Source organism: Pseudarthrobacter sp. O4 (assembly GCF_050157025.1).
In the GTDB taxonomy this organism is placed as follows: domain Bacteria; phylum Actinomycetota; class Actinomycetes; order Actinomycetales; family Micrococcaceae; genus Arthrobacter.
Window position 1 is genome coordinate 114946 of sequence record NZ_CP189591.1, and the last position, 459550, is coordinate 574495.

Consider the following 459550-nt stretch of genomic DNA (forward strand, 5'->3'; position numbering starts at 1 on the left):
TTGAAGACCACGGGGCAGCCGGCGGCGAGGGCGGAGGCCGTGTCTCCGCCCGCCGTCGAGAAGGCCAGCGGGAAGTTGCTGGCACCGAAGACTGCGACGGGGCCGAGGGGGATCTGTCGCTGGCGGATGTCGGCGCGCGGCAGGGGAGCGCGGTCCGGCAACGCCGGGTCGATCCGGACCCCGCGGAAATCGCCCTGGCGGACCACGTCCGCGAAGAGCCGGAGCTGGCCGGTGGTGCGTGCCCGCTCGCCCTGCAGCCGCGCGGCGGGCAGCCCGGTTTCCAGGCCCGCACGGGTGATGAGTTCATCGCCGATCGCCTCGATGTTGTCCGCAATGGCGTCGAGGAATCCGGCGTGGGTTTCCGGGTCCAGGGTGCTGAAGGATTCAAAGGCCTCGGCAGCGGCCGCGGTCGCCGGCGACAGCTGATCCAAGGCCAGCAGCGTGTAGGCGGGTTCGAGCTGCTCGTTCGTGGCGGGGTTGAAGCCGAAGGCTGTCTTGCCCTCGCCGGCGACAGGCAGTCCGGCGATCAGGGAATGTCCGGTGAGTGTCATGGTTGCTCCTAGGAGACGGTGGAGATGAGTGCTTTGAGGTCCGCGAGATCCTGGGGCGCCAGGTTCTGCAGGGGAGGCCTGACTCCGCCGGCGGAGCGGCCGATCGCGTCGAGGCCGCCCTTGACGATCGAGACGGAATAGCCCTTCACCCGGTCGCGGATGTCCAGGTACGGGATCACGAACTCGTTGAGCTTCTTGTTCACGGCGACCCGGTCGTGATTGCGGACGTCCTGGTAGAAGTCCAGGGCAAACTGGGGCACGAAGTTGTACATGGCACTGGAGTAGGTGCTCATGCCGAGCTGAAGCAGCGGAAGGGCAAAGGTTTCGGCCGTGGGCAGGCCGCCAAGGTAGAACAGGCGGTCGCCGAGCTTGGCGTAGACGCGGGCGTCATGCTCGAGGTCGCCCACGCCGTCCTTGAAGCCGATCAGGTTCTCGTGGCGGCCCGCCAGGGTGGCTACCGTGGTGTCCTTGTAGATGGCGTTGGCGCGGTTGTAGATGATGACGCCGAGGGACGTGGCCCGGCAGATGGCGCTGACGTGGTCAATCAGACCGCCCTGGTCCGCCTCGGTCAGGTACGGCGGGAGCAGCAGGATGCCGTCGGCGCCGGCGGCCTCGGCGGCGCGGGCGTTGTCGATGGCCTGGGCGGTGGATCCGCCGGCTGAGGCCAGGACCGGGACGAGGTTGCCGACTTCCTGGACGGCGGCACGGACAACACGCTCGGACTCGGCCGGGGTGAGGGAGAATCCCTCACCGGTTCCGCCCGCCGCGAAAAGGCCGGCCACCGGGAAGCTGGCCTGCCAGGCAAGGTGCTTGCGGTAGTTCTCCTCGTCAAACTGCAGCTCGGCATCGAACGATGTGACGGGGAAGGACAGCAGGCCGTCCTTGAGGGCGTTTGCCAGTTCCTGGGGTGTGTATTTTGCCACGATATGGTCCTCCGGGTGGGCGCCGTGATCGGCGGGGAAGTGCGGTTCCTCTTCAGACTAGGTGTGGGCCCAATGCCTGTCTAAGTGCATTTTGGAATGCATTGATACCCTGTGGGCATCGTGGGGCGGTCAGTCCATCTGGAAGTCGAGACTCCGCAGCAACCGGGACAGGGCGGGGTTTTCAACTTTGCGGTTCCAGATTGCGTGAAGTTCCACCGGATCGCCGTGGCTGCTGGCCAGCGGCAGGAACTCGACGCCCTGAATGCCCAGTGCGGTTGCGGAGTGGGGCACAAAGGCCACGCCGCGTTTGGCGGCCACCAGCGAGACCATGGTCAAAATCTGGCTGACGGTGTGGACCACGTTTCCGTGCTGCACTGGCAGCATGCGGATCACGAGGTCGTAGAAGTACCTCGCCTGCATCGGGGAATGCATGACCAGGGCTTCGTCCTTGAGGTCGTCGTTCTCGATGACCCGGCCAAGCGTGGCCAGCCGGTGGTCCGCGGGAACTGCCAACATCATCGACTCGCGGTACAGCAGGCGCGAGTCGAAGACGTTGTTGTCAAAGGGCGGCCTGGCCAGGCCGAGGTCCAGTTCCCCGGTCCCCAGGGCCCGGATCTGCTCGCCGGTGACCAGTTCCTGGAGGTCTACGTCAACATCCGGAAGGATTGTGGAAATCTCCTCCAGCAACGGCCCCAGAATGCTGAACCCGCTGGCGGCGGTAAAGCCGATGCGCAGCACGCCGGAGCGGCCGGAGGCGATGCGGCGGGCAGTGACCGGCGCACGCTCCGCGAGTGCCAACAGCCGCCGCGCTTCGTCCAGGAAGGCCTTTCCGGCGTGCGTCAGCTGGACTTTCCGGTTGTCCCGTTCCAGCAGTTCTGCCCCGACGGTCTTCTCCAGTTTCTGGATCTGGCGGCTCAGCGGCGGCTGGGTCATGTTCAGGCGTTCCGCGGCGCGGCCGAAGTGGAGCTCTTCCGCCACGGCAATGAATCCTGCCAGCTGGTCAAAGGTAAACATGATGCCTTCCTGGTATCACTCGATGCATATTTGGGCTTAGACATGCATCATAATGGCTCCCTACACTCGATTCAGCGAACCGAGAGTGATCCGGTTCACCTGCTTCCGGGGCTGTTGCCCTGCCTGTCAACGAGGAGTTCCAATGATGCACTTCCCCACGCGCCGCACCTTGCTCGGAGCGGCATCCGCCGCCACCCTTCTGGCCCTGACCGCCTGCGGCAATGTCGCCGGCGGCAGCAGCGATTCCTCCAAGTATCCGAACGGGCCGGTCAGCCTCACCGTAGGCCAGGCCGCCGGCGGGAGCACGGACCTGATTGCCCGCGCCATCTCGGAGGGCGCCGCCAAGACGCTGGGCGCCCCGATGCCCGTGGTGAACAAGCCCGGCGCCAACGGCGCCCTGGCCACCAAGGAAGTGGCCGGCAAGCCGGCCGACGGCCAGAACCTGCTGCTTGTCACCGCTTCGCTCATCACCATCACTCCGCTGGCTGTGACGGCCGATGAGGCCGTCAACATCGATGATCTGGACATCATCGCAGGGCTGTCCCAGGACGACTACGTACTAGTGGCCAGCAAAGCCTCCGGGCTCAACACGATCAAGGATCTGACCGGGGCAGGCCGCAACATCACCTTTGGCACCACCGGAGTCGGCACCGGCAGCCAGTTGGCCCAGAAAGTGCTCTTCAAGCAGGCCAACGTGAACGGAACGGACGTGCCTTTCGACAGCGGCAAGCCGGCGCTCACAGCGGTCCTCGGCAACCAGGTCGAGGTGTCCACCATCCAGCTCGGTGAAGCCATGCCGCAGATCCAGGCCGGGAAGGTCACTCCGCTGCTCGTCTTCTCCGAACAGCGGAACTCCTTCCTCCCGGACGTCCCGACAGCCAAGGAATCCGGCTACGACGTGCCCGTGGCGCAGTACCGCGCCGTCGCTGCCCCGAAGGGGACTCCCAAGGACGTGAAGGACAAGCTGCTGGCAGCCATCCAGGAGACCTTCAAGTCTGACTCCTACAAGGAGTTCAACAAGAAGAACATGCTGACCCCGAAGGAAATCTCGGGCGAGGAAGTTGTCACCCAGTGGAAGGACTACGCAGCCAAGTACAAGTCGCTGGTTGAGAAGTACGACATCAGCCTCAGCGGGACGAAGTGACCCGAGCGAAGTCATCCGACCCGGTGTCCGGCGGAGGGGCCAGCGTCAGCGCGGTTCCCTCCGCCGGGCCCGGCCCGGACGGCCTTCCGGACGGATTTGCGGATGACGTGCTGGAGGAGCTCACCCCGGAACAGCTCGCCGCCCAGTGGGAAGACGAAAAGCCGCCCGCGGCCGGAGCACTCGCCAATGCGGCGTCTTCCCTCGTGGTTCTCGGCGTCGGGGCCGGCGCCCTCGTCCTGTCCCTCGCAATGGGGCTGGGCACTCCGGCAGCACCGCAGCCCGGACTGTGGCCGTTCATCATCAGCTGCGTGATGGTGGCCCTGGGCCTTTTCCAGCTGATCGCCGGCCGGCACAACCGGGATGCGGAGAAGTTCACCCGCATGTCAACGGCTCCCCTCACCGGCCTGGTCACCCTCGCCGCCATGGTGGCACTGATGCCGGCCATCGGCTTCGAACTGCCCGCTCTCGTCCTGAGCGTCATCTGGATGAGGTTCCTCGGCGGCGAAACCTGGCGCTCCACGCTGCTGGTCAGCGCCATCGTCGTCGCGGCGTTCTACGGGATCTTCGTCCTGGCGCTCAACACCTCCGTTCCCCACCTCTTCTAGGAGAACCCCGTGGATTTTCTGAATCCCGTGATCAACGGATTTGCCGTTGTCCTGGAGCCGACCAACCTCCTGTACTGCCTGATCGGCGTCGTCATCGGCATGTTGATCGGTGTCCTGCCGGGACTGGGGCCCGCGGCCACCATTGCCATCCTGCTCCCGCTCACCTACAACGTTGAGCCCGTCACCGCCATCATCATGCTGGCGGGCATCTTCTATGGCGCGCAGTACGGCGGAACCATCACGTCCGTGCTCCTCCGGCTACCCGGCGAAGCATCGTCCGTGGTCACCGTCTTTGACGGCTACCAGATGGCCAAGCAGGGCAAGGCCGGCACCGCACTGGGCCTCGCGTCCATCGGCTCCTTCATCGGAGGAACCGCCTCCATTATCGGCCTGACCTTCCTGGCGCCGGTCGTGGCCAGTTTTGCCCTCGACTTCGGCCCGGCCGAATACTCGGCACTCGCGCTGCTCGGCATCCTGCTGGTGGCAACCATCAGCAACGGCGCCAAAACAAAGGCACTAATTGCCGCTGCCTTCGGCTTGCTGCTGGCAACAGTGGGGCGGGACATCTTCACCGGCGAAAGCCGCTTCACCTTTGGCAGCCTGGAGCTCGCCGACGGCATCGACTTCGTGCCGATCGCCATGGGCGTCTTCGGGCTTGGCGAAATCCTGTACAACCTCGAGGAACGGCACCGTGCCGCCAAGGCCCCCTCGAAGGTCACCAACGTCTGGCCATCCCGGGCAGATCTCAAGCAGGCCTCGGGTGCGATCGGACGCGGCTCTGTCCTCGGCTTCTTCCTGGGCATTCTGCCCGGTGGCGGCGCCACGATTGCCTCGATGGCGTCCTACGCCATGGAGAAAAAGCGCGCCAAACAGCCCGAACGGTTCGGCAAGGGCGCCCCGGAAGGCGTGGCTGGTCCGGAAACTGCCAACAACGCCGCCGCAACGTCCTCCTTCATCCCACTGCTCACGCTCGGGATCCCGGCGAACGCCACCATGGCGCTCATGTTCGGCGCTCTCCTGATCCAGGGGGTGACGCCCGGTCCGCAGCTCGTGGATCAGGACCCGGAGCTGTTCTGGGGCGTGGTGAACTCGATGTACATCGGCAACATCCTGTTGCTGATCATGAGCCTGCCCCTCGTGGGAATCTTCGTGAAGATCCTTCGCGTCCGGGCCGCGATTCTGGCCCCGGTCACCGCCCTGATCACCCTGCTCGGCGCCTACACCATCAACAACAGCATGTTCGACGTCACGCTCGTCGTCGTCTTCGGCATCATCGGCTACCTCATGAAGAAGTTCGGGTTCGAACCGGGGCCGCTGGTCCTGGCGTTCGTCCTGGGCTCGCTTCTCGAGAGCTCGCTTCGACGTTCGCTGCTGGTCTTCGGCGGGGACCCCACGGGCTTCTTCAGCCGCCCGATTTCGGCGACCCTGCTGACCGTCTTCGTGCTGGTGGCAGTGCTCCCGGGCATCCGGAGCATGCTGGCCAAGCGCAAGGCCTCCGACTCCGGGGTGCCCGCACCGGAAAAAATCAAGGAGAAGGTATGAGCATCATCGTCGGTTTCGTCCCCACACCCGCGGGGGAGGCCGCCCTCACCGCGGGCATCGCCGAAGCGAAACTCCGGAACGAGGACCTCGTGATCGTCAACTCCGCGCGCGAAGGCGCACTGGCAGACAATGCAGTGGCTCCCCGCGACGTTCTCGAGCAGGCATCTCGTCGGGCCACGGAGGCCGGCGTCCGCACGTCCGTGCTGCAGCCGCCCTACCAGCACGACCTGGCCGACGAGTTCCTGGATCTCGCCCGGGAAATCGACGCATCGCTGATCGTGATTGGTCTGCGCCACCGCTCGCAGGTCGGCAAGTTCATCCTCGGCAGCCATGCCCAGCGCATCCTCATGCAGGCGGACCGTCCGGTGCTGGCCGTGAAACCGGCCGGAGCACCCTTCTAGGCGCCCGCGGCACCGTCATACGTAGACAGTCGGGATAGCGGGTTCGCCCCGCTGCAGCCTGTTCACGACGGGCGGCAGTTCCGCCATCGTATCGGCGTGCCTCCGGCGGGCCCGCGCCACGGCCTCCGGGCCGGTCCAGCCCGGCAGCACTCCGCCATCCTTCATGAACTGCTGGAGCAGCGGCCGCCCGTTCGGCTCGGCGGGAAGGTGTCCGACCCCCACCACCTCGTGCGTGGCGACGCCGTTCCCGTCGAGCCTCCGCACCGCGTACTTCCGGCCGCCCGGGTTGATCTTGTTCCTGGAGGCCTTGGCCACGGGAACTAATTCGCCTGCGTCATTGGTCCGGCTCACCAGTTTGTAGACCATGCCGGCGGTTGGGGCGCCGGAACCGGTCACCAGGGAGGTGCCGATCCCGTACGAATCGGCCGGGGCGGAGCGGAGCGCGGCGAGGGAGTACTCGTCCAGATCGGAGGTCACCACGATCTTGGTATGGATGTTGCCCAGCTGGTCCAGCAGTTCCCGCACGCGCGTGGCCTGCGCCACGAGGTCGCCGGAATCGAGCCGGACCGCTCCTAACTTGTCGCCCGCCAGTTCGACTGCCGTCCGGACGGCCGCTTCGACGTCGTAAGTGTCCACGAGCAGTGTGGTGCCCGGTCCTTGCGAGTCCAGCTGCGCCCGGAACGCGTCGCGCTCCGAATCATGGAGGAGTGTAAAGGAATGTGCGGCCGTGCCGACGGTCCTCAGGCCGAAGCGCCGGCCGGCCGCCAGGTTCGACGTCGCTGCGAAGCCCGCGATGACGGCGGCCCGGGCGGCAGCCGGAGCCGCTTCCTCGTGCGCGCGGCGCGAGCCCATTTCGATGCAGGGCCTGCCGGCGGCGGCGCTGGTCATCCGGGATGCCGCCGAGGCAATGGCACTGTCGTGATTCAGGACGGACAGGACATACGTCTCCAGGATGCAGGCTTCGGCAAAGCTCGACTCCACCATCAGGACAGGGGAGTGCGGGAAGTACGCCTCGCCCTCGGGATAGCCCCAGATATCACCGGAAAACCGGTAGCCTTCGAGCCGGGTCAACGTCGCGTCGTTGACAACCCCGGTGTCGGCGATGAAGTCCAGCTCGACCTGGCCGAAACGGAACTGCGCGATGCCCTCCAGCAGGCGGCCGGTCCCGGCCACGATGCCGTACCGCCGGCCGTCCGGCAGGGCCCGGGCGAAGGCCTCGAAGATGGTTCTGCGGTGCGCCGCGCCGGACTGCAGGGCCGCCTGGAACATGGTGAGTTCATAGTGGTCGGTGTAGAGGGATGTCCGTGGACGTTCCCAGCCGGCGGGGGTATCCATAATTCACTCTAGACCGCATCCGCTGCGCGGTACGGTGTGCGGTACCGTGCGCTTTCGGAGCACCCTGCCTGGGGCGAAGCGGCGGCCCCGGACGGTGCAGGCATGACTTTGTCGGCACAATGGAGTGGTGCCTTCTTCCCCGTTCGTCCCCCTTGACCCCGCCGTCGCCCGCGGGCCCTTCGATCTGGGTGCGATCGGAGCCGGGCTGACTTTTGCGGAGTCACTGGCGGAGCTCGCTGCCGCGCTTCTGGCTGCAGGCCCGGCGGGCACCGCGGTGGTGCAGGCCCCGCCGGGCACGGGCAAGACGACGCTGGTACCCCCGCTGCTCGCCAATATCGGCTCCGCCATGAAGGAAGGACGGGATAACGCCGCCGCACCGCGCGTGGTGGTGACCCAGCCGCGGCGCGTCGCCGCCCGCTCGGCAGCCCGCCGCCTGGCCGCCCTGGACGGCAGCCGGCTCGGGGACAGGGTCGGCTACACGGTCCGCGGGGAACGACAGACGGGCCCCGGGACCCTGATCGAGTTCGTTACTCCGGGGATCCTGCTGCGCCGGCTGCTCGCGGACCCGGGGCTGGAGACCACCGGCGTCGTCATCCTCGACGAGGTGCACGAACGCGGGCTGGAGACCGATCTGCTCGTCGGCCTGCTCGGTGAAGTCCGGCAACTGCGCGGTGACCTTACCCTCGTCGCCATGTCCGCCACCCTGGATGCGCCGCGCTTCGCCGCCCTGATCGGGGGCGGGATCGGGGCCGGCGGGGAGCCCGACGGCGGCGGGCCGGCTCCCGTCGTCGACTGCCCGTCCGCGCTTTACCCGCTGGACGTCGAATGGGCGCCCGCGGCGGGGGCACGGCTGGATCATCGGGGAGTGACGCGGGCGTTCCTGGACCACGTGGCGGACACGGCCGCGGCGTCGCACGCCAAAGCCTGTGCATCCGGACAGGACCTCGACGCCCTGGTGTTCGTCCCGGGAGCGTGGGAAGTCTCCTACGTCGCGGCCCGAATACGCGGCCGGACCGGTGCGGAAGTATTGGAACTTCACGGCCAGATCGGCCCTGCGGAGCAGGACCGTGTGGTTTCGGGGCGGGAACCGGGCGGGCCCGCCCGGATCATTGTGTCCACGGGCCTGGCCGAATCCTCGCTGACGGTTCCGGGAGTCCGGCTCGTCATTGACTCCGGGCTGTCCCGTGAACCGCGCCGGGACGCCAGCCGCGGCATGTCCGGCCTGGTCACTGTGTCCTGCTCCCGGGCGTCGGCCGAACAGCGCGCCGGACGTGCGGCCCGCCAGGGGCCCGGGAAGGTGGTGCGCTGTTACGACCAGAAAACCTTCGGCGCCGCCCCGGCCCACCAAACCCCGGAGATCGTGGTGGCGGACTTGACGGCCGCCGCCCTGATCCTGGCGTGCTGGGGCTCGCCCGGCGGCCAGGGGCTGGCTCTTCCGGACGCTCCGCCCCGGGCGGCGATGGCGGAGGCCGTGGAGGTACTGCGGGAACTCGGCGCGGTCCAACCGGACGGCCTCGCCACGGATCTGGGCCGGACCCTTGCCCGGGTGCCCGCCGACCCGCGCCTGGCCCGCGCCCTGCTGGACGGCGCCGCGGCCGTCGGCCACCGCACCGCGGCGGAGGCCGTCGCCCTCGTGGCCGGGGACCAGCGTGCCCCCGGCGCCGATCTCACAAGACTTTTGGCCGGGCTGCGGACGGGCGGGGAACTGGCGTCCCGGCGCTGGAACGAGGACGTCCGGCGGATGGAGGCGATCGCGCGCCAGGAGAAGTCCGGCGTCGTGGCCGCTTCACTGGCTGCCCCGCCGGCGCCCGCGGCGGCGGTTGGTTTCGTCGTCGCCCTCGCGTTCCCGGACCGCGTGGCTCGCCGGGTCTCCGGTGAGGGGCCGGAGCGCTACCTCCTCTCGTCCGGTACCCGGGCAGGGCTGCCTGCCGGCAGCTCACTGTCCGGTCATGAGTGGCTGGCCGTCGCCGAAGTCTCCCGCGCCCAGGGGCGGGATGCGGCGGGGACCGGTGCCGTGATCCGTTCCGCGGCGCCACTGACGGCGGATACCGCGGAGGCCGCCGCCGGGCAGTTGCTGACTGACACTGTGGAGGCGCGGTTCAGCCAGGGCCGCGTCACGGCCCGGCGGGAACGGCGGCTGGGCGCGATCGTGCTGTCCTCCACACCCGTTCGGCCGTCCGCCGCGGAAGGACGTGCGGCGGTGGCCCTCGCGCTGGAGCAGGAAGGACTCGGGATGATCGGGTGGTCTCCGGCGGCGGACGCGTTGCGCCGGCGCCTTGCCCTGCTGCACCGGGAATTGGGCAGCCCCTGGCCGGATGTTTCCGATCCGGCGCTGCTGGCCCGCCTGCAAGAGTGGCTGGAACCCGAACTGGACCGCCTGGCCGGCGGCGCCGCGACGAGCGGCATCGACCTGGCGGATCCCTTGCGGAGGCTGCTGCCATGGCCCGAGGCGTCGCGGCTGGGTGAGCTGGTGCCGGAGCGACTGGAAGTACCCAGCGGTTCCTGGGTGAAAATCGATTACCCGGACGTGGATGACGACGGCGGCCGCCCGGTGGTGGCGGTCAAACTGCAGGAGTGCTTCGGCTGGGACCAGACGCCGCGGCTGGTGCGCGGAAGGGTTCCGGTGCTTTTCCATCTGCTCTCGCCGGCCCGCCGGCCGCTGGCCGTGACGGACGACCTGGCGTCCTTCTGGTCGGGACCCTATGCGCAGGTCCGTGCGGAGATGCGGGGCCGCTATCCCAGGCACCCGTGGCCGGAGGACCCGTGGACGGCACCGGCGACGGCGCGGACGAAGGGCAGGATGTGAGTCCGGTTGCCGGAGCCCTGGCCCGGAAGTCTTATTTCGACACGTTTATCTTCGACGATGCAGTCCCCTCCGTAACATTGAAGCAAGTACAGGCGCCAGCTTGCCAAGTTCACTGAAAAGGACTAAGACGTTGCCACTCGAATCATTGCCCATCCTTGACTTTTCCCGTTTGAACGCAGGTGCGGAAGAAGCGGCGCAATTCCGGAACGAGCTTCGTGAGGCGATGCATGAAGTCGGGTTCTTCTATCTGGCGGGGCACGGGGTTCCTGAGCAGCTGACCGAGGCGATTCTGGAGGTCTCACGCAGGTTCTTTGACCTGCCGGAGGAGCAGAAGCTCGCCGTCGAAAACGTTTTCAGCCCTCAGTTCCGGGGCTACACCCGGGTAGGCGGCGAACTCACGGACGGCGCCGTCGACTGGCGCGAGCAGATCGACGTCGGCGTCGAGCGCGGCGCTGTGCAGCCGGGCCCCGGAGTTGCGGATTACTGGCGCCTGGAGGGGCCCAACCTGTGGCCGGAGGCGTTGCCCGAGATGCGGGAGATTGTCTCGGAATGGACCGAGCGGCTGAGTGCCATCTCGCTCACACTCCTGCGGGCCGTGGCTGTGTCGCTGGGGGCGGCCGAGGACACCTTCGACGACGCATTCGCCGCACGCGCTTTCCCCTTGCTGAAGATCGTGCGGTATCCCGGGGAGTCCAACCCGGAACCCAGGCAGGGTGTGGGCTCCCACCGCGACGGCGGGGTGCTGACCCTGCTTCTGGTGGAGCCCGGAAAAGGCGGCCTCCAGGTTGAACATGAGGGCCGCTGGATCGACGCGCCGCAGGTACCGGGAACCTTCGTGGTCAACATCGGCGAGATGCTTGAACTGGCCACGAACGGTTACCTTAAAGCGACCCTGCACCGGGTGATCTCGCCGCTCCGCGGCACTGACCGGATCTCGCTGCCGTTCTTCTACAACCCGGCCTTGGATGCGACCATGCCACAGCTGGCCGTGGCCCCCGAATTCCAGGCGAAGGCCCGCGGCCTGTCGGTTGACCCAACGAACAGCCCCATCCTGGAAACCTATGGAGACAACGCCCTCCGCTACCGGCTGCGGGCGCACCCGAACGTCGTCGCGGAGCACCACGCGGACCTGCTGAAACGTTGACGCCGGCGGCCTGATCCGACGGGGGGGCTGATCGGCCGGTGGGGGCCACGATTCCGCTACGCAAATAGCCGTATGACGCGGAAACGGCCCGGCGCTACGGGTATCCCATGCTCGGGCTGCATTTCTACTACCCGGCGCAATAGAGACACTCCGCTGGTCCCACCGGCCACACAGACATCTGGTTCGGTTGCAACCGGACAGCGCCGCAGACTGACTTCCTGGCCGGTGATCTCCTCGCCGCGCCCCCTGAGGGGTGTCCGTAGTACTCGCCGAAAATCGGGCGGATATGGCTGGGTAGACTTCTGAGCGGGGATCTGTGGGGCTGGTTGGAGGTCGTATTGGCGACGCGGGTGTTCGCGGACGGGGAGTTGGAGGGTCTGCGGGGGTTCCTGGAGATCGGCCGGGACGAGTTGTTCCGGTTCTTCACCCTGTCCCCGGCCGATGTCGCGTTCGTCGATCCTGGCCGGGGGCGTGGGCCGGCGGATCGGCTCGGCCTGGCGGTGGCGCTGTGCACGTTGCCGTGGTTGGGGTTCGTGCCGGACAAGGTGTCGGGGGCATTGTCGGTGGCGGTGGCCAGGCTGGCCGATCGGTTGGGCGTCGATCCGGGCGGGTTGCGGGGCACCGAGCCCAGGGGCCGGACACAGCACCACGAGTGTGCTGTGTCCGGCCCCTGGCCACCGTTAAGAGCAGGGCAGCTTGTTACTCGACCGGCTCGAGCTCGGCCTCCAGTTCTGCCGGGATAACGACGGGCTTTGTGGACCCACCCATTGCGAAGAAGTAGCCAACCCCCGCGGTCACCAGCCCTGCAGGCCAGGCAAACGCTGCCACCGATTCAAGTCCCGGCACAAGCGCCATGATGGCGGCGAGGATGGCTGTCGGGACAAAGACGGTGATGGCCTTAGGGTTGAATCCCTTCCGAAAGAAGTACTCACCCGTTTCATCTGAGCGGTACAGGTCCTTGATGTTGATGACTCCGCGGTTGATCAAGAAGTAGTCGGCGGCCATGATTCCGAACAGCGGGCCGAGGAAGGCTCCCAGGCCGCCCAGGAAGTAGTTGACCACGACGGGGTTCGAATACAGGTTCCAAGGCATGACGAGCAGTGCCAGCACAGCGCTGATGATGCCGCCGCGGCGGAAGTTTATGTGCTTGGGCCACACATTGGCGAGGTCGTATGCGGGTGAGACGAAGTTCAGGACCACGTTCACCCCAATGGTGGCGACGATGAACATGACTGCGCCGATGACAAGGACGGTGGTGTCGGGGACCCTGGCCAGGATCAGCGCGGGGTCGGTGATGGCTTCCCCGAACACGACAACGGTGCCGATGGTCATGGTGATGCTGATTGCGGCGAATGCCGCGAAGTTGACCGGGATGCCCCAGAAATTACCGCGCACCACGGACCGTGCCGACTTGGCGAAGCGTGTGAAGTCGCAGTAGTTCAGCAGCATGGTGGCGTAGGTGGCGACGAGGAGGAAAGCTCCAGTCAGCACGCCACGGAACGCATCTCCGCCGGCCATCGGCTTGATCGACAGGTCCATCGGGATGTTCCAGCCAGCCATGGCGAAGAGCCATACGGCCATCCCCAGCATGACGGCCCAGACAATGGGCCCGGCCCAGTCTTGGAAGCGGCGCACGGCTTCCATTCCACGGGTGATGACCAGAAGCTGCAGAATCCACAGCAGAATGAAGCAGGCCCAGCCCAGCAGGGACAAGCCCAGGAAACTCTGGTTCTGCCATTGCTGCAGGTCCGGGTCGATCCGCAGTAGGAGGACGACGACGGCCATCGAGGCGAGATAGGTCTGGATGCCGTACCAGCAAATGGCGATGACCGCGCGGATCAGGGCGGGGATGTTGGCTCCCCAGATGCCGAAGCTGATTCTGGCCATGACCGGGAAGGGAACGCCGGTGCGCTGGCCCATCTTGCCGGCCCAGTTCATGCCGAAGAAGAGAATCCCGGTACCGATCAATATCGCCGCAAGGACCTGCCAGCCCGTGAGGCCGATGACGAACAGGCCAGCAACGAAGGTGTAGGTGCCGATGTTGTGGATTGCCGACATCCATACGGCGAAGAAACTGTACGAGGTCCATTTCCGCTCCGTGGCGGGAGCTAGGTCTTCGTTGTAGAGCCGGCCCGTTGGGTCGAGCGCGGCCAAGGACTTATGGTCCGTATCCATGGTGACTCCTTTGTCATTCTTTCGGGGTGGGGTGGGGTGGAGCTGGGATCGAGGGTTGGGATGGCGTTAGGAACTAGGACTTGCTGCCTGCTGTCTCCAGCTCCGCAGGCAGGCCTGCTCCTTCCCGGAATCCGTGGCGCTCAATGAAGCGGCCAACTGGTCCCGGGTCGTGGAAGCCGTTTCCGTCCAGGACGATCCGGCCGGCGGAGACCACCAGCTGCGGCCATCCACGCAGGTTTTTGCCGTCGAACGGAGAGAAGTCCGTGCCCATGTGCAGCCCGGCACCGGACACCGTTCGAACCTCGGCCGGGTCCACAAGAACCAAGTCGGCGTCGTATCCGGGTGCGATGACGCCCTTCCCAGGAACGGCGTTGATTCGGGCAGGGCCTGCAGCGAAGACCTCCGCGAAACGTTCGGCACCGCGGCCGTCGGGCGAGACCATTTCCGTAAATGTGACCGGCATCCGGGTCTCAACACCGGGGAGCCCGTGCGGCATCTGGCGGATGTCGTCGCTCCGTTCGAGCTTTTGCGAAAGGTCATAGCAAGAGTGGTCCGAAGAAATGGTGTGAACTGCGCCGGAGAGCATGCGTTCCCGCAACGCTGAAACCGTCTCCGGGCTGCGCATCGGCGGACAGCAGGCGTACCATTCGGGGAACCGCTCGCCGTATACGGACTCATCCAGGGCCAGGTAGTGCGGGCACGTCTCCGAGTACGCAGCGATTCCCCTCAACCGGGCTGCAGTAACCAAGTCCACTGCGCCGGGGGTGGACTGATGGACGAAGTACACCGGAGCGCCTGTGTATTCGGCCATGGCCAGCGCTTCCTTGACCGAAACTTCTTCGGCAAGTTCAGGCCGGGTCTCGTGCAAGTGCCGGATGCCGATAGCTCCCGAAGTGGCGTGGGCCTCGGTGCAGTCGACGATGATCGCATCATGCTCGGCATGAATGTAGGTAAGTCCGTCCAGGCGGACCATCTGCTTCATCACCTGCAGGATTGTGTCGTTGTCCGCCAGGGTGGATCCACGATTGGTCGTGTACATCTTCACCGAGCGGATTCCCAGCGATGCGAGTTCCTCGAGCTGGGCGGGTATTGTCTCATCCCAGTTGACGACCGATCCGTGCAGTCCGACGCCGCAGCGCGATTCGCGTGCCAGCGCGATCTTGTTATGGGTTGCCTCCAGCGGCGTTTCCGAGCTGTCCCTGGGGATGCCGAAGTCCAGGATTGTAGTGGTGCCGCCCCACAGCGCAGCCATCGACGTCACAGCGTAGTCATCAATGGTGCGGAACTTGCCGGTCACCTGCGCCACGTGGCAGTGACCGTCCACGCCGCCCGGAAGCAGCAGGCGCCCGCCGGCGTCGACGGTGACGTCCGCTGGCGGCACTGGGTGATCGACGTCAACCAGGTCCGCTATTTTGCCGTCATGGATGACCACATGGGCGTTGCGGCGGCCGTCTGCGTTGACGACCACGGCATTGGAGATAACAAGGTCTGGAAGATTCTCCATTGAAATTCCTGTTCCTGGTACACGGTTTCTCCTTGCACCTATCGGATTTTGGGTGCACTGACGGAAGGGCTCCGTCCGCCGATGGCAGCAGACAGTCCCAGGCCGTTTGGCTGAGGTCAGTGCGTTTGGTAGTAGTCCTTGCGGTACTTCTGAATGTGGCTGCTGGACGCGAGTCCTGCGTGCTCCGGGTCACCACTGGCGATGGCCATGTATAGCCGGCGGTGTTCCCTGATCAGTTCCGGCAGATCGGACACATGACGAAAGAGCCAGTGCATCCTGCCCTGCAGCGGTTCCAAGGCCGCACGGAGGAAATCATTTCTCGCAATGGTTGTGATGGCGTCGTGGAATTCATTGTTGGCTGCGTGCGCCTCAAAGATCGACCCGTTCTCGAGGCAGCTCTGCGCCCGTTCCAGAAGGGCATCGAGGCCTTTGAGGTCGGCAGGCGTCGCCCTCGCCGCCGCCAGCTGGCTGGCAAGCACCTCCAGAGCCAGGCGCACATCGAAAAGGTCGGCAACGTCCTCCGGGGTCAGGCTACTGACAATCGTGCCCCGCGACTTCGCTTTGTCGCTGACCAGGCCTTCCTGCCGCAGCATGCGCAGTGCTTCCCGGACCGGCAATCTGGAAACGCCGAACTCGTCTGCGAGATCACGTTCCACCAGGCGGACACCTGGAGCATAGTGACCCTCGAAGATCCTGTTGCGGATCGTGTCGCGCACGCTCTCCCGCAGAGGACGGTCGTCGGTCTTCACTGAACTCTCCACGATGGGTCCTTTGTTTGGAGTCCGTTCAAAGTCTCGTTGGGGATACTTTGCGGGATCCCGGTTTGGGATCCCAAAAAGAGTGTGCGGGATCACACTGGCAAAAGTCAACAGTTTTTCGAGTCGCCACTTTATGGGGTCCAGTCCGGGCCGCCGGAGGAGGTCTACAACCACCCGCTGACCGACTGGGTGGCCAGTTTCCTGGGCGACACCAACCTCATCCCCTGCAGCATTGTTGAGCGAAACGGGGACGAGGCTGTGGTGGATCTCGGCGGCCTGGGCCTGGCCAGGGTCCGGGACCGCGGAGCCGACGGCGAGAACTACGCCGTCTCCATCCGTCCGGAGCACCTCAAATTCAGCACACAGGCCGCGGGCAACGGCTGCGCCGCAACGCTGGTGTCCTCCACGAATCTGGGGGCCACGGCGCGTCACCGGCTCCGGGCCGGCGGCCATGAGCTCCAGCTGCGTGAGCTCAGTTCTGACCGGGCCGCCGGTTTCCTGCCGGATGAGGAGCTGTGGGTGGGCTGGGACGCGGACAAGGCCCAGCTGCTGGTTCTCGAGTCCTGAGCGGCACCGCCGGGGGATAAGAGCCACACCTTGGCGTGGGGGCAGGCTATTCTTTGCGACTGCTGCAGAGTAGCTTGTCCCCATGGCCAAGGAAGAAGCCCACGTCTCTGTCAGCTCCCCGCACGGCACCCGGGAGATCCGGATTTCGAGTCCCGGGAGGGTGCTGTGGCCGAAGCTCGGGCTGACGAAGCTTGATCTCGCCCACTATATGGTCGCCGTCGGGGATGCGTTCCTGGCCGCGAACGGGGACCGTCCGGTGACGCTCCAGCGGTTTTCGGACAACATCGACGGCGAACAGTTCTTCTCGAAGAATCCGCCCAAGGGCGCCCCGGACTATGTGCGGTCGGTGACCGTGGTCTATCCGAGCGGCCGTTCGCATCCGCAGCTGGTGTTTGACGAAATCGCGGCCGCGGTCTGGGCCGTCCAGATGAACACCATCGTGTTCCATCCCTGGCCGTCGCGGGCCGGCAATTCGGACAACCCGGACCAGCTGCGCATCGATCTGGACCCTCAGCCCGGCACCGGGTTCGAGGACGCCATCCCGGCAGCCCAGGAGCTGCGGTCCGTGCTGGCCGAGGCGGGGCTGACGCCGTTCATCAAGACGTCCGGAAACCGCGGGCTGCACGTTTTCGCCCCTATCGAGCCCGGCCACGAATTCCTGGAGGTCCGGCACGCCGTGATCGCCGCCGCCCGCGAACTTGAACGGCGGATGCCCGAGAAGGTCACCACGGCCTGGTGGAAGGAGGAACGCGGCACGCGGATCTTCGTTGACTTCAACCAGGCCAACCGCGACCGCACCATGGCAGGGGCCTACAGCCCACGCGCCCTGGAGAACGCCACTGTGTGCTGCCCCATCGGCTGGGAAGAACTCGAGAGTACCGAGCCAACGGATTTCACCATCGCCACTGTGCCGGACCGGCTCAAGACCACCGGGGACCCGTGGGCGGAGATGCACGCCACGGCCGGCACCATCGACGTCCTCATGGGCTGGTGGGAACGGGACGTCGCCGCCGGACTGGGGGAGCTGCCCTTCCCGCCGGACTACCCGAAGATGCCGGGCGAACCGCCGCGGGTACAACCGAGCCGGGCCCGCAGCAAGGGCTAGGGACGCCCGTGCCGGCTACACGCCGAGCAGCCGTTCACCGTTGAACCAGCAGACGGCGCGCAACCAGTCGTCGTCGAGCCGCGGTTCCTTGCCGCGCAGGCGTTCGAGAGCCTCAAGCTGGTGGGCATAGGGATAGGGGATGTTGGGGAAGTCGCTGCCGAGCACAACCCGGTCTGCTAGATCCGCGAGCCGCGGCAGCAGCTCGGGCGGGAACGGGGCGGCCGCCTCAAAGAAGTCCGTGAAGGCCATCGTGGTGTCCAGGTGAACGCGAGGGTACGTCTCGGCCAGGGCCAGGAACTCCGCATACTCCGGTGCCCCCAGATGGGCGACGACGGCGGTCAGCCCGGGATGCCGGCGCATCACGCCCTCAAGCTTACCGGGCCCGGTGAAGCCCGCCCGCGGAACCGGCCCGCTGCCCACGTGTAGGACCACCGGAACCTCTGCGTCCGCCAGCAGCCCCCAGACCGGGTCGAGGACCGGCTCGCGGAGGTCAAACCCGCCGACCTGCGCGTGGACCTTGAACACCCGGGCGCCGCGCTCGAGGGCTGATTGGACCTGGTCCAGGACGCCGTCCTCGGGGTAGAACGTCGCGCTGGGGACGCAGTCCGCTTCGGCTGCTGCCAGCTTCAGGGCGTAGTCGGTGAGGTCCGCCGCCATGCCCGGCCGGTGCGCATAAGTCAGCGCGGTGAAGCGCCGGATTCCCAGTTCACGCAGCCGGGCCAGCCGGCTCGCTTCGTCCCAGCGGTAGGTGATCGGCCACGGCCGGCCGACCAGCGGGCCGGCCTCGTCGAAGTGCGCCCAGACCCGCTTCATCATCCGTTCCGGCAGGAAATGTGTGTGGATATCGATCAGGCCCGGCAGACCCAGCCGTTCCCACCACCGGGGCACGTCACTATCGCTCAGCGGTTCCGCACGGCTTCTTCCGTGGCGTGCGTCCAGCTCGGGCGTCTCTTCATCCATCCCTGCAAACTACCATCACCGGATTCGCCGAGGAGGTGGCGGGCGGCTGAAGAGCAGCACCTCAAGGCGCGGGGATCCCGAGGGCAGTGACTCACAGGGAATACTGAGCAACTATGGGGGCAGCCCTGATCCGCGTGTGGGAGAGTTCCAGCACTGGGCTGTTTGCCCCCGCCGGGTCGGTCAACGAGAAAGCCGGAAACAATGAGCCGGAATGCCGCAAAAACTCTGGGGTTCAATGTCACGGGACGTGCCGCGTGGCTGACTTTCGCCGTGATCCTCGCCCTGGCAACAGCCGCCTGTACCCCGACACCGCCGGACGGTGGTGGCCCGCCCGGCACGGGCTCGGCGACGGCCGCCCCCAGTACCGGCGCTCCTAGTACCGGCACCCCCAGCAACGGCGCCTCCGCCCGGCCACAGTCCCCGACGGCGGCGCCAGGGACCGGGAAGCCCGGGCATGTGTTCGTGATCAACCTGGAGAACAAGGGCTACGAGAAGGTCTGGGGTGCGGGCTCGGAAGCGCCGTACCTTGCCAAGACTCTTCGCGCCAACGGCGTGCTGCTGTCCGATTACTACGGGATCGCCCACCACTCCAACGCGAACTACCTGGCGCAGATTTCGGGACAGGCATCAAACGCCATGACCCGGGACGATTGCCCGACGTACGCCCCGTTCACGCAGACCGGGAGCGCCGGCCAGGGGCAAGTGCAGGGCACGGGCTGCGTCTATCCGGCGTCGGTTCCCACCGTGGCGGGCCAACTCAGTTCGGCAGGAAAGACCTGGAAAGGCTACATGGAGGACATGAAAACCCCCTGCCGCCATCCCGAGCTCGGTGCCAAAGATGATGACCAGAAGGCGAAGGTGGATGACCAATACGCAACCCGCCACAACCCGTTTGTGTATTTTGAAGAGATCACGTCGTCCCCGGAGTGCCAGAACAATGTCGTCGACTTCACCGAGCTCGCCGGGGACCTGCAGTCCATCGCGACGACGCCGGCCCTGTCCTATATCACGCCCAACTTGTGTAACGACGGGCACGACGCCCCGTGCGTCGATGGAAGTCCTGGTGGCCTTGCCAGCGCCGACAGCTGGCTCCGACAGCAGATTCCGACCATCCTGGAATCGCCCGCCTTCAAGAAAGACGGGGTGCTGGTCATCACGTTCGACGAATCTGAAGGCAACACCGGCGGGCCTTCGGGAATACCGGGTGGAACGGCAGGGGGCAAGATCGGCGCACTGGTGCTCTCGCCTTTCACCAAGGGGGGCACGACGTCGGATAAGCCCTACAACCACTTCAGCCTCCTCGGCAGCATAGAAGACATCTTTTCCCTGCCGCATCTCGGATATGCCGGGGCGCCGGGGCTGAACCGTTTCGGGGCCGACGTCTTCAACGCCCGGTCCTGATCGAACCTGAGCGGACCCTGAGGGAGGCTCCGAGCGGGACTCTTCTACTACCCGCCGCCATGCAATAAATTGGGACTCATACGCCGGTACGGCAGCCTACCTACCAGTCGAAGACTGCAGCGAGCACCGGCTGGAGTCCAGGATGACGACACCGCTTGCCCACACGAAGCGCACGACGCTCACGCGCCGCTCACTCACCACCCTCTGTACGGCCGCTGCGGCCCTGCTGCCGGCAACAGCGTGCGCCGCACTTGTCCCTCCCCAATCCGAATCAACGGCAACGGCAAGCGCGACGCCAAGCGCAACGGCGGCGGCAACCGTGAATTCCGCAGCTTCGACAGCTCTCCTGCCGCTGGACAAGGCAAGGTTGCGGGAGACCTTTGAAACCCAGGCGGACCAGTTGCTCGTGCCCGGCGCCGTGATGTTCTTGCGCACGCCCGAGGGGGACTTCAGCCTCAGCTATGGCGTCAAGAGACTGGGAGGAAGCAGCCCCGTATCGTTGGCCGACCACATCAGGATCGGTTCCATCACGAAGACCTGGACCGGCGCCGTCATCCTGCAGCTCGTGCAGGAAGGCCGGCTGAAGCTCGGTGACCCGGTGTCGAAATACCGGCCGGACGTTCCTAACGGGGACAGCATCACCATCGAACAAATGCTTAGCATGCGCAGCGGCCTGTACAACTACTCTGAATCGTACGAGCTCAACCTGGCCATGGACACGAGGCCGCAACGGGTCTGGACGCCCGAGGACCTGGTGGCAATCGCCCTTCCTCTTCCGGTGTACTTCGCCCCGGGTGAGGGATTCCACTACTCGAACACGAACACCGTTCTGCTGGGGCTCATAGCGGAGAAGCTCGAAGGCAAACCGCTGGGCGAGATCATCCGGAAGCGGATACTCCGGCCGCTGGGCCTGACGCAGACATCGTTCCCGCCGTCGGAATCGAATGAGCTGCCCGCGCCGCATCCGCGCGGCTACATGTTCATGAACAACGTCCTGACGATCGCCACGGCAAAGCTGCCGGCCGACTTGATCGCCCGGGCCCAGGCCGGAACCCTGTTGCCGAACGACTACACGAATTCGAACCCGTCGTGGACCTGGGCGGCCGGCCAGGGCATCTCGACCGCCGGCGACCTCGCCAGCTGGGCCGAGGCCATCACCGCCGGCAAAGTCCTGAACCCGGAGATGCAGAAGATCTGGCTGGACAGCCCCCGGCCGGTCAACCCAGGCGACCCCGGCGGGGCGCTGTACGGACTGGCCCTGGCGAAGTTCGGAAACCTCTACGGACACACGGGCGAACTGCCCGGTTTCAACACTTTCATGGGCAGCGACCCGGTCAACAAGGTGACGCTCGTGGTGTGGACGAACCTCGCGCCCTCGGCCGACGGACGCGACCCCGCGGCGACGATCTCCAAGGCACTGCTTGGGGAGCTTTACGCCCCGGCGGCCGCACCACCGCCCACGCCGTCGCAATCTCCTGGGCCTGCGGCAATGGCGGAGAGCGGACCCTAAAGGTTTCCCCCTCGTGGGGTCAACGGCGCAGCGTGCGGATCACGCCGCGTACGGAGAAGCCAACGGCGCAGACCAAGGGCGCCAGCCCGGCGAGCAGCGCAATGGTGTTGGGCCGGAACACCACGTGTCCGCTCCCGCCACGGCAATAGACGCCGAGCGGGAGCACGAAGCCGCCGCCCCCGCCACCGGACGCGCCGCCGTCGGCAGCAGCAGTGCCGCCGGCTTCGGAACCGCCACCGAAACCGAAGGACACCAGCGCCACCGGGACCAGTTCTTCGCCGTCCACCTGTACGGCAGCCCCGTAGGCCCTGGCCACACCCAAATTCTTGAACGTCTCTGCGAGAGACGGGAGAGCATCTGTCATGACAACCACCGTAGGCATCCCGCCGGGGGAGCACCAGAGGCGCCGGGATCCCGTCCCGGGCCGCGCCGAGGATTCAGGGCCGTCCGGCCCCTGTTCGAACGCGCGGACTGCGCATAGATTTGGCCAAGGAAACCACTGGACGAGAGGTTAGGGACATGACGACAACGACGGGTGTGGCAGCACGGCTGGCCGGAGCGTTGGCCATTATCCTTGGCACCCAGGAGATCCCGCTGCGGCTGCAGGCTTGGGACGGCTCGGAAGCGGGGCCAGCAGACGCCCCGCTGATTGTATTCCGGTCACGGCGGGCCTTGCGCCGGATGCTGTGGTCGCCCGGGCAGTTGGGCCTCAGCCGTGCGTACGTTTCCGGAGATATCGATGCTCCCGGCGATGTCTTTGCCAGCTTCGCCGCGCTGAGCTCCGGCGGCAAATTCGCCGAACCCGGCCCCTTCCGACGACCCACTCTCGGCGAGCTCGGAACGATTCTCAGAACCGCCGTGCGGCTCGGCGCGCTCGGGCCGAATCCGGCGCCCCCGCCGGAGGAGGCAAAGATCGTCCGGGCCGGCCGCCGGCACTCGAAGAAGCGCGACGCCGCCGCGATCTCACACCACTACGACGTGGGCAACGACTTCTACGCCCTCGTCCTTGGCCCGTCGATGGTTTACTCCTGCGCGGTCTGGGATGACCGGCGCACCGGCCTGTACGCCGCCCAGGAAGCCAAGATCGACCTCGTCTGCCGCAAACTGGGACTCCAGCCGGGCATGAAGGTGCTGGATGTCGGCTGCGGCTGGGGCAGCTTTGCCCTGCATGCCGCCCAGCGTTACGGGGTCGACGTCGTCGGTGTCACCCTCTCCACGGAACAGGCGGCGCTCGCCGGCAAACGGGTGGCCGACGCCGGGCTGACCGAGCGGGTGGACATCCGGGTCCAGGACTACCGCGACGTCGGCGACGGGCCGTTCGACGCGATCAGCTCCATCGGGATGTCCGAGCATGTCGGCCGCGAGCAGATGCCAACATACGTCTCACAGCTGTATGGGCTCCTGCGTCCGGGCGGCCGGCTGCTCAACCACGCCATCTCCTGGAACGCCGGCCCCACGGACCCCGACCCGGATTCCTTCATTCCCCGCTACGTCTTTCCCGACGGCGAGATGCTCAGCCTCGCGGAGACAATCGGCGCGCTGGAAGCCGGCGGCCTTGAGGTGCTCGACGTGGAGGCGCTGCGCCGGCACTACGCGCTGACGCTGCGGGCGTGGGTCCGGAACCTGGAGGAACACTGGAGCGAGGCCGTGCAGTCCGCCGGCGAAGGGCGGGCCAGGGTGTGGCGCCTCTACATGGCCGCGAGCGCCTTGGGCTTCGAGGCCGGTATTACGGGCGTGAACCAGGTGCTCGTCCAGCGCCCAGGGGGCACCGAACCGCCACTGCGCCGGACTGCCTGGACCTAGGCCCGCCCTTTCATGAATGCCACGACCGGGCCCGCCAGCGATGCCCCCACCTCCTCCGTGCTGCGCTTCCTGCCCGCGACGTCGAAGGTGTGACCGCCGCCCTCGCACCACTCCAGGGTTGCGGACGGTCCGATCCGGGCAACCACGGCCTCGAGCAGCTCCGGGGTCGCAAACGGGTCGCGCGTGCCCTGCAGGAAGAGCATCGGCAGGGTCAGCCCGTAGAGGTGCTCATCGCGGAGCTTGTCCGGCTTCCCCGGCGGATGGAGCGGGTAGCCGAGGTAGACGAGCCCGGCGGCAGGCATTCCCTCAGCCACCGCCATCGAGGCCATGCGCCCGCCGAAGGATTTGCCGGCGGCCCATAGTGGTTCCCCGTCCGAGCGTGCAGCGGCCTCATCCAGGGCGGCCCGCCACGCAGCGGTGGCCGCCGGCGGCCTGTCCGGGAACTTCCGCCCGGCCTCGCGGTACGGGAAGTTGAAGCGCAGCGTCGCCACAGACTCCTCGTTCAGGGCCCGGGTGAAGCCGGCGAGGAACGGATGCTCCATCCCGGCCCCTGCGCCATGGGCGACCACGAGCGTGGCGAAGGGGTTGCCGGGCCGGGCGTAGACACCGGACACGGACGACTCGCCGACGGTGATGGTGACGGGGGACTCGGGAGTGGGCATGACTCCATGATGCCGCCTGTGTGGACCGGGCGGTAATCACTAGGCTGTCCTCATGAGCAATACCGAGGTTGCGCCTCAGGAAATCCTCTGCGAAGCCGACACGAGCTGGGCAGGGGTGGAAATACTGGTCCCGCGGGACGTCCCGCTGGGCGGGCCCCGGGCGATGGACGTCCGGCGGACCCTTCCCCAACGCCAGCGCAGCCTCATCGGCGCCTGGTGCTTCCTGGACCACTACGGCCCGGACCGCGTGGCCGAAAGCGGTGGGATGAGGGTTCCACGGCACCCTCACACCGGGCTGCAGACCGTCAGCTGGCTGTTCGCCGGCGAGATCGACCACCGCGACTCGGCGGGCTTCCACGCCGCCGTGCGGCCGGGCGAAGTCAACCTGATGACCGCCGGCCGCGGAATCAGCCACTCGGAGTTCTCCATGCCCGGCACCGATGTCCTGCACGGCGCGCAGCTCCGGATCGCCCTGCCGGACAGCGCCCGCCGCATGGAACCCACCTTCGAGCATTACCGCCCCGAGCCGATCAGGGGCGACGGCTCGGCACTGCGGGTCTTCCTGGGATCACTCGCCGGCTCAACCTCGCCGGTCACCACCCATACGCCCCTGCTGGGCGCGGAGATCGTCCTCGACGCCGGGGCGACGTTGTCGCTCCACATTGACCCGGGCTTCGAACACGGACTGCTGGTGGATGAGGGAACCCTCGGCCTGGACGGGCGCCCCGTCCCGAAGGACCACCTGTCCTACCTGCCGACCGGACGCGCATCGCTGACACTGACCGCCGGCCCGGAACCGCTGCGCGTCCTGATGATCGGCGGCCAACCGCTGGGCGAAAAAATCGTGATGTGGTGGAATTTCGTGGGCCGAAGCCACGAGGAAATCGTCGGGTACCGGGCCCAATGGCAGGCCGAGATCGGCGCCGAAATCCGGGCCGAAGCCGGCGGGGGAGACGAACGCCCGCGCTTCGGCGCCTTCCCCGCCGGGGAACCCGCACCGCTGCCGGCCCCGGTTCTGCCGGCCACCCGCATGCGCCCCCGCGGCTGACCGACCCCACGCGACGAGAAGCGAGAGAGCGATGAGCCCGATCATCATCCGCCAGAATCCGGAGCGCAGCCGCTTTGAAGTGCTCGACGCCGGCACCGTGATCGGGCGGGCATACTATGTGGATCGCGAGGACGACGGGCTGCGGATCTTTTATCACACCGTCATTGATGACGAATATTCGGGCAGGGGCCTCGCGGGCAGGCTGGCAGCCCAAGCCCTCAACGAGACCGTGGCTGCCGGCCTCACGATCGTCCCTGTCTGCCCGTACATCAAGAAGTATCTCGAAAAACACCCCGGCTACTCGGCAAATGTTAAGAGGCCGAACCCTGCCATCCGGGAGTTTCTGGGCGGGTACCTGGCGCAGCGCACCGGGCGCTGAGCAGGGCCGCTAGCCCCTGGATTCAGGGCTGCTGGAATCGGGGCTGTTGGGTTCGGGGCTGGTGGGTTCGGGGCTGGTGGATTGCCCGTGGGGCTCAGAGCCGTGTGTGAGGAAGCGCTCGACGCGGCGGTCCGGGATGAGCCACATTGCCGCCACGCCTGAGTACACGCCGAGGCCCAGGGCGGGGTGTACGAGGCTGAGGCCCATTCCCAGAAGATAGAGGATAGGGGAGCCCTTCCCCTTCCAGTCCCTGCCCAGAGCTACGTCGAGGGGGCCGCCCCGTCCCTGCCGGCGGATCAGTGCTGACTTGAGAACGTAGAAGGCGATGGCGGCGAGGAGCAGATTCAGTCCGTACACCAGCACCGGGACCTCCGCCAGGTCCGCGCTGTTCATCCAGCGGGTGGTGAAAGGGAACAGCGACAACCAGAACAGCAGATGCAGGTTGGCCCAGAGTATCCCGCCGCTGATCCTTCCGGCCAGGTGAAGCATGTGGTGGTGGTTGTTCCAGTAGATCCCCACGTAGACAAAGCTCAGTACATAGCTGAGGAGTGTCGGCATCTCCTCGAGGAGCGCGTGCCAGGTCGGTTCCGCGGGGACGTGGAGCTCCAGGACCATGATGGTGATGATGATGGCCAGCACGCCGTCGCTGAAGGCCTCGAGCCGGTTCTTGTTCATCAGGTGGCTTTCATCGAGCGTATGTGCGAGGAGTCTATGCCCGGGGAACGACGGCGGCCAGATCGTCGCGGCGCAGCCGTTCCAGTTCAACGATGTCGCGGCCGAAGGAAAAGCCGAGCAACATGAAGGCTACCGCGACCGCTGTCCTGCCCAGGGCAGGCGGGACACCGGGGATCAGGGCCAACAGCAGCGCGGCTGGCTGGAAGGCACCGATGACTTTGCGGGCCATATTCGGTGGCAGGGGTTCCCTCAGCGACGGCCGGAACCAGCCGGCGGCGAGGAAGGCGTAGTACATGAGCCCGAGGCCCAGGGTCCAGGGGCCGGTGGTTCCCGCGGTGGCGCAGGAGAGCACGAGGACGAGGGCGCCGTCGGTGTCTGTATCCAGGCGCGAACCCGCCGCGGACGCGGTGCCGGTGAACCGGGCTACCCGCCCGTCGACGGCGTCGAGCAGAAAAGCGGTAGTGCCGAGCACGGCGATGATGCCGCCCGGAACGGAACCGGCCATCAATCCGGCGACGGTCAGTGCCGCGCAGCATGCCACCAGCACGGCCCGGACCAGCGTGACGCGGTCCGCGGGGGTGCACAGCGGGGGATCGCGACGGAGAACGGACGCGGCCGCGCCCCCGATCACGCCCGCGCCGGCGGCAAGGCCGGCGGCGAGGGTCAGGTGCTGCGGAGCGGCGTCGGGGAGGGTGGTCACGCAGAGCCAGGTGCCGGCGGCCAGGAATGCACCCATCGCAGCCGTCACGTCAGCCACCGCCCGATGCGCCGTCCTGCCGTCCATGAACCACCTCGCCGCCATGTTAGCAAGAAGCGCAGGCCCCTGCTTCAGCACGCCGGCGGGACACGCCGGGACACTGTGGCTCCGCTGGCGGAGTCAGGCCGTCGGCCGCGGGGCGCGGGTCCCGTCAGCGCGCACGGTCCGTCCGGCCCGGATGAATCCAATGCCGGCCAGCACTGCCCCGGCCGCTTCAGCCACCGCGCTGAGTGACTTTTCGAAGAACCAGGTGGGGTCGTACATGGCGGGGAACGGTCCGAACGCCGGGATGTCGACATAGCGGTACAGGACCACGGCCGCAAAGGCACTCAGGGCCACCAGCAGGGCTACCGAATAGGCTGCCCGGCTCCCGCGCAGCAGGACGTACAGCGCGGCCAGAATGGCCGCGGCGGCCTCGAGCAGGAAGAGGGTGCCCTGGCCGATTCCGGCCGAACTCCCGGCCTGGTAGCCGGGTGCCACGTGAATATGGACGCCCGCGTCGATGACGAGGGCGAGGGCGATCAGCCCCCGCAGGGGCAGGTCGTTTCCCCGTACTCGGGCGGCACTGCCGGTCCTACTTGGCGCGCTCACTTGACCGTCAGCGTCCCGTGCATGGCCGGATGGAAGGTGCAGTGGTAGGCGTAGCTTCCAGGCTGCATTGGGGCGGTAAAGGTGCCGGCCCCGCCGCTGCCCTTGACGTCCACATCAAACGCGGACCCCTCGTCTGCCGTCACCGTATGCGCGGCGCTGTCCATATTGGTAACCGCCACCGTGGCACCCGGGGAGACGGTGACCGGCGCGCCGTACCCGAAGTCCTTGATGGTGATGGACACCGCCGCATTCGCCGGACTGCCCGTGCCCTGGCTCACCGTTGCGGTGGCACCCGGGGGCGCCGACGACGCCGGGGCCGGGCTCCCGCCACCGCCGGCGCAACCTGCTGTGCCGGCCAGGATCAGGGCCAGCACCGGGACCAGCAAGCCAGCCCGGACCTTGCGAGTATTCATGGCGCACCATCCGCTGCGGTGGAATGACAGTTACAGGAGGACTTACTACGCTCCATTGTGCGCCCGCCGCGACGAAATAGCACCGGAGTTCCGATGTTGTCCGGCCGGGTCGGCGGGGACGACCTCGCTTTCAGTCGCCTCCGGCCATGTGCCGGCGGGCGCCGCATCATCAAAGAAGAGGAGCCTATCGAACCGCGCCGCGCACAGCATGCCCGGCGCGGTCCTGGCGCCATTTTGAAGCGGTCAGGCTAGCTGAGGCAGTCTGCGCAGTACGCGTGACCCGCTTTTTCGCGCGCGAGCTGTGAGCGGTGCCGGACGAGGAAGCATGAGTAGCAGGTGAACTCGTCTTCCTTCTGCGGGATGACCGTGACGGTCAGTTCCTCGCCTGAGAGGTCGGCGCCGGGCAGTTCCACACCCTCTGAGGTGTCGGCCTCATCGAGGTCACGGGCTACGCTGCGTGCATCCGGAGCATTTGCAGAGCGAAGGGCCTCCAGAGAGGCGTTGCGTGATTCCGCGACGTCGGATCGTACTTCGTCATAATCGGTTGCCACCTGGTTGATACTCGATTCTGTTGTTCGGGGTTTCCCGGGATTGAACCGTACAGCATCCAACCGTTAATTAGCTGGCTGTATTGGGCGTCCGTGCAGTGACCCTCGCGACACCGGCTGCCGGGACAGGATTGCCAGCCCTGCCAAGTCTCCTGACACTATCCCCACCGGAGGCCTATTCTACCGGTACTTCACTGCGCCGAAGCAGTGACGGGAGGTTGTGGAAGGTCGCGGTCACCGTGGTCAAGCTACCGTTCGGGTATTCCGAGAATGCCCACGAGACTACTCCAAAGGCCCACGAGCACCGAACGACTGCGTGGCTGAAAAGGGAGAGCCAGAGGACCAGCCAGAGGATGGGCGGATTGTTCATCGGCTCCCATGAGGCTCCCTTGCCGCCAAGCGTGACGTGTCTCCAGGGGCATGAGGTCCGCTCCGACGAAACCACATGCGACCACGGGCACCCTGTCGGCTGACAGCGCTGCGCGGGAGCGCTGAGGCTTTCTTTGCCACGGTCCCAATTGTGACATCCTGCTCTGTTCGCTGATCGTCGCCCGGATTTCACGTGCCGTTAATTCTGGAGTCTTAGGCTGGATTCCTGAAGCACCATCCGCCAGAAGGGATTCATCATGGCCGACATTGCTGCGGTGCTGGGACGGCTCACACCTGAGGAACTGGACGGACTCCGATCCCTCGGCCCCCGAGGGCACCTGAGCAGGCAGCTCACCGATGCCTTGGACCGTGCGGCCGGCGGCCCGGGTGCGGGACGCGGCTACTACGTTCCGAGCGGCAGCGTGAGTCCCACCGGCGGACCCCATCTTGTCCTGCGCAGCGACGTCTCCGGCTGGCTTTTCGGAGCCGCATCGCAGCTACCGCTGAAGGAACCTCCCAGCTGAGGGTTCCTCCCGTTAGGCCGCTGCGCCGCGCCTCGGGTTGGGCGAACAGGAGACCGCAGGATCGCTGGCCCTTCAGTGTGGAGGTGGGCGATTCCAGGTCAGGCGCCGATCAGGCTGCGGGCTGCGGCAACGATGTGGTGTGCGGAGATGCCGGCGGCGTCGAGCAGGTCCTGGGGTTCTCCGGAGGTGGGCAGCCCCTTCACTGCGAGCAATGCGATGTGGAGTTCTGGGGTGTTTGTGCTGGCGAGGGCTTCGAGTACGGCTGAGCCGATGCCGCCTTCGGGGTAGTGGTCTTCGGCGACGACGATCCTGCCCCCGGTCTCGAGGCAGGTCCGGCGCAGGGTGTCGACGTCGATGGGTTTGATGGAGTAGAGGTCGATGACGCGGGCCTTGATTCCGGCGTCGGCCAGGTGCCCGGCGGCGGTGAGGCATTCGTGCAGGGTCACGCCGGCGCCGATGAGTGCCACCTCGTCGTCGGGGCCGGCGTTGTGGATTTTGCACCCGCCGAGCGGGAACGTCTCGTCGGGCCCGTAGATCACCGGGTAGGCTCCGCGGGTGGCGCGCAGGTAGGAGATTCCGGCGGTGTCGGCCATGGTGTGAACGAGCCGGGCGGTGGCGGGGGCGTCGGCCGGATACAGCACGGTGGAGGTGTGCACGGCGCGCATGGCGGCAATGTCCTCCAGCGCCATTTGCGAGGGGCCGTCCTGGCCGATTTCGACGCCGGCGTGGGTGCCGACGAGCCGGATGCTGGCCTCCGATACTCCTGCCATCCGGATGAAGTCGAAGGGCCGCGAAATCAGGAAGGCGGCGAAACTTGAGGCGAAGGCCACGTAGCCGCGGACCGAGAGCCCCACGGCGGAGGCGATGAGCTGCTGTTCGGCGATGAACATTTCGAAGTATCGTTCCGGGGCGGCGTTTTTGAATTCTCCGGCGTGGGTCGAGTTTCCCACTTCGCCGTCCAGAACGACGACTTCGGGGCGGGCGGCCAGCGCGGACACGGCGGCGCCAAAGGCGGCCCGGGTCGCCACCTTGTCGCCCACCTCCCAGCGGGGCAGGGTGACCGCAGCCTGGGGGTCGGGTGTGATCGCGGGTGTGCCGGGTTCGGGGAGAGCCGTGGTGATCTGCAGGCTGCCGGGCCCGCCGAGGCCGGCCACGGCGCGTTCGGCCATATCCGGGGGGAGGGCTTTGCCGTGCCAGCCGTTTTTGTCCTCCACTTCGGGCACACCCTTGCCCTTGATGGTTTTGGCCAGAATGACCGTCGGTTGGTCGGGATCGGACCGCGCCCGGGTGAGCGCCTCATCGATGGCGGCAAGGTCGTGGCCGTCGATGACAAGGGCGTGGGCGCCGAAGGCCTCCACACGCCTGGCGTAGCGGTCCATGTCCCATTGGAGTTCGGTGGGCCCGTCCTGTCCGAGCCGGTTGACGTCCACGACGGCGGTGAGGTTGCCGAGCCTGTAGTAGGCGGCCTTGTCCAGGGCTTCCCAGATGGAGCCTTCGGCCAGTTCGCTGTCCCCGCACAGCACCCACGTGTGATAGGGCAGCCGGTCCAGGTACCGTCCGGCCAGGCATACTCCCACCGCGTCAGGAAGTCCCTGGCCCAGCGATCCGGTGGCCACATCGACCCAGGGGAGGGCGGGCGTGGGGTGGCCTTCGAGCCGGCTGCCGAACTGCCGGTAGGTATTGATCAGTTCGTCCTCCCCGACCACGCCGACGGCCCGGTACATGGAGTACAGCAGCGGGGAGGCATGGCCCTTGGAAAAAATGAGGTGGTCATTGTTAGGCAGTGACGGCCGGTCCCAGTCGTAGCGGAGGTGCCGCTCGAGCAGGACGGCCATGAGATCCGCAGCCGACAGTGACGAGGTGGGGTGTCCGGATCCGGCCCGGGTGCTGCACCGAATGGAGTCCACCCGCAGCTGTGTGGCCAGCGTGCTGATGACACCGGCCTGTCCTGTGGTCATCGGCACCGGGGTTTGTCGCTGATGATCGGTCATGTCAAGTGCCTTTCATGCGCTGGAGACTCGTCCTGTCCGGGCCGGTCTACCCCTGCCATGCCCGCACTTTTCGGAGTTCCGGAAGATTCACCTGGGAACAGCCCCCAAAGGCTCGGAGCACTTGTGCGGTCGACTTATAGGCCGGTGAACCGTTCAAACGTGTCTTCGGTGCCGCGGCCTGTCCTGAGCCGGGTATTACACCCGTACAGCCGCCGGCGGCGACCGGAACCAAGACCCGCGCACCGGCCACACCGATCTGTCGGCCCCAGTCAGCCCGTCGTTCTTCCCCAACAGACCTGATGCGGGGTTACTCCTTGTCGGTTCCGGCCTTGCGTTTGGGATCCACCGTTCCGCCCTTACCGTAGTCACCCTCGGAGTACTGGCCGATTTCCGACTCGGCGGTACGGCCCGGAACCATCCCGGCATCGCCGACGTCGCCCTTAACATAGCGCCCGGACTCCTTGGCCTTGTCGCCCAGCGGTTCGGGCACACCGCCCTCGCTGCCAGCCGCACCGTAATCACCTTCGATGTACTGGCCTTCCTCATCGTCCGTGTGGCGGCCGCCCTGCCTGCCGGCCTTGCCGTAGCTGCCTTCGACATACCTGCCCCGGAGCTCGGGTTCCTCGCGATTTTCCGCACCGCCCGCGTCCTCCGCGGGCTCTTCGAACTTGCTGCTGTCGGTCATGATCTTGCCTTTCCCGCGACGAACTGATGCGTCTGCTCCGGCGCATTTCAAGTCTAGCGAGGGCAGCTGCGCCGCAACAGGGCAACCGCGTCAGTACGGACGGCCGGCCTCGACCTCCCCGACCTTGTCGTGGACGGCTGCATAGTGAAGAGGGCGACGGCGTAAGGGTGTAACGCCGTCGCCGCACCTATGCTGGTACCCGGGGCGCCATACTGTCTCTCAGGAGAGGAGGCGGGCAATGAGGATCCTGCTGGTCGAGGACGAGAAGGTGCTGGCCGACACGGTGCGCCGCGGACTGTCGAATGAGGGCTTCGTCGTGGACGTCACCCACGACGGCGTCAGCGGGCTGTCAGCCGCGACGGAGAACGCCTACGACGTGATCCTGCTCGATCTTATGCTGCCGCTCAAGAACGGCTATGACGTCCTGCGCGAACTGCGGCAGCGCCGGATCTGGACTCCGGTGCTGATGCTGACGGCGAAGGACGGCGAGTACGACCAAACCGATGCCTTCGACCTGGGTGCCGATGACTATCTGACCAAACCGTTCAGTTTCCTGGTGCTGGTCGCCCGGATCAGGGCATTGATCCGCAGGGGAGCGCCGGAGCGGCCTGTCGTCCTGACGCTCGGGACCCTGACGATGGACCCGGTCAACCGCCGTGTCCGGCGGGGCGAAACGCTCATCAGCCTCACGCCAAGGGAGTATGGGCTCCTGCACTACCTCATGCGCCGCCATGACCAGATCGTGTCAAAGGCGGACATTCTCGACAACGTCTGGGATTCTGCCTTCGAAGGCAGAGACAACGTCGTGGAGGTCTACATCGGTTACCTGAGGCGGAAGATCGATGCCCCGTTCGGCGTCCAGACCCTGGCCACGGTGCGCGGCATGGGCTACCTGCTCAGCGCCGACCGGATCCCTGAGTCCGCGTCCGCACCACCGCCCCGGGAGTGACCGGAGCAGGAGCCGAGGGGTCCGCTTGCGGGAAGAGAATTTCAAAGCGGCATTCTCCAGTGGGGCTCTCCGTGGCACGGATGGAGCCGTGGTGCGCCGCCATGATGCCGGCGGCTATGGCCAGGCCGAGGCCGCTGCCGCCGCCCTCCCGGGACCGGCTTTCATCCAGCCGGACAAACCGCTCGAAGATCCGTTGCCGGTCCGCTTCAGCTACCGGCTCTCCGTCATTGTCGACCCACACCACGGCCCCGTCGCCGTCGGAGTGCAGGCTGATCCGGATCCGGGACACGGCATGCCGGTCCGCGTTGTCCAGTACGTTCCGCAGCACCTGCGCCAGCCGCCGGGCATCGCCCTGGATCCGGACGGGAGTGAGATTGGCCGTGACCTTGTGCCGGCTGACCGCGCGCAGCCGGCGGACTTCCTGATCCACCACATCGTCAAGGTCCACATCGGCGTCCTCCGGAGCGAGGCCGCCGTCGTTCGTCCGGGCCAGGGTCAGCAGGTCATCCACCAGGTAGCGCATCCGGACAGTTTCGCCAGCCAGATCATCCTTCAGTTGAAGCCACATCGCGCCGGACGGATCCGACGCCGCGATCTCCACGCCGGCGCTCAGGGTCGCAAGGGGACTGCGCAGCTCGTGGCTGGCGTCGGAGACGAACTGCCGCTGCTCACGGTCCGAGGCCTGCAGACGGTCCAGCATGGTGTTCATGGTCAGCGCGAGGGCCTCAAGCTCGTCCCTTGTGGGCGGGACGTCGACGCGACCGTCCAGGCGTTGGGCGTTGATCCGGGCCACCTGCCCCCGGATTCTTTCAACCTGGCGGAGCGATCGACCAACCAGAAGCCACACGGAAACAGCCACGACGGCCAGCAGCGGTGGCGTCGCCCCCAACATGAGCCACGCCACCGTGGAGACGGTGTCCGCTTGGACCTGCACGGACGAGGCGACGACGACCACCACTTCCTGGCTGCCCACCCGCGCGCCGGTCGCGACTATGTGGAAGTCGTCGTCGTTGCCGATGTTCGGCAGGCTGGAGACGTCCTGGATCACCGTGTGGCCGGGTGCTGGCCGAAGTGCCGACAAGGGCTGGTCGACGGCCTTGGGCTCCGAGCCGGCCAGCACAGTACCGGCGGCATCGACGAGCTGCACGTACTGGCCAGCGTATCCGGTTGAAGTGACGTATTCGATCGCGTCCTCGATGTCCTGGTCCACAGCCAGTTGTGCGATGACATCCTGGGTTTTCTGCCGTGCCGCCGACTCCGTCGCGGCGGTCAGGGTCGTCTCCAGCAGCGCGAGTAGGACCAGCCCGCCGACCAGCAGCGCCATGGCCACGACGGCGACGGCGGCCGCGGTGGACCGCTTGCGCACTCCCCAGCGGGTCCGGCGACGGCGGGAGCGGCTGGCCCTGGAATCGGACGGGACCTGTTCCATGTTCCAAGAATGGGGCAACCGAGCGCCCCGGACAACCACAAGCCAACTTTTCTCCGGGCCCGGCGCCCCGGGATGCGACTTCTCAGCGTCCTCTCAGGTGCTTTGAGGGACAGTGGGAGCAGGACGAAATTCAATAGGGGAGGGACGGGGAAGGACCCGCTCCCGAACCACCGCCCGGGCCACGAGCCGCGGGCCCCGACAGGCTACCGGCCGCACGCTCTCCTCAACCAGTGTGCGGCCGGTCATCGTGTGCAGTTGCTGCAAATCAGGCAGCCGGTCCCGGCCACCCCCGCGGTGCTGGAACGGACCGAAATCATCCTCTGGACGTACCCTTATGCGGCGACCCGGATGAACAGCGGGTCCATCGGCTGCCCGGAGGCGTACTGGCCGTCGAAGAGTTCCGATCCTTCGGGCGAAATCACGACGTCAACGTGTTCCCAGAAGAGCGACCCGCCCACGTTCCTGGGCGCCCCGGACCGCAGTAGTGCCACTGCGGTGCGGTCCTGCCCGTCGTCGTCGCCCGTACTGATGGAGAGGATCCCGCGTCCGCCGGTGAATGCTATCCACGGGTCCAGCAGCCGGACAAACATCATGCCATGGTGGCCGGCGAGACGGACGTCGCCCCTGAATCGCAGGATGCCGGTGCCACGGACGGCGTCGTAGTCGGCAGCGCCGGGGGCGAAGCGGAACAGACCGGCTTCGTCAACGGTTGCGCCGTTGACCGCCGATACCGCGCCGTCCGGCAGGCTGTTGATGTAGTCGATGAAGCTGCGTTTGATGCCCCAGCTAAGGCCCAGCGGGGGCAGCGGATCGGGCGAAGCGGTCGCTGGACTCACGAAGTTCTCCTGTGGCTGAGAGGCTGGTCTGCTTCTGAGCCTAGCGGCGGATCGCCGGGTGCATGAACTGCTGGCCTTCGACCGCGACGCGCCGCGTAGTCCGCAGCGGATTTCTCTGACGGCGTACGGTGCCCAGGACTATGGGCACGGTGCCGGTGGTTGACTTAGATAAGCACGAGTCACGGGAGGTGCGCCGTGGCAACTGCGATCAGAAGGGTTGGTCCTGGACCGGAGGCGTCCGAGGACCCGCTGGATTCCTATTCAGCGACCGTGGTCCGGGTGGCCGCGACCGTCACTCCGCACGTTGCCGCGATCGAAATGACCGGCAACGGACGCGGTGGCAGGTTCCGGGTGGGGGCCGGCTCGGCCGTCCTGTTCACCTCCGACGGTTTTCTCGTCACAAACGCCCACGTGGTGGCCGGCACCCAGGGCGGACACGCTGTTTTTGCCGACGGTACCCGGACGGCCGTGGACGTAGTGGGCGCCGATCCGCTCTCGGATCTCGCCGTCGTCCATGGCAAGGCCCCCACTGCAGCGCCAGCAGAGTTGGGCGACGCGGAGACGCTCAGGGTCGGGCAATTGGTCATCGCCGTAGGCAATCCGCTCGGACTGTCGGGCTCGGTGACGGCCGGCGTGGTCAGCGGGCTGGGCCGTTCCATTCCGGTGTGGTCCGGGCGCAACCGTCGCATGATCGAGGATGTTATCCAGACCGATGCCGCACTGAACGCGGGCAGCTCCGGTGGCGCGCTCGCGGACGCCCGGGGTCGGATCGTCGGCATCAATACCGCCGTGGCCGGCGCCGGACTTGGCCTGGCGGTCCCGGTCAACGCCACCTCGCGCAGGATCATCGCCTCGCTGCTCAAGGACGGGCGGGTCAGGCGCGCCTACCTCGGCCTCGTCAACACGCCTGTCCGGCTGCAGGCCAGCGCCGTGGTCCGCACCGGGCGCAGGGAGGGCCTGCTCGTCGTCGAAGTCCTCACGGGGTCACCCGCCGAGCGTGCCGGACTCCGTGCCGGAGACATCCTCCTGAGCGTCGGCCTGAAAGCCGTCTCGAACGCCGAGAGCCTGCAGAAGCTGCTCTTCGCGGAGGCCATCGGGGCGCCGCTGGAGCTGGCGCTGATGCGCGATGGCACCGAAATGCGTGTCATTGCGGTTCCCGAGGAGATGACGGAAAAAAACTAAGCAGGAGGGAGGTCCGGTAATTGCGGCAAATTGCGGCCGTGGCGTCCCTGCAGTGGACAATTTGATGGCTTTGAATTCCTGCTTTGCTATTGGCGGCAATGGATGCAGGAAACTCCGCGGCGTTCACTCGCTGTCAGGCCGCTGCCGTGAAGGGTCCCCGGGCTCCGGCCCGACGCCCCACACGCATCCGCCCGCCACCGCGCCCCAGCCCTGCCGACGGATCAGACAGTGGGAACATAAGATGAGTTGCCCGTAGGTCGACTCGAGGGGGTCGGCGTCCGTGACCGACTCGAAAGCGCGGGCTGGAGCGTGCGTCATTCCAATACCTCGCACTCGCATGCACACCCGGACGCTCCGACCGTAGGAGCAGGAACTTCCGAAAATCTTGTGCTGCGGAAACCGGCAAGGACCCGCGCTTGACTCGGCTCGGCGGATGCCGGCGCCCACCCGCGCGCCTGGGCTGTCCGGTGTCCAGGAAGTACCGCCACTGGGTACCGGACACCTGCACTACGCACGAGATACTTGGAAAAACCTTTAAGCGATTACTTGGCCATACTTACCGTGGTACTCGACTTTCTCCGGGCGCCAAGTCGGGTAGCTTCGTTGCTTGTTGTGGCAGGTTGGGCGTGTCACGGTTTTCTTAGAAAGCCGGAAGGAACACAGTCTCGTCACTTCATTGTTCCGCGTTTATTCCGATCTTTCGAAGAGTGGTTGAGATCTTCACAGCTGGGGAAATCGGAGAACATCGTGGAAAATTCAGCGGGACCTTCACCGTCAATTTCTGTTCGTCTATTCGGAACCTTTGAAATACGCCGTAACGGTGCAACGCTCACAGCGACTGACCTGGGCGGATGCAAGCCGCGGCACATTCTGGAAATACTTCTGCTGAACCTGGGGACGCCGGTCTCGAAGACCCGCTTGATCGAAATTCTCTGGGGCGCGAGTGCCAGCGAAGGGGCCGTGGCCACCTTGGAAAGCTACGTCAGCGGCATCCGCCGGGCCATCCAGCCTGGGCAGACCAAGACGGGGCCGCTGCGGACCGCCAACAGTGGCTATGTGCTGGATCCGCAGCTCGTGGATCTGGACCTTTGGGACTTCCGGCAGCTGGTCCGTTCCGCCGGCCAGGCCTCGCCTGCCGACGCCTACCCCCTGTTGCTCAAGGCGCTGGAGGTGTCCGCCGAGCCGCTGCTGGGGTTCGAGCTCGTCGCCGATTGGGCCGACGAGGCAAGGACGCGCCATTCAGCCGAAAAGGTAGCGGCGCAAATCTTCGCAGCAGAAACCGCCGCAGTCCTGGACAAGACGGACGAGGCCATCCACTGGGCGCAGGCAGCCATCCGCTCCGAGCCGCTCAACGAAAGGGCCTGGACCGTCCTCGTGACGGCGTACGAACGGGCTGGGCTGCCGGTTGAAGGCCTGTCAGCGTATGACCGGTGCCGTCGCCTCTTCGACCACGATCTGGGATGTGCACCCGGCCCCGCCCTGCAGGCCGCACACCTGAGGCTCCTCCGCCAGCGCGCCGAAGGAAACGCCGAGCTCTCGGAAGTCCTGGCAGCGCTGCTCTACCTCGGCGAACGGCTCGATGGACCCAAGCGCCAGCCGCACGCTGCGGCGGAGTCCCGGCGGATGCACGAGAACGCCGGCAGGGTCCTTGATTCATTCCTGCAGCGGGTCCGCGCCGCCGTCTGACCCACGAACGCGCCGCCGTCTGACCCACGAACGCGCCGCCGTCTGACCCACGAACGCTGACCGCAGCACCTGCGCAGTTAGCTTGATCACGTGGCGTGCGTTCTTCGTAAATCCGGGCGTGTCTGGCCCCATACTTGGAAGGACCCCGGCGGACTTCCCCGACCGCCAGGCATGAGGAGGGTCGGTGAAAACCTTGAGAAACGTCGCCAACAACGAGTATTTCCTCGCGGCGAAAAATGTCGTCACCAACGAATACTTTCCCGCTGCGGCGGTGCTGTTCGGCGTGGTCCTGTTCTGGATCCTCGGACTGTTCGGCGGGTTGTCGCTGTTGAGCAGCAACCAGACACTCTTGACCACGCTCAGCTGGTTGCTGTTCGTCTACACTGCAGCGGTGCTCTCGCCCCTCGCGGGACTTCTGGCCGTCCTCGATTTGGCCCGCCGGTGGCGGCGGAACCGACAGCACGAAGCGGAGCATACCGGCGGCGAGGCCTCAGTCTAAGCGGCTGCCGCCAGCGGTTGCCGGACCGAGACCCGCCGCGCGTGCGGCCCCAAGGCAGGCCTATTCGAACCGGGAAGGGTCACCCATTCCGCGACGGACGATTTCCGCGGCGCCGCTGGAGTAGTCGATGACCGTCGTCGGCTCGGCCCCGCAGTCGCCGGAATCGATCACGGCGTCCACCACATGGTCCAGCCTCTCCTTGATCTCCCAGCCCTGGGTCAGCGGCTCTTCCTCGTCCGGCAGGAGCAGCGTGCTGGACAGCAGGGGTTCGCCGAGCTCGGTCAGCAGCGCCTGGACCACCCTGTTGTCCGGGATGCGCACGCCCACGGTCTTCTTCTTCGGGTGCAGCAGCCGCCGCGGAACCTCTTTGGTGGCAGGCAGGATGAAGGTGTAGCTACCCGGCGTGACGGCCTTGATGCTGCGGAACACGTCGTTGTCGATCTGGACCAACTGGCCCAGCTGCCCGAAGTCCTTGCAGACCAGTGTGAAGTGGTGCTTGCTATCGAGGTGGCGGATCATCCGGATCCGGTCCAGAGCGTCCTTGTTCCCCAACTGCGCGCCAAGGGCGTAACAGGAGTCCGTGGGATAGGCGATCAAGCCGCCGGAACGCACGATTTCAACCGCCTGCTGAACCGAACGCTGCTGGGGGTTTTCGGGGTGCACATCGAAGTATCTCGCCATGCCACGAGCTTACGCCCGGCCGCGGCCCGGCCGCCTGCGGCGCGAACAGGAGTCCGCTCATCTGCTGGAGCCGGCCATCGTCGAATTCTGCCTCAAAGTCTGCCCGAAGGCGCCGTGTTCCTAACGCACGTGCCCCTCACGCTGGATGCGTAGTGGATCAGGACCTTTCGCCCGAGAACCACAACGGGCGGACCGTTTACGAACGGAGCAGGACGCAATATGGGTACCCGACGTCGAGGCACTGCCTGCCTCGTTTTGGTCCTCCTGCTCGGCGTTGCAGCCTGTGGCCCCGGTATCCCCGGGCCCACTGAATCCCCTTCGTCGCCCACCCCCACGTCCGCTCCGCAGACGTCCGGAACCCCGTCGCCCACCCAGTCCACTGAGTCGCCCGGTCCGTCGCCCACCCAGTCCACTGAGTCGCCCGGTCCGTCGCCCACCCAGTCCAGCGAGTCACCCGGTCCGTCGCCCACCCAGTCCAGCGAGTCACCAAGTCCGTCGCCCGATACGTCTCCAAAACCTCCGGGACCGACCTGTACGTCGTCCCCGGGACCGGGATCGGGTGCGACGCCGTCGCCGTGCGTGATCTGTGTTTCGACGTCGCCGGCGGGACCGGGTGCGACGCCGTCGCCGTGCGTGACATGTGCGCCGGCGGGACCGGGCGCGTCGCCGTCGCCGTGCGTGATCTGTGTTTCGACGTCGCCGGCGGGATCGGGTGCGACGCCGTCGCCGTGCGTGACGCCCGTCGAATTGCAGGCGGGGACATGCGACCCCACAGGCACGGCGGTGACGCCGACAATGATGGCGACACCGGGTGTGACTCCGTCGCAGGCTCAGCCGTCATGCCCGTCCCTGGCCGCCGCCACTCCCTCGCCATGAGTGTCCGGGGCGGATCAGTCATCCGCCGATGATGACGGTGGGACACCCGGGGCCCGGCGCGATGGGTGTGCCGTGGAGACTCAGGTCACCCACCCGGGCGGCAGGAAAACCGCCGATCAGGACGGTCAGGCTGCCGCTCGCGATTCCGTTCGGTGCCGGCGAGACGCAGACGATGCCACCGGGCATGGAATTGGCGACGGCCGCCGGCATCCCGCCGATGAGAACGGTGACCACGGCCGCGGCGGCTGTGACGGGCCCACCGCCATGGGGTTTGGGGCCGTCGAACATTGGACACATCGCCGTGTCTCCGGCGCGAAGGGCAGGCCCGGTGGGCATGGGGAACCTATGACCGAGCCTGCACGGGGACGACGTAGTGGCTTCCGGGGACGGCAGCCGGCGCTGTGGGTTCCGCTGCAAACCTGAGCACCAGGAACCAAAGGGCCGCCAGGCCGAGGACCAGGAGCACGAGCAGGAGGACGGCTTTGAAGATCCAGGCAGGCAGTACCGGCTCCTGTACGTGGGTTCCGTCGAGCACCACCGGAGGTCCGTCCAGGGGTTGCGCAGCCACCGCGAAGGCGTGCGTCTCGGACCTGCCGCGCCAGATGGCTCTGAGCGCGCGCACCCGCACACGGGCAAATTCCACTGTTCCGGGCTGCACGGTAAGGACCGGCTCCCGCGAGGATATGTCCAACAGATCGCCGGGATCGGAACCCGTGAAGGTGACGGTGATGGGCACATTGCCGCGGTTGTCCACTGCCACCCGATGACTGGCGCCAAGCCGGCCCCGAGACGAACGGGGCATCAGCTCCGCCGCCGTCTCGTAGAACGGCAGAAGCTGGAGAACCCCTTCGGGCACAACGGCGTCTTCCGGATGTTCGGTCGGCACCACCTGAACCCCGTAGGGGAACTCGCCGGCCGGGACGGCGGCGGACCGCGGGGGCCGGAACTCCACCGAGGCGGTGGCTGCCTGGCCGGGGTAGATCGACACGAAGCCGGGCACGACTTCGGTCCATGAGCCGCTCGGGCCCACCACCCGGAGCCTGTACTCCTCCACGATTTCGCCGTCATTGCGGATGTGCAACGGGACGAACGCCTCACCGCCGGCCTCGAGGCTCACCACGCGCGAATCCAGCGTTGCAGTGGTGCTCACTGATCCTCCTCGCGAAACTGCGCTGCGTCCACCGGTGCACGGCGCCGTCGTCCAGCGCCGGTCGGTACTCCGAGGCTACGGCGGAAACCCACTGGCACAGCACAGCGGTGGGCCGGACTTCCGGGCACCGCTGCTGCCCGTTGAGCCTGTGTTGACTGCACGAAGAGCACCGTTCGCTATGGTCATCGCAGTGGGACAGAACGGGCAGACACGGCACCACCGTGCAGCCGCCCATGGCAGTCCCGGAGCCTAGATGGGAGGATTCATGGAACCAATAACTGTCCGCGTGCACGCACGTGACCCGATCTCCGAAGCCGGTGTCGCCAGCGAGTTGCGCGCCCGCCCAGAAGTCCGCGTAGTCAGGGCAGCCGAGGACGAGCATGCGCGGGTCGTCGTCGTCGTGTCGGACTCTGTGGACGACGACGCGCTGACGCTGCTCCGCATTGTGCAGCGGCGCGGCTTGTCCCGGGCCGTCCTCGTGGCGGGGCGTCTCGACGACGGCGATCTCGTCAAGGCTGTGGAAACCGGCGTGGTGGGCCTGGTCCGTCGCAGCGAAGCGACGCCGGACCGCCTGGTGTCCGTCATCATGGCCGCCGCTTCCGGTGAAGGCAGCGTGCCTCCGGATCTGCTCGGCAGGCTCCTGGACCAGGTCGGCAAACTCCAGCGGCATGTCCTGGGTCCGCGCGGAATCATGTTCACCGGACTGGCCCCGCGGGAAGTGGAGGTACTGCGGCTGCTGGCGGACGGGCTGGATACGTCCGAGATTGCGCACCAGCTCGCGTACTCGGAGCGAACGGTGAAAAACGTGGTCCACGATGTGACGACGCGTCTCCAGCTTCGCAACCGCTCCCACGCCGTTGCCTATGCACTCCGGGAGGGGCTGATTTAGGCCGTTGCCCCAAGAGCCCGCATCCGGTTCCCCTACCTGTGCCCGGCCCCGGCTGCGGGCGGCGCCTCCTGCCACCACAGTGGAAAGTGTCGTGTGCCGTGAGGCCCGCCGTGGTCCCTTGACGCCGGCGCCCAGGGGGAGGCCCAGTGCACCGACCAATAGGGCAGTACCGCTTAGGCAGGGAGACAGGCAGTGATAGCTCAGATTGACGACGCCCTGCGCGCCCTGGTCAGGAACGAAGCCCTGGGCGCCTCCGAAGTGGAAGTGGTCTTCGACGCGCCCACCAAGGACTGGGCCGCCCGGCGCAACGCGCCCACGGTCAACCTGTACCTCTATGACATCCGCGAGGACGTCCGCCGCCGGGAGCGCGGCTTTTCCGAACAGCGCGGAGACAACGGGTACGTCCGGACCCGGCGGCCCGCCCCGCGCCATTTCAAGCTGTCCTATCTCGTCACGGCCTGGACGCAGCGCCCGGAAGACGAGCACCGGCTGCTCGACCAGCTGCTGCGCTGCTTCCTCAAGCACGACGCGCTTCCGGATGACCTCGTGGTGGGTCCGCTCGCGGAGACCGGGCTCGTGGTGCCCGTGACTGTGGGACTTCCCCCGCCCGAAGACCGCGCATTCGCCGACGTCTGGTCCGCCCTGGGCGGAGAGCTGAAGCCGTCCCTGGACATCGTGGTCATCGCCCCGGTGGACACCGGCATTGTCTACGAGGCCGGGCCGCCGGCCTCGAAGGGCACCCATGTTGACATGGCGGACCTGACGGGCGGCGCTGCCGATGTGGGCCGCCACCAGCACACCGCTCCGTCTTCCCCGGTCCGCGGCCCGCTCCACCGGCCGGCACGGTGAAATTCCGGTGACAGTCCGGTGACGGCAAGATGACGGCGAACCCCAGCCTCGCGCACCTGCTCGGACGCGTCGGCGTGGTGGAGGAACGCATCCGCCTCCTGGTGGCGGCCCGGCGGGCCGAAGACCCCCAGCCCGATGATCCGTTCCGCGGGCTCTACCTCAGCGACGAGGCCGTGGACCGCCTGCTCGGCAGGGAACGTCTGTCCCCGGAGGGGGACGGGCAGGGAGACGGACTCGACGGGGCATCGCCCCGACAGCTGCGCTGCGAAGACCTTGCGGACACGGCGCAGACTGCAGGGCAACGGCTCCGGCTCCGGGAGCTGGCGTCCACGTTTGGCCTGACGCCCCTCGATATCGATCTGCTGCTGGTAGCGCTCGCGGCCGATCTCGACCCGCGCTTCGAGCAGCTCTTCGGCTACCTGAACGACGACGTCACGCGGCACCGCCCGTCGGCCGCCGTCGCGCTGGCGCTCTGCGGCACACCGCTGTCCGCGGCGGACGGCAGGGCCCGGCTGCTGTCCGGCCCGCTCATCAGCGGTGGCCTGCTGGCGGTGGAGGATCCCGACCGCCCGCTGCCCGGACGGGCGCTGCGGGTGCCGGACCGCGTCGTCGGACATCTCCTGGGCGACGACACCCCCGAGCCTGCCCTCCTGGCCGTTCTGGCCGAGCCTCCAGCCGTGATCTGGGGAGATGCTGCGCCGCTGGCCCGGGCCCTCGGGACGGGTATCCTGCTGGCCTATCTGAGGGAACCTGCCACGGGTTCGGGCCGTGTGCTGGCCGCTGGTGCGTTGCGCTCCGCGGGCTATGAGGCCGTATTTGTGGACCTGACCCGCCTGGCCGCCGAACGGGAACCGCTCCGGCTGGTGGAACTTGCGGTGCGGGAAGCAAGGCTCCGGGGCGCCGGGCTGGTGGCTGGGCCGATTGCCGCGGTGCCGGACCGTCCCGCGGTGCTGGCGGCACTGCACGCCGAACCGTTGCCTGTGCTGCTCACCGGCGAGGCCGCGTGGGATCCGGCGTGGACCAAGCGGCCGCCCCTGCTGGTGGACGTCCCGGCCAGCTCATCAGCCGAGAGATCGGAGCTGTGGCGGACAGCGCTCGGGCCCCTCAACGGGTTCGACGTCGGGGCAGCCACTTCGGCGTTCCGCCTGCGTCCGGAGCAGGTTGCCCGGGCTGCGGGCTCCGCGCAGGTGCAGGCCACCCTCAGCGCAGACGGCCGGATCACCGCCGCGCATCTCGCGGCGGGGGCGCGCGCCGAAAACGGTTCCGCGCTTGACCGCCTGGCCCGGCGGGTGGAACCGGTGGTGGGCTGGGATGACCTGGTCCTGCCCGATGCCGTGCTGCTGGCCCTGAAGGAGGTGGCACTGCGGGCCAGGCACCGGGAGCGGGTCCTCGGCGACTGGGCCATGCGTCCGGGGGCCGGCCGCGGACACGGGGTGGCGGCCCTCTTCGCCGGGGACTCGGGAACCGGCAAAACGATGTCCGCCGAAGTCGTGGCGCGGGAACTTGGACTGGACCTTTACGTGGTGGACCTGGCCACGGTCGTCGACAAATACGTGGGGGAGACGGAGAAGAATTTGGAGCGGATCTTCACCGCCGCTGCCGGCGTCAACGGGGTGCTGCTCTTCGACGAGGCCGACGCCGTCTTCGGGCGCCGCTCCGAGGTCAAGGACGCCCACGACCGCTACGCCAACATTGAGAGCGCCTACCTGTTGCAGCGGATGGAGACCTTCGACGGCCTGGCCATCCTGGCGACCAACCTGAGGGCGAACATCGACGAGGCCTTCACCCGGCGGCTGGACGTCGTCGTGGATTTCCCGCTGCCTGATGCCGAGCACCGGACCGTGCTGTGGGACCGGTGCCTCGGCCGGACACTGGAACGCGCCGGTGACATTGACCTTGCGTTCCTGGGCCGCGCCTTTGAACTGGCCGGCGGGGCCATCCGCTCTGCCGCAGTCACCGCCGCCTATCTCGCCGCGGACGACGGCGGGACGGTGACCATGGCGCACCTTGTCACCGCCGTGCAGCGCGAGTACCGCAAGCTCGGGCGCCTGACGCTCGAAAGTGAGTTCGGCCCGTACTGGGGAATGCTGGCCGCGTCGCGCCGGTTGAGCGGCTAGCACCGTGGCTGAGCCGGCGCAGTGCCCATTCGGGCAGGAGCGGCTGCCCTTTCCGGCGCCGGGCCGGCGCTTGCGGGGCGGCACCGCGGAGCGCATCGTCGGTGTAGGTCTGATGAAAGGGGTGCACCTTGCACAGCCACGACCACGACCAGTTCGACGCCGACAGACTGAGCTCCAAGCCAGCCCGGCCCGAAGCCAACGACACCGCCGTGCTGTACCGGGCGGCCGCGGCCGGCCGCACCGACGTCGTCGGATCCCGCGGCCTCCTGGCGCTGCAGCGCGCGGTCGGCAACAGCGGCGCCCGCGGTCTCGCCGAGGAGGAACGGTCGCCCGTGCTCGACGTCGTCTCTTCCGGCGGCGGCCAGCGGCTGGAGGAGCCGGTGCGGGCCGATATGGAGGGCCGCCTGGGCCACAGTTTCGCGGATGTACGCGTCCATACCGGGGAATCGGCGCACAATTCCGCAGCATCGGTGAACGCCCACGCCTACACGGTCGGATCCAACATCGTCTTCCAGCGAGGCAGGTATGATCCCGGATCGGACAGCGGCCGGACGATGCTCGCCCACGAACTCACCCATGTGGTCCAGCAGCGGAGCGGGCCGGTGGACGGGACCGCGACGGGAACCGGCGTGCGGGTCAGCGATCCGTCCGACCGGTTTGAACGTGAGGCAGCGGCCACGGCCGAGCGGGCCATGTCCGAACCCGCGGCTCCGGTAACCGCGCAGCGCTCCCCGGCGGGCGCCGTCGTCGTCCAGCGCGATGCTGGCGAGGACACCGCGCCGGGGACTTTCGTGGAAGGCGCCGCCGTCCAGCGCGCCGAGGCGGAAGAGGAGGAAACCGCCCAAGGGTCCTTCGTTGACGGGCAGGCGGTGCAGCGCGCAGAGGCGGAAGAGGAAGAGCCGGGCTGATCCCGGCCGGTGCGGCCCATGGCCACGACTTTCCAGAGCGGACCCGGTAAGGTTCCGGCGCAACGCGCCGGGCCCGCCGTAGCGCGCCAGGCTGCTGCCTGGAGTGACGTCACCGACGTCCTCGCCGCGGGCAGGCGGCGGGCCGGCGGCTATCCGCGGGCCGGCGTCGATCCTCGTGCCATGCTGGCGTTGCAGCGGCAGGCCGGCAACGCCGCCGTCGGTGCACTCATGGCGGCGAAGCTGAAATCCCCCGGGGAGCAGGCCGGCGCCGAGCTCGATGCAGCCCTGAAGGAGATCCGCAAGGACGAGCCCGCCGTCGCCACGGTCGAGAAGGGGCTCAAGGCCGCCCAAGCGGCCGGCGTGCCCGTTGACCTCGAGGGTCCCAAGCCCTCAGCCTCGGCACTGGCGGTTGCGAAGACGGGATTCGGACCCGGGCAGGTAGCCGGGAAGAAGCCGGTTCCACCCGCCAAGCCCGTCCCTGCCGTCAGCCCCCTGGGGAAAGCTGCAGGGGCGAAAATCGGCGGGCCGGGCAGGGGCTCCGTGGGAGGGAAGATTCCCGCTGCCGCGCACGCCGGGGCCAGCGGGGGAGCGGCCACCCTGGCCCCCGGTGCCCTGCCCGCCGACAAACTCTTACAGCCCCCGGTGGCACCCGTTACGGTGCGGCCCGAGGATGATCCGGCCTTCCGTCAGGTCACGGGCACCATCACGGGCTTCGCGCAGTCACGAAGGGCCCACCCTCCGGCTGCCGCCAAGGCCAAGGAAGCCCAGGCGGCCGCGCTTCCGCCGTCCGATGACGTCGCCGGTCAGGCGAAGGCGGCCAAGGTCGACACGATGGACGCCCAGCAGGCCGGTGCCTTCGACAAGAAGGCGTTCATCGCAGCCGTCAAGACGGCGATCGAGGCGAAGTCGCCAAAGACCCTTCAAGAGGCCGACGACTACAAGAAGTCCGGCAAGGCCGGTGAAGCCAAGGGAGAAGTCAAGGGCCTGGTCGGCCAGGGCAAGGAGGGCCAGGCCAAGGACATCGAGGCCGCCACCAGTGCCCCGCCGGACCAGTCCAAGGCCGTCCCGAAGCCGGTCACCCCGATGGCCCAGGAGCAGCCGGGTCAGGCGATGCCGGTCCCAGCCGCAGGCGCCGTGCCCAAGCCGGCTCCGGCCGAGCAGGTCAACCTCGCTGCCGGACAGCATCAGGCCAACCAGGAGATGGCCGACGCCGAGGTCAGCGAACAGCAATTGGCGCAGTCAAACGAACCTGAGTTCCAGCAGGGACTGGCCGGCAAGCACGCCGCCGCCGAGCATGCCCAGACCGCACCCGCGGAGTTCCGCCAGCAGGAGCAGCAGGTCCTTCAGCAGGGCAAAGCCGAGGCCGGGGCGGAGACCACGGCGGGGGTGACGGGGATGCAAAGCGCCAAGGCGACGGCGCTGGCCAACCTGGTCGCGGACAAGGGCAAGGCCAAGTCCAAGGACGAATCAAAACGCGCCGAGGTCACGGCGAAAGTGCAGGGCATCTTCGCCGCAACCGAGGCCGACGTAAAAAAGACCCTCGACGGAATCGACCCGAAGGTGGATGCTGCCTTCACCGAGGGCGAGGCCCGGGCGCGGTCGGTGTTCGAAGCCTACGTCGAGGCAAAGATGTCGGCGTACAAGAAGGACCGGTACGGCGGCTGGCTCGGAGGGTACCGCTGGCTCCGGGACAAGATCGCGGGCATGCCCGCGAAGGTCAACGAGTTTTACGAGGCCGGCCGCGAGCTTTATCTCCAGCAGATGGACGGCGTCATCTCGAACGTGGCGAACATTGTCGGGACCGAGCTGGACAAGGCCAAGCAGCGCATCGCCAGGGGCAGGGCCGAGATCGCCTCGTACGTCAAGAGCCTGCCCGCCGACCTCCAGAAGGTCGGCTCCGAGGCGACGAAGGAAATCGGTGACAAGTTCGAGGCGCTCGAGGGCGACGTCAACGCCAAGCAGGAGTCTGTGGTGGACGCCCTCGCCACGAAGTACGTCGAGGCGCGCAAGGGCCTCGACGAGCGGATCGAGGCACTGCAGGCGGAGAACAAGGGGTTGGTGGACAAGGCGATCGGCGCGATCAAGGCGATCATCAACACCATCCGCGAGCTCGCCACGATGCTCAAGAACGTGCTCTCCCGCGCCGCGGGCGTCGTGGGGGACATTATCAAGAACCCCGTCGCTTTCCTGGGCAACCTGATCGAGGGTGTGAAGGGCGGCATCCTCAAGTTCAAGGACAACATCCTTGGCCACCTCAAGAAGGGCCTGATGGGCTGGCTGTTCGGCGCCCTGGCGGAGGGCGGCGTCGAGCTCCCGGACACCTTCGATATCAAGGGCATCATCAAACTGCTCGCCTCGATCTTCGGGCTGACATGGGCCAACATCCGCAACCGGCTCGTCAAGCAGATCGGCGAAAAGGCGATGGCCGCCGTGGAGAAGGGCGTCGAGATCTTCCAGGTCATCGCCAGCCAGGGCGTTGCGGGCCTGTGGCAGATGCTCCTGGAGAAACTCGGCAACATCAAGGACATGATCCTCGAGCAGGTCAAGGACTTCGTGATCACCAAGGTAATCACCGCCGGCATCACCTGGCTCATCGGCCTGCTCAACCCTGCCGCGGCGTTCATCAAGGCCTGCAAGCTGATCTACGACGTCGTGATGTTCTTCGTGAACAACGCCGAGCGGATCATGAAGTTCGTCAACACCATCATCGACTCGGTTGCCGACATCGTGCGCGGCAACGTCAGCAGCGTGGTGAACAAGATCAACGATGTCCTGGGCCAGATGGTCCCGATCCTCATCGGCTTCCTCGCCAGCGTGATCGGCATCGGCGGCATCGGCCACAAGATCCGGCAGATCATCGAGACGCTGCAGAAGCCGGTCAACAAGGCCCTCGACTTCGTGATCAAGACCGGCCTCAAGCTGGCAGGGCCGATCATCCGGGGGATCAAGGGTTTCGCCGGGAAGGTGAAGGCGAAGGTCGCCGCGGGGAAGGCGTGGGTGAAGGGGAAGGCGGCGGCTGGAAAGGCCAAAGTCCTGGCCGGAGCGAGGGCAGTGGGCGAAAAGCTAAAGCTCATTCGGCGACCGTTCCGTCTCGGCTCCGAAGTGCACACGCTGACCCTTCGCCCGGGGCCGCAACCGTCACTCATGATGGCTTCCAGCACCGAACATCTCGTCACGAAGCTGCGTCGCGAGATCGCGCTTACCGCCGGGCACCCCGAGCAGACGACTGCTGCAGGGACTCTGCTCGCCCAGGCCGAGAGTCATGTCGAGCTCAGCAAGAGTGCTCAGCCAGAAGATCTGACCCTCCAGACTGGACTCGACTCATTAGTACGCAATCTGGGTACCTACGGCCGGACCTACGGTGTGTCTGATATCGGAAGTCGCGTGACTCCGGCGACGGCCCAGGCGGTCGACGAGGCGTCGATCAAGGCCGCGATAGCGACCGCCGAGTCCGAGAAACGGAAGGCCGTGGCACGTCACAAGAAGGAGGGCGGAGACCGCGGGGAGGTCTGGGCCAGCGGCGGGGGCGACCTCGTTCCACAGGGCGCGGGCGAGGCACCTGCGGAAGGGGAGACAGTGGGACGCATGACTCCGTACGTCGCAGCGGAGATGGCGAAGTTCACCGAACTAGCGCCCGCCCACGACATTGACGCGATGACCATCCTGACACCGGCTGCCCAGAAAGAACTAAAGAGCCTGGAGGCGCGAGCCGAGGCTGCTAAGACGGACAAGACACGCGAGAAGCGGGAGACGGAGATTAAGAGCCTGCTGCGCCGCACGGGAAGCTACGTCCACGGGCAAAGCTACGAGGGGCGTAACAAGGAGCTGCGGGAGGCACACAGCCTAGAGACCAATGAGTGGCTGCCTCGTCGAAGTCCTCGCGACCAAGGCATCCCAGGCCGTGCCGACCTGGTGCACGCAGAGAAGAACATCTACCGCATGAACGGCGCACAGGCCATCGGGGTCTCCACCCTGCCTCAATGCGCTCAGTGCATCTTGTGGTTCAAGGACCAGGCTGTCAGCGGCAAGAAGTTCATAGTCGTGGCCTCAGACCACGTGCGCGTGTTCATGCCCGATGGAGCCATCAAGAGCACGAAAGACTTCAAGTAGACCCACTGAATGGGACGTCAGGCCACGCTGTTCTACGTCGAGGATGTCGACGCCGGAGCTCGCGCCGGCACCGGAGGCGGTCATCGGTTCGCCAGCACTTGAGGGCGAGGCGCCCCCGACTGCCGTGCGACCAATAATTGCCTAACGGAAGGCGACCAGTTCCGCCACGAGGTCCACTTTGAATGGGCGACGCGGATTCCTGCCGGCTCCAAAGCCGAAACGCCGCTGGCCAAATGCGGCTTCGTCAACGGCTTCCTCAAGGACGTCGAAGACATCCAGGGCGTCGACCGGTCCAAGATTGTCGCCGTCGCAGTGGAGGTCCTCACGGGTCTGGCTGACTCCATGCCGGACCGGGACATGCACCGCCTCCGCGGCGGACTCCCGGGGCGTCCAACTTCATCGAGCATGCCGTCTATGGAACGGCCTGGCGGGTCGCCCTGAAGATCAAGACCGGATCCGCGCGCCGCATGCACTTCTGGCGCGCCACGGACGGGATGATCCGTTTCGCCACCGTCGGCGTCCACGACGACATGGGCATTTGATGGCTTCGGCAGAAGGCTACCCGGCCTGTGAAAGTCGCCCCGGGCGGAGATACAAAGCTCGGGTCGGATTGGCCAGCTCACCCGCATCGCCTCTGGCGTAGTCCGCGCAATTCCAGAAATGGAATTACTTCAGCATGGACAAAGCTCCGCTCACGGGTCCACCATTAGTTTCCAACAGGTGTAGTGAGCGAAGAACACGATGCCAGGAGGCGAATCCAATGGCGGACTCCGCTGAGAAAAAGCCAAACCACAAGCTCGAACCGCAAACTCATGCCGAGGCCGTGAGTAAACTCCACGGAGGCGGGCGCTTTGAGGAACTCAAAGAAATTCAACCGAATAGTCAATCCGAGGAGACGGCCGGCACATTTTCTCCCAAGGGCAAAGGCGAGAAGGGCAGATAGATGCCTTTCGTCCACATACCCGCCGTCTACGCGGCTGACCCGGGGGACATATGGACACCCAAGGAGTCCTTTGTCTCATCTGATCCATTCGCAATAGTCATACGGGCCCAAGTGTCCAGTGACCTAGTAAAGGCGGGACTGTCGTACGACGCTGTCTTCCAAATGGTCAATCCGAGACAGGACCCCTACCGGGGAAGCTGGTTTACATATACGGGCAACTCCATATTTGACATGGTGACCCGGGATTACCACTGGAACGGTGTGCCCTTCCAATGGACCGACTTCGCTGCATGGGTATCGTGGGGGCACTACGCGGACGCGGTGAGTCAAGTCCTCGGCGGGGAGAAGCTGAAGGGGCTCTTCATCGTTCGCGGCACCATCGATGTCGTGGGCAGCAGTCTATTCGCCCACTCTGAGGGCTCCTGGTACAAAGTCGTCCCGTAGCCCGGGGTTTTCATCGTGGGTGGCCTGAACTGGTGTGTTTAAACGATGAATGGGTGCTCTTTTGGTGACGCTTTCGGCGAGTGAGGGCACAAGGGATAGGTTACCCAGCGCGGCGCCTCTATCTCCTCAGGACCGTGCGGGTTAGCCGCGTTGCTCAGAACGGCGGTAACGCCCCAGGGCGGACGAACGACGCGACTGACGACGCATACGCGACCGCCGACCGACGTCGGCGGCGCCGCGTGAAAGGTCGGCCAGCATTGAGGCCCAGGCAGTGTCGTCGCCTCGTTCTTGGCGGCGCTAGTGTCGTTGTCGACGTACTCGCGGGCGCCGATCCGGCCCTAGCCTCGACCAGGGCGCGGCACCTGGCGATCTTACGCTGGACACTCTCAAGGACGTCCTCGGACTGACGGGCGTATATGGCGACATTGTGTAAACGGGTCATACATTTAATGTCCGTTTCAGCCACAAGAATCGCTCTGTGGCCCGCGCTGCTGGGTTCACCTGACATTGTCACGCGTGCGTCAGTTTCCAGGCCGTCATCAGCGTCTATGAGCAGTCATTTCATTTCCTGCCCCTTCGTGCACACCATCCTTCCCGTCAGCGCATCCGCATAGCCGTGCCGCCCCACTCCACCCCGCGGGACCCTTGAACCACGTTTTGGGTTCAACGAGGAGACAAAATGCCAAGCTATCTTTCGCCAGGAGTCTACGTAAACGAGGTCGCGGCGGGCACTCGTCCCATCGAGGGTGTAGGCACAGCAGTCGCTGCCTTCGTAGGGCTGGCCTCGAAGGGTCCGGATAACCAGCCGACTCTCGTGTCCAACTGGACCCAATTCTCCGAAACCTTTGGAGACTTCGTGCCAGGTTCGTATCTTGCCCACGCGGTCTACGGCTACTTCCTCAACGGGGGAGGGAACTGCTACGTGGTGCGCATCGGCGCCGACGGAGCACGGGAAGATAAGCCGAAGCAACAGCAGAAAGCCGTGACGGCCGCCCCGACGGCTGAACTCGGCGGATACCGGCTGACGGCTAAATCCACTGCGGCTAACCCCAAGCCCGTGACGGTCGAAATCGCCGACCCGGGCGGCGAGAATCCATCCGAGGACCAGTTCAGGATTGTCATCACGGCAGAGGGCAAGCCGCCTGAGGTGTGGGACAACGTCACCACCAAGCGCGGCAACAATAACGCTGCCACCAAGATCAGTGCTGAATCCAAGATCGTCACCATCGAGGAGGTCGCCACTGGCGGTGCCCTGGTCAAACCCGACAAGGGGACGGTCCAGCTGGTCGCCCCGGAGCCGGAGCCTGAGCCGCCAACCACGGACGAGCTGAACGTGAACGATTACGTGGGCGACGCAGCGGACCGCACCGGGTTCAGCGGCCTCGAAGCCGTCGACGAAGTAACGATGGTCGCGGTGCCGGACCTGATGGCCGCCTTTGAGCAGGGCTCCATCGATCTTGAAACCGTCAAGGCCGTGCAACTGGCCGCCATTGCCCATTGCGAGCTGATGGGGGACCGGATCGCCATCATCGACCCGCCGCCCAACCTCAACGCCCAGCAGATCAAGAACTGGCGTATGGACGGCGGCGGCTACGACTCGAAGTTCGCCGCCCTCTACTGGCCGTGGGTGAAGGCCTTCGACCCCAGCACCGGAACGAACAGGTTCATCCCGCCGTCGGGTCACATGGCCGGTGTTTGGGCGCGGAACGACGACACCCGCGGCGTCCACAAGGCGCCCGCCAACGAGGTGATCCGCGGCGTCACCAGCCTGCAGACCCAGATCACGAAAACGGAACAGGAACTGCTGAACCCCATCGGCGTCAACTGCATCCGTACCTTCCCGGGCCGCGGCATCCGCGTCTGGGGGGCGCGCACCATGTCCAGCGACGCCGAATGGCGCTACCTGAACGTCCGCCGCCTCTTCAACTATCTGGAGGAGTCCATCCTGCAGGGAACCCAGTGGGCGGTCTTCGAACCGAACGACCCTGCCCTGTGGGCGCGCATCCGCCGCACCATCAGTGCCTTCCTGACCAACGAATGGCGCAAGGGGGCGCTCTTCGGGCTCACGCCCGAACAGGCATTCTTCGTCAAGTGTGATTCGGAGACCAACCCGGCCGAGGGTATCGACGCCGGCCAGGTGGTCTGCCAGATCGGTGTTGCTCCGGTGAAGCCGGCCGAGTTCGTCATTTTCCAGCTGTCCCAGTTCTCCGGCGGCACCAGCCTCGTGAGCGAGTAATCCCAGTTCAAAAGGAGCAAGACCATGGCCCTCGGCGATTTTGACAATTCACCGGCCAATGCGTTCACGGTCACGATCGACGGCATTGAAGTGCCGAGGGTGATCGAAGTGAGCGGCCTCAAGTCCGAGGTCGACAAGATCGAGCTGAAGCAGCAGACCAAGGACGGAAAATATGTTGTCCGCCAGCTGATTGGCCGGCCGAAACCTGGGGAGCTGACTGTCACCAGGGGACTTACCGAGAGCAAGACCGTGACGGACTGGCTCAAGACGGTCATGGAGGGCGACGTCGCCGGGGCACGCAAGACAGCCGCCGTCTCGCTCCTTGACTACAAGGGGGACACGCTGAAGACCTACAACTTCGTCAATTGCTGGGTGAAGAGCATCGAACTGAATTCCCTGAAGGCCGGTGCCACGGAGCAGGCCACGGAGAAGTTCGTCATCTGCTACGACGAAGCCACCATCTCGTGATGCAGCGGACCCATGGCGGGGCGGTGCTGCCGGAGCCGGAAGCGGATGCCTCCGGGGCTCCGGCCGGCCGGGGGCCGGAGAATGGGCGTCAGCCGCTCCGCACCGAGTTCAGCTTTGAGCTTCCACGCGGCTACGTGGACCAGGACGGGACCGTGCACAAATCTGGAGTCATGCGTTTGGCAACGGCCCGGGACGAACTGCTGCCGCTCTATGACGCACGGGTCCAGGAGAACGCTGCCTACACGACCGTGGTCCTGCTCGGCAGGGTCATCACCTCCCTCGGCACGCTGGGAGCCGTCACGTCCGCCGTCGTGGAAAACATGTTCGCCTCCGACGTTGCCTTCCTGCAGGACTTCTACCGGCGGATCAACGCCGAGGGCCACACCCGGATTGCCGTAACGTGCCCGGAATGCTCCCACCGCTTCACCGCCGACCTCGCCGGTGGCCGCCTGGGGGAATCATGACGTACGCGCCGGACCGGATCTACGAGGAGGTGTCGTACGTGGCTTATCACTTCCACTGGCCACTCGATGACATCCTGGATCTGGAACACGGGCAGCGGCTTCGCTATGTCCGTGAAATCGCGGCCATCAACACGCGCCTCTCCCAGGAGCGGTGAACCATGCGGTGGCCGTGGCAGCGCGGGGCGCCCGAGGCCCGGGCGGATGAGGCACCGCGCGAGCCGGTGACATCGGCAACGGTTGAGGACCGGGTTCCCCCCAGCGGCTGGGCCTTCCTGCCGCCGCTGCAACGCACTATCGGTAGCGTTCGACTCACCTCGGATCCTGAACATTTCGCCGGTGCGCTCTCCTCCTGGGGCGACCCCTCCTTCACCGGCCCCATGGCCCACCTGATCAGCGCACAGGCGCCACCGGGCGTCATCGACGTCGACGGCGGCGGCCCGGCCCCGGGCAACGACGGGTACACCACGGCACCCATGGAGATGACGCTGCTGCCGCCTCCGGCGCCCCTTGTCCGTCCGATGCCGGACAGGCACAGCGGCGCGCCGGAGACCGCTCAACGCGTCGAGTCCGACGGCGGCGGCTCCCTGCTCGCGGCGGAAGCCGGCTCCTTTCAGGTGCTGTACGTCGATGCTCTGCCGCTGGAGCCTTCTGCTTCACTGCCCGCGGAGCTGCAGTCTTCTGATTCCTCCCCGCGTGCCGGGGTGTCCGCCCCGGCTTCGGGCGTGGATTTCTCCGGGCCGGGACGGTCCCGGCATACCGACGGCAGCACGTCCGACGGAAGCGCCACGTATGTCCCGCTGCCCTCCGCACCGGCTGTGCAGCGGGCAGCGGCCGGGCCGGCGGACTTCTCGCCGGGCTTCCGGCAGGCGCCCCCCATGTCCAAGCTGGGAATCGGTATGCCCCTGTCTTTTTCGGAAGCTGCCTTTTCGGAACCGGCATCTTCGGAAGCTGCCTTTTCGAAGCCGGCGGCGCCGGCGGGACCGTCCGCCGGAACGTCTCCCGGATCCTTCCCATTACCGGTGCAGCGGGCGTCCGCCCCCGAATCTTCCGGCTCGCTCCGGCCTCTCCCGGCGGTTGACGAGGGCGACCGTGACGCCGACGATGCAGCCGTTCCGGACGCCGGAGCGGGGAGCGCCAACGAGTCATCCGAGGGGCAAACCGTTCCATCAACAGGGTCTTCGGATCCGTCGCGGCCGGATCCCGCACCGGCGATGGATGCCGGGGTGGACGAGCCAGTCCACGCGGTTGCCGCCTGGCCCGCGGAAGCCAGGCTTTCCCCGACTCCCGAGGATCGGACGGCGCCGCTGCCCTCGGCCGTTGTTCCTGCCGCGCGTCCAGAGCAGCCAGGCCGCGACGGGTCCGCGGCGGAGAGTCCCTCGCTCTCCACCCACGATGGCGGCACACCCAATATGTCCGTCGTTTCCCGCTCCGGCCCAGACGTCACCCCGCTGTCCGACGTCGCGTATTCCGGTGACGGTCCAGATGTCCACGGTCCAGAACTCCACGGTGCAGATGTCGACGGTCCAGATGTCGCGGCGGCAATCACCGAACAGCCGGGAATTGCAGGCTCCTTAGCGGCCATTGCCACGCCCACCCGGACGGCACAACCGGACACCGGGCCGGCTGGTGAATGGCCTGCCGTCGAAGCCACGCCATTTCCGCCACTGGTCCTTGGCCACGCTTCCATAGGCCAATCCCCGCCGGCGGTAAACCCGCAGGGCAGCAATCCGCAGGACAGCACGCCGCAGCACAGCACCGGGGTCGGCAGCCAAAGCTCAAGCAGTCCAGTCGCGAGCAGCCGAAGCAGCGGGGAGAGCCCGGGGGTTGGCGGGCCCGCGTTTGCGCCCGCCGCCCTCCAGCTCCAGCGAGCCTCCCGGTCATTAGCTGACGTGCCGGCCCGGGCAATCCCCAAACCAGTCGGTCCGGTTGTCATGCGGGTTGTCCGGACTGCCACGGCAGGTACAACTCCGGAGACCTGGCAGCGGCTGACGGCGTTGCCACCGGCGGCGGCTCGGCCGCCGGTCCCGGCGCGCGAGCCACCTTTGGCGGCCGTTCCGTTGCTCCTTGAGTCTGCCTCGGCTCCGGCAGCACAGGCAGCGTACTCCGACGTCACTCAGGTCAGTCCTACTGCCGGCACTACTGCCGGGATTGAGGGCCATGCAGTGCCAGCACCAACGTCAGCTCCAGCGCCACACCCAGTGATCGGCGGAATCGACAGCATTTTAGGCGGTGACTTCGGCTTCGCCGCTGGCTTTAAAACTGAAGCCGGCGCGGGAACCAGCACCCCCTTCGACGGGGGGCCCGGCGCCCCGCCAGAACCGACTGCCGCCGTCGGAAGGGTCATTCAGCGGACAATTTCTGTACAGGGTGCTGGCCCAGTGGACAGCGCAGACCGGGTGGCCGGCGCATCATCAGGGTCCCCCGTGCGCATGTCCAACCTCCCGGGCACGTCTGCGCCTCAATCTGTCGGACCCCCATCCGCCGGCCTGCAACGCTGGGGCGCGTCCCCGGCCTCGGCCCGAGGGCCGGCCCTGCCGGCTCAGGTGCATGCGGCGGCTGGGTCGAGCCTCGCAACCGCAGCCTCACCCGGATTCGCCGCGGGGCCAAGGGTCCCGTCCGGAACGGGGTCTCTGTCGGAGGCCCCGCCTCCCTTCCTGAGCCTCGCCGCCGCGTCCTCGGATCCAGGGAAAAGCGATGATGTCATTCAGCGGGAGGACGGGTTCTCCGCTGCTGATTTTGCAGCGGCTGCCCGCGCGCCGGCTGCCCCGGGTCCTTCCGCACCGTCCACCGCCATGCCGGAGGCGGCTGATGGAGGTTCTTCTGTTCAGCCCGGCGCGGAGCCTGCTGCGGCCGGGCCAGCGCCGCAGGGGCCGGCAGCGAGGGGGGCAGCGGCGCCGGGCGGCGCAACCGCGGCGACTCCGGAACAGCTTGAGGATCTGGCCAAACGGCTCGCGGGGCCGCTGATCCGCCGGATCAAGGCCGAAATGCTGCTGGACCGCGAGCGCCGCGGTCTGCGGACCGACGCGAACTGAGGAAGATCATGCTGGAGGATGTGGAGACTGCGGTCAGCGTCCGCTACACCGTGGCTCTGGACAATCTGGATCTGGGGACGTTCACCACGTGCGAGGGGCTCGGCTGTGAGGTGGTGATCGAATCCCGCGAGGAGGGCGGCAACAACGCCTTCATCTGGCAGCTGCCCACACGGCTCAAATATCCCAACATCACGTTGAGCCGGCCGCTGGGGCGGGACACCGAGAAGATCGCCAAGTGGTTTGCGGACATGGCCTCCGGATACACCCGCTGCACGGGAATTATCGAGGCAATGACAGCAAGTGGACGCAAGATCGCCGGCTGGGAACTTTACGACGTCGTCCCGGTGCGGTGGAAGGGACCGTCCCTCAACCCGGACCAGCCGAAGGTCATCATGGAGACGCTCGAGATCGCCCATCACGGGTTTGTCTCGAAGACGCGGTAGCTGGAGGAACCGGATATGACCACGAACGCAGTGGCGGCCCGTCCGCCGAGCGCGGCCAGCGCGGCCGGCCCGGCGGCAGCCGCCGCCAGTGCCGGCGGCGAGGCGGCACTGAAACTGTCCCACGCGTACCTGGAATTGTACGAGCCGTCCAAGGACGGCTCCTTGGACAAGGCCGGACCGCAGCTGGGACGGATTGACTTCCAGTTCAACCCGAAGGAGCTGACCCTGGGCAAGACGGCTTCGTGGACCCGGCAGACCGCCAAGGCCAACAAGAAGGCGGGCCCGCCGCAATACAACGGCCCGATGCCGTCCAAACTCGCCCTGGAGATGTTCTTTGACGCATCCGGGAAGCAGGATGATGCCGTGGTCCAGCGGGTGGAAAAGTTGTTCTCCTGCTGCGCCCCCACCGCGGCGTCCCTGAAGCAGAACAAGGGCTCGCCGCCGTGGGTGCTGTTCCGGTGGGGGAAGCTGACGGGGTTCCTGGCCTATGTGGCCAGCGTGCAGGTCAAGTACACCCTGTTCACGGCCGCCGGAGTCCCGGTGCGCGCTACATGCACCGTCTCGCTTGAAGAGATAGCAGGGGATCCGCCGAAGCAGAACCCGACGTCCGGCGGCCTCGTGCCGCGGCGGGTGCACGTCGTTGTGGAAGGGGACACCCTTGCGGGAATCGCCTACAACGAATACGGCAACGCTTCCCTGTGGCGGGCGGTGGCGGCAGCGAACCGGATTGATGATCCGATGCGTCTGCGCTCCGGCACATCCGTGCTGTTGCCGGCAGTGAATGAGCTGCCATCCGTGGCACTGCAGGATGACCCGGCACGGGGCCGGGAGGTGATCCGTGGCTCACGGTGAAGAGTTCAGCAACATGCTGCTGGTGGAAGTCGCCGGACAGCCGCTTCCGCCGGACACCGCCGCACGGCTCGTGTCCGGCTACGTCGATGACAGCATCAACGTTCCGGACCTGTTTGTGCTCCGCTTCAGCGATGAATATTCCTCCGTCCTGGACAAGGCAGGGATCAGCATCGGCGTGCCCGTCAAGCTGCTCGTCCAACAGAGCGGACCCGGAGGCCCGGAGCCGCTGCTGTCCGGCGAAGTCACCGCCCTCGAGACGGAGATGGACCACGACGGCCTGTATACGATCGTCCGCGGCCTGGATCATTCCCACCGCCTGTTCCGCGGGCGCCGGGTTGAAGCATATCTGCAGAGCACCGCGGCGGACATCGTCCGGAAGGTGGCCCAGCGCGCCGGAATCAAGGCCGGGACCATCGATGCGAAAGGCCCCGTGATGCAGCACGTGGCACAGGACGGCATCAGCGACTGGGACTTCCTGCACAGGCTGGCCATAGAAGCCGGCGTGGTCCTGTCCGTGTCCGGCGGCGCCCTGCACTTCACAGCCTCCACGGATGCGGCGACGGCACCGCCGGATGCCGGCGGGGCGAGAACCGAGCCCCTGGTGATCCAACGGGGCGTGAACCTCGTGTCCCTGCGGGGAACAGTCACCTCCGCTGACCAAGTGCCTGACGTCGAGGTCAGGGGCTGGGACGTCAATGCGAAGCGCGCCATTGTCGCCGTCGCACCGGCCAAGACGCGCAGCGCCAAGCTGTCCGAGGTGAATCCCGCGGCGCTTGCCAAGAAGTTTGACAGCCCGCGGTACATCGCGCCGGGAACGGCCTTTGACCAAGCGGCCCAATGCGAGGCCACCGCAGCTGCCCTCGCGTCCCGCCTGAGCGGGGCGTTTGCGGAGCTGGAGGGGGTGGCCCGCGGAAATCCCAAACTTCGGTCCGGTGCCGCCGTGTCGCTGAAAGGGGCCGGGAAGCCCTTTGACGGAAGCTACACGCTGAGCGCGTCCCGGCACGATTTCAGCCCGGACAGCGGCTACCTCACAACGTTTTCCGTGAGCCATGAATCCGAGCGGTCACTTTACGGAGTCGCAGCCGGCGCGAACGGCAGGGCCGCCGCCGTGCCCGGCGTTGTCAACGCCGTGGTGACTGCTGCGAAGGATCCGGAGAACCAGGGCAGGGTCAAGGTCAAGTTTCCGGTCCTGTCCGACAATTACGAAAGCTGGTGGGCGCGCACGGTCCAGGCGGGTGCAGGCGCCTCCCGTGGCGCCGTCGTACTCCCCGAGGTCGGGGACGAGGTCCTCGTCGCCTTCGGGCACGGCAGCTTCCAGCAGCCGTTCGTCCTGGGCGGCCTCTTCAATGGCAAGGACAAGCCCGACAAACCCTGGGCGGACCACATCGGTTCCACCGACGGCGCCGTGCAGCGGCGCGCGTTCGTCTCCCGTTCGGGCATGTTGGTTGAGTTCCTGGAATCGCCCGACGGCGAACAACTCACCGTCAGCACGCACGCCGGCAAGCAAAAGATCTCGCTCAGACAGAAACCGGACGCGGGAATCGAGATCCTTTCCGAAGGCCCCGTGAACATTACGGCCAAGAAGGATGTTTCGGTCACAACGCAGACGGGCGAGGTGGTCATCAAGGGCAAGAACGTGACAGTGGAAGCGGCCTCCGGCCTGGAGCTGAAGGGCGTCACCGTGAAGATCACGGGCAGCGGCTCAGCCGAAGTGAAGGCACCGAACGTCTTGGTGGCCGGAGACGCGACGGCTGAACTGTCCGGCGGAGCCACGACCACGGTCAAGGGCGGTCTGGTCCGCATCAACTGAGCCGGGAAGCAAAGGGCAGTCCACCGGGCGAGAGGAGGCAGTGACGTGGGTCAGGAGTTCATTGGTGCCGGCTGGGCGTTCCCGCTGCGCACCGACCGGACGGGCAGCATCGCGCTGGTTCACGATCAGCGAGAGATCGAGGAGAGCATCCACCTCATCCTGGCGACGTCTCCGGGCGAGCGGCCCATGCGGCCGGAATTCGGCTGCGCCGTCCACGACTATGTCTTCGCCCCTGCCGACGCGGCAACAGGAGGCGACATCGCCTACGCCGTCCGGGTGGCGCTCGACCGCTGGGAGCCCCGGATCGACGTCGAAAACGTGCTGGTCCATTTTGACGGGGCCGCCGATGGAATGCTGCTGATCGATGTGCAGTACACGATCAGGGGTACTAACGACCCCCGGAACCTCGTCTTCCCCTTCTACGTCATTCCGCGCAGCGGCGAGGAGGCTGCTTACTAATGCTCCCATCACCCAACCTCGATGACCGGCGGTTCCAGGACCTTGTGGACGACGCGAAACGCATGGTCGCGAACTATTGCCCGGAGTGGACCGACCACAACGTCTCCGATCCGGGCGTGACCCTCATCGAAACGTTCGCGTTCATGGTGGACCAGCTTTTCTACCGGCTGAACCGGGTACCGGACCGGCTGTACATCGCTTTCCTGGAGCTGCTCGGAGTGACCCTGCACCCGCCGACAGCCGCCTCCGTCGAGCTCCTGATGTGGTTGTCCGCTCCGCAGCCCGACGCCGTCGTCATTCCGCAGGGAACGGAGGCCTCGACGCGGCGCACGGAGGAGGAGGAGGCGGTGGTTTTCGCCACGACGAGGGAGCTGACAGTGCCGCCCCGCAGGCTGGCGCACGTCATGACGCAGGCGGGCGGCGGAGCCCCGGTGCGGCATACCGAGTTCTTGCACGGGGACGGCGGCTTCGCCTGCTTCGGGACGCCGCCGGTGCCCGGGGACGCGCTGCTGCTCGGCTTGAACGATCAGGCACCCTCCTGCGCGGTGGCCCTGCGGTTCGAGTGCGAGGTCAGGGGAGTGGGAGTGAACCCCAGCAACCCACCGCTGGTGTGGGAGGCGTGGAACGGCGCCGGGTGGGCATCATGCGAGCTCGACTCCGACGGGACGGGCGGGCTGAACCGGCCCGGCGACGTCGTGATCCATGTGCCGCACACCCACACGGCCTCGCTTCTTGGAGGAGTCCGGGCGGGCTGGCTGCGATGCCGTGTGGTGGACCCGGTTGCCGGTTACCCGCCCTACAGCGCGTCCCCCACGGTGCACTTGGCGAGCGCCTTCACGATCGGCGGGTCCGTTCCGGCCGTCCACGCCGAAACGATATCCGGTGAGGTGATCGGAATGTCCGAGGGCGTCCCGGGGCAGTCGTTTGAATTGGGTCGCCGCCCCGTGGTGCCCGGCGGCGAGGACTTCGTGGTTGAGATCGCCGCCGGCTCCGGCTGGGATTCCTGGACCGAAGTGGACTCGTTCGCGGGATGCAGCCCGGACGACCGGGTCATCGCGATCGACCGCACAGCGGGCATCGTCCACTTCCCGCCCGCAGTACGCGAGCCCGACGGGTCCCTGCACCACTACGGGGCCGTGCCGCCGGCCGGCAGCCCCGTCCGCGTTCCGCGGTACCGCACCGGCGGGGGGCCCAACGGAAACGTTGCAGCCCGGGCCCTGTCGGTGCTGCGGTCCAGCATTCCCTTCGTCAACAGCGTTGAGAACCGCCGCGCTGCCCACGGCGGGGTAGCTCCGGAGACCATTGAACAGGCCAAGGAGCGCGGGCCGCTGGCATTGCGAACCCGTGACCGCGCGATCACGGCCGAGGACTACGAACAGCTTGCGAAGCGCGCCGCGCCTGCCATTGCCCGGGTCCGCTGCATCCCGGCCACGGGGCCCGATGAGGCTGGCGGGGTCAGGGTGCTGGTGGTTCCGGCGGCCGTCCCGGACAAAGAGCAGCGGCTGAAGTTCGAGGATCTGGTGCCGGATGACGTAACGCTCTCGGTGGTTGCGGAGTACCTTGACGCACGCCGTCCGGTGGGTGCCCGGGTCCTGGTTGAGCCGCCCTTCTACCGCGGCGTGACAGTCGTCGCCCAGCTCACCGCACGCCCCAGGACGTCGCGTGAGGCGCTGAAGCGCGATGCCCTGCGGGCGCTCTATCAGTACTTTGATCCGATCCGTGGCGGCCCGGACGGCGAAGGATGGCCGTTCGGCCGTCCCGTGCACGCCGGCGAGGTGCATGCGGTGCTGCAGAGGCTGGCCGGAACCGAGATCGTCGACGAGGTGCTGGTGTTCGCTGCCGATCCCATCACGGGACGGCGTGGTGAGCCGCTGCAGCGGGTCGAAGTGGAACGGAACGCACTGGTTTTTTCCTTTGACCACAGAGTCCGTGTGACGGAAGGGAGCTGAGATGCGCGGCATGGTGCCGGGGCTCAGCAGCGCGGTGCCCCTGGGCGTCCGGTTGCCGGCAGTCCTGCAGGAGGACGCGTTCCTCCAACGGTTCCTGCTGGCGTTCGACGACGCCCTCGCGCCGGTCTTCACGACGCTGGACGGGCTCGCCTCTTACCTTGACCCACGGTTGGCACCCGAGGATTTCCTGGACTGGCTGGCGGAGTGGGTGGGCGTGCGGCTGGACGAATCGTGGTCCGCCGCCCGGCGCCGTGACGTGGTTGCGCACGCGGCAACGATCCACCGGCGCCGCGGCACCGTCCCGGGACTGGCCGACGCCGTAAAGCTCGCCGTCGGCGGTGTCGTGGACGTCGAGGTTGCAGACAGCGGTGGCGCCGCATGGTCCTCGAGCCCGGGCGCGGAACTGCCGGGCCGGGCCGACGCGATGCTGCACATCCGCGTATCCGCCGCGGCGAGAGAGGACGTCGACCTCCGTCGCCTGGAGGGCATTATCAATTCCGTGAAGCCGGCCCACGTTCCCCACACCCTGGAGATAGTGCCCGGAGTTGCCCCTCGCGTTGATGATCCCTGAGGAGTCAAGGTGCTGATTTGTGGAGATTGCAGTGCCCGCAACAATGACGGCGAAAGCTTCTGCAGCAACTGTGGAGCGTATCTGGTCTGGCAGCGGCCAGCCGCCGCGGCGGAGGCAAAACGCCCGCCGCTGACGGCAGGCTCGGGCTCGGGAGCCAGCCCAGCCGTGACAACGGCACCCCTTCCCGTAATCCCTGGTCCGCCGGGGCTCGCGCCGGGTCCGCCGTCCGGTGTCCGGTCAGGTTCGGCGCCGGGCACGCCGTCCGGGGCTTCCACGGTCCGGCGCGGCGCCGGACCGGCCGAGGTCAGGCCCGGCCAGCCGGAAGTTCGGGCGCCGAGCCAGGTCCCGTTGCCCGATGAACGTCCGCCGCTTCCGGGAGAGCTGATCTGCGGCCGGTGCGGGGCCGGCAACAAGCGGGACCGGAGCTTCTGCCGGCGTTGCGCGGCCAGCCTCAAGGAGGCCGCCGCTGTGCCTGCGCCGCCATGGTGGCGGCGGTTGCTGAGCCGCCCCCAGCGGCAGGCGCTGCCGGCAGGAAGCCGGCCCAAGTGGCGGAAGCCATGGCGCTTCCCGGTGCGCTCGGTGTCGCTCCTCGCGGTTGTCGGGCTTTTTGGCGGCGCCGCCTACTTTGGCAGGGACGTGATCGCGGCGGGCGTGGCCCGCGTCCAGGATGAACTCGGAGATTCGGAAGAGCCGGCCCAGAGGATGACAGCGACGAGTAAGGCGATGAACCGGGGTCCGGAACTGGCCATAGACCATTTCTCCAACCGCTCGTGGGCTGCGGGAGCTCCGGGTAATGTCAGTGCTGCACTTGAGGCAGGCTTCGACAGGCCGTTCCGCCTGTCATACGTGGTCATCAGCGCCGGCGCGTCGAACGTGCGGGAAGTCTTCCTCAAGGAGCGGCGGCCGGTCAGGGTGGAGATCACCGCGATCCGCCCGGACGGGGGACAGGCTTCCCGGACCGTAGACCTCAAGGACGACTCCGCTCCCCAGAGCTTCTATATCGGGGCGGACCAGGCCTCCGCGGTGCGGTTTAAGATCCTGGACTCGACCGGTCCGGAGGGGGCACCCGTGTCCGTCGCCGAGGTCCAGTTCGCCGGCCGGCGGTAGCCGAGCCGTCCGGGACGGAAAGCCCGGCTGCGGCCGGTACGCCCAGGGAGTGCAGTATGAGGTGGTAGCGCCGTTGCGCGCGTTCCGCGGCCGCCGGATCCCCGAGGCGCCGGAAGGTCTCCACCAGGGTCCGCCAGGATTCGTCCCGCCAGGGATCAATCTCGACACTCCGGGTGGCGGCGGCGGCGGCATCGGCCGGGTTTCCCAGGACCAGCTCCAGGCTTGCCAGCGACGCCGCAGCTTCGGCTGCCCGCAGCCGGTACCTCTCACGGGTGTCGGTCACCCACTCCGCCGGACCGTCTTCCGGGAGCACCTCGCCGGTATACAGCTGGACGGCGCGGCGCAGCTCTTCGGCCGCGCCGCGGTGGTCTCCGGCCGACCGTGCCAGCGACGCATCATGCAGGGTCCGGTCGAAATCCGCCAGATCGAAGGCCGAGCCTTCGCCAAGCACCAGGGCGTAGGCCTCGCCCTGCCGGACGAGGAGCTGTTGGCCCTCGGGTTGGCCCGGAGGCTGGAGGGCTCCGCGCAGGCTGGACACGCTCACCTGCAGGGCATGCAGTGCCGAGGCAGTGTCCAGATCTGCCCACAACAACCCCGCCAGCCGTTCCCGGTGAACCGGGCGGCCAGCATTCAGGGAAAGAATCCGGAGTACAGTCCTGGCCTGGGGCCGCACTCTGGTCAGATCAACGCCAACACCGTCGCTGTGCAGTTCAAAACCACCGAAACAGCCCACCTTCAGCGATGGCGGCGGCGCGCCGTCCGCTACCTCGACGGCGCGGCTAGCCGGTGCGAGGCCGGCAGCGCCCGCCGGGCCGGTCACTGACCGGCGCTTCGGAGTATGGTGAGCGCCCGGGGCCTGGGGTTCCGCCGCGACCCACGTCCAAGGCCGGCACACCAAACCCGCCGAGGTTCCGGTCTCTTGAGCCACCTGCATCAGTTCGCCATAGTGCACAGGCCATTGCAGGGCCATGGCCGCAAAAGCGATTGCAAGTGCTCCGGGAACTCCCGCCGCCCGCGCGAACGCCTCCGCTGACCGGGCCTCTTCGGCGGCTCCAGGCAAGTCCACAGCGGCACTCACGAGGGCCTGCGCGGAATGAGCCCACGCTTCCAGGGCACCTGCCTCGAGTCTGCGGAAACGGACCGCCAATGCGCCGAACTCCCGGGCATCCGGGCGGCCCGCACGCAGCCGCACGAGGGCGGCGGAGGCTGCGACAAGCGCCGCTCCCCACTCGTCGCCCCGCTGCTCACAGCTGTCAATGATGGACCGAACGGACTCCTGACAGCCTGAGGTTCCGGGGAGGGCGGCCTGGACACCCTGGGCCAGGCGGGCCAGCCAGGTGAAACCGCGCCGTTCAGCCTGCCGCTGCACGGCGTCCAATTCCGCGGCCGCACCGTCAGGGTTGGACACCGAGGATTCCGGACCAAAAACAGCGAGTACAAGCTGGGCCGCGAGTGCAGCGGCCGGTTCCTCGTCCAGTAGCTCCGCACACCGCCGCAGCGCCGGCATGGAGGAGCGCTGATCTCCAGAAAGCAGACGCGACAAGCCATTGGCGAGGAATTCCCGGGGGCGGTGAGGATCGCCCATCGAGCGGGCGACGCCGGCGGGGTTCCCCTGGGTGGCCTCCCGAAGGCGGCCCGCCGGGCCCGGCCCCTGGGCGGCCGCGTCCCCGGCCCACACAGCCGCTTCCAGTTGAAGGTCTCTGGCCAATGCGAGCCACTCGGGATCGCTGGTCAGCGCGGGGACCCCGGCGGCGGTTCTGCAGGCGGCCGCGACGCATCCGTCATCGAGCAGTTGCCGCGACGCGGCCACGGCGCAACCGGCGTCATCCTGCAGCGCAGGCCCTGGAATCAGGGCAGCCCACCCGCAGGCACCCGGTTGCACGGCGTGCTTCCCCGCCCGTTCCAGAAGGCTCCGCACCTTGTCCCAGTCCTGGCCTTCGGCCAGCACCCCCAAGGCGGCGCCGAAGTCTCCCTCCTGTTCAAGGACAGTCGCTGTGCACTCACGGGTGCCACCGGCTCGGCTGTGCTGCGTGGCATCCAGCGTGCTAGCAAAGTAGTGTCGAAGCACCTCCGGGGCCCGCAGCGATGCGCCGTCCCCCTCACGCGAGATGACGCCGAGCTGTTCGAGGCGGTGCAGCAATTGCCGGCTGTCACGGCCCTCCAGGAGCGCGTCGCAGCGGGACGGTGTCAGTACGTCGAAAAGGCAGCTGCGGCGAAGCAGCAATTCCATGTCCTCGGAGGCTCCGGCGAGGACATGGTGCGTCAGGTAGTCCTGGACGTGGCGGGACGTCGGGCTGGGGGACTCAGCTGCCCGACGCCGTTCCACTGTGGAACGGCTTGTCGTCGCGAGGTGGAAGAGGTGCAGGGCCGCGGCCCAGCCGTCCGTCCTGGACGTCAGATTCAAAGTGCCGGCGGGACTCAGGGGCTGCCTATATGTGTTCCGGAAGAGCTGATCAACCTCATTCGCGCGAAAACGCAGGTCGTCACCGCCCACGGTAACGGCAGCAGGCAGCTCGGACCTGGCCAGATTAAAGTGCGGGGGGCGGCGGCTGCCCACGAGGAAATGCAGCTGCGGTGAATTGAGTGCAAGAAGACGCTCGAGTTCGGACTCCGCACACGAATGCGCCATCGCATGCAGGTCATCCACGACAAAAACGAACGGCTTTTCAAGCCGCCCCGCCAGGCTCTCCAGCTCGGCGAAGGAGCGGGGGGATTCCTGGTCGGCAGCCGTGCCGAGCGCCGCGGCAAAGCTGGTGAGCATTCGGCCGGGCTTTGCGTCCCCCGGAACGGACCGGTACCAGGCCACGGCGGTGGACCGTTGGGCCGCCCATTGCGCCAGGAGAGTCGTTTTGCCGGTCCCGGGCGGTGCGACTACGAGGCCAAGCCGCGCGTTGGAAGTGCCGTCAGAGCGGGGGATCAGGCGGGGCCGAAGGAGGCCTTTGACTTCCGGACCCCTCAGGGAATTCCCATGCCGTGTGGCTGCCATACCGTCCTGCTTCCCCCGGAAGGATTGCGTCCCAGCCTGGCTTAAAGTGTAGGGCTCATTCGTGCAGCGAATCGAGCATTTGCCGGCCTTCTTCCAAAAATCGACGGACTCTTGGTCACAACTCCAGACCAGACGGCTTCGGCCCGATGCTCAAGCACTACGGCCTGGACCGGGGTTCCGATTCCGGGGTGCCGGAGCGCAACATCGGCCTGTACGACGTCGGGGCCGTCTACAGTGCCACGGACAACGGTGTGTGTACCCTCGGCGAGGTTTTCGCCACGGACGGCCGGATCGACGCGTTGGGCCTGACGGTGCTCACCGATGACAAGAAGTTCTTCCCCGCCTACAACGTGGCGCCGGTGTTCTATTCCAGGACCCTGGCTGCCCACCCGGAGCTTGAAGGGATTTTCGCGCAAATTTCTCCGCTGCTGACGGATACGACGATGCGCGGACTCAACTTGAAGGTCGACGTCGACGGCAAGGAGCCCGCGGATGTCGCCTTCGAATGGATGAAGGAACAAGGGTTCCTCACTGGGGCGCCATAGGCCGGGATCATTGCCGCGGGAACGTCACGTATCGGCCGTCTTCAGAGCCTGCACCTCATCCCTCAGGCAGTCTCCACCCCGCAGACACCGCTGGGTCCGTTCCGTGAGTAGGCACCGGAGCGGGCCCCGGTGAGTGCCCTGGCAAGGGCCTCGAGGGACACATCCTGCAACACGCCAATCAATCACGCGAAGTTGAAGTACCGCTCCGTAGTGTCACACCGCGAGCGCCGCGAACATGACTGCCATCGATGCCGCGCCTACGAGTTCCAGGACTGCGTCGCCGCGGCCCCGGTTGGTGTGGGGGCGGAGCCGCCGGACCAGGAGCAAGCCCCACACGGCTCCGGCCACCCCGAAGGCAACCGCCAGGACGAGGGCGGGCCGGGTGCTCCAGTCCGGCAGGGAGTCCGGCAAGGAGTCCGGCCAGGACCGGGGCAGCAGCAGCCCCGCAGCGGGCCCGCCGTGGTGCGCCGTCTGGCCCGGAAGCCCCGCGGCCCCCAGACCGGCCAGCGCGCCGTGGTTCCCGCGGACGTCCATCGCCGCCAGCATGTACGCCATGGCGGCCATCGTCAGCGCGTTGTAGAGCAAACTACCGAGGCCGTCTCGTCCCGGAAGTCGACCGTTCCCCGGCCCTGTGAATGGCACAGGCAGCCGGGAGACGGCGCGGAGGACGAACCACCACGCGGCCAGGCCGAAGAAGAAGATCTGGGGGAGTGCGGGCCACTGGAGCCCGGGGGAAGCATCAGCACCATGGCCGTCATCATGGCGGCGTGGAGTCCGAAACCGACCCGGGTGGCCGCTGGCGACTTGCGGCTGGCGCGGAACGCCGCGTACAGCGACGCTGCCAGCAGCAGTGCCGTCAGCCCCCAGCGCAGGAAATCGTTCTCGATCAACGGTGCCCTGTCAATGCTGCTCGTCGTGGTGGATCCGCTCGTCGAGCCGGTGGAGCGGCTCCCCGCTGCCGCTCCACTGCTTCGCGATAATCTCGGCGGCGATGGACACTGCAGTCTCCTCCGGTGTGCGGGCACCCAGATCCAGCCCCACCGGGCTGTGCAGCCGCGCCAGCTCTTCCTCGCCCAGGCCCGCCTCGCGCAGCCGGGCGATCCGGTCAGCGTGGGTCCGACGGGAACCCATGGCTCCGATGAAGGCAACGGGGCTTCCGCGCAGGGCTACCTCCAGCAGTGGTATATCGAATTTCGGGTCATGCGTGAGGACACAGATGACCGTCCGCTGGTCCACCAGACCCTTCTCCAGCTGCTCGGCCAGATAGCGGTGCGGCCACGCGTTGACGACTTCGGCCGCATCGGGGAACCGGGCGGGGGTGGCGAAGATGGCCCGGGCATCGCACACGGTGACTCGGTAGCCCAGGAAGGCTCCCAGCCGGGCCAGTGCCGAGGCGAAGTCGATCGCCCCGAAAACCAGCATCCGCGGCGGCGGGGCGTAGCTTGAGAAGAACACCCGCATGCCGGAGTCAAGCCGTTCGCCGTCGGGGCCGTAGGTCAGGATGCCGGAGCGGCCGGCGGCGAGCAGGCCTTGGGTGTCATCGCCGACGGCGTGATTGGCCCGCTCGGACCCAAGGTCGCCCTCGAACCCCCTGGGCCGCACGATCAGGTGCCGTCCCAGCCGGCTGCTGTCCGGGTGCTCGATGACGGTGGCGACCCCCACCCGGCGCTCGGCGGCGATGTCCCGCCCGACGGCGTCGAGCTCGGCGAAGCTCTGCCGTGAAACCGGCTCGACGAAAATGTCGATGATTCCGCCGCAGGTCAGGCCCACAGCGTAGGCGTCGTCGTCGCTGATCCCGTAGCGCACCAGGACCGGCGTGCCGTCCTCCCTGACCTGCGTGGCCAGCTCATAGACGGCGCCCTCGACGCAACCTCCGGAGACGGAGCCGACGGCCTCCCCCTCGGCTGTGACCAGCATGGACGCGCCCGGGAGCCGCGGGGCCGACTTGAAGGTGCTCACGACGGTGGCCAGACCGGCGATACGGCCCTTCTGCCAGCCCGGCATCATGGCTGCCAGCACATCACGCACGGAACTCCCTCAGCCTCCCGTACATCCGGATCATCCGGAACGCTGACCGCCGGCCGGCCCAGTAGGCGATACAAGCCACGACGGCCAGCAGCGCCAGGACCTTCCCGGGGCTGGCGAGCTGGTCCGCCACCACGCCTTTCGCGAGGCTCAGAGCGTCCAGGCTGCCGGTCCCGGGTGCGATTGGCGCCGCTGCTGCGGGTGCGGCTGGTGTGGGCGGATTGGGTGCGGTGGGCGCGGCTGCTGCGGGTGCGGAGGCAGCGGCCATGGCGCTCGACGGCAGGCCCGGAAGCTCCGAGGACTGTGCCGGGGCCGCCGGGGCAGCGACTTGGCCGGCGGCGGATTCGGCGGCGGCTTCAGCCGCGGGGACTGGGCCCGGCACCTTGGTTCCGGCGGCGGACGCCTGCGCCGTCACAGGCTCGGCGAGCATGGCTTGCAGATTGCTGGCGAAGAGGCGCATCATCTGCTCCGTGACGCTGCCGATCACCGCCTTGCCCATCGCGGCCGCCTTGCCCGAGAGCGCCAGGTCGGCGTCAACGGTGCCCCGAGTAGTGCCGCCGGGCTCTTCGGTCAGGATCATGGTCACGGTGGCCTCGGCGGTGCCCTGCCCCCGGATCTCCTGCGCCTTTCCGCCAAGAACGGCGCGGTGCTCGGCCGCATTGCGCTCGACGACGTTCAGCAGACCCTTGTACTGCATGTTCACCGGCCCCAACTTGACCGTCATGCCGACCTGATAGGCGTCGTCAGAGAGTTTGTTCAAGATCTTGGCCCCGGGCAGGCAGCCCGCGACCCGTTCGAAATCCATCAGGGTGTCCCAGACCTCGTCGATGGGTGCGACCACCGAGAATGTGCTGTCGATCTGCATTAGCTCGTCCTTCTCTCGAGTGATGACCGGCCGTCGCCGCGGATGGCAGCCGCCATCTCTGCCAAAGCCGTGAAGCTGTGTCCGCTGACGAAGGCATCGCAGTACGGCAGGGCAGCCGCCATTCCGCCCGCCAGCGGCCGGTAGCCGGGGGCCGCCTTCCGGGGATTGACCCACACCATCCGGTAAGCCAGCCTACGCAGCCTCGCCATCTGGGCTGCGACCTGAGCGGGATCCTCCTGGGCCCAGCCGTCCGAGAAGATCACCACGACGGCGCCGCGGGCCAGCCCGCGGCGGCCGTGTTCGTCGACGAACCGGCGGAGGCTATCGGCGATCCTGGTGCCCCCGGCCCAATCGGGCGCCGTGGCGGCGGCCCGGGCCAGCGCCACGTCGGGATCGCGCAGCGATAGCTGCCGCGTCAGCCGAGTCAGGCGTGTGGAGAACACGAACGCCTCGGCCCCGGCAGAGGCCACCGCCCCCTGCAGCAGCGACACGAAGACCCGCGCATAGGGTTCCATCGAGCCGGAGACGTCGCACAGCAGCACCAGTTTGCGCCGCTGTTCACGCCGCCGGGCGTACAGCAGCCGGGTGGTGTCGGAGCCGGAACGCCGTGCCGCGCGGACCGTGGCGCGCACGTCCAGCCGGGCGCTGCTGTGGGCGGATTTGCGGGAGCGGCGGCTCAGGCGCGACGGAGTTGCGAGCAGCATCCGGAACGCCAACCGCCGGATGTCCTGGACTTCCTCGGAGGACAGCTCGGCGAAGGACATCCCGTGCAGGTGTTCCTCGGTTGAGGCCATGGCCAGGACGGCTTCATGGGCGGCCGCGTCGTGGTCCCCGGAACTGGTGGGCGCGGCCGAGGCTACGGCGGAACGGGGCTGCTTACGGGGCGGCGCACTCCGGGTAGACCGGTTGTCGGCCGCGGCGGGTCGGGTGCGGGCTTCTTCCGGGCCGGCCGACGGCGGGCTTCCTGGCCCACGCGGGCCGGCAAGCCGCGCGGCGGGGTCGAAGTCGCTGCGGAACACGGTGGTGAAGACGGCGTCGAAGACCGGGAGCTGTTCGCGCGCGGTCACCAGCACCACCCGGGACGTCCAGTAGAGCCTTTCGACGTCGTCTGGCGGTACCAGCCGGAGGGCTTCGGCCAGCCGGACCGCCCGGTCCGGGGAGCAGGAGAGACCGGCCCGGCGCAGGGCGGTGACGAAGGCAGCGGACAGGGCGGCCGCCTCCACCGTCGGGAGAGTGATGGCCTCAACCATCGGTGCCGTCCACGAGCCAAGCCGCCCCGCGGGCGCCGACCAACTCCAGGTCGTCACGGTTCTTGACGATCGAGCCCCAGGTCTGTTCCGCCGTCGCGGCGTCGATGCGTTCGATGCCCAGCACGGCGAGGGCGGACACCCAGTCGATGGCCTCCGAGATCCCCGGAGGCTTGGCAAGATCCAGGCTGCGCAGCTTCGTGATGACGGCTGCCGCCTGCAGCGCCAGCGGGCCGCTGCTCGCCGGCACCCGGCGGCGCACGATTTCCGCGATCCGGTCCGGTCCCGGGTAGTCGATCCAGTGGTAGAGGCAGCGGCGCGTGAGGGCATCGTGCAGGTCCCTGGTCCGGTTTGAGGTCAGGATCACGATCGGGGGATGGGTGGCCCGTATGGTGCCGAGCTCCGGGATGGTGACCGCGGCCTCGGCGAGCAGCTCAAAGGTGAACGCCTCGAATTCGGCGTCGGCGCGGTCGATCTCGTCCAGCAGCAGCACCGCCGGGCGCGGGCCGGGATGCTCGATCGCCTGCAGCAGGGGGCGCCGCAGCAGGTACTCCGGGCTGAAGAGGTCGGCTTCTGTGACGGAGGCGTCCCGCACCTCGGCCAGGCGGATCCCGAGGAGCTGCCGCTGGTGGTTCCACTCGTAGAGGGCCTCGCCGGCGTCGATCCCCTCGTAGCACTGCAGCCGGTACAGCGGCGTGTCCAGCAGCTCCGCCAGGGCCTTCGCCGCCTCCGTCTTGCCCACCCCGGCCTCACCCTCCAGCAGGATCGGCTGCGGCAGCCGGACGGCGAGGAACAGCGCCGTGGCCAGGCCGACATCGGCCAGGTAATCGCCCCGGTCCAGCGCCGCCATCAGCGACGGGACATCGGGCACCCTGCGCTGCACGTCTTCCTCCGCGCCGGTTCGCGCCGCCGTGTTCACCGGGAGCCTCCGGCTGCCAGGATCAGCCCGGCGGTCCTGCGGTGAGTGGGGGAGGGCTCAGGTAGTAAGGGCATAGCGCTCCGGATCCTTGCGGAAGGCGGCACGGCAGCCGGGTGAGCAGAAGTACACGGTGACGCCGTTGTGTTCAAGATGCAATGACGTCTCCACCGCTGCGACGGTCATGCCACAGACCGGATCGATCGCGGTTCCCGGGGCCGCGTCCGGCATCCCTGCGGGCGTGGCAGCGGGTGCGACGGGCGGCGGGTGATGCCGGGCCCTGGACCGTTCCTGGATGAGCTGGGCGAGAATCGACAGGGCGATCTCGCCAGGGGAGCGGGCCCCTAGCTGCAGCCCGGCCGGCGTGAAGACCCGCGCGCGCTGCTCTGCGTTGATCTCGAGGGAGTCCAGCACGGCGGCGCCCCGCGTCTCGCTGGCCACCAGCGCGACGTAGGGCACGCCGGCGCGCAGGGCCGCCTCGAGGGCTACTTCCTCCGCCTTGCCGTGCGAGGCCACGATCAGCGCCGCGTCGTCTGCCCGGGGTTCCGCGGACTCCCCGTCCGTGAGCTCCATGGCCAGGCCGACGCCGGAGCCGAGCGTCGCGAGGGCCTGGGCTACCGGCGTCGTGCCCACCACCAGGACCCGGGGCTCCGGGATGCGCGGCTGCAGGAAGATCTCGATGGCGCCGCCGCTGAGGCAGAGGTTGGAGACCTCGACGGCGCCCTCTTCAGCGCTGCGCGACGGCTCGCCGGGGAGCACGCGCAGCAGCAGAGGCTCCCCGGACGCCAGGACCTGAAGGCCGTACTCCCGTACCGAGGACTCGACGCAGTTTCCGCCCACGAAGCCCTGGATTTCACCGGTGGGCAGTACCAGCGCGGTGTCCCCGGCGTGGGCGCTGGTAGGCCGCTGGGCGCGTACCACCGTGGCGTGGACGAACGGCTCACGGCGGGAGGCGAGATCATTCGCCCGGGCCGTAAGGGACTCCGCGGCCGTGGTCATGTCAGATCGGTGGCCTTGCGCGGCCCTGCATCGCGGCCCAGACCCGGGCCGGCGTGCACGGCATGTCCATGTGCACCACCCCGTAAGGCGCGAGGGCATCGACGACGGCGTTCACGATCGCCGGCGGCGAGCCGACTGTGGCGGACTCTCCGATGCCTTTCGCGCCGATCGGGTGGTGCGGGGACGGGGTGACGGTGAAACCGGTCTCCCAGTCCGGCACTTCCATGGCAGTGGGGATCAGGTAGTCCATGAAGGACCCGCCGAGGCAGTTGCCGTCGGCGTCGAACTCGATGATCTCCATCAGCGCCATCCCGACGCCGTCGGTCAGTCCGCCGTGCACCTGGCCTTCGATGATCATCGGGTTGATCCGGGTGCCGCAGTCGTCCACCGCGATGAAGCGGCGCACCTTGACGTGGCCGGTGCCCGGATCGACGTCGACGACGCAGATGTAGGCGCCGAACGGGAACGTCAGGTTCGGGGGATCGTAGGTGACCTCGGCGTCGAGGTTGCCGTCAACGCCCTCCGGCAGGGCCACTGTGCCGTGCGCGCCCATGGCAATTTCGGCGATGGTCTTTCCGGCGCTGGGATCGCCCTTCACGAACCAGCGCCCTTTCTCCCATTCCAGGTCTTCCGGCCGGGTTTCCAGCATGGCGGCGGCGACGAGCTTCGCCTTCTCGCGCACCTTTCGGGCCACGAGGGCGACGGCGCCGCCGCTGACCGGCGTCGAGCGGCTGCCGTAAGTGCCCAGCCCGAACGGTGTCTGGTCCGTGTCGCCGTGGACCACATCGATGTCTTCCGGCGGGATGCCGAGTTCCTCGGCGACGATCTGCGCGAAGGTCGTCTCGTGGCCCTGGCCCTGGCTCTGCACCGAGATCCGGACCACGGCCTTGCCGGTGGGGTGGACGCGCAGTTCCGCGCCGTCCGCCATGCCCAGGCCCACGATGTCGAAGTGCTTGCGGGGTCCGGCGCCCACCGTTTCGGTGAAGAAGGAGACCCCAATCCCCATCAGCTCACCGCGCTCGCGTTTCTCCTTCTGCTCGCGCCGGAGCTCGTCGTAGCCGGCCATCTGCATGGACAGCCGCATGGCGGGTTCGTAGTTGCCGGAGTCATAGACCCAGCCGGTCTTGTTGGCATACGGGAACTGTTCCGGCTTGATGAAGTTCTTCAGCCGCAGCTCGGCCGGATCCATTTCCAGCTTACGGGCCAGGATGTCCACCATCCGTTCGACCAGGTAGACCGCCTCCGTGACGCGGAAAGAACACGCGTAGGCGACACCGCCCGGCGCCTTGTTCGTGTAGACGCCGGTGACACTGCAGTACGCGGCCTTGAGGTCGTAGCTGCCGGTGAAGATGGAGAAGAAGCCGGCCGGGGTCTTGGTGGGCTGGGCGGTGGCGTTGAACGCGCCGTGGTCCGCGAGCACATTGGTCCGAACGGCGAGGATCTTGCCGTCCTTGGTGGCCGCGATCTCGCCCTGCATGATGTAGTCACGGGCGAAGGAGGTGGACATCAGGTTCTCGGAGCGGTCCTCCACCCACTTCACCGGCCGGCCGGTGACGATCGAGCCGACCACGGCCAGGACGTACCCGGGGTAGATGCCCACCTTGTTGCCGAAGCCACCGCCGATGTCCGGGGACACCACCCGGATCTTGTGCTCGGGAATCCCGGCGACGATCGCGAAGAGGGTGCGGTGGGCGTGAGGGGCCTGGGTTGTCTCGTAGAGGGTCAGCTTCCCGTTGACGGCGTCGAAGTCCGCGACGGCGCCGCAGGTTTCCATAGGGGCCGGGTGCACCCGCGGGTAGACGATCTCCTGCGACACGACGACGTCGGCGGAGGCGAACACCGCCTCGGTTTCCGCCCTGTCGCCGATTTCCCAGTCGAAGATCCGGTTGTCCTTCCGGCCCTCAATGTCGTCACGGATCACGGGGGCGTCCGCATCGAGGGCCTTGCGGGCGTCAATGACCGGGGGGAGGACGTCGTATTCAACCTCGATCAGTTCCAGTGCGTCCCGGGCCGCGTAGCGGTCCTCGGCCACGACGAACGCGACCTCCTGCCCCTGGAAGCGGACCTTGTCGGTCACCAGTACGGCCTGGACGTCCGCGGAGAGCGTCGGGGCCCAGGCCAGCTTGAGTCCCAGGAGATCCTTTCCGGTGATGACGGCCAGGACCTTGGGATGGGCCAGGGCATTGGTGGTGTCGATGGAGACCAGCCGGGCGTGCGCTACCGGGGCGCGCAGAATGGCGCCGTGGAGCATTCCGGGCAGGACGATGTCGTCGAGGTAGTGGCCCTTGCCGCGCACGAAGCGTGGATCTTCCTTGCGCTGGATACGGCCAAAGCCGATGGGGCGGTCCTCATCGCCGGCCGCGGGGTTGCCGGGCCGCTCGTGGATGACGGTCATGCCTTCACCTCCGTGTCCTCTAGCTCCGTCGCACTTTCCGGGACTGCTGTGTCCGTGCCGTCGACTTCGTCTGCTGCGGCGTCGCTGTCGGCGCCTGCCGGGTGGGCCGCGGCCCACTGCACTGAACGGACGATCGTGGCGTAACCGGTGCACCGGCAGATTTGGCCCGAAATGGCCTGCCGGATCTCGGTGGGGTCCGGATGCGGATTCTTGTCCAGCAGGGCACGGGCGGTGAGCATCATGCCGGGGGTGCAGAAGCCGCACTGCAGCCCGTGCTCCTCCATGAAGCCTTGCTGGACGGGGTCCAGGGTTCCGCCGCTCGCGAGCCCCTCGACGGTGCGGATGTCGTGCCCGGCGGCCATGGCGGCCAGGACGGTGCAGGATTTCACGGGCTGCCCGTCCATGAGGACCACGCAGGTCCCGCAGTTGCTGGTGTCGCAGCCCCAATGCGTGCCGGTCAGGCCGAGGACCTCGCGGATGTAGTGGACAAGGAGCACCCGGGGTTCAATGTCGCTCGTGACTTCGCTGCCGTTCACGGTCATGCTGATCTGCATCCGCTTCAGCCTTCCTGGGTCCGGGCGGCGCGGGTGCAGGCAAGCCGCAACACCCGCCGCGTGAGTTCGTCGGCGAGGTGCCGCTTGTAGTCGATCGGGCCGCGCTGGTCATCCACCGGATCACAGGCCGCCGCAGCGAGGCGTCCGGCCTCGGCGAACAGTTCCTCCGTGGGCCGCTGGCCCCGCAACACCGCGGCGGCCTCCGCAACGGTATGGTCCAGGCCGAGGGCGGTAAGTCCGACGGCGGCGTCGGCGATGCTGCCGTCCGCCGCGAGCGTGACGGCGGCACCGGCCGCTCCCACGGCCCAGTCGCCCACCCGGCGTTCGACCTTCTCGTAGGCGCTGCCCGAGCCCGGGCGGATGGGGAAGCGGAGCTCGCACAGCAGCTCATCCTGGCCCACGGCCGTTTCGTAGGGGCCGCGGTGGAAGTCGGCCATGGTCAGGATGCGCTCGCCGCCTGGTCCGCGGATGACTGCTTCCGCGGCCAGGACATTGCACACTGTGGACAGGTCCTCCGCCGGGTCTGCCTGGCAGAGTGAGCCGCCGATGGTGCCGCGGTTGCGCACCACCGGATCGGCGATGACGGACTCGGCGTCCCGGACGATGGGGAAGAGCCCGTTAATTTCATCGGACTCGAACAGCGTGGTGTGGCGGGTCAGGGCGCCGATCCGCAGCTTGTCGCCGTCGCGGAGGATGAAGTCGAGCTCGTAGAGGTCGTTGATGTCGATGAGCCAATCCGGCCGGGACAGCCGGAGCTTCATCATCGGCAGGAGGCTGTGACCCCCGGCGACCACCCGTGACTCCGGGCCGTGGCGCGAGAGGAGTGCCAGCGCGTGGTCCACCGAGGTGGCCCGCACATAGTCGAACGGAGCCGGAATCTGCATAGTCCCTACCTCACTCCCGGGCGCTGGCAAACGTCGCGCAGCACCGATTTGAGGAAAGTGTTGCTCCGGCTGATACGGAGTGTCAATATCGTCATAAGCGAAAGGTTATGACGCCGTGTCGATGACATTGAGCCAACTCCGCGCGTTCGCCCTCGTGGCCCGGCTGGGCTCGCTTCATGCTGCGGCGGAAACCCTGGAGGTCAGCGAACCGGCCGTGTCCTCCGCCCTGGCCGCGCTCCGGCAGGACCTCGGCGACCCGCTCTTCGTGCGCGCCGGAGGCGGGATTGCCTTGACGCCCGGCGGCCGGGCCTTGGCCGACTACGCCCAGGACATCATCGGTCTGGCGGATCAGGCCCGGTGGGAGGTCTCCAACGCCAAGAACGACGCCGGGCGGCTCAAGATCGTTGCGACCGCACCTTTTGCCGAGCATGCGGCCGGCCGGCTGCTCGACGTCTTCACGAAACGGGTGCCGGGCGCGTCGGTCGACGTGGTGGTCGAGTCCGCGGAGGACCTTTGCTCTCTTCTGAAGGAGCGTGCGTACGACATCGCCCTGGGCGCACGGCCGACGGCGCCCGCCGGCACCGCGGTGACGGAGCTCGGCCTGGAGTCGGTTGCGTTCCTGCGCTACCAGCGCGCTGTTATTGCCGCGCCATCCCATCCTCTGGGCCGGCTGCACGGACCGGTTTCCGTGCAGCAGCTGATGGGCCGGCCGTGGTTTGCCGGCCCGGCCGGGATCCAGGACAGCACGGAGGAAGGACGCTGGCTGGCCTCCACGGGCGTGGGGCCGGACATCATCCGGCTCAGCAGCGAGACTGACGCCCTCGCCGCCGTCCGGGCGGGGGAGGGCATCATGCTGGCGCTTGGCCACATTGTCCGGGCTGAACTCCACAGCGGGACGCTGGTTCGCGTGCCCGTCGTCGGGACCCCGGTCTCTGGCCTCTGGTGGGCCAGCACGCTGGACCACCGACGGACCACAACGGTGGCGCAGACGCTGCAGCGATTCGTCGGTACCGCGGATGCGACCGCCGCGATGGTCGCCCCGGGAGGTTCGCGCGGACTTGAGCGCCGGGGGTCGAAGTTCCACGTCGCCTTGTGGAGTTAGTGGCAGTGAGCCGGCCGAAAATGCCCTGTGCAGCATTGCACATGGCCGGTGTCGGTGCTAACCCTTGAGGCGTAGCCGTTCGACTCACGCAGTTTACGAAGGGAAGTACCAATGACTCTGACCCGAGATGAAGACAGCTCGCTGCGGCATTGGAGCGGCCGCCTGATCCAGGCACTGCAGATACTCGATCTGGAAGTCGACCACGAGAAGATCATCCAGGTCGCGGAGGAATCGGCGAAGGCCGTCGGACCGCACGCGGACGCCATCAGCGCGTTCATCGTGGGCTATGCGGCCGGCACCGCGTCCACTAGCGGTCGCAAGAGCACCCAGGCGGCTGTTCACGCCGCCTCCAACAAGGTCCTTGAGCTGTGCGAGCACGGCGAGTCCGGCGGCCCCGACGAAAAGGGCTGGGCCAAGAGGGCCCAATAACGGCCGGTGACTCGTTCGGGCTGGTTGTCGACATGACTCTTGGCGCCGGCGACGCCTCCTGACGGGCCCCCGGGCCCCCGGGACCGTGGAACAGAGGGCCCGGGGGTTTCTGCAGGGGCGTCGCCTGTACGCGGTTGTTTACGCGGTTACCGGCACCAGCGCCGCCCGCTCCTTCTTTGACTTGGCGAAGCGGAGATAGAGCGACGGAACAATGAACAGGTTAAGCAGGGTGGATGTGACGAGACCGCCCAGGATGACGACGGCCATGGGGTGCTCGATCTCGTGGCCCGGGACTGTGCCCATGACGACTAGGGGCACCAGGGCCAGTCCGGTGGCCAGCGTGGTCATGAGGATCGGCGAGAGCCGTTCCCCCGCTCCGCGCAGCACGAGGGCTCGGCCGAAGGTGTCGCCCTCATTTTTTTCCAGGTGCTGGCAGTGGTTGATGAGCAGGATGCCGTTACGCGCCGCGATCCCCATGACCGTGAGGAACCCGACGACCGACCCCAAGGACAGGACCCCGCCGGAGATGTACGCGGCAATGACCCCACCGACCAGGGCGATCGGCAGCGTCAACAGCGAGAGTATTGCCAGCCGCCAGCTCCGGAAGGAGGTCTGCAGCAGCAGCAGGATCAGGGCAAGGGCCGCCACCGCGAAGATCATGAGGCGGTTCGTCGCGGCCTCGCGCTCGGTGTACTCACCCAGCAGCTGGACGCTGTAGCCGGGCGGCAGCACCAGCGCGTCCAGCCGATTTTGCAATTGGCCAACCACGACCCCCAGATCGGCGCCCTTGTCGAGGAACGATCCCACTTCAACCCGGCGGGACCCGTTCGTGCGGTCGATCTGGTTCGGCGTCGCCTGCAGTTTGACGGCCGCGACGTCGGCGAGGCGGACTTGCTGGCCGCTGGGGGTGTCGATCGGCAGATCCTCGATGCTGGTCACGCTGGAGCGGGTTGCCGGGGTGCTCCAGACCTGGACGTCATAGGCCCGTCCGTCCCGGAAGACGTCGCCGACCTCTTCCCCGGCGACCAGCGTCGCGGCGGCGCGCCGCACGTCGCCGGGTTTGAGCCCGTATTTTTGTGCCGCGGGAAGATCCACAGTGACGGTAATCTGCGGCACCTCCACCTCGAGGGACACATGGGCGTCATCGGTGCCCTGAATGTCATCGAGGATCGTCTTGACCCTTTGGGCCTGTTCCCGCAGCACGTTGAGATCATCACCGTAGACACGGACCACAATGGGCTCGCTGGCCCCTGTCAGGACTTCCTCGATCCGCTCCTTCAGATAGGTCTGGACGTCGCGGTGAAGGCCCGGGTAGCCGTCCACCACTTCCTGGACCGCGGCCAGTGTCTGGTCATAGTCGGCGTGGCGGTCGATGCTGATCCAGTGCTCGCCGGCATTGACACCCACGATCTCGTCCGCCGCGAACGCCTGCCCGATGTGCGTCCCGCAGTTCAGCACGCCTGGCACCTTGAGGAATTCCTCGCAGCCGCGCTGCGAGATCCGGTACTCCTCCTCCGCCGAGGTTCCCGGCTGCGAGATCCAGTGCATCAGGAAGTCCCGTTCCTTGAACGTGGGGAACAGCGACGAGCCCATCAGGGGGGTGATCGCCAGGCCCACGACGGCGAGGACGCCGAAGCCGGCATAGCCGTAGCGGGGACGGTTCATGATCCGGGACAGCACGGCGTGGTAGCCGCGCTTGAGCACCCTGACCAGCGGCGGGTCCCGCTCCTCAAGCTTCGCATTACCCAGCAGGATCAGAGCCAGGGCCGGCGTGACAGTCAGTGCTACCAGCATGGAGGCGAGGACTGCCAGGGTGTAGGTGATGGCCAGCGGCCGGAAGAAGACGCCGGTCAGTCCGTCCAGGAAGAAGATCGGCACGGCGGCGACCACAATGATCAGGGTCGCGTACACGATCGGACTTCGCATCTCGAGCGAGGCCTTCAGGACCACCGAGGCCGCCGATTCGTCGCTGCCCCGGGCGCGGTGCTGCCTCAGCCGGCGCATGATGTTTTCGACGTCGATGATGGCGTCATCCACCACCACGCCCACAGCGATGACCAGCCCCGCGAGGACCATCGTGTTGATCGAACTGGACGTGAAATAGAGGACCAGCGCGGCAGTGAGCAGCGAGAGCGGAATCGCAATCAGGCTGATCAGGGCCGTGCGCCATTGGAAGAGGAAGGCGCCGAGGATCATGACGACGAGCAGGCAGCCCAGCAGCAGGGCGATGCTGAGGTTGGAGATGGACTCCTCGACAAAGCTTGCCGGGCGGAAGATCGTGGTGTCAAAGCTGATCCCGCTCATCCCCGGCTGGAGCTCGTGCAGGGCTTCCTCAACGCCCTTGGTCACGTCCAGGGTGTTGCCCCAGGGCAGCTTCTCGACGATCAGCATGAGCCCGTGCCCGTTGTTGATGACGGCATCACCAATGAGCGGCTGGTGGTCCTCCACGACCTGGGCGATGTCGCCCAGGTGCAGTGCCACACCGTCCTTTTCCCGGATGGTCACCTGGGCCAGATCCGCAGGCGTCTGGATAGGCTGGACGTGCCGGACACCCATTCTCTGGGTCGGACTGTCGATGAAGCCGCCCGTGCCGATGAACCTTCCCGGCGAGTACTTCAGCAGCCCGGCGTCGAGGGCTCCGGCGGTGACCTCCATGACCTGGTTGAGCGACACGTTTTGGGCCTTGAGCTTGTCCGGCTCCACCTGGACCTGCAGCATCTGAAGCCGTTCGCCCCAGATGGCTACATTGGCCACGCCCGGCACGCGGAGTAGCCGGGCCCGGATGGTCCAGTAGGACAGCATGGACATCTCGATCAGGGACCGGTTGGGCGAGGTCATCCCGATCTTCATGACCCGGCTCGTCGCGGACAGCGGCTGCAGCATCACGGGCGGGGCCGCCCAGGTAGGCAGCGCCGCAGTCACGGCCGCCATCCGCTCTGACACCAGCTGGCGGGCGTCGAGCAGTTCGGTACCCTGATGGAATATCAGCACGATCGAGGACAACTGCGGCACGGACTTCGACCGCAGCTCGTCCAGGCCCGGCATGCCGCCCACCGCCGCCTCGATCGGGACGCTGACCAGCTCTTCGACTTCCTGCGCGGTCAAACCCAGGCAGGCGGTTTGGATTTCCACACGGGGCGGCGCGAATTCGGGGAAGACGTCCACGGACGCGGAGCCCAGCTGCAGGGAACCGAGCAGCATTACCGCGCACGCGAGGGCGACGACGATGGTTCTGAACTTCAGGCTGATGCCTATGAGCCAGCGCATGTCAGCGCGCCGTATCGAATTCGGCGCCGTACAGTTCCTCGGCCCCCGTGGTGACCACAACGGTGCCGGGTGGCGGCCCGTCCGTCAGGAAGGCGACGGCGCCGCTGATGCGTTCGACGGTGACGGCCTGGCGGACGAAGACCCGGGGCTCGGGATTCGTGTAGACCCAGGTCTTGCCCGTGCTGTCGTACAGGATGGCCCAGTAGGGCACGGTCAACTTCTGGGTCTGCGGATCCGTGGCCGTGACGTCGGTCTGGAGCCCGGTCCGTTCGACGGCGTGCTCCGTCAGGGTGATGCGGTGGAGATCCGTTCCCGGGACCTCGGCAAGGACCGCAGGGTCGGCCCCGGACGGGGCCGCTTCCGGCGTCGGGCCGCAGCCCGCAACGCACAGGGCCAGGAAGGCCGCGATGATGAGGGCCATGGTCCTGCTGCCCCGCAAAGATGTCGCGTTCATGATGCATCCTGACTTTCCGGCCGGGCCAGGGGATGATCCTTGACCGCATGGTTCATCGCTGCTTCCGGTCCGAATCGGAGCAACACGGCGGGTACAACGAACAGAATGAAGAGGGTCGAGGTGAGCAGTCCACCCCAGATGATCACCGCGAGCGGCTGAATGATTTCCGTTCCGATAACGCCGCCGAACAGCACGAGCGGCAGCAGCGCCAGTGCCGTCATCACAGCCGAGATCAGGACCGGCCCCACCCGCTCCCTCGCGCCGCGGATTACCCGGGCGGACCCGGAGGCGGTGCTGTCCTCTGCCCGCAGGCTCCGGACATGGCTGACCAGCAGGATGGCACCGCGGGCGGCGATGCCGAGGATGACGGCGAATGCGACAAAGGAAATCAGCGAGTTGACCGCGCCGGTAGCCATGGCAGCCAGCACGCCGCCGGACAGGGCTACGGCCAGGCCCAGGAAGACCGGGGCGGCGAGCCGCCAGCTTCCCAGGGCCGTCTGCAACAGGACCAGGATGCCTGCTGCGGCGATCGCCGCCAGCACCCACAGCCACTGGAAGTTGCTCTGCTGCTGCGCATACTGGGTGAGGATCTCCGCGTGGTAGGCCAGCGGGAACTGAATCTGCTGAAGTTTCATGTCGATTTCCTGCTGGACGTCGCTCAGCGCGCGGCCCTGGATTTCGGCCTTCACATCGATGCGGCGGGACGTGTCGTCGTGCAGGATCACCGCCTCATTCCCGACCATGGTGACCTGGGCGACGTCGCCGAGGCGCACGTGCCCTCCGTTGGGAGTGTCGATGATCAGGTTCCGGACGCTGTCCAGGCTGTTCCGGGTGGACGCCGCACCCTTCACGATCACCGAGAAGACCTTCTGTTGTTCGTAGAGGTTGCCGACTTCGATGCCCTGCAGCAGGGCTGCCGCCGCGCGTCGGATGTCGCCGGGTACGACGCCGGCCTTCTGGGCTAAGGCCAGATCCACCTTGACCTCCGCGATGGGTTGTTCATTGGGTGCATCGACCCGGGGATTCACGACGCCGGCCGTGTGTTCCAGTATCTGCTGCACCTCGCCGGCTTTCTGCCGCAGGGTTGCCATGTCCAGCCCGTAGACCCGGACCGCGAATCCGCTGTCGCCGGCCTCCCGGATCTCGTCGATCTGCTGCTGCGGATAGGTGGATACTTTGCTGGACAGGCCGGGATACCCGTGGACCACCTGCTCGATAGCAGCGGCAGTGTCGCTGTACGAGGCGTCCGGGGCCACCGTGATCCACAGTTCGCCCGAACTGACGTCACCGAGCTGGTCCGAGGTGACTGCGCGTCCCACGTGCCCGCCCACGTTGGCTACACCGGACACAGTTCGGAGTTCGTCGGCGGCCGCCTCAGTAATGCGGCTCATTTCCTGGTCCGAGGTGCCGGCTACCGCGCTCCAGTGCACCACGAGGGTCTTGTCGGCCAGTACCGGCACGATCGGATGGTTGCTGGCCAACTGGGGCACCAGTGCAAGTCCGGCCAGGGCGATCACTGCCGAGGCGGCGAAGACCAAGCGGGTCTTCCCGGTCAAACGCGAGACGAGCCGGCCGTATCCACTTTCCAGCCGCTTGGCGGCGCGGACGTCCCGCCGCGGCGCTGAGCCGCCGGGGAGGACAGATGCCAGCGCCGTGGTAACGGTCAGTCCCACGATCATCGAGACGACCATGGCGAGCAGGTAGGAGAGCACGAGGGGCCCGAACAGCGCACCGTTTTCGCCTGCGACGAAGAGCGCGGGCACGAGGGCCAGCGCCATGATGAGCAGGGAATAGAGAATGGGGGTGCGAACCGCCCGCAGGGCTCCGGTGATCAGGCCTTCCCGTGCTTCCCTCGCCTCCTGGGCCGTGGCCCCGGCGTCGGTAGTCTCCTTGCCTCCGGTTGCGGTGGAGGCCCGGACTGCCCGGGCGGCCCCCGTGAGGTCTTCGGCGACGTCGCCCACGATGACGGCGAAGGCAAGGACCATTCCGGCCAGGACCATGGTGTTCATGCCGGTCCCGCGCACGTAGAGCACCAGAGCGGCCGCGGTCAGCGATACCGGGATGGTGATCAGGCTGATGAGAGCCGCGCGCCAGGACCGGAAGAACGCCCCGAACAGTGCCACGATGAGCAGCAAGGTGATGAGCAGCGCTGCGCCGACCGTGCCGACCTCTTCCTCGATGAAGGACGCCTGCCGGTAGACGGTGGTGTCTACCTTGACCCCCGGCAAACCGGGCTGGAGTGCGCGCAGGGCCTCGTCGACGCCCTTCGTCACGTCCATGGTGTTGGTCTCGGGGAACTTCTCAATGACCAGCAAAAGCTCGGCTTCCTTGCTCAGGAGGGCATCGCCGATCAACGGCTGGTGGTCAGTCTCAACCGTGGCGACATCCTTCAGGAGTAGGTTCCCGGCCGGCCCCTCGATCGGAACCTGACCCAGATCCTGGGGAGTGGTGATCGGCAGGACGTGCTGGACACCGATCCGCTGGTGTCCCGTCTCGAAGAAGCCGCCGGTGCCCGGGGTAGAAGCTTCGAGGTAGCTCAGCGGGGAGACCCAGACCGAATTTCCGGTGGTCTTGATGACCTGGTCAAGCGTCACACCTTTGGCCTGGAGCTGTCCCGGATCAACCAGGACCTGCAGTTGCTGGTCGCGCTGGCCCCAAATGGCGACGTTCGCAACGCCGGGCACCGCCAGGAGCCCGGGCTTCATGGTCCATCGTGCCAGGACGGACATGTCGATGGCCGACATGTCTTTCGAGGTGAGCCTGATCATCATCACCCGGCTGGTCGATGACAGCGGTTGCATGAGCACCGGTGCCGCCGAAACATTCGGCAGCGCGCGCGCCTGGGTCAGGCGCTCCGCGACAAGCTGGCGGGCCCGGAAAAGATCGGTTCCCGGCTTGAAGACCATTTGGATCGAGGAAAGACCCGGGACGGACTTGGAGCGGATGGCCTCCACCCAGGCAACGCCGTTCAGCAGATCGGCCTCCATCGGGGAGGTGATCAGCTGTTCGACTTCAGCGGCGGACAGCCCCAGTGCCTCAGTCTGGATCTCGACCTGGGGCGGAGCGAATTCCGGGAACGCATCCACCGGCATGTTGGGCAGGCTAGTGAGTCCAAAGCCCAGGACCCCGACCGCCAGGGCCAGCACCAATAGCCTGAACTGCAGGACCCAATGGAGTGCCGCGCTCATCATGGCCGGTACCCCGCCGGCGCCGGAGCCGCAGCCGATACGGGGATGCCATTGTGGCGCCGTCGGTGTCGTCGGTGGCGGGGCCCTTCGGGGTTGCCGGCCGCCTCCGGGGTACTGTGGCGAGGATGTGCCTGGGAATTATTTTCCGGAAAATGAACGGGCCTGCTGAATTCCTGTGCTGCTGAGTAGCTATCCACGGCGCGGCTCCTTGGTTGCCTTAGCGCCCCCCAGCCGTCAAGGGCAATAATGATCTCCGAGGACACGCGCGTCAATCCTTCGCCGGGCACTTCTTTCCGCCGCTGCCGGAGGGGAAGAACATGACGTCAAGTACATGTCCTCAAGAGCCCTCTGGTTTGCCTGGCTATCAGTTCGGCCGGGAGTGACGCATGAACCCGCACAGTCCCTTCGTTTCCGGCTACTGGTACGGCTCTGACGCGCGGCTCCACCCCCCCATCCTCCCCGGCCGCGCGCGCTGCGGTGCGCTGCAGTCGGGGTCCATCGCTCTTGACGGCCTGGCCGGCAGGGCTCAGGATGGCGGGGTCCAGGTTGCCCGGGCATTGACTCCCGCGGCTGGAAGCCGATGATGCACATCAGCACCCTTTGGAGAAGGAGACGTTCGATGTCTATCGCCGATGTTGAGCGAATTGATGACCAGGGAATGGCGGCATGGGACAGCCATGATGCGGCCGGGTTCGTCGCCCTACTGGCAGACGTTTTTACGTTTTCTGATATATCACTACCGGAGCCAATGAATTCACCTGACCAGGTAAAGGCATATATGGAGACGTGGTTTACGGCATTCCCGGACATGCGCGTCACCACGACCAACCGGGTCCTCAGCGAGAGCCAGGTTGCAGCCGAAGTGGCGTTCACAGGAATCCACACCGGGCCGCTGGCGATGGGGGGCCAGCAGATCCCGGCGACCGGACGGGCGATTACCGGAACCGGTACCTATTTCGCCTCGATCAGGGACGGAAAGATCATCTCGTTCAGGGCGCACCCTGATGCCGCGAACCTGATGGGGCAACTGGGACTGCTCCCCGGAACATGAGCGCACTGCAGCCGCGAAGGCTGGTGGCGAAGCAGGATCCGGGCGGGCCGGAATTCCGGCGCCAGCCGTCAGCGGGCACCACAAACGTCTTCGCTGGCGCGGCTTCCTGATCCGTCCTGCTCCAGCTCAGCGGGTCGTACAGGCGGGAGAGATGTGGGCATACCGGCATGCCAATGAAGCGATATCCGACCGGCAGTACTGTGTCGGCTGAGAGAGGGGAGATCTGATGATCGCTGTTCGTTTCTTGGTGCGGTCCCAGGCTGGCATGGCGGAAGAGATCATGGCCGCGCTGAAAGATGTGGTCCCGCCCAGCCGCGCTCTGGCCGGTGTCATCAGCTTCGACATCGGCCGCGACGTGACCGATCCTGACGTGTTCATCGCGACTGAGGTGTTCGAGGACCGCGAAGCGCTCGACCGCCAGGAGTCGCTTCCCGAAGTCGTGAGGGCGCTCGGGGTCCTTGAGCAGGCCATCAACGGGGAACCCGAAGCAACGATCTTCCGCATCTCATCCACGGAGCCATACGGGGACTGAGCAACGCCACGTCCCGACCGGTTCCGGCCCCTTCAACAATGGGCCAAGAACATTTGAACTGTTCAACCGCCCGGGACACCTGCTCCATATGAAGACATCCCGCCTGCAGAAGCGCAAAGTCTTACAAATACTCCGAGTCACAGGTTCAAATAGCCGTTGCCCTGGTCCATACGTCGTTGGTGATCTCGCAATGCCTTGGCCACATCGGGATTCCGATGCTCCATGGCGTCCGCGCGCCTCTCCAAGTTGCGGAAGAACGCTGTCAAAACTCCAAGCCCGCACAGTGCCGCAGCGACAATGCCGATGAAACCAATATCCATGGCCACGACCTCTTCCGAGTAGCTGGCTACAGCAAAATTGTAGTCCCGCGGGCACGGACCGGAGCCTCGCTTTCGTTGCAGGCTGCCGCGCGCAGCATCGCGTCTGTGCAGGGTACCGGACCACTTGGGGGCTTCTTTGGGACTGCCTTCTCCGACCGGCGGTTTCCGGTATCAGCCATCCTGACATTCCCCGGGATGGCCGGCCCGCGCCAGCCCTCTCCTTTCACCCGTGCAGATATTCCGTCGGCCGAGCATGGCAGGCATTGGGGGACCGGCGTGGTGCCGTCGGAAACTTCAAGGAGTTTGCCCGGCCTATTGCCCACGATCGGGCAGGCTCCTAGCATTGGGCTATTCGGGGCGCGACCCGAAGCCCCGCCCGGCCTGCAAAGGGGGTCCGCTATGAAACAACGATCAAAACGAATTGCACTCACCGCCACTGTGCTTGGCATATTGCTGCTCCCCTTGAGTGCTGCGCCGGCGACGGCCGCACCGACAGGCTGCTGGGCGAATGATGGCGTCTGGTTCCCCTACGCCACTGCTTACTGTTCCGGCGGGACGGGCTCCTACCAAGCCTGGGCCGTGTGCAAGCAGAATTTCTGGCCGTACAACCGTGCGTTCGTCGAGAGCGACTGGATGCGCGCCGGGAGTCAGCAGACGGCATGGGTTTGGTGCCAACCCGGCTTTACAGTGGTGAACTACGGCGTGGGGCTCAGAAGCTGAAACGGCAAGGTGCCAGTACAAGCTACCCAAAACCGTTATTTACATAATCTCGGCAATCGGCTCGTCATCCTGCACGCCTTTCCGGGTGCCCGCCGGCCTGATCATTGTTCATGTCAGCAGGGCATGGCGGCTGACCGCCAACGAGACGGCACTGCTAATTTGCCCAGCGCTTGGAGCCAGGCCGACTTGTGCGACGACGCATCCAATATCTGGCCCCCAGATACCCGGAGTAGCTTATGGGCCGATTCTTGGAGTCGTTTTGTGAAAGGGGCCGCATCGGGCTCGGGTTGATCGGCGGCGTGCTCCACCGAGCCGTTCACGAGAGGCTTCCCAAATATGCTCCCTAGTGGGTATCCGGTTAGCTCAGGTAGACTGCGTAAATGTCGAGACCGGACTTTCCGAAGACGATTCTGGAGTTCCAGGCGAGATTCGGCGACGAGCAGGCTTGCCTGGGCTATCTGTTTGAGTGCCGCTGGCCGGATGGCTATTCGTGTCCCCGGTGCAAGGGGAAGTCCGCCTGGCCCGTGGCGGCGCGGGGGCTGTGGGAATGCGCCGCATGGGGTGGCTTGTGAAAAAGTGAAATATCCGACGCTAAGGGTTTTGCGGATCGTCGTTGTGGCCTGTATTTGCCGGGTTTGATGTGGTGGGCGCGCGGCCAGGTGTAGTCGCCGGTGAGGTTGATGTGTTCCCAGCCCAGGGGCGAGGAACCGCAGGAGGTCCCGGTCCGTGGCACCGCCATCGCTGTTCAGGGTTGTGATGGTCCGGTCGGGGTAGACCGTGTTCCAGGGCACGATGGCTGCGGTGAGGAGGGTTCAGCCCGCTGGCCCGGCGCTAGGGGTGGTGGATTCTAGCGCTCGTCGCAACACTCGGTAGCCCAGTAGTGAACTTTGCACCCCCATCTTAGTGGGCGGGGTGTCCTGGCCGTCAGGCCGGTGTGATCGCGCCGAGACCGGCGAGGTATTCCTCGGCGTCGAAACCCGGGATTAGCGCGGATTGGACGATGAAGCCCTGGCACACCCCCAGCATCACCGCAGCGTACTTCCCCGCGCGGGTCGAAGCCTCCGCGGGAGTGAGGCCGCGGGACTGGGTGTACCAGGTGATGAGGTAACCGGCGAAGAGTTCCTTGAGTCCGGTGACCGTTCCGGCCGCGATACGGCCCAAGGCCGGATCGGTCATTGCCTCTGCCCAGACCTGAAGGAGAAGACCGCGCTCGACGATGTCCTCCCCGATACCCTGCAGGAATGCCTTGAGGACCTCGCGGGGTTCGGGCAACGGATCGGAGGTACGGACCGCATCGATCTCACCCAGCAGGTGGTCCAGTATTTCGCGGACTGACACCTCGATGAGTTCGTCCTTGCTCTTGAAGTGCCCGTAGATGGCACCGGCCGACAGCCCGGACTCGACAATGATGTCCGCCATCGCGGTCCCTTGGAAACCCTTGCGGCCAAAGCACCGCAACGCAGCCCCCGCGATCTCCAGACGGCGGGCCTGGCGGTAGGCATCTGTCACTCTCGGCATGCGGCCACCTCAAAAAGAATGCTTGTTCTTTGACAGGATCCCCTGCAGTCACTCACTATAGAGAATAATCATTCTTTTTACTAGTCGGGAGACACCCATGTCCGTCGTTCCCGCGGCTGCGCCGCACACTAAATGGTCGCGTGTCGTATTGATCGCCATAGCGGCTGCGTCCATTGTCGGGGTGGTCCTGCTCGCCTTCACGTGGGCAGGCATCACGTCCTCGGCGAAGAACATCCCCTTGGCCGTCACCGGTCCGGACGCGCAGGTCCAGGCACTTGAAAAGGCGTTGGAAGATAAGGCCGCCGGAACCTTCACGATCACCACGGTGGCGACCAGGGATGCGGCCACGGCCCTCATCCGTTCCAGGGATGCCTACGGTGCGGTGGTGCTGGGGCAGGCCCCCGAGGTGCTCACCGCCTCCGCGAACGGCACCGTGGTGAGCCAGGTCCTCACCGGTGTCGCCCAGCAGCTCCAGCTCCAGATCAACCAGGCCGCCCCGGCGGCGGCAGTGGCACCAAAAGTCGCCGTGACCGACGTCGTGCCGCTGGCCGCGTCCGATGCGAAGGGAACCGGCCTGGCGCTGGCGGGCTTCCCGATGGCCTTCGGCGGGATGATCGGCGGCATCCTCGTCTCGCTCGTGGTAGTGGGTAACCGGCGCCGGTTGGGCGCCCTGGCGCTGTACTCGATCTTGGCCGGCGGCATCATTGTGCTGGTGATGCAGGGGCTCTACGGCGTACTGCAGGGCAACGTCGCGCTCAACGGGCTGGGCGCCGCGCTGGCGCTGCTCGGGACCAGCTCGCTCATTGTCGGCCTCAACGCCCTGATCGGCACGGCCGGCATCCCGGTTGGTGCCGTGACCACGATGCTGATCGCCAACCCGATCTCTGCCGCAACCACACCCATGCAGTTCCTGCCCGACCCTTGGGGCACGATAGGCCAATGGTTCGTCCCCGGCGCCTCCACCACTTTGCTACGGGACTTGTCCTATTTTCCGGACGCCAACGCGTTGTTTCCCTGGTTGGTTCTGGCCGGATGGACCAGCGCCGGGGTTGTGTTTGCCATGATCGGGCACTTCCGCAACCAGGAGGTCGTCCACGTCGAGGGCTCCCTCGACCCCGAGTCCGTGCCGGCCGCGGCAACAACACGGTCCTAGCTGATAGGCGGGCGCGGACGGCGCATGGGCAGACCGGAGCGGCAGAGCGATAAGTTGAGGGGGGCAACCCATGAAGGTGACGGTCAGTGGAGGGAGTGGCGGCGTCATCGTCCCAGTCGTGCTCCAGCGTTTGAGGCTGGGCATAAGGTGCCGGCAATGCTCGGCGTGACCTCTATCCCGCCCCGCTCAGGCGATCAAGGATTGTCCTCGGTACGGCCTTGTCTCCAGCCCGCAGCTTGCTCAGAAAATGACGCTCGACGGCACTGCGAAGGGGGCCCTATGCTGTCGCCTGCATCTGACATCACAACCTCCATCCCGGGCCTGGACTCTCGGCGTGTGATGTACAACCAGACCGGAGCGAGTGTTATCCGTCATGCGCAGTCATGCTGGTACTGGGCATCCGTGTGTCGGTATCGGAGACCCTTGGTGCACGAAGACCTCGCAGGTCATGCCCACGCGACGAACTCGCCTTCCAGGTATTAAAACGATCGTTGACGAGACACTGTTCACCTGCCTTTCGGATCCGCGGAATCACGGACAGCGTTTTGTAATGCTTGACGTGTACTCGCCTACGTAACGTACTGCCCCGTTGGTGATACGTTTTTGGCATGCGAATCGGATACGGCAGGGTCTCGACCCAGGAGCAGCATCCTGAGGCCCAGCATGATGCGCTGGCCGTGGCCGGCTGTGAGCAGATCTTCATCGACACCGCCTCTGGAAAACTGGCCCGCAGGCCGGAGCTCGACAAAGCCCTGCTCTCCGCGAACCGGGCCGGTGATCAGCTTGTCGTCACCAAACTCGACCGGCTCGGCCGGTCGTTGGAAAACCTCATCGAACTCTCCAACACCCTGCAGGGGCGCGGCGTGGATTTGGTGGTTCTTGACCAGGGCATCGACACGTCCACCTCCATTGGGCGGATGTTCTTCCAGATCCTGGGATCAATCGCTGAATTCGAGCACGCCCTGATGTCCGAACGGACCCGGGACGGGCTGGCCGCGGCCCGTGCACGGGGCAGGACCGGCGGCCAGAAACCAAAACTCGGTCCCCGGCAGGTCAAGCTTGCCCGCGAAATGTATGACGAGAAGCGTCCCGACGGGAAACGTGCCCATACCGTCGAGCACATCGCCCAGGAATTCGGCGTCACCCGGCCCACCATCTACCGGCACCTGACGAAATCATGAACGCCGGCACCTGACGAAATCATGAACGCCGGCACCTGTCGCAGCCCATCGGCGGCGCGGCGGTTTAGCAGATAGGGATCTCTGACGTGGCTCTACGGTCTTTGCTCACCGCCGCCGAGCGTGGCCAGATCCTGGCAATACCCACCGACTCAGAGGAGCTCGCGGCCCGCTACACGCTCAGTGATGCTGATATGTCCTTGATCCGGCAGCGTCGCGGGGAATCGAACAGGCTGGGTTTCGCCGTTCAGCTCTGCCTTCTGCGATACCCAGGAATGGTGCTGACCGACGATGCGACGCCGCCGACGGAGATGGTTTCATGGCTGGCATCGCATCTTGCCGTGTCATCTGAAGCCTGGGGCGAGTACGGTTCCCGGGAAGAAACGCGCCAGGAACATGGGCGGGAGATCCGTACCTACCTGGGCATGTCTGCGTTCGGAATCACGGACTTCCGCGGACTCGTCGATCATGTCAGCGAGGTTGCCGCGCAAACAGACAAAGGCCTGGTCCTGGTCGAAAGCGCGAGAGACTTCCTGCAAACCAGGAAAGTCGCCTTGCCTGGAGTCGGGATTCTTGAGAGGGCATGTGCACAGGCCCTGACCAGGGCAAACCGGAGAATCTACTCCACGCTGGGCGACCACCTCATGACAGAGCATCGGAAAGCCCTAGACGGGTTGCTTCTCCGTCGTCCCGACAGTTCACTGACTGAAATCGGCTGGCTGCGTCAGGCGCCGCTGCGCGCCAACGCGCGGGCGATGCGTGAGCACATCGACCGTCTGACGGCCTGGCGCGGGCTCGGGCTTCCGTGGCCTGCGGCCCGGCTGGTTCACCGGAACAGGCTGCTAAAGCTTGCCCGCGAAGGGGCATCCATGACCGCCGCCGATCTGGCCAGGTTTGAGCCCAACCGCCGGCACGCAACACTGTTCGCGATGGCTGTGGAAAGCATGGCAACCGTCACCGACGAAATCATCGATCTCCACGACCGGATCATTGGCCGGCTTATCCGGACCGCCCAGAACAAACAGAACAAGAACACTCTGGCATCCCGCTCCACCGTCGCGGCCATGATGCGTCTTCATTCGAAACTGGGCGATACCCTCCTTGATGCCAAGGAAAACGGTGAGGATCCGTTCGCTGCTATCGAATCGGCCATCGGCTGGGAATCCTTGGCCGATAGCACCGCCCAGGCCAAAGAACTGTCCCGGCCGGCCTTCGATGATCACCTCACGCTCGTCAGCGCCCAATTCGGCACGCTGCGCAGATACACACCGGCGTTCCTTGCCGTCCTTGACCTCCACGCGGCCCCCGCGGCGCAGGACCTGCTGGCCGCCATCAACGTCATCCGTGCCCTGAACAACACTGGCATCAGGAAGATCCCGGAGACTGCACCCACGTCGTTCATCCGACCCCGCTGGAAGCCGCTGGTCTTCACCGACAACGGTCTGGACCGGGGCTTCTACGAATTCTGCGCCCTCACGGAGCTCAAGAACGCGCTTCGTTCCGGGGACATGTGGGTCATCGGATCACGCCAGTTCCGTGATTTCGATGACTACCTTCTCGCCGGCGTCGACTACACCGGGATGAAGAACACCGGAACCTTGCCTCTGATCACCTCCGATGGCAGCTCCCGTTACCTCAACGACAGGCTTGCCCTGCTCCAGGAACGCCTGCAACAAGTCAACGAGCTTGCCTCCCGGGATGAACTGCCCGGGGTGCTGATCACGGAGAAGGGTGTGAGAATCACGCCCTTGGAGACCATCGTGCCCAAGCACGCACAACCACTAGTCGACCAGGCAAGCGCCATGTTCCCGCGGATCCGGATCACCGATCTGCTGATGGAAGTAGATGCATGGACCGGATTTACCCGCCACTTCACCAGCATCAAATCCGGCCAGCCCTCCAAGGATAAACAGCTGCTCCTCACAACCATCCTGGCGGACGGGATCAACCTGGGACTGACGAAAATGGCCGAAGCGTGCACCGGCGTCACCTATGCTCAGCTGGACCGTCACCAGGCCTCCTACATCCGCGATGAAACATACGGCGCGGCCCTGGCGGAACTCGTGAACACCCAGCACGATCACCCTTTTGCCGCGCACTGGGGAGACGGGACAACCTCTTCTTCTGACGGGCAAAGGTTCCGCGCCGGGAGCAAAGCCGAATCCACCGGGCACGTGAACCCCAAGTACGGTAACGAGCCCGGAAGGCTTGTCTACACGCACGTCTCGGACCAGTACTCGCCCTTCCACAGCAAACTCATCAATGTCGGTGACCGCGACGCGACCTACGTCCTGGACGGACTGCTCTACCACGAGTCCGAACTGCAGATCCAGGAGCACTACACCGACACCGCCGGATTCACCGACCATCTCTTCGCCCTCATGAACCTGCTCGGCTACCGGTTCGCACCACGGATCCGCAATATCGGCGACACCCGCCTCTACACACCCACCAATGACCCGGAGTGTTCGACCTTGACGCCCCTGATCGGCGGAACCATCAACACCAAAACAATCGCCCTGCACTGGGACGAGATCCTCCGACTCGCCGCGTCGATCAAAACGGGCACGGCGACAGCTTCCCTGATGATGCGCAAACTCGGCGCCTACCCCCGCCAGAACGGGCTAGCCATCGCGCTGCGGGAACTGGGAAGAATGGAACGAACCCTCTTCCTTCTGGACTGGCTCCAAAATCCTGACCTGCGCCGCAAAGTCACCGCCGGCCTCAACAAGGGCGAGGCCCGTAACACCCTGGCCCGGGCGGTGTTCTTCAACCGACTCGGCGAGATCCGCGACCGCTCCTTCGAGCAACAGCGCTACCGGGCCAGCGGGCTGAATCTCCTCACGGCAACCATCGTGCTCTGGAACACGGTCTACCTCGACCGGACCATCACAACCCTGGACAGCGATGGCGGTGCCACGGACCCGGACCTCTTGCGGTTCCTCTCGCCCCTGGGCTGGGAACACATCAACCTCACCGGGGACTACACCTGGCCGCGCGCCCACCACATCAAACCCGGCAAATACAGGCCACTACGACGCCCGACAAAACCTTAGCGTCGGATATTTCACTTTTTCACAAGCCACCCCCGCATGCCGTTACCAGGTTTCGCTGACAGCCGGTACCGTGCTCCACAAGACCCACACTGCACTGCATTTGTGGTTCTGGGCGGCCTACCTGATGACGACGGGAACTCCGGGGATCTCGGCCAGGCAGCTGCAGCGCCAGCTCGGACTCAGCCGCTACGAGACGGCCTGGACCATGCTCCACAAACTGCGCCGCGCCATGGTCAACCCCGAACGCACCCTGCTGACCGGCGAGGTAGAGGTGGACGAATGCGAAGTCGGCGGCCCGGAGGTGGGCCGGCGCGGCGGCAGAAATCTCACGGCCCGGGCCGCGCAGATAGTCGTGGCGGTGGAGGTGCGTGGTCAGGGCTCCGGACGCGTCCGGATGAATGATCCCCAACGCGTCCGGCGACACCTTGGGCACTTTCGTGACAGACACTGTGGCTCCCGGCGCCATCGTGCACACCGACGGCTGGATGGGGTACGTCCCGTTGAGGAACAAAGGCTACGACCACCGCCCGCGATCCCAGCGGGCCGCCAAAAGAGCCGGCGACCCCGACCCTGTCCTTCCCCGCGTGCACCGCGCCATCAGCAACTTCAAGACATGGCTGCGGGGAACCCACCGCTCCGTGGGCAATGAACACCTGCAGGTGTACCTCGACGAGTTCACGTTCCGCTACAACCGGCGCAGCACACCCATGGCGGCCTTCCAATCCCTGCTCGGTCTCGGCGCGCAGCAGGCGCCAGCCACCTATCGCCAAATCGTCGCCCACGGTCCGGGATCGAACAGCACAACCTGAGCTAACCGGATACCCACTTGCTCCCTTATGGTAAATAACGGCATAGTGCACAGGAGTGCTTTTCACCTGCGCGACGAAACCGGTCCCAGCCTCCTGATCGAAGGGCGGCGAACACCATTGGATATTCTCCACTCGCTCAAAGCCGGGCTGGGGGTAATGACAACGTTCGTCCCCCAGCTTCTGATCGTCCTGGCCGTTCGGCTGCCGGCCGCGAAGGCGGACTCCAGGGCTCGGACCCAGCTGCTGCACAGAGTGGGCCTTGACCGTCCGATGAGGCGCGGCGGCATCAACAAAGCAATCGACAAATCCTCACCGATGGCGAGTGCCACCAGTTCCAAAATCCTCTATTACACGCAAGTCCTAGTCCTAGTCCTGTCAGTGCCGCGGTTCGTCCCCCGCGTCTTCGGCCCAAACCGGTCAGCCTGCCGCTGGCCGCGATCATCGCGTTTCTGCCAAGGATCGTCGAGTCCGTGATGACCCCGATATGCGGTTCCCCCGGTGTCCGTCCTCCCCCTGGGCGGTTCGCACCGCTACGAACTCACAAAACACCGGTCAGCATCAAAGGCGGTCTGCCCGGTACCGGTCAGGTAGTCCATCACAGGCTCCCGATCGGACGCACGATTCCAACATTCAAAGGATCCAAGGAGTCACAATGCTCACCAAGGAACAAATTGACCGTCTGCTCAGCCACGGCGGAAGTATCCTTTCGCAGGACGGCGAAAAGATCGGATCCATTGGCCAGGCCTTCGTGGACAACGAGAACGAACAGCCCAGCTGGGTGACCGTCAGGACCGGACTGTTCGGAATGTCCGAATCCTTCGTGCCCCTTGAAGGCGCTCGGACAGAGGGCAATGACATCGTCGTCCCTTACAGCAAAGACCAAGTCAAGGACGCCCCCCGGATCGATTCCGATCGGCCCCTGGAGCCGGCAGAGGAAGACCGGCTCTACCAGCACTACCAGCTCGGAAGCGGACGCACCTACACCGAAGCCACCAAAGGTAACGCCGGCGTCACCGACGCCACCGGCACGGACCGCTCCCCAACGGACACCGCCGGCACCGCCGGCGCCGCCGGCGCCGCCGGGTACGACACCTCAGGGCGCACCACCGACGACACCACGACCCGCGCCGAGGAACGCCCGAATGTGGGTGCTGAACAGCAAGCCACCGGCGCCGCCGGGTACGGCACCTCAGGGCGCACCACCGACGACACCATGGCCCGCTCCGGCGAGCGGGATGCCACCGGCGCCGCCGGTGGCGACTCCTCAGGGCGGACCACGGACGACGCCATGACCCGTTCCGGGGAGCGGGACGCCGCCGGCACCGCTGGGTACGACACCTCAGCGCGCACCACCGACGACACCATGGCCCGCTCCGGCGAGCGGGATGCCACCAGCGCCGCCAGCGCCGCCGGCGCCGCCGGCGCCGCCGGGTACGACTCCTCAAGGCGCACCACGGACGACACCATGGCCCGCGCCGGGGAGCCGGACGCCGGCGCCGCCGGATACGATACCTCCGGGCGCACCACGGACGACACCATGGCCCGCGCCGGGGAGCCGGACGCCGGCGCCGCCGGATACGATACCTCCGGGCGCACCACCGACGACACCACGACCCGCGCCGAGGAGCGGGACGCCACCGGGTATGACACCTCAGCGCGGACCACGGACGACGCCGAGACCCGTTCCGGGGAGCGGGACGCCGGCGCCGCCGGGTATGACACCTCAGCGCGGACCACGGACGACGCCGAGACCCGTTCCGGGGAGCGGGACGCCGCCGGCACCCCTGGGTACGACACCTCCGGGCGCACCACAGACGACACCATGGCCCGCACCGGGGAACGCCCGAACGTGGGCGCTGAACAGCAAGCCACTGGCGCCACCGGCGCCGCCGGGTACGACACCTCCGGGCGCACCACCGACGACACCATGGCCCGCGCCGGGGAACGCCCGAACGTGGGTGCCGAACAGCAAGCCACTGGCCGGGCACGCCTGCGCAAATACGTCACCACGGAAACCATCACCAAGACGGTGCCGGTGCAGCGGGAAGAAGTCCGGATCGAGCGAGAGCCGATCACGGAAGAAAACCGCGGCGAGGCATTGAGCGGCCCGGACAGCGACGACGAGCACGAGGTCACCCTCCACGAGGAACGACTCATAGTCCACAAGGAGACCGTCCCGGTCGAACGGGTCCGCATCGGCACGGAAACAGTCACCGATGAGGTCACCGTCGATGAGGAAATCCGCAAGGAACATATCGACACCGACGGCCCCGACGAGAGCCGCGGCTAACCCGTAGAACCCACAATGCCGGGGTAAGGGCCAGCCGCCCTTACCCCGGCATTTTGTTTCCCTGGCCCCGGCAACGAGTACGAGAAATGACAGACAGGTGGTCATCGTCCGGCAGGGGAGTCACTCGGTAAGACATGGTGCCGACACAGGTTTGGGGACAGCACGCTTGACCAGAGGGTCCTGCTAGTTCAAGGGGCAAAGTCGGCGGAGATCAACGGATGCCGCGGAACTTCACGGCGCTGCACAGGGCGATGATGCTGACGAAGGACAATACCGCCAGATAGTAGCCCGGGGCCATGGCGCTGCCGGTAGTGGCGATCAGGAAAGACGCAACCATAGGAGTAAATCCGCCAAACACTGCCACTGCAGTGTTGTAGCTGAAAGACAAACCGGTCGCCCTGGACCGCGCCGGGAAGATGTCCGACATAACGGAGGGCAGTGCGCCGTAATAGATGGCCTTGAGGAATCCCAGAATGACCATGACGGAAGCCAGAACCAGGAACGACCGGCCTGCGATGAGCCAGATGAATAGCGGAATGACGCTGAGACCGATTATGGCGGCGGCGGGGATCATGATTTTCATGCGTCCGTATTTATCGGCGAGGTGGCCGACGATCGGGGTTCCGAAAGTCAAGATAATGCCTGTTAGGACGAGCGATGCAAAGGATGCCGACGTTCCAATGCCTAATTGCTTGATCCCGAATGTCGGCATGTACTGCATCACGAAGTTCAGCGACGTGGAGATGACCAGGGCGCCACCGGCGACGAGAATGCCTACTTTTTGGGTCAGGAAAACGTCTCGCACGGGCGAGACCTTGTCCACCTCAGGGTCCCGGCTGGAGGGAACTTCGTTGACGTGTTTGCGGATGAAATATCCGGCCGGCCCCACCAGCAGCCCGAAGATGAACGGGAGCCGCCATCCCCACCCGGTCATTTGATCGTGTGACAAGACGGTGGTCAGTATGGTGACAAACAAGGCGGCGAGCAGCATGCCCAGGCCTTGGCTGGCAAATTGAAAGCTGCCCAAGAATGCGCGGCGTTTGGTATTCTGGGCGATGAGGAACGTCGTCGCGGCACCGAATTCCCCGCCTGCGGAAAACCCCTGGATAAGACGTCCCACTATGATCCCGACCGGGGCGAGAATGCCGATTGTGTCAAAGCCCGGCATGAATGCGATCAACGCCGTCCCAATGACCATGAGCCGAATGGTGAGCATGAGCCCGGTCTTCATGCCTTTCCTGTCGGCATATGATCCGAGGATCAGCCCGCCCAAGGGTCGGACAAGATATGAAACTCCGAAGACTGCAAAAGCTTGGATAATCTCAACGGCCGGGTTGGCTGCGGGGAAGAAGTTGTGGCCGATGTAGATGGCCAGCAGCGCATAAATGGTCATGTCGTACCATTCCAGCGCATTGCCGATGGTCGCCGCGACGATGCCGCGAGCTGCCGAGCTTTTCTTCGTTCCGGCGTTGCGCTGGGGGTCTGTTGCTTGCCGAGTGGCTGCAATTGTCCCTGTTGAGGCATTGTTCGGGTGCGGTGAGGTGCTCATGATCGCTCCAATGGGGGCAAGGCGTTAGACGCTGGTGAGTGGTGCTTGTGCCGCAAATGGCGTGGTGTTGTGTTGTCCGAGGTCGTGGAAAAGCCCACAGGCAATCTGGAGTCCCTGCTCGGCGACCGCTGAAAGCATGTGTTCGTTCGGGGCATGCTGCAGGCAGCCAGGGTAGGAATGGGGTATCCACAGCGTGGGCAATCCCAAGATTTTCTCAAAGACGTGATTTGGCAGTGAGCCCCCAATGTTGGGTAGCACGACAGGGGAGGTTCCGGTAGTTTCCTGAATGGACGCCCGGGCCCAGTCGACCCAAGGATTATCCGGATCCAGGCGGCTGGCTGGAAACGTCGTTGTGACCTTCACCTTGACCATCGAAAAGCCGTTTTGGTCCAGATGTGATTGAAGCACGGCCTCAAGCCCGTCGACATCGGTGCCGACGACGTAGCGGAGCTGCAAAACGGCCTTTGCGGACCCCGGGATGGCGTTTACCGGTTTGGAGGGATCGGCCGCGCCAAGGGCAAGAACCTCCAATGTGTTCCATCCGTAGAGCTTTTCTGCAGGGCTGAGTGTTGTGTCGCCCCAGTTCCCGTCGATTTGCGGGTCATCCTTGGCTTTGCCAACAGGGATGCCGGCCAACACACTGCGAACGGACTCGGGAAGTTCATTCGGCAGCAGTTCCGGAATGAGGATCCGGCCATGTCCGTCAACGAAGAGGCCGATTGCGGCGGCCACTGTTGTGGCAGGGTTGCGCAGCAGTCCACCCCAATTGCCCGAATGATAGCTGTCTGGCCGCAGGTCGGCCGTTAGCTCGAAGGTAATACCGCCGCGCGCGCCCAGAAAAATTGTGGGGGTTGTGGCATTCAACCGCGGTCCGTCGGATGCGATGAAAACGTTGGCTGCCAGTTCCCGCTGGTGGGTGACGGCAAATTCGGCCAACGCGGGGGAGCCGATTTCCTCGCCGCACTCAAACAGGAACTTTATGTTGAAGCCCAAGTGCCCTTGTTCTTCCAGCAGTAGCCGCAGGGCCGACATGTTGACCCAGTGCTGGCCTTTGTTGTCGGCTGCCCCCCTGCCATACCACCGCTCGCCGTCGTCGTCCAAAACCCACGGGCTTCGTCCGTCCGCCCACTGGCCTTCGTGTCCGTCCACCACGTCGGCATGTCCATAGCAGAGGACAGTGGGAAGGCCTTCGCCTTCGAAACGGGTTCCAATCAGGAACGAGTTTGGGCTGTCGTTCCATGCCTCATGGAGTTCCACGGTGAACCCCAGGTTCGATAGTTCAGCAGTGATTACTTCATCCAGATATGACTTCAGTGCAATCCGGCCAGTAGGAGAGGTGCTCTCCGTGCGGTAGGCCACCGTGCGCTTGAGATCTTGAAAGAGTGCGCCGGATGTTGCGTAGCCGTTGGCGCTTTGCAGTAATTTGCTTCGTAGTTCCATGTTTTAGTCCTTGGGTAAGCCGTGAGTGAAGTTGACTCTATTGGTGTCCTGGGTCACAAGCCAGTATCGTTTTGTCGACAACCATTGAGAAAAACGCAAGCAGTCGAAGCAACGCCAAGGATTCCCATGAGAATGTTGCCCACCGGAATGATCTACTTCCATGAAGTTGCACGCACCGGTTCGATCACCGAGGCGGCCGTCGCCCAGCATGTATCAGCGTCCGCCATAAGCCGCCAAATAACGCAGTTGGAAAGCGGGATAGGCGTGGCCTTGTTCGAACGCCATCCCCGGGGGATGACGCTCACTGACGCGGGCCTGCTGTTGTTGTCCCACGCCCGGCGCAGCGCAGCTGAAGCGGATGCCCTGGTAACGGAGCTTCGGGACCTTCATTCACGGTCGAACCGCGTGGTCAAGGTTGTGAGCACCGAGGGGCTGGCTCGATGCCGTGTTCCCGAAGCCATTGCGAAGTTCAGCGCTATGCATGCCGACGTGGTGTTTGATCTTGACGTTGTCTCCTCCGCCGAGGCGAGTAGAAGGGTTGTCGAAGGCACTGCAGATGTCGGCGTTGTCTATGCGCTGGGGATGCAGCGTGACGTGACTGTTGAATTCAGCACCGCGTCGCCCGCGCATGCGGTCTTGGGGGCCGGCAGCCACCTTGCCGATCGCCGATTCATTGGGGTCCGCGAGCTGTGCGGTTTTCCCCTGGCGTTGCCGCCTAAAGGCGTTGGTCAGAGGGAATTCTTTGACATTGCCGCCCAGATGGAAAATGTCCGGCCGTCCATTCGGCTCGTGACAGTCCATGTCAGTCCAGCCCTGGAGTTTGTGCGGGCGGGCGCCGGGGCAACCTTGTTGAGCCATTTGGCGGTCCATGCCGACACCGAGGTGGGGTTGGCGTTTATTCCCGTGGATCATCCATTGTTCCAGCAACGCCAAGCGCAGATTCAAACGATGATTGGTCGGCGGAGGTCATCGGCCGTTGCGGCATTTATTGATGTCCTCCGCGACTCGCTCTCGGAACCGTGACCCCCGCCCGCGATCAGCCTGCGTCGGGCTTTTCCGTCCCCAGTGAGAGCCAGTTTTCGCGGCTGGCCAGTGCCGCGCCGTCGGCGTCTCCCATGCCGGCGAGCCGGATGATCTCCGCATGCACTGTCACTGAGTGCCGCCCGGAACGCGAGCCGAACCGCTGACGTTCCACGCGGCGCAGCAGGGGAAGGGCCTGCTCAAGGACGTCCGGGATCATTTCATTGCCGCACGCGCCGATGAAGACTGAGTGAAAGTCGTCGTCGGCAGCCAGGGCGAGCTCGACGTTGTCGTCCCCCAGGGCAGTCTCAAACCTGCTGTTGGCCTCGGCCATGGCGGCTAGCTGATGGCCCGTCACCGAGGGCACGGCGAGCCGGGCCGCCAGTTCATGCATGGCCGCCACCACTTGCTGGGCGCTGATGGTCGATGCCGGGTCCACGGGTGTCACGATGGTGGCCCGTCCGGGCTGGGCAATAATCAGTCCCGCCCGCTCCAGCCGCAGCAGGGCCTCGCGGATGGGGGTCCGGCTCACGCCAAGCCACGCCTCGAGCTCCGGGTCCTTCAGACGCTCCCCGGGCCCAAAGGTGCCGTCGACTATTGCGTCCCGAATGGATTCGTATACGTCGTCGCGCAGCAGGGAGCGCTTGTGGATGCCATCGGGGGCAGGTGTGGGCATGCAACTGATCGTATCCCGCCGGGAGGTCCAGTTCGGAAGGCTTGACACCACGCGTCAATGGCATGCAATATATTGCATAACGGCACGCGGTGTGATCCGCGGCACTCCCACCAAAGTTGAGGACCAGCAAAATGGCAATCACCGATTTTGAGCGTTACCCGCTGACCTTTGGCCCCAGCCCCATCCACGACCTGCCCCGCGTTACCGAGCACCTTGGCGGCGCCAAGATCTGGGCCAAGCGCGAGGACTGCAACAGCGGCCTGGCCTTTGGCGGCAACAAGACCCGCAAGCTTGAATACATCATCCCGGATGCAATTGCCCAGGGTGCGGACACGCTGGTATCCATCGGCGGGCACCAGTCCAACCACACCCGCCAGGTGGCTGCCGTCGCCGCCAAGATCGGCATGAAGGCCCGCCTGGTCCAGGAAAACTGGGTTGATTGGCCGGACCCGCTGAGCGACCGCGTGGGCAACATCCAGCTTTCACGCATCATGGGCGCTGACGTCCGCATGGACAAGGCCGGCTTTGACATTGGCATCCGCAGCAGCTGGGAACAGGCCATCAAGGACGTGGAGGACGCAGGCGGCAAGCCCTACCCCATCCCGGCCGGCGCCTCCGAGCACCATCTGGGCGGCCTGGGCTTTGCCAACTGGGCCTACGAGGTGGAGCAGCAGGAAAAGGAAATGGGCGTCTTCTTCGACACCATTGTGGTCTGCACCGTCACCGGATCCACGCACGCCGGCATGATCGCCGGGTTTGCCGGGCAGGAGCGTCCCCGCCGTGTGATCGGCATCGACGCCTCCGCCACGATCGAGAAAACCCGCGACCAGGTGGCAAGGATCGCCCGCCACACCGCGGACCTGATCGGTCTGGGCCGCGAGCTGCGCGACGACGAGATCAACGTCATGGAAGGCTGGGCCGGCGACTTCTACGGCATCCCCGTGGAATCCACGATGGAGGCCATCCGCCTCTCGGGCTCCCTGGAGGGCATGATCATTGACCCGGTTTACGAGGGCAAGTCCATGGCCGGGCTCATCGACCTGGTGCGCACCAAGGAGATTCCCGAGACCAGCAACGTCCTGTACGCCCACCTTGGCGGCCAACTGGCCTTGAACGCCTACAGCGGCCTGTTCCGCTAAAGCAAACCTGCCCCGTGCCGACGGCGCCGCGGGGCAAACGACCACAACAGCACCTGCTGGAGGGATGGATCATGACTGCACTGACCGACGTCGAACCCGGGGCCGAAGAACCCACGGTGAACGGCCGCCCGCTTTCGGCCGCGGCCACCTTGGACGGGGACGTCCTTGATTCCATCGCCCAGCGGGTTCTCTGGCTCTCCTCCGCCATGATCGATGCCGCCAACCGCGGCCGGGCCAACACGTCCGGTGTGAAGGTGGGAGGCCACCAGTCCTCCAGTGCGTCCATGGTGGGCATCATGACCTCGCTGTGGTTTTCCGAACTGACTGCCCTGGACCGGGTGTCGGTGAAGCCGCACGCCTCGCCCGTATTGCACTCCATCAACTACCTCCTGGGGAAGCTGGATGAGAAGTACATGGGCACCCTGCGCGCCAAGGGCGGCCTGCAAAGCTACCCGAGCCGCGCGAAGGACCCGGACGCCATCGACTTTTCCACCGGAAGCGTGGGCATTGGCGCCACCGCACCCCTGTGGGCTGCCATGTCGCACCGCTACCTGCGCGACACTTTCCCGGAAACGCCTAAGGCCGGCCGCTTCATCAGCCTGCTTGGGGACGCGGAACTGGACGAGGGCGCCATCTGGGAGGCCATCACCGACCCCGGCGCACGCCAGCTCGGCGAGCTGCTGTGGATCGTTGACCTGAACCGCCAGTCCCTGGACCGTGTGATCCCCGACGTCCAGATTGAGCGGCTCCAGGGCATGTTTGCGGCCGCCGATTGGCAGGTCCTCACTTGCAAGTGGGGCCGCCGCCTGCAATCGCTGTTCCTGCAGCCCGGCGGGGAACAGTTGCGCGGGCGCCTTGAGGACATGCCCAATGAGGAATTCCAGCGCCTTTTGCGCACCCCTCCCCAGGATGTACGACGCCGGCTGCTCGGGGAAGCGCCGGACCCCCGCCTTGACCCGTTGGTCGCCACCCTGGGCGACCGCGAACTCTCGGCCGCCATCCGCGACCTCGGCGGACACGACATCGGCATGCTGCTGGAAACGTACAAGCAGATCGACCCGGGCCGGCCCACTGTCCTGTTTGCCTATACCGTCAAGGGCCGCGGCCTGGCCACCGAGGGCCATCCCAACAACCATTCCGCCCAACTGACACGCTTGCAGATGGAGGAGCTGGCCGAGCTTTCCGGCATGGGCCTGGATGCGCCGTGGCAGCGCTTTGCCAAGGGCACCGAGGAAGCCGCTGCGTGCACCGCCGCAGCAAAGAGGCTGGAACGCGGGGAACCGGCGACTAACACCATCAAGAAGCTGCCGGACTCGCTGCCGTGGGCGTACAAGGCACAACTGTCCACCCAGGCGGCGCTCGGCCGGTTCCTTTCCGACATCAAGCGCGGCGCCCCGGAAGCGGCCGAACGCATTGTCACACTCAGCCCGGACGTAGCCTCCTCCACGAACCTGGGCGGCTGGATCAACAAGTCGGGCGTGTGGAGCGTAGGGGAGCGCCGCGACTGGTTTGCCGACGACGCCGACCGGCTCCTGAAGTGGACCGAAGGGTCTCAGGGCCAGCACATTGAACTGGGCATCGCCGAGGTGAACCTGGTGTGCCTGGCCGGCGAGCTGGGCGCAACTTGGAGCCGGTGGGGCCAGCCGCTGATCCCCATCGCCACCATCTACGACCCCTTCGTCAGCCGCGCCCTGGAGCCGTGGTCGTACGGAATTTACGCCGGCGGCCAGTCGATCCTCATCGGCACCCCGTCCGGTGTCACGCTCGCCCCGGAGGGCGGCGCGCACCAGTCCATCACGACGCCGTCGATCGGCCTGGAGCAGCCTGGCTGCACGGCCTGGGAGCCGGCCTTTGCGCAGGACCTTGAATGGTGCCTGCTGCACGCCATGAACCAGATCGGGCGCCCCGGCGGCCGCAGCGCGTACTTCCGGCTTTCCACCAAGCCGGTGGACCAGTCTCTGGCCGCCCTGCCGGCGGACCCGCTTTTGTTGGAACGACGCCGGCAGCAGGCTCTGGCGGGCGGCTACCGGATCACCTCGCACCAGGCCGGCACGGAGCAGGTGACGCTGGTGGGCGTGGGCGCCATGATGCCCGAGGTGCTGACCGCAGCCGCAAAGCTGGAAGGTCTGGGCATCGCGGCCGGCGTGGTGTGCCTGACCAGCCCTGAACTGGTCTTTGCGTCAATGCAGGAGCGGCACTCCGTGGGGGATTCAACACGCAGCGCCATTGTGGACACCTTGTTCCCAGCCGCGCACCCCGCCCCGCTGGTCACTGTCCTGGACGGGCACCCGCACACGCTGGCCTTCCTGGCCGGCGCCCGAGGGGACCGGACCCGCAACCTGGGCGTGACCGAATTTGGCCAATCCTCCAGCCTTGAGGAGGCGTACGGGATCCACGGGATCGACGTCGACTCCATCGCGTCTGCCGCCCTGGACCTCCTCGACAGGTAATGCCACCTTGGACCAGCGGGGAACACCATCGGCCCTGAGCAACCTAAAAACGGCCTCAGCACGTCCGGATGGGTCCCTACCGCACGAACGGCAGGCAGCGCGGTCCTGGGCTACATGTTCGTTCTGATGATTCCGGCGTGGTAGGCGTCCACGAATGGGCTGAAGGTCTGGCCTGTTCCCATCAGCCCTGCAGCCGGGCGGCAGGAGGTTAGTCCGACTCATGAGCAAACATCGCTCGTCGTCGCTTCGCTGGCGGCGCAGTATTCCGGGTCCACCTTCAGGACCCACTGGATGCCGCTGCCGTTGGTTGCCGGTGGGTGTCTTCGGGGCGGCCGGATCCAGGATCGGCAGCCTCTGGATGATCGCCGTTGCGGGAGTGTTTGCGGCCGTCCGGGTCGCCCAGTTACTGAGCCGGAGGGGGCGGCAGGGAGGGATGCGAGTCGACCGGGGTTACGTCTCGGTGAGTGTGTCTTTTCCGGCACTGTGCAGGTCAGGAGCTGAAGATGGCGCTGTGACTCCGGGTGTGGCCCCCTCCGCGGGTTTTCTGTTGCTGTTTGGAAGGCAGAGTTCACCGGCGAGAAGACCGTTCCGCCGCCGCTTTAGCACTGATGACATCAGGCTGGGGCGTTGACAAGGCAGAAAGTGGGCTGTTTAGCTTGCCGCTTGAAGACAACCGCCGCGGAAGGAATGGTGTGGCGTGAACTCTGCATTGCAGCCCGGGCGTGACATCCGTCCGCTCTCCGAGTCCGATGCAGAGGTGTATGTTGCCTCCGTGTGCTTTAAGACTGGGCCGCCGGGTGCTGCCGGGGTGGAGGTCGAGCGATTGGTCCACGACGTCTCGAATCCTCAGTTTCCGGTTCCGGTTGCACGGGTCAGCGACGCCATGGCGTCATCGGAGGGACCGCTGCCCGGCGGGGGAGTGATCACCTTTGAGCCGGGCGGTCAGCTGGAGGTAAGCTCAGCCTGCGCGCCTGGTCTACCCGCTCTCGTCACGGCGACCCGCGCAGACCTTGCAGCCGTTGAGACCTTACTGTCGGCCGCCGGCCTTTGCTTCGGCCAGGTGGCTCTGGACCCTGGTCGGCCACCCGTGAGGTCATTGGATCATCCACGGTATGCCGCCATGGAGCAACATTTCGACCGCTTCGGCCCCGCCGGACGAACGATGATGTGTTCCACGGCTTCTCTGCAGATTTCACTGGATGCCGGATTCGACAATCCCGGGTCCAGCGGCGCAGCGCAACGTTGGGCGCGGCTGAACAATCTCCTGCCGGTCCTCGTTGGCCCCCAACAAAATTGGGGCGTTGACACCGAGGGCAGCGAGGGACTTCAATGTTGTCCGCAGGGGATTCGTGGTTGCCGGCAGCACCGATACGAGGAAGTGGATCATGGCGGAAGATGCGGTCAAGGTTGCACCGGAGATCTACAAGGTCGTGCTCGAGAACGACCAGGTCCGGGTGCTGGAGGTGAGGATGGCGCCCGGGGCCAAGACCGATGTTCACGGGCACCCGGCGCTCGTGGCCATCATGCTTGAGGCGGGCAAGGTCCGGTTCTCGGAAACGGGCGGCGAAACGACGGAGATGGAACTACCCGCCGGGCAGCCGATGTACCTGCCGGCGACCGACCACACAACAGAGAACACCGGCGACGGCGAACTGCACGGCTATCTCGTCGAGCTTAAACCGTAGAACGCCAACCCACGGACTCCACCCCGCAGAATCTGCACGAGGATTACTGTTCAGCTTGTCATAGTCATCACTATCGGCAGGCGGGAGGGTGTCGAGCCTACGCCCGGCGCCAGGCGGAGTGTCGACGGCGTCGGAGGTTTGTAAATAGGTTCACTCGGTCGGGGAGCTCGGCACCGATGACCGTGAATGCGCGACGGCCGTCCTGGTGTTTGACGGCCAGCCCTGCATCAACGAGCGGCTGGCAGGCCTGCGCGATGTGCTCATCGGGGGCGCCAGAGCCGATGGCCTCGCGCCATAGATGGGGATCCGAGCGAACAGTTGCGCCAGAACCTGAGCGAGTCCATCGGAAGCCGGCTACGGCGGACACACCTGTTACCTGTTTGGTTTGTCCGTGTCTCGCGGGCGCCGACGGCTTACGCCAGCGGGGGCGTCCGTGGGGGCGTCCGTGCGGGAGCTGTTCGGCGAGAACCTGTCGCCTCAAACGCGGCGGCCAGTGTCAGCAGTGAGGTGTCCGTCGTAGGCCCGGCCCGCGATGGTGAGCCCGACGGGCATGCGGATATCGGACATGGTTCCCATCGGCAAGGTGACGGTCGGGATGCCCAGGTGACGCGGCACCAGGTTGCCGTTGGCGACCCACACACCGTTGCGTCAGCCGAGATCTGCAGTAGCCTCGTTTACGTCCATGTCCGACGGCCCGACGTCGGCGGAAGCGGGGAACAGCACAGCATCCAGTCTTAGTTTGTCCATCCACTCCTCCAGGTCCACGCGGCGGGTCTCCTCCAGGCCTCGTAGCCCGCCTTCAAGATGCGCGATCTCGGTGAGCGATGAAACGCCGTGCTCGCGGACGTATGCCGGGTAGCTGGCGATGCCGTCGTCAAATCCTGCATAGCGGTCCGGGAGCGCGCCTTCCGGGCCCGGTACTCCTGTCGGTGTCCCTACCCGACAAGTAAGTATTGAGGGGCTTGTGCTACGAGATTTGGGAGTTGTTAGTCCTGGGTGCTGATCCAGTGTTGTGCTTCGATCGATGCGATGCGCCGGTGCAGGGTGGCTCTGGACATGCCCAGGTCGCGCGCGACATGGGTGGCTGGTTCGCCGGCTGCGATGAGGCGGCGGGCGTTTTCGATCTGGCTGTTGGTGAATCGTTCCCGGCGTCCGCCGAGATCTTTGCCGGCGGCCCTGCGTTTGCTGACGCTGTCGGTGATCCGTTCCCGCTTGATCTCCAGTTCCATTTGGGCGAGTGCTGCCATGACGGTGAACACCATGCCGCCCATGGGGGTGCCGGTGTCAACGTTGCCGCCGCCCAGATTCAGCACTCGCAGATTGATGTGCCGTGTCCGTAGTTCTTCGGAGAGTCCGAGCATGTTGGCGGTGGAGCGGCCGAGGCGGTCCAAGGTGGTGATGACCAGGGTGTCGCCCTCGTGTAGGGCTTGAAGTGCCGTATCGAATGCCGGTCGGCTGCTCCGGGCGCCGCTTACCCCGTGGTCGGTATACAGGTCGTCGCGCCGGACGCCGGCGGCCAGCAGGTCCGCTGTCTGCCGGTCGGTGGCCTGTGATTTGGTTGATACCCGGGCGTATCCGATTAGTTTGCCCATACCTGGCCTCGCTTGTGTCTTGCAACAGTGTTTGCCTATGGTCCTTCTGGCCCGAGCTTATGATACATAGTAGCGAGACGCCGGGGGCCCATGTGTTTCCTGGGACGCATTTCTGTCTCGTCGGCTGTCTTGCATCCCTCGGCTTGCAAGACGAAAGAATCGGACGGATTCATACCAGGGATCGTGGCAAGGACGTCTGTGGTTCGGCTGGCGGGGTCTCACCGCCATTCTCGGCAGCATCCTTGGATAGCGGCTCCATCTGCATAAGCATCTCCGTTTGCCACGGGCATCCCACCCATCCGGCATACTCCGCCCGGGACTCGTGACCGCGGCCGACATCCCGGGGCCGGGCATCTCGAGTGTCAATGCACCTTCGAAAACACGGGAACCGTTCGGCTGGCAAGCAACAGTGTCTTTACGCCCCCGGACAACGAGCCAGAGCCGTTAGCGCCGGATCCTGTTCCATTGTTCGTGACGGGCCTAGTAGATGACGGTGCCGGTGGTCGCCACGGTGGTGCCGGAAACGGCATTGCGGCCGCTGACCTCGAGCTGGATTCCTGTCCGCCGCAGCGGTGTCTCCAAGGCCGTGGAGAGGTCCGGAATGACCCTGGTGTTGATGCTGCGGAGGACGTCCTGGATGTCGGCGCGGCTGTTAACCGTGACTTTCATCGTGAGATCCGGTTCCATGGCGGTGCCGCGCAGCAGCGCCGAGGAACCCACCACCCCGGGCAGGGTATTGATCTGGTTTTCCACCGCGGCGCCCAGCACCGAGGCATCACATAGCGTGGTTCCGGAGGCAGGGTCCTGATGCAGCCGGTACCTGTCGGCGGGATTCCTTCGTGGAATCTGTGCCAGAATCCACAACAACCCCAGGGCGCCCATGAGAACCCCGGCCACCAGGACAATGGCCGTAACAGAGGCCGGCTCGAAGACCGTGTGCAGGTCACCTGTCACGACGGGACCCTCTGCAGCGACCGTTGCAGGGCTCATGGCGTGCAACGTACCGCTGGCCACCAGCAGTATCAGGACGCCGCCGGCCAGGGCGAGAATGCCAAGGATGAGGAGCCAGGTGCGGTTCAGCGCTCCGGCGTGTTGTCGCATGGGGTGCCTTCTTTCCGGAATACGGGAGGATGGTTGCCGCGGTCATTCCCTGGACCGGACGGACGCGGTGACCTTTGGGACCGGGTTGAGCCCGGTACCGGCAAGGCGTTCCCTGACCACGGCAATGACACGCCCGCGCAGCTCCCGTGTTTCGTGCAGGGCCGTGGTCACCTTCAGGTGGACCGCGTGTGCGGAGGCCGTGGCCGATGCTGAACGGACGCCGTCGATATATTCACAGTGCGCCGCCGCGTACCGCGCAACGGCCCGCCGCGTCATGACAATCTCCTGCGCGCCCGCTTCCGGGGCTTGCCCCCCGTCCCCGGGCGCCTGCACCCGCAAGGCGTTGAAGCGGCCCGGAACCAGTGCTGCCGCCAGCAGGACGACTCCCACGACCGCCGCCGCAGCCCCGACGGCCCAGACTCCCGGATCGTTCCAGGTCAAACCGGCCAGCCAGTCCAGGGCGCCGGCCAGATACACCGGCCACGAACCCGTGATCAGCCGGGCCACTGCCGCCCATACCAGTGCCACGCCGGCGGCCAGAAGCAGCGTTCCCAGGATCAGGGCAGGAACAGCCCGGCTGGGACGGTGCCGCAGGGGTGTGGCTTTCCCATCGTGCCGGCTCATAACAGCCTCCGGCGGCCGGTGGTTTCATCGGCAGGTTTCAGCCAGGACACTGTGATGTCGATCTGGCGTACCTCCACCCCGGTCAGGGCGTTGACGCGTTCGCTGATCCGGCGGCGCAACTGTTCGGTTACCTGGCGCAGCGGTACCGGGTAGAGCAGCCCTATTTCCACGCTGAGGGCGGCGATATTGCCCGCAAGCTCCACCGTGACTTTGGGCCGGGCGGAAAAGTCCGAATGTGCTCCGATGCCCAGAAACCCTCCGGAGGACCCGCCGGCAAAGGACTCTTCGCTCGCGACCTGACCGGCGATCTTCTCCACCACCTTCCGGTCAAGGACAGTGCGCCCCCGCGATTCCAGGTCCCGGGAACCGGCAAGTGCTGCGGGGGTATTCATCGGCTGGATGCTTTGCCGAACAGGGCCTGCAGATCCAGTTTCCCTTCCGCAATACGGCCCACTAGCAGCCCAATCAGGCCAAAGAGGACCGCTATCACCAGGGCTGTAAAACCTCCGAAGGCCAAGACGATTCCTAATACCAGACCAATGGCCAGACACCATCGTGTAGTGGACATGCGGCACTCCTTCCAAAATCGGTTACCGCCCGAAAACAGGGCGGAGCGGGTGAGGTGGTTACTCCAGAGGCTTCCTGGCGTCCTCTTCGGGCCGCTCATCCTCGGGCAGATGAACATCGGTGACGTGGACATTCACTTCCAGCACCTCCAGACCGGTCGCGCGCTCCACCGACTGGATGACATTGCGCCGGATACCTTGGCTCACCTCGACAATGGACGTTCCGTACTCGACGACGATGCTCAAGTCGATGGCGGTCTGGCGTTCGCCCTTCTCCACGCTCACCCCGCCGCTGACATTCGTCTGGGAACCGGGAATCCGCTCGGTCATCGCGCCGAACGCGCGCCGGGCAGCGCTGCCCATCGCATACACGCCGGGAACCTCACGCGTGGCCATGCCGGCCAGCTTCTGGACCACGGTTTCCTCAATGGTGGTATCCCCCCGGTCCGTGTGCAGCGGGTCAGTCGTTCTGCGCGTCTCAAGGGGGGCGTTCCGTTTCTGCTCCTCCTGGGTTGCCACCATGCCTCCGGACTGTCCTGGGAGCTGCGGGGCTTCTGTCACGGGAACCATCTCCTCAATCAACCGATGCGATTTTGCCTACATGGTTAAAGACGTACGTCACCACCAAACGTCACGCGGAAAGGCAAACTGTTTTGTCCCTGCTTCCCCCGCACCGGGCATTCCCATTACCGGCTCCGTCTGAAAATATTGGTCTTAATCGCCGGAACCCGGGTGGCGCGGTTCGGCAAAGGGGATAGCGGTGACGATGGATGAGCGTGGACCCGTTGTCCTGACCCGGCCAGAGGATCTGGACGAGGCGACCGTCGTCGCCCGGGCCCAGGACGGCAACCTGGACGCCTTCGAATACCTCGTCGAGGCGTATCAGGGCAGACTTTTCCGTCTCGCTTTCCGGATGCTCCATGACCGGGGAGAGGCCGAAGACGTCGTGCAGGACACCCTGGTGGCCTGCTGGAGAAAGCTGCCGCTGCTGACAAGCGTGCAGGCTTTCAGCGGGTGGCTTTACCAGATGGCCACCAACCGCTGCCTGGACAGTCTGCGTCGACGGTCCAGTCAGGCGGAGGTCGTCCAGGAACCGGTAACTCTGCAAGCAACCGCGGATTCCTTCACCGGACCGGGAGCCGGAGGCGATCCCGCCCGCGAAGCGGAAATCTCCTGCGAGATCGACGGCCTGGCCACAGCGCTGCTAACCCTCCCGCCAGGGCAGCGCGCCTGCTGGCTCCTGCGGGAAATCCACGAACGCAGCTACGCTGAAATAGCCGCAACGCTGAAGGTCAGTGAACAGACGGTCAGAGGCCGCCTCGCCAGAGCACGCGCACAACTCGCGGAAAGGATGAGTCAATGGCAATAGACGAAACCATCCCCCGCCTGGGCTGTGGCCGCAGCATCGACGAGGTCTGGGCAACCATCAGCCAGCCCCCCACCGCCCATGAAAACGGCTGCGCCCAGTGCCGGACGGCACGGGCCAGCCTGGCAAAGCTCGCGGAGGCCGCCCGCACGCTTCGGGACAACGATGCAGAAGACCCCTCCCTGCAGCCCCATCACGCCGTCAAGGACGCCATCATGAACCTGGCCCGCGCCGAAGTCCGAAGGGGCAACCGGCTCCCCGTCTACCGGTCTGGCCAGGGGGGCATCACGATCAGCGAACAAGCCATCACTTCAGTCATCTGGTTCGGCGCCGATGCCCTTGCGGGAGTACGGGCCCGTCGCTGCCGCGTCCATCCTGACCCGGATACCGCGGACGACACCCGCCCGGCCGGGACCGCCGACATCTCGGTGAACCTTCGAATCGCCGTGGCCTCCGACACCGACATCCCCGGAACCGCCGAGCTGCTGCGTCAGCGGATCATCAGCATGATCACAGCACACGTCGGACTCAACGCCGGAGCCGTCAACATCACCGTGGAGGATTTCTACGATGCCTGAGCATCCCCTCGAAGCCCGGCTGATCAGCAGCCACCTCATTGCCGACCTTGCTGCCCGCACCGCCCTCGATACACCAGGTGTCCTCCGGCTCGAACCGACCCTGAAAAACCTCCTCACCCACCTGGGAAAAGGAACAATCCAAAATCTCCGCAGGACAGACACCCGTACCACTCCCGCCCGGCACGACGGCGTCTTCGTCACCGTCCACAACGGCATCGCCGACGTCCAGCTCGACATCGCCACCGATATCGCCTTCGCAGCCCTGAACGTCGCCCAGGCCGTGCGGGAGCAGATCACCCGGACCATCAGCCACACCGGCCTCACCCCCGGGCGCATCGACATCTCGGTCCTGGCCATAGAGCACCCACCCACCGCCACAGCGGCCCGTCCTCCCAAGCCCCTCTGATCCAGAACACCTGCATGAACTCTGAACCCAACAACCAGGAAATTCCGGCCGAAGGAAACACGAACGGAAACGGCCGCCACCAAAGCAAGACTTTCTGGGCAACGGCCATCCTCCTCCCGCCGGCGCTGCTGCTGTGCGGCATCTGGATGCTGATGATTGCCAACTACCTTCCCGCCACCGTGTTCGCCTTCGCCGCCATGGCCTCTCTGGCCTACTTCGCAGCGAGACGCCGGCGCGGCCGCAAACCGAAATAGACGCCGGAACGGCCTTCCGGCCGTCAGGCCAACTTTCCCCGTTGGAGCAGGTCTCAGCTTTAAGCATCGGGTGCCGTCTGCCTGTTTTTACCTCCGGGGTGTGTGGAATGCTTCAGCCATGCCGTTCTACATCGAATACACCGTTAATCAGAAATGCCGACATCCGTTCTGCGCTGGACGGCGCTGACCGGGAGGAAGCTCTGAGCAGGGCCACCGATGCGGTGAGGGAGGCCGGGTGCCGGGCCGCCCTGCTGCGCTTCGAGGCCACAGCGAGTACCTCCTTCGGCCAGGGTGTCTTGGTTGCCCGATGTTCGGAAACCGTTGGCTGGGAAACGCTTTAGGACAGGCCTCGGGTGCCGTGCCCCGGGCCGGGGCTCCGGAGGGCCCCGGGGAGCGTTAGGGTCAGTCTCTGGAGTCGTACCCGGCAAAGGCGCTGGTCTGCCCCGCCCCGTCAACGGCGCTGATTCAGGGCCCGGGCCGAACTGCTCAGTTAGGCGAACCGCTGAAGCGGCACCGTCGTCAGGGCTGCCCGGCGGCGTGGTGGGCGGCTATCTGGGTGGGGGTGAGGGCGGTGGTGTAGGCCATGGTTCAGGGTCATGATTGTTGCGCCTGGTTGTCTTGGGTGAGGTCGAGGCGGGTGTTCATGTCGAGGTGGAATTTGCCGTAGGGGTTGATGTGGGTCCAGAACAGCGGGGAGAGCCCGCGGCGTTCGTGGGGGCCGACGCTGTCGTGAAATTCCGGTGCTTCCAGGACGGTTTGCAGCAGCAGGGTGTTGACGTGCACGAGGGCCGACTGCAGCAGGTGCAGGGTCAGCATGGATACTTCTGCATTTTCGCGGTCGGGGCCGGTAAGGTCGCCGTCTTTGCCGTAGAAGATGACGGTGTTACCGCTGTTCCAGTTCTCCACGACCTGCAGTCCGCCGTGGATTTCCCTGCGTAGTTCCGGGTCAGCGAGGTAGTCGCAGGCGAAGATCGTGCGCACGGCGCGGCCGAGTTCCTCCAGCCCCTGGTAGGTGGGGTGTTTGGGGCCTCCGCGGGTGAAGCGGCGCAGGATTGATTCGGATTCGGCGGTTCCGAGCCGGAGAGCGGTTGCGTATTTGACCATCTGGTCGTACTGCTGGGCAATCAGGTCCCACCGGATGGGCCGGGTCAGCACCGGGACCAGCTCGCCGTAGACGGTGGTGTCGTCGGGGCGGTAGAGGCGGATGGAGCCGATGTTTTTCAGCCGCGGCAGGAGTTTGAATCCCAGCAGCTCGGTGAAGGCGAAGCCGACGATGGAGGCTCCGTGGGTATCGACGTAGTTCGCTTCGATGTCCGCGTCCGTGCAGTGCCTCAGCAGGCCTTCGATCATGGCCGCTACCTCGGAGGATGAACAGTTTTTGAGCTGGCTGTAGATGCAGGTGGAGCGCCGTTCGACATGCCAGTAGATCATCACCCCGGGTCCGCCGTAACGGTTGTGCCATTCAGTCATGAGGTTTGATTCCCAGGACCCGAATTTCTTTGAATCCGAGGCACAGGCGGTCCCGGTACCCCACCAGCCGGGATCACGGGCTTCGAAGGTGGCATTGACGAGTTTGGCGATGGCCCGGCGCAGGTTGTCACGGGTGATGAAGTGCCGGCGTACGTGCCGCAGCTCGCGTTCAGTTTCGCCGTGGCCGCCGGTGTCCACGATGGCTTTGATGCCCATGTTTGTCCCCAAGGCGAAGAGACACAGCAGCAGGCGGCGGCGCAGCGTGTCACGGTCAAGGATTTCCCGGGAGGCGACAGAGGTGAATTCCGCGGTGAAGTCCGCGAGGAAGTCCGAGTCTTTGAGTACGTCGAGGAGATCCATGGTCCCCCAGCGGCGGATGACCTCGTCCTTGAGGGCCTGGAGGTTCTGCGGTTCGGGGAGCGGTTCAATTTTCGGCACACCGATCCAGGGCTCCCCGCGGCGGGTGGTGATTTTCACCCCGCCCGCCGTGTCATTGACCAGGGCAGAATCCAGGCGTTCCAACGCCGCCGCCATGCGTTCGCGCAGGTCAGTGATGAACTCCGTTGAGTCCACCGGCTGGCGTAGCGCGGTGTAGTGAACTTCACGGTTGGCCTCGAAGTCCTGGGGCACGTCATCTTCCGGGTTCCGCCATTTGCTGGCGCCATCGACGAAGATTTCCCGGCGGCGGATTGCATCCCGCAGCGCTACCAGCACGCACAGTTCGTACGGAATACGTTCGATGCGGCCGCGTTCATCGACCACCGCCGAACGCCAGGCCTTGGGAACGACACCTTCACCCGGGACGGAAGCGTTGTCGGCGTAATACCGGACTTTCCCATCCACACCGGCGTAGCGGTTGAGCAGCTCCAGAGCCTGCATGACAGGCCGGTATGCCGTGTTGTTACAGCGAAAAGACAACGCCGCCAGCAGGGCAGGGAGCATCCGGCGGTAATGGTTGGAATAGGAACTCCTCAACACAGTTCGGACCCGGCCCTGGAATGCGGCTTCGTTGGCCTTGGCCTCACGGACCAGTTCCCTCAACGTCTTTTCCCCGACCACCGGATACAGTGCAGCCCGGACAGTATCGTCGGGGTGGCCGATCGCGGCCTCGGCAATCCGGAACAGGATCCCTTCCTTGCCCCGAACCCGGCGCAGATCCTCCGTCAGCTCGCGCTCGACCCGCCGATCAGCCCGGGTATTGATTTTCAACACCAAGGCGATCAGCAAGTCGACCAGGGCGTCTGTGATCTCCGAAGACCGCTGCCAGCACAACGCTGCCAACAGCGTTAAGCGGACAGGTGCCGGCATCGCCCTCAGGTCCGAGGGGTAGGCCCGGGCCGCCCGGGACCGCCAGGCCTCCACAAGCTTGTCCGGCGTATGCGCGAACAGCCCGGCAGGCAACCCCAGCGCACGTATCGCGGCGAGCTTGCCGACCTCCTTCAACAGGGTTTCCAACCCCACCTGGCCCGGGTCAGACTTCAGCTCTGCCAGCAACGCGATATCGGCACCGTCAGCAGCCAGGCCCTCCAGCCGAGCCGCGCACGCCGCACCCAGACGGGCGACGGTGGACTCGCAGAACTCCTTCTCGAAAGCTGCGCGGGCGGAACCAATGATGCGCTCAATCCGCCCTGGCGGCTCAATCTGCTCGGAGCGGCACCGGACAAGTACGGCCTCGCGCAACTGTTCGTGCCGCTGCTCAACCGGGCACACCTCGCGGGCCAGCCCATCAGCAACCTTCTCCTCATCACCGCGGGAAAATTCCCTGAAACCGAACGCCGACCGGATCTGAGCACGGTGACGTTCGATTGCCCGGCCAGACCATTCGTATGCATCGAACAGCACAGGATCCACCTCAACCTGCGCCCCGACATAGGCAACTACCTCAGGAGAAAAATCGGAAGCAGCACGAGGAAAGCAAGCATCCGATTCAAAGAACTTCAGCAGGAGCGCAAAACCCAGCCTCGTCACGCCTGACTTATTGGCCAGCAAATCCCAGTCATTGCCCACCAAGGTCCACGAAACGACAAGCTCATCAGACAAGGAATCCCCAGATACGCCCATTTCGGAACCCTAGCGCCGCTCCAGAAGCCCAGCAAGTTACCCGTCAGTTACTTGTCGGGTAGGGACACTGACAGGAGTACCAGGCCTTCCGGGCGGGGCGAGATATCTCCGCCATCAACGGCAGCCAAGCTGTTCAGCGCCGGGTCGCCGTTGGCCGCGAGGAAGTCGTCCCATGCCCAGGCCGAGAGATCCATGATTTCCCGCTGCAGGTATTCCGGGCTCACCAAGCCGCGCGTGGCGATGGTCGGTGCGCCGGGGCGGTCTCCTTCATAGTTGGAAACCACAGGAAAATCGACCAGTACAACCTCGGCGCCGGCCGCCTCAAGGGCGCGCCGTGCCGCAGCCCACAGTTCCATCACCGAATCGCGGGTTTGGATGCGCTGGCCGGTGGATCCGCCGATACCGGGCTTCTCGCTGCTGCCGGCTTCGGGATCGGCGTTGACGTACATGCGGGGCACTCCCAAGCGCTTGCCCTTCAAAGCCGCCCGGGCGGCGTCGGCATCTTCTGGCGCCAGCGCGGGGTAGGAGGCCGGGCGGATCGAGGAAGCGGCCGGGATCTCAACCCACGGCTGCACCTGCCAAAAGTCGCCCCGCGTTTCGGCGTCGTCCGCCACTATCACATCCAGCACTTCCAGCAGGTCCGCCATGGAACGCGTGTGCGGCACCACCACATCCATAGTCGGCGCCAGCGGCCAGTTGCCGCGCACCGAGATGACCCCGCGCGATGGCGTGTACGCGCACAACGCGTTGTTCGACGCCGGTGCCCGCCCGCTGGACCACGTCTCCTCCCCGAGGCCGAATGCCGCGAAGCTTGCCGCCGTCGCGCTACCCGAGCCGTTGGAGGAGCCGGAGCCGAAGGCCGCGGTGAGAAAATCGGCGTTGTAGGGGCTCTCGGCGCGGCCGTAGACCCCGCGCTGCATGCCGCCGTTGGCCATGGGCGGCATGTTCGTGAGGCCGATCAGCACCGCGCCTGACGCCCGCAGGCGTTCAATGGTGAACGCGTCGCGGTGTGCCACGAGGTGCTCGAAGGCGGGAGAACCGGCGGCGGCGGTGAGGCCCTTCGCCAGATAGCTGTCCTTGGCCGTGTACGGGATGCCGTCCAGCGGGCCGAGCGTCGTGCCCCTGGCCCGGCGCTCGTCAGAAGCCCGGGCGTCCGCCAAGGCATCGGGGTTCATGACGACGAGCGCGTTCAGCTTAACGCCGTTGCTGTCGTAGGCTTCGATGCGCTCAATGTGGGCCTGTGTGAGTTCCTCACTGCTGACTTGTCCGGACTCCAAGGTGGATCGCAGCTGGGCGATGGACGCCTCGACGACGTCGAAACCGGCCATCACGCCACCATCGGCTCGAGCTTGGGCTGCTGCTGGGTGATGCAGTGGATTCCCCCACCACGGGCCAGAATCGGGCGGGCGTCCACGGTGACCACTCGGCGGCCAGGGTAGGCCTCCCCGAGGATTTCCGCGGCCATCGCGTCCGCCCGCGCTTCGCCGTAGCCGCAGGCGATCACACCGCCGTTGACCACAAGATGGTTGACGTAGCTCCAATCCACGTAGCCTTCCTCGTCGCGAAGTGTCTCCGGCGCCGACAGCTGGACAATTTCGAAGGGCCTGCCTGCGGCGTCCGTCTGGGTTTCGAAGAACGCGTGCAGCGTGCGGCTGACCTCGTAATCGGGATGCTCGGGATTGGTCTGGGTATGCAGCAGGACTCGGCCGGGGGAGGACAGCGTGGCCACCATGTCGATGTGGCCGCGGGTGCCCAGGTCCTCGTAGTCGCGGGTCAGGCCACGGGGCACCCAAACGGTCTTGCTGGCACCGATGGTGCGTGCCAGCTCCGCCTCGACGCGCTGCTCGATGCCGCTGCCGAGCAGTCGGCGGGCGCGCTGCCGCTCGGTCGGGTCGACCACCATAGTGACTGGCTCGAACTCGGCAACCGCGAGTGCGACGGCGGTCCAGGCCCTGTAGCTTCCTCAGCCGAACCGGCGTCCTCGCCAAGAGTCAGGCCTGCTGGACGGCAGCCGCCTCGACGTAACGGCGATCTGGGTGGATGCGTGGACTCTGGGGCGCCGGAACGAGGCCCTCGCCGTGAGCGAATGGATGCATGGCAGGGGGTGCTGCAGGGCGTCGTCGAGGCTGGCGTTGCGGCCGGGGAGTTCGAGACTTCAGACTCCGCGTCCGTCGCCTGGCAGATCCTGGGGATGATCGACGGGCTGAACGCCCAGTCGCTGGTGCGCTGGGACGGCGTCAACGACCGCGGCACGCACCTGGCCCGCGCTGTCGAAGGCATGGTGGGCGCCGCGCGCGGTTCGCTGCGGCAGCAGCGTTCTTCCCAGGGCTGACGCCCTTCTGCCTTAGCCGCCTTGGCCGTCTCATTGGGCGAACTGCACGCCAGTGCCGTCGAAGCGGCGGTGCACCGCAGAATGTCGGAGAATCACGTTCGGCAGTCGCGCTGTTCCGTGTAGCCGAAGGGGACGAGCTCGCTCAGCCCGACGCGGAAGAGCCTGTTATCGAGGCGGGTCACCAGGATGCCATGGGTGGCAAGCCGGACCGCGACTTCCGTCATTTGTTCCACGGCGGCATTGAGGCCGCGGTCCATCGACTCCCGATCCTGGGCCACGACATCAATGCTCAGCGTGGTTTCGGCATCGGCTAAGAGGTTCACGGCGCCGCCTCGCATACCGGTTTGGCAGAATAGCCGTCCGCTTTTTGATAGAGCGCCCGCCCTTCCACGCCGTGGCCTTCGAGCCAGAGGGCACCGGCAGCCTGGGCGACGTCGTCCACGTGGCCGGTCCGGATGAGGTGCCCGTTCTTCCACACCTGCACCGGCCGGCCGATCAGGTTGTTCCACTCGTGCTCTGTGCCGCCGTTCATGATGTCGCCTTTCTTGGAGCGATACGTAGGTTTTCAGTGCTAGGACAAGCACGATGATGCCTGTCCCCGGGGCGTTGGCGTGCCTTGCAGCCAACGCATTGTCGCCGTTGATGGGGCTCTGGCTCTGACGGAAAGACCGCGACGCCGTTTGCGGGTACCGTCATGAGAGCAGCGTCACAGTAAATGAATAGCATTCATTATTGGTTGAGGACCATAGGATTGTCAATCGGAGTGTGTACAGAAACGCCGCACATCAGGTACGACTGGAGGACGAGGCATAGCGGCAGGGGCACTTTTTTGACGCCGCGCATGTCTGCAGGGCCGCGTCCAGAGCAGGGCCTATACGGGGGCACAGGGGACGAATTCGCAAAGTTTGAACATTTTCGAGGTCTTCATGAACGGGACAGGTTCTCGAACCACGTGAGGAGTCGCTGGTGTATTTGAGCTTATCGGCGGTTTCCCGACCCTGGGTCAGCATGTCTGACCGACACCCAAGAACGGAGATGACCGCGCTGCCCCCTCTTCCCGCAGGTTACTGCCGCAGTGCCCCGAGTCCAGAGATCAGCGCCTCGAGCCCGAGAGTGAACGCCACATTGGCCGGATTCTCGTGGCCCTGCGTGGCCAGGCTGCGCACCGCGCCGGTGAAGCTTGGGGTCGCCTCTGCCATGGAGCCGGAGTCAAAGATGTCCGCGGGCGCGGTCACGTCGTAGGCCGAGCCGAAGATGAACGACTCCAGTGCCACGATGGAGGAGACGATCCGCCCTGCCGGGAAGCCTGCCTCGCGGAAGCCTGCGCTAACGGTCTCGTACATCGCGAGTGTTTGCGGGGCGTCGGTTACGGGCAGTACGGCGATGACCGGAATCAGCGGGGTGTGCCGCGAAAACACGTCGCGGTAGCTCCACGCCCATTTCCGCACAGCTTCCTCCCAGGGCCCGGAGCCGAAGGCTGAGACATCAACTAGTGCGGTGAGGTGGTCCTCCACGAGGAGTAGCACGTCGCGTTTGGATTCCACATGGTTATAAAGGGCCGACGGCGCCACATTCAGTGAGCGGGCCAGCGCGGCCATCGTGAGACCGTCATAGCCCTTCCTTTCAATGAGCTGCAGTGCGGCGGCGGTGATGCCCGCCTTGTCAAGGACCGCCGCCATTGGCCGGCCCGCGCGGCGTTTCCCCCCGGCCTCGGCTTTCGGCACCCGCTCGGCTTTCGGCACCCGCTCGGCGGCGTCGTCCCGCTGGGCGGCGTTCGCCGGGGCAGGGCCTCCCAGAGTGTTACCGAGGGTGGAGCTTCCGGAAGCGACGGGTGGTGCCGGCATGGCTGGCCTTTCTGCGAGCGGTCTCCATCAGTATTCCATCAGCATCTTCCGGCACTCCGGCAAACAGCCATAGTTCTCGTAAATGAATAGCGTTCATTTAGCGGTCCGCCTCACTCGGCGGCCACAGAGAGAGGACATCATGCTGGAACTTGACCGCGACGTCGTCATCGTCGGAGCAGGCCCCGCGGGGCTCACTGCCGCCCGCGAACTGAAGAAAGCCGGCCTGAGTGTGGCCGTAGTGGAGGCGCGGGTCCGTGTCGGCGGCCGGACCTGGACCGACACCATTGACGGCGCCATGCTCGAAATCGGCGGCCAGTGGGTTTCCCCGGACCAGACCGCCCTGCTGGCGCTCCTGGGCGAGCTCGGCCTGCAGACCTACTCGCGATACCGCGACGGCCAGTCCGTCTACATCGGCGCCGACGGAAAGCGCACGCTGTACACCGGCGAGACCTTCCCGGCCAGCGAGACAACCGCCGCAGAAATGGACAAGCTCACCGGACTGCTTGACGCCTGGGCCGCCAAGATGGGGCCCACCGAACCGTGGGCACACCCGAAGGCCCGCGAGCTGGACACCATCTCCTTCCACCACTGGCTGCGCCAGCACTCCCCGGACGAGGAAGCCTGCAACAACATCGGCCTCTTCATCGCCGGCGGCATCCTCACCAAGCCCGCCCACGCCTTCTCCGCCCTGCAGGCGGTGCTGATGGCGGCGTCCGCAGGATCCTTCACCCACCTGACCGATGAGGACTTCATCCTGGACAAGCGGGTTGTCGGCGGCATGCAGCAGGTCTCCCTGCTGCGGGCAGCGGAACTGGGGGACGACGTCGTCCTAAATAGCCCGGGGCGCACCATCAAAGGGGAGGAAGATGCGGACGGCGGCCACCGCGTCACCGCTGTTGCCGAGCGGGCCACCGTGAACGCCCGCTTCGGGATCATGGCCGTGCCGCCCAATCTGTACTCGCGCGTTTCTTCAACCCGCCGCTGCCGCGCCGCCAGCACCAGATGCACCAGCACCAGTCGCTCGGCCTGGTCATCAAGGTGCACGCCGTGTACAGCGCGCCGCCCCTCGGAGGAATGGACCCGCGGCGCCTACGCCGCCAGCTACGACCTCGGCGGACTGCACCGCTACGGCAAGGACCAACACACGGGCCTGGCCATTCATGGGAAATCAGTCACCTCTCTGACCTGTACGGACTTAGGACTGCCCCTAAAGAAACGGCCAGCTAATCGAAGGGCCCGGTGGGCAGCCGCGACCAGCCCCGATCGCAATACACCTCGGCCTCCGTGGGTAAGACACCTACAGAGGCCCAGACGCGGCCGCGGCGGACCGTCGGCCGGGTGGGCGCCGGGGCGCAGCCGCTACAGGGCCAGCACGACCATCTCCTCGAAGCACATGGCGCTCCGCCAACCGTCGAGCCCCTCCCGGCTGCCGGCGGGCGCCATCCATCTGGCTGTTGCCGCCATTTCACAGGGAATAGGGGCCGTGCCGTCAGTGGCGGCTACAGGGAACTCATCTCGGCCTGAAGACCACGTCCTGAACTCCCAGGCCATCCGGCTTCTGGGTAGGCGGAGCCGGGACCTTCACCGCAAAATATGAATAATGTTGGTTTCCCCCTTGCGTAGGTGTTGGTGCAGACCCCATACTAAATGAATTCCATTCATTTTGTGATCCACAACTCACCTAGTCCTCACACTTGAACTGACAAAACTGGATCCGCCGATAACGTGCCCAGGTCCGGGAATCGGGTCCATCTGCTGGATCCCGGACGCGGCCGCGCTGGACCCCGGGCCGCCCGAGGGGACGAGGAAGGATATGTGGACTACAGCTCATTAACCACCTCGTCGTCACCAAGGACGTCATCGCCTGCAGCTTCGAAGATCCAAAGGATGACAGGTACTTGCCATTCCCGCCGAGCCCAGCCGGGCCGCCGCGCAGTCCGTATGGACGAATGCAAACTATTTGCCCGCGGCGGAGGCATCCGCTGTACCACCCAGCAGGAACCGCTGCTGGATTCACCGCCTGCCTAGAAAGGCCCGATCATGAGTCGAATGACCAGCCAAGATCAGCCGCGGGACGCTCCCGTCGCGGACCAGTTCACGCCGGACCGGCGTGCTCCGGCGGGGCGCCACCATCAGCCCGAGCCGCACGACCCGGCCGACACCAAACACGGCATCACAGGGAAGGGACTCAAGGGTGGCCAACTGGGTCTGCTCGCCGTCGTCGTCCTGGGCATCTCCTCGGTGGCGCCCGCCTACAGCCTGACCAGCTCCCTGGGCCCAACCGTCAACGCTGTCGGCCTGCAGCTGCCGGCCATCTTCATCGTCGCGTTCATCCCCATGATCCTGGTGGCCTTCGCCTACCGCGAACTGAACGCCGATTCACCGGACAGCGGCACCACCTTCACCTGGACCACCAAGGCCTTCGGCCCGTTCCTCGGCTGGATGGGCGGCTGGGGACTGCTGGCGGCGAACATCATTGTGCTCTCCAACCTGGCCGGCGTCGCGGTGGACTTCTTCTACCTCTTCCTGGCCCAGGTGTTCAACGATCCCGCGCTGGCTGACCTGACCGGCAACAAGGCGCTGAACATCGCCACGTGTCTGGCCTTCGTGGCGCTGGCGGTCTGGGTCAGCTACCGCGGCCTGCACGCGACCAAGCTGGTGCAGTACTCCATGGTGGGCTTCCAGGTGCTGGTGCTGGGCCTGTTCATTGTCATGGCCCTCACTCACGCGGTCTCTGGCGACACCCCCACGGCCATCGGCTTCAGCTGGGACTGGTTCAATCCGGCCAAGATCTCCGGGTTCGACCAGTTTGCCGCCGGCATGTCGCTGGCGGTCTTCGTGTACTGGGGCTGGGACGTGTGCCTGACGGTCAATGAGGAGACCAAGGGCGGCAAGGGCACAGCAGGCAAGGCTGGGACGACGACGGCAGTCGCTGTCCTGGGCCTGTATATCGCCGTAATTGTGGCCACCATGATGGTGGCCGGTGTGGGCGGGACCGGCATCGGCCTGAACAACCCGGACAACCAGTCGAACGCCTTCGCTGCCCTCGCCTCGCCGGTGATGGGTCCGCTGGCCATCCTGATGTCCCTAGCGGTGCTCGCCGGCACGGCGTCCTCGCTACAGTCCACCATGGCTTCCCCGGCCCGCAGTCTGCTGGCCATGGGCCACTACGGCGCACTGCCGCCGCGCTTTGCGACGGTGAGCAAGAAGTTCGGCTCCCCTGGTTACGCAACCATCATGGCCGGCGCCATCTCCGGCGGCTTCTACGCGATCATGAAGGTGGCCAGCGAGAACGTGCTCAATGACACCATCCTGGCGCTGGGACTGATGATCTGCTTCTACTACGCGATGACGGCCTTCGCCTGCACTTGGTACTTCCGGCACAGCCTTTTTGCCAGCGTCCGGAACTTCTTCATGCGGATGCTCTTCCCGGTGCTCGGGGGCCTGGTCCTCACTGTGGTCTTCATCCAGACCGCGGTGGACAGCTGGAGCCCGGAGTTCGGCAGCGGCTCTGAGCTGTTCGGGATCGGGCTGGTGTTCCTGATCGGGATTGGTCTGCTGGCGTTGGGCCTGGTGGTCATGGCCATCACGTACTTGCGCCGGCCGGGCTTCTTCCGGGGCGAAACGCTGCGCAAGGACACCCCGGCGCTGGTGGTCCCGGAGTAGGCCGGCCCCCACCCGACGGATCCTTGGACGCTGTTCCGCAACTAAGAGACGTCGAAGATTCGACATCGTCGGAAAGTCTTGAGGCGGCAACAATGGCCTGGCTTGGCCATGCCGCGGCTGGTCCGCCGCCGGTGCGTCGTAGATTTCCATGGCGTGGGTGAAGTGGTTGAACTGGTCGTACCAGCGCCAGTTGATGACGCTGGACGTGTGGAATGCCCTGCGAACGCGGGAGTGGCCATGCCGGGAGATGAGGTTCCTGTGGTGATGTCCGGACAGGCCATCATCGAGAACTGGTCCAAGAAGCCGTGGGCGCCGTGCCGATCCCTAGCCCGTGGCGGGGGCAGATGACACGTTCGTGGGTTGTGTAGATTTCCACATACATGCCCGCGTCCCTGCTGAGGGTGCATCGATGGCAGGCGGTGCCGCTCGTGTGACGGTCGGGGCGGCCTGCCAACCTGTCGTGGCGTCGGCCGAGCCGAGCTGCACGCCGGATACCGGCGCCCCGGCATTCACCTCACAGCTGTTGGTGCCGGTGTAAAGAGGCGCTCGAATCAGTGTTTTCTCGGAGAGTCTTTGGCTGCAGAGGCGATGGCTTCCTTGAGAGCCCCCAGCACCAGAGTCACTGACGCGGCATTTGCGTTGGGGCCCATCATTCCGATCCGCCAGACGCTGGAAGCATAGCTGCCCGCCCCAGAGCCAATCTCGATGCTGAAATGCTCCAGAAGATAACGCCGTACGGCCGCTGAGTCGACACCGTATGGGACCTTGACGGTGGTAAGGCTGGGCAGCCGGTGGCCCTCGGCCGCGAACAGCTCAAGACCCATCTCCTGGAGCCCCGCCTGCAACGCAGCCCCTGCCGCGCGGTGGCGCGCCTGGACCGCATCCATTCCCTCGGCCAGGATCCTGCGCAAGCCCGCCTCGAGACCGGCGATCATGGTAACCGGCGCCGTGTGATGGTAGGTCCGACCGCTGCCGCTGGCGGCCCCAACGTAACCGCCCAGCAGACCGATATCCAAGTACCAGGAGCGGGGATTCTCAATCCTTCGCTCGAAGGCTCTACCCGACACTGTGAAGGGCGATAACCCCGGCGGCACGCCGAGGCATTTCTGAGTGCAGGCGTAGCCGACGTCGATTCCCCAGTCGTCCGCAAGGAGTTCCAGCCCGCCGATGGACGTCACGGCGTCTACTATTGGCAGCGCATCTCCCTTGTTCTGCCCGAGCGATGCGACGTCGGACAGTACTCCAGTTGAGGTTTCGGCGTGGACGGCCGCAATCACCTTCGGTCGCGGGTGAGCCGTCAGAACGCGTTCGACGTCGATGGGCGTGCCCCAGTCATGGTCTACACGAACCACGGTCGCGCCGCAGCGGCGGGCCACCTCACACATGCGCTCACCGAACAGGCCGTTGACGGCGATCACTGCCACATCGCCGTCAACCACTGTGTTCACGAAAGCCGCCTCCATACCGCCGGAACCGGTGGCGCTCAATGGCAGCGTGCAGGCATTCTTAGTCCCCCAGACCGTGCGGAGGCCCTCGCAGGTGTTGTCCAGCCGTTCGAAGAAGACCGGATCCAGGTGCCCAATCACCGGATGCGCCAACGCGGCGGTCACTTCCGGGTAGCAGTTGCTCGGTCCCGGACCCAACAGGAACCGGGAGGTCAAAATGTCTGGCATTGGAACTCCTTCGTTGCGGCTGACCTGCCGGCTTCCCGGCTCAACCCACTACCCGAATAGAGGTCGATGAAATTTCCGCGCAGGATCATGATGATGTCATTCTCGTCCCACCCCGCGCCATCAGCTCACGCGTGATGTTGGGAAAACCGTCGTAGCCGATGCGAATCCGCCCAGGCGCGCAGGCTGTACTCTCTGCAGCCGGAGCGGCGGAAGTGGGCGGTTGAGCAGTTGAGCCGGGACACGGTACAAGGATCCGGAGAATTTGAAGCACCATCAGCCGTATTTGGCAGATTTCATAACGCCGACAACCGGCGTTCTGTCGCGTTGCTTAACCAATCTTGGGGTACGCCGTCTTGCATGTCCGGTCTCAACATAGTTGTCAGTTTTCTCATTGAATCGGTCAGCCTACGTGTCCTGTCTCATCTAAAGTGACGCAATCTCAACTTAGTTGAAGCATTAGGGCACTTCGTCTCAAGATAGATGAAGCATTCAAGTGGTTCGTCTCAAGATAGTTGACGCACCACCGCCAGGTACTACAGTCTCGACAAGCGGAAGGAGCCCCGTGCTGAGGCAGGTCGCGGAGGGTGTGCTGATCCACGAGAGCGAGTTCTGCCAGAGCAACGCCGTTGTCGTGCAAGGCCGGGCTGGCGTGTTGCTCATCGACCCCGGGGTGCACGGCTACGAAATGGCCTGCCTCGCGAACGACCTGTCCGATTCGGGCCAGACCGTTGTGGCAGGCTTCTCGACGCATCCTCATTGGGATCACCTGCTCTGGCACGCCGGGCTCGGCGCGGCGCCCCGTTACGGCACCGCGCGCTCCGCGGCTACTGCCCGGGATCGGCTGTCGGACGGGCTCGATTCACGCCGGCTCGGCATCCCCGAGCAGGTACCACTGGACCTGCTCGGCCTCATTACCGGCCTGCCCGCCGAGATGGCGCAGATTCCTTGGGATGGCCCTCATGTCCGGATTGTCGAGCATCAAGCGCATGCCCCGGGTCATGCGGCGCTGTTGATTGAGGAACGCGGGGTTCTCGTCGCCGGCGACATGCTTTCTGATGTCTTGATTCCGATGCTCGACTTGAACGACACCGCTGACCCGATCGAGGACTACCTCGCCGCGCTGCGGCTGCTCGAGGGCGTGGCGGGCGACGTCGATGTCCTGGTCCCCGGCCACGGGTCCATCGGAGGAGCTGATCAGGTACGCGCACGGATCGACCAGGATCGGGCGTACGTGCACGCCTTGCGTGACGCCCATGTTCCCAGCGACCCGCGGGTCGGCCCGTCGGCCATGCCCGGCTGGGACTGGGTGGGCGGCGTGCACGCACGGCAACTCCAGCTCCTCGCCCGAAGAAGCGAGCGCGACGGAACGCCCGGCTAGCGATCGCATACCGGGCACTGCGGGCTGTCCCGTACAAGGTTCCCTTACGGGACAGTCCCGAAGCCCGATCATAGGCAGCTAGATCGCTTGGTACCCCGGCTGACGCCGGATTCTCCGATTTGCGTCAACTAGAGTGAGACAACCGGGCCAAATGTGCCAACCATTAGTTGGCGCAACCCGCTAGATTCCGCGGTTTTTGTGCTTCAACTTAGATGAGACAGGACACTACGGGACTCTTCCCTCTGTCTCAGTTGACCTGTCAGTTCAGGGTGGTCTGAGGTCGTTGCCTATGAACGCGACAGGATCCGAGCGCGTGCTGGGCGCGGTCGGAGCAAGGCCCATCCGGCAAGCCCGAGTTGGGTGCGTTAGCTCTGGCCCCGGCGCAGGAGTTTGCCGGTGGGCGTTTTGCCGTCCACGATGGTGCCGCGCAGGTAGGTTTTGCGGACCACACCGGAGAGGGCTTTGCCGTCGTAGGGCGTGATGGGGTTTTTGTGCTTGAGCTTGGAGACGTCCACCACGTAGGCCTCGTCCGGCGCAAAGACCGAGAAGTCCGCGTCGTAGCCCAAGGCCAGCTGGCCCTTACGCACCAGCCGCGCCAGTTGCGCCGGCCGGGTGGACATCCACTCCAGTACCTGCTCCAGCGGGATGCCGCGGTGCCGGGCCTCGGTCCAGATCAGGGACAGGCCCAGCTGGAGCGAGGAGACGCCGCCCCAGGCGACGGCGAAGTCGCCGTTTTCCAGGTCCTTCAGGTCAAGGGTGCTGGGGGAGTGGTCCGAGACGATGCAGTCGATGGTCCCGTCCTGGAGTCCCTTCCACAGCAGTTCCCGGTTGGAGGCCTCGCGGATGGGCGGGCAGCACTTGTAGGCGGTGGCGCCGTTGGGGATTTCCTCGGCCATGAGCGTGAGGTAGTGCGGGCAGGTTTCCACGGTGAGGTGGACGCCGTCGCGCTTGGCGGTGGCGATCATGGGCAGGGCGTCGGAGGAGCTGAGGTGCAGGATGTGGGCACGGGCGCCGGTCCAGCGGGCGCGTTCGATGACCTCGGCGATGGCCTTGTTCTCGGCGCCGCGGGGGCGGGAGGCCAGGAACCTGTCGTAGTGATCGCCCCCGGCGGAGGGGGCGCGGTCGATGGCGCGCGAGTCCTCGGCGTGGACGATCATGAGCGAGTCGAAGGACTTGAGCTCGGCCATGTCCTTTTCCATTTCCTCGGCGTCCAGGTGCGGGAACTCGTCCACGCCGGAGTGCAGCAGGAAGCACTTGAAGCCGAATACGCCCTCATCGTGCAGACCGCGCAGATCTCCGGTATTTCCCGGGATCGCTCCGCCCCAGAACCCCACATCGACGAACGCCTGATCGCGGGCCACGCCGCGCTTGAGATCCAGCGCCTGAACGGTGGTGGTGGGCGGGATGCTGTTCAGCGGCATGTCGATGATGGTGGTAACGCCGCCGGCTGCGGCGGCCCGGGTGGCGGAGGCGAAGCCCTCCCATTCGGTGCGGCCTGGTTCGTTGACGTGGACGTGGGTGTCCACCAGGCCCGGGATCAGGGTTTCGTCGTCCGCGAGTTCTATGACCTCGGTGCCGGTGAGTCTGTTGCCTAGGGGCTCGATGGCCACGATCACGCCGTCCCGCACGCCCACTTCACGCGCGGCGATGCCGGCGGTGGTGAGGACGCGCTGGCCGCGGATGACCAGATCATAACGTGCGCCGGTTTGAATCGATGTCGTTGGTTCTTCAATCATGGAGATTCTCCTAGTCTTCGGATTCAGGCGTCTTCGTCTGAAACTGACCATCGTGTTGCAGTATTTTTGCCCAATAATTCGAGAAGCGGTCCTGCTTCGGCTATACATTTGTCTACATCGGCTTCCAGATCCGTCAAGGCATAGACCTGGGCGAAGCCGGATTCGCTGAGCCGTTTGCGGCTCAGTGTAGTGCGCCCGCAAACGGCGATCACCGGAATGTTCGCCCGGGCGGCCGCCCGGGCAACGCCCATGGGTGTCTTGCCGAGGAGGCTTTGTTCGTCCAGGCTGCCTTCCCCGGTGATCACCAAGTCCGCGCCCGCCAGCCGGTCCGCCAGTTCGGTGAATTCAAGTACGACGTCGATGCCCGGCCTGCGCGTCGCGGCCAGCACCGCGATGGCAGCGTAGCCAACACCGCCGGCCGCTCCGGCTCCCGGCGCGTCCGCGGCTTTCACCGCGCGGGGGCCGATTTCGTTGGCGAGGACCTGCACGAAGTTGGCCAGGGCGTTGTCCAGCGTGCTGACGTCCCGTCCGTCGGCGTCGAGGAGTTTGGCGCCGAGTCCCTGGAGGACTCCTGCGCCGCCGTCAGTGTTTGCGCTGCCGCCGATGCCCAGGATGATCTGGCGGCAGCCGGCGTCGAGTGCTGCCCGGATCAGTTCCCCGGTGCCCAGGCTGGTGGCTCTGTTGGCGCTTGTGGAGTCCGGGCCGCCGCCCGGGAGGACGGCGAGCCCGGACGCGGCGGCCATTTCAATCACGGCTTCGCGTCCGCGGACCGCGAACTCGGCCCGGAGCGGCTGCCCGGTGGGTCCGCTGACCACAGCGCTGCGGCGGGTGAAGCCGGAGCCGACGGCGGCGTCGAGGGTGCCCTCGCCGCTGTCGGCCACGGGAATCCGGATTACCTCGAGATCGGTGCCGGTCGGGACTTCGGTGTGGACCGCGTAGCCAGCCTGCAGCCCGGCTTCCAAGTGCCAGGCAACGTTCGGGGCGGAGAGTGAGCCCTTGAACTTGTCGGGGGCAATGACAACGCGCATTCCGGAGCCTCCTAGAAATGGACTAGTCCAGCAGCGCGATGATCGCTGTGGGGGCGTCCTCGCCGTGTTCGGCCAGGTCCTCGAACTCGGTTACGGCGTTGATTTCGGTGCCCATGGAGATGTTGGTGATTTTTTCCAGGATCACTTCCACCACGACGGGTACGTTGAACTCGCCCATGAGCGCCTTGGCCGTGTCGAACGCTGCGGGCAGGTCGTTGGGGTCCTCCACGCGGAGGGCCTTGCAGCCCAGGCCTTCGGCGACCTTGATGTGGTCCACGCCGTAGCCGTTGGTCTCGGGGGAGTTGATGTTCTCGAAGGCCAGGGACACGTTCTGTTCCATCTTGAAGCCGCGCTGGGACTGCCGGATCAGGCCCAGATAGGAGTTGTTCACCACCACGTGGATGTAGGGCAGGTTGAACTGTGCGCCGACGGCCAGTTCCTCGATCATGAACTGGAAATCGTAGTCACCGGACAGGGCAACAACGGTCTCGTCCGGCTTGCCGCGGACCACGCCCAGCGCGGCCGGACCGGTCCAGCCCAGCGGGCCGGCCTGGCCGGCGTTGATCCACTTCCGCGGGCCGAAGACGTGCAGCAGCTGGGCGCCGGCGATCTGGGACAGGCCGATCGTGGACACGTAGGTGGTGTCCTGCCCGAAGGAGCGGTTCATTTCCTCGTACACGCGCTGCGGCTTGATGGGGATGTTCTCGAAGTGGGTCTTGCGCTGCAGGGAACCCTTGCGCTTGGCGCATTCGGCGACCCAGCCGGAGTAGTCCGGCAGGGAACCGGCGCTCTGCCGCTCGCGGGCCAGTTCAACCAACCCGTCCAGCGCAGCGCCGGCGTCGGAGGCGATGCCCAGGTCCGGGGAGAAAACCCGGCCGATCTGGGTGGGTTCGATGTCGATGTGCACGAACGTGCGGCCGGCCGTGTAGGTGTCCAGTCCGCCGGTGTGGCGGTTGGCCCAGCGGTTGCCGATCCCGATCACGAAGTCCGCGGCCAGCATGGTCTCGTTGCCGTAGCGGTGCGAGGTCTGCAGGCCCACCATGCCGGCCATCAGCGGGTGGTCATCCGCGATGGCGCCCCAGCCCATCAGGGTCGGGATGACCGGGACGTTCAGCAGCTCGGCGAGCTCCACCAGCTGCGCGGAGGCGCCGGCGTTGATGATGCCGCCGCCGGCGACGATCAGCGGGTGCTGGGCGGCGGTCAGCATGTCCAGGGCCTTTTCCAGCTGCTTGCGGCTGGCCTTGGGCTTTTCGACGGCCAGCGGCTCGTAGGTGTCGATGTCGAATTCGATCTCGGCCATCTGCACGTCGAACGGCAGGTCCAGCAGCACGGGGCCGGGGCGGCCGGAGCGCATCAGCTGGAAGGCCTTCTGGAAGGCGCCCGGAACCTGGCCCGGTTCCAGGATGGTCATGGCCATCTTGGTGACCGGCTTGGCGATGGTTTCGATGTCCACGGCCTGGAAGTCTTCCTTGTGCAGCTTGGCCACGGGAGCCTGGCCGGTGATGCAGAGCATCGGGATGGAGTCCGCCCAGGCGGCGTACAGTCCGGTGATCATGTCGGTGCCGGCGGGGCCGGAGGTGCCGACGCAGATGCCGATGTTGCCGTCCTTGGCCCGGGAGTAGCCGTCAGCCATGTGGCTGGCGCCTTCCACGTGCCGGGCGAGGGTGTGGCGGATGCCGCCGTGCTCCCGCATGGCCGAGTAGAAGGGGTTGATCGCCGCGCCTGGCAGGCCGAACGCCTCGGTGGCGCCCTCCTTTTCTAGGATGGCGGTAGCAGCGTCTACGGTGCGCATCTTGGTCATTCTGTGCTCCTTGAAAGTCTGCTGTGGTGCCCGGCGCGGGGCTCTGAATGCCCTGTGACGAGGGGTGTTTGGCTGCGCGTTAGCTTGTTCCCGGCAGCTGGCTGGCCTGCCCGTCAGCTTACTTGCGGCCGGAAAGTTGGAGAACCTGCTTGAAGAGTCCGGAGTGGTCCAGTCCGCCGTCGCCCTGGTTGACGGTCGCGGCGACGAGCTGTGCTGCGATGGCGCCGAGGGGGATGGAGACGTTGGCTTCGCGGGCTGCGGAGGTGACGATGCCCAGGTCCTTGTGGTGCAGGGCAAGGCGGAAGCCGGGCTCGAAGTCGCGGTCGAGCATCTTCTGGCCCTTCTGGTCCAGGACCTTGGAGCCGGCAAGCCCGCCGCCGAGGACCTTGAGGGCGGCGTCGGTGTCCACGCCGTAGGCCTCGAGGAAGGCGATGGCCTCGCCCAGGACCTGGATGTTGACGGCCACGATGAGCTGGTTGGCTGCCTTGACGGTCTGGCCGGAGCCGGACGGGCCGACGTGGACGATGGTCTTGCCGACAGCGGTCAGGACCGGCTGTGCTGCCTCGAAGTCGGTGGCCTCGCCGCCCACCATGATGGAGAGTGCGGCATCGATGGCACCCTGCTCGCCGCCGGACACCGGAGCGTCCAGGGCGCGGATCCCGGCCGCCGCGGCGTCCCCGGCAAGGCGCTTGGCGACGTCCGGGCGGATGCTGCTGGCATCGATCCACAAGGTGCCCTGCTTGGCGTTGGCGAACAGTCCGTCCGGGCCGCCGACTACGCCCTCGACGTCCGGGGAGTCCGGCACCATGGTGATGACGACGTCGGCGTCCGTGACGGCGTCGGCGATGCTCGTGGCGCCCTGGCCGCCTTCGGCGATGAGCGCGTCGATCCGGTCCTGGCTGCGGTTGAAGCCGGTGACGGTGTGGCCGGCCTTGACGAGGTTGATGGCCATGGGCAGGCCCATGATTCCGAGTCCGATGACTGCAACATTGCTCATTGTGGTTCCTTTACTGAAGTCCCGTTAGCTCAGGAGCTGTGGGGTTTGGCGGGTCGTTAGTGGGCGGCGGGGCGTTCGGGGAGGGCCCAGGCGAAGGCGGTTTCCGCCGGTTCCTTGTATTCGAGGCCGATGTAGCCCCCGTAGCCGAGTTCGCGGCTGCGGGTGATCCATTGGCCGAGGGGGAGCTCACCGGTTCCGGGAGCCCCGCGGCCGGGGTTGTCGGCGATCTGGATGTGGCCGAAGTCCTTGGCGTGGTTCTCGATGACGGCCGCGACGTCGTCCCCGTTGACCGCCAGATGGTAGAAGTCCGCGAGGAGCCGGATGTTCCCCGCACCGGATTCATCCCTGACCCGGGCGATCACTTTCAGAGCATCGGCGGCGGTGAGAAGCGGGTACTTGGGGGCGCCGCTGACCGGCTCGAGCAGGACGGTGCCGCCGATCCTGGCGACGCCGGCGGCCGCGGTCGCGAGGTTTTCGGCGCCGATGGCGTCCTGTTTTTCTGCGGACTCGCCGTCGATCCGGTTGCCGTAGAGGGCATTGAAGGCCTTGCAGCCGAGACGCTCGCCGATGCCGGCAACAACATCGATGTTGTCCAGGAACTCTGCGGAGCGGGCAGGCCAGGACACCAGGCCCCGGTCCCCGCCGGGCATGTTGCCCGCGTTAAAGTTCAGGCCGGTGAGCTGGACTCCGGCGTCGGTCACGGCGCGCTCAAACTTGGTGACGTCCGCGTCGCCGGGGACGGAAGTTTCAAAGGGCCACCAGAATTCGACGGCGTCAAAGCCGGCAGCCTTCGCTGCGGCGGCGCGCTCCAGGATCGGCAGTTCCGTCAGCAGGATGGAGCAGTTCACTGTATAGGTCATTGCGTTTTTCTCCTGGGTTCATTCAGTTTCATAGTGCGGATGCAAACGTATGGATCTGAACGTGAAGGCGGATTGGGTTGAGCTGCCGCCAACTGCACATCACGATTGCACTGACTCTAGCCAGTCATTGCGTGGATATCGACGGCCTCCGTCAAAGTTCTCCGGGGCCCAGGATGAGCTGCGGCGTTTCCACCTGCACCTCAAAACGCAGCCGGCTGGCGGGAATGGCATGGCGCTGTCCGGGTAAGCCGGGTAAGTACGCAAGACCTATCTGCGGGGCGGGGTGGACTTCGACTCACCCCGGGGCAGGCTCATCCGGCGCGGGGAGAGTTGAGCGACCCCCGGGACAGCGAACGGCGCACTGCGAAGTCGAACCCCGCACGCCTGGAACTCTTGACTGTGACCTGCACCACAGCTACATTTGTTTCACGAAACGAAAGCTGTTTTCCGCAATGCGAAATTCAGCGTTCGTGAGCGCCACTCCGACAAGGTCGGCGTTCCCGCAGCGGCAGCACGGTTCCCGTCCAACACCAGCCCAAACCCGGGCAACGCTCTTTTCCGCCACACGGAGGTCTGCACCATGTCCCACCAGCACGGTCCCAGCTCGCGCGACGAGCACGGACATCCGCATCTGATTGACCCGGAGCCGTGGGGCACCGGTGACCCCGAGGTCGAGGAGATCGCCAGGGGAGGGCCAGCGGTCCCGGACCAAATGCCTGCGGGCGTGAGCCCCCGACTCTACAACGAGGACCTAGCGCCCACCATGCGCAAGGGCCGCACGTGGCACGCCTACAGCATCTTCACGCTCTGGGCGAACGACGTGCACTCGCTGGGTAACTACGTGTTCGCCATGGGACTGTTCGCCCTGGGACTGGGCGCCTGGCAGATCATGCTCGCCTTCCTGCTCGGCGCCGTCCTGCTGTTCCTGCTCCTGAACCTCTCCGGGTTCATGGGCGAGCGGACGGGTGTGCCGTTCCCGGTCATGAGCCGGATCGCGTTCGGCATCCGGGGCTCCAACATCCCCGCCATCGTCCGCGGCGCCGTGGCCGTGGCCTGGTTCGGCATCCAGACCTACCTGGCCTCGGTTGTGCTCCGGGTGCTCATCTTGGCCCTCGCGCCGTCCCTGGCGCCGCTCGATACGAACTCGTTCCTCGGACTCTCGACGCTGGGCTGGATCTCGTTCCTTGCGCTGTGGGCGGTGCAGACGGTGATCGTAAGCTTCGGCATGGAGATGATCCGCAAGTACGAGGCCTTCGCCGGCCCCATCATCCTGGTCACCATGCTCGCGCTGGCCGTCTGGATGTTGTTGGAGGCCGGCGGGTCCATCGCCTGGTCCACCGCCGATTCGCTGACCGGCACCGAGATGTGGGTGCGGATTTTCCAGTCCGCGGCGCTATGGGTGGTCGTCTACGGGACGTTCGTGCTGAACTTCTGCGACTTCACCCGGGGCGCGCCCTCAGAGCGGTCGGTGGTGCGCGGCAACTTCTTCGGCATCCCTATCAACATGCTATTCTTCGCCGCCATCGTCGTCGTCCTCTCCGGCGCCCGGTACAAGATCGACGGGACGGTCATCGAGTCGCCCACCGACGTCGTCAACGCCATCCCGAACACATTCCTGCTGGTGCTGGCCTGCCTGGCCCTGATCATCCTGACGGTGGCCGTGAATCTCATGGCCAACTTCGTGGCGCCCATCTACACGCTGGCCCATCTTTTTCCGCGGACCCTGGACTTCCGCAGGGCAGCCATCATCTCCGCGGCGATCGGCCTGGTGATCCTGCCGTGGAACCTGTACAACTCGCCCGTGGTCATCGTCTACTTCCTCGGCGGGCTGGGTGCCCTCCTGGGGCCGCTGTTCGGCGTGATCATGGCCGACTACTGGCTGGTCCGGAAGGGCAGGGTCAACATTCCGGACCTGTACTCGGAGTCCCCCGACGGGGAGTATGCGTACACCCGTGGCATCAACCGGAAGGCTGTCATCGCAGGTACACCGGCTGCGATCGTCGCCCTGGTGCTGGCTCTCGTCCCTGCGTTCACCTACATCTCCGGCTTCTCCTGGTTCGTCGGCGCGATCCTGGCCGCCGTCATCTACCTGCTGATCATGGACCGCCACGCGCCGTTTCTCGCCGTCGACGGCGAGGAGATCGCCGTCGCCCCCAGGCACTGACCGGCCCGACGATCTGCTGGCCGTCGCGGCTTTGGAGGTGGGCCCAGACATGGTGTCCTCTCATCTAAGGTGACCCACGAAAACCCCGGAATCTAGCGGATTGGGGCAACTAACCTGAGGCAGATTTCTTGCGTATTTATCACTTGAGTTGACTCAAACCGTCGAATCCGTCCGTCGGTTGGGTGCAAACGGCAGACTTACAGAGGCCGCGTCACCTTGTCCCGTTTGAGCAACGCTCAGGCGTGCGCCGGGACGTACGTTGCGAGAATCGCTCCCGTGGATGTTTGCTGGCTTTCGATGAGTCGCAGTGGCCTGGCCTGGCCGTCAGTGGGGAAGAGTCGCTTGCCGCTGCCGAGAAGTAGCGGGTCGATCATCAGCCGGAACTCATCGACCAGGTCCTCTTCGAGTAGGCTTTGCACGAGGTCAGGGCTCCCGATCACCAGCAGTTCGCCGTTCCCCGTTTGCTTCAAAGTGCGCACCGAAGTGCCGAGATCACCGCGCAGCAGGGTCGAGTTCCGCCACCCGAGTGGTTCGGTGAGAGTGGTAGAGGCCACGTACTTGGGACGTGAGTTCAGCGGTTGCGCTAGCGTCTGTTCCTCGGCGGATGCGTGTGGCCAGTGGGCGGCGAACACTTCATAAGTCCGGCGGCCGAGCAGGTAGCTGTCGGCCGTCGTCACGCTCGCGACGACGCGGCTCATCGACACGTCGTCGAAATATTGCGCGTGCCATCCGTCGTGTGCGAAACCGCCCTCGGTGTCTTCGTTTGCGTAGATGGGGGACTGGACGACGCCGTCGAGTGTCATCCATTCAGTCACGATCAGAGTGCGCATATTCGACTCCTTCTTGTTGCGTGCCCACCAGCCGGCGTCAACGAGCGTGGCGAGCTTGTCGAGAACATCGGTCCAGCCTGGACTGGCGTTGTCAGCGACGTCGGGCATCGCTGCGTAGAGGTCATCGAGGTGTTCGTGGACGAGCGTCAACGCTGTTGTGCCATCCCGTTCTTCGGTGAACGTGAGCGTGCGTCGCGAATCGAAGGTGGGGCCGTCGAGCCGATCCGGCCCGACGAAACCCCAGTTGAAAACGATTCGTGTATAGGGATCGAGCTCGAGGATCTCGCATTCGGATCCAGCTGCATCTCCTTTGCACGGTGATCTCACCCGCATCCCTCACCGGGCGATCTGGGACTGTCCCAGGTAATCCCCCAGGGAAAAGAGCACCTCCTGCCATCCGTCGTAGAAATACCCATCGCCCTTGCTCCCGTCGACGCCGCGCAGATCGAATGTCATGCGCGTGCCTTCGTGAACCGGCTCGAGGGTGACGGTAATGATTGGAGTGTCATCTGGGTCGCCGTTCGGGTGGCCCCAGGTGAACACGAGGCGCTCGAACGGCGCGACTTCGCGGTATACACCGCCGGTGATTACCTTGTCGCCGGTGGCGTCGTTCACCATCGTGTACGTGTAGCGGCCACCCACCCGTGCGTCGATTTCTACTTTTTCTCGAGGTGTGCTCGCTCCCCGTGGATGCCACCACTGCGCTGCGGAGTCTGGGTCGGTCCACGCCTTCCAGATCTCCTCGGGGGTCGCTTCGGACGAGGGTGAAGCCCTTGGACGCGTCGATCATCGTTATTCTCCTTCGCTATGGTTGTCGGTCGCGCGGCCGTGTTCACGGCGGTTCCTGAGATGCTCGTCGAGCAGGTCGAACCGTTCAATCCAGTCAGCGCGCTGCTGTTCGATCCACGCGGCCGCCTCATCCAAGCTGGCAGTCGCGAGCGAGCAGTCGTTCCACTGCGCCCTCCGATCTCGTGCCACGAGCCCCGCCTTCTCGAGCACCGTCAGATGCTGAGAAACGGCGGGTCTGCTCATCGGATAGTGCACCGCCAGATCGCTCACGGTGAGGGGGCCGCTTCGAAGTCGCATGAGGATGTCGCGGCGCGTCGGATCCGCCAAAGCGGCGAACGCCGTACTGAGTCGGTCCTGCGCGACCATGTAAGCACCTTCTTACGTAAGCGATAACTTACACGCTAGATCGATGAGTGGGGCCTGTCAAGAGGCGGCCCGTTTTTCGCGTAGCGGTCTGCCGACGCTGAATTCGGCGTAAGGCCCTTGGTTGCCTGGAAAGTTCTGATCTGCTGGCTTCACGCGGGTGTCCGGGCGGACGTCGAGCACAACAGCGGACCCGTCGCCACGGCGGACGAAATAATCCGGGACGTGCGAATCCCGGGGGAGCGGTGCAGGCCAGGCGATGCGGAAGGGCTGGGATGAGATACCGACAACGTCCGGGTCAAAGTCCATGCACATCAGGTGATCACGTTCGCACCAGGATTCGAACGTTGCGTTGCCCTTGAATGATGCCGGCGAACGGATGGGCCGGACAAGCTCAAACGGAACCATCCGGCAATCCGCCAGGAAGGCGGTTATTGGGGCGCCGTTGACAGTGCTGCCCGGCAAGAGTGTCAGACGCCGCCGTCGAGCGTCCCATAGCCCGGAGTCTAGCCATCCCAGCGGCCAGGATGCGTCACCTAAAGTGAGGCACGCCGGGGCAAATGCTCCAACTAACTCGAGACAGACCGGCCGGATGCGTCACCTAAAGTGAGACGCGTCGGGCCATTGGTTCAACTAACTTGAGACAAGGCAGTGTCCGGTCTCAGTGAAGTTGGCAACCTTGACGTGGGGTTTTGCCAAGCTTACTGAGACAGAGCTAGCCATGTCCGTCTCATTTAAGTTGGCAACTCCGTAAAGGAGCGGGTGGTCCGCTGGCCCGACGCGGCTGGTAGTTCCCGACGGGCGGCTGGCGACAACGGTGTGGTGTCCTTGGTACGGCTGTTGATCAGGTCTTCGGCAGTACTATTACGGCCGCCGTCGGCGTTTTCTGAGCCACCGGCGAGATTGCCGGCATCACCGGCCGCGTTCGTAGCGTCTATCGCCGGGACCTTCATCAGACGAGATGTTGCCCTTTCCGGTGCCGAACTTGACCGGCGGCACCGGCGTGTCCGTCGGTTCAGTCGAATACTGAGCCGTAGAAGCTCCGTGCGGTATCCGGGTCGGCCGAGCCGACCTCGAAGTAGTTCGCTGTGGCGGACATCGCGGTCTCCTTTCCATATCGGCTACAACGCAGGGGAGGCCGCCCTCCAGACCCCTCGGCGGCGGTCTCCCGAATCGCTAGGGCATGATCTTGTACAGATCGATGACGGTCTCTTCGGGCGGCGATGCGAATCCGCCCTCGATGCCGTGCTGCATCCGCGGAAGTAGGATGCTGTCGCGGAATTTCTCCCAGCTCTCCTTCGAGTCATGGACGGCCATGATCGTCCAACCCCCGGCGGAAGAGCCTCCGGCGTGGAAGATCTGACCGTCGGGCAGGCGCCCCTCGCCCGGGTGAACCGCGGCAATTGATGCCTCGTACTGTTCCTTGGTGCCTCCTGGGAAGAAGTGCACAATTCCGTATGGCGTGGCTTCCATATCTGCTCCTGGATAGTCGGAATGTGTTGGACATTGCCAACCATGAGACTCTGCCAGTCGGGATGTCAAGCAGTTGGCGTACAGAATGAAGGTTTCGGCTTCATTCTGACTTCCTACCAAGGCGTCAACGAGGGCGCTTAAGCCGTAGCAGCGGGAACCTCGTTCGGATTCCGTCAGGGCCTTCGGTCCCCGGGCCATCTGTCGAGACTGCCACGCGCCGCCGCCGTCGTCGTCCGTGAGGAGAATCCGCTGGCACCCAGGTCTGCGATCACGGGCCCGCCGGTGATTGTCTAGATTGTCCGGTTCGCAGGAGTTCCTTCGTGTTAGATTGCAGAACAGAGGCCCAGCAGGATGACACCACGCGCCGCGATTGTTGAAGGAAACTGCGGCAACACGACGGCGGCAAACGTGCTGTGCTGCGGGGCGATGTACCCCTTCCCGCACCTTGTGTGAACTCGTTGACTCCAAACATCAAGAGGACGACGCGGTCAGGTCTCGGTCAGGTCTCGGGCCCCTGTGTGAAGTAGTTGTAGGCGTCGTGGTAGGTGATCTTGGGCGGCCCCGGTATCCCGGCCTCTTCGCTGAAGGGGCCGATCTGATCCCGCGCGAAGGCGTCGTAGAGTTCGCGGGATTTCCAAAGGTCCGTGACGAGTATTCCGTTGTCCGTGGCCGCCACCCAGTGAGACAAGGCGCCGGCCGGGGCCGGCCCCTCCTTGGCGAGGCCCATTTTTACGATGACCTGGTCGTATTGCTCCAGGGTGGCGCCGTTGAACTCCATAATGACTGCAACAGCCATGTCCCTCTCCTCACAACCGGCAGACCGGCAGGAACCGGCCCTGCAAAATGAACGGATACGGTTTGTTCTACGCCCCGCAGGGAGGTTCGTCAACGTCCGGCCAAGGCCTGTGGACACAAGGATTGGGCGGCGCGTGACGCCGTTGGCCGCGCCGCGCGCCGCGCCATTCGGCCGCGATGGTGTCGCTTAGGATTTCGCCGACCAAGGCAGTGGTCGCATCCTAGCCCTCACGGTCGATCTGCAGATAGCTGAGTCCGCTCACATCGAGCCAGTAGCTGGTAGGAGTTTCCACGAGGCGCAGGAGGACGCCGTCGCATGATTTGCAGCGCACAACGATTCCGGGGGCATCGGTATAGACAGTCGCCTCACCGAAAGCCCATACGGCGCCGCAGTGCTTGCATCGTCCGATCGCTGCGATGATGTCGATGCGGAACAGTTCCCACAGCGGTCCTGCCGCCGCGTTTCCGTCGAGGTGAGGTATTGGATTGCCCGAGATTCCGCCGATGTCCTGATCCCCGAGGCGCGGGTCCTCGGCGCCCGGAGAAGCGGAGCCGTTGTTGCCAGTCACCGGGTTCCTCCCGTTCCGCCGAAGCGTTCGGTCTTGATTGAGGCGGCCGGGTAGCCCGCCTCCACGAGCCATTCCGCGACCGTTTCGACAAATATTGTCTGACCACAGATGAAGGTGTCCGGGGTGGCGTCCGGCGGCTGGATGTTCGCCAGCAGTGTTTCTGCCGTGAGCCGTTTCGGGGCAGTTGGCCAGCCCTGTGGCACGCTGCGGGTGTAGACGTAGTCGACGGTGAGCTTGGGGGATTGCTGGCCCAACGTGAGCAGCTCCTCCCGATAGAACCCAGCCTGGGGTGACTTGAGTGTGTACAGCAGCCGGAACGGTGAAGGATTCTCGGACGCCTCATGCGCCCGGATCATGGACATGAGCGGCACGACGCCGGACCCTCCTGCGATCAACTGAACCGGGTTCGTGTCCGTCGGCCGCCAGACGAACCAGCCGCCTACCGGGCCTCGGATCTCCAACTGATCGCCGACCGTCAGGTCCCTGACCAGATAGGGGGAGACCTCCCCGTTGACCAATTCGTCGACCGTGATCTCAATGATTTCGTCCATGCTGGCCGTCGCAACGGAGTAGGAGCGCACTGCCGTGTAACCGTCGTCGGCCGTAAGTCGGATATCGAGGTGCTGGCCGGCGAGGTTGCCCATCAAGCCGTCCACCCGTAGCCCGATGGTTCTGGAAGTTTCCGTTTCAGGAACGCCGCTGACGACGTCGGCGACGCGCCACAGGGTGCTCATTGGGCCTGCCTCATGAGTACCGCTCTTCACGCCAGGGGTCGCCGTGGATGTGGTAGCCGTTGGATTCCCAGAAGCCGGGAAGATCGTCCTGCGTCAGCTCGATGCCGTTGATCCACTTGGCGCTCTTCCAAAAATACAGATGCGGCACGAGGAGCCGGGCAGGTCCGCCGTGGGCTCGCTCCAATGGCTCGCCGTCGAATTCCCAGGCCACCCACGCCCGGCCGTCCAGAAGGTCCCCCAACGGTACGTTGGTGGTGTAGCCGCCGTAGGAGTGGGCCGTGCTGAACTCGCAGCTTGTTTCAACGTCCTCGAACAAGGTGTCTAGGGATACTCCGCGCCACGACGTGCCCGGCTTGGACCAGCTCGTCACGCAGTGGATGTCGGTCCGTATATCAACTTGCGGTAACGCCATAAACGCATCCCATGACCAGGTGTGGCGCCGCCCGTCCTCAGCCGCAATAAAGAATTCCCAGTCCTCGGTGGGGATATACGGTGCGGGCCCCGCCGTCAGCACGGGAAAGCTTCCCGTCTCGTATTGGCCCGGGGGTAACGCTGGATTGCCGGTCTGCCGTCTTCCATGAAAACCAGACGAGATGATGCCCATCATGTACCTCCGATGCCGAGCTACGCCCCATCGACTGTGATCGGTTCCCCAACGATATGGCAACCGCCGGACCGGGTCCAGACATTCACCGTTGCCTCAACGGCTCAGCTCCAGCCGCCGGTGGTGGGGCGGCCGCCTGCCCAGCCGTCACGCCCCACCCTAGACCGCGCTGCTCGCCCCGTCAGCCCCGTGCGCTGGCGGCGTTGACCGGCTTCGTCCCCTAGCGGTGTATCAGCTTAGCCAGTAGGAGTCGGATGTGAGGCGCAGGCCCGGAGCGCAATGATCCTAAGAGTAGTGACGGCAAGAGTTACTACAACTATGGTCCACAAGATGGTGCCTCCCAGTTACGCGGCTGCGGCCGGCAATGGTCCCCAGAGCTGGCCGACGGAAATGCACCAGGTGTCGGATACACCTTCGACCTGGCAGACCTGATCCAGGGCGAAGAGGTCCTGGACCTGGGCTCCGGCTCCGGAATGGACGCCCTCGTCGCAGCCCTCACCGTGGGCCCCAGCGGGCGGGTGGTCGGCCTGGACATGACCGAGGAACAGAACGCGAAGGCCGAAGGCCTCCGGAAGTCGGCGGACTTTCCCCAGGTCACGTTCACCCAGGGCCACATCGAAGAACTCCCCTTCAGAGACGCAAGCTTCCACTGCGTCATCTCCAACGGCGTCATCAACCTCTCCCCGGACAAACCAGCCGTCTTCCGCGAGGCGGCACGCGTCCTGCGGCCGGGCGGACGCCTGGCCATCACCGATATCGTCACCGAAAACAACTCACCCCTCAGACCGTCTGCAACGCCGACCTGTGGGCCGCCTGCATCAGTCAACGCCAGACCGGTGTCATCACCGGCGAGGTCGGCGCTGGCAAGACCGTCGCCGTCAGGGCCGCGCTGGCCCAGCTCGAAGCCTCCCGGCACCAGATCATCTATATCGCTGACCCCACGATCACGATGCGCGGGATCCACACGGCGATCGTGACCGCCCTGGGCGGGTCCCCGGCGTTCTACTCAGGGGTCCTGGCTTCCCAGACCGCGTCCTTGCTTGCCGGGGAACTGGACGAACGATCCCGCCTGCCCGTCGTTGTGATCGACGAGGCCCATCTGCTGGGCAACGCCGACCTGGAAGCCCTGAGGATGCTCACGAATTCCGAGATGGACACCGGCTCACACTTCGCGCTGCTGCTCATCGGCCAGCCGACCCTGCGTCGCAGACTCAAACTCGCGGTCCTGGCAGCCTTGGACCAACGAATCTCCACCCGCTTCGCGATCACCGGCATGGACCCGGCCAACACCGCGGACTACATCCGCCATCACCTCAAGTTCGCCGGCAGATCCGACACCCTGTTCTCCGATGACGCCGTCGCCGCGATCCACCAGGGATCGCGCGGCTATCCGAGGGCCGTGAACAACCTCGCTGTCTCCGCCCTGATCGCGACCTATGCCTCCGGCAAAGCCATCGTGGACCTCTCCGCGGCCCAGTCCGCGATCACCGAGAACAGCGAGTAGGAAAAAACCGCCGTCACCGATGACGGCCGCCACGTCAAACCGACGATGAATGCCCCGCCGACCTGGCGGGGCATTTTCATGCCCGGCCCGTCGTCACAGAGCCCGACTCCGTCATCGGCAAATAACGCGAAGCCTAACACACAAGCCGATCAACCCAAGACCAGCATCGCGTCCGCGGACGCGCCGGCCAACGACCGCGTCTTTGTAGCCGTACCTCGACCCACTACACGCAGCGCCTCCCAGCCTGCCCTGGACCGCGTAGCCGTAGAGGACAAGAGAGACATCCGTTGCTACTACGTGGCGGATCTGACCACCGAATACCAGGTTGCGGGATCCTCGGAGTCGCCAAGGCCCCCTTTCATGGGGGCCGGGATTGAGGAAGTCGGGTTCGACGCCAAAACCAATACAACCCCCGGAGATCCCAGCTCCGGGCTAATGCAGGTCAGCGATCCCATCAACCAGTGCCGCCGCGTGTGGGACATGGGAGGGATGATCCTGAAAGGAATCAACGACGACCTGGTTCCTGACGACTTCGTCTTACCGCCCCCCGGCGTCCCGGCCGAACACACCTCCGTTCCGGGAACGGGCAAAGACCAGAACGGGAACCCTCTCTACGCTGATCCCAACATCAGGACCTTCGGCAACTACATCCCGTTCCTCACCGAATGCGTCGTCGACGGAAAAGTGAGCGTTATTCCAGGTACAGCCGAGGTCTGCAACGAACTCGGCGTCCCTTCACTCGCCCTATAGCCGTTGCGAGGAAGCCTAGCGCCGCGGCAAGTTTCCTCGCCGCGGCGCCGGGCCCACCAAACGTCAGCCCCAAAAAACATGCGACCACGCCTTTGTGCCCGGTGAGGGATCCGGAACGGGAACCCTTACCGGGACGAACGAATCCGTCTCAGTTGCGGTCTAGAGAACCGCCATCATGAGCCGCGTAGCTTTTTCGGCGTGAAACACTAGCTCTCCAGTGGCTCCGGCGGGATGAGCCCCCGAAAAGGCTCAATACGGGACTCGAATTCGCTGCGGTCTTCCGCTGCCAAAAGACCGTTAGCCCCGTAACTCAACGCCAGCGTATTCATCTGCCACTGTGATCCTTCTGGCGGCCGGAGCCGCTCCTCGAAGGGGCCGTTAGTGTCCTTTGAAAGATCCTGGAACCTGAAGGATAGCCACTGACCTGCCCGACCCAGCGCGACCCCGGAAACAATAACTTGCTTGTCCGGAGTGAGCCCGCCTAGGTCTCGGATGCGGTCCTCGGCAGACCAGCTTTCCAGGCCGCCGATTGTCGGCGCCTCGTAGCCGTATCGGCGGGTAACCTCCCCGATGATGCTAATTGCCCGCTGCTTTTCTTCCCACGTCTGCGGCACGGTAGTGCTCTGGGATTCGGGACCGTTGACATTTGTGAGGAGTGACTCGCCTCCGTAGTGGTTCTCGCTTGGTCTATGAAACGGGCTGCCACCTGTGTCGCCCACCGGGGCCCATTCGAGCTGGAATTCCTCCGACAGAGCCGCCTTGATCTCGGCAACCATGGTGTGGCCCGCGTCGTAGCCCTGCTGCGGCGTCGGGCCTTCCAGGATCTGTGGGGATCGATCCCGGCGACACCTGGGTATTCGCGCCAGTACACGATGTGTTCTGTTCCATCGGAGTTTGTGGCCACGGTTGTCCGCCCAACAGCGTTGTCAAACATGTGGTGAACGATGCTGGCAACGGGAACCGCAGCTATCCCGACAACAATGAGGATTGCCGCTAGGATCCACCATCGACGGTAACCGCGCAACGTGAACTTTGACATCTACCAGCACCCCCATACTGTCGTTGCCACGACACTACAGGGGACCGGCGTGCAAGAGGTACGGTCGGTGGATGAAAGCAGAACTCGGATCCATCCCCTACGTGTCAGGCTGAGTTGAGGCCAGCGGCTCATAGCAACTCCGCAAAATCGTAGGGCGAGAATCAGGAACAGCATCAATGTCTATCTCCACAATTTCCCCGGTGCGGGAAGATGGGTCCATGAGTAATTCTGGCCCTCGCGCCGGCGGTCCAAGGCCTCGGCGGTCATTCACCCCGGCACAAAAGCTGGCCCATTTGGATGCCTACGAGACCGCCTGCGGGGACGGCTCCGGCGGCGGGGCCTACCTGCGGCGCGAAGGGATCTATTCCTCCCAGATCACCGAGTGGCGCAAACTCCGCGACGCCGGAGTGCTCGAGGGCAAGAAGCCCGGTGAGAAGATCGGCAAGCTCACTGCCGAGCAGGTCGAAATCGCCCGTCTACGCCGGCAGCTGGAGGTGAGTGAACGCAAGCTGGTACGGACGGAGGCCGCGTTGTCCATCATGGAAAAAGCACGGCAGCTTTTGGAGGATATCTCCGAAAGCGCGGAGCAGCAGCCCTGGTACAGGAAACCCTGATGGGCATCTACACGGACCTCACAGGGGCGGACATTCCGACCAGGGAAGCGGCCGTCCTGGCCGGCGTCCCGCGGGCGACCGCGACCCGCAAGCCCCGGATCCCGGTGGCCGTTTCGGCGCCTGTGCCGGCGAACAAAATCGGCCCCGCCGAACGGGCCCGCATCCTGGCCACCGTGAACTCGGAGCGTTTCGTGGACCTGGCCCCGGTACAGATCTACGCCCAGCTCCTGGACGAGGGGACCTACCTGTGTTCCATCTCAACGTTCTACCGGGTCCTGGCCGAGAACAGGCAGGTCAAGGAACGCCGCCGGCAGGCCCGCCATCCACCCCGGGCAATCCCGGAACTGCTCGCGACCGGCCCCGGCCAGGTCTACAGCTGGGACATCACCAAGCTGGCCGGCCCGGTCAAGGGCAAGTACTTCGATTGCTACGTGATGATCGACATCTACTCCCGCTACATTGTCGGCGTCTACGTCCACGCCCACGAGTCAGGGGAGCTGGCGGTGGAAATGATGAAGGAAATCTTCGGCATCCACGGCATCCCGCAGATCGTGCACGCGGACCGCGGCACCTCCATGACGAGCAAAACCGTTGCCGCACTGCTGTCCGATCTGGAGGTGACCAGGTCACATTCGCGGCCCCGGGTAAGCAACGATAACCCGTTCAGCGAGGCGTGGTTCAAGACATTGAAGTTCGCACCCGTCTTCCCTGAACGCTTCGGCTCCCTGGCCGACGCGAGGACCTTCACGGCCGCCTTTGTTGAGCAATACAACCATCGCCATTGCCACACGGGGATCGGCCTAAATACCCCGGCAGACGTCCACTACGGCCTTGCCGCCGCGAAAGCCACCGAACGTTCCCTGACGCTGGCCGCAGCCCGGGAGAGAAGCCCCGAACGATTCAGCACCAGACGGGATCCGAAAATCCTGGCCATCCCCGACGCGGCATGGATCAATAACCCATCCAACAGAATGGCTACGGCAGTAGCCGCCTAACTCCCGCTGGCCTCAATCGCCTTGACAAATTCCGATCCGCCAGCCGGATGAAGTAGTCCGGCACATGTGAACGCTGGGGGAGTGAGGTGGACAATGCGATGCGGAAGGGTTGGGACGCGATCCCGGTTACGTTGGGGTCGAAGTCCAACGACATCAAATTATCGCGTTCGCACCAGGACTCGAAGCCGACGTGGCGCTGGTTCGTGGCGCACCACCAGAGGCCGGCAAAGTTGTGTTGTCCCTTGAAGGCAGCCGGGCGCCGGATCGGCAGGGCGTTCTCAAACGGGACCATCCAAGACTCGGCAAGAAGGCCGGTCGTGGGCGCAGGGGAATACTGCCCCCTGAAGGTCAGGGTGCCTGGAGCAATGTCGCGTCCGGCACAAGCCTCGGACGCCGCCGCAGCGTGTCCATGCCTTAACTGTAGTGAGACGGAACCGGCTGATGCCTTAAGTGAAGAGAGACACGCCGCGCCAATGCCTTAAGTGTGGTGAGACAGAAACCGCCAATGCATCATCTGTAGTGAGATTGCCTCAACTTAGATGAGACAGGACAACGGCAGCGGGCCAGGCCCAAATGATTCATCAGATGAGATACGCAGAGTACTACTTTACATAATGTTGATTATCGGCGTAGTGGGTATCCGGTTAGCTCAGGTTGTGCTTTTCGATCCCGGACCGTGGGCGACGATTTGGCGATAGGTGGCTGGCGCCTGCTGTGCGCCGAGACCGAGCAGGGATTGGAAGGCCGCCATGGGTGTGCTGCGCCGGTTGTAGCGGAACGTGAACTCGTCGAGGTACACCTGCAGGTGTTCATTGCCCACGGAGCGGTGGGTTCCCCGCAGCCATGTCTTGAAGTTGCTGATGGCGCGGTGCACGCGGGGAAGGACAGGGTCGGGGTCGCCGGCTCTTTTGGCGGCCCGCTGGGATCGCGGGCGGTGGTCGTAGCCTTTGTTCCTCAACGGGACGTACCCCATCCAGCCGTCGGTGTGCACGATGGCGCCGGGAGCCACAGTGTCTGTCACGAAAGTGCCCAAGGTGTCGCCGGACGCGTTGGGGATCACCTTCATCCGGACGCATCCGGAGCCCTGACCACGCACCTCCACCGCCACGACTATCTGCGCGGCCCGGGCCGTGAGATTTCTGCCGCCGCGCCGGCCCACCTCCGGGCCGCCGACTTCGCATTCGTCCACCTCTACCTCGCCGGTCAGCAGGGTGCGTTCGGGGTTGACCATGGCGCGGCGCAGTTTGTGGAGCATGGTCCAGGCCGTCTCGTAGCGGCTGAGTCCGAGCTGGCGCTGCAGCTGCCTGGCCGAGATCCCCGGAGTTCCCGTCGTCATCAGGTAGGCCGCCCAGAACCACAAATGCAGTGCAGTGTGGGTCTTGTGGAGCACGGTACCGGCTGTCAGCGAAACCTGGTAACGGCATGCGGCGCATTCCCACAGCCCCCGCGCCGCCACGGGCCAGGCGGACTCCCCCTTGCACCGGGGACACGAATAGCCATCCGGCCAGCGGCACTCAAACAGATAGCCCAGGCAAGCCTGCTCGTCGCCGAATCTCGCCTGGAACTCCAGAATCGTCTTCGGAAAGTCCGGTCTCGACATTTACGCAGTCTACCTGAGCTAACCGGATACCCACTATCGGCGTTATGGGAGCGTGCGCGGGCGGGGCTGGACAACCGGGGCGGATCCTGATGGTCCGATGCGGATTGTCCCGGCCTTTGCCTCGGCGATTCCATTGTCTTAAGCGCTGGCCTCACTGAGAATGAACCATGACGGTCTACCTGAGGTCCCTGGAAACTGCTGTTCCGCCAACTGTCCTGATCCAAACCGAAGCCCGCGACGTGTTTGCGGCCCAGCCCGGGCTGACCCGACTCGGCACCCGGCTTGTCAGCACCTGTTTTGACTCGGCAGCCATTGACACCCGGTATACGGCCGTTGCGGAAATGACCCTCGACAGCCGGGCGGAGAATCCCCGGTTTTTTGATTCCGCCACCGGCCTGCTCCTCAGTCCCAGCACCAAGGTGCGGAACGATATTTTCGCTACCGAGGCCACGAAACTCTTTGTTGAGGCGGCGCAAAAGGCCCTGGACGCCTGCCCGGGAATAGATCTACTTGACATAACTCACCTGGTCACGGTTTCCTGCACCGGATTCTTCAACCCAGGTCCCGACTACAAGATCGTCCGCGCCCTCGGGCTGAACCCGGCCGTGCAGCGGTACCACCTCGGCTTCATGGGCTGCTACGCGGCGTTTCCCGCGCTGCGGGCCGCCAAGTCCTTCTGCGAGGCGGCCCCGGACGCCGTGGTGCTCGTGGTCTGCGCGGAACTTTGCTCACTCCATGTCCGGACATCCAACGATCCGGACACCATCATGGGATCTGCCCTGTTTGCCGACGGTGCGGCTGCGGCAATCGTCAGCGCGCGGGACATCCCCGGCGAAGCTCCGCTCCTGCAGCTGGACCACTTCGAAACGGTCCTGACGCCCGTCGGTGAGGAATCCATGGCCTGGAACATCGGCGACGAAGGGTTCGAGATGGTCCTCGGCAACTACGTCCCGCACATCATCGACGACCACATCATCGGCGCCCTGGAACCGCTGCTGTCCCGGGAGAGTTCCCTGCTCGGACTCCCCTACCGCGACATCCGGCACTGGGCCATCCACCCCGGCGGCCGCAGCATCCTGGACAAGGTGCAGTCCCGGCTGGACCTCAGCGACGAGCAGCTGGTGCCGGCCCGTGAAACGCTCCGGAACTTCGGCAATATGAGCAGCGCGACGGTGCTGTTCGTGATCAAGCACATCCTGGATCTTCCGGCCGAAGACGGCGACGGGCGGATTTGTTCAATGGCGTTCGGGCCCGGGCTGACGGTGGAGACGGCGCTGTTCACGAAGCTCCGCGACCACCGCTCGGCGGAGTCCTGCCGGCCGGAGCGAAGCGCCGCCTCCGCGCAGCCGGAATCCGCGCTGGCCTGAGGGGCGCCACGTGCAGCTCCTGCGGGAACGTGCGGCTGACGCCGTCGAGGAAATGGATCTGCCTGGCTGCGACCCGGCACGGCTGGACCGCACCTACGCGCAGTTCGCGCTGGTCAACCGGGCCGTCTCCGGCTGGCGGGACATCTACCTGCGCCAGCTCAGGCCACGGCTCCGTGCCGGCTCGGCCACCACGCTGCTGGACATCGGCTGCGGCGGCGGCGACGTGCCGGTGATGCTGTCCCGCTGGGCCACCCGGGACGGCCTCAGACTCGAGATCACCGCCATTGACCCGGATCCGCGCGCCAGCCGATTCGCCATGGAACGGCACCGGACCGCCCGCGTGACGTTCCGGCAGGCGACGGCATCCGGACTGGCCCGCGAGGGCTGCAGCTATGACTTTGTTGTGTCCAATCACGTGCTCCACCATCTGGCCGCAGACGAGCTGCCCGATTTCCTGGCAGAGTCGGCGAAGCTGTGCCACGGACAGGTGATCCACAACGACCTTCGCCGCAGCGCCCTCGCCTATGCGCTGTTCTTTGCCGGCTCCTGGCCCTTCACCGGCTCCTACATCCGGAAGGACGGCCTGACCTCCATCCGGCGGAGCTATACCGCGGCGGAGCTGCGCGCCGCCGCTCCCCCGGGCTGGAACGTGGCCCGCCACTCCCCCTACCGGAATCTGCTGATCCTCGAGAAAAACGCCGACACCAGCACCGACAAAGGCGCCGCGGGTGGCTGAGGTCCTGATCGTCGGCGCCGGGCCGGTGGGATTGTTCATGGCCGCCCTGCTGCTGCAAAGCGGCGTGCGGGTCCGGGTGCTCGAACAGCGAACGGAGCGGGACCAGCACTCCCGGGCCATCGGCATCCATCCCCCGGCGCTGGACGTGCTGCGGCGGATCGGCGTCGCGCAGGAGCTGGTGGCACAGGGGGTCCCGATCCGTCGCGGCATCGCCCTAGGCGGCGGCCGGCAACTCGCCCAGATGAGCTTTGCCGGCGTGTCGTACAGATTCCCTTTCGTCCTGTCCCTGCCGCAGAGCCGTACCGAGGCTGTCCTCGAACAGCGCGTCAGGGAGCTCGATCCCGGCGCCCTGCACCGCGGTGTCCGGCTCACCGGCCTGCACGACGACGGCGGACGGGTCGGGGTGGAGGGCAGCTCACCCGCCGGTCCGGTGCGGCATTCGGCGGCCCTCGTGATCGCCGCCGACGGCGTCCGCTCTGCGGTGCGGACCCTGCAGGGAACGGCCGTGAGGGCCAAGCACTATCCCGACAGCTACCTGATGGGCGACTTTGCCGACAGCACATGCTTCGGCCCGGATGCGGCCCTCTTCCTGGCCCCGGAGGGGATCGTCGAGTCCTTTCCCCTGCCCGGCGGGCTGCGCCGCTGGGTCATCCGGCTGGACCGTACGATGCCCGCCTGGAACCCCGAAACGAACCCCGGACCTAACAACCTGCCTGGCGCCTGCTGGCTGGCGGAGCAGGTCCGGGAACGGACAGGCATCGACGTCGACGCCGGCAGCAACAGCATGCTCAGCAGCTTCGGAGTGCGGTCCAGGCTGGCCCGCCGGATGGTGACCGGCCGGACGGTGCTGATCGGCGATGCCGCCCATGAGGTCAGCCCCATCGGAGGCCAGGGCATGAACCTGGGCTGGCTCGACGCGGTGGCGCTGGCCCCGCTCGTGCTCGCCGCCCTGCAGGGTGACGGCGTGGGAGCGCAGCTGCGCAGTTTCGAACGGAGCCGGATGACGGCAGCAGCCAGGGCGGTACGGCAGTCCGAGTTCAACATGGCGCTGGGCAGGCCCTTCGGCGGCGGACTCCTCAACATCCGCAGTCACGCCATCGCGGCGGCCGCCGCCGTTCCTGCCGTGAATTCGTTTGTGGCCCGCCGGTTCACGATGCAGTGAGCAGGGAGGGCGCGGTCAGGGGGTCTGCTCAGTCATAGAAAAGGCCAGCCGAACGGTCCCGGCCGGGCACCCGGTGGCACCATTGGGGAGGATTAGACTGACCGCATGGCTTGCCTCCCCGCGAAGCACCGGCGCACAGCAATTCCAGCAACACTGCCAACAGCCCTCCGAACTGCGCTCCCAGCAACCGCGTTGGCGGCAGTGCTGGCCGTCATGACGGCGTGCAGCGCGGGAGGCGGAAGTGCAGCCGGCACCGGCGAGACACCGCAGGCCTTCCCTATTAGTGCCGAGATCAACCAGCTCCGCGACAACTACAGCAAGCAGATCGTCTCGATCCAGCTCACCAACAACTCCGAAGGCGTGTTGACCGTGTTGGGTGCCCGGCTGGGGAGTGCCCTGTTCACGGCGGAGATCGGCTGGCAGGCGCCGCCCGGCGGGATCGAGCTCCCGCCGGGCCAGACCAAGAGTCTCCCGGCCCAGTTGCCGGCGCCGGTCTGCGGCCCGGCGGACGGCCCGGCGGACGACGCCCCGACAGTATCCCTCCGGATGGCCCGGGCCCCGCAAACGACGCCGGTGGCCGCCTCGCCCGGCGAAACGGTAGCGGTGGCCGCGGCCGACCCCTTCGGCGTCCTGAGCCGGAACAACACCGAAATGTGTCTCGCGCAGGCGGCAGCCGCGGTCGCCGGATTCCAGCTGGATCCGGCACTGGAGGTCGCCGCGGACGGCCGGACCGCCGTCGTGCGCCTCCTCATTACACCCCGCGACGCCGGCCCGGCGGCTGACCCGGCTTCCTTGACGATCGACCGGATTGAAGGCACCACGCTGCTGGCAGAGGACCAGTCCGCCCCGTGGCCCCGCGCCATTCCGGTGCCCGCCGGCGGGGAGCGCCGGGAGCTCCGGCTGCGTATCAGGCCAGCCCGCTGCGACCCGCACGCGGTGGCGGAGGACAAAATCGGGACGCTGCTTCCGCTCCGGGTGACCGTGGGAGGACGGGACGGGCTGCTGAAGGTCGACGCCGGCGCCCTCCTGCGGGGACGCATCTACGACTTTGTGACGACGGCATGCGGACGCCAGTAGTCTGTTGCCATGTCACCAGACGCCAAGCCCACGGACTTCAGCGCCGCACGTATTCACGAAACCGTCCAGCAGATTCTTACCGCCGGGATGCTTCCGACGATTGTCCAGGCGGGCCACCCGGTTCTCCGGCACGTGGCCGCGCCCTTCGACGGCCAATTGACTTCGGCGGAACTGGGCCAGCTGATCGACCTCATGCGCAGCGTCATGCACAAAGCACCAGGCGTCGGCCTCGCCGCCCCACAGCTCGGCATTCCGCTGCAGCTGGCTGTTCTCGAGGACCAGTTCGACGTTGACCCCGAGGTCGCCGCCGTCCGCGGGCGGGAGCCGTTGCCATTCTTCGCCATGCTGAACCCTTCCTACCGCCCGCTCGGCGCCTCGACAGTGGCGTTTTACGAAGGATGCCTGTCCCTCAACGGCCTGCAGGCCGCCGTGTCCCGGCCCGCATCCGTCCGGCTTGACTTCATGGCGCCGGACGGAACCGCCCGGCAGCGGGACTTCAGCGGCTGGCAAGCGCGGATCGTCCAGCACGAGACTGACCACGTACACGGGATCCTGTACTTGGACAGGGCGGAGCTCCGATCCATCAGCAACAATGCCGAGTACTCCGCCCGGTGGGCCCAGCCGGACATCGGCCTCGCCCGGCAGGAACTCGGGTTTCTGCCGGACGCGCCGGCTGCAGCCAGCGCCTCGTCCGCCAGCGCCTCGTCCGCCGGAGCCGGGTCCGCCGGAGCTGGGTTTGCGGCCGTCGGGAGGTGACGGGCCCACCACCGCAGGATCTCCTCGAAGCGCTGCTTCCGGTGGTGCGGCGTTCCGGAGCGTGAGAGGCCAGTACGTCCTGCATGTCCAGCCTGCCCATCTTTTCCTCGATGGCCCGCCCGTGCGCAGCGCCGCAGAGAAGGCCGCAGAGAAGTCAGTCAGCAGCCGCCGCTCGCCCGGCGCCCGCACGCCGGCACGGGGCCGCCCTAGGATGGACAGTATGCTTCCCGCGTCCGTTGCCTCCGCCTTGCTGTGCCCGGTCTGCCGGAACAGCCTGAAGTTCGGTGACGGCTCCGGCCAGACCCTGGTATGCCCGGCGGGCCACAGTTTCGACGCCGCCAAACAGGGCTACTTCAACTTCCTGGTCGGCAAGGGCACCGTCTTCGAAGCGGACGCGGCTGACATGGTGGCAGCCCGCTTTGAGTTCCTCTCCGCCGGGCACTACCGGCCGCTCGCCGATGCGGTGGCTGAACTGTCCGCTCCGGTCCTCGCAGGCGGTCCCGGCGGCAGGCCGGCCACGGTGCTCGACGCCGGAACCGGGACCGGCCACTACCTTCGGGCCGTGCTGGACAGGATGCTGCTGGACGGAGCACCCGCCACCGCCATCGGAGTGGACATTTCGAAATTTGCGCTCCGCCGTGCGGCCAAATTGAACCCGGAAGCGGTGAACCTGGTCAGCGATGTGTGGCAGCCGCTGCCGGTCGCGGACGACGCCGTCGACGTCGTCACCGTAGTCTTCGCGCCGCGCAACGCGGCAGAGTTCGCCCGAGTACTGCGCCCCGGCGGACGTCTTGTGGTGGTGACGCCCCGGCCCGGTCATCTCGCGGAGGTCGCCGGGCAGACCGGCATGCTCGGCATCGAACCGGCGAAAGATGAACGTCTCGCGGCCTCGCTGGAGGGGCATTTCTCCGCCTCTACCTCCCAGGACCTGGACGTGCCGCTGGCCCTTTCCCCTGCCGACGCTGCGAGACTGGCCCTGATGGGCCCGGCCGGACACCATCTGGACCGCGTCGCCCTCGCCACGCTTTCTGCGGGGCTTCCGCCGGTGACCGCGGTGTCCGCCCGGTTCAGGATCAGCGTCTTCACACCCCGGTCCTGAGCCCGGTTCCTTACCCCTGCCGGGAGAAGCCAAAGTAACGAGTTGGCCACGTTGCCGAACAGTCTTCCGCTGCCCCCCGCTGCCCGCAACCTTCGGCTTAGGATGGAATGACAGTTACTGAGGGTCTGCGCCGGCAGCCCCCGGGGCGAAGGGGGAAAAGATGTTTGACTGGCTGGCCGAAAACTGGTGGGCATTGTGGCTCACCGGCTTCCTGGCGTTCGCCGTCGTGGAGATGATCACTCTCGACCTTTTCTTCATCATGCTCGGCGGTGGCGCCCTGGCCGGGCTGCTGGCCGACTTCGCCGGCGCAGACTTCTGGCTCCAGATCGTGGCCTTCTGCGTGGTCTCCCTTCTCATGATCGGCTTCGTGCGGCCCGTCGCCCTCAAGCATCTCCACCGGGGCCCGGCGGAGCAGCGCAGCAATATCGAACGCCTGATCGGCGAATCCGCGCTGGTCATGGAACCCGTCAGCGAGAGCGGCGGACTGGTCAAGATCGGCGGGGACGTCTGGAGCGCCCGCTCCGAGACCGGTGTCCTCGCGCCCGGCCAGCACGCCGTCGTGAGCGCCATTGACGGTGCAACGGCCGTCGTGGCCCCGCAGCCGGAAATTTCAAGTCAGTAGGCGCAGGTCAGTACACGCTGGTCGGCGGACGCTGGTCGGCAGACGCAATGCAGCGGGCGTCCCGTTGGCCGGGAAACAGACTTCCAGCCGCCGTCACCGGCGGCAGGACACGCGGCAGGCAGCCGGCCGCAGCCATAGCAGGAACACATAACTGGGGAAAAGGTGATGTATGGATATCGCAGTCGCAATCGTGCTGCTGGTTCTCGTTGCGTTCGTAATAATTGTGCTGGTGCGTTCGGTGCGGATTGTCCCGCAGGCCCGGGCCGGCGTCGTCGAACGGCTTGGCAAGTACCAGCGCACGCTCAACCCCGGCCTCACCATCCTGATCCCCTTCGTGGACCGGCTGCTCCCGCTGCTGGACCTTCGTGAACAGGTGGTCTCGTTCCCGCCGCAGCCTGTCATCACCGAAGACAACCTAGTGGTCTCGATCGACACCGTAGTCTACTTCCAGGTCACCGATGCCCGCGCCGCGACCTACGAGATCGCCAACTACATCCAGGCCGTCGAGCAGCTCACCACCACCACACTGCGCAACGTCGTCGGCGGCCTGAACCTCGAAGAAGCGTTGACGTCCCGCGACCAGATCAACGGGCAGCTCCGCGGCGTGCTGGATGAAGCGACGGGCCGCTGGGGGATCCGCGTCTCCCGGGTGGAGCTCAAGGCGATCGATCCGCCCCATTCGATCCAGGACTCGATGGAAAAGCAAATGCGCGCCGAGCGTGACCGTCGCGCCGCCATCCTGACCGCGGAAGGGACCAAGCAGTCCGCCATCCTCACCGCCGAAGGCCAGCGCCAGTCCTCCATCCTGAAGGCGGAAGGCGACGCCAAGGCCGCGATCCTCCGGGCCGACGGCGAGGCCCAGGCGATCCAGAAGGTGTTCGACGCCATCCACAAGGGGAACCCGGACCAGAAGCTGCTTGCCTACCAGTACCTGCAGGTACTCCCGAAGATCGCGGAGGGCTCGGCGAACAAGCTCTGGATCATTCCGAGTGAGGTCGGCGAAGCGCTCAAGGGAATCGGCAACGCCCTGGGTGGGGCGGTTTCCGGCCAGGCATCCGTTGGCCTGTTCGGCCCGGACGCGGACGGCAGGGCTCCCGCAGCCCCGGCATCGGGCACAGCGGCGGGCGCCGTGGGCACGGAAGCCGTCGCTCCGTCTGCCGGCCCGACTCCACATGCACGGCCGCCGATCTAGGCGCACACGGGACAATGGAGGCATCCGCCTGGGCGGGTGCCTCCTTGTTTGTGCTGCGGGCTTTGTGTTGCGGGCTTTGTGTTGCCCGATGGCCCCTGCCGGCCGCGCGGAACCGCCGCAAAGACTTTACCCCAGGCGTGTCCTTCCCGTATACTTGAATATTTGTCCGGCTGGTTCAGCCCGTCGGAACAATTATGCTTCGCAAAGCGTTGAATCCAGTGACGATTTAGCCAGTATTTGTCCAGTGGTTGGCCACTCAAAGCAACGCAATGCACCCAGTAGTCCGGCGAGGCCCCTGGCCCCCGGATCACGCAGGGCACGATCCTGCGAACCGAATAGAGGGAGAAAAGATGAGCGATCGCAGCCTGCGGGGTATGCGCCTTGGCGCACAGAGCATGGAGACCGAATCCGGCGTCGAACCGGCTCCGCGGCAGCGGGTTGAGTACCGCTGCGCGGACGGCGAGCAGGTATTCGTGACCTTCTCCTCCGAAGCGGAGATCCCCCCGGTCTGGGTTTCGAAGACGGGCAAGGAAGCCTTGCTGGTCAACGGCGAACGTCCCGTGAACAGCAACGAGAAGGCAGTCCGCACGCACTGGGACATGCTGCTGGAACGCCGCTCCCTCCCCGAGCTCGAGCAGATCCTCGACGACCGCCTCACGATCCTGCGTGAACGCCGGGGCGAACGCCGCTCGGCCTAGGCAGCCGGCGCACCAGCCATAGCAAAGGGCCGGGCCCGCACCATCAGGAATGATGGTGCGGGCCCGGCCCTTTGCTTTACGGCGGCAATCTGCCGGCGCATCCGGCCTGTGGACGGGCTACTAGAGGGCCTTCTTGCCGGTGAGCTTGTTCCAGCGGGCCGTGAGGCCCCATTTGGTGACGTTGATCATGGCTTCGACAACAATGTTGCCGCTCATCTTGGAGGCTCCAAGTTCACGCTCAACGAAGGTGATCGGCCGTTCCACAATGGTCAGTCCGAGCTTCGCCACCCGCCAGGCGAGATCCACCTGGAAGCCATAGCCGACAGAGTCGACGGCGTCGAGGTTGAGTTTCTCCAGGGTGCCGCGGCGGAACGCCCGGAAGCCTCCGGTCACGTCCCTGATCTTGACGCCGAGCATGATCCGCGCGTAGGTGCTGCCGACCCGGGAGATCGCCTGACGGTAGAGCGGCCAGTTGACCACGCTGCCCCCGGGGACCCAGCGCGAACCCATCGCAAGGTCGGCGCCCTGGTCCACGGCCTCAAGCAGCTGGGGAAGCTGCTCCGGCTGATGCGAACCGTCGGCGTCCATTTCCACGAGGACGTCATAGCCGGCGTCGAGGCCCCACCTGAAGCCGGCGATGTAGGCGGCTCCGAGACCCGCCTTGCCTTCCCGGTGCAGCACGTGGACCTGGCTGTCCTCGGCCGCGAAACGGTCCGCGAGCTGCCCGGTCCCGTCCGGGCTGTTGTCGTCGACCACCAGGACGTCGGAGGCTGGCACAGCGGTGCGCAGGCGCCCGAGGGTCTTGGGCAACGATTCCAGCTCGTTGTAGGTCGGGATGATCGTGAGGACACGCACAGCGAGGCCTTTCCTTGGAGGGAGCGGTCGGTGCGCCGCGGAGTCTGCTGATAGCTGGCAGTAGGCGCAACTCTCCATTATAGGGAATCGCCGGAGCCTCGAAGGCCGGGTCCCCTCCCCGGGGCAGGTCCACCCTGAGCTGTCAACCGGACGGTGACCTGCCGTTTCGTTCTTCGCCGCAGGTCAGGAGCATCTGGCGGCGTTCTATCTTTCCGGCCGGATGCCTCGTCGGTCAGCCGCCGAGGGTCCCGTTCGAGAACAGTTCGCGTCCGTCGCGGACGGTCAGCAGGCAGTCCGGCTCGGAGCCCGTGTCCAGTGCAGGCAGCAGAGGGGTGCGGGCCCGGGGATCCGTGCTCCATGACTGCACCCTGCCGTCGGCCACCTGGACCATGAGTTCCTCGATCTCCCACACGGCGAAGCTGGCCGGAGCGCCCGGGACCAGCTGGCCGGCCATCGGGTTCCGGTAGCGGGCTGCCCGCCAGCCGGCCCGGGTGTGCCCGAGGAACGCGGCGCGGGCCGAGATCTGTTCGGCGGGGTTGCTGTGCTCGAGGCAGGCGCGGACGCTGGACCAGGGCCGCAGCGGCGTAACCGGGCTATCACTGCCGAAGCAGATCGGGACCCCGGCAGCGTATAAGGAGGCGAAGGGGTTCATCCCGACGTGCCGTGACCCGAGCCGCTGCTCATAGAGCTTGCCAGCCCCTCCCCAGAGGGCGTCGAAGACCGGCTGGGCACTGACTGTCACCGAATACTTGGCCAGCCTGCCGATGGCGTCGGCGTCTGCCAGCTCGACATGTTCAAAGCGGTGCCCGGCGGCCCGGACCTTCTGTTCACCGACCTCCGCCGCGGCCGCGTCCAGGGCGTTCAGTGCCGCGTCCAGTCCTGCGTCGCCGATGACGTGGAAGCCGGCCTGGATGCCCAGCAGCGAGCAGGCGGCCAGATGCGCGGCGGCTTCCTCCACCGAGAGGTACAGGCTTCCCCGCTCCCCCGCGGCGTCGCCGTAGTCCGAGCGCAGGGCCGCGGTCCGCGAACCGATCGAGCCGTCGATGTTGAGATCGCCGGCGAGGCCCAGCACGGACACGCCCAGGCCGTCGAGGATGGACTGGGCATGTTCCGCGGAACGTGCCAGCTGGCCCCAGTACGGCAGGACCTCGGGGACGGCGGGACCGTCGTGGGTCCCGTCGTTCCAGGCCACCGCGAACTGCAGGTCCTCAACGCTGCCGATATGTGGTGCCGCCATCTCAGCCAGGGCCACGTAGCCGTTGGCTGCCGCTTCGGTCAGGGCCTTTTGCTGGTAGCCCCGGAGCGCGGCGGCGGGCATCTGCCGCGTTGCCAGCCGGGCGGCTGTGTGCGCGGCGCGTTTCACTTGGCTGCCGGCGGACAGGCCATCGAGACCCGCCAAGCCGGCCGACGCCGCCAGAGCAGGGGAAACCAGTGCCGAGTGCACATCGACCCGGGACAGGTAGACCTTGCGGCCGCCGGCTGCCCGTTCGAGTTCCGACAGGGACGGCAGGGTGGGATCGGCCCACAGGGTCTCGTCCCAGCCGTGGCCCAGCACGGTGCCTTCCGCGTCGGAGCCGGCCACGGCGTCGAGCAGTTCCCGCGCGGAGCTGACGCCGCCGAGCTGCACCGAGTCCAGCGCAATCCCCGTTTCGGTCAGGTGGACGTGGGAGTCGACGAAGCCGGGGGCCAGGAGCGCCCCTCGCAGGTCCACGACGTCCATCGAGGAATCAGCGATGGACGTGGCGGCCTGTTCGGAGCCAACCCAGGCGACGGTGTCGCCGTCGACCAGCATCGCCGTCGCAAAGGGATCGGCGGCCGTGTAGACGGAACCGTTGCGGTACATCGTCACCTTGCGGGGCGCGGGGGTGGCCGGTGAATCGGTCATGGTGCGGGAGCTCCTTGCAGCTGGTGGCCGGCGCGCCGGTCGTGTTCAAAGAAGGTGTCGTGTTCGAAGAAGGTGTCGTGTTCGAAGAAGGTGTCGTGTTCAAAGAAGGTGTCGTGTTCGAAAGAAGGATCGTGCTCGAAGGAAGGGCGGTCAAAGGTGCAGGGAAGGGTGTGCCGGCGGGAATCATCGGGTCAGGCGCGCACTACGCCACCGAGGAATACGCGACGACGCCGCGCTTGATGAGTTTGATCGCGTCCCCGCACAGCCGGGAAATACGCGGGTCCAGGCCGGGGATTTTGGCCAGCTGGTCCAGCAGGTCAATGACCTGCTTCACCCAGCGGACAAAGTCCCCCGCGGCGAGGTCCGTGCCGCTGAGGACTTCCTGAAGGTGCCGGCCCTTGGCCCATTTGAAGATCGGCCAGACGAGTCCCAGCTCGGGTTCGCCGGTCAGCGGCAGTTTGCTGGCTTCCTCCACGTCTTCGAGGGCAGACCACTCTCGCACCACCGTGTCGACGGCGGATTCCAGCGAGACGCTGGGCATCTTGGGCCGCAGCCCCCGGTCTTCGCGCTTGGCCTGGTACACCAGGACGCTGGCGATGGCCGCGACTTCCGCGGCGTCGAGGTCGCTGAAGGCGCCCATCCGGAGGGCCTGGGAAATGAGCAGGTCCTTCTCCCCATAGATCCGGCGCAGCCGCTGACCGTCCCGGCTGATGGTGAGCACGCCGGAGTCGGAGGTTTCCAGATACCCGTAGCTGGCCAGCACGCCGCATACCCGGTCGAAGGTCTTGGCGATGGTGTTCGTGCGGCCCTGGATCTGGCGGACCAGCCCGTCCGTCTCCTGGCGAAGCTTCCACCAGCGTTCGGACCAGCGCGCGTGGTCTTCGCGTTCACTGCAGCCGTGGCACGGGTGGGCGCGCAGTTCGCGCCGCAGTTCCGCGATCCGCTTTTCCTGGTTCGGCAGGGCTGCGGCGCGGCCGAAGTCGTCGTTCCGGCTCGGCGGCGCCGGCGGCCGGTTCTCCCGGATGGCGTTGCGGACGGAGGACGCCAGGTCGCGCCGCGATTTGGGCACTTTGGCGTTGAAGGACTTCGGGATCCGGATCCGTGTGATCGGCGAGAGCGGGCCCTCGACGTCGTGGAGGCCGATCCTGCGCAGCTGGTTGTCCAGGGTCATGACGGCCGGGCGGGGTTCCCGGGCGTCGTGGTCCGAGCTGAGGACGACGGCGAGGCCAGGCGACCTGCCGCTGGGCACGTCCACCACGTCGCCGGGCAGCAACCGGCTCAGGGAGTCCTCGGTGAGAGATTTTTTCGCCCGCGAGCCGCTCTTGGAGGCGTTCTTCTCCGCGTCTGAGAGCGCCCGCAGCAGCCGGGAGTACTCGGTGAAGTCGCCCAGGTGGCAAGTCATCGCCTTGCTGAACCCGGCGAGGGATTCTTCCCGGCCCCGGACCTGCTTGGCCAGCCCGACGACGGAACGGTCCGCCTGGAACTGGGCAAAGGAAGACTCGAGGATCTCACGGGCCCGTGGCCTGCCGAACTGGGCCAGCAGGTTGATGGACATGTTGTAGGTGGGCCGGAAGCTTGAGTTCAGCGGGTAGGTCCGCCTCGACGCGAGGCCGGCGACGGCGGCCGGATCGGTGCCGGGCTGCCACAGGACGACGGCGTGGCCCTCGACGTCGATCCCGCGCCGGCCCGCGCGGCCGGTCAGCTGGGTGTACTCCCCCGCCGTGATGTTGACGTGCGCCTCGCCGTTGAACTTGTCGAGCTTCTCCAGCACGACGCAGCGGGCGGGCATGTTGATGCCGAGCGCGAGGGTTTCGGTGGCGAAGACGGCCTTGACCAAGCCGTCGACGAAGAGCTTTTCCACCACTTCCTTGAAGGTGGGCAGCATGCCGGCGTGGTGGGCGGCGAGGCCCCGGAGCAGCCCGTCGCGCCAGCTCCAGAACCCGAGGACGTCGAGGTCATCCGAGGGTATGTCCTGGGTGGATTCATCGACCCGCTGGGCGATGATCAGCTGTTCCCGCTCCGTCGTCAGCCAGAGCCCGGCGGAGACGCACTGCGCCACGGCGGCGTCGCAGCCAGCGCGGGAGAAGATGAAAGTGATCGCGGGCAGCAGGTCCTGCCGATCCAGGCTGGCAATGACCTGCGGGCGGCCGGCCTTGCGGACCGGGCTGCGCGCCTCGCCCTGCGGGGCGTCGTCGCGCTGGCTCTGTTGGTCGCGCTGCCGCCGCTGGCTGCGGCCGCCGTGGCCGAAGCGTCCGCGGAAGTTCATCTGGCTTTCGGCCCGCGCCATGGAGAGCAGCTCGGGATTGACTTCGAAGCCCGGGCGGGTGCCGGGGTCGGCAGTTACCGCGGTGGCGGAGACATCGGCCTCCCCGGCGGGGGCGATCTCATCGAAGCTCGTGTCGCCGGCGAAGAGATCCACGATCTTCCGGCCCACCATGACGTGCTGCCAGAGCGGCACTGGGCGGTGTTCGGAGACGATCACGTCGGTCTGACCGCGCACGGTGTCCAGCCAGGCGCCGAACTCTTCGGCGTTGGAGACGGTGGCGCTGAGCGAGGCCACCTGGACCTCGCTGGGCAGGTGGATGATCACTTCTTCCCAGACGGCGCCGCGGAAGCGGTCGGCGAGATAGTGGACCTCGTCCATGATGACGAAGCCCAGATCGTCGAGTGTGTCGGAGTCCGAGTACAGCATGTTGCGGAGCACCTCGGTGGTCATCACCACAACTGGCGCGTCACCGTTGATGCTGGTGTCGCCCGTCAGCAGGCCCACCTGGGCCGCACCGTACTTTGCGGCCAGTTCGGAGTACTTCTGGTTGCTGAGTGCCTTGATCGGGGTGGTGTAGAACGCTTTGAGGCCACGCTGGAGGGCGAGGTAGATGGCGAACTCCCCCACGATTGTTTTGCCCGCCCCCGTGGGCGCCGCCACCAGCACGCCGCGGCCGGCCTGAAGCGTCAGGCATGCCTCACGTTGAAAGTCATCGAGTTCGAATTCCAGCGTCCGGATGAACCCGCCCAGATAGGTTTTGGCTTCTGCGGCCCGTTCGGCGCTGGCGCGGTAGCGGTCAGCCGGCGACTCCGGCCCGGGTAGTGAGGACATGATTCCAGCCTAGTGCGCGAACGGCTAGAGATTCTCCAGCTCGGAGCTGGGAGTTGCCTGGTCCGCGGTGGCCTCGGTTTCAGCGGCGCGCTTGACGGCGCGCCGTTCCCGGCGGCGGTCGTTGAGCAGGCAGAGCCCGATGGCGGCGAAGAAGAGGGCCAGCATGGGCCCGGCCAGATAGAACATGCTCATGGCGTCGGCCCCGGGTGCGGCCATGGCGGCGAACAGGCAGACCAGGAACACGGTGATGCGCCAGCTCTTGACGAGCTGCTTGCCCTTCACCAGCCCGGCGAGGTTCAGGCCGAACAGGATCACCGGCAACAGGAAGGCGATGCCGAAAGCCAGCAGCAGGCGCAGCACAAAGGACAGGTAGATCTGGGCGCTGATGAAGTTTGACCCCCCGGACGGGGTGAAATCGGTCAGCACGCGGACGGCGTTCGGGAGCACGAGCCAGGCCAGCAGCACGCCGCCGACAAACAGCGGCACGGCGGCGGCGACGAAGGACAAGGCCAGCCGGCGTTCCTTCTTGTGCAGGCCGGGCACAATGAACGCCCAGAGTTGGTACAGCCAGACGGGACTGGCCACGATGAGGCCCAGGAAGACGGACACCTGGATCATCAGGTCGAAGGAGCTCGCCACGCCGTCGAAATTCAAGGTGGCTTGCCGGCCCTCATGTTCGTTCAGGTCGCGGATCGGTTTGATCAGCGCCGCCAGCATCGGCTGGTAGACGAGGAATCCGACGACGGTTCCCAGCACGACGGCGATCGCTGACTTGAAGAGGCGGTTCCGCAGCTCTTTCAGGTGATCGAGCAGCGCCATCCGCCCCTCGGGGTTGGATCGACGGCCCATGATTACTGCCATGTGGACTTAGGCGCGGTTCGGGGGCGGAACGTCGGTTCCTTCGGCCGGGTGGCTTTCCGTGCCGGCAGTCCGCGGGTGGTTTACGACCCGGCCCTCGACGGCGTCGGGATCATCCTTGGCGTCGGTGTTGCCGTCCTTCTTCATTTCGCGGACTTCCGACTTGAAGATGCGCATCGACTGGCCCAGGCTGCGGGCCATGCCGGGGAGCTTCGGCGCGGCGAAAAGCACCAATGCCAGAACGATGATGATGATGAGATGCCAGCCTTCAAGCCTCATGACAAGAGGTCCTTTCGTTTGAGTACATCCTATGTCTAACTGAGTCCGATGTCGTGCAGCCGCTGGGGCTGGCCGCGGTCCGTCTTACGCCGGACGCGGCGCAGGCGGCGTCCCTCCTGCCGGGACAGTTTGGATGCGTGGTAATCGTGGCGCATCCGGGCGGGCGAGGCAAAAACGGCGGAGCCGGGCTCCGCGGGCGGACCGGATGCTGCCGCCGCCTCGGCACCGTTGGAGTCTACGGCGTCACGATGAACGGCGGCTGAACCGGGGGCAACGGGGCTGGACGGCAGGTGGCTGAACCGCGCGCCCGCTTCGCCAGCTTCCCTGGCTGTCGTCATGAACTGCCGGAACAAGCGCACGCCGAGCACGACGAAGAACAACAGGGAGAGCGCGACAAGCGCTATCCAGATTACGATCCAGGACCACCAAGGCATGCTGAGTAGTCTAGCTGGCGTACTGCTCAGTCTTCATATTGGGCCCGTGCGGCATCGACCCAGTCCCGTGCACTGTCCGCCAGAGCCTCCGGTTGGAGGATCCGGGCGGTCCCGCCGTGCTGGGCCTCGAACATCGGCAGCCAGTCGGGACTCCCGAAGCGGATCTCGGCCAGCAGGCCGCCGTCCGGCAGCGGCGCGGTTCGTTCGGCGTAGTAGTCATCGGCGAGGCCGACGCCCCGGCGGGTCAGTTCCACGACGACCACCGTGTCGTCGTCGTTCGGGGTGAAAAGCTTCACCGGGAAACTGCCGGCCGGCTTGGCCGTCGCTGACACCGGGCTGCCGTTGGGGTGCAGTTCCTCGATCCGGTCCAGCCGGAAGTTGCGCAGGCCCCGGGCGGAGTGGCAGTAGGCCTCGAGATACCAGGTGTTGTCCAGCGAATAGAGCCGCAGCGGATCCACATCGCGTTCCGAGACCGAATCGTTCTGCGGGGAAAAATACCGGAGCCGCAGCTGTGCGCCCGTCCTGATGGCTTCCCGCGCCGTATCAAGGGTCGCCGCGTTGTCCGGGCCCACCTCGGGGCCGGACAGTGACGCTGCCTTCAGCCCCTCCTCCCCTGCCGCGGCCATGAGCTTGACCGTCACGGACTCCAGGGCACTGCCCTCGGCGAGCTCGGGCAGTCCGTTGAGAGTCTCCAGGCCGGTCAGCAGCGCACAGGCTTCCTCCACGGTGAAGCGCACAGGCCTGTTGAGGTCCAGGTCCTGGGTGATGAAGACGTGGTCGTCGTCCCACTGGATATCCAGCAGATCGTCCGGATACCCCTCCGGCAGGCCGGAGCAGATCAGGATCCGCAGGTCCTCCTCGAGTTCCTTGCGGGTGATGCCGAAGCGTGCAGCAACCTCGCTGATGTGCAGGCCCTGGTTGTGCACCAGGAACGGGACCAGCTGGAGCATCCGCTTGAGCTGGTCCTCGGAGGTGCGTTTGCGTCGGTGCTTGGCGTTACCGGCGCCGGCGGCCGGGAAGATGACCGGCGGGACGGGTGCGGCGGCGAAGTCCGCGGCGGCGGACAGGCGGCGCCGCACGGCGGTGACAAGCTCGGGCGGGGACACAACCTTCACCCGGGGGCCATAGGAGGCGAGTTCCTCGCCGAGGGTCTCAGCGTCCCGGAACGGCACCATGAGCCGGTCCCTCGCCCCGGGCTGCTGCGCACCGGCCACGGCCGACGGCGTGTCGGACGAACCGGCCACGGCCCGTTTGCGCAGTCCCAGCAGCCTGCCGTGCTGGACGTCGACGACGGCGGTGCGGACCGGCAGCTCCGCCAGCCCCGCAAGTTCGGCGCGGACGTTGAATCCGGACGGCGGGGTGAAGGCTTCCTTCTCGAGCACGGTCACAGCCGAGGCCAGTCGGGAGAGCCGGAAGAAGCGCTTGTCCCCGCGGGTCCTGTCGTGTCCGACGAGATACCACTGGCCGAAGCGGCTGCCGATTCCCCAGGGCTCCACCAGCCGTTCCTCTTCCTTGCCGGTGCTGCCGGCGAGGTAGCGGAAGCCGACCGGGTGCTGGGCATGCATGGCGGCAACGAGGTCCTCGAAGGCCTGCCCGGCGGGACGGATGCGTGGCTGGACCCCGGCCGGAAGTTCGGCGTAGAGCAGTCCGCCGGCTGCCTGGAGTTTGCGCACCGCGTCCAGGGCGGCGGAGCCGAGGGCGGCGTGTTCCCAGAGCTGGGCCGCCAGGATCAGGACCGTGCACTCTTCGGGCGTGAGGCTGACGTCCGGCAGGCGGTTGGATTCCTTGCCGATCCGGTACCGGGTGGTGGCCGGGTCGTCCGAGCCCCAGCCCCTGTCCGTCAACGTCTCGACCTCGAAGCCGAACTGGCGCAGCTCGCCCTTGTCGCGCTCGAACATCCGACCGAAGGCGACGTCGCTGCTCGTGGTGTCGTGGTAGACCTTTTCGCGCAGCTCCCTGCGGCGCAGCCCGTACTCGGTGTTGAGCAGGGCGATGAGCAGGTTCAGGAGGCGTTCTGTACGTGAGGCGGACACCCCGCAAGGCTACTAAAGTCCCTGCGGGAAAATGACAAAAGCGCGGTAACAGCCGGAAAGTGGATTCCGATTGTTACCGCGCTCTGTTGTTTTATTGCGGTCCGGTTCCCCGGACCGGCGCTGCCTGGCTAGCGGACGGCGACGAGGTCGACGACGAAGATCAGGGCTTCGTTCGGGCCGATCGCCCCGCCGGCGCCCCGGGAACCGTAGGCCAGTTCGGAGGGGATTTCCAGCCGGCGGCGGCCGCCGACTTTCATGCCCAGCAGGCCCTGGTCCCAGCCCTGGATGACCTGGCCGACGCCGACGCGGAAGTCCAGCGGTGCGCCGCGGCCCCAGGAGGCGTCGAATTCTTCGCCGGTGGACCAGGCCACCCCGACGTAGTGGGCGGAGACGGTGTCGCCGGACTTGGCCTCGGCGCCGTCGCCCTCGATCAGGTCGGTGATGACGAGTTCGGTGGGAACGTCGCCCTGGGGGAAGTCGATTTCCGGCTTCTGGCGGTCGATGTTGCGCTGTCCAAATGACATGGGTGCTCCTTCTTGCGTGGCTTGGGCTGGAGTGTTGTGGGGAAGGCGGCGGGTTACTTGACGCCGAGGATGTCGACGACGAAGACGAGGTCGCCCTTGGCGTCGCCCTGGCCTTCGTCGCCGTAGGCGAGGTCCTTGGGGATGACCAGGAGGACGCGGGAGCCCACGGTCTTGCCGCTCAGGCCCTGGGTCCAACCCTTGATGACGCCCGTGAGCGGGAAGGTGGCCTTCTCACCGCGGTCGAAGCTCGAATCGAACACCTTGCCCTCGGTAAGGGTCACACCAACGTAGTTGACGGTGAGGGTATCGGATTCCTTGACCTCGGGGCCGGTGCCCTTGATGAGCTCCTGGGAAATGAGGGCGGTCGGGGCGGCGACGCCGGCGACCGAGATCTCCGGGGTGCCCTTGTCGTTGTCCTTCACGGTCGGCAGTCCTGCCGGCGGGGTCACGGCTTCGCCCTCGGGCTTGTCCAGCACCTTCGGAGCCTCCTTGGCGGAGAGCACCTTGACGACGAGGAGCTGGCTGGGCTGGGCTTCGGCACCCTCGGCGGCGGCCTTGCCCGGGACGGCCAGGGCCAGGTGGGAGCCGATCTTCGCGCCGACAAAGGCGTTGTAGATGACGGCGCTGCTGGTCTTGAGCTCGTCGTTCAGTTCGAGCGGCTCCGGGTCACCGGCATAGGTGTCTTCCAGGGTGCTGCCATCCGTGCCGTTGAGGGCGAGGATGGAGATTTCCGCGATCTGGTTGGCCTTGACCCGCTCGCCGCTGCCCTCCGTGATCACCTTGACGGTGGGTTCGGCGACTTCCAGGGGCTTGGTGAACTCAACACCAGGCGCCTCCTTGTCGCCCTTCTCTGTCACCTTGACGGAGTCGAGCTTTGCGGTCTCGCCAGCGGACTGGCTGGTGGGCTCCGGCGCGGGAGGCTCGCCGCCGCCGCAAGCGGTCAGCATCAGCAGTCCGGGCAGAAGAATTGCTAGTAGTCGGCGCACTTAAAAACTTTCGTCGAGGCAGGGTGGACGCGATGCCGCATGGTTTCCCGCGGCAAAGAAAGCACTGGCCGCCTGGCGGCCTCTACCAGAATAACGTGGAAAGCTGGATATCAGCCCATAGAGTCCAACAAGGCATCCACCCGCTCGTCCACGCTGCGGAACGGGTCCTTGCAGAGAATGGTCTGGTGGGCGCGGTCGTTGAGCTTCAGGTGCACCCAGTCCACCGTATAGTCACGGCCGAGTTCCTGCGCCCTCCGGACGAAGTCGCCGCGGAGTTTGGCCCGGGTGGTCTGAGGCGGGGCATCCACCGCATCCTTGACCGCAGTGTCATCCACCACCCGGCGCACCGCGCCCCGGGACTGCAGCAGGTAATAGAGCCCGCGGGTGCGGGAGATGTCGTGATACGTCAGGTCCAGCTGCGCGATCCGTGGCGCGTCGAGCCCCAGTCCGTGCCGTTCGCGGTAGTTATCCATCAGCTTCTTCTTGATGGCCCAGTCCACCTCGGTGTCGATGGTGCTGGTGTTGCCGCTTTCGATGGCGTCCAGGGTGCGTTCCCACAGGTCCAGGATCAGCGGCACATGCGCATTGTGGGCACCCTGCTCGGCGACGAACGCCGTGACCTTGTTCAGGTATTCGCGCTGGATCTCCAGGGCGGTGAGCTGCCTGCCGTTGGCGAGCCGGACCAGGGCACGGCCGGTCAGGTCGTGGGATATTTCGCGGATGCTGCGGATCGGGTTCTCCATCCGCATGTCGCGCATGATCACCCCGGCCTCGATCATTCGCAGGATCAGGTCCACGGTGCCCACCTTGAGCAGCGCCGTCGTCTCGGACATGTTGGAATCGCCCACAATAACGTGCAGCCGCCGGTAGAACTCGGCGTCGGCATGCGGCTCGTCCCGGGTGTTGATGATGGGCCGGGACCGGGTGGTGGCCGAGGAGACGCCCTCCCAGATGTGGTCGGCGCGCTGCGAGAAGGCGAACGTGGCGCCATGCGGGGTCTTCAGGATCTTCCCTGCCCCCGCGATGAGCTGGCGCGTCACCAGGAACGGGATCAGGATTTCCGCAAGCCGGGAGAATTCCCCGCGGCGCGGTATCAGGTAGTTCTCGTGGCTGCCATAGGAGTTGCCCGCGGAGTCCGTGTTGTTTTTGAAGAGGTACACGGTGCCGTTGAAGCCTTCGGCCGCAAGCCGTTCCTGCGCCTCGTCCACGAGGTCGTCCAGGATCAGTTCGCCGGCCCGGTCGTGCGCTATCAGCTGGGCGAGGTCGTCACACTCGGCCGTGGCATACTCCGGATGGGAACCGACGTCGAGGTACAGGCGTGAGCCGTTGGTCAGGAACACATTGGAGGACCTCCCCCAGCTGACCACCTTCCGGAAGAGGTAGCGGGCCACTTCCTCGGGAGCCAGCGGACGTGACTCCGGGCTCGAATAGGAAATCCCGAACTCGGTTTCGATCCCGAAAATACGCTTGTCCATCTCAGTCCTCCTCAGCGAGCAATGCCACGATGTCGGCGTCCTCAAGGCGGCGGAATGCGCGGCGGGTGCCGCGGCTGCTTTCCGAACCGCGGTCCAGTACGGCAACTTCCACAGCCGACGCCGGCAGGGTGGTGGTTTCCTTGTCCGCCACGAGTCCCGCCAGGGCGAGCCGGATGGCGGCGGCGAAGTCGAGCTCGCCCTGCCAGCCGGCCGCGACGGCCTCGGCTACCTTGTCCGCCTGGCCACCCATCACCACGAATCCCTTTTCGTCGGCGATGGACCCGTCGAAGGTCAGCCGGTACAGGTGGTCCTGGTCCTGGCTGGAGCCAACCTCGGCCACGGCGAGTTCGACTTCGAACGGCTTCTGTTCAGCGGTGAAGACGGCGCCCAGGCTTTGCGCATACACGCTGGCCAGTCCCCTCGCCGTGACATCCTCGCGGTCGTAGGAGTAGCCGCGCACATCGGCATACCGCACCCCGGCCTGGCGCAGGCTTTCAAACTCGTTGTACTTGCCGACGGCGGCAAAGGCGATCTTGTCGTAGATCTCGCCGATCTTGTGCAGTGACGGAGAGGGGTTTTCCGCCACGAGGGCGATCCCGTCCCGGCAGCTGACCACCACCACCGAGCGGCCCCGTGCGATGCCTTTCCGTGCGAAATCCGCACGGTCCTTCATCAGCTGTTCTGGAGATACATAGAACTGCTGGGTCATCTCAGGCCTCCCGCTGGGCTGCGGCCCGGGATTCTATGATCGCGCCGGCCACCGCGGCGAGTTCCCGGTCCGGGACCCGGACGGCGCCGGAACGGTTGACGGTGTAGACCACCGGCCAGAGCCGCCGGACCGGGTCCGGGCCGCCGGTGGCGGAGTCGTCGTCGGCGGCGTCATAGAGGGCCTCGACGGCGATGGCGACGGCTTCATGTTCGGAGAGGTTGGGCCGCCACAGCTTTTTCAGCGCGCCGCGGGCGAACATGGAGCCGGAGCCCACCGTGTGGTGTTCCTGTTCCTCGTAGCGGCCGCCGGTGACGTCGTAGGAGAAGAGGCGACCGACTCCGGCCGGCAGGTCGAAGCCGGCGAACAGCGGGATGACGGCCAGTCCCTGCATGGCCATCGGCAGGTTTCCGCGGATCATCGCGCCGAGCCGGTTGGCTTTGCCCTCGAGGCTCAGCAGGGTCCCTTCAATTTTTTCGTAGTGCTCAAGCTCCACCTGGAACAGCCGGGTGAGGTCGAGGGCGATCCCGGCGGTCCCGGCGATGCCCAGCACCGAGTACTGGTCCGCCGGGAAAACCTTTTCGATGTGCCTGCTGGCGATCACGTTGCCCATCGTGGCACGCCGATCGCCAGCCATCAGCACTCCCCCGGCGTAGCTGAGGGCGACGATCGTGGTCCCGTGGGGCACCTGAAGCGGTGCGGCGTTCGCCGCCAGGGTTCCGGGCTGCGGTTGGCCGAAGGGGAGTTGGCCGAAGTGCAGTTGGCCGAGAGGCAGTAAACCCGGCCGCTCGCGCTGCAGGTGCTCGGTGAAGGAGGACGTCGCGTTGGCTGCTACCTGGTTGGCTGTGGTTTCCTGCACTGGTGCACTCCCTCAACGTGGTGGATCAACGACTTCCTCAAGCCCGGTCCCGCCCTCATCCGGCGGCCGGCCGCGGCCTTATTGGCCGCCCTTTTGGACGAAGGCGCGGACGAATTCCTCGGCGTTGGATTCAAGCACGCCGTCGATCTCATCGAGCAGATCGTCCACGCCCTGCGTGGCGGCTGATGCCTGCCCTTCCGCGGGTGCCGGCGGGGCGGCGGGGACGTCCTCGTCAACCTCGGTGTCGCGCGACTGCGGCTGCTGCTGCTCCTGGCCTGCCATTGTTTTCTCCTTCTGTCCGTCCCTATTTTTTCGAAGGGACATCCTGTAGCAATACTGCCACGCCCGGGGCGTCGGCGGGGGCCTTTGCTCCTACGAACCGGGGCTGAGCCCGAGGAGCTCGGCGAGGAACGGTCCGGCCTCCCGGTGCCGGGCAAACAGGCCGCCGGTGAGGGCCTCCGTACCCCGCAGCGGCTCACGGGTGGGGACGCGCTGGAGCCTGCCGCGGCCGGGCACATCGAAGATCACGGAGTCCCAGCTGGCACCGACGAGGTCGGATCCGAAGCGGCTGACGCAGCGTCCCCGGAAGAAGGCCCGGGTGTCCGACGGCGGTTCGGTCACCGCCCGGGCGATGGTGGCGTCGTCGACGATCCGCTTCATCCGGTCGCGGGCGAGCAGGCGGTAGTACAGCCCCTTCTCCGGCCGGATATCCGCCCACTGCAGGTCCACCAGACCCAGCCGGGCGTTGTCCCAGTCCAGCCCGTCGCGGTCCCGGTAACCCTCCAGCAGGGAAAGTTTGGCCAGCCACTCCACGGAGGAGGCGGCGGCAGCCCGGTCGCTGCCCAGTTCGGTCAGGGTGGCGGACCAGCGCTCCAGCACGGCGTGGGTGTGTCCGTCGCCGTCCACGGCATCGGCGACGCCGGTGTCCTGGGCGTGCTTTGCGGCCGCCTCATAGTAGATCCACTGCAGGTCCAGGGCGGTGATCCGGCGGCCGTCGAGCAGGCGCAGGGTGGCCGTGAGGGAGGTGTCGTGGCTGACGGCCTGGAGTGCACCGACCGGCTCGTGGACCTCCAGCCGGGGGGCCAGTCCGGCCTCGATCAGGCTCAGGACCATCGCGGTGGTGCCGAACTTGAGGTAGTTGGACGTCTGGCTCAGGTTGGCGTCGCCGATGATGACGTGGAGCCGGCGGTACTTGTCGGCGGTGGCGTGCGGTTCGTCACGGGTGTTGATGATGGGACGGCGGATCGTGGTCTCGAGGCCGACTTCGGTCTCGAAGAAGTCCGCGCGCTGGCTGATCTGGTAGCCGTGCCGGGAGCTGTCCTGCCCCCGGCCTACCCTGCCGGAGCCACAGATAATCTGGCGGGTGACAAAAAACGGGGTCAGGCCGCGGACGATGTCACCGAAGGGGACGGTGCGGGGCATGAGGTAGTTCTCATGGGAGCCGTAGGACACCGACTTGTTGTCCGTGTTGTTCTTGTAGAGGTTGATCGGCGGCAGTTCCGGGTCGCCCGCCAGCCGCCGCACCGCGGCCAGGGCCACAAGGTCGCCGGCGGCGTCCCAGGCGACGGCGTCGCGCGGGTTGGTGACCTCCGGGCTGGAGTACTCGGGATGGGCGTGGTCGACGTAGAGCCGGGCACCGTTTCCCAGCACCATGTTCATCAGCAGTGTGCCGGCTTCGTCCTCGCCGTCGTGGTCCAGTTCGGCCCGGCCGTAGGCCAACGCAACCGCCTCGGCGTCCAGGACCGGCGGCTGGTCCGTCAGCTGCTCCGGGTCGGCGGCACTCCGCTCCAGGGTCCAGCCCCGGGCGTCGTGCAGCGGCTCTTCGTCGGTGTAGTCCCAGCGGGTTTCCGCTCCGCCGGCGGCACGCTGCCGCGTCACCTGGGCGTAGGCCTGGATCACCCGGGCCGACATCATGGTGGCGTTGGCCCCCGGCGCGGAGGGCGCGTGGATGCCGTATTCCGTCTCCGAGCCCATCACCCGCATGGCGCCGCCCGCGGGCAGGCCGCCGGAAACGTCCGCCGGACGGCCGGTCGCAGGTGCCGTCACAGGTACTGGCCCGTGCTGGGCATCGTCTCGATGGACTTCCCGGGCTCCTGGCCCGCCTTGCCCTGGACGATGGTGCGGATGTACGTGATGCGCTCGCCCTTCTTGCCCGAGATCCGTGCCCAGTCGTCCGGGTTGGTGGTGTTCGGCATGTCCTCGTGCTCGCGGAACTCGTCGACGACGGCCCGCAGCAGGTGGTCGATGCGGATGCCCTTCTGGCCGACGGTGAGCAGGTCCTTGATCGCGTACTTCTTGGCCCGGTCCACGACGTTTTGCACCACGGCGCCGGAGTTGAAGTCCTTGAAGTAGAGCATTTCGGTGTCGCCGTTGGCGTACGTCACTTCGAGGTACTCGTTGGACTTGTCGGTCGAATACATCGCCTCGACGGTCCGCTGGACCATCGCGTCCACGGTGGCCTGCACGTCGCCGTCGTGTTCGGCGAGGTCGGACTGGTGGAAGGGCAGGTCGACGGTGATGTACTTCTGGAAGATGTCCGCCGCGGCTTCGGCGTCGGGTCGCTGGATCTTTACCTTCACGTCCAGCCGGCCCGGCCGCAGGATGGCCGGATCGATCATGTCCTCCCGGTTGGAGGCCCCGATCACGATCACGTTGTCGAGCCGCTCCACGCCGTCGATCTCGCTCAGGAGCTGCGGGACAATGGTGGTTTCGACATCCGAGGAGATGCCGGTGCCGCGGGTGCGAAACAGGGAGTCCATTTCGTCGAAAAACACGACGACGGGGCTGCCCTCGGAGGCCTTCTCCCGGGCGCGGGCGAAGATCAGCCGGATGTGCCGTTCAGTTTCGCCGACGTACTTGTCGAGCAGCTCCGGGCCCTTGATGTTCAGGAAGTAGCTCTTCATGTCCGTCTTGCCGGTGCGCTCGGCTGCCCGGGCCGCCAGGGAGTTGGCGACGGCCTTGGCGATCAGCGTCTTGCCGCAGCCCGGCGGGCCGTAAAGCAAAATGCCCTTGGGGGCCTTCAGCCCGTGCTCACGGTACAGATCCGGATGCAGGAACGGGAGCTCGACGGCGTCGCGGATCTGCTCGATCTGGGGTCCCAGGCCGCCGATATCCTGGTACGTGATGTCCGGAACTTCTTCGAGGACAAGGTTCTCCACCTCGGAGCGCGGTATTTTCTCGAGCGCGTAGCCGGTGCGGGAGTCGATGGAGAGGGCGTCGCCGACCCGGAGATTCTGGGCCAGCAGGGCGCCGGAGAGCCGGATGACACGTTCCTCGTCCGCGCGGCCCACCACGAGGGCGCGGTCCGGGCCCAGCATTTCCTTGAGCGTGACAAGGTCCCCGGCCCGCTCGTAGCCCAGACCGGCCACTACGAGCAGCGCCTCGTTAAGCAGCACTTCCTGGCCGACCGCGAGCTGGTTCATGTTCACCAGCGGACTGATCCCCACCCGCATCTTGCGGCCGGCATTGAAGATGTCCACCGATTCCTCGGTGGCTGCCTGGCCGCTGTTACCTGCCGTGGGCTGGCGTTTCGGGTTCAGCTGCAGCACCGTGCCGAAACTGTAAGGCGGCTGGCCCTCCTGGTCGAGGGCGTTCTTAAGCCGAAGGATCTCAGCCTTCGCCGCCTCCAGCATGCCCACGAGTTTAGAGTTGTTTTGCGTCGCGGCGGCGAGCTGGCGGTCAATATGCCGGAGTTTGTCCCGGAGGATATTGACCTGCCGCTCGGCCACGGACAGCTCGTTGGCGGCGTAGCGGTCACCATCGGCACCTTGTACCGCCGATCGTGCTGCCGTTTCCGCTGCATCGTCTGCCGATGTGCGGCCCGGGTCGGTGTTCGGAGTCTCCATCGTCTTCAGCCCCTTCCTGCGCTTCTATTAAGACATTAGCCCCAAGACGCCGGGTGCTGCTGAAGACTTCCGGAATTCGGACTAGTTTGTCGCGTCGGGGTCATCCTTGACGTTGGTACCGGCGATGGCGTCCCGGGCTGCCCGGCGCAGTTTCTTGTCCGAGACGGCACGCTCCCCGACGGCGCCGGGGGTCCAGGCGTTGACGTCCTCTTCGTTGAAGCCGGTCTTGGAGGGGCGGCGCTTGACGGAGATGCCGGTGACGCCGTCGGCCAGCCTGCGCGTGACGAGCAGGAATCCGGTGTGGGCAACCATGCGGTGGTCCGGGCGGACCGCCAGGCCCTCCAGGTGCCAGCCACGGACCATGGACTCCCAGGCGTCCGGCTCGGTGAAGCGGCCGTCTGCGCGGATGGCCTCGGCGGTCCGGGACAGCTGCGTCACAGTCGCGACATAATTGATCCACACGCCTCCGGGAGCGAGCACCGTGGCGACGGCATCCAGGCACTCCCAGGGCGCGAGCATGTCCAGGACCACGCGGTCCACGGAGCCCGGCGCCTCGGTGCGGACCACTTCCTCCTGAAAGTCACCGAGGGAGATCTTCCAGGCCGGGTGCGGGCCGCCGAAAATCGTTTCGACGTTGCCGCGGGCAATGTCGGCGAATTCCTCCCGGCGTTCGAAGGAGTGCAGGTAGCCGTTGTCCCCCACCGCGCGCAGCAGCGAAATGGACAGCGCCCCGGAACCGACCCCGGCCTCCACTACGCGTGCGCCGGGGAAGATGTCCGCCATGGTCACGATCTGGCCGGCGTCCTTGGGGTAGACCACTGCCGCGCCGCGGGGCATCGAGAGCACGAAGTCCGAGAGGAGGGGGCGCAGGGTCTGGTACTGCTGGCCGACGTTGTTCACCACGACGGAGCCGTCCGGCTTGCCGATGATCTCGTCATGGTTCAGGAAACCGCGGTGCGTGTGGAAGGCGCCGCCCGCTTCCAGGCTGATCGTGTTCATCCGTCCGCGCTCGTCCGTGAGCTGCACGCGCTCCCCTTCACGGAACGGGCCGCGCCTGCGGGCGGCACCGACCGGCCCCGTCGAGATGGCACCCAGGCTGCCGGCCGGGCCCGCCGCGGTGCTGGTAGCCGCGGTGCTGGTAGCTGCGGTCTTGGCTGCGCCGGTGTCGGCCGGGCTGGCGTTGGCGGCGGTGTCGCTGCTCATGAAGAATTCCTCGCTCCTGTAAAGCTGTGTGGCCGCGGATCTGCCGGCGGTCCGGCTGCTTGTGCTTGGGGTCTGTGCCTGGGGACTTTGCGCCCAGGGCCGGAAATTCACAGCCGGCAGGTAACTCTACCCGTTCCGGCCGTAGATCCGTCCGCCGCCCCGGGGATTCTTGCCGGTGATGGCGTCCAGGACGGTTGATTGCCGGAGCAGCCCGGTGACGGTTCCGTCCCCGTTGACAACGGCGTACTCCTGGCCGTCGAGCTGGGCCAGGTACTCGATCAGCTCCTGGCCTTTTGACCATTCGGGAACATAGGCCCCGACGCCGAGGGCGTACGAGACGGCCGTGAGCGGCGTGGTGGCCGCGGCTGCGGGCGGCACCGTGGCGACAGCGCCGGCGTCGACCACCGCCACGGGGCGGCCGTCCTGGGCACACAGCACGACGGCGGGCGCTGCGCCCGGGGCGGAGTCCCGTGCCAGGTCCTGCAACTCTGCGACCGTGGCGGTTTCGGGAAGGCCGACGGCGGGCTCGGCGAGGGCGCGCGCGTCCACGAGATGCAGCCGCCCGCGCAGACGCGCCTGCTGGATCGACGCGGTCGCGCCCATCCAGAGGAAACTGCCCACAAGGACCGTGATGAGCATGAGCGAAATGTCCGGGCGCTCACCGCCGAGCAAGGGCAGGGCGACGAACCACACCACGAGTGCGATCACGATGATCCTGCCGGCCCAGCCGGCTGCCACGGTGCCTTTCTCCTGGCTGCCGGTCGCCTTCCAGACGGCGGATTCCACCAGCCGGCCACCGTCCAGCGGAAGTCCGGGCAGGACGTTGAAGATGCCGATCAGCAGGTTGGCCCAGACAAAGATGTTGGCCAGGATGCCCGCTACGCCGCTGAGGTTTCCGCTGGTGAGCAGCACCCAGCCGCCCGCGGCCAGGACGAAGTTGGCGGCGGGTCCGGCCAGGGCCACCAGGACGGACCGGCCCGGCGAGGCCGTGAAACTCTCGAACTGGGTGTGGCCGCCCCACAGATTGAGGACGATCTTCTCGGTGGGCCAATGATAGATCTTGGCGGTCAGGGCATGCGCGAGTTCGTGCACCAGCACCGAGATCAGCAACAGCACGGCGTAGGCAAAGGCCACGAAGAAAGCGGCGAGGCCCAGATCGGGATTGTTGCGCTGGAGCACTGGCCCGTAGACGATCACGGTGAAGGCGCCGATGATGAACCAGGAGTAGGAAAGGACGACGGGGATACCGGCGATCCGGCCCAGCGGGATCCCGTCCTTGCGCGTATCCGCGGCCTTGCCCGGCTGTCCCTGGGTGCCGGTGTCCGTCATGGGGCCAGGCTCCCGCTGGCGCTTTCCAGCCCGAACGTCGCGTCCGGAAACTCGTGGCGGAGCGCCACGAGCTCTTCGAGGTCGGACACGGTGCGCCCTGCCAGGGTGTCCCAGATGGCGTGGCGGGGATCAGGCGGGAGCGGGACGATGTGCGGAATCGCCACGGTCAGGACACCGGAGGCCACCGCCGCGGCTACTCCGGGTGCCGAGTCCTCGAGCGCCACGCAGTGCTGCAGGCCGAGCTCCGGATCTGCCTGCTGGAGGAGTTCGACGGCCAACAGGTAGGCCTCGGGGTGGGGCTTCCCCTGCGTGACGGTGTCTCCCGTGACGAGGAAGTCGAAGTAGGGCTTGGGCAGGCTGGCCACTATTTCCCGGGCCAGCGGGGCCTCGGACATGGTCACGAGGGCGCAGCGGACGCCCGCGGTGTGGAGCTCATCGAGCAGTTCCCGGGCCCCCGGCCGCCAGGGCACCGAGGTACGGACGCGGCTGATGACGTGCTCCGTGAGGGTGTCGATGATTTCGCGGCGCTCCAGCTTGACGCCGGCCTCCTGCAGGATCCCGGCGGAGAACGTGAGGGACTGGCCCACGAGCTGCGTGGCCTTCTCATGCGACCACTGCCCGCCGTGGGCGGCGACGAGGGTGTGTTCGGCTTCAATCCAGTACGGCTCGGTGTCGACAATGGTGCCGTCCATGTCCCATAGCGCGGCTTTGAGAAGGGGCTGGGAAGCTGAGGATCGCATGCCCTCAAGTCTACGGTGCGGCGTTGTTTCGCCGCCCGGTACTACGCCCACGGCGAATACCAGGTACCGCGTGGCCCGCTCCGGAGCGGGTTTCACCCGCCGGAGCAAGATTTCCGGCGCTTCATTCCATGCGTGTGCCGGGTCCTTGGACGTAGGGTGAGGAAATGAATAGCTTCGAGGGAGACACCACGGAAGCGGGCGGCGTGCCGGAGCCGGAGCGGCTTCTGCAGCCGGTGCCCGAGGGCCAGCGCATCACGGTGATGCTTGCCGCCTTCGAAGGCTGGAACGATGCCGGCGAGGCTGCAAGCGATGCCCTGCGGTATCTGAACAAGTTGTGGGGCGGCAAGAAGGTCGGTTCGATCGACGCCGATGAGTATTACGACTTCCAGTTCACCCGGCCGACCATCCGCCGGACCTCCTCTGGCGACCGGAAGATCAAGTGGCCGTCCACCCGGATCTTCAAGGCCAGCGTTCCGGACTCCAAGGTGGACGTCATCTTCGTCCAGGGCACGGAGCCGTCCTACAAATGGCGTGCCTACACCGCCGAACTGCTGGTCCATGCGGAGGCGCTCCATGTGGACTACGTGATCCTGGTGGGTGCCCTGCTCGCTGACGTGCCCCACAGCCGGCCGATCCCGGTGAGCGCGTCCACGGACGACGGCGCCCTGCGCGAACGGATGGACCTGGAGGCCTCGCAGTACGAGGGGCCGGTAGGGATCGTCGGGGTGCTGGCCGAGGTGGCGCTGCTGGCCGGGTTGCCCACGGTCTCCCTCTGGGCCGCCGTGCCGCACTACGTGGCCCAGGCGCCTTCGCCCAAGGCCCAGCTGGCCCTGCTGCACCGGATTGAGGAGCTGTTGCAGGTTCCGCTGGACACCACGGAGCTCGTCGAGGAGTCGGACGCGTGGGAGCGCGGCGTCGACGAGCTCGCCACCGAGGACCCTGAGATTGCGGCCTACGTCCGCCAGCTGGAGGAAGCGAAGGATACCGCCGACCTCCCTGAGGCGAGCGGCGAGTCGATCGCGCGGGAGTTCGAGCGCTACCTCAAGCGCCGCGGCAAGGACAAGCCCTAAGCGGAGCCCGGCAGGCAGCCGGAGCCGGCCCGGAGATTCAGCCGGCCCGGCGGCTCAGACGGCCCGCGGCTCAGGCGGTCAGAGTTCGACGCCGAGGAGCGCGTTGACGGCGTCGCTGACCAAGGCAGCGTCTCCGGCCGCGCCGGTACCGCCGCCGTTGAGGGCAGTCCGGGCCCATTCGTCCACGGCGTCGAGTGCGCCGGGGGCATCGAGGTCGTTGGACAGTTCGGCGCGCATGCGGGCCACGAGCGCGGCCGCCGAGCCCGCGGGGGCCACGGCAAGGGCCTCACGCCAGGCGCGGAGACGGTCCTTGGCCGCAGCGAAGCCGGCGCCGGTCCAGGACCAGTCCGTGCGGTAGTGGTGCGCCAGGATGGCCAGGCGGATCGCGGCCGGGTCCTCTCCGTCGGCGCGGAGCCGGGAGACCAGCACGAGGTTTCCCTTGGACTTGCTCATCTTTTCGCCGTCGAGGCCCACCATGCCGGCATGGGCGAAGTGCCGTGCCAGCGGCACCCCCGCCAGGGAATAGGCGTGGCCGGCACCCATCTCATGATGGGGGAAGATCAGGTCCGAGCCGCCGCCCTGCACGGTGAACGGCGCGGGCAGGTACTTCTGGGCGATGACGGTGCATTCGATGTGCCAGCCGGGACGCCCCTCCCCCAGCGCGCCGCCGGGCCAGCGCGGTTCGCCCGGGCGGGCAACCCGCCAGAGCAGCGGGTCCAGTGCCTGGCGCTTGCCGGCACGGCCGGGATCGCCGCCGCGCTCGGCGAAGAGCTCAAGCATCTGGGCGTCTGACAGGCCGGAGATGGCACCCAGCGTCCAGGCGTCTTGGGTTTCCGGGGCGTGCTTGCCGGCGGCTTCGACGTCGTAGTAGACGTCACCGTCGGGCTCGCCGTCGCCGCCGCCGCCGCCGGCCACGCGGTACGCCAGGCCCCGCTCCACGAGCCGTTCGATCGCGGGAACAATCATCGGAATCGCTTCGACGGCGCCCACGTAGTGGTCCGGAGCGAGCACGTTGAGGGCTGCCATGTCTGTCTGGAAGAGTTCGATCTGGCTCGCGGCCAGCTCGCGCCAGTCCACGCCAGTCGCCGTCGCACGCTCCAGCAGCGGGTCGTCGACGTCGGTCACGTTCTGGACGTAGGAGACCTCCTGCCCGCCGTCGCGCCAGGCGCGGTTGAGCAGGTCAAAGGCCACGTAGCTGGCGGCGTGGCCCATATGGGTGGCGTCATACGGGGTGATCCCGCAGACGTACATCGACTGTTCGCCGGTGGCCGCCAAGGTGGCCATGCCGCCCTTGGCGGTGTCGAAAAGGCGCAGGGCAGGCATGCTGCCCGGGAGCTGGGGAACAGGGCGGGAGGTCCAGGATTTCACAGACCAAGCCTAGTGCTAGGCGCTGATGACATTGAAACCGAGCAGCAGATATAGCGCCATGCCCAGGAAGATCCGGTACCAGACGAACACGCGGTAGCTCCGGGTCGAGACATACTTCAGGAACCAGCCGATGATGACGTAGCCGACCACCAGGGCGATGACGGTGGCGAGGGCGGTTTCCGGGAGGCCGTAAGGTCCCGTGATGCCCTCCTTGGAGAGCACCTTGTAGAGCTGGTACAGCCCGCTGCCGAACACGGCGGGGATGGCCAGCAGGAAGGAGTAGCGGGCCGCGGCCTCCCGGGTGTAGCCCATCAGCAGGCCGGCGGTGATGGTTCCGCCGGAGCGGGAGACACCCGGGATCAGCGCCATGGCCTGCGCGAGCCCATAGTAGAGGCCGTGTTTATAGGTGAGCTGCGTGAGGTCGCGGTCCTGGCGCCCGACGGCGTCCGCTACGGCCAGGAACAGGCCGAAGACGATCAAGGTGGTGGCAACGATCCAGAGGCTGCGGAGCACGGACTCGATCTGGTCCTGGAACAGCAGGCCGAGGAAGATGATCGGCAGGCTGCCGAGGATCACCAGCCAGCCCATCCGTGCGTCCGGGTCCTGCCGCGAGACCTCGCCGCGGAGCGATCCGAACCAGGCTTTCACGATCCGCACGATGTCGCGCCAGAAGTACACGATCACGGCGGTTTCCGTGCCCAGCTGGGTGATGGCGGTGAACGCCGCGCCGGGATCGGCCGCATGTGGCAGGAAGGAGCCGACAATCCGCAGGTGGGCGCTGGAAGAAATCGGGAGGAATTCTGTCAGGCCTTGCACAAGGCCCAGCAGGGCCGCTTCAAACCAGTTCACGTTTATAGACCCTACGTCATGAACCTTTCCGAATCCCCGTAAGCTTGCTGACATGCAGCAGCGTTATGTCGGCAACAGTGGGTTGCGCGTGTCCGCCCTCTCCCTTGGCACTATGTCCTGGGCCCGGGAGACCGATGAGCAGGATGCCTCCGGGCTGCTCCGCACGTTCGTGGACGCGGGCGGCACCCTGATCGACACGGCCGCCTCCTACGCCGGCGGCCAGGCCGAGGCCATGCTGGGCGGCATGCTGGGCGATGTGGTGGCCCGGTCAGAAGTGGTCATTTCCACGAAGGCAGGACTTTCGTCGGACGAGCGGCGCAGCGTTGACACCTCCCGGAATGCGATGCTCTCCGGTCTGGACGCGAGCCTTGCCAGGCTCGGCACCGACTACGTGGACATCTGGTTTGCCCAGGCCTGGGATCCCAACGTCCCGCTTGAGGAAACCCTGTCCGCGCTTGAGTTTGCCCTCCGCTCCGGCCGGGCCCGGTACGCAGGCGTCTCCAACTTCAATGGCTGGCAGACGGCAAAGGCAGCCGCGGTGGCGGGCTTCCCGCTCATCGCAAACCAGTCCGAGTACTCACTGGTGCACCGTACCCCGGAGGCCGAGCTGATTCCGGCAATCGAGGACGCGGGACTCGGTCTGTTGGCGTGGGGGCCGGTAGGCCGCGGGGTGCTGACCGGAAAGTACCGCGGGCACATCCCGGCGGATTCGCGGGCGGCGCACTCGCGGCTGGCCAGCTACGTCGAACCGTACCTCGAGAGTGCCGCCTCCAGCGTGGTGGAAGCCGTGGCGATGGCGGCGAAAGGACTCGGCCGGACGGCCCTGGATGTCTCCCTCGGCTGGCTGCTGTCACAGCACGGAGTTGCCGCCGCCATCGTGGGCGCACGGACCCCCGTGCAGCTCAAGGAACTGCTGGATGCGACGCTGGCACCGCTGCCGCCGGAGATTGCGCAGGCGCTGGAGGACGTGTCCAGCCCGGCCTGAGCAGACACTGCCGATCCGGCCGGGGTCAGTCCTCGTCAGCCGGGTCAGTCCGCGAGGATCTCGAGGTCTTCCTCGTCGTCGACGTCTTCCTCATCGTCCTCTTCGCCGTCGTCGTCGATCACCTCAAGTGGAGTAACTTCGCCATACGCTTCATAGAGTGAATCGTCGTAGACTTCAAAGGCGTCAGCAACGGCAAAAAACGCCGCCTCGACCGCGGGGTCCCCGTCGCCCCGGCGCGCCGAAGCGGCGGCCAGGTGTTCTTCCAGGGCGGCGGTCAGGGACTGCAGCGCGACACGCGGATCGATGCTCATGACTTCACGTTAGCCGGAAAAGGACGAAAATGGAGAGCAATGAAGGAACATTTTCTGAGCAGTTCGGTCCGGCGGGAGCGGGACTACCTGAAGCAGTACGAGTACCTCGTACTGACCGTCAGTCCTGAGGATTCCCTGTCCGAGGCCCGCCGCCGCCTCGTGGAGCATTCCGAGTACGGCAAGTGGGAACTGGAGCGCAGCATCCTCTATCTGGGCGGCGGACGGCGCTTCTGGCTCCGCCGTAAGGTCATCCAGGTCCAGCGGACCGTGTGATACTCAGGGGTCGGGCGCCCGCACTGCGCAGCCCGCACAAGGCGAGACCGCAGCGCCGTCGACCGCGGTGCCGCACACCTGCTTCTTCGAACACCTGGCCGAGAAAGGCCTGCACTTCGTCGGATCCCTGCCGCCCTCGGACCACCCCGGCCTGAGAGCGGTCGACGCGCTCGGCGCTAACCGGCGCGCCGTACTGACGGGTTCACCGAACCTGCACGCCAAACAATCAGCAGGGTTCGACCAGACCTGGCCAAAGCCACCCGCCAACTGACCGAACTGGCCGCGACCCTGGCCCGCGGCAGGGACCAGGTCCAGACCGCGGTCGACAAAATCCTCCGCCCCACCGGGACAGCCGGGCCATCACCACGACCCCTGGCCGGGAACACCCCTGCCGAATTCCGCCTGGCCTGGACCATGGACGATCAGGCCCGGCAGGAGTTGGAGGCCGAACTTCTCGGCAAACGCATCTTGGTCACGGACCACCAGGACTGGCCGGTCGCCGAGGTCGTGGCCGCCTACCGCCCCCAGCCCGAGGTCGTGACCGGCTCACCGCCAGCTCAAGGACACCAAAACCGTCTCCTTCTCGCCGATTCCACTGGTCCGAACCGAAGCTCCGCGTCCACGCCTTCTACTGCGTCCTCGCCCTGGCCATAGCGCACCTGATGCGCCGCCAAGCCGGACTCCACCTGAGCGTCCGGGAACTGCTCTCGTCGCTGGTGTCCATTCAGGAGACCGTGCTGCTCTCCACCGGCCGCCGCCCCAAAGCCCGCCGCATGCTCACCGACCACGACGAAACCGCCGCCAACCAGCCACGCTCTTCGGCATTGAAGCCTACGCTCTCAGGGGACCCGCCTGCTGACCAGGATAAACGTCACTGCCCCCGCATTAGCCCCGAATCTCCCGCTGGACGGCGAGTTCTAGGGGTCGATGGACGCGTTGGAGCCGCCGGCGGCGGCTGCCAGCACGATCCGTGCCCCGGATCAAGTCCCGTTACTCGGTCCGGGCGGAACCCGCACGGCCCTCAGTGCCGCTTCCTCAGTGGCGGACAGGACAATCTGGAACGGAGAAGAGAGAACCATGGAACCGTTGTCCACCCGCCAGGGCCCGGCGTCGAAAGCGACACGCCGCCTGCCTGGAAACCAGCGGGCAAAATGGACCCATGGCCAAGATCCCCGACTCGACGAAAAACTCCCTGCACCAGCGCTTGACCGACCGCGCCAGGGGCCGCTGGCCGCAGATCGAACGGATCAACACCCGCTACCGGGCCGGCTTCGCCTACGTCGACGCCGTCCTGCCCTGCGGAGAAATCCAGCAGCTGTGCCGGCTGCGCTACGCCGGCTACGCCAACCAGTGGGGCTTCGCCATCTACCGTGCCAGCCACGACGACTACGAGGACTCCTGGCTGCCCGCCGGGGACCTGGCCTGCACTGCCGAGCAAGCCCTCGACACCGCCTGCGGCCTGTATCTCGCCGACCCCACCGCCTGGACCTGAACCCCGACGAATAAACGAACATGACCACTAGCACGAGCCGACGGCGACGACCAGCTGCCGCCGGCGCCGCCCGAAAATGTCGGTGCCTCCTGAGATGCTTTCGGTATGGATAGCAGAACAGCCTGGAGTGCGGAAAGCAGGGAGGCCCTGGCGGCCGTCGCCGCGTCCGCTGCTGTGCTTGCTGCCTTCACCGGCGCCGGCGCGGACCGCACTGATCCGCCCGGGGCCGATCCGCTGCGAAACGCCGATCCGCTGCGGAATCTGGCGGATGCCTGCCTGGACGGTCTCGCCGAGGTGGCCCGGCTGGAAGCCCGGACCGCCGCGCTGAAGGTGAGGCTGGCCGCCGAATACGTGCAGGCAGCCAGGGCCCTGGCCTCACCGGCGGCGTCCCCGCAGGAACGCACCGCCCAGGAGATGGCCCTGGTCGCCGAGGTCGCCTGTGTCCTGACCGTCAGCGAACGGACCGCCGGAGCCCTCCTGTCCGAATGCCAGGCCCTGACGACGGCGCTGCCGCTGACCCTGACGGCCCTTCAGGCCGGGACGATCTCCTGGCAGCACGCCCGGATCATCGTCGACGAAACCAGCAGCCTGGATCCCGCCGGAGCGGCCGCGCTGGAAGCGCACTTCCTGGACCCCGGCGCCTCCAACCCCGCCCGCGGGTGCCGGGCCGGGGACCTCGTCCCGTCCCGGTTCCGCGCCAAAGCACGCGCCTGGCGGGAACGCCACCACCTGGTCAGCATCGAAAAACGCCACACCAAAAGCGCCGAGGACCGGCGCGTCGAATACATCCCGGACCGGGACGGCATGGCCTGGCTCTCCGCCTACCTCCCGGCAGCTACCGCCGCAGGGATCTGGGAACGGACCACCGCCGCCGCCCGCGCCCTCCAGGGCCCGGCCGAGGCCCGGCCGCTGGCCCAGCTCCGCGCCGACATCACCGCCACCTGGCTCCTCACCAGCCACACCACCGGCACCGGCACCACCAGCGGCGGAACGGCCGGCGGCGGAACCGGCACGGGCGCGGGTGTGGCCGGGGGCGTGGCCGGGGGTGTCCCGTCCCCGCGGGCGCAGGTCCTGATCACCGTCCCGGTCCTGTCCCTCCTGGGCGCCACCGACGAACCCGCCACCCTCGACGGGTACGGGCCGATCCCGCCGTCGATGGCCCGCCGCCTGATCGCCGACGGCGCCGACTCCTTCCACCGCGTCCTGACCGACCCCCGCGACGGCGCACCCCTGGAAATCGGACGGACCAGCTACCGCGTCACGAAGGCCCAGCGTCAATGGCTCCGGCTCCGCGACGGCAAGTGCCCCTTCCCCGGCTGCAGCAACCACTCCCTGGACAACGAAGCAGACCACCTCCTGGCCTGGGCCGACGGAGGCAACACCGGCATCTCCAACCTCGGCCAGCCCTGCCCCAGACACCACCGCCTCAAACACAGCTCCGCCTGGACACCAACCGAAGCCAGCAAAGACAACCCACCAGGGTGGACCTCACCCTCAGGCCGGCACTACCCCAGCGAACACCAGGACTGGGAACCACCCCACTGGCCACACCACACCCTGACCACGGACACAGGCCCGGACCCCGGCCGGGATCCCGAACCGGGACTGCCCCCGGACCCCTTCCCGGACTGGCACCAATTCACGGCTTGGGACTCATTCACAGCCTGGCACCCATTCCCCGCCGCAGACCCAGACGATCCAGGCTGGCCAGCGCCCTTCGACGACCCCTTCCCGGAATGCCTCCTGTTCCTCACGGCTTCAGGCAGCGCGTAGCTAGCTACGGCGTTTCCAGCGGGCCCAGCCAGGCGTTCGCCACCGTGTTGTGCGCCGATTCGTCGTCGGACGGGTGGAACATGCCCGCCAGGACGTCGCGGTACAGCCGCTCCAGCTCCGAACCGCGGAAGTAGCTTGAGCCGCCCGATACCCGGATGGCCAGGTCCACCACGGCGCGTGCCGTCTCCGTCGCCCGTACCTTCAGTCCCACCAGCTGCGGGAACCACTGGCTGCCGTGCTCCGCGAGTTCATCCACGTCCGTAGTGACCCGAGACAGCTGAGGGTACAGCGCGTCCATGGCCATCGCCGCCTCGGCCACCTTCCAGCGGATGTCCGGGTCCTGGGCGTAACTGCGCCCGCCGTTCTTGAACGAGGTGCGGCGCTTGACCGCCTCGACGCCGAGCAGCAGCGCGCGTTCGCCGATGCCGGTGTACATGGCGGCGAGCAACGTCTCGAAGCAGGCGAAGATCGCGAAAATCAGCGGATCGGCGTTCGGGCCCACCGGCAGCTTCCGGAAGATCCGCTCCGCCGGCACGACGGCGCCGTCCAGCACCGTGGTGTTCGACTGGCTGGCCCGCATGCCCAGGGTGTCCCAGTCGTCCAGGATACGGTAGCCGGGGGTGTCCCGCGTGATGAAGCCGTGCACCAGCTCCCCTTCGCCGTCCCGGGCGCCCGTGTCCTTTCCGAAGATCCCGAGCCGGGTCCACACCGGCGAAAGGCTCGTGAAGATCTTGCGGCCGGTGAAGGAGTAGCCGCCGTCCGGCTGCGGCACGGCGTCGGTGCGGGAGTCGAAGAGCACCGAGTCATTGCCGGCTTCCGAGTTCCCGAAGGCGAACAGTTCCCCCTGCGCCGCTTCCTTCAGGACGAAATCCAGCGAGGAGTCACCCCGGGTGGCCAGGACGTGGGCGACGCCGGTCCAGACCAGGTGCATGTTGATCGCCAGCGCCGTGGCCGGGGCCGCCGTCGCGAGCCGCCGCTGGAGCTGCGCCGCCGCCGCGAGCCCCAGTCCCAGGCCGCCGTCGGAGGCTGGAACGAAGATCTTCAAGTACCCCGCGGCGGCGAGCTCCTCGAGGTCCTCCTGGCAGAACGCATTGTCGCGGTCGTAGCCGGCGGCGCGGCCGCGGATCCGCTCCAGCAGGGCATCGGGTAGGACGTCTTCGGGGGTCATGGTGTGCCGTCGTTTCAGGCTCAGTAGTTGGTGAGCAGGGTGTCCAGCACCCGCGCGCCGAATTTCAGCGACTCGGCCGGGACTCGTTCGTCGACGCCGTGGAACATTCCGGTGAAGTCCAGCTCGTCCGGCAGCTGGAGCGGGGCGAAGCCGTAGCCGGTGATGCCGAGCCGGCTCAGCGCTTTGTTGTCCGTGCCCCCGGAGAGCGTGTACGGCAGGACCTTGGCGCCAGGGTCCTCGGAGTGCAGGGCATCGATCATCGAATCGACGAGGTTCCCGGCGAAGGGGACCTCCAGGGAGACGTCGTTGTGGACATAGCTCACCTCCACGCCGGTGCCCGCCAATTCGCGGACGATCTCCAGGACCTGCTGTTCCTGGCCGGGCAGCGTCCGGCAGTCCACAAGGGCCTCGGCCGACTCGGGGATCACGTTGTGCTTGTAGCCGCCCTTCAGGAGTGTCGGGTTGGTGGTGTTCTGCAGCGTCGCGCCGACGAAGCGGGCGACGGTGCCGAGCTCCTTAAGGATCTTGTCCGGATCATCGGGATCGAACTCAACCCCCGTGAGTTCCGTCACGCCGTCCAGGAACTGCCGGGTGGTGGGCGTCAGTTCCACGGGCCACTTGTATTCACCGATCCGCGAGACGGCACCGGCGAGCCGCGTCACGGCGTTGTCCGTGTTGATCTGGGAGCCATGGCCGGCGCGGCCGTGGGCCACGAGACGAAGCCAAGACAGGCCCTTTTCGGCGGTCTGCAGCAGGTAGGTGCGCTGGCCGCCGATGGTGGCGGAGAAGCCGCCCACTTCGGAGATCGCCTCGGTGGCGCCCTCAAAAAGCTCCGGGCGTTTGTCGACGGCGTAGCCGGCACCGTATTTGCCGCCGGCTTCCTCATCGGCGAAGAACGCGAAGATGAGGTCCCGCTTGGGTTTGCGGCCGGTGCGGGCGAAGTTGCGCAGCACCGACAGGATCATGGCGTCCATGTCCTTCATGTCGACGGCGCCGCGGCCCCAGATCAGCCCATCCTTGAGTTCCGCACCGAAGGGGTCAACGGACCACTGGTCACGGAGCGCGGGAACTACGTCCAGGTGCCCGTGGACCACGAGGGCGCTGGCGGACGGGTCCTCCCCTGCCAGCCTGGTGACCACACTGGCCCGGCCGGGAGCAGACTCGAAGATCTCGGCGTCCAGCCCGACCTCAGTCATAAGTCCCGCCGTGTATTCGGCGGCCGCACGTTCCCCCGGTCCTGACCCGTCGCCGTAGTTGGAGGTGTCGATCCGGATCAGTTCCTGGCAGATCCTGACAACTTCGTCCTCGGGCCGGATTTCAGTCATGGGGCACTCCTTGTGGCGGGGGCTGATTGCTGGCTTCAGCCTACCCACAAGCCCCGATTATTTGTTTCCGGAAACTTCATGCTAGAGTCTTTCTCGCTGCTTCGGAGAAAAGCGAAACGCCGAAAGGCGGAAATCGCCTCCGAATTACCACCTGCGCGGGTGGCGGAATGGCAGACGCGCTAGCTTGAGGTGCTAGTCCTCGAAAGGGGGTGGGGGTTCAAGTCCCCCTCCGCGCACAACAGGAAAAGCCCTGGAATCCAAGGATTTCAGGGCTTTTTCGTGTCTCCCCCACGCGAGGCCCAGTTCCACCCCGGATTCCACCCAGTGCCGCCCTGGAGTTGAGGAAGATCGCCGCCGGGATCGCCCGGGCACCGGGAACACGCCGCACTGAATGGAGCACCGCAATCCGTCCGGACCGCGGCCTAAGCTGGTCCCGTGAACCCGACCCCTACTCCGAGCCCCATCGATGTCTTCGTGCATACAGGGCCCGCTGAGTGGTGGCAGCTTCTTGCTGCCTTGGGCCCACTGGCGGTCCTCCTGGGTGCCGCCCTCGCCGCGCTCATCGGCTGGAACACGCTGCGGCAGCGGACTGCCGCCGACGCACGCGCCCTGACCCAAAAGTCCGAGGCTGACAACCGCTCCGAGTGGTGGAAGCGGACCCAATGGGCACTGGACGCCATCCTGTCCGGGGACAAAAAGCGGGGTACCGTCGGGCTGAAAGTCCTCGGCGTACTTGGGGAAAGCCCCCTGGCAGGATTCGGTGAGCTGGCCGTCCTGGAAGCTGCGTGGAAGAAGCCCCTCGCCGGCGCTGAGCAAAAACTCGTCGCACAGCAGCGCCAGGACGAAGAGCCCTCGCACAGCTCTGCTGAATCGGCCCAAGGGGAGCTTGTTTGGAACGAGCCTGCCGGGGCCCCCGACGTCGACGAGGACGAGCGGGCCATGCAGATCGCCGCGGCCCAGCTTCGCATTGTTACCGACCGCCGCCTCGGCAAGCCCACACCTGAATGGGTGACGGAACTCGCGAGCGACGAGCCGCGCCACACTTCCTGACCCCTCTGCGCCGTCCAGGTGATGGGCGCGGCCGTCGAAAGAGGCGACGGCGTCGATCTCAGGGCGGAGAGTGTTGAACCTCGCGGTGGCCAGGGCGCGTGTCGTCGAGATGAGCTACTGCACCTGCCCGCCGAGCCACGGCTGGCTGTTGGGTCCGGACAGGTCCGGAGCCACCACGGAGATCTCATCGGACTGGGTGTAGGCCCCACGGCCGGAACCACACCCGCTACGCCGGCGTCCGTGGCCCAGGAACTCCGCACCACCTTCGGCTCCGGAGCAGGGCGTAACGAAACCGGGCGATCAGCGTCTTCCGGCCCGCCATGCCGCACAATGAGTTCCGGACCGGCCGACGTTGACGGCTCCGCCCAGGGTGCGACAACCGTACGATCAGCACTCTTTGCCACCAATTTGGGGGAAACATGAGCAACGAATACCGCCTTGCCGACGGCTCGCCGCGGTACGGATCACGCACTGAAAGCTACACCCCGTATCAAGAAGTGCCAGCGCCCGTCGTCCGCGTCGAAGAAGCAGCCGAGGCGGCGGCCCGCCTGGGACTGGATGACATGGCCGCAGCCATCAGCCGCCGGCTGACAAGCTCCTGGGCCGACAAGACCGATCCGCTCGTGACGGGCTGAGGAAAGCCCACCCTGAGGAGCTGGCCGCCGCCCGCGCCCTGGTCAAGCTGCACCTCGGCTCCCAGCGGCAGTGGCGGCTGAAGGCACAGGCCGTGCGGGACAAGCACCTGGCCGGGACCATGCGCCGGCGCCGCGCCTCGGGTAGCGCCCGTGAAATCCTTCTGCTGCGGCTCGTCCTGATGGGCACCCTGATTGCATTGCCGTCCTCCATCGTGGCAACCGGCCGGGAGGACCTGCTGAAGCTCGTCCTCGTCGGCGTGGCGTGCATTGCCCTGGCGTTTATCGGCGGGCACTTCATCACCGTCCATTCACGGGTGCCGGTCATGCCGAACATCCGGAACGCCTGGCAGAGCGGGCTGCGCGAGGACATCGTCGACGCGACCCTGGTCGCCATCTTGCAGAACAAGGGTGTGGATCTCGACAGTCGGACCGCGGACGCCGGCCGCCGCGGATGGATGAGTATCCAGGTTGCATCCAAAACTGTGGAGGCCCTGCACTGCTGAACCGCTCCATGGGCAACGAAGCCCGGAACGGTGAACGCCTTCGGGGCTCGGTGTTGCTGGTTCAGGAGATTTTCCCGGCCCGGGCTCTGCCGTTTGTCTGGATGAATAATCTGAAATACGACGGGTCCTCATCAACACCGTCATCCAGCATGACGAGGCCCGTCCCAACACTGTGCTCAGGGCGGGTCCCCTTCGTCGCCCGCTACGCCAGGCGGGCGCGGACGATCTCGCTGACGGTCTTGCCGTCGAAGCGTCCCGCCACCTTCACCGTGACCGGCTTCATCACGGCGCCGATGGAACGCATGGAGAGCTCCTGGCCGTCGGCCCTGAGCGCGGCGACCGCGTCGTCGACGATGGCCTCGACCTCGTCACGGGTCAGTGCCTTCGGAAGGTACGCCTCGATGATCTCTGCCTCGGTGACCTCCGCAGCGGCGCGCTCGGCCTCGCCGGCTTCGTTGTAGATGCGGGCGGTGTCGCGGCGTTTGGCCGCTTCTTTCTGCAACAGCGACGTCACCTGGGCGTCGTCCAGCTCGACGGGCGTCTTGCCGGACTTCTCGCGCGTGCTGATCTCGCCCAGGACGTTGCGGACAGTCGTCAGTGCGGTCTTATTGCCGGCCTTCATGTGGCCGACAACGTCTTGCTTCAGGCGCTCTTTCAGCGTCATGGTGTTCCTCGTTTCGTTGGGTACCCGCCGGGTACCCACGGCTGGTGTTGGGTTCGGCAGCGGCGGGCGCCCTTCCCGTTTACTCTTTCATAACTGTGAACCGGGCATCAGCCCCCTTGGAGGTGAGTTTGTGGGTAGTCCCGGCGGCAGCTGATGCCCGTGGCAAGGTTTTCCCAAGCCGCCAGGGGCTACGGTACCGTGATGCGGCTATGGCGGCACGAGTGGCCGCACTTGTGGTCCTCTCATTGTGCCGCTGCGGGAACAACCCCGTCATGGCGGGCCCCGGCAAGCGTTGATGGAGCGTCTCAAGTCAGAGCGGGGGCAGATCAATGGTTCGGCTGCAATGGGCCCGAAGAATCGCGGCACTGAATCTCGTTCTGCTGGCGGGTCTCGCAATCGGTGTCGCGCCGGCCCAAGCCGCTGTCAGCTGCGATCCCGCCGCACCGGCACCGTCCAACAACTATCCGGGCACAACAGTGGTGGCGACCAACTTCGAGTCGGGAAGCATCACCGGTGCCGGCTTCAATGCCCCCACGACCGGGGGCACCGGAACAGCGACGGTCGTCTCGACAGCCGCGCACTCGGGCCGGTGTTCCGCCCACCTGCATGTGACGACGGACCCGAGCTCCCTCGCCAATTTCTCCGCCTCCCTGCCGGCAGCGAGCAACGAGGTCTACGCCGACGGTTGGTTTGACGTCACCCGTGCCGGAGTCTCCGGAAACGACGTTCCCTATTTCCGGTTTTTCAAGGGCAGCACCAGGATCCTGGATGTCTTCCGGAGCAACGACAACGGCGACCTGGTGCTTCGGGTTACGTCGCCCACCGTCGCCGGACAATTCGGTTACACGACCCTGGCGGGGAGCGTCGCGCTCGGGACCTGGCATCACCTGACAATGCATGCCATAGCCAACGGCGCGTCCACAACGGTGGAGATCTCGTTTGATAACAAGTCGGTCTTGTCCAGCAACCAGGTCAAGATCGACGTCGACACGCTGTCCGCAGTGCAGTTGGGCGCCGAACACCGGAGGCAAGCGGGGGACGTCTACATCGACGACGTGATCATCAAGGCTTCGGCAAACGGAGCCGGCCTTCCCGGTACGTTTGCTCCGATCACGCCCACCCGGCTGCTTGACACCCGGACCGGGTCCCCGGTCGGTGCGGATTCCGCCGTGTCCTTCCAGGTCGCGGGAGTCAACGGAATCCCGGCCAAGGTGGCATCTGTCGTGTTCAACCTGACGGTCACCTCGCCCAAGGCCGCAGGCTTCGCCACCGCCTATGCCTCCGGTTCCCCCCGCCCGAACGCGTCCAACCTGAACTTCAACGCCGGCCAGACCGTGCCGAACCTGGTCACGGTCCCGGTGGGGGCCGACGGGAAGGTCACGCTCTTCAACCGCTCCTCCGGCAGTTCCCACCTGATAGCGGACGTCACCGGCTACTACGCCCCGGGCACCCCGGCCACCCCGGGCGCCTTCAAGTCGCTCGCGCCCTCCCGGATCCTGGACACCAGGAATGCCTCAGCCGTGGCCTCCGACACGCCGTTGTCCTTCCAGGTCGCGGGCGTCAACGGGATCCCCGCCTCGGTGGCAGCGGTGGTCTTCAACCTCACCGTGACCGAGCCGAAGTCCTTCGGATTCGTCACCGCCTACGCCTCAGGCACGGCGCGGCCCAACGCGTCCAACCTGAACTTCAACACCGGCCAAAACGTGCCTAACCTGGTCACGGTCCCGGTCGGGGCCGACGGGAAGGTCACCGTGTTCAACCGCTCCGCCGGGACAACCCAGCTCATCGCCGACGTCGCCGGCTACTACCTCCCCGGCACACCGACCGCATCGGGTGCCTTCAAAGCCATCGGACCCACCCGGGCACTGGACACCAGGACCGGCTCCGCCGTCGGCGCGGACTCCGCCGTTTCCTTCCGGGTCTCCGGAGCCAACGGCATCCCCGCCAACGTGTCCGCCGTCGTCTTCAACCTGACCGTCACCTCGCCCAAGTCCTTCGGTTTCGTCACCGCGTTTGCTTCCGGTACGGCGCGTCCCAATGCGTCCAACCTGAACTTCAACACCGGCCAGACCATTCCGAACCTGGTCGCTGTCCCGGTAGGCTCCGACGGCCGGGTGTCGCTGTTCAACCGCTCCTCGGGCAGCTCCCAGCTCATCGCGGACATCGCAGGGTACTTCCTGAGGTAGGTGCACGGGCAGCACACCGATGTCTGGCGACGGGGGTCCGTCCCAGGCCGTGGATCGGCCAAGTCAGGTACCTGGCTGCAATGCCGTGCGGACAGTCCTGATCAGGGAACGGAACCCCGGATCGTCCGGCAGCCCGTCGAGGATGACAGGGCCGTGGGGACCGGCCAGTGGTATGCGCCAGTTTGGATATTGCGTGCTGGTCCCGGGCTGGTTCTGCGTCCGGGTTTCGCCGACCGCATCCACGAGGGCCACCCCCAGCAGCGACGACGGCGCCAGCGCGGTGAACGCGTACAGGGCCTCGACCGTCGCCTGTATGTCCTGCCGGACGCCTGTGGGTCCGTCAGCCGGCAACAGCCCGCGCTCCCGGACGAGGGCCAGCACGGCCTCCTGCTCGGCGGCGGCCTCGGCGCGTTCCTCGTCGACCGGACGCTGCAGCAACCCCAAAGACTCGCGGAGGTTGACGTGTTCGCCGGCCAGGTAGCCCGCCGTCGGCGGCAGATCGTGGGTATTCACGCTGGTCAGGCACTGCTGGCGGTACTTTTCCGGCGGGATCGGCCCGTCCGCGTCGTGCTCAAACCAGAGGATCGACGTTCCGAAGATCCCCCGCTCGGCCAGATAGTCCCGGACCCTGGGTTCGAACACGCCCAGGTCCTCGCCGATCACGATCGCCCCGGCCCGCTGAGCCTCCAGGGCCAGGATGCCGATGAGGGCCTCATGGTCGTAGTAGACGTAAGTCCCCTGCTCCGGCCCTGCCCCCGCCGGGATCCACCACAGTCGGAACAGGCCCAGGATGTGGTCCACCCGGATCCCGCCGGCATGGCGCAGCACGGTCCTGAGCATGTCGCGGTAGGCGGCATAACCTGATTCCGCGAGCCGGACCGGGTGCCATGCCGGCTGGGTCCAGTCCTGGCCCTGCTGATTGAACATGTCCGGTGGCGCGCCGACCGTGACGTCCCGGGCCAGCACTCCGGCGAGGGACCAGGCGTCGGCACCGCCTCGTTTCACCCCCACCGCAAGATCGTGAATGACGCCGATTTCCATACCCGACTGCGTGGCCGAACGCTGCGCCGCTTCCAGCTGCCGGTCGCAGCACCACTGCATCCAGCGGTGGAATGCGATCCGGTCGGCGAGCAGAATCCGCTGCTCCTTGCAGTAGGGGGTGTCCGGTGCTGAGGCGGCCGCGGTCCACTCCGGAGACTCCGGGCGTAGCTTCTCGGCCAGTGCGCACCATAGCGCGAAGTCATCGAGTCCTTGCCCCTCCGCGGTGCAGAAATCCTCGAACGCGCGGGCGCCGGCGGGGCCGGGCTGGACCCGGAAGACCAGTTCAAGGGCAGCAAGTTTTGCGGCGTAGCTGGAGTTGCGGTCCAGCAGCCCGGCGGAGCTGTTTGCGGGGTGCTGTTCTTCGGCCAGCCGCTGGACCTCGGCCCGGCCGGCGGGCTCCAGGTAGCCGTATTCGGGAATCTCCTCCACCCGGAGGTACAGCGGGTTGAAGAAACGCCTGGTGGCGGGCAAGTACGGAGAGTCTTCCACCGGCGGCCGCGGCTCCGCGGCGTGCAACGGGTTGACCAGCACAAAACCTGCGCCCTGCTGCCCGGAAATTGCCGCAAGGTCGGCCAGATCGGCGAAATCGCCGATCCCCCAGGACCGGGAGGACCGGACGGAATAGAGTTGCGCGGTCAGTCCCCAGTTCCGTCGGCCCGCGAGCGCCTCGGTAGTGCGGAGCCTGCGCGGGGTGACCACGAGCGGGCACTGGACCACGGTGCCTTCGGAGTCGGCCAGCAGGGTGTGCCACCCAAGGGGAAGGTGATCCGGCACGGCGAACGTCGCGCGTCCCGTCAGGACGCCGTCGACGTCGACGGGCGCGTCCCAGTTGTCCCGCTGGGCAGCCTCCTGCCGGCCACCGTCCTCGGCCTCAATCCAGACGCTGACGTCGCTTCCGTGCGGAACATGGACGTCGACGTGGGTCTCCTGCCCTTCGCGCACGACGACGGCGGCCGGCAGGACGCGCCGCCACGGCGCCAGCCGGGCGTCGTGCAGCGCCCGCTGCATTTCCTCGGCTCCGTGGGCCGGGACGCCCAGCGCTGCCAGGACGGCCTGCAGGGTGCTGTCCGGTACTGAACGTTCGACGCCGTCCCAGCCCCGGAACGTTGTCCCTACTCCGTGCGCCGCCGCGAGCTCCCGCAGCAGCCCGCCTTCGATGTGAGTGTTGTCGTGGTGCGTACCGTCCGCCATGGGGCCACTCTAGACGGTGCCCCCGCGGCCGGCGCGTGATCGACGCACGTGGGCGTCGCCGACCAGTTCGGAAAGGCCCCCCACGGCCTGCGCAAGCGAGAGCCCGGGGGACGCCACGATGAGCGGCAGGAGGAGACGGTTCGCTTTGTCCACGTGCACGGCGAAGATCTGCCGGATGGCACCGGCGGCCACCGCGGCATCGACCCCACTGGCCCCGCGCAGGTCCTCGGCCAGCCCCGCGAGCACCTGATGCTCGGCCAGCATTCCTTCCACGAGCAGTTTGCCCTCGGGTGCATCCCCGGCACCTCCGTAGAGGGCGCCTTCTTCGGCGAGCGAATGCGGGACCAGTTCGGTTTCGCACCATTCCACCAGCACTTCATGGGCATCGTGCTCGGCCACCGCATCCCCCGCCTTGACGGCGTGAGTGAGCGTGAAGACGAGGGCATTGAGCCGCTTGAGCATGCTGCCATGATGCTGCTCCACGGCCTCAAGGGCGCCGGCTTCCTCGCCGGTGTCTTTGGCGGCAGTGTTCAGCGTCCCGGGGTTCCGAGGCCCGGAGTTCAGCGTCCCGGGGTTCCGTGGCCCGGTGTCACGTGGCACCGACTCATCCATGAAGCTGCCCTCCTAACGTGACCCGGTACAGGGGTCAGCCCGCGATTTCCTGCTCTTTTCTTTTCCCACTGTAGGGCCGGGCTGTCCGCGGCGAACGGGCCTTTTGGCCCGTCTACTGACCCCTCGTTGCCGGCTCCCGCTTTTCGACGCGGGGATTCGTTCCGCGCTAGCCTTGCAGCCTATGGTCGACGTCGAACGGTTCCGGATGCTCCTCCAGGAGGAGCGCCGCCGGAAAATAGCCCTCCTTCCCGCGCTCCAGCGGGACATCACCTCGGTGAACGCCGCCCGGCAGGACTCTAACGTGGACGATGAACACGATCCGGAGGGGACGACGATCGCGTTCGAGCTGTCCCAGGCCTCGGCATTGCTGGAGCAAAGCAAGGCCGGGCTGGCCCAGATAGACGCAGCCCTGGCCCGCATCGATGAAGGCACCTACGGCCTCTGCGAGGTCTGCGGCGACGAGATCGCGGAAGGGCGCCTTGAGGCGAGGCCCTGGACTCCGTACTGCATCCGTCACACCTCGGGAAGGGCATGACGAACCCCGTCGGGGACAACCCTGCCGGGACCTGGTGGGACCGGATCGTCTCCGGCTTCAGCCAGTCGCAGCTTCCCCACGTCACCGGCACCGAGCTCGCCGTCGTGATGCTCCTGGCCGTCGCCCTGTCCCTGCCAAGCGCCACCTGGCGATACTTCGGCCTGCTGGCCACCGTGACCCACGAACTCGGCCACGCCTTCGCGGCCCTCATGACGGGCCAGCGGCTCGGCGGTATCCGGTTGCGCCTGGACCACTCCGGCACCACCACCACGTACAGCCGGGGCCGCCTGCCCACTGTCTGGTCCACGTTTTGGGGCTATCCGGTGCCGGCCGTCGTCGGGGCCGCCATGGTCTGGTGCGGTTTCAACGGCTGGGGTCCCGCGGCGATGTCGGTGGGGACCCTGCTGCTGCTGGCATCGTTGGTGTTCATCCGCAACGGGGCGGGCCTGCTGATCACGACGGCTGCGGTGCTGGCCGCCGCGCTCCTCGTGTTGTTCGTGCCGCCGGAATTCAACGGCCACGTCATGATCGTGCTCGGCCTCGCCCTGCTGGTTGCCGCCGTCCGGGACCTCGGAAAGCTGGCGAACGTTCATCTGCGACGCCGGGACAGGCTGCCGACGTCGGATGCGTACCTGCTGTTCCGGGCCACCTCCATCCCCGCAGTCGTGTGGATTGTGCTCTTCGCCGCCGTGGTGGCGGGCGCCTGGTGGTTTGCCTGGCAGCCGATGGCGCGGGTAGTGACCGCCCTGCTGGGTCACAGCGATTCCCCGTCATAGGCTGGGTCCATGAGCCAGACATCCACGAGCAAGAGCCCCTCCAGTGCGGACCACGGCGGCACCGCCCACACGGATGACGCCGGATTCAGCACCCGGGGCGCCTATGTCACCGGCGGAGCCGAGTTCAGCAGGGACACCAACTACATCGAGGACCGGATCACGCGGGACGGCACCCCGGGCAGCAACGGCCAACCCGGCTGGCCCGTGGAACCGGGGCGGTACCGGCTGATCGCGGCCCGTGCCTGCCCCTGGGCCAACCGGACGGTAATCGTGCGGCGGCTGCTGGGCCTGGAGGACGTGATCTCGCTCGGGCAGCCCGGCCCCACCCACGATGCACGCTCCTGGACCTTCGACCTGGACCCCGGCGGCAAGGACCCCGTGCTGGGAATCGAAAGGATCCAGGACGCCTACTTCCGCCGGTTCCCGGACTATCCACGCGGCATCACGGTGCCGGCCATGGTGGATGTCCCCAGCGGGCAGGTGGTCACCAACAACTTTCCCCAGATCACGCTGGACTTTTCCACCGAGTGGACCGCGTACCATCGCCCCGGCGCCCCGGAACTGTACCCCGAGCACCTGCGGGAAGAGATCGACGCGGTCAACAAGCGCGTCTTCACCGAGATCAACAACGGCGTGTACCGCTGTGGCTTCGCCGGCTCCCAAGAGGCGTACGACGCCGCCTACGACAGGCTGTGGACAGCCCTGGACTGGCTGGAGGAGCGGCTCGCCGGCCGGCGGTACCTCGTGGGCGACACCATCACCGAGGCCGACGTCCGCCTCTTCACCACCCTGGCCCGCTTCGACGCCGTCTACCACGGCCATTTCAAGTGCAACCGGCAGAAACTCAGCGAAATGCCGGTGCTCTGGGCCTACGCGAGGGACCTGTTCCAGACGCCCGGTTTCGGCGACACGACGGACTTCGTGCAGATCAAGCAGCACTACTACATCGTCCATGAGGACATCAACCCCACCGGGATTGTCCCGAAGGGACCCGCGCTGGGCAACTGGCTCACCGACCACGGCCGCGAAGCGCTCGGCGGCCGGCCCTTCGGCGACGGTACGCCGCCCGGACCCGTCCGGGCGGGCGAAGAAGTCATCCCGGGGCACGGGGCGGCCTGAACGGTGCGGCCCTCAACGACATCGCTGTCCACCGGGTTCGCCACAGCGGAATTCTCTGCCGTCCGTGCGCTGTTCGACACCTTCCTGGCCGAGGATCCGGACTACAGCGCCCAGCTGGCGGTGTACCGCGACGGCGCGAAGGTGCTCGAGCTCAGCGGCGGTCCGCAGCTGGCCCCCGGTGACATCACCGGCACGTTCTCCTGCTCAAAGGGGGTGGCAGCCTTCGTGATCGCCCTGCTCGTGCAGGACGGGACACTGGACCTGGACCGGACCATGTCCTCCTACTGGCCGGAATTCGGTGCCCAGGGCAAGGACCGGCTCAGCGTCCGGCAGGCACTCTCGCACCAGGCCGGCGTGCCCGGCGTCGTCGGCGGGTTCGCCCTGGACGAGTTCACCACTGCGGCCGCAGCAGCCAGGCTCGCCGCCGCGGTGCCGCTCTGGCGCCCGGGTACCGCGTTCGGCTACCACGCGCTGACCATGGGGATCCTGATGGAGGAGCTGTGCCGCAGGGTGGCCGGCACCACCCTGCAGGAGCTGTACGAGGCACGCATCCGCCGGCCGTTCGGGATCGACTTCTTCCTCGGACTGCCCGAGGACCAGGAACCGCGTTACCGGGACGTCCTGTATGCGGCAGACCCGGACCGCTCGTGGCTTGACCCGCTCAGCATGGCCGGTCTGAACAGCAACGCACCGGTCAGCACCATCATGGAGCTCCCCAACCACCGCGCCATCCGGGCCGCCGGGATGAGCAGTGCCGGCGGCGTGGGGTCCGCCGACGGCCTCGCCCGGCTCTATGCCGCCGCCACAACGGGACTCGACAGCGGCGCGCCGTTCCTGACACCGCGGACCGTAGGGACCATGTCCGAGGAACAGGTGTGGGGGCTGGACCGGGCCTCCGGCCAGGACAACGCCTTCGCCATCGTGTTCATGAAACCGCAGCCGGGCCGCGACTTCGGCAGCCACCGCGCCTTCGGCCACGAGGGGGCCAGCGCCGCGCTTGGCTTCGCGGACCCGGCCTACGGGCTCGGCTTCGGATACGTTCCCCGCCGGAGCGAAGAGGGCCGCACCAACGGGCGCGCGCAGCGACTTTCCGCCGCCGTCCGGAAGGCCGCCCACGCTGCCGGCGGAAAGTTCCTCCATTTGTAGCAGCAATGCCCCCCGCCTAGGGTGAGCCGGGATGCGTACGACACCAGAGGCGACAGACACCAGACACCCCCCGCCGTTCCGAAGGCTCTGGCGGAGCGTCAGCGGCGGCGTGGTTTCGGCGCCTCTCTGGCCCCGGCTGCAGCTGGCCCTGAAGGCGGCGCTCGCCGCGGGCCTTGCCTTTTTCATTGCCCCCTTTATGCCCGGTTCCGCTGCCGATTACCCCTACTACGCGCCGCTCGGCGCGTTGGTGGCGATGTACGAGAATGTTTCCGGCTCCCTGCGCCAGGGCGTGCAGACGCTGGTGGGTCTGGCGTTAGGGATCGGCCTGGCCTTCATGCTCTTCAGCCTCGGGGAACCGACCCCGGTGACGGTCGCCATCGTCATGGGGCTGGGTGTCATCCTCGCGGGGCTGCCCCGAATCGGCTCCGGCAGCGACTGGATTCCGACGGCGGCGCTCCTGGTCCTGCTGGTCGGCGGCCACAACCCGGACGAATTCTCCTTTGGCTACCTGGTCCAGATGGGAACCGGCGTCACGGTAGGCATCCTGGTCAATCTCCTGGTGTTCCCGCCGCTGCACTTCAAAGCCGCGGCCCTCAGCATCGCGGAGCTGCGGCTGGCTCTCGCCCGGCAGCTCTGGGACATGAGCAAGGCCCTGAATGAGAACTGGCCGCCCGAGCACGAGGACTGGTCACGCCGCTCAGATGCGCTCGCAGCCTCGGCCCGCTCCGTGCGCCTGGCCGTGGAAAAGGCGGACGCCAGCCGCCGGGCGAATCCTCGGCGGCGGCTCCATCCGCGGGACATGGAGCTGGACTACCGCAACCTGCGGGATCTGGAACGGGTGACGTTCCATGTGCAGGACGTGACGCAGGTGTTGTCGGATGTCATCTGGGCCGAGGACACACCGTTCGTTGTGCCGGACGAGTACTTCGCGCAGCTGGCTGAGGCGATGTCAGCGGTGGGTGACGTGCTGCACTCCATCGAAGAGGAGAGCACGGAACGGCAGCTGGAGCTGGTCGAGACGGCCGACGCCGCCGTCAAGGACCTCACCCGGCGCATCGGTGCGGAGGAAGCGGCCACTGACGCGCCCAGTGCTGTCGAATCAATCCTGTTGAGCCTGCACCGGGTGCTTCGTATCGTGAAGACCACGGGGGCCTAATACTACAGTCGCGTTTATGGGTGTGCCCGCGGGCCTTGTAATGACAGTATCGTGCACGCTGCTGATGTTTCCGCCGCCAGATCGAATGCCCCAGGATCCGATCCGGGTGAAGTGTCCGGTACCAGATCAGCCGGACCAGCAGGTGCCTGGTCTCCGGCAGGGAGAGCCGGATCAGTTCCCCGTCCCCGGCGGCAGGGCCCCTTTTTTAGAGCGGTTGACGGTCAGGGAGGCGTGGGCGAACATGGAGAGGGTGACGTGCAGGTACCAGCCGGCGTATTGCCGCACCTGGTAGTGGTCCAGTCCGGTTTCACCCTTGGAGGTTTGGAAGGTTTCCTCAATCGCCCAGCGGGCACCGGCGATCTGACCAGCTCGGCCAGCGAGACCCGGTTTGGGCCGGGGCAGATGTAGTAGGCCAGGTCGGCGGGGTCCATCGGGGACCGGCGGGCCAGCAGCCAGTGTTCCCCGGTTTCGGCGGGTCCGTTGATGCGGGTCCGAGCCCAGGAATACCGGCGGTCGGGCCTTCCCACCCAGCTGGGCCCCGCCCAGCTGGTGGGGCTGCTGACCTGGCTGGCCGCCGCAATCGTGCTGCACGACGGCGTCATCGTGCCGCTGTCCAGCCTGGCCGGCGCGGGACTGACGCGCCTGGGCTCCGGATGGCGGCCCGCCTCCGCAGCGGTGCTGCGCGGGGCCCTCATGACAGGTGCCGTGGTGACCCTGATCACCGGAATCCTGCTCAAGGCACAGTCCGAGGCCCGCAACACCAGCGTCCTTGAGGCCGACTACGCCGGGCACTTCCTCTGGTTCTGGACGGTTCTCGCCCTGGCCGCAGCGGCCGCAATCGTCGGCTACCTCCGCTACGACACCACCACCGAGCTGGCGAAGCTCAACGAGATCTGGGAACTGGACCGCGTCTTACCAACTACTTGCTGCCACAAGGAGAAACTCATTGAAAAGCAGCGCCACGGGGCGAAAGTCAGCAAGAAGCACGACGACCCGGCCACACCCCACCAACGCGCGATCCGGCACGGGAAGATGCACAAACGCCCGGTCATCCAGATGAACTCCGCCTTCAAGCAGTTCAAACCCGGCGCCCTCTCACGCCGAATCCTGGCGCTCACCGCCCAGCTGGAAACACTGGCCCTGGCGAAGAAACCGGCACAACCCAAACCTGTCAACAGGGCCTGGAACAACTGAACTCCCGAAGGTTTTTCAATGAGGCAACGAAACACCCAGGCGGAGGTTTTCAGATGAGGCAACGAATCACTCTTCCCGGAGGTATTGCAATGAGGCAACAGGGATAGATGCGCCTGTGCTGTGGTCGCAACCGAGACTGTCCGCGGACTGATGGAACAGCGGAGCGGCCGCGTTCCGCGCTCAAGAGTCGCGGCCGCTCCGTGGCGCCGCGATGCTCCGACCGTCCTCCCCGGATGAGGTCCATCGGGATTGGCAGCGACGGCTGAACCGCCGGCACCGGACAGGCCGGCCCGAATTCGACTCGGCACCCGCATCTGATCCTGTGGCCGAGGGATAATCTATCGCCCTGGCGCAGCCACACACAGGCCGCCGGTGTTGGATCCGAAGCGCGGCTCGTCATCGGGCAGCGTCGATGCCGCCATCGTCAACAAAAACGGTGGAACCGGGCAGCGCCATTTGTCGGTCGGGGAAGCGCCACGTATTGATGGGCTCCGGGGCGGCCGCAGCGACCGTCGGTGCCGCGGTGCCGGCGCAGATCTCGGTGTAGAGGGCAAGATGCGCGGCGACCATTCGATCGGCACTGAAATTCTGCTCCACGGCCCGGCGGCAGGCCGTCCGGTCCAGCCGTTCGCAGTCCGGCAGGGCACGCACCAGCCCCATGGTCGTGGACCTGAGGAAGCCGCTGACCGCGTCTTCGACAATTTCGGGGGCCGAACCGTTGGGAGTGGCCAGCACCGGGGTTCCCGCCGCCAGCGACTCGATCATGACCATCCCGAAAGGTTCCGGCCATTGGATCGGATTGATCAGGGCAAGTGCTCCGCCCAGCAGCTCGTATTTCTCCAGGCCGCCCACCTCGCCGAGAAACTCCTCATTGGAACTTAGCCTTGGCCGGATCTGCGTGTTGAAGTACTCATGTTCCTGCTGATTCTGCATCTTTGCGGCAATGCGGAGCGGAACCCCGCCCGCCCGCGCGATCTCGATGGCCTGCGTGACTCCCTTGTGCGGGTGCATTCGGCCCAGAAAGCACGCATAGCCCCCGTCTCCCCGGCCGACGGGGATCCCGTCCATCGCCAGGCCATGATGGATGACGGCCGCGATCGGAATGTCCGCTGCCGTGCCGGCCTGGTGCTCCGATATCGCCACGATGGCCACATCGGCGTCGAAGGCCCGACAGAGTGACCGGACCTTTGCCGCAAAGGGGCTATGCACCGTGGTCACGACCGGAACGCCGGCAGGCCGGTGGCGGTACACGGGGCCGGCGAGCGTGTGGTCGTGGATGATATCGGTGTCCGCCATGGCGGCGTACGCACGAACGACGTGTTCCAACTCGTCCAGGGTGTTGCCCATGGTGACGCCCTTCGCGGACCCGGTCCCGGGAACCGTCCGGACCGGACACGTGCTCTCCTGCGGCGCGGCGAGCAACACCTCGTGTCCCGCCCGGACCAGGCCACGGGCCAAGGTGTCTATCACCGATTCAATTCCCCCGTATCCCGGCGGCGGCACGGGAATCCAGGGCGGGGCCACGATGCCGATCCGCATAGCGCAAGGCTAGCCCGGTTCCGCCGCGCCGCCAAGCGCTTCTGATCGGTTCCGCCACGCTGGGGCACGGCGCGTGATGACCCGAACCCCGGGGGCCCGCCAACTCCGCGCCGGAAGATGACGGGAGGATGGCCGTCGCCGAAGAGCTTGCCGGTGACGGCGCCGATCAGGGCTTCGAGCTCAAGCTGTCCGGCGGCGCGCCGGTCCTTGCGTACAGCGGGTTGAGCGGGCCAAGCGACGCGACTTGCGCACCGATCCAGGCAAAGGGCTTTTTGTAGGCCAGGATGCTCAGGCCAATATCGTCGGTAATGCCCTGACGGGCTGCCGTGTCGGCGCCGACTTCCCTCGAGAGCCGGCCGAGAGTTTCGCCGTGGGCGAGCCCTTCCAGGTCCTGGCCGCCTGCCCGAAGAGACGCTCACCGGCCGCCGCGGCTATCAGGTTACGGTGCAGGTACGCAGCCAACGAGCGTTCGCCGATTGTGTCGCTCCCATGCCGTCCCGCATTCATGTTCAGGCCCGTTCGTAGTTGTGGCGTCCTGGCCGATGGCAGACCGCTTGCATCCTCCCCGGTTCATCCGGAGCCGCCCCCGTGTCCGAGGCCGGGGCGCTAGGGCAGTCAAACCCCGAATCGGGGCCTGCCATCACCCACAAAATTGATGCAGCAAGGCACTTACTATCTGATAGTAATCAAGCTTACGATTTTATCGCCAGTAATTTCTGGATCTTGATCAGCAGCCAACCGTTTGGAAAGAGCGCGAAGATGACAGAGAGCCAATGGCCGCAGGACGGGAGCTACGGCACCCTTGGGGCCAGCCAGCAAACGTCCGTCCCGAACGATGCCGCTTATCCGGCGGCGCCGGGTACACCGGGTTCGCCGTCGAAGACGGAGACAGCCAAGCATGAGGCCGGGGATGTTGCCCACCAGGTAACCGACTCCGCGCAGCACGTGGGGGAAACCGCTATGGCCGAGGCCACCAAGGTCGCCGGTGAGGTCAAAGCCAATGCCAAGGATCTGCTCTACATGGCAAAGACGGACCTCACGGACCAGGCCGGGATGCAGCAGCAAAAGGTGGCCCAGGGCATGCATTCCATCTCCGGCGAGCTCCGCACGATGGCTGACGCTTCCGTGCAGCCCGGCGTGGCCACGGATCTGGTTCGACAGGCGGCGGACCGGTCTGCCTCCGTGGCGTCGTGGCTGGAGGGCCGGGACCCTGGCTCGCTGCTCAACGAGGTGAAGACCTTTGCACGGCAGCGCCCGGGCACGTTCCTGCTCCTGGCGGCCGGGGCGGGAATCCTGGCCGGCCGGTTGACGCGCAGCCTCAGCGAGGGAGCCCCGGACAACCAGGCCGCTACGGCAGGAAGCGGGAGTGCCGAACGGGCACCGATCTCCGGCGCTCCCGATGACCGCACCTCCGGCTCCTACCAGGCCGGAGCCGGAACGGCCGTTCCCCCGCCTCCGGTTCAGCTGCCGGGCCCGGATGTCACGACCGCTGGAATGGCAGGCGTAGACGGCCGTGCGGGCTCGTATGCGGGCGCTCCCAGTACGCATCCGGCGGACATCTATCCGCCCAACCCGCTTGCGGACGAAGGAACGCAGCAGGACGAGCGGTCCGGCGATACCATGGCCGGCCACGGCGTCCCGGAAGCCCCGCCGGCCGGCGACCGTGCGGACGACGTCCCGTACCGTGACGATCCCCTCGGTGGCGGTCGGCGATGAGCAGCCAATTTCCGGAAACACCTCCCTCGGCTGCGCAAGCGAAGGCGGAGACGACGTCCCTCGGTGACCTGCTCGGAGACGTGACCCGGGACATGTCCACGCTGATGCGCCAGGAGGTGGAACTCGCCAAAGCCGAGCTGAAGCAGTCGGCCACCCGCGCCGGGAAGGGCAGCGGAATGCTGGCCGGGGCCGGCGTGGCCGGTCACTTCGTGCTCCTGTTCCTTTCCCTGGCGCTCTGGTGGGCGCTGGGAACGGTGACGGGGCTGGGCTGGTCCGCCGTCGTCCTCGCTGTGATCTGGGGCATTATCGCCGCTGTTCTGGCCGCCGTCGGCCGCAAGCAGCTCAACGCGATCAAGGGCATGCCCCGGACCGCGGAGACGCTCCAGGAAATACCACCCACCCTCAAACCCAGCCACTAGAGCAGGTACACACGATGACTGAAAACCCGGACGCCATCCGCGCCGACATCGAAGCAACCCGTGCACGGCTCGGCACCGACGTCGACGCCGTGGCCGACAAAGTCACCCCGTCGCACATAGTCCAGCGGCAAACGGACAAGGTTAAAGACGCCGTGTTCGGCATGAAGGAGAAAGTCATGGGAGCAGCCGAGCACACCTCCACAGACCGGGTCCATTCAGGCGCCCATGCGGTCACCGGAAGTGCCGGCGCGCACCTGGCCGACGCCGGCGCGGCGATCGGTGACGCGCCGCACCAGCTCAAAGCGAAGACCCAGGGCAACCCGATCGCTGCCGGCCTGATCGCCTTCGGTGCCGGAATGCTGCTCTCGTCCCTGATCCCGGCCAGTGAGAAGGAACGGGCGGCCGCCGAAACACTCAAGGCCAATGCCGAGCCCCTCACGACCGAACTGACCGAAGCGGCGAAGGACGTCGCCGAAGGGCTGAAGGCGCCCACGCAGGAAGCAATGGAAAACGTCAAGGCAACCGCTCGGGAAGCCACCGACCACGTCAAAGCAGAAGGCCAAACCGCCGTTGACGACGTGAAATACCGCGCCGAGGACGCCAAGGACAACGTCCGGGAGGTGTAGCCACACCGGTACCGGGCAGGCCTGTCCTCGCTGCGGCGGGGCAAGCCTGTCCGGCAGATTTGAGGATGTTTCCCATGGCCAACAACCCCGCCACCGAGAACGGCACCACCGCGAATACCGGTGCTGAAACCGATGAAAGCAGCACCGCCAAGGCCCGGACGGCACCCGACCCGGACGATTCCCGCAAACCGGACAGCCCCACCGAAGTCACCAGGCCCTCATGGAAATACATCGCCAAGAAGACACTCCGTGAATTCACCAAGGACCAGTGCCCGGACCTCGCCGCCGCCCTGACCTACTACGGCGTCCTTTCCATGTTCCCTGCACTGCTGGCCCTCGTTTCGCTGCTCGGCATCTTCGGGCAGGCCGAGAAGACCACCGAGGCAATACTGGAAATCGCCCAGCGCATCGCGCCCGGCACCACGCTGGAGATCATCAAACAGCCCATCCAGGAGCTGACCAGCTCATCGGCCGCCGGCATCACACTGATCGTCGGTGTCCTGACGGGCCTATGGTCCGCGTCAGGCTACGTCGGTGCCTTTGGCCGGGCAATGAACCGCATCTACGAAGTCGATGAAGGCCGCCCCTTTTTCAAGCTGCGGAGCACCATGCTGGCAGTCACCCTCACCACCGTAGTCATTGTGGCACTGACGGCCGCCATGCTGGTGCTCAGCGGTCCTGTGGCCGAGGCCGTGGGCGGCGCGATTGGACTGGGCGGAGTCTTCCTGACTACCTGGAATATCCTCAAATGGCCCGTGATCGTGCTGCTCGTGGTGGCAGTCATCGCCACCCTGTATTACGCCACACCCAACGTGAAGCAGCCGAAGTTCCGCTGGATGAGCATGGGTTCCTTCATTGCCCTGATGATTTTCGTGATCGCTTCGCTGGGTTTCGGCTTCTATGTCGCCAACTTCGGGAACTACAACAAGACCTACGGCACGATCGGCGGCGTCATCGTGATGCTGCTGTGGCTGTGGATCCTCAATATGTCCCTGCTCTTCGGCGCCGAGTTCGACGCCGAGATGGAGCGCGGGCGCCAGCTCCAAGCCGGCATCAAGGCCGAGGAAACCATCCAGCTGCCGCCCCGGGACATAAAGCAGAGCGACAAGCTCCAGGCCCGCGAGAAAGCGGACATCCGGCGGGGTCGCGACCTGCGCGAACGTCACGACCGCGAGCGGCGGGACCAAAGCCCCTAGCGTAAACCGCCGGCCCGGCGGTCAGAGTTTCCGGGGCAGGTGAAGCCCTTTCGACCGGTCGGGTTCGTCCCGAAAATCTGGAGGCACGCATGGGAGCTGGCGGGCAGAGACGAACGACCTGCCGTTGCCGCGCGGCCCTTCCACTGGCCTTTTCGTTGTTGCTTGGTGGTTGTGCCGCCGGCGGCGTTACGGAGTCTGTGTCTCAGGCAGTCGATGAGAGCATTTCGGCTGTCGGACGGCACATCTGGCTGCCGCCATGGATGCATCCGGACAATTAACCGACGTCGCTGCGTCAACTGCGCTCGAGGATGCCCGGCAGCAGCTGGGAAAGGCGCGGACAACAGTCCTGGAGCTCTCCCCCATGGTGCAGGAGGACCGCGACGTGCGCGGCGCGGCGCTGTCGGTCATGAATGAGTGCATGGCCGCTATGGTCGCAGTCATCGAATCCGCGTCCGGTGCTGACGGTGCCCCGTCAATCGCCGAAACGGACAGTCTTCTGGAGTCCGCGGCGGACAGGCTGTCGGAACTGAAGAAGCGGCTGGGCGGGAAATGAAGCGGCTGCTGGGAGTCGCCCTGGGCGTTCTGACCGCCATCGGAGGCTTTGTCGACATCGGCGACCTGGTGACCAACGCCGTCGTCGGTTCCCGCTTTGGCCTGTCCCTTGTCTGGGTGGTGATGGTCGGAGCTGGGCATCTGCCTGTTCGCGAACATGTCCGGGCGGGTAGCTGCAGCGTCCGGCCGTGCGACGTTTGAGGTGATCAGGGAGCGGCTCGGCGCCCGTGCCGGCCTGGCGAACCTCGGGGCATCGTTTTTCATTAACCTGATGACGGTTGGAACTCGGCGGGATCTCCCTGGCGCTCCAACTGGCCAGCAGTGTCCACTATCTGTTGTGGATCCCCGTGGCCGTCCTGGCGGTCTGGCTGGTCATCTGGCGGGTGAAATTCTCCATCATGGAAAACGTCACCGGCCTGCTCGGGCTGAGCCTGATAGTTTTCGCCGTCGCACTCTTCCTCCTCAAACCTGACTGGGGTTCCCTGGCCGGGCAGGCCCTCACCGCGGCCGTCCCCGAATCGGAAAACGTCTCCTCATACTGGTACAGGGGCGAGCCGGCTCCCGCTTGTATCCAAGAGAAGTGGTTCCAGGTCGCGGATCTGTCCCACTGCGCGATCGAGGAGACGCTGTATCCGGTTCTGGTCGATTTCCAGGTCGGTGCTGGTCAGAACGATGAGGGTCTTCCAGAGCAGCACTTTGCCGGAGACTGCTGCAATGAGCGCTTCCAGTTCCAGCTGTCCGGCGGCCCCATCAGGGGAATGCATCGGATTCAGCGGGTCCAAGGCGGCCAGGTGCGCCCCGATCCATGCCAGAGGTTTCTTATACGCGGGCATGTCCACATGCATCTGTTCACAGATTTCCTGGAGCGCTGCTTTATCCTCGCTTACCTCCACGGCAAGCCGGCTCAGTTCGGTCCCGAGAGGTGAACCTGCCCAGGACTTGGCCGCCTGCTCGAACAGCCGTTCGCCCGCGGACGCAGCCATCAGATGGCTATGCAGGTACGCCGAGAAAGAGTTGCTGTTCCCCTTGTCATCTGCCCGCGTGTTTCCGCCCATCGGCTTTCCTTCCGGTTACGTGTTTCACCTCATCGACCCCGCCGGGGCCTCTTGTTGGGTTGCGTTCGTGATTTCCTCCGGCGCGGAGCGCCGTTCCCTTACCGTCGACAGTCATCGGCCGTCGGCCGTCGGCCGTCGTCCGTCGTCCGGATCAGTCCGTCGATTTTGTCCGGCTTCGCGCTTGTGGTGTTTCGAGCTTCTCTCGGAATCCCGGCGGCGTTGACGCCACGGTGCGCATCTGCTGCGTGGATCGCTTCTCTGGGTGGGTATGCCCGTGTTCCTCTTCGCGAGGAGCAGAACGGTCGGAACGGTGCGTCGTATTCTCGCTCATACATGCATCGTCCCACCGTGACCGGCAGGACACCAGAGCGGCCTCCCGTCTATCCAGACCGTCCATGGGACTGCTGGAGGTCTACCTACAAACGAAAGTCCTGCAGTGCCGCTGCGGCCTCCAGGTGGAAATCCCATCCCTTCTCGCCCACATTCTCGGCGTCATAGCGTTTGGCGTTGCTCACCTTGAGTTCGAGCATGACCGATCCACACGCCGACCTCCTTGTCCCGGTTGATGACCACCATCAGGAACGCCACCATGGTGGTGCTCGTGTTGGTAACCAGTTGCCAGGTATCGGAACAGCCAAGAATCGGCCGGTGACCCCTTGTGGCCGGGTTGATATCATTCCGGTATTTCCAGGGAATCCGCAACCGCAGGCCAAGAGTTTAGTGCGCAGATATACCTCCAGTGGCACAGTCGGGGAAGGATCGGTAGACGCTGGCGCGTAGATGCTGCGGTGCTGGGAGCCGGCCGTCCTCATCGGTTCCCCGCAATGAAGATACACGCCGCCGAACTTCAGCACTCCAGCCCCTTGGCCTGGACCGTTCAAGATCGCGGCAACGAGCGCCCCAAATGCCGGATGCTCATAGAAGAAGCCGCGGTCACTGCACGAGTGCGCGGCATGGACGAGCCCTGTTCTTGGCGGTTCCAGAGGCTGGATGGACTCGATGATCAGGTGCTCGGCGCTGTCGCATTGAGTGCACCAGAGCCGCTGTCTGTGCGGGCCCTTGGCACGAGCGGGTTTGCGGGGAGGGGAGATGGGAGACATTGACTGACTCTTTTGTTCGGAAGGGCACTGTCCGGGACCCGCCGACCGTGGCCTCATCAGGGTGGCGGCCCCGATGGATCAGCGTAACTCCGGCCTAAGTGCTGACAAAGACACCAGAGCCCGGGCTGACAACACCCTCTGGAGATCGGCCTCGAGGACAGGCCTGGGAAGTCCGGTCGACCGCGAGTCTCTTCGAGGTCGTCTGCAGGGAGAAAATGTGGTCACTTTTACTTGCGGAAATGCTGTGGGACGATTTCTCCATGAGCGATCACCCCGAACATGGCCCCGCCGCTGGCGCTCCCGGCGGAGCCGGGCGCGCACGCCACTCCGGACACCAAGTCCGGCGCGAAAACCTGACCACGCAGCAGATGCGCACCATCGGGAAACGGCGCGCGGACGCTGAAGAAAAGCTCGCGCACCATCTCGAACAGGCCCGCCATCCAGCCGGCGAGGAACACCCGGCCAAGAAAAATACTACTGATCACTAAGCGGGCAAACCGGCCACAAGCAGCTCAACCTCACCTCAGAACCTTCGGAGTACCGGCACAAAGACGCCGCTGGAGGTCAGGTTCCCGCGGACTATTCAGAAGCGGCCCCGGGCGCTGGTCAGCCGGCAGTGGCTCCTGGCCCTGGTTCCCCGGTCATCCCAGGTTCCCCGATCAGGTCGGGCTTCGTCCAGGTGGCCACCACGCTGACCCCGCCGCTTTCATCACGATCAGTCACGACCTTGATCTCGGACGGCGCTGCCCCCATTCCCAGAAGTTCGCGCCGATACGCGGCCACAGTCGCAGAAAGGCTTTCCTCCGTCCATTCTCCAGGGCGGATCCGGGTGGAGATCTCCACTGGTTCAGGCTGATATAGCGTCAAATAGTGCCTCCTTAAGCGGTTCCCGGCCACGCATGCCCCGGCGCCGGATGCTCCGCCGGCTCATGTAGCCCCCCGCACCACGGTAGAGCCGTCAGCGCCACCCGACAAGACCTTGCGCCGGAGGACACCCGAAAGGAGGTCAGGACACGACCCAGCCGGCACCTACGCAGACCGCTGGCAACAGGACATATCTCCCCCGGTCGGGCATCAGACTGTCGCGGGAATTGGACTCTCCAAGCCGAAACCGGCGGTGCAGGGGCGCCTTCCGGCCACCGCCTGTGCCGGGCAACCCCTCCGCGTGGGGCTCCACCTGTGTCCCGGGCGCCGGTCCCACCCGTCGCGCTGAAGCATCCGGTAGCATCAATCCCTGTTCAGCAGCAGCGACAAGGTAGCGGCGCTTGATTTCTGGCTGGGGTCCCTTGACAGCACCCTGTCCTGGGCTGAATGAGAAAACCACACTTCAGTTCCCAATGAAGCAGATGCCGGGGACCCGGAGTCGGCGGTCGGTGCGCGGCCCCGCGCAAGGCAATCTGAATGAAGTCCGTGCCGCGGAGGTATACGACAATCCGCGGCACCTGTTGGAGAACCTTGAGAGCAGCGCTATTGGAAAGCTGAGCGCCGGAGAGTTCAGCGCCTGATCGCAGGGCGCCTAGAGCTGCTCGTCGCGGACTTCCTTGTCCATCCGCGTCCACGGACTGTGCGATGACAATGATCGGGGCTGCTCGACGTCCTGAGCGGCGACACAGCCGGAAGCAGCGGCGGTGATGGCCTGGCGGTAGGTCGGGTCGATGACGTCACCGGCGGCGAAGACACTGGACTTGGAGGTCGTTGAGGTCCGGCCGATCACGGAGATTGTGCCCTGGTCGGTCTCCGCCCGGAGAATCCAATCAGCCGAAGGCCTCCTGCACGTGGGCCCGGATGGCGCCGATCACGGGCGCCGATCCCTGAATGCGGTAAACATCGATTGGTCTGGAGCCCAGCTGCACGTTGGGGCTGCACATCCAGACCATGGCCTGGGCCGGCGTGAAAGCACAGTGGAGGTGCCCTACAAGGGCGTCCAGGTCCGCAAGCTGGAGCCGGCCAGCCGCATTCGGCGCATCCTGGCCCGATGTCCAGCGATCCAGAAGTTCCACATTGACGCCCAGCAGGGGTGCCGCAGCATCCATGCCCAGCGAGTTTATTAGCCGTTCGGCTATTGCCGTTGGGCTACAGCCAGGGGCGTCCCTCAACTCCGCGAGACTGGCGAAAACCGTGGTGGCAGACAACGCCGGTTCTTCAGCACTCGTGTCCTGCAGCTGTTCCATGACGCAATTCTATTTATTGGCGTCCCCTTAGAGTAGGGCCAACGACCTCCGGGGCGCTGGTCATCCACGCGGCCTGCCGGGAGAGAGGACTGCAGTCATCAGGCTGGGAGGTCTGTCACTACCGCAGTCTATGAGTCCGCCCCCGCAAGGGGTTACAAAGACGTGCTGTGGAAACAGGCAATGGATTCACTGGGCGCCGCCATCGCAGCAGCCAAAGAAGACCCTGTCGTAGCGAAACATCTCTTCGACTTCGCACGGTACGGATGCCGGAGTAAAGAATCCGTGCGCGGTCTCCGGGAAACCTTCGCCGAGCTTCAAATACCCCTCGACTTTCTGTCACATATAGAGGATCAGCCCAACACCCCCGTGAACCTCGTATCCTCAGCCTTAGCTGGAACCTCCACACCTTCAAATGTGGCTCTACCGTTGGCAAGACCACGGTCCCGCATGGCAACCCACGGATCAACTTGAACCGGAGGTTCCAGCCCCAAACCGGGGCCCCCTCATGTCGTCTAGAGTGGTGGGCATTGCAGAGCCGTAAGCATGCTGATTAACTCATGGGTACGGCCGCTTAACACGCGACGGTCCTACCGAAAGGAAGTACAGCCATGGGAATTCTCGGATTTCTCCTGCTCGGGCTTATCGCAGGAGCAATCGCTAAAGCCATCCTTCCCGGCCCGCAGGGCGGGGGCTGGGTGATCACCCTCGTTCTGGGCGTCGTGGGAGCAATACTCGGCGGCTGGATCGGTTCATTGATTTTCGGCGGAGGCCTGGGTGACTTCTTCGACCTGAGGACCTGGCTTCTCTCAATCCTCGGCGCCGTCATCGTGCTGCTGATATATGGCGCCGTTGCCAGCCGCAGAAGCAGGGTATGAGACCATACGACCAATGTTTTCCCCAGGGGTCAGACCGCCTCGGGCTGACCGGCCTCCCTCGGTCCAAGCGTGCTCCATTTCATATGGCGACGGCCCGCTCTCTACAGTGGGCCGCCGCTGACCGTCACCATGCCGACACCGCAGACACGCAAACGTTCAATTGTGTAGCCCTTAGCTAAGCGCCGGGGAACGCCGACGGCGGCCGCCCACGGTGGTTCCCGCGGACGGCCGCCGTGGTCGTCGATCCAGGCGAGGAAACCCTACAGTGCCGCCACTGCTCCGCTGAAGTGCTTGCGGCCGGAACGCGGACTCCAGGCGACATAGTCCGAGCGCTGCCAGCCGCCGTCGTCGTCCTGGACGGTGCTGATGTCCAGCGCCACGCGGGCGGGCAGGAAAACCGGAGCCTCAAAGGCCACATCCCAGCGGAAGGCCTCCCCTTTCACGGCGCCCACATCCGCCAGTGCCCGCGAGGCGAGGTACATTCCATGCGCGATGGACCGCCGCAGCCCCAGGGCCCTGGCCGAGAGGACGCTCAAGTGGATCGGGTTGAAGTCGCCGGAAACGGCGGCGTAGGCGCGTCCCGTATCCACGCCCAGCTGCCACAGCGCCGTCGGATCCGGGGCCCTGAAGTCCACCTGCACCGGCGGCGCCGAGAGCTTGTCGATTCCGGGCAGGAACACGCCCTTGGCCAGATAGGTGGACACGCCGCGCCAGCGGAGGTCGCCATCCCCTGCGCCGCGCACCTCGGCCACGAGATCCAGCTGGGTACCGGAGCGGTGGCCACGCAGGTTCTCCGCCCGGGCCCGGATGTCCACGGCCTCGGTGAAGCGCACCGGCGCGGACTGCACCACCTGGTTGCCCAGGTGGATCATGCCGAGCAGGGGCAGCGGGAAGTCGTCGCGGTTCATCACGCTCATGGCCAGCGGAAACGCCAGCGCATGGATGAAGCCGGCCGGGAGGATGTCGCTCGCGGTCTCGCCGATCAGGTGTTGGTACGCGGTGAGATTCGCGACCCCTGCCTTCACGCCGCGGACCTCATGGCTGCCGTCGGGGAGGGCGGTGCCCGCATGGGTGCCAAGCACGCGGCGCCGGGCCGCGGTGGCTGCCGCGTTCACATACATTTTGGAGAGCGAGGGCATCTCGCCCAGAATGACGGGCTGGGAGCCGGTCATGCTCCCACCAGGTTCTGCCCGCAGACGCGCAGCACGTCGCCGGAGATCCCGGCGGCCGCGTCGCTGGCCAGGAACGCGATGGCCTCGGCCACGTCTCCCGGCTGGCCGCCCTGCTGCAGCGAGTTGAGCCGCCGGGCCACCTCGCGCGTGGCGAAAGGGATCCGGGCCGTCATCTCGGTCTCGATGAAGCCCGGGGCCACGGCGTTGATGGAGCCGCCGTGCACGGCGATCAGCGGAGCCGTGGCCCGGACCATGCCCATCACGCCGCCCTTGGACGCCGCATAGTTGGTCTGGCCGCGGTTGCCCGCGATCCCGCTCGTCGAGGCAACGGACACGATCCGCGGAGAGCTCCGGAAGTGCTCGGACGCCAGCAGTGCCTCGTTGATGCGCAGCTGTGCGGCGATGTTGACGGCGATCACCGAGTTCCAGCGGCCCTGGTCCATATTGGCCAGCAGCTTGTCCCGCGTGATCCCGGCGTTGTGGATCACGATGTCGAGCCGGCCGTGGCGTTGGACTGCGTGGTCAATGATCCGTTGCCCCGCGTCCTCGCGGCTGATGTCCAGCTGCAGAGCCGTGCCGTGCACCTCATTGGCGACCCTGGCGAGGTGGTCCCCGGCGGCCGGGATGTCCACGACCACCAGGGTGGCGCCGTCCCGGTGCAGGGTGCGCGCAATCGCGGCGCCGATGCCCCGGGCGGCACCGGTCACGACGGCGACCTTGCCGGCCAGCGGTTTCCCGACGTCGGCAGGCAGCTGCCCGGCACCTGAGGTGACCGTCAGGAACTGCCCGTCAACGTACGCGGAGCGGCCCGAGAGGAAGAAGCGCAGTGCGCCCAGGGTGCTCGGACTCGTGGTACCGGCCCCGTCGGCGAGCAGGATGCCGTTGCCGGTGGCACCGGCGCGGAGTTCCTTGGCCAGCGAACGGAGCAGCCCGTCGACGCCCTGGCGTGCCGCGGCGACGGCGGGTTCGGTGGTGTCCCAGGCGGCGCGGGACACGGTGATGACGCGGGCGTTGGCGGCCAGGTCGCGCAGTGAGGTGGCGGCCGAGAGGACGGGCTTCTCCAGGTCCTCGGGCCCGGTGAGCTCGTCCAGGACCAGGATGATGGCGCCGAGCTTTTCCTTCGGCACCGCATGCCGCCGGACATCCAGGTTCCAGGCCAGGAGGGTCGACGCCAGTTCCTCGGCGCCGGTTCCGGCGCCCTGGACCAGCACCGGCCCGTCAATGAGCGGCTGGCCCGGCTTATGGCGCCGGAGCTCCACGGGCTGCGGCAGGCCGAGCTTCCGCGCGATGTCCTTGCCCAGGCCCCGGCTCACCAGCTGCGTGTATTTGTCGGTCATCGGATCCCCCTAGGGTGCTTCAAGAATAGCGACTACGCCCTGGCCGCCCGCGGCGCAGATCGAGATGAGCCCCCGCGCCGGGCGTCCGTCCACCCGGCCCTTGGTGTGCAGCATCTTCGCCAGTGAGGCCACGATCCGTCCGCCCGTGGCAGCGAAGGGGTGGCCGGCGGCGAGCGAGGAGCCGTTGACGTTGAGCCGGGACCGGTCGATGCTGCCGAAGGCACCCTTGAGTCCGAGCCGGGTGCGGCCGAATTCCTCGTCCTCCCAGGCAGCCAGGGTGCTGAGTACGGTGCCGGCAAAGGCCTCGTGGATCTCGAAGAAATCGATGTCATCGAGGGTCAGGCCGTTGCGGGCAAGCAGCCGCGGCACGGCGAAGGCTGGTGCCATCAGGAGGCCATCCTTGCCGTGCACAAAGTCCACGGCCGCCGCTTCGCCGTCGACGACGGCGGCCAGCTTGGGCAGATCGTGGGCGTCAGCCCATTCCTCGGAGGCGAGCAGCACGGTGGAGGCGCCGTCGGTGAGGGGTGTGGAGTTCCCGGCGGTCATGGTGGCCGCGGCGCCCAGGTTCTTGCCGAAGACGGGCTTGAGTGTGGCCAGTTTCTCCAGGCTTGTGTCGGCGCGCAGGTTCGAGTCCTTGGTGAGACCGCGGTACGGGGTGAGCAGGTCGTCGAAGAAGCCTGCGTCATAGGCGGCGGCGAGGTTCCGGTGGCTGTGGTACGCCAGCTCGTCCTGCGCCTCGCGGGTGATCTTCCACTGGGCGGTGGTGAGCGCCTGGTGCTCGCCCATGGAGAGCCCGGTGCGCGGTTCGCCGGTGTTCGGCGCATCGGGGACGAGGTCCTTGGGCCGGAGGCGGCTGAGGACCTGGAGCCGCTGGGGCAGCGTCTTGGCACGGTTCAGATCCAGCAGGACCTCGCGCAGGCCCTCGCTCACGGCGATGGGGGCGTCCGAGGCGGAATCGACGCCGCCGGCGATGGCTGAATCGATCTGGCCGAGCTTGATCTTGTTGGCGAGTCCCAGGACCGTTTCCAGCCCGGTGGCGCAGGCCTGCTGCAGGTCATAGGCCGGGGTCTCGGCGGAGAGCGCGGAGCCAAGCACGGTTTCGCGCGTCAGGTTGAAGTCGCGGGAGTGCTTGAGCACGGCGCCCGCGGCGACTTCGCCGATGCGTTCGTCCTGCAGGCCGAACCGGGCGATCAGGCCGTCCAGGGCCGCGGTGAGCATGTCCTGGTTGGAGGACTTGGTGTAGGCGCCCCCCGTCCGGGCGAAGGGAATCCGGTTGCCGCCCACCACCACTGCCCTGCGGAGCTGCGGCACTGCTGCCGGGGCGGCGGACGGGGTCGAATCCTGGAGTCCGGGTGCGGACTGTCCGTGGACGGACATGGCTGTCTCCTTAGATCAAAGCGGTTACCGGTACCCAGCGTACCTGATACGCTGGGTATCGTGAACAATCCCGTGGATCTTCCGGACTCCGGTGCTGCCCCGGACGTTTCGTCCTCCGTGGACGGCCGTGCCTCCCGCTGGCAGCAGCACCGCGAGGATCGACGGCGGGAGCTGATCAAGTCAGCCCGCAGGGCCGTGCACGCGCTGGGCAGCGACGCCTCCATGGAGGAGATCGCCGCAGCGGCAGGAACCTCCAAATCTGTGTTCTACCGGTACTTCGGGGACAAGGCCGGGCTCCAGCAGGCGGTGGGCGAAGTGGTGCTCAGCCAGATGCAGCGGCGCATCCAGGAAGCCGCCCAGGGCGCCCAGACGCCCCGCCAGGGGCTGTTCGCCATGGTCTCCGCGTACCTGCAGATGGCCGAGACAAGCCCCAACGTCTATGCCTTCGTGACCCGCTATGCGCCCGGCGAAGCGGGAACGGCGAACGGTCCGATCGCCACGGCCGGGGCCCTGGGCCACTTCTTCGCCGCCATCAGCGACATGATTGCCCGGCCCATGCGCAGCCACCTGGCCCCGTCCGCCGGACGGGAAGCGGTGATCGGCTACTGGCCGAACGCCGCGATCGGCCTGGTCCGGAATGCCGGCGAGCAATGGCTCGCGAGTCCGGCCTCTCCCGGCAAACCGGATCAAGAGGCGATGGCGCGCCAGATCACCGACTGGCTGTGCCTCGGGCTCGCGCCCGAGCTCCGGAACCTCGAATCCAAGACTTCAGAACCGACCTTGTCAGAACCAAAGAAGGAATCGACATGACTGAACTAACGGACCGAACCGCCGGAATTCCCACCGGCAACGGCAGCAGGACCACCCAGTCCACCCCGGCCCCGACGCCGCAGGCAGCCACACCGGCAGCGGTGGCCGGAGCCGCCGCCGTCGACGTTGCGGCGCTTGGTGAGCTGCTGCTGGGAAAGTGGGCCGACACACGGCTGAAGTCCAGGGCCCTGGCCGGCCGGCCGGAACTGTACAAGACCGAGGGCCTGACCCACACTGAACACCGCAAACGCGCCTTCGGCCAGCTGAAGATCCTGGTGGACAACGGCGCCGTGCACCGCGCCTTCCCGAAGTCCGTGGGCGGCTCGGATGATCACGGCGGCAACGTGGCCGGTTTCCAGGAGCTGGTCATCGCCGACCCGTCGCTGCAGATCAAGGCCGGTGTCCAGTGGGGACTGTTCGGCTCCGCCGTGAACCACCTGGGCACCGCGGAACACCACAAGAAGTGGCTGCCCGGCATCATGAGCCTGGACATACCGGGCTGCTTCGCCATGACCGAGACCGGGCACGGATCCGATGTGGCCAGCATCGCCACTACCGCCACCTACGACCCCGCCACGGAGGAATTCGTGGTGCACACGCCCTTCCGGGCTGCCTGGAAGGACTACATCGGCAACGCCGCGGCCGACGGCCTGGCCGCCGTCGTGTTCGCCCAGCTGGTGACCAACGGCGTGAACCACGGCGTCCACGCCTTCTACATGGACCTCCGGGACCCCGGGACGAAGGAATTCCTGCCGGGCATCGGCGGCGACGACGACGGCGTCAAGGGCGGCCTGAACGGCATCGACAACGGCCGGCTGCACTTCACCCACGTCCGGATCCCCCGCACGAACCTGCTGAACCGCTACGGAACCGTGGACGCCGCCGGCAGCTACAGCTCCCCCATCTCCAGCCCGGGCCGCCGCTTCTTCACGATGCTCGGCACCCTGGTCCAGGGCCGCGTATCGCTCGACGGCGCCGCGGTGACGGCCTCGAAACTGGCCCTGAAAACCGCCATCCAGTACGCCACCGAACGCCGCCAGTTCAACGCCTCCTCCCGGACGGACGAGGAGGTCCTGCTGGACTACCAGCGGCACCAGCGCAGGCTCTTCACCCGGCTGGCCACCACCTATGCCGCGAGCTTCGCCAGTGAACAGCTGCTGCAGAAATTCGACGACGTGTTCTCCGGCAGGAACGACACCGACGAGGACCGCCAGGACCTTGAGACCCTCGCCGCGGCCCTCAAGCCGCTCAGCACCTGGCATGCCCTGGACACCCTGCAGGAATGCCGCGAGGCCTGCGGCGGCGCCGGCTTCCTGATCGAGAACCGCTTCGCCTCGCTGCGCGCCGACCTCGACGTCTACGCCACCTTCGAAGGCGACAACACGGTCCTGCTGCAGCTCGTCGCCAAGCGCCTGCTGGCCGACTACGCCAGGGAATTCCGCACCGTGAACTTCGGGGTGCTGGCCCGCTACGTCGTCGGGCAGGCCACCGGTGTCGCGATCCACCGCACCGGCCTGCGCGGCGTTGCCCAGTTCGTGGCCGACTCGGGTTCGGTGCAGAAGGCGGCCCTCGCGATCAAGGACGAAGCCAGCCAGCGGGCCCTGCTGACGGACCGGGTCCAGACCATGGTGGCCGAGGTGGCCGCTGGCCTGAAGGGGGCGAACAAGCTGCCGCAGCAGCAGGGAGCCGCGCTGTTCAACCAGCACCAGAACGAACTCATCGAAGCCGCCCATGCGCACGCCGAACTGCTGCAGTGGGAGGCGTTCACCGACGCCCTCGGCAAGGTCACGGACCCGGGCACCAAGGTGGTCCTGACCTGGCTCCGGGACCTCTTCGGCCTGTCCCTGATCGAGAAGAACCTGGCCTGGTACCTCATGAACGGCCGGCTGTCCATGCAGCGTGGCCGCACCGTGGGCGAATACATCAACCGTCTCCTGGTGAAAATCCGCCCGCACGCCCTGGACCTGGTGGACGCCTTCGGCTTCGGCCCGGAACACCTCCGCGCCGAGATCGCCACCGGCGCGGAAAAGCTCCGCCAGGACGAGGCGCGGGAGTACTTCCGCCGGCAACGCGCCAGCGGCCAGGCGCCCGTGGACGAGAAGATCCTGTTGGCCCGCACGGCCTTCGACAAGAAGGCGTCCCGGAGCTGACGGGCCTGCCGGACCACGACAGGCCGAACGACGACGGCGCCGCCCCCACAGCCGGGGCGGCGCCGTCGCCGTCTGTTCTTCAGAAGGGGACGTCAGGAGCCGCCTGGGAGCACCGAGCGGTACACCTCGAGGGTGGTCTCGGTAATGGATTCCCAGGAGAAGTGCTCCTCCGCGCGGCGCCGGCCGGCCTGGCCCATGGCGCGGGCCCGCTCGGGATCGGACACCACCTCGATGAGCGCGGCGGCAAAGTCGGTGACGAATTTCTCCGGGTCCAGCGGGATGCCCGTGCCGTCCGTGACCTGCTCGATCGGGACCAGCAGCCCGGTCTCGCCGTGCTGGACCACCTCGGGGATGCCGCCGGTGGCGCTGGCCACGACGGCGGCGCCACAGGCCATTGCCTCAAGGTTCACGATGCCCAGCGGCTCGTAGATGGACGGGCACGCGAACGCGGTCGCGTGGCTGAGCACCTGGATCACCTCGTTGCGCGGCAACATCCGCTCAATCAGGATGACGCCGCTGCGCTGGCTCTGCAGCTCCTCGATCAGGCGGGCCGTTTCGGCCGCCAGCTCCGGAGTGTCCGCAGCACCCAGGCACAGGACCAGCTGGACGTCGGCCGGGAGCTTCGCGGCGGCCCGCAGCAGGTACGGGACGCCCTTCTGCCGGGTGTTGCGGCCCACGAAGACCACGCTCGGCCGCTCCGGATCGATGCCGAGGGCACGGATGATGTCGTCGCCCTCGTCCCGGTTCCACTGGCTCACATCGATGCCGTTGTGGACCACCTTGACCTTGGCGGGGTCGACGTCGGGGTAGCTGCGCAGGATGTCCTGCCGCATGCCTTCGGACACTGCGATGATCGCGGCGGCGGACTCGTAGGCGGTCTTTTCCACCCAGGAAGACACGGCGTAACCGCCACCGAGCTGCTCGGCCTTCCATGGCCGCAGCGGCTCCAGGCTGTGGGCGCTGAGCACATGGGGAATCCCGTGCAGAAGCGCGGCGATGTGCCCGGCCATGTTGGCGTACCAGGTGTGCGAGTGCACCAGATCCGCGCCGGCAATGTCCGGGACGATCCGCAAATCCACCCCCAGCGTCTGCACGGCAGCATTCGCCCCGCCCAGGTCCCCGGGCACCGGGTAGGACGTGACCGTCGCTCCGTGGTACTCGGGTTCACGGGGCGCACCGAAGGCGCGCACCTGCAGATCCACGTGCTGGGCCAGCACCCTGCTGAGTTCGGCCACGTGGACCCCGGCGCCGCCATAGATTTCGGGCGGGAATTCTTTGGTCACAATGTCTATACGCACAAACCCCAAGGTAGTCGTTACGGTGTAACTGATCTAGTGTGAAGAACGTTCGGGCGTGCCGGACCGTTGGGGAGTTACGAAGGCGTACAGGAGCGACCACCATGCCGCATAAGAAAGTTCTGGCCATTGTCCTTGCAGGTGGCGAGGGCAACCGGCTGATGCCGTTGACGGCGGACCGGGCCAAACCCGGCGTACCCTTTGCCGGAAGCTACCGGCTCATAGACTTTGCCCTGTCCAACCTGGTGAATTCCCGGTACCTGCAGATCGTTGTCCTCACGCAGTACAAGTCGCACAGCCTGGACCGCCACATTTCCGAGACCTGGCGGATGTCCACGCAGCTGGGCAACTACGTCGCCTCGGTCCCCGCGCAGCAGCGCGTGGGCAAGAGCTGGTTCCTCGGCAGCGCCAACGCCATCTACCAGTCACTGAACCTCATCCACGACGCCAACCCGGACATTGTGGTGGTTGTCGGTGCCGACCACGTCTACCGCATGGACTTCGCCCAGATGGTGGAACAGCATGTTGCCAGCGGCGCCAAGGCAACTGTCGCCGCCGTGCGCCAGCCGCTGAACATGGCCGACCAGTTCGGCGTCATCGAGGTGGACCAGGACAATCCGCAGAAGATCGCCGCCTTCGTCGAGAAGCCCTCCTCCACGCCCGGCCTGGCCGCCGATCCCAGCCAGTTCCTCGCGTCCATGGGCAACTATGTCTTCAACGCCGACGCCCTCGTTGAAGCCCTGCACGTCGACGCGGAGCGGCTCGACACCAAGCACGACATGGGCGGCGACATCATTCCCTACTTCGTCAACCAGGGCGAGGCCGGCGTCTACGACTTCACCCTCAACGACATCCCCGGCTCCACCGAACGTGACCGCACCTACTGGCGCGACGTCGGCACCATCGACTCGTTCTACGACGCGCACATGGACCTCATCTCCCCCGTGCCGGTATTCAACCTGTACAACTCGGAATGGCCCATCTACACCCGGCAGAGCATCTCCCCGCCGGCGAAGTTTGTCCGCGGCCAGGGCGGCACCGTCGGCACGGCCCTGGACTCGATCGTAGCCAGCGGCGTCGTAGTCTCCGGCGGCATCGTGGAGGGCTCCGTGCTGTCCAACGACGTCTATGTCAGTACCTCCAGCCGGGTGCTCGACTCCGTGCTGATGGACAAGGTCAACATCGGCGAAGGCGCCGTCGTCAAACGCGCCATCATCGACAAGAACGTCAGGGTGCCCGCGGGGGCGGCCATCGGCCTGGACCACGAGCTGGACCGGGCCCGCGGGTTCAAGGTCACGGACTCCGGCATCACGGTCCTGTCCAAGGGTCAGTTCGTCCCGGAACCGGACGACGCCGAGCGGGCCTTGTCGGCCGCAAACCTGCACCTCGTGCCGGATGCTGTCAGGACCGCCACGGAAAAGTGGCCCGCCATCCGGGACTCCGTGGACAAGGTCCGCGAAGTCCAGGCCGCGGCCGTGGGTGTCGGCGTGCCCGGCACGCAGTCACCCAAAACGCCCTGAGCCGGATCTGCTGGAGCGGGAGCCCGGCGACAACGGCTGGCCGGGCTCCCTGCAGGCTGTAAAATTGGGGCAATGAGCTCCCCCGATCTGCCTTCCGAACTGATCTCTGCTGACTTGACCCCCGCCGACTTGGCGCCTGCTGACCTGGCGGCCGCCGACTTGACGGCCGAGGAAATCCAGGCCTGCCTCAAGGTCCTGAACAGCATCCACGTCTACGACGAGGAGCACCCGGACTACGTCTCGGTGCGCCGCGCCACCGGCAAAATGTTCAAGGCGGTCAAGCGGCACCGGCGCGTCAGCAAGCGGGATCTGATTGCCGACGCGGACCGGGCCGTGATCGCCCAGACCGCGACGGCGGCCCCGGACCGGATCGACGACGAAACCCGCGGCAACAAACTCGCGCCGTCCGCCACAGGCGAGATCGCCGGGCACCTGATCAAGTCGCGCCCCTGCTACATCTGCAAGCAGCATTTCACCCAGGTTGATGCCTTCTACCATCAGCTCTGTCCCGAGTGCGCCGCCTTCAGCCACAGCAAGAGGGATGCCCGCACGGACCTGAGCGGCCGCCGCGCGCTCCTGACCGGCGGCCGGGCGAAGATCGGCATGTACATTGCGCTCCGGCTGCTCCGCGACGGCGCCCACACCACCATCACTACCCGCTTCCCCAAGGACGCTGCCCGCCGCTTCGCTGCCATGGAGGACAGCAGCGAGTGGCTGCACCGGCTCCGGATCGTCGGGATCGACCTCCGCGATCCCTCCCAGGTGCTGGCGCTGACGGACACCCTGGATGCGGCCGGCCCGCTGGACATCATCATCAACAACGCGGCCCAGACCGTTCGCCGGTCCGGGAACGCCTACAAGCCCCTCGTCGACGCCGAGGACGAGCCGCTGCCCGCTGCACTCGAGGCGGCCAACGGCGGGCCCGAACTCGTCACCTTCGGCCACGCCCACGACAAGCACCCGCTTGCACTGGCCAGCACCGTGCTGGAGCATCCCGTCCTCGCCGGCGATGCCATCACCTCGCTCGCTCTGTCCACCGGCTCCGCGTCGCTGGAGCGCATCTCAGCGGGCACCGCCATCGACGCCGGCGGCCTGGTACCGGACCTGGCCACCATCAACAGCTGGACCCAGGTGGTGGACGAGGTGGATCCGCTCGAGCTGCTGGAGGTGCAGTTGTGCAACGTCACCGCTCCGTTCCTGCTGGTCAGCCGCCTGCGCGGCGCCATGAAGCGCTCCACCGCGAGGCGCAAGTACATCGTGAATGTCAGCGCCATGGAGGGCCAGTTCTCCCGCGCCTACAAGGGCCCCGGCCACCCGCACACCAACATGGCCAAAGCCGCGCTGAACATGATGACGCGCACCAGCGCCCAGGAAATGCTCGACGCCGACGGCATCCTGATGACCGCCGTCGACACCGGCTGGATCACGGATGAACGCCCGCACTACACGAAGGTCCGGCTCATGGAGGAGGGCTTCCACGCTCCCCTGGACCTCGTCGACGGTGCGGCCCGGGTCTACGATCCGATCGTTATGGGCGAGGCAGGCGCGGACCAGTACGGCGTCTTCCTCAAGGATTACAAGCCCAGCCCCTGGTAACCGTCCGCCGGGAGCTCCCGGGCCGTCTGAGGCTTGGGGTACAGGCCTTACGGCCCTAATGGACCTGCCGGGAGGTCCGTGTAACGTGGGTCTCTATGAACACGAGCGCAACGCCGCCTGACGGCCAACTGTCCATGGACCAATGCTGGATGCTGCTGGACACCGGAGTCGTCGGGCGGATCGCCTTGATCGTGGACGGCCATCCGGAGATCTTCCCGGTCAATTTCGTGCTGGAGCGCCGGGCGATTGTGTTCCGCTCCGCCGGGGGCATCAAGCTCTGGGGTGCCATGACCGCCAAGCCCGTCGCCTTTGAAATCGACGGCTATGACGTGCACGAACAGACGGCGTGGAGCGTCGTGGCCCGCGGCGAGATCGAACTGATCGAGAACCTGGCGGAAAAGCAGGCAGTCGATGCCCTTCTCCTTGAGCCATGGCAGCCGGGCGACAAGGACTACTACGTACGGCTCTCGCCGAAGGCGCTGACCGGCCGCCGGTTCAAAGTGAACAAGCCGGATCTTTGGACCACGCGTCTCTCGGATCCGCGCCGGGCTTCCTTCGAATAGACCCTGGGCCTCCTTCGAGTAGACCGGAGTCTGAGGGGCTGCTGCGGTGTCCTTGCCTATTTGGCTTCCGGGGTGTGGACGACGAGCACCGGGCAATGGGCATGCGCCACCAGGGCCGAACTCACCGAGCCCAGCAGCAGTCCCCCGAAGCCGCCATGCCCGCGCCGGCCCACGATGAGCAGGTCCGCGTCACGGCTGGCCTCGATCAGGGTGTGCCGTGGGTGGCCCTGCACGAGACGGGTGTCCAGGTTGGCCGGCGTCTCGGGGCCGAACGCCTTTCCGACGGCCTCCTGCAGGATTTCACCGGCCCGCACGTCGAAGTCGTCGATCCCCATCGCAACATAGCCGTCGTAGACCGCCGGGATGTCCCAGCACGCCAGCGCGGTCACTGAGGCCGAGAGCGGGACGGCCAGGTTCTGCGCGTAGCGGAGCGCCGCAATGGAGGCATCGGACCCGTCAACGCCGACCACGATGTTCTTGACACCCCTGGCGTCGCTCATGGCGCATCCCATTCCCTTGCTGATAGCGCGTCCTGCCCCAGCATCCCGCCCACGCCGGGGTAGGACTAGGGCCGAAAGTCACGGACCGCAGTCCGGTGGCGGTACCCGCTGAAGCGGGGGCGGCGCCGCCCGTCTGGGTCCAACGGCCCTTGTCCGGCATCAGGGTGGGGAGAAGAATTGCAGAGTCCGCTGACGGAAAACGCCGTCGGACCGTGACAATAGATTCAGTGACAATGGAGTCAGTGACAATTCAGACGGCGACACTTCAGACGGCGACAATCATTCGGCAGGCAAAGTTATCAGCACGCGCAGTCCGCTGACACGATCGGCACGGCAGGCTGGGGAGCACCGCATCACACGAGGCAGCGTCAGCGGCCGGACGGGAGAATCATGATTGCCTGGGCAGACGCAGGTCTCTCTGCACACGACGGCTTTCCGGCCGTCATCCGCGTCTTCATTCTCGACGACCATGAACTCGTCAGGCGGGGGCTGCAGGAACTCCTGGAGGGCGAAGGCTTCCTCGTCGTGGGCAGCTCCGGGTCCGCGGTAGAAGCGACACGGCGCATCCCCGCATTGCATCCGGACGTCTGTGTCCTGGACGCCCGGCTGCCGGACGGGACCGGCATCGAGGTCTGCCGGGACGTCCGTTCTGTGGACCCCTCGCTCAACTGCATCATTCTCACGAGTTTCGACGACGAACAAGCCCTGCGCGGCGCGGTGCTGGCGGGTGCGAGTGGCTACGTGTTGAAGGAAATCGGCGGCACGGACCTGATTGGGGCGCTGCGGCGGGCGGCCCGCGGAGAATCGCTGTTCGAGGACGGCGTCGCGGCGGGCATCGTCGACAGCCTGGTCGAAGCCGAAGAGGTGGACCCCCGGACGGCGTCCCTGACACCGCAGGAGCGCCGCGTGCTTGAACTCGTCGGCGGCGGATTGACGAACCGGCAGATAGCGGCCGAGATGTTCCTCGCGGAGAAGACGGTCAAGAACTACGTTTCCTCGCTGCTGGCCAAGCTTGGCTTCGAGCGGCGCACCCAGGCCGCCGTCTTCATCGCGAGCCCCGCCTCGCCCGTGACCCCCGGAAGCCACGCCGGCGAGGGAAGCCGCCACAGTATTCGCTAGGCAGCGTCCGCTAAAGGCAGCGTCCGTTAAAGACAGCGTCCGCTAAAGCGGGACGGACCACTCCAGGCTGGTTCCGGCGTCGGGCGCGCTGGTGATGGTGCACTCGCCGTCGAGCATCCGCGCCCGGTCTTCGAGGTTGGCCAGTCCATTTCGTTTTCCCGGATCAGCAAAGCCCGAGCCGTTGTCCGTGATGACGACTGTCACGCGGCCCTTGATCACGGCAACAGACACCGAGATGGCATCGGCGCCGGAATGCCGGATGGCGTTGCTGAGTCCTTCAGACACGACGGCCACCACGTTGTCCGCCTTGTCCGGCGTGACCGCGTCCACCGGGCCGGTGATGGTCAGCCGTGGCGTGAACGGCATGGACTTGGCGGAACTACGGGCCACGCGGCGGATCCGTCCGCTCAGCAGCTCGGTTTCTCCGCTGCTGCTCTTGAGCGAGTAGATGGTGTCGCGGAGGCTGCGGATCGCTTCATCGAGCTCGCCTGTGATGTTGCGGATCCGCTCCAGGGCGAGCTCGTCCCTGGTGAAGCGGGTCAGGCTCTGCACACTCAGTCCTGCCGCGAATATCCGCTGGATGACGAGGTCGTGCAGGTCCCGGGCGATCCGGTCGCGGTCCGTGAAGACCAGCAGTTCCTCGCGGAGCCTGTGGACGCGGGCCAGCTCCAGTGCCAGGGCCACATGGGAGCCGAAGACGGCGCCCATTTCGATGTCCGTCCGGGCGAACTGGACCTCGCCCGGTTCCCGGACCAGCAGCAGGAGGCCGTGGTGCGCACCCTGCGTACTCAGCGCCACCGCCAGGAGCGGGCCCGAGATCCCGCCGTCGATCTCACCGAAGAGCGCCGCGGCGTCGTCCAGCAGTACCGGCTCCCCGCCGTCGAGGACGTCCTGGAGCTGCGGCGCGTCCAACGTCAAGGACCGGCCGGAGAAGACGGAGCGGTGCTCACCTGCGACGCCGGCGACAATGTAGCCGGGGCCGTTGACGGCGGGCGCCACCAGCAGGGCGAGCTGCGATCCAGACTCCTGCAGCGCCCTGCTCGCTATCGGGTCGAGACCGCCGGCGGTGTAGTCCCGGTGGCTGCTGAGCATCAGCCCGGAGACGTCCATGCACGCTTCCAGCCAGCGCGCCCGGCGGCGTGCGTCGTCGTAGAGTCGGGCGTTTTCGATGGCGACGCCGGCAGCGGCGGCCAGCGCGACGGCCAGGCCTTCGTCTTCGGCGGTGAAGTCGCTGCCGTCTTCCTTCTCCGTAAGGTACAGGTTGCCGAACACCACGTCCCGGACGCGGACGGGGACGCCGAGGAAAGTCTGCATCGGCGGGTGGTGGGCAGGAAAGCCATAGGATTCCCGGTGTTTGCGCAGATCATGCAGGCGCAGCGGCCTGGGTTCGGAAATCAGCAGCCCCAATACGCCGTGGCCGGTGGGCAGCGGGCCGATCTGATGGGATAGCTCGTTGTCGATGCCGACGGTGATGAAGTGGCTGAGCGCGTGGTCGTCACCGATGACACCAAGAGCCCCGTAGCGCGCATGCAGCAGCCGGCAGGCTGACTGGACGACGCGCTCCAGGACGGCGTCCAGGCTGAGGTCCTCGGCCACCGCCACAACGGCCTCGAGCAGACCTGCCATCCGCTCCTGGGACTGCAGCAACTCCTCGCCGCGGGAGACGAATCCCTTCAACACACCATCGATCCTGGGTTGTGGCTCGGCTTCGGCCTGCTCCGGACTTTCACCCATTGAATGCATGTTCCTGGCCCCAATTCACTACCCCGCGCATCGGCGCTGACGACGTGATGCCAGAATACCCCGCGCCGGTGCCGAAAGCCCCGTGATGCCGGAGCCTGTCGCCTCCTTGTGACATTGGGCCCTAGTTCCGCGGCGCAGCCGGGCCGTAGGCTCGGCGCCATGAGTACTGATCCCAGCCAGGCCGGCAAGCCCCTCCCAGGCCAGAACCCCCATGACGTCGAGAACCTGGACCACCACGAATGCTGGCGGCTGTTGCGCAGCGTCAGCATCGGCAGGCTGGCCGTCTGGGTGGACGACCACCCGGACATCTTCCCGATCACCTACACAGTGGACCACGGGACCCTCGTCTTCCGGACGGCCGAGGGAACCAAGCTTCAGGCCGCCACCGGTGACACGCCGGTGGCAGTCGAAGCGGACGGCATCGATGCGGACAGCGGCGTCGCGTGGAGCGTGGTGGTCAAGGGCCTGGCGGCACCGGTCGCGAACCAGCAGGAGCTCCTGGACACCGTGGGGCTGCTGCTGTTCCCCTGGCAGGGCGGCAAGAAGGAGCACTTCGTGAGGGTCACCCCGGACACGGTCAGCGGCCGGCGCTTCAAGGTGGTCCCGCCCCTGACCTGGTGGACGCCGCTGGACGACGCTACCCGCTCCGGACTCGAATAGCCCCCGAGACCCTGCATGCATTGGATGCGCTATCAGACGGAGCTGTTCTAAGGACTTCAGAGCAGCGGCAACTGATAGCGCATCCCGGCTCTGGATGCCTGCCTAGGCGAGCCGGGTGATCTCGACGCTCACGCTGAGGGCTGAGCCGCCGCCGCCGGAGAGGATGCCCTTGAGCGGCGGCACATCGCGGTAGTCGCGGCCCCTCGCTACAGTCACGTGGAAGTCACCGGCCGGCTTGTGGTTCGTGGGGTCCCAGCTCCGCCATTCGCCGTCCCACCACTCGAGCCAGGCGTGCGACTGCCCGGCCACCGTCTCACCGAGTTCCGCCGTCGCTCGCGGGTGCAGGTATCCGGACACGTACCGGGCGGGAATCCCGCAGCTGCGCAGCGCACCGATGGCGAGGTGCGCGAGGTCCTGGCAGACGCCCTGCCGCTGGGTCCAGGCTTCCTCGGCGTTGGTAGTGACGCCGGTGCTGCCTTTCATGTAGGTCATCTCACCGCGCATCCACTCGACGACGGCGAGGGCCGCCTCGTGCGGGTTGCGGCCCTCGACGACGCCGGGAATGATGCTCAGCACCTCGGTGCCCGGCCCGGTGAGCTGCGACTGCGGAATCCAGTCGCTGAACTGGTTCTGGGTTTCCGGCGCGGCCAGCACGTCCCAGCCGACGATGTCCGCCTCGGACGGGATCTTCTCCACCCGGTGCACCTCGACGGTGGTCGTGGACAGCACTTCCAGGTGCTCGTGCGGCATCTGCATGTCAAAGGCCGTCACCCGGGTGCCCCAGAAGTCGCGGTAGCTGCTCAGCGCGGCCTGCGACGGCGAGACCTTCATCGAGGACTCGAGCACCACCTGCTGGGGATCCGTCAGCGGCGTCATGCGCGCCTCGTTGTAGGAGAGCGTGACGCGCTTGTTGTACTGGTAGGCGGTCTTATGGATGATGCTCAGCCGGGTCATGAAACTTCTCCCACCCAGGCCAGTTCGTCTGCCTGATTGAAGTACTTACGGGAAATGGCGTCGGAGGCCTGCGAGACGGCCTTCTGCACCCGTTCCATGTGTTCCGGCAGTTCCGACATGAGGTCATCCGTGCGGTGGAACTCCAGGAAGGTGCGGGCCTGGCCCACAATGCGGCGGGCGTCGTTGATGAACCCGACGCGCTGCGCCGAGGGGTCCAGCTTGGCGAGGCACTCGTCGGCGTCACGCAGCGCGTACACGATGGAACGCGGGAACAACCGGTCCAGGAGCAGGAACTCGGCGGCGTGCTGGTCCCCGAAGGCCGCGCGCCGGGTCCGCAGGAAGGACTCGTAGGCACCGGCGCAGCGGAGCATGTTCACCCAGGACATGCCGGCGGAGAGCACGTCCCGCGTGGAGAGCATCCGCGCCGTCATGTCGGCGCGTTCCAGCGAGCGGCCCAGGACCAGGAACAGCCAGCTCTCGTCGTGGCTGACCGTGGTGTCCGCGAGCCCGCTGACCATGGCGGTGCGTTCCAGCACCCAGTTGCAGAAGCGGTAGGTTCCTACGACGTCCTTGCGGTGCTGGTTGAGCCCGTAGTAGGTCGTGTTCAGGCTCTCCCAGAGCCCCGAGGACACCGTCTCGCGGGCGCGGCGGGCGTTCTCCCGCGCCGCGCCGAGCGAGCCGGCGATCGACGTCGCACTGTGCTTGTCATAGGCCAGCGCGTTCAGCAGCTCAGGGAGGCCGAATTCCTCGCTTTGCGGGCGGGCGCCCATGACGGCGAGCAGTTCCTGCGCGACGCTGCGCTGCTCCTCCATGGGCAGGTGGTTGAGCCGCTCGAGGTGGACGTCGAGGATCCGGGCGGTGCCGTCGGCCCGTTCCACATAGCGGCCGATCCAGAATAGGGACTCGGCGATACGGCTAAGCATTCGCGGTTACCTCCTGCGCATCCAAAATCTGCTGCTGTTGCTGCTCCGTCTGGCGGTCGCGCCAGTTGCTCTCCACGGGCCAGACCGAGACCCGCTCGCGGACCGCGGTGGAAGGCCGTGGGAGCGTCTCCACCGGAACCTGCGGGGAATCCGCCAGCACCCAGGTGTCCTTGGAGCCGCCGCCCTGGCTGGAGTTCACGATCAGCGAGCCCTCCTTGAGCGCCACGCGTGTCAGCCCGCCGGGCAGGACCCAGACGTCGTCGCCGTCGTTCACGGCAAAGGGCCGCAGGTCAACGTGGCGGGGGCCGAACTTGTCGCCGCTGAGCGTGGGGACGGTGGAGAGCTGCAGCACGGGCTGCGCGATCCAGCCGCGGGGGTCGGCAATGATTCGCTTGCGCAGGGCAACGAGTTCGTCCTTGGATGCGTCCGGGCCGATCACCAGGCCCTTGCCGCCGGAGCCGTCCACGGGCTTGACGACGAGTTCGGCCAGGCGGTCCAGGACGTGTTCCCGGGCCTCCTTCTCTTCCAGCCGGAAGGTGTCCACATTGGCGATCACGGGCTCTTCGTTCAGGTAGTACCGGATCAGGTCCGGCACGTAGCTGTAGACCAGCTTGTCGTCCGCGACGCCGTTGCCCACGGCGTTGGCGATGGTGACGCCGCCGGCGCGGGCCGCGTTGACCAGGCCTGGGCAGCCGAGCATGGAATCGGCACGGAACTGCAGCGGGTCCAAGAATTCATCGTCGATGCGCTTATAGATGACGTCCACGCGCTGCTCGCCCGCCGTGGTGCGCATGTAGACACGGTTGGCGCGGCAGATGAGGTCCCTGCCCTCGACGAGTTCGACGCCCATCAGGCCGGCGAGCAGGGTGTGCTCGAAGTAGGCGCTGTTGAACACGCCGGGGGTCAGGACCACCACAGTGGGATCATCGACCCCGGACGGCGCCGTCTTCCGCAGGGCCGACAGCAGCCGGCGGGGGTACTCCTCCACCGGCCGGATCAGCTGCTGGCCGAAGGCCTCGGGGAGGCCCTTGGCCATGGCGCGGCGGTTCTCCAAGACGTAGCTGACGCCGGAGGGTACGCGCACGTTGTCCTCCAGCACACGGAAGGTCCCCTCGGCGTCGCGGACAACGTCGATGCCGGAAATGTGGACCCGCACGCCGCCGGCGGGCTCGAAGCCGTGCACCTGGCGGTGGAAGTGGGCGCTGGTGGTGACGAGCTGGCGCGGGATGACGCCGTCGGTCACCACGGTCATCTTGTCGTAGACATCGTTGAGGAAAGCCTCGAGGGCCCGCACACGCTGGGCCACGCCGCCCTCCAGGACGGCCCACTCATCGGCCGGGATCACCCGGGGCACGATGTCCAGCGGGAAGGGCCGCTCCTCCCCCGCGAAGTCGAAGGTGACGCCGCGGTCCAGGAAGGTCCGGGCCATGGAGTCGGCGCGGGCGGTGACGTCCGCCAGCGAGAGTTCGCTCAGGGCGCCGGACACCTGCCCGTAGGACTTCCTGGCCAGCTGGCCGGGGGTAAACATCTCGTCGTAGGCGCCGGTGCGTGCGGCGGCCTCGGCGTAATCCTGGAAAAGGTCAGACATGGCCACTAGCCAACCACCTTTTTGTTACGAAATCATTTCCGGGGTGCGTGGCGAGTTCGCCTGCCGGGCGGAGTCGGCGCGGCGTGCGGGCCGGAGCGGCAGCCGTGGCGGTTGCGGTTGCGGTTGGGTTGCGGGATTCCGGGGGCCATCCGGCATGGTTGAGTGCGTGCCCCTGTTCAGCCCGAAGTCCCCAGCAGCGATTTATGAAACAGCCCTGTACCGAGCAGCGCCCGGCCTGCTGGCGGCCGCGGCCGCCGTCGGGGTGGCCCTTGCCATCCATGCCCTTGTTCCCGTGCTCCCGGCGATGACCCTGGCCGTGGTGCTCGGTCTGCTGTCGGCGAACCTGCCGGGCGTGGCCGTCTGGAGCGCCGGGCGTGCCCGGCCGGGGCTGGACTTCGCCGGCAAACACCTCATGCGCAGCGGGATCGTGGTGCTGGGCCTGAAGGTCAGCCTCGTCGACGTGCTGGGCCTGGGCGGGCCCGCGCTGCTCCTGATCACCGGCGTGGTCCTGGCCGCCTTCGCGGGAACTTACGGCATCAGCCGGCTCTTCCGGCTGCCGCCCCCGGTGTCGCTCCTGATCGCCACCGGCTTTTCCATCTGCGGCGCATCGGCCATCGGTGCCATGGCGGCGGTGCGCCGGATCCGGCAGCAGGACACCGTGCTGCCGATCGCGCTCGTGACGTTGTGCGGCACGCTGGCCATCGGCGTGCTGCCGCTGCTGATGCAGCCGCTGGGACTGGGCCCGGATGAATTCGGGGCGTGGGCGGGGGCATCGGTGCACGACGTCGGCCAGGTGGTGGCCACCGCGCAGACGGCCGGGGCCTCGGCGCTCGCGGTCGCCGTCGTCGTCAAACTCACTAGGGTGGTCCTGCTGGCGCCGATGGTGGCCGCCGCGGGCCTGCACCACCGCAACGGCCAGCATCGCAACGGCTCTGCCGTTTCCGGGGGCAGGCGGCCCCCGATCGTCCCGCTGTTCGTCATCGGCTTCCTGGCGCTGGCCGCCCTGCGCTCGACGGGCTGGCTGTCCCCGGCCGTTCTGGACGCTGCCGCCGTACTCCAGGACCTGCTGCTGGGCATGGCACTCTTCGGCCTCGGTTCTGCTGTGCGGGTCGCCCAGCTGCTGCATACCGGGGTCCGGCCGTTGCTGGCCGCGCTGGCTTCCTGGCTGCTGATTGCCCTGCTGGGGCTGGGCGCTGCCGTCATCATGATTAGATAGCTGGGTGTCGAACCAGAACCTGCGCCGCGATGAAGCGGCAACACGCTCAGCCCTGATCACCACGCACAGCTATGACGTGTCCCTGGACGTGCGGCAGGCGGCGGATCCGAACGTTGCCGGCTACACCAGCCGCAGCGTCATCAACTTTTCCGCGAGCGAGCCCGGGGCTTCCACCTTCCTGGACTTCATCAGCAGCGACGTGCACAGCGTCTTCCTCAACGGCACGGGGCTGGCCGTTGCCGACATCACGGACGGCGCCCGGATCCGGCTCGACAACCTGCAGGCCGAAAACCAGGTTTCGGTCACCGGCACGGCGCTGTTCAGCACCTCCGGCGAGGGCATGCACCGTTTCTTCGACCCGGCAGACGGGCAGTGCTACCTCTATACCCAGTACGAACCCGCCGACGCGCGCCGGGTCTTCGCGAACTTCGAGCAGCCCGACCTCAAGGCCGAATTCACCTTCCACGTCATGGCCCCTTCGGAGTGGCAGGTCGCCTCCAACGGCATCGAAACCCAGCGCACCCAGCTGACCAGCGACCCCGTCACGAGCCGCTGGGACTTCGCCCCGACCAAGGCGATGTCCACCTACATCACCACCGTGCTCGCCGGTCCGTACTTCAAAGCCGCAGACTCCTGGCACGGGGTACTCGGGGACGGGACGGTCCTGGAGGTGCCGCTGGCGCTGTACTGCAGGGCATCCATGGCGTCCTCCTTCGACACCGAGGCGCTCTTCACGCTCACCCGGAACGGCCTCGACTTCTTCAACGGGCTCTTCGACTTCCCGTACCCCTGGGGCAAGTACGATCAGGCCTTCGTGCCGGAGTACAACCTGGGTGCGATGGAGAACCCCGGGCTCGTGACTTTCACCGAAAGCTACGTGTTCACCTCGCGGGCCGCCGATTCGCAGTACCAGGCCCGCGCCAACACTCTGCTGCACGAGATGGCGCACATGTGGTTCGGCGACCTCGTCACCATGCAGTGGTGGGACGATCTGTGGCTCAAGGAGTCCTTCGCGGACTACATGGGGACCCTCGGAGTGGACCGGACCACGGATTGGGACACGGCGTGGGTGAACTTCGCCAACAACCGCAAGGCCTGGGCGTATGTACAGGACCAGCTGCCGACCACGCACCCGATCGTCGCCGATATCCCCGACCTCGAGGCGGCCAAGCAGAACTTCGACGGGATCACCTACGCCAAGGGTGCCTCCGTGCTGAAGCAGCTCGTCGCCTATGTGGGCTTCGAGGCCTTCATCGCCGGTTCACGCCAGTACTTCAAGGACCACGCCTATGGCAACACCACCCTGGCCGAGCTGCTGGCTGCGCTCGGCGCCGCCTCCGGCCGCGACCTCGGGGACTGGGCCCGCCGGTGGCTCCAGACCTCGGGCATCTCGACCCTCTCCAGCGAGATCGACGAGCACGACGGCGTCCTGGCCGCAGTGACGCTCGTGCAGGACGCCGAGGATCCGATCACCGGCCGGCAGGAACCCCGGCCGCACCGGCTGCGGATCGGATTCTACGACGTGGACGACGCCGGCGCCCTCGTCCGCGGGGACAGTGTGGAGACCGATGTCAGCGGCCCCCGCACGCAGGTGGCTGAGCTGGCCGGCAGGCGTCGGCCGGCCCTGCTGCTGGTGAACGACGACGACCTCAGCTACGCCAAGGTGCGGCTGGACGCGCACTCCGAAGCCACCGTGCGGAGCTCCCTCGACAAGCTCAGCGACCCGATGGCCCGGGCCCTGTGCTGGACCGCGCTGTGGGATTCCGCCCGCGACGCCGTCACGCCGTCGACGCTGTATGTCCAGGCCGTGCAGCGCTTCGGCCCGGCCGAGACCGGCATCGGGGTGCTGCTCAACGTGCTGGGCAATGCCGCGACCGCGATCGAACGCTATGTGCCGAGAGCGCAGCGCGACGACGTGCGCCACGAATTCCTCACCGTGGCAGCCACCGAACTGCTCAAGGCCGAACCGGGCTCCGACCAGCAGCTGGCCTGGGCCCGCACCCTGGCCGCGACCAGCCGCTACGACGCCGGCCGGCTGGACCTGCTCCGCGGTATCCTGGCCGGCAGCACCGTAGTCGAAGGCCTCGCCGTCGACGCCGAACTGCGCTGGAATTTCTGGCACGCCCTGGCGGCCAACGGACAGGCGACCCCCGCCCAGCTCGATGAAGAGCTGGTCCGGGACAACACCGCCGCGGGCAAGTCCGGCCACGCCACGGCCATGGCAGCCCGCCCCGAAGCGGCCGTCAAGGAAGCGGCCTGGAATGCGGCAGTCCACGGCACCGCACTGTCCAACCAGCTGCTGAGCGCCACCATCGCCGGCTTCAACTCCGGGCCGGCGGCACTGCTCGCGTACTTCACCGACCGCTACTTCGAATGCCTGGAACAGGTGTGGGCCGGCCGCAGCATCGAGATCGCCGGCCGGATCGTCCGTGGCCTCTACCCGGCCGCGCAGGACCTCGACGGGCATGGCGGCACCCCGGAGACCCACGCCGTGATTGTCCGGAGCGACAACTGGCTGGCCGAACACGCGGACGCGCCCCGTGCGCTGCGCCGCATCATCATTGAACAGCGCAGCCAGCTGCACCGTTCCCTAACGGCACAAGCACTGACGCCACAGGCCCTGATAGCACAGCCGCTCGCGCAGGGCCGGTCTTAGCGGCGCTTCAGAAAGGGATCCGCCGGGTTGCTTTTCCAGGTTTGGGCTTGCGGTCCAGCACGAGGGCCGCGGCGATGCCGAGCATCCAGATGTCCTTTGCCAGCGCAGTTCCCTGCGGGCTGGGACGGATGCCATCCTCCAGCGTCATGCCGGGTGTCCTCAGGTACATGGTGAACAGGGACCCGGAGAAGATCCCGAGACCGATCCCGGCCAGGCGGCTGGGCAGGAAGGGTGTCAGCAGTGCCGCACCCAGGGTCATTTCCGCGTAGCTAAGCATTTTGCCGAACTTTTCGGCGTCGATTCTGCTGACCGGCGGAATGACCTTGGCTGCCATGGCCTGAAGCCCGGCCGCGCTGTCTTTGTCCAGCTTGCGTTTGCCCCAACCGGCATTCAGGATGAATGCTCCTGTGGTCAGGCGGAGAGGGATGTGGGTGAGTCTCACGGTCGGCACCTTTCATGATATTTCGTGATAATTCGGCCCGGCGTGGCGCAGCGGGTCATGTCTTCACGCGTTCCCCTGATGCCGCGGACTTCTCGATGGCGGCAATGGTCTCGTGGCGGGCGACGGCGTCGGCGAAGTCCGGCACGGCGTGGGTGCCGTTGTCGATGTCTGCCGCGAACGCCGCGTAGGCGCGCGCGACGTTATATGCCGGCGATCCTTCCAGGCTGCTGAGCGCGGGCCATTTCTGTGCCGGCGCCGGGACGTCAAGTTCGGTGGGCTCGTTCCGCCCTTGCGCTCCCCGGACGGACAGGGGGTAGATTTCGGGGTATGCGGCGTCGGCGGTGATCCGGAGTGTTCCGTCGGTGCCGTTGATTTCCCAGAGGAACCCGGTGCCGCCGGCCACTCCCTCACGGATGTGGACACTGGCGGTCGCTCCGGACGTGAGAGTGCCGATCACCGCGATTTGGTCGGGCGCCGTTTTGACGATCTGTTCCCCGGTCTCATCGATGGTGATGAGCGGCCTGCGAAGATCCGACACGGCCGACAGGTCGGCGAACTCGCCCAGTACGTAGTTGAGTGTGTCCAGGCTGTGCCCGACTGCGATGGTGAGCAGGTTGGCCCCGTTTGTCTTGTCGAGCATGTAGGCGTTGGGCCGGCCCACGACGTTGCCCGGGACCGACAGGCCCACCATGGTCGTTGAGAGGACCTCGCCGACGTATCCGCCGCTGAGCAGCTCCTGGACGAACCCGATCGCGCGGGCCTGGCGGGCCTGCAACCCGACGCCCGTATGCACCCCGTACTCCGCGGCGAGTCCGGCCATCGCCCGCGCGTCGTCGACGTCGCGGCCAAGCGGCCACTCGCAGTAGACGGCCTTGCCCGCGGCGAGGGCGGCGGAGACGAGCTCTCGATGGTGCGGGACCTTGACCGTCACAGCGACTACGTCGATGTCTCGTTGGGCCAGCAGTTGCTCGTGGTCTGAGAACACCGCGCGCACCCCGAAGGCTTCGCCTGCTGCGTGCGCGGACTCCGCGCTGTGCGCGCTGATCGCCCGGATCTCATAGTTCGGCAGTGCCCGCAGTGCCGGGATGTGGGCCGTGGCGGCCCAGCCCCGGGCGGGGCTGACCCCAAGAATCCCCACACCCAGCGTCGATGCAGGCATGGCTAGAACCCCAGTGCCTCATCGCAGAGGACAACGGTGATGCGGTCCGGTGTCCACTCGCGATTGATGATGAGAACTTTGTTCACGCCGCTGTGCACGCCGTACGCTGCCTGGGCGCGCGCGTCCTCGAGCGGGAAGGCGTATTCGTCAATGCGCCGGAGTGCTTCCTTCAGGTCGGGCACGATCTTCTGCGTCCCAACCACAAGGATGACCTTCCCGGCGCCGGATGCGTAGGGGCCGAGCTGGCTGCCACTCGCCGACGCGGTGACCAGGGACCCGGTCTCGGTGACGGCGTGGACACTACCAAGCATGACGTCGGGCGAGGCGGTCAGGCGGCGGATCTCGTCGGCCTGCGTCGCACGGTCCATGCCGAAAACCCGTGACCGGAGGGACTCATACCGGCCGGAGCTCTCTATCTCCTCGGCGATGCCCGAAGCCTCCAGGGACTGCGACGCGCCGTGGTGCACCTGCGACCCCGCCGGGATGAGATCGAGGACGGTGCGTTTCGCTTCTGCGCTGTTTGGGGCGCGGAGCACGGTGATCCCGTTCGATTCCAGCGCGGCAGCGGTCCGCGTCACGCGGACCTCCTCCGCCGGGGCCGAGAATCCACGGCCAAGTGTGCTGTTGAGGGGCTGGACTTCACTCATGAGACGGTCCTCCTCACCGCTCCAAGGTACTTGCGATTGCAAATACCTATGGAGTTAACTGGTGGATATGCACGAAAATTCCCCACCTGGTGATGTGGCTGCTTTCTTCGGCCGGCTTGTTGAGGACTCGCTGCCGGGTCGGCGCGGAGAGCCGGCGTGGCGCGCTTTACTGCAGGCGCACGCGACGCTGATGCGCCAGCTCGACACCGATCTCCGGGCGGACACGGGGCTCCGCCTCACCGACTTCGACGTCTTGGCTCAGCTGGCCGAGACAGGCGGGCAGCTGAGGATGACTGACCTGGCCGCCCGCACGCTCCTCTCGCGCTCGGGGTTGACGCGCCGCGTCGCGAGGCTGGTCGATGAGGGTCTGGTACGTCGAGGAAACACCGCTGAGGACGGGCGCGGCGTAGTGGTCGCCCTGACCGACGCCGGTATCGCCCGGTTGACCGAAACCGTGCCGGTCCATCTTCGCGATGTTTCGAAACTGTTCGTCGAGCGGCTCGACGATCAGGAACTCGCCGTTCTCGAGACCGCCCTGAGAAAAGTCATCGTCCACTGCACGTTCGGCTGAGCATACGAGGGTGCGACGTGCGCAGCTGGGCGCGGGGTCCAGGTGCTAGGGCACCCGGTGCAGCCACTCCGCCGTGCCGAACTTGTCGTCGACGCGCCGGCGGGCGGCGTCGAGTTCGGCGTCGGTGAGTTCCGACGGCGTCGCGGCGTAGCGTTCGGTGAAGACCTCCATCATCGCCGCGACGATCTCGCTGCGGGCCAGGCCGGTCTGGCGCCGGAGCGGGTCCACCCGTTTCTTGGCGCTCGTGGTGCCCTTATCGGAGAGCTTTTCCTTGCCGATGCGCAGTACCTCAACCATCTTGTCGGCGTCGATGTCGTAGCTCATGGTCACGTGGTGCAGCATCCCGCCGTTGGCGAGCCGTTTCTGGGCCGCGCCGCCAATCTTGCCCTGGTCCGTGGCGATGTCGTTGAGCGGGACGTAGAAAGCGCTGATGCCCACTTTTTCGAGTGCCGCCATCACCCAGGCGTCCAGGAAGCCGTAGGAATCGGCGAAGCTGATCCCGTCCACGAGGGTCTGCGGGAGGTACAGCGAGTAGGTGATGCAGTTTCCGGCCTCCATGAACATCGCTCCCCCGCCGCTGATCCGGCGGACCACGCTGATGCCGTGCCGGGCCACTCCTTCAGGGTGGAGTTCGTTGCGGACGGACTGGAAGCTGCCGATGATGACGGAGGGCTCTTCCCAGTCCCAGAAGCGCAGCGTCGGGTTGCGGCGCCCGGCGCCGACCTCTTCGGTGAGGACCTCGTCCAGGGCGACGTTGACGTGGGTGGGCAGCACGGAGGGGCCGATGATGTTCCAGTGGTGGTCCGCCCAGCCGGTGGCCTTCGCGAGGGCGCGGCGTACGGTGACCGCCACGGCGTCGGCGGAGAAGCCGAACAGGACCGCGTCGGCCGGGAGGGCAGCGTCCACCGCCGCGGCGGTGTCCGCGGCGCCGGCGTCCGCCGGCAGACCGGTCAGGGCCCGGTTGATCTCCAGCAGCGCTTCGTCCGGCTCCAGGAAGAAGTCCCCGCTCACCGAGACATTCGCGAGCATGCCGTCGACGACATCGAAGTCGGCGACCACGAGCTTTCCGCCGGGCACCTTGTACTCCCCGTGGTGGCGGCCGCCGCCGTCGTCGGCCTTGCCGGAAGCGGGACCCAAGGGGATCGTTGTCATGTGCTTAATCCTGCCACGACGCCGCTGCGTCAAGTGCACTCGGCCGGACGCAAAAAGCCCGCACCGTAAGCGGTGCGGGCTTTTCCAATAGACCTTGGGGAGAAGTTATTACTTCTTGCCGCCGAAGCCCTTGAAGCGAGCGTTGAAGCGCTCGACGCGGCCAGCAGAGTCCATGATGCGCTGCTTGCCCGTGTAGAACGGGTGGGACTCCGAGGAGATTTCGACGTCGATAACCGGGTAGGTGTTTCCGTCTTCCCACTCGATGGTCTTCTTGGAAGACACGGTGGACTTGGTCAGGAACTTGACGCCGGAAGCCAGGTCGTTGAAAACAACAGCTTCGTACTTCGGGTGAGTATCAGACTTCATAATTGGACCTTTGTTCGCACAACTGGATTTTGCCAGCTGCCAGGTATGAATGGGATGGCTTGCGGAATGCACCGGACGGCCAGCTATCAATCATAGCGGAAAGTCAGCGTCACTGCCGAACACTTAGTCCCGGGGCCGCAGCTCCCAGAACGCGACGGCGGATGCCGCCGCGACGTTAAGGGAGTCGACGCCGGCGCGCATCGGGATCTTCACGGCGAGGTCGACGGCGGCGAGCGTGCCTTCGCTCATGCCGGCGCCCTCCGTTCCGAGCACGAGCGCCAGCCGTTCCGGGTTCCGGACCGCCAGGTCCTCGAGGGAGACGGCATCCTCGGTGAGCTCCATGGCCGCCACGGTGAAGCCCAGGTCCCGGAGCATGGCCAGGTCCCCCGGCCAGTCCTCCAGCCGCGCCCACGGGACCTGGAACACCGTCCCCATGCTGACCCGGACGCTGCGGCGGTAGAGCGGGTCCCCGCAGCGCGGCGAGACGAGTACGGCGTCCACGCCCAGTGCGGCCGCGGAACGGAAGATCGCGCCGACGTTGGTGTGGTCCACGATGTCCTCCAGCACGGCAACCCGGCGGGCACCGGCGAGCAGTTCGGGCAACGGGACCGGAGCCGGCCGGTGCATGGCCGCCATGGCTCCGCGGTGCAGGTGGAAGCCGGTGATGTCCTCGAGGAGCCCGGCGGAGCCGATATAGGCCGGCACATCCGGGTACTCCTCGAAGACATCCGCGAGGTCCTGGATCCATTTCTCGGCGAGGAAGAAGGAGCGCGGCCGGTGCCCTGCCGCCAGCGCCCGGCGCAACACGCGCGAGGACTCCGCGATGTACATGCCCTCGGCGGGTTCGCGCAGCTTCCGCAGGTGGACGTCCGTCAGCTGGGTGTAATCGGAGACGCGCGGGTCGTCGGCCGATTCAAGATAGTGGAAGGTCACGGGCGGTCACTTCGGCAGGTCATTTCAGCAGGTTGGCGATCATGAAGCCCAGGGCGACGAGGCCGAGGACGAAGATGACCCCGCGCAGGACCCCCGGCGACAAGCGGCGGCCCACCTTGGAGCCGATCACGCCGCCGATCAGCGAGCTGACGGCGATCAGCCCCACGACGGCCCAGTTGATCCGGCCGAAGGCAAAGAGCAGGTACGAGGCGGCCGCGACGACGTTCACACCCAGGACCAGGATGTTCTTCATGGCATTGGCGTTCTGGATGGTCCCGGTCATGAAGACGCCGAGGATGCCGACCAGCAGGATGCCCTGGGCCGCGACGAAGTACCCGCCGTAGACGCCGGCCAGATACACCAGGACCACGAGCAGGATGCTGTGGCGCCGGTCCCGGATGGCGTGTTCGGGGTTCTCTTCCCGGTTCCGCACCCATTGCTGGAGCTTGGGCTGGAACACCACCATCAGCAGGGCCACCACAATGAGGGCCGGGGCGGCGTAGTGGAAGACCTTCTCGGGCAGGTGCAGCAGCAGGTAGGCTCCGCTGACGCCGCCCAGGAGCGAGGCGGGCAGGAGCCGGAGCAACTGCCTGCCCCGGCCGGTGAGTTCCTTCCGGTAGCCCCAGGCCCCGGCGGCGCTGCCGGCCACTAGCCCCATCGCGTTGCTGATGGACGCCGTGACGGGCGCGTAGCCGAGGGCGATCAGCACCGGGAACGTGACGAGGGTTCCGGACCCGACAACGCTGTTGATGGTGCCTGCCCAGAGCCCGGCGAAGAAGATGAGGACGCTACTGAGGAACTCCACGCGCTGTCAGGGGCCCGTCAGCGGCGGGCTGCGGCGGTGTAGCGTCCCGCTGTGACGCTGACGTCCAGCGGCAGCCCGAACGTCTCGCTCAGGTTTTCCGCGGTGAGGACCTCCGCCAGCGGACCCTGGGCCACCACGCCGCCGTCGCGCATCAGCATGGCGTGGGTGAATCCCGGCGGGACCTCTTCGAGGTGGTGCGTGACGAGGACGATCGCCGGGGCGGCCGCGTCGCGGGCGAGTTCGCTGAGACGGTGGACGAGGTCTTCGCGGCCGCCGAGGTCGAGTCCGGCGGCGGGTTCGTCGAGGAGCAGCAGTTCCGGGTCCGTCATGAGGGCCCGGGCGATCTGGACGCGCTTCCGCTCCCCCTCGGACAGCGAGGCGAAAGGACGGTTGAGCAGCGGGCCCATGCCCCATTCGTTGAGCAGGCCGAAGGCGCGGCGCTCGTCGTCCCTCTCATAGCCTTCGCGCCAGCGGCCGGTGACACCGTAGGCGGCCGTCACGACGACGTTGAGGACCTTCTCTTGCTCGGGGATCTGGTTGGCCAGGGCTGCCGAGGACAGGCCGATCCTGGGCCGGAGCTCGAAGACATCGACGGCGCCGAGGATTTCCTCCAGGATGCCGGCCATGCCGCTCGTGGGGTGGATCCGGGCGGCGGCGATCTGCAGCAGTGTGGTCTTACCGGCACCGTTGGGGCCCAGGATCACCCAACGCTCGCCTTCCTTGACCTGCCAGTCCACCTTGTCCAGGAGCGTTTTCGCCCCACGTACAACGCTGACGGCGGCCATTTCAAGAACATCACTCATAGGAGTAGACACTAGGACAAAAAAGCGGACTACTGATAACCGGAGGCGCGCCCGCGTGCGGGTGCGCGCCGTGTCCGCGCGTCGCGTCCGGCGCGGGGCGGTCGAAGCTCGGACTCTAGCCGCCAACTTTGTGGTTTCCTGCTGTGATTGTAGCGAGGTCATGGCGGAATGTTTCGGGCTCATTGGTGACCGGCAGATTCACATCGTCTTCGGCCGCGTCGAGGGATTCGCCCGAGTCTGGCGTGAGTGAGTCAAAGACTGCGGTGAGGTCGTCTTGTTCGGGTCCGTGGTCGGCGATGAGTTCGAGTGTTTTGTGGTTGGCTGCGTCGATGCGCAGGCTGTCGATGAGGACGCGGGCGATCTGGTCCCGGGCGATGACGCCGTCTGCGGGTGAACCGGCCTGGCGTTTGTCGCCTTGGAGCATGACGATGGTGCGCTGGTCGGGTTGGTTGTAGTCGAACCAGCCCGGGCGCACGATCGTGTGCGGGTTGCCGCTCGCCCGGACAAGCCGCTCGCTGCGGAGCTTCCAGGTAGCATAGGCGACTCCCGGGCGGGTAGTGCCGATGGCTGTCATCAGGGCGATACGGACCCGCCGGCCACGCAGAGCCTTGAGGACGTTGGCGACGCCGGCATAGTCGTTATCCCGGACGTCGCGTTCGCTGGTGGTGGACCCGTGGGTGAAGACAATCGCGTCCACCTCCTGGACAGCCGCGGCAAGGGTTTCGGGACGGGTCAGGTCGCCGACGACGAGTTCGACGCCGTCGGGAAGGATTTTGGCGGCGCGGGCCTTGTCGCGGACGAGGGCCCGCACGGTGTAGCCCTGCCGCAGCGCTTCGGCCGCGGCGTAGCGGCCGATGCTGCCGGTGGCACCGGCAATCAATACCGTTGACGGACGATTGGTCATCGTTTCTCCTTGACTGAGGCTTCTGTTGTTTCACGCTGGGTGGCGGCCCAGCTGGCGAGGACTTTCAGTGCGTCCTCTGAGGGTGTGTTGGGGTCGGCCGTGTAGACGTTGATGCGCAGTCCCGGATCGGCGGGAAGTTCCATTGCCTCGTAGCTCAGGTCCATGTCTCCGACGATCGGGTGGTGCAGGCGCTTGCGGCCGGCGCGGTGGTACTTCACATCGTGGCGGGCCCACCGGGTGCGGAACTCTTCGCTGCGGGTCGAGAGTTCACCGACCAGGTCGGTGAGGTCTCTGTCGTAGGGGTTTTTCCCGGCGGCGGACCGCAGGACAGCGACGACGTCGTCAGCGGCCCGCTCCCAGTCGATGAAGAATTCGCGTGCTTTCGGGTTCAGGAAGGTGAACCGCGCGCTGTTCGGCGGAGCGGCCCCTCTTTCATCATGTCCAGATATAATGCCCGGCCCAGCTCATTGGCAGCGAGGACATCCCCGCGGTCGTTGCGTACCCAGGCGGGCGCCGTCGTGATGGCATCGATGACGCGTTGCACGCTCGGCCGAACTGTGTGCGGGCTACGCTTGCGCCGGACCCGGGGGGAAGCGGTCGCGGCGCGGGCCAGGTCGAAAAGGTGGGCCGTTTCGGCGTCGTCAAGTTTCAAGGCGCGGGCGAGGGCTTCGAGGACACTGTCGGAGGCGCCGGAGAGGTTTCCGCGTTCAAGGCGGATGTAGTAGTCGATGTCATCCCGGCGAGCATGGCAACTTCCTCGCGGCGCAGCCCGGTGACGCGGCGGTTGCCGCCATAGGCCGGAAGCCCGGCTTCCTCGGGCGTGATCCTTGCACGGCGGGAGCTGAGGAACTTCCGCACGTCATCGCTGTGTGTCATGGCAGCCACGCTACGCCGCCGTCCCGAGGGCGAGGGAGGGACTGTCATTACCCGGAACGTCAGTGACTCCCGGACCGTAAGAATTCGCGGTTGCATGGAAAGCATGAAACCGGCACCTACCACCGCCCCTCATCCGGGAGCGATCCTGGCGATCATCCTCGCCAGCTACTTCATGATCCTGCTGGACAACTCGGTCATCTTCACCGCGCTGCCCAGCCTTCAAGCCGACCTGCAGCTGAGCACCAGTGAGCTCTCCTGGGTCCAGGATGCCTACACGCTGGTCTTCGGCGGCCTGCTGCTCCTCGGCGCCCGGGCCGGTGACCTGCTGGGCCGGCGGCGCGTGTTCGTGTTCGGCTGGTGGTGTTCTCACTCGCGTCGCTGCTGATCGGACTGGCCCCGGCGGGCTGGTGGGCGATCGCCGGCCGGGCCGTGCAGGGTATCGGGGCTGCGATCGTGGCCCCCGCGTCCCTGTCCTTGCTCACGGCGAGCTTCCCGGAAGGCCGTGAGCGCACCCGGGCGGTGTCCCTCTACGGTGCGACCGCAGGGATCGGTGCCAGCCTCGGCCTGGTCATCGGCGGCGCACTGGCGCACTGGATTTCCTGGCGCGCCGGGTTCTTCGTCAACGTACCCATCGGCGCGGCGATGATCGCGCTTGCTCCCCGATTCCTCCCGGAAAGCGGACGTGCCAGCGGCCGCTTCGACGTTTCCGGGGCGCTGACTGCGACCCTCGGGGTGGGTGCATTGGTATTTGGGATCATCAATACCGCTGAAGTGGGCTGGACCTCGCCGGTCACCGTTACGGCCGTGGGCGCCGGCGTCGTACTCCTGGTCCTGTTCGTGATGATCGAACGCAAGGCGGCCCAGCCGATCATGCCGTTGCGGCTGTTCAAGAGCCGCCGGCGCACCGGCGCCTATGTGGCACGCTTCCTCTACCTCGGTGCGATGATCGGGTTCTTCTTCTTCACCACACAGTTCATGCAGGAAGTCCTTGGCTTCGACCCGCTGCAGGCCGGTCTCGGATTCCTGCCCATGACCGCCGTAAACTTCGCCGTCGCGATGAGCATTCCGCCGTTGGTCAGGCGGATGCCGGGCTCGGTTGCCCTGCTGGCCGGTATCCTGATCACCCTCGCCGGGATGTTCTGGCTCAGCCGCGCCGGTGTCGACTCCAGCTATTCGACGGGAGTCGCCCTGCCGATGGTCCTCATTGGCGCCGGCCAGGGCTTCGCCTTCGCGCCGCTGACCTCATTCGGCATCATTGGTGCCCCTGCGGCCGACGCCGGCGCGGCTTCGGGCCTGGTGAACACCTTCCACCAGGTTGGTACCTGCCTGGGGCTCGGCATCGCGGTCGCGGCCGCCGCCACCGTCCCCACCGGAGACCCTGCTGCGGAGCACCTGGCCGCACAGGTCAGTGCCGCACTCACCACGGGCAGCGTCCTCCTTCTCCTGGCCCTGGTCACCACAGCGGCCCTCATCCTGCCCGCAGATCTCGCGGTCCGGCGAGCCGGGAAAACAAGGTCGACCGTGCCCGCACCGGAGGCTGAGCCCGCCCGCTGAACTGTCTGAGACCCGATCCCCTGGGGCTCCCCGGACAACAACACCTATCTACTTTCCCTGCCTCCTTCATTCCCCCCCAATCCACACGCGTTCAACACCACAAAGGAAAAATGCGATGAAAACACGTAAGCTCGGCGACGGCCTTGAAACATCGGCCATCGGCCTCGGTTGCATGGGACTGAGCTTTGGCCTTGGCCCCGCTACCGACCGGACCGAAGCCCTTGCCGTCATCCGCTCCGCCGCCGAACGCGGCGTCACCTTGTTCGACACCGCCGAGGGCTACGGCCCCTACGTCAACGAAGAGCTGGTCGGCGAAGCGCTGCAGCCCATCCGCGACGGCGTTCAAGTGGCCACCAAGTTCGGGTTCGACATCAACGCCGACGGGGAAACGGTCGGACTCAACAGCCGCCCCGGGCACATTCGGGACGTGGTTGAGGCGTCACTGCGCCGGCTGCGCACCGATCACATCGACGTGCTGTACCAGCACCGGGTCGACCCTAACGTCCCGATGGAGGACGTCGCAGGCACCGTCAAGGAACTCATCGCCGAGGGCAAGGTACGTCACTTCGGACTGTCCGAGGCGAGCGAGACAAGCATCCGCCGCGCCCACGCCGTCCAACCCATCGCCGTCATCCAGGACCACTACTCACTGTGGATGCGGGAACCGGAAACCACGAAGTTCGGGGTCTGCGAAGAACTGGGGATCGGGCTGGTCGCCTGGGGCCCGCTCGGACAGGGATTCCTCACCGGCGGCATCACCCGGGACATGAAGTTCGACAACCCAAATGATCTCCGGGCGGACTTCCCGCGCTTCACGCCTGAGGCACTTGAGGCGAACTTCGCCCTCGTCGACTTCCTCAAGAATTTCGGAGCCGAAAAAGGCGCCTCCCCGGCGCAACTGGCACTGGCCTGGCTCCTGGCCCAGAAACCGTGGGTCGTTCCGATCCCCGGCGGCACCCGCCTGACCCACCTGGACGACAACCTGCCCGCAGCCGACCTCGAACTCAGTGCGAACGACCTGCAGCGGATCGACGAAGCCCTCGCCGCGCTCGACCTCGTCGGCGCACCGCTTTCGGCAGGGCTGGACGCCGCCATCGACCGCGACCACTAACCACAGGGTCAACTGCTGGCCAATCATCGGTACCCCCCGGGGCGCCGACAATTGGCCAGCCCCGCCCCCTCACCAAAACCGCCCGGCTGAACCAACACACCTGCACTTCATGGGGGTACTGACATGCACTCCCAAGCGGTCCGTGACCGGTGTTGACTGGAAGCCGGCAACAACCACTAAGGAACCCTCACCATGCGAGCAACACTGATGTACGGCGCCGGAGACGTGCGCGTCGAAACCGTTCCCAACCCCACCATCCAGGAGCCCACTGACGCTATCGTGCGCATCCTCGCCGGCTGCATCTGCGGCAGCGATCTGTGGCCCTACGCCTCCAAGCCGGAAACCTCCGAAGGCGCCCGGATGGGTCACGAGTTCGTAGGCGTCGTCGAAGAACTCGGCTCCGAGGTGACAGGCCTGTCCGTGGGTGACTTTGTCATCGCACCATTCGTGGCCTCCGACGGCACCTGCGATTTCTGCAAGGAAGGACTGCAGACCTCCTGCCGCCACGGTGCCCACTGGGGCGGTCACGACGACGGCGGCCAGGGCGAATTCGCCCGGGTCCCGCAGGCGTCGGGCACCCTCGTCGTGGTGCCGGGGGGCTTCGACGAGAAGCTGATCCCGTCCCTGCTGAGCCTCTCCGATGTCATGTCCACCGGATACCACGCGGCCAAGAAGGCCGGTATCCAGCCCGGCCAGACGGTCACCGTGATCGGTGACGGCGCTGTGGGACTCTCAGCGGTTCTCTCCGCCAAGCTCATGGGCGCCTCGCGCATCATCCTCATGGGCCGGCACGAGGCCCGCACCGACCTCGGCCGCGAATTCGGCGCCACCGACGTGGTGGCCGAGCGCGGTGAGGAAGGCATCGCCAAGGTCAAGGAACTCACCAACGGCGACGGAACCCATGCCGTGCTCGAAGCCGTGGGCCTCAAGCCAGCGATCGAGATGGCGATCGGTGTCGTGCGCGACGGCGGCGTGATCAGCCGCGTCGGAGCACCCCAGTTTCCTGAGGTGCCGTTCGGCTTCCCCGAGTTCATGCGCAACATCACGCTCACCGGCGGCGTCGCACCGGCCAGGGCCTACATCGAGGAGCTGCTGCCGCTCGTGCTCGACGGCACCATCGAACCCGGCAAGGTCTTCGACCGCACCATCGGCCTGGACGACGTCCCGGCCGGCTACAAGGCCATGGCCGACCGCGAAGCACTCAAAGTGCTCGTCCGCCCGTAACGAAAGGACCAGGACCTTATGGACATCAGACTCAACAACGGGGTCGTCATGCCCGCCCTTGGGCTCGGCGTCTTCCAAAGCCCACCGGAAGAAACAACGGCCGCGGTCGAGGCCGCCCTTGCTGCCGGTTACCGGCACATTGACACTGCCGCCGCCTACGGAAATGAGCGGGAGGTCGGCGACGGCATCCGCAGCTCCGGGCTCGACCGGTCCGACGTGTTCATCGAGACCAAGGTCTGGGTCAGCGACTACGGCTACGACCAGACGCTGCATGCCTGGGACAAGGCGACCGGCAAGCTCGGGGTGGACTACCTGGATCTGCTGATCCTGCACCAGCCGGTCCCGGGCCGCTTCGAGAAGACCATCGCCGCGTACAAGGCGTTGGAGACCCTGCTCGCCGACGGGCGGGTGCGGGCCATCGGTGTCAGCAACTTCATGCCGCATCACCTCAAGCGACTGCTCGCGGAAAGCGATGTGATCCCGGCCGTGAACCAGGTGGAGCTGCACCCGTACTTCAGCCAACCGGGTGTCCGGGCAGCCGACGCCGAACACGGCATCACCACCCAGGCGTGGTCGCCGATCGGCGGCATCACCTTCTACCCCGGCTGGGGCGAGGACCGGAAGAACGTCATGCAGGACCCGGCCATCGCCGCGATCGCTGAAGAGCACGGCAAGACGCCCGCGCAGGTCATGCTCCGCTGGCACCTGCAGCAGGGCCGCTCAGCCATCCCGAAATCGACAAACCCGGCACGCATCGCCGAGAACTTCGACATCTTCGACTTCGAACTCACGGGCAAGGAACTGGCATCCATCGACGCGTTGGACACCGGCGTGCGCAACGGCCCGGACCCGGACCTCTCCCGCGACCAGTGGTTCGATGTGTCCATCCCCGAAGCCTAAGCACGACAGAACCAGACCGGAGAGAAGGAACCAGCATGGAATACCGCTCGCTTGGCCGCACCGGAGTCAAAGTCAGTCCCCTGTGCCTGGGTGCGATGATGTTCGGCCCCTGGGGTAACGAGGACCGCGCTGACAGCATCCGCATCATCCACCGTGCCCTTGATGCAGGGATCAATTTCGTCGACACCGCGGACGTCTACTCCGGCGGGGTATCCGAGGAGATCGTCGGGCAAGCGCTGGAAGGCCGGCGCGATGACGTCTTCCTCGCCACCAAGTTCTTCATGCCCATGAACCAGGATGACCCCAACCAGCGTGGCGGCTCCCGCCGGTGGATCATCCGGGAGGTGGAGAACTCCTTGCGTCGGCTGAACACCGACTACATCGACCTCTACCAGGTCCACCGGCCCAGCCCGGACACGGACGTCGAGGAAACCCTCGGCGCGCTCACCGACCTGGTCCGCCAGGGCAAGGTCCGGTACATCGGATCCTCGTCCTACTCCGGATCCCAGATCGTCGAAGCCCAATGGGCGTCACGGGAACGGAACCTGGAACGGTTCGTCACAGAACAGCCGCCCTACTCGATCCTCGTCCGCGGCATCGAGGAAGACATCCTCCCCACGGTCCAACGGCACGGAATGGGCACCCTCACCTACAGCCCGCTGGCCGGCGGCTGGCTCTCCGGCCGCTGGCGCAAGGACTCCGCATCCGCACCCACGTCAAGTGCCCGCCCGAGCGCCCGGTTCGACCTGACCAGCCCCGCGAATCAGCGCAAGCTCGACGTCGTGGAGGACCTGGCTCTTCTGGCCGAAGAGGCCGGGCTGACACTGATTGAACTGGCGATCGCGTTCGTGATCAACCACCCCGGCGTCACCTCCGCCATCGTGGGACCACGCACCATGGAACAGCTCGAGTCTTACCTGCCGGCGGCCGACATCACTTTGTCCAGCGACGTTCTGGACCGCATCGACAAGCTCGTCGCCCCCGGTGTGACCGTCAACCCGGACGACAACAGCTACGGCGCGCACGAACTAACAGCGCAGGCACGACGACAGACACGACCATGACCAATGAGGCCATTGAAGCCCTTCATGAGGCCATGTTCGAGGCGATGGTAGCCGGGGACCTGGCAGAACTGGGCTCCATCCTTGCCAGCGGATTCACCCTCACCCACATGACCGGATATGTGCAGTCGAGGTCGGAATGGCTGGAAGCGATTGAATCCGGCGAGATGCAGTACCACCGGATGGAAACGGTCGAGGCCACCCGAAGCAGGGATGGGACCGTGCCCGCGCTGAGCGCCCGAACGCTTACCGACGCCACGATCTGGGGTTCCAGAGCCACCTGGCGCCTCACGTTGCGCTCCTGGTTCGAGCCCCGCGGAGACACTTGGGTCATCACACGCACGGTCGCATCAACCTGGTAACAGGACACACCCGCGTTCAGACGCGGGCAATAGACCACCATATTGAAAAGAGATGCCATGGAGGGCCTGGAAACCGTCGTACTCCTGGGCATGACCGTGCTGGCCGGCGCGATCCTGGCTCCCCGGCTCAGAGTCGCCGCACCGTTACTGCTGCTGGTCTTCGGCCTCCTCCTCGGCCTGGTTCCGCAGGTGCGGCAGATTGAGCTGCCACCGGAGACGGTGCTGCTGGTCTTCTTGCCGGTGATGCTGTTCTGGGAAAGCCTGACCACCTCGCTCCGGTCCATCCGGCGTGACCTCCGTGGCATCGTGTTGCTCAGCACGCTGCTGGTTGTCGCCTCCGCCCTCGCCGTCGCGGGAGTGGCACACCTCCTCGGCCTGCCATGGAACACTGCCCTTATCCTCGGTGCCGCCCTCGCTCCTCCGGACGCGACAGCCGTTGCGGCTTTGGGCCGGATGCTGCCACGCCGGAATTTTATGCTGCTTAAGGCAGAGAGCCTGACTAATGACGGCACAGCCTTGGTGCTCTACGCAATTGCCGTTGGCGCGACCCTTGGCGGTAGCTACACCCCGGTCAATATCGCTGGCCTATTCGCCCTCTCCTATGTTGGAGGGGCGGTCGCGGGCATCCTGGTGGCGACTGCGGCCTACCTGCTCCTGGTCCGGGTACGCGACCCGCTCATTACTAACATCGCCCTGCTGATCACCCCTTTTGCCTCTTTCCTGCTCGCCGAAGCCGTTCACGCTTCCGGAGTGCTAGCCGTTGTTGCTGCGGGGCTGATCATCTCCTATACCTCCGGCCGGATCAGCACGGCAGCATCGCGCCGCCAAACCGAATCTGCATGGCCTCTGGGCTCCTACCTCCTCAACGGTGCCCTGTTCGTCCTCATCGGCCTCGAGGTGCAGGCCGCCATGCACGAGATCGATGCCCGCGATGTGGGCCGGCTTCTGCTGACCACAGTTGCCGTGTGGCTGGCGCTCATCATCATCCGGTTCGTGTTCCAAACCGTGAGCGTCGCCGTCATCCGGGTCCTGGACCGGCGCCCATCCCAACGCGGACGCAGGATGACCTACCGGGCACGAATCGTCAGCTCCATCGCCGGCTTCCGCGGAGCAGTCTCGCTGGCAATAGCCCTGTCCGTGCCCTTGGCACTCGATGACGGCACTCCACTCCCGGGCCGCGACGACATCATCTTCATCAGCGCCGGCGTGATCGTGCTGACCATGCTCGTCCAAGGCCCCCTGCTTCCCATAGTCGTCCGGTGGGCCAAGCTTCCCGACGAACCCGAGGAGGAAGAGCTCCGCGTGGCCGAACTTGCCATTGCCTCCGCCGCCGTTACCGCCGTCGATCAAATCGCCCAGGAACTGGGGACCAGCGCGGACATCCACGGCCGCGTGGCGGCCGAGTATCGGTCCCACCTATCGGTCACGCAGGCGCTGAAGGAAGGATCCGATCCGCTGGGGACTACACAGTCGCGCCAGGAAGAAACAGCCCTCCGCCAAGCCGTCCTCGAGCGGAAGCGGGAGGTACTTCTCGAACTCCGGCTGGCGGGCACGGTCGATGACACCGTCGCCCGGAGAATCCAGACCAGGCTCGATGTCGAAGAACAACGCCTCACCGGAGTCGAAATGGTGGACTGATCATTCCGAAGATTCTTGTTCTTGCAAACGACGGATCGCAAGAAGGTTGTATCGAGAACTGCACCGACTGAAACGGCCGAGGAAGGGACCTGCGACGGCCCGGGCAAGATTCCGGCGCCGTCTTCAATCGGTTATCTCTATTTTCAGCCTCTGGACCCGTCTCGAAACTTCACTGCCTCGGAACCCTAGCCTTCCAAGACTGCCCTCCTGGCGGGGAGGGTCGATGTGTCTGCCGGCTCAGCCACATTCTGCACCCGTGGAGGGTCATCTAACTTGGCCGCGGCGGCATGATAAGCCGCGAACTTTGCGGACGCGCTTGACCAATCCAGGACAGCCCGTGGCCGGCTGTTGATCTCCTGAGCGGCGAACAAGACATCTGCCGGTTCAACCGTGCTTAGGTCATCTCCCTTCCGGAAGTACTGACGGAGCAAGCCATTGGCGTTTTCGTTCGATGCACGCTGCCACGGGCTGGCCGGATCGCAAAAGTACACGAGCGTCCCCAGGGCGGCGGTGACCTCGGCGTGTTTGGCCATCTCTGATCCCCGGTCCCAGGTCAACGTCCTTCGCAAGGTGACCGGCATAACCCCGAGCGCCTCAATGAGCTGGTCACGCATGTTATCGGACCTGTTTCCCGGGCGGAGGGCAAAGGCGACGAGGAGTCGGGAAGAGCGTTCAACGAGCGTCACTATCGCTGATTTGTTGCCCTTCCCCATGATGAGGTCACCTTCCCAGTGGCCGGCTTCTTCCCTGGTAGCGATGTGGGCTGGGCGGTCACCGATTTTTAAAGCATCGGTAATGTACTGGCGTGGCTTGACCTTGGTCCGGGACCTCGGCCGCCTGCTGAACTTGCCCGAACGCAGCAGCCGGGCAGATCCAGTTGGAACTGGACGGATGCTCAAATGGTAAAGCGCCCGGTAGATCGTTTCATGGGCGAGATGCCGGTGCTTTTGCTCTGGGAACCTTTGCTTCAGGGCTCGGCAGACCTGCTGAGGGCTCCAGCGCTTCGACAGACACCCCACAACGTAATGCCGCAGCTCGTTATCTATAGCAAGCTTGGCCAGCCTTGGCCTGGGCTTTCTCTTTTGTGCCATTCTCTGGGCTCGGAACGGATGATAGCGACGTGAGTCGGGGCGGTTCCGGGCCAACTCCCTGCTGATTGTGGACGGCGACCGCCCAAGATCACGAGCGATGGATTGAAGACTCGCCCGCACCAGCAACCGGTCGGCAATGTAGATGCGTTCGTCCTGGTTACGTCCCGCTGAGTGGTGGAGTTTGCCTCGACACCGTGCGGGTCAGTTCTCTGATTATGCTGCAGTGAGTTCGGGGAGCAAAATCGCCTCCTCGACCGGTTCGGCGGGTGCCGTGTTCATTGCCTTGAGTTCGGCCATGGAGGCCTCGGAAAGGTAGCGGCGGTCCCCGGCTTCCCACTCGTCGTGTTGCTCGACGAGGACCGCGCCGGCGAGCCGGAGGAGGGCCGCGGGGTTGGGGAAGACCCCGACGACGTCGGTCCGCCTCTTGATTTCCTTGTTGACCCGTTCCATGGGATTCGTGGACCAGATCTGGCGCCAGTGCCTGGCCGGGAACCCGGTGAACGCGAGCACGTCGTCCCGGGCGTCGCCGAGCATCGCGGCGACCTTCGGGTGGGATTTGAGAAGCATCCGGGTGACTTCGTCGAACTGGGTGTTGACGTGCCCGGCATCGGGCTGGGCGAAGGCGGTGCGGATGATCGAGGCGACCATGTCCTGGGATCCCTTGGCCACGGTCGAGAGCACGTTGCGCATGAAATGCACCCGGCAGCGCTGCCAGGCCGCGCCCTGGAACACCGTCCCGATGGCTTTCTTCAAGCCGCTGTGGGCGTGTCGGAGATCACCAGCTTCACTCCGTCCAGCCCGCGGGTCTTCAGCGACCGCAGGAACGCGGTCCAGAATCCCTCGTTCTCGCTGTCGCCGACGTCGAAGCCCAGGACTTCCCGGCGTCCGTCGGCGGCCACCCCGAAGGCGACCACGACCGCCTGGGACACCACCCGGTGCCCGACGCGGGCCTTGCAGTAGGTGGCGTCCAGGAACACATACGGGTAGTCCATGGCCGAGAGGTCGCGGTCCCGGAACGCGCCGACTTCGTGGTCCAGGTCCTCGCAGATCCGGGACACTTCGGACTTGGAGATCCCGGTATCGGCCCCGAGCGCTTTGACCAGGTCGTCGACCTTGCGGGTGGAGACCCCGTGCAGGTAGGCCTCCATCACGACCGCGTAGAGGGCCTGGTCGACGCGGCGGCGGCGCTCAAGCAGGGCCGGGAAGAACGACCCGTTCCGCAGCTTGGGGATCTTCAGGTTCAGGTCCCCGGCGGTGGTCGTCAACGTCCTGGGCCGGGACCCGTTGCGTTGGGTGGTCCGTGCCTCGGTGCGTTCGAACGGGGCGGCGCCTATGAACGCGGTCGCCTCGGCCTCGATGAGCTGCTGGTACAGCGTTTCGGTCGCGGCACGGATCCGGTCCGAGACGTCGGTGAGCTTCAGTTGTCCAAGCAGGTCGAGCAGGGCAGACTGGTCTAGAGCCATCGTGTGTTTGTGTCCTTTGTGAGTTCTTTGATCGGTACTCACTGACCATCGCACGATGGCTCTTCACGTCGGGAATCCGATACTCAGAAGCCGGGAACTACACCACTCCACGGGACGTAACCAGCAATAGAAGAATCAGGGCCGGAACCTCGATGAGTTCCTCCCCTGGTTCTGCATTTCGTGGCTGCGCTTTTGCCGGTCCTGCGCTGAAGGGAGCCGGTGTCAGCCGGTCGGAATCATCAGCCTCCTGGCTGACATCGGTCTATGGTCTGAGGCCGTGGGAATGCAGGAACTTTCGCCAGATACCCATGCAGCTCGTGGCAAGTTCCAAGGCGTCACGGGTTTCCGTGCCACTGCTTGTTGAAATCTCGATAGTCACCTGCCCTTGCGGCTGTGTCACTACCGAGCTAACGCGGGCACTCATGGCGTTGGCGCGGTCGAGGGTGTGATGCTTAGACGTGTTTGCGAAGGCATTGCATATCTGCAGGTCAGGTTCGCTCTGCAACAAGGTGCCTATGTCTTCATGTTTGACACTGATCTCCGGGTCTTTTTTGAGCCAGTCGCCGAGATGCCAGCTGTGGATGAAAAAATCCTTTACCGTCGTCAGCGCTTCTTGATTGTCGACGGTGCCCGCATAGAGATTCTGAACCTTCTTATAGGAGCGTTCGACCTGACCCCATTGTTCCAGCCAGGACTTTTGAACTCCGTAGCCCACTTCCACTTTCGCAACATCGGGCATGCCCACGCCCTCAAGTGGCACACCCGCCCAGGCATGACCGCAGTGGGGACACCGCCCGGACTTGCTATCCTCCGGCAGGTCCCGCTGACAATTCGGACACGTTGCCATGTTTCGCTCCTAGCGCTCAGCTGCGTGGTACTTCTCCACGATGTCGGCCTGAATCCGGCCGCGGCTATTGACCTGAAGGCCCTGGCTAAGCGCCCACTGCCGGATGTCACTGGCACTGGAGGCGCCGGGCCGGGAGGTGCGGACCCGTCCACCAGTTTTACGGGCAGCCTTGGTGAAGCGGCTGAGGGCTTCACGCAGTTCGTCCGCGTGAGCCTCATTGAGGTCGATGGCGTATTCAACGCCGTCCAGGGCGAATAAAACCGTTGCACTTCCCTCGGAGCCGTCGAGGTCATCTTCAAGGACTGTAATTGTGCGACGCATTTCACAAGTCTACTGCCCAGTAGAAACGATCACCTACCTGTTTATTGCCGCGGCTATCCCGACGAATATGAGGATTAGAACCACGCCGGGGCCAGCGAATGAGGTTACTGGCGGCAGGCCCTTCGTGTAGTTGGAGAAGCCCTTACCGTCGACGCGGATCACGGCGCAGCTCCTGGCCGGCAGGACCGTGCGGTACTGCTTCGCCAGGTCCTTCATGGTCAGTGGGGGCTCGTCCCGGAGCGCGGTGTCAGTAGTCATGCCCCACCTGGGTGCGGAATCGAGCCGCTACCTGCCCGGTTAGGTCGGTGGCCAGAGTTTCGGGTCGAAGCCGAAGCGGTTGGGCCCGCCACCTGTCGTCCGGCCGGTCTGGCCGTGACGCGGCTCGAGCTCGCCTGAGGCGGCTGGTTCCGTTGATTCGGGCATGGGGCGGGCTCCAATCTGGACACTGGAGAACGGGGCTCCCTGAATGTCGCCCGGTCCGGAATGCGCCGCACTATGACGTCCCCGCCGGCCCCTGCCCACAATATGCTCTTCTGGCGGCCATGCACTCAGGACTTTCGGCCCTTCAGACCGCAGATGATACCAGGGCCGCCTCGGCAACTTCCGCTTTTGACGCCAACTGTTGCCCCTGCAAACGATCGCACATAGGCTCGTGAATGTGAGTGGCGGGGACGGTATTCCGAAAAGCGGAACCGCCCAGCGACCCGTGAAGGAAATCAAGCATGGCAACAGGTACTGTCAAGTGGTTCAACTCCGAAAAGGGCTTCGGTTTCATTGCCCCTGACGACGGAAGCGCTGACGTGTTCGCACACTATTCGGCAATCGCATCCAGCGGTTACCGCTCGCTCGACGAGAACCAGAAGGTTCAGTTCGACATCACCCAGGGCCCCAAGGGCCCCCAGGCTGAGAACATCCAGCCGCTCTAGCAGTCCACGAGAGACTGGCCAGCCGATGCGGCCGGCCAGTCTCTTGCTGTGTCCGCGGGTCCACCCGCTAAGCCTCGATCCGCCGACCGGGTTGAGGTTGCAGCGGCGTTTAAACGGAGAATGCCTGTCGGATCGGGAAAAACGGGGTTTGTCTGAACCCCGTTTGGCCGATCCGAGAGGCGTTTCCGACATTCGGTGCAAACGACTTCTGAAAACGACGGGCATACCCCAACCGGACGTCAGGGCGGCGGCGGGCAATCGAGTCAGGCTAGGGTCGCTTTTCTGGTTTCTTGACACCCGGCGGCAGGGGTCTCAGGGTTCAATCTGACACTCTTCGTATAGCCTCCCAGCTCGACTGTACAGTTTCGAGAACTATTTATGAGAACCAGGGCCTTTGGCTGGCGATTGTCGTCGCAAGGATGGTTTCCCACGGAACGGCGCCGGTGTGCAGCTGTGCGCGGCAGGCACCACGATTCTTGAATCAACCTGTTCTTGAAATCCTTCGTTTCCAAGCAAGCAGCGATGCAGACTGTTCTAGTTCCCAGGTTCCGGGCCCGGACTACCCATTCGCGAATTGCACTCGCGTACGGGCTCCCGCTCGCCAGATTCCCCAAGCTCGTTCGATCTGGGACCTCATGGTCGAGACAGTAGCCTGCCCTTCTTCCTCCGTGAGATATGTGCAGGATCCCAGACGGAGCGCGTCTGCTTGGGTCTTGGCATTGATTTCGGTGTAGATGGCGCGGTAGACGGCATCCTTGAGTGATGTTCCGACGGCCACTGAACCGTGGCCACGCATCAGCAGGACGGGTGATTGTGCCAGGGACGTCGCCAGGGCCTGGCCGGATTCGGCCGTTCGAATGAGCAGATCTGATGCGTCGCCGATTACGTCCCGGATTTCGAATACCGGTGTTGGCTTGGCGAGGAAGCCGGCCATGTGCATAACTGCCAGCAGCGGGGTGTCTACGACGCTAAATGGAACCACGGCCGGTGAGTGGCTGTGGACGATGGCCAGCACGTCAGGACGGGCCTTGTAGATTTCGCCGTGGATGAAGCGTTCCAGGTATACCGGTCGCGGATCCAGGGTTTCGCCGTCGAGATTGAACTCGAGGATGTCGTCTTCACTGACGAGCGCCGGGGCGAGGTTTCGGGAAAGAAGAAACCTGTCGGGCCTGTCCGCGGCGCGTGTGCTGACATGACCGAACGCGTCCAGTACGCCCTGGTCGAACAATATGTGATTGGCGTCAACGAGGTCGGCCAGCTGCACGGCCCGGCTCGTGTTTTCCTGCTTCATTGCAGTTCCGCTGTTCATCTTCCAGTTTCTCCTCAGTGAGTTGGCTTCTACCCTCGGCCGCTGTCTGTCAGGCTGCACTTTGCTTCGATCAAGAATGCGCCGCCCGCTTCTTCTATTCGAGAGGATTCTTCTATGAGGAACAGATCAGGTAGGAGCCTTCCTGTGAGTCAGACTTCCCCGGCTCAAGTCTCCCGATACCCGGAAAGGCCGGTGGTGGCCCGTTGGGCGACGGCCAACAAATCGGCGCCCAACTTCTCGATCGTTCCGCTGTTCATGCGGCTCGTGGGCCCCGCGATGGAGAGGGCACCCACCGCGTCCCCGATCTCGTTGTGCAGGGCCACACTCACAGCTCGCACCCCAGGTTCCGTGTCCGGGAGGCTGACGGCATATCCCTTCATCCGTATCAGTGCCAGTGAGTGGGCCAGCGCGTTCCACTCCCCCTGCGAAAGTCGGGCCTCATCGTCCGGTGCCGCGTCGGCCTCTTCGCCGACGTAGTAGAGGTCGCGCAGCTGCTGGTCGGCTAGTTCTGCCAGCAGGGCCCTGCCTCCCGAGGCGGCACGTGCAGGCAACACAGTTCCCCGGCGGTCCCCGACCCGAAGATATTGCGTGCATTCGACAGTCGCGATGAACCGCGTCCACCGTCCGCTGCGGATGGACAACTGGACAGACTCATCGCTGCGATCACGCAAAGCGTGCATGTGGGGCAACATGATTCTGGTCAGTTCCGACGTGGGCCTGTGCTCAACAGCCGATACGAAGAGTGACGGGCCGGGTCGGTACTTGTGTGACTCATCGCGAATGGCGAAGTCGCGGTAGACGAGCATGGAAAGCAGCCGGTGAGCGGTCGACCGCACCACGCCCAGCGCCTCAGCGGCCTCTGTGACACCCAGCTGACCCTGGTCGCGCAGCAGATGCAGAAGCACCAGCGCGTTATCCACCGAGGACAGAGCATACGGCGGTTTGTTCTTCATAGAAGAATCATAGAGCCTCTGTGGTTGCGGTCACATAGCGTTGAAACACAGGTTGACGAAGCAATGGCGAGGGAAATCCGGCCACAAATTTCAGCGGTTGTAGCGCAAACTGTCGCTGAAAACACCCCCTTGCGTTCTGCCGACGAAGGCCACCGTGGAGGGAAATAATTTGGAAAGGCTCCATCAATGATGATGACCACACACACAGACGAATTGATACCGTCCAAGGTTGAGGCCGTGCTCAACCGCCAATTCCGGCTTCTGGTCGGCGGCCGGCTGGTTCCAGCCCTGTCGGGCGCCTCATATGAGGTTCTGAGCCCGGTGACCGAAACTGTAATCGCGCAGGTTCCGGACGCCGGAACTGATGACGTGGAAGCGGCTGTCACTGCCGCAGAAGCGGCGAGAAAGGCCTGGCGCAGGACAATACCGGCCGATCGCGCGGCCATGGTGCAGCGCCTTGCCGACGCCATCGAGGCACATGCGGAAGAACTTGCTCTCCTGGATGCGATTGATGCGGGTTCTCCTATCAACAATGCCCGCAACGACGTTGCCATGGCGGTAGCTAACCTGCGGATGTTCGCATCGTTTGCCCTGGAGATGAAGGGGACGACCATTCCTGCCAGCAGCAACATCCATATGACCCTCCGTGAGCCCATCGGGATCGTGGCACGCATCGTGCCCTTCAATCACCCGCTGATGTTTGCGTGCAAGGTTGCTGCACCGCTCGTCGCGGGAAACTGTGTGATCCTCAAAGCCCCCGACGTCGCACCACTGTCTTCCCTGCGCCTGGGAGAGCTCGCTGCTGACATATTTCCCGAGGGCGTATTGTCCATTCTGGTCGGCAACGGCCCCGAGGTCCCGCGTGCGATCGTACGGCATCCAAAGGTGCGCCGGATCGGTTTTATCGGCAGCGAGGCCACGGGCCGGGCGATCCAGCGCGATGCCGCAGAGGCGGGCGTCAAGGAGGTCACACTCGAACTCGGCGGAAAGAACGCCATGCTGGTCTTCCCCGACGCCGATCTGGAGAAGGCCGCTGCCGGCGCCGTCGCTGGAATGAACTTCACCTGGTCAGGGCAATCCTGCGGGTCAAATTCCCGGCTCCTCCTGCACGAGAGCGTGGCCGATGAGGTGACCGCCAAGGTGGTCAGGATCGTCAACGCGCTCACGATCGGCAACCCGCTGGACGAAACATGCGACCAAGGCACGATGATTTCCCGCGCCCAGTACCAAAAAGCACTCGACTTCATCGAGATCGCAAAGTCCGAGGGTGCGACCGTACTGACGGGCGGGGGCCGGCCAGACGGGTTCGAACGGGGCTTCTATGTCTCCCCCACTGTTCTCGCTGACGTGGGCCCGGAAACCCGGATAGCCCGCGAGGAAGTCTTCGGCCCGGTGCTGTCCATCATGACTTTCCGCACCGAGGAAGAAGCCATTGCAATCGCCAACAGCGTCGAATATGGCCTGACGGCCAGCGTCTGGACCGAAAATATCACCCGCGCGCACCGCGTCATAGGTGAACTGGAAGCCGGATTCACGTGGATCAACGGATCCTCCCGCCACTTCCCGAATGTTCCCTACGGCGGGTACAAGGCTTCTGGAATCGGCCGTGAAGAAAGCATCGAAGAACTGCTGAGCTACACCGAGCTTAAGACCGTAAACATCATGCTGTAACCCTGCACCAGACCCCCGCGTCAGAGCACCCTCCGGGCTTCGCCTGCAGGCCGGCGTCAGCGGCGCCAGCACCAGTACAGCTACACCTGATCACCCTTCGCCGTGACTGAGTTCACGGCATTCATCTATCGTTTCGGGAGAATTCACATGACATATGTCATCGGCATCGACACCGGCGGAACCTTCACCGACGCTTTTGTCGCCGACCACCAGGACAGGATCGCGGCAGCCAAGACGCCTTCAACACCACCGGATTTTGCTCAGGGGTTCCTCAACTCCATTGACGATCTCGCGGTGGAATTGGATTTGACGACGTCCCAGCTCCTTGGCGACACCGACTACATCGTGCACGGGACGACCTCGACGCTGAACGCGCTCGTGACCGGAGACGTCGCCAAGGTCGGATTCCTGACTACCCGGGGTCACGGCGATTCGATTTCGATCATGAATCTGGAGGGACGGTACGCGGGTCTGGGTACCGACGAGGTCCAGGATATGGCGCGAACGGCCAAGCCGGCACCACTTGTTCCTTCCGAGTTGATCCATGAGATCAACGAACGGATTGACTACAAGGGTGAGGTGCTCGTTCCCCTGGACGAGTCCGGGGTCCGGACGGCGGTCCGTCAGATGCTTTCCGACGGTGTCGAAGCCATTGCCGTCTCCCTGCTCTGGTCCTTCCGCAACCCCGCGCACGAACTGCGGATCCGCGAAATCGTCCACGAGGAACAGCCCGATATGTACGTTGCGCTCTCCAGCGAGGTTAGCCCGCGGATCCGCGAGTACGCCCGCAGCGCGACCACCATCATGAATACCCAGGTCGGTCCAAGGCTGGGTGCCTACCTGCGCCCCCTCGAACAGGAGCTGAAAAACCGCGGGTTCGCAGGCTCCCTGCTCGTCATGCAGGGATCCGGTGGCTGCGTGTCCTCGCATGAGGCACCCAAACACGCCGTATCCACGATCGGCTCGGTCCTTACCGGCGGCATCGTTGGCTGTACCCGTATGGCTGCAGCTCTGGGACACCGGAACGTCATCTCCACCGACATGGGCGGCACCACGTTCCTGGTCGGGCTGGTTTCGGACGGCAAGCCCGTCTCGACAACGAGCACCGTCCTGAACCAGTACACCATCAGCACCCCCATGGTGGACGTGCACACGATCGGTGCAGGCGGCGGGGCGATTGCCTGGGTCGACGCCGGCGGCAACCTCCGCGTCGGGCCCCGCAGCGCCGGCGCACGGCCCGGACCGGCCTGCTACGGCGAAGGCGGATTCGAACCGACCGTCACGGATGCGGACGTGGTGCTCGGCATCGTCAACCCGAACAACTTCCTCGGCGGCCGTAAGAAGCTGGACAGGGAGCTCTCGGCCGAGGCCATCCGGAAGCACATCGCGGAGCCGCTGGGCCTGTCGGTGACCGACGCGGCCCAGGCCATCTATGCCATTCAAAATGCCCAGACCGCAGACCTCGTCCGCAAGGTCGTGGTCAACTCCGGTCAGGATCCCCGAGACTTTGTCCTGTATTCCTTTGGTGGAGCGGGACCGGTCCATGCCGCCAGCTACTCGGCAGACCTTGGCGTCAAGGAAGTCGTGGTTCCCCTGGGCTCGACGGCGGCGGTGTTCTCCGCCTACGGCCTCGCCGCGTCGGACATCGTTCTGACCATTGAACGCTCGCAGCCGCACAATTTCCCGCCGGATGTCGACCTCGTCAACGAAACGTTCGCCGGGCTCGAGGAGGAGCTCCGCTTACGCCTGATCGACCAGGGGCTGGAATTCTCCGAAATCAACTACGAACGAGAGGCCGACATCCGATACACGATGCAGATGGCCGAGGTCTCAACGCCCGTCCCCTCCGGGACCCTTGACGCAGGCCAGATCGAAGCGGTCGGGGAACGGTTCGAACAGCTCTACGAAAACATCTACGGAAAGGGCTCCGGCTTCCGCGACGCCGGACTGCAGGTCATCACGTACCGGGTCCGGGCCGTCGGCTCACTGCACATCCGGCCGGAACTTCCCGAACATCCGGTCCTGAACACTCCGCCGGCGCCAACAGGGACACGGGACGTTTTCCTGGACATCGTCAACGGCCTCGAACCGGCCGCCATCTACGACTACCGCGATCTGGGCGCGAGCCACGAAATCTCCGGACCGGCCGTCGTGGAAGCAGCGACCACCACGGTTGCCCTGCCCCGAGGCACGACCGCAACCGTCGACCGTCTGGGCAATCTCGTCATCCGCTACGCCACCGCTTCGACAACTGACAAGGAGAACTGATTATGCCTATCGTTCCCATTTCCGGGTCTGAAAAGTTCGCACTTCAGCCCGCCCCGCTCCGCGCCGATCAGCGCAGCATCGGCTCGCTGCCCCTCCACATCGTCGACGACGAGACGGTGGACGGCCTGGATCCCCTCACCTACGAAGTCGTACGCCACCGCCTGGCGGCCATCACCGAGGAGATGGGCGATGCGATCAAGCGGATGAGCGGATCGGTCGTCGTGACCGACTGCAACGACTTCGGTGCCGCCATCATGGACGAGGCCGGAGACACCGTCCAGGTCGGCCTGTACAACATGCAGCTGGCAGCCTCACTGGACATGGCAGCGAAGTGGACGCTGGAGAACCGCAGCGCCAACCCGGGCATCAAGCCCGGCGACATGTTCCTGTGCAACGATCCCTGGGTCGGCGGCGGTCTGCACCAGAACGACGTCACGGTCCTCGCACCGCTCTTCCACGACGGCGAGCTCTTCGGCTGGACCGGCGCAGTGGCGCACCAGGTCGACCTCGGCGGCGTCTCTCCGGGCAGCTGGTCGGTCGACGGCATGGATGTGTTCTGGGAGTCGTTGCCCACACCGCCGGTCAAGATCGTCGAAAACGGAGCCGTCCGCGCCGATGTCGAAGACGTCTACCTGCGCCGCTCCCGCGTCCCCAAACTCGTGGCATTGGATCTGCGCGCCAAGATCGGGGCCAATAACGTCGCACACGACCGGCTGACCGCGCTCATCAACAAATACGGGCCCGACACCGTCAAAGCCGTCATGAAACGCATGATGAATGATGCCGAGTCAAGGCTCCGCGCCAAACTCCTGGATCTCCCGGACGGCACCTGGGGCGCCGTGGCCCACCAGGACGGCGGGCGCGCGGGAGACCGGAACGTCTACAAGATTGTCCTGAATATGACCAAGACGGGTGACCGGCTGATTTTCGACTTCACCGGCACCGATCCGCAGGTAGAGGGCATCATCAACTGCACGCTGGCCGGCCTGCGCGGAGGGATCATGCCGGTCATGCTGACCATGCTCTGCCCGGACATCCCTTGGGCACCCGGCGGGATCTATCGCACCATCGAGATCATCAGCGAACCCGGCACCATCAACAACTGCACCTTCCCGGCGGGAATCGGAAAGGGTTCGGTCGCCTCCGCCTGGTCGACTCAAAACGCAGTCTCCGAAACCATCGCGGGCATGCTCTCCACGCACCCGGAGCATTCCGAACACCTGATGAGCGTGTGCTGCGGATCCTGGGACCTGACCGTTCTCGCAGGCGTCGACCAACGCGGCGGCGGCTTTGTCACCATGCTCTGCGACGCGATGGCCGGGGGTCTGGGCGCCAAGGTCGACGGCGACGGTGTCGACACCGGCGGCGTGAACTGCATCCCCATGGGCAGGGTCGCGGACGTCGAAATCAACGAGTTCAGCTTCCCGATTCTGTACCTCTGGCGCCGCGAAGAAGAAGACTCCGGTGGACCAGGCAAATACCGCGGCGGTGTAGGTGGCTCAAGCTGCTTCATCCCCCATGACTCACCAGTCGGAGCGGTCCATATGGTTGTATCAGCCCCCGGCAAGGCGGTGCCCCAGGCGCCGGGCCTGGCCGGCGGATACCCCGCGGCCACCCAGTACGACGTTCTCGTGCGCGGATCCCATGTTCTGGAACAACTCAAAGCCGGTGAAATGCCCTCATCCCTGGAAGACCTTGGAGGTGAAGCCCACACGGTGCCGCCGCACCTCGAGACCGATCTGGGCGTCCGGGACGTGTACTACACACACTGGCAGGGCGGCGGCGGCCTCGGCGACCCGCTGCTGCGCGAACCGGAGAATGTGGCAGCCGACGTGCTCAAGGGCAAGGTTTCACAACGGGCCGCCATCGGAGTCTACGGCGTGGCCGTCGACGAAACCGGCACCGTTGACTTTGACGCCACCACCCGCCAACGGCAAACACTTCGGCTCGAACGCGCCGGCTTGTCCCACCACGAAGCAAAGACTGGAGCACCGGCATGAACATCGATACGAACCTGGAAGTGACCGACGCAGGCACCGTCGGATGCCGCCACTGCGGGGCCACGGTCGGCGACTCGGTCCAAGCACCCATGACCCGCGCAATCCGGAATGAACGCCCCTCAAGCGCCGCCGGCCCTGGCGTGAAGGCGGACCCGGCACTCTTCACCGACCGACCGATCGTCATCAGGCAGAGCTTCTGCCCCGGCTGCCTCGTGTGCCTCTCCACCGAGATTGCCCCCGCAGACGAAAAAACATACAGGGAATGGATGCTTTCATGAGCTACACAGATTTGGCCAGCAAGGTCATCGTCGTAACCGGCGCGGCACAAGGCATCGGTCTGGCCTACGCGCGCCGGCTAGTGGACGAAGGCGCAACGGTCGTCCTCGCCGACCGTGCGACGGACAGCGTAGAAAAGGCAGCAGCGGCCCTCAACGAGAACGGCAACCAAGGAAAAGCCATCGCCCACGCAATCGACGTCGCCTCAGCCAACAGCTGCGCTGAACTTGCCGAGTCGCTGACCAAGGAATTCGGCCGCGTCGACGGCCTCGTCAACAACGCCGCCATCTTCTCGACCATCACCATGAAGCCGTTCTGGGAAATATCCACAGACGAATGGGACCGGCTCATGGACGTCAACCTCAAGGGCCCCTGGCTGCTGACCACTGCACTCCTGCCGCTGCTGCGTGCCTCAGCCGGGGCGAGCATCATCAACATCGGATCCGATGCCGTCGCGATGGGACGACAGGGCTATCTGCATTACGTCGCAAGCAAGGGCGGGGTAGCAGGCATGACCTTCTCCATGTCCCATGAGCTGGGCGAATTCGGCATCAGGGTCAATACCCTGTCACCGGGGCCGGTCTACACAGAAGTATCACGGGACACCGTCTCCGCGCCCCAGAAAGAGGCAATGATGGCTCGCCAGGCTCTGCACCGCACAGCCGGTCCCGACGACATGACCAGCCTTGCCGCTTTCCTCCTCTCTGATGACAGCAGCTACATCACGGGCCAGACCATCTCCGTCAACGGAGGACTGGTCCACCGCTAGGCCGTGGCAACCTGCGAATGCAGGTCAATCCCGCTACAGCGTCATCCCGCCATCAGCCGCGCCCTGATTCAGAACGGGCATCGCCCCCATCACAAGTCTGAAGTCCAGTGATGAAGGGCCCTCCAGAAAGAAGCAATACCGTGTTATCTCAAGCCCCAAGCCGAGAAACTCACAGATCCCGGTCCAGCACGGCTGTCATCGCTGCCTGCGCCCTTGTCGTCATCCTCGAAGGCTACGATCAATCGGTGTACGGTTCAGTGCTGCCCGTTCTTCTGCGCGATCCGGGATGGGATCTGTCGCCCCAGAATGCCGGCTACGTAGGCGGTGCTGCCTTCGTCGGAATGTTGCTGGGTGCCTTGGGCGCCAGCGGTCTAACCATGAAGTACTCACGCCGTGCAGTTGTCGTCGGGTGCTTGCTCCTGTTCGGCGTCTTCGGCTCCCTCTGCGCCTTTGTGGACAATGCAGGGATGCTGGCGCTACTGCGGGTTTTCATGGGTGTTGGTCTCGGCGGTGTCCTCCCGGTCTGCACGACCCTGACTTTGAGCGTTGCCCCCGTTAAGCGGCGGACGCTCACCTACGCGGCCATGTTCACCGCTGTTCCCCTTGGCGGCATGCTCGCCGCCCTGCTCTCTAAATGGCTCATCCCGATCATCGGTGCCGAAATGATGTTCCTGGTACCGGCGCCGTTGGTTGTCCTGGCCATCATTGTGTCCTGGCTGGTTCTACCCGACACGAAGGCGGCGACGGTACCCCAGGAACAACTAGCCGCGAGGTCTTCAGGCTTGTATGGACGCCGCCGGCGCATGACCGTCCTGTTCATCACCGCGACGCTTCTGGGCCTGCTGCTGTGGTATGGGCTGGGTACGTGGCTACCGGAAATCATGCGCAGCAGCGGGTTTGACCTTGGATCGTCTCTGACATTCCAGGTGACGATGTTCGCCGGCGCGGCCATCGGGTCGCTTCTTTTCGCCCTGATAGCCGACCGGATGGACGGACGTAAAGCCGTCTTGGGGATTTACGCGGTGGGAGCCGTTGTCCTAGCCGTAATGCTGACCTCTCCCTCGCAGCCCGTCCTACTCGCGCTTACGTTCCTGGCCGGTGGCGTTGCCCAGGGCGGACTCATCGCCATCAACACAACGGTGGACCAGACCTACCCGCTCTGGCTCCGCGCGAGGGCGCTGGGCGCCACGCTGGGATGGGGAAGAATCGGGGCAATCGTTGGCCCCGTAATCATCGGCTACATCGTCGGAGGAAGCGCGGTCTGGAGCTTCCTGCTGTTTGCTGCCTGTTCATTGTTCGCCGGAATCTTCACCTACACCGCCAAGACAACCGAACAGGATGATTCCCGGAATTACGCGGAACCGGCGCTGGACTCCTCGACGCACTAAGGCGTCGTTGGTTGCGGCCTAATACCGTTGTGATACTGGCCTGATATCAAATTGATAGTACTGACTCCTTGCACTCCCTAACGGCACAGCCCCCGCGGTATAGCCCTGCATAGCTTTTTGGCTATGCAGGGCTTCCGTGTGCCGGGAGATGATTCAGCGCCCGTACTCGGCTTGTTGCCGGCGCTGTTCGGGTGTCCGCTGCCGGGCGATTGTGGTCGTGGCGGCCGCCGTGACCGGCTGTTGAGGGAATGACGCTCTTTGCAGTCGTTCCATCTTTTCCAGCCGTGGGTCGGTCTCGGCTGCGGGTTCGGCCTGTGGCTGTTCCTCTGGTTTTGCGGCGTCGGCCATGAGCCGGTCGATGCGTGCGGATTCCCCCTGGGCGGCTTTGAGGGCGTCGGCGTGCTTGAAGGGTTCCGCGAGGGCCTTCTCTGCCTGTTCGACGCGGGAGAGGGCTTCCTGGCGTCGTCCTTCGACGTCGGCCGCCAGCTTGAGCAGTGAGGAAACCCTGTTTTCGAGCTGCCGGATGGTGCCGATATCAGCGGAGAGCAGGCTCCTGCGGGCGATGTGTGTGGTTGCCCTGGGCACTCCTTCGATGCGCACTTCGACGGTGGCCCGGTCAAGGTCCCGGGCTGGCATGAGGCGGGCGCGGAGTTCGTGGCCGCCAAGGTGTGCGATGGTGCCGAGCTCGTCATGGCCGTAGAGGTTCATGAGCCGGTGACCGTGCCGCCCGGCCCACGCGCGGAGCGCTTCGGCGGCGTCTCCCCGGTTGTCCAGAGTCCTGCCGTCGATGCGGGCGGTGAAGGCGTCCGCGCTGGTGTCTACGGTGTGCGCCGCTGCTGCCTGGATCAGGGGCAGGTCCTGGGCGGCGGCGTCGGCCGCCGATTGTTCGCCGCGTTTGGTGTGGGCGACAGCGACCATGTTGCGGTGGTAGGCCCGGTCCAGCCGGCTCAGGCGGGCCAGTTCCTGGTCCGCGACGGCTTTTTCCAGCACGAGAGGGTTGCCGCTGGTGATGGCTTTGGCCTGGGCGAAGTTCAGGGTGTTGTCCCCGATGTCCTCGATTTCGCGCACGTCCAGGCGGCCGCGCATGATCTGGTTAATAAACCGGGACTTCCTTTCAAGCCCTTGCCACATGAAGGAGTCGAAGGATTCCTTCGTCACGACCTGGGAGATGCGGACCTCGGGGTTCTGGTTGCCCTGGCGCAGGATGCGGCCGTGGCGTTGCTCGACGTCGGCCGGCCGCCAGGGGGCGTCCAGGTCCACCAGGTGCACGGCTCGCTTTTGAATGTTCGTGCCGACGCCCATTTTCGAGGTCGACCCGACCAGCACGGCGATCTGCCCGGAGCGGGCGGCGGCGAAGAGCCGGCCCTTCTCGGTGTCGTTTTTGGCTTCGTGGATGAACCGGACCAGGTGTTCGGGTACGCCCCGGCGGCGTAGCTGGTCTTTGAGTTCGCCGTAGACGTTCCACTTCTCCGAGGGTGTGCCGAAGTCGCAGAAGACCAGCTGCAGCGCACCGGGCACCGGGTCCGGTTCGCCGGTTCCCGGGTCGGTGTAGATGCGGTCCTTGTGTTCCTCGTACACGCCGGCCAGCAGGTCCGCGGTGGCGCTGATCTTGGTGGGCCCGCCCTGGAACAGCGCGGGGTCCACAAGTCTCATGTCCAGGGCGGCTTTGCGGCCGTCCGAGGAGACTTTGAGCATGTTGTCTTCCTCGGAGTCCACCAGCCGTTGCTGGATGCGGTCCACCCGCTGACCGATGTCCTGGATATACCCGCGCAGTTCAGGGCCGGGTTCCACGGCCAGCATGTTCGGCTGCCGCAGCCCGTCCCCGTCCCGCGCGGCAAGGGCCGGGATGGGGAGCTTCAGGTCCTCGGCGGTTTTCACGTCCGCGAAGGTGTGGAACATCTCCATTCAGGGAAGTCGCCGCAGCGAAACGAATTCGGGCGCCGGCCGGGCGCTGGCTAGGATTGCAGCCATGAGTTCGAACGTGACTGCGGTCAGCTATGCCCCGAAATTGCGCCTTTCCGACGTGCAGCGCCTCCGGGCCGCGCTCACCGCAGCCGGCGTGAGCGTCGACGCGGAAAGCCGCACCGGGGACGGCCGCTTCGAGGTGTACTCGGCGGACTGCTCACTGGAGTCCGGGACGGCCGCGGAGCTCGCGGAACTCCGCCGGGTGGCGGCCGGCGCAATCGAGGGCGTGGATACGGCGATCGTGCCGGCCTCGCTCCGGAATGCCCCGCGGAAGTTCCTGATCATGGATGTGGACTCCACCCTGATCCAGCAGGAGGTCATTGAACTCCTGGCAGCCCACGCCGGAAAACGCGAAGAAGTCACGGCTGTCACCGAGGCCGCCATGCGCGGCGAACTGGACTTCGCCCAGAGCCTCCACGCCCGGGTGGCGGTGCTCGCCGGACTGCCGGCCGACGTCGTCGATTCGGTCCGGGCCGAAGTGAAACTCAGCGACGGCGCGGCGGAGCTGGTGGCCGCCTTCAAGGCCGCCGGCCACGTCGTGGCAGTGGTCTCCGGCGGGTTCAACCAGATCCTGCAACCCATCGCCGAAGGCCTGGGGCTGGACTACTGGATCGCCAATGAACTCGAAATCGTGGACGGCGCCCTGACGGGGAAGGTGCTCGGCGATGTGATCGACCGGGCGGCCAAGGAAAAGTACCTGCGTGAATGGGCCGCCGCGGAAGGAATCCCGCTGGAGCACACCATTGCCGTGGGCGACGGCGCCAATGACCTGGACATGCTGGGGGCCGCCGGGATCGGCGTCGCGTTCAACGCCAAGCCGGCCGTCCGCGCCGTCGCGGACGCCGTCGTGAACATGCCGTATCTCGACGCAGTGCGGTACATCGCCGGGGTCTGAACCGGGCAAAGTCAAGGGCCGGGGCAGGGCGAAATCCACGGGTTGTTGCAACACTCACGGATGACCCCGGGCCTAGGCTGCAGAAGACTCCCGTCCAGGTCCATCCGGGCGAGGGTCTTTCTGCGTCTCTGCCTGATTTCTAGGGCCTGTTGCTTTCGATTGACCGGCCGATGATGCGCGCGCCTTCCGGGAAGGCGCCGGGGTTGGGTCCGGCGTAGTTGAGCCGGATGAACGGGCCGGCCGGTTCGGCCGGGAACCATTCGGTGCCGGCGGCGATGATGACCCCGGCACTCTCGCAGTCGCGGGTGAGCTGTTCGAGGTCGGTCCCGTCGGGCAGCCGGGCCCAGAGGTTCAGCCCTCCCTTGGGGATGTGGCTGATGTGAGCCTGCGGGGCGTGCTCCCGCAGGCTGGTCACCAGGAGGTCGCGGCGCGATTGGAGCTGGTGCCGGAGGCTTCGCAGATGCGTCTGCCAGGCAGGCTGGGTGACGACATCGAGTGCTGCGGCCTGGAGAAGGCCGCTGACATACATCGACTCGGCTCCGCGGTCGGCAAGGATGCGTTCACGCGCCGGACCGCGGGCGATGACCGCGGCGACCCGGACGGCCGGGGATACGCTTTTCGTCAGTGAGCGAAGGTAGACGACGTGGCCGGAATCATCCCTGGCGGCCACGGGGACGGGGGTTGAGGTAATGCCGAAGTCGTGTGCCCAGTCGTCCTCAACGAGGAACGCGCCGTGCTCTCGCACGACGTCCAGGACTTGTTCGCCGCGCCGGGCCGGCCATTGCGCTCCGGTGGGGTTCGCGTAGTTCGGCTGCGCGTAGAACATCCGTGCGCCGGTCTCCGCGAAAGCCCGGGCCAACTCTTCCGGGCCGGGACCGTCCGGTCCGCTGGGCAGAGGGACGACACGGACGCCGGCCTGCGCTGCAGCGAGGATGGCGCCCCAGTAGGTCGGGGATTCCATCAGCAGGGTCTGCCCATGGCCCACCAGGGCCCTGAAAATGGAGCTGAGTCCGCTCTGGCTTCCCGGCAGCACGATGACGTCGCTCGGCGTCGGCGGGGTGACCCCTGCCGGGGTCGAGGTGCCGAGTTCGTGGGCGAACCAGGACTGCAGTTCGGGAAGCCCCGCGGCCGGTGGGCGAGCCAAGGCGGCGTCGCCCCGGGCTGCCCTGGTGAGTGCTGCACGCACCAGGCGTTCCGGCAGGAGTTCCCGGTCCGGATAGCCGGAATGGAATGCGATGACATCGTTCGACGCGCTGCGCATCGCGGTGGAGGCCGAGCGAAGAGGCGCCTGGGGCGAACGAAGCGCCGCCGTCTGCCAGCCGTAGTCCGACGGTCGGGCGGTCCGGACGGCGCGCACGAAGGTCCCGACCCCTGGCCGGCTCTCGATCAGGCCCTGTGTGGTGAGGGTCTCCAGGGCCTTCTGCACCGTCACGGGGCTGGCGTGGTATTCGGCAACCAGCGACCGCGTGGACGGCAGCCGGGATCCCGGTGCCGCTCCGGCGATCCATTCCCTGAGTCGCGCGGCAATTCGGGAACTGCTATCGTTGTTCATGAGAGACAATAGTAGCGCTACTACACTTATTCGCCCAGTGATACTGCACAGACAGCCTAACGGTCTGCGGTGGGGCCTCCTCGGAGTAGCGGCGTTCTCGTTCACTGTCCCGTTCACGAGGCTGGCCGTCGCGGGGCTCTCGCCGCTGTTCATCGGGTCCGCCCGCGCCGTGATAGCCGCAGTCCTGGCCGCCTTCGCCCTCTCCCTCACCCGGCAGCGTTTTCCTCGCGGCGCACAGTGGACGCGGCTCGCGGTGGTCGCCGGCGGGATCGTCGTCGGCTTCCCGCTGCTCACCTCCTTCGCCCTCACGACAGCGCCCGCCACCCACGGCGCCGTCGTCATCGCGCTGCTTCCGGCCGCGACGGCAACGGCCGCAGTCCTCCGCGCCCGCGAGCGTCCACGGACAGCCTTCTGGGTCGCGACAGCCATTGGTGCGCTGGCGGCGATAGCTTTCGCCTTTGCGCAGTCCGGGGGCCTCGGGCAGCTGCACTGGGCGGATCTGCTGCTCCTCGGCGCAGTAGTGGCCGCTGCCATCGGCTACGCGGAAGGCGGCCTGCTCGCACGCGAACTCGGCGCGTGGCAGACGGTGTCCTGGGCCCTTGTCCTCGCATCCCCGCTCATGGTCTTCCTGGCGGCGCTCTCCGCGGCCCAGCAGCCGCCGTCGGGCACGCCGGTCCAGTGGGCTGCCCTCGCCTACCTCGGCATCGTCAGCATGTTCCTCGGCTTCTTCGCCTGGTACCGCGGCCTGGCCATCGGCCCGATGGCCCAAGTGAGCCAGATCCAACTCGTCCAGCCCGTACTGACCATCTGCTGGGCCGGACTCCTGCTGGGCGAGACACTGACCTGGACCACCATCTTCGGCGGCCTCGCCGTCATCCTCTGCGCCGGCATCGCCGTCCGCGTCCGGCTCAACCCGCCGCCCACGCCGCGGAATCGCTCATGACCCCCGGACCACGAAGTTCCTCGACCAAACAAAGGAAGAACCGCATGTACACCCCAGCGCACTTCGCAGCCGGCCCCGACGCGATCCATGACCTCCTCACCCGGCCGGCCGCCGCCAACCTTGTCACCATGACCTTGCAGGGCCTGCTCGCCACCCTGCTGCCGTTCGTCTACGATTCCTCGGTCGGTGAACATGGCGCCCTGCACGGGCACCTCGCCCGGAACAACGCCCAGTGGTCGGAACCCGCGATCGGAGAATCACTCGTCATCATCCAGGGCGCGGACGCCTACATTTCGCCCTCCTGGTACGCCTCGAAAGCCGAACACGGACGCGTCGTGCCAACCTGGAACTACTCCACAGCCCATGTGTACGGCCAACTGGTCATCCACGACGACCCGGCCTGGCTCGGAAATCACGTTCGACGGCTGACGGACCTCAACGAAGCCAACTCAGACCGCCCGTGGACCGTGGACGACGCCCCCGAGGGCTACATTTCCGGCCAGCTGCGCGCCATCGTGGGCGTCGAACTGCTGATCACAAGGATCGAAGCGAAGACCAAACTCAGCCAAAACCGGACCGGCACCGACATCGACGGCGTTGTGGCCGGACTTACTGCCCGGGGGCTGGCGGAGAGCGCCGCCGACGTTGAACGAGCAAGACGAAACCGGGGCGCTGGCCGCCCGTTGGACGCGGGGCCCTCCCTATGAAACCTGGCCGGTCGCTCGGCCGGGCCGCCGATGATGATGCCTAAGGAGAGGGGCAGCCCCATCCCCTCAGCTCGGGCCGGGGCGCTGCCGGGAGATGGGGCTGCCCCGACCCCTGCTGGTTCTTTGCCCGTGCCGGACGTTTAGCTGTTGCTCTTGTCCGTTGTTGCTTTGTCGAAGTAATCGGCGCCGCCGACGTACTCGGTGTGGCCTGTTTCGACGTCGGCCGTCACCATCTTGGCCACCTCGGCGGCGAACTCGGAGACCGAGTACAGCTTTCCGGCCTCGGCGCGGCGGGCCTCGATGGCGCCCGGGTTGGAGCGGTCCAGCAGGGTGGCCGTGACGGTGCCCTCGATCATGTCGCCGGACACGACGACGAGCGAGATGCCCTTCTCGGCGAGGCTCGGGACGAGTTCACGGAGGGCATCCTCGCCGGCGCGCTTGCTGCGGGCCACCGGCTCGTAATCCGGCATGGTGGGCACGGTGTCGATGAAGTGGGCCTGGTGGCTCGTCACAAAGACGACGCGGGAGCCCTCGGGCATCAGGGGCACGGCGGCGTTCAGCATGTTCACTTGGGCATCGCGGTTGAGCTTGAGGGCATATCCCTCCTCCATGCCCGACTCCATGCCGCCGGAGGCATTCAGCACCAGCACGTCGAGTGAGCCGAAGTTTTCCATGGCCGCGCTGGCCAAAGCCTGAACACCTGCCTGGGTGGTGAGGTCCGCACCGACGGCGGCTGCGCGGCCGCCGGCGGCCTCGATCTCTGCGACCACCTTATTGGCGCGCGGTGCCTTCTGGCGGTAGTTCACAACGACGGCGGCACCCTCGGCCGCCAGGTACTTGGCGACTTCGGCGCCGATTCCCCGCGATGAGCCGGTCACAATTGCGGTCTTATTGTCCAGCAGTCCCATATACGAGCTCCTTTGTTCCAAACGTCCAAAAACGGTGAGTCTGCAGTCCATCATGCCAGCGTTGCAGGGCTTTTCCGTTGTTCAGGATCCACAAAGAAGCCACAGCGGGCTAGTTCCGGGTCGGATCGGGCCGTGCCCGGGCTGCCGGGCGGTCCCGTCAGCTGTGGTCGATCCTGATCTTCTTCGTGGTCGACTCCGGTGGTGCCGCCGGCACGGGCGCCCGGACTTCAAGGACGCCGTCCTTGTAGGTGGCGGTGATGTCTTCATCCTTCGCGCCGGGTGGCAGCGCGATGCTGCGCTGGAAGGAGCCGTAGCGGAACTCCGAACGGTACCCCATCTTGCTCTTGTGCTCGGACCTCTCCACGCGCTCAGCCCTGATATGGAGCATGCCCTCGCTCACGGAGACGTCGACGTCCTGGTCGGGATCGATCCCGGGCACCTCCGCCCGGACCACCAGGGTGTCGCCGTCCTGGAACTGCTCCACCTTGATGGACGACGTCATCGGGAGGTCACCGTCGAGGAACCGCTTGATCGGCTCCAGCACGTCCGACGGCGCCCATTTGCTGATATCAGCCATGATATTTCTCCTGATTCCATGCCCCTGCCTTGGCATAGTGAGGGGCTGTAGCCCCATTAGACACCCGGGAAGGGGCGCTGTTAAGGGCAAAAAGTCCTATCGTGGCGGCTCCGGCTGCCTCAGTGGCCCATGCCGAGGCCGCCGTCTACCGGGATGACCGCGCCGGAAATGTAGGCGGCTTCGTCGCTCGCGATCCAGCGGACGACGTCGGCCACCTCGGACGCTTCGGCGAAGCGGCCGGCGGGGACCTTTGACAGGTAGTCCTTCTGGGTCGCCTCGGGCAGTTCCGCCGTCATGTCCGTATTGATGAAGCCGGGCGCGACGACGTTCGCTGTGATGCCGCGGCCGCCGAGTTCACGGGTCAGCGAACGGGCGATCCCGACGAGGCCGGCCTTGGAGGCCGAGTAGTTGATCTGGCCCGGGGCGCCGTAGAGGCCGGAGACGGAGGAGATGAGGACGACGCGGCCCTTGCGCGCCCGGATCATGCCCCTGGAGGCCCGCTTGATGACACGGAAGGCGCCGGTGAGGTTCGTGTCGATCACCGAGGTGAAGTCGTCCTCGCTCATGCGCATCAGCAGGGTGTCCTTGGTGATGCCGGCGTTGGCCACGAGCACCTCGACGGGTCCGTGCGCGGCCTCAACTTCGGCGAAGGCGGCGTCCACGGAAGCTTCGTCCGTGACGTCTGCCGTGACGCCGAGGATGCCCTCGGGGAGCTTTGACTCGGTGCGGTAGGTGACAGCCACCTTATCCCCGTTGGCCAGGAAGGATTCGGCGATGGCGAGGCCGATCCCGCGGTTGCCGCCGGTGATCAGGACGCTGCGGCCGGTGGTTGCTGCTTCAGGCATGGTGGGGGCTCCGGAATTCTGCGGCGTGACGGCGCCGCGTAGGGGTGGATTTTCCTGCCTCCGATCTTAGCGCCCGGGCGGCGCGCGTTTGGGCGGCTCCTCCGATGGTGAGAGAATTGAAGTAAGCCTTGGGAGCGTGATCTGACAGCCTTGACCCTCAAAAACCGACCCGGTGGACCGTTGCCTGGGGACCCGGGTGAGTTACCGGGTGACACCGAGGTCCACAGCATCACGGACGCCGCCACCGCACACTCGGAAGAGATGCGCCAGCGGATGATCAAGTATGCCGTGGCCATGGGAATCCGCATGGTGTGCCTGATCCTGATATTCGTGGTGGACGGCTGGTTCAAGTTTATTCCCGCGATCGGTGCGGTGTTCCTGCCGTGGGTCGCCGTTATCATCGCCAACGGCGGCGACAAGGCGGAGATCCACAGTGACTCACTGCTGGACTACGTTCCGCTGGGTGAACTGGATGCGCCGGGAAGCGCCGGGCGGGCAGCTGCTGCGTCTGAAGACCCCTCGGTGACGTTGTTGCAGGGCGAACTGATCGAAGACGAGGATGGACTTGCTGAAGATGAAGGCGACCACGGACGGGCTGCTTCATGAACCTGTTTGACCTTGCCGGGAACGGCGGCCCGACGGCGGGCCCCGCCGAAGCGGTGTGCTCACGGAAGGCATGCCGGGCCGGTGCCGAGTGGCAGCTGCTGTGGAATAACCCGAAGATCCATACTCCGGAACGGCGCAAGATCTGGCTCGCCTGCGGCGAGCACCGGCCCTGGCTTGAGGACTACCTCCAGACCCGGGGTCTGTGGAAAGAAACCGTGGCCCTTGAGCCGGCAGGCGGGGCCGGCTGAATGTATCGCTTTCTCTTTTCCAGCAAGTGGCTGGGATACCTTTTGCTGGCTGCCATCTTCGCCACCGCCTGTGTCTTCCTGGGCCGCTGGCAGATGGACCGCCGCGCCGAGACGCTGGCCGAAATCAACGGCGTGACCTCCAACTACTCCGCAACGCCCATTCCGTTTGCCGATGTCAAGGACCAGTTCAGCAGCCTGGACGCTCACCGGGAGTGGACCCAGGTGGAGCTGAAGGGCAGCTACGACGCCGCCGGTCAGCGCATCGTCCGCAACCGGCCGCTCAACGGCCAGCCCGGCTACGAAGTCGTGGTCCCCTTCAGGCTGGGGACCGGCGAGACCGTGGTAATTGACCGTGGCTGGCTGCCCATCGGCAACAACAATCCGGGCCGGCCCGACTCGGTGCCCGCACCGCCGTCGGGCAACGTGAGCGTCGTCGCCCGCCTCAAGCACGCCGAGCCCGAGCTCCAGCGCGGTGCGCCGGATGGGCAGCTGGCGTCCATCGACCTGGCCGCCTACTCCGCGCAGTTGGGTTACCCGCTGCTCACCGGCGCCTATGGACAACTGGCCTCGGAGACACCATCCGTTGCGGACATGCCCATCGCCTTCCCCAAGCCCACGACCGAGGAAGGCACGCACCTGTCGTACTCACTGCAGTGGTTTGCCTTCGGGGTGCTGATGTTCATCGGCTTCGGCTACGCGGCCCGTCAGCAGGCCCGGAACGCGGCCATCGACGCCGAGGACGCGGAAGCCCAGGGCACAGACACGGGCGGCGGGTTCCTGCACTCCAGCGGTCCGGTGGCGCGGCGTCGTCCTGCCCCCCGGAAGCGGAAGAATGCGACGGCGGAGGAAGAGGAAGACGCCATCCTGGACGCCCAGGGTTACTGAGGGAGCCCCGCATGGATCCGAAACCGGTGGCGAACGTGAAGCATGCCCTGACCGCGGCAGGAGCCGAGGACACGGTGACGGTCTTCGATTCTAAAGTCCCGACGGCGGCAGCGGCGGCAGCCGTCCTGGGCTGCGACGTCGCGGCGATCACCAACAGCCTCGTCTTCGACGTCGGGGGCACTCCCCTGCTGATCCTTGCCAGCGGCGCCGCCAAGGTCGACCTCCGGAAGGTCGCCGCGCAACTGGGCACGGGCAAAATCCGCCGCGCCACCCCAGAGTTCGTGTTGGAACACACGGGCCAGGAAGTAGGCGGAGTAGCCCCGCTGGGCCACCCCGAGAAGATCCGCACCCTGCTGGACCGCTCCCTGGAAATCCACGAAGTCCTCTGGGCCGGCGCCGGCGATCACAACTCGATGTTCTCCATCGGCTATGCCGAGCTCCAGCGCATCACCGACGCCGAGATCGTGCCCGTCCGTTAGCCCAACTGACCCGCAATAGTTGTCGTTTTGACCGGTCAAAACGACTGGTCAAAACGACAACAACTGCGAGTTAGTTGGGGTGCCGACGCTACGCGAGGGTGATGAGGTCCAGGTAGTCCTCGTTCCAGTGGTCCTCGATGCCGTCGGGCAGCAGCACGACGCGCTCCGGGTTCAGGGCTTCGACGGCACCTTCATCGTGGCTGACCAGCACGACGGCGCCGGTGTAGTTGCTCAGGGCCCCGAGGATCTCGGCGCGGCTGGCCGGGTCGAGGTTGTTGGTGGGCTCGTCAAGGAGCAGCACGTTCGCGCTCGAGGCCACGATGGTGGCCAGCGCGAGACGGGTCTTCTCGCCGCCGGACAGCACACCGGCGGGCTTGTCGACGTCGTCGCCGGAGAACAGGAACGAGCCCAGGATGTTTCGTACTTCCGCGTCGTTCATGTCCGGGGCGGAGGAGCGCATGTTCTGCAGGACGGTACGGTCCACGTCGAGCGTCTCGTGCTCCTGGGCGTAGTAGCCCACTTTCAGGCCGTGGCCCGCAACGACTTCGCCGGTGTCCGGCTTGTCGACGCCGGCGAGCATCCGCAGGAGGGTGGTCTTGCCGGCGCCGTTGAGGCCCAGGATGACCACCTTGGAGCCGCGGTCGATGGCGAGGTCCACGTCGGTGAAGATCTCCAGAGAGCCGTAAGACTTGCTGAGGCCGTCCGCGGTGAGCGGCGTCTTGCCGCACGGTGACGGATCCGGGAAGCGCAGGGCTGCCACGCGGTCGGTCGCGCGCACGGCTTCGAGGCCGCCCAGCAGACGTTCGGCGCGCTTGGCCATGTTCTGCGCGGCGACGGCCTTGGTGGCCTTGGCGCGCATCTTATTGGCCTGGTCGATGAGGACCTGGGCCTTCTTCTCCGCGTTGGCGCGCTCACGCTTGCGGGCGCGCTCGTCCGTTTCGCGCTGCTGGAGGTAGCGCTTCCAGTCCATGTTGTAGAAGTCGATCTGGGCGCGGTTGGGATCCAGCAGGAACACCTTGTTGACGGTGGCTTCGAGCAGCTCGGTGTCGTGGCTGATCACGATCAGCCCGCCCTGGTGGTTCTTCAGGAACTCGCGGAGCCAGGAGATGGAGTCGGCGTCGAGGTGGTTGGTGGGCTCATCGAGGAGCATCGTTTCGGCGCCCGAGTACAGGATCCGGGCGAGTTCCACACGGCGGCGCTGGCCACCGGACAGGGTCTTGAGCGGCTGGTTCAGCAGCCGGTCCGGGAGCGCCAGGTTGGAGCAGATCGCGGCGGCCTCGGCCTCGGCCGCGTAACCGCCGGCGGCGAGGAATTCGGATTCCAGCCGGTCATAGCGGTTCATCGCCTTGCGCTGGACCTCGGCGTCCTCGCTGGCCATGTCCTCATGGGTCTGCCGGAGCTTGCCGACGGCGATGTCCAGGCCGCGGGCGGAGAGGATCCGGTCGCGGGCCAGCTGCTCCATGTCCGGGGTGCGGGGATCCTGCGGCAGGTAGCCGATCTCGCCGCTGCGGGTAACCTTGCCGCCGGCCGGCAGGCCTTCGCCCGCGAGCACCCGGGTCAGTGTGGTCTTGCCTGCACCGTTACGGCCGACGAGGCCGATCTTGTCTCCCTTGTCGATCCGGAAGCTCACCTGGTCCATAAGGAGGCGCGCGCCGGCGCGCAGTTCGAGATCCTGGACGGTAATCAATGCAGCTAAGGCCTTTCACAACAGGGAACGCCGCGGCACAACGGATGGAATCTGGAGGGGGCCGGGGCAGTGCGGCCGAGAGAACGGCCTCCACCAGTCTACCGGCCCCGCCTCCGCCCGAAGACAAGAGCCCCGGATCCCGGCCGGACCCGGCCTTTGGCGGCGCCCTCCAGCATCCGGGCCGCCGGTTAGTGGAGCACCTACAAAATAGGGACCGCGCCGCCGCCGTAGGGTCGGAAGTAAGAACCGCCCCCTTTTTGATGCGAGGAAATCCGATGCCCGAGACACACCGCACCGCCACCGCCGTCACCCCGGTGCCCGTGCGACGCCACCGCTGGAACGCCACCGACCTCGGCCTGATCGCCGTCTTCGCCGCCCTCGTGGCCGGTTCCGCGCTGATCGCCGCCATTCCCGTGGGCGGACTCGGCGTCCCCATCACGCTGCAGACCCTTGCCGTCATGCTCACGGGGCTGGCCCTCGGCCCCGGGCGGGCCTTCGCCGCCGTCGGGCTGTACGTTCTCCTGGGCCTCGCCGGGCTGCCGATCTTCAGCGGCGGGCGCAGCGGACTCGGTGTCCTGGCCGGTCCCTCGGCGGGCTACATCGTCGGCTTCGTGTTTGCGGCCGCGGCGGTGGGCTGGCTGACCGTCGTCGTGCTGCGCCGCACCGCGGGACGTCCCGGCAGGCTTCGTGCGGTCCTCCTTTTCGCCGCCGCGATGGTGGGCAGCATCATCTTTGTCCATGGCCTCGGCATCCTTGGCATGATGGTCAACGCGAAGCTGGACTTCCCCAAGGCGTTCCTGGCCGACCTGGTCTTTTACCCCGGAGATGTGATCAAGAACGCACTGGCCGTGACCATCGCGCTGTCCCTGCACAAGGCCTTCCCTGACCTGCTCATCCGCCGCGTCCGGACCGCCGGCGCCGCGAAGGCGGAAGTCCGCCCGTGAGCATTGTCCTGGACCGGGTGGCGGTACGGGTCCAGGTTGACGGCCGCGCCGCACCCAAGACCCTGCTCGAAGGGGTGTCACTCGACCTCTCGGAGCAGCGGATCGGCATCATCGGCGCCAACGGCTCCGGCAAGTCCACCCTGCTGCGGCTCCTGAACGGACTCGTGGCACCGAGCAGCGGTTCCGTGCTGGTGGGCGGTGCGGATACCGTCCGCGCGGTGCGGGAAGTCCGACGCCGCGTGGGGTTTGTCTTCACGGACCCGTTGTCCCAGCTGGTGATGCCCACCGGCCGCGAGGACGTCGAACTGTCGCTCCGGCGCTCGGTCCGGAACGCCGCGGAGCGGCGCAGGCAGGCCGAAGCGACCCTGGGCCGCTTCGGGCTGCTGCAGCTGGCGGACCAGAGCATCTACGAACTCTCCGGCGGGGAACGCCAGCTGCTGGCCCTCGCCGCGGTCCTCGCGGTGGACCCGGAAGTCCTCGTCCTGGACGAACCCTCCACCCTGCTGGACCTGCGCAACCGGGAACTGCTCCGCCGGACCCTGGCCGGGCTTGGCCAGCAGGTCATCCTGTCCACCCACGACCTTGAGCTCGCCCGCGACATGGACCGGGTCCTCGTGGTGCATGCCGGCCGGGTCGTGTTCGACGGCGGGCCGGCGGCCGCCGTCGACCAATACCGGGCGCTGAGCGCGGCTGGCCTGGAGTCGCCGGCAGTGGAGCAGCCGTGAGCGGGCACGGATTCCTGCTGGCGAACTACGTGCCCGGCCGCTCCGTGGTCCACCGCTCGCCGCTGTGGCTGAAATTCCTGCTGGTCCTCGGCTGCGGCATGGCGTCCTTCCTGATCGTGGACTGGGCGGTTGCGGCCGGAGTGCTGGCGCTGATGTGCGGGGTGTTCCTGCTCAGTGGGGCGGGGGCGGACCGCCTGTGGCGCGCTGTCCGGCCGGTACTGCCGGTCCTCGCGGCGATCGGGCTCTTCCAGTGGTGGCAGCTGGGCGGTCCCACGGCGGCACGGATCGTGCTGAACGTCCTGGTCTGCGTCGTGGCGGCGTCGATCCTCACGGCGACGACGCCGGTCCAGGGGTTGCTCGACGGGGTGGCGTCTCTGGCCACGCCGTTCCGGCGCATCGGGGCGGATCCGGAACGGTTCGCCCTGACGATCGCCATCATGTTGCGCAGCATCCCGTTCATCGCGGGCGCATACTCCGACGTCAGGGATTCCGCCCGTGCCCGCGGCCTGGAACGCAACCCCAGGGCCCTCGTGCTCCCGGTATTCATCACCACCGTGGCCTTCGCGCGGCAGACCGGTGAAGCACTCGCGGCACGGGGTCTGGGCGAAGCCGAGGACCTGGACGGCTGACAGCCCTCCCAGGCGCCCACCCGCGGGACATGCCCTCCCCTGCCCGCAGCCACCGGACATATGCCCACTCTGCTCGCTGCCCGAGCCAAAAAATGGGCATGTCCCCCGGCTGGTGCACGCGGAAGGCCCTCCCCGCAGCCCTAACCGCGGGACATGCCCTCCCCTGCCCGCAGCCACAGCACATATGCCCACTCTGCCCGATGCCCGAGCCCAAAAATGGGCATGTCCCCCGGCTGGTGCACGCGGAACGCCCTCCCCGCGGCCGTGACCGCGGGACATGCCCTCCCCTGCCCGCAGCCACAGCACATATGCCCGCAATGCCCATTCCTCAAGCCCAAGAATGGGCATGTCCCCTCAGACTAGGACAAGCTGCGGTATTCCAGCAGCGCCGCCGTGCCCATGCCCCCGGCGATGCTGATCAGTGCCAGCGCCAGCTGCCCCTCCAGCGGGGTGCGGCGCGCCTGGCCGAGCAGCCGCGTGACGAGCACCGCGCCGGAGGCCCCGTAGGCGTGGCCCAAGGCCAGGGCACCGCCGTCGAGGTTTGCACGTTCCGGGTCGATCCCGAGCTGCTCGAGGCAGGCAATGGCCTGCGCCGCGAACGCCTCATTGAATTCAATCAGCCCAATCGCGCCCGCCCTCAGGCCGTGGGCCGCGAGCAGCCGTCTCCCCGCTGCGGCCGCGCCGATCCCCAGCAGCTGCGGGTCCACGCCCGCCGTGTCCGTGCCCAGCACCAGCAGCCCGTCGCGGGCACCGAGTTCGCGGGCACGCTCCAGCGATGTGATCACGACGGCGGCCGCACCGTCCGCATCAAAGCAGGAGTTCCCGGCGGTGACGGTACCGCCCGCCACGAACGCCGGCGGGAACCGGGCCACCACCGCTGCGGTCAACCCGCGGCGGGGGCCGTCGTCGGCGGCGACTGCCAGGGGGCCGCCGGGGTCCGGGCCTCCCGGGAGCGGGACGATTTCGGCGTCGAACGCGCCGGCAGCGGCGGCGGCCAGGGCGCGCCGGTGGCTGCGCAGCGCCGCGGAGTCCTGCCGTGCCCGGCTGATCCCGAACCGGGCAGCCACGTTTTCGGCAGCCACCCCCATGTCCGGATCGCCGTAGCCGCTCGGCGCAAACTGCGCCCGCGAGAAGAATTCCGGGCCGCCGTCGCTGTTCCGGTTGGCGCGGAGCGGTGCCGTGCTGATGCTTTCCACCCCGCCGGCCAGGTACACGCCGCCACCGCCGGCGGCCACGAGACGGGAGGCGAGGGCGATCGCGTCGAGTCCGGACCCGCACTGCCGGTCCACCGTGAGGCCGGGGACGCTGACCGGCAGGCCGGCTTCGAGGGCCGCGAGCCTGGCCACGTTCCCGCCGCCGCCCACGGCATTGCCGATCACAACATCCGTCACCGACTCCGCGGCCACGCCGGCGTCGGTGAGCAGGCTGCGCAGCACGGGGGCCAGCAGCTCATGGGCGCGCAGTGTCTTCAGGGCGCCATTGGCGCGGCAGATCGGCGTCCGGCGGGCGGCAATGATGACGGGCTGCCGGTCCGCGGGGAGCGGCGGCACGGCCGGCACGGCCGGCACGACGGACCTGACCGGCGGCTCAGCCAAGGCGGCGGGCCCTGGGGTCATGTCCGGTGATCCAGTCGAGCAGGAGCTGCCGGCTGAGCTTGCCCCGGTCCGTCAGCGGGAGCTCGGTCAGCGCGAAGTACTCCAACGGACGCTTGTCTCGGGCCAGCACGTCTTCCACCCCGGCCCTTAACTGCATCGCTGTCACGCCGCCGTGGGACGGCACCACCGCGGCCACCACACGCTGTCCGCGGAGATCATCGGCGAGGCCGGCGGCCACCGCCGAGGCGACACCGGGCACGGAGGCGAGGGCCAGCTCCACCTCGTGCGGGTACACGTTGGTGCCGGCGGTGATGATCATGTCCGAGCGGCGGCCCAGCAGGTGCAGCGTCCCGCCGGACAGGTAGCCCTGGTCCCCCACGGTGTACCAGCCGTCGAAGCACTGCAGCGCCTGGCCGTCGTCTCCCCAGAGGTAGCCCTCGCTGACCATGCCGCTGCGGACGCAGATGTTGCCGTCGCTTCCTTCCGGAACCGCCGCGCCGGCACCGTCCAGGATCCGGATCTCGACGCCGGGGAACGGCTTCCCGATCCCGGTCCCGCCCAGCCGGGGCCGCTGCCCGGGCTGCAGGCCGGCACCGGCGACGAAGCTCAGTTCCGAGGCGCCGTAGTACTCAAAAATGGTGGCATTGGGCGCCCAGCGGCGTGCCGCGTCCAGAGTGCGGGCGTCCAGTTTGGAGCCGGCACAGATGATGCTGCGGATCCCGGAGGCGTCCACGCCGCCCGCAAGGCCCCGCTCGCTGAGCAGCCGCAGCATGGTGGGGATAAGGACCAGCCGGGTAATGCCGTCGTGGCTGACCGCGGCGTGGACGTCGCCCACGTCAAACTTCGGCAGGGTGTGGAACTCCGACCCCGCGTACAGGCATTCGGCCAGGGCGTAGAGGTTCAGGCTCGCGGCGAGCGGCCCGGGCGCAAGGGTCCTGTCCTCCGGGGTCAGGCCGAAGAACTCGATCGAGGCGTCGAAGGACACCTGCCAGGACCGACGGGTGCGGGTGAAGGCCTTGGGGACAGACGTGGTGCCGGAGGTCAAACCGATCAGGAACGGCGCGTCGGGCGGGCCGTCGATGAGCTCGTCAGTGCGCCCGTGCCCGGTGACCGGAGCCGCACGCCGGACCGTTTCCGCTATCCGTTCGGTGATGCTGTCCTGCAGCTGCTGCGGCCAGGTCGGGTCCAGCACGGCGCATTGCCGCTCCCCCGCCACCGACGCGGCAAAGGACACGGCGAAGTGCAGCGAGTTCGCTTCGGACACGACAGTGACGGCGGGCGCCGCGGGCACCAGCGCCGCGGCGGCATCCCGCAGCTGCTCCCAGCTGAGACCCTGACCGGCGACCACGACGGCGGTGCTGTCGGGGCGCTCGCCGGCCCAGCGCTGGAGTCTGTCGAGGAAAGGCATCGGATCAACTTTACCGAGCGCAGGCGCCCCCGCCACCGGTAAACGATATTGTGACAGCATGAGTTTCAATGACAACGTCGAGCTGGACCCCTCGCAGGTGCAGGACCGGCGGGGCATGGGCCGCGGCGCCAAGGTCGGGGGCGGGATCGGCGGCGGCATCGTCCTGCTGATCGCGGCCCTGTTCGGCATCAACCCGGCGCTGCTGGAAGGCCTGACCGGAACCACCCAGGACTCCGGCGCGCAGGGCCAGGGCACCGAGCTGGCCTGCGCCAGCGGCGCCGACGCCGATGCCCGCCTCGATTGCCGCATCCTTGGCACGGTCAACAGCCTGAACGCCTTCTGGCCTGCCTACCTGGCCCAGTACAACGAGCAGTACCCCCAGCCGAAGACAGTCATCTTCACGGGCGGAACCGGCACCGGCTGCGGCGCCGCCACCTCGGAGGTGGGCCCGTTCTACTGCCCCGCCGACACCACTGCCTACTTCGACCCGGGCTTCTTCCAGGAGCTCGTGGACCGCTTCGGGTCCTCCGGCGGGCCGCTGGCACAGGAGTATGTGGTGGCCCACGAGTTCGGCCACCACGTCCAGAATCTGCTCGGCAACCTGGACCGCGCCCAGCAGGATCCCCAGGGTCCGGAATCCGGTGCCGTCCGCGTCGAACTGCAGGCCGACTGCTATGCCGGGCTGTGGGCCCGCTACGCCACCACGCAGCCGGATCCCAAATCCGGGCAGCCGTACCTGGAACCGCTGAAGGAACAGGACCTCAAGGACGCCCTCTCCGCCGCGTCGGCCGTCGGCGATGACCGGATCCAGAAAGCCGCCACCGGCCGGGTCTCGCCGGAGGCCTGGACCCACGGCTCCAGCGCGCAACGGCAGAAGTGGTTCTACCAGGGCTACAGCACGGGCGACATAAACCGGTGCGACACCTTCGGCGTCGCCACACCGTAGCGCACACAACCGGCTAACGACGACGGCGGGCCCACCTCTGGGAGGTGGGCCCGCCGTTCGTTTCGCGCGGGGAGCGCGGGGAGGCGGTGTGGATTTAGATGTTGAAGCCGAGGGCCCGCATCTGGTCGCGGCCGTCCTCGGTGATCCGTTCCGGACCCCACGGCGGCATCCAGACCCAGTTGAGGCGCCATTCGTCGACGACCCCGTCCAGGGCCTTGCCGACCTGCTCCTCGATCACATCGGTGAGCGGGCAGGCGGCCGTGGTGAGCGTCATGTCGATCAGCAGGGCGCCGTCGTCGTCTGAGTACTTCAGACCGTAGAGCAGGCCCAGATCAACGATGTTGACCCCGAGTTCCGGGTCGATCACATCCTTGAGTGCCTCTTCGACATCCTCGAGGCCCGTGCGGGCCACATTGAGTTCGGTCATTGCGGAGTCCTAACTACGCCTGAGCTGCAGCCGAGGCGGCAGCGATGGTGGCCGCCCCTGCGCCGGTGGCGTAGCGGTCGTAGCCTTCTTCTTCGAGGCGGTCGGCGAGCTCCGGGCCGCCCTCTTCCACAACCTGGCCATCGACGAACACGTGCACGAATTCCGGCTTGATGTAGCGCAGGATCCGGGTGTAGTGCGTGATGAGCAGGGTGCCCATGTTGCCTTCGGCGTGAGCGCGGTTGACGCCCTCGGAGACAACCTTCAGCGCGTCGACGTCGAGGCCGGAGTCGGTCTCGTCGAGGATGGCGAACTTCGGCTTGAAGAGCTCCAGCTGAAGGATCTCGACGCGCTTCTTTTCGCCGCCGGAGAAGCCTTCGTTGACATTGCGCTGGGTGAAGTCCGCGTCGATGCGCAGCTGCGCCATGGCAGCCTTGACGTCCTTCGTCCACGTGCGCAGCTTGGGTGCTTCGCCGTCGATGGCCGTCTTGGCGGTGCGCAGGAAGTTCGTCATGCTCACGCCGGGAACCTCGACCGGGTACTGCATGGCCAGGAACAGGCCGGCGCGGGCGCGGGCGTCAACGGTCATCGCGAGGACGTCTTCGCCGTCGAGGGTGATCGAGCCGGAGGTGACGTTGTAGCGCGGGTGGCCGGCGATCGTGGACGCCAGCGTGGACTTGCCGGAGCCGTTGGGGCCCATGATGGCGTGGGTCTCGCCGGTCCTGATGGTCAGGCTGACGCCCTTCAGGATTTCCTTTGTGCCCTGCTCGGTGTCAATGCTGACGTGCAGGTCCTTGATCTCAAGAGTAGACATGTGCCTTGTTCTCCTCTGCACCGTGCGCTCCGGCACTGTGCGGTTTCTGGTCGATAAGTATTCTGGTGCGGGTTGCCGGCTGCAGGCAGCTAGCTGAAGGTCGGAGCCTCGGCACCGTTCAGGACGTTGGTGAAGTCCACATAGACCTCGTCATCCAGGACGGTGACGGCAAAGACGGGAACGGGATCATAGGCCGGCAGCTGGAGCGGCTCGCCGCTGCGCAGGTCGAACTGGGAACCGTGGCCCCAGCACTCGATCTTGCAGCCTTCAACCTCTCCTTCGGAGAGGGAGATGTCCGCGTGCGAGCAGGTGTCGCCGATGGCGTGGATCTCCCCCATCGAGTCCTTCACGATCGCTACGGGGTAGTCGTCGATCAGGATCCGCAGCGCCTGCTTGAGTTGGATCTCGCTGGCGTTGCAGACCAGCTCGCCCCTTGGCTGTTCAGTCATTGATGGTTTCCTGTGCTGTCTAGTGGTTCGTTGCCGCGAGTTCGCGCTCGACAGCGGCCGTGAGGCGCTCTTCGATGGCCGGAACCTTGATCTGCTGGATGATCTCGTTCAGGAAGCCGCGGACCACCAGGCGGCGGGCCACGTCTTCTGGAATGCCGCGGGCCATCAGGTAGAACAGGTGCTGGTCGTCGAAACGTCCGGTGGCGCTGGCGTGGCCGGCGCCGGCGATCAAGCCGGTCTCGATCTCAAGGTTCGGCACGGAATCCGCGCGGGCGCCGTCGGTCAGGACCAGGTTGCGGTTGGCCTCGTAGGTGTCGGTGCCTTCTGCTTCCTTGCGGATCAGAACGTCACCCACCCACACGGTGTGCGCATTGCGGCCCTGCAGGGCGCCCTTGTACAGGACGTTGGACTTGCAGTTGGCGACGGCGTGGTCCACGAACAGGCGCTGCTCGAGGTGTTGGCCGGCGTCGGCGAAATACAGGCCGAACAGTTCCACTTCGGCGCCCGGGGCGGTGAAGCGGGCCGAAGGCGTGACCCGCACCAGGTCGCCGCCGAGGCTGACGACGATGTGCTTGAACCTGGCGTCGCGGCCGAGCTTCACCTGCTGCGAGGAGGCGTGCACGGCGTCGTCGTTCCATTCCTGGAGCGAGATGACAGTCAGCTGCGCGCCGTCCCCAACCACGATCTCGACGTTTTCCGACACGACGGCGGTGCCCTGGTGGTCCAGGACCACGACGGACCTGGAGAGCTCTTCCGCGACGATCACGACGTGCTGCGCGGAAGCCTCGGTGCCCTGGCCGGTCAGCAGGACGGTGACCTCGCCGTCAACCTGGACCTCGGCCGGAACGGTGATGACGGTGGCCTCGGAGAAGTTCTCCCAGGCGTTCGCGGAGACGCGGTCCTCGGGGATGGCGGCGGAGCCGATCCGGCGGTCGTCACGGCCGACGGTCTCCACCGTGACGCTGTCCGGAGCGGTGACGCTCACGGACGGTGCGGCACCGTTGAGGACGTCGGTGTGCAGGCCGCGGAGGCGCTTGAGCGGGGTGAACCGCCAGTCTTCCTCCATGCCGGTCAGCGGCTTGAAGTCCGCCAGCTTGTAGGAGGTCAGGCGGCCGGCACGTGAGCTGTCCGGGATGCCGACGCCGCCACCGTGCGAATGGCGCTTGACGGCGTCGCCCGCCAGCGGTGACTTCGACTCCGCGGCGTTCACGGGTGAAAGGCTTTCGCCTTCCTCGGTGAAACCGTTGATGAACGGCTGGGATGAGGGCGCGCCGACGCGGGCCTTTTCAGTAGTGATGTCAGTCATTAACCGACCGATCCTTCCATCTGCAGTTCAATCAGTCGGTTCAGCTCAAGGGCGTATTCCATCGGGAGCTCGCGGGCAATCGGCTCGATGAAGCCGCGGACGATCATCGCCATGGCCTCGTCTTCGCGCATGCCGCGGGACATCAGGTAGAACAGCTGCTCTTCGCTGACACGCGAGACCGTGGCCTCGTGCCCCATGGTCACGTCGTCCTCGCGGATGTCGATGTACGGGTAGGTGTCCGACCGGCTGATGGTGTCCACCAGGAGCGCGTCGCAGCGGACCGTGTTGGCCGAGTGCTTGGCGCCTTCGCGGACCTGGACCAGGCCGCGGTACGCAGCACGGCCGCCGCCGCGGGCCACCGACTTGGACACGATCGAACTCTTGGTGTTCGGCGCGATGTGGACCATCTTGGAGCCGGTGTCCTGGTGCTGGCCTTCACCCGCGAACGCGATGGACAGGGTCTCGCCCTTGGCGCCTTCGCCCACGAGGTAGACGGCCGGGTACTTCATGGTGACCTTGGAGCCGATGTTGCCATCGATCCACTCCATGGTGGCGTTCTCTTCGCAGATGGCGCGCTTGGTGACCAGGTTGTACACGTTGGTGGACCAGTTCTGGATGGTCGTGTAGCGGACGCGGGCGCCCTTCTTCACGATGATTTCCACGACGGCGGAGTGCAGCGAGTCCGAGGTGTAGATCGGTGCGGTGCAGCCTTCGATGTAGTGGACGTAGGAGTCCTCGTCCGCGATGATCAGCGTGCGTTCGAACTGGCCCATGTTTTCCGTGTTGATGCGGAAGTAGGCCTGCAAGGGGATGTCCACGTGGACGCCCTTGGGCACGTACACGAAGGAACCGCCGGACCACACGGCAGTGTTCAGCGACGCGAACTTGTTGTCGCCCACCGGGATGATGGTGCCGAAGTACTCCTGGAAGATCTCCGGGTGTTCGCGCAGCGCGGTGTCGGTGTCCAGGAAGATGACACCCTGTTGTTCCAGGTCCTCGCGGATCTGGTGGTAAACAACCTCGGACTCGTACTGGGCTGCGACGCCGGAGACGAGGCGGCTGCGCTCCGCTTCCGGGATGCCCAGCTTCTCGTAGGTGTTCCGGATGTCCTCGGGGAGGTCTTCCCAGGTTGCGGCCTGCTTCTCGGTGGACCGCACGAAGTACTTGATGTTGTCGAAGTCGATGCCGGAGAGGTCTGCACCCCACGTGGGCATGGGCTTGCGGTCGAAGTACTTCAGGCCCTTGAGCCGAAGGTCGAGCATCCATTCCGGCTCGTTCTTCTTGGCCGAAATGTCGCGGACGACGTCTTCATTGATACCGCGGCGGGCATTGGCCCCGACATCGTTCTTGTCGGACCAGCCGTACTCATAGGTGCCGATTCCGTGGAGCTCGGGATTCTTTTCCAGAATCTCCGAAATCACAGTGGATTCAGCAACCTTCTTCTCTGATAGTTGGTCCGTCATCACGGCCTTTCTTGCAGATGGTTGGATACTTCGTCCAGGTTGCCCGGGGTGGTCGCGGGGCTGTAAAGCCCCCTGGCCGCCGGACGGCCTGTGGGTATGTGGGTGGTGCAGACGTGGCCGCCGCGCGCCAGCGTGGAGAGCCGGCGGACGTCGACGCCGACCAGCCGGGAGAACACTTCGGTCTCCACATCGCAGAACACGGGGAACTGCGCGGCCAGCTGCTGGATGGGGCAGTGCCCCTGGCACAGCTGGACGCTGGAGAGCGCCGCCGGCAGGGGCGCCTTGGCTTCAAGGGAGGCCGCGGACGCGACGAAGCCGTCGCGGCTCAGGGCCTCGGACAGCGCCTGCGCGCGGGCTGTGATGTCCGGTCCGGCGGCGTCGATCTCGGGTGCGTAGCGGCTTTCCATTTCGCCGAAGCGTTCGACGGCGAACTGCCGCACGGCTTCGGGGCCGGCCATCTCGCCGAGGCGCTGCAGCGCCAGGGTGGCGATGTCGAGGTAGTCGTTGCCGAGCGTGGACTGGCCCTGGGAACTGAGGACATAGCGGCGTGCGGGGCGTCCCGCTCCGGCGCCGGCACGGGCAACCCGCTTGACCTCGATCACGCCGTGGCGTGCGAGGTGGTCCAGGTGGCGGCGCACCGCGGCGGGAGTGAAGCCGAGCAGGTCGCCGAGTTCGGCGGCGCTGATGGGTCCGTGTTCCAGTACCGCGTTCAGCACGCGGTCCCGGGTCCGCTCATCGGCGTCGGCCGCCTGCGCCACCGCCACGGGCGGATGAGGTGCCACAGCCGCATGAGGCGCGTGTGGCGCCTGGGGCGCGTGTGACGCACCATGCCCGGCAAGGGCAGCAGAAGAAGAGGGGCTCATGGAATACACAACACAATCATGTCGTAATTTAGTCCCGCGATCCAGTAAGGCAGGGCTTCCCTCCGGTCCGCGTCCGTGCCGTCGGCTTCCGTGCTGTCGGGATCCGGCACCGCACCCGGCCGCGCGTACTACTTCGCGTAGAATGCTCTGGTGCGATCTCCCGAATCCCCCGTCCTGTCCATCAGCGGGCTAGTCAAGGATGTTGGTCCGCTGCCCACCCTTGACGGCAAGATGCTGCGGGTGGTCAGCGGCCTCTCCCTTGTCGCCGAACGAGGACAGGTCACGGCACTGCTGGGCGCCAACGGTGCCGGCAAGACCACCACCATCGAATGCGCCCAGGGACTCCAGAAGCGTACCGCGGGAAGCATCAGTCTGCTAGGCCAGGACCCGGACACGGCCGGGGCCGGACTGCGCGCGCGCGTCGGCGTGATGCTCCAGGACGGTGGGCTGCCGCCGTCGGCCCGGCCCATTCCGCTGCTCAAGCACATCGCAGGCATGTACCAGGAACCGTGGCCCGTCGAGGAGCTCATTGCACGCCTTGGCATCGACGGCTTCAGCCGGACTTCGGTGCGGCGGCTCTCCGGCGGACAGAAGCAACGCCTCGCCCTCGCCGCAGCCCTCGTCGGGAATCCCGAGGTGCTCTTCCTGGATGAGCCGAGCGCCGGCCTGGACCCGCAGTCCCGCCAGCTGGTCTTTGAGCTCATCTCCGAACTCCGCAACCGCGGGATGGGGATCATCCTGACCACGCACCTCATGGACGATGCCCAGCGCCTCGCCGACTATGTCTACATCATCGATGGGGGCCGCAATGTCGCCGAGGGAACCGTCGCCCAGCTCCTGCAGCACAAGCTTCCGGCCGGCGCCGGGGAGCAGCACATCCGCACCCTGCTGTTCGAGACAGAACCCGGGCTGGATTTCACCGGGGTGCTGCCCGACGCCGTCGACGTCACCGAAGCGCGGGCCGGCAGCTACGCCGCCACCGGCGCCCTCACCCCCGCCGATCTGGCCGCGATCACCGCGTGGTGGTCCGCGCGCGGGATCATGCCCAGCTCCCTCAGCCTTGAAGCACGCAGCCTCGAGGATGTCTTCCTGGACATCTCCGGAAGGGAGATCCGATGACCCGCGTTTCCGGCAGTTCGGCTCGCGGCGGCGCGGCGCCTGGCCGTGCGCCCGCTCCGTTGTTGCGGCGGATCGCGCTGCAGGGCAGGTACGAAACGATCACCATGCTCCGGAACGGCGAGCAGCTGATCCTCGCGATTGTGCTGCCGCTGCTGGCGATGGTGGGCCTGACCGTCACGCCGCTGCTTGACGGGCTCGGTTCGAGCCGGATCAATATCGCCGTCCCGGGCATCCTGGCGCTGTGCGCCATGTCCACCGCCTTCACCGGCCAGGGCATCTCCACCGGTTTCGACCGCCGCTACGGAGTCCTGCGCTTTCTCTCCACGACCCCTCTGGGCCGCACCGGGCTGATTGCCGGCAAGGGCCTGGCCGTCCTGGCTGTGCTGCTGCTGCAAGTGCTCGTCGTAACGGCCGTGGCCTTGATACTGGGCTGGCAGCCCGAGCCGGCGGGCTGGCTGCCCGGCCTGGCCCTGCTGGTCCTCGGGGCCGCGTCCTTCACGGCACTGGGCCTGCTCGTCGCCGGAACGGTCCGGCCGGAGGCGACCCTTGCCATCACCAACCTGCTGTGGATCCTGCTCGGGGCGCTGGGCGGGATTGTTATCCCGGCCGAACGGCTCCCTGCGCTGGCGCAGGCCGTGGTGCATGTCCTTCCCTCGGGTGCGCTGGGCCAGGCGCTGAGGGACGCTTTCCTGCACGGCAGCATCAATGCTGGTGCCGTGCTTGTCCTGCTGCTCTGGACGGCACTTGCCGGCGGCGCAGCCACCCGTTGGTTCAAGTGGAATTGAGAAAACTGTGAGTACGGCGTCACGCCCACCCCGGATCATCTCCGGGATCACCTCCCGGCTGCCCGTCACCGTTGACAAGACGGTCAAGCGGCTGGCCGTTTTGTCCCTGATAGGCCAGACAGTGCTGGTGGTGACCGGCGGCGCTGTCCGGCTCACCGCCTCGGGACTTGGCTGCCCCACCTGGCCGCGCTGCACGGACGCCTCGCTCGTGAACACCCCGGAAATGGGGATCCACGGCATCATCGAGTTCGGCAACCGGCTCCTGACCTTCGCGCTGGCCGCCGTCGCCGTGATGATGCTCGTGTACCTGTGGAACCTGCGCAAGGAACGCCGCGACCTCTTCCTGCCGGCCCTCGGCCTGCTCGCCAGCATCCCGGCGCAGGCCGTGATCGGCGGCATCACGGTACTGACCCGGCTGAACCCCTGGGTGGTGGGCCTGCACTTCCTCGTCTCCATGGGCCTCGTGGTCCTCGCGACCCTGCTGGTGAACCGCGCCTACGGCCGCACGGGCAAGGCCCGGGTTGCCGGGCTCGCCGCGCTCCCGGGCGCCGCACGCCCGGTGATGACCGCCGTCGCGCTCATCTCCGCCGTGGCGGTCTGCCTGGGCGTGGTGGTGACCGGAGCGGGCCCGCATGCGGGCGACGCCGATGCCCCGCGGAATGAACTCGACTGGGACCTGTTCTCGCACATCCACGCCGTGCCCGCCTACCTGGTGACCGCCGGCGCACTCTTCGGGCTGGTCCTGGTGCTCCGCGGCCGGATCTCCGGGCCGTTCCGCACCGCCGTGCTCCTGCTCCTGGGCGTCACCGTGCTGCAGGCCATCATCGGCTTCACCCAGTACTACAACGGCATCCCGGCGCTGCTTGTCGGTGCACACATGCTGGGGGCCGCGCTGCTGATGAGCGCCGCCACGAACGCCGCCGACCTCGCCCGCCACAGCCCGGTCAAGTAGGCATCCGAGGTAGGCGCGCAGCGGCCTGCCTCGTCGCTGAGAAGCACCCCTTTCCGTCCGAGGCTGGCACGCAGCCAGCCTGGCACATCAGCGCCCGACAGTGCAGCCGCCAGGGATATGGCCTCAACGATTCTCGGAGCTGGTAGGGATCACCGGTTCCGCCGTTGAAACAGTGCCGTGGGCTTTGGCCTGCCCGGCGGCAGACCGTCGTTCGTTTTCATGACCGCGCGGACGCGTCAGGATCCGTCAACGACTCGAAGGCGTGCGCGGGGATGCTCCAGCTGTCCCAGTCCTGAGGCCGGGTGGATGGCCGGCCCAGGAAGTAACCCTGCCCGGCTGTTAATCCGAGCCCGGTGACGGCCGCGAGTTCAGCACTGGTTTCGATTCCTTCCGCGGTAACCGACGCACCGATCTGACCGGCGATGCCGGTCATGGCCTCGCTGAAGGCGTGGCGCAGCGGGTCGGTGCAGATTCCCTCGATGAGGTTCCGGTCAAGTTTGATGATGTCTGGTTCGAGCTGCCAGACGTGGCGGATCGAGGCAAAGTACGAGCCCACATGGTCAATCGCCAGGCGGACTCCCCGCCGTCGCAGGGGTTCCAGCGCTGCAGCAAGGGCAGCGGGCTCCTCGTCGGTCAGCGCCTCGGTGAGCTGGAGTACCGTCCGGCCGGGGGACAGCCCCGATTCCTGAAGAAATTCCGGCAGGAGCGGGTCCAGGCAGATGGCCGGGGAGAGTTTCAGCGCCACGTACAGGTGGGCAGGCAGGTGCTGCGCGGCAGTAAGGGCGGACTCCAGCGCCGCGAATTCAAGTTCGCTACCGAGCTGTGCGTTGGCGGCCTCGGTAAACCAGTAGTCGGCGCTGTCGCTCCCGTCGCTGACGAACCGTGTGAACGCTTCGACACCGACGGCTGCGGCAGTGGAGAGATCGAAAATCGGCTGGAAAGCCGTCAACAGCGTCCGATGTGCCAGGACCGCCTGAATGCGCGAAGCACTCTCGGTTGTCGCCGTGGCCGTCGTTTCGACGGCGTCTTTCCCCTCTGACGGGACGGGCGGGCGCTGCACTTGATGCACGCCACCCGTGTAATCGGCCAGGGATCCGAGGGAGACCAGATGCTCCGCGAGTGCTATTTCCGGGCGTCCTGGGTTGGAGGCAAGGTGTTTGCGAAGTTGATCCCGCATGGGGGCGTTCTCTGGTGAAGTCTGTGACAGCACCGCCTCGACGATCTCCGCGGCCTGTCGGCGTATCCCCGAAGCCTCATCCTCAGGCTTCCCGTTTACCGCGGGTGCCTCCGGGTGTTGGCTGTCGCTGCAGGATGGAAAGGACGACGGCTCCGGCGACATTGGCTATTCCTTTGTTCCGTGTCCCGGGTGAGTCCGGAACCGGCCTGCACACGTCCGGCGTCTCCAGCGCTGGAACGAGGAAGTCCGTGACAGGACTGTACAACGGGATCAACCGGCCTGTCACGCTGCTGGTTCAGCCCGGCAATGTTCCTTACATGCAGAAAACGGACTTGACAATTAGGTGCTCACTTGATTCCAGTTCTTGTTACATGGGTCGTTGCCAGCCAGCCCTCCGGCGTTTACCCTGTGGTTGGGACGTGGTCCGGCAAGTAGTTTTTGGGGGCAGGCTGCGCGGCATTCTCTCCAGATGCCGATTCCCGCAAAGGCTGGCTCCATGGTCTCAGAGCGATGGAGCCAGCTTGCGGGGCGATAGCGCACCGGCGCCATGTGCCTCCGCAGTTCGGTGCTGCCTGTGTCGGTCGCCCGCAGATGAACCTCCATCCAGGAGCAGCCTGCGATGGTGGCCAGGGGAAAAGTGCTAGCCGCCGACGATGGCGGAACCGACGAACGGATCTACGGCCAGGGCGATGAAGAGCAGGCTCAGGTAGCTGATCGAGCCGTGGAAGACCTTCATGGCGCCCTTGTTGGAAACGTCCCCGCCCTGCGCCCGCTTGTACAGCGCGTGCGATTCGTACAGGAACCAGGCACCCGCGACGACGGCGGTGACGGTGTAGACCCAGCCTGCGCCACCGGCCGGAACCATCAGCAGCGAACAGACGACCATGGCCCACGCGTACAGGACAACCTGCACCGAGACCACCTTGGCGCCGGCGATGGCACCGAGCATCGGCACGTTGGCGTTACGGTAGTCCTCGCCGTAGCGCATGGACAGCGGCCAGTAGTGCGGCGGGGTCCAGAGGAAGATCACCATGAAGAGGACGACGGCGGGCCACTCCACCGTGTTGGTCACGGCGGCCCAGGCAATCAGCACCGGGAAACAGCCCGCAGCCCCGCCCCAGACGATGTTCTGCGCGGTGCGGCGCTTGAGGATCATCGTGTAGATGACCACATAGAAGACGATGGCGCCAAGGCCGAGCCACGCAGCGAGGGGGTTGGCTCCGAACCAGAGAATGGCAATCGCCGCCGCGCCCAGGAGCCAGGAGAAGACGAGCGCCTCGCGCGGCGTCACTTCGCCCGTGACCAGCGGCCGTTTCTCCGTGCGGTGCATGAGCTTGTCAATGTCGCGGTCGATGTAACAGTTGAAGGCACCGGCACTGCCTGCCGCGAAGGCGCCGCCCACGAGCGTTGCCAGGATCAGACCGATTGACGGGAACCCGCGTTGGGCGTAGATCATGGTCGGCAGCGTGCTCACGAGCAGAAGCTCGATGACGCGGGGCTTCGTGAGCGCCAAGTATGCCTTGGCTTTGCGGGAGAAGCCGATCTTTCCGGGGATCGTGGAGGCGTTCAGCGGCGTATCGATTGTGCTCACGGTGGCAGTCACTCTGTTCTGTCTGGCTGTTCAGTCGGGCTGGTTTTCGCAGTGCGCCTTGAATCCGGCGCGTTGCTGGAGGGGGTCCGCGCACCGCGTACGGGCGTGTCCTCGCCCCCCGTTGGTAGCCACGCACCATCATACCGTGACCCGCCGACGTCGGGGTCCCGGGTTGCCGTCATGAAGTTGCCGTGATGAAGCCGCCGGAACACCGCCGTGATTCGAACAGGTTAACGCGGGCTCACCGCCGCGGCGCCGGGCGGTGATTCATATAAGCGACAAATCCGGTCCAATTGGTGAGATATACGCCACCCGACAGGTGGAATAGGGCTAAGCTATCTGCAGATCAGCGCGCACGGGCGATAGCCGCCAGAGACGTAACTGTGTCCGGACACGTGCAGTTGCCGGCGCGACTGAAGATAGATCAACGTTTCGATGGTGAACGGCTGGGACGTACCGCAGCGGGCACCGAACTGTGCCCGGACGGGACTGACCATTCCACCCGCCGTCAGCACAGAGAGGGGCCCGGTTTTCGTGCCACATTTGGAAGAGCAAGAACTGTCATGGACCAGCTTGGACCAGCGTGCGGTGGACACTGTCCGCGTTCTCGCTGCGGACGCCGTGGAGAAGGTCGGTAACGGCCACCCGGGGACCGCGATGAGTCTGGCTCCGGCCGCGTACCTGCTGTTCCAGAAGCTGATGCGGCACGACCCGAAGAACCCGGACTGGCTGGGACGGGACCGTTTCGTCCTCTCCCCCGGCCACACCTCCCTGACCCTGTACATCCAGCTGTTCCTCTCCGGCTACGGCCTGGAGCTGAAGGACCTGCAGGCGCTGCGGACCTGGGGCTCGCTGACCCCGGGCCACCCGGAATACAAGCACACCGCCGGCGTCGAGATCACCACCGGCCCGCTGGGCCAGGGCCTCGCGTCCGCGGTCGGTTTCGCGTACTCCCAGCGCCGGATGCGCGGCCTCTTCGACGCCGACGCCGCCGAGGGCGCCAGCCCGTTCGACCACACGATCTGGGTGATCGCGTCCGACGGCGACCTGCAGGAAGGTGTCACCTCCGAGGCGTCCTCGCTGGCCGGGCACCAGGAACTCGGCAGCCTCGTGGTGATCTACGACGAGAACCACATCTCCATTGAGGACGACACCGATGTGGCGTTCACCGAGGACGTCCTGAAGCGTTACGAGGCCTACGGCTGGCACGTCCAGCGCGTCGACTGGACCCGGACCGGCGAATACGTCGAGGACGTGCAGGAACTCCACGCCGCGCTGCTCGCCGCGAAGTCCGAGACCTCCAAGCCGTCCATCATCTCGCTGCGCACCATCATCGGCTACCCGGCCCCCAAGAAGCAGAACACCGGCAAGATCCACGGCTCCGCCCTGGGCGCCGAGGAAGTCGCAGGCCTGAAAAAGGTCCTCGGCTTCGATCCGGAGCGTTCCTTCCAGGTCGACGACGACGTCCTCGCCCACACCCGGAAAGCTGCCGACCGCGGCGCCGCGGCCCGCAACGCATGGCAGGACGCGTTCGAGGCCTGGCAGGCCGGCAACCCCGAGGGCGCCGCGCTCCTGGAGCGCATCGAGGCCCGCAAGCTTCCGGCCGAACTCGACGCGGCCCTCCCGGTCTTCGAAGCAGGCAAGGACGTCTCCACCCGCGCCGCGTCCGGCAAGGTCCTGAACGCGATCGGCCCGGTCATGCCGGAACTGTGGGGCGGCTCCGCGGACCTCGCGGAGTCGAACAACACCACAATCGAAGGCTCGCCCTCGTTCATCCCCTCCTCCCGGCAGACCGAGGCGTGGAAGGGCAACCCCTACGGCCGGGTCCTGCACTTCGGCATCCGCGAGCACGCCGCCGCGTCGATCGTGAACGGCATTTCCCTGCACGGGCGCACCCGGGCGTTCTCGGGCACCTTCCTGATCTTCAGCGACTACCAGCGCCCGGCGATCCGGCTCGGTGCCCTGATGGGCGTCCCGTCGCTCTACGTCTGGACCCACGACTCGATCGGCCTGGGCGAAGACGGACCCACCCACCAGCCGGTGGAGCAGCTCGCCTCGCTCCGGGCCATCCCGGGCCTGGACGTCGTCCGCCCGGGAGATGCGAACGAGGTCGCAGCGGCCTGGAAGATCATGCTGGAAAACCACGGGAACCCCGCCGGGATCGTGTTGACCCGGCAGAACATCCCGACCTACGCCCGCGGCACCGGCGAAGCGGAGGGCGACACCTTCGGCTCCACCGCCGGCGTCGCCAAGGGCGGCTACGTGCTGGCCGAAGCTTCCGCCAACGGCGCCACCGCGGCGCCGAAGGTCATCCTGATCGGCACCGGCTCCGAGGTCCAGCTCGCTGTCAATGCCCGCGAAGCCCTCCAGGCCGAAGGCATCCCCACCCGCGTCGTCTCCATGCCCTGCGTGGAATGGTTCAACCAGCAGGACGCCGCGTACCGTGAAGCGGTCCTGCCCGCTGCAGTCAAGGCACGCGTCTCGGTCGAAGCCGGACTCGCGCTGGGCTGGAAGGAATTCGTCGGCGACGCCGGCCGTTCCATCTCCCTCGAGCACTTCGGCGCCTCCGCCGACTACAAGCGCCTCTTCCAGGAATTCGGCATCACTGCCGAAGCCGTCACCGCGGCCGCCAGGGATTCCCTGGCCGGCCTCACCGCCTGATTCAAAACCACGCTTTCCGGGCCGCAGCAATCCGGCCCCAGACTTTCAGGAGTTAAACATGACTACCAGCCCCAGCTCCACCCCCACCCAGCAGCTCTCCGACGCCGGCGTCTCCATCTGGCTCGACGACCTCTCCCGCAGTCGCCTCGCCACCGGCAGCCTGCGCCAGCTCATCGAAGAGAAGAACGTCGTCGGGGTCACCACGAACCCGAGCATCTTCCACGCCGCCATCACCACCGGCCACGACTACGACGCCGTCATCGCCGCCCAGGCGGCAGCCGGCGCCAGCGTCGAGGAGACCGTCTTCGCGATCACCACGACCGACGTCGCCGACGCCTGTGACCTCTTCGCACCGGTGGCCGCCGCCACCAAGGGCGTCGACGGCCGCGTCTCCATCGAGGTGGATCCCCGCCTGGCCTGGGACACCGCCGGCACCATCGTTGAGGCCAAGGAGCTCTACGGCCAGGTCAACAAGGAAAACGTCTTCATCAAGATCCCCGCCACGCTCGAAGGCCTGGAGGCCATCACGGCAACCCTCGCGGCCGGCATCAGCGTGAACGTGACCTTGATCTTCTCCCTCGAGCGCTACCGCGCCGTCATCAACGCCTTCCAGAGCGGCCTCGAGCAGGCCAAGGAGAACGGCCACGACCTCTCCAAGATCCACTCCGTGGCATCCTTCTTCGTCTCCCGAGTGGACACCGAAATCGACAAGCGCCTCGACGCGATCGGCACCGACGAAGCGCGCGCCCTGAAGGGCAAGGCCGGCGTGGCCAACGCCCGCCTTGCCTACCAGGTCTACGAGGAACTCTTCTCCACCGAACGCTGGGCGCTCCTGGCCGACGCCGGCGCCCTCCCCCAGCGCCCGCTGTGGGCCTCCACCGGCGTGAAGGACCCGGCCTACCCGGACACCCTCTACGTCACGGAGCTCGTCGCTCCCGGCGTCGTGAACACCATGCCGGAGAAGACGCTCAACGCCACCTTCGACCACGGCGTGGTTACCGGAGACACCGTCACCGGCACCTACCAGGAAGCGAACGCGACACTCGACGCCCTGGAAGCGCTCGGCGTCTCCTACAACGAGGTTGTCGCGTTGCTCGAGTCCGAAGGCCTCGACAAGTTCGTGGCCAGCTGGAAGGAACTGCTTGGCGACGTCGAGGCGGCCCTGGCCGCTGCACGGAAAGACGCATAGTCCACCATGACGACTCTCAGCTACGACGCCACGGGCGCTGCCCGTCAGGCCCACGAACAGCACCTCCCGGCCCTGCTGGAAGACAAGATCGCCACCCGGATCTTCGCCAAGGACGCCACCCTGTGGGGTCCCGACGCCGAGGCCGAGGCTTCCGTCCGGCTCGGCTGGGTTGAGGCGGCCACCGTCTCGCAGCCGCTCGTCGCGGACATCCTTGCGCTCCGCGACGCGCTCCGCGCCGAGGGCGTCAGCCGGATCGTGCTGTGCGGCATGGGCGGTTCCTCGTTGGCCCCCGAGGTCATCGCCGGGACCGCCGGCGTCGAGCTGACCGTGCTGGACAGCACCGATCCCGAACAGGTTTCGGCCGCCCTGGCGGACCGTTTGGGCGAAACCGCGATCGTGGTGTCCTCGAAGTCCGGCTCCACCCTGGAAACAGACTCGCAGCGCCGGATTTTCGAACACGCCTTCACCGAGGCCGGCATCGACGCCAAGAGCCGGATCATCATCGTCACCGATCCCGGATCCCCGCTGGACAAATCCGCCCGCGAGGCCGGCTACCGCGCCGTCTTCAATGCGGATCCGAACGTCGGCGGACGCTACTCGGCCCTCACCGCGTTCGGACTGGTGCCCTGCGGCCTGGCCGGCGTGGACATCCAGGCATTCCTGGACGAGGCCGAGGAAGCCGCGGAAGTCCTGAACGATGACTCGGAGGAGAACATGGGCCTCGCCCTCGCCGCGGCGCTGGGCGGCACCAACCCGCTGCGCAACAAGATCGTCATCGCCGAGGACGGTTCCGGGATCGCTGGTTTCGCCGACTGGGCCGAACAGCTCATCGCCGAATCCACCGGCAAGCTCGGCACCGGCGTGCTGCCGGTCGTGGCAGGACCGAAGTCGCCCGAGGCCACCCTCGGTGCCCCGGATGTCCTGGTGATCCGCCTTGTTGCGGTGGATGCCGACGTCGAACTCGGCGAAAATGAAGTGGCCATCGCGGGCGGGCTCCCGACCCAGATGATGGCCTGGGAATTCGCCACCGCCGTGGCAGGCCGCCTGCTCGGCATCAACCCCTTTGACCAGCCCGACGTCGAAACCGCGAAGGTGGCTGCCCGCGGCCTCCTGGATGCCCAGCCGGAACCGACGCCGGCCAGCTTCACCGACGGTGCCATCGAGGTCCGCGGCGGGGAATGGCTTGGCGGTGCCGGCACGGCGGCCGAAGCGGTCAGCGCGCTGCTCGACGAGCTTGGCCCGGACGGCTACTTGAGCGTCCAGGCCTACTTCGACCGGCTCGCCTACGCGCCTCTCGAGGGTGTCCGGGACCAGCTGGCGGCGCTCAGCGGCCGTCCCGTCACTTTCGGCTGGGGCCCGCGGTTCCTGCACTCCACCGGCCAGTTCCACAAGGGCGGACCCGCCATCGGTGTGTTCCTCCAGGTGACGGCGGCGTCCGCCACCGACCTCGCCATCCCGGACCGTCCCTTCACCTTCGGTGAGCTGATCTCCGCGCAGGCCGCCGGGGACGCCCAGGTCCTGTCCGGACACGGCCGCCCGGTCCTGCGCCTCCACCTCACGGACCGCGCCGCGGGCGTCCGGCAGCTGCAGGACCTGGTTTCGGCCCTGGCCGGCCAGGCAGCCCCCTCCACCAAAAGCTAAGGCACCCACACAACCATGCCAGAAACAATGACCGACGGCCGGAGGTCCACGGGCCGGGGGCGCAACCCGCTCCGGGACCCGCGGGACCGCCGGCTGAACCGTATTGCCGGACCGTCGTCGCTGGTCCTTTTCGGTGTCACGGGGGACCTCGCCCGCAAGAAGCTCATGCCGGCCGTGTACGATCTGGCCAACCGCGGGCTGCTCCCGCCGAGCTTCGCCCTCGTCGGCTTCGCCCGGCGCCAGTGGGACAACGAGGACTTCGCTGCGGAGGTCAAGGCCGCGGTCAAGGCCTACGCCCGGACGCCGTTCGATGAGATCGTGTGGAAGCAGCTCTCCGAGGGGATCCGCTTCGTGCAGGGCGAGTTCGACGACGACGAGGCGTTCGAGCGGCTCAGCGCCACGATCGATGAGCTGGATGAGCAGCGCGGCACGCGGGGAAACCATGCGTTCTACCTGTCGATTCCGCCCAAAGCTTTCGAACTGGTCTGCCGGCAGCTGTCCAAGCACGGCCTGGCCGAGGCCGAGGGTGACAACTGGCGCCGCGTCGTGATCGAGAAGCCGTTCGGGCATGACCTCGAATCGGCCCGGCAGCTGAACGACATCGTCGAGTCGGTCTTTCCGCCGGACGCGGTCTTCCGGATCGACCACTACCTGGGCAAGGAGACGGTGCAGAACATCCTGGCGCTGCGCTTCGCCAACCAGCTGTTCGAGCCGCTGTGGAACGCCAACTACGTGGACCACGTCCAGATCACCATGGCCGAGGACATCGGCACCGGCGGCCGGGCAGGCTACTACGACGGCGTCGGCGCGGCCCGTGACGTCATCCAGAACCACCTGCTGCAGCTGCTGGCCCTGACCGCGATGGAGGAGCCGATCTCCTTCAACGCCGACGACCTCCGCGCCGAGAAGGAAAAGGTCCTCGCCGCAGTCCGGCTGCCGGAGGACCTCTCCACGCACTCGGCCCGCGGGCAGTTCACCGGCGGCTGGCAGGGCGGCGAGAAGGTCGTCGGCTACCTGGCGGAGGACGGGATCCCGGAAGACTCCAAGACGGAGACCTTCGCCGCGATCCGGGTGGACATCAACACCCGCCGCTGGTCCGGCGTGCCGTTCTACCTGCGGGCCGGCAAGCGGCTGGGGCGCCGGGTGACCGAGATCGCCGTCGTGCTCAAGCGGGCCCCGAACCTGCTGTTCACCGACCACGGCGAGGACGACTTCGGCCAGAACGCCGTCGTGATCCGGGTCCAGCCGGACGAGGGCGCCACCATCCGCTTCGGTTCCAAGGTCCCCGGCACACAGATGGAAGTCCGCGACGTCACGATGGACTTCGGCTACGGCCACTCCTTCACGGAATCCAGCCCGGAGGCCTACGAGCGGCTCATCCTCGATGTGCTGCTCGGTGAACCGCCGCTGTTCCCCCGGCACCAGGAAGTCGAGCTGTCCTGGAAGATCCTGGACCCGTTCGAGGACTACTGGGCCAGCCTCGATGAACAGCCCGAGCCCTACGCGCCCGGAAGCTGGGGCCCCGCCTCGGCCGATGAGCTGCTTGCCCGCGACGGACGAACCTGGAGAAGGCCATGATCGTAGATCTTCCCGACACCACCACCTCCAAGATCTCCAAGAAGATCATGGCCTTGCGCGAGCAGGGCGGCGTGATTGCCCTGGGCCGCGTGCTCACCCTCGTGGTCGTCACCAAGTCCGGGCTGGAGGAGGAGGCGATCGAGGCCGCCAACGAGGCCAGCCGGGAGCACCCCTGCCGGATCATCGTGCTGGCGGACGCCGGGGCCTCCGCGCCGACGAGGCTTGATGCGCAGATCCGGGTCGGCGGCGACGCGGGCGCCTCCGAGGTGATCCTGCTCCGCGGCTACGGCGAACTCGCCGAGGAAAGCGAGTCGCTCGTGGCGGCCCTGCTGCTGCCGGACGCGCCGATTGTGGCCTGGTGGCCGCACGGTGCCCCGAAGAACGCCTGCGAGACGTCCATCGGGCGGATCGCGCACCGCCGGATCACGGACTCGGCCAACGAGGCCGATCCGCAGCGTGCCCTGGACAACATCCGCCGGACCTACAAGGCCGGCGACACGGACCTTGCCTGGACCCGCCTCACCAACTGGCGGATCCAGCTGGCCGCGGTGCTGGACCAGGTCGACGATTCCCCCGTGACGGCTGTCGCCGTCGAGGGTGCCTCGGACTCCCCCAGCACCATCCTGCTCGCCGCGTGGCTTACCCTCGCGCTGGACGCACCGGTCACGATCGTGGCGGATCCTGCAGGCACCGGCATCCGGCGGGTCCGGCTGACCCGGACCGGCGGCGATGTCCAGTTATTCCGGCCCGGCCTCACCATCGCCGAACTGACCCAGCCCGGCCAGCCCGCGCAGCGCATCTCGCTGCCGCGCCGGAACCTCAAGGACTGCCTGGCCGAAGAGCTCCGCCGCCTCGATCCGGACGAAGTATTCGGCGAAGTGATTACTATTGGACTGCCACGTACCAATCTAAGGAGTGTCCGTCCCAGTGAGCGCTGACCCCAGAGTAAGCATCCATCCCGACTCGACCGTCCTGATGGCTGCGATCGCGGCCCGCCTGATCACCAAGCTTGTGGATATCCAGGACAAACACGGCGAGGCGACGGTGGTGCTTACCGGGGGCTCGATGGGGATCGGTTCACTCAAGGCTGTCGCGGAGTCGCCCGCGGCCCCGGCCGTCGACTGGTCCAAGGTCAATTTCTGGTGGGGTGACGAACGCTTCGTCGCCGCCGACGACGCCGAGCGCAACGCGCGCCAGGCGCATGAGGCGCTGCTCTCGCACATTCCGGTGGACCCGGCCCGGGTGCACGTTCCGGGCGCCGCGGGGGACTTCGGCACCCCCGAGGAGGCCGCTGAAGACTACGCCCGGCGGCTGGCCGAGGCGGCGGCGGCCGAACATGCCGCCGACATGTCGGATGAGCGCCCGGACGACCCCCGCATGCTCCCCCGCTTCGACGTCGTCCTGCTCGGTGTGGGGCCTGATGCCCATGTGGCGTCGCTGTTCCCGGAGCAGGCAGGCATCCGTGAGAAGGAGCTCTCGGTGGTGGGGGTGCGCAATTCGCCCAAGCCGCCGCCGGCCAGGGTTTCCCTCACCTTGCCGGCGATCAATACGGCCTCGGAGGTGTGGATGGTGGTGGCGGGCGAGGACAAGGCCGGAGCCGTGGGACTGGCACTCGCCGGCGCCAACCCGGTCCAGGTTCCGGCGGCCGGCCCCCGGGGACGCGAGAAGACTCTGTGGCTGATCGACGAAAACGCGGCGGCCCGGGTCCCGGAGCAGCTAATCCGGAAGGGCCTGTCCGGCTCGTAGCCTCTCGAGCGCTCCGGCCAGCACGTCTTCGGCGTCCTGGCTGGAGCGCCGTTCCTTAACGTATTCCAAGTGGCTTTTGAAGCCTTCGACTGGGGTGTCCTCGAGCGCGAACTGCGCCTCGTCCCGGGTCGACGTGCCGCCGCAGCGGCGGCAGTCCCAGACCCCGGGGATCTGGTCTTCGGGAAGCTGGGCGAACACCAGGGCGGTCTCGTGTCCCTTGGCGCACACATAGGAGACGCGGATACGGGGCTGGCGTACGCCAGCCCCGTCCAGTGGCTCGTGGCGGGGTGTGGCCCCTTCGGTGGCTCCTACACGGATGCCCTTGAATCCGGAAGCAGAATGCAGCATCGGGAACTCCTGGCTACTGGACTGTTGGAACGTGCATACAACCAGCGACAGTGTAGTTCGGAGTTCCCGATGCCGGGAGGGCCATAAGGGCCCCATATGAAGATTTTCCGCGGAGTCCTAGGAGTCGGCTCCGGTGCTGAACCGCATCAACAGCCCGAGGGCGATGATCACGACGCCCCAGGTGACACCCAGGATGATCGTGAAGCGGTTGAGGTTCCGCTCGGCAACGCCGGAGGAGCTGAGTCCCGAGCTCATGCCGCCACCGAACATGTCGGACAGACCGCCTCCACGTCCCTTATGGAGCAGGATGAGCAAGGTCAGCAGGAGGCTGGTGATGCCCAGAAGCACCTGCAGAATGACATGAAGAACGTCCACGACGGCCTTTCAGAAGAATTGGATTGCGGGGGCCAAACCTGTGTCCGGACTAATCCGTCAGCAGGTGACTCTCGAACCTCACAATATTAGCAAACTCGGCAGCATCCAGGCTGGCACCGCCGACAAGCAATCCGTCCACGTCGCGTTCCTTGAGGATGGACGCCGCGTTGTTGGCCTTGACCGAGCCGCCGTAGAGCAGCCGGGCCTTGGCGGCGACGTCCGCACCGAAGAGGGTGGACAGCTCGGCCCGGATGGCGGCGCACAATTCCTGGGCATCCCCGGGTCCGGCGACCTCGCCGGTTCCGATGGCCCAGACCGGCTCATAGGCGACCACGAGCTCGGCGGCCTGCTCCGGCGTGAGGCCTTCGACGCCGGCGCGGAGCTGGGTGAGGCTGTGCTCGACGTGGGTGCCCGCCTGCCGGACTTCGAGGCCTTCGCCGACGCAGAGCACGGGCGTGAGGCCGTGGCGGAAGGCGGCCTTGGTCTTGGCGTTGAGCAGCTCATCGGACTCGTGGTGGTGGGTGCGGCGTTCGCTGTGGCCGACGAGGACGTACTGGCAGCCGAGCTTGGCGAGGAACTGCCCGGAGATGTCTCCGGTGTACGCGCCGGAGTCGGACGGGGAGAGATCCTGGCCGCCGTAGACAAGCTCCAGCTCATCGCCCTGGACGAGGGTCTGGACGCCGCGGAGGTCCGTGAACGGCGGGAAGACGGCAACCTCCACCCGGCTGTAGTCGTGCTTGGCGTCGGACAAGGTCCAGGCCAGCTTCTGCAGGAGGGTGATGCCCTGGACATGGTCCATGTTCATCTTCCAGTTGCCGGCGATGAGGGGCGTGCGGTCAAACGTGCCGTTGGTTGACGTTGTCACATGGTCTCCAAAGAGGTGCGGATCGAAAGAGGCGGATCGAAAGAATCAGTCAGGGAAGCAGCCGGCAGCGCGCCCGAATAGTTGCGGACCCGCGTTGTGCGGGACGGGCGCGCCGCCGGCTGGATTGCTTAGCGGTCCAGGACGGTCAGTCCGGGGAGTTCCTTGCCTTCAAGGTATTCCAGGCTGGCGCCGCCACCGGTGGAAATGTGGCCGAACTGGTCATCGGCGAAGCCGAGGGTCCGGACTGCCGCGGCGGAGTCGCCGCCGCCGACGACCGTGAACGCCTCCGTCTCCGTCAGCGACCGGGCAATCGCCCGGGTGCCGGCCGCGAACGCCGGGAACTCGAAGACGCCCATCGGACCGTTCCAGAACACCGTCCTGGCGCCCTTGATCCGTTCCGCGAAGGCGGCTGCCGACTCGGGTCCGATGTCCAGGCCGATGCCCTGGGCGCCGAAGCTGCTGTCCTCGATCGCCTCCGCGCGGACCGTCTCGTGCTCGGCGTCGGCGGCGAACTTGCTGGCCACCACAACGTCGGTGGGGACCACGAAATCGGTTCCGGCGTCCGCGGCGCGCTTGAGGTAGTCCTGGACGACCGGGATCTGGTCCTCTTCCAGCAGGCTGCCGGCCACCTTGTGGCCCGCCGCGGCGAGGAAGGTGAACAGCATGCCGCCGCCGACCAGGATGGTGTCCGCCTTGCCGATCAGGTTGTCGATCACGGCGAGCTTGTCCGAGACCTTGGAGCCGCCGAGCACCACCACGTAGGGGCGCTGGGTGTCGGTGGTGAGCTTGCGAAGCACCTCGACCTCCGTGCGGACCAGGTCGCCCTGGTAGGACGGGAGCCGGGCCGCGACGTCGTACACGCTGGCATGCTTGCGGTGCACGGCGCCGAAGGCATCGTCCACGAAGGCGCCACTGGCTCCGGTGAGGGCCACCAGCTCGTCCGCGAAGGCGCCGCGCCCGGCGTCGTCCTTGGACGTTTCGCGGGCGTCGAAGCGCACGTTCTCCAGCACGAGGGCTTCGCCGTCCTGCAGCGCCGCGGCGAGTTCCTTCGCCGAGCCGCCGACCGTGTCTTGCGCGAGGGAGACCTTGAACGAGGCAAGCTCGGCCAGGCGCGACACGGCGGGCTTCAGCGAGTACTTCTCTTCCGGGGCGCCCTTGGGGCGGCCGAGGTGTGCCGTGACCAGCACGCGGGCACCGGCGTCCGTGAGCTTCTCCAGCACTGGCAGGGAGGCCTTGATGCGGCCGTCGTCAGTCACTGTAGAGCCGTCGAGCGGCACGTTCAGGTCACTTCTGACCAGAACGTACCGCCCGCGGACACCATCAGCGATCAGTTCGTTGAGGGTGTGGAATGTCATGTGTCTTACCCTAGCCCAGCTTGGCTGCGACAAGCTCCGTGAGGTCCACGAGGCGGTTCGAGTAGCCCCATTCGTTGTCATACCAGGCAACAACCTTGACCTGGTTGCCGATCACCTTGGTCAGGCCGGAGTCGAAGATCGACGACGCCGGGTCGCCGACGATGTCCGAGGAGACGATCGGCTCGTCGGTGTAGGTCAGCAGGCCCTGGAGCGCCTCGGATTCGGAAGCGGCCTTGAGGGCGGCGTTGACTTCCGCGACCGTGGTTTCGCGGGACACGGTGACTGTCAGGTCCGTGGCCGAACCGGTCGGGACCGGGACTCGGATGGCGTAGCCGTCGAGTTTGCCCTTGAGCTCCGGCAGGACCAGGCCGATTGCCTTGGCCGCACCCGTCGAGGTGGGGACCATGTTGATGGCGGCGGCGCGGGCGCGGCGGAGGTCCTTGTGCGGGCCGTCCTGCAGGTTCTGGTCGGCGGTGTAGGCGTGGATGGTGGTCATCAGGCCGCGTTCGATGCCGAACGAGTCGTTGATGACCTTGGCCAGCGGGCCGAGGCAGTTGGTGGTGCAGGACGCGTTGGAGATGATGTGGTGCGCTGCCGGGTCGTAGAGCTCGTGGTTGACGCCCATCACGATCGTGATGTCCTCATCCGAGGCGGGAGCGGAGATCAGGACCTTCCTGGCGCCGGCGTCGATGTGCTTCTGCGCGTCCGAGGCCTTGGTGAAGAAGCCGGTGGACTCGATGACGATGTCGACGCCCAGCTCGCCCCAGGGCAGCTTCGCCGGATCGCGCTCGGCGAGGACCTTGATGATGTTGCCGTCGACGACGATGTTGCCGTCCTTGACCTCGATGGTCTCCTGCAGGCGCCCGCCGACGGAGTCGTACTTGAGCAGGTGGGCGAGGGCTTCCGGGCTGGTGAGGTCGTTGACGGCAACGATCTCCAGGTCTGCCCCCTGGGCCAGGGCGGCGCGGAAGTAGTTGCGGCCGATGCGGCCGAAGCCGTTGATACCAATACGGGTGGTCACGTTTTCAGTCTCCTTGGTGCTTTTGCAAGCACGACTAGTTGAGTCGGGCGTTCAAGCCAACTAACAGATCCCGCACGCCATTGGGCAGAGATGATTACCAGATCGGAGGGCGACCAGCCACATTGCTGAAGGCTAACCGCCTTCCGTGACCTATCTTACGTTTAACTAAGCCTGCCCCCGCAAGTGCGGGGGCAGGCCGTCCACGATTCGGCCCCAACGGCGCGAAATGTGAGCTTTGTTACAAACGGATGTGCACTACAACACCCTTAGAGGGTAATGAGCCCGGTGGCGTTCCTGCGGGCCGCATCGAAGCGCTTGGCGACGTCGGCCCAGTTGACGATGTTCCAGAAGGCCTTGACATAGTCGGCCTTGACGTTGACGTAGTCCAGGTAGAAGGCGTGCTCCCACATGTCCAGCATCAGCAGCGGGGTGGTGCCCAGCGCGACGTTGCCCTGCTGGTCGTAGAGCTGCTCGATCACGAGGTTGCCGCCGATCGGCTCGTAGGCGAGGAAACCCCAGCCGGAGCCCTGCAGGCCAAGGGCCGCCGCGCTGAACTGGGCGCGGAAGGCGTCAAAGGAGCCGAACGCGTCGTCGATGGCGGCCGCGAGCTCGCCCTCGGGCTTGTCGCCGCCGTCGGGTGAGAGGTTGTTCCAGAACACGGAGTGGTTGATGTGGCCGCCGGTGTGGAAGGCGAGGTCCTTGGACAGCCGGTTGATGTTGGCGAAGTCGCCCTTCTCGCGCGCTTCGGCGAGCTGGGCCAGGGCGTTGTTGGCGCCCGTCACGTAGGCGGCATGGTGCTTGCTGTGGTGCAGCTCCATGATCCTCGCGGAAATGTGGGGCTCCAGCGCTGCATAGTCATAGCTGAGTTCGGGCAGTACGTACTCGGTCACAAAAATCCTCCAATGTCGTGGACGGGTTGTCCGGTTCGGTAACTCTCGGATGGTGCACCCGGATGGTATGGCACCCGGACGGTTGTGGTGAATCCGGAATCCGGTGCGCATAACCTCCGGCGTCGCTGAGGTATTTCCACCGTCTGGATCTGATTCGGCAATTGTTTCTGGGGAGAGGCTACTCGTCCAGCATGTCCGGAGTCACATTGGCCTCCGTACCGGGGATGCCAAGGTCCTGGGCCCGTTTGTCCGCCATGGCCAGGAGCCGCCGGATCCGGCCGGCCATGGCGTCCTTCGTCATCACGGGATCGGCAATCCTGCCGAGCTCGTCCAGGCTGGCCTGTTTGTGCGCCACGCGCAGTTCGCCCGCGTACTTGAGATGCTCCGGGACGTCGTCGCCAAGGATCTCCAGGGCACGGTCCACGCGGGCTCCCGCGGCCACGGCGGCCTGCGCCGAGCGGCGCAAGTTGGCGTCGTCGAAGTTGGCCAGCCTGTTGGCGGTGGCCCGGACTTCCTTGCGCATCCGGCGTTCCTCCCAGACCATCAGGGCGTCGTGCGCGCCCATCCGGGTCAGCAGCGCGGCGATGGTGTCGCCGTCGCGGATCACGACGCGGTCCACTCCCCTGACCTCGCGGGCCTTGGCCTGGATGCCGAGGCGGCGCGCCGCGCCGACGAGGGCCAGTGCCGATTCCGGTCCGGGGCAGGTGACCTCCATGGCGGAGGAGCGTCCGGGTTCGGTGAGGGAACCATGGACGAGGAACGCCCCGCGCCACACTGCCTCGGCGTCGGAGGCGGAACCGTTCACCACCACCGAGGGGAGGCCGCGGACCGGGCGTCCGCGGGCGTCAAGGAGGCCGGTCTGGCGGGCCAGGGCCTCGCCGTCGCGCACCACCCGGACCACGTAGCGGCTGCCGCGGCGCAGTCCCCCGCCGGAGACGACGATGATTTCACTCTGATGCCCGTAGACCTCGGCGATGGCCGCGCGCAGCCGCCGGGCGGTTGAGGCGAGGTCGACTTCAGCCTCGATCACGATCCGGCCGGAGATGATGTGCAGTCCGCCGGCGAAGCGGAGCATAGCCGACACTTCAGCCTTACGGACCGAGGACTTCTTGATGTCCAGCCGGGAAAGTTCTTCCTTGACTGATGCTGTCAGTGCCATGGCACCTTTCCTAACTGTTCCCGAAAATGTCGTGGTACGCCGTTGCCAGACGCAGCGGGTCGTGGATCGGCCGGCGGCTCGACGCCCCCACTTTACCCAACACCACCTCGGCACCCAGCATCCCGGCCGCCCGTTCGAACGCGCGGAGGTCCGGGACCGACGCCGGATCGGCCAGGACGACGTCGATCGTGAACTCCGGGGCGTACTGGCGCAGCACGCGCAGGTGGTCGGCGGCGGTCATCCCCAGGGTTTCCTTGGTGTCCGTGGCCAGGTTCATGGTGAGGCAGCGGCGGGCCGCGGTGTCGCACAGCGCTTCCCGCATTTCCGGCAGCAGCAGGTGCGGCAGCACCGAGGTGTACCAGGACCCCGGGCCCAGGATCACCCAGTCCGCCAGTTCAATGGCGGTGAGGGCCTCGATGCAGGCCGGGGCGTCCTCGGGCAGCAGGCGGACCCGCTCCAGCGACCCGGCCACAGCGCATTTCGCCTGCCCGGTGAGGGTCTGCAACACCGAGGTGCCGTCCGGCGCGGTGACGCGGACCTGGCCTTCGATGGTGAGCGGCACGCTCGACATCGGCAGGACCTCGCCGCGGGCGCCCAGCAGGGCACCCGCCCACTTGAGGCCGGCCACCGTATCGCCGAGGAGCTCCCAGAGAGTCACGATCAGCAGGTTGCCCATGGCGTGTTCGTCGAGCGAACCGCCGCGGCCCTTGCCCGGCACGAAGCGGTGCTGCATGACGTCACGCCAGGTGCGGCCCCAGTCGGTGTCGTCGCACAGCGCCGACAGTGCCATCCGGAGGTCTCCGGGCGGGAGGACGCCGTACTCCTCGCGCAGCCGCCCCGAGGAGCCGCCGTCGTCCGCCACTGTGACGATGGCGGTCAGTTCGGAGGTGAGCAGGCGCAGGGCGGACAGCGAAGCGGACAGGCCATGGCCGCCGCCGAGGGCCACCACAGAGGGGCCCTTGTCCTGCTGGCTGGCGAAGGCGGCGCTGGCCGGCGGGACGAGCGGCAGGGGCCCGGTGAGCAGCGCCATTATTCTCGGCCCAGGTCCCGGTGCGTCGTGGTCACGGTGACGCGCGGATACTGCGCGAGCCGGCGGGAGAGCTCGACGGCGACCGCGACCGAGCGGTGCTTCCCGCCGGTGCAGCCGATGGCGATCGTTGCGTAGTGCTTGTTCTCTCGCCGGTAGCCGTCCAGGACCGGTTCCAGGGCCAGGACGTAGCGCTCGACGAAGCTGCTGACCCCCTGGGCCTCGAGCACGTAGTCGCTCACGTCCTGATCCAGGCCGGTGTGCGGGCGCAGCGCCGGGACCCAGTGCGGGTTGGGGATGAAGCGGGCATCCGCGACGAAGTTGGCGTCCACGGGAAGGCCGTACTTGAAACCGAAGCTCATGACGTTCAGGCGCAGCGCGACGGGGCCGGTTTCGCTGAACAGCTCCGTGATCGCGGTGGCCAGTCCGTGCACGTTCAGGGCCGAGGTGTCCAGCACGATGTCCGAGGAGGTCCGGAGCTCGTGCAGCAGCTCGCGTTCGGCGGCGATCCCGTCGAGGATCCTGCCGCCGCCCTGCAGCGGGTGCGGCCGCCGGCCCTGTTCGAAACGGCGCACCAGGACGTCGTCGTTCGCGTCGAGGAAGAGTACGCGGAAGGTGACGCCGCTGGCCTCAAGGTTGCGGAGGGCGGCGCGGATGTCCGCGAAGAGATCCTTGCTGCGGACATCCATCACGACGGCGAGCTTGGAAATGGAGCCGGGCGCATGGGAGACGAGTTCGGCCAGGGTGCCGAGCATCTGCGGGGGAAGGTTCTCCACGACGTACCAGCCGTGGTCCTCCAGCGCGTCCGATGCTGTGCTCCGGCCTGCACCCGACATCCCGGTCACCACGAGCAGTTCCGCCTCGACGGGTTTGACCGGCGTCATGCCGTCCGTCTCCGTGCCGGATCCTGCCGTTGACTCTGCCATCTGTGAAGCCCCGTTCTGCTGCGCAGTTCTTTGTTGTCACGTCTGTTGTCACGTCCCTGCGGCGTTCGCTGCAACCGAATGTGCCGTTTCCCAAGTCCTTACCCTAGCTAAGTTTGCCGGGGCTAGCTAAGTTTCGAGGATTTCCCCCGTTGTCATATTGATGGCGGGTACGGTGGCGGCCTCGGACCCGTCCTCCGGGTTGAAGTGCCGCACGATCGCCGCGGCCAGGGACGGCCCGATCCCCTTTGCGACCGTGAGTTCATCCGCCGTCGCCGCCTTGATGCTCTTGACCGAGCCGAACTGCGCCAGAAGCACCTTGCGCTTGGAGTCGCCGAGGCCGGGCACTCCGTCGAGCGCGGACACGGTCATGGCCTTGCCGCGTTTCTGCCGGTGGAAGGAGATCGCGAAGCGGTGTGCCTCGTCGCGGACGCGCTGCAGCAGGTACAGCCCGGCCGAGGCGCGCGGCAGGATCACGGGGAAGTCGCTGTCCGGCAGCCAGACCTCTTCGAGCCGCTTCGCCAGGCCGACGACGTACACGTCCTCGACCCCAAGTTCGGCCAGCGCTCGGGCCGCCGCGTTGACCTGGGGCTGGCCGCCGTCGACCACCACGAGGTTCGGCGGGTAGGCGAACTTGGTCCGCGGCGCCGGTGTCGTGGTGTCCGCAAGCGCGACCGCCACGGCAGCCTCCAGGGCGGCCTGGTGGCCCGGCTGGTGGCCCGTCATCCGGGCCGCCTCCGCCTGATCGGCCTTCTCCTGGAGATAATGCCGGAACCGCCGGGTCAGCACGTCATGCATGGCAGCCGTGTCGTCATTCGCGGCGGCGCCGGTGACGGAGAACTTCCGGTAGTCGGATTTCTTCGGCAGACCGTCCTCGACCACCACCATGGAACCGACCACATTGGTGCCCTGGACGTGCGAGATGTCGAAGCATTCGATCCGCATCAGCGCCACGGGCAGGTCCAGGGCCTCCTGCAGCTCCTGGAGTGCCTGGGACCTCATGGTCAGGTCGCCGGCGCGCCGGGACTTGTGGAGCTTCAGTGCGTGTTCGGCGTTCTCCCGGACGGTGGACATGAGGGCGGCTTTGTCGCCGCGCTGCGGGACGCGGACGTCCACCCTCGCCCCGCGCAGTCCGCTGAGCCACTCCGCGAGCTGCGCGGCGTTGCTGGGTTCCGCCGGGACCAGGACCTCGCGGGGCAGCCGGCCCTGGCTGCCGGCTTCGTCCCCGTACACCTGCTGGAGGAGATGCTCGACCAGGTCCGGGGTGGTGGAGTCCTCGACCTTTTCCACGACCCAGCCGCGCTGGCCGCGGATCCGGCCGCCGCGGACATGGAACACCTGCACGGCGGCTTCGAGCTCGTCCTCGTGCAGGGCGAAGATGTCGGCGTCCGTGCCCTCCGCCAGCACCACGGCGTTGCGCTCGAAGACCTTCTTGAGTGCCACGATGTCGTCCCGGAGGCGGGCGGCACGCTCGTAGTCCAGTTCGGCGACGGCGGCGGCCATTTCCTTTTCCAGCCTCGCGACGAAGGGTTTGGCTTCGCCGCCCATGAAGGTGCAGAGGTCCTCGGCCAGGGCGCGGTGGTCCTCGGCCGAGATGCGGCCCACACAGGGGGCCGCGCACTTGTCGATGTAGCCGAGCAGGCACGGCCTGCCGCTGGCCTCGGCCCGCTTCAAGACACCGGGGCTGCAGCTGCGGACGGGGAAGACGCGCAGCAGGGTGTCCAGGGTGTCCCGGATGGCCCCGGCGGTGAACGGGCCAAAGTAACGGGTGCCTTTCTTGCGTTCGCCGCGCAGCACCTGGACGCGGGGGTACTTCTCCCCCATGGTGACCGCGAGGTACGGGTAGCTCTTGTCATCCCGGAACATGACGTTGAAACGCGGCGTGAATTCCTTGATCCACGTGTATTCCAGCTGGAGGGATTCGAGCTCGCTCCCGACGACGGTCCATTCGACGCTGCTGGCCGCGTGGACCATCGCATGCGTCTTCGGCAGCAGTCCGGCGGGGTTGGCAAAGTAGGAATTCAGCCGGGAACGGAGGTTCTTGGCTTTGCCGACGTAGATGACCCGGCCGTGCGGGTCGCGGAAGCGGTACACGCCCGGATTGCTCGGGATCTCACCCGTCTGGGGTCGGTAACTCGCTGGATCTGCCACACTTCAAGTCTACTGAGGCACCGGGGGTGCCGGGGACGGCGGCTACTCCGCGACTTTGCTCTGGTTGTAGCTCGTGGAGCGCTCCTGGCCGCTGAGCTCCGCAATCGCGTCCATGATGCGGTCCGTGACCTGGCGGCGTGCCGGCAGCGAATGGTCCGGTCCGGTCTTATCGAAGTAGAGCGGCTCGCCGACCTTCATGGTGAAGTGCTGCGGCTTGACGGATTTGCTGTCCGCCGGCTGCAGGTTCTCGGTGCCGATCAGGCCGACCGGGACCACCGGGGCGCCTGTGGTCAGGGCGAGCCAGCCGACGCCGGTGCGGCCGCGGTACAGGAGGCCGTCACGGGAGCGGGTCCCTTCGGGGTAGATGCCGATGCCCTTGCCCTCGTCCAGGATCGCCAGCAGCGTCTTGAGCGCCTGCACGCTGGCGGCCTGCTCGCCGCGCTCAACCGGGATCGAGCCCACGGCCTCGAAGAAGGACTTCATGACCTTGCCCTTGACACCGCCGGTGGTGAAGTACTCGGCCTTGGCGAAGAACGCCACGGGGCGCGGCATGAGGGCCTGGACAATCACGCTGTCCAGGAACGAGAGGTGGTTCGGCGCCACGATGAACGGGCCCTCCCTGGGCACGTTGTCAAGTCCGATGACCGTGGGCCGGCAGGTCGAGGTGACAAGTCCCCGCGTGGTCCAGCGGATTGCATCAAACATTGCCATCGGTGGGCACCTCGTTCAGGGCTTCAGTCATCAGGGCGGCGGCGCGAACGGAGTCCAGCTTGCTAATGGTGTCATGCAGCGCTGACGTGCTGTGCACAATCTCGACGGCGCCCGCCTCGCGCAGTTCGCCGTCGAGCGCAAAGCCCCAGGCGACGCCGATGCAGTCCAGGCCGTTGGCGGCGGCGCCGGCCACGTCCTGGGCCCGGTCCCCCACCATGACCGCGTATGGCGTGCGGAGCTCGGCCAGGGCGGCGGCAACGATGCCGGCCTTCCCGGACGGTCCGGTGGCGGCGCCTGCCTCGTCGGCGGCCGAGCCGCGGATGACGTGGAAGAGGGCCGCGATGCCGTGGTGCTCCAGGACGATGCGGGCCAGGTGCTCGGGCTTCTGGGTGGCGACGGCGATCGGCCGCCCGGCGTCGACAAAGGAGTCCAGCAGGGCCCGGATGCCGGGGTAGAGCCGGCTCCGGGCGATCCCGGTGGAAAGGTAGTGTGCCCGGTAGATCCGGATGGCCTCTTCCAGTTGCTCCGGCGGGACGCCCGCGATGTCCACGAGCGAGTGGCTGAGTTTCGGGCCGATCATCGCGTCCAGCCGGGCCTTGCCGGGGACGGCGATTCCGAGTTCCGTGAGGGCCGCCGCGATTCCGTCCGATATCCCCCCGGCGGGATCGACAAGAGTGCCGTCAAGGTCAAAGATCACGGGCACTGTTGAATGGGTCACCGGCCTAGTTTCTCACGAGTGCCGGAATGCCAGAAACTCGCATACCCCGAAGGGAATACATCTATCCCCTGTCGGCCTCAGGCCAGGATGTCGGCGAGGAAGGCCGCCGTGTGGCTCTCTGTCGACTTGGCCACCTGCTCCGGCGTGCCGGAGGCGATGATGCGGCCGCCGCCGGACCCGCCGTCGGGCCCGAGATCCACGATCCAGTCGGCGCTCTTGATGACGTCGAGGTTGTGCTCGATCGTGATGACGGTGTTGCCCTTCTCTACGAGGCCCTGGAGCACCAGGAGGAGCTTCCGGATGTCCTCGAAGTGCAGGCCCGTGGTGGGTTCGTCCAGCACGTAGATGCTGCGCCCGTTGGAGCGCTTCTGCAGTTCCGCCGCGAGCTTCACGCGCTGGGCCTCGCCGCCGGAGAGCGTGGTGGCGGGCTGGCCCAGCCGGACATAGCCGAGCCCGACGTCGACGAGGGTGCTGAGGTGCCGGGCGATCGGCGAGAACGCCGCGAAGAACACGGCGCCTTCCTCGATCGGCATGTTCAGGACATCGGCGATGGTCTTGCCCTTGTAGTGGACTTCCAGGGTTTCCCGGTTGTAGCGGGCCCCGTGGCAGACCTCGCAAGGCACGTAGACGTCCGGCAGGAAGTTCATTTCGATCTTCAGCGTGCCGTCACCGGAGCAGGCCTCGCAGCGGCCGCCCTTGACGTTGAAGGAGAACCGGCCCGGCTGGTAGCCGCGGACCTTGGCCTCGGTGGTCTCGGCGAAGAGTTTGCGGATGTTGTCGAAGACTCCCGTATAGGTCGCCGGGTTGGAGCGTGGCGTGCGGCCGATGGGACTCTGGTCGACGTGCACCACCTTGTCCAGGTGCTCGAGGCCCTGGATGGACTTGTGCCGCCCGGCCACCTGCTTCGCGCCGTTCAGCTTGTTGGCCAGCACCTTGTAGAGGATCTCGTTGACCAGGGTCGATTTGCCGGAGCCGCTGACGCCGGTGACGGCCGTGAAGAGGCCCAGCGGGAAGGTTGCATCCACGTTCAGGAGGTTGTTCTCCTTGGCGCCGATGACCTTCAGTTCCCGCTTCTTGTCGTACTTGCGGCGCTTCTTCGGGATCTCGATCCGTCTGCGGCCGGAGAGGTAATCGCCGGTGAGCGATTCCGTGTTTTCCAGCAGTTCCTTGTAGGACCCGGAGTGCACCACCATGCCGCCGTGTTCGCCGGCGCCAGGTCCGATGTCCACCACCCAGTCGGCTTCCTGGATGGTGTCCTCGTCGTGTTCCACCACGATCAGCGTGTTGCCGAGGTCCCGCAGCCGGGTGAGCGTCTCGATGAGGCGGCGGTTGTCCCGCTGGTGCAGCCCGATGGACGGCTCGTCCAGGACGTATAGCACGCCCACGAGGCCGGAACCGATCTGGGTGGCGAGCCGGATGCGCTGGGCCTCGCCGCCGGACAGCGTGCCGGAGGGCCGCTCCAGGTTCAGGTATTCCAGGCCGACGTCGAGGAGGAAGGTCAGCCGGGCCTGGATTTCCTTCAGGACCTGGTGCCCGATCTGGGCTTCGCGGTCCGTCAGCACGAGGTTGTCCAGGAAGTGCGCGCATTCGCGCATCGGCAGCGCTGCGACCTCGGCGATGTTCTTGCGGTTGATCAGCACGGACAGCGACGCCGGGTTCAGCCGGGCGCCGTTGCAGGCCGGGCACGGGATCTGCCGCATGTATTCCTCGTAGCGGTCCCGGGCCGTGTCCGAGTCGGTTTCGAGGTGTTTGCGGTGCACGTACTGGATGACGCCTTCGAAGCCGGTGCTGTACTTGCGTTCCCGGCCGAAGCGGTTGCGGTACTGCACCACGACCTTGTGGTCCTTACCGTGCAGCACGGTCTGGCGGGTGTCCTCGGAGAGCTTGTCCCACGGCGTCTTCATCGAGAAGCCGAGTTCCTGGGCGAGTCCGCCGAGCAGCCGGCCCCAGTATTCCGAGGTCGCCGTCCCGAGCGACCAGGGCGCGATGGCCCCCTCCGCCAGGGAGAGTTCCCCGTTCGGGATGATGAGTTCCTCATCGACTTCCAGCTTTGTGCCGATGCCGCTGCAGGCGGAGCAGGCGCCGAAGGGGTTGTTGAACGAGAAGGAGCGCGGCTCGATCTCGTCAATCGCGAGGGGGTGCTCGTTGGGGCAGGCGAGGTGTTCGGAAAACGCCCTGACCCGCTCCGGGTCGTCCTCGTCGAGGTCGACGAATTCGGCCAGGATCCGGCCCTCGGCCAGCCCGAGCGCGGTTTCCACCGAGTCGGTGAGGCGCTGGCTGATGCCTTCCTTGACCACCAGACGGTCCACCACAACCTCGATGGTGTGCTTGAACTGCTTGCCGAGCTTGGGCGGATCGCTCAGCTGGATCAGCTTGTCGTCGACCCGGGCGCGTGAGTAACCCTTGGCCGTGAGCTCCTTGAACAGCTCGACGAATTCACCCTTGCGGCCGCGGACCACGGGGGCCAGGACCTGGAAGCGGGTGCCCTCCGGCAGTTCCAGCAGCTGGTCCACGATCTGTTGAGGGGTCTGCTTCGTGACAGGCTCCCCGCAGACAGGGCAATACGGGCGGCCCACGCGGGCCCACAGGAGGCGCATGTAGTCGTAAATCTCGGTGATGGTGCCCACGGTGGAGCGGGGGTTCTTGCTGGTGGACTTCTGGTCGATCGACACCGCGGGCGAGAGGCCTTCGATGAAGTCGACGTCGGGCTTGTCCACCTGTCCCAGGAACTGCCGGGCGTAGGCGGAGAGCGACTCGACATAGCGGCGCTGGCCCTCGGCGAAGATCGTGTCGAAGGCGAGGGACGATTTACCGGAGCCGGAGAGCCCGGTGAAGACGATCATGGAGTCCCGCGGCAGGTCGAGGTCCACGTTGCGCAGGTTGTGTTCGCGCGCGCCCTTGACGACGAGCCGGGACATGTCCGGACGCTTCACCTCGGGGCGGGATTCGACCGCGCGGCCCTGTTTTGCGGAGCCCATCGGAACGGAGCCCATCGGAACGGAGGTCTGGGAATCAACGGCTGGATCTTCAGCTACGGCTTTAGGCACGCTACCAATGCTAATCGAAAACTTCTTCGAATATCTATTCCCAGCTGTGTCCCAGGCCGGAGAATCAGCGCCGGTGTGCTAGCGGTGTGCTATTCGCGGTCGTACGCGGCGGCGAGCAGTTGAACGGCTGCGGCAAAGCTGGCGCCCTGGGCCTTCGCAGCGGCGGCGAAGTCGGCGGCGGCGGCGGAGAGCGAGCCCCAGGCCTCGTCGCGGGCGCAGACCACCGTCCCGTTCCGGCCCCGCGTGATCACGACGCCGGCGGCCTCGAGTTCCTTGTAGGCCCGCGCCACGGTGTGGGGGGCTACGCCCAGTTCGGCGGCGAGGCTGCGGACGGCCGGCAGCCGGGTTCCCGGTGCCAGGGTGCCGTTGTCCGCCCGTTCGATGACGTTGAGCCGGAGCTGTTCGAACAGCGGCACCGAGCTGGCCTGGTTGGGCTTCCAGGTGCCGGGGAATCGGTCCGCCACGTTCTCGGTCTGGCTCACTGTTCCGGCTTCCTCAGGCCGCGCCGCTGTTCGCGGCCGGCGAACTGGGCCTGGTAGAGATCCGTGTAAAGCGCGCCCCTGGCCATCAGCTGCTGATGGGTCCCGTGTTCAACGATCCGTCCGTGGTCCATGACGAGAATTAGATCAGCGTCCCGGACTGTGGACAAGCGGTGGGCAATCACGAAGCTGGTCCGGCCGTGACGGAGGCGCTGCATCGCCTGGCGGATTTGCACCTCCGTGCGGCTGTCCACCGAGCTCGTGGCCTCGTCCAGGACCAGGATGCTGCGGCCTGCCAGTTGCGCCCTCGCGATCGAGACAAGCTGGCGCTGCCCCCTGCTGAGCGAGTCGCCGTCGTCGCCGAGCACGGTGGCGTAGCCGTCCGGCAGCGAGCGGACGAACTGGTCCACGTGGCTGGCCTGCGCCGCGGCGACGATGTCGTCCTCGCTGGCGCCGGGCCTGCCGTATTCGATGTTCTCCCGGATGCTGCCCGTGAACAGCCACGCGTCCTGCAGCACGGTGCCGAAGGCGGAGCGCAGCTCGTCCCGGGGCATCTCCGCGATGTCCATGCCGTCGACGGTGATCCGGCCGGAGTCCAGTTCGTAGAACCGCATCAGGAGGTTCACCACTGTGGTTTTGCCGGCGCCGGTGTGGCCCACGATCGCCACCGTCTGCCCCGGCTCCACGGCAAAGGACAGATCCTGGACCACGGGGGATCCGGGGCTGTAGCTGAAGCTGACGTGTTCGAAGGCGATGCGGCCTTCGGCCACTGGCGTCGTCCCGCCGGCCGGTGACTTCCCCGCCCCGGCCTTGGCCGGCGACTTCCCCGCCCACGCCTTCGCCGGATCCCCCGCCCTGGCCGCCTGGTCGGGGGAAATCTCCGGGGCGTCCAGCAGGGCAAAGACCCGCTCAGCCGAAGCCAGGCAGGACTGCATGAGGGTCAGCATCCCGCCGATCTGGCCCATCGGCTGGCTGAAGAGGCGGCTGAACTGGATGAAGGCCTGGATGCCGCCGATCGTCATGGCGCCCGCCGTGACCTGGAGGGCCCCCACCACGGCGACGGCGACGTAGTTGAGGTTCGAAACGAAGACCATCAGCGGCTGCACCACGCCAGACACGTACTGGGCGCGGGCACTGGCACGGCTGAGTTTCCCGTTGCTCTCCCTGAAGCTGGCCGCCGAGGCTTCCTGCCAGCCGAAGGCCTTGATCACCTCGTGCCCGGTGAAAAACTCCTCCAGCTGTGCGTGCAGCTCGCCGGTGCTCCCCCACTGCTCGGTGAAGTAGGCCTGCGACTTCCGGGCTACCAGGACGGTGATCAGGGCCGAAACGGGCACGGACACCAGCGCGATCACCGCCAGGACCGGCGAGATCCACAGCATCATGGCCAGTGCCCCGGAGAGCATCAGCAGGGACATGATCAACTGGTTCAGCAGTTGGTTCAGGGCCTGCGAGATGTTGTCGACGTCGTTGGTGGCGCGGCTCAGGACTTCACCCCGGTGCTGTTCGTCGAAGTGGCTGGACGGCAGCACGTGCAGTTTCTCCTCGACGGAGGAGCGGAGATCAAAGCCCAGACGCTGGACGGCCGTGGCGGCCAGGGCGCCCTGGATCCAGCTGAAGACCGAGGCACCCAGGTACATGAGGGAGACAGCCGTGAGCAGCGCCGCCAGCTTCCCCACGTTGAAGGTGCCCCGCAAGACGCCGTCAACCACGACGTCGGTGGCGTCCCCCAGTGCCTTGGGGGCCGCCACATTGAGGATCACGAAGGCGCAGGTGGCCGCGATGACGCCGGTCATCCGCCACTTCGACGGCCGGAGCAATCCGAGCAGCCGGCCAATGGCCCGGCGGCCGGACAGGGTGGCCCCGGGTGCCGCCGTCGGGCCGGCCGGCCGGGCGCCGCCGTCCGTGGAGGCCGGGGAATCCTTCGGGGATACGGGGGCATCGCAGGCCTCGGCCTTGTCTTCGTCCTCGTCTTCGAGGCCAGGTTTGCGGCTCACGGAGTCTCCTCCAGCACAAGCTGCGAGGCTGCGATCTCCTGGTAGCTCGGTGAGGCGTCCATCAGTTCCTGGTGGGTGCCCTGCGCCACGATCCGGCCGTCTTCCAGCACCAGGATCAGCCCGGCGTCCACGATCGTGGCCACCCGCTCGGCCACGATCAGCACCGTTGCAGAGCGCAGCAGCGGTTTCATGGCCTCCCGCAGCCGGTAATCGGTGCCATAGTCCAGGGCCGAGAAGCTGTCGTCGAAGAGGTAGACGGGGGCACGCCGGAGCAGTGCGCGGGCAATGCAGAGCCGCTGCCGCTGGCCGCCGGAGAAGTTCGTGCCGCCCTGGCTCACCGGGGACTGCAGTCCGTGCGGCAGCTGGCGGACGAAGCCCGCGGCCTGGGCCGTTGTGAGCACCGCCCAGAGTTCCTCATCGGTGGCCGCGGGGGACCCCATCCTCAGATTGTCTGCGAGCGTCCCGGAAAACAGGTAGGAGTGTTGTGGCACCAGGGCGATGAGACCGCGGAGCACGTCCAGCGGCAGGGAACGGACCGCGTGGCCCCCGATCGTGATGTTCCCGGCAGTGGTGTTCAGGAAGCGCGGCAGCAGGTTCAGCAGCGTGCTTTTGCCGCTGCCGGTGGCGCCGATGATGGCCGTCGTGGTGCCGGGCGTTGCCTTGAAGCTGATGCCGGCGAGGACCGGCGCTTCGGCGCCCGGGTAGGCGAACTCGACGTCGCGGAACTCCACGGTGTTGTCCGCCGGGCCGTGGCCGTCCGCAGCGGAACCGTCCACCGCACCTGAACCGTCCGCCACACCGGGCCCGTCCGCGATGGCCGGAACCGTATCCAGAACCGCCTGGATCCGTTCCGCGCAGGCAGCCGCGCGCGGAGCCGTCATGAAGACGTACATGGCCATCATGATGGCGATCAGGATCTGCAGGATGTAGGCGATGAACGCCGTCAGTGCTCCCAGCCGCATCTCGCCGGCGTGGATCCGGTGCCCGCCGAACCAGACGACGCCGACCGAGGACAGATTGACCACGAGCATGATCATCGGCATCATCCCGGCGACGAGCAGTGCTGAGCGCAGGTTGTTCCGGGTGAGGTCCTTGTTCGCGCCGTTGAACCGCCGGATCTCGTGACCCTGCCGGACGAAGCCACGGATCACGTTGGCGCCGATGATCTGCTCACGCAGTACCCGGCTGATCCGGTCGATCAGCCCCTGGCCCTCCCGGTACAGCGGAACGAGGCGCCGCACGATCATGGCCATGATGACGGCGAGCAGCGGCACCACGGCGATAACGATGCCTGACAGGGCCAGGTCCTGGTGGACGGCCAGGGCAATCCCGCCGAGGAAGATGGCGGGGGCGGCGACCAGCATGGTGAACACCAGGACGGCCAGGTTCTGGATCTGGGCCACGTCGTTGGTGGCCCGCGTGACCAGGCTGGCGGCGCCGAACGCGGCCACCTCCTGGGAGGACAAGGACTGGACCTTGGCGAAGAGCTCTTCGCGCAGCTGCCGGCCCACGTCCATGGCCACGACGGCGCCCAGGTAGCCGGCGATGATCGCCGCCACGACCTGGACTGCGGCGATCACGGCCATCCAGACACCGAGGTCCAGGATTTCCGCCGTATTGCCGCCGACAATCCCGTCGTCGATGATGGCGGCGTTGAGGGTGGGCAGAAGCAGGTTGGCGGTGGACTGCACCAGTTGGAGGAGAACGATGGCCAGCACGGTCACCTTATGGGCGGACAGCAGGCGCCCCATCAGGCCAATTAGCACCGAACCTCCATCCCTGGATCAGGGCCCCGATCCAGAATCAGTGTGGCGGCCGCCCCGAGCCGCTTCGTCATTGTAGGCCCGGCCGCAGAGTGCTCTTTTGTATACTCTTCCGGGTCCGGAGACGGGGGTCCGGAAGCCCCCGGCGCCGCTCATTCCCGTTTGCGGGCCACGGCAAATATCCGGCGGAACGGGAAGACCGTCCCGTGCGCGCCGGACGGGTACGCCTCAGCCAGCCGTGCGGAATATTCGCTCTCAAATTCGCCGGCCTCCCCGGCGGACAGTGCGGCCAGCACAGGCCGGAGCCCGGTGCCCCGGACCCACTCCAGCACCGGGTTTTTGCCCGGGAGCAGCTGCAGGTACGTGGTTTCCCAGGCATCGGCGTCGCAGCCGGCGTCGAGCATGATGTCGAGGTATTCGGCGGCGTCGCCGACGACGTCGTCATGGCGGAGCACACCGCTGAGCCGGCCGGCCCAGGCCCCGGACTCCGCCAGTCCACGCATCAGGGTGTGGGAGGGCGAGTTGAAGTTTCCGGGCACCTGCAGGGCGAACCACGCCCCGGGCCTGAGGGCTGCGAGCCAGCGCGGCAGCAGCTCGCGGTGGCCGGGAACCCACTGCAGGGCAGCGTTGGTGACCACAACGTCCGTCTGTTCAGAGGGCATCCAGGCGGCGATGTCGGCCAGGCCGAAGGAGAGATTGGCGAACTTGTCCGCGTAGGCCTCTGCTTTCGCCAGCATCTCCTCGGAGGAATCCAGGCCCACCACCCTGGCGCCGGGCCAGCGCTCCGCGAGCGTGGCGGTGAGGTTCCCGGGGCCGCAGCCGAGGTCCACCACCAGCTGGGGATCGTCCGCGTGGATCCGGGACGTCAGGTCAAAGTAGGGCCTGTCACGGTAGTCCCCGAACTGCACGTACTTGACGGGATCCCATTTCATTATTTCCTCCAGTCACCGGCACGGATGCGACTTCCGAAGCGTAACCCCGGCCGGGGGCGGGACCAAGGAGGCGCGCGCCCTGCCGGCCGGCTGCCGAGCCCTCCGGCAGGTCCCCCCCTCAGGGTCCGGCCCACTAAGCTGGGGAGTAATGAAACTTGTTGATCAGCTCCCCGCCCCGGCCGCCCGAGTCCCAGGCAGGACCGGACTGGATCCGGACGAGCTGTACACGCGGTTCGTCGAGTGGACCGAAAGCCGCGGACTGGCCCTGTACACCGCCCAGGACGAGGCCATCATGGAACTGGCCGCCGGCTCCAACGTGATCCTGGCGACCCCCACGGGTTCCGGAAAGTCCCTCGTTGCCATCGCCGCGCATTTCCAGGCCGTGGCCCGGGGGCAGCGCAGCTATTACACCGCCCCGATCAAGGCCCTCGTGTCCGAGAAGTTCTTTGCCTTGTGCGAGATCTTCGGCGCGGAAAACGTGGGCATGATCACCGGCGACTCGGGCGTGAACCAGGACGCCCCGATTATCTGCTGCACCGCCGAGATCCTGGCCAACACGGCTTTGCGGGAAGGTGCTGCCGCGGACCTGGGCTCCGTCGTCATGGACGAGTTCCACTTCTACTCCGACCCGCAGCGCGGCTGGGCGTGGCAGGTTCCTCTGCTGGAACTCCCCCAGGCCCAGTTCCTGCTGATGTCCGCGACCCTCGGCGACGTCAGCCGGTTCGAGGAGGGCATCAGCGAACTGACCGGGCGTCCGACGACGACTGTCAGTTCCGTCGAACGCCCCATCCCGCTGCACTACTACTACGAGCAGACGCCCGTCCACGAGACCCTCGAAGAGCTCCTCGCCACCAAGCAGGTGCCCGTCTACGTGGTGCACTTCAGCCAGGTGGAGGCCATCGACCGGGCGCAGAACCTGATGAGCATCAACGTCTGCACCCGCGAGGAGAAGGACAGGATCGCTGAGCTGATCGCCGGCTTCCGCTTCGCCGCCGGCTTCGGCAAGACCCTGAACCGGCTGGTCCGCCACGGTATCGGCGTCCACCACGCCGGGATGCTGCCGAAGTACCGCCGGCTCGTGGAACAGCTGGCCCAGGCCGGGCTGCTCAAGGTCATCTGCGGCACGGACACCCTCGGCGTCGGCATCAACGTGCCGATCCGCACGGTGCTGCTGACCGCCCTGAGCAAGTACGACGGCGTCCGCACCCGGCTGCTGAACTCCCGCGAGTTCCACCAGATCGCCGGCCGGGCCGGACGGGCCGGCTACGACACGGCCGGGACCGTCGTCGTGCAGGCCCCCGAGCACGTCACCGAAAACGTCAAGGCGATGGCGAAAGCCACGGCAAAGTTCGGCGACGACCAGAAGAAGCTGCGCCAGGTGGTCAAGAAGAAGCCGCCCGAGGGTTTTGTGTCCTGGGGCGAGCCCACCTACAAACGCCTCGTGGAGTCCGTCCCGGACCCGCTCACGTCCAGCTTCACCGTGACCCATGCGATGCTGATGAACCTGATGGAACGGCCGGGGGACCCGTTCAAGGCCGCCCGCCGGCTGCTCACCGAGAACCACGAGCCGCGCTCCTCCCAGCTGCAGCTCATGAAGAAGGCCCTCGGCATCTACCGCGAGCTGCTGGCAGCCGGCGTCGTGGAGCGGATCCCGCCCGAGGAGCAGGGACGGGACGGCCGCACCGTCCGGCTGACGGTCCATCTCCAGGCCAACTTCGCCCTGAACCAGCCGTTGTCCCCCTTCGCCCTCGCGGCGCTGGACCTGCTGGACCCGGAGTCGCCGTCGTACGCCCTGGATGTGGTGTCCGTGATCGAATCCACCCTGGAGAAGCCGCGGCAGATCCTCTCTGCCCAGCAGAAGAAGGCCCGCGGCGAGGCGATCGCGGCGATGAAGGCCGACGGCATCGACTACGACCAGCGCATGGCCATGCTCGAGGACGTCACGTACCCGCAGCCGCTGGCTGAAATCCTCGGCGAGGCGTTCGACGTCTACCGCAAGGCCGCCCCGTGGATCGGCGACTTCGAGCTCGCGCCCAAGTCAATCGTCCGGGACATGTACGAACGGGCCATGAACTTCGGCGAGTTCGTCCAGTTCTACGGCCTGGCCCGTTCCGAAGGCATCGTGCTGCGCTACCTCGCCGACGGCTTCAAGGCGCTGCGCCAGACCGTCCCGCAGGACGCCCTGCGCGAGGACCTCGAGGACCTCATCGCCTGGCTCGGCGAACTGGTCCGCCAGGTGGACTCGAGCCTGCTCGACGAATGGGAGGAGCTCACCTCCGGCAAGGCGCCGACGCCGCACGACGCTCCGCCGCCCCCGCCGCCCTCGCTGACGTCCAACGTCCGGGCCTTCCGGGTGATGGTGCGCAATGAGATGTTCCGCCGCGTGGAACTGTTCGCGGATGAGGCGGCCACCGCCCTCGGCGAGCTCGACGGCGGATCCGGCTGGGACGCCGAACGCTGGGAAGACGCCCTGGACGACTACTTCGACGAACACGACGACATCGGCACCGGCCCCGACGCCCGGGGCCCCGGGCTGCTGATCATCACCGAGGAACCCGGCACGTGGAAGGTCCGGCAGATCTTCGAGGACCCGGCCGGCAACCACGACTGGGGCATCTCGGCCGAGGTGGACCTCGCGGCCTCCGACGAGACCGGCACCGCCGTCGTGCGGGTGACCAACGCCAACCGGCTGTAGGTAAACTCGAATAATGAGTGTAATCCGGCCCGCGACCGCGAACGATGTCCCCGCAATCCTGCAGATGATCCATGATCTGGCCATCTACGAAAAGGAACCCGATGCCGTCCGGAACACCCAGGAGATGCTCGCCGACGTGCTGTTCGGCGCAAACCCGCGGGTCTTCGCCACGATGGCCGAGAACGAATCCGGCTGCGTCCAGGGCTTCGCGCTCTGGTTCCTGAACTACTCCACCTGGGAAGGCGTCCACGGGATCTACCTCGAGGACCTGTACGTTATGCCCGAGGCCCGGGGTGCCGGCCACGGCAAGGCGCTCCTGCAGCACCTGGCCGCGACCGCCGTCGAACGCGGTTACGCGCGCGTCGAGTGGAGTGTCCTGGACTGGAACGAGCCTTCCATTGACTTCTACAAGAACCTCGGCGCCGCCCCGATGGAGGAATGGTCCACTTTCCGGCTCACCGGCGACGCGCTCGAAGCCTTCGGCACCGCACGCCAGGCCCACACCCGTGGCTGACCGCCCCCTGGCTGACCTGCCGGTGGCAGGCCTGCCGGCGGCAGGTCAGGCCGCAGCCGATCTGCTCGAGGCAGCTGCGGAAGCCGGGGGCACCGTCCACCACACCGTCAAGGCACGGCACGAGTACCGCGGCCTGCGCACCGCGGAACACTATTTCGAGGTGCCCCTGGACCATTTCCGCGGCGACGGGACGGGACAGAGCCGCGGCGAGACGATTACCGTGTTCGCCCGCGAGTACGTCTCGGAAGAGCACAGTGCGGAAACGGCGGCAGAGCTGCCCTGGCTGCTGTACCTGCAGGGGGGTCCCGGCGGGCGCGGCAACCGTCTCCCGTCCCTCGGCGGCTGGAGCAAGGCGGCTGCCAAGGATTTCCGCATCCTCATGCTGGACCAGCGCGGCACCGGGCTGTCCTCCGCCGTCGACCGCAACACGCTGCCGCTGCGCGGCAGCGACGCGGACCAGGCGGAGTACCTGTCGCACTTCCGGGCGGACTCCATCGTCGCCGACGCCGAGGCCATCCGGCACGCCCTGGGCTCGGATCCCTGGACCATCTACGGCCAGAGCTACGGCGGCTTCTGTGCGCTCAGTTACCTCTCCTTCGCCCCCGAGGGCCTGCGCGAAGCCCTCATTACGGGCGGGCTGGCTCCGCTGGCGGGCCCCGCGGACCGGGTGTACCGGGCCACGTTCCAGCGCGTCGCCGCCCGGAACACCGAATACTTCAGCTGGTACCCCGGCGACCGGAACACGGTCAACAGGATCGCCAAGCATTTGAGGGACACCGAGGAATTCCTGCCCGACGGCGAACGGCTGACGGTGGAGCGCTTCCAGATGGTGGGCTCGTTCCTGGGCGGGAACACCCGCGTGGACGCCCTGCACCACCTGCTGGAGGACGCCTTTGTCAGCACAGCCGACGGCGGCCGGCTCTCCGATCCTTTCCTCGAACAGGTCCGCAGCCTCGTGTCCCGGTCCGTCAACCCGCTGTACGCCCTGATGCACGAGTCCATCTACGGGCAGGGCGAGGCCACCGGCTGGGCTGCCTGGCGCGTCCTCCAGGAGTTTCCGGGGTTCCGCCCGGACGTCCCGGAGCCGCTGCTGACCGGGGAGATGGTCTACCCCTGGTACTTCGAGCAGGATCCGGCCCTCCGCCCGCTGCGGAACGTGGCGCAGCTGCTGGCGGAGAAGGCCGACTGGGCGCCGCTCTACGATCCGGACCGGCTGGCCCTCAACAGCGTTCCCGTGGCCGCCGCCGTCTACCGCGACGACATCTACGTGGACCGGGAACTGTCACTAGAGACCGCGGCCGCGGTCCGCGGCCTGCAGGTCTGGGAGTCCGCGGACTTCCACCACGACGGCATCGCGGACGACGGCGAAGGGATCTTCGCCCGGCTGCTGGGCATGACCCGCTCCGTCCGGGACTGACCCGGCCGCACGGGTATGGCCGCTGCCCGGCCGGGGTTTCAGCTGGCCACGTCACTAACCTCCGTGGGTAATACAGCTAGCCGGCCTGGGCGGCTGCGTGTGAGGTGCTGCGGCTCCGGACCACGGCAGGGACGGCGACGGCCAACACGGCCGTGGCGAGGGCTGCGGCTGCCAGGTTGAGGCCCTGATAGCCCACACCGCTCATCACGACTCCGGAGAACCCCGCACCGACTGCGCCGGCAGCTCCCATCAGGGTGTCGGCCACACCCTGGACCAGGACCCGGTCCTCGGCGCCGACGCTTTCGGCGAGCAGAGTGGAAGCGGCGATGGTGGCCGCGGACCAGCCGAGTCCCAGCAGGACGAGGCCCGCGGTCACCAGAACGGGCTGCTGCTGCCCGAAGCCGGCAACACAGACCGCGAGCAGGATCAGCCCGTGCCCCAGGATGATCACGGGCCGGCGCCCCGCCTTGTCCGTGAGCCAGCCCATCACCGGGGACAGCGCGAACATGCCGGCGATGTGCAGCGAGATGGTGAAGCCGATCAGGACCAGGACATCGGTGCTGGCGGCATGGGCATGGCCGGCCGGCATGCCGGCCAGGGACCCTTCGCTCAGCAGCTGGAGATGCAGCGGAGTCATCGACATGACAGCGACCATGCAGCCGTGCGCGGACACAATGGCCAGCAGGGCCAGACGGGCTCGCGGCGACGCCCCGACCGCCCGCAGGCCGTTGCGGAGGGCGTGCCGCCGTCGGACTCCCGTGGTTCCCTTCGCGGCCGGCACGGCTCCGGCAGCCCTGATCCGGGCGGCCAGCAGCAGCGGATCCGGCCGCAGGCCGACCACCAGCAGCAGGGCTGCGAGGGCCAGGCCGCCGGTCGAAAACACGAACGGACCGGCCAGGGCCGGCAACCCCAGCGCCTCCCCTACAACAGCTCCCGGACGGATCAGGTTGGGCCCGGCGACGGCACCGATGGTGACCGACCACACGACGATGGCGAGGGAGCGGCCGCGGTGCCCGGCGTCGGCCAGGTCGACGGCGGCGAAGCGGGCCTGGAGGTTGGCGGCGGTCCCCAACCCGAGCAGGGCGGCCCCGAGCAGCAGCACCGGAAAGGCTCCGGTCACGGTCGCGAGGATGATGAGCAGGGACCCGGCCATCGCGGCCAGCTGCCCGGTCACGAGGGCGGCCCGACGGCCCCGGCGGCCTGCCAGCCCGGCCAGAGGGAGAGCTGCGACGGCGGCAGCAAGCGTCACGGCCGTCGTCACCGAACCGGCCCAGGCGTTGGAGCCGGAAAGCTGCACGGCGAGCAGGGACCCGACGGAGAGGCTGGCACCGCTGCCCACGCCGCTGAGGAGCTGGGCTGCGCTCAACACGGAAACGGTACGGCGCTGGACCCGTTGGGGATCCAGCGCCGTACCGCCGGGTGCTGCTGCTTCAATCATTTTCACAGTCCGAGCTTAGCCGGACCAGGGGACTACTCGACGTCGCTGAGGCTCTTGCGGGAGTCCTCTTCGAGCCTGACGTCGAGCTTGGCCTTCGATGCCCTGGAGCTGGCCAGGCTGGCGATGACGGCGACAATGATGGTGCCGATGATCACCCCGAGGGAAACGTAGGTGGGGATCTCGGGAGCCCACTCGATGTGCTGGCCGCCGTTGATGAAGGGCAGTTCGTTGACGTGCATTGCATGCAGGACCAGCTTGACGCCGATGAAGGCGAGAATCACGGACAGCGCGTGCTTCAGGTAGACGAGCCGGTTCATCAGGCCGCCGAGCAGGAAGTACAGCTGCCGCAGTCCCATCAGGGCGAAGATGTTCGCGGTGAAGACGATGAAGGCGCTCTGGGTGAGGCCGAAGATGGCCGGGATGGAGTCGACGGCGAAGAGCAGGTCCGTCATGCCGATGGTCACGAAGACGATCAGCATCGGGGTGAAGACCTTCTTGCCGTTCACGTCGGTGCGCAGCTTGCCGCCGTCGAACTTCTCGGACATCGGCAGGATCTTGCGGATCCGGGCGATCAGCGGGTTTTCCTTGTCTTCCTCGTCCTCGCCCTCGTCCTGGGCCTGCTTCCAGGCGGTCCAGAGCAGGAAGGCACCGAAGATGTAGAAGACCCAGCTGAACTGTTCGATCACGATGGCGCCGAGCATGATGAAGATGCCGCGGAGGATGAGCGCGATGATGATGCCCACCATGAGGACTTCCTGCTGGTACTTACGCGGTACCGAGAAGCGCGCCATGATGATGATGAACACGAACAGGTTGTCGATGCTGAGGCTGTATTCCGTCACCCAGCCGGCGAGGAACTGCCCGCCGTACTCCGGGCCGGTGAAGGCGAACATGGCGCCGGCGAAGACCAGGGCGAGGGCCACGTAGAAGGAAACCCACAGTCCGGCCTCCTTCATGGAGGGCTCGTGCGGGCGCTTCAGGACCAGCAGCAGGTCGATGGCGAGGATGATGCCGAGAACGACAAAGGAGCCGATCTCAAACCAAAGGGGAAGTTCGGGCACGAAGATACCTTTCGCAGGGTGTGACTGTGCGGTGTAAGTCTCTCCGACCGCCCTGAATGTCCGGTACTACGTACCTGGTACTGCCTGGCTGCCCGCTACGCCCGGCAAGGCATCTGTGCCGTGCGTGTTGACGATCGTAGCGCTTGGGATACTCCCCTACGTTCGAACAACTTTACCCTAGGCGTGCCCGGCGGACTGCATCTGGCGCAGTTCCTTCTTCAGCTCGCCCACCTCGTCGCGGAGCCGGGCCGCGAGCTCGAACTGCAGTTCCCCGGCCGCGGCGTGCATCTGCTCCGTGAGCTGTTCGATCAGGCCCACGAGGTCCTCGGCCGGCGCGGCGGCAAGCCCGTCCGCCCGGACCTTCGCAGCGCCCTTGCCCTTGCCGCGCGCCTTGCCCGCGCTGGCCAGCAGTTCGCGGGTGTCCGCGTCCTCCTTGGCAATCTGGTCCGTGATGTCGGCGATCTTCTTCCGCAGCGGCTGCGGGTCGATCCCCTTTTCGGTGTTGTATGCCACCTGGATTTCGCGGCGCCGGTTGGTCTCGTCGATGGCCTTGGCCATCGAGTCCGTAATCCGGTCCGCGTACATGTGGACCTCGCCGGAGACGTTTCGGGCGGCACGGCCGATGGTCTGGATCAGCGAGGTCGCCGAGCGCAGGAAGCCTTCCTTGTCCGCGTCGAGGATGCTGACGAGGGACACCTCCGGCAGGTCAAGGCCTTCGCGGAGCAGGTTGATGCCCACGAGCACGTCGAAGACGCCCATCCGGAGTTCGCGGAGCAGTTCCACCCGGCGCAGGGTGTCGACGTCCGAGTGCAGATACTCCACCTTGACGCCGTGGCCCAGCAGATAGTCGGTGAGGTCCTCGGCCATCCGCTTGGTCAAGGTGGTGACCAGGACGCGTTCGTTCTTCTCGGTACGGGTCCGGATCTCGCCAAGCAGGTCATCGATCTGGCCCCTGGTCGGCTTGACGATCACCTCGGGGTCGATCAGGCCGGTGGGACGGATGATCTGCTGGACGAAACCGTCGGACTTGCCGAGCTCGTACTTGCCCGGCGTCGCCGAGAGGTAGACCGTCTGGCCCACCCGCTCGAGGAACTCGTCCCACTTCAGCGGGCGGTTGTCCGTCGCCGAGGGCAGCCGGAAGCCGTGGTCCACGAGCGTGCGTTTGCGGGACATGTCGCCCTCATACATGGCGCCGATCTGCGGCACGGTGACGTGGGATTCATCAATCACCAGGAGGAAGTCGTCCGGGAAGTAGTCGATGAGGCAGTGCGGCGCCGTGCCGCCGGCGCGGCCGTCGATGTGCCGGGAGTAGTTCTCGATGCCGTTGCAGAAGCCCATCTGCTGCATCATTTCGAGGTCATAGGTGGTGCGCATCCGGAGCCGCTGCGCCTCCACGAGCTTGTTCTGGCTTTCGAGGACCTGGAGCCGCTCGGCGAGTTCGTCCTCGATTTTCGTGATCGCCCGGCCCATGCGTTCCGGACCGGCCACGTAGTGCGAGGCGGGGAAGACGTACATCTCGTTCTCATCCCGGAGTATCTCCCCGGTGAGCGGGTGAAGGGTGTAGATGTTCTCGATCTCGTCCCCGAAGAACTCGATCTTAATCGCCAGCTCCTCGTACATCGGGATGATTTCCACGGTGTCGCCGCGGACGCGGAACGTGCCGCGGTGGAAGTCCATGTCGTTGCGGGTGTACTGCATGGCGACGAACTTCCGGAGGAGATCGTCCCTGTTCATTTCCGCACCCTTGCGGAGCGTGACCATGCCGGCGATGTATTCTTCCGGCGTGCCCAGGCCGTAGATGCAGGAGACGGTGGCCACCACAATCACGTCGCGGCGGGTCAGCAGCGCGTTCGTTGCGGAGTGGCGGAGCCGTTCCACTTCCTCATTCACGGATGAGTCCTTCTCGATGAAGGTGTCCGTCTGGGGCACGTAGGCCTCGGGCTGGTAATAGTCGTAGTAGGAGACGAAGTACTCCACCGCATTGTTCGGAAGCAGTTCGCGGAATTCGTTGGCGAGTTGCGCGGCGAGGGTCTTGTTCTGGACCATCACCAGGGTGGGCCGCTGGACCTGCTCGATCAGCCACGCCGTCGTCGCGCTTTTACCGGTACCGGTGGCGCCGAGCAGCACCACGTCCTTCTCGCCGTTCTTGATGCGTTCGGTCAGTTCCGCGATCGCGGCGGGCTGGTCGCCGGCAGGCTGGAAGTCGCTGATGACCTCGAAGGGGGCCACGACGCGGTTGATTTCCTGGGCAAGACTCATGCATCTAATCTACCGCCGGCCACCGACAGGAACTCCTTGTTTCAGCTTTGGGCCGTACCGGGGGCGGCATCCTGCGCGCTGCCGCCCGCCTGATCGGCGGCGTACGACGGCGGCTGCCAACCGCTGCGGCTCACCCACTCTTCCATCTGCGGCGCGGCGTAGTCGGTGAACCACGCCTCCTTGTCGGCGGCGTAGCCCGCGGTGGATTTGTCCACGCCGTGCCGCCGTGCCACCCGCCGTTTTTCGGCGAGGTAGTCCGTGCGGGCTGCGGCGTCGTCGCGCAGCCAGTCCCGGAAGCACAGCGCGTACCGCCAGCCCGGTGACCCGGCGGAACGGACGTGGAGGTTCACGGCGCGGCCGGGGTCCGCGTTGCCGTGCAGGCGCTTGTCCCAGTCGACGGGGTCCGGGTGCGAGGGCTTGGGGTTGTCCGTGACGATGCCGGGCCAGCGCGGGAACCCTGCCGCGGCCAGCAGCGGCTCGAGCCGGTCCGCCGTCGCCAGGTCCGTGACACTGAGCTGCAGGTCGATCACGTCTTTGGCGTCGAGGCCGGGAACTGCCGTGGAGCCGATGTGTTCGACGGACAGGATGTCCTGCGGCGCCGCCGCCTGCAGACGGGCAATCAGCCGGCTGGCCTGGGCCGGCCACGCGGGATTCGCGGGGTTGAGCACCGGGCCGCCGGTGCGCGGGGCAATGCGGTGTTTGGCCAGGTTTTCCGCGAATGGCGCGAGCCGGTGCCGCCAGAGGAGATCCACCGCATCCCGGGCTTCTTCCTTTGACCCGGAGTTGTCCAGGACGACGTCGGCCGCGGCGAGGCGTTCCTCACGCGTGGCCTGGGCGGCCATCCTGGACGCGGCGTCCTCGGCGGTCATTTTCCGGTGTTCGATCATCCGCTGGACGCGGACGGCGTCCGGGGCGTCCACCACCACGACCAGGTGGAAGTTTGCGCCCTGCCCGGTTTCGACGAGGAGCGGGATGTCCTGGACCACGACGGCGCCCCGCGGGGCGGCTGCCACCAGCGCGGCGGCACACTCCCGGACGAGGGGATGGATGATGCCGTTCAGGACGCCAAGGCGTTCCGGGTTGCCGAACACCAGGACGCCCAACCGGGCGCGGTCCAGGCCTCCGTCGGGTGTCAGGATCGCAGCGCTGAAGGCATCGACGACCTGCGCGAGCCCGGGAGTCCCCGGCTCCACCACCTCCCGCGCCAGGGCGTCGGCGTCGACCAGCACCGCGCCGAGTTCGCGCAGGCGCGAGGCGACCACTGACTTCCCTGAGGCGATGCCGCCCGTCAACCCGATCTTCAGCACCCCTCCAGACTAAACTGATCGGGTGGCAGATGATGCGGTGTCCCCGGAGAGCAGGGCCACGGCGTACACCACTCTGGCCGGACCGGAGTTCCGCCACGAGATCGACGTCAAGCGGTCCCGGTTCATCACCGTGCTGCACCGCACCGCCGACGAGGACAGCGCCCGGTCCGTGCTCGCCGGGCTGCGCCGGGAATTCCACGACGCGCGGCACCATTGCTCCGCCTTCGTGCTCGGTCCCGACCGCGACGTGCAGCGATCCAATGACGACGGCGAACCCTCCGGGACGGCCGGCATCCCGATGCTCGAAGCACTGCTGAAACGGGAGACCGCCCCCGGTGTGACCGATCTCAGCGACACGACCGCCGTCGTCGTCCGTTATTTCGGCGGGATCCTGCTCGGCGCCGGCGGGCTGGTGCGGGCCTACTCCGAATCGGTGTCGTCTGCTTTGGACCGGGCGCCGCGGGTGCAGCGGCGCCGGCTGCGGATCTGCGCTGTTCCGGTGCCGCATACGGCGGCCGGGCGGCTGGAAAACGAGCTGCGCGCCGCGGGCTACGTCATGGCGGAAACCAGCTACGAGGCGCAGACTACTGTTCTCAGGCTTGCCCTGCCGGACGATCCGGCCGGGCTGGCCGAGGCCGGTGAGCGGCTCGCCGCCCTCTCAGCCGGAAGAGCAGTGCTGCTGCCCGGAGAAACGGAGTGGACCGATGTCCCCATCAGCTGAGTTGTCCGTTGCCGTGGCGCTTGTGGATGTCAGCGAGGAGGTGCTGGAGCATCTCCTGACCGTCGCCATCCAGGATGCCGACGCCGACGAAGTGACGCCTCCGCTGGGCAGCGCCGAGGGCTGGAACTCGGAACGGATCAGCTGGTTCCGCGAGTACCACCATGACGCGGCGTCCGGGCTCGACGGTCCCGCGCGGCAGAAGAGCTGGGCGATCAGCTGCAACGGCGAGCTCGCCGGGTCCATCCGGCTCCGGCGGGCCGGTCCCGGGACGCTGGAAACCGGGATTTGGCTGGCGCGGAGCTTCCGCGGCCGGGGAATCGGCAGCGAGGCACTCCGGCTGGTCAAGGCGCAGGCCGCGGCGTCAGGAGCCACGGCCCTGGAAGCAGATACCACGGCTGGCAACGCCGGTGCGCTGGCACTCCTGCGAGCAGCGGGCGCCGAACTGGTGGCCGGGGATGCCTCCGGCGAAGCGGCTGTTCCGGTGAAGGCCCGCATCTTGCTGGGCTGACCCCCACCACGCCCCCCCACGGGACATGCCCCGCCCGCCCCGCGACCACTGGACATATGCCCCCTGTGCCCACTCCCCGGGCCCAGGACTGGACATGTCCTTCCGGATCCGACACTAGGACTGGACATGTCCCATCAATGCCCGCGGGGACTGGACATGTCCTCCGGAACTGCGGACGGATCGTTCCTGCTACCCGGCAATCTTCCAGATAGGTCCAAGCCGCTCCTACGGCAGGACGACGGTGGCTTCGATTTCGATCAGCAACCCTTCCACGGCCAATCCGGTGACACCCACAATCGTCTGGGCAGGGTGGTCCGTCGACCCCTGGACCTCCTCGATGGCGGCGGTGATCACTTGATAGTCGGTGGGCCGGAGGGTGTAAATGGTCCGCCGGTACACGTCTTCCCAGGACGCCCCGATGGCATCGAGGGCAGTCTTGATATTGCGCATGGCTGCCTTGGTCTGCTCTCCGAGATCGTCACCGCCGAGGAGGGCGAAGTTGGGGTCGAGCGCCACCTGGCCGGACAAGAAGGCCAGGCCGGCTCCCGGAGCAACGACTACATGGGTGAAACCGGGGGCGGCGTGCATCTCGGGCGGGTTCAATAACTTTCGGCTTGACATCGGAATCCTACTCTCTGTCGGGGGCGCACAGTCAGGGGCGCACAGTGCCCGTACGGGACTGGCCCGTCGCCCGCCAGGGATGGTTGGGACCATCATGGGATAACCATGCTGACAGAGCATCCGCGGGTGCGTTTGGCGGTCAGGGCTCCGGGTCTCAAGGCGCCCGTGGGCTCATCGTACGCTCGGGCGCGCTGCCCCGGAATGGGGCGCGGTCACACCGGGACTGCCCTTCAGCGGCGGTTGCTTTCAGTGCGCGATCTCCCAGATGTGACCGGCCGGATCGCGGAAGCTGGCAGTGCGGATCCCCCATGGCCGGTGCATCGGGCCGTTCAGCAGTTCGACGCCGCGGCTCGCCAGTTCGGCGCACATGGCGTCGACGTCGTCGACCTCGATGGTGAACTGCATCCGGGCCCCGGCCGTGGGAGGGGCCACAGCCGCGGGCTGAATCAGCTCGGGTGCCGCACTGGTCTTCAGCAGGTTGATCATGGTGTTCTCGAATGTGAATACGGCCGAGGCATCGTCCTCAAAGGCGATCGGCAGGCCGAAGACCTCCTGATAGAAGTGCTTGGTGGCCGCCAGGTCCTCGACGAACAAGGTGATGGCGCCGATCCCCCGCGGCCACGGGCCGGGGCCGTCGGGTGCTGCTGCGGGTTGTGCCGTTCGTGATGCTTCACTCATGAATAGTCCCCCGGGTAAGACGCGGTGTGCACCTGCAAAGTGTGGACTCGGGGCCGCTCCGCCGTCAAGGATCTGCCCGGTTTGACGGCCCTCCACGGGACATGCCCCACGCTTGCCGCAGCCACCGGACATAATCCCGAAGTGCCCACTCGCTGGGTCCAGGACTGGACATGTCCCACTGGATCCTTACCGGACACTGGACATGTCCCACTGGATCAACGGCCAAGGACGCGCCGCGGATTAACGAAAGGTGGCCGCCCCTACGGGACGGCCACCTTCACGGTGCTACTTCTAAGCTAGCAACTGCCAGGTCTCAGGGAGCGGACTCCCTGAGCATCAGTGGCAATTAGTTGCCGGTCAGCTTCTCGCGCAGTGCTGCAAGAGCCTCGTCCGAAGCAAGCGTGCCTGCACCGGTCTCGGCTGCAGCCGGCTCGGAGGAGTAGCTGGTGGTGCCGGAGTCGCTCTCGCCGGACGTTGCAGCTGCAGCGTCGTCGGCAGCGTGCTGGGCAACCTGCTTCTTGTGGGCTTCCCAGCGGGTCTGGGCGTCAGCGTACTGCTGCTCCCAGGCAGTGCGCTGCGTCTCGTAGCCTTCAAGCCACTCGTTGGACTCCGGATCGAAGCCCTCCGGGTACTTGTAGTTGCCCTCTTCGTCGTACTCTGCGGCCATGCCGTAGAGAGCCGGATCGAATTCGGTGGACTCGGCGTCAACGCCCTCGTTAGCCTGCTTGAGGGAGAGGGAGATGCGGCGACGCTCGAGGTCGATGTCGATGACCTTGACGAATAGCTCGTCCCCTACGGAGACAACCTGCTCGGCCAGCTCAACGTGGCGGACTGCGAGCTCGGAGATGTGGACCAGGCCTTCGATGCCGTCTTCAACGCGAACGAACGCGCCGAACGGAACCAGCTTGGTGACCTTACCCGGAACAACCTGCCCGAGGGCGTGGGTGCGGGCGAAGGTCTGCCACGGATCTTCCTGCGTGGCCTTGAGCGACAGGGAAACACGCTCGCGGTCCAGGTCCACCTCGAGAACCTCGACGGTGACTTCCTGGCCAACTTCGACAACCTCGGACGGGTGGTCGATGTGCTTCCAGGACAGCTCGGAAACGTGGACCAGGCCGTCTACGCCGCCCAGGTCCACGAAGGCACCGAAGTTGACGATGGAGGAAACGACGCCGGGACGGACCTGGCCCTTTTCCAGCTTGTTGAGGAACGTGGAGCGGACCTCGGACTGGGTCTGTTCGAGCCATGCACGGCGGGACAGCACAACGTTGTTGCGGTTCTTGTCCAGCTCGATGATCTTGGCTTCGATCTTCTGACCGATGTACGGAGCAAGGTCGCGCACACGGCGCATCTCGACGAGGGATGCGGGCAGGAAGCCGCGCAGACCGATGTCGAGGATAAGACCACCCTTGACAACCTCGATGACGGTACCGGTGACGACACCGTCTTCTTCCTTGACCTTCTCGATGTCGCCCCAGGCACGCTCGTACTGAGCACGCTTCTTGGAGAGGATCAGGCGGCCTTCTTTGTCTTCCTTGGTGAGCACCAGGGCTTCGACGAGATCCCCAACGGAGACGACGTCTCCGGGATCAACATCGTGCTTGATGGACAGCTCGCGGGAGGGAATGACACCTTCGGTCTTGTAACCGATGTCGAGCAGAACTTCGTCGCGGTCGACCTTCACGACGGTACCTTCGACGAGGTCTCCGTCGTTGAAGTACTTGATGGTGGCGTCGACTGCTGCGAGGAAGTCCTCGGCGGTACCGATGTCGTTAATCGCGACTACGGGGGTACCGGGCTTCTCGGTGGAGGTGATGGTCATGTAGTAGGGGCTCCGTTGTGGATAGTGAGTCGGTCAGGCAAACCGCTGCGCCCGCATTAAGGAATGCAGGCGAAGCACACGGCACCTCAATTGAGATCAGCCGGGTCATCCTGATTTGTGGATTGTAGATGCGCGCACGTAGTACGCGCCCGTTTAGTCTAGTCGTTTACGTCAACGCCGGTCAAAGCGCGCAACGAGGCCCGTCGAGGCTCTCCCGGCGCCGCATCCGCCTAGAAGTGCGTGAGGCAGTGCGGGGCGCGTTCGACGCCGAACATCTGCCGTGCGGTCAGCGCTGCTCCGGCGGTGGGCTGGCTGATCCGGCCGGCCGCGGCCAGCGTGACCGGGCAGACGCCGCCGAGGTAAATAGAGCCCAGCGCCGCGACCTCCATGACAAGGTCCGCTGCACGGTCCCCTTCCACGCGGCTGACGGTGGCGCCGCCGTCGTACACGGCCAGCTCAAACGTTCCGCCGGCAAGGTCCAGGCCGTCCAGGATCCGCAGGACGAGGGTGCCGTCCGCGGCATAGTGGCGTGCCGCCAGGGCCGCCTCCGTGTCCAGGATCCTGAGCCAGAGCATGTCCCGGTGGTCCGAGGACTCAACGCAGCGCGGGTCATCCAGCGCCCAGCCCAGGGGATCGTCAACCGGCGCCTCCTGCCAGGTGACCCGCTCCACGAGGTCAATGCTGCCCAGGAACTGCCACAGCTCCAGCTGGGCGGCGTCGGTGGCGGCCAGCAGGTCGACAATTTTTACCGTGGGAGGTTTGGCCTCCCAGCCGGCAAACTTGTAGGAGACGTAGCCGTCCACCGTACCGTCGGCGTCGTAGTGCAGGGCGCACTTGACCCCGTCATCCTCGGTGCCGTCCTTGGACAGTGCGCCGGAAACCCTTTGCCGGTACGCCTCCTGACGGCCCAGCGAACCCGGGGTAAGCCGGTGGACGCGGGCGAACACCTCGGGGGCAAGGTCCAGCAGGACCCTTGGGTCGGCGATTTCCACCCGGCCGGTGGCGCTGTGCCGAAGCTGGAAGCGCGGCCCGGTGTCCACCGTGATGCTGCGCTCGAAGGTGGCGACGCCGTAGCCGAACCGGCCGTAGATCGACGCTTCCGAGGCGGTCAGGGCCGCTATGGCCATCCCGTCCGCCCGGCCGGCCGTCAGGTCCTCCGTCATCATCCGGCGCACCAGCCCCTGGCGACGGTGCGTGCCGCGCACCGTGACCGCGGTGACCATGTGGGCCGGCAACTGCCGGCCGTAGCCGATGTTCAGTTCCTTGCGCAGCGTGGCGAAGGTGGCCACCGGGACGTCGGAGGCCAGGGAGTGGGCCGCGACGTCGCCGGTCTGGTAGACCCCCGTCATCTCGCGGTTGTCCACGCGGTACATGGCCATGACCTTGTCCACGAACTCGTCCTTGTGCCGTTCGTCGTAGAACCCGACGCCCACGCCGCGCAGCCAGGCTGCACCCAAGGCGTAGCCGGCTCCGCCTTTTTCTGCCGCGCGGAACCGCCTGATCTCATACTTCTCTGCCACGTACGTCTCCCACTGTGAAAAGACCTGCCGCTGAAACCTGTTGCCCGGCAAGCCGGAGCCGTAAAACCTAGTGCCCGGCGTCGTACCAGGTGGGACCGACGCCGATCTGGACTTCCAGCGGGACGCTGAGCTCGGCCGCAGCGCCCATCTGTTCCGTGACCAGCTTCTCCACGGCCTCCCGTTCGCCGGTGGCCACCTCGAGGACCAGTTCGTCATGGACCTGCAGGAGCATCCGCGATTTCAGTCCCTGCTCGGCCAGCGCGCCGGCGACGCCCAGCATGGCCCGCTTGATGATGTCCGCAGCCGATCCCTGGATGGGTGAGTTCAACGCGATGCGCTCCGCGTTCTCGCGAAGCTGCCGGTCCGTGCTGGTGAGGTCCGGCAGGTAGCGCCGGCGGCCTTCGATGGTGGCCGTATAGCCGTCGATGCGGGCCTGGTCCACGACGCCGCGCAGGTAGTCGCGGACAGCGCCGAACCGGTCGAAGTATTCCTTCATGAGGGTACGTGCCTCGTCCACGGAAATCTCCAGCTGCTTGGAGAGCCCGAACGAGGTCAGTCCGTAGGCGAGGCCATAGGACATGGCCTTGACCTTGGAGCGCATCGCGCTGGTCACCTGGTCGGTGGGCACATGGAAGATGTTGGAGCCCACGAACCGGTGCAGGTCTTCGCCGTCCTTGTAGGCCTGGATCAGGCCGGCGTCCCCCGAGAGGTGGGCCATGATGCGCATCTCGATCTGCGAGTAGTCCGCGGACAGCAGGCAGTCATAGCCTTCGCTGACGACAAAGATGCCGCGGACGCGCCGGCCTTCCTCGCTGCGGATGGGGATGTTCTGCAGGTTGGGGTTGTTGGAGGAGATCCGGCCCGTGGCTGCGACGTTTTGCGCGTAGGTGGTGTGGATCCGGCCGTCGTCGGTGACGGACTTCTTGAGCGACTCCAGCATCTGGCGCAGCTTCGACGACTCGCGGTGCGCCATCAGCTGGACCAGGAATTCATGCCCGGTCTTTTCCAGGAGGTTCTTCAGCGAGGCGGCATCGGTGGTGTAGCCGGACTTGATCTTTTTGGTCTTGGGCAGCTGGAGCTCGTCGAAGAGGACCGTCTGCAGCTGCTTGGGCGATCCCAGGTTCACCTCGTGTCCGATTGCGGCGAAGGCAAGCTCCTGCGCGTTGTCGATCACTTTGGAAAGATCCGCCAGCTGCTCGTCCATACGCCGCATATCGATGGAGATCCCGGCACGTTCCATGTCGGCCAGGACGCGGCTGACCGGAAGCTCGAGGGTGGACAGGAGCTCCTGCGCCTGGCGCTCCCTCAGCTCCGCCTCGAAGTAGCGGCTCAGGGCGTGGACGACGGCGGCGACCTGGACGAGTGCGCTGGCGGCGGCTTCATCGCCATCAAGGTCCAGCTCCAACTGTCCAGCCTTCGCTGCGGCGGTGGCGATGCCGATGTTGAGGTGGTGCTGCGCCAGCTCCGCGAGCTCGTAGCTGCGGCGGTCGGGCTCGATCAGGTAGCCGGAGATCGAGGTGTCATCCACGACGCCCTCGAGTTCCAAACCACGGGCGTCCAGTGCCTTCACGGCAGCCTTGTACCCGTGCATCACCTTGGGCGATTCGGGGTCCCGCAGCCACGCTGCCAGGACGTTCTCGGCAGCGGCGTCCTGGCCGGCGAGGTCGATGTATGCGGCGGCGCCGTCGCGGACGATCGCCAGCGCGGCGGCGTCCTCGCCGATCCGCCCGGGGACCAGATCGACGGCTACTGCGGATCGCTGCGTGGCGCCTGCCGCCAGGAAGGCGGCCAGCTCAGCTGCCCGGCCGGGGGTCACGAAATCCGGCGTGTCGACGCTTTCCCGCTCCGCGGTTTCCGGGGCCTCACTGCCGTAGAGGGCAAAGAGCCGGGTGCGGATGGTCTTGAATTCGAGGGTGTCGAACAGCTCCTCGAGGGCGGACTGGTCCGGCCGCGGTTCCGCGAGCTCGTCCAGCGTTACCGGGAGGTCGAGGTCGGTGTGCAGCCTGTTCAGCCGCCTGTTGCGCTTGACGTCCTCAACGTTTTCGCGGAGGGCGTCCCCCACCTTCCCGCCGATGGAATCCAGGTTCTCGAGGACCCCCTCCAGCCCGCCGTAGAGGTTGATCCACTTGGCGGCCGTTTTGGGGCCGACGCCGGGAACACCGGGGAGGTTGTCCGCGGACTCCCCCACCAGCGCGGCGAGGTCAGAATACTGTTCGGGGCTGACGAAGTACTTTTCCTGGATGGCTGCCGCGTCCAACCGGGGAATATCGCTCACGCCTTTTTTGGGGTACAGCACAAAGACGTTGTCCGTAATCAGCTGGAAGGCGTCACGGTCGCCCGATACGAGAAGGACCTCGAAACCGGCCTTGTCTCCCATGGTGGCAAGAGTGGCCAGGATGTCGTCAGCCTCATAACCGGGCATCTTGATGGTCTTGATGCCCCACGCGCCCATGACCTTGTCGATGAGGTCGATCTGGCCGCTCATCTCCCGGGGGGTCTCGTTGCGGCCACCCTTGTAGTCGCTGTATTCGGCCTTGCGGTGCGTGGTCTCATCCGAGACATCGAAGGCTACGGCAATGTGGGTGGGCTTCTGTTCCTTGATGAGGTTGATGAGCATGGAAGTAAACCCATGGATCGCGTTGGTGTGCTGCCCATTGGCAGTGGAGAACTTGTCCGCCGGTAGGGCGAAGAAGGCACGGAAGGCCATGGAGTGGCCGTCGAGGACCATCAGCCGGGGCTGGTCCGTGATGGGAATCACGGGTGCCTCAGTGGCGGAAACCGGCCCCGCGGCCCGGCTGGACTTCCGGGCGGGCCTGGCCGCAGTCACTGATTCGGTCTCAGTTGCCGGGAGGATGTCTGCTGCGGATGGGGCAAGGGCCGGTTTGGTAGTTTCGCTCACAGGTGCCAGCCTAGTTCCCATGATGGACAATTTCACGCCGGCCCCGTTCGCGGCCGAACTGGCGGCTGCCGGAGTGCCCGAGGAAATGCATGACTGGCTCGGACAGTACGGCGTGGGGGCGCTGGTGGTGAAGATGGGGATCCATTTCCTGGAGATGAGTCCCGAGCGCACGGTAGGCACCATGCCGGTGGAAGGCAACACCCAGGTGGCCGGGATTCTGCACGGCGGCGCCCATGTGGTCCTGGCCGAGACTCTTGGTTCCTTTGCCGCCGGAATGCACGCCGGGCCCAAGAGGCAGGCACTGGGAATCGACGTCAGCGCGACGCATCACCGGGCCATCACCAAGGGCACCGTGACCGGGACGTGCACGGCCATCCACCTCGGCCGGACCATCACCACGCATGAGATTGTTATGACGGACGAGCAGGGCCGCCGGCTGTCCACGGCGCGGATCACGAACCTGATCCGCAACATCGCAGAGTAGGTCGTCGCACGCCCGCTAGGGCCGCTGTCCGCCGAAGCGGTAGCGCAGCTCCACGATGCCCCGGCCCATGGTCTGGGAGGAGATCAGCTCCAGCGGCGCCGTCGGGCCGGCCAGCGGAAGCACGCCTTTGCCGTTCCCGAGCACCACCGGGATGATTGAGATGATGAGTTCGTCCAGCACGCCGGCGTCCGCGAACTGCGCTGCCAACACACCGCCGCCTACGATCCAGACGTTACGCCCGCCCGCCTCCTCCTTGAGGTCCTCGACGAACTCCCCCGCGGGGCCACGGACAAAGGTGATGTCCGTTCCCTTGGGAGCCGAGAGTTCGTGGTGGGTGAAGACCCAGCACGGCGTGGACGGGTAGGGCCAGTTGCCGGGTTCGTGTTCCATGAGCCAGGCGTAAGTTTCGCCGCCCATCACGATGCAGCCGACGTCGGCCATGAACGCATCGTAACTTTCCTTGCCCCCGGCGAAGCCGTCGAACTGCAACAGCCAGTCCAGTTTGTCATCGGCTGTCGCGATGTATCCATCCAGGGATGAGGCCACGAAGTACTGGAGACTCGACATGGCCCCAGCCTAGCGATTACCGTCCGGGGTTCCCATAGCCCGCGGCGACCGCGGGCAGCGGTGACCGCGGGCAGCCGGGCCGGCAGACGGTGCCGTGCCGCGGGCTACTTGCTGAAGTAGGGAATGATCAGGTATAGCCCAAACAGGACGGCGATGCCACACAGGCCGAAGCACGCGATAGCGAGCGGACGGACCCATACCGGCTTGTTTTCACGTACGTCGCCGGCGATGGCCGTGAGCCGGACTCCGAGGGCGTAGAGGACGACGACGGTTACCGCGGCAACGAGGGTTGCTCCGGCGACCTGCAACAGTTCCAGCCACTTCATTACTGGCCACCCTTCGTCTTGTTGTTGCCGCGCCTGACGGCAATCGCCTTCTTCTTGCGGAACTGCACGGCCTGCCCGGCTTCCTCGACCTCGACGGCGTTGTGGTGGCCCACGTGCGATTTCCGCGACTGGAAAAACATGTACAGGACGGCGGCGGTTCCGGCGACGGCGGCGATGACAACGCCCACCACCCCGATCCCTACCAGCATCGCCGTGAGGGCGCCCATGATGCCGGCGGCCGGGAGGGTGAAGAGCCAGCCGACGGCGATCCGTCCGGCGGTGCCCCAGCGCACTGTTGTGCCGCGGCGGCCCAGTCCGGAACCGATCACGGAGCCGGAGGCCACCTGGGTGGTGGACAATGCGAAGCCCAGATGGGAGGAGGCCAGGATCGCGGAGGCGGTGCTGGTCTCGGCGGCGAAGCCCTGGGCGGGCTTGACGTCGGTGAGGCCGGACCCCATGGTCCGGATGATGCGCCAGCCTCCCGCGTAGGTGCCGACCGCGATGGCCAGGGCGCAGGCGGTGATGACCCAAAGCTGCGGTCCGGTGCCGGCCTGCTGGGTTCCCGCTGCGATCAGCACGAGGGTGATGATGCCCATGGTCTTCTGGGCGTCGTTTGTTCCGTGGGCGAGGGCAACGAGGCTGGAGGTGAAGATCTGGCCAGTGCGGAATCCGCCGCGCTTCTGGGTGAGCTTGCTGCCGGTTTCCGGGTCGTGCCGGGACGTAAGGGCGTAAGCCAGCCTGGTGCACAGGTACGCCACTCCGCCGGCAATGATGGGCGCGAAGATGGCCGGCAGGATCACCTTCTGGAGCAGGGATTCGAAGTTCACCGAGTGGATGCCGATGCCCGCTATGGCGGCGCCGATCAGGCCCCCGAAGAGCGCGTGCGAGGAACTCGACGGCAGGCCCTTGAGCCAGGTGATCATGTTCCAGAGGATGGCGCCCATCAGTCCCGCGAAGATGATCTCCGGGGTGATCTGGATCCCGTCCGAGCCTTCCTTGATGATGCCGCCGGACACGGTCTTGGCCACTTCCGTCGAAAGGAAAGCGCCCACCAGGTTCAGCACCGCCGCGAGGGCGACTGCCGTTTTGGGTTTGATGGCACCGGTCGCGATGGGGGTGGCCATCGCGTTGGCAGTGTCATGAAATCCGTTGGTGAAGTCGAAGAAAAGCGCCAGCGATATCACCAGCGCAACCATTACGGTGATTTCCACTTGTTGCCCAATCTGCAGAGTCGACGGTCAGCATTTTCATTCCCGTCGCCGCGCAACGTTCATCCGGGATTGACCGGGACGACGTGCGGCGTCCAGCAAAGTAGCTTGAAACCCTATAGATCGTACGTGGGAAAGGCATCAGGGCAAAACAAGCTTCGGGGACGGCGAACGCCGGACATCCCGTCGGTCAGCATCCCGGCGATCTTCCCCTGACCTCGTCATGGGCCGTCATCAGCGCCTCGCCGGGTGTCAGTCCTCGTGCTTGACCTTGCGCACCCGGGTGACAATGGTTGGGCACGGCACGTGCAGCAGGACAGCGTGGGCTGTGGAGCCGAGCACCAGCCGGGAGAAGCCTCCACGCCCCCGGCTGCCGACTACCAGCAGGCGTGCCTCCGCAGCGATGTCGACGAGGGCTTTGGCCGGCTCGGTGTCCTTTTCGAGGCGCTGATGGACCACCAGGTCGGGGTACTTGTCGCCCAGGCCGGCCACGGATTCGCTAAGGACGATCCGGTTCTCCGCGACCATGGTTTCGGCGAGTCCGCTCGACGGCAACCGGTTCTCGACCCAGCGCGCAGGGCTCCGGAACCCGAGCACCACGGTCAGCTCATCGCGGCCGCGGTCGGCTTCGGCGGCAGCGAACTGGACGGCCTGGCTAGACTCTTCGGAGCCGTCGACGCCGACGACGACGCCCCCGGCAGCGGCCCCCTGCTTGAGCGGGATGACGGCTACCGGGCTGTCCGAGGCGGAGACGATCTGCAGAGCGCGGTCCGTCAGGGGACCGCCGTCCATCCAATGCCTGTCATGTACGCCGACAACCACCATGGACGCCTGTTTGGACGCCTCCCGCAGTGCCGCGCCCGCGCTGCCATGACGAAGCTGGATCTCCACCTTCACGTCGGGCGCCTGCCGGCTGGCGCTGGCCGCTGCCTTATGCAACAGTTCCATGCCCGATTCCCTGATGAGCTCCTGATACTGGAAATCAGGAGACATCCAACGGTCGTCCACTGCATGAATAGCGATGACCGGGAGCTGGAGTCGGGCCGCCCGCTGAAGTGCCCAGGTGAGTGCGGCCTCGCTTCCGGCAGACCCATTGATGCCGACGACGATTGGTTTAATCATTGCGAATCCTGCTCTTCTCGTGGCGTGACGGCTCCGCCAGCCCACGACCCGAGCAGCAGTGCCCAACGGTCCGCTGACACTTCAGTGTGCGCCGCCTGCCAGGAGCCCGGTTAGGGCCTTAAGCCCCCCACATGCCTTCCCGAGCCACAGTTTCGTCGCTGCTGTCCCGTCAGCGGCCTGATGCCAGCGGTCGGCGCTCCTCGTTCCCTTGCGTCAACCTCTGCGCGTCTCAATGCGGGGAAGTTCTCACCGATTCTTCCCCCGGGCTTCCCGGGTTGTCGAACGAGGCCAGCCCGGTTCCGGCGAGTCCCAGGACGCTGACGGCGATCGCCGCCACAACCGGGAGCGAGCGGATGTGGGCTGAGGCCGGTGGGCGTTTGGGGAGCCGGCCTTTTTCGCGGAGTAGGACGACGGCGGCCACCAACGTGCTCAGCTCCAGGACGCCGGCAGCCCAGTCCGGCAGTCCCGACGGTTCGGGTACGCCGGCTGCGGGTCCGAAGGGCAGTCCGACCGTGCGGGAGTACAGCCACAGCGCCAGCGGCACGATCGAGACTGCCGCGACGGCCCGGAGCATGGTGCGGTGCCGCCGTCCGAGGGACAAGAGTCCAAGGGCAAGCTGTGCTGCGGTGAGAACAATGAAGAAGGCACCGGCGGCGGCCCACTCGCTGAGATGCTGGGGTACGACGGCGGCGTGGATGGCAGCGCTGCCGAACAGAGCAGTAGCCAGATACAGCCGCCGGTGGTCAATTCGGCCGCCGCGGGCCGTTCGCCGTCGGGGCCTGCTGACGTCCAGTCGGCCGCCCCGGATCGCCACCGCCCAGCCGACGAGGACGAGGTTGGTGAGCAGGATTATCCCGCTACCATAGCCCACGGCGCGCATCTGTAGCCCTAGCGTCGCCTGCTGTTGCAGCGCCAGGCAGTTCCCTTCCGTGCAGGTATGGCTCATCGAGTCCATCAGCTGCAGCTGGCTTGACTGCAGGTCATAGTCGTAGGCCGAACTGACCGAAATTTCTGCGATGCCGACGGCGGTGCCGGCCGCAACGACCAGCAGCGCCGCCAGGACCGTCCTCGACGGGCGCAGCACCGGCCCGAATAGACGGAGCGCCAACGTCAGGGCCCCGAGCACCGCGACGACGAAAACCGGCAGGACCAAGGTGGACTCCCGCAGCCAGCTCGCGAATGGCTCCTGCGTGCGTTCAATGGCCCCAACGGCACCCCGCAGCGACATCATCCAGAAACCGTCGGCGTAGGCCATCACGACAGCCAGCGATAGAACCGTCAGCCACGGGACGGCTGGGCCGGGGATCGCGCCGCTGCGCTCGTTGACGGAGTTGCCGAGTTTGGTGTCGATCATCTCCCGTTACCTCGCATATCCGTTGTCGGAACCGGGGCCTGTCTGGTGCGACAAACCCCGGCCCCTTGGTTCATCAGGGGAGGCGGGAGGCTATCACGGTGTGATCTCCCAGCCGAACATCATGGCGTGGTCTTCGTGTGCCAGGTTGTGGCAGTGCGCCACGTAGGGCCCGACGAAGTCCCTGAATCCCCGGTAGATGATCACCGACTCGTTCGGATCGAGCGCCACCAGGTCTTCCTTGGAGACGTCGTCGGGATGCCCCGGATCTCCTGCACCGGTCACGTCCTTCCCATTGCGCATGACGGTGCGGTGCTCCTCCATGTGGAGGTGGAAGGGGTGCACCCAGCCGCCGCCGCCGTTGCGGATCTCCCAGAGGCTGAAGCTGTTCTTCTTCTGCCGGGCCAGCGGCGTCGCGCCGGCCGGGTTTTTCAGGCACTTCACCACCGTCGTCGGGTCGAAGGGCTTGCCATTGATGAGCCACTCGGTCTCGCCGCCCAGGGCGCCGCGCTTCACCTCGAAGATCAGGCGGTTGTCCAGCAGGTTCCGCCAGTTGTTCGGCAGCGGCGGTAGCGGACGCAGGGGCATTTGGGGCGCCGGGATCTGGCTGTCGTCCGGCGCGTTGTCGCCGATCACGAACTTCAGCACCGGCACCTTGTACTTCGGATCGGGGAAGAAGCGGGACGAGTTGGACCACATCCGCCCGTTGGGCATCTTCATAACGTTGGTGAGGTAGATGACATCGCCCTTGGTAGTCGGCGTGCCGTCCTGGTACCTGGTGAAGTCGACGATGACCTCGCGCCGCTTGGCCGGCCACAGTTCGAACGAGTCCCGCTTGATCGGGAACGGCAGGAGCCCACCGTCCGAGGCGATCTGGGTGAACTGCATGCACTGCTGGCCATCCTCGATGCGGTACTGACCCTCAAGCTCGTCATCCACGTAGCCGAGCGACGCCGACGACTTCGGGCCCAGCGTCGAGCTCATCAGCTTGAACTCGTAGATCCTCGAGACTGAGGCGTCAAGGAACCGGAAGCGGTACTTGCGCCGCTTTACTTCCAGCACCGGGGAGGCCGTGCCGTTGACCGTGCAGATGTCGCCCACAAAGCCGTGGTTGGGAAAGTGCTTGTAGAACGTCTTGCCCCACCACTCGGGGTGCTTGGCCGGGTTCTTGGCGGCCGGGAACTCGCCCTGCCCGTCGTGGATGTCCTTGTGCACCGTGTCGCCGTCGTCAAGGCGGAAGTCGGAGAAGGCCAGCGGGATGTCGTATTTGACGTCGAAGGACCCGTCCGGGTTGTCAGTGCGGACGCCGGGCAGCCGGAGGCCCTGCCGCTCGTCTCCCATGTCCAGACCGTACTTCGGGTCGTAGATGGGGTACAGGCCGACCAAGCCCTTGTAGACGTTCGAGCCGGTGTGATCCATCCGGTGGTCATGGAACCAGAAGAAGCTCTGCTTCTCCCGGTCGTCTCCACCGGCCGGCCAGTTCAGGTACAGGTTGTCGACCCACATCTGCGGCAGGAACCCCATGCGCCTCGGCCCGGACACCATCGAGTAGTGCGGGTTGCCGTCGCTCTCGGGCGCGGTGTGACCGTTGTGCAGGTGGGTGAGGAAGGACCAGTCCGGAGAGCCGAAGTCCTGGCGATCGAGGTTGAGCGGGTTCTCGTCCAGGTGGTTCTCGAAGCGGACGAGCGCCGGCTTGCCGTATTCGGCGTTGATCATCGGCCCGGGGAAGGTGCCGTTGAAACCGTAGATCGTGCTGAGAGGCAAGGTCCGCTTCGTGCCCGGGGAATAAGCCTTGCCGGATGAGTCGAACGAGACAGTCGGCTTACCGTCTGCGTCGATCGGCAGCACCTGAGACGTGGTGAAGGCGTGGGTCCGAAGCAGTACGTCGATCTTGTAGACGATCGGGTCTGGATAGCCGATTTGACCGGGCCAGATCTGGTGCCGCTCGTTGCGCAGCGAGTTCTGCTGGCCCGTCCCGGGTCCCGGCGGATTCCGCCAGGCGCTGTACACCGACCTCGGGACCGGGGCGAGCGCCCTCGGGATCGGTAGGGGATCGGTAAACGGCGAGATGATCAGCGGGCTCGTCGGGAACTTCTCAAGGTAGAAAAAGCCATCACTAAGCGCTGTGGATGTGGCGGCAAAAGCGCCGTCGGCCGAGAGCAGTCCCCTCTGAGCCAGAAACGGGGCGCCCCACCCCTGCGCGGCGACCAGCGCGGCTCCGGCTCCCCCGGCCGCCCCCAACCTCAAGAGCGTGCGGCGGGACACCGGGCCGGCGTTTGCAGAATCCTCCGGCATCAGTCTGCGTCCGTTTCGCACGGGGCCGATAGGTAGCCCTGCGGCACCGGTTCGCCGTCGATTGCAAGGCGTTCCCCAGTTTGAGGTTTGATCATGACGAAACTCCTTGCTTTGTCCACTCAGCTTCGTGATGCGGTTCCCCCGCGATCAGTGTGAGTCGCAGACCTTGGGAAAAACACTGGGACTTTTCCGGGCCCGGATTCTTCCATGACACCGGATCGCGGCCGCGTCCGGGCGCATGTCCGGGCCCCTCCTAGCTAACAGGGGGCCCCGGAGCACCAGCATGAGCCCTGGCCGACGCACCGATAGGATTTTTCCGGCAGGCTTTTCGGCTCGCGAACCGCACCGGCGCATTCCAGTGGCAAGGACACATGATGAACAAGAAATCCAAGCGGTCACCGATCAGCCCGGATCAGCCCTGGACGGACCGCCCCTGGACGGGGCACTACGGACCGGGGGTCCCAGCGAACCCTAAGCTTCCCAAGGGGTCGCTCGTGGACCTCATGGATTCCTCCGTGCGGCGCTTCGGCTCCAAGACGGCCCTGGAGTTCTTCGGGGCACGCACCAGCTACCGAGAATTGGGCACGCTCATCAGCCGGGCCGCCGCCGGACTCAAGAAACTTGGCGTCAAGGCCGGTGACCGGGTGGCCCTCGTCCTGCCGAACTGTCCTCAGCACATCATTGCCTTCCATGCCGTGCTGCGGCTGGGCGCGATCGTTGTGGAGCACAATCCCCTATATACGGACCGGGAGCTGCGCCACCAGTTCGAAGACCACGGCGCCACCGTGGCGATCGTCTGGGACAAGGCGGTGCAGCGGGTGAGTCAGTTGCCGCCCGACGTCGGGCTCCGGACCATCATCTCGGTCGAGCTGATCCCGGCGATGCCGCTGCTCCAGCGGTTGGCACTCCGGCTCCCCGTGCCCGAGGCGCGGAAAGCCCGCGCAGCCTTGGCCGCCGGGAAGAACACCACCCAGAAGCGGTTGCGCACTCCGGTCCTGCCTTGGCGGAAGCTCCTGGAGGCCGGCGAGTTGAAGAAGAAGCACCCGCGTCCTGCACCCCAGGACCTCGGGTCCTGCAGTACACGAGCGGCACGACGGGCCTGCCCAAGGGCGCCATGCTCACGCACGCCAATCTGCAGGCCAACGCCGCCCAGGGCCGGGCGTGGGTTCCGGGGCTCCGGGACGGCCGGGAAACCGTGTACGCGGTGCTGCCCATGTTCCACGCCTACGGGCTGACTCTCTGCATGACCTTCGCCCTCAGCATCGGCGCGAAGTTGGTGCTGTTCCCGAAGTTCGACGTCGAGCTGGTGCTAAAGGCCCTCAGGAAGTCGCCGGCCACCTTCCTGCCGGCGGTCCCGCCGATCTACGACCGGATCGCCGCTGCGGCGGCGGAGCGCGGCGTCGGGCTGGAGAGCATTCGCTTCTCCATCTCCGGGGCCATGAACCTGCCGACGGCGACAGTGGAGACCTGGGAGAAGGCCACCGGCGGGTACCTGATCGAGGGCTACGGCCTGACCGAAACGTCCCCTATCGCACTAGGCAATCCCTTCGGGCCCAGCCGGAAACCGGGCACCGTGGGCGTGCCGTTCCCGCTGACCGACATCCGGGTGGTGGACCCGAAGAATGTCGCGATCGACCGTGCCCCCGGCGACGAGGGGGAACTGCTCGTCCGCGGGCCCCAGGTGTTCGCCGGCTACTGGAACCGGCCGGAAGAAACCGAAGAAGCGCTGCTCGAAGGCGGCTGGTTCCGCACCGGCGACAGCGTCTCCTTAGATAAGGACTACTTCGTGACGATCCGGGACCGGATGAAGGAACTGATCATCACGGGAGGGTTCAACGTCTCGCCCAGCGAGGTCGAAGACGTGCTGGTCCCCTCCCGGGCCTTGAGGCGGCTTCCGGCGTCGGGTGCTGCGCCGGGAAATCCGGGACAGGCTCGTGGCCGGCCGGTAGGGGAATACTCCCTCCGGCCGGCCACGAACGCGGTCAATGCCCGGAATCGTCGCGGCCCGAAGCGTGCGCGCCCTCGGTCTCCGCCGGCTCCGGCTCCGCGGACAGGTCCACTCCTTCCCCGGTGGCCGAACGCGGGGCGAGCTCGACCTCCCCGGGGCCAACACCCGCGCCGCGGGCCATGCCCTCCCGGACCGCCTCCACCAACTCGTCGCTGAGCAAGGGTCCGGTGTAGCCCACGGTCAATGCGCCGCCGTCAAGCGACGTGGAATAGTTTCCGAGCGCGTCCGAGAGGATCCCTTCGCTGGCGATCGTCTCCGCCAGCGCGGCCGGGTCCGCGGACCCGATCCTGAACTGCAGGTCGTGGACGAGCACTGACCCGACATGGACATGCTCGACGCCGGTAAACGAACCCACAGGTCCGAAGGCAAGCCCGGCCAGTGCATCAGCCTCCTCATGCGTGCCTTCGGGTGGGAGTGCCACAATCACCTCCGGGACGACGTGTTCCAGGACGACGGGATCGAGTACATCCGGAGAGATATCGGACAGGAGCACGCCACGCTCCGCGGCGACGCGGTCAAGTTGCCGACGCAGGGCCCCCAGATCTGCGTCCGGGGTGGGATGGACGGCGATGACCATGCGGCGCCGCACCATCAGCCCGTCGTGGCTGCTGGCCGGGCGCCCGTTCCCGACGTCGGTACCGGTCTCGAGGGAGACAGCCTCGCCGCTCACCTGCCCGGCCGGGTCCGTTGCGGCGGCCGGTGCCGCGCCGGTGGCGGGGGGCGCCGCCGTCGGGCCGGGAGATGACGCCGGGTCCGGCGTCCCGCCCGTGCAGGCACTGAGTGCCAGCACGAGCAGGGCGGCCGCTGCCGTTTTTCCGATGCGGCCCATCTCAGGTCCCGGGCGGCAGGCCAGGCCGGTAAACCGGCGGATAGGAGTCGGCCGGGGACGTATCCAGGACGGGCGGGTCGGAGGTAACGGGGTCGTTGGTCCTGTAGTCGCCCACGGAGAACTGGACCATCATGTCGTGGTCCTCGTGCACCAGGTTGTGGCAGTGGACCATGTACCGCCCGCCGGCGTGGGCCCCGGTATCGAATTGCATCAGCACCGTGATGGACTCGTTTTCGCCTGCGTAGAAAACATCCTTCGGCCCGGTCTCCCAGGCGAAGGGTTTGCCCCCGTTGGTGTTACGGCCGATGATCTTGCCGTCGATCAGGTGGATGTGCACTGGATGGAACCAGCCTCCGGACCCGTTCGTAATGGTCCATTCTTCGACCTGGTACGGCTGGGGATTGCCAAACAGCCGGCTAAAGCCCGACTTTTCCACATCCGCCCACGTGACCCCGTTGATCGTCCATTCGCCATTCTCCCGGACCACCCTCAGATTTCGCTTGGCCACCGCCATGTCCCTTGTCAGCTTCATCGTGGGGATCCCGCCGCGGGCTGCGTTTGGCGCTCCGCCGTCCTCGAGCGTTGTGGGGATGCTCGTGAAACTTGTTGCTGGGCCCGAATCCTCTATGACCTGGAAGCGCATGATCTTGTTGGTGTTCGCAAAGTTGATGTTGTTTTTGTTGCTCAGATTGCGCAGCTCAACATTCTGCCCCGGCCGGTACTTTCGGAAGTCGATCAGGACTTCATATCGCTCAGCGGTTCCTTGCCGCCACGATTTAACTGGTTGCACCACCGGTACCATGCCGGCATCGGTTCCCACGACGTATATTGGCTCACCGGTGGAGAGGGTGGGGCGGTAGGAACGCGAGATTGAGCCGATCAGGACACGGAACCGGTAGATCCGGGGCTTGACCTTCATGGTCGGCCAGGGCACCCCGTTGACCATGATGACGTCGCCCCACAGTCCGGAGTGGCCGTTGTCGTTGTAGCCCAGGGAGCCGTCGGCTTTAAACATGGCATCCGAAATCAGCAGCGGCACGTCGTATTCCCCCTGTGGCAGCTGGGCCTGCTCGTAGACGTCGGACAAAGGGTAAATTCCGGCCAGACCTGAATACACCCCTTGGGCGGTAACGAGGTGGTTGTGATCGTGGTACCACAGCGTCCGGGCCGGCTGCCAGTTGGGGTAATGGTAATTCTTGACCTCCCCAGGTTTCGTGGAGTCATTGGCATAGCCGTCGTACTGTGGCAGCGACGCCGAACCATGAAGGTGGGTTACGGTCTTGAAAGCGCCCGGATGGAGAAACGACGTGGCGGGCAAGGCATTGCGAATCCGTACCTCTGTCCGGGTCCCCTGGCTGACCCGGATGGTGGGACCGGGGAAGATTCCGTTATAGCCGGCCACGGTGGTGTTCAGTCCGGGGACGAACTGCGCCTGGCCAAGCTTCTGGGTGAGCGCATAGCGCGCGTAGGGCCGCGCCGGATCGCCGTCGTCGAAGCCCGTTTCAAAGGGCGTCAGCTCCGGCGGCCGCCGGAAGACTCCCATATAGGGAACAGGCATGTTCTGGGGTGCCAGCAGACTGGCCGTCACCGGGGCGGCGGCCGGGGCCGTCGAGGGGGCGTCGTCGTCGCCACCCTTCATTCCTGCCAGGCCGAGTGCGCCCACAGCACCCAGTTTCAAGAGTTCTCGTCGTGTCGTCATGGCCCCTCCAATGTGGGGAATAGGACTGAATAACGTGCCGAAGATGAACCTTCGGACAAGTGAGGATGCCGGCTGGCGGGTCGTTGGGGACCCGCCAGCCGGCAATCTCTTACTGCTGGTGTCAGAGCGCCGATCCGGTGGTGATGGTCCACGTCCGGGTGACCAGCGGGTTACCGGCCAGATCCCGTACAGCGGCCGTACCACCTATGATCTGGACGCGGTACTGCGTGTTCGCGACCAGGGTTGTGGAGGGATTAATCGTCAGCACCCGTGTCAGGGGGTTGAACCCGATCGTGGTGGGGATGACGTTGTTCGTGGTCAGATTGGTGACCCGAACCGTGGTCGCCGAGAACCCGGTGATGATCTCACTGAAGGTAGCCGTCACGTTGCTGTTCCGGAGGACCCCGGTCAAGGCCGACTGGGCCGTGATCGTTGGCGCCGGGCCGGTGAGGAACGACCAACTGCTCGCCGTCATCGTGTTGCCCGCAACGTCACGGACTCCGGACATAGTGGCCGTGTACGTCCGGTCGGCAAGCAGCGTCGCGGTCGGGTTCAACGTTGCAACCCGGGTCGTGGCGTTGTAGGTGACGACGGCGGGGATCACCGTCGTCGTCGTCGGCGACGTGACGAGCCGGAGTACGAAGTTGCTGCCATTGACTGGGGTGACCGGTTCGCTGAAGGTTGCCGTGAGGTCGGCTACCTGGCTTACCGAACGTTGACCCGTTGCCGGAGTCCGTGCCGTAATCGTAGGAAGCACAAACTCGGTGCGGGGGGTTACGGCCGTAGCCGTCCGCGCCGAGGCGGCTCCCGTTCCGACGCCGTTGGTGGCCGCCACGTCGAACGTGTACGCCGTGCCATTGGTGAGCCCGGTGACGACGACGGTGCCGACGTTCCCGGTGACCGTCTGGGTCCTGGCCAGCGTTGTGCCGGCGAAGGCCCGCACCCGGTAGCCGGTGATCGCCGAACCGCCGTTGGAGGCCGGAGCGGTCCAGGTCAGGGCTGCCGAAGCATTCCCGGCCGTGGCCGTCCCGATGGTCGGGGTCCCGGCGATGGTCGCCGGTGTCGCAACGTTGGAAGCAGCCGAGGCGGCTCCCGTTCCGACGCCGTTGGTGGCTGCCACATTGAACGTGTACGCCGTGCCATTGGTGAGCCCGGTGACCACGACGGTGCCGACGTTCCCGGTGACCGTCTGGGTCCTGGCCAGCGTTGTGCCGGCGAAGGCCTGCACGCGGTAGCCGGTGATCGCCGAACCGCCGTTGGAGGCCGGGGCGGTCCAGGTCAGGGTTGCCGAAGCGCCCCCGGCCGTGGCCGTACCGATGGTCGGGGCCCCGGCGATGGTCGCCGGTGTCGCAAGGTTGGAAGCAGCCGAGGCGGCTCCCGTCCCGACGGCGTTGATGGCCGCGACGTCGAACGTGTACGCCGTGCCGTTGGTGAGCCCGGTGACCACGACAGTGCCGACGTTGCCGGTGACCGTCTGGGTAGCGGCCACCGTTGTTCCGGCGAAGGCCTGCACGCGGTAGCCGGTGATCGGGGATCCGCCGTCAGAGGCGGGAGCCGTCCACGTCAGGGTTGCCGAAGCATCCCCGGCCGTTGCCGTTCCGATAGCCGGGGCCCCGGGCGCCGTCGCCTCGGCCAGCAGGGACGGAGTCACTGCGTTGGAAGCGGCGGAGAAGGGGCTGGTTCCCAAGTCGTTGGTAGCGGATACCTGGAACTTGTAGGTGGAGCCATTGTTCAGTCCGTCTACCAGCAGGCTGGTGGCACCTGCCGGCGCGGTCCGCGGCGTGCCAACTTCGACACCGGCCGGGTTCGTCGTGACGTCCAACACCTTCACGGAGAAGCTGTTGGCGATGCCGACGGTCGGAGCCGTCCAGTTGACGGTTGCCCGGCCGTTGCCGGCCGTTGCGGTGCCGATGGCCGGTGCGCTGGGAACAACGCTGTCGGCGAACACCAGGCGTTCGACGTTGCGGAGGGTATCCGTACCATCGATGCCTGCCCCGTTGTGGACCACCGTGGTGACCGACCCGGGTGCGCCGAGTGTGGCGCCGACAGGGGTCGTGGTGACCGTGTAGTTCGCCTGGACATCCGAGAAGACCGCTGAATCGGTTCCGCCGGATCCGGTCAGGATCTCCCGGACGGCCACGATGTTTCCGGGGTTGACGATGCCGGCAAAGACAGCTTCCTGAAGCGTCCGCCCGGTCAGCGCACCGTTTGCGTCCCGAAGGTACTGACTGGCCATGGCGCTCTGCCCTGGTCCGGTCACTGCTGCACTGCCGATTTCACTCAGCGGGTCAGCCGCGTTCGTCCGAACGCTCAGGCGGACGTTGAAGTACGCGTCGCCGTCGATGATGTCGTCACCGCCGCGTCCCTCGATCACGTCGCTCCCGCCGCCGCCCAGGAGGATGTTGCCGTCGCCCCAGACGTTTGTGTCGGGAATCAGCAGCGGACACTTCGACGCCGAAGCCGCAATGACCGTGTTCGCCGGAGTGTTCAACGGCGGCACCAGCGCGTCGAGGCCGGCAACCCGGTCAAGGCCCGCCTGGTCCAGCACGTCGCAGCCGATGAAACCGGCGCCACCCACGGCGCTTGGTACGAGGCTGTCACCGCGGAGGGTGTCGTTGAGGTCCCCGCCGGACAACGCCTCGACTTCGTTGAACTTGTCCCTGACGCCAACCTGGAGGATACCCAGCGGCGGGATCGGGAGGGCCAGGTCAGCGTCCTGCGGCTGTGGATCGCCGACGCCGATTTCCCAGTCATAACCTGAAGCGCCGGCAACCTTCTCGATGCCCGGGCCGGCGACACCGACATCGTCGCCACCTTCCATGTCGTAGTCGTCGTCACCGCCCTGTCCGATCAGGATGTCGTGACCTGGTGTTTGGGAGTCGTCGAGGAAGAACAGGTTGCCGCTGTCCCCCTGCAGGAGGTCCGGCTGGTCGCCGCCCTCTTCCCAGTCATTGCCGCTGTCACCGAAGACAGCGTCTTCACCCTGCCCGGCGATGACGAAGTCGTCACCGGCGCCGGCGAAGGTCTCGTTGATGTTGGCTCCGCCGTTGGTGAAGTCGTTGCCGTCGCCGCCCATCACGATGTCCAGTCCGGGTCCGGCGTCGATGGCATCGTTACCGGGGCCACCCTTGGGGACATCGTCGCCGGCGAGATCGGTGATGATGTCGTCGCCTTCCCCGCCGAGGGCGATATCGGCTCCGTCACCACCTTCGATGATGTCGTTGCCGGCGCCACCCCAGAAGGTGTCGTTGTCGTTGCCGCCGTAAATCCGGTCGACGCCGTCAGTGCCGTTGTAGACGCTCTGGCCGTTAATGCCTGTTGGGTCCACAGTGTTCCGCGCGCGGTACTTGATGGTGCCGTCGGGCTGGCGGAGCAGCAGATCCGGCTCGCTGCATTCCGAGTCCGGGTCGTTCGCTACCGTGTTGCCGAAGTCCCTAAAGCCCTGGGCAGTCCCGGCCAGCTTCTTCAGCTCGAATTTGCAGTCCGCCGTGGCGAACGCATCCGCCTTGAGCGACTTGACATTCGTGTTACGCATCATCAACTCGGAGAACGAGTTGCCCTCAAGCTGGGCCCGGAGGTTCATGCCCGGTGTCCGCGCGAGATAGTAGAGGCGGTCGCCGTTCTGAAGGTCCGTGAGTTGCTTCTCGAACACGTAGTTGAAGGTGCTGCCAAGCAGTCCGCCGAAGAGGTTCGTCCTCTCGGCAAGTCCACCGACCCAGAGGTCGATGTCGTCAAGGCCGGTGGTCGACTGGGTACCGGTGTTGGCCCAAGCGTCCGTGCTGTTCATGAACGCCGCGGCGTCAGCAGGGGCGACGTCGCCGGCAAGGGCGTTGGGGTTGACGATCAACCTGGCAGCCTCCCGCCGGGAGGCCAGGGTTACCGGAACGTCGTCGGGAGTCCCCAAGGTAGCATCCGGACCAGCGCCGGTGATCGATGGATGCCGGCCATAGGCCGCGACGAAGTTGATTAGTGACTCCGGGTGCTTGAGGTTCTCGCCGAAATCAACCCAGTTGACGTAGGGCTTGAGCTGGCCGTCGTTGGTTGCGTTGAAGATTTCCTTGCGGAGCGGGTTCAGCCGCGGGATGCCCTCGGACCGCGCCCTGGTCATGTTGATGGTCGGGAGGTCCAGGGGGAGGCCCAACAGGTTGTTGCGGAGCGTATCCGTCACGAACTCATCCAGCTCGTTGCCGACCTGGTCCGACATGCCCGCGATAACGCTGCCGGCAGCCTCTTCGGAGGTCAGTGGGCCTGCGGGGCCGCCATTGGTGTACTCCGGCGGATTGAGGAAGCCGTGGAGCAGCGAGATGTCGTTCGTGCTCCCGCGGACGTCATCGGCGTTACCGAAGATTGTGTCGGGGCCGGCCGTGTCCTCGTTTCTGCGGGAGATCGTCTCGGTCAGCATGGAGTGACCGAAGCGGTAGACGGCATGCGCGAACTCGGCCTTGACCGCCGGGTTGAGTTCCGTCTGGGTGAACGCGAACGGCTGGAAGGGGTTGATCGCCGGCTGGATCTTCCGGGCGAACTCCTCGAACACGAGGTGCTGGTATTCCATCTCGGTGATGAACCGTGCGGCCTGGAAAAGACGTTCTCCGTTCCAGTTGGCCGCGCCCGATGCCGACTGCCATTCGGCCAGGGCAGCAACCCCGCTTGTGGAGGTGTCGGTGGTCAGCACCCTCTTGATGTCGTCGACGAGCCGGTCGTGCTCCGAGTGGAACACCTGGTGGATAGTCGTCAGCCCGATGTTCTCGTTGACACGGCCGTCACCGGCGGCGAAGTGGGCGTCGAGCATCTCGTCGTCGTAGGTGCCTGCGGGCTGGTGGGCGAAGTCTGCCGAGGCCGTTGTATCGGTATCGGGATACAGGCAACCCGACGGGACCCGAGGCTCGGTACCGATATCAGTGACACAGGGCGTGCCCGGTTGCGCGTTGTGCGCGATGTCGGTCAGGAAGGGGGTGTCGAAGTGCTTCACGTCGGCGGGAACCTTCACGGGGACGGCAAGGTTGCCCTCCACCAATCCGGACGCCGTGACGTACTGCGGCAGTCCGTTGGCGCCGGGGATGAACTTGCCGTAAGGGTCTGCGGCGATCATGGGGATGTTCGTGACGTCCTTGTCCTCGAGCTGGAGGCCGAGAAGGGTTCGGGCCTGTTCCTTCACGATGGCCCATGTGGCCATTCCACCGTCGGTCTTCTTACCGTCGATGATTCCGGCCGGGCCGCCGAGCAGCTTGCCGGTGGAGACCGGGTTGCCGGCGGGGTTGTTGGCGTACTGCCGCAGGAACACCTGGTGGGAGGGGTGGGACGTGTAGGTCTGGCTCTGATCAACGAACGGCGTGTCCGTGTTGGTCGCATTCTGGATATCGTCGGCGCTTTCGTCGACAGTGGTGGTCGCGGGATTGTCGCCAGCGATGCCGTCCGGGCCGGGCTGGTTCTGGCCGCGGGTCAGCACCATGAAGCGCAGCTGCTCCGGCAGATTGTCAGCGGACTCGTCCACTGGCGTTGCCGGGTCGTCCAGGAGGATGTGGTCCGGGCCAGGGATCAGCGGATCATCGGCCTTGAGGGGAACAAATACCGTTCCGCCGCTCTTGACGGTCTGGTCCACTCCATGGTCGAAGAACTGGCCGAACAGGGTGAACAAGGAGTTGTAGGGCGGGGAGAGTCCGACGTCGGTGGTGACGTTCGGGATGAAGAGGGTGTCCCCCGCCGGGACGCATTCGGTGGCCGGCGGGGTTGCGGGGCACGGGACAACGCCGGTGTTGCCCTGGGTCCGCACCGGATTGCCGGCGGCTGCCACTGCGGCAGGATTGCTCGCGGTCTGGTCGACAATCAGGTTACTGATCGTGCGGGGCTCGGAATCGAAGACCAAGCCCTTCTTTTGCGCATAGCTCGTCGGATGACTGGGCCCGAATGCTGCGGGAGAGTCCTCGGCGGCCTTAAATACGGGCGTCGTCAGGCGCGGGAACGTCTGATCGGCAGCGCCGAACGTTTCCTGGCCGGGCTGGAGGTTGTTGCACGAGCCGTCCACCGTCCGCAGCCCCTGGGAGACGAGGGGGCTGGGCATCTGATTGGGTCCGGTGCCGATGAGGGCGCCGCACGGGCCGGTAGCGGACGTGGTGTTGGCCACGTGGGCTTCGGCGATCTTGATTTGCTTGAGGATAAATGCCAGATCAGACGGGCTGACGGTGAACCCCTGGCCAGCCGGCGCCACTACGGCGCCCGCTGTCACCGCCGTCGTCGTGAGTCCGAGGAAACTGAGCAGCGCCATTGCTGTCCCTGCCGCGACTATCCTGGTCGGCTTGCCAAAGACGCGTCTTTGGCCCTCGACCTTCATGCTTGCGAACACATTCATTACGCACCTGCCTCTTGAAGTGAATGATGGGGCAACAGTGCAGGGCATTTCTTCGGGAAAACTTGAACCGGGTGTTAACTATCTCTCCTGACCGCGGTCCGGAAATCTGGACGCAGGTAAGCGGAATGAACGCGTTTCTGGGTTCCTACTCGGGAATGCTTTGCCGAGACTCCCCCGTGCCTGGCCGGGAAGGCTCACCCTCCGTTGGGCACGAGTAGCCGCTACCCGAATACAGCGCCGGGGACCCTGCCGGCTACTTGGAGCATGCGGCCCGGCCACGCGGGAAATTTAACTGCCGCGGGGGTGTCCGGTTTCACGAGCTCGGTGCTGAAATCGGGCGTACGTGCCGGCGCGGCGGGCGTCGGATGGCCGGGGTTTTCCACGCCCGGAATCCCGGCGCGGTGCTGCCCTTGCGTTCCACGGTCCCCGGTTGCGAAACCAGACATCCTTACGGAACCGCCGGGACGCCGTCGACGGCGGTTTCCTTGCGGCGCTCCGGACAAGCTGGTAGGCCTGTAATAGCCGTGAAGGTAGGGTGCGTAGTGGCAGATGAGCGCACCATCCAAACCCATGATGTTTGCAGAAGGGAAGTTCGACGTGACGCGCAAGAATTCTCCAGTGGAGGAAACTGACGAAAAGGACCTGGAAGTCGGCCATGGCCCGAAGGACTGGGCCGCGGGAATCCCGGGCGTCCTGCACTCCATGAAACCCGCAATCGAACACATGGGTCTGAACCGCACCCGCAAGACCGTGATGGCGATGAACCAGAAGGACGGCTTCGACTGCCCCAGCTGCGCCTGGCCGGATCCGCACCACCGCAAGGCGTTCGAGTTCTGCGAGAACGGCGCCAAGGCCGTCACCTGGGAGGCAACACCGGTGGTCGTCGCCTCAGACTTCTGGGCGGAGCACTCCGTCACCGAACTGCGCAGCCGCTCGGAGTACTGGCTCGGCATGCAGGGCCGGCTCACCGAACCGGTCCACAAGCCCGCCGGCGAGGACCACTACAAGCCGGTCAGCTGGGACGAGGCGATCCGGATCATCGCGGACAAACTCACCAGCCTGGACTCCCCCGACGAAGCCGCCTTCTACACGAGCGGGAGGACCTCCAACGAGGCCGCGTTCCTCTACCAGCTGTTCGTCCGCGGCTACGGCACCAACAACCTGCCGGACTGCTCCAACATGTGCCACGAATCCTCAGGCTGGGCAATGGGGCAGACCATCGGGATCGGCAAGGCCACGGTCTCCTTTGACGACTACGCCAAAGCGGACCTGATCATCATCATGGGCCAGAACCCGGGTACCAACCACCCGCGCATGCTCACCGAGCTGGAGGCGTGCAAGGAAAACGGCGGCGAGATTGTCGCCGTCAATCCCCTGCCGGAGGCCGGCCTCCGCCGGTACAAGAACCCCCAGAAGGTCAAGGGCATCATTGGCCGCGGCACCGAGATCGCGGACCAGTTCCTGCACATCCGCATCGGCGGGGACATGGCTCTGCTGCAGGCCATCTCCAAGCGCGTGCTCGACGCCGAAGACCGGAATCCGGGGACCGTCCTGGACCACGCCTTCCTCTCCGAACACTGCGAGGGCTTGGCAGAGCTCAAGGAGCACCTCAGCGCGCTGGACGAGCAGGCGGTGCTGGAAGCGACGGGGCTTCGCACCGAGGAAATCGATGAGCTCGCCGCCCGGTATCTGAAGGCCGAGAAGGTGATCATCACCTGGGCCATGGGCATCACGCAGCAGAAGAAGGCCGTGGCCACGATCAAGGAGATGATCAACCTGCTCCTGCTGCGCGGCAATATGGGCAAGCCCGGGGCGGGTGCCTCCCCCATTCGAGGCCACAGCAATGTCCAGGGCGACCGCACCATGGGCATCTGGGAGCAGATGCCGCAGTCGTTCATGGAGGCCCTGGGCCAGGAGTTCGGTTTCGATCCGCCGCGCGAACACGGCGTGGACGCGGTGGAAACCATCAACAAAATGGCCGACGGCGGGATCAAGGCCTTCGTGGCGCTCGGCGGCAACTTCGTCGGTGCCATCTCGGACACCAACGCGGCTTGGTCGGCCATGCAGAACACCGAGCTCTCCGTCCAGATCTCCACGAAACTCAACAGGTCCCATACCGTGACCGGTGCGGAAGCACTGATCCTGCCCACGATGGGCCGCACCGAGATCGATATCCAGGAGTCGGGGGAGCAGTTCGTGTCCGTCGAGGACACCGTCTGCGCCGTTCACGCTTCCAGGGGCAGCGTGGAGCCGGTGTCCCACCATCTGTTGTCCGAGCCAGCGATCGTCAGCCGCCTCGGCAATGCGGTTGTCGGCAGCCGGATCAAGGCCGACTGGGATGGCTTTGAGAAGAACTACGACCTCATCCGGGACCACATCTCGCGCGTCGTGGGCGGCTGTGAGAACTACAACGAGCGGATCCGGCAGGAAGGCGGCTTCATCCTGGCGAACGGGCCGCGCGATTCCCGTACGTTCCCGACGCCCACCGGCAAGGCCGTGCTCACCGTCAACGAACTCGAGCACGTGGCGAGGCCGGAGGGCACGCTGATTCTGCAGAGCATGCGCTCACACGACCAGTTCAACACCACGATTTACGGCCACAACGACCGCTACCGCGGCATCAAGAAGGGCCGCCACGTGGTGTTTGTGAATCCGGACGACATTGCCGAGCTGGGCGTGGCCGACGGAATGTTCGTGGACATCCGCGGCGAGTACAAGGACGGCGTGGAACGCATACTCCGCAAGTTCCGGGTGGTCTCCTATCCCACCGCCCGTGGCTGCGCGGCCACTTACTACCCCGAAGCCAACGTGCTGGTGCCGCTGAACCATACGGCCGAAGGCAGCAACACCCCGGTTTCCAAAGCGGTGATTGTCCGGCTCGAGCCCAGCGAGGACCAGACCCCGGACGGTTCGGCCACCGTAACCGCCGGGACGGCGCCGGCGTCGTCCTGACGCTCCGCGGGACATGCCCAGTCCCGGCCGCCGGCACCGGACATAATGCCAACATGTCCATCCCCTCACCCTAGGGAAGGGCATGTCCCACCTGGCCAGTCTGCGGCTCCGCGGGACATGCCCAGCCGCGGCCACCGGCACCGGACATAATGCCAACATGCCCGTCCCCTCACCCGAGGGGAGGGCATGTCCCACCTGGCCAGCCTGCGGCGCCGCGGCGTGATTCGGATCGACTTCTCTAGTGCCCGGCTTCGCTCGCCGGAATGCCGGGTTCAGGCCTTCGCGGCGGCACGGGCTGTGGTTGCTGGCACCGGTTCGTGCCGCAGGTAGCTCCGGCTGAAGCGGCCGCTCCCGGACGTCAGGGCGCGTAACTCGATCGAGTACCGCAAGAGTTCCTGGTCCGGAACTTCGGCTCCGATCTCGGTGACGTCTCCCCCGGCGGACGTCGTCCCGGTCAGGCGGGCACGGTGGGAGGACAAATCACTCATCACGGCACCCACGTGCTCGTCCGAAACGCTGATTGTCACGGCGGAGACGGGTTCCAGCAATTGGATGCGCGCGGCCGCTGCGGCCTCCCGCAGGGCCAGCGCCCCGGCAGCCTGAAAGGCCGCATCCGAGGAGTCCACACTGTGTGTCTTGCCGCTGACCAGCGTCACCCGGATGTCGACGACCGGAAAGCCCGCGGAGACCCCTTTCTGCATCTGGGTCCGCACACCCTTTTCCACCGAGGTGATGAACGGTCCCGGAATCACCCCTCCCACGGTCTTGTCGACGAACTCGAAGCCGGCGCCGCGTTCGAGCGGTTCGACTTCGATGTCGCAGACGGCATACTGGCCGTGGCCGCCGGATTGCTTGACGTACCGGCCGTGGCCCGCCGCCGGCGCGGCAAACGTCTCCCGCAGCGGTGTCACCACCTCGACCGTCTGCAGGTTGACACCCTGGTCCCGCAGCCTGCCGAGGACCACCTCCGCGTGCGCCTCGCCCATGCACCACAGGATCAGTTGATGGGTCTCGGAGTTGCGCTCCACCCGGAGCGTCGGGTCGCCGGCCGCGACCTTGCCCAGACTCTTGGCCAGGGCATCCTCGTCGCCGTGCGAGGCCGCCTCGACGGCAACGGGCAGCAACGGTGCGGGCATCTCCCACGGCTGGACCAGGAGCGGCATCTCCTTGCCCGAAATGGTGTCGCCGGTCTCGGCGACACCCAGCTTGGTGAGCGCGCAGATGTCTCCGGCCACGCAGTACGGCACCGGACGCAGGCTCGAACCCAGCGGAGAGTACAGGTGCGTGACGCGCTCGTCGCTGTCGTGGTCCTCGTGTCCCCGGTCCGCCAGGCCGCGCCCGCCCACATGGACGGCAGAATCTTCCCGCAGCGTGCCGGAGAAGAGGCGGACGAGGCAGACCCGGCCCAGGAACGCATCGGTGGTGGTGCGCACCACCTCGCCGGCCAATGGCCCCGCAGGGTCACAGGCCAGGGGTCCCGCCGGGGCGCCGGCAAGCTCCGTCACCGCCGGCAGTTCCCGCTCAGCCGGGGACGGAAACGCCCGCGTCACCACCTCCAGCACCTCTGCCAGCCCGACGCCGGTCTCTGCGGAGGTCGGCAGCACCGGGTGGAACGAGCCTCGGGCCACGGCCGTCTCCAAATCGCTGACTAGGGTTTCCGGAGGGATGTCCTCGCCCCCGAGATACCGGTCCATCAGAGTCTCATCCTCGCTCTCGGCGATGATGCCCTCAATGAGCGCGCTCCGCGCAGCCTCTGCGGCGGCGCGTTCGGCGTCGTCGACGTTCCGGAATGCCGGCATCGGATTGTCCGGCCGCTGCTCCGACACGGTGCCGGAGAGCAGCCCCAGCAATCCGGTAACGGCAGCTCCGGTGCGGACCGGCAGGTAGAGGGGCACCACTGAGTCGCCGAAGGCTCTCCGGCACCGGGCGAGGGCAGCGTCGAAGTCCGCCCGGGGATGGTCGAGGCGGCTGATCACGACCGCCCGTGGCATCCGCGCCCGCTGGCATTCGGCCCAGAGCGCGGTGGTGGCCGCCTCGATATCGTCCAGCGCCGAGACGACAAAAAGCGCCGCGTCGGCGGCCCGCAGTCCGGCGCGCAACTCGCCGAGGAACTCCACATACCCGGGGGTGTCGAGCAGGTTCACTTTGACGCCGCCGGCCCCGACGGGCACCACGGAAAGCGCCACCGAGCGTTGCTGGTGGATCGCGGCCGGCTCCGAGTCGCTGACGGTGGTGCCGTCCGCAATCGAGCCCTTGCGTGAGATGGCACCGGTGGCGGCGAGCAGCGCCTCGGTCAGCATGGTCTTGCCTGATCCTGAGCGACCTACAAGGGCGACGTTCCGGATTTGTTCGGGCCGGTCCGGTGGGAGGCCCTCGGATGCGTCGGCCCGCCGGAGGTCGGCGCTGCGGCCGGGATTCTTCGCCGGGACCTTTACGTCTTTCGTCGGCATGAGTACCTCCTGGCGTTGTATCCAGCGTCTGCGGGGTGGGGCCCCTCTAAAGGATTTGACACCCTGCGGGGCGCGGACAGCAAGATGCGCGGCCAATTTCCGGCCGCGGAACCCCGGAAGTCCCGGTCCACCCGCGGCTCAGCGCCCGTCGTAGGCCTTCTGCAGCGCGGCGATGTCAAGTTTCCCCATCGCGAGCATGGCCTGCATTGCCCGTTGGGAGCCCTCCGGATCGGGGCCGCCGATGAGCTGACCCAGCACAGACGGTATGACCTGCCACGAGACCCCGTACTTGTCCTTGAGCCAGCCGCATTGGCTTTCGGAGCCGCCCTGGCTCAGCTCCGCCCAGTAGCGGTCCACTTCCTCCTGCGAGGAACAATCGACGACGAATGACACAGCCTCGCTGGAGGTGAAGGCCGGCCCTCCGTTCAGTGCCGTGAACGTGCGGCCCTCGATCTCGAAGCGCACGGTTATCGCCTGGCCAGCCGGTCCCGGACCACCTTCGCCGTAGCGTGCCACGTCAAGGACCTTGCCGCCCTCGAAGACGGAAGCGTAGAACTCGGCGGCTTCCTCGGCCTGGTTGTCGAACCAGAGGCAGGTGGTGATTTTTTCGCTCACTGCACACTTCTTCCGTTCTGCCCGTGCCGCGAGGCGGTGTCCGGCGGCGATGCGGGTTTGAGCCCGAGCCTAGACCTGCCGGATTAACGGCACAACGGTTGCCCCATCCGGACGCCGCCCCTCCTGGTTTTTGCCGCGAAGATTGCGACGACGAAGAGCTGATCCATTCAACCCTCCCTGCCGGGCTAGGGTTGAACCATGACGTCGCCAACTCCCCCGCTCCCCCGTCCCGCCGCCAGGAACTCAAGCGTCAAACGGGTGGCCGTGCTGGCCGCTGTTGCCGACGTGGCGCTGATCCTCCTCTTTGCCGCCATCGGCCGGGACGCGCACCAGCGCGGCGGGATCATCACGGGGCTCCTTGCCACGGCCTGGCCGTTCCTCGCCGGTGCCGCCGCAAGCTGGGCGGCGCTGCGCGTCTGGCGCGCGCCCCTGGCGGTGTGGCCGGCCGGCGTCGGCATCTGGCTCGGCACTGTGGCCGTGGGCATGCTGCTGCGCGCCCTCACCGGCCAGACGGTGGTCCTGCCGTTTGTGATCGTGGCCCTGCTTGCCCTGGGTGTTTTCCTGCTGGGATACCGGCTTCTGGCAGCAGGGGTACGCCGGTTGCGGGCACGCCGCCGGCAGGGCTGATGTACTAGGCTTGCAGGGATATGGCAGGGTCCGCACGGGCCATAAAACCGGCCCGCAACGGCGCAACAGATCCGGAAAGGAACAGATGTGGTCACCGCTTTCGTCCTGATCAAGACAGACGCTTCCCGCATCCCGGAAACCGCGGAAGAAATTTCCGCCATCCAAGGCATCAGCGAGGTCTATTCCGTGACCGGTGAATGGGATCTCATTGCCATCGCCAGGGTGCCGAAGCATGAGGACCTCGCCGACGCCATCGCGGACAAGCTGTCCAAGGTTCCCGGGGTTGTGCACACCACCACCCAGATCGCCTTCCGCGCCTACTCCCAGCACGACCTCGACGCGGCGTTCGCCCTCGGCTTCGAACAGTAGCCGCGGCCACAGCCCCGCGCCCGGCCTGCGGGTCCCGGCGCGTTAACGTCAGCTCTGCGAGAGGGCGACCCACCTGTCCAGCACGGCGGCCGCCGCACCGGACACGATGGACTCCTCGGCCCGCTTCAGCGCCGCGGCCATCCGGTCCTTGAGCGGGCCCACGGCGTCGAGGTCGAACGCCACCAGACCGGCGGCAGCGTTCAGCAGCGCGGCGTCGCGGGCCGGCCCCGGGGCTCCTGACAGGACAGCACGGACGACGGCGGCATTGGCCGCTGCGTCACCGCCGCGCAGCTCTTCCAGCGTCGCCTGACGGATGCCCAGCTCACGCGGATCGAACATCACCTCAGTAACCCCGCCGCTCCGGATTTCCCAGACGTGGGAAGGGCCGGTGGTGGTCAGTTCGTCCAGCCCGTCGCTGCCGCGGAACACCAGTCCGCGGCTGCCGCGCTTGGCCAGCACTCCGGCCACGAGGGGCGCCATCCGCTCATTGGCGACGCCGACGGCCGAGGCCTGGACGTGTGCGGGATTGATCATGGGGCCGAGGAAGTTGAAGGCCGTCGGCACGCCGAGTTCCCGGCGGGCGACGGCGGCATGCCGCATCGAGGGATGGAACACCTGGGCAAAGCAGAAGGTGATTCCGGCCTCGTCGGCGTTGAGCGCAACGCGCGGAATCGGCAGGTCCAGGCGGACGCCGAGGGCTTCCAGGACATCGGCGGACCCCGACGTCGAGGACGCCGCGCGGTTGCCGTGCTTGACCACCTTCGCACCGGCGCCGGCGGCGATCAGGGCAGCCATGGTCGAGATGTTGACAGTGTCCTGCTGGTCCCCGCCGGTACCGACGATGTCCAGCTTCTCGCCGGCAATGTCGATCGGGTTGGCGTTGGAGATCATCGCCTCAACGAGCCCGGCCAGCTCATCCACGGTCTCCCCTTTGGACCGCAGCGCAACGAGGAATCCCGCTACCTGCGCCGGCGTGGCCTCCCCGGACATGATCGAGTTCATCGCCCACTGCGTGCTGCCGGTCGTGAGGTCAGCGCCGTCTATGAGTGCGCCGATGAGCCGCGGCCAGGTGTTGCCTGCCGCCTGTGCGGATGCCTGAGAAGTCACCTGCTGATGCTATCGAGGTGCGTACTGCAATGACCAATGTGAACGGGCCGGGAACTTTTCCGCGCGAATTCGCGTCTTTGTAGAAAAAGTCCTCCGAAAACGCGGTTTGCGTTGGGCAGGACGGACTTTTATAGACATAATGTCTATGTGACATCTGCGACCCATGCCCCCAGTACCCCGGCGCACCCGACGCTGAATCGCCCGAATATGGTTTCCGTAGGAACCGTAGTCTGGCTGTCCAGTGAGTTGATGTTCTTCGCCGGTCTCTTTGCCATGTACTTCACGCTCCGTTCGACTTCCGGACAGATGTGGGCCGAGGAGACAGCCAAGCTCAACTTCCCCTTTGCGCTCGTTAACACGATCGTCCTCGTGGCAAGTTCCTTTACTTGCCAGATGGGCGTCTTCGCCGCTGAGCGGCTCCAGCCGCGCCGAAGCGGCGGACCCCTCAGCTTCACCCGCTGGGGAATGAACCAATGGTTCACCCTGACCTTCATCATGGGTGCCTTCTTCGTTGCCGGCCAGGCGACCGAGTACGCCATGCTCGTTTCCGAGCATGTCTCCCTCTCGTCCAACGCCTACGGTTCGGCTTTCTACATGACCACAGGCTTCCACGGCCTGCACGTCATCGGCGGCCTGGTTGCCTTCCTGCTCATCATCGGCCGCTCCTTCGCAGCGAAGAAGTTCGGCCACTTTGAGGCAACGTCCGCGATCGTCACCTCGTACTACTGGCACTTCGTCGACGTCGTGTGGATCGGCCTCTTCCTGGTCATCTACGTCCTCCAGTAGCCGCGACTTGACTGTTTTTATACAAAATCTTGGTCTACAAGAGGCAGAATTTCTAGAAGTGGCTCCCCGAGCCAACGCAGGATCGAATAAAGGAACCACCACGTGAAGGCACTCTCGCAGAAGCGACGTCACCCACTGGCAGCAATTGCACTGCTGCTGTTGGGCCTCCTGGTCACTGGTGGGCTGTACGCCGTTGCCACCACCGTCAATCAGGCCAAGGCCGACACCACAAGCTTCAGCGCAAGCGACGCAGAAGAAGGCGGCAAACTGTTCGCCGCCAACTGCGCCACCTGCCACGGCATGGGTGCCAGCGGGTCGCAGGCCGGACCGTCGCTCGTCGGCGTCGGCGCTGCCGCCGTTGACTTCCAGGTTGGCACCGGCCGTATGCCCATGCAGATGAACGGCCCGCAGGCCTACAAGAAGCCCGCCCAGTTCAACGACGAGCAGACCCGCCAGCTGGCTGCGTACGTTGCCTCCCTCGGCCCCGGCCCGTCCATCCCCGAGGAGGGTCTCCTCGATGAAAAGGGCGACGCCGCCAAGGGTGGCGAGCTGTTCCGGGTGAACTGCGCCATGTGCCACAACGCTGCCGCAGCCGGCGGTGCACTGACCCGGGGCAAGTTCGCCCCGGCCCTCGCCGACGTCTCCAGCAAGCACATCTACGAAGCGATGGTCACCGGCCCGCAGAACATGCCGGTCTTCAATGATGCCAATGTGTCTCCTGAGGGCAAGCGCGACATCATCACCTTCCTGAAGCAGATTGAGGCCAACGGTTCACCCGGTGGCGCCGACCTTGGCGCAATCGGTCCGGTTTCGGAAGGCCTGTTCGTCTGGATCGCCGGCCTGGGCGTCATCATCGCCTTCACCATCTGGCTGACGTCCCGGACGTCCTAGCCGGACCTGTTGTACCTGTAAGAATTTTCTGCTGACCCGTCAGCAGTTTGAATTGAAAGCTAACCCGGCATTCGCCGGAACGAGAGAAGGATGAGGCGAATTATGGGCAACCATAGTGACGGCAGTCCGAGCCACTCGGGCACCGTAGCTACGGCTGGTCAGAATGAGGTGGAGAAGTTCCAGGATCCTGGAATTCCCCCGCATCGTTTGCGCCTGGCTGACACGGACCCGAGGGCCGCCAAGCGAGCAGAACGGCAGGTAGCCCTTCTTTTCGGGAGCTCGGTCGTTGGCACCCTGATATTCCTGGTGGCGTATTTCGCCATCGATCTTGGAGATGACTCCTCGATCGCCACCATCCGGCTGCAGAACGCGCTGCTGGGCATCGGCACCGCCTTCGCGATGCTGGGCATCGGCACCGGGATCGTCCACTGGGCGAAGGCCCTCATGCCGGACCATGAAGTCTCGGAAGAGCGCCATGCCATCCGCACCGAGGAAGACCGCCTGGCTGCCGTCCGCATTGTCGACGACATCGTGGAGGAAACCGGCATCAAGCGCCGTCCGCTGATCCGCAACACCCTGCTCGGCGCCGTCGCGCTGGCTCCCCTGCCGGCGCTGGCCGTCTTCGGTGATCTCGGTCCCCGTCCGGACGACAAGCTGGCACACACCATGTGGGCGCCGCAGGAGGGCAAGCTCAAGCGGCTTACCCGCGATCCTGATGGCACCCCCATCAAGGCCTCGGATGTCACCATCGGCTCCGCCTTCCATGTGATCCCGGAGGGCCTGAACGAGCTGCATGAAGGCAAACTGAACGAGAAGGCCAAGGCCGTCGTTCTGCTCATGCGCCTGAACCCCGAGTCCCTCAAGCCCTCCGCGGGCCGCGAGGACTGGAGCTACAACGGGATCGTCGCCTATTCAAAGATCTGCACCCACGTCGGTTGCCCTGTTGCCCTGTACGAGCAGCAGACCCACCACCTGCTGTGCCCGTGCCACCAGTCAACCTTCGACCTGACCCAGGAATGCAAGGTTATCTTCGGCCCGGCCAGCCGCCCTCTCCCCCAGCTGCCGATCGCGGTCGACGCCGAGGGCTACCTGGTCGCTACCAGCGACTTCCATGAACCTGTTGGACCTAGCTACTGGGAGCGTGATGAGCATGAGCGCAACAACAACGCCTAATGCCCCCACCTTCGTCGCCAAGACCAAGGGCGGCCGCATCACCGACTTCGTTGACGAGCGCGTTGGCGGATCCGGAATCCTTCGTGAATTTGGCCGCAAGGTCTTCCCGGACCATTGGTCATTCATGTTCGGCGAAGTAGCGCTCTACTCCTTCGTCATCCTGCTCCTGACAGGCACCTTCCTCACCTTCTTCTTCGATCCGTCCATGGTGGAGACTCACTATGCGGGCTCCTACACGCCGCTGAACAACGTCGAAATGTCTGCCGCGTTCAGCTCATCGCTGAACATCTCCTTTGATGTCCGTGGCGGGCTGTTCATGCGCCAGGTCCACCACTGGGCAGCTCTGCTCTTCGTGGCGTCCATCGGTGTTCACATGCTCCGTGTCTTCTTCACCGGCGCCTTCCGCAAACCCCGCGAAATGAACTGGGTAGTCGGCGGCGTCCTGCTGATCCTGGCCATGGCTGAAGGATTCACCGGCTACTCCCTTCCCGATGACCTGCTGTCGGGCAACGGCCTGCGCATCATCGACGGTGTCATCAAGGCCATTCCGGTCATCGGAACGTACATCTCCTTCTTCCTCTTCGGCGGAGAGTTCCCCGGAACCGCCATCATCGGCCGCCTCTACATGCTTCACATCCTGCTGGTTCCGGCGCTCATCCTGCTGATGATCGTGCTCCACCTGTTCATGGTGGTGGTGCACAAGCACACCCAGTACCCCGGCCCGGGACGCAATGACGGCAACGTCGTCGGCTACCCCCTGGGCCCGGTCTACGCGGCGAAGGCCGGCGGCTTCTTCTTTATCGTGTTCGGTGTCATTGCCCTCATGGCGGGCTTCTTCACCATCAACCCGATCTGGAACTACGGGCCTTACGACCCCTCCCCCGTGTCCGCAGGCACCCAGCCTGACTGGTACATCGGCTTCGTGGACGGTGCCCTGCGCCTGATGCCCGGTGTGATCGGCAACTTCCACTTCGAGTACGTGATCTTTGGCCACGTGCTGACGCTGAACGTGCTGCTGCCCGCGCTTGTCCCGGCCGGCATCATCTTCACCGTGCTGTTCATGTACCCGTGGCTCGAGCGCTGGATCACCAAAGACAACCGCGAGCACCACGTGTTGGACCGTCCCCGGAACGCTCCCACGCGCACTGCAATAGGTGCAGCCGGCTTCACCTGGTACTGCGTCATGTGGGCAGCCGCCGGCTCGGACCTCATCGCCACGCACTTCCATGTCGCCCTGAACGATGTCACCTACTGGCTCCGCGCACTGTTCTTCCTCGGCCCGGTCATCGCGTTCGCGGTAACGAAGCGCATCGCTCTGGCCCTGCAGCGCAAGGACCGCGAGATCGCCCTTCACGGCCGCGAAACCGGCCGCATCGTCCGGCTGCCGCACGGTGAGTTCATAGAGGTTCACGCCCCGCTGGACGAGTACAAGCGGTACAAGCTGGTCGGCTTCGAATCTCCGTCCCCGCTCCCCGCTGTGCCGAACGCCCACGGCGTCGTCGACGGCAAGGAGAAGCGCCGTGCGAAGCTCTCCCAGTGGTTCTTCGAGGACCGGGTTGCCCCGGCCACCCCAGCTGAGCTCGAGGCGGCCCACGGCCACCACGGCGGGCACGAGGCAATCGAAGCGGCGGAGTCGCAGAAGACCCTCAGCCACTAGATCCACGGCATGACGCAGAAAGGCCCGGCCCGCCAGGACCGGGCCTTTCCTGTACCCCAAAACAGCACCCCGCAAACAGCAACGCTTAGTCACTTCCGGCCCATGATCCCTACCGGGATGGGCGCGACGTGACCCGCGTTGCACCTTTAGGGGCGGTACCCCGAGGCGTAGTTGCGCGTCGGCCGGACCCCGGGCCGCTGCAAGGGCACCCAGAGCTTGTAGCGGTCGGCCCGGTAGTAGGACACCGAGTAGTCCACCATGGCCCGTGCCACAAAGGCGTGGCGCTGGATCTTCAGCAACGGTGAACCCACTTCGACATTCAGCAGCCTTGCCGTGGACGGTGAGGCCGCGGTTGCCTCGATCATGTCCTCGCCCCACTCCATCACGAGGCCGTAGCGCTCGCTCAGGACGTTGTAGAGCGAGGTGGGCGGTTCGCCGTCGAGCAGGCCGGGAACCCGGTGTGCCGGGATGAAGTTCTCGTCGACGCTCATCGGCTCGTTGTCGGCCAGCAGCAGGCGGCGGAACCGTACCAGCGGCGTCCCCTCCTCCAGCTGCAGTTCGCGGGCCAGGAAGGCGCTGGCCCCGATCTGTTCAAAGCTGAGCACCCTGGCCGCCGGGACCATGCCGCGGCGCTGCATTTCCTCGCTGTAGGAGGTCAGCTTGACCTGCAGGTCCAGCTTGGGCTTTCGGACAAAGGTACCCAGGCCCACGACGCGCTCAATGACCTCTTCCCCCACGAGGGCATCGATGGCCTGGCGCACCGTCATCCGGGCCAGCCCGAAGCGTTCGGCGAGGTCGCGCTCCGACGGCAACGCCGAGCCGGGCGGACACGCCTTCGCGATGTGGGCCCGGAGGATTTCCCGGAGCTGGACATAGATCGGGGAGCCGCTGTGACGGTCAATCTCACCGGCCATGGCCGATGCGTTAGATCCCATGGCTCAGCCGTCTGGTGCGTTCGTACATGCATTAAGCGTAGGCCACGCCGGTAGCAGGTCTAGACCACCGCACTCCCGGTTCGCCCGCTGCGGCACCCCCGGCTAGGCTTAAATCACACCCGCCAGAAACGAAGGAGTCCCGTTGCCAGTACGAAAGGCAATCGTCCAGGCGGCCATTGGCCTGCACGCCCGGCCGGCGGCAGTGTTTGTCCGGGCCGTGACGGAAACGGGGCTTCCGGTCACGATCAGCAAGAACGGCAAGCCGGGCGTGGATGCCCGCTCACTGCTGGAGGTCATGACCGAGGATTTCTCCTGCGGCTGCGAAGTCGAACTCGCCGTTGCCGCGGAAGCGATCCCTGCCCGTTACAGCCTCGCCGAGGCCGAGGATGCCTTGGAGGGCTTGCGGCTCCTGCTCGAGTCTGCACAGGCGCGCTGAGCGCCTGCGGGACGCTCCATGCCCCTCGACCAGGCTGCCGGTCCCCCACCGGCCCGGCAGAGTCCCCCGCTGAACGCAAACGACGTGAACGCAAACGACGGCGGGCCCCACCAAAAGGTGGGGCCCGCCGTCGTTGTTCGCGGCAGTGCCTACACGGCGTTAGTGCGCGTGGTCACCGCGGCTGTACTCGTAGACCCAGCCGATCAGGGCCACGACTGCCATGCCTCCGGCGATGAACACGAGCCAAAACCCCAAGGCCAAGCCGAGGAAGCCGGTGGCGCAGGACAGGCCCAGGACCATCGGCCACCAGCTCCACGGGCTGAAGTGACCCTGTTCGCCGGCGCCCTCGTGGATCTCGGCGTCGCTGCGGTCTTCGGGGCGCATCCCGACACGTTTGCCGGTGAAGCCGAGGTACGCGCCGATCATGCCGGCGAGGCCGCCGACAAGCAACACACCGAGGATTCCAACCCATTCAGACCAGTGCGTCAGAAAGCCGTAAATCAGGGAGACCGGTACGAAGAAGAAGGCTCCGGCTCCAAAAATCCATGATTCGATCTTCACTGGGCAGCGTCCTTCTGATCGGCGTTGCCGAGCACGGCTGCTGCCGGTGCCGGTGACTCAACGGTGTGCGACTGGGCAAGCTCCGGATGGTGCAGATCCAGCGCAGGACGCTCCGAACGGATCCGGGGCAGGGACGTGAAGTTGTGGCGCGGCGGCGGGCAGGACGTAGCCCACTCGAGCGAGGCGCCGAAGCCCCACGGGTCATCGACTTCCACTCGTTCGTTGCTGCGCCAGGTGATATAGACGTTCCAGAAGAACGGGATCAGCGAAGCGCCCAGGAGGAATGAACCGTAGGTGGAGAACTGGTTCATCCAGGTGAAGTTGTCCTGCGGCATGTAGTCCGCGTAGCGGCGGGGCATGCCGCTGACGCCGAGCCAGTGCTGGATCAGGAACGTGGCGTGGAAGCCCAGGAACAGCATCCAGAAGTGGATCTTGCCGAGGCGCTCGTTGAGCATCTTGCCGGTCCATTTGGGCCACCAGAAGTAGAAGCCTGCGAACATCGCGAACACCACGGTGCCGAACACGACGTAGTGGAAGTGGGCGACCACGAAGTAGGAGTCCGATACGTGGAAGTCCAGAGGCGGGGAGGCCAGGATGATGCCGGTCAGGCCGCCGAAGAGGAACGTCGCCAGGAAGCCGATGCTCCACAGCATCGGGGTTTCGAACGTGATTGAACCCCCCCACAGCGTACCGATCCAGTTGAAGAACTTCACACCGGTAGGAACGGCAATGAGCATGGTCATGAAGGAGAAGAACGGCAGCAGGACCGAACCGGTCACGTACATGTGGTGCGCCCATACGGTCACAGACAGCGCGGCAATGGCGATGGTCGCGTAGACGAGGCCCTTGTAGCCGAAGATCGGCTTGCGGCTGAAGACCGGGAAGATCTCGGACACGATGCCGAAGAACGGCAGGGCGATGATGTAGACCTCGGGGTGGCCGAAGAACCAGAAAAGGTGCTGCCACAGGACGGCGCCGCCGTTTTCGGGGTCGAAGATGTGCGCGCCGAAGCGGCGGTCCGCGCCGAGGGCGAAGAGGGCGGCGGCAAACGGCGGGAACGCCATCAGGACCAGAATGGACGTCACCAGCGCGTTCCAGGTGAAGATCGGCATCCGCCACATGGTCATGCCCGGGGCACGCATGCAGATGATCGTGGTGATGAAGTTGACCGCGCCGAGGATGGTGCCGAAACCGGAGAGCGCGAGGCCGAAGGTCCAGAGGTCACCGCCCACGCCGGGGCTGAAGGTCGTGTTGGACAGTGGCGCGTAGGCGGTCCAGCCGAACGACGCCGCACCCTGAGGGGTGATGAAGCCGGAGACGGCGATGGTGGAGCCGAAGAGGAAGAACCAGAAGGCCAGCGCGTTCAGCCGCGGGAAGGCGACGTCCGGTGCGCCGATCTGCAGCGGCATGATCACGTTGGTGAAGCCGGCGAACAGCGGCGTTGCGAACATGAGCAGCATGACGGTGCCGTGCATGGTGAAAAGCTGGTTGTACTGCTCCTTGGTCTGCAGGATCTGCATGCCGGGCTCGAACAGCTCGGCGCGGATCAGCAGTGCCATGACACCGCCGAAGCAGAAGAACACGAAGGACGCAATCAGGTACATGTACCCGATGGTCTTGTGGTCGGTGGAAGTGATCCAGTTGACGACGATGCGCCCCTTGGACTTCGGTACCACGGGAGCACCAAGGATCCCGGTGGGCTGAGAATAGGTGGTTGCCACGTCGCTCCCCTTACTTGGTTTCGGCCGGGGCCGGGTTGCGGTCGTACTCGTCACCGAGCAGGCCGGTGTTGCCGTCCTGGCGCAGCTTGACCAGATGCCCATTGAACTCCGACTCGGAGACAACCTTGACGCGGAACAGCATTTCGGAGTGGTATTCGCCACAGAGTTCGGCGCACTTGCCGTCGTAGGTCCCCTCCTTGGTGGGGGTGAACCTGATGTAGTTGGTCTTGCCGGGGATGATGTCCCGCTTCTGCAGGAAGGCAGGAACCCAGAAGGAGTGGATGACATCGCGTGCGTTGAGCTCGAGGTCAACCGACTTGTTCACCGGAAGGTACAGCGTGGGCAGCTTTTCCTTGTCCACATCGTTGCCCGTGAGGTGCGCCTGGACGCCGGCCTCGTGGACGTCTCCGGTGATGACGTCGCCCTTTTTGTAGTTGAAGTCCCACGCCCACTGCTTGCCGCGGACGTCCACTACGACGTCGGCGGGCTGGGCGCGGTTGTCGATCGCCTGCTGGTCGCGGTCGGTGAAGTAGAAGAACACCAGGACCATGAACAGCGGGATCGTCAGATAGAAGACCTCAAGCGGCAGGTTGAAGCTGGTCTGGCGGGGGAACCCTACGGTGCCCTTGCGCCGCCGGTAAGCGACGATGCACCAGATCATCAAACCCCAGGTAATGATGCCGACGACCAGCGCGGCAATCCATGAGTTGACCCAGAGGTCCATGATGCGGTCAGTGTGATTGGTGGTGCCACGCTCGGTGGGCAACCACCCTTTCTGTACCTCTGGTGAACATCCAGTCAAAGCCAACGCGCCGGCTAGTGCCAAGCCAGTGATCGTAGTGATCTGTTTGCGTCGGCTGCCGGTTCGGTTCTGCGAACTCACAGACGGCCCTTCCTACTTGTTGCTGTCGCCCGTCCGCCGATGGCGTTCCGGGCACACTAAAAGTTTTACTACTCGGTGTAGAGCTTACCGCTCCCCAGGAGTTTTCGCCCACATGCACGCGCCGTGCGTCGGGACCGTTTTTGCCGGCCCGGCCCACCACCATTGCGGCGGCATTAAGGCCGGGCAGATTGCCGGCCTTAGTGGAAGGAATCACCGCAGGCGCAGGAGCCGCCGGCATTCGGGTTGTCGATCGTGAAGCCCTGCTTGGAGATGGTGTCCTCGAAGTCGATGCTGGCCCCGCTGAGGTAGGGGACGCTCATTTTGTCCACGACAACTTCGACGCCGTCATAGTCACGGACGGCGTCTCCGTCCAGGAGCCGCTCGTCGAAGTAGAGCTGGTAGATCAGGCCGGAGCAACCGCCCGGCTGCACGGCAACGCGGAGGCGCAGATCGGTGCGGCCTTCCTGCTCGAGCAGGCTGCGGACCTTGCCGGCGGCAACGTCGGTCAGCTTGACCTCGTGGGCGGCCAGTTCCTGTCCCGCAATAGCGGTGGTGTCGGCGCTGTTTTCATTGGTTGTAGTGCTCATGGCCTACCTTCTTACGACGGTGGTGGCGGCTCCGCGTGCGCGGTGCCCGCCCCTAACTGAAACGGTACGGGCTATAGCTACATGCTACGTCGGTCAGACGTGTAGCTCTAACTCCTGACGTAACCGTCGGGGCTGGATGGATGTTCCCCGTGAGGGCTGAGAGGGCGGGCCGGTCAGGCCAGTCCCTCCTCATTCAGTCGGGCCAGCATGAACGCTTCGGCGATGACCGCGTTCCGGAAGTCTCCGAGGTGGAGGGATTCGTTGGCGCTGTGGGCGCGTGAGTCGGGATCCTCCACACCGGTGACCAGGATCTGCACGTCCGGGAAGAGCTCGGTCAGGTCCGCGATAAAGGGAATGGAGCCACCGATCCCCATTTCGACCGCCGGTACGCCCCAGGCCTCGCCAAGAGCCCACATGGCGACGCTGGCAGCCTTGGAGGAGGTGTCCGTCAGGAAGGCGTTGCCGCTCTCCCCCGGGGTGAAAACCACGTGGGCGCCGAAAGGCGCGTTGGCCTCAACGTGCTTCCGTACGGCGTCCATGGCTTCCGCGGGATCCTGGCCGGGGGCGAGCCGGAGGCTGAACTTGGCGCGGGCCCGCGGCAACAGGGTGTTGGAGGCGATGTCCACCGCGGGCGCATCGAAGCCGATGATGGACAGGGCGGGTTTGGTCCACATCCGGGAGGCGATACTGCCGGTACCGGCAAGCCTAACGCCGTCGAGCACGGAGGCGTCGGCACGGTATTCGGCTTCGGTAAGGTCCACGGTGACGTCGTCGCGGCTGACCAGGCCGGCGACCGCGACGGTCCCGTCGGCGTCGTGCAGGGTGGCGATCAGGCGGGCGAGCAGGGTCGGGGCGTCCAGCACGGGGCCGCCGAACATACCGGAGTGGACCGCGTGGTCCAGGACCTTGACCTCGATAGTGCCGTCCACCAGTCCACGCAGGCTCGTGGTGAGGGCGGGGATACCCACCTTCCAGTTGCTGGAGTCGGCCACGACGATCACGTCGGCCCGCAGCAGTTCGCGGTGGGTCTCAAGGAAGGACCGGAACGTCGGGGAGCCGGCTTCCTCCTCGCCTTCAAAGAAGAACGTCACGCCCAGGCCCAGATCGTCACCCAGTACCCGGGTCACGGCCGAGTAGGCCGCGATGTGGGCCTGGATCCCGGCCTTGTCGTCCGCCGCGCCCCGGCCGTACAGCCGGCCCTCGCGTTCGACGGCGATGAACGGCTCCGTTTCCCACAGCGCCAGATCGCCCGTGGGCTGTACATCGTGGTGCGCGTACAGCAGGATGGTCGGCTTGCCCTCGGCGGCAGGACGGCGGGCGACGACCGCGGGGCCGCCGGGGGTGCCGTCCTCCTTGTCGCAGCGCAGGATCCGGACGTCGTCGAAGCCGGCCGCCCGGACCAGAGCGGCGACAGCGTCGGCGCTGGCGTTCAGCGGGGCCGGATCAAAACCGGGCCACGCGATGCCCGGGATGGCAACGAGTTCCTTCAGTTGGGTGATCGTGGCCTCGAACGATTCCGTGACGGCCTGACGGAGGGCCTCGGCGTCGAAGTTTCCGAGCGGGCCGATGGCGGTTTGCGGGTTCCCCGCGGGTGATGAAGTCATGGCGGAAACACTACCGGTGCCAAGGATCACCATAAACTGCGCCTCAGCCGTTCAGGGGCGTGTGGGCTGGGTCTCGCGCCTGCAACCGCGGGGTATTCTGTAGGGGTGTTTGGACGTAAAAAGGAAGCGCCTTCGGCGCAGCAGATAGTTGACCAGCAGGCGGCCGCGGCAACAGCCCGGGACGCCGCCATTGGCAAGGGCGCACCCACGCCCAAGCGCAGCGCGCAGGTGGCCGCCCGGAAGCGGCCGCTCGTGCCTGAGGACCGAAAGGCATCCAAGGCCGCCGAACGCGCGGCCATCCAGGACCAGCGGCTCAAGATGCGGCAGGCAATGGACACCGGCGACGAAAAGTTCCTGCCGCTGCGGGACAAGGGCCCGCAGAAGCGTTTTGCCCGCGACTACGTGGACGCGCGCTTCAGCCTCGGCGAGTACCTCATGTTCGGTGCCCTCGTGTTCGTTGTCGTCTCACTCCTCGTGCCCGCGTCCAGCGAGCAGATGATCTACGTCCTGGGCGGTTTTTGGGTGATGTTCCTGGCGGTCTTCGTGGACGTCTTCATCCTCTCCAGGAAGCTCAAGAAGCGGCTGTCCGAGAAGTTCGGCGAGGTCGAACGCGGCACGGTCTGGTACGGCTCCATGCGCTCCCTGCAGTTCCGCCGCCTGCGGCTGCCCAAGCCCCAGGTCAAGCGCGGCGAGTTCCCCGCCTGATATTCCTCAACAAGAAGCCCCGGCAGCCGGACTGCCGGGGCTTCTTCATGTCCGGACTCCGGACCACGACGTGCCAGGCGCCTAGCGCCGGGACGGATGCTTTGCAAGAAGCCGGTTGATGTGGGCGGCCCAGAAAGGACCTTCGTAGAGGAAGGCCGTGTAACCCTGGACGAGGGTGGCCCCGGCGTCGAGCCGCTGCTGGACGTCCTGCGCCGTTTCGACGCCGCCGACCGACACCAGGGTCAGCGCCCCGCCGGTTGCTGCCTTGAGCCGTGCCAGCACTTCGAGCGAACGCGTCTTCAGCGGCGCCCCGGAGAGTCCGCCGGCTCCGCAGGCCCCGACCTTGTCGGGGCTCGAGGCCAGCCCGGTGCGGGCGATGGTCGTATTGGTGGCGATGATGCCGTCCAGGTTCAGGTCCAGCGCCAGCCGGGCGACGTCGTCGATGTCCTCGTTGCTGAGGTCCGGCGCGATCTTGACGAGCAGCGGCACGTGGCGGCCGGCCGCCTTGTCCGCCTCCTCCCCCACCGCCGTCAGCAGCGGGCGCAGCGTCTCCACATCCTGCAGCAGGCGGAGGCCGGGGGTGTTCGGGGAACTGACGTTGACCACGAGGTAGTCCGCGGCGGGGGCGAGGCTGCGGGCGCTGACGAGGTAGTCGGCCACCGCATCCTCCAGCTCCACGGCCTTGCTCTTGCCGATGTTCACACCGATCACCGGGCGGGTGCCGGGATGGCGGCGCTGCAGGGCGGCCCGGGCGGACTTCAGGCGGGGCGCCACCGCGGCGGCGCCGTCGTTGTTGAAGCCCATCCGGTTGATCACCGCCCGGTCCTCGACGAGGCGGAAGAGCCGCGGAGCGGGGTTGCCGGGCTGGGGCTGGCCGGTGATGGTGCCGACTTCAATGTGGCCGAAGCCGAGCTCGGTGAGGGCCTCGATGCCGTGGCCTTCCTTGTCGAAGCCGGCGGCCAGCCCGAACGGCGAGGGGAAGGTCAGGCCGAACGCCTGGGTCCGCAGGGACGATGCCGGGGCGGTGAACTTCTGCAGCACCCGCCCGGCTCCGCAGCTGTGGACGAGGCGTATGGCCCGGAACCCGATTTTGTGGGCGCGTTCGGCGTCCATCCATGAGAAGGCCAGCCGGAAGAATGTCGGATATACGCGCATGGCTCTAGTTTTCCGGTTCCGGCGGTCCAGACCAAACCAGCACGCTTCCGGGCGCTAGCATGAAGCCATGACCAGCAACCATGACTGGCAAGCGGACATCCTCGGAGACGATTTCGAGGCCTGCACCTTCCAGACGGCAGGCGCGGACGGCGTCGAACGGACCGCCACGCTCGTGCGGCACGTCCCCCGCTGCGCCGTCGAACCCTGCGCCGGCCAGACCCGGCCCGGCCAGCCCCGGCAGGCCGGTCCAAAGCAGGCCGGACAGCAGATAACGGAGCCGCTGCAACCGGGCCGCCGTCCTGCACGGGCTGTGCTGTTCCTGCATGGCTGGAGCGACTACTTCTTCAACGAGGAGCTCGCTGAATTCTGGACCGGCAAAGGCTTCCAGTTTTTCGCGCTCGATATGCACAACCACGGACGGAGCCTGCGCCCGGACGCCCCTGGCGGCTATGTCGCCGACCTCGCGGACTACGACGCCGAGATCACCGCGGCGATCGGCATCATCGGATCGCTCCAGCCCGAGGGCGCGGACCCGCCGTCCGTGACGCTGATGGGGCACTCGACCGGCGGCCTGATTGCCGCGCTCTGGGCGAACCGTCACCCGGGACTGGCTTCGCAGTTGATCCTGGACAGCCCGTGGCTGGAGATGCATGGCAGCCCTGCCGTCCGGCGTGCGACCCGGACCATGGTGGGCCCGCTTGCCAGGTTCCGGCCGGAGTCCGTGATCCGGCTCCCCGAGCGGGCATTCTATTGGCGCAGCATCAGCAGCGCGGCCGAGGGCGAGTGGAGCCTGGATGACAAATACCGGCCTCCGCATGCTTTTCCCGTCCGCGCCGGCTGGCTCAGCGCCGTGCTCGCCGGCCAGGCCCGCGTGGCACGAGGCCTGAAGATCGAAATCCCCATCCTGGTTTTGATCTCCGGTGCCAGCGCCAACGGGATGTTCTGGAAAGAGTCCATGCGGAGCACCGATGCGGTCCTGGATGTCAACATGATCGCCCTCCGCGCGCTGGGCCTGGGCCGCACCGTGACGCTGGAGCGGATCGACGGGGCGCTGCACGATGTATTCCTCTCCGCGCCACGCGTCCGCAAGGATGCGTACGCCCGGCTGGCCCGGTGGATCCAGGCCTACGTCCTGGACGACGGCCGGGCGGAATGATCGCACCGCGGGCTGCGGTCCGCTCCTGTCATTAAGGTGCCGACCGGGTCATTAAGGTGCCGACCCGGTCATTAAGGTGCCGACCGGGCTCCCGTCCCGGGCCGACCACGTCGTTAGGCGCCGGGGCCGCCCGGGCCGCCCGCCGCCGGGGCCGCGGCGTCGACCGCTCCGCCGTAGCGGCGGTCCCGCTGCGCGTAGATCTCGACGGCGTCCCACAGCGTGCGCCGGTCCACGTCGGGCCAGAGCGTGTCCAGGAAGACGAACTCGGCGTAGGCCGACTGCCAGAGCATGAAGTTGGACAGCCGCTGTTCGCCGGAGCTGCGCAGGAACAGGTCGACGTCCGGGAGGTCGGGCTCATCGAGGTACTTCTGGATGGTCTTCTCGGTAATGGCTCCCGGCCTGAGGCGTCCGGCGGCGACCTCCTCGGCAATGGCGGAAACGGCGTCGGCGATCTCGGCACGGCCGCCGTAGTTAACACACATGTTCAAAGTGCAGGTGCTGTTGCCGCGGGTGTAATCCTCGGCCTCCTCAAGCTCCCGGATGACCGAGCCCCAGAGCCTCGGACGCCTGCCGGACCAGCGGATCCGGACGCCCCATTCATCCAGCTGGTTCCGCTGCCGTCGTAGCACGTCCTTGTTAAATCCCATCAGGAAGCGGACTTCCTCCGGGGAACGGCGCCAGTTTTCGGTGGAGAAGGCGTAGACGCTGACATGTTCGATGCCGAGCTCGATGGCCCCCGCCATCACGTCCAGCAGGGCCGGTTCCCCCGCCTTGTGGCCTTCGATCCGCGGCAGCCCACGCTGGTTCGCCCAGCGGCCGTTGCCGTCCATCACGATCGCGACGTGCCGCGGTATGAATTCCGCCGGGATGGCGGGAGGCGCAGCGCCCGAGGGGTGCGGGTACGGCGCCACCACCGGGGTGCTCCGCGGCCGGACCGGTCCGTTCTTCTTCGCCGCGTTCTTTCCGGCGCTCCTGCCCAACACCACAGTTAACTTCGCTCCACATGTTTGAGGGATTTCAGGACACGTTCCAGATGCCATTGCAGGTAGCCCGCCACCAGGCCGGCGGCTTCACGGCGGTGCAGCGGCAGGGATGCGTCCGCCGTCGTCCAGTCCCCGGTCAGCAGAGCGCCGAGCAGCAGGACAGTCTCCGCGGCGGGAGCCGGGGAACCCGGCGGCCGGCACTCGGCGCAGACCATGCCGCCGAGCGGTGCGGAGAACGCATTGTGCGGCCCGGGGGCGCCGCACCGTGCGCAGCCGGTGAAGCTCGGCGCCCAGCCGCCGGTGGACAGGGCGCGCAGCAGGTACGAATCCAGGATCAGTTCAGGGGTGTGGTCGCCGCGGCTCAGCGAGGCCAGGGCACCCACCAGCAGGTTGTACTGGGCGGTGCCGGATTCGCCGTCGACGTCGGTGAGCTTTTCCGCCGTCTCCGTCATCGCGGCGGCCACCGTGTAACGGCCGTAGTCCGCGGCGATGTTGCTGCCATACGCGCCCTTCGCGACGGCCTGGGTGACGATGTCCAGGCTGCGGCCGGAAATCAGCTGCAGGTCCGCCACCATGAAGGGCTCGAGCCGGGCACCGAAGCGGCTGCTGGTGCGGCGGACCCCCTTGGCCACAGCGCGGATCTGGCCGTGGTGCTTGGTCAGCAGGGTGATGATGCGGTCCGCCTCGCCCAGCTTGTGGGTACGCAGCACGACGGCGTCATCGCGGTAGGCGCGGGCTGCAAAGGAAGATGGTTGGGCCACGGTTAATCTTCGCACTCTATTTTGGTACCCGCCGACTTTCGGAAATGGCTGCTTTCGGCAATGACTGCCTTCGGTAACCGCCCACTTTCGGCAGTGACTGCTTTCGGTCACAACGGACTTTCGCCAAACACGGCACCAAATACGGTACCAAACACTCCCCGGCACGCCCTGCGCCGCCGGACGGATCCGGCGGCGCAGGGTGGAACGGCGTGCAGAACCGTGCAGAACAGCCTAGGCGCGGGCGTCCCGGATGGCCCGGTTCACGGCCGAGATGACGGCCTTGAGCGAGGACGTGCTCGTGTTGGCGTCGATCCCGACGCCCCACAGCACGCGCTCCCCCACAGCGCACTCGACGTAGGCTGCGGCGAGGGCGCTGCCGCCTTCGGACAGCGCATGCTCGGTGTAGTCCAGCACGCGGACGTCGACGCCGTCTTCGCGCAGGATACTCAGCAGGGCCGCGATCGGTCCGTTGCCGGTGCCCGTCCGGCGGACCGGGGTGCCGTCCACCTTCAACGAAGCGTGCAGGGCCATGGTGCCGTCCTCGTCCGTCTCGGTGCTGAACGAGCCGAGAGCGTAGCGTCCCCACTGCGTGTCGGCAGCCGCGGAGGGCAGGTATTCGTCCTGGAAGACCTGCCACAGCTGGGCGCCGCTGACTTCTCCGCCGACGGTGTCCGTCTGCTTCTGGATGACACCGGAGAATTCGATCTGGGCGCGGCGCGGCAGGTCCAGATTGTGCTCATTCTTCAACAGATAGGCCACGCCGCCCTTGCCGGACTGGGAGTTGACCCGGATCACGGCTTCATAGCTGCGGCCGAGGTCCTTCGGATCGACCGGCAGGTACGGGACCTGCCAGGCGAAGTCGGCGACCTCCTTGCCGGCGGCGGCGGCATCCTTCTCGAGGGCTTCCAGGCCCTTCTTGATCGCGTCCTGGTGCGAGCCGGAGAAGGCCGTGAAGACGAGGTCGCCGCCGTAGGGGGCGCGCTCGGCCACCGGCAGCTGGTTGCAGTACTCCACGGTGCGGCGGATGTCGTCGATGTCGGAGAAATCGATCATCGGGTCGATGCCCTGGACGAACATGTTCAGGCCCAGCGTCACCAGGTCCACGTTGCCGGTCCGTTCGCCGTTGCCGAAGAGGCAGCCTTCGATCCGGTCGGCCCCGGCCAGGTAGCCCAGTTCGGCGGCCGCGACGCCGGTGCCGCGGTCATTGTGCGGGTGCAGTGACAGGATGATCCCCTCACGCGGGTGCAGGTTGCGGCTCATCCACTCGATGGAGTCGGCGTAGACGTTCGGTGTTGCCATTTCGACGGTGGCCGGCAGGTTGATGATGACCTGGCTGTCGGCGGACGCCTCAAACACGTCGGCGATGGCGTTGCACACGCGGACGGCGTATTCGAGTTCGGTCCCGGTGAAGGATTCCGGCGAGTACTCATAGGTGATGCGCGTGTCGGCGAGGGTTTCCTCGTACTTCTTGCACAGCCGGGCCCCCTGCACGGCGATGTCGAGGATGCCGTCCTCGTCCTGGTTGAAGACCACCCGGCGCTGCAGGACCGACGTCGAGTTGTACAGGTGCACGATGGCCTGCTTTGCACCGACCAGGGACTCGTAGGTCCGTTCGATCAGGTGCTCGCGGGCCTGGGTCAGCACCTGGATGGTGACGTCATCGGGGATGTGGTTGCCCTCGATTAGCTGCCGGACGAAATCGAAGTCGGTCTGCGAGGCGGACGGGAATCCGACTTCGATCTCCTTGTAGCCCATGCGGACCAGCAGGTCGAACATCTTCATCTTGCGGGCGGGGCTCATGGGGTCGATCAGGGCCTGGTTGCCGTCACGCAGGTCAACCGCGCACCAGCGGGGGGCCTTCGTGATGACCTTGTCAGGCCAGGTGCGGTCCGGCAGTTCGACCGTGATCAGGTCCTGGAAGGGGACGTAGCGGTGGACCGGCATTCCTGAGGGTTTCTGTGCGTTTCGCATTACTATCGGGGCCTTTTCTGTGATTCCTGGTGAAAGGGTGGCCGGGCAACACAAACTCCGCAGCGAGGGTGGGCCTTGCGCTAGATAGCGTCTGAAGCCTCGCCGCGGCAGCTAAGAAGGAGCAGTTCTGCGCGCACCATTTCACAGTAACACGCGTGCGTAAGATGAAGGAGCCATACCTCCGCAACGTCCACCATGCAGACCCTGTACCGGTGCCACCCCCGGTCAGGCTGCCTCTCAAAGGAGCATCCGTGCCACTTTCGGGGATCGCCCTGTCCGATATCGACTCCACCGTACGGCCGCAGGACGACCTGTACCTGCACGTCAACGGCACTTGGCTGAAGAACACGGCTATTCCGGATGACCGGCCGCTGGAGGGCACATTCACGGCCCTGCGTGACGGTTCGGAGCTTGCAGTGAAGGAGATCATTGAGGATGCCGCCGCCCGCGGCGGGGAAGCCGCCGGGATCGAGCGGAAGATCGGCGGGCTGTACAACAGCTTCATGGACGAGGCCACGGTGGAGGCCAAAGGCCTGGACCCGATCCGGCAGCGGCTTGCCGGGGTGTTTGCCACGGAGTCCGTCGCCGGCCTGGTGGCGCTGGCCGGACGCCTGTTCCGCGCCGATGTGGGCGGCCTCTTCTACATCTATCCCGCTCCCGACGCCGGCAACCCCGACCGGGTCCTGCTGTACACCGGCCAGGGCGGGCTGGGCCTGCCGGACGAGTCCTACTACCGCGAAGAGAAGTTCGCGCCGATGGTCCAGGCCTACCGCGGGCACGTGAAAACCATGTTCGATCTGGCCGGCGTCGCCGATCCGGAGGCTGCGTCCGGCCGGGTGGTGGAGCTGGAAACCGCCCTGGCGTCACACCACTGGGACAACGTCACCGTGCGCGATCCGCAAAAGACGTACAACCTGAAGTCGGCCGAAGAGGCTGCACGGCTCTTCCCGCTGCTCGGGGACTGGTTCGATGCCGCCGGCATCGCGCCGGACAAGCGCGCCGAACTCGTGGTGAGCACCCCGGACTTTTTCGCCGGGGCGGCCTCCCTGCTGGAGACGGTGCCGTTGGCCAGCTGGCAGGAATGGCTCGCGCTGCGGGTCGTCAGCGCCGCCGCTCCGTTCCTGTCATCCGCGTTCGTCGACGCCAGCTTCGCCTTCTATGGGACCACCCTGAGCGGCACGCCGCGCAACAAGGACCGCTGGAAGCGCGGCGTCGCCGTCGTCGAGGCCGGACTCGGCGAGGCTGTCGGCCAGATCTACGTCGCCCGGCACTTCCCGGAGGCCCACAAGGCCCGCATGCAGTCGCTCGTCGCGAACCTGATCGAGGCGTACCGGCAGTCCATCACCGGGCTGGCCTGGATGGGCGAGGAAACGAAGCAGGAGGCACTCAAGAAGCTCGATTCCTTCCGGGCCAAGATCGGCTACCCGGACAAGTGGATCGACTACTCGGCGGTGGAAATCGATCCGTCCGACCTGCTGGGCAATGTGGAGCGCGCCCACAGCGCCGACGTCGACCGCCACCTGGACGAAGTGGGCCAACCCGTGGACCGCGAGAAGTGGCTCATGACGCCGCAGACGGTCAACGCCTACTACCACCCGCTGCTCAACGAGATCGTGTTCCCGGCCGCCATCCTGCAGCCGCCGTTCTTCACCGCCGAGGCCGACGACGCCGTCAATTACGGCGGCATCGGGGCGGTGATCGGCCACGAGATCGGCCACGGTTTCGATGACCAGGGCTCCCAGTACGACGGCAGCGGACTGCTCCGGAACTGGTGGACCGAGGATGACCGCAGCGCGTTCGAGGCGCTGACCTCGAAGCTCGTGGCCCAGTTCGAGGCGCTCTCCCCGGGCGCCGCTCCCGGCCACAACGTCAACGGAAAACTGACCCTGGGCGAGAACATCGGCGACCTGGGCGGCCTGACGATCGCCTACAAGGCGTACCTGATCAGCCTCGACGGCCAGGATCCGCCCGTGCTGGACGGCTTCACCGGGGCCCAGCGGTTCTTTGCGTCCTGGGCTGCGGGCTGGCGGCAGGTCATGCGGACCGAGGAAGCGATCCGCCGGCTCGCCACAGACCCGCACTCCCCCAACGAGTTCCGCACCAACCAGATCAGCAAGAACCTCGACGCGTTCCACGAGGCCTTCGGCACCGCGGAGCAGGACGGCATGTGGATGCCGCCGGCGGAGCGCGTCAGCATCTGGTGATGTCAGTTGCTGATTCGTGTCGGGGGCGTTCAGGCGCAGGGAAACCATTGGCTGGCGGCGTAGGCGCGGGCCCGCTGGTCTGCGTACCGCCGGCGCACCTCGTCGATCGCCGTGGCCAAGGGGAAGATCTCCGCAGTGACCAGCTGGTCTGAGTCGTCGGCTCCGATCGGGTGCCAATAGACGCCCTCGGCGGTCACAGTGACTTCGGGGATCAACGATTCAACCGTTAACTCGATGCCCGCGTCGGCGTTGCCGCGGTGGGCCAGCGCCCGGATGACCTGGTCAAAGGGGTCGATACCGAGCGAGTCGAGGAACTCGTGGAACGGCTCGAGTTCGTGGCTTTGAGCGGCAGGCAGCGTCGCCGCGACCTTCACCCGGAAGCCCTCGTCCTGGGCAATCCGGATCCCGGCAACGGCGCGCTCCCACGATCCTTTGCCGCGGTGGCTATCGTGACCCTCCGGAGTGGCGGAGTCAAGGCTGATTTGCAGCGTGAGCCTGCTGCGGTCCATCCGGCGCAGCCGTTCGAGACGGTGCCCGCGGAAGAGCATCCCGTTCGTCAGTAACGTGGTCGGGAGCGCCGCCGTGCAGACGGCGACGAGCTCGTCGAGGTCCGGCAGCAGGAATGGCTCACCGCCGGTCAGGATGAGCTCGCTCACGCCCGATTCAACAGCCTCCGCCGCCAGCCGGCGGATGCGGTCGATACCGAGGGCGCGCCGGGCGGTCTGTGGTGAGGACCTGGCGCAACAGTAGTCGCAGGCCAAGTTGCAATCGAAGTTCGTGTACATCCACAGCCGGGTCCCGGGCAGCCGCCCGTCCTGCACTCCTGCGAGCGGGTCGGGGGCGCGGCCGCGCCGGACAGTGACATTACCGTCGCGGACGTCAACGAGTTCGTTGCCGGTCCGGGCGCACCAGGCGGCCACTGTATGCGTTGCCTCGTTTTGGTCACCCGGCCCAAGCGGCACGGTGACAGTGGAGCCGCCGGGCACGCCGGCGATCCGTTCCAGGAGTTCCAGTATGACGACGGGATTTACCATCGGGGCCCGATCCTTTGCTCGTGGACGGCGTCGAACAATACCTCGTAGCCTTCCAACCGGGGGACCACCCAGCGACGGAGTCCTTCCAATTCCAGGATCGGACGGTGCGACGGGTTATCCCAGTCCATCGCGAACAGGTGCTCGACCCAGGCCGAGGCACGTTCCTCCGAGAGCGCGGGCAGCGCCGTGAAGTTGCAGTGGCTGTAAACGGGCGACGCCCACAACACCTCGAAGGCCCCGGGCATCAACTCGTCGCGTCCAATTGCCTCCCAGGTGTTGATGCCGATCGCGGCGGCGTCGGCGCTGTCATCCAACACGGCCCGCAGGGCATCCAGTTCGCTGCGGCCCGTGTCTCCGTGCTTTCCGACATCGCTGTCCAGGCGCAACAGGTCCACCGTTCCATCGCCGAGCCCGGCCTGGGTTAGGAAATGGACTGGCAGGATCGCAGCCTGGGCGGAGTCCCGCGAGCCCAGTGCCAGCCGCCGCCCTCGCAGGTCCGCCAGCCCTGACATGCCGGAACCGGCACGGGTCACGAAGACGGTCCGGAAGACGGCGTCAGTGTCCCGCATGGCCAACGCGCGGCACCCGCCCTGGGTCTGTGCGACGGTACGCACCCACGCCAGGTTGGTGTTCCAGGCGATGTCGATGGTGCCCTCCAGCAGTGCGTCCACCTGGCGTCCGTAGTTGGAGAACAGCACGAAATCCATCTCGGCCGGCGTCCCGGCGAAGTAGTCCCGGATCCCCTCCCAGACGGTGACCACGGTAGGTGTGTAGGCCACCGAGCCCACCATCATTGGGGCGCTCACGCCGGCTCCTTCACCGCGGCGGAGGGACTGTCGAACAGCGGCTGGCCGGTAATCGCCCTCCCGTAGAAGTCGTACAGCACGTCGGCCGTCGGGGCCATCACGTGGCCGGCCCTGGCATCGCGGAAGTAACGGTCAATCTGAAGATGCTCGGAGAACGCCGCACCGCCGCAGACGCGCATCGCGGCATCGGTGATACTGAGGGCCGCGTCGTTGGCCGCTGCCTTGACGCCCAGCACATGCAGCATCGTGTCCTCCTGTGGCTCGGCAATCCGGCCCGCCGTCTGATGCAGGTAGGCCGTTGTGACGGCCAGTTCGATCGACATTTTCGCCAGCCGGGCGCGGATGGTCGGGAGCGCGGACAAGCTTTCGTCAAGGTGTTCGAGGCGGGCGGCGCTGGTGTGCCGGATCGCTGCTTCGACGGCGGCGCGCGCCAGCCCCACCGACACGGATGCGTTGCCCAGGTTGAACCACGGCAGCACCGTCTGCAGCATCAGGTCCATTCCGCCGCCCGCGACGCCCAGCCGCGTGTCCTCCGGCACTTCGACCACAAAGGTCATCGGCGTCGAGGCATTGCCCCGCAATCCCATGCCCCGCCACGCGCCGGCCACCTCGACGCCCGGATAGCCGGCCGGGATCGCGAACAGGTCCACGGTGTCCGCGGCGGCGGTCCGGGTGGAGACGATGTAGACGTCAGCGTGTCCTGCCGAGGTCACCCAGCTCTTACGCGCGTTGAGCACTATGCCTGCACCGTTCTGGCCTGCCTGCGAAACGGGCGCCCAGAAATGCGACCGGGACCCTGCTTCGGAGAATGCCAGCGACCCGAGGACCCGGCCGCTGGCCATGTCGGCCACCAGACCGGGCGACCCCGGTGGCGGTGCGGCCGCCACGGGCATCGCGGCGCTAATGTGCATGAGGTAGATCATGGCTGTTGAACCGCAGGCACCGGCGAGGGCGCTCAGGACTTCGACCAGGTCGTGCGGGCCGCCGCCAAGGCCACCGGCTTCCTGCGGCAGGGTCAGGCCGAGTAACCCGGATTCGCGCAGGGCCACCACGGCCTCGGCGGGGAACCGGGCGGCCGCGTCAACGTCGTGGGCGTTGGCGCCGGCAATGGCGATTACCGGTTCAAGCCGCTCGGTCAGATTGATCATTCGTAGTCCTGTCCTAGGCAGTAGAGGGATGCGCGGCAGATGAAGGGCGCGGCGTCAGCGTCACGGCAAGCAGTCCGATCCCCAGGCCTCCCATAAGTGCCACGGTGGAACCGTCGCCGGCGAGCCAGTTGACGCTCTGGCCAGCCTGCAGCAGCTGAAGCAACGCAGCCGCCACGAATCCTGCCCCGGACGCGACCGCCAGGACGCCCACGCGCAGGATCCCGGCGATCACCGCGGCAACTCCGAGGATAAGGAGCAGGACAAGTCCCGCCCCCCGGATGTGGATGAACTCGACCTGAGCCGGTCCACCGCTGGAGAAGGTGAACGCAGAGCTCAGGAGTGCGGCCTCGCCCAGGGCGAGCACGGGTTGATCGAAGTGGCGCCCGGTCATGAGAGCCTCGCGAGGAGTTTTTCGAAGCGTCCGGTGGATTCCACCCAGCGGGGCCGGAGGACTCCGTCGACCCCGTAGGCGCGCCCGGCCGCAGTGGCAAAAATGGCTGTGTGGGCCAGGATCATCAGATAGTACGCCCAGTGCCATTCATTCGGGGCATTGAGGACGGACAGGGTGATCGCCAGCGACTGGACCACTCCGACGACCGCCCAGAAGCGGGTGGCGAGACCGATGAGCAGGAACGCGCCCAGGCCCGCTTCGACAAGAAGGGTCATCCACCCGAACAACGGGAAAGCGGGCAGCACTATCTGTTCAATGAACCATGTGAAAGGGGGAAACACGGGGTAGTCAACGGCGAAGCGGGTGAATAGATAGAGTCCGGTGTTCTCGCGTTCGCCGAAATCCGGCGGTACTTTCCAGGCGACGTTTTGGATCCACAGCAACGCCACCCCTGCCCGGAGCGCGAAGATCCCTCCGCGGGCCAGCCGGCCGTCCACCGTCTCAAATGGGGCAGACAATGCAGCCGTCGCAGAACGATCCCTGCTCATGGAACCCATTAAGGACCCATGGGCGGAGCGGCGCAAGACGAGAGTCCTTACATTTCCGGAACGGTCCGGGGCACCTGCCGGCGGGATGACTGGCGCAGTCCGGGCCTTCGAGCGGGTGGGGATTAGCGGGTGATCAGCTCCGGATTGGCCTGCTGGCACACGGTGTCCCCGGCCGTCTGGTTGACGATGTCCGGCGGCAGTGCCACCTGTGCGTCCCCGGTGGCCGTGCCGCCGACGAGGTCACTGCCCAGGTAGACCTGGACACCCGTGACGCCGGCAGCCGGCAGCACCTGGCTGGCCGGAATCCCCAGCAGCGCGGCAACGTCCGCGGCCACATCGGCGAACCCCGCGCCGTAGTAGACGCCGGTGGTGGCGACGGGCTTGGCCGCGAGCTGAGCCAGCTGGGTGAAACCGCCGGCCGTCAGAGACTGCAGGATCTCCTGGGTCCGGGCCGGAACCCCCGAGCCGTTGGCTACCGCGACGGGCTGCAGAGTCTTGTCGTAAGCGGGCGCCGTCTCGGCGGGGGCCGGCGCTGGGCTGGCGCTGGGATCCGCGGAACCGCCGGGCGTCGCCGTCGGGTCGGTGAGGTCCACGTTCTTGCGCATCGCGGCAAAGAGCTGGGACGCGCCAGGCTCCGCCAGCTGAAGCCGGTTCGGGTCGGCCGCCGCCGGGACGGTCGGCACGGCAACAAACGCGACCTTCCCGACGTCGATGTCCTTCAGGCGGTTGCCCACGGTCAGCAGCGTCGGGATGGAGGCCAGCCCGTCGTCGATCGTGAGGTTCTTGGTGATCGCATCGGCGATGCCCAGCATCCGGGAAGGGTTCGTGAGCGTGCCGTCCGCCTTGATCTTCCGGGTCAGCGAGGACAGGAAGCTCTGCTGCGCCTGAACGCGGCCGAGGTCGCCGCCGTCGCCAAAGGCGTGCCGGGTCCGCACGAAGGCCAGTGCCTGCTCGCCCTGCACCTTGGACGTTCCCTTGGGGAGCCGGAGCTTCGAATCGGGGTCGTACACCGGGTCGCTGATGCAGACATCGACGCCGCCGACGGCGTTGGAGAGTTCTTTGACCGCGTTGAAGTCGGCCATCATGAAGTGGTCAATCTCCAGGCCGGTGATCTTGTTGACCGTGTCCACGGCGCAGCCGATTCCGGCTTCCGACATCGCCGCGTTGATCATGACGTTCTTCTGCGCGGGATACACGGTCTTGGTCTTCTGGTCGGTGCATTTGGGGATGTCGACCAGCAGGTCTCGGGGGAAGCTGACGACGTTCACGCGTTTGTTGTCGGCCGAGATGTCCATCAGCATCATGACGTCCGAGTGCCCGTAGCCCGTGGAGTCATCGGCGGTGCCGTACTGTGCGTTCTTGCCGTCGCGTGTGTCCGAGCCAAGGATCAGGATCTGCATCCTGTCGTTGGAATCGTTCACCGCTCCCTCGGTCTTGGAACTCCCCGCGCTAAGCGAGGCCTTCGAGATGTTTCCCTGCAACCGGATGACCCAGTAGGCGCCGAAGGCCAGGACACCGACCAGCAGGACCGAGACGACGGCGGTGCCGATTTTCAGCCAGGCCGGCAGCCGCCGGGGGGCACCGAGGTGCCGGGCCGGGCCGACGGCGGGATCGTCCGAGTGCCGGGCAGCACCGGCTGACCGAACCGGCGGTTGGATGCCGTCTGCACGGTCTGGGCGGGGTCGAGCCACTTGTTGAGCCTTCCTTCACGAACGGGAGTCCGCCTATTTTAGTGTCCGTATCTGGGAAAACCCCGATGGCCGATGCCATGGGAGTGGCGGGCCCGGCAGGAGGCCCCCTCGGAAGCGCGGCTCAGAAACCGAGTTTCACCAGCTGCTTGGGATCCCGCTGCCAGTCTTTTGCGACCTTGACGTGCAGGTCGAGGTAGATCCGGGTACCCAGCAACGCCTCGATCCCCTTGCGCGCGGTGGTCCCCACTTCGCGCAGCCGGGCCCCGCCCTTGCCGATGATGATGGCCTTCTGCGACGGCCGTTCGACGTACAGGTTGACGCGGACGTCCAGGAACGGGCTGTCCTCGGGCCGGCCTTCACGGGGCACGATTTCGTCGACGACGACAGCCAGCGAGTGCGGCAGCTCGTCCCGGACGCCTTCGAGCGCGGCTTCGCGGATGAGTTCGGCAACCATGACCGCTTCCGGCTCGTCCGTCAGGTGCCCGTCGGGGTACAGCGGGGGCGACGGCGGCATGTGGCTGATCAGTACGTCGGCCACGGTTCCGACCTGGAAGCCGTCCGTCGCGGAGACCGGAACAATGTCCTTCCAGCCCTCCTCGCCCAGGACCTCACGGCCCAGGGCGGCGACTGCCAGCAGCTGCTCGGTGAGGCCCTGGCGGTCCACCGTGTCTGCCTTCGTCACAATCGCAATGATCGGCTTGTTGCCGACGGCGGCCAGCTGCGCGGCGATGAACTTGTCACCGGGGCCGATCTTCTCGTTGGCCGGAAGGCAGAAGCCGATCGCGTCGACCTCGGCGAGGGTGTCGGCGACGAGCTCGTTGAGGCGCTTGCCGAGCAGTGTGCGCGGCCGGTGCAGGCCCGGGGTGTCCACGAGGATCAGCTGGGCGTCATCCCGGTGGACGATGCCGCGGATGGTGTGGCGCGTCGTCTGAGGCTTGGCCGAGGTGATGGCGACCTTCTTGCCGACGAGGGCGTTCGTGAGCGTGGATTTGCCGGCGTTGGGCCGGCCGACCAGCACCGAGAAACCGGCGCGATAGCCGCCGTAAGCCGCTTCGCCGTCGGATTTATTCTGCTTGCTCACGTGGTACTCCCTGTTGGTTTGGTGCGGCCTTGTCGAGAAGCTCTTCAAGGTCAGTTTCTTCCTTTGGAACGGCGGCCGCAATGATGTGGCTGACCCGGTTCCGCCGGCCCTCGAGCCGGTCGGCGCGGAGGGACAGCCCGTGGACCTGGACGGTGCTGCCGACGATCGGCACCCGGCCGAGCGCCTTCGCGAGCAGCCCGCCCACGGTGTCCACCTCGTCGTCGTCGAGCTCGAGGTCGAACAGTTCGCCGAGGGCATCAATGCTCATGCGCGCGCTGACCCGGAAGCTGCCGTCGCCCAGCTCCACGGCCTCCGCGGCCTCGGTGTCGTACTCGTCCACGATCTCGCCGACGATCTCCTCGATGAGGTCCTCGAGCGTGACCAGACCTGCGGTTCCGCCGTATTCGTCGATCACGATCGCCACGTGCGTTGACTCCTTCTGGAGTTCGCGCAGCAGTTCGCTGACCGGCTTGGAATCCGGAACGTAGCGGACCTCGCGGGCGAGTCCGTCCACGAACGGGGGTTCCTCACCCGGGCCGAGGTTGTGGAGCACCGCGGCGACGTCCTTGAGATACACGATGCCGAGGATCTGGTCCGTGTTCCCGCCGATGACGGGGATCCGGGAATACCCCGACCGCAGGAACAACGACATTGCCCGGTGCAGGGTGGAGCCGGAGTCGATGCAGAGGATGTCGGTCCGCGGGACCATGACCGAGCGGACCAGGGTGTCGCCGAAGTCGAAGACCGACTGGATCAGTTCGGCCTCGTTGTCCTCGATGACGTCGGACTCGGAGGCGCGATCCACGAGTTCACGGAATTCCTCTTCGCTGAAGAAGGCCTCGTTGTCGGCCGGCGCCCCAGGGGCCACCGCGCTGCCCAGCGTGACCAGCCACCCCGGAATGGGGCCGAGCACACCGCAGAGCCAGCGGATCAGCGGGGCCGTGAAGCGGACCAGTGCGGCGGGGTGCACGCGTCCGAGCTGCCGCGGCGACACCCCGACGATCACGAAGCCGATGAGCGCCATGATGCCGGTGGCCGCCAGGCCGGACAGCCAGACGTCGCCCAGCAGGCTGTGCAGCAGCACGGTCACGGCGACGGCGGAGGCCATTTCGAACCAGATCCGCCAGAACCTGAGGGCACGCATGTGCGCCACCGGCTGTGCCATTATGCGTCTCAGCGCCGTGCCGCGGCTCTGCAGGATGGCCGCTTCGGCGTCGTGCCGGGGGAGGTAACTGAAGGCAGACTCGGCGGCGGTGAGCAGAGCGGCAAAGCTGAGGAACGCCAGCGCCATGCCGGCAAGGATCAGTGGGGTCACTGAATCGTCTCTGACGGGGCCTCTTTGCCGGTGAAGGCGGAGAGCAGTTCGCGCTGGAGGCCGAACATTTCTTCCTTCTCCTCCGGTTCGGCGTGGTCATAGCCGAGCAGGTGCAGGATGCCGTGCGTAGTGAGCAGCAGCATTTCGTCCTGGGTGGAGTGGCCGGCGTCTTTCGCCTGGATCTCGGCCACCTGCGGGCAAATGGCAATGTCGCCGAGCATGCCCTGCGGCGTCGGCTTGTCCGGGGTGCCCGGGGTGAGTTCGTCCATGGGGACGGACAGCACGTCCGTGGGGCCGGATTCGTCCATCAGCTCGATGTGCAGCTTCTCCATGGCGGGCTCATCCACCAGCAGGATGGACAGCTCCGCCTGCGGGTGGATGAAGAGCCGTTCGAAGATGAATCGGGAGAGCGAGACCAGCTGGGATTCGTCGACGGCCACGCCGGATTCGTTGTTGACTTCGATGCTCATGCGTTCCCTCCCCGCTTTTCCCGGGCGACGGACTGCTTGACCCGGTGTCTCTGGATGTCGTCCCAGATGCTGTACGCATTGACGATGTCGCCCACCAGACGGTGGCGGACGACGTCGGACGCGTCCAGGACCGTGAAGTTGACGTCCTCGATGCCCTGCAGGATCTCTTCGACGATCCGCAGGCCGGAACGGGTCCCGAACGGCAGGTCCACCTGGGTGACGTCACCGGTGACCACCATCTTGGAGCCGAAGCCAAGCCGGGTGAGGAACATCTTCATCTGTTCGGGCGTCGTGTTTTGCGCCTCGTCCAGGATGATGAAGGCGTCGTTGAGGGTGCGCCCGCGCATGTAGGCCAGCGGGGCGACCTCGATGGTGCCGGCGGCCATCAGACGCGGGATGGACTCGGGGTCCATCATGTCGTGCAGGGCGTCGTAGAGCGGGCGCAGGTAAGGGTCGATCTTGTCACTGAGGGTGCCGGGCAGGAAGCCGAGCCTTTCCCCGGCCTCGACGGCCGGACGCGTCAGGATGATGCGGCTGACTTCCTTCTGCTGCAGCGCCTGGACGGCCTTGGCCATGGCCAGGTACGTCTTGCCGGTGCCGGCGGGACCGATCCCGAAGATCACAGTGTTCGCGTCGATGGCGTCCACGTAGTTCTTCTGGTTCAGGGTCTTCGGGCGGATGGTCTTTCCGCGGCTGGAGAGGATGTTGTGCGTGAGGACGTCAACCGGGTTCTGCAGGGACTGGCTCCGGAGCAGCGACACGAGCTGCTGCAGCACGGCGGGGGTGATAACCGTGCCCCGGGCGACGAGGCCGCGCACCTCGTTGAGCAGACGCATGATCCGGGGCACATCAGCGGACGACCCGCTGATCGAGAGCTCGTTGCCACGGACGTGGAAGTCCACGGCCGGGAACTGGCTCTCGATGAAACGCAGGGCTTCGTCATGACTGCCGAGGGACTGAACCATCTGGTCGGAGTTGTCGAACAGGACCACCTCCGTCCGCAACCCTGGGAGGGAGTGTGGAAATTCGCCTGCGGAGCGCCCTGCGGCGCTGATCCGGGCTTTGCCGTTCGCTGCTTCAGTCATGGTGTTGGCCCGCGGGCCTCTGGTCCCCTCCAGTTCGGAATTGATCTGTCCCGCTGATCCGGCCCGACGGCGGTGCTCGCCTTCTGGTTCCGTCTCTCCGGGTCCTTCCATCTTACGCCAGCGCGCGCCGCCATCGCGGGCCGCCGTCGGGCCGCCCTCGGGCCGCCATGGCGCCGCAGTCAGGCCGCAGTCAGGCCGCCGTCGGGCCGCGATCGGGCCGCGATTTCCGACATTAGGTATCAACTTTGTATCGGCCTCATATCGTTCCCGTTGCAGTTCCGGCGCCCGGGCCCAAACCCCGGTCCTGCGCGCGGACCATATGCCATGCTGGGAATCGGCCGCCCCGGGAGCAGTGCTTCCGGCGGCATGGCGGACATGGCGAGGACGGGCCCCGGAGGCCACGAAACAGGAAAGGAAAGCAGCTATCAGGCAGCGCGGAACCAGCCAGAGGTCGACAACCGGGCGCATTCGCCCCGGCATGTTGCTGCTGGTGCTGCCCGCGGCGCTTGTCCTTTCCGGCTGCGTAGCCACTCCCCAACCCGGTATCACCAACTCGAATACCCCCTCGCAGCTGCTGTCCAGTCCGGCCTCCCCCGGCGCCCCAGCCACCAGCGCCCCGCTGGAGACAAGCCAGGCTTCCAACAAGGCTCCGGTCTACTGGATCGGCCGCAGCAATGACAACATGTTCCTTTACCGTGAGTTCCGTGACGTTCCGGACCAGGACAACCCCGTGACCCGTGCGCTCCGGGTGATGATGTCCGAGAAGCCGCTCGATCCGGACTTCTTCACCCCCTGGCAGAACCCGAAGAAACTGGCCACCTCCATTTCCGGGAAGAACGTCATCACCGTGGACCTCTCGGACGACGCCTTCAACAGCAACGTGGATGCGGCGATGGCCGAACGCGCCATCCAGCAGCTTGTCTACACCGCGACGGCAGCCGGTGCCAGCGCGGGCCTGATCGATTCCGGGCAGCAGATCCAGGTCGTGGTGCTCGTGGACGGCCACACCGACTATGTCGCCTTCAACCATGTCCGCCTCGGTTCCCCTACGTCCCGCAGCTCCGGCATGGTTGCCCCGGTGTGGATCATCAATCCCCAGGAGGGCACCTCGATGGAGGACGGCGCGGTCAAGGTCAGCGGCCGGAGCACCGTTCCGGGCGGGAAGCTCCGCTGGGAGATCCTGCGGATCGACGGCAGCGTCAAGACGACTTACCTGAACGGGAACACCCCAGCCTCCGCGGACGCCGGCCAGTCCGGACTGTTCAGCCTTTCGGTGAACCTGGGCCCCGGGAACTACGAGGTCAGGGTCTCCCAGCTGCAGGACGGCAACCCGTCCCAGGACCTGAATGTGGACACGCGCGGCTTCACAGTCAAATAAGAACGGTCAAATAAGAAGCAAATAGGAACACAGTCAAATAGGAAACAGCCAAGGAAGTCAGGCAGCCCGCCTGGCAGCCTGCCGCTACCAGCGGCCCAGGATGTCGCTCGCCAGCACGGTCGCGGCGGGGCCGGCGGTGGAGGATCGCAGCACGTGGTGGCCGAGCAGGGCGGTGACGGCGCCGGCGCCGCACAGCCTCGTCACTTCACGGGGGCTGATGCCGCCTTCCGGGCCTACGATCAGCAGCACTTCACGGGCGGCGTCCGGCGCGTCTGGAGCCGGCTGGCTGTCCAGCGTGCCCTGCGTGCCCAGCGTCGCCTGCCAGGACTCCAGCACCTGCCGCAGGGGACGCACGGCGTCCTCGTGCAGGATGATGGCGAGACCTGCTGCGGCGACAGCCGCCTGAAGTCCGGCGCTGTCGACGGCGGAGCGGACCTCCGGAATCCAGGCGCGGCGTGCCTGCTTGGCGGCTGCCGTCACGACGGACTGCCACTTTGCATGCGCCTTCGCCGCCCGCTCCGCCTTCCAGCGCACGATCGAGCGTTCCGCCTGCCAGGGGATGACAGCGTCGATCCCCAGCTCCGTGGCGGTTTCGGCCGCCAGCTCGTCCCGGTCGCCCTTGGCGAGGGCCTGCACCAGGACCAGCCGGATGTCCGGCCGCGCTTCCGCGGTCAGTTCGGCGCACTCCACGGTCAGTTCGCCGGGCGCGACGGCTGTCACTGTTCCCGTGAGCCGCTTCCCGGCGCCGTCGGCGATGTCCACCGGCTCGCCGAGGCTGAGGCGCTTCACCGTGACCGCGTGGCGGGCCTCGGCGCCGTCAAGGACGAAGGTGGAACCGGGGACCTGCTGGTCCAGTGTTCCCGGGGCGGTGAAGAAGACCGGATTGCTCACCGCTACAGGTTACCGAGCCGGTCCCGGAGCTTGGCGAAGACCCCGCCGCTCGCCGCGAGCTTCCCTTCGGTGAACTGTTCCCCGCGCAGCTTCGCGAGCTGACGGAGCAGGTCCTCCTGGGCGGCGTCGAGCTTGCCCGGGGTCTCCACCTGCAGGTGGACCTTGAGGTCCCCGCGGCCGTAGCCGCGCAGATGGGTGACGCCGAGTCCGCGCAGGGTGATGACCTCGCCCGACTGGGTGCCGGCCTTGACGTCGATCTCCTGCTGCCCGTCAAAGGTATCGAGGGTGAGCTCGGTGCCGAGCGCGGCGGCGGTCATCGGGATATTCAGGCTTGCGTGCAGGTCGTCGCCGTCGCGCACGTAGGTGGCGTCGTTGTTGACCCGGATCTCCACGTAGAGATCGCCCGCGGGGCCGCCGGCGGGACCCGCCTCGCCCTGGCCGGAGAGCTGGATGCGGGTGCCGGTGGCGACTCCGGCCGGGACCTTGACGGTCAGGGTCCGGCGGCTGCGGATCCGGCCCTGGCCGGCGCATTCGTTGCAGGGATCCTTGATCACTGTGCCGAAGCCTTCGCAGCTGCCGCAGGGAGCCGTGGTCATGACCTGGCCCAGGATGGACCGGACGGCGCGCTGGACCTGGCCGCTGCCGCCGCAGATGTCACAGCGCTCCGGGCGGGTGCCTGGCCGGCAGCAGGAGCCTTCACAGGTGGGGCAGGTGACGGCCGTGTCGACCTCGAGCTTCTTGTTCACGCCGAACACGGCGTCGCGGAGCTCGATCCGGACGCTGATCAGGGCGTCCTGGCCGCGGCGGACCCGGGACGCGGGACCGGCCTGGCCGCCGGCGCCGAAGAAGGTGTCGAAGATGTCCTGGAACGCGAAGCCCTGGCCGGCGTAGCTGCCGCCGCCGAAGCCGTTGTCGGTGCCGTTCTCATTGCCGGTGGTGTCGTAGACCCGGCGTTTCTGCGGGTCGGAGAGCACCTCGTAGGCGTGCGTGACGGCCTTGAAACGGTCTGACGCGTCATCGCCCGGGTTGACGTCCGGGTGCAGGGTCCGCGCAAGCTTGCGGTAGGCCTTCTTGATCTCTTCTCCCGTTGCTTCGCGGGAGACTCCAAGAACGTCGTAGTGGCTGCTCAAAGTTCGTATCTCTTCCTGGTTGTACTGCCTGTTAGGGGCATGAAGTCTGGTCAACAGCGGCGCGGCGGCCTGCCGCCCGGGCGGTCAGGGCCCGAGGATTCTGGAAAGGTAGCGGGCCACCGCACGGACGGCGGCCATGGTGGTCGGATAGTCCATCCGGGTGGGACCGAGCACACCGACCTTGGCCGTGGCGTCCGGGCCGTAGCCGGTAGCCACCACCGACGCCTCCGCGAGCCCGTCGTACGGGTTCTCCCGGCCGATGCTGACAGTCACTCCGCGCGGGTCCGCCGCCATGTCGCTGAGCAGGCGCAGCATGACCACCTGCTCTTCGAGTGCTTCCAGCACGGGACCGATGCTCAGCGGGAAGTCCACGTTGGACCGGGCGAGGTTGGCTGTCCCGGCCATGACCATGCGCTCTTCGCGGCTGCTTGCGGCGAGGGCTTCGAGCCCCCTGGCCAGTGCCTGCGCGGCGCTGCGCCGCGCAGGCGGGCAGCTGACGACCACGGCCTGCAGCGACTGCGGCAGCAGGTTCAGCGGCGTCCCGGAGAGGCTGCCCAGGAACCGCGACCGCAGTTCCGCGACGGCCTCCTCCGGAAGGTCCTGGACGACGTCGATCACCCGCTGCTCCACCTTGCCGGTGTCCGCGATCAGGACCGCCAGCACCTTCCGGGGCGCCAGCAGGACAAATTCGATATGCCGCACCTTGGCCCGGCTCAGATGCGGATACTGCACGACGGCGACCTGGTTGGTGAGCTGCGACAGGAGCCGCACCGTCCGGTCCAGGACGTCGTCGAGGTCATCGGACCCCTCCAGCAGTGCCTGAATGGCCCGGCGTTCCGCCGGGGAGAGCGGCTTGACGGCGGAGATCTGGTCCACGAACAGGCGGTAGCCCTTGTCCGTGGGAATCCTTCCGGAGCTCGTGTGCGGCGCCGTGATGAGGCCTTCATCTTCCAGTGCGGCCATGTCATTGCGGATGGTGGCGCTGGACACGCCCAGATGGTGCCGTTCCACGAGGGCTTTGGAGCCGACGGGTTCACGCGAATGGACGTAGTCCTCCACGATGGCGCGCAGCACTTCGAGTTTGCGTGGTTCGCTCACGCCCCACCTCCAATCGACTGTCCCGCATCCGGTGCCGCCCCTCCGGCCGCGCCGGGCAGGCGGTCCGCACTGGGCGTGGCTAGCACTCGACATGCCTAAGTGCTAACCAGTCTAATATGAGTCGCCGCGTTGTTAGCATTGGATTCGCTCCAGGCGTCGTTCCCGGGGCTGGTGTTTTCGGGCACAGCCCGCCGTATCATTCCGAGCGCAAAGCAGTGTGAACAGATGTCATACCAGAACTGGGGCCCGCAGGACCTGTCCGCCCCCGCCAAGCCCCAGCTGCCCGAAGTCCCCGTGGAACGCGGAATGGTGCTCGAGGACGTACAGTCCGGCTGGGTGGGGGCCGTCACCCGAGTGGAGAAGTCCGGCGGGATGCATGTGGTGGCCCTGGAGGACCGCCGCGGCAAGTCGAGGTCCTTCCGGCTCGGCTTCGGCTTCCTCCTGGCGGGCCAGCCGATCCGGCTGATGCCGCCGGCCCCGCGGCCCGCCCTTGCACCGGCGGGAGCCAGCCGCACCGCGTCCGGCTCGATCCGGGTCGAGGGCCAGCGCGCGCAGGTGGCCAAGGCCAGCCGGATCTGGGTGGAAGGCAAGCACGACGCCGAGCTGGTGGAGAAGGTCTGGGGTGACGATCTCCGGGTGGAGGGCATCGTCGTCGAGCCGCTGCACGGCATCGATGACCTCTCGGCCGCCGTCGCCGCGTTCCGGCCCGGCCCAGGACGCCGCCTCGGCGTCCTGGTGGACCACCTGGTGCCGGAGTCCAAGGAGTCCAGGATCGCCGACGCCGTGATGGCCTCCCCCGGCGCGGCTGGGAACGTGCTGATTGTCGGGCATCCGTACGTGGACGTGTGGCAGGCCATCCGTCCCTCGGTCCTGGGCATCGAGACGTGGCCGGTCATCCCCCGGGGCGTGGACTGGAAGACCGGCATCCTGATGGCCTTCGGCTGGCCGCACAGCACCAAGGAGGATATCGGCCTGGGCTGGCAGAAGCTCCTCGGCGCCGTCCGCAACTACGCCGATCTGGAAGCTTCACTGCTGGGCCGCGTGGAAGAGGTCATCGATTTCCTCACGGTTCCCTGAGGGCCCGATCCTCGATTCGGCGTCCGAGCAAGTATTCTTGGATCGGCGGCTGCGCACCCTGCGCGGCTCCGGCACTACTGGTAACAACTTCCAGCAACAACGCATCACAGCAATCCGAAGGACTAAACCGTGGCAGAAGACGCACGCGAACACACGGGCAATCAGGCCGGCCATGGCCAGCCCCCGTATCATGGCGTTCCCGCCAATGCGCTGCCCCTGACGGCCAGCGAGGACCGGCAGTGGGCCACGCTGGCGCATTTTGGCGGCATCCTCGGCTGCGTTCCTTCGTTGCTGATCTACCTGATCTTCAAGGACCGCGGCCCGTTCACGGCGCAGGAGTCCAAGGAAGCCCTCAACTTCACGCTGCCCCCGACGATCGCCGCTGTGGTCGCGAACCTGTTGGTCTTTGTGCCGGTGGTGGGAAACCTGTTCGCCGTGCTCGCCACCGTGATCTGGATTGCCGTCACGTGCTTCTCTGTCGCCGCAGGCATCCATGTCAACCGTGGCCAGCCGCACCGCTATGAGTTCAACCTGCGCTGGATCAAGTAGGGGCATCCCAGCCGGCTGGGCGTCAGGCTGTCAGGCCCGGCTGGGCCTCAGCTAGTCTGCTCAGTCCGGCAGGATCCGGCGGACCACGGCGTCGGCGAGCAGCCGTCCTTTGAGCGTCAACACCAGCCGGCCCTTGAAGGCCGCCACCGGATCAACCAGGCCGTCGGCAATCAGCCCCGCCACGGCGTGCCGCCCGGTGTCCCCCAGGCCGCCCAGGCTCGGGATGTCCAGCCCGGTACTCAGCCGGGCTTCCAGCATGATGCGCTCCACGTTCCGGGTCTCGGAGTCGAGGGTTTCCCGCCCGGCAGCAGGCGAGAGCCCTGAACCCAGCCGGTTCGCGTAGGCCGCGGGGTGCTTCACGTTCCACCAGCGGACGCCACCCACATGCGAGTGCGCCCCGGGACCGATCCCCCACCAGTCGTCCCCCCGCCAGTAGGCGAGGTTGTGGCGGCACGCCTGCTCCGGCGTGCGCGCCCAGTTGCTGACCTCGTACCAACCCAGGCCGGCAGCGGAGATGAGCTCGTCCGCGAGCTCGTACTTGGCGGCGTGGTCGTCGTCGTCGATTCCGGGCACCTCGCCACGGCGGATCTGGGCGGCGAGCTTGGTGCCTTCCTCGACGATCAGCGCATAGGCGCTGATGTGGTCGGGTCCGTAGGACAGCGCAGTCTCCAGCGAGTAGCGCCAGTCGTCGAGCGATTCCCCCGGGGTGCCGTAGATCAGGTCAAGGCTCACGGCGAGCCCCGCCTCCCGGGCCCACTGGACCACCTGCGGGACACGGCTGGGCGTGTGGGTGCGGTCCAGAACCTTCAGGACATGCGGGACGGCCGACTGCATGCCGAAGGAAACCCGGGTGAACCCGGCGTCGGCCAGGAGCTGCAGGGATTCGGGCGTGACGGAGTCCGGGTTCGCTTCGGTGGTGACCTCCGCCCCGGGCTGCAGTCCCCACGCCGCGACGGCGGCGGTCAGGATCCGGCCCAGATCCACGGCGGGGAGCAGCGTCGGTGTTCCGCCGCCAAAAAAGACGGTCCCGAGGGTCCTTGCCGGCAGGCCACTGTTCTGGAGCGCCGCGGCGGCGAATTCGACCTCCGAGATGGCCGTGCTGGCGTAGGCGTCCTGCGAGGCCCCGCCGCCGAGCTCGGTGGCGGTGTAGGTGTTGAAGTCGCAGTAACCGCAGCGGACGGCGCAGAACGGGATGTGCACGTAGAGCCCGAAGGCCCGGCCGGCGGCGCCCTCCAGTGCCTGGGCAGGGAGGAGGCCGTCCGGCGGAGCCGGGTCGCCCAGGGGAAGAACGCTAGGCACGGGCCGGGCCCGCCTGCGTGGGGACAGTCATATCCGGCACCGCTACTTCTTGGCCTTGTCCTTGGACTCGTCCGTGGTCAGGGCGGCGATGAACGCTTCCTGCGGCACTTCCACACGGCCCACCATCTTCATGCGCTTCTTGCCTTCTTTCTGCTTTTCCAGCAGCTTGCGCTTTCGGGTGATGTCACCGCCGTAGCACTTGGCAAGGACGTCCTTGCGGATGGCGCGGATGCTTTCGCGGGCAATGATCCGCGAGCCGATAGCGGCCTGGATGGGCACCTCGAACTGCTGGCGCGGAATGAGTTCGCGCAGCTTGCCCGTCATCATCACACCGTAGGCGTAGGCCTTGTCACGGTGCGTGATGGCGGAGAAGGCATCCACCTGCTCGCCCTGGAGCATGATGTCCACCTTGACCAGATCGGCCACCTGCTCGCCGTCGGCCTTCCAGTCCAGCGACCCGTAGCCACGGGTCCTGGACTTGAGGATGTCGAAGAAATCGAAGACGATTTCGGCCAGCGGCAGGCGGTACCGGATTTCCACCCGGTCCTCGGAGAGATAGTCCATGCCGCCCATCACGCCGCGCCTGCTCTGGCACAGCTCCATGATGGCGCCGACAAACTCGTTCGGCGCAAGGATGGTGGCGGAAACCATCGGCTCGCGGACTTCAGCGATCTTGCCGCTCGGATACTCGCTGGGGTTCGTGACGTGGATGATCTTCTTGTCCTCCAGCGTCACCTCGTATTCCACGTTGGGGGCGGTGGAGATCAGGTCCAGGTTATATTCGCGTTCCAGGCGCTCACGGGTGATTTCCAGGTGCAGCAGGCCGAGGAATCCCACCCGGAAGCCGAATCCCAGCGCGGCAGACGTCTCAGGCTCATACACGAGCGCGGCATCGTTGAGCATCAGCTTCTCCAGCGCATCGCGGAGCGCAGGATAGTCCGTTCCGTCCAACGGATACAGGCCGGAGAAGACCATGGGCTTGGCATCCGCATAGCCGGCAAGGGATTCCGTGGCCGGCTTGGCCAGGTTGGTGACGGTGTCGCCGACCTTGGACAGGCGGACGTCCTTTACACCGGTGATGAGGTAGCCGACTTCGCCGACGCCGAGGCCCTTGGAAGGGGTGGGCTCCGGAGAGCTGACACCGATCTCGAGGAGTTCGTGGGTGGCGCGGGTGGACATCATCTGGATGCGTTCGCGGGGGTGCAGCATGCCGTCGACCACACGCACGTAAGTGACCACGCCGCGGTAGGTGTCATAGACCGAGTCGAAGATCATGGCACGTGCGGGGGCGTTGGGGTCGCCCACCGGGGCGGGCAGGTCGCGGACGATCTTGTCCAGCAGGACCTCGACTCCCGCGCCGGTCTTGCCGGAGACGCGCAGCACGTCCTCCGGATCGCCGCCGATCAGGCTGGCCAGTTCCGCCGCGTACTTCTCCGGCTGGGCGGCAGGGAGGTCGATCTTGTTCAGCACAGGGATGATCGTGAGGTTGTTTTCCATCGCCAGGTAGAGATTGGCGAGGGTCTGGGCCTCGATGCCCTGGGCCGCATCCACGAGCAGCACCGCGCCTTCGCAGGCCGCGAGCGAGCGGGAGACCTCATAGGTGAAGTCCACGTGTCCGGGGGTGTCGATCATGTTCAGTGCGTAACTGGTGCCGTCGAGTTCCCAGGGCATGCGGACAGCCTGGGACTTGATGGTGATGCCGCGTTCGCGCTCAATGTCCATGCGGTCCAGGTACTGGGCCTTCATGTCGCGGGACTGTACGACGCCGGTGTACTGGAGCATCCGGTCGGCCAGTGTGGATTTGCCGTGGTCAATGTGCGCAATGATGCAGAAGTTCCGGATGATGGCCGGATCTGTTGCGGCGGGCACCGGGGCGGTGCGGGCCATGGGAGACACGCAGGGTCCTTACTGTTGGCATTACGGTTGGCTTTACTGCTGGCCGTTCGCGGACCCGTGCGGATGGTGGTGCCATCCCGCGAGGTGCCGCATATCTGAACCTATAGTCTCCCACGTCCGGGGCCGTCGGAGCGCATTCCTGCCGTCGGCGAGCACCCCGCCGCGCCGGGCGCTGCCGGTATGGTTTCCCTATGGCCTTGAACTTTCGCTCGATCGGCAACGCGGTCCGTACCACCCTGCGCCTCCTGGACCGGCTTGGCGGCGCCGCGCCGCGGAGTCCGGGCAGGCCGGCGACGAAGGTGCGGCCGGAACGGCATGGCACCGGTCGCCCGTCTTCCGCCCGCACCGCCGTCGGCCTCTCCGGCACCTACCCCGGTGATTTCCGCGGAACCACGGCGGTCCGCTACGCCCCGTCCCCTAACGGACTTCCCGAGCCCGGCGAGATCGTCTGGACCTGGGTTCCGTATGAAGAGGACTATTCGCAGGGCAAAGACCGCCCGGTGCTGCTGGTGGGCAACACCGGCCGGTATTTGCTGGGACTCATGCTGACCAGCAAGGACCACGACGACGATGCGCGCCGCGCGGACGACTACGTGGACATCGGCACGGGACCGTGGGACCGCCAGTGGCGCCCCAGTGAGGCGAAACTGGACCGCATCCTGCAGATCAATCCCAAGGATGTCCGGCGGGAAGGAGCCATCCTCGACGCCGGGCGGTTCGCGTTGATCGCCACGGCCCTGCGGACCCGGCACGGCTGGTCCTAGGCACTGAGCCATTGGATCGCCACGGCGGCGGCGTCTCTTCTGCTATTATTGACAGCTGTGTGTCCGTGCAGGTCGACGGCCACATATGGTTGGTCGCCATAGGTATCCCCACGCCGCTCAGTCAATGGCCAATCTGAAAGCCCTCTAGACCATTTTCCGCATTGAAAAAGAGAGTTCACACGTGGCTAATATCAAGTCCCAGAAGAAGCGCATCCTCACCAACGAGAAGGCTCGCCTGCGCAACAATGCAGTCAAGTCAGAGCTGAAGACGGCCATCCGCGCCGTCAACACCGCCGTTGAGTCCACCGACAAGGATGCCGCCGCTGCCGCACTGGTTGCTGCCGGCCGCAAGCTGGACAAGGCTGTCAGCAAGGGTGTTCTTCACAAGAACAACGCAGCAAACCGCAAGTCCGCGATCTCCAAGAAGGTCAACGCGCTCTAAGGTTTCCAGTTCAACTGAACTGATGATTGTGGCCGGCACCCCAGGGTGCCGGCCACTTCCAGTTAAGCCCATTTCCGGTCAAGCACATTTCCGTTAGGGGCCCTGGCGGCCAGCGCCCAGTGACTTTCCCCGGCCAGCTGCCTGACGGGGATCGTCGCCGTGAATGAAGCGTCAGCGCCGGACCGACGTCGCTATCACCGTGACAGCGTGTTCCACGGCGTAGACCGGGTCCCGCGAGAGTCCCTTGACCTGAGCGTCCGCCTCGGCCGTGACCTGGATGGACCGGACCAGTCCCCCGGGGGTCCAGCGCCTGACCTCGCGCTGCGCCTGCTCGATCAGCCACGGCTGCATGCCCAGCTGCTTGGCAATCTGTGACGACGAGCCCTGGGCGCCGGCAACCTTGGCCAGGGTGCGCAGCTTTGACGCCAGCGCTGCCACGAGCGGAACGGGATCCGCACCGGTGGCCAGGGCATGCCGGAGCGTGGACAGCGCCAGCGGGGCATTCCCGGCAAGGGCAGCATCGGCAACTTTGAAGGCGGTGGCCTCGACGCGGCCTCCGTAGTAACGGTCCACCATGGCCGAGTCCACTCCCGTGGCGGCGTCGGCAATCAGCTGGCTGCAGGCTGCCGCCAGCTCCGCCAGGTGCGCTCCGACAGCATTGACCAGGGCGTGCACGGCATCGGGATCAATGCGTCGGGCCGCTGCCCTGAACTCACCGGTGACGAAGGCGACCTTGTCGGCGTCTTTCTTCAACGGCTGGCAGTCAACCACCGGCCAGCCGCCTGCCTTGATGGCGTCCAGCAGTTTCTTGCCGCGCACCCCGCCGCCATGCCGGAGGACCAGTACAGCGTCAGGCTCGGGCCGCGCCAGGTATTTCAGCGCGTCGGCCAGGAAGGCATCGTTCATGGCCTCGAGCCCCTCGACCTCGATCAGCTTCTGCTCCCCGAACAGGGACGGACTGACGTTCATGGCCAGGGAGCCCGGCTCGTAGCTGCCGGCGTTGAGCCGGGTGACTTCGACGTCGGGCGCGGCAGCGCGGACCTGTGACCGGATGCGGTCCATCGCACGGGCGCCCAGATAGTCCTCCGGACCGCCGACCAGCACCACGGCGGCCGGCTTCACATCGCGCCAGGTGGCGGTCCTCGACGCAGCGGTCGTGGTGCGTTGGGTCTGGGCAGCAGCCACTGAAGTTTCCTCCCGGAAGTTTGTTTGCAGACTCTAAGCGTGCCACGGCCTGACCGGTGCGCCAAGCCGCGGCGGCCCGGTGCGGACGGCCCCCGCCGGCGGCGCTGACCGGCCTGCCGCCGGGCGAGGACTGCCACAGTCCGCGCGTGCGCCGCCACTGCCAGCGTGACGACTGTTGCGGGATGCAGGACAAGCCAGACCGAGGTGAGGACGGCCGCGGAGAACATCACCATCGTCGTCATGCCAAAGAGACCTTCCGGCCACGGCAGGACGGCCCCGGGGAGTCCCGCGAAGAATCGGGCTATGCCGGCAACCCCGGCCGCGAAGGCCGCCGCAACCGCCAGCGGTACAGCTGCGAGCCCCGGGGCCAGCGGGACGAGCGGGACGGCGGCGGTGCCCAGCAGCGTAACCGGCGCCACCAACGCCGCGGCTGCCACATTGGCGGCAAACGCATAGCTGGAGAACTGTGGCTGCAGCAGCACGATCACCGGACCGCAGAACGTCTGCGCCGACAGCGGCACGGCAAGGCCGGCAGCCGCCCAGGGCGGCACGGCACGCGGCAGCCACGTCATGATAGGCCTGCCGGCCACCACAATGCCGAGCGTGGCAAGCACGGAAAGCAGGAACCCGAAACTCGTGGACAAGGCGGGGTCCGCCAGTAACAGGCCAATGATGGCGAGGCACAGGAAGCTGAGGCCGCGTCCGGACCTGCCGCCTGCCAGAGAAACGAGGCCGATGGCCCCCATCAAGGCGGCACGCAGGACGCTGGCGTCCGGCCCCACCATCAGGACGAACATTCCCAGTCCGGCCAGGCACACTACCGCGGCCGCAACCCTGCCAAGGCGGAGGCTGCGGGCACCCAGCAGGAGCGCACCCAGAATGAGGCTGCAGTTGGCCCCGCTGACGGCAGTGAGGTGGGTCATCCCGACCGTCTTCATCGCGATGTCCAGCTGAGGGTCGAGCCTGCTGGTGTCGCCCGTGACCATCCCGGGCAGCAGGCCGCGGGCATCCCCGCCGAAATGGCCGGCTGCGCTGGCCAGGCCTTCGCGGAGCGATCGGGCACCCTGCTGCAATGACCCCGGGACCTGTTGCGTGCGCGGGGCGGAGGAGGCCGAAAGTACGGCGGCCTCCGTCTGGCCCGGTCCGGCCGGCTTGAGTTTTCCGGTCGTCCTGATCCGCTGGCCCGGCGTGGCGTGTTCCCACTCCGGGCCGCCCATCACGAGCAGACTGGCGGCGGCCCGGACCCTGCGGGAATCGAAATTAATCGCGAGCAGCGTGGCCGGTACCGCCCACCGGTCGGCGAGTCCCGACCTCCCCGGCGTCTGGAGCCGCCGCGGAGCGCCGCTGACAACGAGCTCTGCCACGACAGCGGTGCGCGCGGCGACAGCTCCGGCCATGTCGGCGGCGTGGCGCTGGGCGGAAGCGACAGCAGAGTGGGCGCCCGCCACGGTGGAAAGCAGCAGCGCCACGGCGGCCGTCGCCAGCAAACTCCGTGGCGCGGTTCTGCCGTGGCCGGACGATTTCGGGGAGTTATCCCGGCGCCTGGTCTGTTCGGCAGCCCGGAACAGTAGCGCTCCGGAGGTTGCCAGCAGGACGCTGCAGAGGGCCGCCAGCGCGGCGGGGTCCAGCCAGCCTGCGGCAGCCGCGGTGGCCCAGACCAGCAGCGCCGCCGGAACCAGGCGGAGATCTGTCCGGCGCACCGCCGCCCCGGAACGGCCAGATCCAGAACGGCCCGGTCCGGACCGGACCGGAGCCGTGGCCGTGGCCGTGGCCGTGGCCGCAGAATACCGGTCCCTGAGCCGGGCGCGGTGTTCCGCCCGCCGGTCGGTCCGTGCCCGTGCCCGCGCCACCGCCGGAGCAGATCCGGGCGTTCCCGGAGCAGATCCGGGCGTTCCCGGAGCAGGTCCGGGCGTGTCAAAGGCAGACTCCGGCAGGACGCTCCCGCCGGCCGGAGCCGGGCCGGCGACGGCCGCGTCAATGTAGCGTTGCCAGCGGCCCGGCCGCGCCACGTCCGGGTCTTCCTGCTTATCCGCCCTTCCCATGTCAGACCCTGACCAGCGGTAGCAGGGTCTCCAGCAGCTTGGGTCCCACTCCGTCGACGGCGTCCAGCTCCTCGACCGTCTGGAAGCGGCCGTGCTGCTTGCGCCAGTCCACAATCCGCTGGGCCAAGACCGGCCCGACCCGAGGGAGTGTTCCGAGTTCCTCGGCGCCTGCGGTGTTGAGGTTGATCTTGCCGCCGCCTGTTCCGGCACTCCCGTCGGCACTGTCTGCTCCGGCACTCCCGGACCCTTCCGGACCGGCGGCTTGGCCGGACGAAGCATCGGGCTGTCCCACTTCGGGCACGACGATTTTCTGGCCGTCTTCCAGCACAGCTGCGAGATTGAGCCGGTCCGGAGCCGCAGCCCCGGTGGGGCCACCCGCCGCGGCGATGGCTTCGTGCAGGCGGCTTCCCGCCGGCAGCTCGACCACGCCCGGTCTCGCCACGGCACCGGCCACATGGACCGTAATTCCTTTCGCTTCCCCGCCCGTTTCATTCTGTGACGGCGAAACCTCGATGCCGGGGCCGGTGTCCGGCTGTTGGACCCCGGCCGACGAGACCTCGCTGAGCGGGACCACCTCCGGCGCGCCGGTGGCCGCGCGCCACCAGAACCAGCCGCCGAGCACGGCAGCAACCGCGCCCAGCAGGGCAGCTGCCCTCAGCCCGGTCCGGCGCCGCAACCCGCTTCCGGCCGAAGGCATTTCGCCGCGCGGATCTTCGAAGGCGCCGTCCGCCGGTGGAAGGTTCAGCAGACCCGCCGGGCGCCCGGCGGCCTCAGGGCCGCCGAGCGTCGCGGACAGCCTGTGCCGGGCAGCCGTGACGCCTGCGGGCAGTTCAGCTCCCGGCTTCCGGCGTGGCAGGCTCCGGCGTGACATAGGAACAACGGTAGGAAGTCCCCGGTCGGGTGCCCACACCCTGCCGGCTCTATGTGGAAAGTGCCGGGGATATCGCCGGAGGAAGCGCCGGGGTGCTGCTCTCCCCCACGATCACGGCCAGCACACCGAGTCCCGCGTGGGCGGCCAGCACGGCCGGGAGGTCGCTGGCCTGCGCCGCCGGACAACCGGGCAGCGAGACGGCGAGGCGTGCCGCGAGCCGTTCGGCCTCGGCCTTGTTGCCGAAATAGTGGACGGCGATGCGGGCCTGCCCCTCCGGCCTGGCGGCAGCGTCGGCTGCGACGATTTCCTCCAGCCGGGCCACGGCTTTGGCCGCGGACCGGACCTTTTCCAGCGGAACGATCTTCCCGTCCTCGACCCCCAGGATGGGCTTGATCGAGAACACGGTGCCCCACAGCGAGGCCGCCGCGCCGATCCGCCCGCCATGGCGCAGCTGCTCCAGGCTGGGAACGTAGAAGTAGACCTTGGTGCGGGCCAGCCGTTCCTCGGCGAATACCCGGACCTCCGCCGCGTTCCTGCCGTCCGCAGCCGCGACGACGGCGCTCTGGACCCCCATCCCCTGGGCCATTCCGACCGTGCGCGAGTCCAGGACCTCCACCGGTATTCCGACCCGGGCGGCCGCGAGCCGGGCGGACTCGGCCGTGCCGGACAGCTCGCCGGAAATATGGATCGACACGACGGAGTCGTAGCCACGTTTCTGTGCGGCCAAGTACGCCTGTTCAAACTGTCCGGGGGACGGGCGTGAAGTTTTGACGGGCCTGCCGCTGGCCATGGCCACGGCGATGGTGTCGGCGATGTCGTCCTCGCCCTCACCGTAGATTTCCGCGCCCACCATGACGGGCATCGGGACAACCGTCAGCCGGCCGTCGGCGGTGAAGGCCCGCACCCAGTCGACTGGCAGCGCGGCGGCGGAGTCCGTGACCACGGCGGTCCGCACGACGGCGGCCGGCGCAGTTTCGGGGGCAGCTCCGGGCCGCGTGGCCTGGCGGAGCCGGTGAAGGCGCTCCCGCAGCCACGGCCAGCCTGCCGGCTCACGGTCGGGCACGAAGCACCTCCTGCTGTGCTGGTGGGAGTTTGCACCGGCCGCCGGCTTGCACCGGCGGCCGGTTTACTTACAGTGGCCCGTCCGGCTATGCGGGCACGATATTGACCAGCTTAGGCGCCCGCACGATGACGGTGCGGATGCCGCGCCCTTCGAGGGCGCGCTGGACGTTCTCCGAGGCCAGCGCCAGTTCGCGCAGCTGGTCCTCACCGATGCCCGGCGGAACCTCCAGGCGGTCGCGCACCTTCCCCTGGACCTGGACGACGGCGGTGACAGTGTCATGCACGAGGAGTGCGTCGTCGTGGGTAGGCCAGCCGGCGTTGGCTACGGAAGCAGGGTGTCCCAGCATGTTCCACAGGTCCTCGGCCGTGTACGGCGCGAACAGGCTCAGGACCACCGCGACGGCCTCCACGGCCTCGCGCACTGCCGGGTCCGCCCCGCCCGCACCGGTGTCGATGGTCTTGCGGGTCGCGTTGACCAGCTCCATCAACTTCGCCACGACCACGTTGAACTTGTTGTGGTCCAGCAGTGCTGCGGCGTCGGCGATGGTGCGGTGGGTGACGGTGCGCAGGGCGCGGTCACCGGCGGAGAAGTCGACGCCGGGCTCGCTCGCGACGTCCTGCCCCAGCCGCCAGGCCCGGGCCAGGAACTTCGCCGAACCCGACGGCGAGACATCCGCCCAGTCGACGTCGTCCTCCGGCGGTGAGGCGAAAATCATGGTCAGGCGAACCGCGTCGACGCCGAACTTGTCCAGCTGTTCACTCAGGTCCACGCCGTTGCCGAGGGATTTGCTCATGGCCTTGCCGCCGTTGAGCACCTGTCCCTGGTTCAGCAGCGCGCTGAAGGGCTCGTCGGCCGCGATCAGGCCCAGGTCGTGGATGACCTTGGTGAAGAACCGCGCGTACAGCAGGTGCAGGATGGCGTGTTCGACGCCGCCGACGTACTGGCCGACCGGCATCCAGTCGTTGATCCTCGCGGGATCGAAGGGGCCTTCGGTGTACTCCGGGGAGACGAAGCGCAGGAAGTACCACGAGGAATCCACGAAGGTGTCCATGGTGTCCGTGTCCCGCTTGGCCGGGCCGTGGCAGTTGGGGCACTCTACGTTGACCCAGCTTTCGACGGCGGCCAACGGCGACGTGCCCTTCGGGGACAGGTCTTCGCCGCGCAGGTGGGCCGGCAGCGTGACGGGCAGCTGCTCGTCGGGAACCGGGACCTCGCCGCAGGCCGGGCAGTGAATGATCGGGATCGGCGTGCCCCAGAATCGCTGTCGGCTCAGCAGCCAGTCGCGCAGGCGGAAGTTCACGAACTTCTCGCCCGTGCCCTGCTCCTGCAGGATTTCGATGGCGGCCGGAATCGCCTCTGCCTTGGGCAGTCCGTCCAGTGCGCCGGAGTTGATCAGCGTGCCCTCGCCGGTGGTCGCCGTGCCGGTGACGGCGGGATCTTCCTCACCGGTATCCAGGACCGCCCGGACCGTCAGGCCAAAGGTGCGGGCGAAGTCGAGGTCGCGCTGGTCATGGGCCGGAACCGCCATGATGGCTCCGGTGCCGTAGTCGGCCAGCACGTAGTCGGCCGCCCAGACGGGCAGCTTTTCGCCGTTCAGCGGGTTGGTGGCGTAGCGGCCGGTGAAGACGCCGGTCTTCTCCCGCTCGGTGGACTGACGCTCGATTTCGGAGAGGGCCGTGACCTGCTCGCGGTACGAGGCCAGGGCCGCTGCGTGCTCCTCGGTCACCAGTTCGACGGCCAGCGGCGCATCGGCGGCGACGACGAAGAACGTGGCGCCGTACAGGGTGTCCGGACGGGTGGTGAAGACCGTGACGTCCTTGGCGGGCTTGCCGCCGTCCGCCTCGATCTCGAAGCGGACGTGCGCGCCCTCGGAGCGGCCGATCCAGTTTTTCTGCATCGCCAGGACCCGCTCGGGCCAGTGGCCGCGCAGTTCGTCCATGTCATCCAGCAGGCGGTCGGCGTACTCGGTGATCTTGAAGTACCACTGGTTCAAGGACTTCTTGGTGACGGGGGTGCCGCACCGTTCGCAGGCTCCGTTCACCACCTGTTCGTTGGCCAGCACGGTCTGGTCCTTGGGGCACCAGTTGACGGGCGAATCCTTGCGGTACGCCAGGCCGCGCTCATAGAAGCGCTTGAACAGCCACTGCGTCCAGCGGTAGTACTCCGGGTCCGAGGTGTGGATCCGGCGGGACCAGTCGGCGGAGATGGCGTAGCGCTTGAACGACGCCGCCTGGGTCTCGATATTGGCGTAGGTCCACTCGCTCGGGTGGGCGTTGCGCTTGATCGCGGCGTTTTCCGCGGGCAGCCCGAAGGAGTCCCAGCCGATCGGGTGCAGCACGTCGTAGCCCTGCTGGCGCAGGTAACGCGCGACGACGTCGCCCATCGCGAACGCTTCGGCGTGGCCCATGTGGAGGTCACCGGAAGGGTAGGGAAACATGTCCAGCACGTAGCGGCGTTCCTTGGAACCGTCGTCGACGGGCGTGAAGACCTTGAGGTCCTCCCAAACCTGCGGCCACTTGGCTTCCATCGTCGCAAAGCTGTAGGCACCCTCGCCGGGACCTTCCGCTCCGACTTCTGCTGTTCCGGTCTCTGTCTCCGGCTGAACGCTCACTGCTGGCCTCTTCTGTTCTTCACGCCTGATTACCGTCAAGTCTGTACTGCTCTTCAAGTCTGTACTGCTCTGTTGTGCTGCTGCCGATTGTCCCGCTCTGGCCCCTGATCCCTGTTGCCGGCCCGGAAAGGGCCCAGACACACAAAAGCCCCTCGACATGGAGGGGCTGCCGCTCGACAATCCGAGTTCTCCTCGGGATGCCGGGCGGCTAGCTAAGCAGAAGGATCGCACGCATAGAACTACTTTAGCGCCTCCGGCTGGTTCGCGGGCGGAATGCGCCGCCCCAGGGTGCCGCTCCCGCCGCCTGTGCCGTGGGACAGCGGCCCGCCGGGAGGCCCTGATGCGCCGGCGGCGGGTCCCGGACCTGACGCGAATTCAAATTGTTACAAATGCATCACGTGGAAATTACCGTACTTACTCTATTATCCCCGAAAAGTCGGGCGAGTAATTATGTGGCCTTCCAAGTAGTCACCTCACATTAGCAGGTATTAATTTGCAAGTAGCAATTAGCGTCGGCGTGAGTATCCGCCTGCTTCCCTTCGCGTAGTCCGCGGAGGGCCGAAAAAAAACAACACTTTGATGGATTCGGTGGCCCGAAAACCTGCCGGACACAACAATTCCGGACGTCTTGCCAAAAGGGGGCGAAGAGGAACACTATTCTCCCAAGATCCCTGGGGGGATTCGCAAAAGGTCTCTGGTTGAGGAGCCTGACATGTATCTCTTGCGCATTTCTGTCCTGCAACAAATCACCCAGCTGCCGGTGTGCAATTATGCCGCCGGCAGCCACCAGGAAAAGGGTTAGCCATGTTTGGCTGGGTAACCCGGTTCAGTATGCAGTTCCGTATCCTGGTTCTCGCGCTCGCGGCCGGACTCATTGCCTTCGGCGTGGTAAACGTTCCACATATTGCTGTGGACACCATGCCCGAGTTCGCACCCGCGCAGATCGAGATCCAGACCGAGGCCCTGGGCCTCTCTGCTGTCGAAGTTGAACAGCTCATCACCTCCCCGATGGAAGCCGATCTCCTTAACGGAGTGGCCTGGCTGGACGAGATCCGGTCGAAATCCGTACCGGGGCTCTCGTCAATCCAACTCGTTTTTGAGCCCGGCACGGATCTGCTGCGCGCCCGGCAACTCGTGGCGGAAAGGATGACCCAGGCCGTGGCGCTGCCGAACGTATCGGCTCCGCCGCTGATCATGCAGCCGACGTCCTCCACCAGCCGCGTGCTGATGGTCAAGATGAACTCAAAGCAGCTCTCCGGCATCGAGATGTCGGTCCTGGCCCGCTGGAAGCTCAAGCCGCGGCTGATCGGCATTCCGGGTGTGGCCAATGTATCCATCTGGGGTCAGCGCGAGCAGCAGCTCCAGGTGGAGGTCACCCCGACGCAGCTGCGAGACAAGGGAATCACCCTGGAACAGGTCATCAAGACGACCGGCAACGCCGTCTGGGTCTCGCCCTTGAGCTTCCTCGAGTCGTCCACTCCGGGCACCGGCGGCTTCGTCGAGTCGCCGAGCCAGCGGCTGGGCATCCAGCATGTCCTTCCGATCCGCACCCCCGCGGACCTCGCAAAGGTCAGTGTTGAGGACACCAATCCCAAATTGGTCCTGGGCGATATAGCGCAGGTCAAGGAGGACCACCAGCCCCTGATCGGCGACGCCATCGTCGGCCAGGACGCCGGACTCATGCTGGTCATAGAAAAGTTCCCCGGGACGAGCGCCCTGCAGGTCACCAAGGACATTGAGGCCGCCCTCAAGGATATGGAACCAGGCTTGACCGGGATCCAGTTGGACACGTCCGTCTTCCGTCCGGCCTCCGCCATCCAGGACTCCGTGGACGGGCTCGGCGTGGCACTGCTGCTCAGTCTCTTGATTGCCGTAGCGCTGTTCTGGCTCCTGTTCCGTTCCTGGCGGGTGGCCCTGATTGCCCTTGTGGCCATCACGACCACCGTCATGACGGCGGCAGTGGTGCTTTTCTCGCAAAACGCGACACTCAATGTCACGGTCGTGGCCGGCATCATTCTCGGCATTTCCGTGATCGTCGGTGACATCGTGGAAGACGTGCAGGCCCAACGGCGCCGCCCGCTCGTCGCCGAGCCCACGGAAACCGCGGCAACGCTCCGGTCCCGTGTCAGCAACATCGCCCGGAGCATCCGCACTCCGCTGTTCCACGCGTCGCTTGTCATGCTCATCGTCCTCATTCCGACGCTCTTCGTGACCGGAATCGGCGGATCGTTCTTCCAGCCGCTTGTCTGGTCGCTGGCGCTGGCCCTCGCGGCGGCGTTGCTGGTCGGACTCTCGGTCACTCCGGTGCTCGCGCACCTGCTGCTCCCCCGGGAGACGGCCGCCGGGACAGAATCTGCCGTGCTCGGCCGGGCACGGGCGTACTACGACCGCGCGCTGGAAGGTGCCCGTTCCCGGAGGGCGCTCGGCCTGGCCGCTGTAGCCGTCATCGGGGTGCTGGGTCTTGCCGCCGGATCCCAGTTGCTAGGGAACCGGCCGGTGGTTCCCACGCTGCCGGACAGAACCCTGCTGGTTCAGTGGGACTCCATGGCCGGCACCTCCAATGACGAGGTCCGCAGGGTCGCCTCCAAGGCCTCCGACGAGCTTCGCGCCTTGCCTGGAGTCTCGGGTGTCGGCGGCCATATCGGCCGTGCCATCACCTCGGACCAGATCGTCGGCAACAGCTCGGCTGAGCTGTGGGTGTCGATTGCACCGGACGCCAACTTCGGCGAGACGGAGCAATCGGTCCGCAATGTGGTCCAGGGCTACCCCGGCATCGCCCACAACGTCCTGAACTACTCGCAGCAAAAGATCGGCGAGATGCGCAACAGCCTGGAGCCGGGATTCGCCGTCCGGGTCTACGGCACGGACTTGCCGATTCTGCGTGAAAAAGCCGAAGAGGTCCGCAAGGCACTCGAAAACGTCAGTGGTGTCCAGAACCCGAGGATCAACGCCACGACCACGACACCCATCGTTGAGGTCGAGGTCAATCTGGAGGCAGCCCACAAGTACGGCATCAAGCCCGGCGACGCACGCCGCGCAGCAGCCACACTGATGCAGGGAATCGTCGTCGGCAACCTCTTTGAACAGCAGAAGGTGTTCGAAGTCGTGGTCCGGGGCGCAGTCGACGTCAGGGATGACCTGACGAGCATCCGCGAACTGCTGCTCGACACCCCGGACGGAAGTCACGTCCAGCTGGGTGAGATCGCCGCGGTCCGGTTGGTCCCCAACGAGGTTGTCATCCAGCACGATGACACGTCGCGGCGGATCGACGTCGTGGCTGACATCAGCGGACGTCCGCTGGCCGATGTCCAGCGCGATATCGAGGCGGCCGTGAAGCAGATCCAGTTCCCGCTTGAGTACCACGCGGAAATCCCCACGAAATACAGCGAAATCCGGGCCGCCGACGCTCTCGTGCTCTGGATCGGGGCCGCAGCCCTGATTGGCGTGCTGCTGCTGCTCCAGACGGCTGTACGGAGCTGGAAGCTGGCGCTCGCCGTCTTCCTGTCCCTGCCTGCCGCCTTGGCCGGAGCCGCGGTTGCGGCCTGGATCGGCGGCGGCTCGATGTCGTGGATGGCGCTGACAGCTTTTGCAGCCGTCGTGGCCATCGCGGTCCGGAACGCAGGCCTGCTCTCGGCCCGCGTTGACGAACTGTGGCGGACCGCCCCGCAGACCTCGCATGCGAAGGTCGTCCTGATGGCCGCTGCGGATCGGGTGTCGCCGATCCTGAAGGCGGCCCTCACCACGGTGCTGGTGCTGCTGCCGCCGGCCCTGTTCGGCGGCACCGTCGGCCAAGGAGTGATCGGCCCGATGGTGCTGGTCATCGCGTGCGGCCTCGTGACCACAACGCTCGTGGGGCTCTTTGTGCTCCCTCTCCTGACGCTCTGGTTCGGTCCCCGTACCGCCCCGGAAGAGTGGCAGGAAGTCTACGAATCGGAAATTCCCGTTCAGCCCGTTATGCAGGAAAAGGTGGAAGCAAAATGACCAGCCAAAAGCCCCAACGGCGCCTGCCCCTGGCGGCCGCTGTCTGTGCAGCAATTATTTTCGCCCTCCCGGCCTGCGCACAACCCGCAGCCGTCGGCCCGGTGGTCTCGCTCGACGATCCCGCCAAGGTGGAGAAGAACGCCACCACCGGCATCGCCCGGCTCACCCTGACCGAACGAGGTCTGGACCGTTTGGACCTGAAGATCGAGACGGTCAAGCCGGGCGCCGGTGGAACCGAGGTGCTCCTGCCGTATGCTTCCTTGCTGTACGACTCCAGCGGGAAGACCTGGGTCTACACCAACCCTGCCGCCAGGGTGTACCAACGCCAGGCGGTCACCGTCAGCAAGGTCGAAGCCGGAGTGGTCACGGCCACTGACGGGCCGGCGGCGGGGACCAATGTGGTGACGGTAGGCGCGGCTGAGCTGTTCGGCGCCGAGTTCGATACGGCGCACTGACATGCGCCGGATAGTCGCGGCAAGTCTGAGGTTCCGATCGATCATCATTGCGATGGCGGCGGCACTGATGGTTGTAGGCGGCGCGCAGCTCAGCAGCGCTTCGGTCGATGTGTTTCCGGAGTTTGCGCCGCCGCGGGTAGAGGTCCAGACCGCCTGTCTGGGGCTCACGGCCTCCGAAGTCGAGGAGCTCGTCTCCGTCCCGATGGAAGAGGCGTTCAACGGCATTGACGGACTGGAGCAGATGCGGTCCAAATCCGTGTCGCAGCTCTCCTCGATCGTCCTGGAGTTCAAGAACGGCACGGATCTGCTCACCGCCAGGCAGCTGGTGTCCGAGCGGATGGCTACGGTCATTCCGACCCTGCCCACCTGGGCGGCGCCGCCGCTGATGCTGCAGCCCTTGTCCTCCACCAGCCGTGTCATGAAGATCGGGCTGTCCTCGGACACCCGCTCCCTCATCGAAATGTCCATGATTTCCTACTGGAACATCAGGGCCCACCTGTTGAGGGTCCCGGGTGTAGCCAACGTCGCGATCTGGGGCGAGCGGCTCCAGATGCTGCAGGTGCAGGTGGATCCGGCGAAGCTGGCCGCCAACAACGTGACGCTGGACAGCGTGATGAGCTCCACCTCTGACGCGCTTGACGCCGGGCTGCTCAAGTATTCGCCGGGTGCCCTGATCGGCACCGGTGGTGCGCTTGAAACGCCCAGCCAGAGCATGGGTATCAGGCACGTGCAGCCCATCACGTCGCCGGAAGAGCTGGCGAAGGTGTCCCTGGAGGACCGGGGAGACCAGCCCCCGCTGCGGCTCTCCGATGTGGCGAACGTTGTGGAAGACCACCAGCAGCTGATCGGTGACGCCGTCATCAACGGCGGCCCCGGGCTCATGCTGATCGTGGAGAAGCTGCCTTGGGGCAACACTCTCGAGGTGACGCGGGGCGTTGAGGAGGCCTTGAAGGAACTGCAGCCCGGGCTGACCGGGATTGCTGTGGACACCACCTTGTTCCGGCCGGCCAGCTTCATCGAGGAATCGCTCGGCAACCTGGGCGTCGCCCTCCTGCTGGGATGCCTGCTCGTCATCCTGGTGCTGAGCGTCTTCCTCTTCCAGTGGCGCACGGCGCTGGTCAGCGTGATGGCCATCCCGTTGTCCCTTGTAGCCGCCGCCCTCGTGCTGTACTGGACCGGAGGCACGGTAAATACCATGGTGCTTGCGGGATTGGTGATCGCCGTCGGGGTGGTGGTTGACGACGCCATCATCGACGTCGAAAACATCGTGCGCAGGCTGCGTCACCACCGGGCGAACGGAAGTACTGAAAGCACGGCCAGAGTGGTCGTCAACGCCTCGCTGGAGGTCCGCGGCCCGATTGTGTATGCCACGCTGATCATCGTCGCTGCTACAGTGCCGATCTTCTTCCTGGACGGGCTGACCGGGGCCTTCTTCCGCCCGCTGGCCACGTCCTACACCCTGGCGGTGATGGCGTCCATGCTCGTAGCGCTCACCGTTACTCCGGCGATGGCGTATATCGTCCTTCGGAATGCCAAGCTGGAAGACCGGGACCCTCCGCTGGTCAGGGTGCTCAAGCGCTGGTATGCCAACGCGCTTCGGCCGATTGTCCGCCGGCCCGTCCCGGGCTACCTGGCCCTGGCCGCGTTCGGTGTCGTGGGAATCGTGGCGGCACCGCTCCTGGGCCAGTCACTGTTGCCGTCATTCAAGGAACGTGACTTCCTGATGCACTGGGTCACACAGCCTGGCACGTCCAACTCCGAGGAAGTGCGGGTCAGCCAGCTCGCGTGCCGGGAACTCATGACCATCCCTGGCGTGAACAACTGCGGTTCCCACATCGGGCAGGCCTTCGCGGCCGACGAAGTGGTGGGCGTCAACTTCGGTGAGAACTGGATCAGCGTCGACCCCGCCGTGGATTACGACGAAACACTGGCCTCGATCCAGTCGGTCGTTGACGGATACCCCGGCATCCACCGGGATGTCCAGACCTACCTGAAGGAACGCGTCCGCGAAGTGCTGACCGGTACAGGCTACGCCGTCGTTGTCCGCGTGTACGGCGACGACCTTGCCACACTGCGCAAGCAGGCCGACAAGGTCAAGACTGTCCTGGGCGGCATCGAGGGCGCCATCGGCACCAAGCTCGCCCTCCAGGTCAATGTCCCGCAGGTGGACGTCGAAGTGGATCTTGACGCCGCCAACCGTTACGGGCTGAAACCGGGTGATGTCCGCCGCGCCGCGGCTACCCTGATCGCCGGGGAAGAGGTCGGTGACGTCTACCGGGGCGGGAAGGCTTACGACGTGCAGGTGTGGAGCCCGCCGGAGATCCGGACGAGCGTCACGAGCATCGAAAACCTTCCGCTGGACACGCCAAGCGGCGAGAGGATCCGGATGGCCGACGTCGCCAAAATCTCCGTCAAACCGACGCCGAACGTGATTGAACGCTCCGAGGGGTCACGGCGCCTGGACGTCAGCGCGAACGTCAAGGAAGGCGACCTGGCCAAGGTTGTCGAGAAGCTGGAGAACGACCTCAAGTCCGTCGAATTCCCCGTCGGCTACAGCGCCGACATTCTCGGGGAATACGCGGAACGGCAGGCCGCCTCCCAGCGACTGCTGACCTTCTCGATCGGTGCGGTGATCGTTGTTTTCCTGCTGCTGCAGGCGGCATTCCGGAGCTGGCGGCTGGCGATCCTTGCGATCCTCACGCTGCCGGTCGCCCTCGTCGGCGGGGTGATCGCCGCGCACCTTGGCGGCGGAATCCTGTCCCTGGGGTCATTGGTGGGCTTCCTGACCGTGATGGGTATCGCTGCCCGTAACGGCATCCTGCTCATCAACCACTGCCAGCACCTCGAGCAGTACGAAGGCATGCCCTTCGGCCGCGACCTGGTGCTGCGTGGAGCTGCCGAGCGGTTGTCCCCGATCCTGATGACCACCCTCGCCACCGCTCTGGCCCTCGTGCCACTGGTGGTCATGGGGAACATCCCGGGCCATGAGATCGAACACCCCATGGCGGTGGTGATTCTGGGCGGCCTCGTCACGTCGACGCTGGTCAACCTGTTCATCGTCCCCTCGCTGTACCTGCGGTTTGCCAAGAAGGGCCCGGCACGTGAGCGCCGGCCCCGTCAGCCCGAGCCGGCCCCGGCCGTCTAGCCGCAACCAACCCACCACTAGGAAAGGCCAGACAGATGTCGAAGCGAAGAACACGATTCACGGCGTACGGTTCAGCAGTTCTGCTCGTGCTGGGTACGCTGACGGTGACGTCCGCAGCCACGGCGACGGCGGCGGCGGCGCCCAATCCCCAGGACCTCTGCGGACGGGGCACGGCGATCAAATTCGACCGCACGGCCTTCCCAACGAAACCGGAGATTGAGAACAAGTGGTTCCCGCTCGAGCCCGGCATGCAGTTCACCACGACCGGGAAAGTCGTCTCCACGGCGGAGGGCGAGCGCAAGCGAACGGTCATCTCGACCGTGACCGGGCTGACCAAGAAGATCGACGGGGTCAACACCCTGGTGGTGTGGGACCGGGACTTCACCGACGGTGAGCTCGCGGAATCAGAACTGGCCTTCTTCGCCGAGACGAAGAAAGGAACCGTATGGCTGTTCGGCGAGTATCCCGAAGAGTATGAAAACGGGAAGCTCGCAGGCGCGCCCAGCACCTTCATCAGTGGAATCGACAAGGCCCAGGCAGGAATCGCCATGCAGGACCACCCGCACAAGAAGACACCCGCCTACCCCCAGGCCTACGCACCCAGTGTGGACTTCCTGGACTGCGCGAAGGTTCTGGACAGGGATCGACGCGTCTGCGTCCCGACGGGTTGCTACCACGACGTGCTGGAAATCGTTGAATCCAACCCGCTGGAGGGGGACAGCGCCGGCCGCCAGCACAAGTTCTATTCGAAGAAGACGGGTCTGATCAAGGTCACGCCCGAGGGCGGGGATGACCAGGAGACTATGGACCTGGTCAAGATCAAGAAACTCAGCAGCTCGGAGCTGAAGAGCATCAACAAGCAGGCGTTGGCGCAGGACAGCCGCGGCTACACGGTCAGCAAGGACGTCTACGCCAAGACGCCCCGCGCGGTCGTGGCGAAATCCTCGAGCCACAGCGGCCGGTCTCCGCGCAACGACTCGTAGGCGGGGAAGCGCCGAAAGGCGCCCAGCAAAAGAAGAGCTCCGGCCGGGTTTCCCCGGCCGGAGCTCTTCTTTGGGCGGCCTTACTTCACGTCGTCGTCGACCCAGTCCATGGACTTGGTGATGGCCTTCTTCCAGAGGCGCATCTGACGTTCCCGCTCTGCCTGCTCCATCTTCGGTTCCCAGCGCTTGTCCTCGGACCAGTTTGCCGAGCACTCGCCCAGGTCCTTCCAGAAGCCGACGGCGAGGCCGGCGGCGTAGGCGGCGCCCAGGGCGGTGGTCTCGACGACCTTCGGCCGGATCACCGGCACGCCGAGGATGTCCGCCTGGAACTGCATGAGCGCGTCGTTGGCGACCATGCCGCCGTCGACCTTGAGCTCCGTGAGCGGCACGCCGGAGTCTGCGTTGACGGCGTCGAGGACTTCACGGGTCTGGAAGGCGGTCGCCTCCAGCGCGGCACGGGCGATGTGGCTCTTGTTCACGAAGCGGGTCAGGCCGACGATCGCACCGCGGGCGTCGGAACGCCAGTACGGGGCAAAGAGGCCGGAGAACGCCGGGACGATGTACACGCCGCCGTTGTCCTTCACGGAAGCCGCCAGGGTCTCCACTTCCGGGGCGCTGCTGATCATGCCGAGGTTGTCACGCAGCCACTGCACGAGCGAGCCGGTAACAGCAATCGAGCCCTCCAGCGCGTAGTGCGGCTTGGCGTCACCCAGCTTGTAGCCGAGGGTGGTCAGCAGCCCGTTCTTCGAGTGGACGATTTCCTCCCCCGTGTTGAAGATCAGGAAGCAGCCCGTGCCGTAGGTGTTCTTGGCTTCCCCGGCCTCGAACGCCGCCTGGCCGAACGTCGCCGCCTGCTGGTCGCCCAGGATGCCGGCGACCGGAACTTCACGCAGCAGCTGGGAAGTGTGGACCGTGCCGTAGACCTCGGAGGAGGACTTGATGGCCGGCATCATCGAGGCCGGCACCCCGAAGGCAGCCAGGATCTCCTGGTCCCAGGACAGCGTCTCCAGGTCCATGAACATGGTCCGGGAGGCGTTGGTCACGTCGGTGACGTGCACGCCGCCGTCGGTCCCTCCGGTCAGGTTCCAGAGCACCCAGCAGTCGGTGTTGCCGAAGACCAGGTCGCCGGCCTCCGCCTTGGCGCGTGCGCCCTCGACGTTGTCCAGGATCCACTTGATCTTGGTGCCGGAGAAGTAGGTCGCGAGTGGCAGGCCCACCTTCTGCTTGAAGCGCTCCGGTCCCCCGTCCTTGGCCAGCTCATCCACGATCGGCTGGGTGCGGGTGTCCTGCCAGACGATCGCGTTGTAGATGGCCTTGCCGGTGGTCTTGTCCCAGACGACGGCGGTTTCGCGCTGGTTGGTGATGCCGACGGCGGCGATGTCGTGCCGGGTCAGGTTCGCCTTGGACAGGGCGGAGGCGATGACCTCGCGGGTGTTGTCCCAGATCTCTGCGGGGTCGTGCTCCACCCAGCCGGCCTGCGGGAAGATCTGCTCGTGCTCCATCTGCCCGGAGGAGACAATGTGGCCGCTGTGGTCAAACACGATGGCGCGGGTGCTGGTGGTGCCCTGGTCAATGGCGATTACGTACTGGTTCATGTTGACGTCCTTGTCTTTTGGCCTTGTTGGGTTTGCTCTGGCTGGGGTGGAAACTACTTGGCGACTGTGACAACGATCGGCACGACAGCTGCCACGAGACCGGCGAGTCCGCCGCCGATCAGGGGTCCCACGACCGGGATCCACGAGTAGCTCCAGTCGCTGGAACCCTTGCCCTTGATCGGAAGCAGGGCGTGGGCGATGCGCGGGCCGAGGTCACGGGCCGGGTTGATGGCGTAACCGGTGGGGCCGCCGAGTGAGGCACCGATGCCGACAACCAGCAGGGCGACGGCCAGCGGGCCCAGTCCCGAAGGAATGCCGCCGAACATCAGGATGACGAAGACGAGGACAAAGGTGCCGATTATTTCCGTGATCAGGTTCCACGGGGTGGAGCGGATGGCCGGGCCGGTGGAGAAGACGGCCAGCTTGCTGGCGGGCTCGGGCTCGACATCAAAGTGCTGCTTATGGGCCAGCCACATCACGACGGCGCCCAGGAAGGCACCCAGCAGTTCACCGCCGAAGTAGGTCAATGTGGACGCAAATTCGACCTTGACGCCGGGAGCGTACTCCGCCTTGCCGTTGAGCAGCAGGCCCAGGGTGACAGCGGGGTTCAGGTGGGACCCGGACCTGGCGGCGACGTACACACCGGCGAAGACGGCGATGCCCCATCCCCAGGTGACCATCAGGAACCCGCCGTTGTTGCCCTTCGTGCCTTTGAGTGCGACGTTGGCCACAACGCCGCAACCCAGCAGGGTCAGCATCCCGGTGCCGAATACTTCGGACAGGAAAACTATTCCAAGAGACATCTTTGACTCCTCTTTTTTCTGTTGTCAGCCCTTCGCGAGTTTGAAGGGCCGTTGGGCCGGCAGCGTGTTCGCGCTGCCGGCCGGCCACTGCGCCGGCCGCCGGGGCGGACCGCGCAGTCTTTGCGCCCGGGCATCCCTGCCCGGGCACGCAAGTATTTTTCAGGAGACCAGGCTGTGGACCCGGACGCCGTGGAACCGCTTGAGCACCTCCTGAGCGTGGCTGAACTCGGAGGACCGCGTTGCCGCGTCCCAGCCCAGCGGGCCGGACAGGATTTCGACAACCTCGTTGAGGAGCTCGCCGGTCACCAGGCCCCGGAAGGCGAGGGAGGTGCGGCGGATCAGTACGTCGACCAGGTGCCCGATCTGTTCGTTCTGCGCCATGAACTCCAGTTCACGGACGCTGAGTTCGCGGGTGGATTGCAGCAGCCGGTCGGGGGCGCCGGCCGCGGATGCGTCCAGGAAGTTGATGACTTCCTCGGCGCGGGTTCCGTAGCGGGTCAGGAGTCCTGCGACCCGGTCGGCGTCGCGGCCGGCCGACATGTGGGCCTTGATCCACCGTTGGACGCCGTCTTCACTGTCCGGGAAGCCGGCGCCGCCGCCGATGGCGAGCTGCGCCGTCGACACCTTCCGTTCCAGTCCGAGTTCCGCGAGAACGCGGTCGCTCAGGTGTTCCGCGAGGGCCCGGAAGGTGGTCCACTTTCCGCCCACCAGGCTGAGGACGACGGCGCCGCTGCCGCCGGCTCCACCGGCTGCCGGCACCGAGCCGCCGCGGCGCTCGATCCGGTAGTCGCGGCTGACGAAGCCCGGCTGGGTGGCGTCGTGCTTCGGAAGCGGACGCACACCGGAGAAGGTGTAGACGATCCGTTCCCGGTCCACGGCAATGTCGGGGAAAACGTGGCCGATCAGCTCAAGGAAGTAGTCAATCTCGGCCTCGGTGCAGACGGCGTCCTCGGTCATGTCCGCGTCGACGTCCGTGGTTCCAACGAGGACCCTGTCCCCCATGGGGTAGATCAGCACGATCCGGCCGTCGGTGTGCTCGAAGAAGATTTCCCTCCCGTTGCAGGCCGCGAGCAGCTCCGGGTGGTCCAGGACAATGTGCGAACCCTTGGTGCCGCCCATGAAGGAGGACGCCGCGCCCATGGCTTCGTTGGTCAGATCGACCCAGGCGCCGGTGGTATTGACGATCACGTCGGCGGTGAAGTCGAAGAGCTCCCCGGTGAGTTCGTCGCGGAGCCGTACCCGGCTGCCGGTCCCGGAGCCCGCCGTTCCTTCCATCGAGACGAGCGAGACGTAGTTGCTGGCGCGGGCGGTGCCGCCCGGAGCGCCGGCTTTTTCGCCGTCCTGCAGCACGTCGAGGGTCAGCCGCTCCGGGTTATGGACCGACGCGTCGAAGTAGGTTGCCGCATATTTGATGCCCGGGTGCAGGCGCGGGAGCTCCGCCAGGGCGCGCTTGCGGCCGCGGAACTGGTGGCGCGGCACGCTGCCGCCGTCGCGGGAGAAGAAGTCATACATGCTCAGGCCAAGCTTGATCAGGAAGGCGCCGCGCTCCTGGGGGGCGCCCCGCTGTTTGTGGGTCAGGAAACGAAGCGGCGCCGCTAGGACGCCGGAAAAGGTGCTGAAGATAGGGATAGTGGTCTGCAGCGGTTTGACGTAGTGCGGAGCGATGCGCAGGAGCCGGTTGCGCTCGACCACGGACTCCTGGACGAGCCGGAACTCGCCGTTTTCGAGGTACCGGATTCCGCCGTGGATCATATGCGAGGAAGCCCCGCTGGCGCCCTGGCAGTAGTCGCCGCGTTCCACGAGGGCAACATCGACACCCTGCAGTGCCAGGTCCCGGAAAGTACCCACTCCATTGATTCCGCCGCCGATGATCAGCACCTGTGCGTTCCGCCGCGACCGCAGCTTCTGCACGGGTAAACGAGTGCCGGCCGGCTCCTGGTTGCGGGCTGATTCCTTAGATCCCAAAACTGCTCCCTGGGGTTTGGTTCTGTGCGGCGCGCCACGGGGCGCGTCGCCGTTCAACACTATTGTTTGGAATAATGGAAAATGGTGTCAAGCACTATGCACAAACGTGCAGAACGGAATGTGGGAATTGCCTTCACGCCAGTCCGACGCCCTCCGCGCGGCCCAGTTGTATTACCTCCAGGACCTGACCATGGACGCGATTGCCCGTGAACTCCGGACCTCCCGGTCGACCGTCTCCCGGCTGCTGTCCTCGGCACGGGAATCCGGCCTCGTGCAGATCCAGATCCGCAGCCCTCTCGATACCGGCCCCGAGCTGGAAAGCATGATCCGCGCCGAATACAAGGTGGACGTTCATGTCGTTCCCGTAGTGGACACGCTGAATGAAGCGGAAACACTGGACAGAGTGGCCATGCAGGCCGCCCGCACCATCGGCCCGCTGGTGGATTCCAACGCCATCATCGGCGTCGCCTGGGGCTCGACCCTCAGCGCCGTCAGCCGGCACCTGACCCGGAAGATCACCCATGACAGCGTGATCGTCCAGCTCAACGGCGCCGGAAACATGCAGACCACCGGCATCACCTACGCCTCGGACATCATGCGCCGCTTCGGAAGCGCGTACGGGGCGCGGGTGGAGCAGTTCCCGGTGCCCGCGTTTTTTGATCACGCAGCGACCAAGAAGGCGATGTGGAATGAGCGTAGTGTGCAGCGCGTCCTCGAGCTTCAGGCCCGGATGAGCATTGCCATTTTCGGGGTCGGATCGGTCGACGCCGACTACCCCAGCCACGTCTATGCCGGCGGCTACCTCGATGAGGACGATCTGAGCATCCTGGCCAGCTCGGACGTGGTCGGTGACGTGGCCACCGTGTTCTTCCGGGCGGACGGTTCCTCGGACGGAATCATCCTCAACGAGCGTTCCACCGGGCCGGACCTCGCGCAGCTGCGCCAGGTCCGGCGGCGGATCTGCGTGGTGTCCGGCGCGTCCAAGATCAACGGCCTGCGCGGTGCGCTCGCCTCCGGCCTGGCCACGGACCTGATCCTCGACGAGGCCAGTGCCCGGCGGCTGGTCCGGTTCGACGGCCTGTCCTGAGCGGTCCCAGGGGACCGGCAGGTGGCCGGCCGTCCCGGACGGCCTGCGCCGCGCGGCCTGTGCTGCGCGGCCTGACCGGCAGGTGCCGCGGCAATGGGTAAAGTCGTTGCTATGAGAATCTCCCCCCGGACGTCCCTGAACAACGGCGTGATGATCGACCGGCTGGGATTCGGGCTGTACAAAGTCCCTCCTGACGATGCCGCCTCGCTCGTAACCATGGCGCTGGAAGCCGGCTACCGCCACTTCGACACGGCAGCCATGTACGGGAACGAAACGGGCGTGGGCAAGGGCATCGGTGCCCTTGCCGGGTTCGAAGGCGCCGGCAGCGGGTCCGGTGAGCTGTCTCCCGCCCTGTCCCGCCAGGACCTCTTCGTCACAACCAAGGTCTGGAACGATGATCACGGCTACGACGCGACCATGCGGGCATTTCACACCTCGATGTCCAACCTGGGCCTGGAGTACATCGACCTCTACCTGATCCATTGGCCCTGCCCCAAGAAGGGCCTGTACGCGGAAAGCTACCGGGCCATGGAGACGCTCTACCGCGAGGGCAAGGTCCGGGCGATCGGAGTGTCGAATTTCCAGCCCGACCACCTGGACCGGCTCATGGAGACGGCCGAGGTGGTGCCGGCCGTCAACCAGATTGAACTCCACCCCTGGCTTCAGCAGGCCGAGCTGCGCAAGAAGCACGACGCGCTGGGCATCCGCACGGAGGCGTGGAGCCCGCTGGGCCGGGGACAGGTGCTGCGTGACCCGGTGATTCTGGCCCTGGCCGCGGAACACGAACGCACCCCGGCCCAGATCATCCTCCGCTGGCAGCTCCAGCTGGGCAACATCACCATCCCCAAGGCCAGCTCCTCGGACCGGATCCGGGAAAACCGGACGGTGTTCGACTTCGAACTCTCCGCCACGGACCTTGCCGACATTGCGGCGCTGGACCGCGGTTTCCGGACCGGCTCCCACCCCGACAACGTCAGCTAGGACCCGAACGAATGGAAAACGTGGACACCGAGTCCTCCCCCACGCCCCTGTTCAGCCATGAACTCGAGGCGCGGACCGTACCCGCCGAGGTGGTCCTGGCCGGCGTGAAAGTGGCCTACTGGACCTACGAGCCGGTCCGGGTCACGCCGGAAACCCGCACGGTCCTGGTGATGCACGGCTTCCGCGGCGACCACCACGGCCTGCTCCGGGTGGCCGACCAGCTCCCCGGCCTGCGCCTCATCATGCCTGACCTCCCGGGTTTCGGCGGCTCCGCCGCCTTCACGGCAGACGAGCACAGTGTGGAACGCTACGGACGCTTCATCGCCGAATTCATGGCTGCCCTGGGCCTGGGCCGGGACACGGTCCTGCTCGGCCACTCCTTCGGCTCGATCGTGGCGAGCCACTTCGTCGCAGCCAACCCGGGCACGGTTGCCGAGCTGATCCTCATCAACCCCATCGCCGCCCCCGCCCTCGAAGGCAACAAGGGGCTCATGACGAAGCTCGCAATCCTGTACTACGAGGCCGCCGCCCGTCTCCCCCGTACACTCGGACACGCCCTGCTGCGCAGCCAGCTGATCGTCCGCGTGATGAGCGAAGCCATGGCCAAGACCCCGGACAAGGCGCTGCGGCGGTTCGTCCACGCCCAGCACAGCGCCTATTTCTCCGCCTTCGCGGACCGCGAGAGCCTGCTCGAGGCGTTCAAGGCCTCCGTCGGGAACAACGTCTCCGAGGTGGCGTGCCGGCTGACCCTGCCGGTCCTCCTCATCGCCGGCGAAAAGGACCAAATCGCCGCCCTGCCGGACCAGTACAAACTCCTCGCCCTGTTGCCTGACGGACACCTGGACGTGATTCCCGGCGTCGGGCACCTGATCCACTACGAAACCCCGGAGTCCGCCGCCGGCTTCATCCTCCGCTTCCTGAAGGACCACACCGCGTGAAAATCCTCATCGATGCCCGCTTCACCCGGCTGGACCACCACGACGGGATCAGCCGCTACGGGGCGAGCCTCATCGCGGCCACGGCCAGGCTCGCCGACGTCTCCATGTTGATCAGTGACGTCCGGCAACTGGCCCTGCTGCCGGATGTGCCGTACACCCTGATCAACAGCCCGCTGTCCCCGGCCGAACTGTTTGTCGCTGCGAAGGTCAACAGGCTCGGCGCCGACGCCGTCGTGTGCCCCATGCAGACGATGGGCAGCTGGGGCCGGAAATACGCCCTCGTGTTGACCCTGCACGACCTCATCTACTACGAGCACCCTGCCCCGCCCGGCTTCCTGCCCGCCCCGGTCCGGATCCTCTGGCGCCTGTACCACAAGGCGTACTGGCCGCAGCGGCTCCTGCTCAACCGGGCCGACGTCGTCGCGACCATCAGCTCCACGACGGCGGCCCTGATCTCGAAGTACCGGCTCACCAGCCGCCCCGTACGGATCGTGGGCAACGCCCCGCAACCCGGCCTCAGCCCCCGGGACCCCGGGGCCGGGGCGGACAAGACGCTTCTCTACATGGGATCGTTCATGCCCTACAAGAACGTGGAGACCATGATCCGGGGCATGGCGGAACTGCCCGATATGACCTTGCATCTGCTCAGCCGAATCACCCCGCAGCGCAAGGCGGAACTGGAAGCCCTGGCGCCGGCGGGCGCGGACATCGTCTTCCACAATGGCGTGACCGACGCCGAGTATGAGTCCATGCTGGCCCGCACGACGGCCTTGGTCAGCCTCTCCCGGGCCGAAGGTTATGGCCTCCCCCTCGTGGAGGCCATGTCCCACGGCACGCCGGTGATCGCCAGCGACATCCCGATCTTCCGCGAAGTCGGCGGCGACGCGGTCAGCTATGTCCATCCGGAGTCTCCGGCCGAGTTCGCCGAGGCCGTTCGGAAGCTCGAGGAACCGGAGCTATGGAAGGAACGCTCGCGCCGTTCGGTGGAGCGTGCCGCCGAGTTCAGCTGGGACGAGTCCGCGCGCAGGCTGCTGGAAGTTGCCGAGCAGGCCGTCGCACTTCGCCGAGGCCGGCCTGGTAACTCGAAATAGCCGGGACGGAGCTGGCCAGCCCCGAACCAATCCGTGCCGCACCCGCCGCGAGGCCGGATGACGCCGGACCACAGGTTGCGGAGCACCCATTTGCCACAGAGTACCGCAACAGGAGCCGCCATTCCGGCCGTCTGTGGCGAATGGCCGCCGGTGAGGGAGCCCGACCAGCCCAAGCCGACAGGTCCCGGTTTATCTCAGTGACGGGAAGACACAGATCAGGGTGTTCCAGCTCGGCTGAACTTAGATAACTCGACGTGCTGCGCCAACGCCGGAAAGAACCAGCCCGGAAGCAATGCTGACCGGCCGGGAACGTTCGCTAGAGGACGTCGACGCCGTCGAGGCGCAGCTGGACGGGGTCGTCACTGCGTTTCGCGGCAGCAGCGGCCTTGACCGCCCTCATCACCTTGGTGGCTTCCGCGGCCTGGGCGTACGGAATGAACAGCAGGGTCCGGACGTCGCCGGCCGCGCTCCGGGCCGGAGCTTTCCCGCCCGCGGTTCCTGGTCCCGGGGCGGCACCGGGCGCCAGCATCAGAGGCGCGGGCCCGGCGGTCCTCAGCACGGCACCCTCCGCGCCCAGCCGCTGCTCGACGGCCTGTGTGAAGTGTCCGACGGCGGTCCGGCCGCCCGTGACGGAGGCGATCCGGACGGCCGGCGGCAGCTGCAGCTCCTGCCGCAGTGCGAGCTCGCGATACGCGTAGCCGGCGGGATCCCAACGCAGCAGGGCGCCCACGCCGGCCGTGTCGTCGGCGGTGATGACCACCAGGCCCCGGTCGGCGGCCGGGCGCACGAGGGCCGCGGCGTTGAACCAGCGGCGGACGGCGTCCTCCCCGGCCCGGAGGTTTTCGCGGCGCAGCAGCGAGTCGCCATCGAGCAGCAGCGCGGCAGCGTAACCGCCGGCGGCGACGGGTTCCGCCCCGACGGTCGCCACCACGAGCGCCTTGGCGTCCGGAACGGTGGCCAGCACCCTGTCGCCGGAGGAGGTGATGACCGGCTTGCCGGGAAAGGCGCGGCCGAGTTCTTCTGCCGTGCGCAGCGCCCCCGTGGCGCCCCGCCGGAGCCGGACACCGTTGCAGGTGCTGCAGCGCCAGGCGGGAGCCGGCGTCGAACACCAGCGGCATTGCGGCACGGCGGAACTCCCGGTAGACCCGGCAACGGCGAGCGGCCCGCTGCACGCGGCACAGCGGGCCGGTTCACGGCAGTTCTCGCAGGCCAGGGAGGGGGCGTAGCCGGCCCGGGCCACCTGCACCAGGACCGGGCCCCGTTCGAGGCCTTCCTTGGCGGCGCGCCAGGCCGCGGCGGGCAGCCGGGCCACCCTGGCCAGCGGATCGTGCTCCAGCTCGAAGCTGTCGGCGGTGTTCAGCACGCGCGGAACGGTCCGCCGCACCACGGTACGGTCCGCTTCGACGGGCCAGGCCCAGCCTGATTCGACCAGCCGCTGCGTCTCGGTGCTGCGCGCGTGTCCTGCGAGCAGGCAGGCTGCACGCTCCTGGCCGGCGCGGAGCAGCAGGACCTCGCGGGAGTGCGCATACGGGGAGCGCTGCTCGATGTGCAGGTCATCGCCGTCGTCCCAGCAGACCACGAGTCCGAGGTTGCGGACCGGAGCGTACGCGGCGGAGCGGGTGCCGACGGCGACGCCGGCTGCGCCGCTGAGGATCCGCAGGAAGCTCCGGTAGCGCGGTGTCTGGCCGTCGTCCGCAGTGAGCCGGGCGATGTCACCGGCTGGAAGGAGTTGAAGCAGGGCCGCCTCCACCCGGTCCAGGTCCCGGTAGTCAGGCACCACCACGACGGCGCCGCGGCCGGACAGGCGGACCGCGGCGACGGCTTCGGCGATCATCCGGGGCCAGCCTCCGGGACCGTAGCCCTGGAGCGCGCTGAGCACGGCCCGGGGCGCCTCCCCCGCACTGAGATGCTGGAGGAAGGCCGGACCGTTGCGGTAGCCCGACCAGCTTGAGGACTCCAGCCCGGCAGGAAGAGCCGCACCCGCATCGTCGTCGGCCCCGGCCTCCGCAAACAGGGCCGGATCCAGGTGCCCGTCCGGAGCGGCTTCTTTTTCCAGTTTCGCCATCCGCGGCGGCACCGCGACGCGCAGGACGTCGCTGACGGTTCCGGCATAGCGTGCCGCCACGCGCCCGGCGAGCTCCAGGACGGCAGGGGTGAGTACGGGAACCGGAGAAACGATCTTGTGCAGCGGCACGAGGGCGTGGCCGGCGTCGGAGTCGGCCACCCGCGCCACGAGGTAGCCGGGCAGTTCCTGGCCGTTGAACTTCACCTTCACGCGGGCGCCGGGCTGTGCCGCGGCGTCGAGGTCCGCGGGGACGCTGTAGTCGAACGGCCTGTCCAGGTGCGGGAGGGACGATTCAAGCTGGACCCGTGCCACCGGCAGCTCGGCCGCGAGGACAGGACCTGATGCCGCAGACGCAGCTGAGGAAGTGGGGAAGCCCTGGAGCAGCGAGAGCTGGCGGGGCCCGTCCGGCGCTGGCGCGCCGCCATGGACCGCGGTCATGGCGTTTCCCTCCCTTCAGCTCAACAAAAAAGTAGCCAGGCCCCCGGGACGGCGGCCTGGCTACAGCACATCACACGGCAGTGACATTTAACGGCACTGACATTTAAGCGTTGAAGAATGCCTTCAGCTCATCGACGCGGTCCAGCCGCTCCCAGGTGAAGTCCGGATCCTCGCGGCCGAAGTGGCCGTGGGCTGCAGTCTTGGCGTAGATCGGGCGCTTGAGGTCCAGGGCATCGATGATGGCGCGCGGGCGCAGGTCGAAGATCTCGGCGATCGCGGCGCTGATCCTGGCCGGATCCACCGTCTCGGTGCCGAAGGTCTCCACATAGGTGCCGACCGGACGGGCCTGTCCGATCGCGTAGGCGATCTGGATCTCGGCTCGCTTCGCGAGTCCGGCAGCCACCACGTTCTTCGCCACCCAGCGCATCGCGTAGGCCGCCGAGCGGTCCACCTTGGACGGATCCTTGCCGGAGAAGGCACCGCCGCCGTGGCGGGCCATGCCGCCGTAGGTGTCGACGATGATCTTTCGTCCCGTGAGGCCGGCGTCGCCGACCGGGCCGCCGATGACGAAGGCGCCGGCCGGGTTCAGGATGTTCTTGGTCCGCGAGATGTCCAAGTTGGACATCGCCATGACCGGATCGACCACATACGCGGCCAGGTCGGCGCGGAGCTGGTCCAGGCTGGCGCCTTCGGCGTGCTGGCTGGAGATGACGACCGTTTCGACCGAGACCGGGAGCTCGCCGTCGTAGCCCACGGTGACCTGGGTCTTGCCGTCGGGGCGGAGGTAGGACAGTTCGCCGTTCTTGCGGACCTCGGTGAGCCGCTCAGAGAGGCGGTGCGCGAGCCAGATCGGGACCGGCATGTAGGAGGGGGTCTCGTCGCTGGCGTAGCCGAACATGAGGCCCTGGTCGCCGGCGCCCTGGAGGTCGTAGTCGTCCTCCTGGCGTCCCTCGCGGGCTTCGAGCGAGTTGAACACGCCGCCCGCGATGTCGTTGGACTGCTGGCCGATCGAGACGGACACACCGCAGCGGGCGCCGTCGAAGCCGTTGGCCGAGGAGTCGTAGCCGATGCCGAGGATGGTCTCGCGGACGATCTGCGGGATCTCGACGTAGGCGTCGGTGGTGACCTCGCCGGCCACGTGGACCAGGCCGGTGGTGGCCAGTGTTTCCACGGCAACCCGGGACTCGGGGTCCTTGGCGAGCAGGGCGTCGAGGATCGCATCGCTGATCTGGTCACAGATCTTGTCTGGGTGCCCCTCGGTCACCGACTCGGACGTGAACAGCCGGAGCGAGGCGGGCGTGGACCCGTGGAAATCAGGGATGTGCAGCGGTAAAGTCACTCAACTACCTTACTGGTTGGAAAACGGACGTCCGGCGGCGTGTGTCCCCATGCTAAGGAGACCTTGATGACGCCAGGGCTCAGGCCGGCGGGACAACCCGGCTCAACTCGGCGCTGATGCGGTCAATGACGGCAGCCGCGACGTCGGATTTGGAACCCGACGCCTCTTGGGGTTCGGAGCCGGAGCGGGAAAGGATGACTACGGAGTTGGTGTCCTCGCCGAAGACCCGGTCCTTGCCCACCTGGTTGACCACGAGCAGGTCGCAGGCCTTGCGGCGCAGCTTGGCTTCGGCGTACTCCAGCACGTCGCCTTCGGCGTCCCCGGTCTCCGCCGCGAAGCCGACGATCAGCTGGTTCCGGGAGGCCGCGTAGCGGACTTCCACGAGTTCCTGCAGGATGTCCGGGTTGCGGACCAGGGAGATGACGGGATCGGCGACGTCGTCGCGCTTTTTGATTTTGGTGCCGGAGACGTCCGCCGGGCGGAAGTCGGCGACGGCGGCGGCCATGATGACGACGTCGGAGTCGGCGGCCGCGTGCAGGGCCGCCTTCCGCAACTCCAGGGCAGTCTCGACTTGGACAAGTTCGACGCCGGCGGGCGCCGGTACCTCCATGTGGGCGGCCAGCAGCCGTACCCTGGCGCCGGCGTCGCGGGCCGCGGCGGCCAGCGCCACGCCCTGCTTGCCGGAGGAACGGTTGCCGAGGAAACGTACCGGGTCCAGCGGTTCGCGGGTGCCGCCGGCGCTGATGGTAACGGTCAGTCCGGCCAGTGGCCTGGTGGCCGTAGGCCGGGAAGCCAACGCAGGCTCCGTCGGGGGCTCCGATACCAGCACGGCGTCCGGCGTCAGCGGGGCGGTGCCGGAAATCGCCGGCGCACCGGCGAGGGCCAGGGCCGCTTCGAAAATGGCCTCGGGTTCGGGCAGCCGGCCCGGTCCGGAGTCTGATCCGGTCAGCCTGCCGGAGGCGGGCTCCAGCACGGTGACGCCCCGGCTGCGGAGCGTCTCGACGTTGGCCTGGGTCGCCGGGTGCTGCCACATCTCGGTGTGCATGGCCGGGGCCATCAGCACCGGGCAGCCGCCGGCCACAAGCAGGGTGTTGGTGAGGAGGTCATTGGCCTGGCCGGTGGCGGCACGTGCCAGCAGGTCGGCGGTGGCGGGGGCGACGACGATCAGCTCGGCTTCGTGGCCGAGGCGGACGTGGTTGACGGTGTGCACCTCGTCGAAGACGCTGTTGCTGACCGGGTGCCCGGAGAGGGCTTCCCAGGTGGCGACGCCGACGAAGCGCGTGGCGGCCTCCGTGGGGATGACCGTGACGTCATGGCCGGCTTCAGTAAAAAGCCGGAGGAGCGACGCCACCTTGTAGGCGGCTATCCCTCCCCCGACTCCGAGGACTATGCGCACGTGGCCTCCGTCTGCGTCTGCGGAATTACTCTGCAGGTTCGATCGGCGTGGAAACGAGCTTGCCTTCGTTGATTTCGCGCAGCGCGATGGAGAGCGACTTCTCGTTCAGCTTGGTGTCGACCAGCGGGCCGACGTACTCGAACAGGCCCTCGTGCAGCTGGGCGTAGTAGGCGTTGATCTGACGTGCGCGCTTGGCGCCGAAGATCACCAGTCCGTACTTCGAATCGGCGGCCTTCAGCAGCTCGTCGATCGGCGGGTTGATGATGCCTTCAAGGTTCGTGGACACGAATTCTCCAAATTCTAACGGGCCGATACGTCCCGGCGCCTAGCGTGGGTTCGGGGTCAGCCCCATGAGTGAAACAAGCTCGTCCGCTGCCCGTCGAACGTCATCATTGATGACGGTGTGGTCAAACTCCGGTTCAGCGGCAAGTTCTAGTTTAGCGGTTTCCAGCCTCTGCTGCTGTTCTTCGGCTGTTTCCGTGCCGCGGCCCACCAGCCGGCGGACCATTTCGTCCCAGCTCGGCGGCGCCAGGAAGACGAACTGGGCCTCCGGTACGGCCCGCTTGACCTGCCGTGCGCCCTGCAGATCGATTTCCAGCAGCACGGACCGGCCATCGGTGATCGCGGCGTCCACGGTGCTGCGGAGGGTGCCGTAGCGGTTGCGTCCATGGACCACGGCCCACTCGAGGAGGTCACCGTTCTCGACCAGGCAGTCGAATTCCTCGGCGGACTTGAAGAAGTAGTGGACGCCGTCGACCTCGCCGGGACGCGGCGGGCGGGTGGTCGCTGATACGGAGAGCCAGACGCCGGGATAGTTGTCCCGGATGTAGGTGGACACGGTTCCTTTACCAACAGCCGTCGGGCCGGCGAGGACTGTCAGTCCCGGTTTCTTGCTCACATATTCCTTCGGGCGGTGTTTGGCATAGCTGGTGGAACGAGCTATTTGTCGTCTATGAAATCTACCAGCGCCCGGCGCTGGTGGATGCCCAGGCCGCGGACCCGGCGCGAGGCGGCAATGCCGAGCTGTTCCATGATCGCGGCGGCACGGACCCGCCCGATCCCCGGCAGGGCCTCGAGCAGTTCAATGATCCGCATCCGGGCGATGGCGTCGTCGGTATCCCCGGCGCTGAGGAGCTGCGCGATGGTGAGCTCCCCGGACTTAAGCCGCTCCTTGGCCGCGGCCCTGGTGGTCCTGGCGGCGGCAGCCTTGCCCAGGGCGTCGGCCCGCTCCTGCGGGGTGAGGGGTCGCAAACTCACTGAAGTCCTCCCTGCATTGTCTGCCGGGCCGCAGAAACGGCCCGGCCGGACGGGCCGAACAGCGCCCGGACCGGTGCCGCGGACGTGTCCTGAACCTACCGTCTGGATGAGGCAGAAATCAATGGACCAGTACAGCGGCGCTGCCCGCAGGGAAGCCTGCGCGATGCCTAGGCCGCGCGCAGTTCCTCCAGAGTGCGCCGGGCCGCGTCCTGCAGGTCCTGGATCCGCGGTCCGGCGGAGAGGATGTCCCGGCTGGACGTGCCCAGCACCTGGCCATAGGCGTCCCCGAAAGTGCGCCGCAGATCCGCGGCCGTGGCGCCCTGCGCGCCCAGGCCGGGGGCCAGGATCGGGCCCCGGACTGCGGCCAGATCCAGCCCCAGCTCGCCCAGTGCGGAACCGACCGTCGCGCCGACCACGAGGCCCACGGAGCCCAGCCAAACGGCCCGCTCCCCCGCGCCCTGAGCAGCCCAGTAGCGGCGGTTCTCCTCCGCTGCGGCCTGCACGATCCGGCGGGCCACGGAATCCGTACCGCCGACGTGCTGCACGGAGGCGCCCTCCGGGTTGGAGGTCAGGGCCAGGACGAATACGCCCCGTCCGGACTGCGCGGCGAGGTCCAGGGCCGGCCGGAGCGATTCGAAGCCGAGGTACGGGCTCAGCGTCACCGAATCCGCCGCCAGGGCGGAGCCGTCCCGGAGCCAGGCGTCGGCGTAGGCGGCCATGGTGGAGCCGATGTCGCCGCGTTTGGCGTCGGCGATGGTCAGCACAGAGGCCTCCGCGGCTGCTGCGAGGGTGCGTTCCAGCACCGCCATCCCGGCGGAGCCGTGGCGCTCGTACAGTGCCACCTGCGGCTTCACCGCGGCAGCGAGGGAACCCACGGCCTCCAGCACGGTGAGCGAGAAGCGCTCCAGCCCGGCGGCGTCGTCGTTCAGCCCCCAGCGCTGAAGCAGCGACGGGTGCGGATCGATCCCGACGCAGAGCGGACCACGCTCGGCCATGGCCCGGCCGAGCCGGGAGCCGAACGACTCCCGGCCGACACCGGCCGTGTCAGGGGTCCCGGCGCGAGACTCAGGCATTCTGAGAGATTGCATTCTGCGAAGCTGTGTTTTGCGAGACCGCGAGAGCAGCGGCATGCTCCTGCAGGCTCGTGACGGACCATTCATAGGTGCGCAGCGCCTCGATGGCCTGGACGGCGGCGTTGAACTCCGCCACGGTCGTGATGCACGGGATCCCGATCGACGTCGCCGCGGCACGCAGTTCGTAACCGTCGCTGCGGGCCTCGCCACCGGAGGGGGTGTTGAAGACCATGTCGATCTCACCGGCGATGATGAGGTCGGCGATAGTGCCCTCCCCTTCGGCGCTGGAGCCTTCGGCGACCTTCCGGACCGGGGTGGCCTGGATGCCGTTGCGGCGCAGCACATCCGCCGTGCCGCCGGTGGAGACAATCTCGAAGCCGAGGTCGGAGAGCCGCTTGACGCCCATGATGACCGAGCGCTTGTCCCGGTTGGCCACCGAGACGAAGATCTTGCCCTCGGTGGGCAGCGCGTTGTTGGCGGCCGCCTGGCTCTTGGCGAAGGCGGTGTCGAAGTGCTTGTCGATGCCCATGACCTCGCCCGTGGAGCGCATCTCGGGGCCGAGCAGGGAGTCCACCACCTTGCCCTCCGGGGTGCGGAAGCGGCTGAACGGCAGCACGGCTTCCTTGACCGAGACCGGGGCGTCCAGCGGCAGCGTGGAGCCGTCGCCGGTTTCCGGCAGCATCTTGTAGGCCGTGCGGAGCTGGTTGATGGTCACGCCGGTGCCGATCAGGGCCGCCGCCTTGGCCATCTGGACGCCGGTCGCCTTGGAGACGAACGGCACGGTGCGGGAGGCCCGCGGGTTGGCTTCCAGGACGTAGAGCACGTCGGAGGCAAGGGCGAACTGGATGTTGATCAGGCCGCGGACGCCCACGCCCTCGGCGATCGCCAGGGTGGCGGTCCGGACGCGGTCCAGCACGTTGTTGCCCAGGGTGATGGGCGGCAGCACGCAGGCGGAGTCGCCGGAGTGGATGCCGGCCTCCTCGATGTGCTCCATGATGCCGCCGAGGTACATCTCGGTGCCGTCGTAGAGGGCGTCGACGTCGATTTCGACGGCGTCCTCCAGGAACCGGTCGATCAGCACCGGGTGGTCCGGGGTGATCTCGGTGGCGTTGGCGATGTAGCGGGAGAGGTTGGGCTCGTCGTAGACGATCTCCATGCCGCGGCCGCCGAGCACGTAGGACGGGCGGACCAGGACCGGGTAGCCGATCTCGTCGGCGATCTTCTTGGCGTCCTCGAAGGACACGGCGGTGCCGTTCTTCGGCGAGATGAGGCCGGCCTTGTCGAGCACCCGGGAGAAGGCGCCGCGGTGCTCGGCGAGGTCGATAGCTTCCGGGGAGGTGCCGAGGATCGGCACGCCGGCGTCGGCGAGCTGCTGGGCGAGTTTGAGCGGGGTCTGGCCGCCGAGCTGGACGAAGACGCCCATCACGCCGCCGGTGCGCTCCTCGGCCGCGATGACCTCGAGGACGTCCTCGAGCGTGAGCGGCTCGAAGTACAGGCGGGTGGAGACGTCGTAGTCCGTGGAGACGGTTTCCGGGTTGCAGTTGACCATCACGGTCTCGTAGCCGGCCTTGCGCAGCGCCATCGAGGCGTGGACGCAGGAGTAGTCGAACTCGATGCCCTGGCCGATCCGGTTGGGTCCGGAGCCGAGGATGATGATGGACGGCTTGGCGTGCAGCGCAACCTCGTCCTCCTCGTCGTAGGAGGAGTAGTGGTACGGCGTATACGCGGCGAATTCCGCGGCGCAGGTGTCCACGGTCTTGTAGACCGGGCGGATGCCGAGGGCCTGCCGGACGCCGCGGACGACGTCCTCGGAATTGTGCGTCAGGGCACCGATCTGCTCGTCGGAGAAGCCGTGGCGCTTGGCGCGCTTCAGCATCTCCGGGGTCAGGGCGGCGGCCTGGCGGATTTCGAGCGAGATCTCGTTGAGCAGCTGGAGCTGGTCCAGGTACCAGGGGTCGATCTTAGTGGCTTCGAAGAGCTGTTCCAGGGTGGCGCCGCCGAGCAGCGCGCGCTGGACCTGGTGCAGGCGGTCCGTGGTGGGCCGCTTGGACTTCTCGATCAGCTCGGGGACTTCCCATTCCGGGACGTGGCTGAAGTCCAGCTGGGAGCCCTTCTGCTCGAGGGACCGCAGGGCCTTCTGCAGGGCCTCGGTGAAGTTGCGGCCCATGGCCATGGCCTCGCCCACCGACTTCATGGTGGTGGTCAGGGTGGGGTCCGCGGCCGGGAACTTCTCGAAGGCGAAGCGCGGGACCTTCACGACGACGTAGTCCAGGGTCGGCTCGAAAGAGGCCGGCGTCTTCTGCGTGATGTCGTTGGGGATCTCGTCCAGGGTGTAGCCCAGGGAGAGCTTGGTGGCGATTTTGGCGATCGCGAAGCCGGTGGCCTTGGAGGCGAGGGCGGAGGAGCGGGAGACGCGCGGGTTCATCTCGATCACGACGACGCGTCCCGTGTCAGGTTCGACGGCGAACTGGATGTTGCAGCCGCCGGTGTCGACGCCGACCTCGCGGATGACGGCGATGGAGATGTCGCGCAGCCGCTGGTATTCGCGGTCCGTCAGGGTCAGGGCCGGCGCGACGGTGATCGAGTCGCCGGTGTGCACGCCGACCGGGTCGAAGTTCTCGATGGAGCAGACGACCACGACGTTGTCGTTCTTGTCGCGCATCATCTCGAGCTCGTATTCCTTCCAGCCGAGGATGCTCTCTTCGAGCAGCACCTCGCTGGTGGGGCTGTACTGCAGGCCCTGGCCGACGATCCGGCGGAGGTCGTTTTCGTCGTAGGCGAGGCCGGAGCCGAGGCCGCCCATGGTGAAGGAGGGCCGGACCACCATCGGGTAGCCCAGGTCCTCGGCCGCGGTGAGGGCCTCGTCGATGGTGTGGATGATGTGGCTGCGGGCCGATTCGGCGCCGCAGCGCTCCACGACGCCCTTGAACTTCTCCCGGTCCTCGCCGAGTTCGATCGCGGCGATGTTGGCGCCGATCAGTTCGACGTTGTACTTCTCCAGCACGCCGTTCTTGTCCAGCGCGATGGCCGTGTTGAGTGCGGTCTGCCCGCCGAGGGTGGGCAGGATCGCGTCGGGGCGTTCCTTGGCGATGATCTTTTCGACCACTTCGGGGGTGATCGGCTCGATGTAGGTGGCGTCGGCGAACTCCGGGTCGGTCATGATGGTGGCCGGGTTGGAGTTGACGAGGATGACGCGGAGGCCTTCCTCCTTGAGGACGCGCAGTGCCTGGGTGCCGGAGTAGTCGAATTCGGCGGCCTGGCCGATCACGATCGGGCCGGAACCGATGACCAGGACGCTCTTAAGGTCAGTTCTCTTGGGCATTACTTCTTGTCCTCAGTCTTGGATTCGGTGGAAGTCTTCGTGTCGGACGCAGCAGCGGCCGCGGAGCCCGCGTTCTTCGTGTCCGTCATCAGCTCGATGAAACGGTCAAAGAGGTAGGCGGCGTCGTGCGGGCCGGCGGCGGCCTCGGGGTGGTACTGCACCGAGAAGGCCGGGATGTCGAGGCAGGCCAGGCCCTCCACGACGTCGTCGTTGAGGCTCACGTGGCTGACCTCGACGCGGCCGAAGCGCTCCTCGGGGGCCTGGGTGGCGCCGTTGAGCGGGGCGTCTACGGCGAAGCCGTGGTTCTGCGAGGTGATTTCCACCTTGCCGGTGCGCCGGTCCAGCACGGGCTGGTTGATGCCGCGGTGGCCGTAGCGGAGCTTGTAGGTGCCGAAGCCCAGGGCGCGGCCCAGGATCTGGTTGCCGAAGCAGATGCCGAAGTACGGGATCTTCTCGTCGAGCACCGAGCGGAGCAGTGTGACCTGGGTGTCGGCGGTGGCGGGGTCGCCCGGGCCGTTGGACATGAAGACGCCGTCCGGGTTGAGGGCGGTGATGTCTTCAATGGTCGCGGTGGCCGGCAGCACGTGCACGCGGACGCCGCGCTCGGCGAAGCGGATCGGGGTCATCCGCTTGATGCCGAGGTCGATCGCGGCGATGCTGAACCGCGGCTCGCCGTCCCAGCCCCAGTCCTTGGGGTCGACCGTGTAGGCCTTGTCCACACTGACTTCCTCGGCCAGGCGGGCACCTTCCATCGGGGCACTGGCCAGGACGGCGTCCAGGAGTTCCTTGTCCGTGCCACGGATGGCTTCGCCGGAAAAGATCCCGGCGCGCATGGTCTTGTGTTCGCGCAGGTGGCGGGTGATGGCGCGGGTGTCCACGCCCTGGATGCCCACGATGCCCTGCTCGACGAGCTCGTCATCCAGGGAACGCTCAGAGCGCCAGTTGGAGGGGCGCCGGGCGGCGTCGCGGACGATGTAGCCGGCCACCCAGATCCGCCGGGACTCGGCGTCGTCCGTGTTCACGCCGGTGTTGCCGATGTGCGGTGCCGTCTGGACCACGAGCTGGCGGGCGTACGAGGGGTCCGTGATGGTCTCCTGGTAGCCGGTCATGCCGGTGGCGAACACCGCCTCGCCGAGGGCGGTGCCGGTGGCGCCGTAGCTGGTGCCGCGGAAGATCCGGCCATCCTCGAGCACGAGGGCCGCGGGCGTGGATGCAGCTGCAGCGGATTCTGTCACTGCTGTTACTGTTTCTGTCACTTCGTTAGTGTCCGTCACGTTGTTACTTTCCACTATCGGCATTGGCCTGGGGGGCCGCGGAGATCAAATCTTGCAGGGCGTTGAGGAGGGTTGTCTTGTCGCCGGCGTTCCGGGTGCGGAACCCGGAGTCCAGCTCACGGGTGCCCAGCATCCAGCTGATGACCAGCAGTCCGTCCTTTTCGACGAACTTCCCGGCCATGCCGCTTTCCTGCCGGACGCCGGTGAGCCGGGCGGCGGGGATGAAGACCGGGCCGGCGCCGGAGCGGTCGAAGAGCACACCTTCGGGGTGGACGCTGAGTCCGGCGTTGGTCCGGAGCCCGAGGTTGTGGACCGCGATGCGGTCCAGCCAGTCACCGGCGGTGGTGGAGGCCACGTACTGGCCGTCGGCCGCCGCCAGCGCAGCACCGAGTTCGGCGGGGACCGCGGGCAGGGGGTCGACGTCGGCCTGGCGGCGCAGGCGGTTCCGCCAGCCGAGCGCCAGAAGGGCGATGACGATGACGGCGAGCGAAAGCATCAACAGTCCGGGAAGCAGCCGGTCCATCAGTTGCGGCCCGCCGCTGCAGTCTCCGGTGCGTCTGCCGGATACCGGTACGGGGTGTTGAGCTTGCCGTCCAGGACGGTGGGGTGGCCCTTGAAGAACGTCGCCACCACCTTGCCGGGGAGTTCCCGGCCGGCAAACGGAGAGTTACGGCCCATGGTTGCCATCTTAGAAGGGTCCACGGTCCAGCGCGCAGCCGGATCCACCAGTATGACGTTGGCGGGTTCGCCGGCGTCGAGCGGGCGGCCCTGGTCTTCCAGTCGGCCGATGGCGGCGGGGAGGGTGGAGGTGACGCGGGCGAAGTCCGCCCAGCCCATCAGGCCGGTTTCGATCATGGTGTGCTGCACCACGGAGAGCGCCGTTTCCAGCCCGGTCATGCCCATCGCTGCCTGCGCCCACTCGCATTCCTTGTGTTCGCTCGGGTGCGGGGCGTGGTCGGTGCCGACGACGTCGATCGTGCCGTCGGCCAGGGCGGCGCGCAGGGCCTGGACGTCGGCGTCGGTGCGCAGCGGGGGGTTGACCTTGTAGACCGGGTCGTAGCTGCGTGCCAGCTCGTCCGTGAGCCAGAGGTGGTGCGGGGTGACCTCTGCGGTGACGTTGACGCCGCGGGACTTGGCCCAGCGGACGATTTCCACCGAGCCGGCGGTCGAGACGTGACAGACGTGCAGCCGGGAGCCGACGTGCTGGGCGAGCAGGACGTCGCGGGCGATGATGCTTTCCTCGGCGACGGCGGGCCAGCCGGTGAGGCCGAGGACGGCGGAGACTTCGCCCTCGTTCATCTGGGCGCCGGCGGTGAGCCGGGGTTCCTGCGCGTGCTGGGCCACGACGCCGTCGAACGCCTTGACGTATTCGAGGGCGCGGCGCATCAGGACGGGATCGTGGACGCAGATGCCGTCGTCGGAGAAGACCCGGACCCGGGCGCGGGAATCGGCCATCGCGCCGAGTTCGGCCAGCTGCTCCCCCGCGAGGCCTACCGTGACGGCACCGACCGGGCGGACGTCCACCCAGCCGGCGGTGCGGCCCAGGGTCAGGACCTGTTCGACGACGCCGGCGGTGTCCGCCACCGGGGTGCTGTTGGCCATCGCGTGCACGGCCGTGTAGCCGCCCAGGGCCGCGGCGCGGGTGCCGGTCTCGACCGTTTCGGCGTCCTCGCGGCCGGGTTCGCGCAGGTGGGTGTGAATGTCCACCATGCCGGGCAGGGCCACGAGCCCGGCGGCCTCGATGACGGTGGCGCCGTCGGCGGCGAGACTCTGGCCGCGTTCGGCGATGATCCCGTCGCGGATCAGGAGGTCTTCGGGGGCTCCGCCGAGGATGGCGGCGCCGCGGATCAGGTAGGCGCCGGTGGTGTCTGCGTTCTGCTGCTGTTCAGCCATCAGTGGCTCTCCTGGTGGGAATAAGTGAGGTTCGGATTGGCGGCGTGGGACGCGGCCGCGGATACAGACACAGGTGCGGCAGCCGGTGCGGCGGCTGGTTCGCGGGTGTCGCCGGAGAGCAGCAGGTACAGGGCTGCCATGCGGACGGAGACGCCGTTGCGCACCTGGGCGAGCACGGTGGAGCGTGGCGAGTCCGCGGCGGCGGCGGAAATTTCCAGCCCGCGGTTCATCGGGCCGGGGTGCATGATGATGGTGTCCTTGAGGCCCAGGCTGTCCAGGGCGCGGAGCCGGTTGTCGTCGAATCCCCAGCGGCGGGAGTATTCGCGGGTGGTGGGGAAGAACGAGGCGTTCATCCGTTCACCCTGCACCCGGAGCATCATCATCGCGTCCACGCCCCGGGCGAGGGTCTCGTCCAGGTCATAGCTGACCGTGCAGGGCCACTTCTCGACGCCGATCGGCAGCAGGGTGGGCGGCGCGACGAGGGTGACGTCGGCGCCCAGGGTGCGCAGCAGCCAGACGTTGGAGCGGGCCACCCTCGAGTGCAGCACGTCCCCGGCGATCGCGACGCGCATGCCTTTCAGGTCTGCGCCGGCGGACGGCGTTCCAGCGAGATTCGACCAGTGCCGGCGCATCGTGAAGGCATCGAGCAGGGCCTGGGTGGGGTGTTCGTGGGTGCCGTCGCCGGCGTTGATGACGGCGGCGTCGATCCAGTCGGTGGCGGCCAGCCGGTGCGGGGCGCCCGAGGCCCAGTGCCGGATGACGACGGCGTCCGCCCCCATGGCGGCCAGGGTCTGGGCGGTGTCCTTGAGGGACTCGCCCTTGGAGACGGAGGAGCCCTTCGCGGCGAAGTTGATGACGTCCGCCGAGAGCCGCTTGGCCGCGGCTTCGAAGGAGATCCGGGTGCGGGTGGAGTCTTCGAAGAACAGGTTCACCACCGTGCGGCCGCGCAGCGCGGGGAGCTTCTTGACTTCGCGCTCCCCCACCGCCGCCATTTCCTCGGCGGTGTCAAGGATGCGGATGGCGTCGTGCAGGCTGAGGTCTTCGGTGGAGAGCAGGTGCCTCATGCGCTGGCCTCGATGACGACCTCGTTGACGGGGGTGCCGTCGACGGCGTCGGTTTCCTCGAGCCGGACGCGGACCTTTTCGGACGAGGAGGTGGGCAGGTTCTTGCCGACGTGGTCCGCGCGGATGGGCAGTTCCCGGTGGCCGCGGTCGATCAGCACGGCGAGGCGGACAATCCGCGGGCGGCCGAGGTCGATGATGGCGTCGAGGGCTGCCCGGATAGTGCGTCCGGAGTAGAGGACGTCGTCGATCAGCACAACGACTTTGTTGTCGATCCCGGTGCGCGGAAGCTGCGTGGGGTACGGCGGCCGCGTCGGTTGGTGGGAGAGGTCGTCGCGGAACATGGTCACATCCAGCTGGCCCACGATCGCGGCGGCGTCCACGGTGGGATCTGCGGCGGCGATCTTCTCGGCGAGCCGGACGGCGAGGGGGTAGCCCCGCCGCGGGATGCCCAGCAGGACCAGGTCCTGGGAGCCTTTGTTGGACTCGAGAATCTCATGGGCGATACGAGTGAGTGCACGGTCGATGTCCGCCTGGCTGAGTACCACTCGGGTAAGAACAACCTTGGCCGGAACCGGTGCTTCTGGAACAGAAGTCAACGCTCGTCTCCCCTTTCCCCGCCTCACGGGACGGAATTAAAAAAGGATCATTTGCCCTTTCAAATTACCACACGGGCCGCCGCGGACCTGCCCCGGTGCGGCCGTTGAGAGGCGGTGTGCGTCACAGCCGGAGCGCCTGGGGGCGGCGATGATCGACGTCGGGCCGCGGCGGCGGACGCTTCGGGGTCGGTGGGCACGTATCTGGCGCTGGCGGCGCTGAACCGTTTCGTCGCGCCGTGTTCGAAGCTGGCCTTCGGCAAATGGGGGCCGCCACCGCGGCGGACCGGTGGGTGAAACTCCCGGCCGGCCAAGGCCCTGGACCACCGCCGCTTCCGGGAAACGGAACCCCCTTGCTGACCAGGGCAAACGTCGCTGCCCCTGCCGCAACCCGGAAACTCGCGCTGGTCCTGGCCAGCGTGAACGGACGGCGACGACTAGTTGCCGCCGGCGCCGCCCTAAAATGTCGGTGCCTCCTGAGATGCTTTGGGTATGGAAAGCAGAACAGCCTGGAGTGCGGAAAGCAGGGAGGCCGTGGCGGCCGTCGCCGCGTCCGCTGCTGTGCTTGCTGCCTTCACCGGCGCCGGCGCGGACCGCCCTGATCCGCCCTGCGCCGATCCGCTGCGGAATCTGGCGGATGCTTGCCTGGACGGTCTCGCCGAGGTGGCCCGGCTGGAAGCCCGGACCGCCGCGCTGAAGGTGAGGCTGGCCGCCGAATACGTGCAGGCAACCAGGGCCCTGGCCTCACCGGCGGCGTCCCCGCAGGAACACACCGCCCAGGAGATGGCCCTGGTCGCCGAGGTCGCCTGTGGCCTGACCGTCAGCGAACGGACCGCCGGAGCCCTCCTGTCCGAATGCCAGGCCCTGACGACGGCGCTGCCGCTGACCCTGACGGCCCTTCAGGCCGGGACGATCTCCTGGCAGCACGCCCGGATCATCGTCGACGAAACCACCAGCCTGGATCCCGCCGGAGCGGCCGCGCTGGAAGCCCACTTCCTGGACCCCGGCGCCCCGAACCCCGCCCGCGGGTGCCAGGCCGGGGACCTCGTCCCGTCCCGGTTCCGCGCCAAAGCACGCGCCTGGCGGGAACGCCACCACCCGGTCAGCATCGAAAAACGCCACACCAAAAGCGCCGAGGACCGCCGGGTCGACTACATCCGGACCGGGACGGCATGGCCTGGCTCTCCGCCTACCTCCCGGCAGCTACCGCCGCAGGGATCTGGGAACGGACCACCGCCGCCGCCCGCGCCCTCCAGGGCCCGGCCGAGGCCCGGCCCCTGGCCCAGCTCCGCGCCGACATCACCGCCACCTGGCTCCTCACCAGCCACACCACCGGCACCGGCACCACCAGCGGCGGAACGGCCGGCGGCGGAACGGCCGGCGGCGGAACCGGCACGGGCGCGGGTGTGGCCGGGGGCGTGGCCGGGGGTGTCCCGTCCCCGCGGGCGCAGGTCCTGATCACCGTGCCGGTCCTGTCCCTCCTGGGCGCCACCGACGAACCAGCCACCCTCGACGGGTACGGGCCGATCCCGCCGTCGATGGCCCGCCGCCTGATCGCCGACGGCGCCGACTCCTTCCACCGCGTCCTGACCGACCCCCGCGACGGCGCACCCCTGGAAATCGGACGGACCAGCTACCGCGTCACGAAGGCCCAGCGTCAATGGCTCCGGCTCCGCGACGGCAAGTGCCCCTTCCCCGGCTGCAGCAACCACTCCCTGGACAACGAAGCAGACCACCTCCTGGCCTGGGCCGACGGAGGCAACACCGGCATCTCCAACCTCGGCCAGCCCTGCCCCAGACACCACCGCCTCAAACACAGCTCCGCCTGGACACCAACCGAAGCCAGCAAGGACAACCCACCAGGGTGGACCTCACCCTCAGGCCGGCACTACCCCAGCGAACACCAGGACTGGGAACCACCCCACTGGCCACACCACACCCTGACCACGGACACAGGCACGGACACCGGCCCGGACCAAGGCCTGCCCGCGGATCCGGGACATCATCCGGACCCGGCGCCAACCGGGCACCCCGGCCCGGATCCCGAACCGGAACTGCCCCCGGACCCCTTCCCGGACTGGCACCAATTCACGGCCTGGGACTCATTGCCCGCGGCAGACACGGACGATCCGGCGGGCTGGCCAGCGCCCCTCGACGACCCCGTCCCGGAATGGCTCCCGTTCCTGACGGCTTCGGTCAGCGCCTAGCCCGCCCATGCCGGGAAACGCCTGGGCAGGGGCAGGGCGGAATTGCACCCCCCGCACGTTCCGGAAGCCTTTGGCGAATCCCACCGCGGCTGGCGGCGTGGCGGATGTTTGTTTGGCCGGAATACTGCATGACCTAAAGTCATGGCTGGTTTGTATGAAGACGATCAACGGGAAGCCGTACTGGTACCTGCGTGAGATGGCACGGGTGGTGGCAAGCCGAATATGGTCCGGGAACGGTATCTGGGCACCGGGGCTGACATTGAGAAGCTGCCCGACGCCCACGAATCGGCCGTTTTACCGGCGCAGGCCCGGCCTCTGGGGGCCCGGCTGGCGGCGGAGGTCCTGGGCAAACGCATCCTTGTCACCACCCACGACCAGTGGCCAATCGCAGACGTCGTGGCCGCCTACCGGTCCCAGTCCGACGCCGAGTCAGCTTCCGCCAGCTCAAAGATCCCCACGTCGTCTCGTTCTCGCCCGCCGGGCCTAGCATGCCGGCCTCCACCTCTCCGTCCGCAAACTGCCTAGACCCCCACCAAGACAGCCCCTGGCCAGCACGTTTAGAAGCCTCACCCACGGAGGCCAGGGCAACCCGGCTTTGATCCGCCTCTTGGGTGCCGGGGCGCAGGCACCCTAGGCTCGTGTCCATGACAGGCCAAGATCCCCGTACCGGCGCGCCCGCGCCGTTGCCGCAACAGGCCAACCCCAGCTGGATGGGGCAAGTCCCGGAACAGCATTACCGCCCGGCGCCGGCCAATCACCGGGGCCAGCCCCAGGCCGCACTGCCTGCCGCGCTTCCGGCGGTCCGCGGCGGC

At 66.5% G+C, this 459550-nt stretch carries 393 protein-coding genes, 1 tRNA gene and 16 pseudogenes (2 of these 410 running past the window's edge); 178 read left to right on the forward strand and 232 right to left on the reverse strand.

Going from position 1 to position 459550, the window contains the following annotated elements:
• The 3 genes from ACQCSU_RS00525 to ACQCSU_RS00535 form a co-directional block, all read right to left on the reverse strand.
• Positions 1 to 551, reverse strand: the 5' portion of a protein-coding gene (locus tag ACQCSU_RS00525; RefSeq protein ID WP_426977621.1) for an aldehyde dehydrogenase (NADP(+)). 1060 nt of this gene lie to the left of the window's left edge; 551 of the gene's 1611 nt are visible here — the first part of the coding sequence; the start codon lies at positions 549 to 551; its stop codon lies beyond the left edge, outside the window.
• 8 nt (positions 552 to 559) lie between these two features.
• Entirely contained in the window at positions 560 to 1474 is a 915-nt protein-coding gene (kdgD, locus tag ACQCSU_RS00530) for a 5-dehydro-4-deoxyglucarate dehydratase (RefSeq protein WP_426977623.1), read from the reverse strand.
• 129 nt (positions 1475 to 1603) lie between these two features.
• Positions 1604 to 2488, reverse strand: a complete 885-nt coding sequence (locus ACQCSU_RS00535) for a LysR family transcriptional regulator (protein WP_426977624.1) — start codon at positions 2486 to 2488, stop codon at positions 1604 to 1606.
• Positions 2489 to 2630: 142 nt separating this feature from the next.
• Between ACQCSU_RS00535 and ACQCSU_RS00540 the strand changes: the two genes are divergently transcribed.
• Genes ACQCSU_RS00540 through ACQCSU_RS00555 form a run of 4 tightly spaced genes read left to right on the forward strand, consistent with a single transcriptional unit; the run spans position 2631 to position 6180 of the window.
• Positions 2631 to 3632 (forward strand): tripartite tricarboxylate transporter substrate binding protein, encoded by a 1002-nt coding sequence (locus ACQCSU_RS00540; protein ID WP_426977626.1) that lies wholly within the window; start codon positions 2631 to 2633, stop codon positions 3630 to 3632.
• A complete protein-coding gene (locus tag ACQCSU_RS00545) occupies positions 3629 to 4237 on the forward strand; it encodes a tripartite tricarboxylate transporter TctB family protein (protein ID WP_426977628.1) in 609 nt (202 codons plus the stop codon). Before ACQCSU_RS00540 ends, ACQCSU_RS00545 begins: the two co-directional genes overlap by 4 nt.
• Before the next feature lie 9 nt (positions 4238 to 4246).
• A complete protein-coding gene (locus tag ACQCSU_RS00550; protein ID WP_426977629.1) occupies positions 4247 to 5779 on the forward strand; it encodes a tripartite tricarboxylate transporter permease in 1533 nt (510 codons plus the stop codon).
• Positions 5776 to 6180, forward strand: a complete 405-nt coding sequence (locus ACQCSU_RS00555; RefSeq protein WP_426977631.1) for a universal stress protein — start codon at positions 5776 to 5778, stop codon at positions 6178 to 6180. Before ACQCSU_RS00550 ends, ACQCSU_RS00555 begins: the two co-directional genes overlap by 4 nt.
• A 15-nt stretch (positions 6181 to 6195) precedes the next feature.
• Here ACQCSU_RS00555 and ACQCSU_RS00560 read toward each other — a convergent pair whose 3' ends face one another.
• On the reverse strand, positions 6196 to 7515 hold the full coding sequence (locus tag ACQCSU_RS00560; protein ID WP_426977633.1) for a nicotinate phosphoribosyltransferase: 1320 nt from the start codon (positions 7513 to 7515) through the stop codon (positions 6196 to 6198).
• 127 nt (positions 7516 to 7642) lie between these two features.
• On the opposite strand from ACQCSU_RS00560, the gene hrpB reads away from it, so the two are divergent.
• The 3 genes from hrpB to ACQCSU_RS00575 all read left to right on the forward strand — a co-directional run bounded on the left by hrpB (position 7643) and on the right by ACQCSU_RS00575 (position 12208).
• The gene (gene hrpB / locus ACQCSU_RS00565; RefSeq protein WP_426977634.1) at positions 7643 to 10321 is read left to right on the forward strand and encodes an ATP-dependent helicase HrpB; all 2679 of its coding nucleotides are present in this window, start codon (positions 7643 to 7645) and stop codon (positions 10319 to 10321) included.
• Between the two features lie 130 nt (positions 10322 to 10451).
• Positions 10452 to 11465 (forward strand): isopenicillin N synthase family dioxygenase, encoded by a 1014-nt coding sequence (locus ACQCSU_RS00570; protein ID WP_426977635.1) that lies wholly within the window; start codon positions 10452 to 10454, stop codon positions 11463 to 11465.
• Between the two features lie 350 nt (positions 11466 to 11815).
• A complete protein-coding gene (locus tag ACQCSU_RS00575) occupies positions 11816 to 12208 on the forward strand; it encodes a DUF4158 domain-containing protein (RefSeq protein ID WP_426979895.1) in 393 nt (130 codons plus the stop codon).
• On the opposite strand, the gene ACQCSU_RS00580 is transcribed toward ACQCSU_RS00575, so the two are convergent.
• From ACQCSU_RS00580 to ACQCSU_RS00590, 3 genes are all read right to left on the reverse strand, one after another.
• On the reverse strand, positions 12165 to 13640 hold the full coding sequence (locus ACQCSU_RS00580; RefSeq protein WP_426977636.1) for an NCS1 family nucleobase:cation symporter-1: 1476 nt from the start codon (positions 13638 to 13640) through the stop codon (positions 12165 to 12167). The genes ACQCSU_RS00575 and ACQCSU_RS00580 overlap by 44 nt on opposite strands.
• A 73-nt stretch (positions 13641 to 13713) precedes the next feature.
• Positions 13714 to 15144 (reverse strand): amidohydrolase family protein, encoded by a 1431-nt coding sequence (locus tag ACQCSU_RS00585; RefSeq protein ID WP_426977637.1) that lies wholly within the window; start codon positions 15142 to 15144, stop codon positions 13714 to 13716.
• A 116-nt stretch (positions 15145 to 15260) separates the two neighbouring features.
• Positions 15261 to 15893 (reverse strand): GntR family transcriptional regulator, encoded by a 633-nt coding sequence (locus ACQCSU_RS00590; protein WP_426977639.1) that lies wholly within the window; start codon positions 15891 to 15893, stop codon positions 15261 to 15263.
• Between the two features lie 93 nt (positions 15894 to 15986).
• Here ACQCSU_RS00590 and ACQCSU_RS00595 point away from each other — a divergent pair, with 93 nt between their 5' ends.
• Together ACQCSU_RS00595 and ligD are read left to right on the forward strand one after the other, a co-directional pair.
• Entirely contained in the window at positions 15987 to 16469 is a 483-nt protein-coding gene (locus ACQCSU_RS00595; protein ID WP_426977640.1) for a TOBE domain-containing protein, read from the forward strand.
• 82 nt (positions 16470 to 16551) lie between these two features.
• Entirely contained in the window at positions 16552 to 17574 is a 1023-nt protein-coding gene (gene ligD, locus ACQCSU_RS00600) for a non-homologous end-joining DNA ligase (protein WP_426977642.1), read from the forward strand.
• 15 nt (positions 17575 to 17589) lie between these two features.
• On the opposite strand, the gene ACQCSU_RS00605 is transcribed toward ligD, so the two are convergent.
• On the reverse strand, positions 17590 to 18534 hold the full coding sequence (locus ACQCSU_RS00605) for an amidohydrolase family protein (protein ID WP_426977643.1): 945 nt from the start codon (positions 18532 to 18534) through the stop codon (positions 17590 to 17592).
• 201 nt (positions 18535 to 18735) lie between these two features.
• Here ACQCSU_RS00605 and ACQCSU_RS00610 point away from each other — a divergent pair, with 201 nt between their 5' ends.
• Positions 18736 to 19935, forward strand: a complete 1200-nt coding sequence (locus tag ACQCSU_RS00610; RefSeq protein ID WP_426977644.1) for an alkaline phosphatase family protein — start codon at positions 18736 to 18738, stop codon at positions 19933 to 19935.
• A gap of 142 nt (positions 19936 to 20077) precedes the next feature.
• Positions 20078 to 21445, forward strand: a complete 1368-nt coding sequence (locus ACQCSU_RS00615; RefSeq protein WP_426977645.1) for a serine hydrolase domain-containing protein — start codon at positions 20078 to 20080, stop codon at positions 21443 to 21445.
• A gap of 19 nt (positions 21446 to 21464) precedes the next feature.
• Here ACQCSU_RS00615 and ACQCSU_RS00620 read toward each other — a convergent pair whose 3' ends face one another.
• Positions 21465 to 21761, reverse strand: coding sequence for a hypothetical protein (locus ACQCSU_RS00620; RefSeq protein WP_426977646.1), 297 nt, complete (start codon positions 21759 to 21761; stop codon positions 21465 to 21467).
• A gap of 203 nt (positions 21762 to 21964) precedes the next feature.
• Between ACQCSU_RS00620 and ACQCSU_RS00625 the strand changes: the two genes are divergently transcribed.
• Positions 21965 to 23248: a class I SAM-dependent methyltransferase gene (locus ACQCSU_RS00625; RefSeq protein ID WP_426977647.1), complete on the forward strand. Its 1284-nt coding sequence runs from the start codon at positions 21965 to 21967 to the stop codon at positions 23246 to 23248.
• Here the strand turns inward: ACQCSU_RS00625 and ACQCSU_RS00630 are convergent.
• Entirely contained in the window at positions 23245 to 23910 is a 666-nt protein-coding gene (locus ACQCSU_RS00630) for an alpha/beta family hydrolase (protein WP_426977648.1), read from the reverse strand. The two genes, ACQCSU_RS00625 and ACQCSU_RS00630, sit on opposite strands and share 4 nt — an antisense overlap.
• A gap of 52 nt (positions 23911 to 23962) precedes the next feature.
• Between ACQCSU_RS00630 and ACQCSU_RS00635 the strand changes: the two genes are divergently transcribed.
• Positions 23963 to 24958, forward strand: a complete 996-nt coding sequence (locus ACQCSU_RS00635) for a pirin family protein (protein ID WP_426977649.1) — start codon at positions 23963 to 23965, stop codon at positions 24956 to 24958.
• Between the two features lie 31 nt (positions 24959 to 24989).
• Positions 24990 to 25337, forward strand: coding sequence for a GNAT family N-acetyltransferase (locus ACQCSU_RS00640; protein WP_426977651.1), 348 nt, complete (start codon positions 24990 to 24992; stop codon positions 25335 to 25337).
• Positions 25338 to 25346: 9 nt separating this feature from the next.
• Here the strand turns inward: ACQCSU_RS00640 and ACQCSU_RS00645 are convergent, their stop codons facing one another.
• The 5 genes from ACQCSU_RS00645 to ACQCSU_RS00665 all read right to left on the reverse strand — a co-directional run bounded on the left by ACQCSU_RS00645 (position 25347) and on the right by ACQCSU_RS00665 (position 28324).
• Positions 25347 to 26012, reverse strand: a complete 666-nt coding sequence (locus ACQCSU_RS00645) for a TMEM175 family protein (RefSeq protein WP_426977653.1) — start codon at positions 26010 to 26012, stop codon at positions 25347 to 25349.
• Positions 26013 to 26046: 34 nt separating this feature from the next.
• Positions 26047 to 26796 carry a CDP-alcohol phosphatidyltransferase family protein gene (locus tag ACQCSU_RS00650; protein WP_426977655.1) on the reverse strand — a complete coding sequence of 250 codons (750 nt, stop codon included), beginning with the start codon at positions 26794 to 26796 and terminating at the stop codon, positions 26047 to 26049.
• A 93-nt stretch (positions 26797 to 26889) separates the two neighbouring features.
• A complete protein-coding gene (locus tag ACQCSU_RS00655; RefSeq protein WP_426977656.1) occupies positions 26890 to 27360 on the reverse strand; it encodes a hypothetical protein in 471 nt (156 codons plus the stop codon).
• The gene (locus ACQCSU_RS00660; protein WP_426977657.1) at positions 27357 to 27773 is read right to left on the reverse strand and encodes a cupredoxin domain-containing protein; all 417 of its coding nucleotides are present in this window, start codon (positions 27771 to 27773) and stop codon (positions 27357 to 27359) included. The genes ACQCSU_RS00655 and ACQCSU_RS00660 overlap by 4 nt, the downstream gene beginning before the upstream one ends.
• 248 nt (positions 27774 to 28021) lie before the next feature.
• Positions 28022 to 28324 carry a DUF4193 domain-containing protein gene (locus tag ACQCSU_RS00665; RefSeq protein WP_354248109.1) on the reverse strand — a complete coding sequence of 101 codons (303 nt, stop codon included), beginning with the start codon at positions 28322 to 28324 and terminating at the stop codon, positions 28022 to 28024.
• 623 nt (positions 28325 to 28947) lie between these two features.
• On the opposite strand from ACQCSU_RS00665, the gene ACQCSU_RS00670 reads away from it, so the two are divergent.
• Complete coding sequence (locus tag ACQCSU_RS00670; RefSeq protein WP_426977658.1) at positions 28948 to 29214, forward strand: hypothetical protein; 267 nt, start codon at positions 28948 to 28950, stop codon at positions 29212 to 29214.
• A 98-nt stretch (positions 29215 to 29312) separates the two neighbouring features.
• On the opposite strand, the gene ACQCSU_RS00675 is transcribed toward ACQCSU_RS00670, so the two are convergent.
• Entirely contained in the window at positions 29313 to 31205 is a 1893-nt protein-coding gene (locus ACQCSU_RS00675) for a transketolase (RefSeq protein ID WP_426977660.1), read from the reverse strand.
• A gap of 307 nt (positions 31206 to 31512) precedes the next feature.
• Complete coding sequence (locus ACQCSU_RS00680) at positions 31513 to 31890, reverse strand: hypothetical protein (protein WP_426977662.1); 378 nt, start codon at positions 31888 to 31890, stop codon at positions 31513 to 31515.
• A gap of 238 nt (positions 31891 to 32128) precedes the next feature.
• On the opposite strand from ACQCSU_RS00680, the gene ACQCSU_RS00685 reads away from it, so the two are divergent.
• A complete protein-coding gene (locus ACQCSU_RS00685; protein ID WP_426977664.1) occupies positions 32129 to 32839 on the forward strand; it encodes a response regulator transcription factor in 711 nt (236 codons plus the stop codon).
• Here the strand turns inward: ACQCSU_RS00685 and ACQCSU_RS00690 are convergent.
• Positions 32787 to 34268, reverse strand: a complete 1482-nt coding sequence (locus tag ACQCSU_RS00690; protein ID WP_426977666.1) for a sensor histidine kinase — start codon at positions 34266 to 34268, stop codon at positions 32787 to 32789. The genes ACQCSU_RS00685 and ACQCSU_RS00690 overlap by 53 nt on opposite strands.
• A gap of 332 nt (positions 34269 to 34600) precedes the next feature.
• Complete coding sequence (locus ACQCSU_RS00695; protein WP_426977668.1) at positions 34601 to 35104, reverse strand: HtaA domain-containing protein; 504 nt, start codon at positions 35102 to 35104, stop codon at positions 34601 to 34603.
• Positions 35105 to 35299: 195 nt separating this feature from the next.
• Between ACQCSU_RS00695 and ACQCSU_RS00700 the strand changes: the two genes are divergently transcribed.
• The 3 genes from ACQCSU_RS00700 to ACQCSU_RS00710 all read left to right on the forward strand — a co-directional run bounded on the left by ACQCSU_RS00700 (position 35300) and on the right by ACQCSU_RS00710 (position 38471).
• Complete coding sequence (locus ACQCSU_RS00700; RefSeq protein WP_426977669.1) at positions 35300 to 36286, forward strand: S1C family serine protease; 987 nt, start codon at positions 35300 to 35302, stop codon at positions 36284 to 36286.
• 918 nt (positions 36287 to 37204) lie between these two features.
• Entirely contained in the window at positions 37205 to 37972 is a 768-nt protein-coding gene (locus tag ACQCSU_RS00705) for an AfsR/SARP family transcriptional regulator (protein WP_426977671.1), read from the forward strand.
• Between the two features lie 184 nt (positions 37973 to 38156).
• Complete coding sequence (locus ACQCSU_RS00710; RefSeq protein WP_426977673.1) at positions 38157 to 38471, forward strand: hypothetical protein; 315 nt, start codon at positions 38157 to 38159, stop codon at positions 38469 to 38471.
• A 60-nt stretch (positions 38472 to 38531) separates the two neighbouring features.
• On the opposite strand, the gene ACQCSU_RS00715 is transcribed toward ACQCSU_RS00710, so the two are convergent.
• The 4 genes from ACQCSU_RS00715 to ACQCSU_RS00730 form a co-directional block, all read right to left on the reverse strand.
• Positions 38532 to 39152 (reverse strand): L-threonylcarbamoyladenylate synthase, encoded by a 621-nt coding sequence (locus ACQCSU_RS00715; RefSeq protein WP_426977674.1) that lies wholly within the window; start codon positions 39150 to 39152, stop codon positions 38532 to 38534.
• Positions 39153 to 39244: 92 nt separating this feature from the next.
• Positions 39245 to 39931, reverse strand: coding sequence for a hypothetical protein (locus ACQCSU_RS00720; RefSeq protein WP_426977675.1), 687 nt, complete (start codon positions 39929 to 39931; stop codon positions 39245 to 39247).
• Between the two features lie 115 nt (positions 39932 to 40046).
• Positions 40047 to 40364, reverse strand: coding sequence for a PAAR domain-containing protein (locus tag ACQCSU_RS00725; protein WP_426977677.1), 318 nt, complete (start codon positions 40362 to 40364; stop codon positions 40047 to 40049).
• 7 nt (positions 40365 to 40371) lie between these two features.
• The gene (locus tag ACQCSU_RS00730; protein ID WP_426977678.1) at positions 40372 to 41178 is read right to left on the reverse strand and encodes a hypothetical protein; all 807 of its coding nucleotides are present in this window, start codon (positions 41176 to 41178) and stop codon (positions 40372 to 40374) included.
• Between the two features lie 265 nt (positions 41179 to 41443).
• Here ACQCSU_RS00730 and ACQCSU_RS00735 point away from each other — a divergent pair, with 265 nt between their 5' ends.
• The 5 genes from ACQCSU_RS00735 (at position 41444) to ACQCSU_RS00755 (ending at position 50051) form a co-directional block, all read left to right on the forward strand.
• On the forward strand, positions 41444 to 42067 hold the full coding sequence (locus ACQCSU_RS00735) for a LuxR C-terminal-related transcriptional regulator (protein ID WP_426977680.1): 624 nt from the start codon (positions 41444 to 41446) through the stop codon (positions 42065 to 42067).
• Positions 42068 to 42259: 192 nt separating this feature from the next.
• Positions 42260 to 42916: a DUF4255 domain-containing protein gene (locus tag ACQCSU_RS00740; RefSeq protein WP_426977682.1), complete on the forward strand. Its 657-nt coding sequence runs from the start codon at positions 42260 to 42262 to the stop codon at positions 42914 to 42916.
• 29 nt (positions 42917 to 42945) lie between these two features.
• Positions 42946 to 45033, forward strand: coding sequence for an ATP-binding protein (locus ACQCSU_RS00745; RefSeq protein ID WP_426977683.1), 2088 nt, complete (start codon positions 42946 to 42948; stop codon positions 45031 to 45033).
• Between the two features lie 128 nt (positions 45034 to 45161).
• The gene (locus tag ACQCSU_RS00750) at positions 45162 to 45941 is read left to right on the forward strand and encodes a DUF4157 domain-containing protein (RefSeq protein WP_426977684.1); all 780 of its coding nucleotides are present in this window, start codon (positions 45162 to 45164) and stop codon (positions 45939 to 45941) included.
• An 18-nt stretch (positions 45942 to 45959) separates the two neighbouring features.
• Entirely contained in the window at positions 45960 to 50051 is a 4092-nt protein-coding gene (locus tag ACQCSU_RS00755) for a phage tail protein (protein WP_426977686.1), read from the forward strand.
• Positions 50052 to 50192: 141 nt separating this feature from the next.
• Here ACQCSU_RS00755 and ACQCSU_RS00760 read toward each other — a convergent pair whose 3' ends face one another.
• Complete coding sequence (locus tag ACQCSU_RS00760) at positions 50193 to 50414, reverse strand: hypothetical protein (RefSeq protein ID WP_426977688.1); 222 nt, start codon at positions 50412 to 50414, stop codon at positions 50193 to 50195.
• Positions 50415 to 50811: 397 nt separating this feature from the next.
• Here ACQCSU_RS00760 and ACQCSU_RS00765 point away from each other — a divergent pair, with 397 nt between their 5' ends.
• The 13 genes from ACQCSU_RS00765 to ACQCSU_RS00825 all read left to right on the forward strand — a co-directional run bounded on the left by ACQCSU_RS00765 (position 50812) and on the right by ACQCSU_RS00825 (position 64829).
• A complete protein-coding gene (locus tag ACQCSU_RS00765; protein WP_426977690.1) occupies positions 50812 to 50994 on the forward strand; it encodes a hypothetical protein in 183 nt (60 codons plus the stop codon).
• Entirely contained in the window at positions 50995 to 51438 is a 444-nt protein-coding gene (locus tag ACQCSU_RS00770) for a hypothetical protein (RefSeq protein ID WP_426977692.1), read from the forward strand. It abuts the gene before it with no gap.
• A 679-nt stretch (positions 51439 to 52117) separates the two neighbouring features.
• A complete protein-coding gene (locus ACQCSU_RS00775) occupies positions 52118 to 53674 on the forward strand; it encodes a phage tail sheath family protein (RefSeq protein ID WP_426977694.1) in 1557 nt (518 codons plus the stop codon).
• 24 nt (positions 53675 to 53698) lie between these two features.
• Positions 53699 to 54142, forward strand: a complete 444-nt coding sequence (locus ACQCSU_RS00780; protein ID WP_426977696.1) for a phage tail protein — start codon at positions 53699 to 53701, stop codon at positions 54140 to 54142.
• Entirely contained in the window at positions 54142 to 54606 is a 465-nt protein-coding gene (locus tag ACQCSU_RS00785) for a hypothetical protein (RefSeq protein WP_426977697.1), read from the forward strand. The genes ACQCSU_RS00780 and ACQCSU_RS00785 overlap by 1 nt, the downstream gene beginning before the upstream one ends.
• Positions 54603 to 54761 (forward strand): DUF6760 family protein, encoded by a 159-nt coding sequence (locus ACQCSU_RS00790; protein ID WP_223986865.1) that lies wholly within the window; start codon positions 54603 to 54605, stop codon positions 54759 to 54761. Before ACQCSU_RS00785 ends, ACQCSU_RS00790 begins: the two co-directional genes overlap by 4 nt.
• Positions 54762 to 57646: 2885 nt before the next feature.
• Positions 57647 to 58081 (forward strand): phage tail protein, encoded by a 435-nt coding sequence (locus ACQCSU_RS00795; protein WP_426977698.1) that lies wholly within the window; start codon positions 57647 to 57649, stop codon positions 58079 to 58081.
• Between the two features lie 15 nt (positions 58082 to 58096).
• Positions 58097 to 58933 carry a peptidase M23 gene (locus ACQCSU_RS00800; protein ID WP_426977700.1) on the forward strand — a complete coding sequence of 279 codons (837 nt, stop codon included), beginning with the start codon at positions 58097 to 58099 and terminating at the stop codon, positions 58931 to 58933.
• On the forward strand, positions 58920 to 60743 hold the full coding sequence (locus tag ACQCSU_RS00805) for a VgrG-related protein (RefSeq protein ID WP_426977702.1): 1824 nt from the start codon (positions 58920 to 58922) through the stop codon (positions 60741 to 60743). The genes ACQCSU_RS00800 and ACQCSU_RS00805 overlap by 14 nt, the downstream gene beginning before the upstream one ends.
• A 45-nt stretch (positions 60744 to 60788) precedes the next feature.
• Positions 60789 to 61202, forward strand: coding sequence for a GPW/gp25 family protein (locus tag ACQCSU_RS00810; protein ID WP_426977704.1), 414 nt, complete (start codon positions 60789 to 60791; stop codon positions 61200 to 61202).
• Positions 61202 to 63151 (forward strand): putative baseplate assembly protein, encoded by a 1950-nt coding sequence (locus tag ACQCSU_RS00815; protein WP_426977705.1) that lies wholly within the window; start codon positions 61202 to 61204, stop codon positions 63149 to 63151. Before ACQCSU_RS00810 ends, ACQCSU_RS00815 begins: the two co-directional genes overlap by 1 nt.
• 1 nt (position 63152) lies before the next feature.
• Complete coding sequence (locus tag ACQCSU_RS00820) at positions 63153 to 63722, forward strand: phage tail protein I (protein WP_426977707.1); 570 nt, start codon at positions 63153 to 63155, stop codon at positions 63720 to 63722.
• 468 nt (positions 63723 to 64190) lie between these two features.
• Complete coding sequence (locus tag ACQCSU_RS00825) at positions 64191 to 64829, forward strand: NADase-type glycan-binding domain-containing protein (RefSeq protein WP_426977708.1); 639 nt, start codon at positions 64191 to 64193, stop codon at positions 64827 to 64829.
• Here the strand turns inward: ACQCSU_RS00825 and ACQCSU_RS00830 are convergent.
• Entirely contained in the window at positions 64753 to 67815 is a 3063-nt protein-coding gene (locus ACQCSU_RS00830; RefSeq protein WP_426977710.1) for a BTAD domain-containing putative transcriptional regulator, read from the reverse strand. The genes ACQCSU_RS00825 and ACQCSU_RS00830 overlap by 77 nt on opposite strands.
• Positions 67816 to 67961: 146 nt before the next feature.
• On the opposite strand from ACQCSU_RS00830, the gene ACQCSU_RS00835 reads away from it, so the two are divergent.
• Positions 67962 to 68360 carry a glycine betaine ABC transporter substrate-binding protein gene (locus tag ACQCSU_RS00835; protein ID WP_426977711.1) on the forward strand — a complete coding sequence of 133 codons (399 nt, stop codon included), beginning with the start codon at positions 67962 to 67964 and terminating at the stop codon, positions 68358 to 68360.
• A 213-nt stretch (positions 68361 to 68573) separates the two neighbouring features.
• Here the strand turns inward: ACQCSU_RS00835 and ACQCSU_RS00840 are convergent, their stop codons facing one another.
• From ACQCSU_RS00840 to ACQCSU_RS00880, 9 genes are read right to left on the reverse strand one after another with little or no spacing between them, the layout of a single operon-like run.
• Complete coding sequence (locus ACQCSU_RS00840; RefSeq protein ID WP_426979896.1) at positions 68574 to 69227, reverse strand: DUF5134 domain-containing protein; 654 nt, start codon at positions 69225 to 69227, stop codon at positions 68574 to 68576.
• A 33-nt stretch (positions 69228 to 69260) separates the two neighbouring features.
• Entirely contained in the window at positions 69261 to 70388 is a 1128-nt protein-coding gene (locus ACQCSU_RS00845; protein WP_426977712.1) for an XdhC family protein, read from the reverse strand.
• On the reverse strand, positions 70381 to 71250 hold the full coding sequence (locus ACQCSU_RS00850) for an SRPBCC family protein (protein WP_426977713.1): 870 nt from the start codon (positions 71248 to 71250) through the stop codon (positions 70381 to 70383). Before ACQCSU_RS00850 ends, ACQCSU_RS00845 begins: the two co-directional genes overlap by 8 nt.
• Positions 71250 to 72500 (reverse strand): vWA domain-containing protein, encoded by a 1251-nt coding sequence (locus tag ACQCSU_RS00855; protein WP_426977714.1) that lies wholly within the window; start codon positions 72498 to 72500, stop codon positions 71250 to 71252. The genes ACQCSU_RS00850 and ACQCSU_RS00855 overlap by 1 nt, the downstream gene beginning before the upstream one ends.
• A complete protein-coding gene (locus ACQCSU_RS00860; protein ID WP_426977716.1) occupies positions 72493 to 73416 on the reverse strand; it encodes an AAA family ATPase in 924 nt (307 codons plus the stop codon). Before ACQCSU_RS00860 ends, ACQCSU_RS00855 begins: the two co-directional genes overlap by 8 nt.
• Positions 73417 to 73473: 57 nt before the next feature.
• On the reverse strand, positions 73474 to 74412 hold the full coding sequence (locus ACQCSU_RS00865) for an XdhC family protein (protein WP_426977717.1): 939 nt from the start codon (positions 74410 to 74412) through the stop codon (positions 73474 to 73476).
• A 1-nt stretch (position 74413) separates the two neighbouring features.
• Entirely contained in the window at positions 74414 to 76807 is a 2394-nt protein-coding gene (locus ACQCSU_RS00870; RefSeq protein ID WP_426977719.1) for an aerobic carbon-monoxide dehydrogenase large subunit, read from the reverse strand.
• On the reverse strand, positions 76804 to 77361 hold the full coding sequence (locus tag ACQCSU_RS00875; protein WP_426977721.1) for a (2Fe-2S)-binding protein: 558 nt from the start codon (positions 77359 to 77361) through the stop codon (positions 76804 to 76806). Before ACQCSU_RS00875 ends, ACQCSU_RS00870 begins: the two co-directional genes overlap by 4 nt.
• A 5-nt stretch (positions 77362 to 77366) precedes the next feature.
• Positions 77367 to 78245, reverse strand: a complete 879-nt coding sequence (locus ACQCSU_RS00880; RefSeq protein WP_426977723.1) for an FAD binding domain-containing protein — start codon at positions 78243 to 78245, stop codon at positions 77367 to 77369.
• 121 nt (positions 78246 to 78366) lie between these two features.
• On the opposite strand from ACQCSU_RS00880, the gene ACQCSU_RS00885 reads away from it, so the two are divergent.
• Complete coding sequence (locus ACQCSU_RS00885) at positions 78367 to 79347, forward strand: LysR family transcriptional regulator (RefSeq protein ID WP_426979897.1); 981 nt, start codon at positions 78367 to 78369, stop codon at positions 79345 to 79347.
• Positions 79348 to 79458: 111 nt separating this feature from the next.
• Complete coding sequence (locus ACQCSU_RS00890; protein WP_426977725.1) at positions 79459 to 79776, forward strand: DUF6457 domain-containing protein; 318 nt, start codon at positions 79459 to 79461, stop codon at positions 79774 to 79776.
• A gap of 138 nt (positions 79777 to 79914) precedes the next feature.
• On the opposite strand, the gene ACQCSU_RS00895 is transcribed toward ACQCSU_RS00890, so the two are convergent.
• Genes ACQCSU_RS00895 through ACQCSU_RS00905 form a run of 3 tightly spaced genes read right to left on the reverse strand, consistent with a single transcriptional unit; the run spans position 79915 to position 86688 of the window.
• Complete coding sequence (locus ACQCSU_RS00895; protein ID WP_426977726.1) at positions 79915 to 83043, reverse strand: efflux RND transporter permease subunit; 3129 nt, start codon at positions 83041 to 83043, stop codon at positions 79915 to 79917.
• A 1-nt stretch (position 83044) separates the two neighbouring features.
• Entirely contained in the window at positions 83045 to 83497 is a 453-nt protein-coding gene (locus tag ACQCSU_RS00900; protein ID WP_426977728.1) for a hypothetical protein, read from the reverse strand.
• On the reverse strand, positions 83494 to 86688 hold the full coding sequence (locus ACQCSU_RS00905) for an efflux RND transporter permease subunit (RefSeq protein ID WP_426977729.1): 3195 nt from the start codon (positions 86686 to 86688) through the stop codon (positions 83494 to 83496). Before ACQCSU_RS00905 ends, ACQCSU_RS00900 begins: the two co-directional genes overlap by 4 nt.
• Positions 86689 to 87304: 616 nt before the next feature.
• Between ACQCSU_RS00905 and ACQCSU_RS00910 the strand changes: the two genes are divergently transcribed.
• Together ACQCSU_RS00910 and ACQCSU_RS00915 are read left to right on the forward strand one after the other, a co-directional pair.
• A complete protein-coding gene (locus tag ACQCSU_RS00910; RefSeq protein ID WP_426977731.1) occupies positions 87305 to 87736 on the forward strand; it encodes an ester cyclase in 432 nt (143 codons plus the stop codon).
• A 226-nt stretch (positions 87737 to 87962) separates the two neighbouring features.
• Positions 87963 to 88268: a putative quinol monooxygenase gene (locus ACQCSU_RS00915; protein ID WP_426977733.1), complete on the forward strand. Its 306-nt coding sequence runs from the start codon at positions 87963 to 87965 to the stop codon at positions 88266 to 88268.
• A 137-nt stretch (positions 88269 to 88405) separates the two neighbouring features.
• On the opposite strand, the gene ACQCSU_RS00920 is transcribed toward ACQCSU_RS00915, so the two are convergent.
• Positions 88406 to 88588 (reverse strand): hypothetical protein, encoded by a 183-nt coding sequence (locus ACQCSU_RS00920; protein ID WP_426977735.1) that lies wholly within the window; start codon positions 88586 to 88588, stop codon positions 88406 to 88408.
• A 399-nt stretch (positions 88589 to 88987) separates the two neighbouring features.
• Between ACQCSU_RS00920 and ACQCSU_RS00925 the strand changes: the two genes are divergently transcribed.
• Both ACQCSU_RS00925 and ACQCSU_RS00930 read left to right on the forward strand, forming a co-directional pair.
• On the forward strand, positions 88988 to 89308 hold the full coding sequence (locus ACQCSU_RS00925) for a hypothetical protein (protein ID WP_426977736.1): 321 nt from the start codon (positions 88988 to 88990) through the stop codon (positions 89306 to 89308).
• Positions 89309 to 89688: 380 nt separating this feature from the next.
• Positions 89689 to 89865, forward strand: a pseudogene (locus tag ACQCSU_RS00930) (transposase); the annotation flags it as partial.
• Between the two features lie 53 nt (positions 89866 to 89918).
• Here the strand turns inward: ACQCSU_RS00930 and ACQCSU_RS00935 are convergent.
• A pseudogene (locus ACQCSU_RS00935) lies at positions 89919 to 90136 on the reverse strand (Tn3 family transposase); the annotation flags it as partial.
• Between the two features lie 96 nt (positions 90137 to 90232).
• Positions 90233 to 90826 carry a TetR/AcrR family transcriptional regulator gene (locus tag ACQCSU_RS00940; RefSeq protein ID WP_426977738.1) on the reverse strand — a complete coding sequence of 198 codons (594 nt, stop codon included), beginning with the start codon at positions 90824 to 90826 and terminating at the stop codon, positions 90233 to 90235.
• A 97-nt stretch (positions 90827 to 90923) separates the two neighbouring features.
• Here ACQCSU_RS00940 and ACQCSU_RS00945 point away from each other — a divergent pair, with 97 nt between their 5' ends.
• The 5 genes and pseudogenes from ACQCSU_RS00945 (at position 90924) to ACQCSU_RS00965 (ending at position 99312) form a co-directional block, all read left to right on the forward strand.
• Positions 90924 to 91979 carry a hypothetical protein gene (locus ACQCSU_RS00945; protein WP_426977739.1) on the forward strand — a complete coding sequence of 352 codons (1056 nt, stop codon included), beginning with the start codon at positions 90924 to 90926 and terminating at the stop codon, positions 91977 to 91979.
• 608 nt (positions 91980 to 92587) lie between these two features.
• The gene (locus tag ACQCSU_RS00950) at positions 92588 to 93160 is read left to right on the forward strand and encodes a recombinase family protein (RefSeq protein ID WP_426977741.1); all 573 of its coding nucleotides are present in this window, start codon (positions 92588 to 92590) and stop codon (positions 93158 to 93160) included.
• A gap of 86 nt (positions 93161 to 93246) precedes the next feature.
• Entirely contained in the window at positions 93247 to 96213 is a 2967-nt protein-coding gene (locus ACQCSU_RS00955; protein ID WP_426977746.1) for a Tn3 family transposase, read from the forward strand.
• Between the two features lie 34 nt (positions 96214 to 96247).
• Positions 96248 to 97022 (forward strand): annotated as a pseudogene (locus ACQCSU_RS00960) (IS1595 family transposase); the annotation flags it as partial.
• Positions 97023 to 97674: 652 nt separating this feature from the next.
• A complete protein-coding gene (locus tag ACQCSU_RS00965; protein ID WP_426977748.1) occupies positions 97675 to 99312 on the forward strand; it encodes a DUF2382 domain-containing protein in 1638 nt (545 codons plus the stop codon).
• A 211-nt stretch (positions 99313 to 99523) separates the two neighbouring features.
• Here ACQCSU_RS00965 and ACQCSU_RS00970 read toward each other — a convergent pair whose 3' ends face one another.
• Together ACQCSU_RS00970 and ACQCSU_RS00975 are read right to left on the reverse strand one after the other, a co-directional pair.
• Positions 99524 to 100861 (reverse strand): MFS transporter, encoded by a 1338-nt coding sequence (locus ACQCSU_RS00970; RefSeq protein WP_426977749.1) that lies wholly within the window; start codon positions 100859 to 100861, stop codon positions 99524 to 99526.
• Between the two features lie 24 nt (positions 100862 to 100885).
• Positions 100886 to 102301, reverse strand: a complete 1416-nt coding sequence (locus ACQCSU_RS00975) for a M20 family metallopeptidase (protein ID WP_426977750.1) — start codon at positions 102299 to 102301, stop codon at positions 100886 to 100888.
• Between the two features lie 132 nt (positions 102302 to 102433).
• On the opposite strand from ACQCSU_RS00975, the gene ACQCSU_RS00980 reads away from it, so the two are divergent.
• Entirely contained in the window at positions 102434 to 103324 is an 891-nt protein-coding gene (locus tag ACQCSU_RS00980; RefSeq protein ID WP_426977752.1) for a LysR family transcriptional regulator, read from the forward strand.
• Between the two features lie 13 nt (positions 103325 to 103337).
• Here ACQCSU_RS00980 and ACQCSU_RS00985 read toward each other — a convergent pair whose 3' ends face one another.
• A complete protein-coding gene (locus ACQCSU_RS00985) occupies positions 103338 to 103997 on the reverse strand; it encodes a GntR family transcriptional regulator (protein ID WP_426977754.1) in 660 nt (219 codons plus the stop codon).
• 131 nt (positions 103998 to 104128) lie between these two features.
• Here ACQCSU_RS00985 and ACQCSU_RS00990 point away from each other — a divergent pair, with 131 nt between their 5' ends.
• The 4 genes and pseudogenes from ACQCSU_RS00990 to ACQCSU_RS01005 all read left to right on the forward strand — a co-directional run bounded on the left by ACQCSU_RS00990 (position 104129) and on the right by ACQCSU_RS01005 (position 109271).
• The gene (locus ACQCSU_RS00990; protein ID WP_426977756.1) at positions 104129 to 105136 is read left to right on the forward strand and encodes a 1-aminocyclopropane-1-carboxylate deaminase; all 1008 of its coding nucleotides are present in this window, start codon (positions 104129 to 104131) and stop codon (positions 105134 to 105136) included.
• Between the two features lie 71 nt (positions 105137 to 105207).
• Entirely contained in the window at positions 105208 to 107586 is a 2379-nt protein-coding gene (locus ACQCSU_RS00995; protein ID WP_426977757.1) for a transketolase-like TK C-terminal-containing protein, read from the forward strand.
• Between the two features lie 808 nt (positions 107587 to 108394).
• Positions 108395 to 108805, forward strand: a pseudogene (locus ACQCSU_RS01000) (glutamate-cysteine ligase family protein); the annotation flags it as partial.
• 166 nt (positions 108806 to 108971) lie between these two features.
• Positions 108972 to 109271: a cupin domain-containing protein gene (locus tag ACQCSU_RS01005; RefSeq protein WP_426977759.1), complete on the forward strand. Its 300-nt coding sequence runs from the start codon at positions 108972 to 108974 to the stop codon at positions 109269 to 109271.
• 413 nt (positions 109272 to 109684) lie between these two features.
• On the opposite strand, the pseudogene ACQCSU_RS01010 reads toward ACQCSU_RS01005, so the two are convergent.
• The 7 genes and pseudogenes from ACQCSU_RS01010 to ACQCSU_RS01040 form a co-directional block, all read right to left on the reverse strand.
• Positions 109685 to 110189 (reverse strand): annotated as a pseudogene (locus tag ACQCSU_RS01010) (amidase); the annotation flags it as partial.
• Between the two features lie 68 nt (positions 110190 to 110257).
• Entirely contained in the window at positions 110258 to 110863 is a 606-nt protein-coding gene (locus ACQCSU_RS01015; RefSeq protein WP_426977761.1) for a recombinase family protein, read from the reverse strand.
• Between the two features lie 480 nt (positions 110864 to 111343).
• Positions 111344 to 111964 (reverse strand): hypothetical protein, encoded by a 621-nt coding sequence (locus tag ACQCSU_RS01020; protein WP_426977762.1) that lies wholly within the window; start codon positions 111962 to 111964, stop codon positions 111344 to 111346.
• A 42-nt stretch (positions 111965 to 112006) separates the two neighbouring features.
• Positions 112007 to 112588, reverse strand: coding sequence for a DUF6286 domain-containing protein (locus ACQCSU_RS01025; RefSeq protein ID WP_426977764.1), 582 nt, complete (start codon positions 112586 to 112588; stop codon positions 112007 to 112009).
• Entirely contained in the window at positions 112585 to 112980 is a 396-nt protein-coding gene (locus ACQCSU_RS01030) for an Asp23/Gls24 family envelope stress response protein (protein ID WP_426977765.1), read from the reverse strand. Before ACQCSU_RS01030 ends, ACQCSU_RS01025 begins: the two co-directional genes overlap by 4 nt.
• Positions 112977 to 113156: a hypothetical protein gene (locus ACQCSU_RS01035; RefSeq protein ID WP_214852148.1), complete on the reverse strand. Its 180-nt coding sequence runs from the start codon at positions 113154 to 113156 to the stop codon at positions 112977 to 112979. The genes ACQCSU_RS01030 and ACQCSU_RS01035 overlap by 4 nt, the downstream gene beginning before the upstream one ends.
• Before the next feature lie 58 nt (positions 113157 to 113214).
• Positions 113215 to 113676, reverse strand: coding sequence for an Asp23/Gls24 family envelope stress response protein (locus ACQCSU_RS01040; protein ID WP_426977767.1), 462 nt, complete (start codon positions 113674 to 113676; stop codon positions 113215 to 113217).
• A gap of 244 nt (positions 113677 to 113920) precedes the next feature.
• On the opposite strand from ACQCSU_RS01040, the gene ACQCSU_RS01045 reads away from it, so the two are divergent.
• From ACQCSU_RS01045 to ACQCSU_RS01060, 4 genes are read left to right on the forward strand one after another with little or no spacing between them, the layout of a single operon-like run.
• Positions 113921 to 114523, forward strand: coding sequence for an RNA polymerase sigma factor (locus ACQCSU_RS01045; protein ID WP_426979898.1), 603 nt, complete (start codon positions 113921 to 113923; stop codon positions 114521 to 114523).
• A complete protein-coding gene (locus tag ACQCSU_RS01050) occupies positions 114514 to 115098 on the forward strand; it encodes a hypothetical protein (RefSeq protein ID WP_426977768.1) in 585 nt (194 codons plus the stop codon). Before ACQCSU_RS01045 ends, ACQCSU_RS01050 begins: the two co-directional genes overlap by 10 nt.
• Positions 115091 to 115504 (forward strand): Asp23/Gls24 family envelope stress response protein, encoded by a 414-nt coding sequence (locus ACQCSU_RS01055; RefSeq protein ID WP_426977770.1) that lies wholly within the window; start codon positions 115091 to 115093, stop codon positions 115502 to 115504. The genes ACQCSU_RS01050 and ACQCSU_RS01055 overlap by 8 nt, the downstream gene beginning before the upstream one ends.
• Positions 115505 to 115518: 14 nt before the next feature.
• Positions 115519 to 115758 (forward strand): hypothetical protein, encoded by a 240-nt coding sequence (locus ACQCSU_RS01060; protein WP_426977772.1) that lies wholly within the window; start codon positions 115519 to 115521, stop codon positions 115756 to 115758.
• Positions 115759 to 116352: 594 nt separating this feature from the next.
• On the opposite strand, the gene ACQCSU_RS01065 is transcribed toward ACQCSU_RS01060, so the two are convergent.
• The 3 genes and pseudogenes from ACQCSU_RS01065 to ACQCSU_RS01075 all read right to left on the reverse strand — a co-directional run bounded on the left by ACQCSU_RS01065 (position 116353) and on the right by ACQCSU_RS01075 (position 121284).
• Positions 116353 to 119289 (reverse strand): Tn3 family transposase, encoded by a 2937-nt coding sequence (locus ACQCSU_RS01065; protein WP_426977774.1) that lies wholly within the window; start codon positions 119287 to 119289, stop codon positions 116353 to 116355.
• Positions 119290 to 119339: 50 nt separating this feature from the next.
• Positions 119340 to 120617: pseudogene (locus ACQCSU_RS01070) on the reverse strand (amidase); the annotation flags it as partial.
• Positions 120617 to 121284, reverse strand: a pseudogene (locus ACQCSU_RS01075) (agmatine deiminase family protein). The pseudogenes ACQCSU_RS01070 and ACQCSU_RS01075, both read right to left, overlap by 1 nt.
• Before the next feature lie 91 nt (positions 121285 to 121375).
• Here ACQCSU_RS01075 and ACQCSU_RS01080 point away from each other — a divergent pair.
• The gene (locus ACQCSU_RS01080; RefSeq protein WP_426979933.1) at positions 121376 to 121621 is read left to right on the forward strand and encodes a hypothetical protein; all 246 of its coding nucleotides are present in this window, start codon (positions 121376 to 121378) and stop codon (positions 121619 to 121621) included.
• 92 nt (positions 121622 to 121713) lie between these two features.
• Here ACQCSU_RS01080 and ACQCSU_RS01085 read toward each other — a convergent pair whose 3' ends face one another.
• The 3 genes from ACQCSU_RS01085 to ACQCSU_RS01095 form a co-directional block, all read right to left on the reverse strand.
• Positions 121714 to 121944: a hypothetical protein gene (locus ACQCSU_RS01085; RefSeq protein WP_426977775.1), complete on the reverse strand. Its 231-nt coding sequence runs from the start codon at positions 121942 to 121944 to the stop codon at positions 121714 to 121716.
• Entirely contained in the window at positions 121941 to 122153 is a 213-nt protein-coding gene (locus ACQCSU_RS01090; protein ID WP_426977777.1) for a hypothetical protein, read from the reverse strand. Before ACQCSU_RS01090 ends, ACQCSU_RS01085 begins: the two co-directional genes overlap by 4 nt.
• A 532-nt stretch (positions 122154 to 122685) precedes the next feature.
• Positions 122686 to 123300 (reverse strand): TetR/AcrR family transcriptional regulator, encoded by a 615-nt coding sequence (locus ACQCSU_RS01095; RefSeq protein ID WP_426979899.1) that lies wholly within the window; start codon positions 123298 to 123300, stop codon positions 122686 to 122688.
• A gap of 304 nt (positions 123301 to 123604) precedes the next feature.
• Here ACQCSU_RS01095 and ACQCSU_RS01100 point away from each other — a divergent pair.
• Together ACQCSU_RS01100 and ACQCSU_RS01105 are read left to right on the forward strand one after the other, a co-directional pair.
• Positions 123605 to 124612 (forward strand): annotated as a pseudogene (locus ACQCSU_RS01100) (flavin monoamine oxidase family protein); the annotation flags it as partial.
• A 902-nt stretch (positions 124613 to 125514) separates the two neighbouring features.
• Positions 125515 to 127131: an APC family permease gene (locus tag ACQCSU_RS01105; RefSeq protein ID WP_426977779.1), complete on the forward strand. Its 1617-nt coding sequence runs from the start codon at positions 125515 to 125517 to the stop codon at positions 127129 to 127131.
• Between the two features lie 551 nt (positions 127132 to 127682).
• Here the strand turns inward: ACQCSU_RS01105 and ACQCSU_RS01110 are convergent.
• Positions 127683 to 128804 (reverse strand): pyridoxal-phosphate-dependent aminotransferase family protein, encoded by a 1122-nt coding sequence (locus ACQCSU_RS01110; protein ID WP_426977781.1) that lies wholly within the window; start codon positions 128802 to 128804, stop codon positions 127683 to 127685.
• 562 nt (positions 128805 to 129366) lie between these two features.
• On the opposite strand from ACQCSU_RS01110, the gene ACQCSU_RS01115 reads away from it, so the two are divergent.
• Positions 129367 to 130182 carry an MBL fold metallo-hydrolase gene (locus ACQCSU_RS01115; protein ID WP_426977783.1) on the forward strand — a complete coding sequence of 272 codons (816 nt, stop codon included), beginning with the start codon at positions 129367 to 129369 and terminating at the stop codon, positions 130180 to 130182.
• A gap of 365 nt (positions 130183 to 130547) precedes the next feature.
• Here the strand turns inward: ACQCSU_RS01115 and allB are convergent, their stop codons facing one another.
• The 5 genes from allB to ACQCSU_RS01140 form a co-directional block, all read right to left on the reverse strand.
• Positions 130548 to 131918, reverse strand: a complete 1371-nt coding sequence (allB, locus tag ACQCSU_RS01120) for an allantoinase AllB (RefSeq protein WP_426977784.1) — start codon at positions 131916 to 131918, stop codon at positions 130548 to 130550.
• A gap of 23 nt (positions 131919 to 131941) precedes the next feature.
• Positions 131942 to 132946, reverse strand: a complete 1005-nt coding sequence (locus ACQCSU_RS01125; RefSeq protein WP_426977786.1) for a glycerate kinase — start codon at positions 132944 to 132946, stop codon at positions 131942 to 131944.
• Positions 132947 to 132968: 22 nt separating this feature from the next.
• Positions 132969 to 134747, reverse strand: a complete 1779-nt coding sequence (gcl, locus tag ACQCSU_RS01130; RefSeq protein WP_426977788.1) for a glyoxylate carboligase — start codon at positions 134745 to 134747, stop codon at positions 132969 to 132971.
• Between the two features lie 118 nt (positions 134748 to 134865).
• Complete coding sequence (locus ACQCSU_RS01135) at positions 134866 to 135744, reverse strand: 2-hydroxy-3-oxopropionate reductase (RefSeq protein WP_426977789.1); 879 nt, start codon at positions 135742 to 135744, stop codon at positions 134866 to 134868.
• Positions 135745 to 135800: 56 nt separating this feature from the next.
• Entirely contained in the window at positions 135801 to 136604 is an 804-nt protein-coding gene (locus ACQCSU_RS01140; RefSeq protein WP_426977791.1) for a hydroxypyruvate isomerase family protein, read from the reverse strand.
• Positions 136605 to 137316: 712 nt separating this feature from the next.
• Between ACQCSU_RS01140 and ACQCSU_RS01145 the strand changes: the two genes are divergently transcribed.
• Positions 137317 to 138768: an NCS1 family nucleobase:cation symporter-1 gene (locus ACQCSU_RS01145; RefSeq protein ID WP_426979900.1), complete on the forward strand. Its 1452-nt coding sequence runs from the start codon at positions 137317 to 137319 to the stop codon at positions 138766 to 138768.
• 236 nt (positions 138769 to 139004) lie between these two features.
• Here the strand turns inward: ACQCSU_RS01145 and ACQCSU_RS01150 are convergent, their stop codons facing one another.
• The 9 genes from ACQCSU_RS01150 to ACQCSU_RS01190 form a co-directional block, all read right to left on the reverse strand.
• On the reverse strand, positions 139005 to 139925 hold the full coding sequence (locus tag ACQCSU_RS01150; protein WP_426977792.1) for a dihydrofolate reductase family protein: 921 nt from the start codon (positions 139923 to 139925) through the stop codon (positions 139005 to 139007).
• A 9-nt stretch (positions 139926 to 139934) separates the two neighbouring features.
• The gene (locus ACQCSU_RS01155; RefSeq protein WP_426979901.1) at positions 139935 to 140336 is read right to left on the reverse strand and encodes an SRPBCC family protein; all 402 of its coding nucleotides are present in this window, start codon (positions 140334 to 140336) and stop codon (positions 139935 to 139937) included.
• Positions 140337 to 140390: 54 nt separating this feature from the next.
• On the reverse strand, positions 140391 to 140753 hold the full coding sequence (locus ACQCSU_RS01160) for an ArsR/SmtB family transcription factor (protein WP_426977793.1): 363 nt from the start codon (positions 140751 to 140753) through the stop codon (positions 140391 to 140393).
• A gap of 57 nt (positions 140754 to 140810) precedes the next feature.
• Entirely contained in the window at positions 140811 to 141158 is a 348-nt protein-coding gene (locus tag ACQCSU_RS01165; protein WP_426977794.1) for a hypothetical protein, read from the reverse strand.
• A gap of 768 nt (positions 141159 to 141926) precedes the next feature.
• Entirely contained in the window at positions 141927 to 142223 is a 297-nt protein-coding gene (locus ACQCSU_RS01170) for a hypothetical protein (protein ID WP_426977795.1), read from the reverse strand.
• A 499-nt stretch (positions 142224 to 142722) separates the two neighbouring features.
• Positions 142723 to 143019, reverse strand: coding sequence for a hypothetical protein (locus tag ACQCSU_RS01175; protein WP_426977796.1), 297 nt, complete (start codon positions 143017 to 143019; stop codon positions 142723 to 142725).
• Between the two features lie 220 nt (positions 143020 to 143239).
• Entirely contained in the window at positions 143240 to 143587 is a 348-nt protein-coding gene (locus ACQCSU_RS01180) for a DUF6510 family protein (RefSeq protein ID WP_426977798.1), read from the reverse strand.
• Positions 143584 to 144321 carry an FAD-binding oxidoreductase gene (locus ACQCSU_RS01185; RefSeq protein WP_426977799.1) on the reverse strand — a complete coding sequence of 246 codons (738 nt, stop codon included), beginning with the start codon at positions 144319 to 144321 and terminating at the stop codon, positions 143584 to 143586. The genes ACQCSU_RS01180 and ACQCSU_RS01185 overlap by 4 nt, the downstream gene beginning before the upstream one ends.
• A gap of 10 nt (positions 144322 to 144331) precedes the next feature.
• Complete coding sequence (locus ACQCSU_RS01190) at positions 144332 to 144925, reverse strand: sulfite oxidase-like oxidoreductase (protein ID WP_426979902.1); 594 nt, start codon at positions 144923 to 144925, stop codon at positions 144332 to 144334.
• A 455-nt stretch (positions 144926 to 145380) separates the two neighbouring features.
• Between ACQCSU_RS01190 and ACQCSU_RS01195 the strand changes: the two are divergent.
• The 3 genes and pseudogenes from ACQCSU_RS01195 to ACQCSU_RS01205 all read left to right on the forward strand — a co-directional run.
• Positions 145381 to 145644, forward strand: a pseudogene (locus ACQCSU_RS01195) (methyltransferase domain-containing protein); the annotation flags it as partial.
• 122 nt (positions 145645 to 145766) lie between these two features.
• Positions 145767 to 146429, forward strand: a complete 663-nt coding sequence (locus tag ACQCSU_RS01200; protein WP_426979903.1) for an ExeA family protein — start codon at positions 145767 to 145769, stop codon at positions 146427 to 146429.
• Between the two features lie 360 nt (positions 146430 to 146789).
• Positions 146790 to 147179 carry a hypothetical protein gene (locus tag ACQCSU_RS01205; protein ID WP_426977800.1) on the forward strand — a complete coding sequence of 130 codons (390 nt, stop codon included), beginning with the start codon at positions 146790 to 146792 and terminating at the stop codon, positions 147177 to 147179.
• A 206-nt stretch (positions 147180 to 147385) separates the two neighbouring features.
• On the opposite strand, the gene ACQCSU_RS01210 is transcribed toward ACQCSU_RS01205, so the two are convergent.
• Positions 147386 to 147955 (reverse strand): hypothetical protein, encoded by a 570-nt coding sequence (locus ACQCSU_RS01210; RefSeq protein WP_426977801.1) that lies wholly within the window; start codon positions 147953 to 147955, stop codon positions 147386 to 147388.
• 481 nt (positions 147956 to 148436) lie between these two features.
• Between ACQCSU_RS01210 and ACQCSU_RS01215 the strand changes: the two genes are divergently transcribed.
• Positions 148437 to 149827, forward strand: a protein-coding gene (locus tag ACQCSU_RS01215; protein WP_426977257.1) for an IS3 family transposase whose coding sequence is annotated in 2 segments (ribosomal slippage) — positions 148437 to 148788 and positions 148788 to 149827 — 1392 coding nt in all. Because the reading frame shifts where the segments join, the coding sequence is not laid out codon by codon here.
• Here ACQCSU_RS01215 and ACQCSU_RS01220 read toward each other — a convergent pair.
• Complete coding sequence (locus ACQCSU_RS01220) at positions 149808 to 150119, reverse strand: TnsA-like heteromeric transposase endonuclease subunit (RefSeq protein ID WP_426977802.1); 312 nt, start codon at positions 150117 to 150119, stop codon at positions 149808 to 149810. The two genes, ACQCSU_RS01215 and ACQCSU_RS01220, sit on opposite strands and share 20 nt — an antisense overlap.
• Before the next feature lie 357 nt (positions 150120 to 150476).
• Complete coding sequence (locus tag ACQCSU_RS01225) at positions 150477 to 151427, reverse strand: IS1595 family transposase (protein ID WP_426977803.1); 951 nt, start codon at positions 151425 to 151427, stop codon at positions 150477 to 150479.
• Between the two features lie 167 nt (positions 151428 to 151594).
• Between ACQCSU_RS01225 and ACQCSU_RS01230 the strand changes: the two genes are divergently transcribed.
• From ACQCSU_RS01230 to ACQCSU_RS01270, 9 genes are all read left to right on the forward strand, one after another.
• Entirely contained in the window at positions 151595 to 152794 is a 1200-nt protein-coding gene (locus tag ACQCSU_RS01230) for a type III polyketide synthase (RefSeq protein ID WP_426977804.1), read from the forward strand.
• 52 nt (positions 152795 to 152846) lie between these two features.
• On the forward strand, positions 152847 to 153530 hold the full coding sequence (locus ACQCSU_RS01235) for a class I SAM-dependent methyltransferase (protein ID WP_426979904.1): 684 nt from the start codon (positions 152847 to 152849) through the stop codon (positions 153528 to 153530).
• Positions 153523 to 154692 carry an FAD-dependent oxidoreductase gene (locus tag ACQCSU_RS01240; RefSeq protein ID WP_426977805.1) on the forward strand — a complete coding sequence of 390 codons (1170 nt, stop codon included), beginning with the start codon at positions 153523 to 153525 and terminating at the stop codon, positions 154690 to 154692. The genes ACQCSU_RS01235 and ACQCSU_RS01240 overlap by 8 nt, the downstream gene beginning before the upstream one ends.
• A 201-nt stretch (positions 154693 to 154893) precedes the next feature.
• Positions 154894 to 155769: a hypothetical protein gene (locus ACQCSU_RS01245; RefSeq protein ID WP_426979905.1), complete on the forward strand. Its 876-nt coding sequence runs from the start codon at positions 154894 to 154896 to the stop codon at positions 155767 to 155769.
• Between the two features lie 9 nt (positions 155770 to 155778).
• Positions 155779 to 156525, forward strand: a complete 747-nt coding sequence (locus ACQCSU_RS01250) for a peptide deformylase (RefSeq protein ID WP_426977807.1) — start codon at positions 155779 to 155781, stop codon at positions 156523 to 156525.
• Between the two features lie 220 nt (positions 156526 to 156745).
• Entirely contained in the window at positions 156746 to 157624 is an 879-nt protein-coding gene (locus ACQCSU_RS01255) for a methyltransferase domain-containing protein (RefSeq protein WP_426977808.1), read from the forward strand.
• Positions 157625 to 157784: 160 nt separating this feature from the next.
• Positions 157785 to 158246: an NfeD family protein gene (locus ACQCSU_RS01260; RefSeq protein WP_426977809.1), complete on the forward strand. Its 462-nt coding sequence runs from the start codon at positions 157785 to 157787 to the stop codon at positions 158244 to 158246.
• A gap of 169 nt (positions 158247 to 158415) precedes the next feature.
• Entirely contained in the window at positions 158416 to 159438 is a 1023-nt protein-coding gene (locus tag ACQCSU_RS01265) for an SPFH domain-containing protein (protein WP_426977810.1), read from the forward strand.
• 350 nt (positions 159439 to 159788) lie between these two features.
• Positions 159789 to 160136: an RNA polymerase-binding protein RbpA gene (locus ACQCSU_RS01270; protein ID WP_354245095.1), complete on the forward strand. Its 348-nt coding sequence runs from the start codon at positions 159789 to 159791 to the stop codon at positions 160134 to 160136.
• A gap of 120 nt (positions 160137 to 160256) precedes the next feature.
• Here the strand turns inward: ACQCSU_RS01270 and ACQCSU_RS01275 are convergent, their stop codons facing one another.
• The 18 genes from ACQCSU_RS01275 to ACQCSU_RS01360 form a co-directional block, all read right to left on the reverse strand.
• Positions 160257 to 160991, reverse strand: a complete 735-nt coding sequence (locus tag ACQCSU_RS01275; RefSeq protein ID WP_426977812.1) for a polyprenol monophosphomannose synthase — start codon at positions 160989 to 160991, stop codon at positions 160257 to 160259.
• Between the two features lie 232 nt (positions 160992 to 161223).
• Positions 161224 to 162876, reverse strand: a complete 1653-nt coding sequence (locus ACQCSU_RS01280) for an amidohydrolase (RefSeq protein ID WP_426977813.1) — start codon at positions 162874 to 162876, stop codon at positions 161224 to 161226.
• A gap of 202 nt (positions 162877 to 163078) precedes the next feature.
• Positions 163079 to 165973 (reverse strand): DEAD/DEAH box helicase, encoded by a 2895-nt coding sequence (locus tag ACQCSU_RS01285; RefSeq protein ID WP_426977814.1) that lies wholly within the window; start codon positions 165971 to 165973, stop codon positions 163079 to 163081.
• A 24-nt stretch (positions 165974 to 165997) separates the two neighbouring features.
• Complete coding sequence (gene tatC / locus ACQCSU_RS01290) at positions 165998 to 166792, reverse strand: twin-arginine translocase subunit TatC (protein ID WP_426979906.1); 795 nt, start codon at positions 166790 to 166792, stop codon at positions 165998 to 166000.
• Between the two features lie 48 nt (positions 166793 to 166840).
• Entirely contained in the window at positions 166841 to 167110 is a 270-nt protein-coding gene (gene tatA / locus ACQCSU_RS01295; RefSeq protein ID WP_426977815.1) for a Sec-independent protein translocase subunit TatA, read from the reverse strand.
• A gap of 35 nt (positions 167111 to 167145) precedes the next feature.
• Entirely contained in the window at positions 167146 to 167544 is a 399-nt protein-coding gene (locus tag ACQCSU_RS01300; RefSeq protein WP_426977817.1) for a hypothetical protein, read from the reverse strand.
• 26 nt (positions 167545 to 167570) lie between these two features.
• Entirely contained in the window at positions 167571 to 169577 is a 2007-nt protein-coding gene (locus ACQCSU_RS01305) for a helix-turn-helix transcriptional regulator (protein WP_426977818.1), read from the reverse strand.
• 128 nt (positions 169578 to 169705) lie between these two features.
• Positions 169706 to 170101, reverse strand: a complete 396-nt coding sequence (locus ACQCSU_RS01310) for an FKBP-type peptidyl-prolyl cis-trans isomerase (protein WP_426977819.1) — start codon at positions 170099 to 170101, stop codon at positions 169706 to 169708.
• Between the two features lie 53 nt (positions 170102 to 170154).
• Complete coding sequence (locus ACQCSU_RS01315; protein ID WP_426977820.1) at positions 170155 to 171087, reverse strand: FKBP-type peptidyl-prolyl cis-trans isomerase; 933 nt, start codon at positions 171085 to 171087, stop codon at positions 170155 to 170157.
• Positions 171088 to 171197: 110 nt separating this feature from the next.
• Positions 171198 to 172562, reverse strand: a complete 1365-nt coding sequence (gene pafA, locus ACQCSU_RS01320) for a Pup--protein ligase (RefSeq protein WP_426977822.1) — start codon at positions 172560 to 172562, stop codon at positions 171198 to 171200.
• Between the two features lies 1 nt (position 172563).
• Positions 172564 to 173271 carry a proteasome subunit alpha gene (prcA, locus tag ACQCSU_RS01325; RefSeq protein ID WP_426977823.1) on the reverse strand — a complete coding sequence of 236 codons (708 nt, stop codon included), beginning with the start codon at positions 173269 to 173271 and terminating at the stop codon, positions 172564 to 172566.
• A 1-nt stretch (position 173272) separates the two neighbouring features.
• Positions 173273 to 174127: a proteasome subunit beta gene (prcB, locus tag ACQCSU_RS01330; RefSeq protein ID WP_426977824.1), complete on the reverse strand. Its 855-nt coding sequence runs from the start codon at positions 174125 to 174127 to the stop codon at positions 173273 to 173275.
• Between the two features lie 78 nt (positions 174128 to 174205).
• A complete protein-coding gene (locus ACQCSU_RS01335) occupies positions 174206 to 174409 on the reverse strand; it encodes a ubiquitin-like protein Pup (protein WP_024365265.1) in 204 nt (67 codons plus the stop codon).
• 90 nt (positions 174410 to 174499) lie between these two features.
• Positions 174500 to 176173, reverse strand: coding sequence for a depupylase/deamidase Dop (dop, locus tag ACQCSU_RS01340; protein WP_426977826.1), 1674 nt, complete (start codon positions 176171 to 176173; stop codon positions 174500 to 174502).
• Positions 176170 to 177972 carry a proteasome ATPase gene (gene arc / locus ACQCSU_RS01345; RefSeq protein WP_426977827.1) on the reverse strand — a complete coding sequence of 601 codons (1803 nt, stop codon included), beginning with the start codon at positions 177970 to 177972 and terminating at the stop codon, positions 176170 to 176172. The genes dop and arc overlap by 4 nt, the downstream gene beginning before the upstream one ends.
• A gap of 81 nt (positions 177973 to 178053) precedes the next feature.
• On the reverse strand, positions 178054 to 179175 hold the full coding sequence (locus tag ACQCSU_RS01350; protein WP_426977828.1) for a tRNA (adenine-N1)-methyltransferase: 1122 nt from the start codon (positions 179173 to 179175) through the stop codon (positions 178054 to 178056).
• A gap of 126 nt (positions 179176 to 179301) precedes the next feature.
• On the reverse strand, positions 179302 to 180504 hold the full coding sequence (locus ACQCSU_RS01355) for a site-2 protease family protein (RefSeq protein ID WP_426977829.1): 1203 nt from the start codon (positions 180502 to 180504) through the stop codon (positions 179302 to 179304).
• Complete coding sequence (locus ACQCSU_RS01360; protein ID WP_426977830.1) at positions 180501 to 181244, reverse strand: HAD family hydrolase; 744 nt, start codon at positions 181242 to 181244, stop codon at positions 180501 to 180503. The genes ACQCSU_RS01355 and ACQCSU_RS01360 overlap by 4 nt, the downstream gene beginning before the upstream one ends.
• A 164-nt stretch (positions 181245 to 181408) precedes the next feature.
• Here ACQCSU_RS01360 and ACQCSU_RS01365 point away from each other — a divergent pair, with 164 nt between their 5' ends.
• Entirely contained in the window at positions 181409 to 182314 is a 906-nt protein-coding gene (locus tag ACQCSU_RS01365; protein WP_426977831.1) for a PAC2 family protein, read from the forward strand.
• A 78-nt stretch (positions 182315 to 182392) separates the two neighbouring features.
• Here the strand turns inward: ACQCSU_RS01365 and mshC are convergent, their stop codons facing one another.
• Both mshC and ACQCSU_RS01375 read right to left on the reverse strand, forming a co-directional pair.
• Positions 182393 to 183682, reverse strand: coding sequence for a cysteine--1-D-myo-inosityl 2-amino-2-deoxy-alpha-D-glucopyranoside ligase (mshC, locus tag ACQCSU_RS01370; protein ID WP_426977833.1), 1290 nt, complete (start codon positions 183680 to 183682; stop codon positions 182393 to 182395).
• A gap of 15 nt (positions 183683 to 183697) precedes the next feature.
• Positions 183698 to 184531, reverse strand: coding sequence for an undecaprenyl-diphosphate phosphatase (locus ACQCSU_RS01375; protein WP_426977835.1), 834 nt, complete (start codon positions 184529 to 184531; stop codon positions 183698 to 183700).
• 52 nt (positions 184532 to 184583) lie between these two features.
• Here ACQCSU_RS01375 and ACQCSU_RS01380 point away from each other — a divergent pair, with 52 nt between their 5' ends.
• Positions 184584 to 185516: an aldo/keto reductase gene (locus tag ACQCSU_RS01380; RefSeq protein ID WP_426977836.1), complete on the forward strand. Its 933-nt coding sequence runs from the start codon at positions 184584 to 184586 to the stop codon at positions 185514 to 185516.
• 44 nt (positions 185517 to 185560) lie between these two features.
• Here the strand turns inward: ACQCSU_RS01380 and ACQCSU_RS01385 are convergent, their stop codons facing one another.
• The gene (locus ACQCSU_RS01385; RefSeq protein ID WP_426977837.1) at positions 185561 to 185827 is read right to left on the reverse strand and encodes a hypothetical protein; all 267 of its coding nucleotides are present in this window, start codon (positions 185825 to 185827) and stop codon (positions 185561 to 185563) included.
• A gap of 39 nt (positions 185828 to 185866) precedes the next feature.
• Here ACQCSU_RS01385 and ACQCSU_RS01390 point away from each other — a divergent pair, with 39 nt between their 5' ends.
• The 3 genes from ACQCSU_RS01390 (at position 185867) to ACQCSU_RS01400 (ending at position 189365) form a co-directional block, all read left to right on the forward strand.
• Positions 185867 to 186100 (forward strand): DUF5703 family protein, encoded by a 234-nt coding sequence (locus ACQCSU_RS01390; protein ID WP_426977838.1) that lies wholly within the window; start codon positions 185867 to 185869, stop codon positions 186098 to 186100.
• A gap of 1159 nt (positions 186101 to 187259) precedes the next feature.
• The gene (locus ACQCSU_RS01395) at positions 187260 to 187592 is read left to right on the forward strand and encodes a hypothetical protein (protein WP_426977839.1); all 333 of its coding nucleotides are present in this window, start codon (positions 187260 to 187262) and stop codon (positions 187590 to 187592) included.
• A 105-nt stretch (positions 187593 to 187697) separates the two neighbouring features.
• Positions 187698 to 189365: a DUF222 domain-containing protein gene (locus tag ACQCSU_RS01400; protein WP_426977840.1), complete on the forward strand. Its 1668-nt coding sequence runs from the start codon at positions 187698 to 187700 to the stop codon at positions 189363 to 189365.
• Between the two features lie 4 nt (positions 189366 to 189369).
• On the opposite strand, the gene ACQCSU_RS01405 is transcribed toward ACQCSU_RS01400, so the two are convergent.
• Together ACQCSU_RS01405 and ACQCSU_RS01410 are read right to left on the reverse strand one after the other, a co-directional pair.
• A complete protein-coding gene (locus tag ACQCSU_RS01405; RefSeq protein WP_426977841.1) occupies positions 189370 to 190533 on the reverse strand; it encodes an acyl-CoA dehydrogenase family protein in 1164 nt (387 codons plus the stop codon).
• Between the two features lie 20 nt (positions 190534 to 190553).
• On the reverse strand, positions 190554 to 191858 hold the full coding sequence (locus ACQCSU_RS01410) for a M20/M25/M40 family metallo-hydrolase (protein ID WP_426977842.1): 1305 nt from the start codon (positions 191856 to 191858) through the stop codon (positions 190554 to 190556).
• 153 nt (positions 191859 to 192011) lie between these two features.
• Between ACQCSU_RS01410 and ACQCSU_RS01415 the strand changes: the two genes are divergently transcribed.
• The 4 genes from ACQCSU_RS01415 (at position 192012) to ACQCSU_RS01430 (ending at position 194046) form a co-directional block, all read left to right on the forward strand.
• Positions 192012 to 192094, forward strand: a tRNA-Leu gene (locus ACQCSU_RS01415).
• A gap of 199 nt (positions 192095 to 192293) precedes the next feature.
• The gene (locus ACQCSU_RS01420) at positions 192294 to 192908 is read left to right on the forward strand and encodes a hypothetical protein (RefSeq protein ID WP_426977843.1); all 615 of its coding nucleotides are present in this window, start codon (positions 192294 to 192296) and stop codon (positions 192906 to 192908) included.
• 419 nt (positions 192909 to 193327) lie between these two features.
• Positions 193328 to 193543, forward strand: a complete 216-nt coding sequence (locus tag ACQCSU_RS01425) for a hypothetical protein (protein WP_426977844.1) — start codon at positions 193328 to 193330, stop codon at positions 193541 to 193543.
• A 92-nt stretch (positions 193544 to 193635) separates the two neighbouring features.
• Complete coding sequence (locus ACQCSU_RS01430) at positions 193636 to 194046, forward strand: hypothetical protein (RefSeq protein ID WP_426977845.1); 411 nt, start codon at positions 193636 to 193638, stop codon at positions 194044 to 194046.
• 202 nt (positions 194047 to 194248) lie between these two features.
• Here the strand turns inward: ACQCSU_RS01430 and ACQCSU_RS01435 are convergent, their stop codons facing one another.
• A complete protein-coding gene (locus tag ACQCSU_RS01435) occupies positions 194249 to 194710 on the reverse strand; it encodes a GatB/YqeY domain-containing protein (RefSeq protein ID WP_426977846.1) in 462 nt (153 codons plus the stop codon).
• Between the two features lie 329 nt (positions 194711 to 195039).
• Between ACQCSU_RS01435 and ACQCSU_RS01440 the strand changes: the two genes are divergently transcribed.
• Complete coding sequence (locus ACQCSU_RS01440; RefSeq protein WP_426977847.1) at positions 195040 to 196896, forward strand: hypothetical protein; 1857 nt, start codon at positions 195040 to 195042, stop codon at positions 196894 to 196896.
• 63 nt (positions 196897 to 196959) lie between these two features.
• Here ACQCSU_RS01440 and malQ read toward each other — a convergent pair whose 3' ends face one another.
• Complete coding sequence (gene malQ, locus ACQCSU_RS01445; RefSeq protein WP_426977848.1) at positions 196960 to 199128, reverse strand: 4-alpha-glucanotransferase; 2169 nt, start codon at positions 199126 to 199128, stop codon at positions 196960 to 196962.
• Positions 199129 to 199137: 9 nt separating this feature from the next.
• A complete protein-coding gene (locus tag ACQCSU_RS01450) occupies positions 199138 to 199740 on the reverse strand; it encodes a hemerythrin domain-containing protein (protein ID WP_426977849.1) in 603 nt (200 codons plus the stop codon).
• Between the two features lie 181 nt (positions 199741 to 199921).
• On the opposite strand from ACQCSU_RS01450, the gene ACQCSU_RS01455 reads away from it, so the two are divergent.
• From ACQCSU_RS01455 to ACQCSU_RS01475, 5 genes are read left to right on the forward strand one after another with little or no spacing between them, the layout of a single operon-like run.
• A complete protein-coding gene (locus ACQCSU_RS01455; RefSeq protein WP_426977850.1) occupies positions 199922 to 200275 on the forward strand; it encodes a TraR/DksA family transcriptional regulator in 354 nt (117 codons plus the stop codon).
• Entirely contained in the window at positions 200272 to 201051 is a 780-nt protein-coding gene (locus tag ACQCSU_RS01460; protein ID WP_426977851.1) for a M50 family metallopeptidase, read from the forward strand. Before ACQCSU_RS01455 ends, ACQCSU_RS01460 begins: the two co-directional genes overlap by 4 nt.
• A gap of 9 nt (positions 201052 to 201060) precedes the next feature.
• Positions 201061 to 202170, forward strand: a complete 1110-nt coding sequence (locus ACQCSU_RS01465) for a glutathione S-transferase family protein (RefSeq protein ID WP_426977852.1) — start codon at positions 201061 to 201063, stop codon at positions 202168 to 202170.
• A 3-nt stretch (positions 202171 to 202173) separates the two neighbouring features.
• A complete protein-coding gene (locus ACQCSU_RS01470) occupies positions 202174 to 203316 on the forward strand; it encodes a serine hydrolase domain-containing protein (protein WP_426977853.1) in 1143 nt (380 codons plus the stop codon).
• 31 nt (positions 203317 to 203347) lie between these two features.
• Positions 203348 to 204472: an FUSC family protein gene (locus tag ACQCSU_RS01475; protein ID WP_426977854.1), complete on the forward strand. Its 1125-nt coding sequence runs from the start codon at positions 203348 to 203350 to the stop codon at positions 204470 to 204472.
• Positions 204473 to 204643: 171 nt separating this feature from the next.
• Here ACQCSU_RS01475 and ACQCSU_RS01480 read toward each other — a convergent pair.
• A pseudogene (locus tag ACQCSU_RS01480) lies at positions 204644 to 204984 on the reverse strand (IS701 family transposase); the annotation flags it as partial.
• Here ACQCSU_RS01480 and ACQCSU_RS01485 point away from each other — a divergent pair.
• Complete coding sequence (locus tag ACQCSU_RS01485; protein WP_426977855.1) at positions 204956 to 205666, forward strand: hypothetical protein; 711 nt, start codon at positions 204956 to 204958, stop codon at positions 205664 to 205666. The pseudogene ACQCSU_RS01480 and the gene ACQCSU_RS01485 overlap by 29 nt on opposite strands.
• 396 nt (positions 205667 to 206062) lie before the next feature.
• Here the strand turns inward: ACQCSU_RS01485 and ACQCSU_RS01490 are convergent, their stop codons facing one another.
• Entirely contained in the window at positions 206063 to 207205 is a 1143-nt protein-coding gene (locus tag ACQCSU_RS01490) for a glycosyltransferase family 4 protein (RefSeq protein WP_426977857.1), read from the reverse strand.
• Positions 207206 to 207333: 128 nt separating this feature from the next.
• On the opposite strand from ACQCSU_RS01490, the gene ACQCSU_RS01495 reads away from it, so the two are divergent.
• From ACQCSU_RS01495 to ACQCSU_RS01525, 7 genes and pseudogenes are all read left to right on the forward strand, one after another.
• A complete protein-coding gene (locus tag ACQCSU_RS01495) occupies positions 207334 to 207483 on the forward strand; it encodes a hypothetical protein (protein ID WP_426977858.1) in 150 nt (49 codons plus the stop codon).
• A gap of 481 nt (positions 207484 to 207964) precedes the next feature.
• Positions 207965 to 208921 carry a hypothetical protein gene (locus ACQCSU_RS01500; RefSeq protein ID WP_426977859.1) on the forward strand — a complete coding sequence of 319 codons (957 nt, stop codon included), beginning with the start codon at positions 207965 to 207967 and terminating at the stop codon, positions 208919 to 208921.
• Positions 208918 to 209340, forward strand: a complete 423-nt coding sequence (locus tag ACQCSU_RS01505; RefSeq protein ID WP_426977860.1) for a phage holin family protein — start codon at positions 208918 to 208920, stop codon at positions 209338 to 209340. Before ACQCSU_RS01500 ends, ACQCSU_RS01505 begins: the two co-directional genes overlap by 4 nt.
• A gap of 14 nt (positions 209341 to 209354) precedes the next feature.
• Positions 209355 to 209966, forward strand: coding sequence for a DUF3618 domain-containing protein (locus ACQCSU_RS01510; RefSeq protein ID WP_426977861.1), 612 nt, complete (start codon positions 209355 to 209357; stop codon positions 209964 to 209966).
• A gap of 74 nt (positions 209967 to 210040) precedes the next feature.
• The gene (locus ACQCSU_RS01515; protein WP_426977862.1) at positions 210041 to 211162 is read left to right on the forward strand and encodes a YihY/virulence factor BrkB family protein; all 1122 of its coding nucleotides are present in this window, start codon (positions 210041 to 210043) and stop codon (positions 211160 to 211162) included.
• Positions 211163 to 211418: 256 nt separating this feature from the next.
• A complete protein-coding gene (locus ACQCSU_RS01520) occupies positions 211419 to 211715 on the forward strand; it encodes a hypothetical protein (RefSeq protein WP_426977863.1) in 297 nt (98 codons plus the stop codon).
• Positions 211712 to 212259, forward strand: a pseudogene (locus tag ACQCSU_RS01525) (Nramp family divalent metal transporter); the annotation flags it as partial. The gene ACQCSU_RS01520 and the pseudogene ACQCSU_RS01525, both read left to right, overlap by 4 nt.
• Positions 212260 to 213261: 1002 nt before the next feature.
• Here the strand turns inward: ACQCSU_RS01525 and ACQCSU_RS01530 are convergent.
• The 4 genes and pseudogenes from ACQCSU_RS01530 to ACQCSU_RS01545 all read right to left on the reverse strand — a co-directional run bounded on the left by ACQCSU_RS01530 (position 213262) and on the right by ACQCSU_RS01545 (position 216040).
• Positions 213262 to 213471 (reverse strand): low affinity iron permease family protein, encoded by a 210-nt coding sequence (locus ACQCSU_RS01530; protein ID WP_426977864.1) that lies wholly within the window; start codon positions 213469 to 213471, stop codon positions 213262 to 213264.
• Positions 213472 to 214096: 625 nt separating this feature from the next.
• Positions 214097 to 214354 carry a hypothetical protein gene (locus ACQCSU_RS01535; protein WP_426977866.1) on the reverse strand — a complete coding sequence of 86 codons (258 nt, stop codon included), beginning with the start codon at positions 214352 to 214354 and terminating at the stop codon, positions 214097 to 214099.
• A 1031-nt stretch (positions 214355 to 215385) separates the two neighbouring features.
• Positions 215386 to 215604 (reverse strand): annotated as a pseudogene (locus tag ACQCSU_RS01540) (hypothetical protein); the annotation flags it as partial.
• Between the two features lie 19 nt (positions 215605 to 215623).
• Positions 215624 to 216040, reverse strand: a complete 417-nt coding sequence (locus tag ACQCSU_RS01545) for a hypothetical protein (RefSeq protein ID WP_426977867.1) — start codon at positions 216038 to 216040, stop codon at positions 215624 to 215626.
• Positions 216041 to 216648: 608 nt separating this feature from the next.
• Here ACQCSU_RS01545 and ACQCSU_RS01550 point away from each other — a divergent pair.
• Positions 216649 to 216915: a GlsB/YeaQ/YmgE family stress response membrane protein gene (locus ACQCSU_RS01550; protein WP_426977868.1), complete on the forward strand. Its 267-nt coding sequence runs from the start codon at positions 216649 to 216651 to the stop codon at positions 216913 to 216915.
• A 260-nt stretch (positions 216916 to 217175) separates the two neighbouring features.
• Here the strand turns inward: ACQCSU_RS01550 and ACQCSU_RS01555 are convergent, their stop codons facing one another.
• From ACQCSU_RS01555 to ACQCSU_RS01565, 3 genes are read right to left on the reverse strand one after another with little or no spacing between them, the layout of a single operon-like run.
• Entirely contained in the window at positions 217176 to 218087 is a 912-nt protein-coding gene (locus tag ACQCSU_RS01555) for a MaoC/PaaZ C-terminal domain-containing protein (protein ID WP_426977869.1), read from the reverse strand.
• A complete protein-coding gene (locus ACQCSU_RS01560) occupies positions 218084 to 219424 on the reverse strand; it encodes a 3-oxoacyl-ACP reductase (RefSeq protein WP_426977870.1) in 1341 nt (446 codons plus the stop codon). Before ACQCSU_RS01560 ends, ACQCSU_RS01555 begins: the two co-directional genes overlap by 4 nt.
• 9 nt (positions 219425 to 219433) lie before the next feature.
• Positions 219434 to 220801 (reverse strand): acetyl-CoA C-acetyltransferase, encoded by a 1368-nt coding sequence (locus ACQCSU_RS01565; RefSeq protein ID WP_426977871.1) that lies wholly within the window; start codon positions 220799 to 220801, stop codon positions 219434 to 219436.
• 60 nt (positions 220802 to 220861) lie between these two features.
• On the opposite strand from ACQCSU_RS01565, the gene ACQCSU_RS01570 reads away from it, so the two are divergent.
• Together ACQCSU_RS01570 and ACQCSU_RS01575 are read left to right on the forward strand one after the other, a co-directional pair.
• Complete coding sequence (locus tag ACQCSU_RS01570) at positions 220862 to 221611, forward strand: TetR family transcriptional regulator (RefSeq protein ID WP_426977872.1); 750 nt, start codon at positions 220862 to 220864, stop codon at positions 221609 to 221611.
• Complete coding sequence (locus ACQCSU_RS01575) at positions 221608 to 223761, forward strand: acyl-CoA dehydrogenase (RefSeq protein WP_426977873.1); 2154 nt, start codon at positions 221608 to 221610, stop codon at positions 223759 to 223761. The genes ACQCSU_RS01570 and ACQCSU_RS01575 overlap by 4 nt, the downstream gene beginning before the upstream one ends.
• A 92-nt stretch (positions 223762 to 223853) precedes the next feature.
• Here the strand turns inward: ACQCSU_RS01575 and glgA are convergent, their stop codons facing one another.
• On the reverse strand, positions 223854 to 225059 hold the full coding sequence (gene glgA, locus ACQCSU_RS01580; protein WP_426977874.1) for a glycogen synthase: 1206 nt from the start codon (positions 225057 to 225059) through the stop codon (positions 223854 to 223856).
• A 101-nt stretch (positions 225060 to 225160) separates the two neighbouring features.
• On the opposite strand from glgA, the gene glgC reads away from it, so the two are divergent.
• From glgC to ACQCSU_RS01595, 3 genes are all read left to right on the forward strand, one after another.
• Positions 225161 to 226576, forward strand: coding sequence for a glucose-1-phosphate adenylyltransferase (gene glgC, locus ACQCSU_RS01585; RefSeq protein WP_426977875.1), 1416 nt, complete (start codon positions 225161 to 225163; stop codon positions 226574 to 226576).
• A 144-nt stretch (positions 226577 to 226720) separates the two neighbouring features.
• Positions 226721 to 228172: an SDR family NAD(P)-dependent oxidoreductase gene (locus tag ACQCSU_RS01590; protein ID WP_426979907.1), complete on the forward strand. Its 1452-nt coding sequence runs from the start codon at positions 226721 to 226723 to the stop codon at positions 228170 to 228172.
• A gap of 95 nt (positions 228173 to 228267) precedes the next feature.
• Entirely contained in the window at positions 228268 to 228735 is a 468-nt protein-coding gene (locus ACQCSU_RS01595) for a pyridoxamine 5'-phosphate oxidase family protein (RefSeq protein WP_426977876.1), read from the forward strand.
• Between the two features lie 56 nt (positions 228736 to 228791).
• On the opposite strand, the gene ACQCSU_RS01600 is transcribed toward ACQCSU_RS01595, so the two are convergent.
• Complete coding sequence (locus ACQCSU_RS01600) at positions 228792 to 229235, reverse strand: universal stress protein (protein ID WP_426977877.1); 444 nt, start codon at positions 229233 to 229235, stop codon at positions 228792 to 228794.
• Between the two features lie 390 nt (positions 229236 to 229625).
• On the opposite strand from ACQCSU_RS01600, the gene ACQCSU_RS01605 reads away from it, so the two are divergent.
• Positions 229626 to 230354 carry a response regulator gene (locus ACQCSU_RS01605; RefSeq protein WP_426977878.1) on the forward strand — a complete coding sequence of 243 codons (729 nt, stop codon included), beginning with the start codon at positions 229626 to 229628 and terminating at the stop codon, positions 230352 to 230354.
• 42 nt (positions 230355 to 230396) lie between these two features.
• Here ACQCSU_RS01605 and ACQCSU_RS01610 read toward each other — a convergent pair whose 3' ends face one another.
• Entirely contained in the window at positions 230397 to 232088 is a 1692-nt protein-coding gene (locus ACQCSU_RS01610; protein WP_426977879.1) for a GAF domain-containing protein, read from the reverse strand.
• A gap of 168 nt (positions 232089 to 232256) precedes the next feature.
• On the opposite strand from ACQCSU_RS01610, the gene ACQCSU_RS01615 reads away from it, so the two are divergent.
• Positions 232257 to 232757 carry a pyridoxamine 5'-phosphate oxidase family protein gene (locus ACQCSU_RS01615; RefSeq protein ID WP_426977880.1) on the forward strand — a complete coding sequence of 167 codons (501 nt, stop codon included), beginning with the start codon at positions 232257 to 232259 and terminating at the stop codon, positions 232755 to 232757.
• A gap of 102 nt (positions 232758 to 232859) precedes the next feature.
• On the opposite strand, the gene ACQCSU_RS01620 is transcribed toward ACQCSU_RS01615, so the two are convergent.
• The 3 genes from ACQCSU_RS01620 to ACQCSU_RS01630 are packed head-to-tail and all read right to left on the reverse strand — an operon-like array spanning position 232860 to position 236222.
• Complete coding sequence (locus ACQCSU_RS01620; RefSeq protein WP_426977881.1) at positions 232860 to 233711, reverse strand: transglutaminase family protein; 852 nt, start codon at positions 233709 to 233711, stop codon at positions 232860 to 232862.
• Positions 233708 to 234634, reverse strand: a complete 927-nt coding sequence (locus tag ACQCSU_RS01625) for an alpha-E domain-containing protein (protein ID WP_426977882.1) — start codon at positions 234632 to 234634, stop codon at positions 233708 to 233710. The genes ACQCSU_RS01620 and ACQCSU_RS01625 overlap by 4 nt, the downstream gene beginning before the upstream one ends.
• Positions 234627 to 236222 carry a circularly permuted type 2 ATP-grasp protein gene (locus tag ACQCSU_RS01630; RefSeq protein ID WP_426977883.1) on the reverse strand — a complete coding sequence of 532 codons (1596 nt, stop codon included), beginning with the start codon at positions 236220 to 236222 and terminating at the stop codon, positions 234627 to 234629. Before ACQCSU_RS01630 ends, ACQCSU_RS01625 begins: the two co-directional genes overlap by 8 nt.
• A 166-nt stretch (positions 236223 to 236388) precedes the next feature.
• Between ACQCSU_RS01630 and ACQCSU_RS01635 the strand changes: the two genes are divergently transcribed.
• Together ACQCSU_RS01635 and pepN are read left to right on the forward strand one after the other, a co-directional pair.
• Positions 236389 to 237438, forward strand: coding sequence for a YeiH family protein (locus ACQCSU_RS01635; RefSeq protein WP_426977884.1), 1050 nt, complete (start codon positions 236389 to 236391; stop codon positions 237436 to 237438).
• A gap of 4 nt (positions 237439 to 237442) precedes the next feature.
• Entirely contained in the window at positions 237443 to 240094 is a 2652-nt protein-coding gene (pepN, locus tag ACQCSU_RS01640; protein WP_426977885.1) for an aminopeptidase N, read from the forward strand.
• Between the two features lie 7 nt (positions 240095 to 240101).
• Here the strand turns inward: pepN and ACQCSU_RS01645 are convergent, their stop codons facing one another.
• The 3 genes from ACQCSU_RS01645 to ACQCSU_RS01655 are packed head-to-tail and all read right to left on the reverse strand — an operon-like array spanning position 240102 to position 242342.
• Positions 240102 to 240536: a hypothetical protein gene (locus ACQCSU_RS01645; protein ID WP_426977886.1), complete on the reverse strand. Its 435-nt coding sequence runs from the start codon at positions 240534 to 240536 to the stop codon at positions 240102 to 240104.
• 55 nt (positions 240537 to 240591) lie between these two features.
• Positions 240592 to 241695 carry a Gfo/Idh/MocA family protein gene (locus ACQCSU_RS01650; protein WP_426977887.1) on the reverse strand — a complete coding sequence of 368 codons (1104 nt, stop codon included), beginning with the start codon at positions 241693 to 241695 and terminating at the stop codon, positions 240592 to 240594.
• A gap of 2 nt (positions 241696 to 241697) precedes the next feature.
• A complete protein-coding gene (locus tag ACQCSU_RS01655; RefSeq protein ID WP_426977888.1) occupies positions 241698 to 242342 on the reverse strand; it encodes an LUD domain-containing protein in 645 nt (214 codons plus the stop codon).
• A gap of 67 nt (positions 242343 to 242409) precedes the next feature.
• On the opposite strand from ACQCSU_RS01655, the gene ACQCSU_RS01660 reads away from it, so the two are divergent.
• Positions 242410 to 242913 carry a MarR family winged helix-turn-helix transcriptional regulator gene (locus ACQCSU_RS01660; protein WP_426979908.1) on the forward strand — a complete coding sequence of 168 codons (504 nt, stop codon included), beginning with the start codon at positions 242410 to 242412 and terminating at the stop codon, positions 242911 to 242913.
• A gap of 45 nt (positions 242914 to 242958) precedes the next feature.
• On the opposite strand, the gene ACQCSU_RS01665 is transcribed toward ACQCSU_RS01660, so the two are convergent.
• The 7 genes and pseudogenes from ACQCSU_RS01665 to ACQCSU_RS01695 form a co-directional block, all read right to left on the reverse strand.
• The gene (locus ACQCSU_RS01665; RefSeq protein WP_426977889.1) at positions 242959 to 244065 is read right to left on the reverse strand and encodes a lipoate--protein ligase family protein; all 1107 of its coding nucleotides are present in this window, start codon (positions 244063 to 244065) and stop codon (positions 242959 to 242961) included.
• A gap of 108 nt (positions 244066 to 244173) precedes the next feature.
• The gene (locus ACQCSU_RS01670; protein ID WP_024365679.1) at positions 244174 to 244431 is read right to left on the reverse strand and encodes a type B 50S ribosomal protein L31; all 258 of its coding nucleotides are present in this window, start codon (positions 244429 to 244431) and stop codon (positions 244174 to 244176) included.
• Positions 244432 to 244554: 123 nt separating this feature from the next.
• Positions 244555 to 245364, reverse strand: coding sequence for a TrmH family RNA methyltransferase (locus ACQCSU_RS01675; protein WP_354244911.1), 810 nt, complete (start codon positions 245362 to 245364; stop codon positions 244555 to 244557).
• A gap of 19 nt (positions 245365 to 245383) precedes the next feature.
• Complete coding sequence (locus tag ACQCSU_RS01680; protein ID WP_426977890.1) at positions 245384 to 246169, reverse strand: sulfite exporter TauE/SafE family protein; 786 nt, start codon at positions 246167 to 246169, stop codon at positions 245384 to 245386.
• A 17-nt stretch (positions 246170 to 246186) separates the two neighbouring features.
• Positions 246187 to 246972 (reverse strand): ABC transporter ATP-binding protein, encoded by a 786-nt coding sequence (locus ACQCSU_RS01685; RefSeq protein WP_354244906.1) that lies wholly within the window; start codon positions 246970 to 246972, stop codon positions 246187 to 246189.
• 115 nt (positions 246973 to 247087) lie between these two features.
• Positions 247088 to 247876, reverse strand: a complete 789-nt coding sequence (locus ACQCSU_RS01690) for an SDR family oxidoreductase (RefSeq protein WP_426977892.1) — start codon at positions 247874 to 247876, stop codon at positions 247088 to 247090.
• Positions 247873 to 248752: pseudogene (locus ACQCSU_RS01695) on the reverse strand (helix-turn-helix transcriptional regulator). The gene ACQCSU_RS01690 and the pseudogene ACQCSU_RS01695 overlap by 4 nt, the downstream one beginning before the upstream one ends.
• Positions 248753 to 248846: 94 nt before the next feature.
• On the opposite strand from ACQCSU_RS01695, the gene ACQCSU_RS01700 reads away from it, so the two are divergent.
• The 8 genes from ACQCSU_RS01700 (at position 248847) to ACQCSU_RS01735 (ending at position 256602) form a co-directional block, all read left to right on the forward strand.
• Entirely contained in the window at positions 248847 to 249137 is a 291-nt protein-coding gene (locus ACQCSU_RS01700) for an MFS transporter (protein WP_426977893.1), read from the forward strand.
• Entirely contained in the window at positions 249110 to 250306 is a 1197-nt protein-coding gene (locus ACQCSU_RS01705) for an MFS transporter (protein WP_426977895.1), read from the forward strand. The genes ACQCSU_RS01700 and ACQCSU_RS01705 overlap by 28 nt, the downstream gene beginning before the upstream one ends.
• 115 nt (positions 250307 to 250421) lie before the next feature.
• Complete coding sequence (locus tag ACQCSU_RS01710; protein ID WP_426977896.1) at positions 250422 to 251417, forward strand: aldo/keto reductase; 996 nt, start codon at positions 250422 to 250424, stop codon at positions 251415 to 251417.
• A 192-nt stretch (positions 251418 to 251609) separates the two neighbouring features.
• Positions 251610 to 252641 (forward strand): zinc-dependent alcohol dehydrogenase family protein, encoded by a 1032-nt coding sequence (locus ACQCSU_RS01715; RefSeq protein WP_426977897.1) that lies wholly within the window; start codon positions 251610 to 251612, stop codon positions 252639 to 252641.
• An 18-nt stretch (positions 252642 to 252659) separates the two neighbouring features.
• Positions 252660 to 253541 carry an aldo/keto reductase gene (locus ACQCSU_RS01720; RefSeq protein ID WP_426977898.1) on the forward strand — a complete coding sequence of 294 codons (882 nt, stop codon included), beginning with the start codon at positions 252660 to 252662 and terminating at the stop codon, positions 253539 to 253541.
• A gap of 35 nt (positions 253542 to 253576) precedes the next feature.
• Complete coding sequence (locus ACQCSU_RS01725) at positions 253577 to 254605, forward strand: aldo/keto reductase (protein ID WP_426977899.1); 1029 nt, start codon at positions 253577 to 253579, stop codon at positions 254603 to 254605.
• Positions 254602 to 254964: a nuclear transport factor 2 family protein gene (locus ACQCSU_RS01730; RefSeq protein WP_354244887.1), complete on the forward strand. Its 363-nt coding sequence runs from the start codon at positions 254602 to 254604 to the stop codon at positions 254962 to 254964. The genes ACQCSU_RS01725 and ACQCSU_RS01730 overlap by 4 nt, the downstream gene beginning before the upstream one ends.
• Positions 254965 to 255021: 57 nt before the next feature.
• Positions 255022 to 256602, forward strand: coding sequence for a Na+/H+ antiporter (locus ACQCSU_RS01735; RefSeq protein ID WP_426977900.1), 1581 nt, complete (start codon positions 255022 to 255024; stop codon positions 256600 to 256602).
• A gap of 185 nt (positions 256603 to 256787) precedes the next feature.
• Here ACQCSU_RS01735 and ACQCSU_RS01740 read toward each other — a convergent pair whose 3' ends face one another.
• From ACQCSU_RS01740 to ACQCSU_RS01760, 5 genes and pseudogenes are all read right to left on the reverse strand, one after another.
• Positions 256788 to 257813 carry an IS30 family transposase gene (locus ACQCSU_RS01740; protein ID WP_426977901.1) on the reverse strand — a complete coding sequence of 342 codons (1026 nt, stop codon included), beginning with the start codon at positions 257811 to 257813 and terminating at the stop codon, positions 256788 to 256790.
• A 93-nt stretch (positions 257814 to 257906) separates the two neighbouring features.
• A pseudogene (locus tag ACQCSU_RS01745) lies at positions 257907 to 259156 on the reverse strand (IS256 family transposase).
• Between the two features lie 262 nt (positions 259157 to 259418).
• Positions 259419 to 259895, reverse strand: coding sequence for a hypothetical protein (locus ACQCSU_RS01750; RefSeq protein ID WP_426977902.1), 477 nt, complete (start codon positions 259893 to 259895; stop codon positions 259419 to 259421).
• 117 nt (positions 259896 to 260012) lie between these two features.
• The gene (locus ACQCSU_RS01755) at positions 260013 to 260324 is read right to left on the reverse strand and encodes a histone-like nucleoid-structuring protein Lsr2 (RefSeq protein ID WP_426977904.1); all 312 of its coding nucleotides are present in this window, start codon (positions 260322 to 260324) and stop codon (positions 260013 to 260015) included.
• Between the two features lie 33 nt (positions 260325 to 260357).
• Entirely contained in the window at positions 260358 to 260582 is a 225-nt protein-coding gene (locus ACQCSU_RS01760; protein WP_426977906.1) for a hypothetical protein, read from the reverse strand.
• A 464-nt stretch (positions 260583 to 261046) separates the two neighbouring features.
• On the opposite strand from ACQCSU_RS01760, the gene ACQCSU_RS01765 reads away from it, so the two are divergent.
• Positions 261047 to 261250, forward strand: a complete 204-nt coding sequence (locus ACQCSU_RS01765; RefSeq protein ID WP_055802320.1) for a cold-shock protein — start codon at positions 261047 to 261049, stop codon at positions 261248 to 261250.
• A 559-nt stretch (positions 261251 to 261809) separates the two neighbouring features.
• Here the strand turns inward: ACQCSU_RS01765 and ACQCSU_RS01770 are convergent.
• Positions 261810 to 262559, reverse strand: coding sequence for a class II aldolase/adducin family protein (locus tag ACQCSU_RS01770; protein ID WP_426977908.1), 750 nt, complete (start codon positions 262557 to 262559; stop codon positions 261810 to 261812).
• 164 nt (positions 262560 to 262723) lie between these two features.
• A complete protein-coding gene (locus ACQCSU_RS01775) occupies positions 262724 to 263512 on the reverse strand; it encodes an IclR family transcriptional regulator (RefSeq protein WP_426977910.1) in 789 nt (262 codons plus the stop codon).
• A gap of 192 nt (positions 263513 to 263704) precedes the next feature.
• On the opposite strand from ACQCSU_RS01775, the gene ACQCSU_RS01780 reads away from it, so the two are divergent.
• The 6 genes from ACQCSU_RS01780 (at position 263705) to ACQCSU_RS01805 (ending at position 271884) form a co-directional block, all read left to right on the forward strand.
• Positions 263705 to 265183: an aldehyde dehydrogenase family protein gene (locus ACQCSU_RS01780; protein ID WP_426979909.1), complete on the forward strand. Its 1479-nt coding sequence runs from the start codon at positions 263705 to 263707 to the stop codon at positions 265181 to 265183.
• A gap of 147 nt (positions 265184 to 265330) precedes the next feature.
• The gene (locus tag ACQCSU_RS01785; RefSeq protein ID WP_426977912.1) at positions 265331 to 267451 is read left to right on the forward strand and encodes a hydantoinase/oxoprolinase family protein; all 2121 of its coding nucleotides are present in this window, start codon (positions 265331 to 265333) and stop codon (positions 267449 to 267451) included.
• 2 nt (positions 267452 to 267453) lie between these two features.
• Positions 267454 to 269451 (forward strand): hydantoinase B/oxoprolinase family protein, encoded by a 1998-nt coding sequence (locus ACQCSU_RS01790; RefSeq protein WP_426977914.1) that lies wholly within the window; start codon positions 267454 to 267456, stop codon positions 269449 to 269451.
• Positions 269448 to 269729 (forward strand): hypothetical protein, encoded by a 282-nt coding sequence (locus ACQCSU_RS01795; RefSeq protein WP_426977915.1) that lies wholly within the window; start codon positions 269448 to 269450, stop codon positions 269727 to 269729. The genes ACQCSU_RS01790 and ACQCSU_RS01795 overlap by 4 nt, the downstream gene beginning before the upstream one ends.
• Complete coding sequence (locus ACQCSU_RS01800; protein WP_354241343.1) at positions 269726 to 270496, forward strand: SDR family NAD(P)-dependent oxidoreductase; 771 nt, start codon at positions 269726 to 269728, stop codon at positions 270494 to 270496. Before ACQCSU_RS01795 ends, ACQCSU_RS01800 begins: the two co-directional genes overlap by 4 nt.
• Positions 270497 to 270606: 110 nt before the next feature.
• On the forward strand, positions 270607 to 271884 hold the full coding sequence (locus ACQCSU_RS01805; protein ID WP_426977917.1) for an MFS transporter: 1278 nt from the start codon (positions 270607 to 270609) through the stop codon (positions 271882 to 271884).
• Between the two features lie 153 nt (positions 271885 to 272037).
• Here the strand turns inward: ACQCSU_RS01805 and ACQCSU_RS01810 are convergent, their stop codons facing one another.
• Entirely contained in the window at positions 272038 to 273789 is a 1752-nt protein-coding gene (locus ACQCSU_RS01810) for a helicase-related protein (protein WP_426977918.1), read from the reverse strand.
• A gap of 64 nt (positions 273790 to 273853) precedes the next feature.
• Here ACQCSU_RS01810 and serB point away from each other — a divergent pair, with 64 nt between their 5' ends.
• A complete protein-coding gene (gene serB / locus ACQCSU_RS01815) occupies positions 273854 to 274744 on the forward strand; it encodes a phosphoserine phosphatase SerB (RefSeq protein ID WP_426977919.1) in 891 nt (296 codons plus the stop codon).
• 139 nt (positions 274745 to 274883) lie between these two features.
• Here serB and ACQCSU_RS01820 read toward each other — a convergent pair whose 3' ends face one another.
• Positions 274884 to 276296: a PLP-dependent aminotransferase family protein gene (locus ACQCSU_RS01820; protein WP_426977920.1), complete on the reverse strand. Its 1413-nt coding sequence runs from the start codon at positions 276294 to 276296 to the stop codon at positions 274884 to 274886.
• Between ACQCSU_RS01820 and ACQCSU_RS01825 the strand changes: the two genes are divergently transcribed.
• Together ACQCSU_RS01825 and ACQCSU_RS01830 are read left to right on the forward strand one after the other, a co-directional pair.
• Complete coding sequence (locus ACQCSU_RS01825) at positions 276295 to 277239, forward strand: DMT family transporter (protein WP_426977922.1); 945 nt, start codon at positions 276295 to 276297, stop codon at positions 277237 to 277239. The two genes, ACQCSU_RS01820 and ACQCSU_RS01825, sit on opposite strands and share 2 nt — an antisense overlap.
• Before the next feature lie 44 nt (positions 277240 to 277283).
• On the forward strand, positions 277284 to 277946 hold the full coding sequence (locus tag ACQCSU_RS01830; RefSeq protein ID WP_354241329.1) for an FMN-binding negative transcriptional regulator: 663 nt from the start codon (positions 277284 to 277286) through the stop codon (positions 277944 to 277946).
• Between the two features lie 140 nt (positions 277947 to 278086).
• Here ACQCSU_RS01830 and ACQCSU_RS01835 read toward each other — a convergent pair whose 3' ends face one another.
• The 3 genes from ACQCSU_RS01835 to fabG form a co-directional block, all read right to left on the reverse strand.
• On the reverse strand, positions 278087 to 278854 hold the full coding sequence (locus ACQCSU_RS01835) for an SDR family oxidoreductase (RefSeq protein ID WP_426977924.1): 768 nt from the start codon (positions 278852 to 278854) through the stop codon (positions 278087 to 278089).
• Positions 278855 to 279011: 157 nt separating this feature from the next.
• Positions 279012 to 279431 (reverse strand): Hsp20/alpha crystallin family protein, encoded by a 420-nt coding sequence (locus ACQCSU_RS01840; RefSeq protein ID WP_426977925.1) that lies wholly within the window; start codon positions 279429 to 279431, stop codon positions 279012 to 279014.
• Between the two features lie 119 nt (positions 279432 to 279550).
• A complete protein-coding gene (fabG, locus tag ACQCSU_RS01845; protein WP_426977927.1) occupies positions 279551 to 280276 on the reverse strand; it encodes a 3-oxoacyl-ACP reductase FabG in 726 nt (241 codons plus the stop codon).
• A gap of 150 nt (positions 280277 to 280426) precedes the next feature.
• Here fabG and ACQCSU_RS01850 point away from each other — a divergent pair, with 150 nt between their 5' ends.
• Genes ACQCSU_RS01850 through ACQCSU_RS01865 form a run of 4 tightly spaced genes read left to right on the forward strand, consistent with a single transcriptional unit; the run spans position 280427 to position 282494 of the window.
• Entirely contained in the window at positions 280427 to 280882 is a 456-nt protein-coding gene (locus ACQCSU_RS01850; RefSeq protein WP_426977929.1) for a DUF3099 domain-containing protein, read from the forward strand.
• Complete coding sequence (locus ACQCSU_RS01855; RefSeq protein WP_426977931.1) at positions 280879 to 281130, forward strand: hypothetical protein; 252 nt, start codon at positions 280879 to 280881, stop codon at positions 281128 to 281130. The genes ACQCSU_RS01850 and ACQCSU_RS01855 overlap by 4 nt, the downstream gene beginning before the upstream one ends.
• Entirely contained in the window at positions 281131 to 282015 is an 885-nt protein-coding gene (locus tag ACQCSU_RS01860; RefSeq protein ID WP_426977933.1) for an SURF1 family protein, read from the forward strand.
• An 11-nt stretch (positions 282016 to 282026) separates the two neighbouring features.
• Positions 282027 to 282494 (forward strand): YbaK/EbsC family protein, encoded by a 468-nt coding sequence (locus ACQCSU_RS01865; protein WP_426977934.1) that lies wholly within the window; start codon positions 282027 to 282029, stop codon positions 282492 to 282494.
• A gap of 88 nt (positions 282495 to 282582) precedes the next feature.
• Here ACQCSU_RS01865 and ACQCSU_RS01870 read toward each other — a convergent pair whose 3' ends face one another.
• Complete coding sequence (locus tag ACQCSU_RS01870; protein WP_354241314.1) at positions 282583 to 284181, reverse strand: ABC-F family ATP-binding cassette domain-containing protein; 1599 nt, start codon at positions 284179 to 284181, stop codon at positions 282583 to 282585.
• 275 nt (positions 284182 to 284456) lie between these two features.
• Between ACQCSU_RS01870 and ACQCSU_RS01875 the strand changes: the two genes are divergently transcribed.
• Genes ACQCSU_RS01875 through ACQCSU_RS01885 form a run of 3 tightly spaced genes read left to right on the forward strand, consistent with a single transcriptional unit; the run spans position 284457 to position 286479 of the window.
• Positions 284457 to 285125: a biotin transporter BioY gene (locus tag ACQCSU_RS01875; protein WP_354241312.1), complete on the forward strand. Its 669-nt coding sequence runs from the start codon at positions 284457 to 284459 to the stop codon at positions 285123 to 285125.
• A complete protein-coding gene (locus tag ACQCSU_RS01880) occupies positions 285122 to 285850 on the forward strand; it encodes an energy-coupling factor ABC transporter ATP-binding protein (RefSeq protein ID WP_426977935.1) in 729 nt (242 codons plus the stop codon). Before ACQCSU_RS01875 ends, ACQCSU_RS01880 begins: the two co-directional genes overlap by 4 nt.
• Positions 285847 to 286479, forward strand: coding sequence for an energy-coupling factor transporter transmembrane component T family protein (locus tag ACQCSU_RS01885; RefSeq protein WP_354241308.1), 633 nt, complete (start codon positions 285847 to 285849; stop codon positions 286477 to 286479). Before ACQCSU_RS01880 ends, ACQCSU_RS01885 begins: the two co-directional genes overlap by 4 nt.
• A 359-nt stretch (positions 286480 to 286838) precedes the next feature.
• Here the strand turns inward: ACQCSU_RS01885 and ACQCSU_RS01890 are convergent, their stop codons facing one another.
• Entirely contained in the window at positions 286839 to 288095 is a 1257-nt protein-coding gene (locus ACQCSU_RS01890) for a thiolase family protein (RefSeq protein ID WP_426977937.1), read from the reverse strand.
• The gene (locus tag ACQCSU_RS01895; protein WP_426977938.1) at positions 288067 to 289482 is read right to left on the reverse strand and encodes a class I adenylate-forming enzyme family protein; all 1416 of its coding nucleotides are present in this window, start codon (positions 289480 to 289482) and stop codon (positions 288067 to 288069) included. The genes ACQCSU_RS01890 and ACQCSU_RS01895 overlap by 29 nt, the downstream gene beginning before the upstream one ends.
• 58 nt (positions 289483 to 289540) lie before the next feature.
• Here ACQCSU_RS01895 and ypfJ point away from each other — a divergent pair, with 58 nt between their 5' ends.
• Positions 289541 to 290428 (forward strand): KPN_02809 family neutral zinc metallopeptidase, encoded by an 888-nt coding sequence (ypfJ, locus tag ACQCSU_RS01900; RefSeq protein WP_426977939.1) that lies wholly within the window; start codon positions 289541 to 289543, stop codon positions 290426 to 290428.
• 94 nt (positions 290429 to 290522) lie between these two features.
• Here ypfJ and ACQCSU_RS01905 read toward each other — a convergent pair whose 3' ends face one another.
• The 6 genes from ACQCSU_RS01905 to ACQCSU_RS01930 form a co-directional block, all read right to left on the reverse strand.
• Positions 290523 to 290855 (reverse strand): metal-sulfur cluster assembly factor, encoded by a 333-nt coding sequence (locus ACQCSU_RS01905; RefSeq protein ID WP_056434018.1) that lies wholly within the window; start codon positions 290853 to 290855, stop codon positions 290523 to 290525.
• A 13-nt stretch (positions 290856 to 290868) separates the two neighbouring features.
• Complete coding sequence (sufC, locus tag ACQCSU_RS01910) at positions 290869 to 291666, reverse strand: Fe-S cluster assembly ATPase SufC (protein WP_426977940.1); 798 nt, start codon at positions 291664 to 291666, stop codon at positions 290869 to 290871.
• A gap of 89 nt (positions 291667 to 291755) precedes the next feature.
• Entirely contained in the window at positions 291756 to 292115 is a 360-nt protein-coding gene (locus ACQCSU_RS01915; protein WP_426977941.1) for a non-heme iron oxygenase ferredoxin subunit, read from the reverse strand.
• Positions 292116 to 292134: 19 nt separating this feature from the next.
• Positions 292135 to 293421 (reverse strand): Fe-S cluster assembly protein SufD, encoded by a 1287-nt coding sequence (sufD, locus tag ACQCSU_RS01920; protein WP_426977942.1) that lies wholly within the window; start codon positions 293419 to 293421, stop codon positions 292135 to 292137.
• Positions 293421 to 294884, reverse strand: a complete 1464-nt coding sequence (gene sufB, locus ACQCSU_RS01925) for a Fe-S cluster assembly protein SufB (protein ID WP_426977943.1) — start codon at positions 294882 to 294884, stop codon at positions 293421 to 293423. The genes sufD and sufB overlap by 1 nt, the downstream gene beginning before the upstream one ends.
• On the reverse strand, positions 294884 to 295747 hold the full coding sequence (locus ACQCSU_RS01930) for a helix-turn-helix transcriptional regulator (protein ID WP_426979910.1): 864 nt from the start codon (positions 295745 to 295747) through the stop codon (positions 294884 to 294886). The genes sufB and ACQCSU_RS01930 overlap by 1 nt, the downstream gene beginning before the upstream one ends.
• Before the next feature lie 150 nt (positions 295748 to 295897).
• On the opposite strand from ACQCSU_RS01930, the gene ACQCSU_RS01935 reads away from it, so the two are divergent.
• Genes ACQCSU_RS01935 through ACQCSU_RS01945 form a run of 3 tightly spaced genes read left to right on the forward strand, consistent with a single transcriptional unit; the run spans position 295898 to position 298603 of the window.
• Positions 295898 to 296866 (forward strand): ABC transporter ATP-binding protein, encoded by a 969-nt coding sequence (locus ACQCSU_RS01935; protein ID WP_426977945.1) that lies wholly within the window; start codon positions 295898 to 295900, stop codon positions 296864 to 296866.
• Complete coding sequence (locus ACQCSU_RS01940; protein ID WP_426977946.1) at positions 296863 to 297651, forward strand: ABC transporter permease; 789 nt, start codon at positions 296863 to 296865, stop codon at positions 297649 to 297651. Before ACQCSU_RS01935 ends, ACQCSU_RS01940 begins: the two co-directional genes overlap by 4 nt.
• A gap of 7 nt (positions 297652 to 297658) precedes the next feature.
• Positions 297659 to 298603 carry a COX15/CtaA family protein gene (locus ACQCSU_RS01945; RefSeq protein WP_426977948.1) on the forward strand — a complete coding sequence of 315 codons (945 nt, stop codon included), beginning with the start codon at positions 297659 to 297661 and terminating at the stop codon, positions 298601 to 298603.
• Between the two features lie 217 nt (positions 298604 to 298820).
• On the opposite strand, the gene ACQCSU_RS01950 is transcribed toward ACQCSU_RS01945, so the two are convergent.
• Both ACQCSU_RS01950 and ACQCSU_RS01955 read right to left on the reverse strand, forming a co-directional pair.
• A complete protein-coding gene (locus ACQCSU_RS01950) occupies positions 298821 to 299780 on the reverse strand; it encodes an EAL domain-containing protein (protein ID WP_426977950.1) in 960 nt (319 codons plus the stop codon).
• Positions 299781 to 300420: 640 nt separating this feature from the next.
• Positions 300421 to 301383 carry a heme o synthase gene (locus ACQCSU_RS01955; RefSeq protein ID WP_426977951.1) on the reverse strand — a complete coding sequence of 321 codons (963 nt, stop codon included), beginning with the start codon at positions 301381 to 301383 and terminating at the stop codon, positions 300421 to 300423.
• A gap of 531 nt (positions 301384 to 301914) precedes the next feature.
• Here ACQCSU_RS01955 and tkt point away from each other — a divergent pair.
• Genes tkt through pgl form a run of 6 tightly spaced genes read left to right on the forward strand, consistent with a single transcriptional unit; the run spans position 301915 to position 310186 of the window.
• Positions 301915 to 304032 (forward strand): transketolase, encoded by a 2118-nt coding sequence (gene tkt, locus ACQCSU_RS01960; protein ID WP_426979911.1) that lies wholly within the window; start codon positions 301915 to 301917, stop codon positions 304030 to 304032.
• 58 nt (positions 304033 to 304090) lie between these two features.
• The gene (gene tal, locus ACQCSU_RS01965; protein ID WP_426977953.1) at positions 304091 to 305221 is read left to right on the forward strand and encodes a transaldolase; all 1131 of its coding nucleotides are present in this window, start codon (positions 304091 to 304093) and stop codon (positions 305219 to 305221) included.
• A 6-nt stretch (positions 305222 to 305227) separates the two neighbouring features.
• A complete protein-coding gene (locus ACQCSU_RS01970) occupies positions 305228 to 306862 on the forward strand; it encodes a glucose-6-phosphate isomerase (protein WP_426977955.1) in 1635 nt (544 codons plus the stop codon).
• A gap of 15 nt (positions 306863 to 306877) precedes the next feature.
• Complete coding sequence (gene zwf, locus ACQCSU_RS01975) at positions 306878 to 308440, forward strand: glucose-6-phosphate dehydrogenase (RefSeq protein ID WP_426977956.1); 1563 nt, start codon at positions 306878 to 306880, stop codon at positions 308438 to 308440.
• Positions 308437 to 309378 carry a glucose-6-phosphate dehydrogenase assembly protein OpcA gene (locus ACQCSU_RS01980; protein ID WP_426977958.1) on the forward strand — a complete coding sequence of 314 codons (942 nt, stop codon included), beginning with the start codon at positions 308437 to 308439 and terminating at the stop codon, positions 309376 to 309378. Before zwf ends, ACQCSU_RS01980 begins: the two co-directional genes overlap by 4 nt.
• Before the next feature lie 37 nt (positions 309379 to 309415).
• Positions 309416 to 310186, forward strand: a complete 771-nt coding sequence (gene pgl / locus ACQCSU_RS01985) for a 6-phosphogluconolactonase (RefSeq protein ID WP_426979912.1) — start codon at positions 309416 to 309418, stop codon at positions 310184 to 310186.
• Here the strand turns inward: pgl and ACQCSU_RS01990 are convergent.
• From ACQCSU_RS01990 to ACQCSU_RS02070, 17 genes are all read right to left on the reverse strand, one after another.
• On the reverse strand, positions 310157 to 310534 hold the full coding sequence (locus tag ACQCSU_RS01990) for an RNA polymerase-binding protein RbpA (protein WP_426977960.1): 378 nt from the start codon (positions 310532 to 310534) through the stop codon (positions 310157 to 310159). The two genes, pgl and ACQCSU_RS01990, sit on opposite strands and share 30 nt — an antisense overlap.
• 117 nt (positions 310535 to 310651) lie before the next feature.
• Positions 310652 to 310909 (reverse strand): preprotein translocase subunit SecG, encoded by a 258-nt coding sequence (gene secG, locus ACQCSU_RS01995; protein WP_120950437.1) that lies wholly within the window; start codon positions 310907 to 310909, stop codon positions 310652 to 310654.
• Between the two features lie 49 nt (positions 310910 to 310958).
• Complete coding sequence (gene tpiA, locus ACQCSU_RS02000) at positions 310959 to 311774, reverse strand: triose-phosphate isomerase (RefSeq protein WP_426977962.1); 816 nt, start codon at positions 311772 to 311774, stop codon at positions 310959 to 310961.
• Positions 311775 to 311902: 128 nt separating this feature from the next.
• On the reverse strand, positions 311903 to 313129 hold the full coding sequence (locus tag ACQCSU_RS02005; RefSeq protein WP_426977964.1) for a phosphoglycerate kinase: 1227 nt from the start codon (positions 313127 to 313129) through the stop codon (positions 311903 to 311905).
• A gap of 10 nt (positions 313130 to 313139) precedes the next feature.
• Positions 313140 to 314150, reverse strand: a complete 1011-nt coding sequence (gene gap / locus ACQCSU_RS02010) for a type I glyceraldehyde-3-phosphate dehydrogenase (protein ID WP_426977966.1) — start codon at positions 314148 to 314150, stop codon at positions 313140 to 313142.
• 266 nt (positions 314151 to 314416) lie between these two features.
• Positions 314417 to 315040, reverse strand: a complete 624-nt coding sequence (locus tag ACQCSU_RS02015; RefSeq protein ID WP_426977968.1) for a superoxide dismutase — start codon at positions 315038 to 315040, stop codon at positions 314417 to 314419.
• Positions 315041 to 315218: 178 nt separating this feature from the next.
• The gene (whiA, locus tag ACQCSU_RS02020; RefSeq protein WP_426977970.1) at positions 315219 to 316199 is read right to left on the reverse strand and encodes a DNA-binding protein WhiA; all 981 of its coding nucleotides are present in this window, start codon (positions 316197 to 316199) and stop codon (positions 315219 to 315221) included.
• Positions 316200 to 316209: 10 nt separating this feature from the next.
• On the reverse strand, positions 316210 to 317229 hold the full coding sequence (locus ACQCSU_RS02025; RefSeq protein ID WP_426977972.1) for a gluconeogenesis factor YvcK family protein: 1020 nt from the start codon (positions 317227 to 317229) through the stop codon (positions 316210 to 316212).
• Entirely contained in the window at positions 317229 to 318152 is a 924-nt protein-coding gene (rapZ, locus tag ACQCSU_RS02030; RefSeq protein WP_426977974.1) for an RNase adapter RapZ, read from the reverse strand. Before rapZ ends, ACQCSU_RS02025 begins: the two co-directional genes overlap by 1 nt.
• Before the next feature lie 126 nt (positions 318153 to 318278).
• A complete protein-coding gene (uvrC, locus tag ACQCSU_RS02035; RefSeq protein WP_426977976.1) occupies positions 318279 to 320300 on the reverse strand; it encodes an excinuclease ABC subunit UvrC in 2022 nt (673 codons plus the stop codon).
• Positions 320301 to 320342: 42 nt separating this feature from the next.
• Positions 320343 to 321011 (reverse strand): lysophospholipid acyltransferase family protein, encoded by a 669-nt coding sequence (locus ACQCSU_RS02040; protein ID WP_426977978.1) that lies wholly within the window; start codon positions 321009 to 321011, stop codon positions 320343 to 320345.
• Positions 320998 to 321729 carry an HAD hydrolase-like protein gene (locus ACQCSU_RS02045; RefSeq protein ID WP_426977980.1) on the reverse strand — a complete coding sequence of 244 codons (732 nt, stop codon included), beginning with the start codon at positions 321727 to 321729 and terminating at the stop codon, positions 320998 to 321000. Before ACQCSU_RS02045 ends, ACQCSU_RS02040 begins: the two co-directional genes overlap by 14 nt.
• 77 nt (positions 321730 to 321806) lie before the next feature.
• Entirely contained in the window at positions 321807 to 324707 is a 2901-nt protein-coding gene (gene uvrA, locus ACQCSU_RS02050; protein ID WP_426979913.1) for an excinuclease ABC subunit UvrA, read from the reverse strand.
• A gap of 158 nt (positions 324708 to 324865) precedes the next feature.
• A complete protein-coding gene (locus ACQCSU_RS02055; protein WP_426977982.1) occupies positions 324866 to 325258 on the reverse strand; it encodes a GntR family transcriptional regulator in 393 nt (130 codons plus the stop codon).
• On the reverse strand, positions 325255 to 327048 hold the full coding sequence (locus ACQCSU_RS02060; RefSeq protein WP_426979914.1) for an ABC transporter ATP-binding protein: 1794 nt from the start codon (positions 327046 to 327048) through the stop codon (positions 325255 to 325257). The genes ACQCSU_RS02055 and ACQCSU_RS02060 overlap by 4 nt, the downstream gene beginning before the upstream one ends.
• A 197-nt stretch (positions 327049 to 327245) precedes the next feature.
• A complete protein-coding gene (locus ACQCSU_RS02065) occupies positions 327246 to 329000 on the reverse strand; it encodes an ABC transporter ATP-binding protein (RefSeq protein WP_426979915.1) in 1755 nt (584 codons plus the stop codon).
• 164 nt (positions 329001 to 329164) lie between these two features.
• Complete coding sequence (locus ACQCSU_RS02070) at positions 329165 to 329944, reverse strand: trans-aconitate 2-methyltransferase (protein ID WP_426977984.1); 780 nt, start codon at positions 329942 to 329944, stop codon at positions 329165 to 329167.
• A gap of 148 nt (positions 329945 to 330092) precedes the next feature.
• On the opposite strand from ACQCSU_RS02070, the gene ACQCSU_RS02075 reads away from it, so the two are divergent.
• From ACQCSU_RS02075 to ACQCSU_RS02085, 3 genes are all read left to right on the forward strand, one after another.
• Positions 330093 to 332639 carry a DEAD/DEAH box helicase gene (locus tag ACQCSU_RS02075; protein WP_426977986.1) on the forward strand — a complete coding sequence of 849 codons (2547 nt, stop codon included), beginning with the start codon at positions 330093 to 330095 and terminating at the stop codon, positions 332637 to 332639.
• Between the two features lie 13 nt (positions 332640 to 332652).
• Positions 332653 to 333153 carry an N-acetyltransferase family protein gene (locus ACQCSU_RS02080; protein ID WP_426977988.1) on the forward strand — a complete coding sequence of 167 codons (501 nt, stop codon included), beginning with the start codon at positions 332653 to 332655 and terminating at the stop codon, positions 333151 to 333153.
• Between the two features lie 61 nt (positions 333154 to 333214).
• Positions 333215 to 334570, forward strand: a complete 1356-nt coding sequence (locus tag ACQCSU_RS02085; protein WP_426979916.1) for an alpha/beta fold hydrolase — start codon at positions 333215 to 333217, stop codon at positions 334568 to 334570.
• A gap of 76 nt (positions 334571 to 334646) precedes the next feature.
• Here ACQCSU_RS02085 and ACQCSU_RS02090 read toward each other — a convergent pair whose 3' ends face one another.
• From ACQCSU_RS02090 to coaE, 4 genes are all read right to left on the reverse strand, one after another.
• Complete coding sequence (locus tag ACQCSU_RS02090) at positions 334647 to 336008, reverse strand: MFS transporter (RefSeq protein WP_426979917.1); 1362 nt, start codon at positions 336006 to 336008, stop codon at positions 334647 to 334649.
• Between the two features lie 32 nt (positions 336009 to 336040).
• Positions 336041 to 337069, reverse strand: a complete 1029-nt coding sequence (locus ACQCSU_RS02095) for a TerC family protein (RefSeq protein WP_426977990.1) — start codon at positions 337067 to 337069, stop codon at positions 336041 to 336043.
• Positions 337070 to 337246: 177 nt separating this feature from the next.
• Entirely contained in the window at positions 337247 to 339328 is a 2082-nt protein-coding gene (uvrB, locus tag ACQCSU_RS02100; protein WP_426977991.1) for an excinuclease ABC subunit UvrB, read from the reverse strand.
• Between the two features lie 41 nt (positions 339329 to 339369).
• Positions 339370 to 340635 carry a dephospho-CoA kinase gene (coaE, locus tag ACQCSU_RS02105; RefSeq protein ID WP_426977992.1) on the reverse strand — a complete coding sequence of 422 codons (1266 nt, stop codon included), beginning with the start codon at positions 340633 to 340635 and terminating at the stop codon, positions 339370 to 339372.
• Between the two features lie 22 nt (positions 340636 to 340657).
• Here coaE and ACQCSU_RS02110 point away from each other — a divergent pair, with 22 nt between their 5' ends.
• Positions 340658 to 341356, forward strand: coding sequence for an IMPACT family protein (locus tag ACQCSU_RS02110; protein WP_426977993.1), 699 nt, complete (start codon positions 340658 to 340660; stop codon positions 341354 to 341356).
• Complete coding sequence (locus tag ACQCSU_RS02115; protein WP_426977994.1) at positions 341340 to 341864, forward strand: GNAT family N-acetyltransferase; 525 nt, start codon at positions 341340 to 341342, stop codon at positions 341862 to 341864. Before ACQCSU_RS02110 ends, ACQCSU_RS02115 begins: the two co-directional genes overlap by 17 nt.
• 225 nt (positions 341865 to 342089) lie before the next feature.
• Here the strand turns inward: ACQCSU_RS02115 and ACQCSU_RS02120 are convergent, their stop codons facing one another.
• The 5 genes from ACQCSU_RS02120 to polA all read right to left on the reverse strand — a co-directional run bounded on the left by ACQCSU_RS02120 (position 342090) and on the right by polA (position 349212).
• The gene (locus tag ACQCSU_RS02120; protein WP_426977995.1) at positions 342090 to 342485 is read right to left on the reverse strand and encodes a RidA family protein; all 396 of its coding nucleotides are present in this window, start codon (positions 342483 to 342485) and stop codon (positions 342090 to 342092) included.
• 246 nt (positions 342486 to 342731) lie between these two features.
• Positions 342732 to 343163, reverse strand: coding sequence for a VOC family protein (locus ACQCSU_RS02125; RefSeq protein WP_426977996.1), 432 nt, complete (start codon positions 343161 to 343163; stop codon positions 342732 to 342734).
• Between the two features lie 346 nt (positions 343164 to 343509).
• On the reverse strand, positions 343510 to 344985 hold the full coding sequence (gene rpsA, locus ACQCSU_RS02130) for a 30S ribosomal protein S1 (protein ID WP_426977998.1): 1476 nt from the start codon (positions 344983 to 344985) through the stop codon (positions 343510 to 343512).
• Positions 344986 to 345215: 230 nt separating this feature from the next.
• A complete protein-coding gene (locus ACQCSU_RS02135) occupies positions 345216 to 346505 on the reverse strand; it encodes a GNAT family N-acetyltransferase (RefSeq protein WP_426977999.1) in 1290 nt (429 codons plus the stop codon).
• A 67-nt stretch (positions 346506 to 346572) separates the two neighbouring features.
• Positions 346573 to 349212, reverse strand: coding sequence for a DNA polymerase I (gene polA, locus ACQCSU_RS02140; RefSeq protein WP_426979918.1), 2640 nt, complete (start codon positions 349210 to 349212; stop codon positions 346573 to 346575).
• 211 nt (positions 349213 to 349423) lie between these two features.
• Between polA and ACQCSU_RS02145 the strand changes: the two genes are divergently transcribed.
• Positions 349424 to 349888 carry a hotdog fold thioesterase gene (locus ACQCSU_RS02145; protein ID WP_426978000.1) on the forward strand — a complete coding sequence of 155 codons (465 nt, stop codon included), beginning with the start codon at positions 349424 to 349426 and terminating at the stop codon, positions 349886 to 349888.
• Between the two features lie 15 nt (positions 349889 to 349903).
• Here the strand turns inward: ACQCSU_RS02145 and ACQCSU_RS02150 are convergent, their stop codons facing one another.
• The 6 genes from ACQCSU_RS02150 to ACQCSU_RS02175 form a co-directional block, all read right to left on the reverse strand.
• Entirely contained in the window at positions 349904 to 350455 is a 552-nt protein-coding gene (locus ACQCSU_RS02150) for a dihydrofolate reductase family protein (RefSeq protein ID WP_426978001.1), read from the reverse strand.
• Positions 350456 to 350559: 104 nt separating this feature from the next.
• Positions 350560 to 350781, reverse strand: a complete 222-nt coding sequence (locus ACQCSU_RS02155) for a hypothetical protein (protein WP_354241217.1) — start codon at positions 350779 to 350781, stop codon at positions 350560 to 350562.
• Complete coding sequence (locus ACQCSU_RS02160; protein ID WP_426978003.1) at positions 350781 to 351992, reverse strand: inorganic phosphate transporter; 1212 nt, start codon at positions 351990 to 351992, stop codon at positions 350781 to 350783. The genes ACQCSU_RS02155 and ACQCSU_RS02160 overlap by 1 nt, the downstream gene beginning before the upstream one ends.
• A 249-nt stretch (positions 351993 to 352241) precedes the next feature.
• Positions 352242 to 353111 (reverse strand): universal stress protein, encoded by an 870-nt coding sequence (locus ACQCSU_RS02165; protein ID WP_426978004.1) that lies wholly within the window; start codon positions 353109 to 353111, stop codon positions 352242 to 352244.
• A gap of 229 nt (positions 353112 to 353340) precedes the next feature.
• Positions 353341 to 354465: a hypothetical protein gene (locus ACQCSU_RS02170; protein WP_426978006.1), complete on the reverse strand. Its 1125-nt coding sequence runs from the start codon at positions 354463 to 354465 to the stop codon at positions 353341 to 353343.
• Between the two features lie 93 nt (positions 354466 to 354558).
• The gene (locus tag ACQCSU_RS02175; protein ID WP_426978008.1) at positions 354559 to 356757 is read right to left on the reverse strand and encodes a multicopper oxidase family protein; all 2199 of its coding nucleotides are present in this window, start codon (positions 356755 to 356757) and stop codon (positions 354559 to 354561) included.
• Positions 356758 to 357131: 374 nt separating this feature from the next.
• Between ACQCSU_RS02175 and ACQCSU_RS02180 the strand changes: the two are divergent.
• Positions 357132 to 358627 (forward strand): annotated as a pseudogene (locus ACQCSU_RS02180) (AMP-binding protein); the annotation flags it as partial.
• 112 nt (positions 358628 to 358739) lie between these two features.
• On the opposite strand, the gene ACQCSU_RS02185 reads toward ACQCSU_RS02180, so the two are convergent.
• The 3 genes from ACQCSU_RS02185 to ACQCSU_RS02195 form a co-directional block, all read right to left on the reverse strand.
• Positions 358740 to 359594 (reverse strand): hypothetical protein, encoded by an 855-nt coding sequence (locus ACQCSU_RS02185; protein WP_426978009.1) that lies wholly within the window; start codon positions 359592 to 359594, stop codon positions 358740 to 358742.
• 1 nt (position 359595) lies between these two features.
• Complete coding sequence (locus tag ACQCSU_RS02190; protein ID WP_426978010.1) at positions 359596 to 361293, reverse strand: multicopper oxidase family protein; 1698 nt, start codon at positions 361291 to 361293, stop codon at positions 359596 to 359598.
• 121 nt (positions 361294 to 361414) lie between these two features.
• A complete protein-coding gene (locus ACQCSU_RS02195; RefSeq protein ID WP_426978011.1) occupies positions 361415 to 367555 on the reverse strand; it encodes a peroxidase family protein in 6141 nt (2046 codons plus the stop codon).
• A 657-nt stretch (positions 367556 to 368212) separates the two neighbouring features.
• On the opposite strand from ACQCSU_RS02195, the gene ACQCSU_RS02200 reads away from it, so the two are divergent.
• Positions 368213 to 370591, forward strand: coding sequence for an FdhF/YdeP family oxidoreductase (locus ACQCSU_RS02200; RefSeq protein WP_426979919.1), 2379 nt, complete (start codon positions 368213 to 368215; stop codon positions 370589 to 370591).
• Between the two features lie 272 nt (positions 370592 to 370863).
• Here the strand turns inward: ACQCSU_RS02200 and ACQCSU_RS02205 are convergent, their stop codons facing one another.
• Complete coding sequence (locus ACQCSU_RS02205; RefSeq protein WP_426978013.1) at positions 370864 to 373041, reverse strand: elongation factor G-like protein EF-G2; 2178 nt, start codon at positions 373039 to 373041, stop codon at positions 370864 to 370866.
• Between the two features lie 138 nt (positions 373042 to 373179).
• Positions 373180 to 373656, reverse strand: coding sequence for a VOC family protein (locus tag ACQCSU_RS02210; protein ID WP_426978014.1), 477 nt, complete (start codon positions 373654 to 373656; stop codon positions 373180 to 373182).
• Between the two features lie 198 nt (positions 373657 to 373854).
• Here ACQCSU_RS02210 and ACQCSU_RS02215 point away from each other — a divergent pair, with 198 nt between their 5' ends.
• Positions 373855 to 374283, forward strand: coding sequence for a DUF3054 domain-containing protein (locus ACQCSU_RS02215; RefSeq protein WP_426978015.1), 429 nt, complete (start codon positions 373855 to 373857; stop codon positions 374281 to 374283).
• An 87-nt stretch (positions 374284 to 374370) separates the two neighbouring features.
• Positions 374371 to 374652, forward strand: a complete 282-nt coding sequence (locus ACQCSU_RS02220; RefSeq protein ID WP_144670379.1) for an Lrp/AsnC family transcriptional regulator — start codon at positions 374371 to 374373, stop codon at positions 374650 to 374652.
• A gap of 48 nt (positions 374653 to 374700) precedes the next feature.
• Here ACQCSU_RS02220 and trpD read toward each other — a convergent pair whose 3' ends face one another.
• On the reverse strand, positions 374701 to 375759 hold the full coding sequence (gene trpD / locus ACQCSU_RS02225; RefSeq protein WP_426978016.1) for an anthranilate phosphoribosyltransferase: 1059 nt from the start codon (positions 375757 to 375759) through the stop codon (positions 374701 to 374703).
• A gap of 207 nt (positions 375760 to 375966) precedes the next feature.
• On the opposite strand from trpD, the gene ACQCSU_RS02230 reads away from it, so the two are divergent.
• From ACQCSU_RS02230 to ACQCSU_RS02245, 4 genes are all read left to right on the forward strand, one after another.
• The gene (locus tag ACQCSU_RS02230) at positions 375967 to 376545 is read left to right on the forward strand and encodes a cytochrome c oxidase subunit 3 (RefSeq protein ID WP_426978018.1); all 579 of its coding nucleotides are present in this window, start codon (positions 375967 to 375969) and stop codon (positions 376543 to 376545) included.
• A gap of 102 nt (positions 376546 to 376647) precedes the next feature.
• A complete protein-coding gene (locus tag ACQCSU_RS02235; RefSeq protein WP_426978019.1) occupies positions 376648 to 377436 on the forward strand; it encodes a c-type cytochrome in 789 nt (262 codons plus the stop codon).
• A 102-nt stretch (positions 377437 to 377538) separates the two neighbouring features.
• Positions 377539 to 378609, forward strand: a complete 1071-nt coding sequence (locus tag ACQCSU_RS02240) for a Rieske 2Fe-2S domain-containing protein (protein ID WP_426978021.1) — start codon at positions 377539 to 377541, stop codon at positions 378607 to 378609.
• Positions 378587 to 380266 (forward strand): cytochrome b, encoded by a 1680-nt coding sequence (locus ACQCSU_RS02245; RefSeq protein WP_426978023.1) that lies wholly within the window; start codon positions 378587 to 378589, stop codon positions 380264 to 380266. The genes ACQCSU_RS02240 and ACQCSU_RS02245 overlap by 23 nt, the downstream gene beginning before the upstream one ends.
• Before the next feature lie 146 nt (positions 380267 to 380412).
• Here ACQCSU_RS02245 and ACQCSU_RS02250 read toward each other — a convergent pair whose 3' ends face one another.
• Entirely contained in the window at positions 380413 to 381201 is a 789-nt protein-coding gene (locus tag ACQCSU_RS02250) for a GntR family transcriptional regulator (RefSeq protein WP_426978024.1), read from the reverse strand.
• A gap of 142 nt (positions 381202 to 381343) precedes the next feature.
• On the opposite strand from ACQCSU_RS02250, the gene ACQCSU_RS02255 reads away from it, so the two are divergent.
• Positions 381344 to 381637, forward strand: coding sequence for an HPr family phosphocarrier protein (locus ACQCSU_RS02255; RefSeq protein ID WP_426978025.1), 294 nt, complete (start codon positions 381344 to 381346; stop codon positions 381635 to 381637).
• 159 nt (positions 381638 to 381796) lie between these two features.
• Here ACQCSU_RS02255 and ACQCSU_RS02260 read toward each other — a convergent pair whose 3' ends face one another.
• The 5 genes from ACQCSU_RS02260 to ACQCSU_RS02280 form a co-directional block, all read right to left on the reverse strand.
• Entirely contained in the window at positions 381797 to 382198 is a 402-nt protein-coding gene (locus tag ACQCSU_RS02260; protein ID WP_426978026.1) for a cytochrome c oxidase subunit 4, read from the reverse strand.
• Positions 382195 to 383919 (reverse strand): cytochrome c oxidase subunit I, encoded by a 1725-nt coding sequence (gene ctaD / locus ACQCSU_RS02265; protein ID WP_426978028.1) that lies wholly within the window; start codon positions 383917 to 383919, stop codon positions 382195 to 382197. The genes ACQCSU_RS02260 and ctaD overlap by 4 nt, the downstream gene beginning before the upstream one ends.
• Positions 383920 to 383929: 10 nt before the next feature.
• Entirely contained in the window at positions 383930 to 384802 is an 873-nt protein-coding gene (gene coxB / locus ACQCSU_RS02270) for a cytochrome c oxidase subunit II (protein WP_426978029.1), read from the reverse strand.
• A 197-nt stretch (positions 384803 to 384999) separates the two neighbouring features.
• Positions 385000 to 385389 carry a HesB/IscA family protein gene (locus ACQCSU_RS02275; RefSeq protein ID WP_354241172.1) on the reverse strand — a complete coding sequence of 130 codons (390 nt, stop codon included), beginning with the start codon at positions 385387 to 385389 and terminating at the stop codon, positions 385000 to 385002.
• Positions 385390 to 385562: 173 nt separating this feature from the next.
• Entirely contained in the window at positions 385563 to 386993 is a 1431-nt protein-coding gene (locus tag ACQCSU_RS02280) for a dipeptidase (RefSeq protein WP_426978030.1), read from the reverse strand.
• Positions 386994 to 387098: 105 nt separating this feature from the next.
• On the opposite strand from ACQCSU_RS02280, the gene ACQCSU_RS02285 reads away from it, so the two are divergent.
• Positions 387099 to 387698: a DUF3043 domain-containing protein gene (locus ACQCSU_RS02285; RefSeq protein ID WP_426978031.1), complete on the forward strand. Its 600-nt coding sequence runs from the start codon at positions 387099 to 387101 to the stop codon at positions 387696 to 387698.
• 81 nt (positions 387699 to 387779) lie between these two features.
• Here ACQCSU_RS02285 and ACQCSU_RS02290 read toward each other — a convergent pair whose 3' ends face one another.
• On the reverse strand, positions 387780 to 388853 hold the full coding sequence (locus ACQCSU_RS02290) for a quinone-dependent dihydroorotate dehydrogenase (RefSeq protein ID WP_426978032.1): 1074 nt from the start codon (positions 388851 to 388853) through the stop codon (positions 387780 to 387782).
• Between the two features lie 67 nt (positions 388854 to 388920).
• Between ACQCSU_RS02290 and ACQCSU_RS02295 the strand changes: the two genes are divergently transcribed.
• Complete coding sequence (locus ACQCSU_RS02295) at positions 388921 to 390009, forward strand: alpha/beta hydrolase (protein WP_426978033.1); 1089 nt, start codon at positions 388921 to 388923, stop codon at positions 390007 to 390009.
• 113 nt (positions 390010 to 390122) lie between these two features.
• Here ACQCSU_RS02295 and ACQCSU_RS02300 read toward each other — a convergent pair whose 3' ends face one another.
• The 3 genes from ACQCSU_RS02300 to leuA form a co-directional block, all read right to left on the reverse strand.
• A complete protein-coding gene (locus ACQCSU_RS02300) occupies positions 390123 to 390989 on the reverse strand; it encodes an isoprenyl transferase (protein WP_426979920.1) in 867 nt (288 codons plus the stop codon).
• Between the two features lie 8 nt (positions 390990 to 390997).
• A complete protein-coding gene (gene recO / locus ACQCSU_RS02305) occupies positions 390998 to 391753 on the reverse strand; it encodes a DNA repair protein RecO (RefSeq protein WP_426978034.1) in 756 nt (251 codons plus the stop codon).
• A gap of 231 nt (positions 391754 to 391984) precedes the next feature.
• Positions 391985 to 393724 (reverse strand): 2-isopropylmalate synthase, encoded by a 1740-nt coding sequence (gene leuA, locus ACQCSU_RS02310; protein ID WP_426978035.1) that lies wholly within the window; start codon positions 393722 to 393724, stop codon positions 391985 to 391987.
• A gap of 251 nt (positions 393725 to 393975) precedes the next feature.
• Here leuA and ACQCSU_RS02315 point away from each other — a divergent pair, with 251 nt between their 5' ends.
• Entirely contained in the window at positions 393976 to 395928 is a 1953-nt protein-coding gene (locus ACQCSU_RS02315) for a M13 family metallopeptidase (RefSeq protein WP_426978037.1), read from the forward strand.
• A gap of 29 nt (positions 395929 to 395957) precedes the next feature.
• Here ACQCSU_RS02315 and ACQCSU_RS02320 read toward each other — a convergent pair whose 3' ends face one another.
• From ACQCSU_RS02320 to ACQCSU_RS02365, 10 genes are all read right to left on the reverse strand, one after another.
• A complete protein-coding gene (locus tag ACQCSU_RS02320) occupies positions 395958 to 396962 on the reverse strand; it encodes an Rv1681 family radical SAM protein (protein WP_426978038.1) in 1005 nt (334 codons plus the stop codon).
• Positions 396956 to 397768 carry an Rv1680 family SBP-like protein gene (locus ACQCSU_RS02325; RefSeq protein WP_426978040.1) on the reverse strand — a complete coding sequence of 271 codons (813 nt, stop codon included), beginning with the start codon at positions 397766 to 397768 and terminating at the stop codon, positions 396956 to 396958. The genes ACQCSU_RS02320 and ACQCSU_RS02325 overlap by 7 nt, the downstream gene beginning before the upstream one ends.
• The gene (gene fadE16 / locus ACQCSU_RS02330; protein ID WP_426978041.1) at positions 397765 to 398916 is read right to left on the reverse strand and encodes an Rv1679 family acyl-CoA dehydrogenase; all 1152 of its coding nucleotides are present in this window, start codon (positions 398914 to 398916) and stop codon (positions 397765 to 397767) included. The genes ACQCSU_RS02325 and fadE16 overlap by 4 nt, the downstream gene beginning before the upstream one ends.
• A 13-nt stretch (positions 398917 to 398929) precedes the next feature.
• Positions 398930 to 399307 (reverse strand): Rv1678 family membrane protein, encoded by a 378-nt coding sequence (locus tag ACQCSU_RS02335; protein WP_426978042.1) that lies wholly within the window; start codon positions 399305 to 399307, stop codon positions 398930 to 398932.
• On the reverse strand, positions 399304 to 399855 hold the full coding sequence (locus ACQCSU_RS02340; protein ID WP_426978043.1) for a DoxX family protein: 552 nt from the start codon (positions 399853 to 399855) through the stop codon (positions 399304 to 399306). Before ACQCSU_RS02340 ends, ACQCSU_RS02335 begins: the two co-directional genes overlap by 4 nt.
• A 122-nt stretch (positions 399856 to 399977) precedes the next feature.
• A complete protein-coding gene (locus ACQCSU_RS02345) occupies positions 399978 to 401546 on the reverse strand; it encodes an LCP family protein (RefSeq protein WP_426978044.1) in 1569 nt (522 codons plus the stop codon).
• 121 nt (positions 401547 to 401667) lie between these two features.
• Entirely contained in the window at positions 401668 to 402627 is a 960-nt protein-coding gene (gene era / locus ACQCSU_RS02350; protein WP_426978045.1) for a GTPase Era, read from the reverse strand.
• On the reverse strand, positions 402611 to 403942 hold the full coding sequence (locus tag ACQCSU_RS02355) for a hemolysin family protein (RefSeq protein ID WP_426978046.1): 1332 nt from the start codon (positions 403940 to 403942) through the stop codon (positions 402611 to 402613). The genes era and ACQCSU_RS02355 overlap by 17 nt, the downstream gene beginning before the upstream one ends.
• Positions 403939 to 404412, reverse strand: a complete 474-nt coding sequence (gene ybeY / locus ACQCSU_RS02360; RefSeq protein WP_426978047.1) for an rRNA maturation RNase YbeY — start codon at positions 404410 to 404412, stop codon at positions 403939 to 403941. The genes ACQCSU_RS02355 and ybeY overlap by 4 nt, the downstream gene beginning before the upstream one ends.
• The gene (locus tag ACQCSU_RS02365) at positions 404409 to 405497 is read right to left on the reverse strand and encodes a PhoH family protein (RefSeq protein WP_426978049.1); all 1089 of its coding nucleotides are present in this window, start codon (positions 405495 to 405497) and stop codon (positions 404409 to 404411) included. Before ACQCSU_RS02365 ends, ybeY begins: the two co-directional genes overlap by 4 nt.
• Positions 405498 to 405975: 478 nt before the next feature.
• On the opposite strand from ACQCSU_RS02365, the gene ACQCSU_RS02370 reads away from it, so the two are divergent.
• Positions 405976 to 406875 carry a GerMN domain-containing protein gene (locus tag ACQCSU_RS02370; RefSeq protein WP_426978050.1) on the forward strand — a complete coding sequence of 300 codons (900 nt, stop codon included), beginning with the start codon at positions 405976 to 405978 and terminating at the stop codon, positions 406873 to 406875.
• 84 nt (positions 406876 to 406959) lie between these two features.
• On the opposite strand, the gene ACQCSU_RS02375 is transcribed toward ACQCSU_RS02370, so the two are convergent.
• The 3 genes from ACQCSU_RS02375 to hrcA form a co-directional block, all read right to left on the reverse strand.
• Positions 406960 to 407766 carry a 16S rRNA (uracil(1498)-N(3))-methyltransferase gene (locus ACQCSU_RS02375; protein ID WP_426978051.1) on the reverse strand — a complete coding sequence of 269 codons (807 nt, stop codon included), beginning with the start codon at positions 407764 to 407766 and terminating at the stop codon, positions 406960 to 406962.
• 2 nt (positions 407767 to 407768) lie between these two features.
• Positions 407769 to 408896 (reverse strand): molecular chaperone DnaJ, encoded by a 1128-nt coding sequence (gene dnaJ, locus ACQCSU_RS02380; RefSeq protein ID WP_426978052.1) that lies wholly within the window; start codon positions 408894 to 408896, stop codon positions 407769 to 407771.
• An 84-nt stretch (positions 408897 to 408980) separates the two neighbouring features.
• Positions 408981 to 409994 (reverse strand): heat-inducible transcriptional repressor HrcA, encoded by a 1014-nt coding sequence (gene hrcA, locus ACQCSU_RS02385; protein ID WP_426978053.1) that lies wholly within the window; start codon positions 409992 to 409994, stop codon positions 408981 to 408983.
• Positions 409995 to 410219: 225 nt separating this feature from the next.
• On the opposite strand from hrcA, the gene ACQCSU_RS02390 reads away from it, so the two are divergent.
• Positions 410220 to 411071, forward strand: a complete 852-nt coding sequence (locus ACQCSU_RS02390; RefSeq protein WP_426978054.1) for a DUF3097 domain-containing protein — start codon at positions 410220 to 410222, stop codon at positions 411069 to 411071.
• A 129-nt stretch (positions 411072 to 411200) separates the two neighbouring features.
• Positions 411201 to 411620, forward strand: coding sequence for a DUF4870 domain-containing protein (locus tag ACQCSU_RS02395; RefSeq protein ID WP_426978055.1), 420 nt, complete (start codon positions 411201 to 411203; stop codon positions 411618 to 411620).
• A gap of 60 nt (positions 411621 to 411680) precedes the next feature.
• Here ACQCSU_RS02395 and hemW read toward each other — a convergent pair whose 3' ends face one another.
• Together hemW and lepA are read right to left on the reverse strand one after the other, a co-directional pair.
• The gene (gene hemW, locus ACQCSU_RS02400) at positions 411681 to 412919 is read right to left on the reverse strand and encodes a radical SAM family heme chaperone HemW (RefSeq protein WP_426978056.1); all 1239 of its coding nucleotides are present in this window, start codon (positions 412917 to 412919) and stop codon (positions 411681 to 411683) included.
• Positions 412920 to 412961: 42 nt separating this feature from the next.
• The gene (gene lepA, locus ACQCSU_RS02405) at positions 412962 to 414815 is read right to left on the reverse strand and encodes a translation elongation factor 4 (RefSeq protein ID WP_426978057.1); all 1854 of its coding nucleotides are present in this window, start codon (positions 414813 to 414815) and stop codon (positions 412962 to 412964) included.
• Between the two features lie 191 nt (positions 414816 to 415006).
• Here lepA and ACQCSU_RS02410 point away from each other — a divergent pair, with 191 nt between their 5' ends.
• Together ACQCSU_RS02410 and rpsT are read left to right on the forward strand one after the other, a co-directional pair.
• Positions 415007 to 415579 (forward strand): type II toxin-antitoxin system PemK/MazF family toxin, encoded by a 573-nt coding sequence (locus ACQCSU_RS02410; RefSeq protein ID WP_426978058.1) that lies wholly within the window; start codon positions 415007 to 415009, stop codon positions 415577 to 415579.
• 181 nt (positions 415580 to 415760) lie between these two features.
• Positions 415761 to 416021, forward strand: coding sequence for a 30S ribosomal protein S20 (gene rpsT, locus ACQCSU_RS02415; RefSeq protein WP_090581023.1), 261 nt, complete (start codon positions 415761 to 415763; stop codon positions 416019 to 416021).
• Positions 416022 to 416192: 171 nt separating this feature from the next.
• Here the strand turns inward: rpsT and holA are convergent, their stop codons facing one another.
• The 5 genes from holA to leuS form a co-directional block, all read right to left on the reverse strand.
• Positions 416193 to 417206, reverse strand: a complete 1014-nt coding sequence (gene holA / locus ACQCSU_RS02420; protein WP_426978059.1) for a DNA polymerase III subunit delta — start codon at positions 417204 to 417206, stop codon at positions 416193 to 416195.
• Entirely contained in the window at positions 417140 to 419248 is a 2109-nt protein-coding gene (locus tag ACQCSU_RS02425) for a ComEC/Rec2 family competence protein (protein WP_426978060.1), read from the reverse strand. Before ACQCSU_RS02425 ends, holA begins: the two co-directional genes overlap by 67 nt.
• 1 nt (position 419249) lies before the next feature.
• Positions 419250 to 420119: a ComEA family DNA-binding protein gene (locus ACQCSU_RS02430; protein WP_426978061.1), complete on the reverse strand. Its 870-nt coding sequence runs from the start codon at positions 420117 to 420119 to the stop codon at positions 419250 to 419252.
• Positions 420120 to 420168: 49 nt separating this feature from the next.
• Complete coding sequence (locus ACQCSU_RS02435; RefSeq protein ID WP_426978062.1) at positions 420169 to 421182, reverse strand: DegV family protein; 1014 nt, start codon at positions 421180 to 421182, stop codon at positions 420169 to 420171.
• A gap of 85 nt (positions 421183 to 421267) precedes the next feature.
• Positions 421268 to 423793 carry a leucine--tRNA ligase gene (leuS, locus tag ACQCSU_RS02440; protein WP_426978063.1) on the reverse strand — a complete coding sequence of 842 codons (2526 nt, stop codon included), beginning with the start codon at positions 423791 to 423793 and terminating at the stop codon, positions 421268 to 421270.
• A gap of 804 nt (positions 423794 to 424597) precedes the next feature.
• On the opposite strand from leuS, the gene ACQCSU_RS02445 reads away from it, so the two are divergent.
• The 4 genes from ACQCSU_RS02445 to ACQCSU_RS02460 are packed head-to-tail and all read left to right on the forward strand — an operon-like array spanning position 424598 to position 432357.
• The gene (locus ACQCSU_RS02445; RefSeq protein WP_426978064.1) at positions 424598 to 427774 is read left to right on the forward strand and encodes an efflux RND transporter permease subunit; all 3177 of its coding nucleotides are present in this window, start codon (positions 424598 to 424600) and stop codon (positions 427772 to 427774) included.
• Complete coding sequence (locus tag ACQCSU_RS02450) at positions 427771 to 428229, forward strand: hypothetical protein (RefSeq protein ID WP_426978066.1); 459 nt, start codon at positions 427771 to 427773, stop codon at positions 428227 to 428229. The genes ACQCSU_RS02445 and ACQCSU_RS02450 overlap by 4 nt, the downstream gene beginning before the upstream one ends.
• 52 nt (positions 428230 to 428281) lie before the next feature.
• Positions 428282 to 431374: an efflux RND transporter permease subunit gene (locus tag ACQCSU_RS02455; protein WP_426978067.1), complete on the forward strand. Its 3093-nt coding sequence runs from the start codon at positions 428282 to 428284 to the stop codon at positions 431372 to 431374.
• A 35-nt stretch (positions 431375 to 431409) separates the two neighbouring features.
• Positions 431410 to 432357 carry a hypothetical protein gene (locus tag ACQCSU_RS02460; protein ID WP_426978068.1) on the forward strand — a complete coding sequence of 316 codons (948 nt, stop codon included), beginning with the start codon at positions 431410 to 431412 and terminating at the stop codon, positions 432355 to 432357.
• 80 nt (positions 432358 to 432437) lie between these two features.
• On the opposite strand, the gene glpK is transcribed toward ACQCSU_RS02460, so the two are convergent.
• The 3 genes from glpK to ACQCSU_RS02475 form a co-directional block, all read right to left on the reverse strand.
• Positions 432438 to 433952, reverse strand: coding sequence for a glycerol kinase GlpK (glpK, locus tag ACQCSU_RS02465; RefSeq protein ID WP_426978069.1), 1515 nt, complete (start codon positions 433950 to 433952; stop codon positions 432438 to 432440).
• A 53-nt stretch (positions 433953 to 434005) separates the two neighbouring features.
• The gene (locus tag ACQCSU_RS02470) at positions 434006 to 434755 is read right to left on the reverse strand and encodes an MIP/aquaporin family protein (RefSeq protein ID WP_426978070.1); all 750 of its coding nucleotides are present in this window, start codon (positions 434753 to 434755) and stop codon (positions 434006 to 434008) included.
• Positions 434756 to 434914: 159 nt separating this feature from the next.
• Positions 434915 to 436720 carry a glycerol-3-phosphate dehydrogenase/oxidase gene (locus tag ACQCSU_RS02475; protein ID WP_426978071.1) on the reverse strand — a complete coding sequence of 602 codons (1806 nt, stop codon included), beginning with the start codon at positions 436718 to 436720 and terminating at the stop codon, positions 434915 to 434917.
• Between the two features lie 118 nt (positions 436721 to 436838).
• Here ACQCSU_RS02475 and ACQCSU_RS02480 point away from each other — a divergent pair, with 118 nt between their 5' ends.
• The 4 genes from ACQCSU_RS02480 to ACQCSU_RS02495 all read left to right on the forward strand — a co-directional run bounded on the left by ACQCSU_RS02480 (position 436839) and on the right by ACQCSU_RS02495 (position 440817).
• Entirely contained in the window at positions 436839 to 437807 is a 969-nt protein-coding gene (locus ACQCSU_RS02480; protein ID WP_426979921.1) for a sugar-binding transcriptional regulator, read from the forward strand.
• A gap of 111 nt (positions 437808 to 437918) precedes the next feature.
• Positions 437919 to 438788, forward strand: coding sequence for an aldo/keto reductase (locus ACQCSU_RS02485; protein WP_426978073.1), 870 nt, complete (start codon positions 437919 to 437921; stop codon positions 438786 to 438788).
• Positions 438789 to 438799: 11 nt separating this feature from the next.
• Positions 438800 to 439726 (forward strand): alpha/beta fold hydrolase, encoded by a 927-nt coding sequence (locus tag ACQCSU_RS02490; RefSeq protein WP_426978074.1) that lies wholly within the window; start codon positions 438800 to 438802, stop codon positions 439724 to 439726.
• Entirely contained in the window at positions 439723 to 440817 is a 1095-nt protein-coding gene (locus tag ACQCSU_RS02495; RefSeq protein WP_426978075.1) for a glycosyltransferase family 4 protein, read from the forward strand. Before ACQCSU_RS02490 ends, ACQCSU_RS02495 begins: the two co-directional genes overlap by 4 nt.
• A gap of 316 nt (positions 440818 to 441133) precedes the next feature.
• On the opposite strand, the gene ACQCSU_RS02500 is transcribed toward ACQCSU_RS02495, so the two are convergent.
• The 13 genes from ACQCSU_RS02500 to pyrR form a co-directional block, all read right to left on the reverse strand.
• Positions 441134 to 443320: a primosomal protein N' gene (locus tag ACQCSU_RS02500; RefSeq protein WP_426978076.1), complete on the reverse strand. Its 2187-nt coding sequence runs from the start codon at positions 443318 to 443320 to the stop codon at positions 441134 to 441136.
• A gap of 103 nt (positions 443321 to 443423) precedes the next feature.
• On the reverse strand, positions 443424 to 444659 hold the full coding sequence (gene metK, locus ACQCSU_RS02505; protein WP_426978077.1) for a methionine adenosyltransferase: 1236 nt from the start codon (positions 444657 to 444659) through the stop codon (positions 443424 to 443426).
• 79 nt (positions 444660 to 444738) lie between these two features.
• Positions 444739 to 446055 carry a bifunctional phosphopantothenoylcysteine decarboxylase/phosphopantothenate synthase gene (locus tag ACQCSU_RS02510; protein WP_426978078.1) on the reverse strand — a complete coding sequence of 439 codons (1317 nt, stop codon included), beginning with the start codon at positions 446053 to 446055 and terminating at the stop codon, positions 444739 to 444741.
• A 25-nt stretch (positions 446056 to 446080) separates the two neighbouring features.
• Positions 446081 to 446341 carry a DNA-directed RNA polymerase subunit omega gene (gene rpoZ, locus ACQCSU_RS02515; RefSeq protein ID WP_011692102.1) on the reverse strand — a complete coding sequence of 87 codons (261 nt, stop codon included), beginning with the start codon at positions 446339 to 446341 and terminating at the stop codon, positions 446081 to 446083.
• A gap of 39 nt (positions 446342 to 446380) precedes the next feature.
• The gene (gene gmk / locus ACQCSU_RS02520; protein ID WP_426978080.1) at positions 446381 to 446953 is read right to left on the reverse strand and encodes a guanylate kinase; all 573 of its coding nucleotides are present in this window, start codon (positions 446951 to 446953) and stop codon (positions 446381 to 446383) included.
• Between the two features lie 41 nt (positions 446954 to 446994).
• Complete coding sequence (gene mihF / locus ACQCSU_RS02525) at positions 446995 to 447312, reverse strand: integration host factor, actinobacterial type (RefSeq protein ID WP_426978081.1); 318 nt, start codon at positions 447310 to 447312, stop codon at positions 446995 to 446997.
• A gap of 167 nt (positions 447313 to 447479) precedes the next feature.
• Positions 447480 to 448385, reverse strand: a complete 906-nt coding sequence (gene pyrF / locus ACQCSU_RS02530) for an orotidine-5'-phosphate decarboxylase (RefSeq protein WP_426978082.1) — start codon at positions 448383 to 448385, stop codon at positions 447480 to 447482.
• Positions 448378 to 451707, reverse strand: coding sequence for a carbamoyl-phosphate synthase large subunit (carB, locus tag ACQCSU_RS02535; RefSeq protein WP_426978083.1), 3330 nt, complete (start codon positions 451705 to 451707; stop codon positions 448378 to 448380). Before carB ends, pyrF begins: the two co-directional genes overlap by 8 nt.
• Entirely contained in the window at positions 451707 to 453005 is a 1299-nt protein-coding gene (carA, locus tag ACQCSU_RS02540; protein ID WP_426978084.1) for a glutamine-hydrolyzing carbamoyl-phosphate synthase small subunit, read from the reverse strand. Before carA ends, carB begins: the two co-directional genes overlap by 1 nt.
• Positions 452986 to 453504: a hypothetical protein gene (locus ACQCSU_RS02545; protein WP_426978085.1), complete on the reverse strand. Its 519-nt coding sequence runs from the start codon at positions 453502 to 453504 to the stop codon at positions 452986 to 452988. The genes carA and ACQCSU_RS02545 overlap by 20 nt, the downstream gene beginning before the upstream one ends.
• Complete coding sequence (locus ACQCSU_RS02550; RefSeq protein WP_426978086.1) at positions 453504 to 454874, reverse strand: dihydroorotase; 1371 nt, start codon at positions 454872 to 454874, stop codon at positions 453504 to 453506. Before ACQCSU_RS02550 ends, ACQCSU_RS02545 begins: the two co-directional genes overlap by 1 nt.
• Positions 454874 to 455938, reverse strand: coding sequence for an aspartate carbamoyltransferase catalytic subunit (locus tag ACQCSU_RS02555; RefSeq protein ID WP_426978087.1), 1065 nt, complete (start codon positions 455936 to 455938; stop codon positions 454874 to 454876). The genes ACQCSU_RS02550 and ACQCSU_RS02555 overlap by 1 nt, the downstream gene beginning before the upstream one ends.
• Positions 455935 to 456534 carry a bifunctional pyr operon transcriptional regulator/uracil phosphoribosyltransferase PyrR gene (gene pyrR / locus ACQCSU_RS02560; protein WP_426978088.1) on the reverse strand — a complete coding sequence of 200 codons (600 nt, stop codon included), beginning with the start codon at positions 456532 to 456534 and terminating at the stop codon, positions 455935 to 455937. Before pyrR ends, ACQCSU_RS02555 begins: the two co-directional genes overlap by 4 nt.
• Before the next feature lie 489 nt (positions 456535 to 457023).
• Here pyrR and ACQCSU_RS02565 point away from each other — a divergent pair.
• A pseudogene (locus ACQCSU_RS02565) lies at positions 457024 to 458738 on the forward strand (DUF222 domain-containing protein).
• 644 nt (positions 458739 to 459382) lie between these two features.
• Positions 459383 to 459550: the 5' end (the start) of a PrsW family intramembrane metalloprotease gene (locus ACQCSU_RS02570; protein WP_426978089.1), read on the forward strand. 1089 nt of this gene lie beyond the right edge of the window; the window shows 168 of its 1257 coding nt (coding positions 1-168); it begins with the start codon at positions 459383 to 459385; the stop codon falls past the right edge of the window.

Bases quoted from the DNA above. Each gene is read 5' to 3' on its own strand.
- ACQCSU_RS02545 (WP_426978085.1), bottom strand. From the start codon at position 453,504: ATGGACCGGCTGCTTCCCGGACTGTTGATGCTTTCGCTCGCCGTCATC.
- ACQCSU_RS01855 (WP_426977931.1), top strand. From the start codon at position 280,879: ATGAACCTGTTTGACCTTGCCGGGAACGGCGGCCCGACGGCGGGCCCC.
- ACQCSU_RS01250 (WP_426977807.1), top strand. From the start codon at position 155,779: ATGTCACCAGACGCCAAGCCCACGGACTTCAGCGCCGCACGTATTCAC.
- gcl (WP_426977788.1), bottom strand. From the start codon at position 134,747: ATGACCAAGATGCGCACCGTAGACGCTGCTACCGCCATCCTAGAAAAG.
- ACQCSU_RS01225 (WP_426977803.1), bottom strand. From the start codon at position 151,427: ATGTCGAGACCGGACTTTCCGAAGACGATTCTGGAGTTCCAGGCGAGA.
- ACQCSU_RS02145 (WP_426978000.1), top strand. From the start codon at position 349,424: ATGATGGACAATTTCACGCCGGCCCCGTTCGCGGCCGAACTGGCGGCT.
- ACQCSU_RS01350 (WP_426977828.1), bottom strand. From the start codon at position 179,175: ATGAGCAGCGACACCGCCGCCAACGCCAGCCCGGCCGACACCGGCGCA.
- ACQCSU_RS01435 (WP_426977846.1), bottom strand. From the start codon at position 194,710: ATGACGCTGAAAGAGCGCCTGAAGCAAGACGTTGTCGGCCACATGAAG.
- ACQCSU_RS01055 (WP_426977770.1), top strand. From the start codon at position 115,091: ATGCCTGAGCATCCCCTCGAAGCCCGGCTGATCAGCAGCCACCTCATT.
- ACQCSU_RS01220 (WP_426977802.1), bottom strand. From the start codon at position 150,119: ATGGTCCCGTTTGAGAACGCCCTGCCGATCCGGCGCCCGGCTGCCTTC.
- ACQCSU_RS01670 (WP_024365679.1), bottom strand. From the start codon at position 244,431: ATGAAGTCTGATACTCACCCGAAGTACGAAGCTGTTGTTTTCAACGAC.
- ACQCSU_RS02150 (WP_426978001.1), bottom strand. From the start codon at position 350,455: ATGTCGAGTCTCCAGTACTTCGTGGCCTCATCCCTGGATGGATACATC.
- ACQCSU_RS01835 (WP_426977924.1), bottom strand. From the start codon at position 278,854: ATGGGACTGCTGGACAATAAGACCGCAATTGTGACCGGCTCATCGCGG.
- ACQCSU_RS01475 (WP_426977854.1), top strand. From the start codon at position 203,348: ATGCGTACGACACCAGAGGCGACAGACACCAGACACCCCCCGCCGTTC.
- ACQCSU_RS01405 (WP_426977841.1), bottom strand. From the start codon at position 190,533: ATGACCCCCGAAGACGTCCTACCCGATGCCCTGCTGGAGCGGATCCGC.
- ACQCSU_RS01895 (WP_426977938.1), bottom strand. From the start codon at position 289,482: ATGCCTTTCCTCGACAGACTCCAGCGCTGGGCCGGCGAGCGCCCCGAC.
- ACQCSU_RS00650 (WP_426977655.1), bottom strand. From the start codon at position 26,796: ATGGACGGCAGGACGGCGCATCGGGCGGTGGCTGACGTGACGGCTGCG.
- ACQCSU_RS01465 (WP_426977852.1), top strand. From the start codon at position 201,061: ATGAGCCAGACATCCACGAGCAAGAGCCCCTCCAGTGCGGACCACGGC.
- ACQCSU_RS01545 (WP_426977867.1), bottom strand. From the start codon at position 216,040: ATGGAACAGCTGCAGGACACGAGTGCTGAAGAACCGGCGTTGTCTGCC.
- ACQCSU_RS00770 (WP_426977692.1), top strand. From the start codon at position 50,995: ATGCCTTTCGTCCACATACCCGCCGTCTACGCGGCTGACCCGGGGGAC.
- uvrB (WP_426977991.1), bottom strand. From the start codon at position 339,328: ATGAGTCTTGCCCAGGAAATCAACCGCGTCGTGGCCCCCTTCGAGGTC.
- ACQCSU_RS01795 (WP_426977915.1), top strand. From the start codon at position 269,448: ATGAACATCGATACGAACCTGGAAGTGACCGACGCAGGCACCGTCGGA.
- ACQCSU_RS01790 (WP_426977914.1), top strand. From the start codon at position 267,454: ATGCCTATCGTTCCCATTTCCGGGTCTGAAAAGTTCGCACTTCAGCCC.
- glpK (WP_426978069.1), bottom strand. From the start codon at position 433,952: ATGAACCAGTACGTAATCGCCATTGACCAGGGCACCACCAGCACCCGC.
- ACQCSU_RS01970 (WP_426977955.1), top strand. From the start codon at position 305,228: ATGACGACTCTCAGCTACGACGCCACGGGCGCTGCCCGTCAGGCCCAC.
- ACQCSU_RS01770 (WP_426977908.1), bottom strand. From the start codon at position 262,559: ATGAACAGCGGAACTGCAATGAAGCAGGAAAACACGAGCCGGGCCGTG.
- ACQCSU_RS01690 (WP_426977892.1), bottom strand. From the start codon at position 247,876: ATGACCAATCGTCCGTCAACGGTATTGATTGCCGGTGCCACCGGCAGC.
- ACQCSU_RS00880 (WP_426977723.1), bottom strand. From the start codon at position 78,245: ATGCAGATTCCGGCTCCGTTCGACTATGTGCGGGCCACCTCGGTGGAC.
- ACQCSU_RS00925 (WP_426977736.1), top strand. From the start codon at position 88,988: ATGAAACAACGATCAAAACGAATTGCACTCACCGCCACTGTGCTTGGC.
- ACQCSU_RS00865 (WP_426977717.1), bottom strand. From the start codon at position 74,412: ATGACCACGGCCGCGGAGTCCCTTACGGCCCGGGCGAATGATCTCGCC.
- ACQCSU_RS00910 (WP_426977731.1), top strand. From the start codon at position 87,305: ATGTCTATCGCCGATGTTGAGCGAATTGATGACCAGGGAATGGCGGCA.
- ACQCSU_RS00820 (WP_426977707.1), top strand. From the start codon at position 63,153: ATGCGCGGCATGGTGCCGGGGCTCAGCAGCGCGGTGCCCCTGGGCGTC.
- ACQCSU_RS01095 (WP_426979899.1), bottom strand. From the start codon at position 123,300: ATGGCGGCGGTCCTTGACAAGGCGGGCATCACCGCCGCCGCACTGCAG.
- ACQCSU_RS02120 (WP_426977995.1), bottom strand. From the start codon at position 342,485: ATGTCAAGCCGAAAGTTATTGAACCCGCCCGAGATGCACGCCGCCCCC.
- ACQCSU_RS01045 (WP_426979898.1), top strand. From the start codon at position 113,921: ATGGATGAGCGTGGACCCGTTGTCCTGACCCGGCCAGAGGATCTGGAC.
- ACQCSU_RS01755 (WP_426977904.1), bottom strand. From the start codon at position 260,324: ATGCGTCGCACAATTACAGTCCTTGAAGATGACCTCGACGGCTCCGAG.
- ACQCSU_RS01890 (WP_426977937.1), bottom strand. From the start codon at position 288,095: ATGACCCCAGGGCCCGCCGCCTTGGCTGAGCCGCCGGTCAGGTCCGTC.
- ACQCSU_RS01735 (WP_426977900.1), top strand. From the start codon at position 255,022: ATGGAGGGCCTGGAAACCGTCGTACTCCTGGGCATGACCGTGCTGGCC.
- ACQCSU_RS01550 (WP_426977868.1), top strand. From the start codon at position 216,649: ATGGGAATTCTCGGATTTCTCCTGCTCGGGCTTATCGCAGGAGCAATC.
- ACQCSU_RS01065 (WP_426977774.1), bottom strand. From the start codon at position 119,289: ATGGGCGTATCTGGGGATTCCTTGTCTGATGAGCTTGTCGTTTCGTGG.
- ACQCSU_RS00775 (WP_426977694.1), top strand. From the start codon at position 52,118: ATGCCAAGCTATCTTTCGCCAGGAGTCTACGTAAACGAGGTCGCGGCG.
- ACQCSU_RS01565 (WP_426977871.1), bottom strand. From the start codon at position 220,801: ATGTCCGTCCACGGACAGTCCGCACCCGGACTCCAGGATTCGACCCCG.
- ACQCSU_RS01560 (WP_426977870.1), bottom strand. From the start codon at position 219,424: ATGACCGACAAATACACGCAGCTGGTGAGCCGGGGCCTGGGCAAGGAC.
- ACQCSU_RS01255 (WP_426977808.1), top strand. From the start codon at position 156,746: ATGCTTCCCGCGTCCGTTGCCTCCGCCTTGCTGTGCCCGGTCTGCCGG.
- ACQCSU_RS00560 (WP_426977633.1), bottom strand. From the start codon at position 7,515: ATGGATACCCCCGCCGGCTGGGAACGTCCACGGACATCCCTCTACACC.
- ACQCSU_RS01090 (WP_426977777.1), bottom strand. From the start codon at position 122,153: ATGAACGGCGGCACAGAGCACGAGTGGAACAACCTGATCGGCCGGCCG.
- ACQCSU_RS00540 (WP_426977626.1), top strand. From the start codon at position 2,631: ATGATGCACTTCCCCACGCGCCGCACCTTGCTCGGAGCGGCATCCGCC.
- ACQCSU_RS01170 (WP_426977795.1), bottom strand. From the start codon at position 142,223: ATGGAAGCCACGCCATACGGAATTGTGCACTTCTTCCCAGGAGGCACC.
- ACQCSU_RS01830 (WP_354241329.1), top strand. From the start codon at position 277,284: ATGTACACCCCAGCGCACTTCGCAGCCGGCCCCGACGCGATCCATGAC.
- ACQCSU_RS01450 (WP_426977849.1), bottom strand. From the start codon at position 199,740: ATGGATGAGTCGGTGCCACGTGACACCGGGCCACGGAACCCCGGGACG.
- ACQCSU_RS00990 (WP_426977756.1), top strand. From the start codon at position 104,129: ATGGCAATCACCGATTTTGAGCGTTACCCGCTGACCTTTGGCCCCAGC.
- ACQCSU_RS01500 (WP_426977859.1), top strand. From the start codon at position 207,965: ATGACAGAGAGCCAATGGCCGCAGGACGGGAGCTACGGCACCCTTGGG.
- ACQCSU_RS01710 (WP_426977896.1), top strand. From the start codon at position 250,422: ATGAAAACACGTAAGCTCGGCGACGGCCTTGAAACATCGGCCATCGGC.
- ACQCSU_RS01980 (WP_426977958.1), top strand. From the start codon at position 308,437: ATGATCGTAGATCTTCCCGACACCACCACCTCCAAGATCTCCAAGAAG.
- ACQCSU_RS02065 (WP_426979915.1), bottom strand. From the start codon at position 329,000: ATGGGGCGCCTGCTGTCCGCCCATAAGGTGACCGTGCTGGCCATCGTT.
- serB (WP_426977919.1), top strand. From the start codon at position 273,854: ATGAGTTCGAACGTGACTGCGGTCAGCTATGCCCCGAAATTGCGCCTT.
- ACQCSU_RS00725 (WP_426977677.1), bottom strand. From the start codon at position 40,364: ATGCCCACCGGGCCTGCCCTTCGCGCCGGAGACACGGCGATGTGTCCA.
- ACQCSU_RS01840 (WP_426977925.1), bottom strand. From the start codon at position 279,431: ATGGCTGATATCAGCAAATGGGCGCCGTCGGACGTGCTGGAGCCGATC.
- ACQCSU_RS02250 (WP_426978024.1), bottom strand. From the start codon at position 381,201: ATGGGATCTAACGCATCGGCCATGGCCGGTGAGATTGACCGTCACAGC.
- ACQCSU_RS02075 (WP_426977986.1), top strand. From the start codon at position 330,093: ATGAAACTTGTTGATCAGCTCCCCGCCCCGGCCGCCCGAGTCCCAGGC.
- ACQCSU_RS02200 (WP_426979919.1), top strand. From the start codon at position 368,213: ATGTTTGCAGAAGGGAAGTTCGACGTGACGCGCAAGAATTCTCCAGTG.
- ACQCSU_RS01720 (WP_426977898.1), top strand. From the start codon at position 252,660: ATGGACATCAGACTCAACAACGGGGTCGTCATGCCCGCCCTTGGGCTC.
- ACQCSU_RS00675 (WP_426977660.1), bottom strand. From the start codon at position 31,205: ATGACCGATCATCAGCGACAAACCCCGGTGCCGATGACCACAGGACAG.
- ACQCSU_RS01915 (WP_426977941.1), bottom strand. From the start codon at position 292,115: ATGACTGAACAGCCAAGGGGCGAGCTGGTCTGCAACGCCAGCGAGATC.
- ACQCSU_RS01125 (WP_426977786.1), bottom strand. From the start codon at position 132,946: ATGCGCGTTGTCATTGCCCCCGACAAGTTCAAGGGCTCACTCTCCGCC.
- ACQCSU_RS01060 (WP_426977772.1), top strand. From the start codon at position 115,519: ATGAACTCTGAACCCAACAACCAGGAAATTCCGGCCGAAGGAAACACG.
- ACQCSU_RS01485 (WP_426977855.1), top strand. From the start codon at position 204,956: ATGCGGGTCCGAGCCCAGGAATACCGGCGGTCGGGCCTTCCCACCCAG.
- ACQCSU_RS01390 (WP_426977838.1), top strand. From the start codon at position 185,867: ATGAAGGAACATTTTCTGAGCAGTTCGGTCCGGCGGGAGCGGGACTAC.
- ACQCSU_RS02025 (WP_426977972.1), bottom strand. From the start codon at position 317,229: ATGGCGCTGCTCACCGGGCCCCTGCCGCTCGTCCCGCCGGCCAGCGCC.
- ACQCSU_RS02125 (WP_426977996.1), bottom strand. From the start codon at position 343,163: ATGAGTGAAGCATCACGAACGGCACAACCCGCAGCAGCACCCGACGGC.
- ACQCSU_RS02090 (WP_426979917.1), bottom strand. From the start codon at position 336,008: ATGATTGAAGCAGCAGCACCCGGCGGTACGGCGCTGGATCCCCAACGG.
- ACQCSU_RS00680 (WP_426977662.1), bottom strand. From the start codon at position 31,890: ATGACCGACAGCAGCAAGTTCGAAGAGCCCGCGGAGGACGCGGGCGGT.
- ACQCSU_RS01280 (WP_426977813.1), bottom strand. From the start codon at position 162,876: ATGACCGATTCACCGGCCACCCCCGCGCCCCGCAAGGTGACGATGTAC.
- rpsA (WP_426977998.1), bottom strand. From the start codon at position 344,985: ATGACCATCACCTCCACCGAGAAGCCCGGTACCCCCGTAGTCGCGATT.
- ACQCSU_RS00795 (WP_426977698.1), top strand. From the start codon at position 57,647: ATGCTGGAGGATGTGGAGACTGCGGTCAGCGTCCGCTACACCGTGGCT.
- ACQCSU_RS00615 (WP_426977645.1), top strand. From the start codon at position 20,078: ATGACGACACCGCTTGCCCACACGAAGCGCACGACGCTCACGCGCCGC.
- ACQCSU_RS01510 (WP_426977861.1), top strand. From the start codon at position 209,355: ATGACTGAAAACCCGGACGCCATCCGCGCCGACATCGAAGCAACCCGT.
- ACQCSU_RS02410 (WP_426978058.1), top strand. From the start codon at position 415,007: ATGGCCTTGAACTTTCGCTCGATCGGCAACGCGGTCCGTACCACCCTG.
- ACQCSU_RS01145 (WP_426979900.1), top strand. From the start codon at position 137,317: ATGCCTGCGGGCGTGAGCCCCCGACTCTACAACGAGGACCTAGCGCCC.
- tatC (WP_426979906.1), bottom strand. From the start codon at position 166,792: ATGGCGCTGCTCGATCACCTGAAAGAGCTGCGGAACCGCCTCTTCAAG.
- ACQCSU_RS01820 (WP_426977920.1), bottom strand. From the start codon at position 276,296: ATGAACAACGATAGCAGTTCCCGAATTGCCGCGCGACTCAGGGAATGG.
- ACQCSU_RS01780 (WP_426979909.1), top strand. From the start codon at position 263,705: ATGACCACACACACAGACGAATTGATACCGTCCAAGGTTGAGGCCGTG.
- fabG (WP_426977927.1), bottom strand. From the start codon at position 280,276: ATGCCTGAAGCAGCAACCACCGGCCGCAGCGTCCTGATCACCGGCGGC.
- ACQCSU_RS01800 (WP_354241343.1), top strand. From the start codon at position 269,726: ATGAGCTACACAGATTTGGCCAGCAAGGTCATCGTCGTAACCGGCGCG.
- ACQCSU_RS02335 (WP_426978042.1), bottom strand. From the start codon at position 399,307: ATGACCGGGCGCCACTTCGATCAACCCGTGCTCGCCCTGGGCGAGGCC.
- ACQCSU_RS02485 (WP_426978073.1), top strand. From the start codon at position 437,919: ATGAGAATCTCCCCCCGGACGTCCCTGAACAACGGCGTGATGATCGAC.
- ACQCSU_RS01175 (WP_426977796.1), bottom strand. From the start codon at position 143,019: ATGGCTGTTGCAGTCATTATGGAGTTCAACGGCGCCACCCTGGAGCAA.
- ACQCSU_RS02230 (WP_426978018.1), top strand. From the start codon at position 375,967: ATGGTTTCCGTAGGAACCGTAGTCTGGCTGTCCAGTGAGTTGATGTTC.
- ACQCSU_RS02470 (WP_426978070.1), bottom strand. From the start codon at position 434,755: ATGTCTCTTGGAATAGTTTTCCTGTCCGAAGTATTCGGCACCGGGATG.
- ACQCSU_RS02460 (WP_426978068.1), top strand. From the start codon at position 431,410: ATGTCGAAGCGAAGAACACGATTCACGGCGTACGGTTCAGCAGTTCTG.
- ACQCSU_RS01400 (WP_426977840.1), top strand. From the start codon at position 187,698: ATGGATAGCAGAACAGCCTGGAGTGCGGAAAGCAGGGAGGCCCTGGCG.
- ACQCSU_RS00610 (WP_426977644.1), top strand. From the start codon at position 18,736: ATGAGCCGGAATGCCGCAAAAACTCTGGGGTTCAATGTCACGGGACGT.
- ACQCSU_RS01950 (WP_426977950.1), bottom strand. From the start codon at position 299,780: ATGCGGGATCAACTTCGCAAACACCTTGCCTCCAACCCAGGACGCCCG.
- ACQCSU_RS01825 (WP_426977922.1), top strand. From the start codon at position 276,295: ATGAGAGACAATAGTAGCGCTACTACACTTATTCGCCCAGTGATACTG.
- sufC (WP_426977940.1), bottom strand. From the start codon at position 291,666: ATGTCTACTCTTGAGATCAAGGACCTGCACGTCAGCATTGACACCGAG.
- ACQCSU_RS02390 (WP_426978054.1), top strand. From the start codon at position 410,220: ATGTCATACCAGAACTGGGGCCCGCAGGACCTGTCCGCCCCCGCCAAG.
- allB (WP_426977784.1), bottom strand. From the start codon at position 131,918: ATGATTGAAGAACCAACGACATCGATTCAAACCGGCGCACGTTATGAT.
- ACQCSU_RS00950 (WP_426977741.1), top strand. From the start codon at position 92,588: ATGCGAATCGGATACGGCAGGGTCTCGACCCAGGAGCAGCATCCTGAG.
- ACQCSU_RS01575 (WP_426977873.1), top strand. From the start codon at position 221,608: ATGACTGAACTAACGGACCGAACCGCCGGAATTCCCACCGGCAACGGC.
- ACQCSU_RS00755 (WP_426977686.1), top strand. From the start codon at position 45,960: ATGGCCACGACTTTCCAGAGCGGACCCGGTAAGGTTCCGGCGCAACGC.
- ACQCSU_RS02215 (WP_426978015.1), top strand. From the start codon at position 373,855: ATGACGTCGCCAACTCCCCCGCTCCCCCGTCCCGCCGCCAGGAACTCA.
- tatA (WP_426977815.1), bottom strand. From the start codon at position 167,110: ATGAGGCTTGAAGGCTGGCATCTCATCATCATCATCGTTCTGGCATTG.
- ACQCSU_RS01605 (WP_426977878.1), top strand. From the start codon at position 229,626: ATGATTGCCTGGGCAGACGCAGGTCTCTCTGCACACGACGGCTTTCCG.
- ACQCSU_RS01110 (WP_426977781.1), bottom strand. From the start codon at position 128,804: ATGCCAGACATTTTGACCTCCCGGTTCCTGTTGGGTCCGGGACCGAGC.
- ACQCSU_RS01030 (WP_426977765.1), bottom strand. From the start codon at position 112,980: ATGAATACCCCCGCAGCACTTGCCGGTTCCCGGGACCTGGAATCGCGG.
- ACQCSU_RS02500 (WP_426978076.1), bottom strand. From the start codon at position 443,320: ATGACCGCGGTCCATGGCGGCGCGCCAGCGCCGGACGGGCCCCGCCAG.
- ACQCSU_RS01020 (WP_426977762.1), bottom strand. From the start codon at position 111,964: ATGCGACAACACGCCGGAGCGCTGAACCGCACCTGGCTCCTCATCCTT.
- ACQCSU_RS01190 (WP_426979902.1), bottom strand. From the start codon at position 144,925: ATGGGCATCATCTCGTCTGGTTTTCATGGAAGACGGCAGACCGGCAAT.
- ACQCSU_RS00640 (WP_426977651.1), top strand. From the start codon at position 24,990: ATGAGCCCGATCATCATCCGCCAGAATCCGGAGCGCAGCCGCTTTGAA.
- ACQCSU_RS01865 (WP_426977934.1), top strand. From the start codon at position 282,027: ATGGATCCGAAACCGGTGGCGAACGTGAAGCATGCCCTGACCGCGGCA.
- ACQCSU_RS00630 (WP_426977648.1), bottom strand. From the start codon at position 23,910: ATGCCCACTCCCGAGTCCCCCGTCACCATCACCGTCGGCGAGTCGTCC.
- ACQCSU_RS00670 (WP_426977658.1), top strand. From the start codon at position 28,948: ATGGCCGACATTGCTGCGGTGCTGGGACGGCTCACACCTGAGGAACTG.
- ACQCSU_RS01025 (WP_426977764.1), bottom strand. From the start codon at position 112,588: ATGAGCCGGCACGATGGGAAAGCCACACCCCTGCGGCACCGTCCCAGC.
- ACQCSU_RS02450 (WP_426978066.1), top strand. From the start codon at position 427,771: ATGACCAGCCAAAAGCCCCAACGGCGCCTGCCCCTGGCGGCCGCTGTC.
- ACQCSU_RS02190 (WP_426978010.1), bottom strand. From the start codon at position 361,293: ATGACGACACGACGAGAACTCTTGAAACTGGGTGCTGTGGGCGCACTC.
- ACQCSU_RS01520 (WP_426977863.1), top strand. From the start codon at position 211,419: ATGGATGCATCCGGACAATTAACCGACGTCGCTGCGTCAACTGCGCTC.
- ACQCSU_RS00685 (WP_426977664.1), top strand. From the start codon at position 32,129: ATGAGGATCCTGCTGGTCGAGGACGAGAAGGTGCTGGCCGACACGGTG.
- ACQCSU_RS01410 (WP_426977842.1), bottom strand. From the start codon at position 191,858: ATGACTGAAATCCGGCCCGAGGACGAAGTTGTCAGGATCTGCCAGGAA.
- ACQCSU_RS02430 (WP_426978061.1), bottom strand. From the start codon at position 420,119: ATGTCACGCCGGAGCCTGCCACGCCGGAAGCCGGGAGCTGAACTGCCC.
- ACQCSU_RS01725 (WP_426977899.1), top strand. From the start codon at position 253,577: ATGGAATACCGCTCGCTTGGCCGCACCGGAGTCAAAGTCAGTCCCCTG.
- ACQCSU_RS01505 (WP_426977860.1), top strand. From the start codon at position 208,918: ATGAGCAGCCAATTTCCGGAAACACCTCCCTCGGCTGCGCAAGCGAAG.
- ACQCSU_RS01310 (WP_426977819.1), bottom strand. From the start codon at position 170,101: ATGTCATTTGGACAGCGCAACATCGACCGCCAGAAGCCGGAAATCGAC.
- ACQCSU_RS01665 (WP_426977889.1), bottom strand. From the start codon at position 244,065: ATGACAACGATCCCCTTGGGTCCCGCTTCCGGCAAGGCCGACGACGGC.
- ACQCSU_RS00915 (WP_426977733.1), top strand. From the start codon at position 87,963: ATGATCGCTGTTCGTTTCTTGGTGCGGTCCCAGGCTGGCATGGCGGAA.
- ACQCSU_RS01210 (WP_426977801.1), bottom strand. From the start codon at position 147,955: ATGGTTGCCGAGATCAAGGCGGCTCTGTCGGAGGAATTCCAGCTCGAA.
- ACQCSU_RS01425 (WP_426977844.1), top strand. From the start codon at position 193,328: ATGAGCAACGAATACCGCCTTGCCGACGGCTCGCCGCGGTACGGATCA.
- ACQCSU_RS01395 (WP_426977839.1), top strand. From the start codon at position 187,260: ATGGCCAAGATCCCCGACTCGACGAAAAACTCCCTGCACCAGCGCTTG.
- ACQCSU_RS01050 (WP_426977768.1), top strand. From the start codon at position 114,514: ATGGCAATAGACGAAACCATCCCCCGCCTGGGCTGTGGCCGCAGCATC.
- ACQCSU_RS01620 (WP_426977881.1), bottom strand. From the start codon at position 233,711: ATGACCCGGCTGAGCATCATCCATAAGACCGCCTACCAGTACAACAAG.
- pyrF (WP_426978082.1), bottom strand. From the start codon at position 448,385: ATGCCTGAGTCTCGCGCCGGGACCCCTGACACGGCCGGTGTCGGCCGG.
- ACQCSU_RS01160 (WP_426977793.1), bottom strand. From the start codon at position 140,753: ATGGTCGCGCAGGACCGACTCAGTACGGCGTTCGCCGCTTTGGCGGAT.
- ypfJ (WP_426977939.1), top strand. From the start codon at position 289,541: ATGAGTTTCAATGACAACGTCGAGCTGGACCCCTCGCAGGTGCAGGAC.
- ACQCSU_RS00785 (WP_426977697.1), top strand. From the start codon at position 54,142: ATGCAGCGGACCCATGGCGGGGCGGTGCTGCCGGAGCCGGAAGCGGAT.
- ACQCSU_RS02340 (WP_426978043.1), bottom strand. From the start codon at position 399,855: ATGAGCAGGGATCGTTCTGCGACGGCTGCATTGTCTGCCCCATTTGAG.
- pgl (WP_426979912.1), top strand. From the start codon at position 309,416: ATGGCTGCGATCGCGGCCCGCCTGATCACCAAGCTTGTGGATATCCAG.
- ACQCSU_RS02370 (WP_426978050.1), top strand. From the start codon at position 405,976: ATGTTGCTGCTGGTGCTGCCCGCGGCGCTTGTCCTTTCCGGCTGCGTA.
- ACQCSU_RS02245 (WP_426978023.1), top strand. From the start codon at position 378,587: ATGAGCGCAACAACAACGCCTAATGCCCCCACCTTCGTCGCCAAGACC.
- carB (WP_426978083.1), bottom strand. From the start codon at position 451,707: ATGCCCAAGAGAACTGACCTTAAGAGCGTCCTGGTCATCGGTTCCGGC.
- ACQCSU_RS01105 (WP_426977779.1), top strand. From the start codon at position 125,515: ATGACCAGCCAAGATCAGCCGCGGGACGCTCCCGTCGCGGACCAGTTC.
- ACQCSU_RS00890 (WP_426977725.1), top strand. From the start codon at position 79,459: ATGACTCTGACCCGAGATGAAGACAGCTCGCTGCGGCATTGGAGCGGC.
- ACQCSU_RS01760 (WP_426977906.1), bottom strand. From the start codon at position 260,582: ATGACTACTGACACCGCGCTCCGGGACGAGCCCCCACTGACCATGAAG.
- ACQCSU_RS00985 (WP_426977754.1), bottom strand. From the start codon at position 103,997: ATGCCCACACCTGCCCCCGATGGCATCCACAAGCGCTCCCTGCTGCGC.
- ACQCSU_RS02555 (WP_426978087.1), bottom strand. From the start codon at position 455,938: ATGAGGCACCTGCTCTCCACCGAAGACCTCAGCCTGCACGACGCCATC.
- ACQCSU_RS00800 (WP_426977700.1), top strand. From the start codon at position 58,097: ATGACCACGAACGCAGTGGCGGCCCGTCCGCCGAGCGCGGCCAGCGCG.
- ACQCSU_RS01270 (WP_354245095.1), top strand. From the start codon at position 159,789: ATGAGCGATCGCAGCCTGCGGGGTATGCGCCTTGGCGCACAGAGCATG.
- ACQCSU_RS02040 (WP_426977978.1), bottom strand. From the start codon at position 321,011: ATGGCAATGTTTGATGCAATCCGCTGGACCACGCGGGGACTTGTCACC.
- ACQCSU_RS01015 (WP_426977761.1), bottom strand. From the start codon at position 110,863: ATGGGCAAACTAATCGGATACGCCCGGGTATCAACCAAATCACAGGCC.
- ACQCSU_RS01905 (WP_056434018.1), bottom strand. From the start codon at position 290,855: ATGACCGAACTCAATGTGGCCCGCACGGGCCTCGAGGATGTCGAAGAG.
- ACQCSU_RS01355 (WP_426977829.1), bottom strand. From the start codon at position 180,504: ATGACGGACACCGGCACCCAGGGACAGCCGGGCAAGGCCGCGGATACG.
- ACQCSU_RS00660 (WP_426977657.1), bottom strand. From the start codon at position 27,773: ATGAATACTCGCAAGGTCCGGGCTGGCTTGCTGGTCCCGGTGCTGGCC.
- ligD (WP_426977642.1), top strand. From the start codon at position 16,552: ATGGCCAAGGAAGAAGCCCACGTCTCTGTCAGCTCCCCGCACGGCACC.
- ACQCSU_RS01165 (WP_426977794.1), bottom strand. From the start codon at position 141,158: ATGGTTCCGTTTGAGCTTGTCCGGCCCATCCGTTCGCCGGCATCATTC.
- ACQCSU_RS02280 (WP_426978030.1), bottom strand. From the start codon at position 386,993: ATGACTTCATCACCCGCGGGGAACCCGCAAACCGCCATCGGCCCGCTC.
- ACQCSU_RS00895 (WP_426977726.1), bottom strand. From the start codon at position 83,043: ATGCGCTGGCTCATAGGCATCAGCCTGAAGTTCAGAACCATCGTCGTC.
- ACQCSU_RS00855 (WP_426977714.1), bottom strand. From the start codon at position 72,500: ATGGTTGAGGCCATCACTCTCCCGACGGTGGAGGCGGCCGCCCTGTCC.
- fadE16 (WP_426978041.1), bottom strand. From the start codon at position 398,916: ATGATCAATCTGACCGAGCGGCTTGAACCGGTAATCGCCATTGCCGGC.
- ACQCSU_RS00940 (WP_426977738.1), bottom strand. From the start codon at position 90,826: ATGCCGAGAGTGACAGATGCCTACCGCCAGGCCCGCCGTCTGGAGATC.
- ACQCSU_RS00920 (WP_426977735.1), bottom strand. From the start codon at position 88,588: ATGGATATTGGTTTCATCGGCATTGTCGCTGCGGCACTGTGCGGGCTT.
- ACQCSU_RS00690 (WP_426977666.1), bottom strand. From the start codon at position 34,268: ATGGAACAGGTCCCGTCCGATTCCAGGGCCAGCCGCTCCCGCCGTCGC.
- ACQCSU_RS00875 (WP_426977721.1), bottom strand. From the start codon at position 77,361: ATGCAGATCAGCATGACCGTGAACGGCAGCGAAGTCACGAGCGACATT.
- ACQCSU_RS02365 (WP_426978049.1), bottom strand. From the start codon at position 405,497: ATGACTGAAGCAGCGAACGGCAAAGCCCGGATCAGCGCCGCAGGGCGC.
- ACQCSU_RS01285 (WP_426977814.1), bottom strand. From the start codon at position 165,973: ATGTCCTCACTACCCGGGCCGGAGTCGCCGGCTGACCGCTACCGCGCC.
- ACQCSU_RS02275 (WP_354241172.1), bottom strand. From the start codon at position 385,389: ATGAGCACTACAACCAATGAAAACAGCGCCGACACCACCGCTATTGCG.
- ACQCSU_RS02070 (WP_426977984.1), bottom strand. From the start codon at position 329,944: ATGAAATGGGATCCCGTCAAGTACGTGCAGTTCGGGGACTACCGTGAC.
- ACQCSU_RS01455 (WP_426977850.1), top strand. From the start codon at position 199,922: ATGGTCGACGTCGAACGGTTCCGGATGCTCCTCCAGGAGGAGCGCCGC.
- ACQCSU_RS00980 (WP_426977752.1), top strand. From the start codon at position 102,434: ATGTTGCCCACCGGAATGATCTACTTCCATGAAGTTGCACGCACCGGT.
- ACQCSU_RS00945 (WP_426977739.1), top strand. From the start codon at position 90,924: ATGTCCGTCGTTCCCGCGGCTGCGCCGCACACTAAATGGTCGCGTGTC.
- ACQCSU_RS01875 (WP_354241312.1), top strand. From the start codon at position 284,457: ATGCCCGAGACACACCGCACCGCCACCGCCGTCACCCCGGTGCCCGTG.
- ACQCSU_RS02080 (WP_426977988.1), top strand. From the start codon at position 332,653: ATGAGTGTAATCCGGCCCGCGACCGCGAACGATGTCCCCGCAATCCTG.
- ACQCSU_RS01335 (WP_024365265.1), bottom strand. From the start codon at position 174,409: ATGGCAGGCCAGGAGCAGCAGCAGCCGCAGTCGCGCGACACCGAGGTT.
- ACQCSU_RS01035 (WP_214852148.1), bottom strand. From the start codon at position 113,156: ATGTCCACTACACGATGGTGTCTGGCCATTGGTCTGGTATTAGGAATC.
- ACQCSU_RS01235 (WP_426979904.1), top strand. From the start codon at position 152,847: ATGGATCTGCCTGGCTGCGACCCGGCACGGCTGGACCGCACCTACGCG.
- ACQCSU_RS00870 (WP_426977719.1), bottom strand. From the start codon at position 76,807: ATGACCGTCATCCACGAGCGGCCCGGCAACCCCGCGGCCGGCGATGAG.
- ACQCSU_RS00535 (WP_426977624.1), bottom strand. From the start codon at position 2,488: ATGTTTACCTTTGACCAGCTGGCAGGATTCATTGCCGTGGCGGAAGAG.
- ACQCSU_RS00735 (WP_426977680.1), top strand. From the start codon at position 41,444: ATGGAACCAATAACTGTCCGCGTGCACGCACGTGACCCGATCTCCGAA.
- rapZ (WP_426977974.1), bottom strand. From the start codon at position 318,152: ATGGCAGAGTCAACGGCAGGATCCGGCACGGAGACGGACGGCATGACG.
- pafA (WP_426977822.1), bottom strand. From the start codon at position 172,562: ATGGACAAGCGTATTTTCGGGATCGAAACCGAGTTCGGGATTTCCTAT.
- ACQCSU_RS00605 (WP_426977643.1), bottom strand. From the start codon at position 18,534: ATGGATGAAGAGACGCCCGAGCTGGACGCACGCCACGGAAGAAGCCGT.
- ACQCSU_RS02195 (WP_426978011.1), bottom strand. From the start codon at position 367,555: ATGGCGCTGCTCAGTTTCCTCGGACTCACGACGACGGCGGTGACAGCG.
- ACQCSU_RS02550 (WP_426978086.1), bottom strand. From the start codon at position 454,874: ATGGCTGAACAGCAGCAGAACGCAGACACCACCGGCGCCTACCTGATC.
- ACQCSU_RS01750 (WP_426977902.1), bottom strand. From the start codon at position 259,895: ATGCCCGATGTTGCGAAAGTGGAAGTGGGCTACGGAGTTCAAAAGTCC.
- malQ (WP_426977848.1), bottom strand. From the start codon at position 199,128: ATGGCGGACGGTACGCACCACGACAACACTCACATCGAAGGCGGGCTG.
- ACQCSU_RS01005 (WP_426977759.1), top strand. From the start codon at position 108,972: ATGGCGGAAGATGCGGTCAAGGTTGCACCGGAGATCTACAAGGTCGTG.
- ACQCSU_RS01655 (WP_426977888.1), bottom strand. From the start codon at position 242,342: ATGAGTGAAGTCCAGCCCCTCAACAGCACACTTGGCCGTGGATTCTCG.
- ACQCSU_RS01775 (WP_426977910.1), bottom strand. From the start codon at position 263,512: ATGAAGAACAAACCGCCGTATGCTCTGTCCTCGGTGGATAACGCGCTG.
- whiA (WP_426977970.1), bottom strand. From the start codon at position 316,199: ATGGCACTGACAGCATCAGTCAAGGAAGAACTTTCCCGGCTGGACATC.
- ACQCSU_RS00780 (WP_426977696.1), top strand. From the start codon at position 53,699: ATGGCCCTCGGCGATTTTGACAATTCACCGGCCAATGCGTTCACGGTC.
- ACQCSU_RS01660 (WP_426979908.1), top strand. From the start codon at position 242,410: ATGCACGAAAATTCCCCACCTGGTGATGTGGCTGCTTTCTTCGGCCGG.
- glgC (WP_426977875.1), top strand. From the start codon at position 225,161: ATGCCGCATAAGAAAGTTCTGGCCATTGTCCTTGCAGGTGGCGAGGGC.
- ACQCSU_RS02320 (WP_426978038.1), bottom strand. From the start codon at position 396,962: ATGGTAAATCCCGTCGTCATACTGGAACTCCTGGAACGGATCGCCGGC.
- ACQCSU_RS01810 (WP_426977918.1), bottom strand. From the start codon at position 273,789: ATGGAGATGTTCCACACCTTCGCGGACGTGAAAACCGCCGAGGACCTG.
- ybeY (WP_426978047.1), bottom strand. From the start codon at position 404,412: ATGAGCATCGAAGTCAACAACGAATCCGGCGTGGCCGTCGACGAATCC.
- ACQCSU_RS01715 (WP_426977897.1), top strand. From the start codon at position 251,610: ATGCGAGCAACACTGATGTACGGCGCCGGAGACGTGCGCGTCGAAACC.
- carA (WP_426978084.1), bottom strand. From the start codon at position 453,005: ATGCCGATAGTGGAAAGTAACAACGTGACGGACACTAACGAAGTGACA.
- prcA (WP_426977823.1), bottom strand. From the start codon at position 173,271: ATGACCCAGCAGTTCTATGTATCTCCAGAACAGCTGATGAAGGACCGT.
- ACQCSU_RS00715 (WP_426977674.1), bottom strand. From the start codon at position 39,152: ATGGCGAGATACTTCGATGTGCACCCCGAAAACCCCCAGCAGCGTTCG.
- ACQCSU_RS00815 (WP_426977705.1), top strand. From the start codon at position 61,202: ATGCTCCCATCACCCAACCTCGATGACCGGCGGTTCCAGGACCTTGTG.
- ACQCSU_RS01080 (WP_426979933.1), top strand. From the start codon at position 121,376: ATGGATGCATGGCAGGGGGTGCTGCAGGGCGTCGTCGAGGCTGGCGTT.
- ACQCSU_RS02425 (WP_426978060.1), bottom strand. From the start codon at position 419,248: ATGGGAAGGGCGGATAAGCAGGAAGACCCGGACGTGGCGCGGCCGGGC.
- ACQCSU_RS01625 (WP_426977882.1), bottom strand. From the start codon at position 234,634: ATGCTTAGCCGTATCGCCGAGTCCCTATTCTGGATCGGCCGCTATGTG.
- ACQCSU_RS02005 (WP_426977964.1), bottom strand. From the start codon at position 313,129: ATGACATTCCACACCCTCAACGAACTGATCGCTGATGGTGTCCGCGGG.
- ACQCSU_RS02480 (WP_426979921.1), top strand. From the start codon at position 436,839: ATGTGGGAATTGCCTTCACGCCAGTCCGACGCCCTCCGCGCGGCCCAG.
- leuA (WP_426978035.1), bottom strand. From the start codon at position 393,724: ATGCGAAACGCACAGAAACCCTCAGGAATGCCGGTCCACCGCTACGTC.
- ACQCSU_RS02240 (WP_426978021.1), top strand. From the start codon at position 377,539: ATGGGCAACCATAGTGACGGCAGTCCGAGCCACTCGGGCACCGTAGCT.
- zwf (WP_426977956.1), top strand. From the start codon at position 306,878: ATGCCAGAAACAATGACCGACGGCCGGAGGTCCACGGGCCGGGGGCGC.
- ACQCSU_RS02165 (WP_426978004.1), bottom strand. From the start codon at position 353,111: ATGATTAAACCAATCGTCGTCGGCATCAATGGGTCTGCCGGAAGCGAG.
- ACQCSU_RS01360 (WP_426977830.1), bottom strand. From the start codon at position 181,244: ATGCGATCCTCAGCTTCCCAGCCCCTTCTCAAAGCCGCGCTATGGGAC.
- ACQCSU_RS02290 (WP_426978032.1), bottom strand. From the start codon at position 388,853: ATGCGCGTATATCCGACATTCTTCCGGCTGGCCTTCTCATGGATGGAC.
- ACQCSU_RS00830 (WP_426977710.1), bottom strand. From the start codon at position 67,815: ATGGCAGCCACACGGCATGGGAATTCCCTGAGGGGTCCGGAAGTCAAA.
- polA (WP_426979918.1), bottom strand. From the start codon at position 349,212: ATGGCCTTCCGTGCCTTCTTCGCCCTACCGGCGGACAAGTTCTCCACT.
- tal (WP_426977953.1), top strand. From the start codon at position 304,091: ATGACTACCAGCCCCAGCTCCACCCCCACCCAGCAGCTCTCCGACGCC.
- ACQCSU_RS00885 (WP_426979897.1), top strand. From the start codon at position 78,367: ATGACATTGAGCCAACTCCGCGCGTTCGCCCTCGTGGCCCGGCTGGGC.
- ACQCSU_RS01600 (WP_426977877.1), bottom strand. From the start codon at position 229,235: ATGAGCGACGCCAGGGGTGTCAAGAACATCGTGGTCGGCGTTGACGGG.
- ACQCSU_RS00905 (WP_426977729.1), bottom strand. From the start codon at position 86,688: ATGATGAGCGCGGCACTCCATTGGGTCCTGCAGTTCAGGCTATTGGTG.
- ACQCSU_RS01700 (WP_426977893.1), top strand. From the start codon at position 248,847: ATGGAAAGCATGAAACCGGCACCTACCACCGCCCCTCATCCGGGAGCG.
- ACQCSU_RS02175 (WP_426978008.1), bottom strand. From the start codon at position 356,757: ATGCCGGAGGATTCTGCAAACGCCGGCCCGGTGTCCCGCCGCACGCTC.
- ACQCSU_RS01515 (WP_426977862.1), top strand. From the start codon at position 210,041: ATGGCCAACAACCCCGCCACCGAGAACGGCACCACCGCGAATACCGGT.
- ACQCSU_RS00625 (WP_426977647.1), top strand. From the start codon at position 21,965: ATGACGACAACGACGGGTGTGGCAGCACGGCTGGCCGGAGCGTTGGCC.
- ACQCSU_RS02445 (WP_426978064.1), top strand. From the start codon at position 424,598: ATGTTTGGCTGGGTAACCCGGTTCAGTATGCAGTTCCGTATCCTGGTT.
- ACQCSU_RS01860 (WP_426977933.1), top strand. From the start codon at position 281,131: ATGTATCGCTTTCTCTTTTCCAGCAAGTGGCTGGGATACCTTTTGCTG.
- ACQCSU_RS02185 (WP_426978009.1), bottom strand. From the start codon at position 359,594: ATGGGCCGCATCGGAAAAACGGCAGCGGCCGCCCTGCTCGTGCTGGCA.
- ACQCSU_RS00745 (WP_426977683.1), top strand. From the start codon at position 42,946: ATGACGGCGAACCCCAGCCTCGCGCACCTGCTCGGACGCGTCGGCGTG.
- ACQCSU_RS01685 (WP_354244906.1), bottom strand. From the start codon at position 246,972: ATGAGTGATGTTCTTGAAATGGCCGCCGTCAGCGTTGTACGTGGGGCG.
- ACQCSU_RS01385 (WP_426977837.1), bottom strand. From the start codon at position 185,827: ATGAGCATCGATCCGCGTGTCGCGCTGCAGTCCCTGACCGCCGCCCTG.
- ACQCSU_RS01040 (WP_426977767.1), bottom strand. From the start codon at position 113,676: ATGGTGGCAACCCAGGAGGAGCAGAAACGGAACGCCCCCCTTGAGACG.
- ACQCSU_RS00965 (WP_426977748.1), top strand. From the start codon at position 97,675: ATGCTCACCAAGGAACAAATTGACCGTCTGCTCAGCCACGGCGGAAGT.
- ACQCSU_RS00900 (WP_426977728.1), bottom strand. From the start codon at position 83,497: ATGAACGCGACATCTTTGCGGGGCAGCAGGACCATGGCCCTCATCATC.
- ACQCSU_RS01460 (WP_426977851.1), top strand. From the start codon at position 200,272: ATGACGAACCCCGTCGGGGACAACCCTGCCGGGACCTGGTGGGACCGG.
- ACQCSU_RS01610 (WP_426977879.1), bottom strand. From the start codon at position 232,088: ATGGGTGAAAGTCCGGAGCAGGCCGAAGCCGAGCCACAACCCAGGATC.
- ACQCSU_RS01300 (WP_426977817.1), bottom strand. From the start codon at position 167,544: ATGCCTTGGTGGTCCTGGATCGTAATCTGGATAGCGCTTGTCGCGCTC.
- ACQCSU_RS00555 (WP_426977631.1), top strand. From the start codon at position 5,776: ATGAGCATCATCGTCGGTTTCGTCCCCACACCCGCGGGGGAGGCCGCC.
- ACQCSU_RS00765 (WP_426977690.1), top strand. From the start codon at position 50,812: ATGGCGGACTCCGCTGAGAAAAAGCCAAACCACAAGCTCGAACCGCAA.
- ACQCSU_RS01555 (WP_426977869.1), bottom strand. From the start codon at position 218,087: ATGACCGGCTCCCAGCCCGTCATTCTGGGCGAGATGCCCTCGCTCTCC.
- ACQCSU_RS00975 (WP_426977750.1), bottom strand. From the start codon at position 102,301: ATGGAACTACGAAGCAAATTACTGCAAAGCGCCAACGGCTACGCAACA.
- ACQCSU_RS01140 (WP_426977791.1), bottom strand. From the start codon at position 136,604: ATGACCTATACAGTGAACTGCTCCATCCTGCTGACGGAACTGCCGATC.
- ACQCSU_RS01205 (WP_426977800.1), top strand. From the start codon at position 146,790: ATGGGGGCCGGGATTGAGGAAGTCGGGTTCGACGCCAAAACCAATACA.
- ACQCSU_RS02295 (WP_426978033.1), top strand. From the start codon at position 388,921: ATGACCAGCAACCATGACTGGCAAGCGGACATCCTCGGAGACGATTTC.
- ACQCSU_RS01805 (WP_426977917.1), top strand. From the start codon at position 270,607: ATGAAGGGCCCTCCAGAAAGAAGCAATACCGTGTTATCTCAAGCCCCA.
- ACQCSU_RS02170 (WP_426978006.1), bottom strand. From the start codon at position 354,465: ATGATCGACACCAAACTCGGCAACTCCGTCAACGAGCGCAGCGGCGCG.
- ACQCSU_RS02060 (WP_426979914.1), bottom strand. From the start codon at position 327,048: ATGACCGGCGTCATCGCGGCCACCTGCGCCTTCGTGATCCTCAATGTG.
- ACQCSU_RS01230 (WP_426977804.1), top strand. From the start codon at position 151,595: ATGACGGTCTACCTGAGGTCCCTGGAAACTGCTGTTCCGCCAACTGTC.
- ACQCSU_RS01615 (WP_426977880.1), top strand. From the start codon at position 232,257: ATGAGTACTGATCCCAGCCAGGCCGGCAAGCCCCTCCCAGGCCAGAAC.
- sufD (WP_426977942.1), bottom strand. From the start codon at position 293,421: ATGACTGACATCACTACTGAAAAGGCCCGCGTCGGCGCGCCCTCATCC.
- ACQCSU_RS00995 (WP_426977757.1), top strand. From the start codon at position 105,208: ATGACTGCACTGACCGACGTCGAACCCGGGGCCGAAGAACCCACGGTG.
- ACQCSU_RS01990 (WP_426977960.1), bottom strand. From the start codon at position 310,534: ATGCTGCATTCTGCTTCCGGATTCAAGGGCATCCGTGTAGGAGCCACC.
- ACQCSU_RS00585 (WP_426977637.1), bottom strand. From the start codon at position 15,144: ATGGAGAATCTTCCAGACCTTGTTATCTCCAATGCCGTGGTCGTCAAC.
- ACQCSU_RS00850 (WP_426977713.1), bottom strand. From the start codon at position 71,250: ATGCAGATCGACAGCACATTCTCGGTGGTCGCACCCATCGACGAGGTC.
- arc (WP_426977827.1), bottom strand. From the start codon at position 177,972: ATGGAGACTCCGAACACCGACCCGGGCCGCACATCGGCAGACGATGCA.
- ACQCSU_RS01630 (WP_426977883.1), bottom strand. From the start codon at position 236,222: ATGTCTGACCTTTTCCAGGATTACGCCGAGGCCGCCGCACGCACCGGC.
- ACQCSU_RS01260 (WP_426977809.1), top strand. From the start codon at position 157,785: ATGTTTGACTGGCTGGCCGAAAACTGGTGGGCATTGTGGCTCACCGGC.
- ACQCSU_RS01930 (WP_426979910.1), bottom strand. From the start codon at position 295,747: ATGAGCCCCTCTTCTTCTGCTGCCCTTGCCGGGCATGGTGCGTCACAC.
- ACQCSU_RS00835 (WP_426977711.1), top strand. From the start codon at position 67,962: ATGCTCAAGCACTACGGCCTGGACCGGGGTTCCGATTCCGGGGTGCCG.
- ACQCSU_RS02490 (WP_426978074.1), top strand. From the start codon at position 438,800: ATGGAAAACGTGGACACCGAGTCCTCCCCCACGCCCCTGTTCAGCCAT.
- ACQCSU_RS02155 (WP_354241217.1), bottom strand. From the start codon at position 350,781: ATGAAGTGGCTGGAACTGTTGCAGGTCGCCGGAGCAACCCTCGTTGCC.
- ACQCSU_RS01940 (WP_426977946.1), top strand. From the start codon at position 296,863: ATGACCCGCGTTTCCGGCAGTTCGGCTCGCGGCGGCGCGGCGCCTGGC.
- ACQCSU_RS01440 (WP_426977847.1), top strand. From the start codon at position 195,040: ATGGTTCGGCTGCAATGGGCCCGAAGAATCGCGGCACTGAATCTCGTT.
- ACQCSU_RS01785 (WP_426977912.1), top strand. From the start codon at position 265,331: ATGACATATGTCATCGGCATCGACACCGGCGGAACCTTCACCGACGCT.
- ACQCSU_RS02115 (WP_426977994.1), top strand. From the start codon at position 341,340: ATGTCCCCATCAGCTGAGTTGTCCGTTGCCGTGGCGCTTGTGGATGTC.
- ACQCSU_RS00970 (WP_426977749.1), bottom strand. From the start codon at position 100,861: ATGAGCACCTCACCGCACCCGAACAATGCCTCAACAGGGACAATTGCA.
- ACQCSU_RS01730 (WP_354244887.1), top strand. From the start codon at position 254,602: ATGACCAATGAGGCCATTGAAGCCCTTCATGAGGCCATGTTCGAGGCG.
- ACQCSU_RS01650 (WP_426977887.1), bottom strand. From the start codon at position 241,695: ATGCCTGCATCGACGCTGGGTGTGGGGATTCTTGGGGTCAGCCCCGCC.
- uvrA (WP_426979913.1), bottom strand. From the start codon at position 324,707: ATGGGCTCCGCAAAACAGGGCCGCGCGGTCGAATCCCGCCCCGAGGTG.
- ACQCSU_RS02455 (WP_426978067.1), top strand. From the start codon at position 428,282: ATGGCGGCGGCACTGATGGTTGTAGGCGGCGCGCAGCTCAGCAGCGCT.
- ACQCSU_RS01185 (WP_426977799.1), bottom strand. From the start codon at position 144,321: ATGAGCACCCTGTGGCGCGTCGCCGACGTCGTCAGCGGCGTTCCTGAA.
- ACQCSU_RS01495 (WP_426977858.1), top strand. From the start codon at position 207,334: ATGGCCGTCGCCGAAGAGCTTGCCGGTGACGGCGCCGATCAGGGCTTC.
- ACQCSU_RS01380 (WP_426977836.1), top strand. From the start codon at position 184,584: ATGCAGCAGCGTTATGTCGGCAACAGTGGGTTGCGCGTGTCCGCCCTC.
- ACQCSU_RS01595 (WP_426977876.1), top strand. From the start codon at position 228,268: ATGAACACGAGCGCAACGCCGCCTGACGGCCAACTGTCCATGGACCAA.
- ACQCSU_RS01490 (WP_426977857.1), bottom strand. From the start codon at position 207,205: ATGCGGATCGGCATCGTGGCCCCGCCCTGGATTCCCGTGCCGCCGCCG.
- ACQCSU_RS00645 (WP_426977653.1), bottom strand. From the start codon at position 26,012: ATGAACAAGAACCGGCTCGAGGCCTTCAGCGACGGCGTGCTGGCCATC.
- ACQCSU_RS02205 (WP_426978013.1), bottom strand. From the start codon at position 373,041: ATGCCGACGAAAGACGTAAAGGTCCCGGCGAAGAATCCCGGCCGCAGC.
- ACQCSU_RS01135 (WP_426977789.1), bottom strand. From the start codon at position 135,744: ATGAGCAATGTTGCAGTCATCGGACTCGGAATCATGGGCCTGCCCATG.
- ACQCSU_RS00635 (WP_426977649.1), top strand. From the start codon at position 23,963: ATGAGCAATACCGAGGTTGCGCCTCAGGAAATCCTCTGCGAAGCCGAC.
- sufB (WP_426977943.1), bottom strand. From the start codon at position 294,884: ATGACGGACCAACTATCAGAGAAGAAGGTTGCTGAATCCACTGTGATT.
- ACQCSU_RS00790 (WP_223986865.1), top strand. From the start codon at position 54,603: ATGACGTACGCGCCGGACCGGATCTACGAGGAGGTGTCGTACGTGGCT.
- ACQCSU_RS00580 (WP_426977636.1), bottom strand. From the start codon at position 13,640: ATGGATACGGACCATAAGTCCTTGGCCGCGCTCGACCCAACGGGCCGG.
- ACQCSU_RS01365 (WP_426977831.1), top strand. From the start codon at position 181,409: ATGAATAGCTTCGAGGGAGACACCACGGAAGCGGGCGGCGTGCCGGAG.
- ACQCSU_RS01265 (WP_426977810.1), top strand. From the start codon at position 158,416: ATGGATATCGCAGTCGCAATCGTGCTGCTGGTTCTCGTTGCGTTCGTA.
- ACQCSU_RS01765 (WP_055802320.1), top strand. From the start codon at position 261,047: ATGGCAACAGGTACTGTCAAGTGGTTCAACTCCGAAAAGGGCTTCGGT.